This is a genomic window from Actinoplanes sp. CA-252034 (genome assembly GCF_050956125.1).
Lineage (GTDB): Bacteria > Actinomycetota > Actinomycetes > Mycobacteriales > Micromonosporaceae > Actinoplanes.
The window spans coordinates 10,455,739-10,831,336 of record NZ_CP191846.1; the positions used below are offsets into that span (position 1 = coordinate 10,455,739).

Sequence of the window (375,598 nt, forward strand, 5' to 3'; positions counted from 1 at the left end):
GCCTACGGCAAGACCACGGTGCTCAGCGGCCGGGTGCTGCACAACGGCACCTCCCCGAGGGGCGCGCTCACGGTGACGATCGAGCAGCGGCCGGCCGGCCGGACCGTCTGGAGCAGGGTCGGCACGGCCCGGACCGACGCCAAGGGTGTCTGGCGGTCCACCGTCAAGCCCGCGGTCACCACCGCCTACCGCGTGCGCTTCACCGGCGCGACCGGCATGTGGGCGGCCACCTCGGGCAACACCTACACCTGGGTGCGCTACGCGGTCACGGCCAAGGCGAGCACGACCAAGCCCAAGGCCAACAAGAAGATCAAGATTTCCGGTACGGCCAAACCCGCCCGCGCCGGGGCCACGGTCACCCTCCAGTACCGCAAGGGCTCACGCTGGATCACCATCACCAGTGTGAAGACCAGCAAGACCGGGGCGTACGCCTTCTCCCGCGCCTTCAAGCGTGGCACCTGGACGCTGCGTGTCGTCGTCGCCCGGGACGGCTACAACACCACGGGCACCAGCGGCACGGTCAAGCTGACGGCCAGATGACCGCAGGGCTGTGACCAGGCCGATCGGGGGGTACGCGTAGCCGCGTACTCCCCGATCGGTTTGCGGGTCGGTCAGCCGCCGAACCACTTCTGGAAGAAGCCCTTGCGGCCCGGGGCGTGCTGGACCGTCGGGGTCTCGTCGAGTGTCGGCGTGCTCGGTGGGATCGGCCGTGGTCGTGGCGGCGGCACGTGGCTGGTCGACGCCGAGCGGTAGACGGTCGGCGGCGGCTGCGGGGTGGTCGGGTCCAGGTGCAGGTTGTTGAGCAGGTCACGCAACTGCTCGGCGGTCGGCCGCGAGGCGGGGTCGTTGTTCATCCCGTAGCGCAGCACGTCGGTGAGCGCGCGCGGCGCCGCCGGCAGGTCGGGGATCGGCTGGTGGAAGAGGTCCATCAGGGTGAGCAGGCTGGGACTGCGGTTGGTGGCCCAACGCGGCGGGCGGCCGCTCATCACCGCGTAGAGGGTGGCACAGAGCGCGTAGACGTCGGCGGCGCCGGACGGGGTGTCGTGGCGGAACATCTCCGGCGGCGCATACGCCGGGGTGAGCACCTCGAGGGTGACCGACGAGTCGCGCATCTCGCCGAGGACGGCCAGGCCGAAGTCGGCGAGGACGGCCGCGTTGAACTCGGAGTAGAGGATGTTCGCCGGTTTCACGTCGCGGTGCAGCACCCCGTTGGCGTGCGAGTGCACCAGCGCATCGGCGATCTTGATGCCGACGTCGCGGGCCTCGACCGCGTTGAGCGGAGCGACACGCATGCGATCCAGGTACGACCCGTCGCACAACTCCATGATCAGGTAGGGGTGCTGGTCGACCGTGACACCGACGTCGAACAGGTCGACGACGTGCGGGTGCGATGACATGCGCCCGGCCGCGCGGGCCTCCCGCAGAAAGCGGGCCTGATCGCGGGGGTTGTCGAGGGTCCTGTTCTCCATCTTGATGGCCACGTCACGACCGACCGAATCCTGGGTGGCGCGATACACGGTGGCATAGCCGCCCCGCGCCATGACCGACAATCCGGACATGCCTGGCACGTAGGGTACGGGCAGGGCACCAGGCGGAGTCTCCGTCACGGAATAGAAAATACGCCAGTCTCGCGGAAGATCATCCGGGCACGTCAGACGCGTACGCGACAGTTGCCTCGACGACCGTCATCGCAAGGGTTTTCCGCAGCTCCTCCGCGGCCGCCCGCTCGCTGGCCTGCTCCGTCGAGTGAGCCAGCCGGACCGCGTCCTCGGCCGCGATCCTTGCCTCCTCGCAACGATCGGCGGCGGCCAGCACCCGGGCCCGGACCATGGCGGAGATCACACTGCTGCGAACGTCCTCGGCCGGAGCCACGGCGGCCCGCTCGATCCAGGTGAGCGCGGTGTCCACCCGGCCGTCGGCGAGAAGCGCGGAAGCATACGACGCCAACGCGTGCCGCCGGGAGAAGAGCAGCGACGGGGTCGAGTTGTCACTGGCGATCGGCGCGAGCAGCCCCACGGCGGTCGCCGCGTCCCCCGCCCGGGTCCGCGCCTCGGCCAGCAGCACCCGCGGGCCCACCTGTGCCGGCGCCAGCGGATTGTGCGGCTCGACCGCGGTCATCACCCGGCGCGCGTCGGCCTCGGCCGTCTCCAGGTCGCCCCGCTGCAGGGCCACGAACCCGCGCAGTGTCCCGGCCATTCCCAGCAGCAGCGGATGCCCGGTCCGGTCGGCGTAGCCCAGCGCGTCGGTGAGCAGATCGGTGGCGTGGTCCATCTCGTTCAGTCCGCGGGCGATCGCGCCACGCACCACCAGCGCCAACCCGCAGCCCCAGTCGTCGGAGACCTCGAGGAACTCCCGGTACGCCCGGCGCGCCTGACCGTCGGCCGCCCCGAGATCGCCGAGCTCGGCCGCCGCGTACGCCTCGACGACCCGCAGCGTGCCGACCGCCCAGCCCTCGCCGACCCGGTCACCGAACGGCAGGAACAGCCGGGCCAGCCGCCGGGCCTCCTGCAACCGGCCGGCCAACAGGCGGGCGAACGCCGTGGTGCCACGTAGCCAGGCCCGCCCGACCGGATCACCGAGCTCGGCGAAGAGCCGCGCGGCCCGGCCCAGCACCGCGTCGGTGCCGGCGAAGTCCCCGCGGGTGGTGGTCACCCAGGCCAGGCTCTGCAACGCCCAGGCCTGCCCGTGCCGGTCCCCGGCCGCCAGCGTCACCTGGTACGCGGCCGCGAACCGGCTGCTCGCCTGACTGAGCCGCCCGTTCAGGAAGTCGGCCATGCCGAGCCGGCGCATCGCGTTGGCCCGCTCCGGCAGCAGCTGGGCCTCGGTCGCCACGTCGAGGGCCTCCTGCCAGGAGGCGACCGCCCGGCCGGTGTCGCCGAGCGCCTCGTAGGCCCGGCCCACCACGATCATCGCCTCGGCCTTGCAGACCGGCTCCTCGGCGGCGGCCACCGCGATCTTCTCGCCCAGGGCCAGGGCCAGCTCGGCCCGGCCCAGGCGCAGCTGCGCACGGGCCAGCACCAGCTGGTCGGGCAGCGGAAGGTCGCCCTTGGCCAGGGCGGTGGCGCGCTCCGCATACTCGATGGCGGCGGCCGGCTCGATGTCGGCCAGCGCCCGCCGGGCCAGCCGGCCCAGGGCCGCGACACCGAGCGGGGCCACCTCGCGGGCCGGGGCGTCCGGCCGCAGTCGCACCGCGTCGGCCAGCTCGACGGCGTGCTCGGCGTGCGTCGCGATGAACGCGTCCCGCTCACCACCGGTCAGGTTGAGCCCGACCGCGCCGTCGTTGCCGGGCTCCGCCACGCTCTCCGGCGCCGCCCACGAGGCCAGGTAGGCGTGCCGCTCGGCCAGATCGCCCTTACCGATCCCGGCATAGGCGGCCTCCCGCATCAGTGGGGTGCTGAACTGGTAGCCACCGGACCGTGACCGGTGCAGCATCCGGCGCTGCAACAGCTCGTCGACAGCGCGTTCCAGCTCGACCGCGACGACCACACCGGGGCGGGTGTCGGCCACCGCCCGCCGCTCCTGGAGCGCCTCCAGCACGCCGCTGGGCACGGTCGTCCCGGCGACCGACGCGTCCCGCAGCACCGACCGCGGGTCCGGGGAGAGCGCGTCTATCCGGGCCGCGAGGACCGCGGCAAGGTCGCGGGAGAGCAGCCGGCTGCCGAGCGAACCGGCGGCCAGCTGCCACCGGCCGGCCGCGTTGGCGCCGACCGCCGGGGTGAGCGCGCCCCGCTCCATCAGCAGGGTGACCATCTCGGCCAGGTAGAAGGCGTTGCCCTGGGCGGTGGCGAGCAGCCGGTCGCTGTCGGCCGGGGGCAGCTTGCCGCCGTTCAGATAGGACGTGAGGAGCCGGGACGCGTCGGCGCCGCGCAGCGGGGGCAGGCTGTGCACCTCGGCGTCGGCGAGCCGGGTCATCGCGCCGGCCGTGCGCACCAGCTCCGGGCGGCCCAGCAGCAGCGCCACGACCGGGCCCTCCAGCTGGTTCAGCGTGAGGCCGACCGCCTCCAGGGTGGTGTCCGTGGCGTCGTGCAGGTCGTCGACGATCACCACCAGCGGCTCCTCGGCGGCCAGCGCGTTGAGCAGCTCGGCGACGGCGATCGAGATGGCCTCGGCGTCGATGCGGCGGGCGCTGGCCGGGCGGTCGGTGGGCGCGGTCGGCCCCACCGTGCGGTCCGGGGCCTCGCCGTAGCCGAGCAGCACCAGCAGGCGGTCGTTGTCGAGCGTGACGTTGAGCCGGCCGGCCAGTTTGCGCAGCCGCTCGTCGGCCACCGTGCGGGCGACCGCGGTGGCCACGTCCTTGGGCAGGCCGGCCGCCTTGCGGACCAGGTCGGCCAGCGGCGCATACCGCCGTCGCTCACCGAAGGCCCGGCAGCGCACCCGCAGCACCCGCGCGGCATGCCCGGAATAGCCGATGGCCAGGCGCTTGACCTCACCGGCGAACCGGGACTTGCCGATCCCCGCCTCGGCGGTCATCACCAGGATCTTGGGGATGCCGGTGTCGATCGCCTCGGCCAGCCGCCCGGAGACCCGGCCCAGCTCGGCCTCCCGGCCCACGAACGGCGCCTCGTCACCGAGACCGGAGCGGGTGCCCGGTGCGTCGTGCAGACCGAGCAGCTCGTACGCCGGAACCGGCTCCCGCTTGCCCTTGAGGCGCAACGGCCGCAGCTGCCGCCAGGACGCCACGTGCCGGGTGCCCGCGCTGGTGCGCTCACCGGCGTAGACCGTGCCGACGGCGGCGGCGTCGGCCAGCCGGGCCGCCGTGTTCACCGTGTCGCCGATGACCGTGTACTCGATGCCGGCCTGCACCCCGGCGACTACCTCGCCGGTGTTGAGCCCGACACGCAGGCCGAGCGGCGCGCCGCCACCACGCTCGTCGTCGAGGACCCGGCGGACCGCGCGCTGCATGCTCAGAGCGGCCCGGACCGCGCGCTCGGCATCGTCCTCGTGGGCGACCGGGGCGCCGAAGACCGCCATGATCCCGTCGCCGGTCAGCTTGTCGACGTGCCCACCGAACGTCTTCACCGCGCCGGCCAGCGAGGCCAGCACCCGGTCGGTCACCGCGCCGACCCGCTCCGGATCGAGGTCCTCGGAGAACGACGTGAAATCGGAGAGGTCACCGAAGAGCACCGTGACGATGCGACGCTCGGCGGCCGGCAACAGGGCGGCGGCCGGCAGCCCGGCGCCGCAGTGATGACAGAAACGGGCGCCGGGGACCGTGACGGTCCCGCAGACCGGGCAGGTCACGGCTGCTCCCGGCGCAGATACTCGAGCTGTGCCGCCGCGGACCACTCGGCGGCGAACCGCAGGGCCGGGTCCAGATCCGGATAGACGAGGTCGACCACGGCGCCGGGAGTCTCCGCTCCGGCGGCCATGGCCGCCGCCACCTGCGCCAGCCGCTCCCGGCGATGCCCCAGGTAGAAGCGGGCACGCTCGGCGGTGTCGCCGCGGGCCGGTCCGTGGCCGGGCAGCATCAACACCTCGGGGTACGTGCTGAGCAGCTCCAGGCTGCCCAGGTAGGCCCCCAGATCGCCGTCGGGCGGGGCCACCACCGTGGTCCCGCGCCCGAGCATGGTGTCACCGGTGAACATCGCGCGATCGTTTCCACACTCGACGAGAAAGGACACCGAGTCGCTGGTGTGACCCGGAGTCTCCATCACCCGTATTTCGAGCCCGTTCCCGTCCAGGGACTCGTGCGGGTCGAACGGCTCACCGCCCAGGCAGTGGACCGGTGAGCCGGCCCGCACCGGAGCGCCGCCGAGCAGCTCGGAAAGACGCGCGGCTCCCTCGACATGATCGTGATGACCGTGTGTGATCAGGATGCGGTCGACCGGGCCGTGCTCGGCGATCCGGCGCAGGTGGCCCTCGTCCAGCGGTCCGGGGTCCACGACGGTGGCCCGTTCGGCGCCGGGCGCCCGCAAGATCCACGTATTGGTGCCGTCCAGGGTCATCGGCCCCGGGTTGGGCGCCAACAGCAGCGTCACCCAACCCGGTAGCCGGTCGACCTCGGCCGACTCGGGCTCAGCAGCCCCCATGACCCGAATCGTACGTCGGCCCGGCGACGATGACCGAGACACGATGTCCGATCCCGTCACCATCGGTGAGCAAATACGGCCGAATCACCGCAAGATCACGCCACCTCGGCGACGACCTCGACCTCGACCGGGGCGCCGAGCGGCAGCTCGGCGACACCCACCGCGCTGCGCGCGTGCCGGCCCTGCTCGCCCAGAACCGCCGCGAACAGGTCGGATGCACCGTTGATCACGGCCGGCTGGCCGGTGAAACCGGGTGCCGACGCGACGAAGCCGACCACCTTCACGATCTTGACGACCCGCCCGAGACCGACCAGCGCGTCGATCGCGGCGAGCGCGTTGAGGGCGCACAGCCGGGCCAGGCCGGCCGCCTCCTCGACGGTGACGCCGTCACCGACCTTGCCGGTCTGCGGCAGCTTGCCGTCGACGAACGGCAGCTGACCGGAGGTGTAGACGTAACTGCCGGACTGGACGGCCGGCACGTAGGACCCGACCGGCGCCACCACGGCGGGCAGGGTCAGGCCCAGCTCGGTGAGCCTGGCGTACGCGTCGACGGCGCCGTCGCCGGCGATCGGGGCCGGGGTGGTCACGACTTGGGCCGCTTCAGGTACGCGACGAGCTGCTCCGGGTTGGGCCCGGGAACGACCTGGACGAGCTCCCAGCCGTCCTCGCCCCAGTTGTCGAGGATCTGCTTGGTCGCGTGGACCAGCAGGGGCACGGTCACGTACTCCCACTTCTGCATGGCTTGCGCTCTCCCTGTTCGTCGGATACCGGCACAGCTTAGGACCCGGGCGACCGGCTGGTTGGTTAGGCTGAGCGGAGTTGTGTACGGAGAGCGCACATGCCATCACTGAGTGCGATGAGCGGAGGATGACATGACGCGGAACGCACGGAACGATCCGGGCGGCCATCCGGAGCCGCCGGCCCCGGAGCCGCCGGCCCCGCTCCCGCCCGACGACCCGATCCCGCCCGAGCCGCCGCACCTCTCGGCGATGGAGCACACGGCCGAGATGATGCCGGTCGCCGGCGGGGCGCCACCGGACGTCGACACCGCCGAGCACCCGGTGGTGCCGACCGAGGTGATCCCGCCGACCGTCTGGCACCAGCCACCGCCGGCTGGCCCGTGGCACGCCCAGCACGAGAAACACGGCGAGTGGCGGCATCCGCCCCCCGAGCACCTGGCCTACCAGCACTCGCCGCCGGCCGAGATCCAGCCGCAGCCGGAGCCCATCTGGGTGGGCCCGGCGATCGGCCGGCCCCCGGGCGGGGTCGACGCCCGGCGGCGCTCGACGCTCTTCCTGTCCATGGCGCTCGTGGCCACGCTGGCGCTCTGCGGCGGCGGAGCGGTCTCCGCCTTCTACCTTCTGCGGGACGCCGACAACCCGGGATCGGCGGACCCGGTCACCGCGGTCAACCGGTTCCTCACCGCGGTCTACACCCAGCAGGATGCCGCTGCCGCACGTGACCTGGTCTGCAGCAAGTCGCGGGACGAGGCGCGGCTGGCCACCCGGGTGGAGCAGATCAGCGCGTACGCGGACGGCTACCAGGGTCCGGTGTTCCGCTGGGACGAGCCGGCCGTGGCCGATCGGGACGACGAGCGGGCCCGGGTGGACGTCCGCGTGATGATGTCGACCGAGGACGAGAAGGCCGCCGCACAGGATCTGCGTTTCACCGTCGTCCGCAAGACCGGCTGGTTGGTGTGCGAGGTCGCAGGCTGACAGATGCCCGCCCGGCTGACACGTGCCCGTAACGTGGGACGTATGGGCGAACACCGCAACTGGCCGGAGCGGCTGCACGTGGTGACCGGCAAGGGCGGCACCGGCAAGAGCACCGTGGCAGCGGCCCTGGCGCTGGGTCTGGCGGCCGGTGGCCGGCGCACGCTGCTCGTCGAGGTCGAGGGCCGGCAGGGCATCGCCCAGCTGTTCGGCCTGGAGCCGCTGCCCTACGCGGAGCGGCGGGTCGCCCAGACGGCCGGCGGCGGTGAGGTCCGGGCGCTGGCGGTGGACCCCGAGGAGGCCCTCCTCGAGTATCTCGACATGTTCTACAAGCTCGGCGCGGCCGGGCGGGCGCTGCGCAAGGTCGGCGCCATCGACTTCGCCACCACGATCGCCCCCGGCCTGCGTGACGTTCTTCTCACCGGAAAGGTGAAGGAGGCCACCACGCGGTCGCGGGACGGCAGCCGGGTGTATGACGCGGTGGTGCTCGACGCGCCGCCGACCGGCCGGGTGGGCCGCTTCCTCAACGTGACGGAGGAGACGGCCCGGCTGGTCAAGGTGGGCCCGATCAAGACGCAGAGCGAGGGCGTGGCGTCGCTGCTGCGCTCGCCGATGACCGCGGTGCACGTGGTCACGCTGCTCGAGGAGATGCCGGTCCAGGAGACGCTGGACGCGATCGCCGAGCTGTCCGCGCTGCACATCCCGGTCGGGCGGGTGGTGGTGAACGGCGCACGTCCTCCGCTGCTCGCCGACGGGCGGGTCACGAAGGCGGACATCAAGCGGGGACTGACCGCGGCCGGGCTGCCGGCGGCCGCCGCCACGGTGAGCCGGCTGGCCACCGAGGCCCAGGCCCACCTCACCCGGCGGGAGCTGGAGGAGTCGCTGCGGCTGGAGCTGGCCGAGCTGGGCCGCCCGATGGTCGAGCTCCCGCTGCTGCCGGAGGGCGTGGACCGCGCTGCGCTCGGCGAGCTCGCGGCGCTCCTGATGCGAGCGTGATCGAGCGGATGTCCGATCAAGACGAACTACCCTGAAATGGTGGCTGAATTGACGGCTCCACGGCTCGACGTCGACGGTCTGCTGGCTGACCCGTCCATCCGCATCGTGGTCTGCTGCGGAGCCGGCGGGGTGGGCAAGACGACCACGGCCGCGGCCCTCGGCCTGCGGGCCGCCGAGATACACGGCCGGCGCACGGTGGTGCTCACCATCGACCCGGCCCGCCGGCTGGCCCAGTCGATGGGCCTCACCGAGCTGGACAACACGCCCCGGCAGGTCAAGGGCATCGACGTCGAGCGGGCCGGCGGCGAACTGCACGCCATGATGCTGGACATGAAGCGCACCTTCGACGAGGTGGTCGAGCAGCACACCACGCCGAAACGCGCGGCGGAGATCTTCGCCAACCCCTTCTACCAGGCCATGAGCTCGACCTTCGCCGGCACCCAGGAGTACATGGCGATGGAGAAGCTCGGTCAGCTGCGGGCCGGCGACGAGTGGGACCTGATCGTGGTGGACACGCCGCCGTCCCGCTCGGCGCTGGACTTCCTGGACGCTCCGGCCCGGCTGTCCCGCTTCCTCGACGGCCGGATGCTGCGGCTGCTGCTCGCCCCCGCGCGGACCGGTGGGAGGAGCGTGTTCAGCCTGGTCACCGCGTCGTTCGGGCTCTTCTCCAAGACCGTACAGAAGGTCCTCGGCGCGCAGCTGCTGACCGACCTGTCCGGTTTCGTCGCGGCGCTGGACTCGATGTTCGGTGGCTTCCGGCAGCGGGCCGACCAGACCTACCGGATCCTGCAGGACCCCCAGACAGCGTTCCTGCTGGTCGCCGCCCCGGAGCGGGACGCGATCCGGGAGGCGGCGTATTTCGCGGAGCGCCTCGTGGCCGAGCGGATGCCGCTGGCCGGGCTGGTGCTGAACCGGATGCACCACACCGAGCTGGCCGGGTTGAGCGCCGCCGACAGCGAGGCGGCGGCCGACCGGCTGGACGAGGAGGGCGGCCATCAGGTGACCGCCGACGTGCTGCGGATCCACGCCGGGCTGCTGCGTCAGGCCGAGCGGGAGGCCGGCGTCGCGGTCGGGTTCACCGGGGCGTTCCCCGCGGTGCCGACCACGTCGGTCACGGCACAGCCCGCCGACGTCCACGACGTCGACGGGCTGCGAACGATCGGAGCGCTGCTCGCCTGACCGGCGCACTCACCGGCCGGGCGAGCAGCGCCTGATCAGCGGGTGGAGACGAGCACCTTGTCGGCGCCCTTCTCCCGCAGTGCGGCCTCGAACATCTTCCGCCAGCTCGCCACATGCGGGTGACGACGGAGCAGGGCCCGCCGTTCCCGTTCTGTCATGCCTCCCCAGACGCCGAACTCGATACGGTTGTCCAGGGCGTCGGCGAGGCACTCGTAGCGGACCGGGCAGCTGCGGCAGATCCTCTTCGCCACGTTCTGCTCGGCGCCCTGCACGAACAACGCGTCAGGGTCGCCACTCTGACACGCCGCCATGCTGGGCCAGTCGCTGATCATCCCCACGGTAAACGTCCCCCCTTGTTTCACCCCCTGACGCCGATGCGGCCCCTGTTCCCCCGTGCTGCATCGGCGTCCGTGTCTCGCCGCACCATCATGCTCTGTAGTTGGGTGATTACGCAACGTTGTCCCTCAAATACGTATAGGCCGGTAGTTCCGGGCATACCGGCAAAGTGAGGGGGGCCGAACGGGGGTATCTTTGGTGCAGAAGCGGGAAAACGGTCCGCCGATAAGGGTGACAGGTCACACTCGTATCGGGCGGACTAGCGCTTCCGGACAGGCGGTCGCGTGCATGCTTCGCGTACCCTGCTCGAGTGACCTCCTGGTTTCGCAGACGCGATCACAACATCTTCACGAACGCCACCTCGCTAGTGGTGTGTGGCCTGCTGGCCGGCGTAGTCGTGGCCGCCGCGGCGTTCCCGGCCGCAGCGATGACCGGCTTGGCCGCGAAAGCCGGCGGCCAGACGTTCGCGGGTCTGCCCAGTGAGCTCAAGGAGTTCAGTTCTCCGCAGATCACCCGGGTCTACGCCTCCGACGGCAAGACCCAGATCGCGGTGTTCTACGACGAGTTCCGCAGCGACGTTCCGCTGAAGGACATCTCGAAGAACATGCAGGCGGCGATCCTGGCCGCGGAGGACCGCAAGTTCTACGAGCACAACGGCGTCGACCTCAAGGGCGTCGCGCGGGCGTTCGTGAGCAACAACCAGGGCGGGGCCCAGCAGGGCGCCTCGACGCTCACCATGCAGTACGTGCGGATGTCGCTGGCCTACTCGGCGACCAACCCGCAGGAGGTGATCGACGCCACCGAGGACAGCCCGAAGCGCAAGATCACCGAAATGAAGTACGCGCTGCAGATCTCGAAGCAGCTCTCCAAGGACCAGATCCTGGAGCGCTACCTCAACATCGCGCCGTTCGGAAACCAGACCTACGGCATCTTCGCCGCGAGTCACGTCTACTTCAACAAGAAGCCGAAGGACCTGACCGTCGCCGAGTCGGCCATGCTCGCCGGCATGGTGAAGGCGCCGAGCAGCTTCAACCCCACCACGCCGGCCGGCCACGAGCTGATCACCGACCGCCGTAACGTCTACATCATCCCGGCCATGCTCGAGATGGGTGCGATCACCGCCGCCGACGCCGAGAAGGCGAAGAAGGAGGCGGTCCCGACCAAGGTCAAGCAGGTCGGCCGGGGCTGCGCCTGGGTGGCGAAGAACAACTGGGGCTTCTTCTGCGACTTCTTCTACCGCTGGTGGCTCGACCAGGAGTCGTTCGGCGCGACCAGCTACGACCGGGAGCGGCGCCTCAAGAGCGGCGGCTACCGGGTGGTCACCACCCTCGACCTCAAGGGCCAGGCGGGCGCTCGCCGCGAGATCTCCGAGCGGCAGTCGGACAAGAGCCAGAACGCACTGCTGCTGGCCGGTATCGAGCCGGGCAGCGGCAAGGTCCGCCTGCTCGCGACGAACCGTAAGTTCAAGCTCGACGACCCGGACAACCCGGAGAACAAGGTCTCGTCTGACCCGGCGAAGGCCAAGGACGGCATCCGGGGTACGGCCCCGAACACGACGAACCCGCTGTTGAGCGGTGGTGGCGACATCTCCGGTTACCAGTCCGGCTCGGTGTTCAAGATCTTCCCGATCATCGCGGCCCTGGAGAGCGGCTACCCGCTCAGCTACACCATCAAGGCGGAGAAGCAGTATGTCTCCGGCTACATCGTGGGCCCCGGCCCGGCGACCTGTAACGGGCACTTCTACTGCCCGAAGAACGCCGGTGGCGGCAGTGCCGGCGTCTACACGATGTGGTCGGCCTTCGCGAAGTCGATCAATACGTACTTCATCCCGCTGCAGGAACGGGTCGGCGCCGACAAGGTGGTCGCGGTGGCCAAGCGCTTCGGCGTCCAGTTCCGCGTGCCCGACCCGGACGCGAAGTTCGCCAACGACCCCGCGTCCGCCAAGCAGTGGGGCGCCTTCTCCCTGGGCGTGTCGGCCTCCACCCCGCTGGACATGGCGAACGCGTACGCGACGCTGGCCGGCGACGGCAAGTACTGCTCGCCCACGCCGATCGAGCAGATCAGCATGCAGGACGGTCAGAAGATCGACGTCGGCAAGCCGTTCTGCAACCAGGCCACCACCAAGGACGTGGCCCGGGCCGCCCTGGACGCGGCACGCTGCCCCGTCGGTGACTCCGCCCAGCTCGGCTCCTGCAACGGCGCCACCGCACCGGACACCCGCGGCATCGTGGGTCACCCGGTCTTCGGCAAGACCGGCACCACCGACGCCTCCAAGACCGCGTCGATGATCGTCGGCACCACGAAGATCGTCGTGGCCGGCTACATGGCCAACCCGGACTGGCCGGACCACCGCGACCAGATGGAGCACGGCACCATCAACCCGACCGTCCAGTACACCGTCAAGGAGTACATGAAGGACCGGGAGAAGCAGCAGTTCAAGAAGCCGGGCAGCACCAAGATCGTGTTCGGCGAGCAGCGCTCGATCCCGAACGTGGAGTGCGACTCGGTCTCGTCGGCCACCAACCGACTCGAGGACCTGGGCTTCGCCGTCTCCCGCGGCGCCGAGGTCGACTCGGACTGCCCGAGGGGCACCGTGGCGGGCACCGACCCGTCCGGCCGGACGATCAAGAACGGCGCGGTCGTCCTGCAGATCAGTAACGGCAAGCCGACCACCCAGACGCCCACACCGGGCAACAGCGGAGGGCCGGGCGGACCGGGCGGGCCAGGGCGGCCCAACTAGCCACAGCACCGGAAACGGGCGGGAGATCAACTCTCCCGCCCGTTTTCCGTACCACCGAAGGGGTTTTTCGTCAGGCGAGCCGGCGCCGCACCTCAGCGGCGACCCGGCCGCCCTCCGCACGCCCCGCCACCGCGGCCTGAGCCGCCTTCATCGCCGGGCCCATCTGGGCCTTAGTGCTGAATCCACCGGCCGCCAGCGCCTGCGCCACGATCTCGCCGATCTCAGCGTCGGTGAGCTGCCTGGGCAGGTAGCGGTCGAGGACCTCGCCCTCGGCCGTCTCCTTGGCCGCCTGGTCGGCCCGCCCGGCGCCGGAGAAGGCGGCCGCCGCCTCCCGGCGCTTCTTCGCCTCCTTGGTCAGGACGGTCAGCACCTCGTCGTCGGACAGCTCGCGGGCCTCGTCACCGGCCACCTCGGCGGTCCGGACAGCGGACAGGGCCATCCGCAGCGTCGACGTGATCAGCTCGTCCCGGGCCTTCATGGCCGTGTGCAGGTCCTCGTTCAGGCGGTCTTTCAGCGTTCCCATGGCGGAGAAACTACCCTTGCGGGCATGCGTAAGCGCTCCCTTATTCCGGCCTTCGCCACTCTGTCCGCCGTCGGCGCCGCCACGCTGGCCTACGCCGCCCTCGTCGAGCGCAACATGTTCACCCTCCGGCGCTTCGACGTCCCGGTGCTCGAGCCGGACGCGGAGCCGCTGCGCATCCTGCACCTGTCGGACCTGCACATGATGCCCGACCAGCGTCGCAAGCAGGAGTGGGTGGCGGGGCTCGGCGGCGCCGACCCGGACCTGGTGATCGTCACCGGCGACAACATGTCCGACCCGGAGTCGGTCCCCGGCGTGCTGCGCGCCCTCGACCCGCTGCTAGGCGTGCCCGGCGCGTTCGTGTTCGGCTCCAACGACTACCGCGGGCCGGTCTGGAAGAACCCCCTGCAGTACCTGATGCCCGACCGGGAGTATGTGCAGGGCGTCGACCTGCCCACCGAGGAGCTGCGCGGCGCCCTGACCGACGCCGGATGGGCCGACCTCAACAACGCCCGGACCATCCTCAAGGCCGGCGGCCGCTCGATCGAGCTGGCCGGCGTCGACGACCCGCACGTCGACCGCGACGACTACCCGTCGGTGGCCGGCCCGATCAGCTCCGGCGCCGACCTGCACCTGGGCGTCACGCACACCCCCGCCGCCCGGGTCCTCGACGCGATGGCCGCCGACGGTTTCGACCTCCTGCTCGCCGGCCACACCCACGGCGGCCAGGTGTGCGTGCCGGGCGTGGGCGCCCTGACCACCAACTGCGACCTGCCCACCTCGATGGCGAAGGGCCTGCACCGCTGGCCCGGCTCCGACGCCTGGCTGCACGTCTCCGCGGGCCTCGGCACCCACCCCACCGCACCGATCCGCTTCGCCTGCCGTCCGGAGGCCTCCCTGCTCACCCTGATCCCGCGCTGACCTGTGGATTCGCTGTTCGGGGATACCGGTTGTGGAGGCCCCCTGGGCCTCAGCTAGTATTTACCTCGCAGCAGCGGGGTGTGGCGCAGCTTGGTAGCGCGCTTCGTTCGGGACGAAGAGGCCGTGGGTTCAAATCCCGCCACCCCGACCAGCAGTTGCACGTGAGGCCCGGCGTCGATGATGCCGGGCCTTCGTTATTGTTCCGCCCGTGACCTTCCTGATCGACGAGAGCACCCGGCAGATCCGCGACTTCGTCTGCGGGTGTTGCGACACCGCCGCGGACCGCACCTGGGCGTATGTCAATGACGAGAACGGGGCGGCGGCCGTCTACTTCGCCAGCTGCTATCACCATGACGGGGTGCACGAGGCGTGGATCGACGCGATCCTCGGGACCTGGGGTGGCGACCGTCATGATGACCACGTCACGTTCGGGTGCCGGGTCGGGCCGGTGACCGGGTCACCGGCTCCGGCGGCGACTCTCGTGGACGGTGGGGCGGCCGCGCCCGACTCGCCGATCTACGGGCACAAGCTCAGCCGCGCGGAGGGGCTGAGCCATCCACGGTTGGCCGACTTCTGGAGACTCGTCGACACGATCCTGGAGCGGGACGAGCTGGTGCGAAGGCACGTCTACGGCGCCTAGAGGGCCAGCTGCGGGCCGACGGTGCGGGGGGCCATCTGCTGGGGTACGGCGTACGGGCCGATCATCGACTCGACGACGGGTGCGATCGAGGGTCGCTCGTTGAGCTGCATGAGCCGGGTCGCGCGGGCCAGGGAGCCGGTCTCGCCGTCGCGGAAGCCCTCACGGTAGCCGCGTTCGTAGCGTTCGCCACGGCCCAGAGCACGGCCCAGCGCGAAGCACGAAGAACCGGCGAGAGCGAGCAGGAAGAGGATGGCGAAGGGCGTCACAGAACTATCCTTCCGGGGCACAAGCCGCTAATTAGGCGAAAATTACCCTAAACAGGCATACTTTGCCCTAGGGGCGAGATCAAGTACGCCTTCGGGTGACCGCCTCCGCAGAACCGCCAGGGGTGCCGTCCGGCGGCTCCGGCCAACCTGACAAGCTGAGACCTTGTGACTGACTCCATCGACCTCGCCCGCCAGGTCCGCAGTGTGAGCCGCCTCACCGGCGAGTTCACGCTCCGCTCCGGCCGCACCGCCACCGAATACTTCGACAAGTACCAGTTCGAGGCCGACCCGGTGCTGCTCGACCAGCTCGCCGAGCGCCTCGCCGTGCTCATCCCCGAGGGCACCGAGGTCCTCGCCGGCCTGGAGATGGGCGGCATCGCCGTGGTCACCGCGCTCGCCCGGCACGCGAAACTCCCGACCGCGTTCGTCCGCAAGCAGGCCAAGCAGTACGGCACGGCCCGCCTCGCCGAAGGCGCCGAAGTCGCCGGGCGCCGCGTACTGATCGTCGAGGACGTCGTCACCTCCGGCGGCCAGGTCGTTCTCTCCACCACCGACCTGCGCAAACTCGGCGCTCATGTCGACCACGCGCTCTGCGTCATCGACCGTCAGGAAGGCGGCTCCCAGGCCCTGGCCGCCGAGGGAATCACGCTGCGTGCCCTCCTCACCCGGGCCGACCTCGACGCCGCCGCCTGATCAACTACCCACCGGGCGGTCGCGCACGGCCCGGTGGGCACCTCCTCACGCCGACACCGCCCTCTCGGCAGGCGTTCACGGACCCGATGGGGCCCCTCACGCCGACGGCGCCCCTCACGGCAGACGTTCACGGACCCGATGGGCGACCGTCCGGCATTGCCACGCCTTTCTGATACGCGCCAGCCCGCCCCCGCCGAACCATCCCGCTCCCGAGCTACGGCGCGACACTTCGGCCGGTCCGGGCCGCAGCGCGCCCGCCGGGCTGATGCGGTGGTTCCGGCGAGAGCATTCTCCAGATCACGTCCGCCCCTCATCCCATGCGGGCCGCGGTCGGCGGAATCGCCTCAGCTGTGAGATCGACCTGGCGACTCGGACGGGGCACGACCGACCGTTCGCTCCTGCGGTGGGTGGGGTACTACGCCGCCTGCGGTCGGGTACCCGAGGGAGTGGTGACCGACGGCCTCGGCCCGGCGGGCGCGCTGCGGCCCGGACCACCGAGGACCCGGCGTGGTAGCTCGGGGACGGGGTGGTTCGGCGGGGGCGGGCAGGACCGTACCGGAAAAGGTGCGAAAGGGCCCCGCCACCAGGGCATCAACGGCAGGCGGAGGTCCGTCAGGGTTGCGCCCGGAGCGTCGGCGGCAGGCCGAGATGCGTCAGAAAGTCGCACCCATGGCGTCGACCGCAGGCCGCGGTCCGTCAGGGGTTGCGTTTGGCTAGTTCGGTGGCGAGCAGCTCGGCGATCTGGACCGTGTTGAGGGCCGCGCCCTTGCGCATGTTGTCGCCGGTTATGAAGAGGGACAGGGCCCTCGGGTCGTCCATGGCACGGCGGATGCGGCCGACCCAGGACGGGTCGGTGCCGACGGCGTCGATGGGCATCGGGAACTCGCCGGCCTCCGGGTCGTCGACGAGGATGACGCCGGGGGCGTTGCGCAGCACCTGGCGGGCGCCGTCGGCGGTGACCTCGGCGGCGAAGACGGCGTGCACGGCGACCGAGTGGCCGGTGACGACCGGGACGCGGACGCAGGTGGCGGAGACCTTCAGGGCCGGCAGGGCGAGGATCTTGCGGGATTCGTTGCGGAGTTTCATCTCCTCGGAGGACCAGCCGTTGTCGGCCTGATCGCCGGACCAGGGCACCACGTTGAGCGCCAGCGGGGCCGGGAAGGGGCCGAGGTCGTCGCCGATGGCTTGGCGCACGTTGCCGGGGCGGGAGCCGAGCAGGCGGTCACCGGCGACCTTGGTGAGCTGGTCGTGCAGGGTGTCGACGCCGATCTGGCCGGCGCCGGACGCGGACTGGTAGGAGGCCAGGACCAGTTCGCGCAGGCCGTACTCGTAGTGCAGCGGCGCCACCGCGATGATCATGGCGGCGACCGTGCAGTTGGCGCTCGACACGATGCCCGCCGGGCGGTATGCGGCGTCCTCGCGGTTGACCTCGGGCACCACCAGGGGCACGTCGGGGCGCATGCGGAAGGCCGACGAGTTGTCGACGACGACGGCGCCGCGGGCGACCGCGACCGGCGCCCACTGCTCGGACACCGCGTCGGGCACGTCGAACATCGCCACGTCGACGCCGTCGAAGGCCTCGGCGGTCAGCTCGCGGACCTCCAGGCGCTCGCCACGGCAGGTCAACGACTTGCCGGCGGACCGGGCCGAGGCGAGCAGGCGGATCTCGCCCCAGACGTTGCGCCGGGACGAGAGCAATTCGAGCATGACGGTACCGACGGAGCCGGTGGCTCCGACGACGGCGAGCGTGGGCTGCGCCATCGTCCGGGTTACCGGCCTGTGCCGCCGTAGACGACGGCTTCCTCGTTACTGCCGAGCTCGAACGCGGCGTGCACGGCGCGCACGGCGGTGTCGAGGTCGGTGTCACGGCAGACGACGGAGACGCGGATCTCCGAGGTGGAGATCATCTCGATGTTGACGCCGGCGGCGCCGATGGTGGCGAAGAACTCGGCCGCGACTCCGGGGTGCGAGCGCATGCCCGCGCCGACCAGGGAGACCTTGCCGATGTGGTCGTCGAAGAGCAGGCTCTTGAACTTGACGTCGCCCTTGATCTTGTCGAGCGCGTTCATCGCGGTCTGACCGTCGGCCTTCGGCAGGGTGAACGAGATGTCGGTCCGCCCGGTGCCCTCGGTCGACACGTTCTGCACGATCATGTCGATGTTGATCTCGGCCTTGGCGACCGTCTCGAAGATGCGGCCCGCGGCGCCGGGCTCGTCGGGCACACCGACGATCGTGATCTTGGCATCGCTGCGCTCGTGCGCGACCCCGGTGATCAGTGCGTTCTCCACGTCAGGGTCCTCCATCGAGCCGGTGACTAGCGTGCCTTCTTTATTCGAGTACGACGAGCGTACGTGGATCGGCACGTTGAACCGCCGGGCGTATTCCACGCATCGCAACATCAGCACCTTCGCCCCGCCGGCGGCGAGGTCGAGCATCTCCTCATACGTGATCTTCTTGATGTGCTTGGCGTCCGGCACGATCCGCGGGTCCGCGGTGAAGACGCCGTCCACATCGGTGTAGATCTCGCAGACGTCGGCGTGCAAGGCCGCGGCCAGGGCGACCGCCGTGGTGTCCGAGCCGCCGCGGCCGAGGGTCGTGATGTCCTTGGTGTCCTGTGACACACCCTGGAAGCCGGCGACGATGGCGATGGCGCCCTCGTCCAGCGCGGTCCGCAGGCGGCCGGGGGTGACGTCGATGATCCGGGCCTTGCCATGCACCGACGTGGTGAGCACGCCGGCCTGGGAACCCGTGTACGACCGCGCCTCATACCCCAGGTTGTGGATCGCCATGGCCAGCAGCGCCATCGAGATCCGCTCGCCTGCGGTGAGCAGCATGTCGAGCTCGCGGCCGGGTGGCAGCGGGCTCACCTGGTTGGCCAGATCGAGCAGCTCATCGGTGGTGTCGCCCATCGCGGAGACGACGACGACCACGTCGTCGCCGGCCTTGCGGGCGGCGACGATGCGCTCGGCCACCCGCTTGATGCGCTCAGCGTTCGCTACCGACGAACCACCGTACTTCTGCACCACTAGAGCCACGGCGAAACCATTCCTTCGGCGATACGGAACAACGACGCCGGTCAGGGCAGTCGCCACCACACTAGCCGCGGGACGGCACGGCCTCGACAGGCGATCCCAGATTCCGGGTGACGTCACGCGCGACACGCCGGTGACTCACAGGCTGCCGTGTCACGGACGGCGCGTCGTGTCAGGCGAGAATGTCGCGATGCGCCCTTCCGCCGTGATGCCCGTCGCGCTGCTGACAGCCGGACTGGCCGGCTGTGGTGTCAGCGATGCCAAGCCGGAGCCCGCTCCCGGCTCGCCCTCCGTCTCGGCGTCCGTCGCCGCGGTGCCGGAGTCCCGCAACGAGTTCGCCGGACTGGCCGCGCTCGCGCTGGACCGGCGGTACGCGGCGCTCTACACCCTGGAGTCCGGCGGCTCGAGCCGGGAGATCGTGGCCGCGGTCGCCGACGACGGCACCTGGCGGGTGGACATCCCGGCCGGAGCGCTCGGCGGCACCGCGGGGGTCACGATCATCAAGGTGCCGGCCGGCGTCTACCAGTGCAGCCTCTCCACGCCGACCGCGCCGGTCAGCCCGACGTGCGTCCGGGTCGCCGAGCGCGGCGACCGGGTTCCCCGGCGGTACGACCCACGCGTCCAGCGCCTGTTCCGGCAGTGGCTGCCGGTCTTCACCGACCGCAAGGCCCCGCTGGCGGTGTCGGCGGTGCAGCCGCTGGCGGGGGTGAAGGGCAAGTGCTACGCGGTCGACTCGGTGACCGCCGCCACGGACCAGCCGGTCGACGTCGGCATCTACTGCTATTCCGCCGACGGCCTGCTGACCGGCGCGCGGGTCGACTTCGGCCTGCTCAAGCTGGTCCGTCAGGTGGCCGGGCCGAAGTCGTTGCAGCTGCCCGGCCCGGAGGTCGCCGGCGAGCCGATGGGCCTGGCCGCGCCACCCGCCGTGCCGCAGCCGAGCCTCGTCGCCCCGTCCTGATCATCGGCAGGGCCGGCTTCCCACGATCCGGGCGTTCGGTTAGCCGATGCCATTTCGATGACGTAACGTGGCTGGCGACATGTGGCAGGTGACCCTTCTCCTTCGCTGCCGCGACGAGGCCCCATCCCAGGCCGGCACCTCGTCGCGGAGGTGACGCGCGCCGCCTGCTCGTCTTTCTCTTGACTGGAGCAGTCCCACATGTCCGTTTTTGATACTCAGCGTCCGAGCGCCATGCCGTTCCAGCGCTACGAGTCGTACCAAAAACAGTTCGCCGTCGATCTGCCCGACCGGCAGTGGCCCACCCGGGTGACCGAGAAGGCGCCCCGCTGGTGCGCGGTCGACCTGCGTGACGGCAACCAGGCCCTGATCGACCCGATGTCCCCCGAGCGCAAGCGGCGCATGTTCATGCTGCTGGTGAAGATGGGCTACAAGGAGATCGAGGTCGGGTTCCCGGCGGCCAGCCAGACCGACTTCGACTTCGTCCGGCAGCTGATCGAGCAGGACCTGATCCCGGACGACGTCACCATCCAGGTGCTGGTGCAGTGCCGGGAGCACCTGATCGACCGCACGTTCGAGTCGATCCGCGGCGCCAAGCGCGCCATCGTGCACTTCTACAACTCGACTTCGGCGCTGCAGCGGCGGGTGGTGTTCGGCCTGGACAAGGACGGCATCACCGACATCGCGACGACCGGCGCGCGGCTCTGCCAGAAGTATGCGGAGATCCACACCCCGGACACCGAGATCTTCTACGAGTACTCGCCCGAGTCGTACACCGGCACCGAGCTGGAGTATGCGCTGGAGATCTGCTCGGCCGTCATCGACGTGATCGACCCGACCCCGGACCGGCCGCTGATCATCAACCTGCCGGCGACGGTCGAGATGGCCACGCCGAACGTGTACGCCGACTCGATCGAGTGGATGCACCGCAACCTGCCGCGGCGGGACAGTGTCGTCCTGAGCCTGCACCCGCACAACGACCGGGGCACCGGCGTGGCGGCCGCCGAGCTGGGCCTGCTGGCCGGCGCCGACCGGATCGAGGGGTGCCTGTTCGGCAACGGCGAGCGCACCGGCAACGTGGACCTGGTGACGCTGGGGCTGAACCTGTTCTCCCAGGGCATCGACCCGCAGGTGGACTTCTCGAGCATCGACGAGGTCAAGCGGACCGTCGAGTACTGCAATCAGCTGCCGGTGCACGAGCGTCACCCGTACGCGGGCGACCTGGTCTACACGGCGTTCTCCGGCTCCCACCAGGACGCGATCAAGAAGGGCTTCGTGGCGCTGCAGGCCGACGCCGACGCCGCGGGCACCGAGATCGACGCCTTCACCTGGGGCGTTCCGTACCTGCCGATCGACCCGAAGGACGTGGGGCGCACCTACGAGGCCGTCATCCGGGTCAACTCGCAGTCCGGTAAGGGCGGCGTGGCGTACATCATGAAGGAAGAGCACAAGCTGGACCTGCCGCGGCGGCTGCAGATCGAGTTCTCCGGGGTGGTGCAGCAGCACACCGACTCCGACGGCGGCGAGGTCTCCCCGCAGCAGATGTGGGACCACTTCGCCTCCGAGTACCTGGTCGAGCACCAGGCGATCACCGCGTTCAAGCTGGAGAGCTACAGCACCGCCACGGTCGACGGCAAGGTGGAGATCGACGCGCAGGTGTTCCACCGCGGTGTGCGGCGCCCGCTGGTCGGCGTCGGCAACGGCCCGATCGACGCGTTCGTGCAGGCCATCGCGCCACTGGGGATCACCGCCCGGGTGCTGGACTACAACGAGCACGCGCTGACCTCCGGAGGCGACGCCCAGGCGGCCGCCTATGTGGAGGTCGAGGTCGGTGACTTCACCGTCTGGGGGGTCGGTATCGACGCCAACATCGTCAGCGCGTCCATCAAAGCGGTGACGAGCGCGATCAACCGCGCCCGCTGATTGGCGCACTGCAAGATCCGGTACGAGACTGAGTTACGTGGCCCCACGTAACTCAGTTCTCGCGCTGTTCATGACTCTCGTCGTCGCCTCCGGATGTGAGGTGACCTCAGCCGGTGACCCCGGCGGTCCCGCGGGACCCGCCGGTCCGCCGAGCTCCGGAGGCGGCGGCACGGAAGCCCTCGACACCCTGACCATCGCCGAGGCCCGCTCGATGAAGGGCTACAGCCGGGAGAAGTTCCCGCACTGGCGCGACGCCGGGGACAACTGCGACGTCCGTGACACCGTGCTCAAGCGGGACGGTGACAAGGTCAAGTTCTCCGGCTGCAACGTCGTCGCCGGCAGCTGGGACAGCTGGTATGACGGCAAGAAGCTGGACACGCCCACCCAGGTCGACATCGATCACATGGTCCCGCTGGCCAACGCCTGGCGTTCCGGCGCCGACGGGTGGACCAACGACAAGCGCGGCGACTTCGCCAACGACCTGGACCGGCCCCAGCTGTTCGCCGTCTCCGCGTCGTCGAACCGGTCGAAGGGCGACCAGGATCCGTCCACCTGGAAGCCACCGGCGAGGGACGCCTGGTGCACGTACGCCAAGGATTGGATTGAGGTGAAGAGCTACTGGAAACTGACGGTCACGCAGAAGGAGAAGGAAGCTCTCACCGACATGCTGGGGACCTGCTGATGAGCAAGACCACCGACATAGTGCCGGGACCGGGCGGCGTGATGACCGACGAGGCCGGCGTCGTCACCGGCGATCTGACGCTGCGCACCGAGTTGTCCGAGGCGGGCGAGGCGGTGCTGTCCGTGCAGTACAAGGACGCCGAGGAGTGGTATGCGGTGACCGGCGGCCGGGCGAAGCTGACCGACCCCGCCGACCTGGACGCCGTCCACACCATCGCCGTCGGCCTGCTTCACCGCCCGGAAGGCTGATCGATCCACGTCGAAACGCGAGGGACGTGGTGGCCGACCGCGAGCGCTGACGGTCCCGGCCCTGGACCGGTGTCGATATGGTCGGGCGGGTGCGACTCTCCCGCCTGGCCGTGACCCTGGTCGTGGCCCTGCCGCTGGTCACCGTGACCTCCTCGGCCGAAGCCTCTCCGGAGCCCGTGCCGATCACCCTGGCCGGCGTCCTTCCGGCGGTGGCCGCGGCGGAGGCGGATCCGGGCAACGACTTCCGGATCACGGCGGACACCGCGATCGTCGGTGAGGACGACGTCGCCGGGCGGCTCGCCGCGATTCTCCGGCCGGCGACCGGTTTCGCCCTACCGGTCGGCACGCGGCCGGTGGAGAACGCGATCACGCTGCGGCTGGAGCCCGGCCACGATGACGAGGGATACCGGCTGACGGTCCGCCGGGACGGCGTCGAGCTGCGGGCGAGTGAGCCGGCCGGGCTGTTCAACGGGGTGCAGACGCTACGGCAGCTACTGCCGGCGGCGATCGAGGCGGACAGCCCACGTCGAGCGAAGTGGATCATCCCGGGCGGGACCATCGACGACCGGCCGCGGTACGCCTACCGCGGCACGATGCTCGACCTGGCCCGGCACTTCCACACGCCGGACGAGATCCGCACCCACATCGACCGGATCAGCCGCTTCAAGATCAATCACCTGCACCTGCACCTCAGCGACGACCAGGGCTGGCGCATCCGGATCGACGCGTGGCCCCGGTTGACCGAGGTCGGCGGGGCGTCCGGGACCGGGGTGGGCGGCGACGGCGGCGGGTTCCTCACCAAGGACGACTACCGCGGCCTGGTCCGGTACGCGGCCGAGCGGTTCGTCACGATCATCCCCGAGATCGACATGCCCGGCCACGTGAACGCCGCCCAGACCGCCTATCCCGAGCTGACCTGCGACGGGGTGGCGCCACGGCCGCGTACCGACATGCGCGTCGGCTACAGCACCCTCTGCGTACGGGAGGAGAGCACCTACCGGTTCGTCGAGGACGTCATCCGGGAGCTGGCCGAGATGACCCCGGCCCGTACCTGCACATCGGCGGGGACGAGACGTTCGCCACCCCGCACGGGAGCTATCTGGCCTTCCAGCGTCGTGTCCTCCCGCTGGTCCGCAAGTACGGCAAGATCCCGTACGGCTGGCACGAGATCGGCCAGTCCCCCGCCTCCTCGGGCGCGGTGCTGCAGTTCTGGGGCCGGGAACGCAATCACCCGGCAGTCGCCACCGCGGTGGCCGCCGGCGCGAAAGTGATCATGTCCCCCGCGAACCGGGCCTACCTCGACATGGAGTACGACCTGCTCACGCCCGGTGGCCTCGACTGGGCCGGGGCGATCGAGGTGAGCACCGCCTACGACTGGGATCCGGCGACGCTGCTCCCCGGCATCCCCCAGGCGAGCATCCTCGGCGTCGAGGCGCCCCTGTGGTCGGAGACGTTGCGCACCTCAGCGGACATCGAGTTCATGGCCTTCCCCCGCCTGGTCGCGATCGCCGAGCTCGGCTGGTCACCCCGCGCCACCCACGACTGGGAATCGTTCCGCGCCCGCTTGGGGGCCTACGGCCCGCGATGGGTCCGCGACGGCGTCCGATTCCACCGATCTCCGGAGATCCGGTGGTCTTGAGACCCCTTGTGGGGTACGCCGTCGACCGCCCCGGGAACCACTCCTCCCCACCTACGACGCGACGCCGGCGACGGAGCACGGCCGAGAAGCGACCGCCGGGCTGAAGCCGCCGGTCACCGGATACCGCGCCCACTGGACGAAACGGTCCCGTTGCGACGAAGATCTATGATCATCGGTATCACTTCCGGGGGACTCCACTGTGGCTCGTACGTCTCAGATGATCAGCGCGGGTGCCGCCACGCTGATCGCATCACTCGCCTTCGGTGTTCCCGCCGAGGCTGCGGCAACGGGTGTGGCGTCCGTCCTGGATGCGACGCGGATCAAGTTCACCGCCGCCTCCGGTCAGGTCAACCGGGTCGTCGTGACCCGCTCCGGCAGGACCGTCACCATCGACGACCGGGTCGCGGTCAAGGCCGGCAAGGGCTGCAAGGCGGTCAAGGGCGACAAGACCAAGGTCCGCTGCAGTACGGCGAAGACACCCACCCGGGTGCTGGTCAGCCTGGGCGTCAAGAACGACTCGGTGACGAACCGGACCGACCTGGCCCTGACCGCGAGCGGCGGCGACGGCAACGACACCCTGATCGGCGGTCCCCGGGCCGACCGGCTGACCGGTGGTCTCGGCGCCGACCTGCTCTACGGCCGGGCCGGCGCCGACACGCTGGACGGCGATGACGGGTCGGACCGGATCTGGGGCGAGGCCGGCAATGACGATCTGAAGGGCGGCTGGGGCAACGACGCACTGGCCGGCGGCGACGGCGCCGATGATCTCGTGGGTGGTGTCGGCAACGACCGTGAGTACGGCGGCGCCGGTGACGACTACTTCTACCAGGAGTGGGACCGCGACCCGGCCGACTATACGGTGTCCATCTCGGACCGGGACCTGATCTCCGGCGGTCCCGGCACCGACCTCGCCGACTACAACAGCCGCCGGAAGCCGATCACCGCGGACTCCGACGGTGTCCAGGGCGACGACGGGGCCCCGGGCGAGCGGGACACCCTGACCGGCATCGACGGGATCTGGGGCGGCTTCGGAAACGACCGCCTCTACGGCACCGCCGGTCCTGACGACCTGCAGGGGGGCTACGGCAACGACACCCTTCTCGGTCTCGGCGGCGACGACCAGCTCGTCGATGTGGTGGGCGCCAACCGGCTCGAGGGCGGTGCGGGCAACGACCGGCTGCACGGCGGCCCGGGCTCGGACGTCCTGCTGGGTGGCCCTGGCCTCGACTACGTCTCCTACCAGGACCGGACCAGGCCGGTGACCGTGGATCTAGACGGTGCCCGGAGCGACGACGGGCAGACCGGCGAGTGGGACACCGTCGGAGCCGACGTGGAGGCCGTCAGCGGTGGCAACGGCAACGACGTGCTCACCGGCAACGCCGCGGCCAACGGGCTGCTGGGTGGACCCGGCAACGACGTGCTCCGCGGTGGTGGCGGTGATGACGGTCTCGACGGCTCCACCGGCAGCGACCGCCTCTTCGGCGAGGCCGGCGACGACTACCTGCACGCTTCCAACACCGACGGCGGCAGTGATCTCCTCGACGGCGGCGCCAACGGGACCAACGCGGGTGACAACTGCATCGGTGACACCTGGCCGACTCCGGCCGACAACTTCGTGAGCTGCGAGTACGCGAACCCGTTCGACCACCCGCTGCTCAGGTACTGACGGGATCGGGCAGCCCTCCGGCCGGAGGGCTGCCCGATCGGTGAATCGTCAGACCACCGGACCGCCGGGCGTCTCCAAGGCGGTCTCCAGGGCGCCGTGGGCGTCCCTCGCTCCGGCGCCGTCCGCGACGACCTCGGCCTTCACCGCGTGCTGCCGGATCTCGCCGGACTCGATCTGCTCGGCCCAGTGGCAGGCCACCCGGTGCGTGCCGGTCCCGATGATCCGCAGACCGGGCCGCTCGTCACGGCACTTCGTCGGCTGCGCCCACGGGCACCGCGTGTGGAAACGGCAGCCGGTCGGCGGGTTCGCCGGCGACGGCAGGTCACCGGCGAGCAGGATGCGCTCGCGCCGGTCCTCGACCTCGGGGTCGGGCACCGGGACCGCCGACATCAGCGCCCGCGTGTACGGGTGCAGCGGCTGCCGGTACAGATCGTCGCTCGACGCCTCCTCGACCAGCGCGCCCAGGTACATGACGCCGACCGTGTCGGAGATGTGCCGGACCACCGCCAGGTCGTGGGCGATCACCAGGTAGGTGAGGCCCAGTTCCTTCTGCAGATCCTCCAGCAGGTTGATCACCTGCGCCTGGATCGAGACGTCCAGCGCGGAGACCGGCTCGTCGGCGACGATCAGGTCCGGGTTGAGCACCACGGCCCGGGCGATGCCGATGCGCTGCCGCTGACCGCCGGAGAACTCGTGCGGGTAGCGGGACAGCGCCCACTGTGGCAGACCGACCGCGTCCAGCGACTTCGCGATGATCTTCCGTCGCTCGGACCGATCACCACCGAGGCCGTGCGCCTGCAGGCCCTCGGTCAGGATCGACTCGACGTTCTGCCGGGGATCCAGGCTCGACATCGGGTCCTGGAAGATCATCTGCATGCGGCGGCGCATCGACCGGAGCTGCTTGGGAGGCAGCGTGGTCAACTCGGTGCCGTCGAAGTTCACCCGGCCCCCGGTCGGCGGCGTGAGCTGCAACAACGCCCGGCCCAGCGTCGACTTGCCGCAGCCGGACTCGCCTACCAGCCCGTACGTCTCACCCTTGTTGATCCGCAGGTCGACACCGTCGACCGCCTTGACGTGCCCGACCACCCGGTCCAGGAAGACACCGCGCTTGATCGGGAAATGCACTTTGAGGTCGTCGACCTCGACCAGCGTTTCGGTCATGACGGCACCTCCACGGTCCGCGGTTCGGGGTTGACACAGCGGTACGCGTGCCGGTGCATGCCCTCGACCAGCGCCGGAGGCTCCCCGACACAGGCCTCGACACGGCGGTCGCACCGCGGGGCGAAGGCGCACCCGTCCGGCCACGGCAGGACGTCACGCACAGACCCGCGGATCGCCTGGAGCCGCTCACCCTTGCCGGTGTCGAGGCGGGGCACCGAACCGAGCAGGCCCGTGGTGTACGGGTGCCGCGGCTCGGCGAACAGCGGCTTGCGCCGGGCCGACTCGACGACGCGGCCGGCGTAGAGCACGTTGACCGTGTCGCACATGCCGGCCACCACACCCAGGTCGTGGGTGATCATGACGAGCGCGGTCCCGGAGTCGCGGACCAGGTCGCGCAGCAGCTCCAGGATCTGCGCCTGGATGGTCACGTCGAGCGCCGTGGTCGGCTCGTCGGCGATCAGCAGCTTCGGCGCACAGGCGACCGCCATGGCGATCAGCGCCCGCTGCCGCATACCACCGGAGAGCTGGTGCGGGTATTCCTTGAGGCGCCGCGCCGGGTCCGGGATGCCGACCCGGTTCAGCAGGTCGATGGCCTCCGCGGTGGCCTTGGTGCCGGTCAGGCCGCGATGCCTGGTCAGGACCTCGGTCACCTGGACACCGATCGGGATGACCGGGTTCAGCGAGGACAGCGGATCCTGGAAGATCATCGCGACGTCCCGGCCACGGATGTCGCGCATCGTCCGCTCGTCGGTCTTGAGCAGGTCGGTGTCGCCGAACATCGCGGAACCGCCGATGGTCACGCCACGCTGCTTCGGCAGCAGCCCCATCAGGGCCAGCGACGTGACGCTCTTGCCGCAGCCGGACTCGCCGACCAGGCCGACGACCTCACCGGCCTCGACCGAGAACGACACCCCGTCGACCGCCCGTACGGTGCGCTGACCGCGTCGCGCGAAGGTGACGGACAGGTCCTTTACATCGAGCAGTGGCATCGCGGCCTCACTTCCGCAGTTTCGGGTCGAGGGCCTCACGCAGCGCCTCACCGAGCAGGGTGAAGCCCAGCGCGGTGATGATGATGCCCAGCGCGGGATAGATCGCCAGACCGGGCCGTGTGTCCAGGTAGGGCTGCGCTTCGGCGAGCATCAGACCCCACTCCGGGGTCGCCGAGTCCGGGTTGCCCAGGCCGAGGAACGACAGGGCCGCCGCCTCGATGATCGCGGTGGCCAGGGTCAGGGTCGCCTGCACGATCACCGGGGCCAGCGAGTTCGGCAGGATGTGCCCGATCGCGATCCTGGTGCGCTTCACACCCAGCGAGGTGGCCGCCAGCACGTAGTCGCTGTTGGCCTGCACCACCATGGCGCCGCGCAGCAGCCGCGCGAAGACCGGCACCGAGACCACGCCGACCGCGATCATCACGGTGGTCAGGCTCGCGCCGAGCAGGGCGGCGATACTGACCGCCAGCAGCAGGCTGGGCAGAGCCAGCAGCATGTCGACGATGCGCATCAGCACGGAGTCGACGGCCCGGCCGACCCGCCCGCCCAGACCGGCGGCGGCGCCCGCGATGCCACCGACCAGCGCGCCGACGGTGAGACCGATCAGCGTGGAGACGATGCCGACCAGCAGCGTCTGGCGGGCGCCGACCAGCAGTCGACTGAACTGGTCGCGGCCGTTGTGGTCGTAGCCGAGCAGGTGCTCAGCCGACGGACCCGGAATCACGCCGGGCCGGATCTCCTTGATGCCCATCAACTCGGACGGCGAGTACGGAGCCAGCCATGGCCCGACGATCGCCACCAGCACGAAGATCACCAGAATCCCGACGCCGACCAGGGCGCTCGGATTGCGGCGCACCCGGCGGAACGCTTCGGTCCACAGGCTGACGCCGTGCTCGTCCTGCTTCGCCGCGGACAGTTCGCCCAGGCGGTCGATCTTGTCAGTCTTGGTGCTCATCGGACCCTCACCCTCGGGTCGATCAGGCTGTACGACACGTCGACCAGCAGGTTCACCAGGACGTAGAAGACCGCGATGATCATGATGAAGCCCATCAGCACCGGATAGTCACGGTTGGCGATGGCCTCGTACAGGAACGCTCCGATGCCGCTGAACGCGAACACCGTCTCGGTCAGCACCGCCCCGGAGAGCAGACCACCGGTGAGCAGCCCGATCACCGTGATGATCGGCAGCATCGCATTGCGCAGGATGTGCCGGCCCCGGATCGTACGCTCGGTCAGGCCCTTCGACTGGGCGGTCCGGACGTAGTCCTCGCTCAGCACCTCGAGCACGCTCGCCCGGGTGATCCGGACGATGATCGCCAGCGGGATGCTCGCGAGCGCGATGCCGGGCAGGATCAGGTGCCAGAGCGCATCGAGCGCGGCGTCCCATTCCCGGGTCATCAGCCCGTCCAGCACGAAGAAGTTGGTGATGCGGGTCGCGCCGAGCGTCGGATCCTGCCGTCCACTCGACGGGAACAGGTGCAGGTTCTCCGAGAAGATCGCCTTCAGCACGTACGCCAGGAAGAAGACCGGGACACAGATGCCGATCAGCGAGCCGCCGACCGAGGCGCTGTCCAGGAAGCTCCCCCGGCGACGGGCGGCCAGATAGCCCAGCGGGATGCCCACACCGATCGCGATGATCATCGCGGTGATGGTGAGCTCGACGGTTCCCGGGAAACGCTCCAGGAACTCCGTCATGACCTCGCGCTTCGTCGAGATCGAGGTGCCCAGGTCGAGCTTGAGCATGCGCTTCATGAACCGGCCGTACTGGATCAGAAGCGGCTCGTCCAAGCCCAGGTTCTTCCGGATCTGCGCACGCAGCTCCGGGGTGCCGCGCTCACCGAGGATCGCGGTCTCGGGGCCGCCGGGCAGGCGGCGCAACCAGATGAACAGAAGAATCGACAGACCGAACAGCGTCGGAATCAGCTGTAGCAGTCGTCGCACGATGAACCGAATCAAGGCCGCCTCGTAAGGTGGGAGGTCGACAGCGGGCGAGCGTCAGGGTATGACGCCCGCCCGCCGGTAGAGCAATAGGAGTGCCGGATTACGGCTACGGCTTACGAGAAGGTGGCCCCGACGAAGCGCTCGTCGGTCAGCGGGCTCGGCGTGATACCGGTGAGGCCCTTACCGAAGACGATCGCCGGCGGCGAGTGCGAGATCGGCACACCCGGGGCGAACTCCGCGATCGAGGCGTTCAGAGCCTTGTACTTCGCCACCCGGGCCGCCTGGTCGGCGGTGGTGTCGGCGTCCTTGAACTGGGCGAACAGGGCCGGGTTGTTGAAGCCCCACTCGTCCTTCTGCCGGTCGAACATGGTGCCGATGAAGTTGTAGGCGTCACCGTAGTCACCGGTCCAGCCCAGCAGGTGCAGGTCGTGGTTGCTACCCGAGGTGGTGGCGTTGAGGTAGTCCGGGCTCCACTTCAGCGGAATGCCCTCGACCTCGATACCGACCGCCTTCAGGTCGGCCGCGAGCAGCTCGTAGATGTCCTTCGGGCTCGGCATGTACGGCCGGGTGACCTCGGTCGGGTAGTGGAACTTCAGCTTGAGGTTGCTCGCACCGGCCGCGGCCAGCAGCTTCTTGGCTTCCTCGACGTTGTAGTCGTACTTCTTGACGTCGGCGTTCCAGCCCTCGACCGTGTCCGGCATGAACTGGCTGGCGGCCTTGGCGCCCGGGGCAGCTTCGAGTCGACCAGGGCCTGACGGTTGATCGCGTACGAGATCGCCTGGCGAACCTCGGGCTTGGCCAGCGCCGGGTTGCCCTTCTGGTTGATCGCCATGTACAGGATGTTGAACGCCGGGCGGGTGAGGACGTTGAAGCCCTCGCTCTTCAGCGGCTCGACGTCGGCCGGGCCCACCAGGTCGAAGCCCTGGATGTCGCCGGAGCGCAGCGCCTGCTTACGGGCGTTCTCGTCGGAGATCGTCCGGAAGATGACGGTCTTCAGCTTCGCCTTGTCGCCCCAGTAGGCGTCGTTGCGCTCGATGGTCAGCGACTTGTTCGGCTTGTCCCAGCTCTTGAACTTGAACGGGCCGGTGCCGGTCGGGTGCTCCATCGCGTACGGCGGGTACTTGATGTCGTCAGCGGTGCCCGTGATGTTCGACGCCTCGTACTGCTTGAGAGCGGCCGGGCTGTGGATCGCGAACGACGGCAGCATCAGCGCCGACGGCACCTTGCTGGTGACCCGGGTGAACGCCAGGTCGACCGTGGCGGCGTCCTTCGCGGTGCACGACTTGAAGAGGCTCGGCGGCAGCGTGGCGTCCTCGTTCTTCGCGAAGCCACCCATCACGTCCTGCCAGTACGGCGTGACGTCCGGGCTCTGCATCAGACCGGTCGAGTTGAACCAGCGGTCGAAGTTGGCGCAGACGGCCTCGGCGTTGAAGTCGGTGCCGTCGTGGAACTTCACGCCGGACCGGAGCTTGAACGTCCAGGTGGTGCCGGCCGCATCCGGGGTCCAGCTCTCCGCCAGACCGGGCGACGCCTTCGTGCCGCCCTCCTCGGGGCGCACCAGCGTCTCGAAGATCTGCCGGGCGACGCGCAGCGACTCACCGTCGCTGGCGAGACTCGGGTCGAGCACCTTCGGGTCACCGGCGACGCCGAAGACAAGCGTGTCCTTGACGGCACCGCCGCCGCCCGAACTGTCACGCTCGCTCTCGGCGCATCCGGAAGCTGCCAGAACAGCGACTGCGGCAACCGCGATAGCGGCCCTCCGCCTCGATGGACGCATCGTGCTTCACCTCTGCCTTGTGGGGTGGTCAACGCGGTGGAGTGTGCCACCGATGCGACGGACATTAACGGCCCGGTAAGTTTCCTGGGAGCCGTTGGTATCCAATCGTGTTGTTACAAGGCTGCTTCGTAACGCAACCACCCCAACACGGAGTGCTCAGACGGCGCGCCGGCCCTCAAAAGCTCGACCCAGCGTGATCTCGTCGGCGTACTCCAAGTCACCACCGACCGGCAGGCCACTCGCCAGCCGGGTCACCGTGAGACCCATCGGCTTGATCAGCAGCGCCAGGTAGGTCGCCGTGGCCTCACCCTCGGTATTCGGGTCGGTGGCCAGGATCAGCTCCTTGACCTCGCCCGTCCCCACCCGGAACAGCAACTCACGGATCTTCAGATTGTCGGGACCGATGCCCTCCAGCGGGTTGATCGCCCCGCCGAGCACGTGATAACGCCCCCTGAACTCGCCGGTGCGCTCGACCGCCACGACATCCTTCGGCTCCTCCACCACACACAACACCTCGTTGGTACGGCGTGGATCCCGGCAGACGCGACACTGCTCCGACTCGGCCACGTTGAAGCAGGTCGTACAGAAGCGCACCAGGTCCTTGACCTTGCGCAGCGCGGTGGCCAGCCGGTTCACGTCGGCCGGGTCCGCGGAGAGGACGTGGAAGGCGATGCGCTGCGCCGACTTCGGGCCCACGCCCGGCAGCCGGCCCAGCTCATCGATCAGGTCCTGGATGGCGCCTTCATACACGGGATCAGAACCCCGGCATGGAGAAGCCGCCGGTCGCCGGACCCATCTTCGTCTCGGCCAGCTCACGCTGCGCCTCGGCCGCGCTGTGGATCGCCGCGAGCACCAGGTCCTCCAGCGTCTCCACGTCGTCCGCGTCGACCACCTTCGGGTCGATCTTGACCGACTTGAACTCACCCAGACCGGTGATCACCACGGTCACCAGGCCGTTGCCGGCGCTCGCGGTCAGCTCGGCCTCGGCCAGCTCGGCCTGAGCCTGGGCGACCTGCGCCTGCATCTTCTGCGCCTGCTTCATGAGCTGCTGCATGTTCGGCTGTGCACCGGGGCGCATGGCACCGCTCCTCATCTAATCGGTTCGTTGTCCACCGTCGATACGGCGCGGCGGTCGAGGTTACCGCCGCCAGCGTAGCCGCCGCCCACTCCATGCCCGCCGGGACGCCACGACAACCCCACCAGCCGCGCGGCCCACACTCCGGCCTGCCGCGCCACCCCTACGCTCCACCCCGAACCAGGGCCTCCACCCGCCGTGGTCCCTCGGGTCCCACCGGGGCCCACCGCCACGCGCCGTGGTGCCTCGCGGCCCGAACCGGACCACCCACCGCCACCCGCCGTGGTCCCTCGGGTCCCACCGTGGTGCCTCGCGGCCCGAACCGGACCGCCCACCGCCACGCGCCGGGGGCCTCGCGGCCCGAACCGTCACTCCGTGCCCCGCAGCCACCGCTGTGGCGACCTACGGCCCGAACCGAGCCGTGAGTCGCCACGTGGAGGTGAGTGGGCGGTCAGAGCTCGGCGATCTTCTCCGCGCCGAACGCCTCCCGGAGCAGCTGGATGGCCTGCTCCTCGCTGCTCTGCCGGGCGGTCTTCTCGTCGATCACGTCGTCGAGCGGCTCGTCACCCGGGTCGAAACCCTCGTAAGCGGTGGCCGGGCCGTCATACTCCGGGTCGTAGGGGGCTTCTTCGGCCGGCGGGGGAACGTCGGACCAGGACCGAGCCGCGCCTCCCCCGGCGGCCGCGGCCGGGCGGCCCGGCGCCGCACGACCCGCCGCAGGCGCGGCCCCACCACCACGGGCGTTGGCCAGTGCGGCCCGCGCGGCCGCCGCGCCACTGGCCCCGTCGACGCCGGTACGGGCAGCCGCCCGCGCCGCCTCCATGGCAGCCGACCGGGCCGGCGCCGCGGGAGCAGCAGCGCCCCGGGGTGCCGCCGGTGCCGCAGCACTCGCCGTGGCCGTGGGCAGCGCAGCATTCCGCGCCGCCGCAAGCCCGGAGGCACCGCCCGCCGCGTTACTTCCCCCGGCCCCTGCCGGAGTCCCGGCATTCCCGCCCGAGGCTGGTGTCGCAGCATTCCCCATCGCCGACGGGGCCACAGCGCTCCGTGGCATCGCGTTCTCGTGAGACGCACCCGGCAACGCGGCTGAGACGGCCGCCCCGCCGAACGCTGAACCGCCGCCGAGCCCACCACCGGAGACCGGCGCCACGCCAGGCCCATCCGCCGTCACCGAGGAGACCGAGCCGGCCGCCGAAGCCGACGGTCCAGCCCCGGGAGAGGCTGTTTCCGGCCGACTCTCCGCCGAGGCCTCCCGGTGCATCCCCGCCGTCGATCCCATCGCCCCCGACCCCGGCCGGGCCGGCTCGGGCCACCCGGTATCCGCATCGGAGGCCCCGGCCCCAGGTCGAACCGGCTCCGGCCACCCGGAGTCGTCGCTCTCGACCGCCCGATCCCGTGCGCCTCCCGGCCGCGCCGGTTCAGGCCACCCGTCATCGCCGTCATCGACCCCGACCGGTTGCGCCGAGGCCAAGCGGTCAGTGTCGGCGCTGTCGGCCGAGGTCACCGAGCGTCCCGCCACCAACCGATCCCCGTCGGCGCCGCTCGGCGCGGTGCCGGGACGGGCCGCCGCCGGCCAGTCCTCGTCGGCGTCCGCTGCCGGAGGACGCTGTGGCCGAGACGGGCGGGACTCGGTGCGGCCGGTGTTGCGTTCCGGAGTCGACGCGGCGGTGGACGCCTGCGGGACCGGGCGTTCGGAGCCGGCCGGACGGCGGCCCCCCGTTTGCTCCCGATTGTCGGGGCGCGACGATCCGCGAGCCGGACCGGCCTCACCGACCTCGCAACGAATGCGCCATTCGCCGCCGGGAGACTTCCGGAACTCGGTGGCGATCGCCTCTCGCCAGTTCAAGAACCGATCGACGAGTGCCTGGGTCGGCGCGGCGAACACGACGGTGTCGCCCTCGACGTCGCGGATGCCGATGCCGTACTCCTGCATCGCCTTCACCTTGGGCTGTTGCTGGCCGAGAGTGTGCCAGGCGGCCCGAACCCGCTCCGAGCGCTCGTCCCGGGCGTCGCCGGAACGTCCCGGCTCCTCCAAGCCTCCAGCAGCCGACTGATGATCGACAGGACCGGCCCCCATCTGCGCGGCGGCAGCTGAACGGTCTTGCTGCGGGGGCGGCGATTCGTCCACCGGCTCGTCATCCCACGGCGGCACGTCGTCGTAGTCGACCGGGTCCGGGTGGCCACCATCAGCGACCTGGTTCCAGTCCGGCTCGCCGGGCCCGTCCTGCCCGCCCGCCGCCGACGGCGACACGGAGGCCGAGCCGGGACGCGCCGAGTTCTCGGGGGAAGCCGAAAGAGGGGCGGCGGCCGGCCGAGGACCAGCAGGCGGCTGAGGTGTGGCGGCCGACAGAGATGCGGCCGCCGACGGAGATGTGGTGGCCCCCTGAGGCGCGGCGGCCGAAAGGGGAGCGGCGGGCGGCTGAGGCGCGGTGGCCGACGGAGATGTGGCGGCGGGCAGAACCTGCGCACTCTCGTCGCCGGGATCGGCGACGGTGGAAGGAGCCGGGGCGACAGAATCCGGACCGGCCGGATCCGGCTCAACGGGACCCGAAGAGACGGGACCCGAAGAGACGGGACCTGAGGAATCCGGGCCCGAGGAAACGGGGGCAGGGGAAACCGGAGCCGGTGAAACCGGGCGAGCGGACCCACCACCCGCCGGACGGCTAGAGCCGGCCCGGGCAGCGGCGGCAGCAGCCATGGCCGCCGCTTTCCCGCCACCGCCGACGCCGCCACCGCCAACGCCGGGGCCGCCGACTCCGGGGCCGGCACCGGCAGCAACTCCACCAGCGGAAACGCCACCCGCGGCAGAGCCACTGTCGCCCACGGGCGCGCGCTCTACAACGGCGTCGGAAAGGGGCCCGTCACCCCGTACACCCGATCGCTCCAGCCTTTCCAGACGCTGGAGCAGCGCGGACGCCGAAGCGTCCGCAGCCGGCAGCAGCATGCGGGCGGTGACCAGCTCGAGCAGGAGGCGTGGCGCGGTCGTGCCGCGCATCTCGACGAGGCCGTTGTGCAGGATGTCCGCGCAGCGGGACAGCGTGGCCGCCCCGAGTCGCGCGGCCTGTCCGGCCATCGTCTCCAGCTGGTCTGCGGGCCCGTCGATCAAGCCTTTGGCGACCGCATCCGGCACCTGCTGGAGGATGATCAGGTCGCGGAACCGCTCGAGCAGGTCGGATGCGAAGCGACGGGGCTCGTGTCCGGCTTCGGCGACCCGGTCGATGGTCGCGTACGCGGCGGCGCCGTCCCCGGTGTCGATGGCGTCGCACATCTCGTCGATCAGGGCGACGTCGGTGACGCCGAGCAGCCCGACGGCCCGCGCATAGGTGACTCCGCCCGGCCCGGAGCCGGCGATCAGCTGGTCGAGGATCGACAGCGAGTCTCGGGCGCTGCCCCCTCCGGCCCGGACGACCAGCGGGAGCACCGACGGCTCGACGGTGACGCCCTCGGCGTCGGTGAGCTGTTGCAGGTACGGCCGGAGGACCGCCGGCGGGATGAGCCGGAACGGGTAGTGATGGGTCCGGGAGCGGATCGTGCCGAGGACCTTGTCGGGCTCGGTGGTGGCGAAGATGAACTTCACATAGTCCGGCGGCTCCTCGACGAGCTTGAGCAGCGCGTTGAAGCCGGCCGACGAGACCATGTGCGCCTCGTCGATCACATAGATCTTGTAGCGGCTGTTGGCGGGCGCGAAGAACGCCTTCTCCCGGAGCTCACGGGCGTCGTCGACACCACCGTGGCTGGCCGCGTCGATCTCGATGACGTCGATCGAGCCGGTGCCGTCGTTGGCCAGCGACTTGCAGGACATGCAGACGCCGCACGGGTCGGGTGTCGGACCCTGCTCACAGTTGAGCGAGCGGGCCAGGATGCGTGCGCTCGACGTCTTGCCGCAGCCGCGTGGGCCGGAGAAGAGATAGGCGTGGTTGAGACGCCCGCTGCGCAGTGCCTGCGACAGCGGCTCGGTGACGTGCTCCTGGCCGATGACCTCGGCGAAGGTGCGCGGCCGATACTTCCGATAGAGGGCGAGTGCCACTCCTGCCACCTCCTGAACGACCGCGTCATTCTCCGTCGAGGGTCTGACAAGAACAAACGACGTGCCCCGGAAGTGACCCGGAAACTAAGGACCCCCCGTGCACCCGCCAGAGCCCGCTTATCCTTGCTGCCTTCCGGCCCTGGGGAGGTTCACAGGATGACGCCGCACGAGGGGCTGCCCCAGAGCCTACCTGGCCGCCTCCGCCCTCGCGCAGACCCCCTCCCCGCGGGCGAGCCCACCGAAAGAGTCTGTATTCTGGCGCACGGAGGATTCGCCTAGAGGCCTAGGGCGCACGCTTGGAAAGCGTGTTGGGGGAAACCCCTCACGAGTTCGAATCTCGTATCCTCCGCCAGCTCCACCAGCGGAAACATGCAAGGCCGGACCCAGCGGGTCCGGCCTTCTTGCTTAGCGGCTTCGACTGGCGCTTATCGGCTACTGGATGACCTCGCAGGCCACTCCGACTTGACCGCGTCCCACCGAGATGGCGTCAGCTCCCCGTCAGCGGTAGTACCGTAGGTGCTACCGCTGGTAGGATCCGAGCATGAAGATTAGTGTCAGCCTCCCCGAAGAGGATGTCAGGTTCCTCGACGAACAGGGCACGAATCGTTCCGCGACTCTCCATGAGGCTGTCACCCTTCTCCGCGACCGCCAACTGGCCGATCAGTACGCAGAGGCCTTCGGCGAGTGGAACGACTCTCCCGACGCGGACCTGTGGGACACAACGACCGCCGACGGCCTTGCCTCGTGAGGTGGGGCGACATCGTGCAGGTCGATCTGAACCCGGCAACCGGGAGTGAAGCAAACAAAGTCAGGCCTGTGGTCATCGTCAGCAATGACGGCGCCAACCGTGCCGCAGAACGATTTGGTCGCGGTGTAATCACGGTCGCGCCGATCACGTCCAACGTCGCCAAGGTCTATCCCTTTCAAGTGCTTATCGCCTCTGACCAGACCGAGACAGGTCTCACCGCTGAGTCAAAGATTCAAGTCGAACAGATCCGCGCCGTCGACGTGAGGCGCATCCGCCGACACCTGGGGCGGCTTCCCATCACCTTGCAAGAGCCACTCCGCGAAGCTCTGGCGCTGCATCTGGGATTGCGAAACGGTCGAGCCACCTAGAGGACGGCGTCAGCCCGTCTCCGTCTCATTCGGGCTCGACCGCTGGTGACCGGAGACATCCGGTCAGCACAGCTCAGCCCTTGAGACGTGCAGGCATGAGAGCGGCCGGACGCGAGGCCGCAGACCTGGAAAGCGTGTTGGGTAAACACCCTCACGAGCTCGAATCTCGTATCCTCGCCACTGCCTAGCAGGGCGAATGTTGAAGGCCGGACCTGATGGTCCGGCCTTCACTCGTTGTGCCCCGGTGCTCGACGGCCGGTGAGGTGGGTCTATTGTCTGGATCGAAAACAGTGCGGGCGAGGGCCGGCTCCCGATCGGGGCCGGCCCTCGCCTCTTTCACTTCTTGATCTTGACGGTGGCGCTGGTGGCTCGGCCGTCGTAGTGGCCGGTTCGCTTGGCGACCACGGTCAGGACCAGCTTCTTGCCGGCCCAGGTCTTCTTCAGCTTCAGCGAGGCCGTCGTGGCGACCAGCTTGCCGTTGACGCGCCACTCGTACCGATAAGAGGTCGCCCTGGGTGACGAGATGCTGACCGAGGCCCTCACGGTCTTCAGGGCCTTCACCGTTCCGGTGATCTTCGGGCGGGTGCTCGCCTTCGGCGCCGCGCCGTATCCGACGGTGACGGCCGCGGATGTCGCGGTGTTGCTGCGGTGGTCGGCCCGGTTGCCGGTCAGCGTCACGGTGAGGCGCTTGCCCACCATGGACGCGGGGACGGTGTACGACCCGCCGATCGCCCCCTGGATCTTCGTGCCGTTCGCGGACCACTGGTAGCCGTACCAGTCCACGGCCGGGCTCCAGGTTCCGGCGTTGACGGTCAGCTTGGCGCCGGTGACGGCCCGCCCGACGATCGCCGGCTTGGCGGTGACCGCGAGTTGCGGGGCCAGCACGATGATCTGGCCGGTGGCCGTGCCGGTCCGGCTCGGCGAGCTGAACGACGTGCCCACGATGTCGTAGTCGCCGGGCGCGATGGTGGTGAGGTCGATGTCGGCGGTGTAGAGGTTCCGGCCGGCGTTGACGGAACGGATCACGATCGGGACCAGTCTCGTGCCGTTCCTGCTCAGCCAGACGGTGTCCTGCTGGTGCAGGCCGGAGCCGACGATCGTGAGGGTCGCCGTGGTCCCGGTGATCACGGTGTAGCGGTCGGCGGTGGCGGGGCCGCTCGCGATGTAGTACTGCGTCTCGTTACAGAGCAGGGTGGCGCAGTCGGCCTGGACGCTGTACGGCCCGGGCCCTTCCGCGACGAAGGCGAACAGCGCGCGCCCGCTTCCCAGCGGCGGGTTCGGTGAGCAGGTCCAGGCGGCCCCGGCCTCGGCGCACCGGACGATCGAGTCGTCGCCGTTGATCATCCAGGGGACGGCGTTCTTCGCGGTGAGCGTGAAGTCGTCGTGGGAGCCGACCTGGACGGTGACGCAGTGCGCGCGATCCGCGGCGGTGAAGGTGCCGGTCACGGGGCCGAAGCCGTACGCGATGCTGTCGGTGATCTGCCCACAGTCCAGCGGGGTCGCCCAGGTGTCGAGCTCGTACGACACGGGCTCCTCCCCGGTCACGAGGATCTCGGCGGACCGCACCAGGCACGGAAGGGTCTCGCAGGGGTGCAGTCCGCCCTGATCGTCGAACCAGCGAACGGTCGGGGTGGCCCCGGTGGCGGCGACGTCGACCCACGAGTCGGCCGGCACCCGGTAGCACCGCAGGTCGCCGGACCCACCGATCGAGCCGGGGGTGGCCGCGCCGCCGAAGGCGGTCGAGGCAGGCGTGGCGCAGTTCGCGGTGATGCCGGTGACCTGGCTGATCCGATACGTGCCGGAGCCACCGGCCGACCGCACGACCACCAGATGCCCGGAGGCCCCGAGGTGGCATCCGATCTGCTGGTAGTCGGCGGCCACATTGTTCCGGCAGGTCAGCCTGCCCGAGCTGTCGTAAACGGACAGCGACGCGGTGCCATCGCCCTCGATCCGGTCGAGGGTGAGGATCTCCTGGCTGCCGGAGACGCCGCGGGGCAGGTCGAAGCAGGTCACGAAGTCGGTGTCGGAGAGCGAGGCGGTCACGCTGCCGGGGGCGCCGGGCACGCCGGGTGCCATGTCGGCGCACCCTGTCGGGCCGGTGGTCCGCTGAAGGGCGAGCCGGTATTCGCCGCCGTCCCGCAGGCCCTGGGAGACCACGATCATCCGGGTCTCCTGCGGGATGACGATCTCGCAGCCGTGTTCGCCGGTGACGGGCGTGTTGCCGCACATGCGGGCGTCCTGCGGCTGGACGAGTTGCACGAGCGGCTGGTTCGCGGTGGGCGGCAGCGTGACCTGGTACCGGCCGGACGTCACGGGCAGCGTCTGGCAGTGGACCCCGCCCGGGCCGGCGAGGGCGCCCCGGTAGGCGGCGCTGAATCCCTGGGCGGCGGTGCTCTCGCAGCCGGCACCGAAGAGGTCGACGACGGTGGCACGGAACGGCGCGGTGCGCGGCTCGGGCTCGCCCGGGTCGGCGACCAGGTAGTAGGTGCCCGCTCCGAGGTCGCACCAGAGGACCGCGCAGATCAGGTTGCCGCCGGTGTAGACCGCGCTCGGAAGGGTCTTGTCGTCGCCGTCCGAGGCTCGGGCGAGGTAGGACCCGGATGCGGTGACGACGAACTTGCGACAGCTGCCCTCCTCGAGGGCGCCGGCGGAGGGGGTGTCGAATCCGGTCAGTCCGACGGCGTCGCAGGTGGCGGAGTCGACCGGCATCCTCGCGGGCGCCGCGGTCGCGGCATCGGCGGTCCGGGTCAACAGCAGGCTCGGCACGGCGACGACCGCCGCCATCCCGGCAGCGATCAAGAATTTGGTGGTACGGCCACCGCGCCATCGATTCACGCGGCGATCTTGCCATTGGCGCCGGCCAGCACCTATTGCAGTCCTAAGGAACGGACGCTCCCGTCCCGTCGTTTACAGCTGTGCGGCCGCTATCGCGTCATCCACCTCAGGAAAGATCGCGAAATAACGCCCCAGACCGACCGTCTCCAGTAACTGGGCCAGGAACGGGTCGGCGCCGGCGAAGCTCAGCCAGCCACCGCGCGACGCGATCACCTGCTTGCTGATGATGAAGGCGCTGAGCCCGATCGAGTCGCAGAACTTGAGGGCGGTCAGATCGACCACGATGCGGGGTACGGGTCTCTCCAGCAGGCCGGCCAGGGTGGCATGCAACTGACCCGCGGTGTCGGCGTCGAGTTCGCCGCGGAGGTGCAGTACCGCGACTTCGGCCCGGTGGTCGGTGACTGTTGCGTGCATGATGATCGGCTTCCTACCCGTGCGATGGAGATTCAGCCTAGATCCTCATCATCTCCGCACATCGGACAGCACGTGTGTCAGCCAACGTGAAAGGACCGGACCCCGTGTGGGGTCCGGTCCTTTCGAGGCTGGCCGGGATCGGTCAAGCATTTGCGGCGCAGCCGAGGGGGGCTCCTGGCGCGACCTCAGAGTTCGCGCCACCGCCAGCGTGGACCACGCCACGCGTCGGCCAGGATCATCGCTGATGCCTTGCCGGGGCACTGCTGCACCTTGGACTTGCCCTCGGGGCCGCCCATCTGGGCCTCGACCTCCCAGAGACTGCCGTCGGTGCGGACGTAGACGTCCCGGCGCGCGAGCCGGACGTCGCCATTCCACCAGTGATGCTCAACTCTCACATGACAAATCTAGGACAGACATCGACAGATCTGCGTAGGGCGATTATGCGAAAGTGTCTCGACGCCCGGTCGGAACCACATTGTCTGATCCGGTGTATTTGGCCCGCGTGACTTGCGCAACACCCTACGTATTAGGGCCGTCCTCGTTCGGCTACACAGCGTAATTCCTGGCCGTGAGCTGGGACGAAACACCACCGTTACATCCGCGGCGCTGATCATGGAGAACACCCGAACGGACGAGCCTCCACTCCGGCACTCGGAGGACCCGGCCGACGGGCACGGACAGTAACAGGCACGGGAGCCGAAAACCAGAGAGCCCGATCCATCCGGATCGGGCTCTCTCATGGCGGTGGCGGCGGGATTTGAACCCGCGGAGGGCGTAAACCCTCACACGCTTTCGAGGCGTGCTCCTTAGGCCACTCGGACACACCACCGGGAAGTACGTTACCGGACGCCGCAACGTCTTTGTCGCGGGGTCACCCATAACTCAGCGCGACCCCGTTGACCTGGCAAGATCGACGCTCTGGCCACAGAAAACGGAGGATTGAGATGAGCGTGCACATCGGCGGCAAGCCGGGCGACATCGCCGAGCGGGTGCTGCTGCCCGGCGACCCGATGCGGGCCAAGTGGATCGCCGAGACGTTCCTCGAGGACGCGGTCTGTTACACCCAGGTCCGGGGGATGCTCGGCTTCACCGGCACCTGGCAGGGCGTGCGGGTCTCGGTGCAGGGCTCGGGCATGGGCATGCCCTCGGCGTCCATCTACACCCACGAGCTGATCAACGACTACGGCGTGAAGTCCGTGATCCGGATCGGCTCCTGCGGCGCCCTCGCCATGGACCTGAACCTCGGCGACGTGATCGCCGCGATCGGGTCGGCGACCGACTCCAACATGAACCGCACCCGCTTCGACGGGCTGGTCGACTACGCGCCGGTCGCCGATTTCGGTCTGTTGCGCACCGCCGTCGACGCGGCCGACGCCCTGGGCACCCCGATCCGCGTCGGCCCGATCCTGGCCGCTGACGCGTTCTACACCGATCGCCCCGACCTCTACGACAGCCTTGCCGACTACGGGGTCCTCGCGGTCGAGATGGAGTCCGCGGCCATCTACACGATCGCCGCCCGCTACAAGGCCAAGGCGCTGACGATCCTGACGGTCTCCGACCACATCAAGCGTGGCGAGGCGATGGACTCGGCACAGCGCGAGCAGGGCTTCAGCAACATGGTCAAGATCGGCCTCAACACCGCGATCGCCGACGCCTGAGGACCACCGCACGATCGTTGGGCCGACGCCTGAGGATCACCGAGGGGGTCGGAGGGCCGCCTGAGGATCACCGAGGGATCGGTGGGTGCGGGCCACCGGGGCCGGGACGTCAGCGGAAGAAGTCGCGCATCAGGGCGGCGCACTCGGGTTCCAGGACGCCGGCGTAGACCTCGGGGCGGTGGTTGAGGCGGGTGTCGCGGACGACGTCCCAGAGGGAGCCGACGGCGCCGGTCTTGGGCTCCCAGGCGCCGAAGACGAGTGTGGAGATCCGGGCCAGGACCAGCGCCCCGGCGCACATCGTGCACGGCTCCAGCGTGACCACGAGGGTGCAGTCGGCCAGCCGCCAGGTGCCCAGGCGCTCCGCGGCCCGGCGGAGCGCCAGCACCTCGGCGTGGCCGGTCGGATCGCCGGTCAGCTCCCGCTCGTTCCCGGCGGCGGCCAGCTCGTCGCCGTCGGGGCCGAGGATGATCGCCCCGACCGGGACGTCCTCGGGTGAGGTGGACGCGACGGCGAGTGCCCGCCGCATCCACTCCTCGTGCTGCAGGCGGCGTATCACGCCTCGCGCAGCTCCTCCATCTCGTCGCCGCACCCGATCTTCTGGCAGATCTCGGCGGTGACGTCGGACGGCAGCATGCCCTCCATGGCGCACAGGGCGAGCAGCCGCTGCCCGCCCAGGCCCAGGTCGCCGAGCAACTCGGCGTCACCGACCGGGTCGGCGTCCGGGTCGACCGGCTTGTCCTCGTCGTCCTCCACGGCCAGGTCGTCCAGCCCGAGGGCCGGCGCCTCGATCTCGCCGAGCAGCACGGATCCGATCCGCGACTCCTCGGCGAAGCCCGAGTCCGAGCTGAAGACCCGCAGGTCCTCACCCTCGTCCAGGCGCAGGATGGCGAGGTACTCGTCGTCGCTCTCGACGAACAACAACGCGAGGTCGGCGTCCGGCTCGGTGTCCCGGAGCGCGTCCACCACCTCGTCGATGTCGGCCAGGCCCGAAAGGTCCAGCTCCGACGCCGTCCAACCGTTCTTGCTGCGGGCGACGGCGGCAGCGAAAATCGACACGATTTCCCCCAACACGACTTTTGTCTCTCAGCGCCTGACGGTAGCGGGTGCGGCGGCGGGCGCATCGCGCCACGCCTTGACGGATCTGAAGTCAGTTCACCGGACGGCGGCGCGTCGCGATCAACTCACGGAGCCGGAGGCCACGCAGACGGGACGATGGTATCGACTCTCGTGTCGATTTCGCCTGGGCCAGAGCGGCCAGCAGCTCGAGGCGGCGACGGCGGCGATCAGGGTCCAGCCGTGGTGGCGAGGGGGCCATGCGACCGAGAGTGCGGCAGCCACGCGGCGTTAGTCAAGGGTCGATGAGCATGTCGGCAGACCCACTGCTCAGGGCTACCGGAAGGGCACATCGAGTGGCGGAAATCACCACAGCGGCCAGTCCATGACGGTGATCCAGTGCAGCGTGACGAAGAACATGGCGACGGACAGCGCCACCCCGCTCACCACGGCCACGCCGACCGCCACACCCCGGTCGCCGAGAAGCGCCAGGACCACGGCGACGGCCCAGGCGACGACGGCGGCGCCGATGGTCCACCACGCATACGACCCGAGACCGTCGCCGAGGCTGCCGAACAGCACGAACCAGACCGTCGTGGCGGCCAGACCGCTGATCACCGGCCCGGCCGAGACGGGGTGCGGCTCCCGGTAGACCGGCCGGGGCGGCAGGCCGGTGAACATCGGGGGCGGCGGGAGATCACGCGGCGGCACGTAGCCGGGCGGCGGTGGTGCGGCCGCTGGCCACGAAACCTGACGGTCTGCCATTCCACTCCTCCTCAGCGTGTTCGCTCTGCCAGCCTAGCCATCGCACGGTCGGCGGGATCTCGGGTCTTCTGCCAGGATGGCGCGGTGCGACTACTCCGTACCCTCTCCGGTCTGACGATCGCGGCCGTCTGCCTTGCCGGCTGCGGCGGCGCCGGCGGGTCGGCCGCGCCGGCCACCACCCCGCAGTTCGTGGATCCGGCGACGCAGTCGGCGACCACCGAGTCGGCCGCGACGAGCGCCGCTCCACCGGCGTCCGCGGCGGCGAGCCCCAGCCTGAGCCCGAGCGCGAGCGCCAAGGCGAAGCCGAAGCCGAGCGCGTCCGAGAGCACCCGGGCGGCCTCGGTGAAGTATGTGTTCCCGGTCGACGCGTCGAACGCGGACTGGAGCAACACGCACTCGAAATACCCGGCGACCGATATCTTCGTCGACTGCGGTCAACGGTTCGTGGCCACCACGAGCGGCACGGTTCTGGAGATCAGCCTCACCGACCGCTACGTCGAGGGGAACCCGGACGGCCCGAACAACGGCGGCCTGTCGGTGTCGATCGAGGGCGACGACGGGGTCCGCTACTACGGCTCGCACCTGAGCAAGGTGCAGTCCGGCATCAAGGCCGGCGTCCGGGTCAAGGCGGGGCAGCTGCTCGGCATGACCGGCAAGACCGGCAACTCCAGCGGTGTCTGCCACCTGCACTACGGCATCTCGCCGCCGTGCGCGAGGACCGGCGACTGGAAGGTGCGGCGCGGCGTGGTCTGGCCGTACACCTATCTCGCGTCGTGGCGTAAGGGCGGCCAGAAGAGCCCGGTGGCCACGGTCGGCACCTGGGCGAAGGAGAACGCCTGCAAGGCCTAGAGTCGGCGCTGTGCGTATTGCGGTCATCGGGCTGGGACTGATCGGCGGATCGCTGCTGCGGGCGCTCGCGGCGGCCGGGCACGACGTGGTGGGCTTCGACGCCGATCCGTCGACCCGTGACCTGGCCCGGGAAGCCGGGTTCCGGGTGGCCGACGGGGTTCGCGAGGCGGTTGCCGGCTGTGCTGTGGCAGCTCTGGCCGTACCCCTGCCGATTCTGCCGGAAGTGGTTGCTGACCTGGACGGATATGGCGGCCTGGTGACCGATGTGACGTCGGTGAAGGGTCCCGTCAGGGACCTGTTGGCGGGCCGGCGGTTCGTCGGCGGGCATCCGATGGCGGGTAGGGAGACGTCCGGTTTCGCGGCGTCCGAGGCCGGGTTGTTCGAGGGTTGTGCCTGGGTGTTGTGCCTGGAGCCGCACGGGACCGATCTCGGCGACTGGCTGCTGCTGGCCGGATTGCTCACCGGGATGGGCGCGCGGGTGGTCCCGGTGACCGCGGCCGAGCACGACACCACGGTGGCGCAGGTCAGTCACGTGCCACACCTCTTCGCCGCCGTCCTGGCCGGTCAGCTCGGCGCGAGCCCGCTGGCCGGAGCTCTCGGCGCGGGGTCGTTCCGAGACGGCACCCGGGTGGCGGCGACCCGTGCCGAGCTGACCGCGGCGATGTGCGGCGGCAACCGGGACGCGGTCCGCGACGAGCTGGCCCGGCTGATCGGCGAGTTGACGAGGATGGGCGCGGCGCTGGAGCGGGCCGATCCGGTGGAGGCTCTGGTGCCCCTGCTCCAGCCGGCTTCGGCGCTGCGGCGGGCCTGGCCTCCGCGGCCGGGGCCGACCGAGACGATTCCGGCGGATATCGACCGTCTTCTGGAGCTGGGCCGGTCAGGCGGATGGGTGACCGCGGTGAACGGCACCGAACTTGTCGGAAAGCGGCCAGAAACTGACCGCTTCCTTCCCTAGCGTTAGGGGTGTTCACGACACCAGCCGCAGGGAGTCTTCGATGCCCGGTCAGGTCCGCCCCGTCACCGACGAGCAGGACGGTCTGCTCGCCTACCTCGCCCACATGCGTCACGTGATCAAGTTGACCGCGTACGGGCTCACCCCCGAGCAGTTGCGGGCCACGCCGAGCGCCAGCGCCCTCAGCGTCGCCGGCCTGATCAAGCACGTCGCCACCACCGAGGAGGGCTGGATGGCGACGGTCCGCGGCGAGCAGCAGCCGGTCGACTACGGCGCCTACGAGCGCAACTTCGTGCTCGGCGACGACGAGACCGTCGAGGAACTGTTCGCGATGTACGACCGGGTGGCCGAGGCGACCGAGAAGACGGTCCGGGACATCGCAGACCTCGACCATCCGGTGCCGATCGACCACTCGGTGCCGTGGAACCCCAAGGAGTACGACGCCTGGTCGCTGCGCTGGGTGCTGCTGCACCTGATCCAGGAGACCGCGCGGCACACGGGGCACGCCGACGTCATCCGGGAGACCGTCGACGGCGCCACCGCGTACCCACTGATGGCCGCCGCCGAAGGATGGCCGGAGTCTCCCTGGATGAAGCCCTGGAAGCCGGTGGGCTAAGGCTTCTCGCCCCGGTCCACGCGGATCACCCGGCGGTCCGTGACGATCGCGGTGACCAGGTCGAACGGGGTGATGTCGAAGGCCGGGTTCGCCGCCTCGCTCCAGGCGGTGACCTCGGCCGGACCGCGGTCCTCGATCTCCACCTGCGCGCCGGACGCCGTGTCCCGGTCGACCGTCGACTCCGGCGCGACCACCACGAACGGGATGCCGGCCCGCCGCGCGCCGAGAGCGTGCGCGTACGTCCCGATCTTGTTGATCACGTCGCCGTTGGCGCAGATCCGGTCGGCGCCGAGGATCACGGCGTCCACCTCCCCGCGGGCCATCAGGAACGGCCCGGCCGAGTCGACGGCGACCCGGTGCTCGACGCCCCAGCGGGTCAGCTCCCACGAGGTGAGCCGGGCGCCCTGCAGCAGCGGCCGGGTCTCGCTGGCGATCACCCCGGCCAGCCGGCCGCGCCGGTGCAGCTCGCCCACCACGCCGAGGGCGGTGCCGACGGTCACCGCGGCGAGCGCCCCGGTGTTGCAGTGGGTGAGCAGCCGGGGCCGGGCGCCGCACAGCTCGGCGACCAGGTCGGCGCCGAGCCGGGCCATCGCCTCGGAGGCGGCGATCTCCTCGTCCCGCACGGCGCACGCCTCGGCGAGGACGGCCTCCGGCCCGTGCGGGATCAGGACGGCGGCCCGTTGCGCGCCGCGGGCCAGGTTCACCGCCGTCGGGCGCGCGGTCTCCACCTTCTGTACGGCCACCGCGAGCGCCACCGGATCGTCGACGTGGATCCGGGCCGCCAGCGCGACACCGAACGCTCCGGCCACGCCCAGTGCCGGCGCGCCGCGGACCGCCAGCGACTGGATCGCCGCGACCAGCTCTCCCACGGTGTGCAGCCGCAGCAGCCGCTCCTCACCCGGCAGGGCGGTCTGATCGATGATCTCGACGGCCCCGTCGACCCAGTCGATGGTCCGCACGATCACTCCGCCCGTCCGTTGATCCGGTTGAGCACGGCCTCCAGGGTGTCCCGGCTCTTGCCGAGCTGGTCACTGGCCCAGCGCTCCTTGATGGACACCGTGGCGCCGCCGTGCAGGTCCAGCTCGGCGTTGATCGGGACGGCCTTGGTGATCCGGGTCGCGGTCACCTCCTCGTACGCCACGAACCGGTAGTGCTGTGCCAGGACCGCCGGGTCGTTGTTGGAGAGCAGCTCCTGCAGCCGCTTCTCGCCCTCGCTGCTGCTCTTCGGCGCGGGCACGAAGAGGAAGCCGCGGTCCAGCAGGATCAGGTCGTGCTCCTGCTCGTCGACCTTGACGTTGGCCATCGCGCCGATGACGTCGGCGCCGCTCGCGGTCGCCTTGGCCTCGACCACCCGGACCGCCTCGACGTGGATGCCGCTCGCGGCGAGCCGCTGACGGGCCTCGCCGACGGTCGCCGGGGAGACGGCCAGCTTGGCGATCTCGGCGTAGTCGACCGGCCGGCCGTCGCCGTCGATCAGCCGGGCCGGGGCCGACCAGGAGTGCTGCCAGCGAGCCGCGCCGGAGCGCACGGCGGCCAGCGTGATCAGGTCGTCCATCGGGTCGGCGAACGCGGCCGCGGCCTCGTCGCGGCCGGCGTCCGGGAAGAGCTCGCCGGCCAGCTCGCCCAGCCGGCCGCTCGCGACCAGGTCGAAGATCTCGGCGAGCCCGGCCTCCTGGACGCCGAGCCGGCGGGCGGCCGAACGGAACACCCGGTCGGCGCGGCGCTGCTGGACCGCGATGATCGACGCGGCGGTGAAGTCGGTCCAGGGCAGCACGGTTCGCGGGCCGAAGTCGACGACGGCCGCCTGCAGGGCGAGTCCGGCGCCGTCGAGCTGCGGCAGCAGGGCGGAGGCGGGACGCCGGTCGGAAGCGTGCGCCGCCGGGGGCAGGGCCCGCATGGCCTCGATCCGCACCCCGATCGCCGGGTGGGTGTCCCAGCGCGACGTCTCGGTGTCCGGCTCCGCGTCACGCAGCCGGGCCAGCTCCTCGGTACGCGCCGCGTAGAGCTGCCCGAATCCGCCGAAGATGTCGTCCGGGGCGTAGCCGTGCTCCCAGCCGTAGGCGACGTACCTTCCGAAGTAGAAGTCCCAGGCGGCGTCGACGACCGGCAGCTCCCGCATGGCGCTGACCGCCGCGTCGACACCGGCCACCCGCACCGAGACCTGGTCCGCCTCGAACTCCTGCCGCCGGGTCACGGCATTGCTGACCAGCAGGTAGAGCAGGCCGTAGCCCTTGAACACCCAGCCGAACACGTTCCACCGGCCGACCCGGCCGAGCGTCTCGTGCATGGCCACCCGGCCGCGGTACGCGACCGCGGAGAGCCGGGTGTGCGAGCCGGAGTAGTGGCCGAGCTCGTGGGCGAGCACCGAGCGCAGCTGGTCGACGGTGAAGGTCTGCAGCAGCGGCATGCCGAGGTAGAGCCGGCGGGTGCCGCCGATCAGGCCGAGCGCTTTGGTGTCCTCGCTGACGGCGGCGTTGACCTCGGGGACCAGTCGGATCTCGTCGGGGGCCGGGTGCCCGCCTCGGCGGCCATCTCGCGGACCGTACGCCACAGGTCGGGCGCCTGCTCGGGGCGCAGGAGCAGGCCCTCCGGCTCACCCGGCTGAGCGCGGATCGCCTTCCAGAGGCCGACGAGCACCGCGCCGACCGCGGCCAGCAGCAGCCAGCTCAGCTTGGCCGCCCCGGCGCCGTGCATGTGTGTCCAGATCTCGTAGAGCAGCCAGCCGACCAGGGCCAGCTGGAGCAGGCCGAGCACATAGAACCCGACCAGCATGGCCACCGAGACGGCGGCGCGCAGCGCGGTTGACATGACCGTTCGTTCCTCCCCCGTGCGGCCGCCCGATCGAGCGGCCGTCGGACCGTACCGATCTCGATATCCGCTGGGCAAGACCAATAAGATCAACACATGTGGCCGTTCTCGCGGGTACCGGAAATCGACCCCACGCACGGTGACCCACGGGCCCGGGCTCTGATCAACGCGTTGACCACTCAGGACCGGGAGACCGTCCGTGGTGTCTTCGCGTCGCTGCCCGACCCGGACGGGCGCGCCTATCTGATGGACTTCGCCAGTGACGTCCCCGGTGTGCAGGACTGGATCGGCCGGTGGGTCGCCGACGAGCCCGGCTCGACGCTGCCGCTGCTGATCCAGGGCTGCCGCGGGGTCTCCTGGGCCTGGGAGGCGCGCGGTTCGGCGTACGCGGAGAGCACGTCGCAGGAGCAGTTCGCCGGGTTCTTCGAGCGGCTCGCCTTCGCCGAGAAGTGCCTGCTGGAGGTGACCGAGCGAGACCCGGCCGACACCACGGCGTGGACCTGGCTGACCCTCTCGGCACGGGGCTCGCAGGTCGGGCGGGACGAGGCGGCGGCCCGGTTCAACGCGGTCGTCAAGCATGCGCCGGAGCATCTGATCGCCCACCAGCAGCGGCTTCAGTATCTCTGTGACAAGTGGTTCGGCAGCCACGCCGAGATGTTCGCCTTCGCCCGGGAGGCCCTCGCCCGGTCCACCCCGGGTGGACTGTTGCCGACGCTGATGGTCGACGCCCACCTGGAGTACTGGGCGCGTCTGCCCTCCGGTGAGGACCGGGCGCACATCCAGAGCCCGGCCGCACGGCAGGATCTGGTCGTCGCCGCCCAGCACTCGGTGCTCAACGTGGCCTTCCGGCCGGTCTTCGGCTGGCCGGCACGGGCCAACGGGCTCGCCATGCTGCTCTACATGGCCGGTGAGTTCGCCTGGGCGGCGCGGGTCTTCGACATGATCGGCGACCACGTCACGCAGTACCCGTGGCACTACATCAGCAGCGGCAACCCGGCCAGGAGATTCGTCGACGCCCGCAAGGACGCCTACGCCTTCGGCCGCTGACACCTAGGCTGACGGCATGCCCACGCCTCGTGATCCGGTCGCTGATCTACGGCGCATCGCGTTTCTGCTGGAGCGGGCCAACGAGGCGACCTATCGGGTGCGCGCGTTCCGGTCGGCCGCCGCGGTGGTCGCGAAGACGCCGCACGACGAGCTGGTGGCCCGGGCCGAGGCCGGCACGCTGGCGAAGATGGCCGGCGTCGGCGAGGTCACGGCCCGCTGCGTGACCGAGTCGCTGGCCGGGGAGGAGCCGGTCTATCTGCGCCGGATCACCGCGACCGAGGGCGCCGATCTGCCGGCCGAGGCCGCCGCGATCCGGGCGGCGCTGCGCGGCGACTGCCACGTGCACTCCGACTGGTCCGACGGCGGGTCGCCGATCGAGGAGATGGCGCTGGCCGCGGCCGACCTAGGTCACGAGTATTTCGTGCTCACCGACCATTCGCCGCGACTCACCGTGGCGCGGGGGCTGACCGCCGACCGGTTGCGCAAGCAACTCGACCACGTGGCCCGGCTCAACGAGGCGCTGCCCGACGGCTTCCGCATCCTCACCGGCATCGAGGTGGACATCCTGGAGGACGGCGGCCTCGATCAGGAGGACGAGCTGCTGGCCCGGCTCGATCTGGTCGTCGGCTCGGTGCACAGCAGGCTGCGGGACGACTCGGCGCGGATGACCCGGCGGATGGTGACCGCGATCGCCAACCCGCATCTGGACGTCCTCGGCCACATGACCGGCCGCAAGGTGTCGGTGGCCGGTGAGGGCGACGCCGCCCACCGAAAGGCGCGGACCCGGCCGCCCAGTGACTTCGACCTGGAGAAGGTCGTCTCCGCGGTGCTGGAGCACGACAAGGCCATCGAGATCAACTCGCGGCCGGATCGGCTCGACCCGCCGAAGCGGATGCTCACCGTCGCCCGTGAGGCCGGGTGCCACTTCACCGTCGACACCGACGCGCACGCCCCGGGCCAGCTGGACTGGCTGGATTTCGGATGCGAGCGAGCCGCCCTGTGCGGCGTGCCGGCCGACCGGATCGTGAACACGTGGACCGCCGAACGCCTCACCCGGTGGACCGCGTCACACCGATGACGTCCCGTAGGGTCGGCACCTGTGGGACGAATTGACGAACTCGCGAACCGCTACGTCGACGAATGGGCCCCCCTGAACCCGACGGGCGCCACCGCGGCCGGCATAACCGGCTACGACGACCAGACCGACGACCTCTCACCGGAGGGCTTCGCGGCGCAGGCCGAGCTGATCCGCCGGACCGTCACCGAGCTCGACCTGACCGAGCCCGAGCACGAGTCCGAGCAGGTCGCCAAGGACGCCATGATGGAGCGCCTCGGCCTCCAGTTGGCGCAGTACGACGCGGGCTACGTCAGCACCGACGTCAGCGTCATCACCAGCGGGCTGCACGAGCTGCGCATGGTGCTCGACGTGATGCCGACCGAGGGTGAGGAGGCGGTCGCCAACATCACCACCCGGCTGAAGGCGTTCCCCCGGGCGCTCGAGCAGTATCGGCGGACCCTGCTGGAGGGTGCCGCCGAGGGCCGGGTCAGCGCACGCCAGCAGTTGCTGGCCGTGGCCGAGCAGTGCGAGGCGTGGACCGATCCGGCCCGCGACGACTTCTTCAACACGCTCGCCGGCCGTCTGCAGGCCTCCGGCGCTCTCGCCGCCGAGCTACGGCGCGGGGCGGAGGCGGCCACCGCCGCGACCGCCGAGTTCGGGACGTTCCTGCGGGCCGAGCTCGCGCCGCTGGGCCGGGAGAAGGAGGCGGCCGGCCTGGAGCGGTACACGCTGGCCTCCCAGTACTTCCTCGGCGCCAAGGTGGACCTGCAGGAGACGTACCTCTGGGGCTTCGCCGAGCTGGACCGGCTGGAGCGGGAGATGCGGGCGGTGTCGGCGCAGATCGCCGGCTCGGGCGCCTCGATCGACGCGGCGGTGGCCGCGCTGGACGCCGACCCGGCCCGCACCATCGCCGGCAAGGAGGCCTTCCGGGACTGGATGCAGGCCCTCTCCGACCGGGCGATCACCGAGCTGAACGGCACGCACTTCGACATCGAGCCGCCGGCCCTCAAGCTGGAGTGCTGCCTGACGCCGACCAGCGACGGCGGCATCTACTACACCGGGCCCAGCGAGGACTTCTCCCGGCCGGGCCGGATGTGGTGGGCGGTGCCGGAGTCGCAGGAGAAGTTCTCCACGTGGCGTGAGGTCACCACCGTCTTCCACGAGGGTGTGCCGGGCCATCACCTGCAGGTCAGCCAGACGCTGCTGCGGGCCGACACGCTCAACCGCTGGCAGCGGCTGCTCTGCTGGTCCTCCGGGCACGGCGAGGGCTGGGCGTTGTACGCCGAGCGCCTGATGGACGAGCTCGGCTACCTGGGTGATCCGGGTGACCGGCTGGGCATGCTCGACGGCCAGTCGCTGCGGGCGGCCCGGGTGATCGTCGACATCGGCATGCACCTCGAGCTCGAGATCCCCCGTGACAATCCGTTCGGTTTCCACCCGGGTGAGCGATGGACTCCGGAGCTGGGCTGGGAGTTCCTGCGGGGGCACTGCCGGATGCAGGAGGACGTGCTGCGGTTCGAGTGGAAGCGGTACCTCGGGTGGCCGGGGCAGGCGCCGTCGTACAAGGTCGGCGAGCGCATCTGGCTGCAGGCCCGCGACGAGGCAAAGGCCCGCAAAGGAAGTGATTTCGACCTCAAGTCCTTCCACCGCGACGCTCTGAACCTGGGCTCACTCGGCCTCGATCCGCTTCGTAAGGCACTGGCCAGGATTTGAGTCATTCGGGTCTCTCCGTACCGAAACCGGTCGGAGGGGCCCGCTTTTCTGTATCGGGTCGGTAACTCTGCGTTCAATTATTCCGCAGGGCGAGCACGCAGGCACGTTTAGTGAATGACAAGTCGCCGAGACGTAACAAATCCGAAGTAGAACTCATATTCACGTCTCACCGGGGCGACGGATACGATCTCCGGCGGCACCTCCCTCTTGGCCCGAAAACCGCGTGGACTGCAGCGTGGCCGCTCGTACAGCGAAGTCGGGAGTGCCGCGTATCCCCCGATCAGCCGAGCGAACTCTGACCCTTGGAAAGGGGTTTTCTGAGGATTTCTCGGATAGATTGACCCGGATCGGTGCGCCCGCATGGCTACTCTCAGTAGCCCCCCCACTGGCCCATCGCGTGTGCATGGCGGAGGACTAAAGCAATGTCAGTCTCGGTGAACAGCCGGCGATCCCGTTTACGCTCCGCCCTCGCGGTGGTGCTGACGGTCCTCGTCGTGCTGCCGACCGCAGTCCTGTTTCTGCGCGTCCTGAATGAGAACACCACTCAGCGGGACGAAACCGCCCTCAAGCAAAAGGGCATCGAGTATCTGGTCGAGTTGGCGCCGCTGGTCAGCGCGCTCGCCGAGTCGCAGTCCTCGGCGATGCAGGGCGTCACCGACGAGCCGGCCTCGCTGACCGCCGCGGTCGCCCGCGTGCAGGGCGTCGACGAGAAGCTCGGCGGGGAGCTCGACACCACCAGCCGGTGGGCGGGGCTGAAGGAGAAGGTCGGGCGCCTGACCGGTCTCAGCGGCACCGCCGAGGAGGTCTACCAGGCGCACGTCGAGGTCGGCGACCTCGCGCTGGAGCTCTACAACGAGGTCCGGGAGAACTCGAAGCTGAACCAGGACGCGCAGAGCGACATCTGGTATCTGCAGGAGACCGTCACGGTCAACATGCCGGAGGCGGTCACCCACGTCAGCCGGATGGGCGACCTGGCGAACATGCTCGCCGCCGCGAAGAACCAGCAGCGGGCCACGCTCGCGGTCCAGTTCGGCGCCGAGATCATGGCCGTTCAGGAGTCCGTCGCCGAGCTGACCGACCACCTGCAGGCCGCCGCCGAGGACACCGAGAGCTCGACCCTCGCCAGCAACACGGTCAACAACCTGGACTCGTTCCGTCGCGGTGTCGAGGCCGCCAACCGTGGCGCCAACCTCGGCGACACCCCGGACGTCTCCATCCTGGTGACCGCGCAGAGCACCCTGACCAACGCCCTCAAGGCGCTGGCCACGGTCCTGCTCAAGGAGATGTCGACCCTGCTCGACGAGCGCAACGACGAGCTCGCGTACCGCCGCGCCGAGGCCTGGGTGCTGCTCGTCGTCGCGATCGTGCTGCTGATCGCCGCCGCCTTCTGGACCAGTGTCCGTACCGTCCGGGCCGGCCGCGCGTCGGCCGCCGAGGCAGGCCGCGACGTCTCGGTCCAGGGCGACAACCCGCCCGGCTTCGCCGGAGGCGGATTCGGCGGCACGCCGGCCTGGGAGCGATAAACGTGCTATTCGGAAAGTTCCGCATCCTGGGCAAGCTCGCCCTGCTGATCCTCGTGCCGCTGCTCGGCGTCGTCGGCCTGGCCATTCCGGTCATCTACGAACGCATCGACGCGGCCTCCACCGCCCAGGAGACCGCGGACACCGTCGAGCGGGCCACCCAGGTCAGCGCGACGCTGATCGAGCTGCAGGAGGAGCGCCTGCTCTCGGTCGGCTATCTGCTCGGCCTGGTCGACCGCCCGACCCTGGTGCTCCAGAGCGCCGAGGCCGCCGACTCGGTGGCGCACCTCGCCGACGACGAGGACGCGCCGACCCCGCTGCGCCGGGCCATCGCCGGCGCGGCCAAGCTGAACAGCACCCGGCAGAACGTGCTGAACCGCTCGATCAAGCCGCCGACCGTGATCGAGGACTTCACCAGCGCGATCAACCCGCTGATCGAGGGCCTCGGCCTGTCCACCGGCGCCGACCTGACCACGGCCGTCGGTCAGCAGGTCTACGCCCTGGACCGCGCCATGCGCTCCGACGACCTGATCAGCCAGGCGTCGTGCTGGCTGGCGACCGCGGTCGTCGCCGGCGACCGCAGCCCGCAGGACGCGGCGCTGCTGCTGAGCCAGTTCACCTCGACGTTCGCCCAGATCCAGTCGATCATCACGTCGTCCCGGGTCTACTTCACCGACGCCCAGTACAAGCTGTACCTGAGCACCCAGCAGGCGTTCACCGCGCGCGTGGGCCCCAAGTTCACCGCCGCGCTGGAGACCAACCCCGCGCTGGCGCTGAAAGACCTCAAGATCAAGCAGCTGTTCCCGTCACTGGAGTCGGTGACCATCCTCGGTAGCTTCGTCGAGAAGCGCGTGGCGCAGGACGTGGGCCTCTCCGTGGCGACCAACCGGTCGAGCGCCATCCAGCAGTCGGTGCTCATCGGTGGTGGCGCGTTCCTGCTGCTCATCCTGGTGATCACGCTGTCGATCCTGATGGCCCGCGCGGTCGCCCGGCCGCTGCGGCGCCTGACCACCTCGGCCGACCGCATCGCCCGTGCCGCCGAGGCCGAGCTCGAGCGGGTGGCCGACGACGAGGCCGAGGCCCAGGTACGCCCGATCCGCCTGGACCCGGTCGACGTCGAGGCCCAGGACGAGATCGGTGACCTGGCCCGAGCCTTCGACCGCGTGCAGACCACCGCCGCCCGGCTGGTGCAGCGCCAGGTGGACGGCCGGCGTAACGTCGCCCAGATGTTCGGCCACGTCGGTCGTCGTACCCAGAACCTGGTCGGCCGCCAGCTGTCGCTGATCGACACGCTGGAGCGCAAGGAGACCGACAGCGACCGCCTCCGCGAGCTCTACCGTCTGGACCACATGTCCAGCCGTCTGCGCCGGAACGCGTCCGCGCTGGTCGTGCTCTCCGGTGGCGCCGGCGCGAACGAGCACATGGCGCCGCTGGGCCTCTCCGACGTCGTCCGTCTCGCCCTGGGTGAGATCGAGGACTACACCCGTGTCGAGGTGGACATCCCCGAGGAGATCGTCGTGGTGCCGGCCGTCCTGGCCGACCTGACGCTGCTCCTGGCCGAGCTGCTGGAGAACGCCACCACGTTCTCCCCGCCGCACACCAACGTGACGGTCAGCGCCGACGAGCTGCGTGGCGGCGCCCGCCTCGCGATCATCGACCACGGCCTGGGCCTCGCACCCGAGCGTCTGGCCGAGGAAAATGCGCGACTGACCCGCCGTGAGCGCCTCGACCTGGCGCCCACCGAGGTTCTGGGTCTCTTCGTGGTCGGCCGGCTCGCCCGCCGGCACGGCATCGAGGTGACCCTGACCGACACGCCGGACGGCGGTCTGACCGCGTGGGTGGACCTGAGCCCGTCACACCTGATCTCGCGGGTGGAGAACCTCACCCCGATCGCGCCGGCGGCCTACCCGGCGACGACCCCGGTCGGCGCCTTCCCGGGCGCCCCGGTGCCGCCGCAGATCCAGGCCGCCGAGTACCCGATGGCGCCCGCCTACTCCGGGGCGCTGCGCGGCAACACCACCGAGGTCGCGATCGCCAGCTCCGCCGTCCGTTCGGTGCCGGGCAGCCAGCAGCCGTTCGACCCGGCGAAGCTCAGCCGTGCCACCCAGGTCGTCGAGGCCGGCACCTCGTGGAACGCGTTCGGCCCGGCCGGGACACCGGCGCTCGGCAGCGCTCCCGCGGACCCGTACGCGGGACAGCCGGTCTACGACGCCGAGCCGGTGTACTCGCCGGGTGTGCCGTACCAGGAGCCGGCCTTCCCGTCGGCCGGCAGCTACCCGGAGCCGGTCCAGTCGTACGACCTGGGCACCCCGGTCGCCGGTCGGGTTCCGGCCGCCCTGCCCGAGCTGCCCCCGGGCCAGCCCAGCTGGAGCACCGAGGCCGCCGTGCAGCCGAGCTGGAACGTCCCGGCACCGGCCGCCCCGGAGATCCCGGTCGCCCCGCCGGCGCCTCCGGTCGCGCCGGAGCCGCAGCGCAACGGTAACGGCGCTCCCCTGCGCCGTCGGGTTCCCGGCAGCCAGCTCCCGGCCGAGAGCACGCCGCACCAGCTGGCCGCGCCGAAGTCGCAGGACGACGCCCTGGCTGCCCGGGCAGCTTTCGACGCCTTCGAGGCCGGTGTCATCCGCGCCCATGACACGAGCGTGTCGATCCCGGTGCCGGACTTCTCCGCCCCCAGCTGGGAAGCCGCGGCCCCGGCCCCGGTCTCGCCGCCGCCCGCCCCGCAGTGGGAGACACCGCAGTGGGAGGCTCCGCGGTGGGAGACCCCGGCGCCGCCCCCGCCCGCGCCCCCGTCCTCGAACGGTGGCGCACCGCTGACCCGTCGCGTGCCGGGAGCAACCCTTCCGCGTGACGAGATGCATCAACCGATCACCCCGCCGGCCCCGTCCACGCTGGACCCCGAAGCCGCACGGGCTCTCATGGATCAGTTCGAGTACGGAGTCGCACTCGCACTGAATGAAAGTCAGCCACAACACGAGGGACAACCGCGATGACTTCCCCTTACTCCCCCGCGCAAAGTCAGCTCAGCGCTGAAGCCAAAACCTTCAACTGGCTGCTTGACTCGTTCACCTCCGGCACCGCGGGTGTGATCGAGGCCATCGCCGTCTCCTCGGACGGCCTGCTGATGGCCATGTCGGCGATCAAGGACCGGCCCAACGCCGAACGACTCGCGGCCGTCGTCTCCGGCCTGACCAGCCTCGCCGGCGGTGCCGCCAGTTGGTACCGTCTCGGCGCGCTGAACCGGGTCATCATCGACATGGCGGACGGGTATCTGCTGGTCACCGCGATCAGCACCGGCTCGGTGCTGGGCGTGATCGCGGACCGCTCGGCCAACCTGGGCACCCTGGCGTACGAGATGACGCTCTTCGCCACCCGCGCCGGCGGCGCCCTGAGCCCGCGCCTGATCGCCGAGTTGAAGAACGCAGTCCAGCAGTGACCTACCCGGACCCCGACGAACCGGTACCTCCGGCGCGACCCGGAGTCCGGCCCTTCCTGCAATCCGGTCCCAAGCACTCGACCGGTGGTTACACCCCTACCGGGGAACAACCGCCGGTCGAGACATCGACCAATACGCTGCGCCCGTTCGTCATCACGTCCGGGCGGACCGATGGAGGCGACCCCGACATCGGTATGGAGACTCAGGTGACGCTGGTGCAAGGCGCGCCACCGTCCCGGCTCTCACCGGAGACCAGGGCGATCGTGGCTCTCTGCGAGGAGAGCCCGATCTCGGTTGCCGAGATCTCTGCACGCCTGCGTCTGCACCTGGGCGTCACCCGAATCCTGGTCGGCGACCTCCGCGCCACCGGCCAGCTCGACGTCCATGTGCTGGACAACGACACACCTGACCCCGACACCATCATGCGAGTGATCCGTGGACTTCGATCCATCAGCTAACCGCGTCGTCGGTACCGCGCGCATACCCGGCGCTCCGGCGCCCAAGAAGGCGCCGGTCCCGGTCAAGATCATCGTGGCCGGCGGCTTCGGGGTCGGCAAGACGACCACCGTGGGCGCCATCTCCGAGATCTCGCCGCTCACCACCGAGGCCGAGATGACCTCGGAGTCGGTCGGCATCGACAATCCCGGCCAGGCCACGATGAAGACCGGCACGACGGTCGCGATGGACTTCGGTGTCCTCACCATCGACCAGACGCTGAAGCTCTACATCTTCGGCACGCCGGGCCAGACCCGCTTCGCCTTCATGTGGGACGACCTGGTCAAGGGCGCTCTGGGCGCGCTGGTCGTGGTCGACACCAACCGAATAGACGACTGCTATCCGGCGGTCGACTACTTCGAGCGGGCCGGCCTGCCGTTCGTGGTCGGCATCAACACCTTCAACGGACAGCTGAGCTACAGCGTCGAGGAGGTGCGGTGGGCCCTCGCGGTGCGTGAAGACGTGCCGGTCATATCCTTCGATGCGCGGTTCCGTGCTTCGGTGCGGGACGCTCTGCTCGTGGTGCTGGACCAGGCTCTCGACAAGGCCATTCGGATGAAGTCGTAGGGTGTGGTCCTGGTCGCCCGGTGACGGTTTCCCACGGAAGCCGGAGCGGAGCGGTTCCCAAATCGGCCCACGGAGGGGCACAGTTGGGGTACCGGGCGACCGCGTAGGAAAGAGGACGGTGACGTGCGAGGCGGACTGGACGACGCGCTCGACAAGCTCGCCCGACGGGACGAGCTGAGGCGCAGGGCCGCCGGAGAGGGCGGCGGCACTCCGCCGGCGGTCACCGAGCTGGTCGAGGCGATCGCGGGTGTGGTCTCGCGCAACCCTCAGATGACGGTAACGGTCGGCGTCGAGGGCGCCGGTGATCCGGTGCTGCTCCATTTCGCGATGGCCGACGGCGTGGTCCAGGTGACCGCCGACAACGCGGTCGCGGCACGTGCCACCGAGGCCGCGCCGAGGCATGCCGACTTCGAGATCGACGTCGACGAGCCGGCCGAGGAGCCTCCCGCGCCGCCCCGGGCGAGCCGCGACGATCAGGACCGGTTCGGCCCGACGACCGATTTTGACTATGCCGAGCCCACCACCGCCGAGCAGCCGTTCGTCACCAACCGGCATGAGCAGGCCTTCGGGTATGAGCAGCCGGCGGGATATGCCGAGCAGGGCAACACGACGCCGCACCCGTTCGCGCCGACTCCACCGCCGCCGGTCCCGCCGCACCCCTATGCGGCCGCCCAACAGGGCTACACCGAGCCGCATCCGTACGCACAGGCGTATCCCCCGCAGCACGCCGAGCCGCAACAGCCCGGTTTCCCGGAGCCGCTTCCCGAGCCGATCCCGCTGAAGGTGGAGCGCCCGGAGGAGACCGAGATGGCGGCCCGCCGGCTGGCGGCGATGCTGCGTAGCGATCCCACCCTGCTGGACGGCCCGCAGTAGCTTCAGCATCACTCAAAGTAGCCATCTCGGTACGCCCCGCTAAGTCACTCTCAGTGCTCGCCCGACTCCGGGCTGGAGCCGACCCCATATGCCGGAAATGGTGCTGAACGCGCCCGGTTTCGCCTGCTGAACGCAGTCTGAGATGTCTGGGTTCGCCCTTTTAGCCGGTCTCCTCCTCCGTTCCGATGATCGCCCTTGAGTGACGCTCGGTAGTTCCCTAATGTCCTAATACGTCCAGGGCAAATGCACGGACGGTGACGACTACGGGGGAGGTTCCGATGACCGCGTCGGACAGCTGGCAGTTCGCGGTCGCCGGTTACGCGGTCCTGCTGGCCTGGCCGATCACCACGGTGGTCCTGGTCTGGTTCGCACTCCGCTACCACGGCACGCACCGCGCCAAGGTCGTCAACCGCTCGCTGGCCGGTGGCAACGGCCGGCCGGAACACTTCTGGATCATCGTCCCGGCCCTGAACGAGGAGGCCGTCGTCGCCAACACGGTCGGCGCGGCCCTCAATCTGCGCGGCCCGGCCGGCACCCTGTCCCGGGTGCTCGTGGTCGACGACGGCTCGGACGACCGCACTCCCGAGGTGCTGGCCGCCATCGATCACCCGCGGCTGCACATCATGCGGCGGGAACTGCCGGAGGCCCGCCAGGGCAAGGGCGAGGCGCTGAACGCCGCGTACCGGCACATCTCGATGCTGACCGCCCAGGCCGGCATGGCCCCGGAGAAGGTGGTCGTCGGCATCATCGACGGCGACGGTCAGGGCAGCGAGAACATCCTGGTCGAGGTGTCCCGGCTGATGCGCGACGAGCGGGTCGGCGCGGCGCAGGTGCAGGTACGCATCCGCAACCGCAACCGTCTTCTCGGCGCCGTGCAGGACCTGGAGTTCGGCGCGATCGTCGACGCCTGCCAGAACATGCGCGACGCCCTGGACACCGTCGGCCTCGGTGGCAACGGCCAGTTCAGCCGCCTCTCCACGCTGCAGACGCTCGGCACCGCCCCGTGGTCCAGCTGCCTCGTCGAGGACATGGAGCTCGGCCTGCGGATGCACCTGAACGGCGTCGGGATCCGCTACACCTCCCGTGCCTCGGTGACCCAGCAGGCGGTCGTCGACGTCCGGCGCCTGACCCGCCAGCGCACCCGCTGGGCGCAGGGCAACATGCAGTGCGCCCGCTACCTGGGCAGGCTCTTCGAGTCGCCGCGGGTGGCCCGGATCGCGCTGGCCGAGATGCTCCACTACCTGCTCTCGCCGTGGGCCAACGCGATCGTCACGGTGCTGCTCATCGGCACCGGGATCGCCGGACTGGGCGGCCTGCTGGTCGGTCACCCGATCGTCTTCATCCCGACCTGGGCCGCGCTGGCCGAGAGCCTGGGTGTCTGGCTCGCAGTCACGACCTTCCCCGGCGTGCTCTGGGCTCTGGTGCACAAACGCAAGCACGGCGACGAGGGCATGCCCCGGATGCTGACCGCCGCTCTCGCGTACCCCGCCTTCCTGGTCCTCGGTCTCGCCGCCACCTATCGCGCTCTCGGCCGGCAGGCCAGCGGCCGCCAGGCCTGGGCCAAGACCGAGCGCCTCGTCGAAGAACCCCTCGCCGTCCCCGCCTGATCCACACCCCCTCCCCCTTCACCGAACGAGAGAAAAGGCTCCCCCCGTGTCTCGTGAAGTCCACCTCGTCGGCGGCACCCGCCCGGAAGCCGTCAAGCTCGCCCCCGTCGCCCTCGCCCTGCGTGAGGCCGGCCTGCTCACCCCGATCCTGCTGGCCAGCGGTCAGCACCCGACGATGGTCACCCAGGCCCTCGCCGCCTTCGACCTGGAGCCGGACATCACCCTCCAGGTCGAGCGGGAGACCGGCAGCCAGGCCGAGCTGCTCACCGCGATGATCCGGGAGCTGGACGAGCTCTGGTCGGTACGCACCCCGGCCGCCGTGATCGTGCAGGGTGACACCACCACGAGCCTGGCCGGCGCCCTGGCCGCGTTCTGGCGGCGTATCCCGGTCGTCCACCTGGAGGCCGGCCTGCGCTCCGGCGACCTGGAGTCGCCGTTCCCGGAGGAGGGCAACCGCCGCCTGGTCGCCCAGGTCGCCGCCCTGCACCTGGCGCCGACGCCGCTGGCCGCGATGAACCTGCTGGACGAGAAGATCCCGGTGACCGACGTGCTGATCACCGGCAACACCGTGGTCGACGCGACGCTCGCGGTGGCCGCCCGCAAGCTGCCGTTCGAGAACGCCGCCGTGGCCGCGGCCCGGGCGAGCAGCACGAATCGCCTGGTCCTGGTGACCGCGCACCGCCGTGAGTCGTGGGGTGAGCCGCTGGACCGGATCCTGTCCGCGGTCAAGGAGCTGGTCGCCCGCTACGACGACATCGACGTGATCCTGCCGAGCCACCCCAACCCGGCGGTCCGCGAGCAGGTGGACGCCGCCCTGGCCGGGGTGGAGCGGGTGACCGTCACCGACCCGCTGCCCTACCCGGATCTGGCCCGCCTGCTCTCCGAGGCCTACCTGGTGCTCACCGACTCGGGTGGCATCCAGGAGGAGGCCCCGTCGTTCGGGGTGCCGGCGCTGGTGCTGCGGGACGTGACCGAGCGGGTCGAGTCGCTGCACGCGGGCTGCGCCAAGCTGGTCGGCTCGGACCCGCAGCTGATCGTGTCGGAGGCGTCGCTGCTGCTGGACAGCCGGGCGCGCCGGGACGCGATGACGGCCGGCGGGAACCCGTACGGCGACGGTCTCGCCGCGCAGCGCACCGCCCAGGCCACCGCCGCCCTCCTCGGTCTCGCGAGTTTCCCCGAGTCCATGCCCGTCGCCCCGTCCGCCCTCACGTCCGGAGCCGTCGCCTGATGCGTACCGCCATCGTCTCTCGCCGCAACGTCCTCGTCGCCGGCGCCGCCGCGGCCGCGGTCGCCGCGGTCGGTTTCAGCACCATGGAGGCGGACGCCGCCACCGCCAACACCACCGCCGCGACCGGGGCGGGCAGGACCGGCAAGGCGGCTCCCGGCGGGGGCACCGCCAAGACCCTGGTGCTGTACGACACCACGGGCGACTACGGCTGGCTGGGCGAGGTCTACGCCACCCAGGTCGCGAACCTGAGCTCGCACTTCGGCTCGTGGACGGCCGCCCCGGTGACCGGCTACAAGTCCGGTGACCTGGCCGCCTACTCGGCGCTGATCTACCTGGGCTCGACCTACGACGAGCCGCTGCCGGCCGCGTTCCTGGCCGACGTCGCCGCCACCACGAAGCCGGTCGTCTGGGTCCGCGACAACGTGTGGCAGCTGACCAAACTGGACGGCTTCGCCGCGAAGTTCGGCTTCACCAGCGGTCTCTACGACTTCGCCGACGTGGCCGAGGTGTCCTACAAGGGCCGCTCGCTGACCCGTGGCGCCGACAACAAGTCGGGCCTGATGAACCTGACCGTCTCGGACGCGTCGAAGGTCACCACGCTGGCCGCCGCGAAGCGCGCCGACGGGTCGACGCTGCCCTGGGCGGTGCGGTCCGGCAACCTGACCTACATCGGCGAGATCCCGTTCTCGTACGTCACCCACGACGACCGCTACCTGATCTTCGCGGACCTGCTCTTCGACGCCCTCGCCCCGAAGACCAAGGAGCGGCACCGGGCCCTGATCCGGATCGAGGACATCGGCCCGGACTCGGACCCGGACGAGCTGAAGGCGATCGCCGACTACCTGTCGTCGCAGAAGGTGCCGTTCAGCGTCGCCGTCTACCCCCGTTACCGGGACCCGAAGGGCGCCCTGAACGGCGGCAAGGCCGAGGACTACACGCTGGCGAAGAAGCCGCTGGTGGTGGCCGCCCTGAAGTACATGCAGGCCAAGGGCGGCACGCTGCTGATGCACGGCTACACCCACCAGTACGGCTCGGTGGCCAACCCGTACGACGGGGTGAGCGCGAACGACTTCGAGTTCTTCACGGCGCACGTCGACGGCAACGACCGGGTGATCTACGACGGCCCGGTGAAGGAGGACTCGGTCGCCTGGGCCACCGCACGGATGGTCGCCTCCGGCGCGGTCTTCGCGGCCACCGGTCTCGGCACCCCGAAGATCTTCGAGTTCCCGCACTACGCGGCCAGCCCGGCCGACTACCAGGCGGCGAACACGCTCTTCGGCAAGCGCTACGACCGGGGCCTCTACTTCCCGGGCGTGCTGACCGGTGCCAAGTACGACTACGCCCGCCAGTTCGGCCAGTTCTTCCCGTACACGGTCCGCGACGTCTACGGCTCGGTCGTGGTGCCGGAGAACATCGGCAACGTGGAGCCGGACGCCTACAACGGGCACCCGTCGCGGCTGCCGGCCGACCTGATCGCCAGCGCCGAGCGCAACCTGGTGATCCGGGACGGCGTGGCGAGCCTGTTCTACCACGGGTATCTCGGCACGGACTACCTCAAGCAGCTGATTCCGGGCATCATCAAGGCCGGGTACACCTTCGTGAACGCCGAGACCATGCTGAACGGCTGATGGATCGTGGACGTTGTGGATTCCTGGGTCAGGTCGTGGACCAGCGACGACCTGACCGGGGCACGCAAACTGCTCGCCCCGGACGTGGAGGCCGAGTGGAACCTCGACGCGCCGGTGGACGAGGAGGAGCTGCTCCAGGTGCTGCACCGGATCGCCGCGTTCGCGGACGGCGTCACCCTGGTGGCCCGGACCGACGCGGTGGACGGTGCGGCGCTGATCTACGACCTGGCGGCGCCGTTCGGCACGGCCCGCCTGGTCGAGTTCCTCGGCGTCGAGAAAGACCGGATCAACGAGGTACGGCACGTGTACGACGTGACGGCGATCGACCGGTACTTCCCGGGGCTCTACGCCAATTAGGCCGGATGCTGTCCTGATTCGCCGGTAGCGTGCGGTTCATGGCTTACGACTTCCAGGTCACCGTGGACTGCACCGAACCGCACACGCTCGCCGACTGGTGGGCCGAGACGCTCGGGTGGGATGTGGAGCCCCAGGACGAGGCGTTCATCAAGGACATGGTCGCCAAGGGGTACGCCACCGACGACGAGACCACCCACCACAACGGGAAGCTGGTCTGGCGTACCGGCGCCGCGATCCTGCACCCGGAGAACGGCCGGCGACTGCTCTTCCAGTTCGACGAGGCCGCCAAGACGGTGAAGAACCGGTGGCACGTCGACGTCCGGGTCGGCGCGGAGAACCGGGACGCCGAGCGCGACAAACTGGTCGCGCGCGGCGCCACGTTCCTCTGGGAGGCCAGTCAGGGCCCGCACTCGTGGTTCACGATGACCGACCCGGAGGGCAACGAGTTCTGCATCAGCTGAGCGTGCGCTCCAGCAGAGGCAGCAGGACGGCCCAGTGCCGCTGCTCCGCCTCCGGGTGGTGCATCGCCGTGTCGCTCATCGTGAAACCGTGCGGGGCACCCTCGTAGAGCTCCGAGGTGTACTCGACCCCGGCCTCGGCGAGGGTGATCTCCAACGCCTTGATCCGCTCCGGCGTCATCGAGCCGTCATTGTCGGCGTGTCCGAAATAGACCTCCGCCGTCAGGTTCGGTGCGCCCAGGTGCGGGCTGTCCGGCTCGTCGGTGACCACCCCGCCGGCGTGGAAGCTCGCCAGCACGGCGAACCGGTTCGGGTGCTCAGTCGCCGCGACCAGCGCGTTCCGGCCACCCATGCAGTAGCCGACGATCCCAGCCGGGCCGTCCGCCACCTCGTCACGCCCCGCGAGGAAGTCCAGGTAGGCGGCCGTGTCCGCGCTGATCCGCTCACGCGTGAGGTTTTTGATCATCGGTACCAGGCGACCGAAGGCGGCGCCCCGCTTCTCGGCGTCGAGCATCTCCTCGGGTTCGACCAGCGGCCCGCTGGCGTCGCGGTAGAAGAGGTTCGGCACGAGCACGGCATAACCCTGCCCGGCGATCCGGGCGGCCATCTCCATGATCCGCGGCCGCAGGCCGAACGCATCCATGAAGATCAGCACCGCCGGGAACGGCCCGGAACCCTCCGGCGTGACGAAATACGCCTCGGCCGTACCGTCCGCGGCCGGCACCTCGATCTCGATCTGTGGCATTCCCGCACCTCTCGTCCCGTTCGCGTCGATCAAGCGGACGGTAACATCGGATCTCTGTCTTTCCCGCGGAAAGTCGTATCCTGTGGCGCATGGCCACCCGGCTGCGCGCGGACGCGCTGCGCAATCGAGCGGCCCTGCTCGCCGCGGCGCGGGAGGTCTTCGCCGAGCAGGGTCTCGATGCCTCGCTGGACGAGATCGCCCGGCGCGCGGGTGTGGGCAACGCCACTCTCTACCGTCGATTCCCCAGCCGGCGGCACCTGATCGCCGAGGTCTTCGCCAGCCACATGACCGCCGCGGTCCATCTCGCCGACCAGGCGCTCGACCACCCGGACCCCTGGGCCGCGTTCGTCGGTTACCTCACCCGCGTCTGCGAGTTGCAGGCCACCGACCGCGGCCTCGCCGAGTTGCTCGTCACCTCGGCCTTCGACGACGACGAACGGCTCGCCGGGCTGAGGTCCACCGCCTACCAGCGGGCCGTCGACGTGCTGACCAGGGCGCAGCGGGCCGGCCGGCTGCGGGCCGACTTCACCGGCCGCGACTTCGCGCTGCTGATGATGGCGAACGCCGGCGTCGCTCAGCACTCGGCCGACCCCCAGGCCTGGCGGCGGGCCCTCACCCTGGTCATCAGCGGTCTCGGCGCCCGCTGAGCCCACCCCTCGCGGCCCTGCCTCCGCTCGGCCCGCGTCCCCTCACGGCCACCGCAACCCCTCCCGGCCCGCGTTGCCTCCGGCCGGGATTTAAAGATCCTTAAGGGTACGGTCGGAGCGCTGTTAAGCCGCGCGGCCGAAGAATCGACTCCGTCCTCGATCGATCGGAGTCCCCCATGCAACGCAGTCGTCTGCGGTTCGCCATCTACTCGACGGCCGCGGTGCTGGCCGTCGGCGGCGGCATCGGCGCTGCGGTCGCCGCCACCACGGCTCCCAATCCGGCCGCGCTCACCGCGTCCTTCGCCAAGGACAGCGACTGGGGCACCGGCTACCAGGCGAAATACACGATCCGCAACAGCGGCGGGACCGCTGTCGAGGGCTGGAAGCTGGTCTTCGGCCTGCCGTCGACGGCCAAGGTCACCAGCTACTGGGACACCGACATCACGAACTCGGGCACCGCGAAGACGGCGAGCAACGCGAACTGGAACGGCACGATCCCGGCTGGGGCGACGGTCTCGTTCGGGTTCATCGTGACCGGCAGCGGCGATCCGACGAGCTGCACGATCAACGGCGCGTCCTGCTCCGGCGGCGCTGTCACCCCGCCGCCGGCCACCGCGACCGCCACCCCGACTAAGACCGCGACCGCGACGCCCACAGCCACGCCCACCAAGACCGCCACCGCGACGGCCACGCCCACGAAGACGGCGACCGCGACCGCCACGGCCACCACGCCGGCGAGTGGAGGGGTCCTGGTGGCGCCCTATGTGGACATGGGCCTGCTCTCCAACGGCGCAACCACCCTGTCGTCGCTGGCCACCGGCGGGGGCGTCAAGTCGTTCAGCCTCGCGTTCGTCACCAGCGCCGGGTGCAAGGCGAGCTGGTTCGCGGCGTTCGACCCGCGGCAGAAGCAGTTCGCCGACCAGATCGCGGCGGTTCGCGCGGCCGGCGGTGACGTGAAGGTGTCGTTCGGCGGCGCGACCGGTGTCGAACTGGCCCAGGCGTGCCCCAGCGTCTCCGCGTTGCAGGCCGAGTACCAGGCGGTCGTCGACGCGTACAACCTGAAGTACATCGACCTGGACATCGAGGGCGCCGCCGTGGCCGACGCCGCTTCGGTGGCCCGCCGCTCGACCGCCCTGGCCGCGCTGCAGAAGGCCAACCCGGGCCTGAAGATCTCGCTCACCCTGCCGGTGCTGCCCGAGGGTCTCACCGCCGACGGCCTGAACGTGGTGCGGTCGGCCAAGAACGCCGGTGTCGACGTCGACCTGGTCAACATCATGGCGATGGACTACGGCCGCGCCGGCCAGGACTACGGCGACCTCGCCATCCAGGCCGTCGACTCGACCAAGGCACAGATCAAGTCGTTGTACGGCAACAGCGACGCGGCCGCCTACCGGATGGTCGGTGTCACGCCGATGATCGGTGTGAACGACGACAACGGCGTCTTCACCCAGGCCGACGCCCGTGACCTGGTGGCGCACGCCAATGCCAAGCACCTCGGGTTCGTCTCGCTGTGGGAGGCGCACCGCGACAGGAACGCCTGCTCGGGCGCGCTGTTCCAGTGCACCAACGTGAGCCAGACGCCGTTCGAGTTCACCAGGATCCTGGCCGGCTTCAAGGGCTGACCACACCTTTCGCAAGACCAGCGCGGCTCCGGGTGACCCCACCTCGGAGCCGCGCTCTCGTCATCTCTGAGCGGCGAACCCCAGCCCTGCCATGTCCAGGGACTCGTGTGCCACGTCCCAGAACCTGCGCTCGTCCGGATGCTCCAGCCAGACGTTGAGGGACACCCGCAGCACGGCCAGGAAGGTGGCGGCGACGAGCTTTGCTCGTACCCCCGAGGGGTCTTGGTCTTTGAAACGGACCGCGACCTCGTCGGCCAGCTCGCGCTCCAGGGCGGCGAAGGTCTGCACCTGCGCCGCGGCCAGCGACGGATGCCGCCGCACCAGACGGCTCTGCGTGATCCACTCCGGATCCAGGTCGCCCAGCTCGGCGTAGAACTCGGCGGCGGCCGCGGTCAGCGCGGTCCAGGGCGGCTCGGCCGCCGGGCGCGCCCGGACCAGGCCGGAGAGCAGCAGCATCCGGCGCCGGTCGGCGTAGAAGAGAGCCTCCTCCTTGTTCGCGAAGTAGTTGGAGAAGGTCCGCCGGGAGACGCCGGCCCGGTCGGCGATGGCGTCGACGGTGATCCGGTCCGGGCCCAGCTCCAGCGCCAGCCGCAACGCCGCCTCGTAGAGAGCCTGGCGGGTCGCCTCCTTCTTGCGCTCGCGGAGGCCCTGCTCGGTCGGCGCGCTCATGATCTGAGCCTACCGGCGTGTGACTCAGTTCCCAATGAGCAAACTTGCACAGCAGGCAAGTTTAGGAAGATAGTTGCATGCAGCACGCATAACGAGGAGGCGGCCATGAACGAACGACGCGGACTCATCGACGCCTTCCACGACCTGCTCAAGGCCGTCCGCCTCGTCAAGCAGCAGCAGCCCCCGATCGCGCCGCTCGGCATGCTGGCCGCGATCAGCCGGCACGAGCCGGCCGGCAGCTGCCACATGAAGGAGTTGGCCGCCGAGCACGCGCTCGACCCGTCGACCGTCAGCCGCGCGGTCGCCGGCCTGGTCCGTGACGGCCTGGTGCTCCGCATCGCCGACCCGTCCGACGGCCGCGCCAGCACCCTGCGGCTCACCGACCGGGGCGTCGCCGCCCTCGAGGAGGTTCGCAGCCGCTTCGAGCAGCAGATCACCGCGGCGCTGCGCGACTGGACGCCCGAGGAGATCGCCACGCTCACCACGTCACTCGACCGATTCGCCAACGACCTGATCCTGGAGGCCTCACGATGAGCGCAACCGTCAAAGATCGGGTGGAGCAGCAGGGCCCGATGAGCCACCGCGAGATCATGGAGGCACTGTCCGGCCTTCTGCTCGTGCTCTTCGTGGCGATGGCCAGCTCCACCATCGTCTCCACCGCGCTGCCGAAGATCATCGGTGATCTCGACGGCACCCAGACGCAGTACACCTGGGTGGTCACCGCGACCCTGCTGACCGCCACCGCGTCCACCCCGATCTGGGGCAAGCTGGCCGACCTCTACAGCAAGAAGGTCCTGGTCCAAGCCTCGATCGTGATCTTCATCCTGGGCTCGCTGATCGCCGGCTTCACGCAGAGCACCGAGCAGCTCATCGCCGCCCGCGCCTTCCAGGGCCTCGGCATGGGCGGTGTGCAGGCGCTGGTGCAGGTCGCCATCGCCGCGATGATCCCGCCGCGGGAGCGCGGCCGCTACAACGGCTACCTCGGTGGCGTGATGGCGCTGGCCACGGTCGGCGGCCCGCTGCTCGGCGGCGTGATCGTCGACACCGACGCGCTCGGCTGGCGCTGGTGCTTCTTCATCGGCGCGCCGTTCGCCGTGATCGCCCTGATCGTCCTGCAGAAGACCCTGCACCTGCCGGTCATGCGCCGTGACAACGTGAAGATCGACTACCTGGGCGCGTCGCTGATCGCGGCCGGCGTCAGCGTCATCCTGGTCTGGGTGTCGTTCGTGGACAACTCGTTCGCCTGGCTCTCCTGGCAGACCGCGGCCATGGTCGGTGGCGGCGTGCTCCTGCTCGCGCTGGCCGTCCGGGTCGAATCACGGGTCGCCGAGCCGGTGGTGCCCCTGCCCATCGTCCGCGAGCGCACCACGACGCTGGCGATCATCGGCAGCCTCGCGGTCGGCATGGCGATGTTCGGCGGCTCGGTCTTCCTCGGGCAGTATTTCCAGATCGGCCGGGGATACAGCCCGACCGAGGCCGGCCTTCTGATGATCCCGATGATGACCGGCGTGCTGATCTCCTCGACGATCGCGGGTCGCATGATCACCAAGAGCGGGCGGATCAAGCCGTTCGTGGTGGCCGGCACGATCATCCTGGTCGCCGGGTTCAGCGCCCTCTCGTTCCTGGACCACGACACCCCGCTCTGGTACATCGGCGCCGCGATGGCCGCCGTCGGCGTCGGTGTCGGCATGTCGATGCAGAACCTGGTCCTCGCCGTGCAGAACACCGTCTCGCTCAAGGACATCGGCGCGGCCAGCTCCACGGTCGCCTTCTTCCGGTCCCTCGGCGGCACGATCGGCGTCTCGGTGCTCGGGGCGGTCCTCGCCCGCCAGGTGTCCGAGTCGATGACCGAGCAGCTCACCGCGATGGGCGTGCCGGCGAGCGCGGCCTCCAGCGGGGGCGGCAGCCTCAACCTGAGCAGTCTGCCGGAGCAGCTCCAGCACGTGGTTCGGGTGGCATACGGCGACGCCACCGGTCACATCTTCCTGATCTCGGCCGCGGTGGCCGTGGTCGGTGTGATCGCCGCGGTGGCGATGAAGCCGACGAAGCTGCGGTCGACGGTCGACCTGGCACCAGCACAGCCGCTCGCCTCCTCTTCGGTCGAATAGGTCACAGATCACGCCGCACTCCCTGGGGTCAACTCCTCACGCAGAGCTAGCCTCGGGGAGCGCGGCGTTTCCCTCAATCTCGGCTCTCGCGTGCCGAATTGCCTCGCTGAGGAAAGCACGCACCGGAGGAGGGAGGCGATTGATGGAGTTCCCGATCGATGCCGACACGATTTCGGCTGCCCTGCTCGACATCGAGGACAGGCGCTCCTGGGACGCCCACGCCGAGCTGGAGCGGGCCGTCCGCCTCGAGGACGCGGCTCATGTGCTCGGCGATCCCCAGCTGATCGCCCGGGCCCGGCTCTGCCAGGCCAACATGCGGATGCGGTTGGGCGACATCAGCGCGGCCACCCAGCAGATCTGGCAGGTCAACGAGTGGGTGGTGGCCAACGACGCCCGCGTCCTGATGGCCCGGATGAACATGCTCTGGGCCTACATCCACCAGCACTTGGGCGACGCCGAGCAGTCGCTGGAGCATGCACTGCTGGCGGTCGAGCTACTCGACGACGACTGCACCACGCACATGCACATCTGGCACCGCACCAAGTTGGCCGACGCCTTCTGCATGGCCGGCTCGATGGACGCGGCCCGCGTTCGCTACGCGCAGGCGGAGGAGCTGGCCGTGCGTTCCGGCCACCCGGCCCTGCTGTGCCTACTCAACAACCACGCCTACGCGGAGTACGACTCGGGCGATCAGCAGCGCGCCCAGGAAGTGGCCGACCGCCTGCTGCGGCTCGCCGACCAGTGGGACATGCCGCTCGAGCCCGCGTACCTCGACACGATCGGCTCGATCCAGATCGGCACCGGGCGCTACGCCGAGGCCGAACGCACCCTGACCCTGTGCCTGGAACGGCATGCCGAGGGCCGGTGGGACGATGCGAACGATCTCTCCCAGTATCTGGTGACCCTGGCGCAGGCCCAGCGCGGCCTCGGCAGGTTCGATCAGGCCCAGGTCAGCCTCGACGACGCCCGCCGGCACTGCATCGAGCGTGACCTCGGTGAGTCTCTGGTCCGCCTGCACCAGGAGCAGGCCGAGCTGTATGCGACCCGCGGCGACTTCGCGGCCGCCTTCACCGCGCACAAGACCTTCTTCACCGAGTATCAAAATCTGCACTCGCTGCAGCGGGAGGCGCGTACGCGTACCAGGCAGGCGATGTTCGAGACGGTCGAGGCCCGGCAGGAGGCCGAGCGCTTCCGCGAGCAGGCCCGCCGTGACCCGCTCACCGGCCTGCACAACCGCCGGCACATCGACGAGTGCCTGCCCGGCCTGATCGACTCCGACCCCGCGCTGACCGTCGCCCTCGTCGACCTCGACCACTTCAAGCAGATCAACGACCGGCTCTCGCACAATGTGGGTGACCAGGTCCTGGTCCGGGTGGCCGGGCTGCTCGCCGACGGCGTGGCTGCCGGCTGCCCCGGCGGTTTCGCCGCCCGGATGGGTGGTGAGGAGTTCCTGATCGTGCTGCCCGGCACCGCCGCCGGCCGGGCGGTCGCCCTGCTCGACGGGATCCGCCGCACGATCCGCGACCACGACTGGCACGGGATCACCCGGGGTCTCCCGGTGACCGTCAGCATCGGCGTCGCCACCAGCGCGGAGACGCCCGTTCCGACGCAGCCCGCCCTACTGTCCACTGCGGACGGTCATCTGTACGCTGCGAAGCACGCCGGGCGTGATCGCGTCGTCTCGGTCGCTCCCCGTGGCTATGCCTCCGCCGCCTGAAAAGGGGATTCCGGGGGTTAAGACGGTCGATCGTTGCGGTTAGGCTGGGCGGGGTCGTAACGCGGTGTGTCGACGCGAGGTATCACCGCGTTTTTTCGCAAGGAGGCGGGTCGTGGCAGAGGGCAGTTCCGCACCTACCGAGGTGGCCCCGCCCGGGGTCAACATCAACGCTCCACACTCGGCCCGCATCTATGACTACTGGCTGGGCGGCAAGGACAACTTCGCCGTCGACCGGGCGGTCGGCGAGGCCATGATCCAGGCCATCCCCGGTATGCGCTACATGGCCAAGGAGAACCGGAAGTTCGTTCACCGGGTGGCCCGTGACCTGGTCCGGCAGGAGGGCATCCGCCAGTTCCTGGACATCGGCACCGGCATCCCGACCCGACCCAACCTGCACGAGGTCGCGCAGGAGCTCGAGCCGTCCACCCGGGTGGTCTATGTGGACAACGATCCGATCGTGCTCGTCCACGCCCGCGCGCTGATGCTGAGCCACCCCTCAGGCCGTAGTGAGTACATTGCCGCCGACATCCGCAAGCCGTCCTCGATCCTGACCGACGCGGCGCTGCTCGACACCCTCGATCTGAAGCAGCCGGTCGGGCTGACCCTGATCGCGATCCTCATGCTGCTCGCCGACGCCGACGACCCGTGGTCGAAGGTCGCGGAGCTGCGTGACGCCCTGCCCTCGGGCAGCTGCCTGGCGATCACCCACCCGACCGCCGACTTCAACCCCCACGAGGTCGACGCGGCGGTCGCTGCCGCCACCGGTGCCGGCATGACGCTCGTCGCCCGTACTCGTGAGGCGGTCGAGCGGTTCTTCGGCGACTGGGAGATGCTCGAGCCGGGCGTGTCCCCGGTGTCGGCGTGGCGGCCGGACGAGCCGGTCGACAACCCCGAGGCGGCCTACTACTGGGCCGGGGTCGCTCGCAAACCCTGATCAGGTTTGGACCGGGTGGGCGGCCCAGCACGGGGAACCGCGCCGCCCACCCGGCGTCACACGGGTGTGCTGCTGCGCAACACCCTCAAGCGTGGCCGCTTGGAAGCAGGCGGGACGGGCACACACGCCGCCCGGACGAGCATCTCGCGCACGGCGCCATCGCGGCCGAAACGGTCGATGACGACACCGCGCACACCGAGCCAGTAGTCACCCTCATGGGGGATGGGCTGCGCCCAGTTCACCCATTCGAGGCGCAACCGGATCGGGCCGATGCCGTAGCAGTAGTCGGACTCGGCGAATTCGTACACCGGCCAGGACGGCCCACTGGGCCGTAGCCGGTTGCCGCGGACATGCGGCCCTCGCACTTGCGGGGCCCGGGCAGGTCGCTGCTGGCGGTGGCAACGAACGAGCTCAGTCACGCGCGTCGGACTCATCCTCCTCGGCAGGCGGCCTGCGGACGGTCGTCCCGCCGGGCCGGCTCAACGCATACCTGACTCCACCGAACCGGTGCGTCACCATGGTCGCCCGAGTCGACGCCGCGAACACCTCGTCGGTGAACGGCGCGTCCCGGTGAACAAGCGAGTTACCCCAGCGTGGACCATCGGCCACGCCGGGGGCGCCCGGTTCGGGGTGTTCGGGGCCGGCATTCGGAATCGACATTGCCTAGTCACCTCTCGCTAAGGACGCCCCCGCCAGGGAGCCTCGCGCCGAGGCCGCAGACTGTCGCTCCGCGACCGACCCGTCACCTAAAGATGTCACCCTGAGTGACACCCGCAGGGAGTAGTACGTGCGTTATCATGCTCAGAATCCCGTGACTACGCAAGGCCAGATGCACGTGCATTTGCATCGACGCTGAGTTTTGGGCACGTGGACACCACCGACTTCGGATCGATGGGCGATCCGGGGGCAAATCTAGGGAGCTTGGAATGACCAACGTGGTCAACGGCATGCCCGCCGGCGAACTGCAGGGAGTCACCTGGCAGAAGAGCCGCCGCAGCAACCCGAGCGGCAACTGCGTTGAGTGCGCCGTCCTGCCCAACGGCGACGTCGCTGTGCGTAACTCCCGGGATCCCGAGGGTGCTGCACTGATCTACAACCGCGCCGAGATCGAGGCCTTCCTCGGCGGTGTCCGCGACGGAGACTTCGACAACCTGCTCGCCTGATCCACCCGGCTGTCTGGTTACTCAGGCAGCGTGCCGATCGGCCGCTCGGTCTACTCCTAGACCGGGCGGCCGACCTCGTTAAGAAGCTTGCCGAGGATCTCGGGAGTGTCGTTCGGCGGCTCGGCGTCGATGCAGACCCGCTCCATCGCCATCGCGTAGTGGTCCACGTCCTCGCGCTTGTCGAGGTAGATCGCGCTGGTCAGCTGCTCCACGTAGACCACGTCGGGCAGCTCGGGCTCGGGGAAGCGCAGGATCGCGAACGGCCCGCCCGCCGCGGCATGCCCGCCGGCCATGAACGGGATGATCTGCAGCCGGACGCCCGGCAGCTTCGACGCCTCGATCAACGCCTCGATCTGCGCCCGCATGACGTCGACGCCGCCGATCGGGCGCCGCAGCACCGCCTCGTCGATCACCGCCCACAGTTGGGGGCCACCCGAACGGGTGAGGATCTGCTGGCGCTGAAGCCGCACGTCGACCCGGCGGTTGATCTCGTCCGCGGTGGCGCCCGCGTGGCCCAGCATGATCACGGCTCGCGCGTAGTCGGGCGTCTGCAGAAGGCCGGGGACGAACTGGATCTCATAGGTCCGGATCAGCGTGGCGGCCGCCTCGAGCCCCAGATAGGCCTGGAACCAGGTCGGGAGGACATCGCCGAAGTGCTGCCACCAGCCCGGGTTGTTGGCCTGACGGGCCAGGCCGATCAGCGCGTCACGCTCGGCGGAGTCGGACACCCCATACATGGTCAACAGGTCGGCGACGTCACGTTCCTTGAAGCTGACGCGGCCGAGCTCCATGCGGCTGATCTTGGAACCGGAGGCGCGGATCTCGTAGCCGGCCGCCTCCCGGGTGATCCCTCTCGACTCCCGCAGCTTCCGAAGCTGGGAGCCGAGCAGGATGCGCAGCACGGTGGGGCCGCCACCCGGCGCCTCCTCCTGCGAACCCGCGCTCACCTGACTCCTTGTCGCTGCTGTGTGACTGCCCGGCGCAGCCCTACGCATCCTAAAGCGGAGATCGTGAACGACGAAACCGGTCCGTTCGTTTCCTCCGCGGCGCTCGCCGTTGCGGATGCACGTGCAGACGGCCTTGCGAACGCACTTGATGACGAGCATGATAGCTGACAGACACGATCCGACCGCTGACACAGCGTGCCGAAAACTTCGCCTGCTCAGATGTTGCGTCGCGTCCCGGCAAGAGTCCGCCTCAATCCATCGGAGGCATTTCCATGCCGAATCTGACGGCGTCCACACCCACCGTGACCCCGGTGCACCGTGATCCGGCCGAGGTCGCTCCGTCCGAGAGCTACCGGCCTGCCGACCCGGTGTGGGTGTATAAGGACGGCTGGCGGGCCGGCATCATCGAGGCGGCGTCCCCGCGGGCGGTCACCGTCACGTATCAGCCGAGCAACCACCGCGGCACTGGCGTCGACACGTTCACCGCGCCCTATGTGACTTTTCGGGCCGACAGCGCTCCCGACCTCGACCAGCGCGGCCTGCGGCTGGTCCGCCGGAGCCCTCTGACATGACCGGGGCGGTCACCGTCTCCGCCGTGGTCGGCCTGCTCAGCCTCCTCGCCGGCGTGGCCCTCGGGTGGTATTTGCGCAGCGGCAGCGACGGGTGCACGGAGTGCGTGCCGCCCGAGCAGTTGCCCAACTCCCTGCAGCGCCCCGGCGTGTAGCTTTGCATCCATGACAGCGGTCGACGGCCAGCACGCGTCGTGCGTTCGCCGTGATGCCGCCCTGTCCCGGGCCTTCGAGTTCCTCGGCCGCCGCTGGAATGCGGCGGTCCTCGGCAAACTCCGCGACGGACCGGTCGGATTCCGCGATCTGTCCCGCAGCATCTCCGGCATCAGCGACTCGGTCCTCTCCAACCGCCTGTCCAGCCTCGTCATCGCCGGCCTGATCGTCCGCATCGTCGACGAGGGACCGCCGGTGTCGGTCTCCTACGGCCTCACTCCGGCCGGGCACGCCCTCATGCCGGCCCTGGACCGCATCGCCGACTGGGCCGACGAGCACATCCCCTGATCCCTTCCGGTCAGTCTTTTCCCCTTCCGGCGGCCTTCTTCCTCCGGCGGCCTTCTTCCGGTGGGCCTTTTGCTCAGGTGCGCCTTCTTCCTCCGGTGGGCCTTTTGTTCCGGAGTTCCAGACCCGCCCCCAGCGGTACGGCCATCCCGCCCCAAAAAACCCACCCCGTCCCGGGGCTGCCGCGCGACGCGGGCGATCCGTCCCGGCCGCCACCGCGTCTTTCGGGCGAAGCCTTCCCTCGCGGCGAGCGCGAGCCGTTCGTGACCGATTTCACCGGGCTTTCCGCGGGTTAGTCGCTAGCTTTTTAGAAGTGGATACTCTTTCTGAAGCACAGCTGAACCGGCCCCGGCTCGACGACGACGGGCGGGCGCTGCTGTTCACCGAGGCCCGGACCGCCTCGTCGTTCGCGCCGACACCGGTGTCCGACGCCGAGCTGGCCGAGATCTGGGACCTCGCGAAGTGGCCGCCGACCGCGTCGAACACCCAGCCGCTCCGGGTCCTCTACGTGCGTACCGAAGAAGGAAAGAACCGCCTCATCCCGCACCTGGCCGAAGGCAACCGCCCCAAGTCGCGGAGCGCGCCGGTCATCGCGGTGCTGGCGCTGGACACGGCGTTCCACGAGTACGTGCCGGAGATCCTGCCCCACAACCCGGGCCTGAAGGACACCTACGAGGCGAACGAGCCGCTGCGCCTGACCAACGGCTCGTTCAGCGCGGCGCTGCAGGTCGGCTACTTCATCCTCGCTGCCCGGTCGATCGGACTGGTCGCGGGCCCGATGGGCGGGTTCGACAAGGCCGCCGTGGACGCCGAGTTCTTCCCCGACGGACGGTTCAAGTCGATGGTGGTGGTCAACCTCGGCCACCCCGGCGAGACCCCCTGGCGTGACCGCCTCCCACGACTGTCGCCGGAGACCACCGTCCAGTGGGCATGAAAAAGGCCCGGCGATCCTTCGCCGGGCCGTTTCCCACCACACAGTTGTGGGTACGCGGTCGCCGCCCACCCCTCGGACGGAGGTGACCACCGTGCTCAAACCAGAGGAACAGCAGGTCTTCGCGGGTCTGGTAGCCCAGATCGAAGCCGACGACCCGACGTTCGCCCGCCGGGCCGCCCGCCCGCCGCGGTGGTGGTCGGTCGTTGCCGTTCTGCTGTGGACGATCGCCCCGATCTGCATCGTCTACGGCGGGTGGACGGGCTTGATCGAGGCGTTCCTGGCCGGCGGTTACGGCGCCCACCTGATGCGCAGGCGCCGCCAGTGGATCACCGCGCGGCCGCGGTTCTGACCCGGCTCCAGCCCTGGCCGGCCTCCGTCAGCGCCAGCGGTCGCCGGTGAGGCGCTCGTAGACCTCGACATACCGGTTACGGGTCGCCTCGGCGATCTCGTCCGGAATCTCCGGGCCGGGCTCGGTGCGGTCCCAGTCGGTGTTGTTCGTGGACCAGTCGCGCAGGAACTGCTTGTCCAGGTAACGGGGCACCTGCCCCGGCTGCCACTCGGAGGCCTCCCAGAACCGCGACGAGTCCGGCGTCAGAACCTCATCGCCCATCTTGAGGACACCGTTCGCGTACCCCACCTCGATCTTGGTGTCCGCGATGATGATCCCCTTGGCCGCCGCGATCTCCGACCCGCGCCGGTAAACCTCGAGCGTCACCCGGCGCAACTCCTCGGCGAGCTCCTTGCCGACCCGCTCGGCCGTCTCGTCGAACGTCAGCGGCGCGTCGTGCCCCGCCCCGACCGCCTCCTTGGTGCTGGGCGTGAAGATCGGCTCAGGCAGCCTCGACGACTCCACCAGCCCATCCGGCAGCCGGTTCCCGGAGATCATCCGTTCCCGCTCGTAGTCCTTGAGCCCCGAGCCGGCCAGGTACCCCCGGGCGATGCACTCGACCATGACCATCTCGAGCCGCTCACACCGGATGGCCCGCCCGGCAAACTCGGCCGGCACGTCGGTGGCAGAGATGACATGGTTGGGAATGACGTCACTGAGCTGCTCGAACCACCAGAGCGACAGCTGCGTGAGGATCTTCCCCTTGTCCGGAATCGGCGTGGGAAGGATGACGTCATAGATCGAGATCCGATCCGAGGCGACCAGCACAAGGTCCCCCTATCGGCATAGACGTCCCGGACCTTGCCGGAGTGCAGGAGCTCCACGTGTTCCCCTCGATGCTGACTGGGCGGCGTGCGCCCTCACGCTATCGAACCGCTGGTGGAGACATGGCTGAGGACTGCAACCACGTTTGAGACACCGCACTCGCGAAGTCACCGGGAGTCGCTCTTTACATACCGCTAGGGCGGTCATCGGTAGCGTCCCGCCGAAACACGCGGGGAGCATTCGATGGGTGTTCGTGATGGCCTTCCATGGCTGCATGACGAGTACTGGATCGTGGGCGAGCTCTGGCTCCGTCGCGGTCGAGCCGTCCGATCCAATGACGCGGAAGTTGTCGAGATCGCACACCTTCTTGGACGAAGCCCCGACTCCATCACCTGGCGTGTCGGGAATTTCGCGAGCACCGACAACCCTGGCCGAGGGCCCAAGCCCATCACTGGCGAGCCATTGGAGAAGTGGAAGAAGCTTCGCGGAAATCGCGCGGCCCTCGCCCACGCCTTGGCGCAGGCACGTGCCCGCATGGCGCTACTGGCCAATGCCACTGTGCCGGGACCCCACGACGCAGGCGTTCGACTCACCCCACCTGATATCCCCAGCCAGGAACCGGTCACGGTAAGGACCGAAGCGGCGGATAGACAGGCCGAGCAGACAGAGTCGGTGCTGCGCGAGAGATTCCGTCGGTGGCGCGACCCCAGCGGAAAGCGACTCCACGGAATCTCCATCGACATTCCGGGATCAACACTCCGGGTCGACCTGTACGACCCGATAGCCGGCCTCCTGATCGAGGTCAAGGCAAAGGCTGAACGAGACAGCCTCCGTTTCGCGGTCGGGCAGCTCTTCGACTACCGGCGCTACCTGAGCTTCGAGGTCAACCTCGCGATCCTCGTTCCGAGTCGGCCCAGCGACGACCTGATGGGTCTCCTGAACGCCGCAAGCGTCGCCGCCATCTGGCCGAGAGCAACCTCGTTCACCGACTCCGAGGAGGGGCGCTATCTGTCCGCTCGATGAAAGCCGAAGCAGCCGTTCGCAGCCCCTCCGGAGGAGCGATGCTCACCGCCGCTGACTATCTCGCCATCACCCCATCTACTGCCCGTGAGCAGTGGCGTTCCATCATCAAGCGCTCGAAGCCGAGCGACGGACGCAGGCAGGTCGACTTCATTCCCGTGGAGACGCTGACATGTCTTGCCGCGAGCTTGGTGGTCGATCACCGGCGTTATGGGGGCAGCACGTCACACAAGGCCGAGGAGCCGGTGCCGAGCCTCGCCGTCCTTTTCAAACGACCGAACAGCAGTGTGCTGGCCAAGATGGCAAACCTGGACGGGAGTCGGTCAAATGGCGCTCGTCACGAGGTGGAGGTTGCGGCTCGTCTCCTCAATGACGACGACGAGCTGGCTGACATCTATCGACTCGTCCTTCAAGCTGCTCGGGATGTCGGCATCACGGATGAGGCGCTGCCCGACTTCCTGTACCTGGAGCATGACGAGGGGCCGGTGACGTTTCTGGGCCAGGATGAGATCGGTCCGGGCGAGATCGCTGGGGTAGTACGTGCGGGACTGGCTGACGCTCTCGACCAGCTGACCGAGAGGATGTTGACCGCCACCATTCGTGTGGGCCAACATCGGTTTGCCCGTGGAGTCTTGCGCAACCATGACCATCAGTGCGTGTTCTGCGGCCTAGCGGTTGCCTTCAAAGGCCGTCGAACGCCCCGCCTTCTCCTGGCATCCCACATCAAGCCCTGGCGTGATTGCGACTCGCGGGAACGGCTCGACATCACCAATGGCCTGACCGCCTGCCCGACTCACGATGTCGCATTCGACACCGGGTTGATCACGATTACTCCGGAACTTCGCATCCTGGTTCGTCCGGACCTCGAGAAGGCGGTCGCTATCAACCCAGGTGTGGGTGCCGCGTTTGGTCGGCCGCCGCTAGCCGAGCGCCTTCTGTTGCCGGCCGGCGCTCTTCCTCCGCAGGCGAGCTACCTCGAGTGGCACCGTACGCGAATCTATGGCGGAGACCCGGACGGTGACTGACGAAAATGCCGCCCAGCGGAGTGCCGGGCGGCATCGGCGTCAGGCGGGCTGTTCGGTGGGGCGGCCCAGCAGGATGGACCAGTCGAGGGCTCGGCCCTTCAAGCGGATCAGAGCCACCCCGCCCGCCACGGCGGCGACGGTGGTCACGGCTCCGGCGGTGACCAGGGCTCCTCGGGCTCCGACGGTGTCGCACAGCCAACCGATCGCCGGGGCCCCGACGATGCCGGACAGTGAGGAGACGATGCCTACCGTGGCGAGGACCCGGCCGCGCATCTCCTCCCTCGTGTCGAGCTGGATGCGGGTGGAGACGACCGTGTCGAAGACGACGGCGCCGGCGGCGATCGGGAGGATCAGGGCGGCGAAGCCCAGCACGGACGGGGCCAGGCCGGAGCAGAGCTGCAATGCGCTGATCAGGAAGCCGGTGCCGGCCAGGACGCGCAGGGTGGAGCGGCCGGTGCCGGCCAGCAGCAGGCCGCCCGCTACGGCGCCGACGGCGAAGACCGTCGACAGCAGACCGTACGAACCGGACGATCCGCCCAGCGGGCCGGACACCATGGCGGCCATCGAGACCTGGTAGTTGCGGCCGAGAGAGCCGAGCACGAACGACAGGGCCAGGACCACCAGGATCACCGGTTGGCGCAGGAGGTAGCGGAATCCGGCGATCACACCGCCGTCGGACGGGGCGGCCACCGCCAGGGGGCGCATGTCGCCGAGGCGCATGGCGAGCAGGGCGAGGATGACGGCGAGGTACGACACCGCGTTGATCACGAAGAGGACGGACGGGCCGGTGACGCCGATCAGCACGCCGCCGAGGGCCATGCCGCCGATCCGGCCGGCGGAGCTCAGCACCGAGCCCAGGGCCAGCGCCGAGCTCAACGCGGATCGGGGGACCAGGGCGGAGCCGAATCGGCCGAGGACCGGGCCCTCGAAGGAGCCGATCACGCCGGAGGCGAGGGCCACCGCGTAGACCGCCCAGTTTCCGCCGGGCAGCAGGAGCGCCAGGGCGAGTAGGGCCCGCAGCGACTGGAAGGCGATCAGCAGGGGTCGGGCCGGCAGCCGGTCGGCGAGGGCGCCGCCCCAGCTGCCGAGCAGCAGCACGGGCAACGACTGCAGCATGACGACCGCGCCCATGGCGGTGGCCGAGCCGGTGGCCGACAGGATCAGCCAGTTCAGCGCCAGCACCTGCATCCATGTGCCGCTGACCGAGACCAGGTCGGCGGCCGCCCACAGACGGTAGTTGCGCTCTCGGAGCGGCGCGAACATCGGAGCCAAAGCGGCGGCACCTCCACAGGAAAGTGGCGCCGTCCCTCGGCGCCACCTCCTCCTTCGGGCCGGCCGGAATGCCGCGAAGTCCGAAACGTCAGGAACAACCCAACGGCAACCCCCATGCGGATGTACGGTCCACCGCTCCCCAACCGCACCCGCCCACGCCCGCGGCGCTCCGGAGGGCCGGCCGATACTGTGCGATCACGCCAGGGTCCTGAGTCGTCCGCTCACCACCTGGTGGATCCGCCCGCCCGCAACGATCACCCGGCCGGCGAGGTCGTTGCCGGCGGCTTTCCCGTCGGCGGCTCGGAGCACGGTCGCCCCGGCATAGACCAGTCCACCGGCGGTGACGGGCTGCACCCCGTCGACTTTCTGCCGGGCGGTCCAGGCCCGTTTCCCGTCGGCGAGCCGCAGCGCCTCGATGTCGCGCCCCCACACCCGGTAGACGCGTTCCCGGTCGACGGCGATCTGCGTGGCGTCGCCGCCGGACGCGGTCCACTGGACGGTGCCGTCCGACACCCGTACGGAGCTGAGCGTCCCGGCCTTGTCGGTGACGAGGAACCGATCGCTCCCCGGGGAGGCGGCCTGCGCCGTCCATTCCGCTTTCCTGGTCCACCGCACGGCCCCGCTGGTGACGGCGATCCCGACGCTGGTTCCGGTCTCGACGTCGGATCCGTCGGTGACACGTGCCAGGATCGTCCCGTTCGCGGACACTCCGGCGGCGAGGTGCCGGGCTTTCCGCCATGCTTCCCGCCCGTCGCGGACGTGGTAGGCGATGATCGCGTCCTCGTCCGAGGGCGATCCCCCGGACACGATGACGAGGCTCTTGTCGACGACGGCGGAGTAGATGGGGGTGTCGACCCGCTGCTTCCACCGGGGCAGTCCGGTCCGGGCGTCGAGGGCGGTGATCTCCCCGTCCGGGTCGCTCTGTGAGTTGCAGTCGCCTCCGGCGGCGATGAGGAGCCCGTCGCTGACGGCGAGCCGTGGCGTCTCGGCGTCGCTCGGGTACGCCCAGTCGTATCGCCAGCCGACTGCGCCGGTGGCCGCCGTGTAGGCGGAGATCCCGAGCTGGTCGCTGACGTACACGCGTCCGCCGGAGAGCACCGGCTCGCCGAACCCGGAGCAGCTCTCGTCGGCGGCCCGGAGGTCGGCCTGCCATTTCTGGGTGAGGTGCCGGATCCGGTCGGCGGTGATCACGGTCTCGGCCGGGTTGTGGTGGCTGTCCTCGGCGTCGTAGCCGGGGTGGTCCCAGAGGGGTGGGGCAGTCATGACGAGGGAGAGAAGCACCGCGGAGGCACTGTGCAAAACCAACATGATGCTAGAAAACCGGAAAACGGGGCAGCCCGTGATGGACTACCCCGTTTCCTACCTGACGTCAGCCGGCGAGCAGCTTGAGCATCTGCTGGACCTGGTCGGTACGGGACTGCTTGACCCGTTCCGCGAAGGACTTGGCCAGCTCGTTGCCGCCCTTGTCGAGCTCGAGCTGAGCGAACTCGACGGCGTTGTGCTGGTGTGCCAGGAAGAGGTTGAGGAAGGCGGTCTCGAACTCGGCCTTCTTCACGGTCTTGAGCGACGCGATCTCCTTGTCGCCGGTGCTCGGCATGCCGCCGTGGTCGGCATGCAGACTGACCCGCTCGTCGAGCGCGGCCGGCTTGCCCCATTCGGCGAGCCAGCCCTTCATCAGCTTGATCTCGTCGGCCTGGGTGGCCTGCACGGCCTTGGCGAGGTCCGCGACCTCGGCGCGGGCCGACCGCTTGGCTGCGGTCTGCGCCATCTCCTGGCCCTGCTCGAGGTTGTCGATCAGCATCTGCAGGAACATCACGTCGGTGTCGTTGTAGGTCGAGCCCGCGGTGATCTCGGCGACGTTCTTGACGCTCTGGGTCTGCGCCGACGTGGAGGCGGGTGCGGGCTTGTCGGCCTCGGTACCGCAGGCGCCGAGCAGCAGCGGCGCGACCGCGACGATCAGGGCTGCGGCGTGCCGGCGCTTCACAGCGGCAGCCAGAGGGCGAGCGTCCAGATGCTGGGCTCCCAGCTGCGGATCGACTGGTGCGCCTGCCGGCACTTGTAGGACACGCCCTCGTAGGTCACGACGTCGTTGATCCGGTACGCCACCCCGGGCGCCCACTCCTTGCCGGTCGCCGGGACCGTGCTGGTCGGCGCGGCGGTCGCGGTCGGGGCCGCGGTGGTCGGTGCGGTCGTGGGCGCGGTGGTGGGCGTCGTGGCCGGCGGGGTCGTCGGCGCCGTGGTCGCCGGCGGCGTGGTCGGGGTCGTCGAGCCGCCGCCGGTACCACCGATGTTGACGTCCACGCAGTTGTAGAAGGCCATCGGGGTGTCGCCGATGTTCCAGACCGCGAGCACCGTCTTGCGGCCCGAGAAGCGGCTCAGGTCGACGGTGTGCGAGACGGAGGCCGCCGGGATGGCGTTCTTGTCGTCGAACGTGGCGATCGGGTTGCCGTCCACGTAGTACACCCAGGTGGCCGTCCGGTGCCGGGCGGTCAGGACCCAGTTGAAGGTCGCCGACTTCCCGACGTTGGTGGCCCGCCATGGCAGGGAGTCGTTGTTCAGCTCGGAGAAGGCGGCGACTCCGCCGTTGCACTCCTTCGATCCCTTCGGGGCCTCCGCGCTCTGCGGCTCGAACTGGATGGCGCCACAGTTGGCGACCGAGCCCGCGGCGCACTGTGCCTGACGGCTCGGGGGCGAGGAGACGTAGCCGTGTGCCAGGGCGGGCGACGACGCGACCGCCAGGGAGGAGGCGACCATCCCGAGGGTGGCCAGCGGGTAGGCGATCTTCCTGCGCATGTCAGCTCTCCAATGACTCGACCTGGCAGTTACAGGCCGGAACATTAGGAGCGACTGCCATAACGGAGCCTTAAAGGAACTGGAAACTCGGTTAAAAGCTGTGATCAGCGACGTCTGCGCTGCTCAGCGGGCTCAGGGACGGGTGCGTGAAGCAGGAAGCCGATGCGGGCCCCGCCCAGCGGGCTACGGTCTATGACGAGTTGACCACGGACCGTCTCGGCGGCCCGGCGCACGATGTCGAGGCCCAGCCCGGTCGAGCCGGCACCGCTGAATCCGCGGGTCACCGCCCGTTCCGGGTCTGGGATGCCGGGGCCGGCGTCGTCGACGAGCAGGCCGCCGGCTGAGACGCTGACCCGGAACGCGGTGCCGTCCGGGGTGTGCGAGAAGACGTTGCCGAGCAGCGCGTCCACGACCAGGATCACCTCGCCGGCCGGCATCGGCAGCAGCACCTGCTCGTTGCCGCCGACCACCTCCCAGGGCCGTTCCTGGTCCTCGGCGAGCACCGACCAGAACGCCAGCCGGTCGGCGAGCACCTCGACCAGGTCGCACTGCTGCGAGCCGCGTTTCTCGATGCTGCCCAGCCGCGCCCCGGTGATGATCGCCTCGAGCTCCTCGTCGAGCAGGTCGCAGGCCTGGCGCATCCGTTCGGCGATCGGACCGGGCGGCATCGCCTCCACATCGAGACGAAGACCCGTCAACGGCGTACGCAAGCGGTGGGAGAGGTCCGCGGCCAGCTCGCGCTCGCGATCCAGCAACCGTCGCAGATCGTCGGCCATGGTGTTGAAGGCGCTGGCCGCGTCGCGCAGCTCGCGCGGACCGGTGGGGGTCATGCGCTCGTTGAGCTCGCCGCCGCCGAGGCGGCGACTCGCCGCGGCGAGCTGGCGGGTGGAGCGGACGAGCTGGCTGCCGAGCCGGTCGGCGAGCAGCGTCGAGCCGCCGACCAGGACGATCGCCAGGCCCCCGAGGGCGAGCCAGGCGAATCCGACACCGCGCCGCGTCTCCTCGCCCGGCACGAAGACCTCGACCACGACGGTACGGCCGTCGGTGAGCACGGTCGGCTGGAGGTATGCGACCCCGCCCACGGCCTCGGCGGTGGCGGCCCGCCGTTCCTCCGCGGCGCGCCGCACCGTGGCCTTGCTGAGGTGCGAGGCGCCGATCGGGTCGATGCCGGGCAGGTGCAGGGCCAGTCGTCCGTCGCTGCCGGCCGCGGTGCTGGCCACGGCGTTGGTCAGGGTGACCAGGTCACTGTCGACACCGAGCACGGTCACCATCGAGGTGGCCTGCTGACGCGCGTCGGAGATGGCCCGGTCGTAGGCGATCTGCCGGGTGGCGACGGCGAGCGGCACGAGGAAGGCGAGCGCGACCATCGAGGTGATGGCCAGCGCCAGGCGGTTGAGCGCCCATCTCATTGCGGATCGACCATCATGACGCCCACTCCCCGTACGGTGTGCAGGTAACGCGGTTTGGCGGCGGTCTCGCCGAGTTTGCGGCGCAGCCAGGAGATGTGGACGTCGATGGTCTGCTCTTCGCCGATCCGCGCCTGCTGCCACACCTGGTTCATCAGCTCACGCCGGCTGATCACCTGGCCGACCCGCTCGGCAAGATACGCGAGGACGTCGAACTCGCGCCGGGTGAGTTGCAGCGGCTCGCCGCGGAGCTCGACCCGGCGCTGCCGTGGCCGGATCACCAGCTCACCCACAGTGATCGCGTTGGGCTGCTGCTCGACGGTGGCGCGGGCCCGGCGCAGGACCGCCGAGATGCGGGCGAGGATGTGCCCACCGGAGAACGGCTTGGTCACGTAGTCGTCGGCGCCGGCGCTCAACAGCGCGATGATGTCCGCCTCGGACCGGCGGGCGGTGGCGACGATCACCGGCACGTCGGAGACGGTCCGCATCATCCGCAGCGCGTCGGTTCCGTCGATATCGGGCAGTCCGAGGTCGAGAATCACCAGGTCGGGCCGCTCCTGGGTGACGATCTTCAACGCCTGGGCAGCCTGGCCGACCGGGCGCACCACGTGCCCGGCATCGGTCAGCGCCCTCGTCAGAGCAGCCGTGATGATGCGGTCGTCCTCGACCAACAGGATCATCGCCATGGCGATAACCATAGGACCAGGTGCGAGAATGGCCTCGTGCGATCTTCCAGGTGGGTGCCGATAGCCGGGTGGTGCGTGGCCACCGCGACCAGCATCGTGCTCTCCTCGGTGGCGCTGTCGCCGGTTCTCAACGCGGCCCGGGCCGACTCGGGCGAGCTGCCCGACATCGACCAGCTGCCGGCTCCGGCCGCGGTGGCGGAGACCAGCGCCCCGGTTCCGGACGAGACAGCCGACCCGACCCGTCCGGCCAAGCCCTCGCCGTCCCGCAGCCGGTCGTCGTCGGCCGATCCGAAGCCGCCGAGCCGCTCACCGTCCTCGCCCGCACCGGGCTCGGCGACCACGACCACCCCGCCGGCGACCACCACCGAGAAGGGGTGGACCGTCACTACCAGTGACGGCGTGAAGACCTATGTGAAGTCCTTCACGACCGATGGCGGCACCGCGGTGATCCGGATGACGAGCAAGGGCACCGTGTCGCTCGTCACGGCCACACCCGCCGACGGCTACCGGGTGGAGAAGCAGGGGTCGGACGTCAACCTCGCGGTCTACTTCATCCGGACCGAGAAGAGCTTCATCGTCCATGCTCAATGGTGGAACGACGAGCCCTTCGTCGAGGTCAGCGAAGTCGGCTCCTGACACCGCTGCCAGGCCCACTTCCTGAAGACTTCCTGGGAGTTCCTGAACGCTTGCTGAGAAGCGCAAGGGTTTTCCCCGATTCGGTGAAGCCTGTCTATACATAACGTCTCACCTCAAGTCACCCCGATGTGACCCGCCGTCCTCGGACGGTTGAAGCCCGCCCGCCGACCCCCCGGGCGGGAGAGGAGTAGGCGTGAAATCCCGTACCCCAGTCGTCATCGCTCTGGCCGCCGCGACCGCGGCAGCGTCGGCGATGGTGGCGGTCTCCGGACCGGCGACCGCCCAGACACCGATCCCCACTGACCCAGCCGCCGTCGCGGCGCTAGCGAAGGACTCGGCGGCGGCTCTCGTCGCCGATCGCCCCGCGGCCCTGCTGGCCAGCGCGGACGAGGCGTTCGTGCAGCGCCCGGTGATCTCGACCGACAACCTTCAGTACGTCCCCTATGAGCGCACCTACAAGGGACTTCAGGTCGTCGGTGGTGACTTCGTCGTCGTCACCGACCGCTCCGGCCAGACCCGGTACACCTCGGTCGCTCAGGACCGGCCGATCGGGCAGCTCTCGGTGACCCCGAAGCTCTCCGCGTCCGAGTCGGTCCCCTTCGCCAAGGCCGAGCTCAAGACGGTGAAGAACGTCGAGAGCACGAAGCTGGTCGTGCTCAACACGACCGGTGCCCCCGCCCTCGCCTGGGAGTCCGTCGTCAACGGCACCCGGATCGACGACCACGGCGACGAGGGCCCGAGCCGCCTCACCGTCGACGTCGACGCGATCACCGGCAAGGTGCTGCGGACCAAGGACAACATCACCCACGTGAGCGGAACCGGCACGGGCTGGATCACCGGCTCGGTCACCCTGGACACCACGCTGTCGGGTAGCACCTACAGCCTGAAGGACCCGTCGATCGCGAGCCTGACCTGCCAGGACTCGTCGACCAACACGACCTTCAGCGGCACCGACAACGTGTGGGGCAACGGCACCGGCACCAACAAGGAGACCGGCTGCGTCGACGCGCTCTACGCCGCGCAGAAGCAGAAGGCGATGCTCTCCAGCTGGCTGGGCCGCACCGGCTTCACCAGCAGCGGCGGCGCCTGGCCGATCCGGGTCGGCCTGAACGACGTCAACGCCTACTACGACGGCACCCAGGTCCAGATCGGCAAGAACAACGCCGGGCAGTGGATCTCCTCGCTCGACGTGGTGGGTCACGAGATCGGCCACGGCATCGACGACAACACCCCGGGCGGCATCTCCGGCAACGGCACCCAGGAGTTCGTCGGCGACGTGTTCGGCGCGGCCACCGAGGCCTTCGCCGCGAACGCCAACGACCCGTTCGACTACCAGGTCGGCGAGGAGGTCAACCTGGTCGGCAGCGGCCCGATCCGGTACATGTACAACCCGTCGCTCGCCGGTGACGACAACTGCTACTCCAGCAGCACCCCGAGCCAGGAGGTGCACGCCGCGGCCGGCCCCGGCAACCACTGGTTCTACCTGCTCGCCGAGGGCACCAACCCGACCAACGGGCAGCCCGCCAGCACCCGGTGCAGCGGCACCGGCGCCCTGACCGGCGTCGGCATCCAGACCGCCACCAAGATCATGTACAACGCGATGCTGATGAAGACCTCCAGCTCGTCCTACCTGAAGTACCGCACCTGGACGCTGACCTCGGCCAAGGCGCTGGACAGCACCTGTGGGCTCTTCAACAAGACCAAGGCCGCCTGGGACGCCGTGAGCGTGCCGGCCCAGTCCGCCGACCCGACCTGCACCACCACCACGCCGACCGCGTCGCCGTCGGCCTCGACGACGACCAACCCGACCGGCTGCACCGGCACCAACGCCACCGACGTGTCGATCCCGGACGCCGGCAGCGCGATCTACAGCGACATCGCGATCAGCGGCTGCGCCCGCAGCGCGTCGTCCACCTCGACGGTCGCGGTGAACATCGTCCACACCTACCGGGGTGACGTGAAGGTCGACCTGGTCGCGCCGGACGGCACCACCTACGCGCTGAAGGCCACGTCCACCTCCGACAGCACGGACAACGTGGTCGCCACCTACACCGTCAACCTCTCGAGCGAAGCGGCGAACGGCACCTGGCGCCTCAAGGCCCAGGACGTCTACTCGTCGGACACCGGCTACATCAACACCTGGACGCTCACCGTCTGAACACCCTGACCGTTTCGGGGCGCCGCATCCTCGCGGCGTCCCGAAACGATCACTTCCACATCACAGTTCTTTCTGCGTGACTGCCATCGGGGCAGGTAGGGACCTAAGGTTCCTCCTACGTGTACGGACAGGAGGCACTCCCGTGACTTACAGCGCTTTCCGCGTGCACCCCGGGGGATCGACGGGCGTCCTGGCCGACGTGTGGGGTCGTTCGGCCGTACGCGATGTGCTCCTGACCCTGGGTGCCGCCGGCGCCGTCGGGCTGGCCGCGCAGATCGCCGTCCCCGTTCCCGGGTCGCCCGTGCCGATCACCGGGCAGACCTTCGCCGTCCTGCTCGCCGGCGCCACGCTCGGTGCCACCCGGGGTGCCGCCGGCATGCTGATCTACCTGCTGGCCGGTGCGCTCGGGGTGCCGTGGTTCGCCGCCGGCGCCTCCGGCTGGCCCTCGGCGACCGCCGGATACCTGGTCGGCTTCGTGCTCGCGGCCGCGCTGACCGGCCAGCTCGCCGCCCTCGGAGCGGACCGCCGCCCGTCGCACACGATCGGCCTGATGACCGCCGGCAACGCCCTGATCTATCTGGTCGGGGTGCCGTGGCTGGCGTTCTCGACGGGCATCGACCTGACCGCCGCGGTCGGCGCGGGCCTCGTGCCGTACCTGCTCGGAGACGGGCTGAAGATGCTCTTCGCCGCCGCGCTGCTGCCGGCCACCTGGCTGCTGATCAACCGGCGCATTCACGGCCGCGACCGTTATTGATCACTGCCGGCCGACGGGTCGGTGATCTCCCGGAGCCTCGCGAGCGCGATACCCACAGGCTGTGCACACAGCCTGTGGATAACTCGTACAGGTGTGCGAATGCGGTCAGCGGACGAGACGGGGCTAGATGTCCAGGCTGCCCTCGATCCGCTTCAACCGGTGACGGGCCAGCGCCAGGTTCGCCCGGTCCTTGTTGAGTGCGAGGTAGAGGAACAGGCCCTGCCCCGAGCGACCGGTCAGCGGCCGGATCAGGTGATACTGCGAGTCCAGCGTGATCAGGATGTCCTCGATCTTCTCGTGCAGGCTCAGCATCTCCATCGTGCGCAGCTTCGCCCGGACCACCTCGGTGTTGGCGGCGGCCGCCACCTGCAGATCGAACTCCCGCCCACCGCCGGCGATACCCAGCGCCATACCGCTGGACCGGTCGACCAGCGCGACGCCGATCGCGCCGTCGATCTGCATCGCGTCCTTGAGGGCTACGTCCATGTCGGGCATATCGGGTCCTCCACTCGGTCCGGGTCTGCGCCGAGCGTGTACGACACCGGCCGGAATCGGTCGCACACGATGTCCGCCTGCGGTCAGCCGGGTCATGGGTTGATGTTCCGTGTCACCCGTCAGTTGAAGATTTCTTCAAATACGAAACTGCACATCACTTCAGGGGTACGCCGTAACCGAACCCGAAACCGCACGGTTGGAGACCGGTGGAGCTGGATTGTCGGCGGAGGGGACGAAACGTGTCAGTGCCGCTGTACCAGGCGAAGGCCGAGATGTTCCGGACCCTCGGCCACCCGGTCCGCATCCGGGTGCTGGAGCTGCTCCAGGACGGCCCGCAACCGGTCCGTGACCTGCTCGCCGAGATCGATGTGGAGGCGTCGAACCTGTCCCAGCAGCTCGCCGTCCTACGCCGGGCGGGCATCGTGACCTCGTTCCGGGACGGCGCGCTCGTCATGTACGCGCTCAGCACCCCGGACGTGGCCGACCTGCTGGCCGCGGGCCGCCGCATCCTCGGCGCCGTCCTGACCGACCGCGACGGGCTGCTGGTCGAGCTGCGAGCCCAGGGAAAGCGTCGCTAGCCGGCTCCGGAAAGCGTCGCTAGCCGGCTCCGGGAAGCGTCGGCTCCCGCAGTCAGCCGGTCACCGGGACCGGAGCCGACGCAGCAGCGCGACGAGGGCCGGCACCGCCGGGGGACGCCTCCCGTCGTACTCCCCGGGGGTTGGATCTCGGCCGGCGCAGCCGTGATGATCTCGCCGGTCGCCGCGGCCGGGAGCGGGAGCACCGCCTCGGCCGCGTCGCGCACCCGCCGCAGTCGCGTCGCGAAGACCGCCATCGACTCGATTGCCGGGACCGGCGTCAACACCTCGTCGAGGAGCCCGGTCAGGCCCGGCCAGACCGCGATGATCCGGTCGTCGGGCTCGCCGCGGCCCGGCCAGGCAGTGCCGGTGAGCATGCGGAAGAGCAGCGCGGCCAGGTCGGTCACGTCGCCGCTCGGTGTCGGCGCCCCTGACGGCCGCGGCGTGGCGAAGTCGGTGAGCATCGGAGTGCCGGACGGGCCGACGATCACGTGCTCGGGCCGGATCCGGCCGTGGATCAGGGGTGGGCGCAGCGTATGTGCCCAGGCCAGCGCATCGGCCAGCGCGATCGTCATCTCCAGCGCCGAGGCCGGCGTCGGCGCGTCGTCACGCAGCACCTCGGCGAGCGGAAGGCCCTCGACCCGGTCGAGCGCCAGCCACGGGCGCCCGGTCGCGGTGATCCCACCGGCCCGGACCGGCACGATCGACGCGTTGCGCACCAAGCCCACCCAGGCGGCCACATGCTTCGCGAACGCCGCCTCATCGGGTCGGCCGGAGACGAACCGATGGTAGAGACGAAGCGTGACCCACCGGCCGGCCCGCTCGTCCCATGCCTGGTAGACGTCGGCGTCAGCCCCGGTACGCACCCGCTCGAGACGGGTGTAGCCGGTCGGGGTGTCGATCCCGGCCACGGACCACCTCCCCCTCGTCGAACGCCACGCCACCAACCTAGCGCTCGAACGGCGTAGGACCGGCTCGCGGGCTTCGTTGACCGCGAACCGGTGGTCATACGCGGTCGAACAGGCGGCGCGCCCCGGCGATGGCGTCGTCGATCGGCGCGGCGTCCGGATACCAGCGGGCCTCATGCTCCAGCACGACCGGGCCGGTGAACCCGGCCGCCCGGGCCAGGGTCAGCACCTCGGCGTTGGGCACCGTCCCCGCGCCCGGGACCAGGGGACGCCGGTCGGCCGGGCTCGCCACGTCCTTGACCTGCACCTCGGCCAGCCACGGGCCGAGCTCGACAGCGGTGCGCACCGGGGACTCACCGGCCCGCCACGGATGCAGGGCGTCCCACACCGCGCCGGCCTCGCTGCCGTCGGCGCCGGACGTCTCGAGCAGCCGGCGCACGTCGGCGCCACACGGGAACGCGTCGTGCGTCTCCACGAGCAGACATACCCCACTGCCCTTGGCCATCGCCACCGCGGCGGCGAGCGCGGCGGACGCCGGGCCCAGCAGCACAGCCGGGTCGCCGTCGCCGCCGGGCATCAGGCGCAGGGCGGGGGCACCCAGGTCGTACGCCAGGTCGAGGTGCTCGGCGAGACCGGCCGCACCGTCGGTGAGCCGCACGTACGTCGCCAGGCCGACGACCCGGAGCCCGTCGAGGGCGGTCCGGGCCGCCCGGCGCCCGGCACTGCTCAGGCCGGTGTGCACCGGCTCGTCCTCGGCACAGCGCAACTCCACGGCGCCGACCTCGTGGCGGCGCAGCATCCGGGCCACCCGGTCCAGCGGAAGACCGGGACAGCCCAATGTGGAGACGCCGAGGAACATCAGAGGCCCTGGTATCCCGCGAGGGTGTCGGCCAGGATCTCCGGTCCCGGACGCTGCCAGAGCTCCTCGTTCATCACCTCGACCTCGATCGGGCCGGTGTATCCGGCCTTCTCCACCGCGGCATGGAAGGCGCGGAAGTCGACGCAGCCGTCACCGGGCAGGCCGCGGCCGGTGAGCACGCCGGCCGGCAGCGGGGTGATCCAGTCGGCGAGCTGGTAGATGGCGATCCGCTCGCCGGCCGCCTCGATCTTCGGCAGGACCGTGTCGTCCCACCACAGGTGGTAGGTGTCGACGGTGACACCGACCTGACCGACCGGGTGCTGCTCGGCGATCGCCATGGCCTGGTCCCAGGTGTTGATGACGCAGCGGTCGGCGGCGTACATCGGGTGCAGCGGCTCGATCGCCAGGGTGACCCCGGCGGCAGCCGCGTGCGGGACGAGCCGGGCGATCGCGTCGGCGACGTGGGCCCGGGCGCCGGCGATGTCCTTGGACCCCTCGGGCAGCCCGCCGGAGACCAGGACCAGGACGGGTGCTCCCAGTGCAGCGGTCTCGTCGATGGCGCGGCGGTTGTCGTCGAACCAGCCGTCGAGCTGGAAGAACCCGCTGCGGCACAGGGTCGTGACGGAGAGCCCGGCGTCACGGACCAGGGCGGCGGAGCGCTCCAGGCCGTACTCGGCGACCGGCTCGCGCCACAGCGCGACCTTGTCCACACCGGCGTCGACCAGCCCCTTGACCAGCTCGGTCAGCTCCCACTGCTTGGCCGTGATCTGGTTGAAGGAGAAACGGCTCATCCGGCCATCACCTCGAAGAATCGGTTCGCCCGGTGAGCGGCCAGGTCCGGGTCGGTGAGCAGCCCGGCGGTGGCGGCCAACTCGATCAGCTCGGCGAAGTGCGGCACCGAGCGGCCCGACTGCAGGCCACCGACCATGGTGAAGTGGTCCTGGTGGCCGTTGAGCCAGGCGAGGAAGACGATGCCGGTCTTGTAGTAGAACGTCGGCTTCTTGAAGATGTGCCGGGAGAGCGGGACCGTGGGGGCGAAGATCCGGTCGTACTCGTCCAGGTCACCGCGGTCCAGGGCGGCGAACGCGGTGGCCGCGGCCGGGGCGATCGCCGCGAAGATGCCGAGCAGCGCGTCCGAGTAGCCCTGCTCGTCGCCGCGGATCAGCTGGGGGTAGTTGAAGTCGTCGCCGGTGTAGAGGCGGACACCCGCCGGCAGCCGGCGGCGCAGGCCGATCTCGTGGTCCGCGTCGAGCAGCGAGACCTTGATGCCGTCGACCTTCGCCGGGTTGCTGTTGATCAGCTCCAGCACGGTCTCGGTGGCCTTGTCCACGTCGGACGAGCCCCAGTAGCCCTCCAGCGCCGGGTCGAACGCGGTGCCCAGCCAGTGCAGGACCACCGGCTTGTCCGACTCGTCGAGCAGCTCGCGGTAGATGCCGAGGTAGTCGTCGGCGTCGCGGGCCGTGGCGGCGAGATGCCGGCTGCACATCAGCACCGGCGCCGCGCCCGCGGTGAGCACGTCGGCGAGCTGCTCGGAGTAGGCCCGCCGGACCTGGTCCAGGGTGACCTGGCCGGGGGCGAGCTGGTCGGTGGCCACCCCGGCCACGATCCGCCCGCCGCCCTCGGCCGCGCTCCGGCGGATCAGCTCCCGGGTGGCGGTGTAGTCCAGGCCCATGCCGCGCTGGGCGGTGTCCATCGCCTCGGCCACGCCCAGGCCGTGCGACCACAGGTGGTGGCGGAACGCGAGGGTCCGCTCCCAGTCGAGGGCCGCGGGCGCGCCCGGGGAGTTGTCGGCGCGCGGGTCCGCCACGACGTGCGCGGCGGCGTACGCGATCCGGCTGGTGGGGGCGCTGTCCGGCCTGACCCACCCGGTCGCCGAGAGGGTCAGCCGCCGGCCGCCGGGCAGGTCGACGGTGCTCACAGCTCGATCCGCCGGCCCTCGCGGGCCGACTGCAGGCCGGCCTCGGCCAGTCGCACGCCGCGGGCGCCGGAGCGGAAGTCCCAGTGGAACGTCTCGCCGGCCACGACGTGCCGCAGGAACGCCTCCCACTGCACCTTGAAGCCGTTGTCGAACTCCTCGTTGTCCGGCACCTCGGCCCACTCGTCGCGGAACGACTTGCCGCTGAGCGGCAGATCCGGGTTCCACACCGGCTTCGGGGTGGACGCCCGGTGCTGGATGCGGCAGCCGCGCAGACCGGCCACGGCGCTGCCCTCGGTGCCGTCGACCTGGAACTCGACCAGCTCGTCCCGGTTGACCCGGACCGTCCAGGAGGAGTTGAGCTGGGCGACGATGCCGCCCTCCAGCTCGAAGATGGCGTAGGCGGCGTCGTCGGCGTCGGCCGCGTACGTCTCGCCACGCTCGTCGACCCGCTCGGTGATGTGTGTCGCCGTGGTCGCCTGGACCGTACGGACGTTGCCGAACAGCTCCTCGAGAACGTAATTCCAGTGCGGGAACATGTCCATCACGATGCCACCGCCGTCGGCGAGCCGATAGTTCCAGCTGGGCCGCTGCGCGACCTGCCAGTCGCCCTCGAAGACCCAGTAGCCGAACTCGCCGCGGACCGACAGGATCCGGCCGAAGAAGCCGCCGTCGATGAGGCGCTTGAGCTTGCGCAGACCCGGGAGGAACAGCTTGTCCTGGACCACACCGTTGCGGATGCCGGCGGCCTCGGCCAGCTCGGCCAGCTCGATCGACGCCGCCGAGCTCTCGGCCAGCGGCTTCTCGGTGTAGACGTGCTTTCCGGCGCCGATCGCCTGGCGGATCGCCTTCTCCCGCTGGGCGGTCACCTGGGCGTCGAAGTAGATCTCCACATCCGGACGGGCCAGGGCCGCGTCCAGATCGGTGGTCCACTCGGTGAGGCCGTGCCGCGCCGCGATGGCGGCCAGTTTGTCGGGGTCACGGCCGACCAGGATCGGCTCGGGCCAGATGTGGCCACCCCCGGCGAGCGGCACGCCGCCCTGCTCACGGATGGCGAGAAGGGAACGGACCAGGTGCTGGCGGTAACCCATCCGGCCGGTGACACCATTGACGACGATGCCTATCGATCTACGCGCTGCCATTCGGTATCCCTCCGGAGTTTACTAGGAAAGCGCTTTCCTGCTGCTGGCAGCGTAGGCGTCTTCCGCGCTCGGGACAAGGCCCAGTTGATCTCGGGTGGCGGTCAGCCCTGCCAGGAGCGTTTGACACGAGTCCACCATGTGGACGGTGGCTCCCGCAGCGGCTCCTCCGCCGCCGTCGGCTCGGGCTCGCGGAGCCAGGCCAGAAGGCACGGACGGCAGACGTCGGGGGCATTCCACTCGGCGAACAGGTCCGGGGCGTGAGGCGACTCCGGGTACGGCCCGTCGGTCTCCTCACTCCAGTGCATGCCGGGTGACGGGAAGTAGAGACCACTCCGGTCACCGGCCGGCTCCGCACCACAGACCGCCGGCGAGCGCGCCCAGCGGCACAGATGGCGGACACCGTCGCCGTCCCGGATCAGGTCGTAGTCCTCCTGCAGCGCGTACCGGTAGAAGTCGGAGAGCGGGCCGACCACCATCGCGCTGCTCGGGCAGTACAGCGCGTGCCACACGTCGTCGTCGGGCTGCTGCGCCACCGTCACCAGCACCAACTCGTCGACCGGGGAGATCGGGGCGCCACGGTCGTACGGCAGCGGCTCGCCCACCGCCTCGTCACGATGACACTCGTCACCGCTCGGCAGGATCTCGCCGGTCCGGCACACCTCCGGATACAGCGGGTGGCACATCGACTCGACCACGGTGCTGTAGTCCGCGTACCGCTCGGTGCCGTCGGGGAATCGGATCGTCGCCAGCCAGGTACCCACGCGCATCACCCTCCACGTCGGATCATCGCCGGTCACCGCAACCGCATTTCGCAGAAACGCCGTCACGAAGGGTAAGCAAAGACGAATCGCCGGCAGGCCCCGAGGAAACGCCTCACCCGTCGAAATCCCCTGTTCGTGGGCGCATCGACAGCCATTCCAGTTGAGCGCCGGATCCCATCTCGGTAACTCGGAGTGAAAGATGAGTCGGTGACCGGAGAACCCGCGGCAGATCATCGAGGTGACCCGCCGCGGCTCGTCCTCAGGTCAACTCGGCCAGCAGACGGGCGCCGACCTCGGCGACGTCGGCGGCGGTCCACTCCAGAGCGTGCGCGGCTATCGTGACCTCGGTCACCGCGTAGCCGGGCACGTCCGCGTCCTGCCAGCCACCGGCGAACCAGACGCCGTCCCGCTCGGCCATCGCGAGAACGGCCGCGCCGATCGCATCGGCCGAGAACGGCAGCCAGAGGCGGAACTGGTGGGTGTGCGGCGGCTGCGGGAAGACCTTGGCTCCCGGCAGAACCGACAAAGCCTCAGCGATGGCACGGGCATGGCGCACATAGTCCGGAAGCCGAGGCAACTCCCGGTCGAGCCCGGCCAGCGCGGCGAGCACGGCCGGCCACTGCTGGAAGATCGTCCCGCCGTAGCGGTGACGCCACGCCCGCGCGTAGTCGCCGAGGTCCTCCGTGCCGGCGAGCACCGCCCCGCTGATCCCGTCGAGCGACTTGTAGAACGACACGTAGACGCTGTCCGCGAGCGCCGCCACCTCCCGCAACGAGTGACCCAGGTGCGGGGTCGACTCCCAGATCCGGGCGCCGTCGAAGTGCACCCGGGCGCCGATCGCACGAGCCGCCTTCGCCACCGCCACCAGCTCGTCCCACGACGGCAGGACGAACCCGGCGTCCCGCATCGGCAACTCGACGACCACGGTGCTGACCGGCTCGCCCAGGCGGGCGATCTCGGCAGCCGTGGGATTGCGCCGCTCGGTCGTGGACCGTACCCCTCGCAGGCCGGTGAGCTCGGCGTACGCATGCCGCTCGTGCACCTCCTGATGGCCGAGCGGGTGCAGCGCGGCCGCCGGGATCCCGGTCCGGTCGGCGCCGTAACGCAGCGCCACCTGCTGAGCCATCGTGCCGGTCGGGAAGAACACGGCGGCCTGGGTCCCGAGCAGGCCGGCCACCCGCTCCTCCAGCACCTCGACCGGCCCGTCGCCGTAGAAGTCCGGCCATTCGTCCACATCACCACCGGCCTCGATGTCGGCGATCCGGTCCCGCATCGTCTTCGGGCGGACACCGGACAGGATCCGGTCACAGTCACGCATCGCGTTGAGTCGGCGCAGCCTCTCGTCGGACATCTGCGGATGATCCCATGATCTTCGATTCCTGTCGGACCTGGCCGTTACTGTGCGGCCCATGCGAAGTTTCGAGCTCGTCGAGGGATCGTCGGCCAAATTCTGGGAGATCTCCCGGGCGGGCGGCCAGGTGACGGTCAGATTCGGCCGGCTCGGCGCCCAGGGGCAGACCAGCGTCAAGACGCTGCCCGACGAGATCACCGCCACGACGCACGAGACAAAGCTGATCAACGAGAAGCTCCGCAAGGGCTATGCGGAGACGACCGGCCCGTCTTCCATGCCGACCACGGCCGCCGTCAGCACCGGGCCCACGGCCTCGATGAGCCCCGTGGCCGCTGTCAGCACCGGGCCCACGGTCTCCATGAGCACCGTGGCCGCTGTCAGCACCGGGCCCACGGCCTCCGTCAGCAGCATCGCCCCCTCCCGCCCGATGGCCGCGGAGGAGGTGGACGAGGACGTTCTCGTTCTTTCGGCGGCGTGGGCCCGGGTGCGGACGCCCCGGCGGGGCAGTGCCGGGGTCGGCCGTTTCACGGGGGATCCGAAGGCTCGGGCCGCTGCTGAGGCTCAGCTCGCCCGGCGGCCGGATCGGGTTCGGGCCGTGCTCGAGGCGCCCACCACCGAGGAGCAGACCCGCCGGCAGGCACTCGCCTGGCTGGACGGCGCGGCCGACTCGACCCCGCTGGGCGCCGCCGCCGTCGCCGCCACCGCGGACGACGGGCATTGGCAGTCGAGTGACTGGGCCAACTGTTTCGCCGACATGTGGATTCGCGAGCGTGGACTGGTCTTCGCCGCCGAGGCCGCGGTCACCTTCACCGACCTGATCCTGCTGGACGACGAATCGCCGGACCCGTCCCGGCAGCGTCGGGGCGTGCGTCACCGGCGGCCGGGGGAGAGCCGTCCGGCCCGGCATCCGTGCGGCGCCATGCGGACCCTGCTGCGGGTGCGCCAGGCTCTCGCAGCCGCACCGGACGCGACGTATGCGCAGGTGGTGGCTGCGCTTCGGGCGTACCGCGCCGGGGGCTCCCACGCCCGGGCCGCCGTCGCCGTTCTCGTTCCGGAGGAGCGTGCCTGGTTCGAGGAGGACCGGGACGCTGCGGTGGCCGCCGGCGACGACTATCTGGCGACCCTGCTGCTCATGGCGGCCGCCACCGCGGACGATGTGACCGCGCTGGCCCCGCTCGCCGCGCGGGATACCATCACCGACTCGATGAACCTGCTGGTCACCATGGTCGACGGGGTCGGCGCGGCGGCCGCGCCGATGCTGTTCGACTGGTTCGACGACTCGTGTCACCTGACCGACGACCAGCGGCGGCTGCTGCCGCTGCTGGCGGCCCTTCCCGGTGACGAGGCGACCCGGGGGCTGATCCAGCGGATCAACGTCAAACACGTCAAGCCGGCTCTGCTCGACCACGCCGAGCGCTATCCGGCCCGGGTGCTGCGGCTGCTCGCCGAGGCGGCCGGAGACCCGGCCGTCGCCGCCCTGTTCCGCGGGCACCTGCTGAGGCACAGCGCCCTGGTAGAACGGGTGATCCCCCAGCTCAGCGCGGAGGCCGCCGTGCGGGTCGAGGAGGTGCTCACCGAGGCCGCCGCCGTGACGGCCGCCCCGCTCTCGGCGGTGCCGCCGATCCTCGCCGACCCACCGTGGCGACACATTCCGGAGCCGGCCGCCCCGACCATCATCACCGGCTTGACCTGCGACGATCCGATGACGTTCGACTGGCTACCGGGTGAGCGGGAGCAGTGGGCGGCACTGCCGTTCCAGCGGTACGACCATGACGGCCGGTGGGATCCGGAGGTGCGGCGGCAGGCGGTGCTCCGCAATCAGCTCCCGCTCCGTGACGCTTTCCTGTTCTTCATCGACTCGGCCGAGGAGATCGCCCACCCCACACTCCTGGAGTGGCGACCCTACGACCCGTGGATGGCCGGGACGTATATGCGCCTGATCACGGCACGGTTCGGCGCCGACGCGCTGCCGGCGCTGATGAGCCTGGCTCCGCACTCCCCGGTCGATGTCGCCCCCGCGCTGCAGCCGTTCGCCGGCCCGGAGATCGCGGTGCTGATGGCCGACTGGCTGGCCCGGCTCAAGGGCGTTCGCGACGACGCGCTGGCGTGGCTGCTCCGGCATCCGGCCGAAGCCGCACGTGCCCTGATCCCACCGGCGCTCGGGCGACTCGGACCGGCCCGCCGGCAGGCCGAGAACGCACTGCTGGCCCTGCACAACGGCGGCCACTCGGAGGCGGTTCGGGCCGCCGCCCGCGGTTACGGCGACGCGGCCGCCGCGGCCGTCGAGACGCTGATCACCGCCGATCCGGCCGCACTCGACCCGTCGAAGATCCCGGTGGTTCCGGTGTGGGCGACGCCCGGCGTGCTCCGGCCCGTCCTGCTGCGAGACGGGTCCGGGTCTCTACCCGACGAGGCGGTGGCGAACCTGTTCGTCCTGCTCGCGTTCTCCCCGCTGGGTCCGCCCTCAGCGGGTCTCGCGACGGTTCGGGAGGCGTGCGAGCCGTCGAGCCTCGCGGCGTTCGCGTGGAGCCTCTTCGAGTTGTGGCAGACGTCCGGGTCCGTGTGGAAGGAGCGATGGGCGTTCGAGGCGCTCGGGCATCTCGGAGACGACGATTCGGTGCGCCGGCTGTCACCGCTGATCCTCGCGTGGCCGGGCGACGGTGGCCACAACAAGTCGGTGATCGGGCTGCAGGTGCTCGCCTCGATCGGCACCGACGTGGCCCTGATGTGCCTGCACACGATCGCGCAACGGTCGAAGTTCGCCGGTCTGAGGACCGCAGCCGTGCAGAAGATGACCGAGGTCGGCGCCGAGCTGGGGCTGACCGCCGAGCAGCTGGCCGACCGCCTGGTGCCCGACTTCGGCCTGGACGCCGATGGGAGCCTGCTCCTCGACTACGGCCCCCGCCGGTTCGTCGTCGGCTTCGACGAGAATCTCCAGCCGTTCGTCACGGAGCCCGGCGGCCGGCGGCTCAAGGCGCTGCCCAAACCGGGGGTCCGGGACGACGCGACTCTGGCTCCGGCCGCCCACCAGCGGTTCGCCACCTTGAAGAAGGACGTCCGCACGGTGGCCGCCGATCAGCTGCGCCGCCTGGAGCGGGCGATGGTCACCAACCGTCGCTGGTCGGGGGCCGATTTCCGCCGCCTGTTCGTCGACCACCCGCTGTTGTGGCATCTGGTGCGCCGCCTGGTCTGGGCCCGGTTCGACCAGGAGACGACCGGCGCGTTCCGGATCGCCGAGGACCGGACACTCTCCACCGTGGACGACGAGGCCACCACGCTCCCGGATGACGCCGTGGTCGGTGTGGCGCACCCGCTCCACCTCGGGGACGATCTGGCGGACTGGGCGGCGGTCTTCGCCGACTACGAGATCCTTCAGCCGTTCGCGCAGCTGGGGCGGCCGGTCTTCGCGCTCACCGGCGAGGAGGCCACGACCAGTCGGCTGGCGCGGTTCGTGGGTCGCCGGGTGCAGACCGGCCGGCTGCTCGGTCTGGAGCGCCGGGGCTGGCGGCGGGAGAGCCCGAAAGACGCCGGCTATCAGTGCAGCATCGCGCTCGCCATCGAGTCCGGCCACGAGCTCGTCGTCGAGTTCGAGCCCGGCTTCTCCATCGGATACATCGACATGGCCGTCGAGCAGGAGCTGACGACGGTGTTCCTGCACGACGGCGTCCACGAGCGGGGTTGGCGGCGAGACGACCGTGGCCACGTGGTCCTGGACGAGCTCGATCGCGTCACCGTCTCCGAGCTGCTCCGGGAGCTGACCGACCTGACCGGCTCGTGACCACGAGCCGGTCCGCGCGGGGGCTGGGCTCAACGCGGCAGATCCCCACCGGAGACCGGGATCACGCGGCGGGGGCCAGGTCTTCGGGGTTCTCCGGGTAGAGGGCACCCAGCTCGACGAAGACGGCCGCGTTGCAGCGGAAGGCCAGCTGGGCCTCGTCGATCATGGTGGTGGCCTGGTCCTCGGGGAGGTCCAGGGCGTCGAGCCGCTCCCGGTAGGCGACCTTGTAGGCGCGGGCGTCGGTGATCTGCTCGAAGCGGTAGAACGACGTGCCGGCCTCGCTCAGGCCGTAGAGGTTGGCCAGGGTCCGGCCGATCATCTGCCCACCGCTGAGGTCGCCCAGGTAGCGGACGTAGTGGTGGGCGATGAAGTGGGTGGGTGAGGTGGCCGCCAGGTCGCGCAGACGGTCGGCGTAGGCACGGGTGGATTCGAGGACGGTGACGGTCGACTCCCAGTCCGGGCCGTAGAGGTGGGCCAGGTCGGCCTCCAGCGACGGCGCCCGGGTCAGCGCCGGATCGGCGAACCCGGCGGCCGGGCCGGCCTCGGCACGCATCCGTGCGGCGGCGGCCTCCAGTTCCCGGTAGACGGTCAGATACTGCGCGGTCAGCGCGGCGAAACCGGCCATCGGCACGGCGCCGGCCATGAGCCGGGAGATGAAGCTGCGGGTCTCGGCCTCGCGGTGCTCGACCATGGTGGCGCGGCGCAGGCGGGTGGAGAAGTCGGTCATGTCGGCTCGTCCTTCCTGATCATCGAGGTGGTGGCGCCCGATTCGGCGGGCCGGCGGGAACGGGTTGTCACCGGGTGGCGACACGACGTCGATGTCGTACTGATCATCCTCATTGCGCGGGGGCCCGGTCCAGTGTTGTGGGCGGCTTCTTCGACCGCCTACGGGACAGACTGCGCCGGACGAACCGGAGAACGAGGTACGAGACGGCCAGTGACAGCAGGATCACCAGCGCCCAGGGCCAGGCCCAGACGGTGGTTCCGCGGGTCACGGCGGGGAGCTTCTGGTCGAAGCTCGCGGGCTCGACGCTGACCTCGGCGTTGAGGCGAACGGTCGGCTGGACTCCGACGATCCTCTCGGTGACGGTCACCGAGCCGCCGGGGAGCAGCTCGGGGATCTGCATCGCCTCGGTACGGGCCAGTTGCCAGCCGAACGGGCCGGTCACCCGCACCGCGCCGGCGCCACTGAGACGCAGGTTTCCGGTGTTGCGAACCAGGTAACTGACGGTCATCTCGCCGCCGTCGGCCGGATTCGTCGACTGGGTGTACTCCAGCCGTACCGTATCGATCGTGAGAGTTGGCGCGACCGCACCGGCGACGGTGAGGTAGACGCGGGCGGCGACCCGGCGGTCCACCAGGACCTTCTTACCCTTCGCGTCGACCGCCTCCTCGGCGATCGACGTGATCACGCCGCCCGCGTGGTCACCGGGGGTCGCGCCGGCCGGAACGGTGATCGAGAACGGCACGTCCAGGCGCGTGTTCGCCGGGACCGTGTACTCCTTGGCGCCGAGCCCGATCCACGCACCGATGTCGGTGGCCTTCTGCGCGGCCGGGAGCAGGCCGAACGAGCCGTCCTCGGTGTTGTAGGCGTCGGTGCCGTAGACGCTGAAGGTCAACGGGCGGGTGGTCAGGTTGGTGATGCCGACGTAGTCGGTGAGCGTCTCGCCGGGGGCCGCGCGTCGGATGATGAAGTCGCGGCCGTCCGGGCCCTTGGCACTCGACGGCTGCACCGACCAGCGCACATCCGCAGCGCCGGGGGCGGCCCGGGCCGGGGCGGGGACCAGGATCAGTAGAAGAACCGCGGCCAGCACGCCTCGGACGGTCATGTTGCTCCTTACGATGGGGCGGGCCGGCCGGGAATTGTTGCGGAATTCCCGGCCGGTTCCCGCACCCGGATACCGAGGCCCGGAACCGGACCGGACCAGAGACCAAGCCGATCCGATCCGGCCCCGAGCCGGACCGGACCAGAGACCAAGCCGATCCGATCCGGTTCCCGAGCCGGACCGGACCAGGTCGGAGACCTGGCCGATCCGGTCCGGGGACCCGAGCTCCGGGGGCCGAGAGCCCGGGTCAGGGCCGTGGGTCAGGCGAGCGTCAGGGTGAGGACGGCGCTGTACTCACCGGCGGCGCTCGATTCGGGGATGCCGAGGTTCAGGGCCGCGCCGCAGGTGGCGCTGCCCAGGCTGGTTCCGGTCTCCGCGCTGCACAGGGTGCGGCTGGCGCCGAGGCCGGTGCCGGGAGCAACCGGGCCGCCCGGCGCGACCTTGTTGGCCACACCGTTCGCGGCGACCAGGCTGGTGGCCGCGACCTGGGCGGTCGGGGTCCAGCCGAGGTTCGCCGCCGGGATGACGCCGCCGGTGGACTTGAACTCGGTGACCTGGCCGACCAGGTCCCAGCCGGCGTTGGTGCCGCGCAGATCGCTGACGGTGACGGCGTTGAGGGCGCCGGTCGCGGTCTGCCCGGGCGTCGCCGCCGACAAGGTGACGGCCGTTCCCGCCGACGTCAGGGTCAGGGCGCCGCCGCTGACGGCCGCCTTGATGGTCTGCGCCGCCGAGCCGTTACCCGTGCCCGGGTCGGTCGGATCCATCGGGTCGGTGGGGTCGGTCGGTTCGGACGAGTCCGAGGCCGTCGCGGTCACCGGGTCGAGAGCGGTGCCGGGCTGGTAGAAACCGGCGAACGCGGATGCCCCGGAGGCGGTCAGTGTCGCCGCGAGCGCGTTGAACGAGACGTCGCCGTCGGTCACGGTCGGCGCGGTGGTCACCAGGGTGGCGACCTCCGTCTGGTCGAGGTGGCTCTCGGTGGTGCCGTTGTTGGCGACGAGGTCCACGTCGGCTCGCAGCGAGCCGGTGCCGTCCCCGTCCACGACCAGGGTCGGGTTGGAGACGGTGATCTCGAACATGTGCAGGGGGTACGAGAACACGACCGTCCCGCCGTAGCTGACAGTTGCGGTGCCAGCTGCGGCGTCGTAGGTGCCCCCGGTGGCCGGGAAGTCGAAGGTGCCGTCCGCGTTGCGGCTCGCCCCGTTGCTGGTGGCGATCGGTGGGTTGCCGTTGCCGGCGCCGACGTAGGCCCGGAACGAGGCTTTGAAGCCCCAGTCCAGGCTGCCACCGGCCACGTCGACCGACGCGGCGAACGCCGGTGTGACTCCGGTGAGCGCCGTGGAGGCGCCGAGGGCGATGGCGCTCGCGAACAGGGCGGCCCGATGCGAGCCGTTGAGTGTGCCCACGCTCTTTCCTTCCATGAGCTTCGGGGTGGACGCGGCCGGGAGCGTGAGCTCCGAAGGCGACGAGGTCCGAAGAGGGCAGTGACCCGCGATTGCGGGTTAGGTTAGGGTAGCCTCACCTAACTCTCAGGATCAATCAAGGTCATGTGAGATCGAATTCGCCGGAGGAGGCCGTGATGCGCATCGAGCCGCGGGTGTCGGTCGCCGCCATGGCACTGCTGATCGTCGCCGTCACGGGCAGTCCCGCGATCGCGGCCGGGCGTCTCACCGCCTCCAAGACCAAGGGCATCGCCCGCTCCGGGGAGACGATCACCGTCACCGGCCGCGGGTACGACACGACCAAGGGCATCTACGTGGCGTTCTGCCTGGACAACGGGCCCGGCGTGATGCCTTCGCCGTGCGGGGGCGGCGCCGACATGTCGGGCGGTTCCGGCGCTTCCGTGTGGATCTCGTCGAACCCACCGTCCTATGCCGAGGGACTGACGACGCCGTACGGCGAGGGTGGCAGTTTCCGGGTCTCGCTCAAGGTCAGCCAGATGATCGGGGACGTCGACTGCGCGGTCCGCGGCTGCGCCGTGGTCACCCGTAACGACCACACCCGGACCAGCGACCGCTCGCAGGACGTGCGCATTCCGGTGCGATTCGCGGCGTCCACTGTGAGCAATGCCACATCCACGACGGCACCGCCGGCCGGCGTCACCACGAACAGGCCGGGCGGTGGCCAGCCGGCCGGAAACCGGAGTGCCCCGGTCGGGCCGCCCACCGGCAGACTCGCCACCGCCGGGCCGCCGACCACCGCTGCCGTGGTCGCGCTGGAGGCAGCCGAGCCGGCTCTGAGCCGCACCAGCAGCGCCACACCGCTCGGGCACTGGTGGGCGATCGGCGGCGCGTTCCTGGTCGGCGTCCTGGTGACCGGTCTCGCCGGTCGTGTCCGACAGCGACGGGAGCGTTGATGCGAGCCACCATGAGCAGAATCGGGACGGCGGCGGTCGTGGTGGTGCTCGTCGCGACGGGATGCACCACGGTCAGTGAGGTCGGGCCGGACCGGTCCGCCACCAGCGCCTGTGGGGTTGCCACCGCCGAACTGGCCGACGAGGACGTCACACCGCTGGACCCGGCGCCGTCGCCGCGACTGCCGGTCACGGTGACGTCGGCGGACGGGCGGGACGTCACGGTGACGTCGGCCGACCGGATCCTGGCCGTCAACCTGTACGGCTCCCTGGCTGAGATCGTCTTCAGCCTCGGGCTCGGCGACCGCGTGATCGGGCGCGACACCTCCACCGCGTTCCCGGCTGCGGCCGCGTTGCCCCTGGTCACTCCACACGGACACGACCTGTCGGCGGAGGCGGTCCTCGATCTGAACCCGACCGTGCTGATCGCCGACGACAGCATCGGCCCGGCCACGGTGTTGCAGCAGATCCGGGACTCGGGGATCCCGGTGGTGATCGTCGACGACGAGCAGACGCTGGAGGCGATCCCGGCACACATCCGGGCCGTCGCCGGGGCGCTCGGGGTGGCCGGGGCCGGGGAACGGCTGGTCGTCCGGGTGCAGTCGGAGATCGACGCGGCTCGGGCGTCGGCGCCGAAGGACGGCGCACCGCCGCGGATCGCGTTCCTGTATGTGCGGGGCACGGCGGGTGTGTATCTGATCGGCGGGGACGGCGCCGGGTCGGACGCGATGATCGAGGCGATCGGGGCGGTGGACGCCGGGACCGCGGCGGGGCTCACGAAGTTCCGGCCGTTGACCAGTGAGGGGCTGATCAACGCGGCGCCCGACGTGATCCTCGTGATGACCGAGGGGCTCGACTCGGTCGACGGCGTGGACGGCTTGCTCAAGCTGCCGGGGGTGGCGCAGACGCCGGCCGGGGTCAACCGCCGGATCGTCGACATGGAGGACGGCGTGCTGCTGAACTTCGGGGCGCGCACCGGTAAGGCCGTCGAGGCGCTGGCGAAAGCGGTCTACAGGTCATGCTGACCGAGAAGGATCACGGCGTCCCTGAGCGCGGGCCGACCGGGGCCGAGCGGCGGATGTCCGAGGGTGATCCGGCCGGACGTGGACGCCTCAGGTCCGGCCGGAGAGCCCCGTGGCCGTACCGGAAAACGGTTTTGATCCTGGGGTTGGCGGTGGGGCTCGCGGCCGTGAGCGTGCTTGCCGCCGGGCGTGGGCAGGTGCCGATCGCACCGGCCGAGGTCGCCGGCTCGGTGTTGCACCGGCTCGGGATCGATCTCGGCCCGCTGCCCTCGGCGGTGCAGGGCGAGAACGCGTTGTGGCTGGTCCGGTTCCCGCGGGTGATGCTCGCGGTGATCGTCGGCGGCGCGCTGGGCTGCGCCGGGACGCTGATGCAGGGTGTCTTCGGCAATCCGCTCGCCGAGCCCGGGGTGGTCGGTGTGTCGTCGGGAGCGGCGGTCGGCGCGGCCGCCGCGATCGTCACCGGCGTCACCGTCGCCGGGATCTGGACCACCGCGGCGGCCGCGTTCATCGGCGGCGTCCTGACCACCCTGATCGTGTACGCGATGTCGCGCGCCCGGGGCCGCACGGAGGTGGTCACGCTGGTCCTGACCGGTGTGGCGGTGAACGCGACGGCGGGCGCCCTGCTCGGCCTGCTGATGTTCGTGACCGATGACGACGGTGTCCGGGCGATCGCGTTCTGGCAGCTCGGCAGCCTGGCCCAGGCCACCTGGGGCGCCGTCGCGGTGGCCGGCCCGTGCGCGGTCGCCGGCCTGGCGGTGGCCGTGATCCTGGCCCGCCGCCTCGACCTGCTGGCCCTCGGCGAGCGCCCGGCCCGGCACCTCGGCGTCGACACCGAACGCCTGCGGATCGTCGCGATCGTGACGACCGCCCTGCTCACCGCCTCGGCGGTGGCGTTCACCGGGATCATCAGCTTCGTCGGACTGGTGGTGCCACACCTGGTCCGGATGATCGCCGGGCCCGGTCACCGGGTGCTGATCCCGGCGAGCGCGCTCGGCGGCGCCCTGGTCGTGGTCACCGGCGATCTGATCGCCCGGACCGCGATCGACTACCAGGAGTTGCCGCTCGGGGTGCTGACCGCGGTGGTCGGCGGGCCGGCGTTCTTCTGGCTGCTGCGCCGGACGCGGGCGCGCGCGGGAGGCTGGGGATGAGGGCCCGGGACGTCCGGGTCGATCTCGGCGGCCGGCGGGTCGTCGACGGCGTGGATCTGCACGTCGACTCCGGTGAGGTGGTCGCACTCGTGGGACCGAACGGCGCCGGCAAGTCCACTTTGCTCGCCGCGCTCGCCGGGGACGTGCCGGCCGGGGGACGCGTCGACATCGCCGAGCGCGAGGTGCGCGCCTGGAAGCCGGCCGAGCTGGCCCGGCAGCGTGCCGTGCTGCCGCAGAAGGCGGCGCTGTCGTTCCCGTTCACGGTCGGTGAGGTCGTCGCGATGGGGCGGGCGCCGTGGCACGGCCGGCCGGAGAGCGCCGACGACGAGGGCGCGGTGGCCGAGGCGATGCGGCTGACCGAGACGACCGGTTTCGCGGGGCGGTCGTTCCCGGAGCTGTCCGGTGGCGAGCAGGCGCGGGTGGCGCTGGCCCGGGTGCTGGCGCAGCGGACCCCGGTGCTGCTGCTCGACGAGCCGACGGCCGCTCTCGACCTACGGCATCAGGAGCTGGTGCTCCGGGCCGTACGGGCGCGAGCCGCCGGCGGTGCGGCCGTCGTCGTGGTGCTGCACGATCTGGGGCTGGCCGCGGCGTACGCGGATCGCGCGTATGTGCTGGCCGAGGGGCGCGTGCGGGCCGAGGGGACGCCGCGGGACGTGTTCACCGGGGTGTTGTTGAGTGACGTCTACCAGCATGAGGTGGAGGTCTTCGATCACCCGCGCACCGGGACGCCCCTGGTCGTGCCGCGCCGCTGAGCCTCCCTGATCAGGGCGGCCTTCTCCCGGTTGATGAGCTCCGCGGCATCGTCCCGGCTGCAGAGGGCGAACGTGCCGGGGCGGATCGCGGTGAGTATGGCGGCGATCGTCCGGCGGGTGAGGCGGGTCAGCTCGGCGAGCTCGCCCACCGGGTCCACCATTCTGTCGACGTCCACCGGGTAGGTCCGGGTGTCTTCCGCGGTCTGCACGACATGCCGTCGTGGCGTCAGGCCGTCGTCGAGGGCGGCCACACACCGTGTCACCAACTCCGACGAGTCGAAGTCCACGCGAGGGACGGTTTGGCTGGTCCGCGCGACCGGAGCCGGGGAACGCCGCACCCTCCGGCCGTCGGTGATCGTCCGGAAGTCGCCCTCCGCCTGCAGTCCGGCGACGAACGACGCGTACGACTCGTCCGCCACCACGGTCAGCTCGTTGATCCCCGCCATCCGCTCCCCGTGCTGATCGACCGCGAGCCGCAGCCCACGGCCCACCTCCTGACGGCGGGACACCGTGTTGTCGCTGTGTTTGAGCATGCCGATGACGAAGACGTTCGGGTTGTCCCAGCCCTCCCGCAGCGCCGAGTGCGAGAACACGAACCGGACCGGCTCGTCGAGGGAGAGCAGGCGCTCCCGGTCACGCAGGATGAGGTCGTAGGCGTCCACATCGGAGGCGCTGCCGTCGACCATGCGCCCGGTCCGCCGGTCGACGGCGAAATAGCCCTGGTGGGTGCGCCCGGGCGGGATCCCGTCGAGGTAACGCCGGTAGGGCCCGTCCGGCTCGCCTGCGGTCAGCGCACCGTACTCCTCGACGAACATCCGCGCGTAGGCACCGAGCTGGTCGTCGCGCGAATAGTCGCGGTATCCGACCACCTGGTCGATGAAGAGCAGCGACAGCACCTTGACGCCCCGGGCTGCAGCTCCCGCTCCTTGTCCAGGTGCGCGCGGATCACCTCGCGGATCTGGATCCGCCGCTTGGCCGCACCGGGCTCCCCGTCGACCCCGACCACCGTGATCCGTTTGACGAGCTTGCGGCGGTACGCCTCGACCGCGTCCAGCCGGTGCACGAGATCGTGGCGAACCCGGTGGGTCGCCGAGTACCGCAGGACCATGAGCGGGTCGAACCGGCTCAGCGATGCCAGCGAGCGGGCCGACCCGATGCGCTGGGGCTCGTCGATGACGACGATCGGACGGGCCGCCCGAATCACGTCGATCGGCCGGCGCGACCCGAAACCGTCCTGCTCCTCGTAGATGCGGCGGTTCTCGCGGGACGCGGAGTTGAACGCCTGCAAGTTTATGATCATGACCTGCACGCCGGTGCCGGAGCGGAACCGTTCCAGTTCGTGGAGCGCGGAGGAGTCGTACGTGAACGGGCGCGGGCGTGTCCCGTACGTCTGCCGGAAGTGCTCCGCGGTGATCTCGAACGCTCTGCGCACACCCTCCCGGATCGCCACCCCCGGCACCACGACGATGAATCTCGACCAACCGTAACGCCGGTTCAACTCCATGATCGTCTTGATGTAGACGTAGGTCTTGCCGGTGCCGGTCTCCATCTCCACGTCGAGGTTCGGGGCATCCGGCGCCGCCTCGCTGACCGCCGGCGCGCCGGAGAGCGGCAGCCCGGCCCGGCGCTGCACCGCACGCACGTTCGCCAGAAGGCGATCGGTCGCCAGCGGCGCGTTGCACGGCCCGGGCGTGGAATACGGCTGGCCGGCGAAGCAGTCGGCGACCGCGGCCACCGCCTCGGTCTGGAACTCCTGGACCGTGAACTGGAGCCGCACCCGTCACAGGACCTTCACGTCGGTCGACGGCGACAGCGCCGCGAAGATCTGGTCGGCGTTCAGACGGGCCGCGTCGTCGGCGAAGCCCGAGTCGCGGAAGACGGCTCGGCGCGGCCGCCTGGTGGCGACCGCCCGGACCACGTCCTCGGTGACCGTCTCCCGCAAGCAGGCGATCAACTCGTCCTCACCGGCGGCCCACACCCCGTCCGACTCGGTGAGCGGCAGACCCGGGTCGAGGCCCGAGTCGAGCAGCGCCTGGAACAGCAGGTCCTCATCGGTCCGGTCCGGTTTGACGCGGTCCACCAGGGCGGCGAGCGAGCTCTGGCCGAGATCGTCCGGCGGCTCGGCGAGGTTCGGCGAGTCCAGCCGCAGCACCCGGAAGCCCAGGTCACCCGAGGCGCCGGAGGCCCGCAGCTCGGCCACCACGTTGCGCACCCGGGTCAGCCCGATCTCGAAGATCGACGACAGTCCGTTCTCGGCGACCGGCAGCGGCTCCGGGATCTGCACGCTGATGAAGCGCCGGTTACCGCCGTCCGCCCGGTTCTGCACCAGCACGGCGTGCGCGGTGGTCGCGCTGCCACCGAAGAAGTCCAGGACGATGTCGCCGTCACCGGGCCGGCCGGCCAGCTGCAGGATGCGCTGCAACAACTCGACCGGCTTCACCGAGTTCAGCACGTTGGCGGTGTGCTCGAACGGGACATAGCGCAGCAGACTGCGCTTGGCGTCCTGGGTGTGGCCGACCTCGCCGTAGAACCACAGCGTCTGCGGGGTACGCCCGGCGGACACCTCGGACAGGAACCGTTTCACCGCCGGGGCGTTGTCGCCACCACTGCCCCACCAGATCCGGTTGTCCGCGTTCAGCTCGTCGAACCGCTGCCGGGAGATCCGCCAGTAGCTGCCGCGCGGCGGGCCCTCGATCAGCCTCCCGGACGGGGTGGTGATCGGGTAGACGCCGGCGTCGTACCGGTTGCGGGCCGACATGTTCTCCGGCTTCCACGGCCCACGCGGGTCGGCGTCCGGATTGCGGTACCGCGCCTCCATCTCGGCGGTCCGGGCGAGTGGGCGCGGCTGCCAGCGGTCCCGGTTCCGGGCGAAGACGAGGATGTAGTCGTGGTCCTCGGAGAACCACCGGGCGGTGTTCTTCGGCGCGTACACCTTCTGCCAGATGATCTGGGCGACGAAATTGCGCTCCCCGAAGATCTCGGCGCAGATCTTCCGCAGGTTGTCGATCTCATGATCGTCGATGGAGATGAAGATGACGCCGTCGTCGGTCATCAGATTCCGGGCCAGCGCCAGCCGCGGATACATCATGCTCAGCCAGTTGGAGTGGAACCGCCCGCCCGACTCCGGATTGGCCACCAGCGGCACCCCGGTCGCGTCGACCTGCCCCGACCCGGCCAGATAGCCGGCCCTGGTCTGCGAGAAGTCGTCGTCGTAGAGGAAGTCGTTGCCGGTGTTGTAGGGCGGATCGATGTAGATCACCTTGATCCGCCCGAGGAACGACTCCTGCAACAGCTTCAGCACGTCGAGGTTGTCGCCCTCGATCAGCAGATTGCGGGTGACGTCGAAATCCTCGGACTGCTCGCGCCTCGGCCGCAACGTCGCGGCAGCCGGCTCCCGCACCGACCGCTGCGCCCGGCGCTTACCCGGCCAGTCCAGCTGGTAGCGCTCCGGCGCACCCTCCGCGACCCGATCCCCGAGATGCCGCCTGAGCAGGTCGAAGTCGACCACCCGGACCGGCCTCCCGGAGGCGTCCGCCACCTCGGTCACCGCGGCCGGGAACAACTCGGCGAGCCGGTCGACGTCATGCGTCGCCGGATCGGGACTCGTCAGTTTCTCCACGGAGCCGTCCCAGAGGGGTCCTACGCGTCCTAGGTGCTGGAAACCAGCACCCTACCGCCCTTCGCCGACAAAAACCCCATTCCCGGAACGGAAAGGCCCTAAAACCCTTTTTCGGTACGGCCGACGCGCCCCGTGACAGCGCAAGAGGCTCTCACCGGCCCACCGGTGCGGACCTGGACGAGCCGTGGTCCCGGGGCACCCGTCAATGCGCCTGCCGCAGGATCAGTCCACCTCGGATCAACGCGCCGATCGCATAGCCCAGCAACAGGACGCCGACACCGGAGCCGACCACCTCGCCCGGCGACACCGTCGACACCATCCCGGTGATCAGCCCGGCCAGCGCGGCCACACAGACCAGTCCGGCGAGAACCCGCAGCGCCGGATCACGCAGCACCGGGGCGAGCGGCCAGAAGTGCAGCCCGACGACCGCGGCGACGAGCACCGGAATGTACTCCGAGTGGCCGGTGACGGCGAGCAGCACCGCACCGAATCCGGCGGCCGCCAGCTCACCGGCGAGGATCACCAGGTACCACCGATCGGCGGCCGCATCCCGTGACAGCAGCCCCTCCGCGCGGGACCACACCACGAGCGCGCCACCCGCACCCGCGGTGAGCAGGGCGGCGACACTGCCCGCGACCAGGAAGACCCCCAGGGTGGCTCGTTCGCCGGCACGCTCAGCCAGATCGTCGCGAAGATGCCGAGGTACAGCGCTGTGAGTCCGGCCCGCCGCCGGGCATCCGCCGATGTCGTCACCAGTGCTTCCCTTCCGCAACCCCGCCATGTCCGCCGCAGCGATTATCACGAATGGTTACGGACCGCATGTCCCCGCGGTTGAGGTCGTCTCCTACCTGACACACCGCGCTGCAGTCACCGGTCCGGGATCACTCGCGCGGCTGCGGGGTCAACCGGCGCCACAGCCAGGACGGGAAGACGCTCAACCCGGAGCCGAAAGCGCTCTGCAGGAACAGATCCGTGCCGATGCCCACGCTGCCGGGGGCGTGCCGCACCACGTGCAGCATGTGCCGGGCCCCGCCGCGGCGGCCGGTCAGTTTGAGGGCTACGCCTAGGGCCAGCTCAGCACGGAGCGTGTTGGGATGGGTGTCACCGAGCGTGGCCCGGAAGCCGTGGAACGCGCCGTCGAAGTGGTCGGCCGCATCGGTGTTGCGGTGACCTCTGGCGGCGGCGAAACCGAGCACCATCTCCGCGCGGAACCGGGCCGGGTGCTCCGGGACGAAACGGTCGCGCACGTCGTCGCGTACCCGGGAAAGGGTGTCGCCCGGCCGGCCGAGAGCGGTGAGCGCCTCGCCGTGGGCGACCGCCAGCGACAGGGTGACGCTGTGCCGCGGCCCGTGGGTGGCCGCCCAGTTCTCGCGGAGACGGCCCAGCTCACGCTCGATGTCCTCCCAGACCGGCCGGTCCTCGCGGGGATCGGTGAGCGGCGGGATGAGCCGGGCGTCGACGAGCACCCCGACCGCCTGGGCCACGGTCGGATGGTCCTGCCGGTCGGGGGTGGCGTGTGCGGCGATCACCCGGGCGGCGCGACGGCGGGCCTCCGGTTGGGCACCGTCCTCGATCTCGGCACGGGCCAGCTCCAGCTGCGCCGACTGCACCCGGTCCAGCATCGAGTACCGGATCTCGTGCTGATCGATGAACGCCGTCAGCCCTCTCCGTGCCTCGTCGTACCGGCCGCGCAGCCGTCGCGACCGCAGGAACCGCAGCTCGACGTCCGGGGATGCGGGGCCGGTGCGCAGCAGCGTCCACAGGTGGTCGGCGCGGCCGGTGTCGCCGAGGTCGTCGAGCACCTCGGCGAGCAGGAGCCGGGCCCGGCTCCGCAGCTCGGGATCGGTGGCGAGCGGCACGGCCCGGTCGGCGTGGTCACGCGCCTCGTCGAGCGCCCCCACGGTCCGCATCATCTCGGCCGCCTCGACCAGCACCGCAGGGTCGTCGAAGTGGCGTTCGGCCAGCTCACGGTGGTGCGGGGCGGTCAGGACCGGCTCGCGCAGGGAGATCACCCGTCGATGCAGCCGATCCACTATGGTCAGCGGCAGGTCGGGGCGCCCGGACAGCCGGTCAGCGTGCCGGTTGACCAGGAACGACTCGATCGGGCCGGACCAGGGGTGGTCGATCACGGCGTCGGCGAGCCGGCGGGCCAGCGCGGTCCAGTCGACCGGCGGCAGGTGCTGCCGGGCCGCGTCACGGACCACCGAGTGCACCTGCAGGGCGCCGTCGACCGGGACGGCCAGCAGCTCCCGGTGCAGCTCGTCGACCGCTTCGGCGCCGGCCCGGCCGAGCAGCAGGCGCAGCACGCCGGGTGGGAGGGCGGCGGGCGAGCTGAAGGCGGAGAACCGCAGCACCCGGGACGCCGACTCACTGAGACCGTCGAACCGGTCCCGGAGCAGCACGGTGATCGGTGACGGGACGTCGGTGAGCCGGTCGGCCAGGTCGGCGGGACCGTGTTTGCGCAGTGCCAGTCCGGCCAGCCGAAGCGCCATCGGGTGCCCGCCGAGGAGCGCGAGAAGGTCAGGGTCGTCGCTGCCCAGCAGTTCGGCCGCCTCGGCGTCGGCCATCGGCCCGAGCTCCAGGACCGGCGCCGGGATGCCGGGCACCCGGCTGGTGATCAGGACGGTACGCAGCCTGCGCCCGGCCGCCCGCACCAGGAGGCGATCGACGAGCTCCTCGGTGAGTGCCGGGATGTCGTCGACGATCAGCAGGCTCGGCTCCGGCTCGCCCGCGACCCGCTCGGCGAAGTGCTGGACGATGTCGTCGACCGCTGGATCGCCCATCCGGGCGCGGAGCCCGGCGGCGAGGGTGGCGGCCAGCTCGTCCGGGTCGGTGCTGCTCCCGGCGAGGCTCACCACCCAGCTCCCCGGTGGCGCAGAGGCGGCCGCCAGCGCGGACTTGCCGATACCCGCCGGCCCGGTGAGCACGCACACCCCGCTCTCGGTGAGCGCGGTGCGCATTTCCCGCAGTTCGTCCTGGCGTCCGATGAACACGCGCAGGAAGATACCGACCGTCACGCCGATTCGCTCAGCTGGCACTCCGGGCCGTTACCAACATGATCCGCAGCTCACCGGACAGCCGGCGCCGGCGCCACTCCCCGGCCGACGCCCGCGGTGATCAGCCGTTTCGCGATGACGAGCCCGATCTGGATGAACACCGTCGTGCTGCCGAACAGCAGGACGAAGAAGCCGACCTGGGCCGCGGTCGTCATGTCGCCGATGTTGAAGTACGCGTAGGCGCTGATCGCGTAGTAGACCTGGAACAGCGCGCCGGTCACGAAGAACAGCCAGGGCCGCCAGATCCGGTAGAGGGTGACCAGGAAGCCCAGTTCCAGGGCGGCACCGACCATCAGGTTGGTGAGGATCGCGCTCGGTCCGGCCGGGGTGGCCACGTTGATGATCCCGGCGAGGAACATGGTGAGCACCGCCGCGCCGGGACGCCGCAGCACGGCGAGCGCCACGACCGGGCCGAGGAACCAGACGCCGGCCATCGCGGCGTACGCCAGCGGGACGGCCGCGGAGATCGCGAACGACACGAAGAACGCCGGTATCAGCAGGACACCGGTGGCCGCGCCGATCGCCGCGCACGCCATCAGGTAACGGGTGGTCAGATTCTTCATCCGAGGGCTCCAGACAACAGGTGGGGAACGAGACACACAGCGATAAGCCAGAGCGCCAGGACGGCGTCGCGGGGGCGCAGCGGGACGTGACGGCGTTCGGTACGGGTCCGGAACGCCCCGAACCCGCGAGCCTCCATCGCGAGCGAGACGCGGTCACCGTGCCGCATCGCCCCGGCCAGCAGCGGTACGGCGTACCCGTTGTACCGGCGCAGCGTGGCGACCGGTCCGCGCCCGCCGTCCACGCCCCGCACCCGGTGCGCCAGCCGGATGATCTCCAGGTCGCGACGGAACCTCGGCACGAACCGCATGGCCGCGAACCCCGCGTACCCGATCCGGTAGGGCACCCGCAGGTGCGCGATCATCGACCGGACCAGGTCGGTTCCGTCGGTGGTGAGGCCCGCGATCAGGGCCAGCAGCATCACGGCGGCCACCCGCAGCCCGGTGGCGAGGCCGATCTCCAGCGCGCCGGACCAGAGCGTGAACGGCCCGATCGTCAGCAGCGCGGTGGTGTGGTCGACCAGGCGCGGGTCGGTCCACACACCGAACGACACGGTCAGCACAGCCACCAGCAGCGGCGGACCGGCGATCGTCGCGACCAGCCGCCGGCCGCGCAGCCCGCCGCCGATCAGCAGCATGGCCAGTGCGATCACCGCGAACACGGCAGGCGTCCACAGGTCTCGCGACAGCGCGGTGACGATCATGGCGGGGACCGGGGCGAGCACCTTGACGACCGGGTTGTACGAGCGCAGCGACCACCGGTCGCTCATCGGGACGGCTCCAGGGCGGGCAGATCGGCGAGCCTGGTCACGCCGTGCCAGCCGGGGTGGCGGGTGAGCGCACGGGCGGCCTGTGCGATCGGCGGTGGTCGCAGCCCGGCCGCGGCCAGCACCGCGGCGTCGGCGTAGACGTCGGACGGGACACCGTCGGCGATCACCCGGCCGCCGGCGAGCACCAGCAGCCGGGTCGCGTACTCGGCGACCAGATGCATGTCGTGGCTGACCACGACCACGGTGGCGCCGTCCCGGTGCAGCCCGTCGAGCAGGTCGAGCAGCTCGGCGGCGCGTTCCCGGTCCTGACCGAACGTCGGCTCGTCCAGGACCAGCACCTTGGGCCTGGTCACCAGGGCGGCGCCGACCGAGAGGCGGCGTTTCTGGCCGCCGGACAGCAGGAACGGGTGCACCTCGCGCACCCCACCCAACCCCAGCCGGTCCAGCAGCTCGTCCACGCGGGCGTCGATCTCGGCTCGCGGTCGCTTCAAGACCCGCAGGCCGTACGCCAGCTCGTCCTCGACCCGGTTGGTGAGGAACTGGTGCTCCGGGTTCTGGAAGACGAACCCGGCCTGACCGCTCACGGTGACCGTCCCGCGGCGGGTGCCGACCACACCCGCGATCGCCTGGGCCAGCGTGGTCTTGCCGGCCCCGTTGGCCCCGGCCACCGCGACGAACTCGCCGGCCGCGACGGTCAGGGACACGCTGTGCAGAACGGGCCGGCGTCCGCGATGGACGGTGAGGTCGCGTACCGCGATGGCGGTCTCGGCGGCGACACCGGCAGCCACCCGGGCCCGGGGAGCCGGAAGCGCGGGCGCCGTGTCGAGGGCGGTCGCCAGCTCGCCGGGCGTCAACGGCAGCGGCTCCAGCACGATTCCGGCCGCCCGCAGCCGCAGCGCCGCCAGCGTCGCCACCGGCAGCCACACGCCCAGCGCGATCAGCTCCTCGACGTGCCCGGTGAGGATCGCGCGGGCCGCCCCGTCGAACACGACCCGTCCCTCGGCGTCGAGCACCAGCACCCGGTCGACGAATCCGATCGCCGCGTCCAGGTTGTGCTCGACCAGCAGCACGGCCCGGTCCCGCTCGGCGGCGATGTCCCGCAGGATCCGATAGACCTCCTCGACACCGGCCGGGTCCAGGTTCGCGGTCGGCTCGTCGAGGACCAGCACGGGGGTACGCAACGCGAGCGCGCAGGCGATGGCGAGGCGCTGACGCCCTCCGCCGGACAGATGCTCGGGGTCGTCGTCGCGGCGCTCCCAGAGCCCGACGCGGCGCAGTGCCTCCTCGGCCCGTGCCAGCACCTCCTCCGCCGGGACCAGCAGGTTCTCCGGCCCGAAGCAGACCTCGTCGAGCACGGTGGCCGTGACGATCTGCGCGTCCGGATCCTGGAAGACCATGGCGACGTCACGGGCGAGCGCGGGCACCGTGGTCGCGGCCGTATCGGTCCCGGCGACGGTCACCGTGCCGTCCATGAGAGAGCCGACGACGTGCGGGATCAGCCCGTTGGCGGTGAGCGTGAGAGTGGACTTGCCGCACCCGGACGGCCCGAGCAGCAGCACCATCTCGCCGGCCCGGACCTCGGCGGTCACCTCTTGTGGCCGGGCCGCGCCGTGGCTCACCGCACCGTCTCGGTCATACACCTCGTGCCGCACGGACACCCCGGTGAGCCGCAGCAACACGTCGGACATGCGGATAAGGATAGGCATACCTTAATTCGCCCGGCACGCCCGCTCACGCAGCGAGCGCGGCCCCACCCCTGGGGTGAGCCCGCGCTCGTCAGTCCTGGTCGCCGTCCGGATCTACGCCGGAAGGTCGAAGGCGCCCGCCTTGATCCCGCCGATGAAGGCGACCCACTCGGCGTACGTGAACTTCAGCGCGCCGCCCTCGCGGTTCTTGGAGTCCCGGACGGCCACGCCCCCCGCGACCACCGCGACCTCGACGCAGGTTCCGTCATCGCTCGACCGGCGGCTCTTCCGCCACGTTGCGTCGGCAAGATCCATTCGTGATTCCTCTCGCTGCACGGTCCGAGCGGTTACCGACCTGTCTCACCTGCTCCTGGGCTTCGAGCATAGAACCGGCCCCGGTCCCGTCCGTGTGAACAGCGGAATGTCGTGGAGATCCGGCGAAGTCGCCCACCGTGCCGGAGCAGCCGTCCGGCGGACGCCCCGATCGAGGCCGTCGACCAGCCGCGAGGCCGATCCGGCAGCCGCCGGGTTTGACCTCAATTCAGGTTGAGGTTCTAACGTCGTCCCGTACGGCTGGGCAGGGATGAGGGAGACAGTGTCGAGCAGCATCGATACCGGGGTCGGCGAGAGGCTGAAGGATGCCTTCCGCCGGTTTCCGACCGGGGTCGCGGTGATCGCCGCGGGCGGGCCACGGGGGCCGGCCGGGCTCACCGCGTCCAGCGTGGCGTCGGTCTCGATGGATCCGCCGGCACTGTCGTTCTCGGTGATGGGGTCCCGCTCGGCGCGGGCGATCCTGACCGCGCCGAGTCTCACCGTCAACCTTCTCGGCCCGGCGCACCTCGCCCTGGCCCGGGCCTTCGCCCGGTCGGACGGGCCGCGTTTCACCCCGGAGCAGGGGTGGGACATGCTGCCGACCGGCGAGCCGTTCCTGCCCGGCGCCCAGGCGAGCCTGCGGGCCGTACCGCTGCACCGGGTTCCGGTCGGTGACTCGACGGTGGTCGTCGCCACCGTGATCGAGGTGCTGCTCGGCCCGGCCCGCGGACGGCTCGTGCACCACGACCGCGAGTTCCACCCCCACCACGGAGACGAGTTCTGATGCGACTGCCCCGGCTGTTCACCCCGCGTACCGTCGTGAGCGCCCACTGCGCTCTGCCGTGCGGCGTCTACGACCCGGCTCAGGCCCGGATCGAGGCCGAGTCGATCAAGGCGATCGCGGAGAAGTACCAGGCGAACGAGGATCCGGAGTTCCGTACCCGGGCCCTGATCATCAAGGAGCAGCGGGCCGAGCTGGTCAAGCACCACCTGTGGGTGCTGTGGACCGACTACTTCAAGGCGCCGCACTTCGAGAAGTACCCGCACCTGCACCAGCTCTTCAACGAGGCCACCAAGCTGGCCGGGGCCGGCGGCGCGAAGGGCTCGGTCGACCCGGCTGTCGCCGACCGGCTGCTCGGCAAGATCGAGGAGATCTCGAAGATCTTCTGGGAGACCAAGCAGGCCTGACATCGGCTGCCCGGCCGGTCACCGACACGGTGACCGGCCGAAGCCTCCGGCTCATCTGCCCTCGGGGAAGTCCTCGACGTCCTCGTATCCGGCCGGCGCGGGCGGCTCGACGGGCGCGTAGATCACCCGGAGCACGCCGGTCGGGAACGCCTCGGTGGCCAGCACCTTCAGATGCTGAACCGGGGCGCCGTCGACGAAGAGCTTCTCGCCCTTACCGGCCGCCACCGGGTGCACGAGCAGCCGCAGCTCGTCGACCAGCCCGGCGGCGAGCAGCTGGTGCACCACGTTCAGGGAGCCCGGGATCAGGATGCCCTTGATGCTCTCGTCCGCCTTCAGCGCCCGTACGGCGTCGATCAGGTCGCCGTCGATGAGCTCCGAGTTGCGCCAGGTGAGCTCCGGCGCCTGACGCGAGGCGACCACCTTGCGGACGTCGCCGAGCTGCTTGGCGAACGGCGCGTCGTCGCCACCGCCGGCCTCGCGCTCGGGCCAGGCGCCGGCGAAGCTGTCGTACGTCTTCCGCCCGATCAGCAGCACGTCGGAGGTGTCGTAGTCCTCGGTGATCGCGCGGCCCATGTTCTCGTCGAAGTACGGGAAGTGCCAGGCCGGGTCGATCTCGGCGACGCCGTCGGCGGAGATGAACAGGGTGGAGATGACCTTTGCCATGGTGGTGGCCCCTTCGTGTCGGTGGTCTCGGTTCAGTAGACCGGGCCACCGACACGAACTCATCGGTCCGGGCGGAATCAGTTCAACGCGTTCAGGAACGGCTCGTGGCTGTTCTTGAACTCCCAGCTGTAGAACCGGTCCCAGTTGATCGACCAGGTCATCAGTCCCCGGAAGTCCGGGTTCAGACCGCTGCGCGGCGTGTAACCGCCACAGTTCGACCCCTTGACCAGGCAGTTGACCGCCTGCTGGACACCCGCCGGGGCGACGTGGCCGTTGCCGGCGCTCACCGAGCTGGGCGCCCCGAACGCGATCTGGTCCTCACGCAGCCCCGGGAACACGTTGGCGGTGTTGCCCGCGACGGGGAATCCGGCCAGCAGCATGTCGGTCATCGCGATGTGGAAGTCGGCGCCGCCCATCGAGTGGTACTGGTTGTCCAGCCCCATGATCGAGCCGGAGTTGTAGTCCTGGACGTGCAGCACGGTGATGTCGTTGCGCAGCGCGTGGATCACCGGCAGGTACGAGCCGGCGCGGGGATCCTGGCCACCCCACGGACCGGAGCCGTAATACTGGTAGCCGAGCTGGACGAAGAACGTCTCCGGGGCCATGGTCAGGACGAATCCGGCGCCGTAGCGGGTCTTCAGCGACTTGAGCGCGCTGATCAGGTTGACGATGACCGGCGTGGTCGGGTTCTTGAAGTCGGTGTCGCCGGTGTTCAGCGACAGCGAGTGGCCCTCGAAGTCGACGTCGACGCCGTCCAGGCCGTACTTGTCGATGATCGCGCTCACCGAGCTGACGAACTTGTCGCGGGCCGCGGTCGTGGTGAGCTGCACCTGTCCGTTCTGCCCGCCGATGGAGAGCAGCACCTTCTTGCCGGCCTGACGCTTGGCCTTGATGGCGGCGATGAACTGGGCCTCGGTCTCCACGCCGGGACACTCGGTGGCCGGGCAGAGGGTGAACCGGATGTCACCGGACGTGACACTGGTCGGCTCGCCGAAGGAGAGGTTGATGATGTCCCACTCGGCGGGCACGTCGGCCATCTTCAGGTAACCGGCGCCGTTGGCGAAGCTCGCGTGCAGGTAGCCGATGAGTGCGTGCCTCGGCAGACCACCGACGGGGATCGGGGTGCTCGGCGAGGTCGACGGGCTGGGCGACGTGGAGGGCGACGTCGACGGGGATGGGCTGGTCGACGGCGACTTCGAGGGCGACGGGCTGGACGGCGACGGGTCGGTGGTGCCGCCGCAAGCGCCGTTGTTGATCCAGACGTCCCACTGGCCGCTCTTGAGGGCCGGGTCCTCGCCCTGGGTCCACCACTTGGCCGTGTAGTTGTTGCCGCCCTTGGAGGCGACGTTGTCCTTGACGTAGACGGAGGAGGCGCTCCAGACGGGAGCACAGGCCACGGCCGCGCTCGCGGTGGAGGCCACGTAGACGAGGGAGCCCGCGGAGGCCAGGGCCGTCGCCGTGGCCAGGAGAACGGATCGACGCATGGCTAATTATTAGGACTGTTAACTGTATAAGTAAATAGCGTCGATCGAACCCGGTAGGTGTTGGAGCCGTACTGGAACTAAGGTGGCACCGGTCACGTCGGCCCCGGAGACGCTTGCCTCGGTGTTGCCTGGCCGTGGAATCATGCGTGTTCGATGTCGGAGCGGGGCTAGGAGACCGGTTGCCCAAGTCAACGAAACGCCGCACGCCATTGTGGGCGCGGCTCTGTGCCGCGTTCGGCGCCGTGCTGCTGATTGTCAGCGGCGGCACGCTGGTCACCGGCCAGACCCTCATCGCGAAGTACACCAGCGGCTTCACCGACGAGGGCCTGCTCGAGGGTGACGCCGCGCAGGCAGCGACGAAGAAGGAAGAGATCAAGGGCCCGCTGACGATCCTCCTCGTCGGCATCGACCCGCGTAAGCCGGAGACTCCTCCGCTGTCCGACTCGATCCTCGTCGCGCACATTCCGGCCGATATGAGCACGGCGTATCTGTTCTCAATGCCCCGTGACCTTTATGTGGACATTCCGGCCGACTCGAAGTCCGGCGTCCGGGCGCACCGCGGGAAGATCAACTCGGCGATGGCCCTGGGCAGCCAGGTGAACGGCAAGATCGACGTCACGAACGGCTTCAAGCTGCTCTCCAAGACGATCCGCGACTACACCGGCATCGACAAGTTCGACGCCGCGGCGATCATCAACTTCGGCGGCTTCAAGGACATCGTCGAGGCGCTCGGCGGCGTCTCCATGGTCATCGACATGGACGTGAAGTCGGAGCACCTGACGCCGGAGGGCAAGCAGCGGCCACGCAAGGCGAGCTGCCCCGTGACCTCCAACTGCGACCACCCGTACACCGGGCCCCAGATGTATTACAAGAAGAGCACCAAGCCGGTCCGGCTCCAGCCGTGGCAGGCGCTCGACTACGTCCGCCAGCGGTACCCGAACGTCGAGGGCGTCAAGATGAGCGACTACGACCGGCAGCGCCACCAGCAGCAGTTCATCAAGGCCATGGCGAAAGAGGCGATGAGCAAGGGCGTCATCACCGACATCGGCAAGATGACGAAGATCCTGGACGCGGCCGGCAAGTCGCTGACCTTCGCCGGTGGCGGCAACAGCCCCGTCGAGTGGGCGCTGGCGCTCAAGGACATCAACGTCGACGACATGGTCACGGTCAAGCTCGAGGGCGGCGGGGTGTTCCAGAACCCGGCCAACAACACGGGTTACCTCGGTGAGCGGTTCCTCAAGCCGGAGCAGGCCGCCGACTTCTTCACCGCGGTGAAGGAGGACCGGGTCGCCCAGTTCCTGATCGACAACCCGAGCATCGTGAACATGGACAGCTAGCACCGGACGAAACCGATGGGGCGCCGCGGATACCGCGGCGCCCCATCGTCGTTCACGGCCTGGATCAGGCGCGGGCCCACTTCTGGTTGGCGGTGCCGCCACAGTCCCAGAGCTGGAGCTGGGCGCCGTTCGCGTTGTTCCAGCCGGTGATGTCGACACACTTGTTGGCCGAGACGTTCACGAGGTCGCCGGCGCCGGAGAGGGTGAACCGCTGCACCGGGTTGCCGTTGCAGGTGACCAGCTGGATCGGGGTGCCGTTGGACAGGGCGCCACCGGCCGGGTCCATGCACTTGCCGAGCGCGCGCATCGTCCCGTCACTGTTGGCGGTCCACTGCTGGGCGCCGGTGCCGTTGCAGTCGTACATCTGCAGGCGAGCGCCGTCGGTGGCCGTACCGCCGGGGATGTCGATGCACTTGCCGTTGAAGTTGCTCTTCAGGGCGTTGCCGCCGGCCGGGGGCGGGGTGGTCGAGTCGTTCCAGGCCGAGACGCGCACCCAGTCGACCAGCATGGTCTGCGGGAACGAGGTGGAGGCGTCCGGGCTGCCCGGCCAGTTGCCGCCGACCGCCACGTTCAGGATCAGGAAGAACGGGTGGTCGAAGACCCACTGACGGCCGCCCAGCGAGGCCGGGGTGACCCGGAAGTACTCACTGCCGTCGAGGTACCAGACGATCAGGTTCGGAGACCATTCCACCGCGTACGAGTGGAAGGCGTCCCCGAGCGGCGCGGAGAGGGTCCGGTTGCCCCCGATGGCGCTGCCGCCGGAGTAGCCGGGTCCGTGGACCGTGCCGTAGAGCTTGTTCGGCTCCTTGCCGACGTTCTCCATGATGTCGATCTCGCCGGACTGCGGCCAGCCGACGCTGCCCAGGTTGTCGCCGAGCATCCAGAACGCGGGCCAGATGCCCTGCCCCTTCGGCACCTTGATGCTGGCCTCGAACCGGCCGTAACGCTGGGTGAACTTGCCGGAGGTGAGGATCCGGCCGGAGGTGTACTGGCACGTGCCGTACCAGCACTGGAGGTTGGACGGGTTCTCCTTGCGGGCGGTGATCGCGAGGTGCCCCTGGCCGTCCTGGCGGACGTTGTTCGTGGAGTTGGTGTAGTACTGCAATTCGCTGTTGCCGAAGCCGCCACCACCGACGTCGAAGTTCCACTTCGAGCCGTCGATCGCCGCGCCGGCCCCGCCGTTGAACTCGTCGGACCAGGTCACCGGGCCGACGGCGGCGTCCGCCGTGTCGCCCTGGGAGGCGAGGGTCAGGCTGCCGGCCAGCGTGATCGCGACGACGGCAGCGCCCAGCAGAGTGCGTATCCCGCGCATGGGGATCCTCCTGGGGGAGAGGTGTCGATATTAAAAACATTGTTAAGAGTTCGATGGTCATGAGTCAATGGCGACGGGTTCCGGAACCGTCGATAACACCTTCTTCCTGCGCGATCCCGGCACACCCGACGCCCACTCTCCGGATTCATCCCATTTCAGCGCCGAAATATGCCACCGATTAAACAATCGTTAAGGCATTAAGAACGCCTATCTGTGGGCTACGCCACCATTCCCGATAGCGTTGCGCCTCTCAGGTATGTTCGGTTGCGCCGGAGCGGCGGGGGACCCGCTCCGAGCTGCCCAAAAGGCATTTAGAAACAATTCTTCGGAGAGTCACACAATGACGCCATCAACGTCTGTCAATAGACGTGCCGTGCTCCGCTACGGCGCCGCCACCGCGGCCGTCGCCAGTGGAGTCGCCGGCGCACAAATGCTCGCCACTCCGGCCGCCGGCAAGGACCCGCGCGACTTCGAGCTCGAATACCGTGGAAAGAGGATCCGGGGCGTGCACGTCGGCGCGGCGGAGGTCCGGTCGCTCGCCCGGGGCCGGTCGCGGTCGCACGAGGTCTGGATCAACGACCGCAAGCTGGCCGTCATGGAGGTCGACCTGCCGGGCGCCACGGTCGGGTTCATCAGCGCGATCAACCACTACCAGCCGGTCCTCATCGACACCGATCGCAACCGGGGCGGCCTGCTCGAGCTCACCAGACGCGCCGTCGACGTGCTCGGCGACACCGAACTGACCGCCCTGGCCGGGGTCGGCCACGAGCACGGGAGCTGACCATGGGCGTCCGCAAGAGCGCACGTGACCTGACCACCGCCGAGAAGGCCGCCTTCGTCGCCGCCGTGAAGCAGCTCAAGGCGCAGTCCGGTGGCCGCAACTACGACTGGTTCGTCACCACGCACATCAACTTCTTCGCCGCGGTCGGCGGGATCCGGTACGCCCACCAGTCCCCGTCGTTCCTGCCCTGGCACCGGCAGTACCTGATCGAGTTCGAGAAGGCGCTGCAGGCGATCAACCCGGCCGTGAACCTCCCCTACTGGGACTGGACCACCGACCGGACCATCGGCGGCGTCCCGTTCACCGCCGACTTCATGGGCGGCAACGGGTCGGGTGGCAACGGCCCGGTCACCACCGGCCCGTTCGCCGGCGCGACCAACTGGCGGATCACGGTCAGCTCGTCGTCGTCGACGTCGCTACGGCGCGCCATGGGCAGCAACACCCTGCCGACCTCGGCCCAGGTCACCTCGGTGCTCGACGTCGCGGCCTACGACGCCGCGCCGTGGAACAGCTCGGCGACCAACGGCATGCGCAACCGGATGGAGGGCTGGCGCTCGCCGAACCTGCACAACACCGTCCACGTGTGGGTCGGCGGTCACATGGGCCAGCAGGACTCCCCCAACGACCCGGTGTTCTGGCTGCACCACTGCAACATCGACCGGCTGTGGTCGCGGTGGCAGACCCGGTGGGGCTTCGACGGCGCCCACTACGTGCCGGCCGCGAACACCTCCGGCGTCATCGATCTGAACGAGGTCATGCAGCCGTGGGCGGGAGTCACCCCGGCGACCGTTCTCGATCACCGGAGTGCCTACACCTACGCCTGAGGCGGGGCCCCGAACTGCTGGGGCTGGGGCTGGGGCGGAGCCGGCGGCGGGAAACCGTCGCCGGCGGCCACGGCCGGGTCGCCCTTGCCCGCGTCCAGCACGTGCCGCTTGACGATCAGGCCGGTGCCGACCACGAACATCAGCGCGCCCACGCCGATCGCGCCGTACCGGAACAGCTCGTCGTGCGACTTCTGGTCCTCGAAACTGCGTGTCGTCGAGTTGCCCTTGCGGGTCTCCACGCACTCGTCGCCCGGCTTCATCACCGAGACGCCACATTTCACCTCGTCACCACCGAGGGCGAACACACCGAAACAGAAGACGGCGATGCCACCGAGGGCCGCGCCATATCGATTGCTGAGTAGTCTGCCAATCACGGCGGAGACCATAATCGATGCGACGACTCGTCGCCGCCCCGTCGGCTTTCGGGCAAAAGTCCACTTAAGGCCGACAGTGCCGCTTTACTTACGTTCGTGCACGCTTTGGCTCGTACCCCCGCTGTGGTGGTGGCTCTCGTCCTCGCTGCCGGCGCGGCAGCCACGCCGATCCGCGCCGCACCCGCGCCGCCCCTCTGGGACCACGTCGGCTACGACGCCGAGGACAGCTGGTCCAACCCGAGAGAATCCGCGATCACCGCTGACACCGTGCGGCGTCTTGTCCGCAAATGGTCAGTGCCGTTGCGCTCGGCGGAGACGTGCTCGTCGTTCAGCGGGCCGATCGTCGCGGGCGGTCGGGTCTTCGTCGGCGACCTGGCCGGGATCACGGCTTACGACGCGGCGACCGGCACCCGGCGATGGAGCCATGACTGGAACGGCGCGATCGAGGGCGGCACACCCCGGATGGCGGTCGCCGGCGGGCTGCTCGTCGTCGGCTACAACGACTGCATGTCGGTCAGCGACCCGAACCCGGTGCTGGTCGCGCTGGACGTGCGCAGTGGACTGCTGCGCTGGTCCGCGAGCTCGCCGCTGGTCGGCACCATGATCGTCGACAAGGGCGCGGTGCTCGTCTCCGGCACCGACGTCTCCGGGGACTCGGAGACGGTCACCTACCGGGTGAGTGACGGGCGGGAGCTGTGGAAGGCGCCCGGCCGCCGGGTCGGCGGCTCGTCCGCGAACGGTGTGGTCGCCGGGTTCGCGGCCGGCGGCTCCAAGTCGTTCGACATCGTCACCGGCGCGGTGCGGTGGTCCACGAGACTGCACCTCCGCACCGAGGCGGCGAACCCGGCCGGCGACGTCTTCTACGGCGCCGACGACAGGGAGCGCCTGGTGGCGGTGAACGTCGGGACCGGCGCGGTCCGCTGGACGGCGCCCGGGCCCACCGAGCTGATCGCCGCCGACGGAAACCGGCTCTACCGGTCCGACGGCGAGGCGATCACCGCCCTGGACGCCCGCACCGGTAAGCAGGTGTGGCGGCGGGACCTGCCCCGGTACGGCGGACAGCCGGTGGTGGCCGGCGGGGTCGTCTACGCCGGGGGCATCGCGCTGGACGCCGCCCGCGGCACGGTGATCACCGGCACGCTCCCACTCGGCGGCGAACTGATCGTGACCGGTGGCGTGCTCTACCAGTCACACGAGGGCTCGCTCACCGCGTACGCCGTCACCGGCTCCGGAAGATCCGCAGGAAGAACAGGAAGACGTTGAGGATGTCGAGGAAGATCGACGCGGCCAGCAGCGGCGCGGCCTCGATGTCACGGGACCGTCGCAGGCGCTGGAAGTCGAACATGATGAAGCCCGCGAAGATCACCAGACCGAGCACGGAGTAGACCAGCGCGCCGTTCGGGATGTTCACGAAGATCAGCACGATGCCGAAGAGCAGCAGTGCCACGAGGGCCCAGAAACAGATCCGGGCGAGCGCCGACAGGTCCCGGCGGGTGGCCCATCCGGCCGCGCCGAACCCGGCCACGAACATCGCCGTGGCCGCGCCGGCCTGCCAGAGCGCCTGCGGGTCGGTGCTCGCGTAGTAGACAAGCGTCGGCGCCAGTGCGACCCCGGTGAGCAGTCCGAACGCGCCGAGCAGCGCGACCGTCGTGGACTGCGACCTCCGGACGGTGAAGTACATGGCGATCAGGGCGGCGAACGAGGCGAGGTACGCGAGGAAGGCGAACCCGGCGGGCAGATTCCGGCCGAGGTACGCGCCGAGGGCGAACAGGCCGGTGGTGCCCGCGACGTAGCCCATGGTCCGGGCGAACAGGATGTGGCCACGGTCGCGGGCGGCGACCGCGGCCCGGCGGTACGCATAGGTGTCGTCCATTCCCCGACGATGAGCCCCTACGACCGGCAGGACACCGTCCGCCGGGGATGACCCGTGATTTTAGGAAGTTTAAGGTTCGCCCTCTTTACATTCACTGTTAACAGTCCTAAACATTGATGCATCCCCAGGTCATCCATGGAAGGACTCCGATGAGGCGTTCCCGATCCTTGATACTCGCCACGGTCACGGCGCTGGCGGCGGGTGGCGCGGCGACCTATTTCGCGGGCAATGCCTCAGCCGCTGCGGCCTGCGCACCCGCCTGGAGCGCCTCCGCGGTCTACGTCGGCGGCAACACGGCCTCGCAGAACGGCCACAACTACACCGCCAAGTGGTGGACGCAGAACGAGTCGCCGGCCGTCCGTAGCGGCCAGTGGGACGTGTGGGCCGACAACGGCGTCTGTGGCGGCACCAACCCGTCGCCGTCGCCCAGCACGTCCCCGTCCTCCTCGCCGTCGCCTTCGACATCGCCCTCGACATCGCCCTCGACGTCACCTTCGACCTCGCCGAGCCCGTCGACGTCGCCCAGCACCCCCACCGGGTCGCTGCCGAAGCACTTCCTCACCGGCTACTGGCAGAACTTCGACAACGGCGCCGCCCCGCTCAAGCTGGCCGCCGTCCCCGCCACGTACGACCTGATCGCGGTGGCCTTCGCCGACGCCACCGGCACCGCCGGCGCGGTCACCTTCAACCTCGACCCGGGGCTGGCCACCGCGGTCGGCGGCTACACCGACGCCCAGTTCAAGGCCGACATCGGCACGCTGCACTCGCGTGGCAAGAAGGTGGTCATCTCGGTCGGCGGCGAGAAGGGCACGGTCGCCGTCAACAGCGCGGCCGCCGCCACCGCGTTCGCCGACTCGGTCCACCGGCTGATCCAGACCTACGGCTTCGACGGGGTCGACATCGACCTGGAGAACGGGCTCGACGCCACCTACATGGCGAGCGCGCTCCGCAGCCTGCGGGCCAAGGTGGGCAGCAGTCTGATCATCACGATGGCGCCGCAGACCATCGACATGCAGAACCCACAGTCCTCGTACTTCAAGCTCGCGCTCGACATCAAGGACATCCTCACCGTCGTCTTCACCCAGTACTACAACTCCGGCGCGATGCTCGGCTGTGACAACAACGCGGCGTACGGCCAGGGCAGCATCAACTTCCTGACCGCGCTCTCCTGCATCCCGCTGCAGAACGGGCTCCGCCCCGACCAGATCGCGCTCGGTCTGCCGGCCAGCACCCGCGCCGCCGGTGGCGGTTACGTCGCCCCGTCCGTGGTCAACGCCGCCCTCGACTGCCTGGCCAAGGGCACCAACTGCGGCACCTTCAAGCCGCCGGCCACCTATCCCGGTATTCGGGGCGCGATGACCTGGTCCATCAACTGGGATGTGACCAACGGCAACGCCTGGGCCAACACCATCGACCCGCACCTCGCCACTCTTCCCTGACCTCTCGTCCTCGCAGGAAGCATCCCCATGAAACTGAGCAGGAAGATCGCCCTCGTGACCTCGGTCGGCGCGGTGGCCACGGCCGCCGCGGTCCTCCCGATGGCCACCTCGAACGCGGCCGCCGCGTGCGCCCCGGCCTGGAGCGCCTCGGCCGTCTACGTGAAGGACAACGTCGCTTCACAGAGCGGCCACAACTACACCGCCAAGTGGTGGACGCAGAACGAGTCGCCGGCCACCAACAGCACCCAGTGGGCCGTCTGGATCGACAACGGCGTCTGTGGCGGCACCACCCCGACCACGCCGCCGACGACCCCGCCGACCGGCCCCACCACCCCGCCGCCGGCCACCGGCACCAAGATGGCGTCCGCGCCGTATCTCTACCCGGGCTGGGGCAACCCGCCCGCCCCGGCGACGATCGTGCAGGCCACCGGCATCAAGGCCTTCACCATCGCGTTCGTGCTGGCCAGTAACGGCTGCAACCCGGCGTGGGACGGCTCGTCCGGCCTGACCGGCGGCGCGCACGCCAGCACCATCGCGGCGATCCGGGCGGCCGGCGCCGACGTGGTCCCGTCGATCGGCGGCTGGAGCGGCAACAAGCTCGGCCCCAACTGCTCGACCGCCGAGGCGCTCGCCGGCGCGTACCAGAAGGTGATCGACACCTTCCAGCTCAAGGCGATCGACATCGACATCGAGAACACCGACGAGTTCGAGAACTACGTCGTCGCGGACCGGATCGTGGACGCGCTGAAGATCGTCAAGCAGCGCAACCCGAACGTGAAGACCATCCTGACCTTCGGCACCACGACGACCGGCCCGAACGCCCACGGTGTCCGGCTGATCCAGCAGGCCAAGGCCAAGGGCGCGAACATCGACATCTTCACCCAGATGCCGTTCGACTTCAGCGGCGGCGCCGACATGTACGCCTCGACCGTCGGTGCCACCGAGGGCCTGAAGAACGTGCTCAAGTCGACGTTCGGCTACACCGACGCCCAGGCGTACTCCCGAATGGGCATCTCCGGCATGAACGGTCTCTCCGACCAGCAGGAGGTCACCTCGGTCGACACCTGGACCCGGATCCGTGACTACGCCAAGAGCAAGGGCCTGGCCCGCTTCACCTTCTGGGCGGTCAACCGCGACCGTGGCTGCGCCGGCGGCGGCGTGGTCAGCGACTGCTCCGGCATCGCGCAGGCCGACTGGGCGTTCACCCGGGTGAGCGCCGGCTTCTGATCCAGACACTGACGCGCGGTCGCCCGTGGGGGGCGGCCGCGCGTCCGCGTGTGTGGGCTTGTCAGGGCAGGTTGATCGGGCGCAGCACCCGGTCGACGCCGTGGGCGATCTGGCGGCTGGCCTTGTTGATGTCGACCCGGACCACGCGGGCGTTACGGTCGCTGAAGTCGAGGTCGATGATCGAGATCTTCCGGCCGTGGCTGTAGACGTTGACCTTGATCGGCGAGCCGGCGGCGGTCTTCAGCTTGACGTTGTCGGACTTGAGCGCCGTCTTGGCGTTGATCCGGGCGCCCGGCACGACGTGGTAGAGCAGCACCGACTCGACGGTGTCGATGCCGAGGCCGGCCACCGCGGTGAAGGCCTTCTTCTCGCCGGGCAGCTTCTTCGACTTGGTGATGTCCTGCACCAGCAGCTGGAAGGCACGGTCGTTGGGCAGGAACGCGGTCAGCTTCGTCTTGCCGTCGGTGAGGACCTTGACCGGGCTGGACGGCTTGGCCTTGAGCACCGCCTGCACGGCCGCGGCCAGGATGTCGTAGTCGTGGCCGTTGCGGTCGAAGCCGCTCTTGTCCTTCAGCAGGACGGCGGCCAGAGACTTGGTGCCGAGCGGCTTGGTGTGCGCTGCGGCGGGTGCCGCGGTCAGGGCGGAAGCGACGATGGCGGCGGTGGCCACGGCGGCGGCGCGGGTGCCGACTCGGGTGAACCTCATCTTCGGACGTCCTTTCCGGTACGGGGTGGCGGCCTCTGTGCCGCCACCCCGTACTTCGCTCGGTGCGGACGATCTGGATGCAGTGATCGGCGAAAAATTCTCCGCGGGGCCCGCGAGGGCTGATCGATCAGCGCGTCAGCTTCACCGTGATCCTCGACCCGGTGGAGCCGGTGACCGTGGCGGAGCCGCCGTAGGTGGCCGTGACGCGGTAGGTGCCCTTCGGCAGGCGACCGAGGTCGAGGACCGCGACGCCCCTGCCGTTCAGCCGGACCGTACGGACCACCTGCTTCCCACCACGGACCGCGACGATCCGCACGGTGCCGGACGCCGTGACCCCGGACGCGGTGGTGACCTTCACCGTGAGCTGGGACTTCTTCGCCGCCAGCGTGGTCTTGGACGCTACCGGGACGACCTTCAGCGTGAGGTCCGCGGCGGAACCGGCATACCGGCTGTCGCCCAGGTAGACGACCCGCAGCTTCCGGGTGCCGACACCGATGTTCCGGGCCAGCGTGACCGTGGCCTTACCGGCGGACAGGGTGCCGGAGCCGACCGCGGTGGAGCCCAGCAGCACCCGTACCGTGCCCGAGGGTTTGGCCCGCAGCGCGCCGCCGACCGTCACCCGCACCACGGGAGCCGTGCCGTAGGCGACCTTCGCCGAGGTGAGCGTCGCCTGCGTGGCGCTCGGGGCGAGGACCACACCGGCCGGCGGGAGGACCGCCTGGTTCGTGGTCTCGACGTTGCCGGCCACATCGACGGCCCGGTAGAGGACCGTCGAGGTCAGCGGCACGGTGTACGGCTGCCAGGTCGCGCCGCCGTCCGTGGAGTACTCCACCCGGCTGACGCCTGAGGTGTCGTCGGCGGCCCGCAGGGACACGGTCCGGCCCTTCACGTCGACGCTCGCCTGCGAGACCGGGGCGGTCCGGTCGATCCGCACGGTGACCGAGCCGATTCCGGAGGTGTTGCCGGCGGCGTCGACGGCCACGTATTCGACCAGGTGGATACCGTCGCGATCGATGGTGAGCGGCCCGGTCTGATCGGTCCAGGCGCCGGCCGGCTCACCGGAGCGCGTGACGCGGACCTTCGGTACGAGTGGGCCGTCCACCTCGTCCACGGCGGTCACGGTCACCGTGGCCGGGCCGGTGAGCCAACCGGGTGCGGCAGTGGCGGTCACCGTGGGCGCACCCTCGTCGGGCACTGTCACCACCGCGGTGGCCTTGACGTTCTGGCTCTCGGTGATGGTTCCGGAGACCGAGAAGCGGCCCGGCCGGGCGTACGCGGAGGCGGGCACGCTGTCCCAGGTGACCGCGACACTCGACGAGGAACCGTCCGCGTACCGGGCGGTGACCTGGGCCGGCAGGGTCGGCGCGACACCCGCCCGGGTGGTCAGCGGCACCTCGTCGACACCCTTGACCAGCAGGTTCGGCTGGTAGGTGGTGAGCAGCCGGTCGTACTCCTCCTGCGTGACCGGCAGGACGGTGCCGTGCCGGGGCCGCTTGGGCAGCGAGTACGAGGCGGCCTTGGTCCACACGCCCGAGTCGAGGTCGGTGGAGGTGAAGGGCACGTAGCCCTGGCCGCCGTACTCGTCGACGAACAGGTACCACCGGTCCTTGCCGTCGGCATCGGGAGTGTTCGACTTGAACACCAGCGGGCCCTCACCGGCGCTGACCCCACCGGCGCCGATGCAGTCCTTGACGAACTGGTAACCGGTGCTGCGCAGGTCGGTGGACTTCTCCTCGACGATGAACTTGCTGCACGGCGAGGTGGACGAGTTGTTCCGCTCGTCCTTGGTGAACCGGTAGTAGGTCCCGTTGTGGTCGATCATGGTGGAGTCGATCACCGAGTAACCCGGGTCGACCCACACCTTCGCCTCGCTGAACGTGCGGAAGTCGCGCGTCGTCGCGTACATCATCTTGTTGTAGGTGCCGCCGGTGTGGTTCGGGTCGTTCGCGGCGTAGAGCTTCGAGGCCCAGAAGACCACGTACGCGCCGAGGTCCTTGTCGTAGTAGGCCTCCGGCGCCCAGGTGTTGCCGGCCGTGTCGGGCGAGACCTTCACGAGGCGCTGGTCGGTCCAGTTGACCAGGTCGGTGGACTCCCACACCATGATCGACTTGCTGCCGGTGCGCTGCGACGCGTCCCAGTCTCCGTTGCCGTAGATCTTGAGATCCGTGGCGATCTGGTAGAACTTGTCGCCCTCCGGCGAGCGGATGATGAACGGGTCACGCAGGCCCTTCGTGCCCAGTGACGAGGTCAGCACCGGCTTGGCGTTGTTGACCTCGCGGTAGGACAGCGGGTCGTTCGCCTTGCTCACCGCGAGGTAGATCTGCTCGCCGTCGGCGGTCCCCTCGCCGGTGAAGTAGCTGAACAGGTAGCCGGCCTTGGCCCGCGCCGGGGGCAGCTCCGGCACGGTGGCCGTGATCGTCCGGGTGGCCGAGGCCCCACCGACGACCACCGTCGCGGTCAGGGCGACGGTCGTGCTCCCCTGACCGGCGGCCGGCCGGTGCACGAGGCCGGTGCCGTCGATGATCCCGGGCCGGTCCGAGGACCAGGTGACCGTCGCGCCGTGGACACCCGTCGACGGCAGCGTCAGGTTGCCCCGCACGTCGTCGACGTCGTGCACGACCAGGCCGGCCGCCGCCTCCCGGACCGCCTCGGTCGCGGTCAGCTGCGGCCGGACGGTGATCGGGAAGGACTTCGTGGCGGTCAGCGCACCTCGGGTCAGGGTGGCGGTCAGCGTCGCCGTGGCATCCGGCTGACCGGCCTCCGGCCTGGTCACCACACCGGCCGAGGTGATCACGGCGGGGTCGCTGGTGGTCCAGGTGATCTTCGAGCCGTACGGGGCGGAGGCCGGCAGAGTCAGGTCGGAGGCGACGGCGGTGGTGTCGCCCAGGTCCAGAGCGACCCGATCGGCGGCGAGCTCGGTGGCCACGACCGGTTCGGCCAGGGTCCTCAGCTCGGACCCGTCGAGCGCCCGGCCGTACACCCGGAAGTCCTTGATCCTGCCCTTGAAGAGCCGGTCGCCGCTGTAGTTGGACTTGCCGATGTAGTTGGCCGTCGTCTTCCCGGCGCCGATCGCACCGGGTTTGATGGTGACCGCGGTGTTCGTGGCGATCGGCGTGCCGTCCTCGTAGAGGATCCCGGTGGTGCCGGTCTGGGTGTAGGCGAGGTGCTTCCACGTGCCGCGGTCGAGCGGTCGCGCGGGCGACGGGCCGGTGGTCTGCTCGGTGGACCAGTTGCCGGTGGCGATCGCGGTGCGGAGGCTGTTTCCGCCGGTGAACAGGTATCCGTCGCCGTAGCCGGTGGCACTGCTGGTGTTGCCGAATCCATACAGGAAGTACGGCGTGGACTGCTGTGGGTCCATGAAGACGTCGAAGGACACCGAGACGGAGTCGAGTCCGGCCAGGACGTTGTCCGGCGCCTTCACGTAGGTGCTGGAGCCGTCGAAGGTCAGGCCGTCGCCGCTGGTCCAGGACGCCGTGCCGGCGACCGTCCCGGTGCGGTTGTTGCCGGACGAGTCGGTGGCCGACGCGCCGGACTTCTCGTCGAGCTTGTACCAGAGCACCAGGCCGTCGGTGATCGCCGCGGCCTGCTCGGCCCGGGCGGGCGACGGCGCGGCCAGGGGCAGCAGCAGGAGAGTCGCGGCGGCCGTCGCCAGACTCCCGAAGGGTATGCGCATCTAGGGTTCCTTCGAGCGGGCAGAAGGGGGAGGAGCACGATGGACGGGAGGACGATCCCGTTTCGTCACCGTGGATGGAGCGAGTGTGAGCGCTCACACACTGTTGGTCAACTTAACTGTTAAGCCGCTCTATCTCTTCGCTCACCAGCCCAGATGGCTCCGCGTCAGTGCGGAGATCCGCTCGACCGACTCGATCCCCTCCTTCCGCGTCCGGTGCCCGTGCGACAGCACGGAGAGCGCGACGTCGGTCTTCTCCCCGTGGATCCGGCCGGTGCTGTTGACGATCCACCGGTTGTCCTCGGTGGACCGTGACATCCAGCCGTTCTTCTGCGCCGTCGACTCCCCCTCGAACGAGGCCGCGCTGATCCCCCATGTCTGATCGGCGTTGACCGAGCCCATGAGCTGCAGGATCTGCGCCCTGGACGCCTCGGTGAGAGGGCTGCCGGACGTGGTCAGCGCGGACACCAGCCGGGTCTGGTCCTTCGCCGTGGTGGTGGTCAGGCCGAACTTCGGGTCCGGGTCGGTGTCGTCGAGGCCGATGCGCCGCAGGGCCTGCCGCAGCCCGGCCGTTCCACCGACCTTCGCGTACACCTGCACGGCCGCCTCGTTGTCACTGGCCACGATCATCTTGCGGACCCGCTTCTGCTCGGCCGAGGTCAACCCCCGGCCCGCGTCCTGTGCCTTCAGCAGCAGCGCGGCCATCAGGGGCACCTTCACCACACTGGCCGTCTCGAACTCACGATCGCCCCGGTAGTCGTACCGGTGCCCGGTCCTGCGGTCGACGAGCGAGACCGCGAAGTCCAGGCCGGCGGCCGCGTGCTCACGCAGAGCCTCGTCGAGCCGCGACACCCGCTGCGACCAGGTGCCGACCGCCAGCGACCGGTCGACCAGGTCGCCCTTGCGTGGGCCCTGGTAGATCAGGCCCGGCACCATCTTGACGTCACCCTCGATCGTCTCCAGGTCACCGGTGTCCTCGCGGCCCACGTTCGCCGGCCGGGGCAGAGGGCTCACCCCGCCGCCGGCGAGAGCGCCGGACAGGAAGTCCCGGAAGATCTGGTACGGCATACCGTCGCCGTTGATGGCCTTGCCGTTCGCGGTGCGGATCGGCCCCGGCTTGTCCCGTCCCACCCAGACGGCCGCGGCGAGACCGGAGGCCCACCCGGTCGTCCAGGCGTCGGAGGAGTCGGCCGTGTCGCCGTACTGCTGCGACCCGGTCTTCGCGGCCGCCTCGACGCCGGGAACCCGGCCCTCCGAGTCGACGACCTGCGACAACACGGCGCCGACGTCGGCCGCCACCCCGGCATCGAGCACCCGTTCCGGGCCGGCCTCGTGCCGGTGCAGGACGCCACCCCCGGCAGCGACGACCGAGACCACGAAATGGCGGTCCGTCCGCTCGCCGCCGCCGGCCAGGGTGGCGTAGACGCTCGCCATGTCGGCCGGTGCGACCGCGTACCGGCCGATGGCGATGTCGGCGCGGGTCCGGCCGGGCGCCGGCTCCCCCTTCAGGTCGACCATGGTGGCCTGGTCGCCGTACTTCTCCGGCACCCCCAGCCGGAGGGCGAGATCGCGGATCCGGTTCGGGCCGATCTTCTCGGCCAGGGCGTAGAACGGCGTGTTCAGCGAGTGCACCATCGCGACGTCCAGCGGGCACATCGGGCACTGCAGGTTGTCCTGGTTGTAGAGCGGGGCGCCGCCACGATCGGCGAACACCCGCGGCGAGGTGCCGTTGTAATACGACCGGAAGCTGATCCCGCGCTCCTCGGCGGCGGCCAGGACCAGCGGTTTGAACGTGGAAGCGGGCGGCCGGGCGGCCAGGGCGTCGTCGTAGAAGCCGCGGCCCCGGTCGCCACCGTAGTAGGCGCGCACTCCGCCGTCCTGCGGATCGATCGCCACCAGCGCGGTCCGCAGCTCCTCGGGCTGGCCGTCGAGGGCCCGCGCGATGCTCGCGGTGGCGGCCCGCTGTGCGGTGGCGTCGAGCGTGGTGGTGATGCTCAGGCCACCGGTGCGGATCTGCTGACGGGTGAAGCCGGCGACCACCAGCTCGTCCTCGACCCGGTCGGTGATCAGCCCGATCGGCCCGTCGATGGCGGCGGCGGTGACGGACTCCGCGGCGACGGTCGGGTACGGCGTGCGGTCGGCCGCCCCGTCCGGAAGCCAGCCCGCCTCGCTCATCGCCCGCAGGATCCACTTCCAGCGATCCAGCGTCCACTCCGGATCCAGTGCCGGGTCGCCGCGGGTCGGGTCCTTGACCATCGCGGCCAGTACGGCGCCCTGTTCCGTGGTCAGCCGGTCGACGGACACTCCGAAGAAGGCGTGCGCCGCGGCCTCGATGCCGTACGCGCCCCGGCCGAAATAGATGGTGTTGAGGTAGCGCTCGAGGATCTGGTCCTTGCTGTACCGGTCCTCGACCTTCAGCGCGAGCGCCGCCTCCCGTGCCTTGCGGCTGACCGTCCGCTCCTGTGTCAGGTACGCGTTGCGCACGTACTGCTGGGTGATCGTCGAGGCGCCCTCGCCGCTGTCGTCCATCACGTTCGACCAGAGCGCCCGGACCAGGCCACGCGCCGAGACGCCGTAGTGGTCGGCGAACCCGCGGTCCTCGGCGGCGAGGAAGGCCTGGCGGACGCCGGCGGGCACCCGGTCCAGGGTGACGTCGGTGCGGTCGGTGAGCCCGATCCGCGCGAGAACCGTCCGGCCGTCGCGGTAGTAGAGGACCGAGGCCTGCGGCGGCACCGGATCCGGTGGCAGGTCCACGCTCGCGACGTAGCCGACGGCGGCCACCACCAGCGTCGTCTGGACCACGAGGAGCACCGCCAGGGTGCGCCGGACCCACCGGGGCAACGCCTTCACCCGGCGCCACCCCTGGCGCAACGCCGCACCGATCCGAGCCATGCGCTTCTCCCCTCCACGAACTGATAGGGCATCGACACACATCCGCACGGAGGACGTTTGAGGGATCGATTCGGTGCGCGATCGACAGCGAAAGTGCTTTATGTCTCTTTCTGACTTTTCGAGTAACCTGTGGGCCGCAACCATGACGTCACGACGATGCGGAATCGACCCGTCGTTCCGTAGGATCGGCCGACGTCGCCATCGCGCACGCTGCAGGGATAGGGGCTGGAATGGTTCGTGGAGTGCCGCGCCACAGGCATCGGCTGATGGCGGGAGCCACCGTGACAGCGGTCGTCGCCGGGGGGATGGCGCTGTCCACCGGCACCGCGATGTCCGCCGACCACGCCGCACACCAGGCGCTCGCCGCGGCCGCCGCCGGCGCCACACAGGTGACCGTCGGGTCCGGCCGGGTCGCGCTCAACCAGCCCGCCGACCCCTTCCTCGGCAAGACCCTCCCGGCGCCGAACGCCCACCTGACCGGCATGTACTCGTCCCAGGTGGCGTGGCCGCTGGTCGGCATCCACATGGCGCTGCTGCCCAACGGGCACGTGGTCAGCTACGGGACCCCGCCCGGCGAGGCCAGACAGGGCGGCTTCTCCTACGACGACTGGGACCCGGCCGCCGGTGTCGGCGTGACCGCGCACCGGCAGACGCCGTCCATGCACTCGTACGACGCGTTCTGCAACATCCTCGAGCGGCTGCCCGACGGCCGGCTGCTGATGGTGGGCGGCAACTCCACGACCGCGACGATGATCTACGACCCGGCCACCGGGCAGCAGACGATGGGCGCGCAACTCAACCGCCAGCGGTGGTACGCCTCCGTGCTGCGCCTGCCCGACGACCGGATGCTCGCCCTCGGCGGCGGCAACTCCTACAACGTCGACGCGTTCCAGAAGCCGAACGACAACACGACCGTCGCCACCACCCCGGAGATCGGCACCGGGACCGGGGCGTGGACCAGGCTGACCGGCGCGGACAGCACGATCGCGTTCGGTGCGAAGGACAACCGCTGGTGGTATCCGCGGGCGTACGTCGCACCCGACGGCAAGGTCTTCGGCGTCTCGTACGACCAGATGTGGAGACTCGACCCGACCGGCGCCGGCAAGGTCACCTCGCTGGGCACGCTGCCCGTCCCGATCGGCGTCTCCGGCTCCTCGGTGATGTACGCGCCGGGCCGGCTGCTGTTCGCCGGCGGCGGCCAGTACAACAACGGCAGCAACCAGGTCGGCACCAACCGGGCCACCGCCGTCGACATCAACGGAACGACTCCGAGGACGGCCGAGACCAGCGCGATGCGGCTCGCGCGCAACTGGCTCAACCTGACTGTCCTGCCCAACGGCGAGGTGCTGGCCAACGGCGGCACCCGGGTCGGCACCCAGGCGGGGGCGGCCAACTCGGCGTACGACTCGGAGATCTGGAACCCCGCCACCGGCAAGTGGCGCGACGCCGCCAGGGCGCAGCGGATCCGCAGCTACCACTCCACGGCGGTGCTGATGCCGAGCGGCTCGGTGCTGACCGCGGCCGGCGGCGTGCCGGGTCCCGAGGACAACTTCAACGCCGAGGTCTACTACCCGCCGTACCTGTTCGCCAAGGGCTCCGACGGCCGGGTCCGCTGGGCGAACCGGCCGCAGATCACCGGCATCAGCGGCTCCCTGACCTACGGCGGCACCGTGTCGCTCGGGCTCTCCGACGGGCGCAAGCTGACGTCGCTGTCCTTGATCCGGGCCACCAGCGTCACCCACTCGTACAACACCGACCAGCGCCGTGTGCCGCTGTCGTTCCGCCAGGACGGCGCGGCGGTCACCGCGACCATGCCGGCCAACGCCAACCTGCTGCCCCCCGGCTCGTACCTTCTCTCCGGTGTGGACGCCGACGGTGTGCCCACCCCGGCGCAGATGGTCACGATCAAGCGGTCCGGCGCCGGCTCCGTCACCGTGTACGAGAAGGACCGCACCGCCGCCGACCTCACCGGTCCGAGCGCGAAGGTGCGGTTCCCGGTCACCGACGGCTACATCAGGGCCGGCGCGAGCCTCCGGGTCGAAGCCGCCGACCCCCGCGGGATCGCCGGCACCGAGCTGTGGATCAACGGCAGGCGCCAGCCGTCCCTGCGCTGGGACCCCAAGGCGAAGGACGGCACGGCCACGATGACCGTCCGGGTCTACGACTCCCTGAACAACCTCACGCAGATCACCCGCAAGGTCGTCGTCGACAGCCGCCGGCCGACACTGAAGATCACCAGTGCGCCGGCGAACAACAGCAGGCTGCGCAAGAAGGTGACCGTCACGGCCACCGCCGCGGACAAGAACGTCGTCACCCGGGTCGAGCTGCTGATCGACGGCAAGGTCGTCGCCACCGACAGGAAGGCCGCCTACCGGCTCACTCTCGACCCGGCGAAGTACGGCAGGAAGTTCACCATGCGGGTACGGGCCTACGACCGCGCCGGCAACGTCATGTACAGCACCAAGCGCACCTACCGGCGCTGAGTCATGGGGGATGTCGTGAAGAGGACCGGATTCGTCACCGCGGCCGTCGTGGCCGCCTCGCTGATCACCGCACCACCCGTCTACGCCGCCGCGTCGGCGCCCGCGGTCTACGCCCGTACCGCCGGGCACTGGATCCGCGGTGTCGTGCCGGTGACCTTCGTGACGCAGCCGTCCGAGGACCTGTCCGCTGTCACCGGCCTGACCGTGTTCGCCGACGGCCGCGAGATCGGCACCGACACCGCCGCACCGTGGGGCATCGACTGGGACACCACCGGCTTCGACGGATCGGTGCAGTTGAGCACCCGCGCCACCACGGCGACCGGATCGCTGACGTCGCGCGGCTTCCAGGTCGTGGTCGACAACAAGGCGCCGACCGGGCTGACCGTCCGCTTCCCGCGCCGGGACGGCTACGTGGGCCGGGGCGGCACGCTCACCGTGGACGCGGACGACAACGTCCACGTCATCGGCTCCGAGCTGCTCGTCGGCGGCCGGGTGGTCGCGGCCCGTGACCTCACCGGCGGCGGCAACCTCGACCTGGGCTGGGACGTCGAGGTTCCCGACGGCAGGACCTCCATGACCGTCCGGGTACGCGACCAGGCCGGCAACGTGACCGAGATGACCAGGACGGTGACCGTCGACAACGACCGCCCGGTGATCACGGGCAGCACCAGTGCGGGCCGCGCGGTCCGGGGCGGCTTCACCGTCTCGCTCGGCGGATACCGTGACGCCAGCCCGTTCGCCTCCTTCGAGGCCTCCCTGAACACCACGAGGCACCTGCGCTCGTACGCCCAGGAGAGCTCGCGCACGGTCACCATCGACAGCCGTGAGGTGCCGGACGGCTGGTACTCGCTCGGCTGGCACGCCGTCGACGCGGCCGGCAACGAGACGGTCCTCGATCGGCCCCTGCTCGTGGACAACCACGTCCCGTCGGTGAGCATCGCCAAGGCGCCGAAGAACGGTGCGAAGGTCGAGAAGACGTTCGCGGTCACCGCCGCGGCGGCCGACAGGTACGGCATCGCCAAGGTGCAGCTGCTGGTCAACGGCAAGGTGGTGAGGACCGACACCACGGCCGGTTACACCTTCGCGATCAACCCGAAGAAGTACGGCAAGAAGTTCACGATGCGATTCCGAGCGTACGACCGAGCCGGCAATGTCCGGTACACCACCGCCCGGACCTACCGGCGCTAGTCCCGCGAACAGAAGTGGCCGTCACCCCCCGGGTGACGGCCACACCTGTTTCCACGGTCGTCGTGGATCAGCGACGGTAGGTCAGCTTGCCCGAGTACCGGACGTTGCCCGCCCTGTCGTAGGCACGAAGCTGGACCGTCAGCTTCCTGCCGTACTTCTTCGGGTTGAGGGCGAAGCTGTAGGCGGCCTTGGCATCGGTGGCGACCACCTTGCCGTTGACCAGCAACTGCACCTTGGCCACGCCGTTCCGGTCGCTCGCCGACGCCGCGATCGTCACCTTCCTGGTCAGCTTCGACCGGTTCTTCGGCGCCTTGGTGACCTTGAGCGCGGGCGCGGTGTTGTCGACGATCACGGCCCGTGTGGCGGTCGCCGGGTTGCCCAGCCCGTCGACGGCCACCCAGGTGATCGTCTTGACGCCGTCCCTGCCGCTCGCCACCCGCACCGACGTCACTGAGCCGGTCCGGCCTGCGAGGTTGGTGACCGCGACACCGTGCGGGTCGGCGGCCTTGACCGAGGTGAGGTACGACGTACCCCGGATCAGCGCGCGGTTGCCCGGAGCGATGGTCATCGTGGGGCCGGTCCTGTCGATGTTCACGACGAACGACTTGGACGCCGTGTTGCCGGCCGCGTCCCAGACCTGGAGCCGGACGGTCGCCGCGGAGGCGGCGAAGGTGCGAGCGTCCCAGGAGAACGTCCGGTCGCTCGATCGCACGACGCCGTCGACGGCCCACTCGGTCCGGACGATCGCCGACTCGTCGTTGATCGTCGGCCTCAGGGTGCTGACGCCGCCGACCCAGCCCGTGCTCGTGTCCAGCCGGTTCGTCGAGTACGAGCCGACGAAGTCCACCTGCGTGATGACCGGCGGCTGGTCGTCCACGGTCACGGTGTAGCCGGTCTCGATGGTGGTGATGTTGCCGGCGTAGTCGCGCAGGACGAACCTCGGGGAAGCCGCCCCGGCGACCGCGTTCCAGGTGTAGGCCCAGGGGTCACCCGGCAGCCCGGTCCGGAGCTCTCCCTCGAGCGCGTCGATGCGCCAGACGTCGGCGGCGACCCCGCTCAGCGTGATCGTGACCGGGCCGGCGGGCACTGACGAGCCCGGTGCGGGCGAGAGGATCGCGCTGGGCAGGACGTTGTCGACGCGTACCCGGGTCGACTTCTCGCTCTGGTTGCCGGCCGCGTCGCCCGCCCGAACGGTGACGGTGGCGATGGTGTTGGTGGGCAGGCTCGCCAGCGACACCTTGCAGCCCTCGGTCACCGTGCAGGCCGCCGCGACGGTGCCGTTGACGGTCGCCTGCAGCTCGGTGACCCCGAGGTTGTCGGCGGTCGCCGGGTGGAAGACGAGGTCGGCAGGGGCCCGCTGACCGTCGAGGAGGCCGGTGCTCGCGATCACCGGTGGGATCCGATCGCTGCTCCCCGTGGTCGGGTTCACCGTCAGCAGTGCGGTGTTGTCGGACCTGTCCGCATCGCTGGGGCGGACGCACTCGCACGGCGGGTTGACCTGGACCGTGCCCTGCGCGTCGGCCACGACCTGATCGATCTTCAGGGTGAAGGTCCAGGTGTAGGTCGCACCCGCCGTGAAGAGGTAGGGCGCCCCCACCGCACAGACGTGGTTCGAGGCCTCGCCGGGCCGGCAGCCGGGAGCGCTCACGAACGACGTGCCGGCCGGAAGCGTCACCTCCACCTCGGCGGGCGTCTCACCGGAACGGCCCCGGTCCAGAGTGGCCGTCCCGTCGTTGCGCACACCCACGGTCGCCTGCACCAGGTCGCCGGCCGCACCGGAGACCTCGTCGCCGATCGCCACCAGGTCCGGGGTGTTCGTGCCGGTCACGGTGAGGTCGACGGTCGCGAACGACCCGCCCTCGTAGCCGGGTAGCGGGCTGTCCTGGCGAAGTTCGAGCGGTCCACCGGCTCCGGGGGTGTCCCCGCTGTTGTGGGAGATCTTGTCGGCGGTGCGCCACTCGAACTCCCCGGCGGCGGAGCCCGGCGCGTAGGTGTCCGGCCGAACCTTGTACGGCAGGACGATCCGGTAGCTCCGGCCCGGTTCCAGCGTCTGACCGAAGGTGCAGAGCCTCGCGCGACCGTCGGCGCGGTAATCGCAGTTGGAGAACTGCTCGGCAGGCTCGAAGGCCCAGTCGGTGTGCAGCAGGACACCGGCACCCGTCAGTGGTGTGGAACCCGTGTTCGTGACCGACAGGGCGACGTCGAAGTCGGCGCCCACGACCGCGCTGACACGCGGCGTCGCACCGGAGAGCAGGACGGGATCAGCGGCCGCGGCGGCCGGGGCGGCGAGCACGGTGGACGCCACGACCGCGGCCGTGCCGGCCAGCGCCCATCGAAGAAGAGAATGCGTCAACGGAATCCTCACGTGTTGACGATGGAGATCAATGGGACGCAGCGTACGAGACTTCGACGCCGCGCGCTGTCCCCCGGGGACGACCGGCCCAACCCGGGGCAGGGCGGACAGCGAGCATCTCCGTAGATCTTTAGGATGCCGGGGAACACGGGGAGGAAACAACTTCATGCGAAACACCACGGCCTGGCGGTCACTCGCCGTCCTGGCCGCTTTCACCGCGCCCCTCGCCCTGGCCGGCCCCGCACGTGCCGACGACCGCCTGCCCCTGGCCGCGGGCGCGACGGTGCAGGCCGCGGCCACACCGGGCGGCATCTTCACGGCGCCGCTGTCGGTCACCTACACCGGCACGAAGCCGCTCGACGGCGTCGCCGTCTCGTTTTTCGGGATCGACGGCTACACGACCGAGAGGCGGTACGACAACTGCACCTACGACATCCTCGGACAGTTGGAGGCCTGCGTCTTCGACCGGACCCTGGAGCCGGGTAGGTCGTACCGGGTGGATCTGCCGTTCCGCGCACCGGCCGACGCCTACGCCCCGAGCACGATGAGGACCCGATTCACCTGGGAGGAGATGGCGTTCCACCGGCCGTACGGCACACCCGGTGACGCGGCGCCCATAGCCCTGCTCGACGACGTGACACCGGCGAAGGTCGGCGTTTACCCCTGGCAGTTCGTGGACCTGGCGATCACCGGTAGTCAGAGCGCGGATCTCGTCGCCGCGGGCGCCAAGGCGTACGGCGCGGCCGGCGACGTGGTCCAGATCAGAGGCGGGGTACGCAACGACGGTCCCGCCACGCTCAAGTGGATCGCCACCGGCGTGCCGCACGGCCTCGTGGTGATCACGATTCCGCCGGGCACGTCCGTGCAGAGTGCGCCGTCGCGGTGTGCGCCCGCCACGGACGCGCAGCGGACCCGCACCGACGCGGTGCAGTACGCGTGCGTACTCGACGGATACTTCAAGATCGGCAAGGACTACGCCCTCGGCCTGCCGTTCAGCCTGCGGATCGACAGGGTGATCCAGGACGCGGCCGGCCTGGTCGAGGTGAACCCGGCGTGCACGTGCGAGCGTTTCGCCGACGACCTCGACAAGTCCAACGACACCGCGCCGCTGGTCCTCAACCCGGCGCCGACCGCTCCGGGCGGCACCGACACCAACCCGCCGGTCGTCACCGCCACCGGGCTAACCGAGGGCCAACTCCTCGGCCGGTACGGCCGGCTCACCCCGTCGTGGTCCGACGACGTCGCGGTCACCAAGGTGCAGGTCCTGGTGAACGGCGTGGTCACCGTGACCCGTCAGAGCCCGGTGCCCGGCGAGATCGGCATCCTGTTGCCGGCCCACACGCACGGGCAGGAGCCGCAGATCACCGTCCGCGCCTTCGACGCGGCCGGAAACACCGGAGAGAAGACCACGAGGGTACGGGCGGACGTGCTCTCTCCTGACGCGACGCTCACTCCGGCGTTCGGGTCGCGCCTGCACGGCGTGGCCACGCTCCAGGCCACGAACGTCTCCAGCGACACCGCGCGCATCGAGGTGCTCGGTGCGGGCGGGCAGATCGTCGCCCGGAGCACCGCGGCGCCGTGGACGCTCACCTGGGACACCCGTGGCCTCGACGGCGCGCAGTCCGTCGCGGTCCGTGTCTTCGACCATGCCGACAACGGCACCTACACCGCGGGCACCTACCACGTCGACAACGCGGGTCCGGCCGTCAGCTCGGTGACTCCGGGCAACCGGGCGCTGGTGCGCGGTAGCGTGCGCACCACCGCGAAGGCGTCCGACCCGAGTGGCATCCGCTCGGTGCGGGTCACCGGCGGCCGGGCCACGACCTCGCCGTGGGCCTGGACGGTGGCCCCGAAGGCACAGGGCGACCACACCATCGAGTGGGTCGTGACCGACAACCTGGGCAACTCCACGGTCGTCCGTCGCGTCGTCGTCAACGACACGGTCGCCCCCGCGCTGAAGCTCACCAAGGCGCCGAAGAACAACGCGAAGCTGACGACGAAGGCGACGCTGGCCGCCTCAGCGAGCGACCGGAACGGCGTGGCGAAGGTCCAGTTGCTCGTCAACGGCAAGGTGGTCGCCACCGACACGAAGGCCGGCTACAGCTTCACGCTGAACCCGAAGAAGTACGGCAAGAAGTTCACGGTGCAGCTCCGCGCGTACGACAGGGCGGGCAACGTGACGACGCTCGCCAAGCGCACCTACCGCCGCTGACCCTAGGGTCGCGGGCGGCACCGGATCCGCCGGGATCGTGGGACGGATCCCGGCGGATCACGGAGCTCTCCCTCATCTGCTGACCGCAGATCGGCTTGGCCGGCGCACGTCATCACCTCGAAGGTGGAGACGGCACGCAGGGCCGAGCCGGAGGAGAGAGCCATGCATCCATTCACTGCCGCGACACCGGGCGGGACCGGGTCCGTCGACGACCAGCTGTCCGTTCAGCTGCTGCACCAGCGCATCATCGTGCTCGGATCCGAGGTCGACGACCCGATCGCCAACCGGATCTGCGGACAGCTGCTGCTGTTGTCCGCCGAGGACCCGGTGAGCACCATCAACCTGTACATCAACTCGCCGGGCGGTTCGGTCACCGCCGGGCTGGCGATCTACGACACCATGCGGCTGATCCCCAACGACGTCAGCACGCTGGCCCTCGGGCTGGCCGGCAGCATGGGGCAGTTCCTGCTCACCGCCGGCACCCCCGGCAAGCGGTACGCCCTGCCGCACGCCCAGATCCTCATGCACCAGGGCTCGGCCGGGTTCGGTGGCACCGCTGCGGACGTGGAGATCTACGCCAACCAGCTGGAACGGCTCGGCCGGACACTGCTGGGCCTGACCGCCGAGCACACCGGGCAGCCGATCGACACGGTCGAACGCGACAGCCGGCGTGACCGCTGGTTCACCGCCGAGGAAGCGCTCGAGTACGGCCTCATCGACCGGGTCCTGGACAGCGTCGACGACGTGCGCCCGGACATGGCCCGCCAGCCGATGGGACTGAGCGCATGAGCCACTACACCATCCCGACCGTCGTGGAGAAGACGCCGAGCGGGGAACGCGCCTTCGACATCTACTCCCGGCTGCTCTCGGACCGGATCATCTTCCTCGGTACCGAGATCGACGACGGGGTCGCCAACGTGGTGATCGCCCAGCTGATCCACCTGGAGTCCACCGGGGAACAGGAGATCGGGTTGTACATCAACTCCCCGGGCGGCTCCTTCAGCGCGCTGACCGCCATCTACGACACCATGCACTTCATCCGGTGCGACATCGCCACCACCTGTGTCGGCCAGGCCGCGTCGGCGTCCGCGGCGCTGCTGGCGGCCGGCACCCCGGGCAAGCGGTCGGTGCTGCGGCACGCGAAGGTCACCCTGCACCAGCCGTCCGGCCAGGCCCGCGGCACGCTGCCGGACCTGGCTGTGGAGGCCAAGGAGGTGGCCAAGGTGCGGGCCGAGATGGATCAGATCCTGGCCGAGCACACCGGCCATTCGGTCGCCCGGATCCGGGAGGACACCGATCGCCGGATGACCCTGGCAGCCCCCGACGCCGTCGCCTACGGCCTGGCCGACCGGGTCATCACCCGGCGCGAGCCACGCGGTTACCGGCTCAACGCCGCCTGATCAGGCGGCCAGCAGCACGACATCGCCGGACCGGAGGCCGCGCGGCGCATCTGCCGCGCGGCGCAACCGGGCCGTCTCCAGCCGGAGGACCGGGGCGCGATGCGCGGTCAGGTCGCGCCCCACCTCGGCCAGCAGGTCGGCCAGCCCGATGCCGAGCGAGTCACAGACGGCGGCCACGATCTCTGAGCTCGCCTCCTTGCGACCGCGCTCCACCTCGGACAGGTACTGCACCGAGACGCACGCGTCCCGGGCCACCTCGGCAAGGGTCCGCTCCTGCTCCAGGCGGCGGCGCCGCAGCACCTCGCCGAGCAGGGTGCGCAACAGTGGCCGGGGGTGGTGCGTCACGTCTGCCATGTGCCGACGGTAATGAGCCGTCGCCGTCGCCGACACCCGATCACGCCCGGTTCTGCCAGCAGCAGAGGAGCGGGCGCGAACCCGGGGCGGTCCGGGCGTCATCGGGTCAGCTTCTGCTTCTTGACCTTCGCCTCCGACTGGTTACTGTCCTTGTCCACGGCGGCGTAGAAGACGTACAGGGTGCCCTTCTTGAGGCCCTTGATCTTGATCTGTCAGGTGTTCCTGGCGGTCGGCCGGACCTCGATCGTCCGCATACCAGTGTGTCGAGCTGGTGTAGGAGTGCTTGACCTGCCTGGTCGTCCGGCTGACAGCCACGGCAGCACGATGCCGACCTATCTCCAGGGTCGTCGGTACGGTACCGTACCGTTGAAGAGATCACGATGCCGGAGGAAGCAGCATGCCCCGCAGCGCATGGTCGGCGGTCGCCGGCATCACCGTGTCCACTGTGGCCGCCATAGGGATGGCCGCCTCTCCCGCCCAGGCGGCGGGTGCCGGCGTCGCGTCGGTCACCTCTGGCACGAAGGTGCAGTACAAGGCGGCGAGCGGCAAGCAGAACCGGGTGGTGGTCACGCGCTCCGGCAACACGATCACCATCGACGACAGGGTGGCGGTCAGCGCGGGCAAGGGATGCAAGAAGGTCAAGGGCGACAAGACCAAGGTCACCTGCAGGACGAAAAACGCCCCCGGCCGGGTCACCGTCTACACCTACGACCGCAACGACACCATCGTCAACAACACGGACGTACGCATGAGCGCGTTCAGTGGGAGCGGCAGCGACACCGTGACCGGCGGATCGCGTGGCGACGCCATCCAGACCGGAAGTGGAGACGACAAGGCCGACGGCCGGGGCGGCATGGACACCCTGTGGGGCCTGACCGGTAACGACACCCTGCGCGGCGGCACCGGCGGCGACCAGCTGTGGGCCCTGGAGGGCAACGACAGACTGTACGGCGACGCGGGCGACGACGACCTCCACGGCGGCCCGGGCCGCGACCGCCTCGACGGTGGCGCGGGCGGCGACTGGCTCTACGGCGACGACCTGCACGAGGGCGCCCCGGCGGCAGACGTCATGATCGGCGGATCCGGTTCCGACTTCGTCGACTACGCCGGCTACACCAGGGCGGTCATCATCGACGCCGACGGCGCCAAGAACGACGACGGCCAGGTCGGCGAGCACGACACCATCGGCGCCGACGTCGAATCCCTCCTGGGCGGTGCCGGCAACGACCGGATCACCGGAAACGCCGGCAACGGCTCCTTCTCCGGCGGAGAGGGCAACGACGTGATCCACGGGGGCGCGGGCGTCGACTCCATCAACGGCGGCGAGGGCAAGGATCGGCTCTACGGCGACGCCGACGATGACTTCCTCGACGGCGGTGACTACGAGAAGCAGGTCACCGACCTGCTCGACGGAGGCGGCAACGACGTCACCGGCGACCACTGCGAGAAGGCCACCAAGGACACCCGGGTCAGCTGCGAGTACTGACCCCCGTCGGGCACTACGGGCAGCGTGATCAGTCGACACGATCCGGGGCCGCGAACAAACATCGCCCGTTGGGGATCGGCACGGGATCGGACGATGTGGCGTAGCGTTGGCCCTCGAAGGCAATACGTCGGGTTTCTGGGCCGCCATGTGACGGGTTCTCCTCCTCGGCATCGCTTGCTGGCGCGAGCGATCGGCACGATGACTTGAGAGCTCCCGCAGCGAAACGGACCCCGTATGACCTCGTATCTTCCGTCCAACGCTCCTCGGCTGTCGGTGGAGGCGCGTACCCTCGCCTCGCCGACGAGCGGCGCCGTCGTGGTCTCGTTGGCCGGTGAAGTGGACAGGGTCAGCGGCCCCGAAGTCCAGCGCGTCATCGAGGACGCACTGGAGCGGCACCGCCCGCAACGGATCTGCCTGGACATGCAACAGGTGACGTTCCTCGACTCGTCGGGGATCCGCACCCTGCTGATCTGCCGCCGGCATGCCCTGCGCCGGCGGTGCAAGCTGGAGATCAGCCGGGCGCACGACAATGTGCGCCAGGTGCTGTCCATCACGGCTCTGCTGAAGGTCTTCCACCTGGAGGACGGTTCGACGCAACAGTCGTACCGGTGACCTGCTCATCGTCGGCGTCACATGCTCATTCGCCGCGACCCGGCCGGAGCCGCCTGCCCACGGGAGAAGGACCGTGAAGACGAACGAGATCAGGCGGCTTCCGCTTGCAGCCGACGCGGTTGGCTCCGGTCACTCTCGAGAGCTTCCTGGAGCTGGTCCTCGAGGACGACGATCCGGCAGGCGGCTTCCAGGGCGATGCCTTGCCTGACCACCTCGCGAGCGCGTGCGGCAAGACGCATCTGGTGGCGTGAGTAGCGCCGATGCCCGCCGGCCGACCGGGACGGGGTGAACAGTCTCGCCTTCTCGAGGCGGCGCAGGAAGTCCTGCGAGGCGCCGGTCATCTCCGCGGCGCGGCCCATCGTGTAGGCCGGGTAGTGCTCGTCGTCGAGCATGTCATCGGGTTGAGCCATCCACACTCCTCGGCATGACGAGGGCCCCGGTGCAAGAAGCACCGGGGCCCAGGGTTACGGGTTCACAACACCATCTACCGACACGTTCGTCGGCTTGCCTTTTCCGCACCTGCCGCCGTTCGCGGCTTGGGGTGCGAGGATCGCATAAGCGTGACCGGAGACCACCTCACGTTCGATGGAGACTGCGGTGCCACCTCAGAACACGAAAACTGCCCTGACGGTGGGCGATCCAACGGTGCTCGGCCCTCCCTTTCCTCTGCTTTCATTTCCTGTGGTGCTGTGGTGCTGTCGTACTACTGCCGGTGTCGGAGCCCCACGCAAACTTCACGGCCCCGCACACGTACGGCGGATCCTCCTGCATCAGACAGAGCCCTGAACCTGCATCGGCCCCACCTGCGTCTGCCCTGACCTGGAAATTCGTCAAGGTCTTGTCTCGCACTTGCCTTACTCGCTACTTCGACTGCTGCCTTCCAGCAGGTTGAGCCCCGAACTTGCATCGGCCCTACCCGCATGTGCCCTGACCTGGAGTTACGTCAAGGTCTTGTGATGCACGTGCCTTACTGAAACGCGTGCGGTGATGCTGTGCCACCGCGGTGCCGAGCGAGCCACGAACGATCCGGGCCCTGCTTGACGCTCGGTCTTTCGTCTGCGTCTTCAACGATCTTTGCTGTCAACGAGAGAAACAATAACCAGCCACCGCAAGGATGTCTAGTCCCGTCAGCATAGATTTTCTGGGCGAGCCGTGCGGGTTCCAGCCGTGGCCCCAACGGTCCGCTGAGCCTGCAGTCACGATCATCTGGCGGAATACGACCAGGACGCCACGACCGCGGCCGACCCCGTACCGGATCAGCTGCCATTCCTTGCTGAGGTCACCTCACTGTGTCCTGCGTTCGGTGCGACCTTCCACCCGTTGCTTGAGGCCGTTGTTGAAGGTGGCGTACCCGTCGTTCTTGGGCGTCGGGAGCAAGGGCCCGATCAGGGTGACCAGCACGCCGGAGAATTCCTCGTGGTTGGTGAAGCGGGTGGTGCCGTCGGGGTTGGCCGTGAGGATGAAGGAGTGCCGGCCGTGGAAGACCTGCTTCACGCCGATCTTGCCTTCCCATCGCAGTTCCCGGCCGGGCGCCGCGACGGTGACCATGGGCCGGAAGGTCATGCCCGGCATCTTCATGGTGAGCCGGCTGCCCACTCGAGCGGTGCCCTCGGCGTTGGTGAAGGTGCTCCACTCGCCGTAGGAGGCGAAATCGGTGAGCACGTCCCATACCGCTTGCGGGGTGGCGTCGATGTCGATGACGGAGGTGATCACTGGTTTCATGACGGTTCCACTCTGGCCGGCGTGGGGCCGGCGGCCGAGGTCGAGCGCAGTCCGCGGTCGACGAGGGTGATGAGCCACTCGAAGCTCTCGTCGATGTCGGTGGACCACTGGAATCCGTTGGTGGCCTGCAGGGTTGCGAAGCCGTGGAAGATGCTGCGCAGCGCGCGCAGCGCGTGGGTCATGTCGTGCGGGGCGATGTCGTATCCCCGCAGGACCGCCTCGAAGGGTGCGAGTCCGCGCTGTTCGGCGAGCACGATCGGGTCGTCCGGACCGGTTGGCGTGATGCCGATGGTGGCCGCGTAGCGGCCGGGGTGGGCCACCACGAAGTCGCGGAGCGCACGGGCGGCGGCGGCCAGAGCGTCGGGCCCGGAGCGGCCCTGGGTGGCTGCACCGATCGCGTCGGCGGCCTCGGCGATGGCGAGCGCCGCGATGCGCCGGTTGAGGTCGTCCAAGCCGGTGATGTGCTTGTACAGCGAGGGGACGCGTACCCCCACACGGTCGGCCAGCCGGCCCATGGTCAGCTCGGCGAAACCGACCTCGTCGGCGAGCGTGGCGCCGGCCGCGACGACTTTGGCCGCGTCCAGGCCTGCCCTAGGCACGGACGCCGGCCAGGAAGGGCAGGACCACGGCGAGGGTCTGCTGGGGGTACTGCACGTGCGGGTAGTGCCCGGCACCGTCGATCATCGTCAGCCGGCCCAGCCCGGTCGGCAGGTCGGCGACGATGGCCTCACCCTCGGCCTGCGGTGAGACCCAGTCGGGGTCGAGGCTGCCCTGCACGACCAGCGTCGGGCGGGTGACGTTGCCCAGCTGCTCACCGGCGTCGACCGGGGAGATCGTGCCCATCTTCTGCAGGACCTTCATCCGGCCGGGTTCCTGCAGCATCGCGGTGATCTGCTTCAGGCGGGCGTCCCAGTCCGCGGGCTTGGTGCCGGGGTAGGCGGCGTCGAGGTATTTGGCCCACTGCCTGGTGCTGCCGAGGATGGTGGTCGCCATCAGGGCGGTCGCGCCGCGGCGGTAGGCGGCCACCCGCATGTCACCGAGCTTGACCTGCTGCTTGCGGGTGAACGGCGCCAGCTCGACCAGCGCGGTCACCAGCTCCGGGGCTTTGGCCGCGGCGATCGTGACGGCACCACCGGCGATGGAGTGCCCGATGAGCACAGCCGGCCCACCGAGGTGCTTCACCAGGGCGATCAGGTCACCGGCGATCGCGGTACGGGTGTAGGAGGCCCACCCGACGCTGGACTCCCCGTGGCCGCGCAGATCCATCACAGCGACCCGGTAGCCGGCCTGCACCAGGGCGGGAGTCAGGAAGCGGTAGGCCTCGCGGCTGTCGCCCATGCCGTGAGCTAGCACCACCAGCGGGCCTTCGCCGCTCACGTCGTACGCGATCGTGCCGGCCTCGACGTTCAAGAACTGAGTCATGACGATCTCCGGGGTCGGAACCAGCTTGCCCGTCCGGCTAGCTGCGTTAGCTAAAAGCTATCACCATTAGCTAACCGGGATCAACCCTGAACGTCCTGAAGGGACTCGAACCCCTGACCTTCCGATCCGTAGCCACGTGGATTGCACATATTCGTCCCCGCGCGGGTCACGGACAACACGCTGACACCACACACCGCCAGGCGCGACAGCGGGAAGGCCGCCGGCACCATGATCCAGGCGCCGAACGAGGGACGGGTGCGCGGCGAGGTTGTCCCCGCCATCGGCCAGTAGACGCAGGAGGTAGGACGAGAAATGGCACGACCACGTAGGGCAGTCCCCGGCGACGCGGCCGCCATCCCCGGCACCGAACGCTCGGATTCGCACCGCCACGCCACCAAGCCCTGCAACTGCGCCGAGACCAGATGTAGGCATCCTGCCGGCCGTGCAGAAAGACGACCAGCGGCCGTTCGGAGACCCCACCTTTCGGGGCCCGATCACCATCCGCGGAAGTACCCCGAGCTGGCCGTCCACCGAAAACCATCTCATGCCCTACCGACCCCACTCGACCCTGCCGGCGGATGCACCGCTGCTCTAACGATCCGCGGATCTTCACCGTCGAGGCGGCCGTTTCACAGGAGGCCGGGAGGCGGCGGCGCATCGCTGCGCCGCCGCCCCGCTCACAGCCCTGGGGCTGTCAGGTGAAGGTCACGTACACCCAACCGCCGATGGTCGTGGCGTTCACGGTGTCGCCCGAGGACGTCCTCACGTACGACGATCGCATTCGCAGGCGCAGTCCCTTGCCGTGCGGCGGGCCCAGGGTCACCCGCGAGCGACCGTTCGCTGCGAGCGTGAAGTACTCCGAGCCGGCGTTGCGCCACTTGCCGTTCGCGTACACCTGCAGCTCCAACCGCTGGGAGCGACCCTTGTACGCCGTCATCGTGGTGGTGAAGACCGGGTTCTTCGACTTGCGGAAGTAGTGGTACTTCGTCGATCCGATCTTGCCGGTCTTGTAGTGCCCGCCGGCCGTGAGGGACACGTTGACCTTGGAGTAGGCCGTGACCTTCGCGGTCCTCGGAGCCGTACGCGTATCGCCGGCGAAGCGGGCGGTCACCGTGGTGTTCCGGGTCATCCAGACGGTAGCCGACAGCTGGCCCTTGCTGTTGACCTTGCCTTTCGCCACTAGCCTGTTCGGCTTGTCGCCGCCGTACGGGTCGGCCCAGATCTCGACGACCCGGTTCTGGTACGTCTTGCCGAGCTTGGCGGTGAACACGACCTTTTTGTTGTACGTGTGCGTCTTGCCGTTGCCGTCCAGGGTCAGGGTGGTGGCGTCCTTGGCGATGCTGGTGGTGTCGGCAGCGGAGGCGGCGATGTGCTTGGGGTCGCCGGCGTACGACACCTGGTAGGTGACCTTGCCACCGGCGTACGGGATGTCGGTGAACGAGAACCGGTTGTTCGCGCCCAATGCCCTGGTGCCGAGCGGTTTGCCCTTCGGCGTCTCCTCGTCGACGCGGACTACCGTCAACGGGGTGCCGGCCGGCAGCGGGACGCTGGCGGTGAGCGTGCCCGAGACGGTGAGCGACCTCCCCCGCGTGGCGGTGGCCGGAACATCGACAGTCAGGGTCGTGACGGACTTGGCCGGGTCTACCAACGCCTGCAGGATGAACTCCTGCCTGGAGTTCTCCGCCACCGCGAACAGCCGGCTGCCGCCCGATTCCCAGGCGAGCCCCTGCGCGACCAGGTTGTCGGCGCCGGTGACGTTGGGATCCGTGTCCGGCAGATCGATGACCCGGATCGGCGTGGCCGAACCAGCCGGATAGACGTACACCTCAGGCTGGTAGGACAAGTTGCCGTAACCGATGGCCAGCGTCTCGTCTGCAGCCACTGCCAGCGCGTGCGGGCTGCTGACAGGCGGGTAGGAGGTCACCAGCGACATGTCCGAGGTCTTCCAGACCCAGGTGCCCTCGCCGCTGGCGGTGTACAGCAGGCTTCCGTCGGGGGAAAGAGCCAGGTCGTTCAACCACGGCTTGTCGGCACCCACGGCGGTCCGGATCGCGGTGCCGCTCGACACGTCGTACACGGAAGCCTTGCCCGAGCTGGCGGCGGCGAGCAGGTTCGGGGCGCCCACGACCGCGGCCAGGCGCGGTGGCTTCGGCCATCCGGACGCGTCCTGGGCGAGTGTCACCGTGGGCTGGTCCCCGGTGATGTCCACCGAGCCGATGTTGCCGCCGTCGTCGTCGCCGTACCCGAACCAGATCTTGCCCGGAGTGGTTGCCACATGCGTCGGGGTCGTGTCGTCGCCGGTCGGGTAGCGGGCCGCCTCGGTCACGGTGTCGGTGGAGATGGAGACCACGGCGTCAGCGCCGGGCACGGCCGCGTAGAGGTGCGCCGAATCGGCGGCCAGCGCGAGCCCCTGTACGCCCGGCAGGTTACGCCGGACCCCGAGAACCTTGCCGGTGAAGTCCGCCGCGACGATCGTCGAGTTCCGCGCGTCGCTGACGAAGACCCGCTGGTGGACGCCGTCGACGACGAAGTCGGACACCGTCTCCACCGGCAGCCCCGGGCGCGGCAGCGGCTCCGGGTCCGGCGTGGTCGGATCGGTCAGGACGTTCAGGGAGAAGACGTTCTGGGAGTTGCTCGTGACGGCGAACAACCGATCGGTGCCGCCCGGCTCCCAGGCGAGGCCCTCGTTCGCGAGAGTGTCCGCACCGCTGTTGGTGCCGGTGTTGGGAAAGTCGTACCTACGCAGAGCGGTCATCGAGCCCGGCGCGAAGACGTGCACGTCGGGGTCGTACCAGGCGGAACTGCCGGTGGCGACGGTGCCGTCGTCGGCGACCGCCACGGCGTTGGCGGACCATTCGGTGCGATAGGTCCCCGAGGAGGACAACTGCGGGACCTTCCAGACCTCGTGGGACGAGCCGGCCCGCGCTGTGATGAGGCGCTTCCCGTCAGGGGTGAGGGCGAGATCATCGGTACGGCCGTTGCCGGGCGTCTTCACCGCGGTTCGCCGGGCCATGCCGGTGGACACGTCGAAAACAGCGACCCGGCCGGCGGTATCGGAGTACGTGGACTCGCCCGCGGCGAGCACGCCGGGCGCCGCCGGTGTGGCGGCGAGCCTGGGCGCGGCCAGCCACGGCGTGTCCTTGTCCTGCTCGAGTACCACGGTGGAAGCTGCGCCGGCCGGGTCGAGCGAGCCGATGCCGGCCGGCGTGGCGCCGTCCCCGGTTCCCGACCCGTCGTATCCGAACCAGATCAGACCCCCGCGTACGCCAGGAACTTGGGACCGGTGCCCGTTCCGGTGTCGTACCGTGCAGTCTCGGTGAGGGTCTCCGTCGCCAGGGACACGATGGAGTCCGCACCGCGCACCGCGCCGTAAAGGGTCTTCGCATCCGGGGAAAGGCTGATGCCGGCCACCCCGGGCAGACCGCTTCGAGTCGCGATCACCGTTCCGTCATAGCCCGTCGCGACGATCTTGCCGGACTGCGGATCGCTGATGAAAATCTGCTTGTGCACCCCGTCGACGACGACACCACCCACCGATGAGATCGGCAACCTGGTTGCCGGCTGGGCGAAGGCGGGCTGGGCAGAAGCGACCAGGGAGTTACCGGCGATGAGAACCGCGCCGATGGTGACTGCGCCGAGTCTTGTGCGCATGTAGTTATGAACCCCTATGAAAGTGTTGCCCAAGATCTGTATGTCAGCCGACTGAGCATAGGTGCAGCCATTCACCATCGTTAGGCCCCACGGGCTGTTCGTCGGCGCTCCGACTCCGCGGTGAGTCTGACGTCGCGGTCCAGGACGGTGAGCGAGGCGATGGGCAACCCCTGACCTTCTGATCCGTAGACAGCGCCGCAATCAGAAGAGCTCGCGGTGGTCCGGCTCGTGGCGCGAGCACACCAACGACGAGATCGCCGCCTGGGCGTGGCGCAACGACGTCTGTTCCGCGGGCTGAACCGAGTCGGCGGTACGACGAAGGCCGTGACCCCTGGTGTCAGGAGTCACGGCCTCGGTGCAGCTCAGCGTGCAATCGCGGCGCGGACGATCAGGTCCGCGACGGGACGCGGCCGGGACACCCCGATGGCGTGCGACGCCTTGCGGATCTCGACCGTCCCCGGGAGCCGGCTCGCTCGGCCATCCAGCGCTGCGCCTCGACCGGGATGTTGAGGTCGGCGCCGGCGACGAGGAACCAGGAGGGGATCTTCTTCCACGCCGGTTCTCCGGAACCCTCGCTGAGTGCCGCGTCCCGGATCGGCCGCTGTGTGACGGCCATCAGCGAGGCCTGCTGCTTGGGCACGTCGGCGGCGAACTGCTTGCGGAACAGGTCTTGCCGGATGTAGAGGTCGTTGGTGCCGTCACCGAGCGCCACCGGTGCGAGAGTGCCGCCGAGGGTGCTGCCGGGGAACTTGTTGGACAGTTCGAGGGCGCTCTCGCCCTTGTCGGGTGCGAAGGCCGCGATGTAGACGAGCGCCTTGACGTCCGGGTCGCCGGCGGCGGCGTTGGTCATCACAGCACCACCGTAGGAGTGGCCGGCGAGCACGATCGGGCCTTTCACCGAGTCGATGACGGTTCGCACATAGGCGGCGTCGGAGCTGAGGCCCCGCAGCGGGTTCGCGGCGGCGACGACCGGATAACCGCGCTGCTGGAGCCGCTCGATGACGCCCGACCAGCTCGCGGAGTCGGCGAAGGCGCCGTGCACCAGCACGATCGTCGGTTTGGGCTGGACGTGCGCGCCGGCGACGGCGGCGGTGGCGCCGGAGAACGACGCGGTGCCCGTGAGGACGAAGGCGGCGGCGAGAGCCACCACTGTGGAGATGCGGACTCGCATGAATCTCATTCCGATCAGTTACGAAAGATGGGCTGGTGCGGCGACGTCAGGCGATCGCGGCGGCGGCCTGCAGGATGAGTCCGGCGACCGCGGCGGGTTCGGAGGCGGGGATGGCGTGCGAGGCGCCGGGCAGTTCCACGGATTTGCGGGCACCGGCACGCTCGGCCATGAACCGGTGGGCTTCGAGCGGGATGTTGTAGTCCGACTCGGGGTACACGAACCAGGACGGCACGGACTTCCAGGCCGGTTCGCCGGATCCCTCATTGAGTGCCGTGGTGTTCAGCGGGCGCTGGGCGACGGCGTCGAGGGCGGCCTGCTCGGCCGGGACGTCGGCGATGAACTGCTGGTGGTACCTGTCCTGCCGGATGTACAGATCGACGGTGCCGTCCGGGAGCGGCACCTGCGTGAGGGTGTCGCCGAGGGTTCCGCCGGGGAACTTGCCGGACAGTTCGCCGATGCTCTCGCCGGCTTCCGGCGCGAAGGCGGCGACGAACACGAGGGCCTTGACGTGGGCGTGCCCGACGGCGGCGTTCGACATGACCGCACCGCCGTAGGAGTGACCGACGAGCACGACCGGCCCGTCGATGGTGCCGAGGACGCTGGAGACGACGGCGGCGTCACCGGACAGGCTGCGCAACGGGTTCGGTGCGGCGATCACCGGGTAGCCGTCGGTGAGCAGCCGCCGGGTCACGGCGTTCCAGCTGGCGGACTCGGCGAACGCGCCGTGGACGAGGACGATGGTGGGTTTCATGACAGTACCCTTCAGCGGGTCGACAGGACGGTGGACAGGAAATCGGCGGCCTGGCGGATCGCACCTTCGGCCGCATGGGTGCCGCGCAGGGCGTTGAGCATCACGAAGTCGTGGATGACGCCCTGGTAGCGCACGGCGGTGACGGGCACGCCGGCGTGGCGCAGCTTCGCCGCGTACGCCTCGCCCTCATCGCGTAGGACGTCGGCCTCGGCGACGACGATCAGGGCCGGCGGCAGCCCGGTCAGCTGCTCGGCGGTGGCGCGCAGCGGCGAGGCGGTGACCTCGGCCCGCTGGGCGGGGTCGGTGGTGTACTGGTCCCAGAACCACTGCATGGCGTCGCGGCGCAGGAAGTAGCCCTCGGCGTACTGCTCGTACGAACCGGTGTCGAAATTCGCGTCGGTGACCGGGTAGAACAGCACCTGCCCGGCAAGCGACACGTCACCGTGCTGCTTGGCGGTCAGGGTCAGCGCGATGGCCATGTTGCCGCCGACGGAGTCACCGGCGACGGCGATGCGGGCCGGGTCGAGCCCGTGGGTGGCGCCGTGGGCGACGACCCACTGAACGGCGGCGTAGTTCTCCTGGATGGCGGTCGGGTACGCGGCCTCCGGCGAGAGGCTGTAGTTGGGGAACACCACGGCGGCACCGACCCGGACGGCGAGTTCTCGGGCGAGGCGGTCGTGGGTGTGGTCGTTACCGAACACCCATCCCGCGCCGTGGATGTAGAACACGACCGGCAGCGGGCCGGTCACGCCGGTGGGCCGGAAAACGGTCACCGGCACCGCCCCGGTGGGACCACCGGTGATGGTGAGTGTCTCCTTCTCGGTGCCTGGCACATCGACCGTGGGGCTCTGCACCCCGTCGACGGCCTTGCGGCCCTCGCCGGGCGGGATCTGGAAGAGGTACGGCGGGTCGGCGGTCGCCTCGACGAAGGCCTGCGCGGCCGGTTCCAGTACGGGCTTGTTGTTCATGGTGATGCTCCGGTTCGTTGCGGTGTGGTCAGAGGGCGGCGATCTCTACCTGCAGTTCCACCTCGACCGGGCTGTCCAGCGGCAGGACCGCCAGGCCCACGGCGGAGCGGGCATGGATGCCGGCCGGGCCGAACACGTCGTGCAGGAAGGTGGAGGCGCCGTTGAGGACCTGGGCCTGTCCGGTGAAGGACGGCAGCGAGGCGACGAAGCCCGTCACCTTGATCACGCGGATCACCGCGTCGATGCCGACGAGGGCGTCCACCGCCGCGAGGGCGTTCAGTGCGGCGGTACGTGCCAGGTCGGCTGCCTGGGCGACGTCGACGGTGTCGCCGACCTTGCCGGTGACCGGCAGGGTCCCGCCGACGAAGGGCAGCTGGCCGGAGGTGTAGACGTACATGCCGGAACGGATCGCCGGTGTGTAACCGCCGACCGGCGTGGCGACATGCGGCAGTGTGATGCCGAGCTCAGTGAGCCGGTCGTTCCAGGTCCCCATGGTGTGCGCCTCTCGTGTCGCGGGCGGGCCGCTCTGCTGCGCCCGTAGTTGATCTCACCCGGGCAGAGCGCCGGGGAACACGCAGGACCGCACGCAGAAGCACTTCTTCATGTGCGGTCAACGCGGCTCGGCGGCCTCTTCCCCGGCGAGCCGTTCGCGGGCGAACAGCCGGATCAGGTTGTGGAAGCGGTACCGGCCGTCCACGTGGGCCTGCAGGAGGCTCAATTCGACGAGTTCGTCGAGGGCGTCCTCGATGCTCGCCGGGTCCGCCGGGTCCAGGGCCACCGCACACCGCGCGTCGAAGTCCGCGCCGGGCGCCAGTGACAAGCGGTGGAACAGCCGCCGAGCCTGCGGGGACAGCTGGGTGTACGAGAGGCTGAAGGCAGCGGCGATCCGCAGGTCCCCGGCGATGAGCTGGTCGAGGCGACGGTGTTCGTCGGACAGCCGGTCGGCCAGATGCCGCACCGTCCATTGCGGCCGGCTCATCAGCCGGTTGCCGGCGATGCGCAGTGCCAGCGGCAGCCGGCCGCACAGCTCGGCCACCTCGCCGATCGCCTCGGGTTCCCGGTCGCCGATGATGCGCCGCAGCAGTGTCGCCGCGTCCCCGGCCGGCATCTGGGTGAGGTTGAGCCGGTGGACGCCTTCGAGGCCGGCGAGCAGCCGGCGGCTGGTGATGACCGTCAGAGACGGTCCGGGGCCAGGGAGCAGAGGCCGGACCTGTGACTCGTCCGCGACGTTGTCGAGCACCATCAGGACCCGCCGGTGCTGCAGCAGTTCCCGGTACATACCGGCCCGGTCCGTCTCCTCCACCGGGATCTCGTCGTCGCGGAGGCCGAACGCACTGAGTAGACGGGCGAGTGTCTCCGCGGCACCTGCCGGGCGGGAGTCCATTCCGCGGAGGTCGACGAAGAGGGTCCCGCCGGTGAAGTCCGTTCCGATCAGGTGGGCCGCCTGGACCGCCAGGGTGGTCTTACCGGCCCCGGCTGTTCCGGACACCGTCATCACCGGCGCGAGCGCCGGAGCCGGCTGGGCCGAGGAGGCCATCCGGCTCAGCTGCGCCAGCTCCCGGGCACGGCCGGTGAAATCAGGTACCGGGCGCGGCAAAGCGCAGCAGCCGGCCGGCACGGCGGCCGTGACCTTCGGGCGGCCCGCCCGGGCTGCGGCGAGGAAGGCGGGCTGATCGACCTCGGGTAATGCCAGCGCCTCGGCGAGGGCCTGGACCGTACGCCGTTGCGGCGCGACGCTGCGCTCGCGTTCCATGTCGCTGATCGCGCGGGCGCTGACGCCCGACCGCTCCGCCAACTGCTCCATCGTCAGCCCTGCCGTGTGCCGGTGCTCTCGCAACTGGCGGCCGAACGTGTCACTCATCGATCAGGCCGGCCGTTCGTCGCCGGGCAGGCTCACACACGTCGCATCCTCTCGTCCCCGTACCGTCGAACGCTGGCATGGGGTGCGGCCTCCTACCAGGGACGGACAGTCCCTGGTAGTCGCGCCGGCTGGCATACAATCGGGGCAACGGTCGCCAATGTCCTCTTCGGGTTCATCACGCTGGCATGCGCCGCCGGGTTGGTGACCGACCACTACCGGCACCGAGGCCGGTGAAACGAGCACTCAGCGCACGGTGCGCGCCCGAGCCCTCGCGGTATCGGGGCGCTGCGGCATCTCGCCGAGCACCCTGACGAACAGCGCCTCGCGCAACGCCACTTCGCGCGGGTCGTCCCACAGGTGAAAACCGAGCCGATTCATGGCGTACGCGAACCCGATGCCCGTGTCCGGATCGGCGAACCCGAATGATCCGCCCAGTCCCATCGTGCCGAACGCCGTACCGGAGGCCGAGCCGAAACGGAACGCGGGGAAGGGCTTGATGTATCCCAACGAGTACTGGGTGGGCAGCCGCAACACCTGATCAGCGCAACCGTACGTCGGAGTTTCGGCCGGGCTCTTCAGCGCGTCCAGTGTCGACGCGGTGAGCCCGAGTCCGGTGCCACCGGCTGCGGCGTCGCCGTACAACCGCGCGATCGACCGCACCTGGCCGATGCCGTTGACGGCCGGGATCTCGGCGGCCTGCACGTCCGGCCGGTTGATGTTCTCGGGGACGCCGAGCACCCGCGGGTTCTGGAAGGCCCGGGCGGTCAGGCTCCGGGGATTCGCGAAAGCCCACGCGAAAGCCGGTGGCATCGCGGTTATGTGCAGCATCATCTCCCAGGTGCGGAAGCCGTGGATCCGGACGATGCGGCGGCGGTCGGTGTTCTCCGGCAGGCCGATATGGAAGTCCAGGTCGAGGGGCACGGCCACCTCCTCGGCGAAGAACCGGCCCAGGTGGCGGCCCTGCGGGTCGACCCGGCTGACGAGCTCGCTCTCGTACCAGCCGAGCGTCTGGCCGTGATAGCCGTGCCGCTCCCCCGGAGTCCAGGCCGGCCGCTGCTCCGCCAGCGCCGCGGCCAGGACCGCCGAGCCGAACAGATCCGGTAGATCGAGCGGCCGGTCGATCACGGGCAGACCGGCCTGGTGGGACAGCAGCTGACGCACCGTGACATCGGCCTTTCCCGCGGCGGCGAACTCGGGCCAGTAAGTGGCCACCCGCTCGTCGTAGTCCAGCAGACCGCGTGCGTGCAGCACCGCGACCGCCATCGACGCCACGCCCTTGCTGGTCGAGAAGACCGGCACCATCGTGTCGTGCTGCCACGGCTCGTACGTCATGCCGTCGCGGTAGCCGCCCCACAGGTCGACCACCTTCCGGCCGTCGCGATACACCGCGCACGCGGCGCCGATCTCCCGCCCCTGCTCGAAGTTGCGCCGGAAGGCATCGGCCACCGGGCCGTAGCCCTCCTCCACATCACCGTGCACCATGGCTGGCGGCACGTGAACCTTGAGCACCAACGTGATCTCTCCTCATCCGTAGGACACCGAACCGTGACACGGGGGGCAGGGCCGTACCAGGGATGGGCAGTCCCTGGCATGCGGGCACAACGGGAGGTCAGAGGCCACGTCGTAAGGTGAATAGGTGAATCGCGAAGAGCTGGCAGACTTTCTGCGACAGCGCCGGGCCGCCCTCATTCCTGTTCACCGCACGGCCCGCCGAACCCGCGGTCTCCGGCGTGAGGAGGTCGCCGAGCGTGCCTACATCTCGATCGACTACTACACCCGGCTCGAGCAACGGCGCGGCCCGCGACCGTCACCCGAGGTGGCCTCTGCGCTCTCCCAGGCGCTGGACCTGACCGTCGACGAGCGCGACCACCTGTTCCACCTGATCGGCCACAACCCACCCCAGCGGACCACGGACCTCGACCGGGTCGATCCGGGGCTGCGCCGGGTGCTGCACGCGCTCGACGGAAACCCGGCAATGATCATGTCGAACCTGGCCCACACCCTGATGCAGAACCCGCTGGCCCTGGAACTGTTCGGCGACCAGACGCATTACACAGGCCTGGAGCGAAGCGGCTACTTCCGGTGGTTCATGAGTCCGCAGGAACGCAGCATCTATCCCGCGGACATCTACGCCGCCCAGAGCGCGACCTACGCCGCCGCGGTCCGCGCCGCGGCGGACCAGGAACCTGATCCCGCCGAAGCCGAACGCATGATCGCGACGCTGTTGGTCGAAAGCGCCGAGTTCCGAGAGCTCTGGGACAACCACGAGGTACGGCTCTGCCGTCAGGAGACCACATCGCTGCTGCACCCGACGGTCGGCCGGGTCGACCTCGACTGTGAGGTCATCTTCAGCCCCGACCGTCTGCAGCGCATGCTCGTTTTCACCGCCCGCAATGGCAAGGACCTGCGCAACCTGGTCATCTCCGGACGGCCGGGCACCCTCGTGGGATGACACCTTCGGCACGTAGCGCGGCCAGCAACGGTGGCAGAAAGACGGCTGCCGTCCGGGCGTACCCCTCGGAAGACGGGTGAAAGCGGTCGTCGCCGAACATCCGTACCGGATCGGCCTCGAAGTAGGGGTTGAGCAGCGCTGCCAGGGCGATCGGATGACCACCAGCCGCCCGCACCTCGGCCGTCTGCGCGGCGGCCAGCAACCGGCTGCGCAAAGACGCCAGCCAGCGCAACGGCGGCCGCAACGGCGGCAGGACCCGAAGGTCCGGACAGGTCCCGACAAAGACCGGGCAGCCGGCGGCCCGCAGTTTCCCGACCGCGGCGCCGAGCTGTCGTGCCGCCGCCCGGAGCGGCGCGAACCGGGTGACATCGTTGCCCCCGACGAAGATGACCGCGAGATCTGGCTCATGGAGGAGCGCGGCACGCACCTGATGAGACAGATCCGAGGACATGGCACCGACGAAAGCCGGCTGATGTAGCCGTACCGGCCGGCCGGCACTGCGGGCGAGAGCGGTGCCCAGCAGAACACCCAACGTCTCCCGACGTCTGCCGGCTCCGTAGCCGGCGGCGAAGGAGTCACCGAGAACCGTCATGGTCAGCGGCGGCCCAGGAAACCGCGCGCCGATCAGGCCTTCTGCCCGTGGCGGCGGTTGCATCGCGACAGGAACGATGCGTTGCACGGTGCGGGCCTGTCCGACGATGACCACGACCGTGCCGACCAGCGCGGCCACCACCGCACCGAACACCGCGCTCAGAAATACGGTCACCAGCAAGAATCCGGATCCCTCGCCACGTCCGAGATCTCACGTCGGCTGCCGGGCCGGGGCTTCCCCTCACCGTGCGGTCGCAGCACCCTGGGGGCCCGACGTCGCATGCGTTTCTCCATTCGACTTCCGTTGCGAAGGCCAGCCTCTGGCCGCTTCCGTTGCGCAGGCCAGCCTCTGGCCGCGGATGTCGAACAATCACATATGGAGTGATACCGAACCAGGGACCGTCAATCCCTGGCAGACGGGACGTCTTGGCGTACCGAGTGTGGAAGATTCAGCCCTGACTGGAACGGCGAAGCCGATGCGTTGCGACCTCGGTGGTCGCGGTTCCTCCTCCCGCCGTAAGCGGCAGGGTCGCCGACAACTCGGGCGGGTGCGCCCCGGACGTCCATCCTCCTGTCAACGATTTCGTCGAGGGTGTCGTGCCCGAGGCCGTTCGCGGCCTGGACGGCGATGCCGAGCCCCATCGTCATGACGTAGCGGGCGAGGCGTCCCGCCGACAAGCACGTCGTGCGCGGGCCGGCTCTGCTCGCTCAATGCTCGACCCGGCCAGCACCGGCCAACGCCGCTGGATCACCCGCTGGAAACCCACCCTCAACGCCTTCGACTCAGTTACACCGTTTTCCTCTCGACACTCTCCTCCCCGGGTCCGCGGCAACCTCCGTCCCTCCACCACAGCCCACCACTGACAGCCACGGACGGAAGGCATCTGATCCTTAGGCGTCGCCGCACGGAGGCACGTCGTGTGCGTCTGCCCAGGGCGTGTCATCGGCCACGCGATCATGGCTTCCAGGTTCCGTCCGGCGGACGGCTCCCATGGCGGCCGAGGGATAGGGCTGTCCCAGGTAGGCGGTCAGCAGGATCATCAGCTGGACGAGACCGTTCTCGTCGACCCCGTTGCGCCGGGCGAGGTCGAGGTAGACGTCCAGGCGCTCGTCGATCACGTGCGAGGCGACCAGCGCGGCGATCACGGCGATGCCGCGGTCGCGGCCGGTGAGGGAATCCCCGTTCCATCCGGGGCCTCCGGCTGCTTCGTAGGCCTCAGCGACATAGACCTCCCCGGCACGTTCGGCCATGAGCCGCTCGGCGGTGTTCTCGTCGACGCCGAAGTTTCGTGCGTAGACGGCTCGGCCGGCGCGTGCACGGGTGGAGGCGCTCGTCGCTCGCGGCACTGGGGTGTTCATGCCTCGTCCTTCCGTGCGGCGAGTACCGGGATGCCCTCGTAACCGCGGGCGTCGTGGGCCGGGACGACCTGGTAGCGGTCGGCGATCGCGAGGATCCGGACCAGGTCGTCGCGGACTTGGCCGGCGTCGCTGTCGGCGAGGCGCTGCATGAGCAGGGGCCGTTCGACACGCGAGACGATTCCGTCGAGCTGCCAGGTCAGGTCGCCGATGAAGGCGTACCGGCGGCTGTCGGGTGTCGCGACGAAGACGACGACCGAGCCGGTGGTATGCCCGGCGGCGGGGACGATCACGACGGAGCCGTCGCCGTAGAAGTCGTGGCTGGCCGGGAAGCCGAGGTAGGCAGGGCCGTCGAACCGGTAGGTCCGCAGTTCGTGGTGCTCGGCGACGGTCATGAAGACGCGGTCGTCCTTCGCGGCGCGGGCGTACGCCAGTTCGTCGGCGTTGATCCACACCGGCACGTCGAGTGAGTCGAGTCCGCTGACGTGGTCCCAGTGCGTGTGGGTGACGAGGACACCCCGGAGGCGGGACCGGTCGTACCCGTGGACGTCGAGCTGGGCGCTCGCGGTGGGGTTCAGCGTGTGCGCGGACCGGCGGAAGGACGGCAGTGACGCGATGTGGGCCTCGGCGTCCCTGCCGAAACCGGCGTCGATGAGCAGGTCCCCCTGCGGGTGCTCGATCAGGACGGCGGTGGAGGCGAAGTCACGCCGGTCCCGGATCGAGCCGCCGCGGACTGCGAACGCGGCGGGTGTGGCGTACGTCCCGGTGGGAAGTTGGGTGATCCTCATCCCGGCCGGCGGCCGGGCGAGCGGGAGGGGCCCGGCAAACGGCTTCGGCGCGGGCAACCGCCGGACGATCGGTGCGCGACGGAGCCGGCCCCAGGCGATGAACGCGGCGATCGCGGCCAGCACGATGTTCGGCACGATCTCCGAAGCTTCGCCCCGGAGCAGGTGGAACACCGCGGCACCGGCCATCAGGGCGCCGACGCCCATGGCGGCCATCCAGGTCAGCCACGGGAACACCCTGGTCAGCGCCGGCAGGAGCAGCCCGAGGCCACCGAGGGCGTCCAATGTCGACGTCACCACGAACAGCGTCGGATGATCCACCGACCAGGGAAACGTCTCCATGGCCTGACCGGCGGGAAGCGTGAGTTTGAAGACGCCGGCGATGGCCAGTGCGGCGCCGAGCACCCATTGGCCGATCCAGAGGGCGAGATTCATGATGGTCGTCCTTCGAACAGGTCCGATCGAGCACTATTGCTCACTCGGTTCACTATTGCACGGGTCGTTCAATTGAGTCCAGCCGGTTCGATAGTTAGGATCGGAGCTGTGAGTGATCAGGTAGCGGCGGCCGACCCCCGGATCGTGCGGACCAGGCGCGACGTGGTCGAAACGGTGAGTGCCCTGCTGCTGGAGGACGGGTGGGAAGCCGTCACGCACGCGGCAGTCGCCACCAGGTCGGGGTATGCCAAGGGCACGGTCTACGCCCACTGGCCCACCAGGCTGGATCTCGTCCGCGCGGCGATCGAACAGATCTGCGACGCCGCGCACCACCCGGCGCCCACCGGAGACCTGCACGCCGACCTGCGCGCGGGTCTGCACGATTTCGCGACCGACCTGTCCGAGAGACACCTCGACCGCCTGCTCGCCGGCGTCATCGAACGCACCGGGCAGGGCGAGGTCGTGCGCTCCCTACGACGCAGGCTCTACGACACCGGAACGAGCGGACTACGCGCGATCCTCGACGCACACATCCACCCGGACGACATCGCCCCGGTCCTCACCCAACTCACCGGCGCGGTCCTCGTCCGGGTAACTTTCGAGGGCGAGCCCGCCACCGACGATTTCATCGACGACCTCATCCACCGGGCCCTCACCAGCACCCGCCCACACCCGCAGCGCGGCCGCTAGAGCGTGTATCGAAGTCGTAGCCACTCGTGGATTGCGGCGATGGTCGGGCATTCCAGCCTTCTGGTCACCGCCGACACCTACATCAGCGCGCTCCCGACAGCCGGCGCCGCTGCGACCGCCGCTCTAGTTCTGGCCGCGGCCCGGCACACCCGCAAACGCATCAAGGAAAAGGCGGCCAAGAACAGGCCCGCCGCACGCGACGAAAAACAAACACCGTCGCGCCCGCCGCAACCAGTCCCGTCACGGAAAGTGATGACATCATGTGGCACCAACATGACACCGTCATCCACAGAGGCCGGATAGCAAGAAGGGCCTGACCGGCGTTTCCGCAGTTCAGACCCGTCTAAATCTTGTGCGCCCGAAGGGACTCGAACCCCTAACCTTCTGATCCGTAGTCAGATGACTAGTGGTCGCGGGTACACTCTGTAGCCTCCGGGCTTAAAGCCGTTTCCGAAGAAATATTAGCAGCTCAGGGCGACTCTACGTTTCCGCAGGTCTGGGCCGAGTGCATGATTCAAACGCCTCGCTGATCGATAGCCGCCACTCGAACGTGCTGATACGGTCGCGCCCGTGCTGAAACGGTTTCCGACATCCGATCACCACCGGATCACCACGCGACACCATCACACAGCGTAGAACCCGCTTCAATCGGTGCTGCTCAAGGCGAAGTGCCAAATGCCCCTGCTACCGAGACTACTGCGTCGTAACACCCGCCGTAGCGCCATGCGATCACCCGCGGATCACCATCCTGGACACGGCCGCGGCCCATCAGCCCGAGCACCCGCCGAAGTCCGTTGCTGACAGCAACCGCGGAGGGAAAGCATCTGATCTATAGTTCGGCACGGGTTCCGGACCCGCGGGACGCTCGGGGTCGGATCCATCCGCTGCCGGGGTTGATCGCGATCGCGGCGGTGGTCTCCGGTTCCAGTCGGGTCGTGGAGATCGTCGAGTGGGCCGCTGACCTGCCGGACGTGGTGTGGGACCGGCTCGGCGCCACCCGCGACGCGTTCACCGGCCTCCGGCGGGTGCCGGACGACAGCACCCTGTCGCGGGTGCTGACCGGCATCGACGCCGACGCCCTGGATGCGGCGGTGTGCCGCTGGCTGCTCGAGCGGGCGGGCCTGACCGGGGCGGGTCGGCGGGTGATCGCGGTCGACGGCAAGACGCTACGCGGCAGTGGCCCGGCCGGTGCCCAGGTACATCTGCTGGCCGCGTTGGACCAGGCTGAACAGATCGTCCTGGCGCAGATCGACGTCGATGGCAAGACGAACGAGATCAGCCGGTTCGCGCCGCTGCTGGAAGGGCTGGATCTGACCGGTGCGATCATCACGGCGGATGCGTTGCATACCTAGCGCGAGCATGCCCGCTGGCTGGTCGAGGAGAAGAAGGCCGGCTACGTCTTCGTCGTCAAACGCAACCAGCCACGACTGTATCGGCAGGTCAAGGCCTTGCCCTGGGCGAAGATCCCAGCCTTGGACGCCACCCGCGACCGCGGGCACGGCCGCTACGACATCCGTGAGTTGCAGGCCGTCACCTGCCTCGGAGCCCTCGCGCCGGACTTCCCGTACGCGGTGCAGGCCTTGCGGATCCGGCGCCGCCGCTACAACACGGCCACCGAGCGCTGGTCGACCGTCACCGTGTACGCCATCACCAGCCTCACCGCGGCTCAGGCCGGCCCCGAGGAGCTGACCGATTGGTTCCGCGGACACTGGGCCATCGAGGTTCTTCACCACATCAGAGACACGACATACCGCGAGGACGCCAGCCGCTTACGTTCCGGCAACGCACCCCGAGTACTGGCCACCCTCCGCAACACCGCGATCAGCCTCCTGCGTCTGGACGGCGTCACCTCGATAGCACCGGCCCTACGCCGAAACGGCCGAGACCCGTACCGATCCCTACAGCACCTTGGACTTGCCTAAAACGGGCATATCTCAACCTTGCGAAGACTCTGCGCCAGCACCGGGTCGACAAGCCTGGCAGCGGCAACGTTGCCCTCGGCGTACTCCACCCCCGCCGCTGGTCACCGATGCCGGCGAGGCACCGCAGCTGCTACGGGAACGGAACAGCCGCAGATTTGTCATACACCTTGCGTAAGATCCGACAGGCGGCTGACCAGACACTCTGGGCACCAGGGACAGAGAGCTAATCCTGTAAGGCGGTGAGAAGCGGAATGGGGTACTTCTCGGAATCGGGCTTTATGGCTCGCGGGCGGGACAAGCCTCGACGGGACAACGTGAGGGACTGGATCGTCTGGCACTTCACCCATATCAGCAATATTCCAAATATATGCCAGCAGGAACGACTACTCCCTTCGTCCGCCATACAACCCAGCAGGAGTGTTGCCAACAAAGAGGTTAAAGAACGCAGAACGTTTGCCGTAGCACCAGACGAGTCATACCCTAAGTCCACGGTTAGGGAACACGTCCCATTCTATATTGCCGCCAAATCACCCATGCTGTTTGTCGTTACATCTTCAGGTAGCGACGCGTTCAAGGCACCAAGCTCTGAACTTGTCTTCTTTGGCGTTGTCGTGGCTGATCTCGTAGACGCTGGACTAACCTGGTGCTTTAGTAATGGAAATGCAGCATCAAGTTACACCAGCTTTAACAGAGACTTAGATCAGATCGGCAACTTTGTGGACTTTGACCTCCTTTGCGCAACAATGTGGGGAAAGACGACCGACGACGGCTCCCGACCTAGCCGCAGAGCCGCTGAGTGCTTGGTACTTAATGAGGTCCCCCTAAGCCTCATATCGCTGGTGGCGACGCGTACTGCTCATACTCTGGAGAAAATTAGGGAAAATTTTCGCGACGACGCTCCGCGTCGGATTTTTAAAGCTACCGACGTCCTGTTTTACAATTGATGGGGGGTTAACGATGATTAATATTGTTAAAGGCGACCTACTTGCCGCTGATACAGATGCCTTAGTAAATACCGTCAACTGTGTTGGGGTAATGGGAAAAGGAATCGCACTTCAATTCAAGCGTCGATACCCCGCCGTCTTTAAGGCATACGAGACCGCATGTAAGCGCGGCGAGGTTCGGATTGGCGAAATGCTAGTCGTGCCCACCAATCAGATGGATGGACCGCGGTACGTTATCAATTTTCCAACCAAAAAGCATTGGCGGTCACCCTCCCGGCTCGAATATATTAAGGACGGCCTAGCCGACCTTCGACGCACTATAGAAGAATACGACATTCGGTCCGTGGCAATTCCACCTCTAGGCGCCGGAAACGGAGGACTCGACTGGGCCGATGTCGAGCCCTTAATCATGGACAGCCTCGGCACGCTCCCAGACGTTACAGTGGAGTTATTTGCACCCTCATCCGGCCACCGCGATATTGTCGGGTTGGCCGAAATGAGGATGACGTGGGGCAGAGCAGTTCTGATCGATCTCTTGCTGTCCTATGTCTCCCGGCGTGCATCCGTCGAACCCTGGGAAGACCTTACTGGCGCATCGCATCTCGAGATACAGAAGCTGATGTATTTTGCGAACGAAGCAGAACCTGGGCTGAAGCTGGATTTCACTCCGGGCCGTTACGGGCCATACAGCGAAAGGGTGCGGCATCTCGTTCAAGAGATGGAGGGCGCGTTCCTATCCGGGCACGGCGACGGAAGTGCGACTGCACTTGCGCTCGAACCCATTGCTCCAACAGATCGAGCCAAGAACGAACTTGGCGGATTCCGCAGCGAAGAACGTGGGATCGCTGCACATAGTTTAGTCCAGAAGGTGCTGGATCAAATTGAAGGATTCGAAGGCCCTTATGGGCTGGAACTCCTAGCGAGCACCCATTGGGTTGTCGCGCACGAGGAAAGCAGAGCAGAAGTTGCTAAGCGTGTACGCGGATGGACTAAGCGTAAGGGGCGAATCTTCACTGATGCCCATATTGATGTGGCCGTAGCGCACCTTGACCGGATAGGGGCGCTGTAGAAGTCCGCGGCCGGTGTTCCCGACGAGATCGGGTTCGCCACCAAACCGCAGCCGGGCGCCGACTGATCGAGACCGCCCTGACCAGCGGGCTGGCCTGCCGGTGGGTCACCGGCGACGAAGCCTACGGCGGTGACCCCACGCTGGCCGCCGCGCTATGCGGCCAGCGGCTCGGCTATGTCCTGGCTGTCGCCTGCTCGCCTCGCATGCCACCTGTCTCGGCATTCACCGTGCCGGATCGCCGGCGGCCGTGCCCGACCACGCCGCGGCAGCGACTGTCAGACGGGGCCGACGTTGCGGTACGCGCGTCACTCAACGCGATACGCGCCGGGCCTTCGTCGACATTGCACCGTCAGCGGAACCCGGCGGTGAGCCGGCCGCCCAGAACGCACACTACGCTCGCGGGGGTGGCGATCAAGCGAAGCCCGCCGAGGTGCGCACCCCTGGGTTGCAGTACAGGTGATCGCTGGACCAGTGCTTTGGTAGACCTCTCATATTTAGAAGATCGTTATATGGATAAGGTTGAAGGCATGACGTAACCTCGATGTTCGTGCAGCTCCTGTCCGTCAGCGCGCCGGTTACTCAACAGCCCACTGTATGGGGAAATATTGGGCTAGCTCTCCTGTTGCTAGCCGGCCTCTCGGGATACCTTTGCTACCGAGTGGGCTTCAAGGTCCAAGCCAAGTGCCTTGTGATTGGCAAATCCACCGCGAAGCCATGCGGGAATGACGCCAAGGTTGTCCTTGGTTGCGATCAGCATCATAAATGGCAGAAGCCTTGGGCCTGGATTCGCCATCTAGGCGCTGCTTCCTGGCTAGACCGTTGGTTCCACCGGCTTCACATCACTCCTCCCTCGTTCGCACCGGTTCCTATTCCTGCGGTCCAAGTGCCGAACCGTGACGCAGCAGGCACGCCAGCTCCGCTGCAGCGGCCCGGATCGAAAATGACCCAAGAAGTCCGTATTGCGATGTGGGCCCTAGTGTTTGCGATCATCCAAGCTAGTACAGGCATCATCGCCCTAGTTCTGGCGAAGTAACCGCGAGAGTCGAGCCAGTGTAGCCGGGCGTCGCGAGTCTTCGGCCTAGAATGATTGCCATAGTCAGTCAGCGGTGTCGTCGACAACTACCCTCGTTCAGCCATTCGCCTGAACCTCTCTGACCATTCGGCCACCATGAATCCCACCGATGCATATCTCCCTCGCAGCGAGTCAACTGACTGAACTGAGGCGGCGACTACCGCTGCGGACCGGATATGCTCCTGCGGCCGGGGCGGTAGGTTCAGGGACGAACCAGGCGCGGTGCGGAGGGTGAACAGTGGCAGAAGCTCGGGAAGGCAGATGGATTGAGGTCTCGCCGTCGCAGTTCCCGCATGAGGCTGAGGGCCTAGCACTGGTCCGCTCGATCATGCCCGACGAGACGCCGTTTCGCGCCTGGTCAAACTTCGAGTTCCGCGACTCGCGGGGTCGGTGGCATGAGGTAGACCTCCTCTTACTCGGTCGCAAACAACTCCACCTCATCGAGCTCAAGTACTACTCCGGCACCCTCCATGGCGATGATCAGCGCTGGGCCCGTGACGGCCGTCGGCCGGAGGATTCCCCGCTCAAGCTAACGCGGCGTAAAGCGCAGTATTTCGCGAGCAAGCTGAAGGACGAGCTGCGCCTGTGGGCACAGGAGCAGAACGTTCAGGTTCCCGACGAGCGAGACGTCATCCCGTTCGTCCAGGAGTCGGTTTTTCTGCACCATCCCGACCTCCGCTGTGCTCTCAGCGCGTCCAGTGCGATCAACCTTTACGGCTTGGACGACCAGAGCTCCCGCAGCAACCTCCCGGGGGTCTCTGACCTGGTGTTGGAGCCCGCGGGTCGGCGGGCGATCGGCCCGAACCAGGAGCACATCCTGGTCATGCTGCTCGAACGCATCGGCCTTGTGCAACGCCGGGAGCGTGAGGCGGGCTCCTGGGTCATCGAGGACCAGGCCATCGACTCCGACGAGGGCTGGCAGGACTGGCTCGCCTACCACCGGGTGGTCCAGCAAGACCGCGCCCGGATCCGGTTCCGGGTCTTTCCACCTACTGCCGGCCAGCAGGAGCGCGCGTCGGCGCGGCAGATCGCGGAGCACGAGTTCCGCATCATGTCGCGGCTGCAGCACGATGGGCTGCTGCGTCCGCGTGACCTGGTCGAATCAGAACTCGGCATCGGGCTCGTCTACCCCTACGACCAGCAATGGCAGCGCCTTGACCTATGGCTGGCCGGCCAGGATCAGGGTGTGCCGCTGGCAACGCAGTTGTCGATGATCCGCCAGATCGGTGAGGCTTTGCAGTATGCCCATAACAACCGGGTCGTTCACCGCGGGCTGATTCCGCCCGCTGTCTGGGTGCGTCCGGTGCCCGGCACCCAGAGCGACGTCAAGGTACGGGTCGGTGACTGGCAGGGCGCCGGAAACGTCCAGAATGGCTCTGCCTCAAAATCTTCGCTCCACGGCGTGACTTCCCTGGTCGACGCGGCCCTCGCGGACCACGGGTCGGGAGTGGTGGAGGTGTTCAGCGCCCCTGAAGGGACCTGGAGCCCGGACGCAGACCGGATCCGGCTCGATGTTTTCGGCCTGGGCACACTCGCCTTCTACCTGATCACCGGAAGACCGCCGGCGCCCAGCCGGAGCGCTCTCAAGCAGCGGTTGCGCGACCAACACGGCCTCGACCTGGCGATCGAGTTGCCTCAGGTCCCGTCGACGCTGCGGTCGCTGGTCCTCAAAGCAACCGATCCGGCGCCCAGCCGACGGACGGCCGACGTCGCGACCTTCCTGTCGCAACTCGCCACGGCCGAACGTGAATCCGCGACACCAAGCGAGGAGACCGATCCGCTGGAGGCGGCACCCGGAACCGTCCTCGACGGGAGGTTCCGGCTGATCCGGCGTCTCGGGCAGGGTTCGACCGCTGTGGGTCTGCTCGTACAGGATCTCCACATCGACGGAAACGGCGAGTGCGTCCTGAAAGTGGCCCTCGACGACACCGCCGCGACCCGTCTCGACGACGAGGCAGAGGTCCTGCGACGCCTCGACGCCCCGCGGATCGTGAAAGTTCTCGAAGGACCGATCGTCGTCGGCGGCCGGCGAGCCCTCCTTCTCGAAAGCGCCGGGCCGGAGACCCTCACGACCGCACTGCGGGCGCGTACGCGGCTCTCGATCGACCTGCTCGAACGATACGGAACGGACCTGCTCGACAGCCTCGTCACCCTGGACAAAGCAGGGATCGACCACCGCGACATCAAGCCTTCCAACCTGGGCGTACGAGAAAGCCGCGGCGACCGCACCAAGCATCTGATCCTCTTCGACTTCTCGCTGACCCGGGCCGCGGCCTCCGCTATCCAGGCCGGCACCCCGCCATACCTCGACCCGTTCCTCATCGGCACCCGGGACCGGTACGACTCGGCCGCGGAACGATATGCCGCTGCAGTGGTTCTCTTCGAGATGGCGACCGGCAGCACGCCCGTGTACGGGGACGGCGCCGGAGATCCGGGGAGCATCCAGGACGAGGCGACCATCCGGCCAGAAATGTTCGACGAGACACTCGCCGGAGACCTGGCCGATTTCTTCCGCAAGGCTCTGGCCTGCGATGCCAGCGCCCGGCACCACACCGCGGAGGGCATGCGGGCCGCGTGGCTGGCGATCTTCGCGCAGGGCGCCACGACGGAGCCGGACGAGTCCTACGACGAGCTGGCAGCCCAGGCGACACTGACCACGCCGCTGCGTGACTCCGGGCTGAACGCCCGTGCATTGTCGGCGCTGGAGCCCTATGCCGTACAGACGGTCGGCGAACTACTGACCGTCGACCCGGTGCAGCTGTCCCGCCTCCAGGGCGTCGCGAACGCGACTCGTTTGCAGATCACCGCGCGTATCAAGGAGTGGCGTGCCCGGCTCGGAGCCCAGATCGGCGCGACCGAGCGCAGCGGTCCGGAGCTGACTCCCGCAGACGCCGCGGATCTGTTACTCCGCGCTGTCGCGACGCCTCGCTCACCGTCACGCGGCGGCGTGGTTCGCTTGATCCTCGGATTCGGCACGACACTCGATGCCTTCGCGACACACGCTCACCTCGGAGCGAACCTCGACGAGCCGGTTCAGCAGTCGCGCATCACGACGCTGCTCGGAACCCTGCAGGAGCGGTGGGCCGGCGACCATGAGGCGCGGGCGCTTCTCGACCGCTTGGCCGACGCCGTCTCGGCCCGCCTCACCGAACTCGGCTCGGTCGCGACGGTCGCCGAGTTGACCCGCACGGTCGTCGAAACACTCCGACCCGGGACGCATCAGGACGAACGGCTGGCTCGTGGCCTGCTCCGCTTCGCGCTGGAACGTCGCAAGGCGATGAACAAGGCTGACGGATCGCAGGCACCCGTCTGGGTACGCCGGCGCGGAGGGCTGGTCACGCTGCTGGCCGAGGACCAGGCACTGTGCGATGTCGCCGAGTCGCTCGCCGCGGAGGCGGACCGTCTGGTCAACGCGACCGGCGACCTCGCGAACACCGTCATTCCGGCCCAGCGCGCGCAAGCCCGCCTCGAAGCGGCTGTCCCCACTGAAAGCAGCTGGCCGTCGGCCCTCGCCGACCCGCTGCGCCGGGTGAGTCTGGCCGCCGCAGCATCGACCTTCGCGGCGGCCTCAGGCGCCGCCGATCTGCACCACCGCGATTTCACCGCGGTGGCGGCCCTGGCCCAGACCTTCGCTGACTTCGGCGGGCAGCAGCTCACCCCAGATGAGATCCGCGAACGAGTACGGGTGCGGTTCCCCGCGGTGTCGGAGCTGCCGCGGAGGCCGGCGCTCGACGGTCTGATTGCGGATGCCGGCCTCGGCTTGACCTTCGACGACCGGCTTCGGGTCTACCGCGCTCTGCACACGGGTGCGGCGACAACCGGGCTAGACTCCCGGTCGGCGACCAGTCTTGCGACGATCACCTCCCCGGTGGGAACCACGGGCGCGCTGGGTGCCCGGTTGGAAACCTCGATCGGCAGCCGCTCGTTCCTCGCACTCGGCACCCGCGCCGATCGTCTGGGTCGCCTGATCGATGCGGCCCAAGCCCGGTATGGGGCGACGGCGGTGGACCTGACCGGCGCCTTGCTGGAAGCGCTGCGCTCGGTCTCTGCGGCTGCCAACATGCCCTGGGATCTGGTGCGTGCCGCCGACGCCGAACGAGAGTCAAGCCGCCCCCGCCGAGGCCTGGAAGAGCTGATCCGCCGATCCTGGCCCGAGGTCGAAGCCGCCGTCGAGCGGGCGCTCGCTGCGGGACGTGAGGACTCGCCCGTGCTACTCACGGACGCCTCGCCGCTCGCCCGCTACGACAACATGGCGCTGCTGACCCGCTGGACCGATCTGGCCGCCCCGCGCCGCCGGGCGGTCTGGCTGCTCGTGCCGCAGCTCAACGGCAACCACGGTCCCGTGGTCGACGGCCAGCCGGTCCCGCTCGCCGCACCCAACCAGTTCGTCAACCTCGACAACGAGTGGATCGACAGCACGGCTGCCCTGAACGCAGCCACCCAGAAGGAGCAGTAGTAATGGCGGTCTCAACGGGGTTGACGGCAGCGCTCAAGAAGGTGGTCCTCGATCTGGAGGACGACCTCCGCGAACGCGTCGCGTCCCAGCCGGAGGTGTCGAAGGCATGGGATATCGAATGGCGTGACGCGGTAAGCCGCAACCGGACGGCCATGTCGTGGCAGGAATGGCGCGACGACCGGGTGACACAGGCGGCCGTCGCGTGGGTGCTGACCACGGTCTTCGTGCGTTTCTGTGAGGACAACCGCCTACTCAGGCCGGTCTGGATTGCCGGACCCGCCGACCGTCGACAGGAGGCACTGGACGCGGAACTCGCCTACTTCCGCGCCCATCCAGAAGACACCGACCGCGAATGGGTGCTCCAGGCGGTCGAATACTTGCGGAGCACGAAGGCGACCCGGGATCTTGTCGAGTCGCATTCGCCGCTGTGGACGGTCTCTCCGTCAGGACAGGCCGCCAAACGGCTCATCTCCTTCTGGCGCGAACGCGCCGCCGACGGCGACCTCGTCTGGGACCTCGCCGATCCCGACCTGTCGACACGATTCCTCGGCGACCTCTACCAGGACCTCTCCGACTACGCCAAGAAGACGTTCGCTCTGCTACAGACGCCGGAGTTCGTCGAGGAGTTCATCCTCGACCAGACGATGGAGCCGGCGCTCGCCGAGCGACCGCTCGAAGGCTTCAAGCTCATCGACCCCACTTGTGGGTCGGGGCACTTCCTCCTTGGGGCCTTCGCCCGGCTCAACGATCGCTGGGCTGCGCACGCGCCGGGCATGGAGGTGCAGGCACGGGTACAGGAAGTACTCGATGCCATCCACGGCGTGGATCTCAATCCCTTCGCCGTCGCTATCGCACGCTTCCGCCTCATGCTCGCAGCACTCCGGGCGGCGGACCTGAAATCGTTGGAACAGGCGCCCGCATTCCAGTTCCACCTTGCTGCAGGCGATTCATTGCTACATGGACGATCTCAGTTAGCGCTGGAGCTGCCTGGCGTGGAGGACTATGACGCCGGGCTGAGCGGTTTCGCGTACGCGTCGGAAGACCTCGCGGCACTGCGTTCAATCCTTGAACCAGGAAAGTACGACGTTGTGGTGGGCAATCCGCCGTACATCACCGTCAAGGACAAAAAGCTGAACGCGGCCTATCGTGACCTATACCCAACATGCAAGGGAACGTATGCGCTGACGGTCCCGTTCATGGAACGGTTCTTCCAGCTGGCGAAGTCCGCCGCCGGTGACCGATCGGCTGGTTGGACCGGCCAGATCACATCCAACTCATTCATGAAGCGTGAGTTCGGTTCTCGACTGATTGAAGACTTCCTTCGCAAGCAAGATCTGAGGCTTGTTGTTGACACCTCAGGCGCCTATATTCCGGGGCATGGTACCCCGACTGTTATCCTTGTCGGGAAATCGCAATCTCCTGGTGCGGATACTGTAAGGGCTGCCCTTGGCATCCGTGGCGAGCCGGGGCAGCCGGAGGATCCCGCTAAAGGATTGGTCTGGTTGGCCATCGCTGATAATGTCGGCAGAATTGGTTTTGAGAACGAATACATCTCCGTCGTCAACCTTCCGCGGAAAGTCTTACTATCTCATCCCTGGAGCCTTGCTGGCGGCGGAGCGGACCGACTATTGGCCGCTGTGGAAAAGGCTGCTTTTCAGCGAGTCGGCCAGGTGGCCAGTGAAATAGGATTCGGAGCCGTCACGCGTGAGGACTCAGCGTTTATGATCGGCGCGGGCACTGCGAGACGCCATCGGATCGACGCCAATCACGTTCTTTCGATGGTCGAAGGGGACGTCACGCGCGACTGGCGGATTACTGACCCTGTCGGCTCTATCTGGCCGTATGACCACGTTTCACTAAAGGCTCAAGAAAGTGAAGCAATAACCCGCTTCCTGTGGCCATTCCGGCATATTCTAAGTTCGCGTGTTGCTTACGGCTTGACGCAGATTCAGCGAGGGCTCGAATGGTATGAGTACTCGATGTTCTTCACAAAGCGCTTTGAAATTCCATTATCGATTTCGTTTGCTTTCGTTTCAACACATAACCATTTCGTACTGGATCAGGGCGGTAAGGTATTCAAGCAGTCGGCGCCGGTGATCAAGTTGCCGGAGGGGGCGACGGAGGACGATCACCTTGCGCTGCTTGGAGTGCTGAACTCCTCAACGGCCTGCTTCTGGCTCAAGCAGAACTGCCATAGCAAGGGAAGCCAATCCGGCACTGGCGGATTCATGCATGACGCCTGGGAAGAGTTCTACGAATTCACAGGCACCACCTTGAAAGATTTCCCGCTGCCCAATGAGCTGCCGACCGCAAGGGCGCGGTCCCTCGACGGATTCGCTCGAACCCTCGCTGTCAATTTTAATTCAACCATGACGACCGACTCGAATCCTCCTTCTGAGGCTGCTATCAGAGATCTGCGCGCAACCACCGCGGAGGTGGAGCGCCGGATGATTGCCGAACAGGAAGAGTTGGACTGGGATGTCTATCGCATGTTCGGAGTCACCGATTGTGACTTCAGTTTTTCGGGGCAATTGCCGGGGCTGCGATTGGGTGAGCGAGCTTTCGAGATAGCACTTGCTCGCAGAGTTAAGGCTGGAGAGGAGTCGACGGAGTGGTTCGCTCGTCATGGGTCGACTCCGATCACGGATATTCCTGGGGATTGGTCGCAAGAGTATCGGGAGCTGGTTCAGCGTCGGCTTGATCTGATTGAGTCGAACAAGTCCATCAATCTGCTCGAGCGGCCCGAGTACAAGCGCCGTTGGGCAGCCGAGCCGTGGGAGAAGCGGGTCGAGAAGGCGTTGCGGGCGTGGCTGCTCGATCGGTTGGAGGTGCGTTCGTACTGGTTCGATGCTCAGGGGCGACCAACCGTGCGGTCGGTCGCTCAGCTCGCCGATAGCGTGACCCGCGACTCCGACCTCGTATCCGTCCTGCAGCTATGGGATGGCCGCAAGGATCGGTCAGTCACCCAGCAGCTTTCCACGCTGCTAGACACCGAGAGTGTGCCGTTCTTAGCCGCGTACCGGCTCAAGGATTCTGCTCTTCGCAAGCGTGGGGCCTGGGAACACACCTGGGATCTGCAGCGCCGCGAGGACAAGGGTGAGAAGGTCGGCACGATTCCGGTGCCGCCGAAGTATGCGACCGCGGACTTCAGGAAGCAGTCGTGGTGGCAGCACCGGGGCAAGCTTGACGTTCCAAAGGAACGGTTCATCCTCTACCCGGATGCGGGCCGCGAGACTGACTCCACCCAGTTGCTCGGCTGGGCCGGCTGGGATCACGCTCAGCAAGCGCTGGCTCTGAACGCGGTCATCGCCGAGCGGGAGGCCGAAGGCTGGGCCGACGAACAGCTCGTCCCCCTGGTCGCGGGCCTTGCGGAACTTCAGCCGTGGGTACGGCAGTGGCACGACGAGACCGACCCCACCTACCAGCTCAATTTGGCGGACTACCTGGAAGAGCAGCTACGTGGTCGTGCTCACCAGGTAGGCATGACGGTCGATCAGCTTGGCACCTGGAAACCGGCTGCTGCCGGTCGCGGACGGCGGCCGAAAGCGTGACAGCCATGACGATGCAGGTTGAGGAGAAGGCGTGAACACCCCGCTGCGCGACGTCATCACCATTCCCGAGCGGGCCGGTGCGGAGGACTACGTCCTGCGCCTGACCGATTCGGTAGGGCACAGCGCGGTCCAACGCACGCTCGACGAATACGTCGTCACCGATGCGCTGGTCGAAGCGTTCGACGCGGCTATGGGCCTGGTGGCTGAGAGCATCACCTCCGGTACGAGTCGTGGGTCGTTCCTGACTGGCTCGTTCGGTTCGGGTAAGTCGCACTTCATGGCCGTGCTGCATGCCCTCTTGCAGCATGAGCCCGCCGCCCGAGACAAACCTGAGCTTCATCCGGTGGTCGCCCGCCACGACCCCGTTCTGGCCGACCGGAAGATCCTGCCGCTCGCCTTTCACCTGCTCGGCGCGCGGACGATGGAGGAGGCCCTGTTCCAGGGGTACATCCGTCAGATGGCCGAGCGTCATCCTGGTGCGCCGCTGCCCGCCGTACACAAGTCTGATGCTCTTCTCGAAGATGCCGAGCGGTACCGAGCCCAGCTCGGTGACCAGCAGTTCTTCGCCGGCCTCAACGGCGAGGCAGATAGTGAGGGCGGTGGTGCGGCCGACCCGTGGGCTGCGGTGCTGGGTAAGGGACAGTGGGATGCGGTTCGTTACGCCGAGGCGCGTGCGGCGTCGGCGGCGAGTCCCAGTCGGCAGAAGCTGGTGTCGGCTCTGGTAGACGTGTACTTCCGCTCGTATACGCAGCAGGCGGAGTACGTCGACCTGGACACCGGACTGGCGGCGATCTCGGTACACGCCAAGAGCCTCGGCTACGACGCTGTGGTTCTGTTCCTCGACGAGCTGGTTCTGTGGTTGGCGTTCTCGGTGCAGGACCGCGAGTTCTTCCGCAGGGAGTCGCAGAAGCTCACCAAGCTGGTCGAGTCTTCCATCGGTGGGCGGCCGATTCCGCTCATCTCGTTCGTGGCCCGGCAGATGGATCTGCGGCGCTGGTTCGCCGACTCCGGTGCCAGCGGTGCGGAGCAGGACGCGTTGGATCGCGCCTTCCGCCATCAGGAGGGCCGTTTCGGCGTCATCCCGCTGGGCGACGACAACCTTCCGTACGTCGCGAATCGGCGCCTCCTGCAGCCCAGAGACGCTGAGGCTGCCGCGGTCCTTGAGGGCGCTTTCGGGTCGATCGACCGCCGCCCTGCGGTCTGGGATGTGCTTCTTGATGGTGTGAACACCGACGAGCGGCATCGCGGCTCCGATGAGAAGGCGTTCCGCCTCACCTATCCGTTCTCGCCGGCCTTGGTGTCCACGCTGCGTAGCCTGGCCAGCGTCATGCAGCGCGAGCGGACCGCGCTCAAGGTGATGCAGCAGATGCTCGTCGACCGACGCGAGACGATGACCATCGACCAGATCATTCCGGTCGGTGACTCTTTCGACCTCGTAGTGCAGGGGCAGACCGGGCAGGCGTTGGACGCCGAGGCTGCTGCGCTGTTCCGATCGGCCAACAAGCTGTACACGGACAAGCTGCGACCGCTGCTGCTCGGCATCCACGGCATCGACGAGCGGACCCTTCGTGAGGAGCCGGAGAAGGTTCCGCCCGGGTTCCGTACCGATGATCGGTTGGCCAAGACTCTTCTGCTGTCGGCCGTCGCCCCGAGGGTGCCGGCGCTGATGGCGCTGACCGCGGCCCGGCTCGCGTCGCTCAACCACGGTTCAATCGTGTCGCCGCTGCCGGGCGGTGAGGCGGCCGTGGTGCTGTCCAAGGTGCGTACCTGGGCCCGGGACATCCCGGAGATCCACCTCGACGGCGACGACCGCAACCCGACTATTCGGGTTCAGCTGTCCGACGTCGACTACGAGTCGATCGTGGAGCGCGCGAAGGCCGAGGACAACGAGGGTCGGCGCCGCGAGCTGCTGAAAGACCTTGTCAGCGAGAGTCTTGGTGTCACGCTGGCGTCGCAGGACCTGCAAGGCGCTTATCCGTTCGACTTCGTCTGGCGGGGCTCGAAGCGCAAGGTCGATGTGCTTTTCGGTAACGTCCGCGACCGTAGCTGGCTCTCCGACGACCACTTCCGGGCAGCTCCGGACACCTGGCGGGTCGTCATCGACCATCCGTTCGACGACCCGGGCCACTCCACGGTCGAGGACCTACAGCGGCTGGACGAGATGGTGGCCCGGGGCGTGCAGGAGCGCACCGTGGTGTGGTTGCCTCGGTTCCTGTCGAATGACAAGATCCGCGAGCTGCGGCGCCTGGTCATCCTGAACTGGCTGCTCGACGGCAGCACCGAACGCTGGCAGGGTCACGCCGACCACCTCAACGAAGCCGACCGTGCCCTCGCCCGGTCGATCCTGGAATCCCAGCGCAACACGCTGCGGCGCAGCCTTGAGGACGCGGTGCAGCAGGCGTACGGCGCCGCGTCACCACGCCCGGGCGTACTCCTCGAAGACGCGTCGCACGAACGGACGCTGTTCTCCTTCGAGCGGCGCTTCGCCCCCGCCAATCCGGTCGGCGCCACGCTCGGTCAGGCCTTCAACAAGCTGCTCGATGAGGCGTTCAAGGCCCTCTACCCCGCGCATCCGGTCTTCGAGCCAGGCGACGTCGAGGTCAAGGTTCGCGACCTCAAAGCCGTTGCCCGGTACGTCGCGCAGACTGCGGCGGACAGTGAGAAACGCGTCGAGCTACAGGTCGACGCCGCCGTGGTTCGACGGATCGCGGAGCCGCTCGGCGTCGGTAAGGCCACGGAGATGCATTACCTCTTCGGCGACGATCGGTTCACCCCGTGGGGTCAGGAGATCGAGCGGGCACTCGGCCGGCGAGCGCAGGAACAGGGCAAACCCGCCGACGGCCCGGTGTCCGTCGCGGAGTTGCGGCGCTGGATCCGGGACGTCTCGCCCGCCCATGGCCTGCGGGACGAGGTCGCTGACCTGGTTGTCATCGCGTGGGCGGCGCTGCGGCAGCGTGCTTGGTTCCAACAGGGTACGGCGCTGCCGGTCGTCCCGGAGCCTGGCTCGCTCACCCCGGTGATGGAGCTGCGCACTCAGGAACTGCCGTCCGCGGATGAATGGGAGACGGCACGCACCGTGGCCGGCGCGATGCTCGGTATCACGGCCAGTGCGTATCTCACCGCTCCTGCGGTGGCTGATTTCGTCGGGCAGGTCGCCACCAAAGCGGCGGAACTCGCGAAGACAGCGCCCGTGTTGGTGGGAGCGGTCGAGGCAGCGTACCGACGTTTGGCGATTGCGGACGGCAACCGGTTGAAGACCGCTAAAGCGTGTTCCGCGCTGATGCAGCAGCTGCGTCACCTGGACGGTGTCAAGCTCGTCCAGGTGCTGGCGAAGGCGGATCTTGGTGAGGCGACTCCCGTCGCCGCGGGTAAGTCGCTGGCTGCGGCGGACGCTGTTGAGAAGGCGCTCACCGCGTTTGCGTGGCACCGGCTGGACCCGCTTCGCGAAGCGATGAACGGCGAAGGAACCCGCGCCACGGATGCTGCTGCCGTCGTCAACGGCCTGCGGGCCGCTCTGGAGCAGGACGAGTTGCCCGTCCCGATCGGGCGGGCGCTTGCGTCCTGCGAGGATGGGATCTTCGGCTGGCTATCGAAGAGCACTGTGCCCCCGCCTGGTCCCCAACCCAAGCCGAAGCCGCCGGTGGTGTCTGGCCCGAGAGCCGGGAGTTCCAGTCGGGCTGGCGGAGCGGGAAACCGAGATGTCCTGGATCAGTTGCAGGCTTTCTTGAACGACAACCCCGAGGTCACCGTCGAGGTGACGTGGCGAGTGCTGCCGTGACCGTCGCCATGGCCGCACCGCGGGTGAGCGCGTCGATGGTGCTTGCCATCGTCGACGAAGCCCGTGCCAAGAACTACGGCAGTGGCGTCATAGGTATTCGTGGTGTCCCCGATCGGGCCATCACCGCCGACCTTCAACACCAGGGCCAGACCGTGCGGATCCGTGCGGCCGAGTCGGCGCTAGCTGCCCGCGAGCTGCTCGGCGAACACCGCGACGGCGACTGGCTCGTCGTCGTCACCGACCGTGACGACGGTGACCTCGGTGCCGGTATCCTCGCCCACTTCATCTGGCAGCGTTTGCGCAGCCCTGACCCGTGGGAGGCGGTGCGGACCCGTTTCGCTGCAAGCGGGATCGACCCTGCCCTGACCAGCCGACCGGACAACCGGGAGCTGGCCACGGCGTTGGTCGCGGCAACCCCGCAGGCGGGCTGGCCCGCAGCCCCGGCCGGTGTGCTCACCCGTACTCACGCGCTCGGTGCAGTTGCCGCGACCCACCTCGGCTTCGATACGGACACCGCAGACGTCCTCGGCGTCCTGCGCTGGTCGATCGCTGCGCAGAGCGTTGCCTCCCTCGGTGCTCTGCGCCGCAGCGTCGGAGACCTGCTGGCCGACACCACGCTCGACTGGATCGCCCAGCGTGCGGGCTCGGCTGCAGGCCCGATTCGTTCGCTACTGTCTCGCGGCGAACTCGCCGACGTTGTTCCGCTCGGTCTGGTTCTTCGCTTGCTGACTGCTGAACGATATGACCCGCCGACAGCGCATCAGGCCCAGCTGGCCCTGGTCCGGCTGGAACCGCGATGGGGCGATCCCAGTCCTTCGCCGGTGGCGTTGGCCGCACTCGGACAAGCAGCGGACACACTGTTGTCCGACCTGATTCATGATCGGCGTGCTGATGACGATGTCGCGCGCTCCCTCGACCGGGCCGACATCATTCTCAAGCAGCTCCAAGCCGAACCGCTGGCACGCTACTCAGAACTTCTCGCCGGCGGATTGCGAGCACGATTTGTCGCACTCGCCGACTTCCTGCGCCGGGCAGTCACTTCACCGGTCCGCGTCGACAACACGAATACCGTCGAGACCGCCTGGGCTGCAGTCCATACGCACCGGCTCGGAGCGACAACGCCGCTTCGGGTTCCGTTCGAGGCCGCGGTACGACTTGTCCGGTGGCTCACCGAGGTTGATCCTTCGCCCGGTGCTGCCTCGGATTCCCCTGCGCTCGGCGCGCTCGTGCGCCACTACCTCGACAGCGCGGCGTGGGCTGACGCGGCGATCAACGACGCATTCGGCGGCGTTGACGATCCCAGCTTGTCAAGTGCACTCCACGCCGTCGTCACCGCCGCGCAGCAGCGACGTCGCGCACAGGAACGTCGCTTCGCCTGGGCGCTCGCCTCAGCGCCGATCCCTACGGGCCGCGGCGTGCCAGCCGAATCGGGAACCATCTGGTACCTGGAGCAGTTGCTGCCAGGCAGCGTCATCCCGCTCGCCCGCAAGGCTCCGGTGCTGCTGCTGGTCCTCGACGGCATGAGCGCCGCCGTCGCAACGGAGATTCTGTCCGACGCGACTACACGACTCGGATGGCTTGAGGCTGCCCTGCCAGGATCCGGCAATCGACGAAGGACCGCAGCGCTCGCGGTGTTGCCGTCGGTCACGGAGGTGAGTCGCGCTTCTTTGCTCTCCGGCCGCCTGGCCCGCGGTCAGCAGCCCGAAGAACAGCGCGGGTACGCCGAGATCACCGCCAAAGGCGGAAAGATCACCGCACGGCTCTTCCACAAGAAGGCAGTGGATACGACGGCGGCAGGCTGGTCGGTCAGCCCGGACGTCGGCGGCGCTATCGATGACATCGAGCTGTCGCTGGTGACCGTTGTCCTAAACACGATCGACGACGCACTCGACCGCAGTGACCCCGCGGGCACGGTGTGGACCGCTGATGCCGTCAAGCATCTCGAACCGCTTCTCGCTCGGGCCGCAGCCGCGGGGCGGACGGTCGTCGTGACCGCCGACCACGGTCATATCGTCGAACGCCGCCAAGGCGCACAACGTTCGTACCCGAATATCTCCAGCGCTCGTTCTCGCACCGCCACCGCTCCCGTCCAGGATGACGAGATTGAGGTCAGTGGCCCGCGCGTTCTCACCGACGGCCACCGAGCCGTCCTGGCCGTCGACGAGACCCTCCGGTACGGACCTCTGAAGGCCGGCTACCACGGCGGAGCCAGCGCAGCGGAGGTCGTCGTCCCGGTCGCCGTCCTCATACCCGATGAGACCCGCAACCCGGCCGGACTGGACCTACTGCCGCCGCAGGAACCCACCTGGTGGCTCACCTCCGCAGCCGCTCCGCAGCCGTCTGCCACACCGCCGGTCTCGAAGGCCGCGAGCACCAAGAGTCGCGGCGATCGGCAAGACGGCCCGACCCTGTTCGACCTGACCCCTCAGACCGTCGAGCAACCGGCGGTGACGCTTGGCCGCGCCATCGTGACCAGCTCCGTCTACAAGGCGCAGCGGAGGATCACCGGCCGTCTCATCGTCACCGACGACCAGATCGCGAGCATCATCGACGCGCTGGTGGGGGCAGCCGCCAACCGGCTGGCACCTACCCTCGCGGCACAGGCCCTCGGTGTGGCGCAGACCCGGCTTCGGGGTGCGCTGACACAGGTTCAGCAACTGCTCAACATCGAGGGGTACGCCGTTCTGTCCGCCGAACCAGCGACCGGCACGGTCACGCTCGACGTCACCCTCCTCACCGAGCAGTTCGAGGTCCCCGCGTGACTCCAGACGTCTCCCAGCGCCGCCGACGCGAGGTGATCGACGCGCTTCGCCGAGGAACAGTCCCGGAGAGCGGACTCGACCTGCTCGCCGTCGGCCTCGACCGATTCTCCGCCGCTCTCGACGGCGAGCTCGACACGGTCAAGTCCGGCAGCGCCGTCTTCAAGGCAGTACGGGGCGAATACGGCGCCGGCAAGACCTTCTTCACGCGACACCTGGCCGAACGGGCTCTACGCCGCGGTTTCGCCGCGGCCGAGGTGCAGATCTCCGAGACCCAGACGCCGTTGCATCGGCTGGAGACCGTGTACCGGCGCATCACCGAGTCCATGCGGACGGCGTCGATACCACCCAGCGCGTTTCGCGCTGTTCTCGACTCCTGGCTGTTCACGCTGGAAGCCGATGCGCTCGAAGCAGATCCCACGGCCGAAGCAGACGTGGGCGCGGCGGTGGATCGACTCCTCGAACAGCGGCTTGCCCAGGTCAGCAAGCACTCCTCGCTCTTCGCGCTGGGGTTGCGTGGCTACCGGGCGGCATTGACCTCGGACGACACCGTCGTCGCGGACGGCCTGGCCGCGTGGATGGCCGGACAGCCGCAGGTCGCGGCGTCGGCGAAACGAGCCGCCGGGATCCGCGGCGAACTCGACCACTTCGGCGCCATGGCCTTTCTCCAAGGGCTGCTCACCGTCCTGCGGGACGCCGGCCATCCGGGATTGGTCCTCGTCCTCGATGAGGTAGAGACGCTGCAGCGAGTCCGCGGCGACGTCCGGGACAAAGCGCTCAACGCGCTGCGGCAGTTGATCGACGAGGTGCACTCGGGCCGTTTCCCCGGGCTGTATCTCGTCATCACCGGCACGCCGGCGTTCTACGACGGGCAGCAAGGTGTGCAGCGGCTCGCCCCGCTGGCGCAACGACTCGCTGTGGACTTCGGCACGGATCCGAGATTCGACAACCCCAGGGCAGTGCAGATCCGCCTGCCAGGCTTCACCATCGAGTCCCTGGTCGAGCTGGGCGCCCGCGTTCGCGACCTTTACGCCGACGGGTCAACTGCTCCCGACCGGATACGGACCCTGGTCGACGACGCGTACCTTGACCAACTGGCCCGTGCCGTCGCCGGTGGCCTGGGAGGAAAGATCGGCATCGTGCCGCGCCTGTATCTGAAGAAGCTGGTGGGTGATGTCCTCGATCGGGTCGACCAGTTCCCGGACTTCGACCCCAGGCAGCACTACGCGCCGACCATGTCGGCAGCGGAGATGACTGACGTGGAACGCAACGCCGCAAGCGCCGACGACATCACACTAGACGTGTGACCGCCGTCGACCTGCTGCATCCCGTACTGCTGCACCACATCGTCAACTCCCTGCAATGGCCGGGACTACGGCCCCTACAAGAAGCTGCGGTGAAACCGCTGCTGGCCGGTGAGGACACGCTCCTGCTCGCTCCGACCGCTGGAGGAAAAACCGAAGCGGCAGCGTTTCCGCTGTTGTCCCGGATGGCATCCGAGGGCTGGTCCGGAACCTCAGTGCTGTACCTCTGCCCGCTCAAAGCCCTGCTCAACAACCTGCTGCCACGCTGGGAACGCTACGCCGACTGGCTGGGACGGCGAGCCGCGCTCTGGCATGGCGACGTCACCGCGTCACGACGGCGAGCCATCCTGGCCGCCCGCCCGGACGTACTCCTGACCACACCGGAATCCCTGGAATCGATGCTGGTCAGCCGCAACGTTGACCATCGGGCGTTCTTCGCCGGCCTGCGGACCGTGGTCGTCGACGAGGTGCACGCCTTCGCCGGCGACGACCGCGGCTGGCATCTGCTCGCCGTCCTGGAACGCCTGACCCACCTCATCGGCCGTCCCGTTCAGCGGATCGGGCTCTCGGCAACCGTAGGCAATCCGGATCGCCTGCTCACCTGGCTGCAGGGCTCCGGCGCGGGTGTACGAGCCGGACGCGTCATCGCTCCTGATCTGCCAGTCGCCGCGACAGCGACTGCGGCTACACCTCCACCGGGCGAGATCGAACTCGACTTCGTCGGTTCCCTGCACAATGCCGCCACAGTGATCTCCGGGCTGCACTCCGGTGAAAAGCGGCTGGTCTTCTGCGAATCCCGCCAGGCCGTCGAACAACTCGGCAGCCTCCTGCGGGAACGCGGCATCACCACTTTCTTGTCGCACGCCTCACTGTCCGCCGACGAAAGAAGACGCTCGGAAGAGGCGTTCGCCGAGGCACGTGACTGCGTCATCGTTTCGACCAGCACACTCGAACTGGGCATCGACGTCGGCGACCTCGACCGCGTCATCCAGATCGACGCCCCCTCAACCGTGGCCTCATTCCTGCAACGACTCGGGCGTACGGGGCGACGGCCAGGCAGCATCCGTAACTGCCTCTTCCTCACCCGCAGCGGCGACGCTCTGCTGGAGGCAGCGGCCCTGCTGGTGCTCTGGGGCCGCGGATGGGTCGAGCCAGTCGTCGCCCCGCCCGAACCACGGCACATCGTCGCCCAACAGATGCTCGCGCTCTGCCTGCAAGAACACCGCGTGGGAGATCAGAACTGGACGCAGTGGTGGAACGGTCTCGACCCCTTCGGCCATGGTGCCACCCCGATCATTCGCCATCTCATCGATCAGGGCTACCTTGACAGCGACAGCAACATGCTCTACATCGGTCCCGAAGCAGAACGGCGCTTCGGGCACCGACACTTCATGGGCATGACCGCAGTATTCGTCGGAGCACCCGAGTTCACCGTTCTGGTAGGCCGCGAAGAACTGGGCCGCGTCGACCCCGCGCTGCTCACCGAGGAGGTGCAGGGCGACCGTCGACTGCTACTCAACGGGCGAAGTTGGCGGGTCACCTACATCGACTGGCGGCGCCGGCGCTGCTTCGTCGAGCCAGCCGACAGCGGCGGAAAGGCTCGCTGGACGACCGGAGGTTGGTCGGGTATCGGGTTCGAGCTGAGCCGCGCCATGCGCGAGGTGCTTCTCGGCGCCGATCCCCCGGTAAAACTCACCCACCGCGCAGCCAAACGCCTCGCACAAGAACGAGAAGAACGATCCTCGCTGGTGCATCCGGGTGGCAGCGTCATCCTTCGCGATCGGCACGGCGATGACCTGCGGTGGTGGACCTGGGCCGGCTTCCGCGCGAACGCCACCTTGGCAGCCACGTTGACCGAGGTGGTCGACCCGGTCCAACGCTTCGATGACTGCCAGATCCGCCTACGGGACAATCTCACCCGGGAAGAATGGCGGACACTCATCGCAGACGCCGATCAGCGTCTCTGCCTGCCCGAGGTCAATAAGAAGGCTCTCGACGGACTCAAGTTCAGCGAGGCGCTACCGGAGCGGCTCGCGCTGGCGACGCTGGCATCTCGCCTCGCCGATCCTGATGGCGCAACAGCGGTCCTCCAGGATCCGACACGGTTTGTTCAGATATAGCGAGACCAGTTTCAGTCTGGCCGTTCGACGTTTCCGAGTTCGGCCATGAGAGTTTCGAACGTGGCTTCTCCAGTCTCAGGATCGATCGGGACCTCCGATACGACGCTCTCGCCCTCCAGCGTGCTGACCCAGATCCTCTCGGATGCAGGGTTGTCTTTCCTACGGCCAACAGCCACCAGCTCGCCGTACCCCGACTCTGCATGTTGCAGCAGCTCACGCATCAGGTCACCGCTAACCTCGATCCCATCTTTGGCTCGGAGTTCCAGCGCGGCCAGATCGGGCTTGCATTGCAGCATCAGGCTTACTAATCCGCCATCGGAAGGCTGCGGATCCTCTTTCTTGATCTTGAAGCGAACCCGGCTAATCTTTTCCATCTCTCGCCGCCAATTATGAAAGGACATTTTTCCGGTAAGCGGTTCGAGTCTCCACTGTTTATTTTTGTCGATGGTGCGAAGCATCGCCTGAAACGCACTTATGAAAGACGCGACGCGGATGTCCTGGCGGCGCGTCTGAAAGACCATGGTCAAATCCTTCAGCCGGATCACGAACGGGGAAGCCGCGCCATTCGGCACTTCGGCCGGCTCGAATTCCTGCTCATCATCGGCCCAAAGGTCGGCTTCAGACTGGCTTTCGAACCCAAGATGCCCGTAGACGAAGCCTGACTGCTCGCGCGTACGAGACAATCTCCATAGCCGCTTGTAGCGTTCGTCTCGAAAGCCGGGCTGCAGCGCAGAACGCAGAAGATCCGCTGGCGCACCGAGGAGATTCATCTGGTCCGGCGAAACGATCATGGCGCGAGCCAGCTTGCCAACCGTGCGAGAAGCCATGCCGACACTGTAAATCGACAGAAGGCAATATAGAAGCTTTGAGTAGTTGATCCTTCACCAAGAGCGACCGCCGCGCCGACTTTCTCCTCCCGGCCGGTGGAATCCCGGTCATGCAGCCCAGGCCCGCAGCACCATAAGCGGCGGCATGTACGCGTAGCGCCTGCAGACGACGGGCGGCTTGATTCAATCACTCCACGCCAAGGGGGAGCGCGGCGCCGAGGTCCGGATGCTTTCCGAGCCTCCGCCGCCAGCACATCCATCAGCTCGCAGTCGCCCCGACCCGTCGGAGCTGCAAAACCCTACGTGAGACCCTGCGATTCGTACGCCTCTGAACCAACCGCATGAAGCTCAGCGCCTCTGGCCTGAACGCTGAGGCGAGACTGCACCCCGAGTCGCTGGTCTCGAGCCGAGAACGATGTCATGCGTCCAGCCGCCCCGCCCGCTTGGGGTCCGCTTCGGGCATGTCTCTGCGTAACACCGCCAGTACCAGTTCCCGTTGCGTCGTCGACGCAGGTCGACTTTAGAGCTTCCGCATGCACCGCATGTCGGCTGGCGGGAGAAGTCGGCGGAGTGCTCGTGCTCGAGGAGCTTCCGAGCGAAGTGCGCACCACGCATCGCCACCATTACCTCGCGGGTCCAGCTCTGCGATAGCACGTTGAGGCTGCCAAGTAGCGTTGTCTGTTCATCGATGACGACGATCTTCTGGTGCATGACGTTGACTTCGATAACCGTGTGAAGGACGGCGCGGAGGTCGGCCAGAAACTTCTGATGCTTTGGCTCGCGCTGCGTCTTGTCGCCTGGGTCACGGACGAAAAGGGTGATGCGCACGCCCCGGTCGACGGCGGCTTGCAGCAGCGGCAAGACGGACTTGACCCGGTTGGTGGTCCAAGGCGCCCATAGCCAGATCGACTGGCGTGCGGAGGCAATGTGATCAGCAAAAACATCAAAGAACGTCCGCTCGTCGTGAATGTCCTCGACACGGACATGCTGGGCCAGCAGCTCGGCCAACTCGCCAGTGAAGGATCCCGCAAGGTGCGCCAGATCGTCGTCTGGGGTCGACGTCGGAGCGACCAGATGATTGGCGTGGATTACCCGGGCGCGCTTCGTCCGGATAAGTTCAGCGATGTATCCAAAAGGCGTTCCCGCCGCAGCGTCCTCGATGCGTTTCCAGCTCCCGATTAGGTAGAGCCGGTGTTGCGTTCGAGTGATCGCGACGTTGAACAACCGGATGCCGTCCCGCAGGAAGAGGCTCTTGGTAAGGCTGGCCTCGGCCATCCAGCGAGTGTCGTATTCGTCTTCAACCATGTCGAAGACCACGATCGGGAACTCGCGCCCCTGGAAACGGTGGGCGGTACCAACCTCGGTGACAAGGGAATCCCCGGTCTCGTGATCCCTGAGCGCCTCGAGTGTTGCCTCGACCTGCCGCCCGTACGGCGTCACGATGCCCGTTCGCTCCCCGCGGCTTTGGTGGAAGTCGGCCAACACACGAGCAAGGAGTGCGCCGGCGGGCCACCATCCCTTGAAGGGCCCATCGCTTCGTACACGTCCTATCTCCCCAAGACCGTCGACATTCACCAGCAAGATCTCCGGATCAGTTTCGACATGCGGCCGGACGGACTTGCCGGCTTTGAGGCGGCCATCGTAGGCAACCGCGTTGGCCAGCCCCATGATCTGCGGTCCGAAGCGATGCTGCACATCGAGCATGGTGCAGCCGGGATGCCGGTCGGCGTCGTTCGCGGAGGTGATCCCGCAGTGCGTGAACACGTCCGGAATCAGCCACTTCTGCACGTCAGATCGGTCCGTCTTGCTGACTTCCCTGTTGTCGATGATGGCGCCGAGCTGCATGAAATCGCCGAAGAGAACGGCTGCCTGGCCCGCGCGAGATACCGCAAGCAGCACCTCGGGAAGGTTCGCGGCGCCGACCTCGTCGACCAGCACGACGTCGTACGGTCCGTCCATGAGCGGTTTACTAATCCGGAGCCGGGCAAGAGTGGTCGCGACCAGGCGTGCGCCACGGATGATTTCGCCTTCAGCATCTCGGCTCAGCCGTGTGAATTGCTCCTGCACCTTGGCGTACTGAGCTTCGAGGCGCCCCCAGTCACCTTCGGAAGCGTTGAGCCGGGTGCGCAAGACACGCATCTGCGCATCGAGAGTCAACAAATTTCGGCGGTCTGCGTCGGCGACGAAGGCGCGCTGTGCATCGGTCGGCGATGCGGCCTCTGCGGCGAGGAGACGCTGCTGGGCGATGTCGCGCCTCTCGGTGATCTCATTGACCAACGTGGCCGACTGTTCCACTTCCCGACGTGCCCTCAACAACGCCGCCTGAGCGTCTCGGATGTCCGAGCGGCTGCAACCGGCTGTGGTCGCCAGCTGCTCCTTTCGAAGCTCGAACCGGTGCTGTTGGCGATCCACTAGATCTTTCGCCTCACGCGCCCGCAGAGTGGCTTCCTGCGCCCGCGCCGTAGCCTGTTCCTGATTGGCTGCCAGCTTCTTCAGCCGACCACGATCACGTAGCCGCGGAAAACGACGAGTGCCTACGAGATCACGGATCTCGGTGTCGATCAGGTCCGCCGCATGGCTGGCTTGCAGGGAGCGAGCAGCTTGACCGTCAGCGGCCGCAACGAGTTCCTCAATCTCTCGCCAGAGGCGGTCGATCTCCGAATAAGCCTGGCGAGCCTGCTCGAGTGCAAGCCACCGAGTCTCTGCATCGTCGTGAGCCGCTGTCGCGTCCGCTAAGTGGATCTGCGCGACACGACGAGCCTCCTGACTCTTCGACAGGTCAGATGCCAGCTGAGGAACCGAGGCAGCGGCAGCCGCAGCTCGCCTCGCACCGTGGTACGCGTCTGGATCGAAGCCAGCAAGCTCTCGCTCCAGGCGAACCAGTTCGCCGCGCTCCTTTCGGATCTCCACCAAGCGTTGCTCGATGCCGGCGCGTTCCTGACTGACCGCCGTCAGCCGCTGCTCGACCAGCACCGGCAAACAAACCTCGGGATGTTCAAGAACTTCCGGATGATGCGGTGGGCCGACCCGGAGGAGGTGGCCTTGACGATGTCGTTTGCTTTTCACCGCGCCGAGCAGAGCGTTGTCCACGGCGATGTTGGTCGCGGAAACGAGCAGGACCCTTTTGCCGTCGCGGACCAGTGCATCTATCGCCTCGGCGAGTACGCGGGTCTTCCCGGTCCCGGGTGGGCCCCACACGAGATGGACTCCGCGACCGCGACATGCTGCGAGGGCCGCGTCCTGGGCAGGAGTGAAGTCACTGACGTGCGGCGGATGGCTGGGAGCCGGAGTAAGCCGCCCTGCTGCGAGATCATGTGCCAGGCCGGCCTCTTTCAGCCCAGCGATGCCCTCCTTGAGCTTGACGAGCAGCCGGGTGGGCGGCTGTTTGCTCTGCCAAAGCTGCGGCTCGGGCAGGTCGATGAACTCGGGAACCCGGAACCGAACCGTTTCGCCTTCCTGCACAGCCTCAAGAACTGCGTACGACGGTCCGGTCTCAAGGCCGTCTGGGCCGGCCAGCCGAAGTGACTCGATCTGATCGATGCCGGTAAACCGCAGGCCCCGCAGATCTACTGAGAACCAACCAGGTTCCGTTGGGCGAGCTCGGCCGAGCCGCAGCGGTCTTCCTGCCCTGTTCGGCCCACCCTCAGCGTTGATCCAAAATTCCAGTGCACTGCACACAAAGTCACGCCAGTCCGGCAAGAACCGACCCCCATCGCCTCTACGCCACCCGTCGCGACACTACCTGGCGTAACCGGATGAGCACTAGCACATATCGATGGAAGCGACAGTCAGACGGCCGCACCAGCACCGCGGGTCAACTCACGGACCCGGAGTCGTCCGGATTAGCGCGCGTGGCCACCTCGACGATTCCTTCGGCTTCTTCGACGACGCCGGCTGCGGCTTCGTACTCGGCAGCCCGCGCGTGTAGCGCCGCGAGGCGACGGGCGGCTTGATGAAGTCGCTCGGCTTCAAGGGTGAGCGCAGCGCTGAGGTCCGCATCCTCGTTGTGCTCCGAAACGATTTCATTGTCAAAGTCGAGGGGCACTACCTCTGTTGGCGTGGTCAGAGAGCCCGAGATCCAGGTCAGCAATTCCACCTGGGCCGCCAAGGCATTCACCAACTCGCCGCCTGCCAGAGCTTCCTCGGCGCGTTGTTGTGCTGGCTGGGGCACGGTCACGAACGGCGGCCTGACGGCATTCCGGCTCATGACGACCGCTCCGAGCTGCACAGCTGGTGCGAACGCCGGGTATTCGTCGCCCGTATCGTCGACGACGGTCGTGTCCGCCACGGCAATCGGAACGACCTCGGCAAGCGTGACTGTGTGTTGATCAGTGTCTTGACGCCGGCTGGGATCGATCCGTGTGGTCCCAGCAATGATCACAGGAGTGTCAGCAGGCAGTCGGGCCAGGGTCGCTGCGAGATGGCCAGCGTTGTTGACCATGATCCGGCGCTCGTCGAGACCTTTCGTAACCGCCGCGAACGCTTCGCCGGCTTGGCGCTGGAAGTCTTCCCATCGGATTTCCACAATGCTCCTTCGGATTTTCGGCCTTACCTCTTGTTGTCGCGGTCGGTGACAGCAGTCGACGGCTGGCTCGAAGCAGCGACCCGCCTCCCTGCCGCCGATCGGCCAATTCGCCGCCAAGCTCGGCCCATCGCCGCGGGGCGGATTGTGTCCAACGGCCCGGTGTCCGGGGCCGTACGGGCCAGGGCCAGCCGCTGCGGTGGCTATGGCTTGGATACCAGCGATTCGGGCGTGTTGAGCGCCAGCACGCTGAGCTTGGCCAGGGATGTACGGCCCTCTCCGTCTCCAGCGATCGCCCACACCGCTTCTGCTGGGGACTGCCCGCGAAGCGCCGCATGATCTCGTGCGCCGGTCGCCATCGGTATTACTGGAGGCAGTTCAGCGAGTCGGGTCCGGAAGTTGCGCTCACGGGCAGCGGAGTGCAACCAGAACAGCACCGGCCACGCTCGCCCGATCTCGGCGAATAGCTTGCGGTAGCCGACGAGTTTGCCAATCAAGACGCCGAGTTGTTCAGTCCCGGTGTCGTACTCGAGGAAGAACGGAATGACCTTGTCGTCTTCCGCCCAGACGCCGTAGCCGTCCGGGCGTATGCGGGGCTGGTAGGCGCGGACTAGGACGGGATCGTCCGGTTCGGCGAAGGTACCGGCGCGTTGGCAGGCGGCCTCCGGCAGCCACTGTCGCAGCCGCACGTTCGGACGGGTTCGGGCGTGGCCGGCGAGATCGGTGAAGAACTGGTTGACGCCGAGCCGGTGGGTGAGCGTTTGAGTGGAGGTCCAGCGACGGCGTTCCAAGCGGGCGTGGTCGCGGCGGGGCGGCCGTTCGTCGCGAGCCGCAGCGACGACTTCAGCGCCGAGTTGGTCGATGAGCCAGTGGTACGGATATGAGCCGCCGTCGGCGCGTTGAGGGCGGAAACGGGCGATCAGCCGCAGCTGGTAGAGGGCGCGAAGGCGACGCTGGCAGAAGTCCAGCGACGGGAACAGAGCGTTGGCGACCTGGAAGGTGGTGAGGACGCCGTGGTCGTAGAGCCAGCCCAACAGGATCCGGTCGCGGGCGGTGAGCTGGGACTGCACCCGCAGGACGGGATCATCCATGGCGCACCCCCGGGGAGACCCGAACGATTGCAGGGTCTGTCGGAGTACGTGTCCCTGGTGGCCGCAGCCGCCCTGACCTGCACTGTGAGGCGATCGTGGGAGTCGGTTCGGGGGTCCGGTTGAAGACTGACGGCAACACTGACGGCAAGGCTGACATCCGCACTGACGCGCGAACCGTCGTCGGTGGCGAGTACGAGGACTGCACAGAGATCTCCTCGGTCTTCGAGAGGTGATGGGGGTGGTGGCGGCCGTCCGGAACCTCTGCACCGTCGGGCCGGCCTGGTGTTGGCGAGAGTCGGCGGGCCCGGCATGGATGGCAGTCCTGTGGCAGACGCCATTGCGTTCGGTTGACGGCCGCGGGTGAGGCCGGTGTCGGCCCTTACCGCCTGGGGTGTGGGCGGAGGGTGCGGCCTTCGGGAGGCCGGCGCGAGCATTCCGGCCGGTCACCTGTGCGCCGCACGTACCGGCGACGTCATCCTCAAAACGGGGATTGTCAGCTCCGGCGAACACTCCCCGGTCTAACAGTTTTCTGACAGGCCGCCGAGGATGTCTGACAGTGCAGGTCAGCGGCATCCCGACAGGATTCTGCGCGGAACGTCAGCATGGTCGCTCGCGCTGTCAGTCGGTTGTACACAACCGACTGACAGCGCGTTCCGCAAGTCGCCGTACCGGTCTGTCAGAGTCTCGGGTTCCGCTGCCGATCAAGGCGCTGAGCTGCACTGTCAGACTTTCGTCAGGCGCTGTCAGAACTCTGTTAGACATCTGTTAGATCGATGAGTGTTCGCCGGAGCTGACAAGGGCCGGTTTGAGAGTGCCAGCGCATCCCGCCCGCGCCGGCGGCCGACACGGGATGCGCCCGGCGTCGGCTCGTCTCTTGCGACAGGAGCACTCTCACCATGAACGCCACCCCGAACCCGAACTCCTCCAGCGGCCACCGCGACGGTGTGTGGACCGGAGACCGCATCCGCGCCCTGGGCGCCGTCACCGACCTACCCACCGCCGCGCGGATCTTCGGCCTCGGCCGATCCCTGGCCTACGACCTCGCCCGCACCGACGAGTTCCCGGCACCGGTCATCCGCGCCGGCACCCGCTACCGCGTACCGGTCGCCGGGATCCTCACCGCCCTAAGCCTCCCGCCCGGCGGCGACTTGACGCCGTCGGCGACGCGAAGCGTGGATCACCACGACGGAATCAGAACGCCCGCCGTCGACGACCACGTTGAGCAGGGAGAACCGTGACCAGCGAAGGATCCATCACCAAACGGTGCGGCTGCAAAGACACCGCCACCGGAAGACGACTCAACAGCGGCTGCCCGAAACTGCGCCGACCCGGCGGCTCGTGGAGCACCACCCACGGCGTCTGGGGCTACCAACTCGAACTCCCCACCGCACTCGGACGCGGACGGCGGTTGTTACGCCGCAGCGGCTTCGACGACCGCGACGCCACCCGCGCCGAACTCGACCACGCCCGCGCGCTGCTCGCCCTGGCCGGCGACGACACCGGCCTCGCCGTACAGATCGGCGACCTCCTGCAGGCCTGCAGGAACGGCATCCCACTACCGGACCTGGACACCGTCGCCGACCGCGTCCGCGCCGGAGTCCCCGCCGCCGTCCCGACCACCACCGGCGAATACCTCCTCCAATGGCTCGCCGGACGGCGCGGGCTCTCTCCCAAGACGATCCGCGGGTACGGCGACCACATCCGCTCCTACCTGATCCCGCACCTCGGAGACATCCCGCTGCAGAGCCTGCGGACCAGCCACATCCAAGTCATGTTTACCGCACTCGACGCCCGCAACGAACAGATCCGGGCCGCACGAACCGACACCGATCCGGTCGTACGTCAAAGGTTTCGTGGTGTGCGGCCGATGGGCGCATCCAGCATGGTGCGGCTGCACGCCACCGTGCGGGTAGCACTCAACGATGCCGTCCGGCGCGCCCGCCTCATCCCCACCAACCCGGCCCTCGGCATCGAACTCGAATCCGGCACCCGACCGAAAGCCCGCGTCTGGACACCGAAAGCGATCGAACTGTGGAAAGCGACCGGTGACCGGCCCAGCCCAGTGATGGTGTGGCGGCCCGAACAAGCCGGACAGTTCCTCGACTACGCCCAACGCCACGACGCCGTGCTCTACCCACTGTTCGAACTGATCCTGCACCGCGGCCTACGCCGCGGCGAAGCCATCGGACTCCGCGACTACGACGTCGACCTCAACGAGGCCTACCTGAGCATCGTCCAGCAGATCACCACCGTCGGCTACACCCCAGTCACCCGCAAGGTCAAGAGCGACGCTGGCGACCGGATCGTCCCACTCGGGCCCACCACCATCACCGGGCTCACCGCCTACCTCGACATGCGCGGTCGATGGCAGCAGGTCAGCGGAGACGCGTGGCCCGATACAGGCCTGTTCTTCGTACGCCCCGACGGGCAACCCTGGCATCCACAGGCCATCAGCGACCGCTTCGACTACCTCGTCACCAAAAGCGGCTTACCACCGGTCAGGTTGCACGACCTCCGCCATTGCGCCGCCACCTACCTACGCCACGGCGGCGCCGATATGAAGGAGATCCAGGAAGTCCTCGGCCACTCCACCATCGGACTCACCTCCGACACCTACACCTCCGTCATCCTGGAACTACGACGCCCGAACGCCGACGCGGCCGCCAACCTCATCCCCCGCGAAGCGGCATAGCGGTAGCGCAGAAACAGGGCCGGGCCGGTAGAAAGACGGCCCGGCCCTGTTCACACCGATCGAGGCCGGATGGATCGAAATGGGTCCGGTATCGTTCGCACAAGCTACGCGACCAAAGGAATGCAAAAGCCGATCTTCTCGGCTAAAGCCTGGGGAGAGAATCATGCCGAGACGGACCGTCGTCGTCGATCCCAATTTCTCGCGAAAGCTCAAGGAGCTGCGCGAACAGCAAGGTGTATCGCTGCGGCGACTCGGTCAGATGATCCACTGTTCGCACGGTTATTTGTGGGACCTGGAAACCGGGACCAAGCGGCCAAGTGTTTCGGTAGCGGTGCTGCTCGATGGCGCGCTCAACGCGGGTGGACGACTGTCCGCCATGGTTCAGGAAATGTCAGCCGACAGCGGCTTACAGCCTGTCGATGTCGATTCCACGGGTGCCGGCGCGCCGACCGGGCTACAGTTCGCGCCGGATTGGCGGCACGGCATTGATGTCGCCGTGGATCTTTGGCGAGGCGATATGCAGCGGCGAGACCTTCTTCGGCGTGTCGGATTCAGCGCGACGGCGTTCCTTCCTCCGGCTATGCGATGGCTGATGGCCTCGTTCGACGAGCAGCCTTCGGGTACGGGGGAACGACTCATCGGGATACCGGACGTGGAGACCGTGCGGCGGATGACTTCGACGTATCGGACGCTGGACAACCAGTTCGGCGGTGGTCACATCCGGGACAGCTTGGTGCGCTTCCTCGACGGTGACGTCACTGACCTGGTCAATGGCCGCTACGACGCCGCGACCGGCCGGCAATTGCTGTCCGCGGTGGCGGAGATGACGCAACTGGCCGGCTGGGCGTCTTATGACGCGGGCATGCACGGACTGGCCCAGCGGTATCTCATCCAGGCCCTTCGGCTTGCGGCCGGTGCCGGAGACCGGGCGCTGGGCGCGGAGATCCTGGCGGCGATGAGTCATCAGGCCGCCTACCTGCGAGCCTCGGACGAGGCGGTTGATCTGGCTCGTGCTGCGGGGCGGGCGGCGACGGAGGCCGGCATCGCCGCGATCCAGGCGGAGTCGGCGGTACTGGAAGCCCAGGGATATGCGGTCGGTGGGAACGAGGCTGCCTGCGCTACCGCGTTGAGCCGGGCGGAGAGCATCTTCGACAAGGCCGATCGGAGCAGCGAGCCGCAGTGGATCGGCTACTTCGACGAGTCGTATCTGGCGGCGAAGTTCGGGCACTGCTTCACGGCTCTGGGCCGGGGTGACCTCGCGCAACGGTTCGCCACCAGGTCCCTCGACATGGACGGGCGGCAGTACGCCCGGGGGCGTCAGTTCAACCTTGTCCTGCTGGCGGTGGCGCACGTGCAGACCGGTGAGGTGGAGGAGGCCGCCCGGGTAGGCGTCGAGGCCGTCGACGCGGTGGAGGGGCTGCACTCCTCACGGGCTCGCGACTATCTGTCCGACCTGGCGGACCGGCTCTCGAAGCATGCCGGGCTTCCGGCTGTGCGGGAGTTCACCGAGCGTGCGGCTCCGCTGTTGCAGAGCGTTTAGAGCTTGCCGGTCGCTTTCAGCAGAAGTACGGCGAGCAGGCCTGCCACGGAACCGGCACCGACGATCGTGCCATTGTCGATGTGCTGCTGGACCTCGTCGAGGGGGATCCAGCCGATGCGCTCGGCTTCGTTGATGTCCGGGTCCGCGCCGGTGAAGTCGGCCCCGCGGGCCAGATAGACGACGTTGTCCTGATCGATCGTGCCGACCATGGGCTGGTAGGCCACCAGCTTTTCCATGGTGCGGGGCCGCCAGCCGGTCTCCTCCTCGACTTCACGGGCGGCGCAGGCCATCGGCTCCTCCGCGGGGTCGAGGTAGCCGCCGGGCAGTTCCCAGACCCAGCGGTTGAGGATGAAGCGGTGCCGCCACATCATCAGAACGCGCTGCTCGTCGTCGAGGGCGATAACCATGGCCGCACCTGGGATCCGAAGGACGTACTGCTCGAACCGCACGCCGTCGGGTAGTTCCACGTCGGCGATGCTGAGCACCGCGCGGCGCGTGTCGTCGATGACGCGTTCTCCGTGGATGGTCCATTCGCTGGCTCGCTTCGGCTCCGCGCTCATGAGCGCACAGTATCCGCAGATCTCCGTTGGCGTACTCCGCTGCTGTCAGCGTCGGCTGACGGCGGCTGACTGCTGTCGCCTTCAACTCAGGCCACCGGGCCGCCACGCTCAATCACAACGCATGGCGATCAGCAGCGAAAGACGGTGGCCCGCTGGATCCGGCCGCCTCATGAGCAATACCGGCGATGACTCCCCGCCGCTACGTGAGCAGTTCCTCCGTGGCGGCGGGTGACCGGCCGGCCTCGGCGTCACGGGAGGACAGCATGGCGGGGAACACGTACTACGCGGTGTCGGCCGAGCAACTACTCAGCCGGGCTCAGACGACACTTGACGAGCACGTGACGTCGAGTGCGACGGGACGTTGTCTGGCATGCGATTCGCCGGGACCGTGCTGGCGGCGGGAGAGCGCGGTGACGATCTTCTCGAGGAGCCTGCGCCTGCCGGTCCGCCAGCCGGGGGCGAGTTGCCCGGAACTGATCTCGGCCCGGCGGGTTTCCGTCGCCGGTCGCGGCGGCCAGGTTCTGTTCGCGGCGAGACAGCGATGACGTCAGACCGTTGCGGCCTCCGGTGGAGGGGCCTCCCGCCGAGCAGCGGTCCACTGGCACCCGGACGCCGAGCCGTGGGAGGCCGGTGGTGTTAGTTCCTCGAACGGACCATCAAGGGGAGCGGCCCAGCTGGGATTGCAAGGTGTGCGGCGAGCCGTGGCCGTGCGCCATCGCCAAGGTCGAGCTCGCCGAGCAGTACCAGGACTTCCCCCACGGACTGTCGGTCCTGCTCGGCTCATACCTGATCGAGGCGATCGACGACTGGGCAGCCGGGGCGAGCGGGCCACCGGCTGACCTGTACGAACGGTTCGTCGGCTGGGCCCGTGGCCGCAGGCCCGCCACGTGAACGGACTACGTGGCAACACCGCCTGCAGCTGATGACTCATCACCCTCCGGAGCGTCCGCCCGTCGGCTCATTCGCGCATGCGTCCTCTCACAGTCGCGAGGTCGCCCAATACCCACCTTCCGTACACCGGAGTTGAAATGTCTCTCTCGATCCTCTTCGACGACACCACCGTCCGCGACATGATGACCGACTGGCCGTCCAAGCCGGCGCTTCATAAACCGCCCGAAGACAGCCGCCTTCCCCTCGTCGTCAACGCGGAACTCATCAACGATTACCTCCACACCGGCACGGCGCCCGAAGAGCAACTCATCGTGATCAAAGATGGGGCGGCGCTCCACTCCCGGGCATACACGACGGACGGCTACCTCGACCCGGGCAAGGTCGCGAAATGGCGCGGCCGGGGCTACACCATCCAGCTTCGCAACCTGCACCGTTGGTGTCCGGCAGTGCACGCGATCTGCGCGGCGATCCAGCACGAGACCGGATACGGCACCTACGCCACGGGCTTCGTCACCCCGGCGGGCGGGCAAGGTCTACACCACCATTGGGACCAGAACATGGGCCTGATCTACCAGCTCGCCGGCCGTAAGACCTGGCAGATCTGGGAGCCCGGCGTCGAAGAGCCCCACCGCGAGCAGTTCGCGTCCAACACCCCGCCCGGCAGCGACGTCCTCCACCGCATGAAGACGATGCGCCCTGACTACGAGTTCGACCTCGAACCCGGTCAGATCCTCGTGCTGCCGCGCGGCTGGATGCACAACCCCCACGCGCGTGGCCAGACGGAGGAAAGCGTCCACGTGACCTTCGTGGCCCGCGAGCGCACCGGCTACTGGATCGCCGGAAGACTGGCCCAGGCCGCGCTCACCTCGACCCCGCTACGGCGCGTGATCCCGCCCGCCGACGTCGTGAACCCGGATGCCTTCGCTCAGCAGGTCACCCAGGCACGGGACCTGTTGGCGCAGTGGCTGGTCGGTGCCGACGTCGGCGCCCTGGCCGCCGACCTGCTCCAGGCCGCGCGCACCGAGCCGAACGTCGACTACGTCTCCCACGCACCCGGACAGAACCTCATCGGCAATCACCAATCGGCCCGTTGATGCGGGATTTCCCCGGCGCATCACGCGCCGGTGATCCATACAACCAGGAGGAATCGTGACACTCGCACCCGCCCTACCGCCGAAGGCCGCCAAGGATCCCCAGGCGCTCGTCGACCCGGAGACCTTCAACAAGCTCGCCGACTTCTTCGCCGCTCGCCAGGAGGTCACCAAGACCTACGCGCGCCGCGCCGTCGGACAGATGCTGCTCATGCTCAAGGCGCACGCCGACTCACAGCACGACCCCGACTTCGGTCGGATGCTGCCGGACGGCCGCTCGTACCGGGTCGTCCCGACCGAGCCGGTCGACGCGGCCTGGCACGCGTCTCTGCAGCACACCGAGCCGTACGCCGCCGCCTGCCAGCAGATCGCGGGACACTTCGTCCACCACGTGCCGATCCTGACCGAAGGCATGGCGGACGGCTCCTCGCCGGAGTACACCCGTCAGGCGCTGAAGGCGACCGGCTATTACATCGACCCCGAGTTCTGGGACGGCGAGGCGAACTCCTGCTGCCCGCCCAACCCGGGAATCTGAAGGACGATCTGACTGATGCGCATTGACTGGACCGCGTTGCCCGAAGCCGTCACCGACGAGGTAGCCGACCGCGTCGGCGAACCTCACGTCATCCCCGCTGAGACCGGCGACCACGCGGAGATAGCCGCAACCGTCGCCGGGACGCGTGGGACGACGTTCGTCAAGGCGGCCCACAGTGATTTCGGGGTCCGGTCCCTGCGCTACGAACTGCGGGTGAGCGAGGCCGTCAGCGGGCCTCTCTCACCCGCAGTCGCATGGCACTTCGAGGCAGCTGGCTGGTTGGTGGTGGGCTTCGAGCACTGCTCGGGACCGCACGCCGATCTGTCCCCTGCAAGCGCGGACCTGGCTCTTCTCGAGGAAGCACTGACAGCACTCGGCCAGACGCCGGCACCCGGCTTGTCATTGTTCGACCCGCGGGCAAGGCTCGGGTTCGAGCATCCGGCGATGGCCGGAGACACGCTCGTTCACACCGACCTCGGCCCGGCCAACCTGATCGTGACCCCACACGGCCTGCGGATCGTCGACTGGGCGATGGCGACCAAGGCCGCGCCGTGGGTCGAGCTGGCCTTGCTCATGCAGTGGCTGATCAGTGCCGGGCACACGGCGGAGCAGGCCGAACAATGGCTGACCCGGTTCCCCGCATGGCGGCTGACCGACGACGAGATCCTGGACTACTTCGCGTCGAGCAATGCGGAGAAGTGGGCCGCCAAGTCGACCGGAGCGACCGCGGATTGGATCCATGACCTGGCGGCCTGGACGTCTCAATGGTCAACGTACCGACGGCAGCGGCCGCTCGGCTATCGGACTTCCGTCGACACCGGATCGAGGTAGAAGCTGCACTGGACCGTATTGAACTCCCGCACCTCGGCGACGAAGCGGAACTTGTCACCTGCGCCGACGATGGCGGGGATCTTTTTACCCGTCAGATTCAGGTCGAAGACGTTGACGTCCTCATAGTGGAAGGCCGGGCCGACCGTCGTCCTCGGGCCTTTGTCGCCCGGGCCCAGAAGAAAGTCGTAGCGGGTGTCGTAGTCACCGTGGGGCGCCATGTGCACGATCGACCCGTTGAACGCGACGGTCCGGCCCGCGTACTTGGTCGCGAAGTCCACGTTCGCGTCGTCGCAGGAATCCGCCTTCAGCAGAGCCGCGAACTCGGGATTGTTCCGAGCCGTGATCACTTTTGTGGCAGGCGACTCGACCGCCGTTGGTGTGGGCGCAGCGGCAGGCTGTTCACTCACGACGGGCGCCGTCGTGGCTGCTGCCGTTGTGGCTGCCTCAGCCTTCGTCTCGCCTTCGCCCTTCTCGCCTCCATCGCTGAGCGCAGAGGCGATGCCGCCGGCGACGGCCAGGACCGCAAGGACAGCGACCCCGACGCCGATCAAGCGCCACAGCACCGGCTTCTTCGGCCGACGGAAGTTGAGAGTGGATCGAAGCATGCCCGGCGTCTGGTCTACGAACTCCCAGCCGTCCTTCTGCATCTTCGCGATCATCGAGCTGTCGGTGCCGCGAATTGCCCGCACGGTCGTGTACTCGTACCTGATCTCGTCGACCATACGGCTCCTGCTCTCCTACGTGAAACTCGCGCCTTGCGAGAATAGGGATCCCACGAGGCACTCGACATCACCGATGGCACCCTGACCTCAAGGTCAGGATGCGGAACCGAATGGACTATTCGGCCCAGCCGACCGCACGACTTCCCATCACTGCCGTGCGCAGGACCCGCCCACGGCCGAGAACGGCCGACCAGATCGCCCGAGACATCGACCCCAACGGCATTGCAGCGATATCACGCTCTCAACAGCCGGAGTCAACCCATGAGCAGCAGAGTTACCTTCGTCTACGCCAACGAGGAACCACCCGAGGCCTGGGACGCGTCGCTGTTCATCGCAGGACCGATGCCGCGAACAACAGCGGTCCCGTCGTGGCGCCCCGAAGCGGTCAAGGCCGTTGAAGGCGCCTGGACAGGAGCTGGCGAACTTGTCGTGTTCGTGCCGGAGCCGCGTGACGGCAAGCCGCTGAAGTACGACCACCACGCCTGGGAAGATCGCTGGCTCGCCATCGTCGACGTCATCCTGTTCTGGGTGCCCCGCGATATGCAGCACCTGCCCGGGCTGACCACGAACGTGGAGTTCGGGCGGTGGGAAGCCAGTGGGCGAGTCGTCCTCGGCGCCCCGCCCAACGCCATGCACGTCGGATACCTCCGCGAATGCGCCATCCGCAACGGCGCTCCAGTCACCGCCACCCTCGACGACGCCGCAACAGCAGTCATGACGATGATCGGGAACGGCTCGCGCCGAAGCTTCGTCGAGCGCCAGATCCCGCTTCCGGTGTGGAATCACCCCGAGTTCCAGACTTGGCTCACGACACGACGCCGGGCCGGCCATGTACTGACAAGCGCCCGGGTGCTCTGGCTCCAACAGAACGAGGACCGTACGCCCGCCCGCTGGGTACTGAACGCGCAGTTCAGAAGCGTTGCCGACGAGACACCCACCAACGAGTTCATCGCCTTTGGCGACCTAACAAGGTAAAGAGGTGACCAAGGAGCGCCACGTGCCGGACTCCTCTGACGAGGAGCCCGGCAGCGCTGCCACAGCGTGGGTCGACGTGCGATCCGTTCGCCACGGTGCCGGAAGGGTCAGATCAGCACCCCGGCCGGTGCACGAACCATTGCGTGACTCGCCGCATAGATCAAGTTATGTCGATGCTACGGCGCAAGGCATTCACCACGCGCCCCGCGGCAATGGCGCCGTAGCAAACCGCGGATCACCGCTGGATCATCGCCACCGAGAAGGTCAGCCCGCCAATCGAACTCGGCGAAACCGAGGACTCTCGATCAGACACAGCCTCGCTGTCCCAGTGCTGGCCAGCCCAGCGGCACCTCTCGCCAGCATTAACGCAGGCCAGACGCCCTTTGCCTAGCCGGCCGGTCAACCGTCGACCGAACGGCGCAATCCCGCCCTGTCGACATGACCATGGACGCGCCCAGACACAAAAGCACTGGTCAGCATCAGGGCAGACAGCCCAATCCAGAACAACCGATCACCACAGGATCACCACGTCCCACATAACAGGATTTCAGCGCCCAATAGTGGGAAACGAAAAAGGCCGCAACCCGCGTTTCCGCAGGTCACGGCCATTTTCGAGAAGTGCGCCCGAAGGGACTCGAACCCCTAACCTTCTGATCCGTAGTCAGATGCTCTATCCATTGAGCTACGGGCGCTTGCCTTGTTGCTCAGTCAGCCTACAACACCGACTTTTGCGCGGAGACTCCGGGATTCGAACCCGGGAGGGGCTTTAAAACCCCAACCGCATTAGCAGTGCGGCGCCATAGACCAGACTAGGCGAAGTCTCCCCGGTCGCCCGAGGGCCACCGAGGCTTGACAATACCGGACCCGGTGACGGCCGCACAAAGAGGTAGGCATCCGGCGCACCGAAGATCTTCGCGACTGGGCGCGAACAGGCGAAACGTCGCGGATGCGGCTAGGCTCCAGCGATGGAGGACAACACTCGCCGGGAGGCTCCGCGGGCTCGGGATCCGCGAAGCCCGTTCAGTGCGCCCGAGCAGACGCCCTCCGCTGAGCGGCCGGGCGCGAGTCCGGAGCGCCGCGGGGCGCCGCCGGCGGTCACCTTCCAACCCCCACTGTCCGACGACGGTGCCGAAGGTCACTCTTCAGACCCTTCCACGGGTACGGACGAAGCACGCCCCCGCCGGACCCCACGCAAGGCGGCTCGCCCCGACACAGGGACGCCGGCCGTGCCGCCCCAGCCTGTCCGTCGCCCCGAGCAGCCGCCCGCCGCCGCACCGGCCGAGCCCACAGCCGCCGAACCGGGGCCCGCCATCAGCCCGGCCGAACGTGCTGGACCCTCAGCCGCGAGCGATTCCGACGAGCCGCCCGCCACGGTGAAGCCGCGAGACACTACAGAGCCACGGGCCACAGCCAAGCCGCGGGCCATAACCAAACCGCGGGCCACCGCAGGACCGCTGGTCACGACCACGCCGCAAGCCACCACAGAGCCGGCGGCCACGACCACGCCGCAAGCCACCACAGAGCCGCTGGTCACAACCACGCCGGAGGCCATGACGGAGCTGGCGGCCACCACAGCCTCTGGGACCTCAGCCGAATCTGGCGAATTGACGCGTGCGAGCGAGCCGCCCGAATCCACGGCCGCCGCCAAGCCGATCGTCCCGAATGCGGCGGAACGCGCGACCAAGAAGGCGGCGCCGGTAGCGAACGCCACAGCAGCAACGAAGGCGACGCCGCCCAAGAGGACCACGCCGGCCAAGAAGGCAGCGCCTGCCGACAAGACCGCGCCAGCCAGGAGGGCAGCCCCGGCCCCGAGGGCGACGGCTGCGAAGACGGCCCCACCCGCGAAGAAGGCCCTGCCCAAACCGCTCCCGGTCAAGAAGGCGGCTCCAGCGGCGGACTCGCCCGTCGAGAAGCCGTCGGCGGCGCCTTGGACACCGCCGCAACTGCACGTGGTGCCACCGCCGGCGGAACCGGTCGCCGCGGAGCCGGCACTGGCCACGGCAGGGGGCACCGGCGAGACGCAGGGGAGGGAGGAGCCGGGACCGGACAGGCAGCCGGCGGCCGAGGTCCGCCCGGTGACGGCTCTGCGTGTGGTCGCGGCTCGCCAGGATCGGCGGCGTTCGGACTCGATCGGGGAGCAACTGCTGGCGGAGCCGGCCCGTACCCCCGAGATCCTGGCCCACGCCTTGGTGCAGACTCTCGGCCCTCGCGCGCGGGCCTGGGCCGGTGATGTCCGTTCGATGTATCCGACCGCATCGCGGGAGGCCTTGGCGAGGCTGGCCACGCAGCGGTTCACCCGCTCGGCGGGACTGCGTGGCGGCGCTGGCGCGCTGGCCGGCCCGTACGCCCCGATTGCTCTCGGCGCGGCCACCGTGATCACGCACGCCGAGATGGTGTTGCACCTCGCCGCGGTCCATGGTCTGGATCCGACGGACCCGGAGCGTGCCGCGGACCTGTTGCGGCTGGTCAGTCCGGGTGTGGGGCCGGTTGTGGGCTGGGCGGCGCTGAGCCTGGCGACGCCGGGGGTGCGGCTGTTGGCCGGGTTCCTGAGCGCCCGTGTGACGACGGAGATGGTCGCGGTGCGGGCCCGCCGGTATTACGCGCAGCTAGATGGAGAGCCAGGTCAGCCAGGAGTCGGGGAGTAGTTGGTACCCGACGAAGGCGACGATGTCGAGCAGGCTGTGGGCGACGATCAACGGCATGAGCCGCTTGGTTCGTAGGAAGAACACCGCGAACACGACGCCCATGATCGCGTTTCCGATGAAGCCGCCGAATCCCTGGTAGAGGTGGTAGGAGCCACGCAGGACGGCGGACGCTGCGATGATCCACACCACTGGGTGCTCCAGGGCCCGGAGTCGGGTGATCAGGTATCCGACGACGATGACCTCTTCGAGGACCGAGTTCTGGATCGCGGAGAGGATCAGCACGGGCACCGACCACCAGTACGGTTCGAGTCCGGACGGCCTGATCTGCGCGTTGATGCCGAGTTGTAGCGCCGCGTACACGAGGAGCAGTCCGGGCAGGCCGATGCCGGCCGCCAGTAACGAGCCCCAGCCGATGTCGTGGCCGGGCCGGCGGTAGTCGATGCCGAGCTCCCGCGGCCCGATCCGGTCCTTGGCGAGTAGGAAGAACGCCAGCGCCACGGGGATGAGAGCGAAGAAGATCCCGAGCATCTGGTACGTGAGATCCAGATAGATGCGGGGCGAGACTGTCGGGTTGAGCGTGGTGGTCTGCTGCGCGAGTGGCTTCTCAGCGGTGAGTTTCGCGGTCAGCGACACGATGGAGTAGACCGCGGACTGCCCGAGGGACAGCAACAGCACGATGGCGATCTCGGCCCTGTAACGCGGACGGGTGGTCTGCTGCTGTTCTTCCACGGTCACCCCGCCACTCTAGGCGAGGCATAAATGCGCCCATTTCGCCATGCGACACACCGCCGTCGCACTTAGGGTGCGTCGTGTTCCCGACTGTGCTGACCACCCTGAATGGCATGGGAGACCTCGCACGCATGCTCAAGGAGAGCTGGAGCCTCGTCGAGGAACATCAGGACAAGGTGGCCGGCTATTTCTACGCGCGGATCTTCCTGTCGTATCCGGATCTGCGTGATCTGTTCCCGGTGCAGATGGATGTGCAGCGGGCCCGTCTGCTGAACGCGATCGTGACGGCGGTGCAGACGCTGGAGGATCCGGAGAAGTTCGACGAGTACCTTCGGGCGCTCGGGCGCGACCACCGCAAGTTTCACGTGGAACCAGAGCACTACGAGGTGGTCGGCGGGGCGCTGATCGAGTCGATGCGGGCGTACGCGGGCGAGCACTGGGGTGTCGAGTACGACCAGGCGTGGGCCGACGCGTACGCGGTGATCGCCTCGAAGATGCTGGCCGGAGCGGAAGCGGATCCGAACCCGCCGTACTGGTACGGCGAGGTGGTCGCGCACGAGCGCCGGTCCCGGGACATAGCGGTCTTCACCGTGCTGCCGTTGCAGCCGCTGGACTACCGGGCCGGGCAGTACGTGAGCATCGAGTGTCCCCGCTATCAGCCGCGGCTGTGGCGCACCTACTCGCCGGCCAACGCGCCCCGGCGGGACAACACCCTGGAGTTCCACGTGCGGGCGGTGGGCGCGGGCTGGGTGTCGAGCGCGCTGGTCCGCCGGCTCCAGGTCGGCGACATGATCAAGCTGGCCGCCCCGATGGGGACAATGACGCTGGACCGAAGATCGACCCGGGACGCCGTCTTCGTGGCCGGCGGCACCGGGCTGGCCCCGATCAAGTCGTTGCTCGAGGAGCTCACCCGGTACAACCGGACCCGGTGGGTGCACGTCTTCTTCGGCGCGCGCAATCGTGAGGACCTGTACGACCTGGCCGACCTGAACCGGCTGGCCGCCCGCTATCCGTGGCTGTCGGTGGTGACGGCGTGCAGCGACGATCCGACGTTCCCCGGCGAGCAGGGCGACATCTCAGACGTGGTGGCGAAGTACGGCCCGTGGAAGGAACACGACTTCTTCGTCTCCGGCTCGGGCCGCATGGTGCGCTCCACCCTGAAGAAGCTGTCCGAGCTGCAGATCCCCTCCGTCCGGATAAAGTACGACAGCTTCTCCGACTGAGGAGGCGCTAGTAGTCCCAGGGCCGTCCGGTCTGCTGGTACTGGGCGACCGGGATCAGCTTGGCGTCGGCCTCCATCCGGTCCACGTAGAGCCGCCCCTCCAGGTGGTCGATCTCGTGGCTGATCAGCCGGGCCAGCGCCCGCTCGAAACTGGTGACCACCCGCGTCCCGTCGAACCGCGCGTGCTCCACATCGATCCGCAACGGCCGCGGCACCAGTCCGCGGTAGTCGAAGAACGACAGACAGCCCTCGTACTGCTCGTCGCACTCCGCGGACTCACCGACGACCCGCGGGTTGAGCAGGACCACCGGGTCGATGTCGCGTTCCGGTGGGCGGACCACGGCGGCCGCCACCGGCACCCCGATCTGCGGCGCGGCGAGGCCCACGCCTTTGCTGAACTCGTGCAGGTCCTCCAGGCGGCCGAGCGAGGTGAGCAGCCTGGTGACCGCGTTCCGGGCGGCGGCGCCCTCGCGGGGTAGCTGGAAGTGGCGGGCCCGCTGCCGGAGCAGGTCGGATCCGCGCTGGATGATGCCGATGCCACGCATCCGGTGCGAGGCCCTCGGCAGGGCCGGCTCGGGCGGCCCGGTCTCCTCGTAGACCGGCGCGTCGGCGCCGCGGTACCGCCATTCCAGCCGGTACCGCGCGTTGAGCAGGGGTGCGTCGGTTGACCACTCGAAAATGGCACGACCTCCCTCGATGCGGCGTTCCAACGGGGTACGGACGGGCACCTCAGCGGCGAGGGACGCCTCCACACCCCAGACCTGGGGCTCGAAGATCTCGGGGAAGTTCAGCCGGACGGTGAGCGACCGGGTGGGCAGGCGGACGGCGCGCTGGAACCACTGGCCCCACTTCTCCTCGCCGACCGTGTACGCGTACTCGATGACGGTCCGCTCGCCGGGATAGAGCGGGAACTGGCCGCGCCCGTTGGCGAACATCAGCCAGATCTCCTTGGACGCGTCCCGGTCGAGCTTGACCCGCCAGATCATGGTCTCGGCCGCGTCACCCTCTCCGGCGAACGCGTTCACGTCCATCTCGTCGAAGGTGAGCGGGTTCTCCCGGTGGTGGCGGTTGGAGCCGGCCGGGTCGTGCGGGTAACGGTCCACCGAGATCTTCGCGAGGTAGCGGGTGACCGGTTCCACACCGGCGTTGTAGAGCCATCGCTGGACGCGGCAGCGGTAGGCGCCGTCGGTGTAGGCGAGCTCGGCGACCTCACGCTCGACGATCAGGCCGGTGCCGGGCGGCAGCCACTGGACCGGCACCGGAGGGTCGCGGTGCGGTCCGGTGGTGCGGGCGTGACGGAGTTCGTCGTACTCCTGGAATCTCTCCCAGATCGCGCCGCCTGCGCTGAGCACCGCTTCGGCCCGGCGAGCGAAGTCCTCGGTGGGTTTGTGCCGGCGCCCCTCGACGTGACTGACGTAGGAGGGATCGAAGCCCATGCGCGCGGCCAGCTGCTTCTTCGTCATCCCGCGCTCGACCCGCCATTGCGCAAGCGCCGTGACGAATTGATCTGCGGCCCTGTCGATGGGCGAGGTGGTCATCACGGATGTCCCCTTCGCGACGGCATGTTCAGTGTCGCTGGGATCTTGTGTCACCAAGGAGCTAGTAGCGCGTTGCCGACAGATACCTTGACGAATCCGGCAGCGGATCAACGCTACGTAAAGTAAGCATTACCTTGGGCATTCGCCCGAAAGATCCCGTGGACCAGTGTGGTTAGGCTACCCTTAACCGGGTACCGTGGGATGCCACGAGCCATGCCGCTCCACAAGAGCGGGCTCGTCCCATTGGTTGAGCAAGCTCATCCGCGAGGAGTTGTTGCGGTGACTCAGCGACGAGTGCCGCGGGTAGGCGACCGCCCGTGACCAGCATCACCATGGAGCTCACGCAGATCCGCCCCCGGCCCCTGGCGCCGGTCACCGCGACCCTGCGCGCCATGTTCGGCACCAGCACCGAGCTCCCCGGAGTCGCCCCCGACCTGGTGGTCCGCGACCTGGCCGGCTGGACGCCCACGGCACGGCTCGCCGACGTGCACCTGGACACCCTCCTCGATGCCGCGCGCCGCCGCTGGGACGCTCAGCCGCACGCCGCCGCCGCGCTCGCCTGGAAGGCGTACACATACTGGCTCGCGCTCCCCGCCGTCCTCGGCTGGGCCTCGGCGCGACGGGTGCCGTTACTCACCGCCACCGACACCCTGATGCGCTTCGACGACCCGCGCCCGCTGATCACCATCGGTCTGCGACCTGGCATCCCGATCGCCGTCCTGCCCCACGACCCGCTGGCCTTAGCCGGACTCCCCCAGGTCAAGGTCGTCGCCGACGAAGCGGCCCTGCTGACCGAATTCCGCCGCAGCCTCCTCGACCACCACCTGACGCCGCTGCTCGACGCCATCCACAGCCGAGTCCGACTCGGCAAACGCACGCTGCTCGGCTCCCTCGCCTCCGGCGTCGCCTACGGCGTCCTGCGCTCCGCCGACGCCGTCCCCGGCTCCTCCGCCGACACCATCGACCGCCTCCTCGGCGCGCTCGGCGTCCGCGACCTGATCGAGCTGCACCCCGGCCACCAGGGCAAACTCGAAGTACAGCGCAAGACCTGCTGCCTGGCCTTCACTCTGCCGCGCCCCAAGGTCTGCCCGGGCTGCTGCATCAAGACCCCTTAGAGGTACGACACACGCACGGCCCCGTGGCATCCACGCGAGCAGGGCGGCAGCCGGAGACCGCAGCGCGGCCGCCGGGCTGAATGCGGTGGTCACCGAGGTGGCGTCCACAGATCTCACAGGCGACCTGGGCATGCCCGCATCGATCAACGACTACGGGCCGGGCGTGATCGCCCGGCCCGTCACGTCATCGCGGTAGGTGTCAGTAGGGCTCGCCGCCGGCGACGACCGCCTCCGGGTCGTCGACCAGGTGCCGGACGTCCCAGACCCAGACGCCCCCGGTCCAGGTCGGGCGGAACCCGAGCAGGTCGGACATGGTGCGGAGCATCTCGATGTCACGGGTCTGCGGGGTCAGCACGACCACGGCCGCCTTCCAGAACCGGAGGTCGGCCAGGGCCATCTCACGGCGGGTGTCGTTGATCTCCGGGATCGGGTTGCCCTGCTTGATCGAGACGATCAGGCCGCTCGTCGGGCGCCACGGCGGCGCGAACATCGCGGTCCGGTCCTGGGGGTTCTGCGGGTTCTGGGCGGGGAGCAGCGCGTACGCCCCGGCGATCCGCAGATCCTGGCCGGTCTCGGCGGCCCAGCGCAGCGGATCCGGATAGACGTTGTCGGGCAGCGGCAGGGCGACCATGGTGTGCCGGTCGTCGACGTAGGTCCGCCAGGCGCCCGAGGTGATGAACGGGGGAACCGGGTCCATCGGCACCGTGGCCAGCGGCTTCGGGATCAGCGGGACGAGTGCCATCGCGACCGCGGTGATCATCGCCACCCGGATCGGGCCCCGGGACGCGGGCTGACTGCGGATCATGTCGGCCGCACGCTGACAGCCCAGGGCGAGGACGATGCCGACGAGCGGGGCGATCGCCATGGCCCAGCGGGTCGGCACCGCCGAGTCGAGGACCGGGATGCTGTGCAGCACGGACCAGATTCCGGGGTATCCGGTGTCCACGCCGTTGAGCACGATGTTGGGCCCGAGCGACAAGGCCGCGAAGAGCAGCGCGATCCCGCCGATGACCAGCACCGCCACCGAGCGGCGGAGCCAGATCAGCAGTCCGGCGAAGAGGACGATCAGACCCCAGCCGAAGAACGCGTTCTCCTCCGCCGGGTTCTGGGTGAGGCGGCTGGCGATCGCGGCGTCACCGGCCACCGAGTGCCGGGAGTACGCGGCGAACGACGCGAGGTCGGCGCCGAAGGCCCGAACGTACTCGGAGAGACCGTGATAGCTCTGCGGACCGAAGAACTGGACGCTCAGCGGGTAGGCGAGCGCGGCCAGAGTGGTGGCCGCGGTGACTCCGAGCGCCCGCAGGAACGCCGTCGCCTCGCCCGGGTGGCCGCGGCGCCGGACGGCCGCCATGACCACGCAGAAGAAGCCGAGACCGACGGCGGTCATGAAGAGGATCTCGAGGTTGATGAAGGCCTGCCAGACCAGCAGGCCGGCCAGGATCAGCCCGTTCCGTAGGGCCCGGCCACGGACCCGGAGCTCCAGGGTGCGCCAGATGATCAGCGGGACGAGGAACTGCGAGACGATGTTCGGGTGCCCGCCGGCGTGCGAGACCATGCTCGGCGCGAAGGTGCAGAAGAGCGCCCCGACCCAGGCCGCTGCCCGAGATGTGACGAACCTACGCGAGAGCACCAAATACCACGACGCGCCGGTGAATGCCAATGCGCCGGTGAGAAATACGTTGAACGCCACATGCGGACCGAACAGAAGAGTGATGGGCGTCAGTGGCAAGGAAACGGCCAAGACCGAGGTGTTGGCCATCATGTTCACCCCGTCGGGGTAATTCATCCGGTCCGAGAAGAACGGATAGACGCCATCAGTGAGCACGCGTGCACCGTGCGCCAGCATCCACTCGAAGAAAGCCTGATCCTGCGGATCATCACGCAGTTCATGATCAAGATTGAGCCACAAAGGGGCGGTCAGGTAGAGCGCCACGGCGAGAAGACTCACCAGGGCAGCAGCGTCCCGCCACGTGAGCCAGCGGCGCCGTGAAGGGCTTCCCACCTGCTCTTCGACGGTCTCGACGGCGGGCGCCACAATGGCCGGCGCGGCCACCGCGACACTTGCCCCGAGGGCTATCAGCTCCGCGTCCAGGTCGTCGTCGGCGGTCACTTGGCGCGGCGGCAGAACGTTCTCGCCGGTCGACTGGCCTGTCGAGTCAAAACCCGTAATCGTCATAGCATCGGCCACCCTAACCGAGGTTTACGAGAAGCCAGCGGTGTGCGCCCCAGGCGTGATAGAGCCGATATGTACGCGTGTTTTCCGCGTGTCCGAGGAGGCGACCGACCCGTGAACTCCCAGCGGGGTAAGCCGCACGAGTACCCGGCGCGCCATGTCTCAATCAGGCCAAAAAATCGGTGGTGACCAGCGGTCAACTTTCGGATAGGCGCGGTAGATGGTTAACTTCAGCGGTCCCGCTGTCACTCAGATCGGCAAGACGAGGGAACCTCACCTATGGCAGACATCACTGGAGACCAGCGGATCCAGTCCGAAGTGCTCGAAGGCCTCGCCACCGCGGTGAACCACCGACGGTGGTTCGTGGAGCTCGCTCTCCCGCATCTGGGAGACAACCCCATCGAGATCGGCAGCGGTCTCGGCGACTACGCGATCGAGTGGGCCGAGCACCTGCCGAAGTTCACCGCGACCGAGGCTGACCCCGACCGGCTCGTCCTGCTCAAGGAGCGGATGGCGGAGTACCCGAACATCGATGTGAAGCAGATGCTGCTCCCCGTCGAGAACCCCGCGGGTGAGTACAGCGCGGCCGTCTCCTACAACGTGCTCGAGCACATCGAGGACCATGTCGGCGCGCTGCGCAGCATGAAGGAGCTGGTCCGCCCCGGCGGCAAGGTGATCATCATCGTGCCGGCGTTCATGTTCGCGATGAGTCAGGTCGACATCGCGACCGGGCACATCCGCCGCTACACGAAGAAGACGCTGAGCGCCGCCTTCGTCGAGGCCGGGCTCGAGATCGAGAAGGTCCACTACGCGAACGCGCTGGGTCTGCTCGGCTACTACACCGCGACCAGCATCTTCAAGCTCGCCCCGAAGGAGGGGCCGATGGTGAAGGTGTATGACTCGGTGGTGCTGCCGGTGACCAAGGCCGCCGAGCGGATCGTCCGGCCGCCCTTCGGTCAGTCGGTCTTCTGCGTGGCCCGCTCGCCCCGCTGATACCTCTCGATCAGGCCGCCGGCGTCATGCCGGCGGCCTTTTCGTATGCCTCAGGCGCGCACCTGATAGGTCGGGCGGATGGTCGCCCGCGCCACGGTGTGGAACGCCAGATTGAAGCCGACGTAGGCGGGTGACGCGTCCGGCGTCACCTCGAGACGGTCGACGTCGATCGCGTGCACCGCGAACACATACCGGTGGGGGCGGTCGCCAGGCGGCGGCGCCGCGCCACCGTAGGCCCGGTCGCCGTAGTCGCTGCGCACACAGAACGCACCCTCCGGCAACGGCTCCACGCCACGCTCCAGCGACGTCACCGACACCGGCAGGTTGACCAGGACCCAGTGCCAGAAGCCGCTCCCCGTCGGCGCGTCCGGGTCGAAGCAGGTGACCACGAAACCGCGTGTCTCGGCCGGGAACCCGGACCAGGAGAGCTGCGGCGACAGATTCTTACCACCGACGCTGGTGTGCACGTAGAGCTCGTCGAGAGGCTGCCCGTCCGTCACGTCCGCGCTGGTCACCGTGAAAGACGGCACCGGTGGCAGGACATCGTAGGGATCGGGCGCCGTGGCGCGGTCAAGACTCATGCTGGGCCTCCGGCGGCATGCTCATGGAAACTGATCCGGTTTTCCCACGCTGGGCAGAGACTAACCGTTCGACGTGTCGAGCGCCTTTCGTCCCCATTGCCGTGCGTGGTCACTCGTACGGGTAAACGCACAGGTGGTGCGCATGAGTCGAGCCGTCCTCGGTAATGCTTCTGTCAGACATCCGACCGGGTGCGTGCGGCAGAGATCCCCGCGCCTGGTTGTGATCGGCCGTCGTACTGCTACGGCAGCGATGGTCAGCGAGTCGGCACCCGTCAGGTCATGGCGGGTGCTGACTGCTGTTCGGCCCCGTTGTACGGCCCGGCCTCAGTGCAGCCGGGAGACCGACAGCCCTCGGTACACCTTGCGGTAGACCACCCCGGTACGGCTGTTCCCCGCGTCGATCATCATTCCGCGGCCCATGTAGATGCCCACGTGCCCGCGCCCGACCACCAGATCGCCCGGACGGGCCTGCGAGCGCGCCACCGACCTGGCCCGGCGAGCCTGCCCTCCGGACGAGTGCGGGAGATTCAGACCGGCCTTCGCGTACGCCCGCTTGGTGAGCCCTGAGCAGTCGAAGCCGCCCGAGCCCTCGCCGCCGGGGACGTACCGCTTGCCGACCTGTGCCCTGGCGTAGGCGATGACCGCACGCATGTCCCGGGAGCCGGCGGACGCCCCGAGCCGCCGCACCGTGGTGCTGCGTGTGCTCCGGCGCACCGATCCCCGCTCCGGCATGCTCACACGCCTCTGCTGGACGGCCACCCGCCTGCTGAGCGGTCGTGCCGCCTGAACGCGGGTGGCCGGGCGCACAGCGCGCCGAGCGACCTGACGAGCCTCCACGGTCCTGGCGGCCCGCCGAACCTCCGCGGGTTGGGCGGCCTGACGGACCTCGGCCGGGCGGGCGGCCTGGCGGACCTCCGCGGGGCGGGCGGCCTGACGGACCTCCGCCGGGCGGGCGGCCTGACGGGCCAGGAAGGCGGGACGGCGGGAGATCGGCGACGGGCGTACCCGAACGGACGGCCGTGCGGTGACGACCCTGCGTGGGAGAGCGCGGGACACCCGTTCGGCGGCTGCCGCGCGCGCCTCCATCCCGTCACGTACCGGCGCCGCCTCGAACCCGGCGTCGAACCGGAGTTCGCGGAGCCGGTTCCACGGCGCCTGGCCCGTGTCCGGCGCCGCGGCGCCGAGCTGTCGCGTCTGGATCTCCGCACCCAGCGGATGATCCGCGAGATCCGGTGTGACCGGCAGGACCCGGAGCGGTGTGCTGACCGTCTCCGTGCCGTGCTCGGACTGCTCTGGGGCCGGTGCGATGACGGCCAGCGCAAGCGCGCCGGCGGTCAGCACCCGCCGGGTGGACGAACCGTGCAGTGTTGCCTCCGAAATAGGCCCGGGGCACTCACGCGAATCCCATCCCAACGTGGCCGATGCTGCCTGCCACGTTTATGCCGCCGTCGAAGGCGGGCAATGGGAACCCGGACAACCGTGCATATTCCGTGGACCATGCCAACACAACATCGAATCCGCCGGGGCATGATTCACATAATTGATCCCCGATCACGAACCGATAAAGGTTGCGTTCAGCGCGGTTCGGGCAACACCACGCGCACACCCGGAGTGAATCCGGCGCCGGTCAGCGTGGCCTCACTCAAGTGCACGTCAGAGGGCACGTCGAAGGGCAGGACACCGGTCACCGTCTCACCTGGCGGAACCTCGGTGAGCAGTGACGAACCGCCGTCGTTGAGAAACTCCGCGGCCTGTTCCGCGACGGCGTAGGCTACCCCGTTGGTGTCGCGGACACGTTGCGCGCCACTGTCGAACAGTTTCGGCTCCCCGCCGTTGTTCGTCACCTCGACGTCGAGTAGGCAGAATTGCCCGGCCGCCTTCTGCCCCGTGTCCTCGGGGCCGATCGTCGACACCCCGCATCGCAGGCCGGTCACCTGGAAACCGAATTCGACGGTGGGCGCGTCGGCGGGGTCGGCGACGGTCACCACGACGGTGTCGGGCGTGGTGACGATCGCCCACACGCCGAAGCCGATCAGCGCGGCGGAGGAGACGACGCCCCCGGCGATCCAGCGCCTGATCCGCCGCCGGTGCGCGGCGGCCTCGTCCCGGCGTGACCGGGCCCGGCGGGTGGGCGCCTGACGGGTGGGGGCTCGGCGTGCTTCGCGGGCGGGCGCGGAACGGTGTGGTGCGTACGTCACGGTGTCCCCCAGCGGTCGGATGCAACGCGCCCGGATGTCGGACGCGCTGTCCGTCCATGCTGGGGATGGTGTGGCCGGATGCAGCCGCGACTCGCCGCATATCGGACCTTATCCGGCATATGGCTTCGTCGTGGCGCCCCCGAACGGGTGATGTCCCGTCAGCGCTGTAGCAGAATCTTGCCGAAGTGGTCGCTCGACTCCAGCAACTCGTGTGCCGCCGCAGCCTCCGCCAACGGGAAGGCCCGGTGCACGATCGGCTTCACCAGACCGGCCGCCACCAACGGCCACACCTGGTCACGGACACCGGCGACGATCCGCGCCTTGTCCGTCGCCGGCCGGGCCCGCAACGACGTCGCCGAGAGCCGGCCCCGCTTCGCCATCAGCGCGCCGAAATCCAGCTCTGCGGTGCGGCCGCCCTGCATGCCGATCACGGTGATCCGGCCGTCCGGGGCGAGCGCCTCGATGTTGCGGGCCAGATACTTGGCTCCCATGATGTCCAGGACGACGTCGGCGCCTCTTCCGTCGGTGTGGTTCAGCACCTCCCGTACGAAATCGGCGTTCTGGTAGTCGATCGTAAGATCGGCGCCGAGCGCGCGCAGCCGCTCGTGTTTGCTCGCCCGCGCGGTGACCAGCACCTTCGCTCCCAGGGCCGCACCCAGCTGCACCGCGAATGTGCCGATCCCGCTGCCGCCGCCGTGCACCAGCAGCGTCTCGCCCGGCCGCAGCCGATCGCGGTCCACCACGTTGGACCACACCGTGCACGCCACCTCCGGCAGCGTCGCGGCCTCGACCAGCGACAGCCCCGCCGGCACCGGCAGTAGTTGCCCAGCGGGCACCGCCACCCGCTCGGCGTAGCCCCCGCCGGAGAGCAGAGCGCACACCCGCTCGCCGACGTGATGCCCGGTGACGCCGGGCCCGACCGCGCTGATCACCCCCGAGCACTCCAGCCCCGGATAGGCGCTGGCGCCCGGTGGCGGCGGGTAGAAGCCCTGCCGCTGCAGAACATCCGCCCGGTTGACCGCCGACGCCGTGACGTCGACGACGACCTCGCCCTCGGCCGCCTCCGGCTCCGGAACCTCGGCCCAGACCAACTGCTTGTCCTCGATCACGATCGCGTGCATACGCCCGACTCTGCCCCACCGGTACGACACGATCCAAGCGCGGATGGCAGACTGGAGTGCGCTACGGGAGGACTCGCCTAGTGGCCGATGGCGCCGGTCTTGAAAACCGGTAAGGGGAAACTCTTCGTGGGTTCGAATCCCACGTCCTCCGCTGGATCATGACCAGCAAGAACCCCCGCCGACCTGCACGAATGCAGGACAGCGGGGGTTCTCTGTGTGAGACGCTGAGTCTCACTCGATCTCACTCCGGACCGCTCGGTCTCAGTCGCTGCGACCATAGTGCGACCACGAGGCCGAAGGCAGCCGTCATGCAGGCTGGCGGGTACCTCCTGTCTAGAACCGATTCGATGCGACGCATGGCCGTCCGGCACAGCGACCGTAGGGCGCTTGAAGCGACTCCTACAGAAACCCTGTCGTCATGCTCGTCGGCGGGCTCTTGTTGTTCATGCTCAGATGGAGAGCATTGGAGTCGAAGCCACGATGAGTAGCCATACCCTGTCCGCGGCGGCCGTTCGCACGGCTAGGACCTGCAGGAACTCCGGGCATCGGCGGATCACAATCAAGCATGGGGTGTCACGGCAACCGATCGACCGATTTGACCGTGCGATCCGTCGAAGTCTGGTGATCATGTCGGTCGATCAATGAAGGTGCCCTCAGTACACCTTCACGTGCCTTGACGATCCACAGTGGGGGCCAAGAAGATAGGTACATGCGATCACCTGAGCCTCCGGAATCAACGCATACCCGCTCACCTAAGCACTGGCTGACTGCCGGCGCCGCAGGTGCCGCCATCGCAGTAGCGGTCTTGGGCGCGGCCGCGGCCGCATGGGCAGGCGGGGACGTACCCTCACCCGCGAGCAGTGAGGAAGCCTCCCACCAGAGTCCCGCACCACAAGGGTCCGCACCGATGGCGCGTTCGGTCGACCGCGATTCCGTTGACCCCAAGATCGCCCAACAGCTTGACCTGTCGCCTGAAGAGCTGCAGCGCCTAACCCAAAAGGCACTTGAAGAGGAAACAGCTAGGCGCGCCGCCCCTCCAGGCAGCTAGGAAATTGCCGCCGTAATCCGAACAGAGGGCGTCGGAATCGGCGGCGGGGTTAAGCACTGTCTTGCCGACGTCGAGAGTAGACGGTTTGTTGCCCGTTGTAGCCTTGCGTCGGCACGCCAGTCCATCGATAATGATCATATGGGAACTCGTAAACGCCTTCGGGGGGCGTTCGCGTCCGTCACATTGAGCACTGTGGCAGTTGTCACGGTTAGTGGCATAAGCGCCCCCTCGATGGCCAATCCGTCACCGTCGCCCCTCGTTTCAACCGGACCAGCTCCGGTGCCGACTGCGATGGTAAACGTAGCCACTGACGTCGACTCCGGAGCTAACTCAAACCCCAACGCGCGCGACCTGACACCTGACGAGGTCGCCGCCCTGAAGAAAAGCGCCTTGGCGTCACCGCCATCCGCAGCCGATCTAGCCCGCGTGGCCGAACTACAGCGTGGTGTCGCTGCAGCAAGATCCTCGGCGCCGAATGCCGCAGCAGCACCTGGGCCTTATTCGCCAGTCTGCAGAGTCACTTACGAAACCCCAAGCCGGGCTACATTCCAAGGCGTAGATACATGGCGGCTGATCAATGGTACTGCATTGTTCGGAACCGTCGAAGGAACAAACATTCAGAATCATTGCGCGATCGGCAAGTCGTTCCTCATTCAGCAGGCAGACGGCAACCTGGTTCTCTACGATGAGAACTACCGGGCACGATGGTCCACTAATATGTATGGCTACCCGGGGGGATTTAGTAGGATCATTGATGGCTCCATCTACAGTTACGATGGGAACGGAAGATTCATCCGCTGGATCGAACCGCGCGGCCTGAGTACATACAATCTGCACGTCCAGGCCGATGGCAATCTGGTCATGTACGCACCCGTGTGGAGAGCCACCTGGGCAACTTACACCAATCACTAGTAGCTAGCGCCAAGCGCTTAATAGCCATTGAGGTACGTAGCGGGAGTCTCATTCATCTCGCTCTAGAGCAAGATAAATGAGACTCCACTGTTCACTGCCCGCTTTGTGGCGATAGTGGGCAACCATGGCGCAGCACGAATTCCCGGACAGCTTCACGCCGTTGGCCAGTCCTCCCTGTTCAGCGCCTCTTCGATGCGTCGGCGGGCCGCTTCGTCTTGGCCCTCGATGCACTTCGCGTACACCTTCAACAAGACGTGCACACTGTGTCCTGCCCACTCGGCGACCTGGGTAGCGGGTACGCCCTCGTTGAGCCAGAACGAGACTGCCGCGTGTCGGAGGTCATACGGCCGTTTCGCCAACGGCGTCTTCTGCTGCGCCGGTGACAGCGCGATGCGTCGCGCGGCCCGCCACACCCGCGAGTAGGTCTCTTTCGACACCGGGCCATGGCCGTACCCCTGGGTGACAAAGATACGGCCGTCCGGGGCGTGTCCGTAGGCGGCGATGTGCCAGCGCAGCGCACGAACCAGCGGCGGGGGCGCGGGCACCGGGCGGACGGCGGTTTTCGCCCGGTGCTTCAGCTCTCGGTCCTCCCGAATCGCCTCGCTGTCGTCACCCCATCCGTGCCCGACGTGCTGAGTCGAACCGGACAAGCGCAGCATGCCCCATCCTTCCTCGGGTAGCTCGCAGTCCTCGATGCGGAGATGTAGCGCTTCCGCCGGCCGAAGCGCCGCGTAGTAGAGCAGAGCGAAGAACGCCACCAGGCGCGGATGCCGATCCGCCACCACGGCGATCAGGCGCAGTGCCTGCCCTGGGTTGACCACCGAACGGCGGTCCACCTCATCATCGGTCTTCGGCGTGATCCACTGGACGTTGTCCATCGGGTGCACCTGCAGTAGGCGCAACTCGACGGCGTACCGAAGCGCTCCGTAGAAGACGGCCCGTTTTCGAGCGATGGTGTTTGCCGCAGCCTGCTTTCCGTCCAGCAGAAGCGACAGCACGTCGAGAGCCTTGCGGACCACGGCAGCGTCCTGCATGTCGTTCAGGCTGATCGTGTTGGCGGTGAGCCACCGGACCACGGGGGCAAGGTCGTCCGGCGGCGGCCCGGCATCCCGTCTCGTCTTGTTGAAGGAGTAGGCGTACAGGGCTCGACGGATCTCCTTGTCCGGGGGCGCACCTCGCTCTGTTCGGAGCAAGGCAAGCGTGACGTTCGCCAGCGCCTCAGCGATGCTCATGCGCTGTTTCGCTGCCGCACGAGGCCACTTCATATCGACGAACGCGACCGCGTGGTCATACCACGATCGGGAGTTGAGTTCGCGCGCCATCGGCTCTGGCAGACCGCTGATCTCGTCGAAACCCACACCTTCACGCTGATTGCTCATCAGCTTGGCGCGAAAACTCTCCGCGTGCGCCTTCGTCTGGAACCGGTCGCCGAAGACCTTGCCGGCCACCGTCCATCGAACGCGGTACGTGCTCCGAGGCTTGCCCGTCTTGCGATCCGATCCCTTGTGTTCCTGGATATTCCAGACCCTCACGTCAAAGCTGATCTTCATGCTGCTTGCGGTTCCTCTCGGGCAGACAGCCAGGACTCGAACTCGGTGCGGCGGATGCGGATCTGGCGGTTGGGCATCTTGTAGTGGCGTGGTGCCTGACCGATGGCCTTCCAGCGGAAGAACGTCGACCGGGGAACCGCCATCTGAGCGAGGAACTCGTCGAGGGTCAGAAAGTCGCTGGCCACGGGTTCCGGCCTCCCTGGCTAGGTGTTGAGCAGACCGCTCAGCGACCCATGTGGACGCTCAGCGGCAAGGGGTGTATCGGAGTGAAGCATCAGAAAGACGTCGATAACCGTCTTAGAGCCACGCTGGGCCGAGATCTCCGCGCTGGGGGCATTGAGGGATGCGCCAGCGTCGCTGTGCGGCTCTCTCGGCCCGGTGTCGACCCGTCGGCGGTGCGGGTCGGACTCGCGTGCCAGAACTGCCACAACTGCCAGAACCTCTCGGCGGTGGGGGTTGTGGCGGTTGTGGCAGTTTTGGCAGAGGGGTTACGAGGCCCGGCGCACGGTGAGCGGGTGCACGGTCGCTACCGGTTGGTGGACTTCGGGGTTGACCAGGAAGCTCGGCGACGGCGGCCGGCCACCGGCCCGTTTCGGTGCGGGTGGGTCGAGGTGCCGGAGGTAGCCGTGGGCTTCCAGCACGGACAGTGGAGCGTCGAAGTCACCAGCCGCGGGGAGTTGCGACGACTTGAGCGCGCGGAACACCTCGCGTTTGGTGAACGCGCGGGTGTCGGTGCGCTCGATCCACGCCAGGATCGTTCGGGCGTTACGGGTGGCGACGTCGGCGCCCATGTCGTCGAACGCGCCCAGGGCGTGAGCGGCGTAGTACTCGCCGATCTGGGCGGCCCGCTTGATGGTGTCGACGTCGACCGGCTTGCCCCACCCGTCGCGCAGATGCTCGGCAAGGTGGATCAGTCCAGCGATCCGAACCACGGCACCGGTGTACTTCGACCCCCAATCGACGATGTGCGACCACGCACCACCGGGCGCCAGACGCGGTTCCACCTGCCGCTCGATGTCGAGGACGGCTTCGTTGGCGTCGGGGGTGAGGACCAGGACGGCCGGATCGGTCCATTCGGCGAGGGTGAGGACCAGGGCCTGAAGGTTGGCGTGGTAGGCGGCGGCGATCTGGGTGGGGATCGGGTCGGCCCCGATCTTGCGGAACCCGACGGTGTTCTCCGGGACGGCGAACAGGATCCGGGCCAGCAGGCCGAGTCCTCGGAATCCGGGCATGCCCGCGATGTCGCGCAGGATCTCCGGCTGTACCGCGAGTCCCATCGTCAACGCGGGTTTGTCGACGTGGCCACCGTCGCGGGAGAGCCGGTCGACGCGCATCATGTCTCCGGCGTGTCCTTTGAGGAACACCTCCAGGTTGGGGGTGCCGGAGTACCGGCCCGCGATGGTGGCGAAGATCCCGCCTTCCGGGGAGAGGACGGCCAACCGGCCGCCTTGCTCGGCAAGGATCGATTGGGCCGTCTCGCTGGTGACGTCGTCGGCAACCAACTGAGGCTTCACTGGAACCTTGATCGCTTCGGCGTTCATCGCTGCGGCTGTGGCTTCGGCGATCAGGGTGTCCCGGCCGGACACATCGGCGTTCGCGGCGGCGAGAGATGCCTTCTCGGCCGCCTTACCCGCGACCTTGGCCAACAGCTCCGCCTCGATGATCGCGGGTGCGACCCGCTCGATCAGCGCCTTCTCGGCGACCAGGATCGGGGCGACCATGGCGGCGAACACCGCGCTCTTACGGGACCCCGGCGGGAGCACCACGACCGTGAACAGGTTCGTCGGCTCACGCCAGGACCCGCGTACCTCGATCTCGGCCCGGCCGCCGGCCGCCGTCGACAGACACGCGAGCGCGATGCTTCCGGCAGCGTCGATCGGGGTTTGGGTGAACTCGGCGACCGCGAGCGCCTGCTCTGCCACCCAACCGGGCAGCAGCTCGGCGGGGAACGCGGGCAGGTGACGGCCCTTGCCGAGCGGGATCAGCGGTGACCATCCGCCCGGCGCGTCCGCGTTGTCGAGCAGGGCGCGGCCGGTCGCCACCAGGTCGGCCGTGTCGACGCCGGACGCGGCAAGCTGGGTGAGCTGCGCGCCGAGATCGGCGACCTTCCGCCGTTTCGCCAGGTCGACGACGATGCCCGCGTAGTGAGCGGCGTTGGCGACCGTCGGGACTTCAGCGATCAGGGTGTGCAGGTAGGGCACCCCGCCCACCTTGCCGAGCGAACCTGTCTCGGCAAGGTGGGCAGCGACGGTGAGGGTGTCGGTGGGGGTACCGGCCGCATGCATACCGCCCATGACTTCCCACAACAGCCCATGTGCAGGGCGGACGAAGTCGGCGGGGTTAAGGGTGACGGCAAGGTCTGCCATCAGGTTCGGAGCCAGCAGGGCGGCTCCGATGACGGCTTGCTCGGCCGCCAGGTCGTACCCGGGTTGGGTCACCAGTCGACTCCTCTCGAAAAGGGCGGGGTGGTTAGGCGGAGCGGCCGAGCTGGCGCTGATCGCGGCCGGTGAGCCGGGCCAGGCGCGGGGGGACCTCAGCCAGCAGGGCGCGCATCAGGGTCAGGGCGGTAGCAAGCTGCCAGCAGGCGACTTTCTCGGTGTGGTGCAGTGGGATCCGGGCGCGGATCTCGACGTACTCGACGTCACCGGCGCGGACACGGGTGAGCCAGGCACGTCCGCCGATCTCGCGGGCGGTCAGGTCGGCCGACCGGTGCTCGGCCACGCCGCACCGGTGATCGCGGGTGCACCAGTCGGTGTGGTCGGTGGTTAGGCGGGTGAGGCGGGCCATGGTGCGGGTGGTGTTCATCGGGTGTCTGCCCCTTCCTTGGGTGTGCGGGGTCAGTGCCGGTCGGTGTCGGCGTACGTGTTGGGGGTCAGTGGCGGTGCCGGGCGGGCGGCGGGTGCGGCCGGGGCGGTGTAGGTGGCGCGGCGGTAGGCGTTCATCACGGCGCGTCCCCAGCGGATCCGGACGCCTTTGCCCCGGCACGGTCGGCAGGTGCGGGTGCGGCGCTTGCGGTGGTGGCCGGTGCCCTTGCATCGCAAGCACGGAGTGAAAGCGGTGCGGGAGCACTGTCCGGCGTAGACCATCGCCCCGATCGCGACGATCGCGAGGCCCCTCCAGGGGTAGCCGAACAGCCCGGCGAGGCTACCGAAAGTGATCAAAACGAGGCCGGGTGTGGTGCGGACCGCGAGCCACAGCAGGGCGGTGAGCAGGGTGAACATCGTCCATAGCGGGTTGCGGGTGGGGGTGGTCACCAGGGCCTCCGGGGCGTTTTTCGGGTGTGCGGCACCTACCGGCCGCGAGGGTGCGAGTCGGCTGGTGGGGGTGTGGTTCGGGCGCGATGGTGGGGGGTAGCGGAGCCGCGATGCATCGCGGTCCTACCCGCGATGCATCGCGGGGCCGTGCCGGGGCTGGACGGGCCGGAGCCCCGGCATGGCGGGAGCGTCAGCCACCCTGCCGGTTGTCACGTTCCGTGATGGCGGTTTCCAGGTGGTTGAGCCGGATGCCCCTGCGGGTCTTCTCGATTCCGGCGTCCACTGGGGCATCGGCGGGGCGTAGCTGGTGGACGTCGACGGTCGGGGACTTCCAGCCCGGTGCCTCGCCCTTCAGCGCCGCGATCAGCGCGGCTTGGGACTTCCACCGGCCGGGGTGGCGGGTCTCCACCCGGTGGAAGATCACATCACCGTGCAGGGCGATCTCGTCGCCGATGAACACCGCCCGCACGTCGTCGAGCGCGGAGTGCGCCGGGGCGGTGTCGGCCTGCTCGACGATTCCGGCCGCCGCACCGGTCAGCGTTCCGGCCTTGGTGCGTCCGGCCAGTGCCGTGGCGACGATCCGCTTGACGTCCGGGAGTACGAACGTGGTCCGCACCCGCACGGGTTCGCCGCCCTCGGAACCGATGTACCAGCACGAACCCCGGTCGTCGGCAGCGGTGCCGGCCGCACCCCGACGGAACGCAGTCGCGTCGACGCCGCGCTTGTAGGCGCCGGTGCCGAGGATCATGTCGTTACCGGGCTGGCCGTTCTGGTGGAACGCCACCCGCACGATCGGCAGGGAGCTGATCGAGGTCGGGATGGAGTCGGTGTCGGTGCGCTGCGACGCGAGCTCGACATGGATGCCGCACGCGCGGCCGATCTTCATCAGGTCGGTGAGCAGGGCGGCGATGTCCTTGCCGTGGATCGGGTCGCCGAGTCCTTCGTGGATCTCGTCGATGATGACCAGGATCCACGGCATGTTGTGCTTGCTGGACCGGGCGAGCCGGTCAGTCAGCGCGGCGGCATTGTTGTCCAGCATCTCCGAACCGATCTTCTTCAGATCGGTGAGCACCTGACGACGGCGGATGATCTCCCGCTTCAGCGCGGTGAGGAACCCGACCAGCATCCGGGCGGTCTCGGTCGGGTCGGCGTCCGCGCCGTAGGCGAAACACACCGGCTCCAGCTCGGCGTAGTCGCCCATGCCCTTGAAGTCGAACACCGCCAACTGCGCGCCGTCGACGTCAGCGGCGGCCAGACACGCCAGCCCGATCAGGTAGGCGGTCTTGCCCGATCCGGGGGTGCCGGTGGTGATGCCGTTCGCACCGGGCAGCGGCCACCGCACCGGCCGATTCCGCGGGTCGTAGCCGATCGTGCACGGCGCACCCACGTTGACCGGCTTACCCAGGTACGCGAATCGCTTCGGTTTGGTCTGGCCGGGGTCGATGTCCAGCACCAGGATCTCCACATGCCCCGGCACACCAGTCGGGGCCTGTGACAGGTGCACCATCGCCGGGGGCCGCTTCAACGCACCCGCGATGACAACCGACTTGGCCATCACCATCTGCGTGGTCACACCCGGAATCGGGTGCGTCTCGGCGATCTTCCCGCCCGCACTGTCGTCCCGGAAGATCACATCCACCGGAGAGTGCCCGGCCTTCACCACGTCCCGGAACTGGCCGATGCCGGTAGCCAGCAGCGCGCCGGTGACGCTGTCGTGAGTGACCGGCGGATACGGCGACGGCTCCCGAAACTGCGGCAGGAACGGCACGCTGCGTGCCCGTCCGTACCAGACCAGCCAGCAACCCAGCCCGACCCACGCCGTCATGGTCGCGTGGCCGAGGTTGCTGCGGATCATGTCGCCCCGGCCCAGCCAGAGCAGCAGCACGACCAGGGCGATCAGAGCGGCGAGCGGCAGGATCGTGCGGGAGCGGACCACCCGGCGGCGGTCCTTGACCTCCCGATGCCGCTCCGCACGCGCCTTCAACCACGCGTCCACGTCGGCCCGGCCGTCAACCGCCCCGGCGGCCTGGTCGGCGACGGCCAGGGCCTGACGGTCGTCGACGTAGTTGAAGAAGTCGTTGACCGACCGGCCGATGCCACGGAACCACCAGCCCGAAGCACGCACGGACCACGCGCCGAGCACGACGAACGTGTTCCACAGGTAGCGCCACTTGTAGGTCCACAGCCGGCGGGCCTTGTGCCGCCAGCCCACCGCCCATGCCCACTGCTTCAACTCCGGCGGCGCATCGGTGACCTGAGCGGTCACGATCTCGCCTTCCAACACCTCCCGGTCGGGAACATCGGTCGGACCGGTCGGCGCGGCCGGGTCATCGGGCACGGCGGGCAGGCCGGCGGCCGGGTTGTCCCGGCGTTGCCGGGCGGCGGTCAAGTCGACCACCTCAGCGCCGGTCAGTTCCTGCTCGGCGGCGGTCCAGTCGAAATTCTCGTCAGGGGTCGGATTCTGCGAGACCATCAGGTTCTCTCCTGCGGGTTCGAAACGGACGTGCGGGAAGGGGACCGGCGGCACGGCGCTTGCTTGCAGGCTTGGGGCCGTGCCGCCGGGCGGAATCAGAACGGACGACAGGTGTGATCGCGCTGGGTGCCGTGACAGCCGCACGACAGGTAGCCACCCACGTCCGTGATCGGCTCATCGACCATGACGCCGCCGGTGGTGGCGGCGGTCAGGTCGTACAGGAACCCGAACAACGCTTCCTGAAGCGCCACCAGGTCGGGGCCGCTTTCCGGCCGGGGGTAGCCGTGCCGCTCCAGCACCTTCACCGCGTCAGAGAGCAGGCCGTAGGTGAAACGCGGGTCATCGGCCGGGGCAGAAATCGGGTAGAGACGGTCGGTGGTGGTCATGACGTGCTCCGTTCGGTGAGCAGGGTCAGGCGGCAGCGAGAGCGGGTGTTTCCGCAGTAACCGGGCCGGTTGGTGACGCGTCCGTGACGCGGACTGCGCGGAGGTGACGCCGGGCGGTCGAGACGGATACATCGGCCTTCGCGGCGATCTCGGCGACGGTCGCGCCGGGCATCTTGGCGGCCACCTTGGCGACCTTCTCGGCCGACACCGGGCGCGGCGTGACCCGCTTCTTGGCAGGCTTGGTGACCGCCGGGATCGGGTCGGGGGTGACCAGTGCGGCAGGCTCCACCACCGGCGTCGATGCGGCCATCGGCACGGCCTCCGTCACGGTCTCGACGACCGCCGGCGCGGAGTGAACGCGGCCGCCGGTAGCCAGCAGCGCGGCGGTCGCCATGACCATCAGACCGTCCACCGCGAGCGGACCGAACATCGTCGTCAGCCGATCCTCGCCGTAGAAGGCGAGCAGGCCGGACAGGTGCCGGTACGACACGAACGCAGCCACCAGCGCGACCGGCAGCAGACCAGCGAACCGGGCCACGATCCAGCGCCACCCGTCCGGCCACGCGACGCGGGCCAGCATCTCGGTGACGACGAACAGGGCGATCGGCCAGAAGATCGCACCGGCCACCGCGCCGACCTGAGGCGACCAGTCAGCAGCGGCACCGGTCGGCGGGACGTACGAGTGAGCCACGTTGGCGGCTATCGACACCGTGCCACCGAGGATCGCACCGACGTACGCCCACCCACGGCCGGAGACGGACAGCTTGCGCATCACGCCACCACCCGAAGGGCGGCGGGGCGCGCGGCCAGCTCGGCGGCAACGCGGGTCACGCGAGCCTCAGCCCGACACAACCGACGCCAGTCCAACGGCGACGGACCACCGTGATCGGCAGCGTTGATGATCGTGATCTCGGCGTCCAGGACATCCAGTTCAGCAGCGATCAACGGCCACTCGGCATCGATCGCGTCAAGCTCGGCCGCGGTAGGGCCGTCGAGGTTCAGGTAGTGCTTGCTCACAGCAAAGTCCTTCCGGAGGGGAGAGCCAACACGGGTGCCATCACCCGTGTTGAGCTGCAAAGGGGGAGAGTTGAAGTGCACGGGCCTCAGCCGTGCTGGCGACCTTTTCGGCGCATCGTCTGCGCTACGGGGAGGTGCGGCCCACTGCATGAAGTTTTCAGAGAACAGCTCACGGCCGGCCTTCCTGTGGACACAGGCGAACCCAACCCGATTGGCTCGGTACTTCGGTACCGAAGTCCCGAAGTGCTGCCAGACTATGGGTATGACCCGTTGAAGCGCAAGCACTTCGGTACCGAAGTAGCGAACACGCTGGTAAACTGCGGTTATGACTGCCGATCGGACCCTCGGAACCGTGGCGATCCATGACCAGATCGCCGACGATCTACGGGCACGAATCGACTCCGGCGAGTACCCGGCCGGAGCTTCGTTGCCGTCCGTCCGTGAGCTTCAAGCCAAGTGGAAGTGCTCGGACGGGCCGGTACGGGATGCCCTTGCGATCCTTCGAGGCGAGGGACGCATCACCGTCAGCCGGGGTGCTCCGGCCCGTGTCCGGATCCCTCCCGAGCGCAAAGACCTGCTCATCTCGATCACCCCAGAGGCAGCACAAACCCAGAAGGATCTAGCGCTCCGCTCCGAGGCCGAACGCGCCGAGACCGGGGCGGTTGAACTCTCCCTCGGGGTACCGATCGATCAGACGTCATTCACGGCCGAGTACTCCCGGGTGCCGGCCGACGACGACCTAGCCCGAACGTTCGGGATCGAACCGCGAACCGAACTGCTCCGGCGCACCTACCGCACGGCAGACAAGCAAACCGGGCGACTCATCCTCTCCAGCGTGTCCCACATCCCGGTGCCACTCATCGAGAGCAACCCTGCCCTTCTCGACGAGAAAAACGAGCCATGGCCGGGTGGCCACTGGCACCAGCTCCACACCGTCGGCATCGAGATCGATCGGCTGGAGAACTCGATCGTTGCGATGCAACCGACGACACGGCAACGCCAGGATTGGGGCATGGACCAGGGCGTTCCGCTCCTGTGTCTGCGTAGCCTCTCGATCGACATCACCGGCCGAGTGGTCGAAGTTGCTGACTCCACCTACCCCGGCGACCGGACGGCCATCCGCTACACACACCAACTCGCCCGATGGACTGCCTAGCAGCCTTCACCTTCCAACCCCAGAAAGGCATGCCGTGCCCACGGTAACGATCATTACGGCGGCGTACGCGCCGAGCGCTGCATATCTCGCGGAAACCATTGCCAGCGTTCGGGCACAGGAGGTTCCGGAAGGCTGGGAGCTGGAATGGATCGTCCAGGAGGACGGCAAGGATCCCTCGCTCGGTCACCACTTTGCCGACGTCTCGTGTGCCCGATATAAGGCCAACGGTGTCCAACTCGGGATCGCGGCTACCCGCAACCTCGGTCTAGCCCGCGCAACCGGTGACCTCGTCCAGGTCCTGGACTCCGACGACGTCCTCTTGCCGGGTGCGTTGATGGCATTGATCCCCCGGTTCCAGGAACATGAGATCCACTGGGCGGTTGGTCAAGCCGATGACCTCATGCCAGACGGAACGCGGGTCGAGTGGGAATCGGCCCTGCCGTACGGGATCGTTCCGGCCGGATCGGTCAACCGGTGGGCCGAGGACCACGGGGGCAACTGGCCGACCCACTGCGCCGGCCTCATGCTGCGCGCAGTCGCCCTACGTGCTATCGGCGGTTGGGTCGGCCTACCCGGCGACGAAGACATCGCCATGTTCGCAGCACTGTCCGAGATCACCGAGGGGTACAACCTCGACGGTGTCACGTGGCTCTACCGCCAGCACCCAAACCAGGTGACACGCTCATCAGCAACACGGCACCTAAGCGAGAACTCTCGACGTCTTGCCCTTCAGCGGGTCAAGGCAGTCAAAGCCGCGGGCCTGCAGTTCCAGAGCAAGCACCAATTCGACCTGGATCACGACCTGCACAACGTGACTGTCGGACCGGCCGTCAAGGAACCCAAATCCATCTGATTCCAGAAACGGCGAAGCTCTCCATCACCGGCGATGGAGAGCTTCCTTGCTTCACGAATCTTTGAACGGTCGAGCCTTCTCACATCGCGAGGTGCGGATCCAGGAATTCGATCTGTGCACCCACCCGAAACAGCTTGTCATGATTCTCTCGCCACAACGACAAGTTGCATTGCGCCGGTTCTCGGACGCGTATCGAAGCGGGGGAATCGCAGTTTGCAACTGTATCTTGCCGATCATCAACGTCTCCGACCTTGAGCCCAACCCACGATGCGCTCGAAAAGGTCGGCCGGCTGACCCAGATAGCCGAGATGTTCTCGCGCTTCCTGGTAGGTCGACATCAGGAACAGGGTCAGCAACGAGGGGAAGGATCGGTACTCCTCGGACAGCGCCACCTTGGCAGAAGCGCACGGCCATGGAGCGCCACACACACGACAGTCCCAGCTCGGACGCATCGCCATGTGTTCCGGCTCTTGGACGGTTTCCGGCTGGACTGGCACGGGTTCGGCCGTCATGCTCTGGCTTCGCTTACCGTCGACATGCCGTGTTCGGGGCATTCAAGGCTTCGCCCGCAATTCTCGCACCAAAGCTTGACCCTAGCAGCCATCAAGCCACCGAGAAATCCGACCAGGAGAGCCGCTATGGCAGCCAGGATTACAGCCATGGATCACCTCCGCGAAAGGGAATCTGGTATCTGACGGCAACACTAAGATCCCTGAGTGATCGGCCTCAATGAACGTGCATGGACTTGCACACCTATTTGAGAGAGTCGACCGCTGATGTGATCAGTGCGCGCGCATCGGCGCCATAGACAGCAAGGTCGGTCAGTTCGGCGAAGGTCCGGGCGTACATGCCGACCTCATGCGGTTGGGTAATCGTCAGAAACGCGGACACCAGTTCCACATTCACCTGAGCGTCGTCGAAGATCCAGAAGTCCTCTACCGGCCACAGCGCGGTGCGGTCAGCATCGAGCGGGATGACGCCGATGCTGACGTTGGGCAGCGTCGCCAGGAGCAAGAGGTGGCCGAGCTGGCCGGCCATCGTGGCGGGGCCACCGATCCGGTGTCGGAGGGCGCTCTCTTCCAGGATCACCGCGAAGCGCCGTGATCCGTTGTATAGGACGCGCTGTTTCTCTACCCGTACGCGGACGGCCTCGTCCAGGTCGTCAGGGATGTCGCGCCGGTCCCGAATCGACTTCAACAGGGCCTCAATGTAGCCGGGCGTCTGAAGCGGCCCGGGGATCAGCCACGACGAGTAGGCCCGAAAGTGCCTCGTCCGTTCCCACAGCGGGATGACCGACTCCTGAGCACGCCGTAGGCCGGACCGCTCCATACGCCGCCACTCAACGTAGGCACCATCGATGTTGCGGGCCGTGGCGATCAGGTCAGCAATCTGGTCCCCGGCGCCACAATGGATCGCGTACGCCCGTAGATCCTCGTCCGACGGCCCGGTCCGGCCGTTCTCGATCCGGCTGCACTTGCTCTCGTGCCAGCGTGCCCGAGAGGCCAGCTCACGCGCGGTCAGACCGGATTCCATCCGGATCTCCCGCAAGCGCTTGCCCAACGCCTCTCGGGCCTGCTGAACACTCGACGACGTCGTCACGCCGGACTACCCGCGTCGGCGCTGTCGTCAGGCCGGCCGGTACTCCTCATGCGGAACCGCACGTGCCCATACCGCAGCGAACGCAGACGCACACAGCTCCACCACTCTCGGATCGGTCACCAACTCCTCGCCGGTCATCGTGCCGTCACCCGCAAAGTGGTTGAACAGCACCGAAGCGCCGTCGAAGATCCAGAAGTCGTTGCCCGGCAACGCCAGGTCAGAGGCAAGACGGCGCGGGAGCCACCGGACCGACTCACCCGCCTTAATGTTGTGCCCGTCGGTCAGCTCGTACTCGTAGCGCACGTACGCAGAGATCGGCTCGGAGACGATGCGCGCCCGGTGGACCTGCACTCCCTGGGCGACCGACGCGGACACCAGGTCGATCCACCAGGACCAGCGTTCCGCCGGATCGAACCGATCTCCGGAGGTCCACTGGTGGAAGCTCTCATCTAGCCCGTACGCGTCTCGCGTTTCCAGGTGGTAGGCACTGTGCCGGACGGAACGGAACAACCCCTCAAACGTCGGTTCCGTCGTCGCCACCGTTCACCTCCGGGAAGAACTGCATCATGCGTCTCGGGAACTCGATCACCGTCTCGTGAGCCGGGATGCTCATCTCCGCAAGACGGTCGGCGTCCGTCACCCGCCATCCTTGCAGGATGTAGTTTCCCGACTCCTCGTCCAGGTAGACCGTGGGAGACCCATTGTTCGGGCTGTCCGGATCCTTACCAAGCCGTCGCAACGCCATCGTGCCCTCCAGTACCTCAGGTAGCGATCGATGTGATTGAGCTTGCGTGGACTACGCCCTCAGCGACCAGTCGCTTGCACGAACTTCTACACGGTTATGGCCGAGTACGAGGTTCCTGCCAAATACTGTTGGAGTGCACCATCATCATGCCGAGGCGTCTGTCGGGGCAGCAGCAAGTCGCTCGACATCCGCGATGATGTCGCGGACCGTTCGGTAGCGGTCAACTTGATCATTAGCAGCACACTTGTGCACGATGCGACCGACTTCGTCATTGTTCGGCTTCAGTCCTTCACGACCCGTAAATATATATGACAGCACCCAGCCGATTGAGTAGATTTCATTCGGAAGACCGTAATCTTTAAAATTAATCAGCGTTGGATCCCGGATAGTGCCACGCATCTCAGTTTGAGTCAGTGTAAAAGATGAGTCATGTTCCTTGGCCAGCCCAAAATCTGAAAGCTTCACGAGGACTGCGCCACCGGCATATACCTTGAGAAGGACATTTTGTAAGCTAATATCGCGATGCAATACCTTATTCTGATGAATATAATTCATCCCATAAAGAAATTGCAAAGCAATTCGCTTCCTTGAGGAGAGCGACAATTTGTCGTTGCGTCGAAATATGAATCCTCTAAGGGTGTCGTCACAGAACTCCATCCGATACTCTTTTCGCTCCTCGTTGAATTGATAAACTTCCAGGACATAGGGAAAGCTTAGACTCTTCATAATTTCAAATTCTCGCCTAAACCGGGCGAGATCACGATCACCTATTTCCTTCTTGGCGCGCTTAACGGCAAACTTGATTCCATAGTTGGGATCAAGATACGAGTAAACGAAGGCATACGACCCTTGACCCACCATCTTCAAGCTTGCAGATTCATCGCGCTTGAGAAGTTTTACTGTCGCGAAAGAGCTGTGGAAAACCGGCTCGTACTTTACAATTTCGATCGGCTCAAAGTCGCCGGGTATGGAACTACCCCCACTCGGCGATAACCAGAGCTCGCATCGCTCGACATCCGTTTCGTAGCGCTCGTCAAGAAAGATCTCGATCCCGGACCTTTTAAGGTCGCGCCGAATTTCGCGCAGCCTAGCAATTAGATCTATCAATTCCCTACTATTATTTGCCCAGTAATGGCGGCCGCTTCGTAAACGCTCATTTATCGATCCAAAGTGAAGGTTTAAGCGATAATGGAGAACCGCGAACATGCGACCGAATTCCGGGTCATCGTAAAGCCGGGACAACGAAGAGGATGCTTCCTGCTCAGCAAACTCCTGCCTGAGGTCATCCAGCATCAGATCAGTAGGCGTTTTCACCTAACTCGCCACCAATCTTCACTCGATCCAAAATTTACGCTAAAATGGCAACCATTGATGACCTGTACACCTTCTCTAGACACGCCGGCCGCTCCACCTTTCGAAATACCCATTGATACACCGGTTTGGATGAGATGAGGGCTTACCTTCAGGATCGTTACGAAGGATCAATCCGATTCTTCAGGAATATCGGCCCGCACAACGAAGTTGTATGGATCAGGCCGGGTTACGCCGATCGCCGACAGCAGCTCTGAACTAGCAATCTGCAAAGCAGAAAGTTCATGATCGCGATACGCATCCTTGAGCGGATCATCTGGATCAAAGGCGGTGAAGATTAGCTCGCTCCATTGACGCTCCTGCCTGGACCACATCGTCAAATGATCCGGCACCCATAAAACCCAGACCGTATCAAGGTTAATGTCCGGCGGTATCTCCGGCATATGAGGCGCCATAAAGGTTGAGGTAATAGTTTCGAGTGCGAAACTCTCAAACGGGTGAACAATTAGGAAAGAATTTCGCGAGCAATCCGCACCCACAGACTTTCGGTCGAACTGATCGACGCACCGCCTAAGCTGCGGAAGTCCCGCCTCAATGATGTCCCGAGCATACTGAACGACTACGGACGTACCCATCCCTATCGAACTGCCGCCACTTCGGTCGATCTCTTCCATTTGCGAGAACTTCCGCCGGAAATCGCCCACCAGCGATTTCGCCTCGAACGCTACTCTTGGGCGGCCCGAGAACACTCGCCTCATATCGTCGTTCAGGTCGAGCTGAAATACGAAGTCCATCCCACCGTCTTCATCCATTTCGACAGGCGGGGCGCCCAAGAAGGCGGTTAGCAAGATTGCGGCTAGATGTTCGCCACTCTTAACCCTCAGCTTGAGTAGTCGATCTGAATCGATAGATCGCAACTGATCGACCGCTACACCCAACTGCCGGGCGCTGATCGCTACAACATGGGTCCCAATTGATGAGTCATCACTCATCGACACAGGCTGAACGCCAGACCCTCAAACGGTCAAGAGGTCTCCTACGCTGTTCGCCCTCCGGCTTTTGGGTACAACTGCCGATAGGCCCCTGGTGTGGATCTTCCGTGCGGCCGCCTCAAACCCACGTCGGCCGGACCTTCCTCCATCCGTGAGCGCGTGTGCTCACGTCGGCATCAAGGATGCTGGCAGACAGGAATGCCACGCACGGAACGGCTCACGCGGACCACACCTCAGCATCTCCCGAGGATGCTGCAGTGGGTCGACTGACGACGGCGCGGCGGAGTTCATCATGAACAGGAAGCCCCACCGGACACCGAAGTAGGCACTCAAGCCGGATACCTCGATTGGGCAAGCCCGCACGGCATCCTCTAGCCCTCGATCTGGCCGGATGCCTCCCACCCAATTGGGTTGGGACCTCAACCAGAAATCTGGCACGCTCTCACCAGGGAAAACGTGTCCTAACATGAGTTCTTAGGCTCAGTCCTCACGTTTCTAGATCGGGTTGACACGTACGCGTCAAGCAACTCCTGAGCAACCGAGGCCGAATAGCACTCTATGTAGTTTTTCGATTACAGAGTGGGCCGATGCGAACTCGCAGGTGAGGCGGCATACCTTCGGGCCAGACATCCGTCCAGAGGCAGATTTTTATGTGATGTAGTTCACGCCCGAGTGTCGACCTCTAGTAGTTCGCCCATTACCCGGAGCGATCAAAAAACCTCTCACTAGACCACAGAACGGGCATGGATCTTAATGCCAACTACGAGTAGTGCTCACCCGCTCACGGCACGCGAGCACCTCAAAGGTCTAGCGTCTTCTCAGGCAGTTCCTGGAGCAACAAAACGGGGTGAGTTCGCTGTGCAAGAGCGAACTCACCCCAGTGCCCCACTCCTGCCTGACAACCCTGTAGAGATCCCAATTGGAGCAGGAGCATGGCCACAGTAACGCCGTCCAGTAGGTCTGACCAGGGCGGGCACGACCCGGACAAGCGGCCAGACGTCATCAAGTCCATCCTCACGGCCGCCGCGGGCTGCGGAGGCGCTGTGGGTAGCCTCCTCGCAATCGGCGGGCAGGTGGCGGCGAATGACAGCACCGTAAGGCTCGCGATCGGCGTAACCGCTGGCCTCTTTGCGTTCGCGATGTTCGTCGTCGCTTTCGCCGTTTGGCCCCGCCGATAACGGCCGGAGGGGCCCGGCGCGGAAGATCTCCGCGCCGGGCCCCTCCGTTGCTTTCACTGTCTCCGTGCCGATGACCGCACGCCTCAGCCATGATCACGAGCGCCTGCCACGACCATAGCGTGGCAGCATCGAAGCGATCAGCATCGTTCTTACAGGTCATAGCCTTGCAGCGTCCGGTCTTGAAAACCGGTAAGGGGAAACTCTTCGTGGGTTCGAATCCCACGTCCTCCGCCCCTCTGAGCAGCGAAACCGCCGTTGACCTGGAGCAGTCCGGGTCAGCGGCGGTTCACCGGCCCCGGGACGCAGCGGGGTTCAGGCGTCGGGGCAGCGGTACAGGCGGGCGGCATCCTACGATCTCGGCACCGTGCGGCATCCGGGTCGCCGGCCCCTTAAGCGAAGGTCGACAATGGCCCGTTCGACATGGCTGCCCCGCATCATTCTCCCGCTCTTCGTCACCGCCGGTGCCACCGCACTGGCCGCGCCGGCGCAGGCCGCGCCGGTCGGCGTGGCTTCGGTCGTGAAGAGCACGATCGTGCAGTTCAAGGCCGCTGCCAAGAAGCGGAACCAGGTCGTGGTCACCCGCTCCGGAAACACCGTCACCGTTGACGACCGGGTCGCGATCAAGGCCGGTCCCGGCTGCAAGGCGGTCAAGAAGGACAAGACCAGGGTCACCTGCCGGATCGTGAAGGCGCCGACCGGGCTGCGGGTCTCCACCTACGATGCGGCCGACTCGATCACCAACCGGACGAACCTGCCGCTCACCGCCAGTGGCGGCACCGGCAACGACACCATCGTCGGCGGTCCGGCCGGCGACGCGCTCCACGGCGGCACCGGTAACGACTCGCTCTCCGGCAACGGAGGCAACGACGGCATCTGGGGCGACGTCGGCGACGACCGGATCTCCGGTGGCGACGGCAACGACCGGCTGTACGGCTGGACCGGCGCCAACCAGGTCTGGGGCGGCAACGGGGACGACCACATCGAGCTCTGGACCGGCGCCAACCGGGTCTGGGCCGGTGCGGGCACGGACACCGTCTACGGCAGTCCCGGTGTCGACCGCATCTGGGGTGGCGACGGCCGGGACGACCTGTTCGGCCAGAACGGCAACGACGCCATCGACGGCGGCCCGGGGCCGGACCTCGTCTCCGGCGGGGACGGTGACGATGCTGTCCACGGTGGCGCCGGTGACGACGACGTTCGGGGCGACTACGGCGGCGACGACGTCTTCGGCGGGGACGGCGACGACGAACTTCGTGCGGACAACGGCGATGACCGGGTCTACGGCGGCGCGGGCTCCGACAGGATCTGGGCGGACGCGATCCAGAACGACGGCGACAAGGACGGCCAGGGCGCGGACTACTATTCCGGCGGCGCCGATGTCGACTCCGTCATGTACAACAACTACCGGACATCCTCCGTCGTCGCGGACCCGGACGGTGTCAGGGGCGACGACGGCGCGGACGGCGAGCGTGACACCATCGCCACCGACGTCGAGGAGCTGTGGGGCGGGCAGAGCGATGACACGCTCACCGGTGGCCCCGGCCCGAACACGTTGTACGGGTGGGCCGGCAACGACACGTTGCGGGGTCTCGGCGGCGAGGACCACCTCTTCGGTGCCGACGGCGACGACGTCGTGGACGGTGGTGACGACGGCGTCCGGGACTGGGTCGACGGCGCCGGCAACACCACCTCGACGCCCGGCGACACCTGCTACAGGTGGGAGCTCGACGACCTCAACGACTGCGAGCTGATCGTCACCCCGTAACGGGTGAACACGGCCGGCAGGTGCTCCGGCTGGATCCCACAGAAAGGGCCACATCTCGGCGCGAGATGTGGTCCTTCCTCGTCGGTCAGGCGCGGCCGGTCACCGTGAGGGTGGCGGCGTTGTTGGTGCGGTTGCGGTCCGGGCCGAGAACTCCGTTGGAGTCGGCGGTCGTGACCGTGACCGCGCCGGTCGACGTCCCGGCGCTGTCGATGCGGAACGTGAACGGCACCGTCAGCTTCTGCCCGACCTCCAGATCCCGGAACTGGCAGTGATAGGTGCCGTCGAGCCGCGGGAGGCACTGCTCCTCGTCGTACGACACGACGGTGACCCCGGACGGGACGACCACACTGACGGACGGGTAGCTGACCAGGACGTCCATGCGACCCGTGTCGATGCGGGCCGTGCCACGGTTGCGCAGGCCGACCTGCACCTCGACCTCGGTGCCGACCCGGCCGCGAGCGCTCGCCCCGACCGCGGCCTCGTCCGGCAGGTTCTCACCGGTGATGTCGACCTCGACGCTGGTGTAGTCGTCGGTCCAGTCGGGGTCGGTCTGGGCGCCATCGGACAGTGCGGCACGCGCCGCCGGCTTCTCCACCAGCCGCAGCGGACCAGCCGTGCCGACCGTGGAGACCGGGTTGCGCTGCTCGAACTCCACCAGCCACCTCGCCGCGTCGTTCGCGGTCTGATACTGCGTGCCGCTCGTCAGCTGCATGGGTGCCGGAGCGTCCCGACGGATCTTCAGTGGTACGCCCTCGGACGGCACGTAGGTCCGGCCGGGCTCCAGCACATCGTCGAAGGTGCAGTAGAACTCGCCGGAGGCATACCGGCAGTTGCTGAACCGGTGCTCGAAGTCGACGTTCATCGAGCCGGCCCCACCGTTGAACACGACACCCTTGACGGGCTTGTCACCGGCGTTGGTGACGCTGGGCGCAAGCGTCACGGTGGAACCCGGCGTCCCCGAGACGGCGATCTCGGGCTCGGCGGCCAGACTCACCACGTCGGCGATGGTCACGTTGATCGTGCCGGTGACCTCACCGACCGCGATCTTCACCGTCCCGGTGTCACCTGCCCGCGCCTCGGCGGTGGGCACCACCGTCAGTTTGGGAAGCTGCTCATAACCGTGAGCCCGGATCGACATGGCCGGGTAGATGCAGGTGAGCGTCGATCCGTCGCCCGAGCAGTAGGAGCCACCGTCGATGACCGCCTTGCCACGGAGGTCGGCGGCGTCAGCCGTCAACCGGACCTCGGGCAGGTCGATGGCCTCGTCGCCGGTGTTCACCAGGATGACCCACGTGCCGTCGTGGGTGGAGCCGATGCCGGCGGTCACGTCGTAGAGCTCGAGCGTCAGGCCGTCGGCCGGAGCCGCCTGCGCCGCGGTGGGCGTGAGCAGGAGTGATGCGAAAATGAGCGCAGCAATGCCAGCGCGCTTTGACACGTGGATTCCTCCCCCGTAGATGAATCGACCGTCATCATATCGACGGGGTCCGACACTGGCAGGCTTGATCGCGTGACCGGGAACAAGGATTGGCACGACTGGCACCGCGACTACGCGGATCCCGGATCGGCGCTGGCACGGCGGCTGCGGGTGGTCCGGGAGCACATCGGCGCATGGCTCGACGAACGGCCGGGGCAACGGCTCACCGTCGTCAGCATGTGTGCGGGCCAGGGCCATGACCTGCTGGGGATCCTGGCGGCCCGGCCGGACGCGGCGCGGGTCCGGGCCACGTTGATCGAGTTCGACGGGCGCAACGTCGCCGCCGCCCGGGAGAGGGCCTTGGCTGCCGGGCTCGACGGCGTGACCGTCCGCGAGGCAGACGCCGGAGACCTGGCGGCCTACCGGGAGGCGGTCCCGGCCGACCTCGTCCTCATGGCGGGCGTGCTCGGCAACATCGATGACACCGATGTCCGGCGGACCATCGCCACCCTGCCCCGGCTCTGCGCGCCCGGCGCCACGGTGATCTGGACCAGGACCCGCCGGGCGCCCGACCTGACACCGGCGATCCGTGAGTGGCTGGCCACGGCGGGCTTCACCGAGTGGGCGTTCACCGCGCCGGACGGCGTGTTGTTCGCCGTGGGGGCGCACCGTTTCACCGGCACGCCGAAGCCACTGCCCGCCGAGGGGCGGATCTTCCGTTTCCTGTGACTCAGTTCACCACCGGGTTGAGGATGCGCTGCGGGCCGGTGCCACCGGCGGCGAGGCGGTCACCCGGGTTGGCGAGTTTGCACCGCTGCAGGGAGAGGCAACCACAGCCGATGCAGCCGCTCAGCTCGTCGCGGAGCCGTTCCAGGACGGCGATCCGCTCCTGCAGCCGATAGCGCCAGCGGGCGGAGAGCCGCGACCAGTCGGCCTTGGTGGGGGTGCGGTTCTCCGGCAGGGAGTCGAGGGCCTCGCGGACCTCGTCGAGGGACACCCCGACCTGCTGGGCGATCTTGATGAACGACACCCGCCGCAGCTCGGCCCGGTCGTATCGTCGCTGGTTGCCGCTGGTACGAGAGGCGTGGATGAGCCCCTCCCGCTCGTAGAAGCGCAGTGCCGACGGCGCCACTCCGCTGCGGGCGGAGAGTTCGCCGATGGTGAGCGTCTCCATTGCACTCCTTGAGTTGAAGTGAACTTCACGTTGCAGCCTAGACATATGAAGCTGCTCAACCGAGTCACCGCGGACGTCAAACACTCTCCCAGCGCCCACTCCACGCTCGATGTGCTGTGGGTTCTCTACGATCGCGTGTTACGAATCACTCCGGAGACGGTCGACGATCCGGACCGGGACCGGTTCTTCCTGTCGAAGGGGCACGGCCCGGCGGCGTACTACGCGGTGCTGGCCGCCAAGGGCTTCATCCCGGAGGAGTGGCTCGACGACATGGGCGGCTGGGACAGTCCGCTCGGGCACCACCCGGACAGGGTGCTGATCCCCGGAGTCGAGATCGGCACCGGCTCCCTCGGTCACGGGCTGGGACTCGCCGTCGGCGCCGCACTCGGGCTGCGCGCACAGGGCCGCCTCGACACCCGTACGCTCGTGCTGCTCGGCGACGCGGAGCTGGACGAGGGGTCGAACCACGAGGCGATCGCCTACGCCGCGGCGATCCGCCTGCCGATCACCGCGATCATCATCGACAACCAGAGCTCGACGCACGGGTGGCCGGGCGGATGGTCGGGGGCGCCCACCTGGCTCAGCGAGGACGGTGACGATTCCGCGATGAGCGACCGCACACGCGCCGGACTGTGCGTGGGAATACCGGCACGGTTCCCCAACTGGGGCGTCTCCGTGGTGAACGGGCGCGACCGCGACGAGATCGAGCAGTCGCTGCGCATCGTGGAGAACCGGCCGCGTCTGGTGGTGGCGGCGCTGTGAGGGAGACGTTCATCGCCACCACGACCGCGATCCTCGACGAGGATCCGCGCACCGCCCTGGTGCTCGCCGACATCTCGGCCGACCGGTTCGCCGAGGTGCAGCGCCGGCATCCGGACCGGGTGCTCAACGTCGGCATCCGGGAGCAGCTGATGGCCGGCGTGGGTGGCGGACTGGCGCTCACCGGGATGCGGCCCTACCTGCACTCGTACGCGCCGTTCCTGATCGACCGGGCGTACGAGCAGATCAAGCTGGACTTCGCACATCAGGACGTGGGCGCGGTGCTGGTCAGCATCGGTGCCTCATACGACGCGGCGGCCGAGGGCTACACCCATCAGTCCCCCGGCGACGTGGCGCTGCTGGACACCCTCGACGGCTGGACCGTGCACGTGCCGGGACACCCGGACGAGGTGGCGGCGGTCCTACGAGCGGCGGCCGGTCACGACGACCGGGTCTACGTGCGCCTCTCCACCCAGGAGAACAGCCATCCACACCTGGGCGGGGGACTGCATGTGCTGCGGCGGGGAGGGCCGCTGGTGGTGGCGGTCGGGCCGATGCTCGATCCGGTGCTGGAGGCGACCCTCGACCTGGACGTGACGGTGGCCTACACCGGCACGCCACGGCCGCTGGACACCGCCGGCCTGCGCTCGGCCATGCGCGGCGACGAGATCGTGATCGTCGAGCCGTACGCCAAGGGCACCTCGGCCCACCTGGTCAGCGAGGCGCTGAGCGGGCTGCCGCACCGGTCGCTGCACCTGGGCGTCGGGCGCGCCGAGGTGCGACGGTACGGCAGCAGGCACGATCATGCCCGCGCTCACGGCCTGGACCCGGCCGGGCTGCGCCGCTCGATCAAGGCCTTCCTCGGCTCCTGACGCCCCGACGACGGGCGAGGAACGCTAGGCGTAGACCGGCTTCGCGGCGAAGCTCTCACGCAGGAGCGACTCGGCCATCCACACGGTGTCCGAGTCGCCCAGCCGCATCCGGAACCGCTCGCGAACCCCGTCGATCGCGGTGACGGCCAGCTCGATGCCGGGCTTGGACAGGTCGAGACGCCAGGTCACGTTGCTGAGGTGGCGCAGGTTCGTGTTGAGGTGCAGGCGCAGCCGGTGCAGCAGCGGGGTCTCCCGGGTGACGACCAGCCGGCGTGCGGTCAGCAGCAGCAGCCAGTCGCCGGAGAGCGAGGCGCCGGGCCGGGCGCAGCGGGCCACCAGAAGGGCACGATCGTCGGGGTCGACGCATCTGCGGAAGATCGATAGGTGCCGGTTCGCGGCCGGCATGGCCGCGGCTGCCTCGGCCGCGGGGTGGAACGTACTCAAGAACACGTCCATGCAGTGTTAACGGAGTATGAATCGAAGAAGAGTCGGGCCGAGCCGCTGAATATCGGATTACAGCGGCGCCGCGACGGTGGTTTTCGTCATTCTGCGATAGTGATGAGATGCAGTGGCGAGTGAAACCGGCGCTTCCGGTCGCGAAACTGATCACGGCCGTCGCGCTGCCGGCCCTGGTCGCCGGCTTCGCTCCCGATGACCTGTCCCGCTGGCTGCTCGCGGGGGTCGTGGCTGCGGCCATCGTCGTCTGGGCGGCGCGCGACGTGCTCCATCCGGTCCGCCTCGCGGCGGACGACGCGGGCGTCACCGTCCTCACCGGATTCGCGCGGCGCCGCCATCTCCCGTGGACTCGGATCGAGGCGGTACGCGTGGAGCGCGTCCGCCGCAGCGAGGTGCTGGAGATCGACGCGGGTGATGCCGTCTACGTCCTCAGCGAACCTCAGCTCAACGCGATGCCCGAGGACGTGGCCGCCCAGCTGGCCCAACTGCGCCCGGTCGGCTGAGCAGACAAAGCGCAGCCGAGCAGACACAGCGCGGCCGAGCAGACGACCGTCAGCTGAGCAGATAACTCGTCCGGGCGAGCGCCGCCGCCACGATGATCGCCACCACCAGGGCACAGCCGGCGACCTGTTTCAGCGTCCGCCGTGGGAGCCGGAGATAGGCCAGCACCGCCGCCGTGGCCGCTCCCGCCGCGAGACCACCGAGGTGGCCGGCGATCGAGATGTTCGGCACGCTGAACGTGAAGATGATGTTGGTGACCAGCAGCGGGATCACCGGGCCGGCATCCAGCGCCAGCCGCCGGTTGATCACGATGACCGCGATGACCAGACCGTAGGTGGCGGTGGAGGCACCGGCCGAATACTGGTTCTGCGGATGGAAGACATAGGCCGCGACGTTGCCGCCGAACCCGGCGATCAGATAGAGCGTCAGGAACCGCAGCGGGCCGAGCTGCCGCTCCAGATAGCGCCCGAGGGTGGCGACCAGCGACATGTTGAGCAGCAGGTGCACCGCGCCGTAGTTGATGAACATCGCGGTGACCAGGCGGTACCACTCGCCGTTGGCGATGCCGTGCAGCGAGCCGTCCTGGTAGTAGGCGTAACCGAACACCGCACCCCACTCGGTGACCGGGGTGCTGATGCCGAGCAGGCCGAACCAGCCGCCACCGCCGACGATGGCCCGCGGGCCGCCGAAGACGGCCGAGGCGGTCAGGAAGAGCAGGTTGACCGCGATGATCGCCTGACAGGCGTAGCCGAGCTGGCCGACGCGACTCCCGCCGAAAGCGGTGCGCGCCGGCCGTACACCCTTGTTGCCTTTCTTGACGCACTCCGGGCACTGGAAACCGACCGCGGCGTCGATCCGGCATTTCACACAGATCGGACGGTCGCAGCGAGAGCAGGCCAGCTGCGTCTCCCTCGACGGATGCCGGTAGCAGACCGGAGCCGTCGACGGCGCCTCATTCATGGCACAAAGGTACCTTGAGGCTCAGGAACGCTCGATCACCACTCGCTCGATGACCACGTCCTCACGCGGACGGTCGCCGGGGCCGGTGGGGGTGTTCGCGATCGAGTCGACGACCTTGGCCGACTGCTCGTCCGCGACCTGGCCGAAGATCGTGTGGCGGCGGTTCAGGTGCGGGGTCGGCCCGACCGTGATGAAGAACTGCGAGCCGTTGGTGCCCGGCCCCGCGTTCGCCATGGCGAGCAGGTAGGGCCGGTCGAAGACGAGCTCCGGGTGGAACTCGTCGGCGAACTGGTAGCCCGGGCCGCCGCGGCCGGTGCCGGTCGGGTCGCCCAGCTGGACCATGAAGCCGGCGATGACCCGGTGCGAGATCGTGCCGTCGTAGTACGGCCCGCTGCCCGGCTGGTTGGTCCGGGGTCCTTGTAGTCCTTCGTGCCCTCGGCGAGTTCGACGAAGTTTCGCACCGTCGCCGGAGCGTGATCCGGGAAGAGCTGGAGCCGGATGGCGCCGTGATTGGTGTGCAGGGTGGCGTAAAGGTTCTCGGCCACGGGTACTCCCGTCATCGTGATGGGCTGTTCTCGTGCAATTCGGATCCTCCCCCATGTCGGGGATCCGGCCGCGCGGGGGTACCCGAGAAGGCAACATGGCTGGAAGAAACCACAGGAGGTGCACTGGTGTTCGCAACGATTCGCCGTCGCAGCCGGAAAGCGCGGATGCGTAATGAGCTCGGGCAGAGCGTCGACCACTTCAAGCGCGCGGCGTCGATCGCGGCATACGAGACCAGCGCGACCGTCGCACCCAGGATCAACGCCGCCAAGGACCGGGTCCAGCCCGCCGCCAGCGCCGCCAAGGACGCCGCTTCGCAGAGCTGGGACAGCGCTCTGGCCGCGTTGAACGCCGCGTCGGAGAACGTCCGGAACGCCGGCAAGGCGACCCGGAAGGCGACCCGCAAGGAGCTGAAGGCCGACCGCAAGCAGGCCCTCAAGCTGCAGAAGAAGGCGGAGAAGGCGGTCGCGCGCAAGAAGGGCCGGGCCGGTCGGCTCGCCGGTTGGGCCCTGATCGGCACGGCCGTCGGCGTGGGCGCCGCGTATGTCGCCCGGCGCCGTCGTGAGGCGCAGTGGGACGAGTACGAGCCGGCCACGTCGTCCCGGACCGGCGCCGACGACGCCGCGTTCGAGCCGGTGGAGCCGACCGCCTACACGACCGCGAACGGCACCGTCACCGAGCAGAGCAAGAGCAACCAGGAACCCCGGTAGTCCTCCGGCCTATCGCCGGCCGGCCCGGACAGGATCCAGGGCCGGCCCGGCAGGCAGGTAGGCGACCAGCTGCGCCGGGATCCGGGTGGGACGCACACTCCCGTACCCGAGTCGGCTCAGCAGGTCGCGCCCGGCCAGCGGGTAGTACAGCCCCGCGTCGGTGATCAGGCTGACCGTGCCGCTGCCCTCCGGGGCGTCCGGTGAGGCGGTCGCCTCCACCAGCGCGCCCTTGCCACGGGGCACGTGGACCAGGTCGACCCGCGCCTTGCCGGACGGGACCGTACCCGCCGGGATCGTGGGGTTCACCTTGATCGCGGCGCCGGGCATCGTCACGCAGGCGCCCGTCGCGGCGTCGGCCAGTTTCGGAACAGTGCTGGGCAGCCCCTCGGCGCCGACCAGCTGCGTGTCCGACGGGGGCAGCCTGACGAACACCTCGGCGTCCACCGTGATCGGCGTGGTGGCCAGCAGTTTCGCCTGCATCTCGGTGAGCGCGGCGATCCCGTCGGCGAGCACCACGGCATACGTCCTACCGTCGCCGGTCAGCACCTGACCGACCCGACGGCCGGGGATCACCGAGTTCTTCCGGCCGCTCGGCAGCACCGGCGCGGCCAGATCGGGGCCGGCCGGGACGGCGTCGACCCAGGCGGTCGACACGAGCCAGGGACGGGTGCCGTACCACCCGAGGGCACGCTCGATGGCGTCCACCCGGGCGGCAGGCAGCAGGTGCCGCTTGCCGTCATTGATCAGATGGGTACGCCCACCCGCGTCCCGCACGAGCAGCCCACCGGCCGGAGCGCTGCCGCCGGAGGGCGCCGTCCCGACGACCAGGGTGCTGCGGGCCTGTCCCGACGCGGTGTCGGTGCACACCGACCAGGCCCCGCCGAGCAGGCTCCCGGAGGCCGGTAGAGCGTCCGGCGCGTCCGGGATGCCCAGTGTCGCGCCGAGCGGGATCTCGGCCAGTCTCTCGGACGGCACGGTCTTCAGCGACGGTGTGTCGCCCTCGGTCAGCAGCAGCCCGGACGTGTAGTTCAGCACCGGGTGCAGCTTGCCGTCGGACTTCAGGTAGACGTACCGCGCGCCGCTGTTCTTCTCGAGCAGGACCGCGGCCGTGTCCTTGGCGTCGGCCATGCTGTGACCGGTGAACAGGCCGTAGACGGCGAAGCCGCCGACGATGAGGGCGGCGACGAGCAGGCCGACCAGCGCCGTGACGCCGGCCCGGCGCAGCGGCGACCGGTGTGGATCCGGGTCGTGCGAGACCAGCGCCGCGACCACACGCTGCACCGAGTACTGATACGAGTGCAGCTCATCCTGACGCGACGGCACCCCGACACTCTAGAGGCAGACCCCGCCGCGGTGGGGGTCAGCCGTTGCGAGCGGGGAGGGAGCACAGCGAGCCCCGCGGTCCGCGACCGACGTCACAGCCATCCGTTACGGCGCAGAGCACGGTAGAGAACCACGGTGACCAGAGACAACAGGGCGATCAGGGCGGGGTAGCCGTACTTCCAGGTCGTCTCCGGCATGTAGTCGAAGTTCATCCCGTAGACGCCGGCGAACGCGGTCCAGACCGTGGCGATGGCCGCCCAGGACGCGATCTTGCGCATGTCGTTGTTCTGGTCGACGGTCACCTGCGCCAGCCTGGCCTGCAGGATCGAGTTGAGCAGGTCGTCGTAGGAGGAGACCTGCTCGACCGTACGGGTCAAGTGGTCCTGCACGTCCCGGAAGTAGCGCCGGATCTCCTTGGGCACGACGCCCTGGCTCGACGTGATGGACGCGAGTGGCCGCTGCAGCGGGACGACCGCCCGGCGGAACTCCACGAGCTCTCGTTTGAGCTGGTAGACCTGCTGTATCGGGGCGATCCGGTCGCGCGAGAAGACGCCCTCCTCGATGAGGTCGAGGTCGGCCTCGAAGTCGTCGGCCACTTCGAGGTAGTGGTCGACCACCCGGTCGGTCACCGCGTACGCCACTGCCCACGGGCCCTGCTGCAGCAGCGCCGCCCGCTGTGTCTCCAGGTCGGCGCGGACCGGGGACATCTCGGAGGCGTCGCCGTGCCGGACGGTGATGACGAACCGCTCCCCGATGAAGATCATCATCTGGCCGGTCTCGACCACCTGGGAGCTCTCGGTCAGCTCCTGGTGCGGCACGTAACGGGCGGTGCGCAGCACCAGGAAGTGCACGTCGTTGAACTGCTCCAGCTTCGGCCGCTGCTCGGCCTTGACCGCGTCCTCCACGGCCAGCTCGTGCAGGCCGTAGACCTGCGCGATCGCCGCCATCTCGGCCTCACCCGGCTGGTGCAGGCCGAGCCAGACGAAACCGCCGTCCCGGCTGCACGCCTCGGCGAGAGCCTGATCGGGGCTGAAGTCGCCGGGCAGGCGCTTGCCGTCGACGTAGACACCGCAGTCCACCACCGAGGACGGCGTCTCGTTGTCGAAGCTCGCCCGGTTGGGGTTGTCACCGTTGTTGAGCAGGCCCCGCATCCGGTCGGCCCACATCTTGCCCAGAGGCCGGCCCCGGGTCCACGAACGTTCCGTCATGCTCGACCTCCCCCGGTGCGACGACAAACCAGCCGAGGGTACCCGCGCCGGGCGAACCGCAGTCCACCCGGCGCGGAACACGTCAGCCCCGTACCTCTTCGATCGCCTCGGCCAACCGTCGCACACCCTCGTCGATCTGGTCGACGGTGACCGCGGAGTAGGCGAGGCGCAGCGAGCTGTTGCCGCCCTCCAGCAGGAAGTCGCTGCCCTTGACGACCGCGACCCCCTTCTTCATCGCGGCCGGGAACAGCTTGTCCACGTCGACGTCGGACGGCAGGTCCACCCAGAGGAAGTAGCCGCCGTCGGGCTCGGTGAAGGTCGCGCCGGGGATGTGCTTGCGGATCGACTCGGCCAGCACCCGGGCGCGCTCGCCCAGCGCGGCGCTGACCGTCTGCACCGACTTCTCGATGTCGCCGGACACACAGAACTGGTGCACGATCGCCTCGGACACCATGCCCGGGGAGATGTAGAGGTTGGTGGCCTTCTTCGCGATCGCGTCGATCAACGCGGCCGGGCCGACCAGGTAACCGACACGAACGCCGGGGCAGACCGTCTTGGTGAAGCTGGAGGCGTGCACGACCAGGCTGTTGGTGTCCAGCGACAGCATCGAGGGCAGCGCCTCGCCACGGAAGCGGATGTCCACATACGGGTCGTCCTCGAAGATGATGAACTCGTACTGCTCAGCCAGGGCCAGCAGCGCGCGCCGCTTGGAGTCGGAGAGCGTCACACCGGCCGGGTTCTGATAGTTCGGGATGATGTGCGCCAGTTTCGGCCGCACCCCCGACTCGAGCAGGGCGCGCAGCTCGTCGGTGTCGATCCCGTCCGGCTGCACGGTGACCTGGTACACCTTGGCGCCCAGGTTCTGCAGGTTGAGCAGCGTCCGGTCGTAGGTCGGCTTCTCCACGACCACCTCGTCACCGGGCTTGACCAGGTGCCCGAAGAGGAAGGCGTCGGCCTGCAGCGAGCCGTTCGTCACGATGACCTGGTCGGGGGAGACGTGGTGCTTGTCGGCGATCCACTTCCGCAGCGGGAGGTAGCCGACGGAGGTGCCGTACGCGGTGACGCCCGCCGGGTCGGCGTCGAAAGCACGGACGGCGGCGGCCTTCAGGCCCTCCACGTCGACGATGTCCAGCGACGGAGCGCCACGGGCGAAGGAGATCAGCTGCTCAGCGGTCATACCCGACAGCTTAGAAGCCGGGTCTATACCATTTTCCGTGTGCCCCTCGCGAGTCCTACGGATGGGACACATGCCGTTATCCTCGCTGGGCACCCCTCATCGCATTGGAAGGAACCACCCCCATGATCGGATTGGTCCTCGCCGCCGGCGCCGGCCGCAGGCTGCGCCCGTACACGGACACGCTCCCGAAGGCGCTGGTCCCCGTGGACGGGGAAACCACGATCATGGACATCTCGCTCCGTAACCTCGCGGCCGCGGGCCTGTCCGAGGTGACCATCGTCGTCGGCTACTGCGCCGGCGCCGTGGAGGAGCGCGTCGAGGGCTTCGAGCAGAAGTACGGCGTGAAGATCTCCCTGGTTCACAACGACAAGGCCGAGGAGTGGAACAACGCCTACTCCCTGTGGCTCGCCCGGGACCACTTCGCCCAGGGCGCGCTCATGGTGAACGGCGACACCGTCCACCCGGTCGGCGTGGAGCACACCCTGCTCGCCAAGCGCGGGCCGAGCATCCTCCTCGCTGTGGACACTGTTAAGAAGCTGGCTGACGAGGAGATGAAGACTGTCTTCAATGAAGATGGCCAGCTCACCAAAATCACGAAGCTGATGGACCCGGCCGAGGCGTACGGCGAGTACATCGGCGCCAACATCATCGAGGCGTCCGCCGCCGGCAAGCTGGCCGACGCGCTCAAGGCGACCTTCGAGAAGGACCCGAACCAGTTCTACGAGGACGGCTTCCAGCTCTACGCCGACCGTGGCAACGAGGTGCGGGCCGCGGAGATCGGCGAGGTCTCCTGGGTCGAGGTCGACAACCACGAGGACCTGGCGAAGGCTCGGGACATCGCATGCCGCTACTAGCCCGTAGCGTCCAGACCCCGCTGCACATCGAGGTACGGCGGGGCGCGGTCGCCGACCTCGGCAAGATCCTCGCCGACGGCCGGATCTCCTCCGGTGGCGACGTCGCTGTGGTGGTCGGTCCCGGGTTGGGCGAGCAGATCGTCGATCTGCTCCGTCCCTCACTGAAGTCGGCTGAGGTGTTCGTCACCAGCGGCGGCACCCTGGACGCGGCCCTCGACCTGTCCGCCAAGCTGCGCAGCGGTCACTACGACGCGGTGGTCGGCATCGGCGGAGGCAAGACCGTCGACACCGCGAAGTACGCGGCGAGCCGCTGGGGTCTGCCGATGGTCTCGGTGGCGACGAGCCTCGCCAACGACGGCATAGCCTCCCCGGTGGCCAGCCTGATCAACGACGGCATCAAGGGGTCGTACGGGGTGCACATCCCGTTCGGTGTCGTCGTCGACCTGGACTTCGTCGAGAGCGGCCCGGACCGGGTCAACCGGGCCGGCATCGGTGACGTGGTCAGCAACATCAGTGCCCTCGCCGACTGGGAGCTGGCCCGGGAGATGCGCGGGGAGTCCGTCGACGGCCTCGCCGCGTCACTGTCCCGGATGGGGGCGGAGGCGGTCCTCTCGATGCCCGGCGACATGACCGACGACGCGTTCGTCACGACGCTCGCCGAGTCGCTGATCTCCAGCGGCCTGGCGATGGCCGTGGCCGGCACCAGCATCCCGTGCAGCGGTGGCTGTCACGAGATCATGCACGCCACCGACTCGCTCTTCCCCGACACCGCGTCGCACGGCGAGCTGGCCGGCCTGGGCGCGCTGTTCTGCACGTTCCTGCGCGGTGACGAGCGGCGGCTCAAGCAGATGTCCGACTGCCTGGCCCGGCACCAGCTTCCGCGTACGCCGTCCGACGTCGGCCTCGACGCCGACCAGTTCGTGCGGGTCATCGAGTTCGCGCCGCGGACCCGCCCGGATCGTTACACCATCCTGGAACACCTCGCCATGACGCCGGAGCAGACCCGGCAGAAGCTGGCCGAATACAACGATGTCATCGCGACCCTCTGACCACGGCGCCGGCCGTCCCCTCACCGAGGGCGGCCACCCGCCTGCCGCACGCACCGCCGACGGCTCCGGTCCGGCGCCGTCGGCGGCCGCCGGGCCGTCCGGGACTTCCCGCACACCCTTCGGCGGTACGCCCACAGCAGCCGACTACTACGCGGCGAACCGTGGCGGGGGCCTGTTCAGCGAGGGCATCAGCCAGCGGATCGGCGCACGGATCGCGGTCGCCGCACACAGGCGCCACCTGTCCCCGACCGTTCTGTCGATCCTCAACCTGGGTCTGGGCTGCCTGGTCTCGTTCATCGTGATCGGCACCGCCGGCCCGGTCGCCGACGGCTCGCTGTGGGCCGCCCCGATCGGCCTGCTCGCCCTGATCGGCTGGCAGCTCGCCTACGCCTTCGACTGCTCCGACGGCCAGTTGGCCCGGGTCACCGGCCAGTCCAGCTCCGCCGGCGGCCGCCTCGACGTCCTCTGCGACGTGGCGGTCCAGTGCTCCCTGGTGGCCGCGCTGTCCGCGACCGCGAAAGCTCAGGAGCCGGACACTCCGGCCTGGCTGCTCGCCGCGTTCGCCGCCACCTGGATGGTCAACCTGGTCACCTCGGTGATGCAGACCGGCACGCAGGCCGCCAGCATGGTGACCAGCACGTCGTTCCCGGTCCGGGTGGCCAAGCTGGTCCGTGACTACGGCGCCGTGATCGCCCTGGCCGGCGTGGTGCTGACCGTGGCGCCCCAGTGGGCGGTGTGGTTCGTGGCCCTCTTCACCCTGATCAACGGCGGTTTCCTGGCCGCGTCCATCGCCTTCGCCGGCCGCGCCTCCCTCAAGGGCTCCTGACCGGCCCCTCGCGGGTCGTCGCCGCTGCCCTCGATCCTCGGGACAGCGGTGACGACCACCCGGCAGAGATCTAACGCCTGGTCGAGAGGGTCCCCGACATCTCGGCGTAGATGGAGATCAGGCGGGGTGTGAGGACGCCGGGGTGGAAGTGCTCCCGGTAGCGGGCACGGGCGGCGGCAGCCGCCGAGGCGGCGTCCGCCCGGGCCAGTGGCAGAGCCGCCGCCAGCGAGACCGGATCGGGCTCGGCGAGCCAGCCTGCGGCGGCGGGACCGGTGCCGACCAGGTAGGGGATGCCGCCGACCGCGGTTCCGAGGACCGCCCGGCCGGACGACATCGCCTCCAGGATCACCGTCGGTAGCACGTCCTCCCAGGTGGGGACGGCGACGACGACGGCCGACGCCTGCCGGGCCGCGGTCATCCCGGCCCGATCGAGAGGCCCGAGATAGGTCACGTCGGAGCGTTCGGCAGCGGCCGCTTCGGCGAGGGGCCGCAACTCACCGTCACCGGCGATGCGCAACGGGCCGAGGCTGCCGTCCGGATGCCGGCGCCAGGCGTCGAGGAGCAGGGCGAGACCCTTCTCCGGGGAGAGCCGGGCCCCGTAGAGGAACCCCTCACCGAGCGGAGCGGGCGCGCCGGGATCGGGAAGGCCGTTCGGCTTGATCACGATGCGGTCGGTGGGGATGCCGTAGTCGGTGAGATGCGCGGCGATCTTGTCGGTGAGCGCGATGTAGCGGTCCACCGAGCGCCAGGTCGGCCGGTGCACCGCCAGCGTGGTCGCCATGATCGCGCTCTGCGCCGCCGACCCGCGGTAGCAGCGGTTCCTGATCGCCGGCACCCCGAGCAGCTTGCCCCGGCAGTCGTGACAGTTGTGGCCATCCCGGAAGTACAGCCCGGACGAGCAGACCTGCCGGTAGTTGTGCACGGTCTGGACCACGGGGACGCCGTGGGCGTGCGCGGTGCGGATCACCCAGGGCGAGAGCAGGGGGTACGGGTTGTGCAGGTGCAGCACGTCCGGGCGTTCGGCGCGCAGCACCGCGGCGAGCTCCCGTTGAGCGGCGGCGCCGTAGATCGGGGAGATCGGCAGCAGAGCCTTGCGCGCCGCCGACATCGCGTCGATCGAGTCGGAGCTTCGCTGGAACGGGATCACTTCGACGCCGGCCTCCCGCAGCTGGCCGATCTCCGTGTCGACGATCACGTTCTCGCCGGAGGGGATCGCCTCGCGGTACCGGTTGTGCGCCACCACCACCTTCATGGGCGGAGCCTAATGGCGCTCCGTGCGCGTCCTCCTGGCAAGGGTGCCGAGACGCTACCGTGAGGTGGTGCCCGAACTCCCTGAGGTCGAGGCGCTCGCTGCCTATCTGCGTGAGCGTGCGGTCGGCCGTACCGTGGAGCGCTTTGAAGTCGTCTCCTTCAGCGCGCTGAAGACCTATGATCCGCAGCCGTCGGCGCTGGCCGGGATGGCCGTCACGAGCGCCGGGCGGCACGGCAAGTTCCTGGACGTCGGTGTCGGTGACGACCTGCATCTGATCGTCCATCTGGCCCGGGCGGGCTGGCTGCACTACCGCGACTCGTTCAAGTCCCCGGCCCCGCTGAAACCGGGCTCCGGCCCGATCGCGGTGCGGGTGCGTCTCGACGACGGGTCCGGGTTCGACCTGACCGAGGCCGGTACGCAGAAGTCGCTGGCCGCCTATGTGGTGCGGGATCCGGCCGAGGTGCCGGGGGTGGCCCGGCTCGGCCCGGACGCGCTGGCGGTGTCCCCGGAGGAGTTCGCGACCCGCATCCGGGGGCGAAAAGGACAGATCAAAGGGGTGCTCGTCGACCAGGAGGTGCTCGCCGGGATCGGCAACGCGTACTCCGACGAGATCCTGCACGCCGCGAAACTGTCCCCTTTCGCGCTGACCGGAAAACTGACCGACGAGCAGATGACCACGCTGTACGAGGCGATGCGCGCGATCGAGACGGACGCGGTGGAGCGTTCGGTGGGTCAGCGAGCGGCCGAGCTCAAAGGCGAGAAACGCGCTGGTATGCGGGTTCACGCCCGGACCGGCCTGCCGTGCCCGGTCTGTGGCGACACGGTGCGGGAGGTGTCGTTCGCGGACAAGAGCTTGCAGTACTGTGCGACCTGCCAAACCGGAGGGAAGCCGCTGGCGGACCGCCGGCTGTCCAAGCTGGTCCGGTGAACCGCTACCGGATGATGACAGCGCGTATACATCACGATTGCCGCCGTCACGTCACCTTCTCTCCGGCCGATCCATCGGTATAGTGGCCCGGTCCCTGGCAACCGTCTTGACGCGAACGGGTATCGGCGGACCCGCCGATGATCCCAAGGTCGTGGCGGTGCGTAATCTTTTTCCGGATGCGGGAGGACGTAGGCGGAGTGACTACTAGCCTGCATCGCCCAACTACCGACAGCAGCCGGAGCAGACCCGTGCGGTACGACAGCTTCGAGTGGCAGGAGCAGCAGCCACCGAGCAACGGGGTGCCGCGGAACGCCTGGGGCCGGCAGAGCCGCAGGCGGTCGCGCTGGCACCGGCCGTACACGTTCGCGCTGATTCTGCTCGATCTGCTCTCCACACTCGGCGCCAGCTGGATCGCCAGCACTTTCCTGGAGAAGTCACGCGCCGGCCTCAACCAGTCCTGGGGCTTCCTCCAGGGCACCGAGCTCTTCAACTTCTTCGCCTACATCGTCCTGCCGCTCGGCTGGCTGATCATCCTCTGGACCAACGGCTCCTACGACCGGCGTTATCTGGGTCTGGGCAGCGAGGAGTTCAAGAGGGTCGTCCGTGCCTCGGTCACCGTCGTCGCGGCCGTCTCGCTGCTCGCGTTCGCCACGAAGGCCGACCTGTCCCGCGGGACCGTCGCCACGGTGTCGGTGAGCGCGCTGATCCTGATCCTGCTGTGCCGCGCTCTCGCCCGGCAGGTGCTGCATCTGGCGCGCAAGCACACCGGTCACGGCGCGCACCGGATGGTGCTGGTCGGCACGCTGCCGGAGGCGCTCGAGGTCTACACCGCGGTCACCCGCAGCCCGGCGGCCGGCCTGATCCCGGTCGCCATCCACCTGACCGACGGCTTCGCGGCCGCCCGCGGCATCGAGACGCCGGTTCCGGTCTACGCCGGGCGGGACGTGCTGTCGCTGGTGCGTGAGGTGGGCGCGGACACGATCGCGGTCTGCGGCTCGGCCAGCTCCGAGCCCGGCGAGTTGCGCCGCCTGGCCTGGCAGTTGGAGGGCACCGGTGTCGACCTGGTGGTCGCACCGCAGCTCACCGACATCGCCGGCCCCCGCGTGCACATCCGGCCGATCGAGGGCCTGCCGCTCCTGCACGTCGAGGAGCCGACCCTGTCCGGTCCCGGCTGGCTGGTGAAGAACCTGATGGACCGGGTGGCGGCGGCTCTCGGCCTGCTGGCGATCAGCCCGATCCTGGCGTTCATCGCGCTCGGCATCCGGTTGTCCGACCCGGGGCCGGTGTTCTTCCGGCAGACCCGGGTGGGCCACGACGGCCGTACGTTCCGGGTGTGGAAGTTCCGGACCATGTATGTGGACGCCGAGGAGCGCAAGGCCACGCTGGACGAGCTCAACGAGACCGACGGCATGCTCTTCAAGATGAAGCAGGACCCGCGGATCTTCTCGTTCGGGGCCAAGCTGCGGGCCACGTCGATGGACGAGCTGCCCCAGCTGATCAACGTGCTGAAGGGCGAGATGTCGCTGGTCGGCCCGCGCCCGCTGCCCGCGGACGACGGCGACTACCTCGGCGACGTCCGCCGGCGACTGCTGGTGCGCCCGGGCATGACCGGGTTGTGGCAGGTCAGTGGCCGTTCCGACCTGTCCTGGGACGAGGCGGTCCGGCTGGACCTGTACTACGTCGACAACTGGTCGCTCACCTACGACCTGAGCATCCTCTGGCGCACCATCGGCGTGGTTCTCAAACGCAAGGGCGCCTACTAGGGTCGCAGCATGAATGGCCAGGTCGGGAGCGTTTTGGCGGTGGTCGCCGTGCTCGCCGCCCTGGCCGCGGCTGTGGTGGCGGTGCTTCGGGTGCGGGCGCGGCGCGGCATCGCCACGGCGATGCAGCGGGCCACCTACGACGTGCTGCACACGGCGGTGCTCGCGGCTGAGCCGCTGCGCGCCGGCCTGACGCCGGCGACGGCCGGAAAGGCGATCCGGCATCTGCGGGCGCTTGTCGGTTCGGTGGGCCTGGCGATCGTCGACGGGGACAGATGCCTGGCGTACGACGGCAGGGGCGCCCACCACGAGCAGGAGCTGATCGCCGCGGCGCGCCGGGCGGTGAAGGCGCAGCGTTCGGTCGTACTCAACGAATCCGATCTCTCCTGTGACCGCGTCGACTGCGTGGCGCGTGGTGCGGTGATCGCGCCGCTCGGCGGGCCCGGTGGGGTGGCGAGGGCGGCGTTGATCGCGGTGGCCGACGGGCAGCCGGCGCCGGGGTTGGTGCAGGCGACGCTGGAGGCGGCGCGCTGGGCCGGGTCGCAGCTGGCGGTGGCCGAGCTGGAGTCGTCGCGGGAGCGGCTGGCCCGGGCCGAGGTGCGGGCGCTGCGGGCGCAGATCAGCCCGCATTTCATCTACAACGCGCTCACCGCGATCGCGTCGTTCGTGCGCACCGATCCGGAGCGGGCCCGGGAGCTGATCCTGGAGTTCGCCGAGTTCACCCGCTACTCGTTCCGGGCGCACGGCGAGTTCACGACGCTGGCCGAGGAGCTGCGGTCGATCGACCGCTATTTGACGATCGAGCGGGCCCGTTTCGGCGACCGGCTGCAGGTCCGGCTACAGATCGCGCCGGAGGTGCTGGGGGTGGGTCTGCCCTTCCTGTGTCTGCAGCCGCTGGTGGAGAACGCGGTCCGGCACGGGCTGTCGCGTAAGCCGGGCGTCGGTATGGTGAGCATCGTCGCGCGCGACGCGGGTGCGGAGTGCCACATCACGGTCGAGGACGACGGGGTCGGCATGGACCCGGCGGTGTTCACGCTGGACGGGACGGACTCCGAGGACGGGCAGCACGTCGGTCTGGTGAACGTGGACGAACGTCTGCGGTCGGTCTTCGGCGATCACAACGGCCTGGTGGTGGAGACCGCGCCCGGCTCGGGGACGAAGGTGAGCATGCGGGTGCCGAAATTCCATCCACAGGTGCGGGCATGAGCAGCCTCGTCGTGCTCGCCGTCGACGACGAGCCGCCCGCGCTCGACGAGCTGGCCTATCTGCTGAACGCGGACGGGCGGGTGGCGCATGTGCACCGGGCCGGCGACGCGACCGAGGCACTGCGGGTGCTGCGAGACACCGAGGTGGACGCGGTGTTCCTGGACATCCGGATGCCCGGTCTGGACGGCATGGAGCTGGCCCGGATCCTGCGGCGGTTCGCTCAGCCCCCGGCGATCGTCTTCGTGACCGCCTACGACGACGGCGCGGTCGACGCTTTCGACCTGGGTGTGACCGATTATGTGCGCAAACCGGTGCGGGCCGAGCGGCTGGCCGAGTCGCTGCGCCGGGTGACGGGGCTGCGGACGGCGCCCACGCCGGCCACTCCGGCCGACGAGCCGGCCATTCCGGTGGAACTGGCCGGCACCACCCGCATGCTGCCGCGATCCTCGGTGCGATGGGTGGAGGCGCAGGGCGATTACGCCCGGCTGCACACCGGCGAGACCTCCCATCTGGTACGCGTTTCGCTCGCGACCCTGGCCGAGCGGTGGGCCAACGCCGGCTTCGTTCGCATCCACCGCTCGTATCTGGTGCAGTTACGCCTGGTCACCGAGCTGCGGCTGACCGGTTCCGGCTATGTGGTGGCGGTGGACGGGGTGGAGCTTCCGGTGAGCCGCCGGCACACTCGGGAGCTGAAAGATCGCCTGATCAGAGCCGCGAAAAACGACTGGACCCGCTGAATCCACACGGTTGTCCACAGCCTCACAGGCTTGTCCACAGAGTTATCCACAGGCTTGGCCCGGCTATCCCGGATCAGTGCCAACCTGGACCCGGTCCGTGCTGCGCCGGGGCACCCCCTCACAGGATGCATCTCCACAGGTCGTTCACATCTCCACCGCCGGCTCTGCGCAGGCGATCAATAGGCTTCTGGCCACCGGCCGGTGAGCCACGGGGGCGCACCGTCCGGGGACCAGGGTCGTCCGGAGAGGTGCCAGAAGCATGGAGAGTGTCGAGCGGCGGGTTCTCGTCGTGGAGGACGAGCGCGCCATCGCGGACGCGGTGGCGGCACGGCTCCGAGCCGAGGGCTTCCTGGTGCAGGTGGTCGGCGACGGGCCCGGCGCGGTCGCGGCGGTCCGGCAGGCCCCGCCCGACCTGATGATCCTCGACGTCATGCTGCCCGGCTTCGACGGTCTCGAGGTGTGCCGGCGGATCCAGGACCAGCGGGTGCCGGTGCTGATGCTGACCGCCCGCGACGACGAGACGGACCAGTTGGTCGGGCTCGCGGTCGGCGCCGACGACTACATGGTCAAGCCGTTCTCGATGCGGGTGCTCGCGGCCCGGGTGCACGCGCTGCTGCGACGGGCGGACAAGGCCTCGGCCCCGGTGCCCGGCCTGCGGCTCGGCGATCTGCAGATCAACCCGGACGAGCGGCGGGTGCTCCGCGGCGGCGTCGAGGTGCATCTGACACCGACCGAGTTCGATCTGCTGGCACACCTGGCGGGCCGTCCGCGTACGGTCGTGCCCCGCGAGCGGCTGCTGGCCGAGGTGTGGGGCTGGGCCGACACGTCCGGCACCCGGACGGTGGACAGCCACATCAAGGGTCTGCGGCGCAAGTTGGGGGCCGACCTCATCCGTACGGTCCACGGCGTCGGATACGCCCTGGAGGTCGACCGGTGAGCAACTGGCTGATCCCGCGCGTCCACACCCTGGTGGCGCCGCTGTTCGCCTGGCTGCCCCGGCCACTCGACCCGGTCCGGTCGATCAAGGCGAAGCTCTCCCTGGCACTCGGGTTCGCCGGCGGGGTGGGCCTGCTGGTGTTCCTTTGGCGCATCGACTTCTATCGGGTCGACGTGCTGTGGATCGCGATCGCCGCCGCTCTCGGCCTGGTCACGTTGCAGGTGATGGCGCACGGTGCGACCGTGCCGCTGCGGGAGATGACGGTCGCGGCCCGGGAGATGGCCCGCGGCGACTACACCCGCCGGATCCGGACCCGCTCCCAGGACGAGGTGGGTGAGCTGGCCGCCGCGTTCAACCAGATGGCGGCGGATCTGGCGGCCTCCGACCGGCAACGGCGCGAGCTGATCGCGAACGTGTCGCACGAGCTGCGTACGCCGATCACCGCTCTGCGTGGCCTGCTGGAGAACATCGTCGACGGGGTGGCCGCGGCCGAGCCGGAGACGATGGAGACGGCCCTGGCCCAGACCGAGCGGCTCAGTCGCCTGGTCACCGACCTGCTCGACCTGTCCCGGCTGGACGCCGGCGTGGTGCCGATGCGGCGCGAGCCGATCGACCTGCCCGACTTCCTGGACCGGGTGGCCCGGGAGGCGACGGTGAACGCCGGCGGCACCGGTCACGACGTGCGCTTCGCGGTGTCGTCACCCCGCCTGATGGTGCCCGGCGACCGGGAGCGCCTGCACCAGGTCTTCGCGAATCTGCTGGACAACGCGGCCCGGCACAGCCCACCCGGCGGTGTCGTCACGGTCCGGGCCGAACGACACGACGATCACGTGGTGCTGGCCGTCGTGGATCAGGGTGACGGCATCCCCGCCGAGGAGCGGGAGCGGGTCTTCGAGCGGTTCACGCGGGGCGAGCGCGCCACCGGCGGCGGCACCGGGCTGGGCCTGGCGATCGCGCGCTGGGTGGTCCAGCTGCACCGGGGCACCATCGCCGTGGTCGAGCCGGACGACCGGCGTGGGTGCCACATCCAGGTTCGTCTTCCGCTCGGAGCGGTCTGACCGGATGCCCGAGCGGTATTGACATTCGGCCGGAGGCGGACAGACTGCCGGACATGGCCGTCGATGATCCGCCCCCGCGCCCACGCGTGACGGTCGTGCTCGCCGACGCCGCCTCCCGGCGTGGCGCGGCCGACCGTGGCAGCGCCGACCTCACCGAGCAGACCCCGGTCGGTGAGGCGCTCGTCAAGGGCCTGATGCGCGCGCAGCTCGCGCTCGCGCTGCGGCTGGCCCTGGTGGTCGCGGCCGGACTGGGCACTCTGCCGCTGCTGTTCGCCGTCGCGCCGGCCGTCGGTGCCGTCAAGGTCTTCGGGGTGCACCTGCCCTGGGTGCTGCTCGGGGTGCTGTCGTTCCCCTTCCTGGTGCTGGTCGGCGCCGCCTACGTGCGCTGGGCGGAACGCAACGAGCAGGACTTCGCGGCGCTCATCCGCAGGCCGGAGCAGTGAACCCGTACCTGGCGCCCGGCCTCATCGTGGTCCTGCTGTTGACCGTGGCGATCGGGGCGTACGGGCTGCGCTTCGCCCGGACCACATCGGACTTCCTGGTCGCCTCCCGCTCGGTCAGCCCGTCCTGGAACGCCGCCGCGATCAGTGGCGAGTACCTGTCGGCGGCGTCCTTCCTGGGGGTGGCCGGGCTGGTGCTGCGCTACGGCGTGGACGTGCTCTGGTATCCGGTCGGGTTCGCCGCCGGCTATCTGGCGCTGCTGCTCTTCGTGGCCGCCCCGCTGCGCCGTTCCGGGGCGTTCACGCTGCCCGATTTCTGCGAGGTACGGCTCCGGTCGACCACCCTGCGCCGGCTGGCGACCACGTTCGTGCTGTTCATCGGCTGCCTCTACCTGCTGCCCCAATTGCAGGGGGCGGGCCTCACGTTCGCCACGCTGACCGGGGGGTCGTACGCCTGGGGCGCCCTGGTCGTGGCGGTGGTGGTGACGGCGAACGTGGCGTTCGGCGGGATGCGGGCGATCACCTTCGTGCAGGCGTTCCAGTACTGGCTGAAGCTGACGGCTCTGGCCGTACCCATCATCTTCCTGGCTCTGCAGTGGCAGGCCGACGGCCGTCCGGCGGTGACGCCACCGGCGGGCGCGGTCTTCTCCGTCGCGACGACCGTCACGGTCGAGCAGGACGCGGTCCTGGACGGCTCGCAGCGGGTCGAGAAGGGGCAGGAGCTGAACTTCGCCGCGGGCTCGCCGGTGCCCGAGGTGAGCACTGTGGACGCCCAGTTCGGAGCGGCGTGGCTCCTCCCCGGCAAGACCGGGCTCTTCGCCACCTATTCCCTCATCCTGGCCACGTTCCTCGGCACCATGGGGTTACCGCACGTCCTGGTGCGCTTCTACACCAACCCGGACGGCGCCTCGGCCCGCCGCACGACCCTCGTGGTGCTGGCCATGGTCGGCCTGTTCTACCTGCTCCCGACCATGTACGGGGTGCTCGGCCGGATCTACACACCACAGTTGCTGATGACCGGCAACACCGACGCCGTGGTGCTGCTGCTGCCCGAGGCCGCCCTCGGTGACGGCCACCTGGGCAGGCTGCTCGGCGCCCTGGTCACCGCGGGCGCGCTGGCCGCTTTCCTCTCCACCTCGTCCGGCCTGCTCACCAGCGTCGCCGGGGTGATCTTCACGGATGTGCTGCGCGGTGGCCGCAACGGCTCGATCCGGGACTTCCGGATCGCCACCCTGCTGGCCGCGTCGGTGCCGACGGGGCTGGCCCTCTACGTGTCCGACATGGACGTCTCGCGGGTGGTGGGGCTGGCGTTCGCGGTCGCGGCGTCGAGCTTCTGCCCGCTGCTGGTGCTCGGCATCTGGTGGCGGCGGCTCACCGACGCCGGCGCGATCGCCGGTCTGATCGCCGGCGGCGGCGCGGCGATGGCGGCGGTGCTGCTGACCGTCCTGGGGCCGCCACTGACCGGCTGGCCCGCCGAGATCGTCGGCCAGCCGGCTGCCTGGACGGTGCCGCTGGCGTTCCTGGTGATGGTCGCCGTCTCGCTGGCCACCGGCCGCCGGGTCCCTCCGGACGTGGGCGCCACGATGCTGCGCCTGCACGCCCCCGAGTCCCTCCGGATCTGATTTAAGGATCTTTAATGTTCGACCCTCGACCGGAGGCTGTGACGTCCTCGTAATCACGGGCATGAGACGCACATACCGCCGCCCGGGCCAGACCGGGAACAAGCGCAAGATCGTGATCGGTGTCGCCGTGGCCGCTCTGGTCGGCGGCGGTATCGCCGTCGGCACCGGCCTGAGCAACGCCTCCTCCGTCTGTGACGGGATGGACCAGGCGATCCGCAACAACCAGCAGTTCATCGCCACCCAGCGGGCCAACCCGAACTCGCAGACCGAGGCCATCGTCGCCAACCGGCAGGCCGTGATCGACCTGATCAACGTGCAGAAGAAGCAGGCCGGCTGCGGTGGCGCCGTCGCGGCCCCGCCGGCCCAGGCGACCACCCCGCCCGCGCAGCAGGCCACGAAGCCGCCGGCCCAGGCGACCAAGCCCCCCGCCAAGCCGCCGGCCGGCAACGGCAACGCGGGCGCGGGCGAGGTCGTGTGCCCCGGCTCGACCGTCACGCTCTCCGGTGAGGGTGGCGCCGCGGCCGCGTCCAGCGGCACCTTCCCGATCGGCACGACGCTGCGGGTCCGGAACCTGGACAACAACAAGAGCATCACGGTCAAGGTGGCCAGCACCTCGGGCAGCTGCATCCTGCTCAACAACGCGGCCTTCGAGGAGGTCCGCGAGCCCGGCAAGTTCCTGATCCGGCGGGCCGTCATCGAGCGGGTCGGTTGATCGGTTCGGGCGGTCCGGAGGTTCCCGGACCGCCCGCCGGCCCGATACGTTCTATTCATGAGTGTTCCGGCACAGCGCCCGCCCGAGGGCGGTACGGCGGCGATGTCGCTGCGCGGGCTCGTCAAACACTTCGACACACGGCTGGCGGTCTCCGGGGTGAGCCTGGAGGTGCCGGCCGGTTCGTTCTTCGGCCTGCTCGGCCCCAACGGCGCCGGCAAGACCACCACTCTCTCGATGGCGGTGGGCCTGTTGCGGCCCGACGCTGGGCAGGCCGTCCTTCTGGGGTATGACGTCTGGCACTCCCCAGCCGAGGCGAAGGCGCTGGTCGGGGTGCTGCCCGACGGCGTGCGGATGTTCGACCGGCTGAGCGGCCCGGAGCTGCTCGCCTATCACGGCCTGCTGCGCGGGATGCCCGCCGACGTCGTCGACCAGCGCGCTCGTGACCTGCTCGACGTGCTGGAGCTCGGCAGCGGCAACCGCACCCTCGTCGTCGACTACTCGGCCGGCATGAAGAAGAAGATCGGCCTGGCCTGCGCCCTGCTGCACGCGCCGCGCCTGCTGGTGCTGGACGAGCCGTTCGAGGCGGTCGACCCGGTGTCGGCGGCGCTGATCCGCGACATCCTCCAGCGGTATGTCGCGGGCGGCGGCACCGTCGTCTTCTCCAGTCACGTGCTGGAGGTGGTGGAGCGGCTCTGCTCCCACGTGGCGATCATGTCCGACGGGGTGCTCCGGCTGTGCGGGCCGCTGGCCGAGGTGCGTGGCGAGCGGGCACTGCAGGACGTGTTCGTGCAGGTCGTCGGCGGCCGGGTGGCCACCGGGTCGGAGCTCGCGTGGCTCTGACCCCCACGCCGGTCCGGGTCGGGGTCTGGCCGTTCGTCCGGCTCAAGCTGCGGATCACCGGCAACGGGCTGCGCGGCCGGCCGGCCCGGATCGCGATGTTCGTGCTCGGGCTGGTCGCGGCCGCTCTCTTCGCGATCCTCGGGCACGCCGTCTTCGCTCTGCCCGGCCTGCTGGACCGGCCGGGGGCGGGCGAGATCATGTTCCCGTTCGGCGGGGCGATGCTGATCCTGGGCTGGGTGTTCCTGCCGCTGCTCTTCTTCGGCGTCGACAACACCCTCGACCCGGCCCAGTTCGCTCTGCTGCCACTGCGTCGCCGCACCCTGATCGCCGGGATGGGGGTGGCCGCGCTGGCCGGGCTCCCGGCACTCGCCACGTTCGCCGCCACGCTCGGCACGGTGACGTCGGCAGCCCAGCTCGGTGGTCCTGCGGCGGCGCTCGCGGCGCTGGCCGGAGTGGTTCTGGGGCTGGTGTTGTGCGTGGCGCTGAGCCGGGCGGTGATCAGCGCCTTCGCCACCGCGTTGCGTTCCCGGCGGGCCCGTGACCTGGCCACCATCATGCTCGCGGTGGTGGCCGCGTCGATCGGGCCGCTGGAGCTGACCCTGCTCGGGGTGCTGAACCGGGCGGACTGGGACTCTGTCGAGGTGATCGCCCAGGCGGTGGGGTGGACGCCACTCGGCGCCCCGTACACGCTGGGTCTCGACGTCGCGGCGGGCCGGGCGTGGGCCGTACCCCTGAAGGTCCTGATCGTCCTTGCCGCCGTCGGCGGTCTGCTCTGGTGGTGGAGTCGCACGCTGGAGCAGGCGATGGTCGGCACGGCGGGTGGCTCGCGGGGCCGAACGGGCACGTCCGACGATCGCGGTCCGGTGGACCAGTTGCTGTTCCGCTGGTCGCGGCGGAGCCGTTTCGGGGCGCTGACGGCGCGGGAGATCCGCTACTGGTGGCGGGAGACGCGGCGGCGCGCCGCACTGGTCACCCTCGGCATGGCCGGGCTCTTCCTGCCGCTGTCCACCGCCTTCGCCGGCGGTGAGGGCGGCGCCACCGGGCTGGCGTTCGTGGTCGGCGCCATCGCGCCGATCGCCTTGGCCAACCAGTTCGGGTACGAGGGCAGCGCCTACGCCACCAACCTGGCCACCGGTGTTCCGGGGCGTCTCGAGGTGCACTCGCGGGCCGCCGCCCACGCTCTGTTCACGGTGCCGTTGCTGCTGCTCGTGGCGGTGGTGACGGCGGTACTCGAAGGCCGGCCGGAGAATGTCGCGGCGCAGCTGGGCACGCTGCTCGCCACCTACGGTGCGGGTCTGGCGCTGGTCATGCCGATCTCGGTGCGCGCCGCCTACGCGCTGCCGGACACGACCGGCCCGTTCTCGCTGTCCTCGGGTGGCGGGTTCAGCAAGACCCTGCCCGGTCTGGCCGCGCTCTTCGGCGCCCTGATCGCCGGTGTCCCGGTGCTGGTGCTGACCCTCTTCCAACCGTGGCTCGGGCTGCCGGTGGGCCTGGCGTACGGTGTCGGCGCCTACCTGCTCGGCGCGCACCTGGCCGGCGCGATGCTGGACCGCCGGATGCCCGAGTTGCTGGCCGCCGTGACGCCGCGCTAGTGCGGTCGGCGCAGGCCGTCACGTTTGACGAAGATGACACGCCGCTCGGTCGCCTCACCGGTCGGCCCCAGCACGTAGCCGTCGATCCACAGCCAGCCGTCGTACGTGACCCGGGGATCGACCCGGATGACCCGAAAGGTCAACGCTCTCGCCCCGGCGAACTGGACACTGGCCGCCGCACCCACGTGGAGCACCTCCCCGGCCCGGGGCAACGCGTCGCTGATGGTCCGCCTCCCATCCTCGGCACCCGACATTACACAAAATGTGTAACCCGGTGACAGCCCGTGGATCGTCCACTTTCGAGCAAGGATGGGGCAGCATGATCCCTCATGAACGGGCGCGACCCCGAGATACCCGACGACCGGCATCGATCCCGCCAGCGTCAGCTCGCCGGTGACCTGCGGGCGCTGATCCTGGCCGGTGACATCGGCCCGGACCAGCGCCTGCCCAGCACCGCCGAGCTGACCCGCCGCTACGCGGTCAACAACCAGACGGTCACCCGGGCGCTCGCCATCCTCAAGGCGGAGGGCCTGGTCACCGGGCACAAGGGACGGTCGGTGGTGTCCACCGGCCGACGGCCGGCCGTGGTGCGGGCCGGCCACCATCCGGCGCCGGTGAGCCCCGGCCGGGACGCCGCGGCCCGCCTGGTCGACGTGGGCGAGACGGGCGCGCCGGCCCAGGTGGCACAGGCCTTCGGCATCACGGCCGGTGATCCGGTCGCGGTCCGGCACCAGGTGCTGATGCTGGACGGCGAACCGGCCGAACTGGTCTGGACCTACTATCCGGCCGGGATCGCCCGGGGCACCGTGCTGGCCGAGAACCAGCGGCTGCGGGGCGGCGCACCGACCGTGCTGGCGGCGCTCGGGCACCCGCTGCGGCACGCCGTCGACCAGGTCTCGGTCCGGCCGGCCACGGTCGCCGAGTTCATCGCACTCCAGCTGCCCGGGGACATCCCGGTGCTACGGCAGTTCCGGGTCGCCTACACCGACGGGGAACGGCCGATCGAGGTGACCGTCATGATCAAGGCCGGTCAGCAGTTCGAGATCCGTTACGAGCTGCCGGCACCGGCTTGACCGTGCCGCAGGCCGACCTCGCGGACGAAGATGCGGCGGCGCTGGAGTGCGCTGCCGCCCGGGTCGAGAACGTAGCCCTCCAGCCAGATCCATCCGTCGTAGGTGGCTCGCGGGTCGACCCGGATGATCCGGAAGGTCAACGCGCGATCGCCGGAGAACTGGACACTCGCCTCCGGGCCGACGTGCACGACGTCCCCTGGTCGCAGCGCCCCCTGACTCATGCCTCGAAAATAGTTGTTGATCAATAGGATCGGGTAGCCGCATGCGCAATCTGTAATCGGGACAATGATCGGATGATGTCCGACGAGCCCGGTGGCCGCATCCACTCCGACGATCCGTTCGCCGTCCCGGAGACCGAGAAGTCGCAGGTGCGGCGCCTGCGCGGCCGGATCGCCGCGACCGTGACGCTGTGGACGGCGCCCGGTCCGGCGGGCCTGACCGTGTCCTCCGCGATGATCGCCGACGGCGAGCCCGGCCGGATGCTCGGCCTGATCGACGAGGAGAGCGACTTCTGGGAGGCCGCGTCGGCGGCCGGCCGGTTCGCGGTCACCCCGCTCACCCCGGCCGACCGGCAGCTCGCCGACCGGTTCGCCGGCCTCTTCCCGGCGCCGGGTGGGCTCTTCGCGTCGGGCGATTGGGAGCAGACGGAGTACGGTCCGGTTCCGGCCCACGCCACCACCTGGGCCGGGTGCGCCCTGGACGGCAGCCGCCCGTGCGGGTGGGCTCTGCTACTCGACGGAGTGATCGAGACGGTCCGGGCTGGCTCCGGCGGGTCACCTCTGATCCACTACCGGGGCAGGTACACCGAGCTGGCCTGACTGCCGCTCAGCGCAGTCAGACCACCACTCAGCGCAGACCCCGACCGGCGGACGGTGACACGGCTCACTCCTTCGTACGGTGCCGGAAAGTCATCCCCCACGAAGGTGGTGAATCCCGTGCCGGCATCCGCCGAGAGATACCTCGAAGTGCAGCGCTCCGAGGAGTTCGCTCAACTACGTCACCGACTGCGCAGCTACATCTTCCCCACGACGGTCGCGTTCATCGTCTGGTACTCGCTGTACGTGCTGCTCTCCGCGTACGCGCGGGACTTCATGGCCATCAAGGTGATCGGCAACATCAACGTGGCGCTGATCTTCGGCGTCCTGCAGTTCGTCTCGACGTTCCTGATCGCGTGGCACTACTCGCGGTACGCGGCCCAGAAGCTGGACCCGCTCGCCGACGACATCTACAACACCCTGGAGAACGGCCCGACCACCGAGACCGGCGAGGACAAGGACTGATGGCTCCGCAGATCCTCGCGGCCGAGGCGGCTGCCAGCTCCCGTTCGCTCACCATCACGCTGTTCCTGGTCTTCGTGGCGATCACGCTGGGCATCACCATCTGGGCCAGCCGCCAGACCAAGACGGCCACCGACTTCTACGCCGGCGGCCGGCAGTTCTCCGGTTTCCAGAACGGCATGGCGATCGGCGGCGACTACATGTCCGCGGCATCGTTCCTCGGCATCGCCGGCATCATCGCCCTGTACGGCTACGACGGCTTCCTCTACTCGATCGGCTTCCTGGTCGCCTGGCTGGTGGCGCTGCTGCTGGTCGCCGAGTTCCTGCGTAACTCGGGCCGGTTCACCATGGCCGACGTGCTGGCGTTCCGGATGCGGCAGCGCCCCGTCCGTACCGCCGCCAGCGTCTCCACCATCGTGGTGTCGATCTTCTACCTGATCGCTCAGATGGTCGGCGCCGGCGCCCTGGTCTCGCTGCTGCTCGGCATCAAGCCGGACACCACGTTCCTGGGCATGGACGCGGGCACCGCCAAGGTGGCCACGATCATCCTGGTCGGTGCGCTGATGATCGTCTACGTGACGGTCGGCGGCATGAAGGGCACCACCTACGTCCAGATCGTCAAGGCGTTCATGCTGATGACCGGCGCGCTGATCATGGTGCTGCTGGTGCTCGCGCACTACAAGTTCAACCTGTCGGCGCTGCTCGGTGACGCCGCCGCACGGTCCGGCAAGGGCGCCGCGTTCCTGGAACCGGGCCTGCGCTACGGCGTCGAGACCGCCGGCGACGCGGCCAAGACGTTCTACAGCAAGATGGACCTGCTCTCGCTGGGTCTCGCGCTGGTGCTCGGCACCGCCGGCCTGCCGCACATCCTGACCCGCTTCTACACCGTGCCGACCAGCCGGATCGCGCGCAAGAGCGTGCTCTGGGCGATCGGCATCATCGGCACCTTCTACCTGTTCACCCTGGCCCTGGGCTTCGGCGCGGCGGCTCTGGTGGGCGGCAAGGAGATCACCGCTCAGGACAAGGCCGGCAACACGGCGGCCCCGCAGCTCGCCCAGCAGCTCGGCATCGACTACCTCGGTGGCGACACCGGTGGCGCGATCATGCTGGCGGTCATCGCGGCCGTCGCCTTCGCCACCATCCTGGCCGTGGTCGCCGGTCTCACCCTGGCCTCGTCGTCGAGCCTCGCGCACGACTTCTACGCCAGCGTGATCAAGCGGGGCAACGCCTCCGAGCGGGACGAGGTCCGGGTCGCCCGGTATTCAGCCCTGCTGATCGGCGCGGTCGCGATCGCCCTGTCGATCTTCGCGCAGAGCCTGAACGTCGCCTTCCTGGTCGCGCTGGCCTTCGCGGTGGCGGCCTCGGCGAACCTGCCGGCGATCCTCTACAGCCTGTTCTGGCGCCGCTTCAACACCGCGGGCGCGCTGTGGTCCATCTACGGCGGCCTGGCCTCCGCAGTGATCCTCGTGTTCTTCTCCCCGGTGGTGTCCGGCTCGGCCACCGCGATGTTCCCGAACGAGGACTGGCACTTCTTCCCGCTGTCCAACCCGGGCATCATCTCGATCCCGCTCGGCTTCTTCTTCGGCTGGCTCGGCACCATCCTCTCCAAGGAGACGGACCCGGAGAAGTACGCGGAGCTGGAGGTACGGGCCGTGACCGGCCACGGAGCGCACTGACCTGACCTTTCTCCGCAGTGCCACGGACCGGCGCAGTCGCCAGCGCCGGTCCGTGTCCGTGTCGTCACTCCTCCCACCTTCGTGCCGAAGCGGAGACGACGAGCCGGATCAACCGTCGGCACTACGTAACCTTGTGACATGTCTGCCACCACCTCTCCCAGCGGCAACTCCTCCGGACGATCGTCCGTGCCCGGGCCGGGACGTCCCGACCGGGGTCAGCCCCCGCACGGCGCCTCCTACGGTGGTGACGACTTCCAGCCGGCCGGCCCGCGCGGGCCGCGCCCTCCCGGCGGCACCGGCCGCGCCTACAACGGCGGTCGCCGGCCGCGTCCCCGATGGGGCCGCATCGCCATGGTCGCGGGCGGGATCGTCCTGGTCCTCGCGATCGTCGCGGGCATCTCGGCGTACGGCTACTTCTCCGGCCTCGACGACGATCTGAAGCGGACCAACGCCTTCTCCGGGCTCACCGCGGACCGCCCCGGCAAGGCCGTCGAGGGCGCCTTCAACATCCTGCTGATCGGCACCGACTCGCGTGACCCGGATGCCGTGCAGGACAAGGCGAACCAGTGGCGCGCCGACACGCTGATCCTCATGCACGTGCCGGACGACCACAAGTCCGCCCAGCTCATCTCGATCCCGCGGGACCTGTGGGTGAGCATCCCGACCGAGGACAACGCACCGTGCGGCACCAGCAGCCGGGCGAAGATCAACGCGGCGTTCGCCTTCGGTGGCATCCCGCGCGCGGTCCGTACCGTCGAGTGCATGACCGACGTGCGCATCGACCACGTCATGACGATCGACTTCAGCGGCTTCAAGGAGGTCACCGACGCGCTCGGCGGCGTCGACCTCAAGGTCGAGCAGGACATCACCTCGATCCACAAGCCCTTCCGCGAGTTCAAGAAGGGCACGATGCACATGAACGGGGCTCAGGCCCTGGACTGGGTGCGCCAGCGCAAGCAGTTCGCCCGTGGCGACTTCGCCCGCATGCAGCACCAGCAGGACTTCCTGAAGGCGATCATGGACAAGGCGGCGAGCAGCGGCACGCTGACCAGCCCCTCGAAGCTCGACGACTTCCTCAAGTCGGTGACCAAGGCGGTCACGGTCGACGAGACGTTCTCGCTGTCCGACATGGCGGTCCAGTTCCGCAACCTGCGTGGCGAGAATCTCACCTTCATCACCAGCCCCAACAAGGGCAGCGAGACGATCGACGGCCAATCGGTCGTGGTCGCCGACCGGGAGAAGGCGCTGGCCCTCTACAAGGCGGTGGCCGGCGACAAGATGACCGACTGGCTCGCGGCCAACCCGGTCAAGAAGTGAGCGCCGGCTGTCAGAGAGCTATGACTTCATCTTGAAACCAGAAAGATCTTCAGCTGAGGTATGAGCCGTCCGTAAGGTGATGCAGCCCCCGATCTCTCCCCCTGGAGTGCTGCATGACCGTCACGGCGAATCGGCCGTCGCCACCAGTCGTGCCACCGGCACCCCCAGCGAAGATCCGCAAGCGTCGGTCACCGCTCTGGGCGCGACTCTCCGTCACGGCCGGAGTGGTGCTGATGATCGCCGGCGGGGGTGGCCTGATCGGCGGCAAGATGCTGATCAGCCAGACCACCGAGACGATCGAGGTCCAGGACCTCACCGGTGACGCGAAGAAGACGGTCGAGGAGGGTGGCGGCGCCACCATCGAGGGGCCGATCGACCTGCTGCTGATGGGTGTCGACAAGCGGGCCAGCTGGTCCGACGACACCCTGCACGCGGACACCATCATCATCCTGCACATCCCGGCCACCCACGACCAGGCGTTCCTGATCTCCGTGCCCCGGGACACCGAGGTCGAGACGCCGGCGTTCGCGAAGAGCAAGTGGGAGGGCGGCACGGTCAAGGCGACCGAGGCGTTCTACTGGGGAGCACAGAACGGCGCCGGCGCGGCCGGTGGGGCGCAACTCCTGGCCAAGACGCTGAAGAACATGACCGGCATCAGCTTCGACGGCGCCGCGATCATCAACTTCAACGGCTTCAAGGGTGTGATCGACGAGCTCGGCGGCGTGGACATGTGCGTCGACCAGCAGGTCACCTCGAAGCACCTGGGCCTGATCGACGGCAAGCCGGTCTACCTCACCGACGCCGCCAGAGAGGGCCTGAACCCGAAGCCGGTGGTGCACAAGGTGGGCTGCCGCAAGATGGCGGGCTGGGAGGCGCTCGACTACGCCCGCCAGCGGTACGGGCTCAAGAACGGCGACTACGACCGGCAGCGGCACCAGCAGCAACTGCTCAAGGCGATGGCCAAGAAGGCGTCCGACAGCGGTGTGATGACCAACCCGCTCAAGATCAGTTCGCTGATCAAGTCGGCGGGCAGCGCCTTCACCCTGGACATCGGCGACATCGAACTGCCCGACTTCGCGCTCGGCATGAAGAACGTGGCGGCCAACGACATGGTGCTGCTGCGGACCAACAGCGGCACGTTCTCCAGCAACGGCAACGGGCGTGAGCAGTTCCAGGACATCAGCCTGCAGATGTTCCAGGCGGCGAAGAAGGATCAGCTGGGCGAGTTCGTACTCGATCATCCCGAGGTCGTCGCCAACGAGAAGTGAGCAGCCTTTAGTCTTGTCAGGTGTTCGGACCTCAGGTTCCCAGCGTGACCGCTGATCAAGTCGATCCCGGCGTCTACCTGCTCGACGTGCGTGAGCCCGACGAGTGGGAGGCCGGCCACGCGCCCGGCGCCCACCACCTGCCGATGATGGAGATCCCGGCCCGGATGGCCGAGGTGCCCACCGACGGCGAGGTGGTCGTGGTGTGCCGGGCCGGCGGGCGCTCCGGTCAGGTCGTGGCCTATCTGATGAACAACGGATGGGACAACGTTCGCAACCTCGACGGCGGCATGCAGTCGTGGGCCGCTCTCGGCAAGGACGTGGTGACCGACAACGGACAGCCGGCCCGCGTGCTGTGACCAGCGGGTACCGTCCTCTGGTCTTCGCCCATCGCGGTGGAGCCGACGCGCTGCCCGAGCACACGCTCGGCGCCTACCTGCGCGCACTCGACGAGGGCGCCGACGGCCTGGAGTGCGATGTCCGGCTGACCCGCGACGGGCACCTGGTCTGCGTGCACGACAGCAAGCTCGACCGCACCAGCGACGGCCGGGGCCGGGTCAGCTCGAAGACCCTGGCCGAGCTCGACGAGCTGAACTTCGGCTCCTGGCATCCCGGCTATCCGGCCGACGCCGAGCTGCCCCACCTGTCCCGGCTGCTCACGCTGGAGCGGCTGCTGGAGGCGGTGCGGTCCTCCGGCCGCCCGGTGCGGCTGCTGATCGAGACGAAGCACCCGTCGCGCTACGGCGCCGAGGTGGAGCGCAGGCTGATCCGGATGCTGCGGCACTACGGCCTGGCCGATCCGAAACCGGACGACGACGTACAGGTCACCGTGATGTCCTTCGCGGCGCTCGCGCTGCGCCGGGTCCGGGCCCAGGCGCCCGGTCTGCCCACGGTCTATCTGATGGAGCTGGTCCCTCCGGGAGCCGGCCGGGGCCGGCTGCCGTTCGGCGCCAGAACCGCCGGGCCGGGCGTCGAGTTGATCAGAGCGCGCCCGGCGCTGTTGCCGGCACTCCGGGCGGCCGGCCATCAGGTGTATGTCTGGACGGTCAACGACGAGGCGGATCTGAGTCTGGTGCTGGAGCACCGCGTGGATGGAGTGATCACCGACCGTCCCCGGTTCGTGCTGGAGCAACTCAACCGAGTGTGACCTACACCACTGAGAGCCGTTAAGCCCCAGGATTCGCTTAGGTTCGTCTGCCCAAAACCCGGCGGGCGAGGCAAACTCGCAGGCATGCCGGAACGCCCCGATTTCGCGGCCCTGACCCGCGGTCAGGTGGCGATCCTCGGCCGCCTCAACTCCGGCGACGCGGGCCTGTCGGTGCTCCAGCAACTCGTCGCCCTGGCCGAGGAGACCCTGGGCGCGCGCGGCGCAGCCTTCACGGAGCTCGCGGCGGACCACGGCCGGATCATCGTGGCGACCGGGGTGTGGGCGCCGGCACTGGGCCGCCGGGTGGATCTCCGGTCCGATCCGGTCGCCGACCTCGTCGAGGGCGTCGACCCCGGCCACCTGCTCGGTGTCCGGTGCGAGCATCGCGGCCGGGAGGTCGGCTCCCTGCACGTCTACCTGGACGGCGAGCCCGGCCCGGAGTTCGGTGTCGTCCTCGATCTGCTGACCGGCCTGGTCGGCCGCCTCTACGGGCTGAACACGGGGCTCCCGGCGCACGACGACCCCAAGCCCGACGCCGACCGCGACCTGTGGGTGGCGGTCACCAGTCACGAGCTGCGCACGCCGGTCACCGTGATCAAGGGTATGCGGACACGCTCACCAACCACTGGGAGAGCCTGGGCGAGCCGGGCCGGCGCGAGGCGGTCCGGGTGATCGGCGCCCGGGCCGGCGAGCTCGCCCGGCTGGTGGACCGGTTGCTCTCCGCCGCGAGCGAGGAGGACGGCGGGGTGGGCGCCGCCCCGGCCGGCCCGTTCGACCTCGTGGAGGCGTTGCGGGAGGCCGCCGCCACACTGCCCGGCGATCTCCGGGAGCGGCTGGTGCTGTCACACATGCCGGAGGGACTACCGAAGGCGTACGGGTCGCGCGACTCGATCGCCACCATCCTCACCGAGCTGGCCACCAACGCCGAGAAGTACTCGGACCCGGACACCACGGTCGAGGTGTGCGCCGGGACCGACGACGACACGTTGCGGTTCCGGGTCTCCGACCGGGGCGCCGGCATCGCCCCCGAGCACGTGGAGCACGCCTTCGACCGCTACTGGCAGGCCGACTCGGTGCATCACCGGGCCGGCGCCGGGCTCGGCCTCTACCTGGTCAGGCGGCTGGTGGAGCGGCAGAACGGATGGGTGTCACTGCGCCCCCGGGAGGGCGGCGGCACGGTCGCCGAGGTGCGGCTACCCCGGGCGTGAGCCACTGCTGAGCGACTTTGGGTGGCCCATGTCACCGGATCGCGGGAATGACCGCTTACCCTGGTTCCCCGTGAGCAAGCGTCGCAAGTCCCGCGAAACCGCACCGAAGACGAAGGTGCGCGACATCTTCGTCGCCCGCCCGTTCGAGGGCCTGGCCGACGAGCCGGAATGGATCGCTCTGCGCGAGCTGGTCCCGGCCGCGTCCGCGCCGCTGACCCTCAAACCGGAGATCGTCGAGGAGTACGGCGACCGCTCGGTCACCCTGTCGACGGTGCTGCCGATGGCGTGGCCGGCCATGTCCCGCCGTGACGGGCACGTCTTCATCGGCCTGCAACGGCACGTCCAGTCCGGGGACGTGTCCCGTGACCTGGCCGTGGCGATCCTGAGCGCGCTGCAGACCGAGCCCGGTAACACCGTGTCGGTGCCGGCTCTGCCCGGTGAGGGCCCGCGCCTGCAGGACATCCTGGTCGACAACCCGCTCGAGATCGCCATGCACGAGGGCTTCGAGTACTGGCTGGACCCGGAGCAGATGCAGGACGGCACCGTGAAGGCGTCACTGGAGCGGGCCAACGCCTCGATCTACCCGACCGTGCGGCTGGCCGCGGCCAAGGCGGCGTACTGGTGCCGGGTCGCCCCGGACAAGAGCCACGTCCGCTGGGTGCTCAGCGAGCCGGAGGACCAGGCGCTGAACGCGCTGTCGCGGCTGTCCGCCTCGGGTGACCTGCTGCTCGGTGAGGACACCAAGTTCGCCGGCATGTTCCGGGCGCACGGCCTGCTCGTCCCGGTGTGGGACGTTCCGGGTGAGCCGGAGGGCGCCGAGTTCGAGGCTGTGCTGGCCGATTTCGCCAAGCGCTACCACGACATCCTGGCCGTCGACGAACCGCTGGACGCCGCCGCCCGGCGCGCGAAGCAGGGCCTCATCGGCCGCCAGCTGACCCTGCGTTGATTGCCTTCGCTGCCCCTCGGCGGCATTGCGCCCTTTGAGCCGACGTCGAGGGCGCCGAGCCCTCGACGTCGGCGGGCGCAATGCGCGTCCGTCCCACTCAACCCTTCAGTGGGTCGCGTTGGATGGGGCAGCTCATGCAGCGCGGGCCGCCGCGGCCCGAGCCCAGCTCGGAGCCGCTGATCCGGACCACCTCGATGCCGGCGCGCTCCAGTTGGGCGTTGGTCTCGACGTTGCGTTCGTAGGCGACGCAGAGCCGGGGCGCGATGGCGAGTGTGTTGTTGCCGTCGTCCCACTGCTCGCGTTCGGCGGTGACCGGGTCCAGGCCGGTGTCGATGACCCGCAGCCGGTCGATGCCCATCGCCTCGGCCGCCGCCTCCAGGAACGGGCGGGGCGGCCGGACACGCAACTCGTCGCCGTCGCCGGTGATCGTCCACGCCTGCAGGCTGTCGGCGAGATTCGGATACATCACCACCGCGTCGACGTCCACCATGGTGCAGACGGTGTCCAGGTGCATGGTGGCGCGCTCCTGGGCGATCGGCACGGCCAGCACGGTGTGCGCTAGGCCGGCCGCGATGACCCGCTTGGCGAGCCGCTCGGCGCCGGCCGGGGTGGTCCGCTCGCCGACGCCGATGGCCAGCACCTCCGGGGCGAGGACCAGCACGTCCCCACCCTCGACGTGCTCCAGGGACGGGTCGAAGAGCAACTGGGCGCCGGCGAACCGGGGATGGTGTCGGTAGATGGCGTGGGTGAGCGTGGTCTCCCGGCGGCGCGCGCGCATCGCGAGGCTGGTGACCGCCACCCGGTCGCGCACCCACACCGACGTGTCACGGGTGAACAGCAGATTGGGCAGCGGATCGATGACGAAGTCGTGACGATCCATCATCTCGTAGACGAGACCGCCGCCACTCGACTTGATCTCCTCGTGGGCCAGGCCGGCGACCAGGATCTCACCCAGCCGGTCCGGGTCCTGATCGGCCAGGTAGCCGGCGACGGTGGCCCGCAGCGAGTCACCGAGCCGGCGGGCGGCCAGCACCCCGGCGGTCAACTCGACCCGGGCCTCCGGGAGGGTGAGGGTCTCGGCGAGCAGGTCACCGAGGTAGAGGACCTCGACTCCGCGGGTGCGCAGCGCCTCAGCGAAAGCATCGTGCTCCTCCTGCGCCCGGCTCACCCATGGGATCCCATCGAAGAGCAGTGAGTCGTTGTTCCGGGGTGTGAGGCGTGCGAGTTCCGCTGACGGACGGTGCAGCAGTACGGTACGGAGGCGGCTGACTTCACTGTCGACGTACACAAGCCTGACGTTAGTCCGTACCGAGCGCTATCGGGTCGTGACGTTGTGACTAGATCTTGGGACGGCCATGCATCAGCAGGGGGCGGGGGATAGCTTGAGAAGGTGCACATGCACCATCCGAAAGAAGATGTTGTCGTGAATGCGGCATTCATCCATACTCACTCCCCTTTCTTTCCCACCCGCCGCCCTGTTCCGTAGGGACGCGAGCACGTACGGTAGTTGGAAAAGAGAGCCCGACAGACCTTTTGCCGGAGGTCGCAGTGACTGTCTTCCCCGCCCGCCCCGCGCTGCCCATGCCGTCACAAACGTCCACAGCTGTGGACCGTAGGCATCCGTCCTCTCTCGTGGACGAGCCGCCGCGCATCATCACACCCACCGAGTGGGCGCGCCGTCGTCGCGCCGAGCGCGGTGTCCGCCGCCTCGAGGCTGCCGGAGCCCGCGCCCTCACCAGGCTCGATCGTCTCGGGCCCAACTGGCACATCGTGGACTGGCCGCGGACCGATGTCTCGCAGGCCTACTACGAGCCCAACCCGGCCGACGAGCGTGCCGGATTCCTCGCGATCGGCCCCGGTGGCGTCTATGCCGTCACGGTGGTCGATCACGGTCGTTCCCGGGTCCTGATCGCCGGTGACGTGGTCCAGATCAACGGAAAGCGCCCGGAGTACGTGGTGGAGGCCCGCAAGGACGCCCGCCGTGCCGCCAAGGCGCTCACCTCCGTCGTCGGGCTCAACGTGCCGGTGACCGCCGTGCTCACCTTCGTGGGCAACGGCGTGATCAGCGTCCACGGCCTGCCCAAGGACTGTCTCGTCTCCACCGACAAGGAGCTCGACCGCCTGCTCATCGCGGGTGGCGCGAAGATCTCCCCGTCGACGGCGAACAAGCTGTCCGCGGTCGCCCACCACCCGGGCACATGGTCGAACTACTCTTCGTACAGCAACGGACAGACGGCCGCTGACAAGCGGCTGAGCCGCCGGTAACGTTCCTTGCGACGCCATCGCGGGCCGGCGTTCTGCGCCGGCCCTGCGATGTGAAGAGGAGCGAGGAGGAGCCGGTGGCGCATGTTGAGCTCTCCCTCTCGGGAGCGTTCGTCCCCCAGGCCCGGACACCGTCGGAGGCCGAGTTCATCTCGGGCGTCGAGCGCTGGACGATGACGGTCGCGGCGGCCGACGAGCCCTGCCTGGTGATCGACGTCGAGGGCTCGATAGTCGCGGTCTCCCCGTCGGGGAGCGAGCTGCTCGGCCTGGGCAAGCCCGCCGACGCGGTCGGCCTGCGCTTCAGTGCCGCGGTGCACCTCATCGACTTCACCGCGGGCGGTGGCCGCCTGGAGGACCCCGAGGCGGAGAACATCCCGCCCCTGCTCGCGCTGCGCAGTGAGCGACTCGCCCGCGGCCTGATACGGGTGGTCCCGGGTGAGGGCGTGGCGCCGCTGACGGTCGACGCGATCTCGACGCCGCTGACGGTGGGCGGCCAAGTCGCGGGAACGCTGACCTTCCTGTCCCCGGTACGATATTGACGTCCCTTTTGTTCCGTACGATGTGTCGTTCACCGCACGCGGCAACCGTTGGACGTTACAGATCCGCAACGTAGTCTGCGAACATGCTCGATCTAGACCTGTTACCGGGTGAATACGCGGTGTGTCGGCTTCCGGCCGGTTCCACCCTGCCCGCCACGCTGACCGCAGGTCCGGACGACAAGAGCGTCATCTCGGTGACGTGGGGCGTCGACGAGCTCTCGGTGATCTGCCCCAACGACCGGGTGCCGGAGAATGCGGAGGTCGACACGGCGTGGCGATGTCTGCGCGTGGCCGACCTCACCCTGGCCATGACCGGGGTGCTCGCGTCGCTGGTCGGGCCGCTCGCCGAGGCCCGCGTCAACATCGTGACCTTCTCGACGTATGACACGGACTATCTGCTCGTGCCCACGGTGCGGCTGACCGAGGCGGTCAACACGCTGACCGCGGCCGGGCACCGGATCGCCAGCTGACGATTTCGCTCCTACCATGAGCGCGTGTCCCCCCGCACACGCCTGCTCGTGCCGGCCGCCGGCCTGCTGCTCCTGAGTGCCTGCGGCGCCCCGCCCGAGCCCCTGCCGACCTCGCCGCCACTGCCGCGAGCCGGTGGCAGCGTGCCCGCCGGCAGCGCCCCCGTCGGCAGCGCCCCGCCCGGCGGGCCGGTGCCGCCGTCGATCTACTCGCCGCCGCCCATGGCCACCCCGACGTACTCGTATCCGACATACAGGTATCCCACGCCCACGCCCCCCGACTGACGACCACACCGCCGACCACCCCGGCCGGACCGGCGCCGTCCTACGCCCCGCGATGCACCGGGGAGCCGACCGGGGCGCAGATCATCACTCTGGCCAAGAGCAGTCCCGCCGTGCCGGACAAGAACGTGAACGTGCTGGACGGGCCGTATTGTGCGGGCGGCTGGAGCTACACCACGATCGGGATGACCGGGGCCGAGCCGCTGTCCGTGGTCGCCACCGGCACCGGCACCACACTGACGCTGGTCACCGTGGGCACCGACGTGTGCAACCCGACGGTCCGGACCCGCGCGCCGGCCGGGATCAGGGCGATGGCCTGCGGCTCCTGAGGTTGACTAGACTTTCGCGAATGCCTGGTACGCCGCCCATGCGCTTCGCCTACCTCGGTCCCGAGGGCACCTTCACCGAGGCCGCCCTGCGCACCATTCCCGCGGCTGAGCGCGGGGTTCGTACTCCCGCGCGCAGTGTGCCCGAGGCTCTCGAGGCCGTCCGTGCCGGAGAGGCCGACGCCGCGCTGGTCCCCCTGGAGAACTCGGTGGGCGGCGCCGTCCCGGTCACCCTCGACGAGCTGATCACCGGCAGCCCTCTGATGATCACGCGGGAGGTGCTGCTGCCGGTCGAGTTCGTGCTCGCCGCCCGTGCGCTGACGCCGCTCGCCGCGATCCGCTCGGTCGCCGCGCACCCGCAGGCGTCCGCGCAGTGCCGGCGCTGGCTGCAGGCCAACGTCCCGGACGCGGTCGTCGTCGACGTGCTCTCCAACGCCGCCGCCGCGATCAGCGCCGCCACCGGCGAACACGACGCCGCCCTGTGCGCGCCGATCGGGGTGGACCGCAACAACCTGGCCGTGTTGGCCGAGAAGGTCGCCGACCGGGCCGAGGCGGTCACCCGCTTCGCGCTGCTCACCAGGCCCGGAGCACCGACCACGCCGACCGGCGACGACGTCACCTCGCTGGCCGTCTCGATCCGGCACGACCAGGTCGGCGCGCTCCTCGCGGTGCTCACCGAGCTGGCCGTGCGGGGTGTCAACCTGTCCCGGATCGAGTCCCGGCCGACCGGGGAGCAGTTGGGGACGTACTTCTTCTTCCTCGACTGCACCGGGCACGTCGCCGAGGCCCGCGTCGGAGAGGCCCTGCAGGGCCTGCGGCGCATCTGCGCCGAGGTCCGGTTCCTCGGCAGCTACCCGAAGCACCGCCTCCAGCCCGAGCCGCCGGTGGCGGCGCCGCCGGGCCTGTCCGACCGCGCCTTCACCGACTCGGCGGCCTGGCTGGAGGGCCTGCGCACCGGACGCTAATCGTCGAAGAGGTCGCCCAGGATGCTGCCGCCGCTGCTGGACTTCTTCTCCGCCACGCGGACCGCACCGCCGGGCGGCTCCTCCGACGGCTGGACGATGACGAAGCCCTGCCCGGCGAAACTCATCGTGAAACGCTCACCCGTGCTGCGGCCCAGCAGGGTGCCGAGGTTGAACTGCTCGGCCTTGTGGAAACCGGTCTGCAGGTTCGCCGACCAGGCGATCGCCGCCTGCGGATCGACGAAGGTGGGCTGGTCGACGTTGAGCACCACGGGCGTGCCCCGGGTGGTGACCGCGATCCGGCCGTGCCCGCTGAAGACGCAGTTGAACAAGCCCGCGCTGGAGAACATGCCGGCGCCCTGGACCATCTTGATGTCGTAGTTCAGCGACGAGTCGAAGGCCAGCACGTTCGCCCCGTTGATGGAGAGCGCGTCGCCGGGCTCCAGATCGATCAGGTGGATGTCGGCCGCGTTCTCGGCGAGGAAGACGTCGCCGTTGCCGCGGACACGCATCAGCGGGACGCCCTCGCCCGTCAGTTTCTGCTTGAGGAACTTGCCGAGGCCCCCGGAGCCGAGCGCCTCGAACGTCACCTGCCCCTGGTAGGCGACCATCGACCCGGTCCGGGCCAGGAATTCACCGTTCAGTTCGGCCTTGAGGAGTTTCGAGTTCTGCAGCCGCAGACCCGGCTGGCTGTGCTCTTTCTCCAGGTTTTCGGCCGAGAAGAGTTCGCTGCGCATGACACGAGCGTAGGGCCGGCCGACAACTGCGAGCCCTCTGTTCAGCCCCAGCCGAGGTCGTGCAGCCGCTGATCGTCGATGCCGAAATGGTGGGCGATCTCGTGGACCACCGTCACGGCCACCTCGTCGACCACGTCCTCCTCGGAGTCGCACATCTTGAGCGTGGGCAGCCGGAAGATCGTTATCCGGTCGGGCAGCGCGCCGGCGTAGTCCCAGCCGCGCTCGGTCAGCGCGGTGCCCTCATACAGCCCGAGAAGATCGTCGCCACCACCCGGCGGCAGATCCTCGACCAGGAAGACCACGTTGTTCATGAGCGACATCAGCTCGACGGGCACCTCGTCGAGCGCCTCGCCCACCAACTCCTCGAAGCGTTCAGGACTCATATCGACCGGCACACGACCCATTGTGCCCGGGTTCCCGGCGCGGCCGATCGCGGCCGCGCCGGGGACTGTCTCAGGCGAGCTTCGCGACCAGGCTGATCTCGGCGCCCGGCTTGAGCAGCCGCGAGATCGGGCAGTTCTCCTTGGCGGACTCGGCGAGCTCCTGGAACTTCGCGTCGTCGATGCCGGGGACGTCGCCGACCGTCTCCAGGTCGATACGGGAGACGCCGAAGCCGGCGTCGGTCTTGTCCAGGTGGACCTTGGCCACGGTCTCCACCGAGGTCGGCGTGAAGCCGGCGTCGGCGAGGCCCTTGGAGAAGGCCATCGAGTAGCAGCCGGCGTGCGCGGCGGCGATCAGTTCCTCGGGGTTGGTCCCCTCGCCCTCCTCGAAACGCGACTTGAAGGAGTAGGCGCCGGAGAGGCCACCCTTGCCGGTCTTGACGGTGCCGGAACCCTCGGTGAGGTTCCCTTCCCAGCGGGCTGAAGAAGAACGAATAGGCATACGCAGAACGCTATCCGATATGCCGCCCGTTGGTCCGCGGACCGCGCCAGGGGTCATCATGGATCCCATGGAGGAGTCGGTGATCACCTTCGGCGGCGGCGACGAGAAGCCCCGGCGGACGATCTTTCGTGACCTGGGACGTGACAGACGACTGCCGGTGCTCGTCGCCGGGCTCAGCGCGCTCTCGGCCTTCGGCTCACTGATCTCCGAGTGGCAGACGACCACCATCAACGTGCAGGAGGGCGACGGCGAGCAGCCGGCGGAGCCGCGGGTGCTGATCGCCAACCTCCTCGACCTCGGCGGCATGGGCGCCGGCTATCTGCTCGGATTGATCGTGCTGGTGGTCGCGGTCGTGCTCACCCTGTTCGGCCCGGGGCCCGGCCGGGCGTATACGAAGGTCGCGGGTCTCGCCGTCGGCGGTGTCCTGGTCGCGCTGCTCGTGTCGCTGGCGCACCACCTGGGCGACGCGAGCGCTGTCATCCCGAAGTTCTTCACGGCCTATGACTTCACCGGCTCCGAGGCGGTGCAGACGACATACGGGCGCGGGGTGTGGTGCGCCCTGGCCGCCGTGGGTCTCGCCCTGGTCGCGCTCTGGCTGCCCGAGCGGGCCGTCCGGACGGCGCCCGAGCCACCGGTCCTCGAACACGACGACGGACTCGACATGACCATCACACCGGCGACACCGTTCGCCTCCTCCCCCGGTGAGCTGGACCAGCCGCACCGATCGTGACACGGGGGATATCCGTGTGCTGATCGGACCAGGACGCCGGTAGGCTCGACAACCGTGATTGACCTGCGTCTGCTTCGTGAAGACCCCGACCTGATCCGCGCCAGCCAGCGGCTGCGCGGTGAGTCCACCGAGCTCGTGGATGCTCTGCTGAGCGCCGACGAGGAGCGCCGGGCCGCTACCCAGCGGTTCGAGACGGTCCGCGCCGAGCAGAAGTCCATCGGTAAGGAGGTCGCGAAGGCTTCCGGGGACGAGCGGGCGGCGCTGCTGGCCCGTACCAAGGATCTCGCTCTCGAAGTGAAGGCGGCCGAGGCCGCCGCGGGCGAGGCGGAGCAGGCGCTCAAGCGGGCACACCTGGCCGTGTCGAACGTGGTGGAGGGTGCGCCGCCCGGTGGCGAGGACGACTTCGTCGTGCTGCGTGAGGTCGGCGACAAGCCGCAGATCGCCGAGCCGAAAGACCACCTGGAGATCGGTGAGGCGCTGCGCGCCATCGACACCGAGCGTGGCGCGAAGGTGTCCGGGTCGCGGTTCTACTTCCTGACCGGGGTGGGCGCCCTGCTCCAGCTCGGCATGCTGCAGCTGGCCATCCAGCAGGCGGTCGAGCACGGATTCATCCCGTCGATCACGCCGACGCTGGTCCGGCCCGAGTCGATGGAGGGCACCGGCTACCTGGGCGCCCACGCCAGCGAGGTCTACCGGCTCGAGGCCGACGATCTCTACCTGGTCGGCACCTCGGAGGTGGCGCTCGCGGCGTACCACTCGAACGAGATCCTCGAGCTGAACGGGCCTCGCCGCTACGCGGGCTGGTCGTCGTGTTACCGCCGTGAGGCCGGCTCGCACGGCAAGGACGTGCGGGGCATCCTCCGCGTGCATCAGTTCGACAAGGTGGAGATGTTCTCCTTCTGCCGGCCGGAGGACGCCGCCGAGGAGCACCTGCGCCTGCTCGCCATGGAGGAGGAGATGCTGGCCAAGGTCGAGATCCCGTACCGGGTGATCGACGTGGCCGCCGGCGATCTCGGGTCGAGCGCGGTCCGCAAGTTCGACTGCGAGGCGTGGGTGCCGTCGCAACAGCGGTATCGCGAGGTCACCTCGACGTCGAACACCACCACGTTCCAGGCCCGCCGCCTCAACGTGCGGTACCGGGACGACAACGGCAAGCCGCAGACCGCCGCGACCCTCAACGGGACCCTCGCGACGACCCGTTGGCTGATCCCGATCCTGGAGAACCACCAGCAGCCGGACGGGTCGGTGCGCGTACCGAAGGCGCTCCAGCCGTTCCTCGGCGGCCGGGACATCCTCGAACCCGTTCGTTGACCTAGACGCAAGCGATCGGCTACCAGTTGTCATAGATGCTGGTAGCCGATCGGGTGTAACGTTTTCCTTCCGCCCTCCGCGGGGGTCAGCCGACCCACGGAGGTTTCGATGAGGCCTGGGCTTCCCAAGCTGGTCGCCACAGATCTGGACGGCACACTCGTCCGTAGTGACGACACCGTCTCGGCGTATACACATGAGGTGCTCGACCGGGTCCGGGCCGCCGGCATCCGCATCGTCGCCGCCACCGGCCGCGGCCCGCGTCTCACCTCGCTCACCCGTGACGACATCCGGGTCGCCGACTTCCTGGTGCTGGCCCAGGGCGGCTGGGTGCTCGACCTGGAGGAGTCCCGTTACCTGCGCCAGGCCCGCCTGCCCGGCCGGGCCCTGGGTGAGGCCCTCGGCGCGCTCGAGTCGGTGGCGGGCCCGCTGTCGGTCATGTTCGAGGCCCTGGAGCACGACGACTCCCCGCTCTGGGGCGACTACGACCCGACCTGGCGCTATCCGGTCACCGTCGAGTCGAAGACCCGTGCCGAGTGCCTGACCGGCGAGGTGATCAAGGCGTTCGCCCGGTCCTTCGAGCTCGACGTCGACACCCTCCTCGAGCTGGCACACCGGGTGGTGCCGTCCGATCTCGCGACGGTCACCCAGGCGGGCCTCGACTACGTGGAGATCTGCCCGGCCGGCGTCGACAAGGGCTCCGGCCTGTCGGTGGTCGCCGAGTCGGTCGGGGTCGACCCGTCGGACGTCCTGGTCTTCGGCGACATGCCCAACGACCTGCCGATGTTCGCCTGGGCCGGCTGGGGCCGGGTGGCCGTCGCCAACGCCCATCCCACACTGCTGGCCGTCGCCGACGATGTGACGCTCGCCAATGATCAGGACGGCGTGGCCGTGTATCTGGACCGGCTATTGTCGCGGTGATGGGATCTTTGCACGAGGACGCCTTTCGCCTGATCGCGTCCGACATCGACGGCACGCTGATCACCAGCGAGCGGACACTCAGCCCGCGCACGCTCGATGTCCTCGCCCGCGTGCCGGTCCCGGTGGTCGTGGTGACCGGCCGGCCGCTGCGGTGGCTCGCCCAGCTCTACGACCAGTTGCCGGCCCCGCTGCCCGCGGTGTGCGCCAACGGGGCGGTCATCTACGACCCGCACACCGATGAGGTGTTGCAGGCGACGCCACTCCCGGTCGACCTGCTGTTCGAGGTCACCAAGACGCTGCGTGACACCGTGCCGGACATCTCGCTGGCCGTCGAGATCGAGGACGGGCGGGCGTTCCTGCACGAGGAGACGTGGACGATCCGGTGGGAGCACGACCGCCGGGTGCGGGTGATCGCCGCGCCGGAGGAGCTGACCTCGGTCCCGGCCGTCAAGCTGCTGGCCCGCTCGTCGACTGCCGACCCCGACGACTTCCTGGAGCTGGTCAGCCGCACTCTCGGTGACCGGGCCGAGGCCACCCGGTCGTCGTCGTCCGCGCTCGTGGAGATCTCCGCCGCCGGCGTGACGAAAGCCGCCGGCCTCGCCTGGTATTGCGAGCGTCACGGCATCACCGCCGACCAGGTCGTCGCCTTCGGCGACATGCCCAACGACATTCCGCTGCTGAGCTGGGCGGGTCGCGGGGTCGCCGTCGGCAATGCCCATCCGGCGCTGCGCGCGGTCGCCGACGACGTCACCGGCACCAACGATGCCGACGGCGTCGCGGCCTACCTGACGTCCCTGTTCGATCTCTGACTCTTCGGTACGGGTCCGGCCGCCCCTCGCCGCAACTGTCCTGTCCCGTGGCTCCCGCGCGACGTCGGCTCGTGGTGCGGACCGCAGCGCGTCCGCCGGGCTGATGCGGTGGCCCACGGCGTGTCCCGTCCCCGCTCATCCTCACCCGCGGCGACGAAGCAGCCGGGACCACCGCTGTCCCGGGCGGGTCGAGACAGCGGTGGCGGCCGCACCGGAACGGACGGTGGCGTGGAAGCGCGGCAGGCGCCGCATCACCGCATCGGTCGCGTCGCCGACGCCTCAGCCCGGTAGGCGCGCTGCGGCCTCGACCGGGGTGGGCGTCGCGCGGGAGCTACGGGACGGGCTGGTTCGGCGAGGGCGGGGTGGCCGTACCAGATCAGAGGTATTGACCTGTGTTTCCCAGAATGTCGGGCTGGCCCGGCTTGCCAGGGATGACGCCCATCGGCAGTGCCGGGCGCCCGGGGACGCCGCCGCGCATCTGCTCGAGCTGAAGGCGTGCAGCCATCTGCTGGGCGACGAGCGCGGCCTGGATGCCGTGGAAGAGTCCCTCCAGCCAGCCGACGAGCTGGGCCTGGGCGATGCGCAGCTCGGACTCGCTCGGCGGGGTCTCGCCCTCGAAGGGCAGGGAGAGGCGCTCGAGCTCCTCACGCAGCTCGGGGGCGAGACCGTCCTCGAGCTCGGTGATGGAACGCTGGTGGATCTCCCGCAGCCGGCCCCGGCTGGCCTCGTCGAGCGGAGCGGCCCGCACCTCCTCGAGCAGCTGCTTGATCATGCTGCCGATGCGCATGACCTTCGCCGGCTGCTCGATGAGGTTGCCCGGCTCCTCCGGGGTGAGCGAGCCGTCCGCCTCGACCGTGCCCATCGGGCGGCCGTCGGGGCCCACGACGATGACGGAGCCGTCTTCCTTGTGCTCAGTGGTGCGGGTGTCGTCGGTCATGCGATCCATCTTTGCGCACGGCTTCGCGCGATGCTCGTGTGGTTGGTGCGCTTCAGGGGCGTAGTTCGGCGACGGCACACTTCACGCTTCCGCCGCCACGTTTGAGCTCCGACAGGTCGACATGAACAGGGAGGTATCCGGCGTCACGCACCTTGTGGCCCATCGCCACGGCCTCCGTGTTGAGGATCACGTTCCGGCCGTCACTGACCAGGTTGAGGCCGAAGGCTTCGGCGTCCTCACGGTCGGCGAGCACCGCGTCCGGGAAGAGCTGGGCGAGCACCCGCTGTGACGCCTGCGAGAACGCGCCCGGGTAGTAGGTGACGTGCCGGTCGTCGAGGGCGGCGAGCGCGGTGTCCAGGTGGTAGAAGGCCGGATCGACCAGGCGCAGCGAGATCACCGGGCGGCCGAGAGCCTCCTGCGCCTCGGCGTGCGCTGCCGGGTCGGTGCGGAAGCCGTAGCCCGCGAGGACGATGCCACCGTAGGCGCCGGGCAGGTAGGCGAAGTCGCCCTCACCCTCGTTGACCTGCTCCGGAGCGACAAACCGCCAACTGTCAGCGGCCATGTAGAACGCCTGGTGGGCGAGGGCCTCGGCGGAGCGCTGCGGGTATTTGAAGCGGGCGCCGTAGACGGTGCCGTCGACGGAGAAGGCGCCGTTCGCCGAGTAGACCATGTCGGGCAGACCGGGCTCGGGGTCCAGGACGTGCACGACGTGGCCGAGGCCGAGGAGCGTCGTGCGAAGGTGGTCCCACTGCTTCAGGGCCAAGCCGGAGTCGACCGCGACGGTGGTGTCCATCCACGGGTTGATGGCGTACTCCACCGTGAAATGCTGAGGGGGACACATCAGATATGTCCTGTTTCGCGGCAAGCGCTCCGTGTAGCTCATGAGGTTAAAGAGTAGGTAGGCTGCGTTGCAGCAAACAGCTCGAAGTATTGCTCCTCGGAGGCGAATCGTTGCAGATGGACGCCGTCGACCAGCGAATCGTTGCGTTACTCGTCGCCGATGCCCGCGCTTCGTATGCCGAGATCGGCGCCAAGGTCTCGCTGTCCGCGCCCGCCGTGAAGAGGCGTGTCGATCGACTTCGCTCGTCCGGGGTGATCAAGGGATTCACGGCCGTCATCGAGCCGAGCGCCGTCGGGTGGACCACCGAGGCGTTCGTCGAGTTGTTCTGCACCGGGCGGACCACACCGGCACAGATCACGGTGGCCACCCGGCGACATCCGGAAGTCATCGGGGCGTACACGGTCTCCGGGCAGGCGGACGCGCTCGTTCACCTACGGGCGGCCGACATCGGGCACCTCGAGCAGGCACTGGAGCGGCTGCGGGCGGAGCCGTTCGTCACGTCCACCCGCAGCATGGTGGTCCTGTCTCGGCTGGTCGAGAAGCCGACCGCCATCCCGGCGGTCTGACCCGTCCGAGAGGCGTTCAGAGGTACATGCCGGGGCGGTGGCCCTCGTCGTCCTCGGCCTTCGGAGCGGCCGGCTTGTCGCCCTCGCCGAAGAACCGCTTGCCGCCGAACTCACCGTGCAACCGGTCGTCAAGCTCGTCGGCCAGCCCGGTCATCACCTGCACGGCGAGCATCAGGTGGGTCGCCTGGAAATTACGGCCGAACACCGGGATCGACGCCCACACCGTGTCCTGCGCGCAGTAGAGCCGACCGATCGGCATGCGGTTGGTCAGCTCGGACAGCTTCACGTAGAGCTGCTCGGTCGGCTCCACCTCGGTCAGAATCGGTGAGAAGACGTCCACCAGGGGCGGATTGTCGCGCACCCGCACGAAGACCATCGCCGAGCCGGCCCGGATGCCGATGTCCCCGTCGGTGTCCACCTGGAGCTGGTCGATCGTGGTCTTGGACATGGTGGCGACGACCGTACGGACCCGCTCCTCCAGCGGCACCACGTCCTCGGTGACGCCGGCCAGAGCACGGTTCAGAGCATCCTCGTCGTCCAGCGCGTCGAGGGCGATCTCGATGCTCGGCTCGTGCCGCGCGGTGCCCAGCGGGGTGGAGTCGATCGGCTCGTCGTCCTCGTCGTGCACCAGATACACCAGGAACGCCGGGTGCGGTGCGCCGTAGACGTCACGCAGCGCCCGGGTCACGGCGGTGGCCAGCGAGCCGGCCCTGTCCTGCGAGGTGCGCATCCCGAACGAGTCACCGGACCCGGCCAGCACCCCCGGCGGCGACCAGCCCAGCGCGACCAGGTCGGCGACGGCCGCCCGATCCATCCGGTACTCCTGGGGGAGCGCCGCATTGCCCACCGCGAGCGCCTCGACGACGCCGTCGGGCAGGATGCGGATGCTCACCGAGTAGACCGCGGTGCCGGTGCCCGAAGCGGTGGGGTCGAGGGTGAGATCGACATATGACCCGGGGCCAGGGTCGGCAACAACCCGGCCAGGGCACTGGCGAACTCGCGCCACGCCTGGGTGACCTTGGCCCGTAGATCGGCCGTGGTCGGCTCGTCGAGCAGCACGCCCTCGTATGTGTCGCCCGCGGCGCCTTCTGCCGTCATGATCGCACCTCCGTTCCCGTCACCCTATCGAGCGACGACAGGCCGTGGACGCCCGTCCCATCCCTATCCCCGATGTCCAGGGTGGAAGCCGATCGGACCGTCGGTCAGCCCGGCGTCGAGCGGCGCAGGGCCAGGGCGCTGATCTTGGCGGCTGCCTCGGACGGGTCGGCGCCCCCGGCGACGGCGAGCCCCAGGAGGTACGCCGAGACCGGCGCCCCCGGCCGCAGGACGTTGTGCGCCACATCCCGGGCCACGTCGAGCACGTCCTTCACCGGCACGACGGCCCCGTCCAGCCCCAACTCGGCGCTGACCTCGGCGACCCAGTCGTCCATCTCGCTCATCGAGCCCACTCCTCCGCCGTCCGTAGATCGTCGTCGGTGTCGCAGTCGAACCAGGGTGGCGGCCCGGGCCGTCGCCAGGACACCTCGGCCACCCGGGCATGCTCCAGCAGCGCCCGCACCGGCGCGCCGTGCAATCCGCCCCGGGACTCGGCGACCCGACCGAGAGCGGCCCGCAGCCCGGCCGTCCGCCACACCCCGCAGAGGGTCTGCAGATGCCCGTCGGTGTCCCGGTAGACGGCGCCCTCCATCGGCGCGGACTCCAGAGTGAGCCGCAGCACGTCGACCGCCTCGCCGGTCAGCAGAGGCAGGTCGGCGGCGAGCAGAGCGGTGAAGGTGACGTGCGCGGGCACCAGGGCCAGCCCCGCCGCGGCAGCCGCAACCGGCCCGCCACCAGCGGGTTCCTCGCGGGTCACGTGCACTGGGACGGGGAAGTCAGCGGGTATTCGCCCGACCACCACCCGGGGGTCGGCGTCGTGCACCGCCGCCAGCACCCGGGTGAGCATCGACTGGCCGGCCACCGTCAGGGTCGGCTTGTCGGCACCGCCCATTCGCCGTGCCGCACCACCGGCCAAGACCACCGCCGCGAATCCCCCCACGTGAGTACCGTATCCCGAGCGGGTGGCGGGTGTGACCACGCGCTCGGTTCGACGCCTTCGGGGGACCCCGTAAGCTCCCGCTATGAGCAGGACCGCGAGTCGTCGCACGGTGGTGACCGTCGATGTCACCGCACCGTCGGGCAGCAGCAGGAGCCGCCAGGATCACCTCGCCGCCGAGGAGCCACTGGAGATCCGGCTGCGAAAGCGGCCGCTCGCAGTGACCATGCGCACACCCGGCCACGACATCGACCTCGCGATGGGGTTCCTGCTCAGTGAGGGCGTCATCGGTGAGGCCTCGGACGTGACGACGGCACAGCTCTGCGCCGGCACCGACACGCCGAACACGTACAACGTGGTGGATGTGGTCCTCGATCCGAGTGTGCCGCCGCCGGTGACCGATCCGAGCCGCAACTTCTACACCACCAGCTCGTGCGGGGTGTGCGGCAAGGCCAGCATCGACGCGGTGCGGACCAGGTCGCGTTTCGACGTGGCCGCGGATCCCCTGGCGATCCCGGCGCTGACGCTGGCCGGGTTGCCGGCCAAGCTCCGGGCGGCGCAGCGCACCTTCGACCGGACCGGAGGGCTGCACGCGGCCGGCCTGTTCGATGCGGCCGGCGACCTGCTGGTGTTGCGCGAGGACGTGGGCCGGCACAACGCGGTCGACAAGGTGATCGGCTGGGCGCTGCGCGAGGGCCGGCTGCCGCTGGCCGGTCACGTCCTGCTGGTGTCCGGCCGGGCCAGCTTCGAGCTCACACAGAAGGCCTGGATGGCCGGGCTGCCCCTGTTGGCGGCGGTCTCCGCGCCCAGCACGCTTGCCGTCGAGCTGGCCGAGGAATCCGGCATGACACTTGTCGGATTCCTCCGCGAACCGAAGATGAACATCTATGCCGGGGCTCATCGCGTCACCGTCTGACCAGTTGTCGTTAACCCGCGTCGCCAACGCTTCGACGCATGCCGATATCTCGCCGCACCCTGCTGACCTCGGCCGCCGGCGCCGTCACCGTCATCCCGCTGGCCGGGGCCGCCACGCCGTACCGGGGCCCACTGCAGACCGACCCGTTCACCCTCGGCGTCGCCTCCGGTGACCCGTCGCCGGACGGTTTCGTGCTGTGGACCCGACTCGCCCCGTCGCCACTGGCCGAGGACGGCCTGGGCGGCATGCCGTACCGAACCGTGCCGATCGTCTGGGAGCTCGCCGCCGACGAACGGTTCCGCAAGGTCGTCCGCCGGGGTGTCACCGCGGCCCGGCCGGACCGCGCGCACAGCGTGCACGTCGAGCTGGACGGTTTGGCGCCGGGCCGGGAGTTCTTCTACCGCTTCCGGGCCGAGCGCTGGATCTCGCCGGTGGGCCGGACCCGTACCGCTCCGGCACGGTGGGCCCGTGAGGCGGCGCTGGCGATGGCGTTCGTCTCGTGCTCGCAGTTCGAGCACGGCTACTTCACCGCCTATCGCCGGCTCGCCGAGGACGCGCCGGACCTGATCCTGCACCTGGGCGACTACCAGTACGAGTACGCCCCCGACACCTACAACATCCCCGGCGGCAACCCGCGCGACCACGAGGGCCCGGAGACCGTCACGCTGGCGAACTACCGGCAGCGGCACGCTCAGTACAAGACCGACCCGGATCTGCAGGCGGCGCACGCCGTCGCGCCGTGGGCGGTGGTGTGGGACGACCACGAGACCGAGAACAACTGGGCCGACGAGGTGCCCGAGCAGCCCGACCCGGGCTTCCTCGCCCGCCGGGCCGCCGCGTTCCAGGCGTACTACGAGAACATGCCGCTGCGCCGGACGTCGGTCCCGAAGGGCATCGACATGCAGTTGTACCGCCGACTGCACTGGGGGCGGCTGGCCACCTTTCACATGCTCGACACCCGGCAGTACCGGGACGACCAGGGCTGCGGTGACGGCTACAAGGACTGTCCCGCGGCTGCCGACCCGGCCCGCACCATCACCGGCGCGCAGCAGGAGGCGTGGCTGCTCGACGGTTTCCGGCGCTCCACCGCCCGCTGGGACATCCTGGGCCAACAGGTCTTCTTCGGGCAGCGGGACAACAACTCCGGCCCGCAAAAGGTGCTGAGCATGGACTCGTGGGACGGATATCAGGGCTCGCGCGCCCGCATCACCCGTGGCTGGGTGGACGCCGGTGTCCGCAACGCGGTGGTGCTCACCGGTGACGTGCACGCGCACTGGGCCGACGAGCTCAAGCTGGACTGGAACGACCCGACCTCGCGGACCGTCGGCACCGAGCTGGTCTGCTCCTCGATCACCTCGGGCGGCGACGGGGCCGACGTGGCGAGCGGCAACCACAGCTGGGCGGCGTGGAACCCGCACCTGCGGTTCTACAACAACCAGCGCGGTTACGTCCGGACCCGGATCACCGCCGAGTCGCTGACCGCCGACTTCGTGGTGCTGCCCTACGTCACGAGGCCGGGCGCGGCGGCGCACACCAGGGCCACCTTCGTGGTCGAGGACCGCGTGCCGGGCCTGCACAGGGTGGCGGACACTCCGACGCCGTCCCCCGAGCTGCGCTCGGCCGGGGAGCCCGGCGATCTCGGGGCGGAGACGGTCCGGCAGGAGACCGAGCGTCCCTGACCGATCGATCACCGCCGCCACCGCCGCACCATGGCGGGGGAGATGGCGAACCCGAGCAGTTGATGCAGCATGCCGGCGAGCTCGTGGCCGGGCTCCACCTCCAGGGCCCGGTCCACGGCGACCCGGGCCAGGGAGCCGCGGCCCAGCTGCCAGGCGGTGAAGCCGAGCAGGCAGGCGGGCGCCGGCACATACACCCGCTCGACCCGGCGCAGCACGTCGGTCCAGAGCCCGGCCCGCCACTCCTGCTCGCCGGTCCGGTCGACGGCGTAGTCCTCCACCGAGAGGTCGGTCAGCAGCACTCCGAGCCAGGCCGTCTCGGCGTCGGTGAGGACCCCTCCGGAGCGGTAGCGCTTCTCGGCCTCGCGGACGGCGAGACGGCCGGCCTGCCGAATCCGTTTGGTGGCCCCGTCGGCTTCCAGAAGACCGTTGAAGCGGCTGCGGGCCCGGTCGGTGGCGGCGGTCATGGCGAGCCGGGCCGGACCGTCCACCGACGACACCTGTGCGACCAGGTCACGGCGGCTGGGCAGGGCCACCTGACCGCGGTAGGTGGCCTCGGCCGCGATCACACTGTCCGACGGCAGGCACGGCGTGCCCTCGGCCGGACAGCACTCCTGGTCGTCACAGACATACGACCACCAGCGGCCCTCGTGCACCCGGAGCACGTCGTCGATCCGGACCCCGACGGTCTGGAGCACCTCGGCGATCCGCAGCACCACCCGCGTGATCCGCTCGGGCGGGCCGTAGCCGACGATCACCACGAGCTCCGGCTCCTGTCGCAGGACCCCGGCGGCCACGTCACGGGTCCCGATCCGGAGGTCCGACTCGTCGATGTCGGGCGGCGGCAGGTCGAAGCAGGCGCCGAACTCGATCCGGCCGTCACGCATGCCGACCAGGGCGACCGTCTCGTGCGGGTGGTAGCCCATCAGGAACGGCAGGACCGCGACGAGCTCGGCGGAGGTACGGACGACGAGGGTGGTGTCGGCTCTCATGCCGGCCAGCGTGGCCGTTTCCGGGGGCGTGCCGCCTGCCTCGCTAGCTTCCTGTGGACGACACGCCGGTCCGTCCACAGGAGCCGATCAGAAAAGCGCAGCTAGGCGGCTTTCACGACCGGAAGGGCAGCTCGTGCAACTCCAGGCCGTGATGCCACGGGTGGGTGTGCCGTTCCAGGTCCATCGTCAGCTCGATCGACGACACCACGTCGTACCCGGCGGCGTGCAGGCTGCGGATCGCGTCGATGTTGCGGGACTCGGGCGAGATGGTCAGCGCGGTCATGCTGCGGCGCTTGGCCTCGGCGGCGACGTGTTGCAGCAGCTTGCGGCCGACGCCCTTGTGCCGGTGCGTGATCGTCACCACGACCGGGTCCACTTCGCCGGCCCGGCCCCGCATGATCAGCCCGACCATCCCGATCACCCCGTCGTCGGCGTGGTCGGCAACCCACAGCCCGGAGAGGTCCAGCCGGGTGAGGTACTCCTCGAACCCGGCACCGCCGTCGTCCCTGTGCTCGCCATACATCTCGTTGTGCTGGCGGGACAACTCGCCCCACAGACGCCGGGACGCGGAGTGATCACTCGGCCGGTACGAGCGCACTACGACAGGGGTCATGACGCCATCTTGCCTCTAAATGGAGACGTACGTCACGGGAAGCGCAAGATAACCGGGTGGACATGGCGTACCTGCGCACGCACCCCGAGCACTTACCGACATTTCTGACACACCAACGCATTCGCGAGACTCCCGTGCATTCGGGGGTCTGCACCGCCAGCCGGCTGACCCTCGACGACGGTGCGTCGATCTTCGCGAAGACGTGGCCGACCGGACCGGCTCCGGCCGGCATGTTCGCAGCCGAGGCGGCCGGTCTGCGATGGCTGCGGGCGGCGGGGACGGTCCCGGTGCCGGAGGTGCTCGTCGCGCTACCCGACATACTCGCGATGGAATGGGTCGAACCGGGCGAAGCGACCCCCGAGGCTGCCGCGCGATTCGGCCGCGATCTGGCCCGGCTACACCGGTCCGGCGCCGACGACTTCGGGGCTGAGCTGCCGGGATACATCGGGCCGCTTCCGCTGGACAACACTCGCGGCGTGTCGTGGGCCTCCTGGTTCGCGGAGCGGCGCCTGAGCCCGTACCTCAAGATCGCCTTTGATCGCGGAGCGCTGGAAAGCTCCGACCTGACGTCGATCGAGAAGATCATCAAGACCATGCAGCGGTACGGCGGAAGTGAACCGCCCGCACTCATCCACGGCGACCTGTGGCCCGGGAATGTGCTGTGGGCCGCCGACGGCCGCGCCTGGCTCGTCGACCCGGCCGCGCACGGTGGCCACCGTGAGACCGACCTGGCGACGCTCGCGATGTTCGGCGGGGCACCGCACCTGGACACGATCATCGCCGCCTACCAGGAGGAATGGCCCCTGGCCGACGGCTGGCGCGAGCGGATCCCGCTGCACCAGCTACATCTGTGGCTCGTCCACACCGCCGCCTTCGGCAGCACATATCGATCCGGGGTACGAGCCGCGGCCGATGCGTTGTCCACAGGACGATATGCCTAGAGGCAGTACGCATGGCGAGCGGCTAGATTCGATTCGTGCGCATCTCCCGGAGATCAGCCGAGCCGCAGTGGCGGCGCGTGTGACCGTGCTCGCCGACCGCTTCGGTCGCATCGCCACCGATCTCCGTGTGTCGCTCACGGATCGGTGCAATCTGCGCTGCACCTACTGCATGCCCGCCGAGGGTCTGGCGTGGATGCCGAAGCCACAGCAGCTCACCGACGACGAGGTGAAACGGCTCGTCCGGATCGCGGTCGAGCAGCTCGGCGTCACCGAGGTCCGCTTCACCGGCGGTGAACCGCTGATCAGGCGTGGCCTGGTCGACATCGTGGCGGAGGCGGCCCGGCTGGATCCACGGCCCAAACTGTCGGTAACGACGAACGGGATCGGGCTGGACCGGATCGCCGTGTCCCTGCGCGAGGCCGGCCTGCACCGGGTCAACGTCTCGCTCGACACGCTCGATCCGGCGCGGTTCCATACGCTCACCCTGCGCGACCGGCACTCCGACGTGCTGGCCGGGCTGCGCGCCGCGGCGGCCGCCGGTCTCACCCCCGTGAAGATCAACACCGTGCTGATGCGCGGGGTCAACGACGACGAGGCGCCGGAGCTTCTGCAGTTCGCGCTCGATCACGGCTATCAGCTCCGCTTCATCGAGCAGATGCCGCTCGACGCCCAGCATCAGTGGGATCGGCACGAGATGGTCACCGCCGAGGAGATCCTGGCCGCACTGGAGCCGTTCAGCCTCCAGCCTGACGATGTTTCACGTGGAACAGCGCCGGCCGAGACGTGGCTGATCCCTGGCTATGTCGACGCCGCGGGCGAGCCGGCCCGAGTGGGCGTGATCGCGAGCGTGACCCGCCCGTTCTGCGGCGACTGCGACCGGACACGTCTGACCGCCGACGGTCAGATCCGCAACTGCCTTTTCGCCACCGAGGAGAGCGACCTGCGCAAACTGCTCCGCAGCGGTGCCGTCGACTCGGTGATCGCTGATGCCTGGCGTGCCGCCATGCGGGGCAAACGGGCGGGGCACGGCATCGACGACCCGAAGTTCCTCCAGCCTGCCCGACCCATGTCCGCGATCGGAGGCTGAGCGCCTTGCTCACGGTTCGCTACTTCGCCGGGGCCCGAGCGGCTGCCCACGGCACGTCCAGCGAGACGGTCGAGGCCGCCAGCCTGGAAGAGCTGACACGGTTGTTGAGTGAGCGCCATGGGGAGCGGCTGGCTCTGGTGATGAAGGCTGCGAGTTTCCTCGTCGACGGCCTCACCTGTCACGATCGTGCGGCTGCTCTGCCGTCCGACGCCACCGTCGACGTTCTGCCACCCTTCGCCGGAGGCTGAGCGTGGTCTTCGGTTCATAGCCTTTCGAGGTAGCCCGCCTTCTTCGCGAGGCCTCTGACGCCAATCCCCGTCCGGCGAGTTCGGGGAACGGGCGCACCGGTAGATCCGCGTCCCCACCGTTGGGCGTGTCACCTGTCCTGCCCCGGGTCTTGACCCAGTGGGAACGGCAGCGCAGATTGACCACCGCTCCGGCGGGCGTGCCGCTCGCCTCTCCGGGTCGCGGCCACGGCCTCGCTCGCGGTGTTGCGGGCCACCGGTTTCGTCGCCGCCCAACGGAGCGACTCCACAGGTGGGTTCACCGCCTCACCCTCAGGCGCGCCGCCAGCCTCAACCGGTCGCGGCCCAGCGGAACGACTCCACAGGTCGATCCGCCGGCCCACCGGCAGGCGTGCCGCTCGTCTTATCGGGGCCCGGGCCGGCGGAGACGGGCGGCCGGATCAAGATCTGTCTCGACGGTTGGTGCATCCGATGCCGGGCCGGGGTCTGTTGCCGCCCATAGAGGGCGGCAGGGGAACCCGAGCGCCGGTGAAGCGGTTGGGGTGATGCCTGGCCTGCTTGGACGTCTGTGCAGCTCAGGCGCTTTTGTCATACCCCTCGGGCAGCATGTTCGGCGAGGCCTTGAGGGAGGTTTGCGATGCTGGTTCATGTCGCGAGTCGTCGGCGGAAGCCGGAGTCGGTCCGGGCGGCGTTTCCGGGCGCCACCATCATCGACGTGACCTCCAGAGGGCCCGAGCCATGGGTGCGGTTGAGCCCCTTCTATCCGCACGGTGGCATCCCGGTGCCGCTAACTCCCGGGGCGGTCGCCGCTTCGGTGGAGGGCATCTGGCAGGCGCTCAAGGTCTTCGAGCAGGCCGATGTCGACTCCGCCAAGCTGTCGGTGACGTCGATGACCGGGCTGAAGCGCACGGTCCGCCGATATGGTCCCGTCCGCGGCCACCGTGCCGGGCTGCAAGGGGAGACGCTGCTGGACTATCCGACCGCCCGGCGGCAGATCTATCTCCCGGCATACCGGTGGGTGCTGGAGCACCGGGCATCCGACCTGGTCGACCGCCTCCGTGGGCTGGCGGGTGACGGTCTGGTCCTTCTGGACTACACCACCAACGGCGACCCTGCCGACACCTCGAGCCCGCTCTCCCACGCCGCGCTCCTCGCGCGTCACCTCACCGGCCGCTGGCCCTCCGAGGCACCGTCGTGATCTTGAGCCCACCGCTCATCGACCGCTGGCTCTCCGGGCGCCATCGTGATCTCGAGCCCGTCACTGGGCGGCCGCCGGAGCTGCGGGTGATCTCGAATCTCGTCGCTCACCGACCGCTGGCTCTCCGGGGCGCTGTTGTGATCCCGAGTCCCATCGACCGTGCGACCCGGCCCCACCTCCAGGGGATGGCACGGCAGCGGCGAGCTCACTCCTCGCCGGGTCAGATGTCGCGGCCCTGCCATGTGGTCACGCACACCTCATTGTCCTCTCGGTCCGCGAGGACCCAGAAAGAGGGAGCTCGCTCGCCGGACACCAGGTGGCCGCCGGCCGCGAGGGCGGTGGCTACCCGGCCCGGCGCCTCATCGTGCGGGACGCTGACGTCGAAGTGGATGCGGTTGCGCTGCGGGCGAGGCTCGGACATCTGCTGGAACCAGACCGCCGGCCCTTGGCGCAGCGGGTCGACGAGCCGGTCCTCGGGGCCGTGTTTGCCCGGCTCGTCGGCGTATCCGAGCACCGCCTTCCAAAACGGCCGTATCGAGGCGATGTCCATCGCGTCGATGGCGATCTCCCACTCCTGCACCGACCGTCCAGTCCAATCCCGACCGACATCTCGCGACGACGGGGCCGGGGCCGGCGGGGACGACACGGCGGGCGAGACCGACTGGGCGGGCGAAGCCGACACGGGGGACGGGACCAACTGAGGGGGCGGGTCCGACTGAGCGAACCGGGCCGACACGGCAGGCGGGTCCGACTGAGCGAACCGGGCCGACACGGCAGGCGGGTCCGACTGAGCGGACGGGGCCCACACGGCAGGCGGCGCTGACTGGGCGGACGGGGTCAACTGGGCGCGCGGAGCCAAAGGGGCGGACGTATCCGACGGCGGTGGAGGAGCGGGGCGGCCAGGGGTCGTCGTCAGGCCGAGGGCGTGGAGGGCCTCAGTGATCAGGTGGGCCAGCTCGGCGTCACGGGCCGTCACCCCTCCGAAGGCTTGCGGGCGCAACGTCAGGCTCACGTGGCGCGGGCGGAGGTCCAGGCGCAGGTGCTCGTCGGCGGCCGGGCCGCAGGCCTCGACAGCTCTGGCGGCCACCGTGACGGCCTCGGCCAGCGAGCCGACCGGCACGGCCGTGCGCAGAGTGCCGAGCACGAAACGCCAGCCCTGGGCGTCGACGGCTGCGGAGGCTTCGCTGCGGCTGAGGAACCGTTCCATGGCGCCAGGCTTCCAGATCGAGCCCGCCGTGTCGTGGGGCTGGACCGTCGGCCCTAGGGAAAGGCACACGGATGCTGAGACACCGCTGAGGGCCGGGTACGCCGCCGATGCCGGGAGGCTCGGGCGTTCGGGGACACTTGGTCGGGCAAGCTGAAGGGCTCGGCCACGAGAGTGGGCGGCTGGGGAGGGTCTGGGTTGTTGCTGTTCTTCGCGGTGGTTCTGCTCGGGATCGGTCTGATCCACTACTACCTGTGGAAACGACTGGTTCGTGATCCACTGCCGCCGGGCCTGGGGCGCCGCGTCGGGACGGTCGTGGCGGTGCTGCTCTGTGTCCTCGCTCCGGTGACGATGATCGGGGTTCGCGCGGGCTACTTCATGTGGCTGTCGTGGCCCGGATACCTCTGGATCGCCGTGATGTTCTACCTGCTGGTGGTGCTCGCGGTCCTGGAGATTCCACGACTGTTGCTGATGCGTCTGTGGGCGGGCTCCGGGCGTACCGCCCAGAAGACCGTCGACGTGCCGGCGCCGATCCGGCCCGCCGAGGAGACGCAGCCCGCAGCCAGCAGGTCGCAGGCGGCCACGCGTCCGGGTGGGGCAGCCATCACTCAACCGGCCTCGACCACTCAGGCTGGTGCGGCATCGCCCCAGGCGACAGCAACCGTGGAAGCCCCCGGACCACCGGCGGAAACCCGACCCGGAGCCGACAGCAGAGCGGCGGCAACCGCCGGGAACGGGCGCGACCCGGCTGGCGCGGGCGGCGCGGCAGGCGCGGGCGGACCAGCAGGCGCGGGCGGAGCGGCGAGCAAAGGCGGACCAGCGGACGCGAGCGGAGCGGCGAGCAAAGGCGCGCCAGCGGACGCGGGCGGACCGGCGAGCGAGGCGGGCACGCCGGAGAGCGGAGTGTCGACACCCGCCGGCGACGGGCCCGCGGGCGACGCGGAGGAGCGGCGTGGGATCGAGCGGCGGCTTCTGCTGGCCCGCGGCACCGCGATCTTCGCCGGGCTGACGGCCGCGGGCATCACCGGCTACGGGGTGAAGACCGCGACCGGCGCCCCGCAGATCGACCGGGTCCAGCTTCCGATGGCGAAGCTTCCCCGAGCGATGGACGGCACCCGCCTGGCGGTGGTCTCCGACATCCACATCGGCCCGCTGACCGGTGTGAACCACGCGCAGCGCATCGTTCAGGTGATCAACTCGGTGAACGCCGACCTGGTCTGCGTGGTCGGCGACCTGGTCGACGGCAGTGTGGCCGAGCTGGGCCGGTTCGCCGCGCCGCTGGCCGGCATCGAGTCGCGGCACGGGGCGTTCTTCGTGACCGGCAACCACGAGTACTACTCGGGCGCCGAGGAGTGGGTCGAGGAGGTGGCCCGGCTCGGTATCCGGCCGCTGCGCAACGAGCGGGTGGCGATCAACGGGCTGGACCTGGCAGGCGTGAACGATCTGAGCGGCGAGGAGCAGGGTGACGCCCCCGACTTCGCCCGCGCGCTGGGCGACCGGGACACCGCCCGGCCGGTGGTCCTGATGGCCCATCAGCCGGTGGCAGCCGTGGAGGCCGCTCCGTTCGGGGTGGATCTGCAGGTCTCGGGTCATACGCATGGTGGCCAGATGGCCCCGTTCAACCTGCTCGTGAAACTCCAGCAGCCGGTAGTCTCCGGCTTCGGGGAGGTGGACGGCGTGCCGGTCTACGTGACCAACGGCGCGGGTTTCTGGGGTCCACCGGTGCGCGTCGGCGCGCCCCCGCAGGTCACCGTCATCGAATTGCGTACGGCATAACCCATCAAGATCGGTAAGTGTGTTTGAGCGTGGCGAAGCTTGGCGAGACCGGCGGCCGTGACAGGATGCGAGGTGTGGAGGTCAGCACGGATACGTATGTCGCGGACCTGCACATTCATTCGCGCTTTTCACGGGCGTGCAGTCGTGATCTGACGCTGCCCAACCTGGCGTGGTGGGCGCGTCGTAAGGGCATCGCCCTGCTGGGTACCGGTGACTTCACCCACCCGGCCTGGTTCGAGCACCTCAAGGAGAGTCTGGAGCCGGCCGAGCCCGGCCTGTTCCGGCTCACCGACGAGAAGCCGGTGACCAAGCGACTCCCGGGCTCGCTGCGTGGCACCGTGCCGGCCCGGTTCATGTTGAGCGTGGAGATCTCGACGATCTACAAGCGCGACGACAAGACCCGCAAGGTGCACCACCTGCTCTACGCTCCCGACTTCGCGTCGGTGGAGCGGATCAACACGGCGCTGTCACGGATCGGGAACCTGACCGCGGACGGCCGACCGATCCTCGGACTGGACTCGCGTGACCTCCTGGAGATCACCCTGGAGGCGGGCGGCTATCTGATCCCGGCGCACATCTGGACGCCGTGGTTCTCGGCGCTGGGCTCGAAGTCGGGCTTCGACGCGATCGCCGACTGCTATGCCGACCTGGCCGAGCACGTGACCGCGGTGGAGACCGGCCTGTCGTCGGACCCGGAAATGAACTGGCGGGTCTCCAGCCTCGACCGGTATCGCCTGGTCTCGAACTCTGATGCGCATTCCCCGGCGGCCCTGGCCCGCGAGGCCACGCTGTTCACCGGCACCCCGGACTACTTCGCGGTGAAGGACGGCATCGGCCTGGCCGGGACGCTGGAGTTCTTCCCGGAGGAGGGCAAGTATCACGCCGACGGCCACCGGGCCTGCGGTGTGAACTGGGAGCCGGCGAAGACCCGTGCGGCGAACGGCCGTTGCCCGGAGTGCGGCCGCCCGTTGACGGTCGGTGTTCTGAGCCGCATCGAGGATCTGGCCGACCGCCCGCTGGGGTTCCACCGGGACGACCATGTCGAGCACCTGATCCAGTTGCACGAGATCCTCGGCGAGATCCACGGTGTGGGCCCGAAGTCGAAGACGGTCGAGTCCCAGCTGAACCACCTGGTCGCGACGCTCGGCGCGGAGTTGGACATTCTGCGGAAGGTGCCGGTCGACGAGATCGGCAAGGCCGGCGGCGAGGAGTTACGGGAGGCGATCACTCGACTGCGGCGCGGCGATGTGCGGCGAGTGCCCGGCTATGACGGCGAGTACGGCGTGATCACGCTGTTCGACCCGGGTGAGCTGCGCAACCGCAACAGCGCTCCGCAGACGGAGACGCTCTTCGACTTCCCCGCGACGCTGCCGAAGCCGAAGGCCGAGCCGGTGAAGGCGAAGGCGAAACCGGCGAAGGAGAAGCCGGCCCCGCCGCCGCTGGCTCCGCCGCCGAGCCCGCACGAACCGTTCGAGCCGATGCTCGCCGGGATGGAGGAGGTCGGCACCGGCCTGCTGGACCGTCTCGACGCGATGCAGCGGGTGGCCGCGTCGGCGCCGGGCGGGCCGTTGCTGATCGTCGCGGGGCCGGGCACGGGCAAGACACGGACGCTGACGCACCGGATCGCGTACCTCTGTGCCGAGCTGGGTGTCTTCCCCGAGCGCTGCTTGGCGATCACGTTCACCCGGCGGGCCGCCGCGGAGCTGAAGGAGCGTCTGGAGGCGCTGCTCGGTGACGTGGCCGAGGACATCACCGTGGGCACGTTCCACGCGCTGGGCCTGACCGTGCTGAAGGAGAACGCGAAGGCGGCCGGGCTCGGTTCGAGCTGGCGGATCGCCGACGAGCACGAGCAGACGCAGGCTCGGGAGCAGGCCGGGGACGACGACGCTGCGTACCGCAAGCTGCTGCGCCAGCAGGATCTGGTGGATCTCGACGATCTGATCAGCGTGCCGGTGACGCTGCTGCGCGAGGATCCGGCACTGGTCGAGAAGTACCGCCGCCGCTGGCAGTGGATCTTCGTGGACGAGTACCAGGACGTCGACGAGCTGCAGTATCAGCTTTTGCGCCTGCTCAGCCCACCGGACGGCAACCTCTGTGCGATCGGCGACCCGGACCAGGCGATCTACTCGTTCCGTGGCGCCGACGTGCAGTATTTCCTTCGGTTCAACACCGACTTCGTGGATGCCCGGCTGGTTCGGCTGACCCGTAACTACCGGTCGTCGGCGCCGATCCTGGCCGCCGCCGTGCAGGCGATCGCGCCGACCACCCTGGTGAGTGGCCGCCGGCTCGACCCGGCCCGGCTGGATCCGGAGGCCTCCCTGGTCGGCCGGTATTCGGCCCGCAGCGTCGCGGACGAGGCCGACTTCGTGGTCCGGACGATCGACGAGCTGGTCGGCGGGTTGTCGCATCGATCGCTCGACTCGGGTCGGGTCGACTCCCGTACCGCGGCCGTCGGCAACCTGTCGTTCTCGGACATCGCGGTGCTGTACCGCACGGACGCGCAGTCCGGGCCGATCGTCGATGCACTGTCCCGCGCCGGAATTCCCGTGCAGAAGCGCTCGCACAACCGGCTGCGTGACCGTCCCGGTGTCCCGGAGATCGCCCGGGAGCTGCGGCATGCCGGAGGCGCGAGTGGACCGTTGCGGGCCCGGGTGAAAGCGGCCGGTGAGACGCTGGCCCAGCGGTGCGCGGCGCCGACTCTGGACGGGGCGCAGCCGGCTCCCGAGGATGTCCGGCTCGCCGTCGAGCTGTTGCTGCCGCTGGCCGACCGGACCGGTGACGATCTTCCGCTCTTCCTTCAGCAGCTGGCGACCGGGGCCGAGGTGGACGCGCTGGATCCGCGGGCCGGCGCGGTCAACCTGCTGACGCTGCACGCCGCCAAGGGCCTGGAGTTCCCGGTGGTGTTCCTGGTCGGTTGTGAGGACGGGCTGCTGCCGCTGCGCTGGCCGGGTTCGACGCCGTCGGAGGAGGAGGTCGCCGAGGAGCGGCGGCTGTTCTTCGTCGGCTTGACCCGTGCCCAGGACCGGCTCTACGTCAGCGGCTCGGCGAAGCGGTTCCGGCACGGCAGTGAGCGGGAGCAGCGGCCCACCCCGTTCCTCGATGTGATCGATTCCGGACTCTTCGAGAAGCTGGGCGAGGCTGGTCCCGCCCGTCCGAAGGATCGTCAGCTCAGGTTGCTGTAACGGGGATCGACGATTGTCGTCGCCAGGACGAAGCCTGCGAGGAGTGCCGGGCCGAACGGGATGGGCCGTCCCTTCCGGGTCACCAGCAACCAGGTGGCGACAGCACCGTTGAGCAGGTGGGCGGTGCCGAGGCAGACGGCCACCGCCGGCCAGCCCGCGAACCCGAGCAGGAACGCCAGTGCCGCCCCCAGTTTCACGTCGCCGAGGCCGAGTCCGTGCCCGGGTAGCAGGGCGATCGCCAGATAGGCGGCGCCGACCAGCAGGCCCGCGGCCAGCGCCGGGAGGGTCCGGTCCGGCGCGAGCAGGCCGAGCGGGATGCCCGCGCCCAGAGCGATCATGCCGACCAGTCGGTCGGGCAGGCGCAGACAGCCGAGGTCGATCATCGCCAGCAGCAGTCCGGGAATCACCGCGAGCAGGTGGATCGGCAGTTGCGGGGCCGGGCCGAGAGCCGCCGCCAGCATTCCGGCGATCAGCGCGAGCGTCACCGAAGGCCAGGGTCCGCCGGTGCCGCAGGCCGGTCCGGCGTGGATCCAGCCAGACGCGCCTGATGGGTACCCCGCACCGCATCGGCCACACGCGGAGCGGGCCGGTGAGCCGAAGGGGACGGTCAGCCGGTGGGCGATCCGGGGGAGGAACGCGCCGGCCGTGGCACCGAAGAGCATCGACAAGATCACTAGTTGTGACGACACGAAGGTGAAAGGTATCCGATTGTCCGCCGCACGCTACGGTGTCAGGCGGCGCAGACCGCTTCTGGAAGGACCCCCGATGTCGCAGAACGGGCCTTACCCCGGTCAGTCATGGCCGAGCGGTAGCCCTGAGCAGCCGTATTCGGAGCCCTCGGATCCGTGGGTCGGTCAGGCGCAGGACATCCCCCAGCAGCAGGCGTTCGTGCCGCCGCCGGAGTGGCAGAAACCGGAGTGGAAGAAGCCGCCCGCCCGCCGCGGCTTCGCGATGGGCGCCACGATCGCCGCGCTGAGCGTGCTGATCGGCGGGGGCGTCGCGACCGCGGCCTGGTTCACACTGGGCAACAAGAAGGAGCCGTCGGGCAGCGGTGCCACCGCGGCCACGGTGCCGGCCGCGCCGGGGGCCCGGCCGCAGCCCAGTGCGGACGCGCGGTTCGCGGCGAAGGGCCAGTGTGTCCGTAACGAGGGCTCGAACACCGAGCCCAAGCTGCGGATCGTGGTGTGCACGGCGAACACCTACGAGATCTTGAAGCGCATCGACGGCCGGACCACGGGCGAGAAGGATGCTGTCAAAAAGTGCGGTACAGTCCCGAAATACACCAAGTGGTACTACTACGACACTGAGTACGACGACGTCGATTTCGTTCTGTGCCTGCGCGAGTATGAGCCTGTCTAGCGCTTTCTAGCGACAGAGCTAGATCAGCTTAGAGGGTGATATCGAGCGGACTCTAGCGCTGACGCTAGAGAGCCCGATACGGTGCTACGTCATGGATCCGGTGCGGAACCCGTACGCTCCCGGCGCCGGCCAGCGCCCACCCGAGCTGGCCGGACGCGGCCGCGAGCTGGACGTCTTCGACGTGGTGCTGGAGCGGGTGGCCCGTGGCCGCCCGGAGCGCAGCCTGGTCCTGACCGGCCTGCGCGGTGTCGGCAAGACGGTGCTGCTCAACACCCTGCGCTCGGCCGCGATCGGGCGGCTCTGGGGCACCGGCAAGATCGAGGCACGCCCGGACCAGTCCCTGCGGCGCCCGGTCTCCGGCGCGCTGCACATGGCCATCCGCGAGCTGGCGCCGCATCATCGGGACCCCGACCGGGTGGACGAGGTGCTCGGGGTGCTCAAGGCGTTCGCGCTACGGGCCAACGACGGCAACGCCAAACTGCGCGATCGCTGGGCGCCGGGCATCGACGTGCCGGCGGCCCGCGGGCGTGCCGACTCGGGTGACATCGAGATCGACCTGGTCGAGCTCTTCACCGACGCGGCGTCGCTGGCCACCGACGTGGGGACCGGGATCGCGCTGTTCATCGACGAGATGCAGGACCTGAGCGCGACCGACGTGTCGGCGCTGTGCGCGGCCTGTCACGAGCTGTCCCAGCTGGGCGCGCCGCTGATCGTGGTGGGTGCGGGGCTGCCCCATCTGCCGGCCGTGCTGTCGGCGGCCAAGTCTTATTCGGAACGGCTCTTCCGCTACGCCCGGATCGACCGGCTCGATCGGGACGCGGCGGATCTGGCGCTCGGCGTGCCGGCCGAGCGGGAGGGCGTGGAGTACGACCAGGAGGCGCTCGACCTGCTCTACGAGAAGTCGGGCGGGTACCCGTACTTCGTCCAGGCCTATGGGAAGGCGACGTGGGACCACGCCCCGCAGACGCCGATCACCGCCGACGACGTGCGGGTGGCCGCGCCGGAGGCGGAGGGTGAGCTGGCGGTCGGCTTCTTCGGGTCGCGGTTCGAGCGGGCCACCCCGGCGGAGCGGGAGTACATGCGGGCCATGGCCGCGCTCTCCGACGATCCGGGCAACGACATGGACGCCGCGGTGCCGACGTCGGAGATCGCGATCTCGCTGGGTCGTAAGCCGGCGAGCCTGTCCCCGGCGCGCGATGCGCTGATCAAAAAGGGACTCATCTACTCCGGCGAACGCGGAACGGTGGCGTTCACCGTCCCGCACTTCGGCCGTTACCTCAGAACGCAGCCGGTATGAGGCCGCGGTTGCGGGTATAACCGGGTGATGAGGCCCGTACGCACCGCAGCCCGCGCCCTGCTCGCGTCGATCTTCGTCGTGGAGGGCGTTCGCACCCTGGCCCGGCCGGAGACCCGCGCCGACGCGGTCCGCTCGCTCACCGACCGGGTGACCCCGCTGCTCGAGCGGACGGATCCACGCCTTCCCACCGATCCGCTCACCCTGGTCCGGGTCAAGGCGGCCGCCGACGTGGTGGCCGGCCTGGCCCTCGCCACCGGACGGTTCACCCGTCCGGCCGCGGCGGTGCTGGCCGTCGGGCTCGTGCCGCACACGCTCACCGAGGGGGGCGGCCGCGAGCCACTGCTGCGCAACCTCGGCCTGCTCGGCGGGCTTCTCCTCGCGGCGGTCGACACGGAGGGCCGTCCGGGTCTTCGTTATCGGACATCGCATGCGGTCGACAGGAGCCAGCGCTCGGTGCGACGCGCGGTCCGTACCGCCCGGCGGGAGGCCAAGATCGCCGCCGCCTCGGTCGCCGCTGCGCGTAGATTGCCCGGATAACAACCTTCTTGCGGCCTTTGCGTTAAAGCGGACGAGGGGCCGCGCGGTCGGTCAGCGCCTTCCAAGCTCGCTTCCGCTCGGCAACGCCCTGCCGCCGTCTCCGACCGCTGCGCTCTACGCGCCGGCGGCCGGGCCGACCGGCAGGACGTGCCGTGCCCGGGAACGAGACGGGGGTCGCGCCATGCCGGCAATCAGGAACATCACGCTTCGCGCTGCGCGCATGCGGGTCGCAACGGTCGCCGTCGGCGTGCTCGTCACGGCCGCGATCATCACTTTCTACCTGCATCGGTACGAACTGAGCACCCTCGCCGTCGAACACGAGGCGATCAAGGGATGGCTGGCCGGGGACGGGCTCTACGCGTACCGCTCCCCGAAGAACGAGTCGGGCGCCGCCCTGCCGCCCGCACTGGCGCTGATCGCGGTGCCCCTCACCCTGTTGCCGTTGCCGGCAGCAGGCACGCTGCTGGCCCTCGCCGGTCTGGCCGCCCTGTTGCTCAGCACCGTGATCATCGCCGGCCCGGTGGCGCGCCGGCACGGCTATCGTCGCGGCCCGTTCGTGCTGGCCACGGCCGGCCTGGCGCTCCTCGCCGAGCCGGTTCGCGCCGGGATCGGCCTCGGCCGCCCGGAGCTGCTCATCCTCGCCCTCCTCGCCGCCGATCTGGTCGGCCTGCGCCGGGCCGCGCGGGTCCGCGACCGTTCGCTGGCCGCTCTCCTGCGTTCGCGCCGTTCGTCCGGCGGCCGCCCGCGCGGCTCCCGGCTGGTCCATGCGCTCCGCGGATGTCCGGGTGATCCGTCGGAGTCGTCGAAGCGCTCCCGTCGCGAGGTCGACACGTCCGGCGGCGGGTGGAGGCGAATCCGGGCGAACGGAGCGTGGGCCGGCGCCGGCACGGGTCTGGCCGTGACGTTCAGCGCGACAGCCCTGCTCTTCGTGGTGTATCTACTGGTCACCCGGCAACGCCGGGCCGCTCTCACCGCCCTCGCCACCGCGGCGGCGGTCACCGTCGGCGTGCTCGTCGTGGCGCCCGCCGAGACCCTCATGTGGTACGGGACGACGATGTGGGAACTGGCCCGTCCCGCCCCGGTCAGCGACATCGACAATCAGGCTCTGGCCGGACTGATGGCCCGGCTGTACGGCTTCCCCGCCCCGCCGGTCCTGGTGTGGTTCGCGTTCGGCATCCTGATCGTGGCCGTCGGCCTGATCCGGGCCCGTTCCGCGCACACCGAGGGCGACGAGGTGGCCGCCTTCACCCTGGTCGGCCTGACCGTGGCCGTCGCGGGCCCGGTGACCACCGCCGCCGAGAGCCTGTGGCTGCTCCCGGCCATCCTGATCCTGGCCGACGCCGGTCTGCGCCGCCGCCGGAGCCTCCGCCCGTCGCGCCCGTCGCGCCCGTCGCGCTGGATCCGCTTCGCCGGCAGGCCGGCCCGGCGCACCGGAACCGGCCACCTGACCGCGGCCGCCGTCGGATATCTGCTCCTGGTCACCGCGCCCGAGTGGTCGCTCCGCTGGAACGTCCCCGCCCTGGCCCTGATCGTGCTGGTCAACACCCTCCCGTGGCGGCAGGGCTCACCGGCCCGGCCGGCGGCCCACCCGGTCGCGCACCGCCGAGCAGCCATCCCGTTACCGCGAGGCGGCTGACCCCCGGCCGGACGGGAGGACCTGCCCGATCAGGGGCAGTTGACCCATTCCTCGGTGCCGTCGCGGAAGACCTGACGCTTCCAGATCGGCAGCCGCGCCTTGGCCTCGTCGACCAGGCGGCCGCACGCGGCGAACGCCGCCGCACGGTGAGCCGTGCTGACCGAGGCGACCAGGGCCACGTCACCGATCTCCAGGGTGCCGATCCGGTGGGACACGGCGACCGCGTAGACGGCCGGGTCGGCGGCGATCTCCTCGGCCACCTCGCGCAGGATCGCGGCGGCCGTCGGATGCCCTTCGTATTCCAGAAGGGTGACGCCGCGACCGTGGTCGTGATCACGGACGACGCCCTGGAAGGAGACGACCGCACCGGCCCGCGGGTCGGCGACGGCCGCCTCGTGCGCAGCCAGGTCGAGCGTCTCGTCCACGACCGCGGCCAATGCCACCAGACCGGGGGTGGAGGTGTCTGCAGGAGTGGTCACGGGCGCTCCCCGGGGGTCAGCGGAAGGGGCAGGAAGGGAACCGTGTCACCGGCGGCGGCCCGGGCGCCCGGACGAACCACGACGAACCCGTGCGAGTTGGCGAGACCGCGAAGCATGGCCGACCCCACATGCCCGGCCGGAGTGGCGGTACGCCCGGACGCGTCGAGAGTGGCGAGCGCCAGATGGGTGAACCCGCCACGGCCCGCCACCTCCGTGCCCGCGGTGATCGACGGCAGCACGGGCAACTCGCGGCCCTGAAGTCCGGCTAGCAGCGGGGCCACCAGCGTGACCAGCGCGATCACCGCAGACTGGGGGTTGCCGGGCAGACCGGCCAGGAAGCGGAACCGCCCGTCCGGCCCCGGCACACGAGCCAGCAGCATCGGGAAGCCGGGCCGCACGGCGACGGTGTTCACGATGTACTCCGCGCCGAGCTCGGCCAGCGCCGGATGCAGGTGGTCGACCGGTCCGTGCATGGTGCCGCCGGTGGTGCAGACCAGATCGGCGACGTCGAGGGCGCTGCGGATCGCGTCGACGTGGGCGGCCAGGGTGTCCTTGACCGGGCCCTGCACCGACTCGACGGTCGCGCCGTAACGCCGTAGCCAGCCGGGCACCTGCGGGCCCAGGGAGTCGCGGACCCGGCCCCCACCGGGCGGGCCGGCGGTGAGCAGCTCGTCGCCGAAGACCAGCAGGGCCGCGCGGGGCGTCGATCGTACTGAAAGAGTCTCGTAACCACAGGTGGCCGCAACGCCGACGACGGCCGGGTCAATCGCGGCGCCGGCCGGGAAGAGCTCCTCGCCGCGGTGTGCCTCCTCGCCGGGGAGCCGCCAGTCGGGGATGGTGCGCGGCTCGCCGGAGACGCGGCCGTCCGCGCCGGTCACCGAGTCCTCGATGCGGATCAGGGCGGTCGCGTTGTCCGGCACCATGGCGCCGGTGGCGATCTCGACACAGTCACCGTCCGCGGTGAGCGGCGCCGGTGTGCCGCCGGCGAGGACACGCCCGACCGGTCGCCACGGGCCCGCGCCCCGCACCGCCCATCCGTCGATGCTCGACGTCGGGAAGGCGGGCAGGTCGGTGAGGGCACGCAACGGCTCGGCGAGGGTCCGGCCGTCGGCGGCGGTCAGCGGAATCTCCTCCGCGCCACCAGCCGCGTCCCGGCCCGCCCGATAGGCGAGCGTGCGCGCCAGTTCCCAGTCCACAGCGGTCGACTCGGTCACCTGGAAAGCCTAGCGCCCCGCCAACCCGGCCGCGCTCAGTGGTCGCCGCCGCGAATCTGGTCCACCGTGTGGGCGAGCAGGGGCCCGAGCACGGCCAGCCCGTCCTTGGCGCCGCCGGTCGAGCCGGGCAGGTTGACGATCAGGGTGCGCCCCGCGACTCCGGCAAGCCCGCGGGACAGAGCCGCCGCCGGCACCCGGTCACGGCTGTGGGCGCGGATCGCCTCGGCGATGCCCGGGATCTCGAAGTCGAGCAGGCCGCGGGTCGCCTCGGGGGTGCGATCGGTCGGGGTCACCCCGGTTCCGCCGCTGGTCAGGATGACGTCGACACCGTCGGCGACGGCGGCGCGGAGGGCTTCGGCGACGGGCTCCCCGTCGGGTACGACAACCGGTGTCTCGTCCACATCGCAGCCCAGCTCGCGGAGCCCGGCGACGAGGCGGGGCCCGCTGGTGTCGGCGTAGACCCCGGCCGCCGCCCGGTTGGACGCGACGACGACTCTGGCTCGGATGGTCACGGGCGGTCCTCCGGGCGTACCCAATCTCCGGTCTTGCCGCCCTCCTTACGCAGCACCCGGACGGCTTCCAGGCTGGCCGCGGGGTCGACCGCCTTGATCATGTCGATCATCGCGAGGCCGGCCGTGGCGACGGCGGTGAGAGCCTCCATCTCGACGCCCGTCCGGTCGGCGGTCTTGGTGATCGCGGTGATCTCGACGGTGTCGACGGTGACCTCGAGCTCCACCTTGACGCCGTGCAGACCGATCGGGTGGCAGAGCGGGATCAGATCCGGCGTCCGTTTCGCACCCATGATCCCGGCCAGCCGGGCAACGGCGAGAGCGTCACCCTTGGGCAGGCCGTCGCGGCGCAGCAGGTCGACGACGTCGGCGGTGGTACGGACCCGGCCGGCGGCGATGGCACGACGGTCGCTCACCGCCTTGGCGGACACGTCGACCATGCGCGCCGCACCGGTCTCGTCGACGTGGGTGAGGTGGCTTTCCTGGGGCATACCGGGAGCTTAGTTCTCATCGGTGCCGTATTTGCTTCACATGCCGTCCACACTGCTCAGCAATGCTGCGGCGGCTATGGAAAATGGAATTCACGATGGTCGGGCCTAGCGATTCACATCGCATTGAGTTTCCATTCCGAAACTGTCAGTAACGAACTGTCACGCTATTGTCGCATTCTGCGCATAGCGACACGATCCACTGGAAACCGGCACGTGATCGGCCTAACTTCTGTCCTGTCAGGACGGCACGGACAAAAAGGAGGAAACGGCCATGACCCGCAACCAAGAGTGGCTCTGAAACCGGCAGATGCGCGGACAGACGGATATGAATTACGTTGTGCCTTGAGCGACGAGACCATCGCGCTCGGCTACGACAAGGACCCCATGACTCGCGACCGAAGCGACGACAACGTGACCGATCAGCGGCTCCGGCTGCTCGTCGGTCTCGTCGTCGTTTCCGGGCTCTGCGCCACCGCCGGATCCGCCGTCTACGCCGCGATCCTGCCCGGCACTCCGCCCCACCCCCTGGCCCTGGCCGTCCTCTGCGGCTCGCTGGTGATCGCCAACCGCGTCCGGGTCTACGTGCGGGTCCAGTCCAGCGGGGACAGCACCACCTGGGGCGAGATCCCCGTCCTGATCGGGCTCGTGCTCTTCCCCGCGCCGTGGGTCATCCTCTGCGCCGTCACCGCGATGGCCCTGATCCGCCTCCTCGACTGGCGCGGCCTGCAGAAATCCACCTTCGCCGTGGCCAAGGAGGCGCTGACCTCGGGCGCCGCGGCCGCCGTCTTCCTCCTCTGCGGGGTCCGACCGGACCTGACCGCCCCGACCTGCCGGCCCTGCCCATCGTGCTCGCGCTGATCACCTTCGTCGTCGTCGACCACGTCATCTTCGCCCCGGTGCTGTCCCTGGCGACCGGCACCGATGTGTGGAAGGTCGCCTTCCACCACTGGACCAGCAAGGTCATCTGTTATCTCGGCGAGCTCGCCGCCGCCCTGCTCGTCGTCGGTGTCCTCGCCACCGGGGCGAATGCCTGGCTTCTGCTGGTCGTCCCGCTCGTTGTGCTGTGCATGCACCTGTGGCAGTCCCGCAGCGTCCGCACCCGCGAGGAACGTGAGTCCTGGCAGCGCCTCGCCAAGGCGACCGACGAGCTCAACGCCGTGGACCTCACCCAGGTCCTGCACTCGGCCACCACTCGGGCGGCGCAGATCTTCTCCGCGGCCGAGGCCGCCATCGACATGCCCGCCCGCACGGTCCGGGCCACCGCCGCCCAGGTCCTCGCCGACGGTCCCCGGCCACCCGCCGGCAGCGGCCCGGCCGACGAGACCACCGTCGACCTGATCGCCCACGACGGCAGCGTCCGGGTCGGTGTGCTGCGCCTGCGGTTCGGCGGGACGGTGCGGCTCACCGAAGTCGAGCAGTACAAACTGCGGACGTTCGCGTCGGCGGTGTGCACCGCCATCCGCAACGCGCAGGCGTACGCCGAGCTCGCTCGCATAGCCGCCGAGAACGCGCACGCCGCCACCCACGACCCACTGACCGGCCTGGCCAACCGCCGCCGGCTGTACGAGCAGGCCGAGCAGGTGTTCCGCTCCACCGGCCAGGGCCTGTTCGCCCTCCTACTGATCGACCTGAACCACTTCAAAGAGGTCAACGACACCCTCGGGCACGCCGCCGGTGACGAGGTGCTGCGCGAGGTGGCGACCCGGCTGCACGACGCGGCCGACCCCGGTGACCTGGTCGCGCGGCTCGGCGGTGACGAGTTCGCGGTCCTGCTGACCGGCCTGCCGACCCCCGCGCTGGCCGGCCACCGGGCGACCGGCATGCTCGCCACCCTCGACGCGACCATCGAGGTCGAGGGCATGCGGCTGACCGTCGAGGCGGCCGGCGGCATCGCGCTCGCGGCCGGCACGGGCAGCGTCGAGGAGCTGATGCGCCGCGCCGACATCGCCATGTACCAGGCAAAACGTGCCGGTGAGCCGATCGTCGTCTACGCGCACGCCCGAGACACCGCCGACCTCGAGCGGCTGATGCTCACCGGCGAGCTGCGGCGGGCGGTCGCCGAGCACGAGTTCACCGTCGACTTCCAGCCGATCGTCGATCTGGGCACCGGCGAAGTCCTGGCGGCCGAGGCGCTGGCCCGCTGGCATCACCCCGACCAGGGCAATCTCAGTCCGGTCCGGTTCCTGGAGACGGTCGAGCGGTCCGGCCAGCTGCCCGCGTTCGCCGACGCCGTCCTCGAGCAGTCACTGATCGCCCGGCAGTCCTGGCGCGACGCCGGATTCGACCTGCCCATCGCGGTGAACGTGTCGCCGCGCAGCCTGCTCGACCCCACCTTTCCCGGCGCGGTCCTGGCCCGGCTGGCCCGCCACGACACCCCCGCCGACCGGCTCGTCCTGGAACTCACCGAGACCCTCACCGTCAGTCAACTGGACGTGGTCGAGCGCACCCTCGCCGAGCTGCGCAATGCCGGCGTCCGGCTGGCCATCGACGACTTCGGCACCGGCGTCTCGTCACTGTCGGTGCTGTCCCGGATCCCGGTGCACCAACTCAAGATCGACCGCGAGTTCGTGGCCGGGGTGGAGACGTCCGCCGAGGCCGCCGCGGTCGTCCGCACCACCGTCGACCTGGCCCGCAACCTGCATCTCACGGTTGTCGCCGAGGGTGTGGAGAGCGAGCCGCAACGCCGTGCGCTCTGGGCTCTCGGCTGCGTGGCCGGTCAGGGGCACCTGTTCGCACGGCCCTACTCGGCGGCACGCTTCGCCGGCATGCTGCAACGCGGCTCCGGCGGCCGGCCCGGCGTCCTCGCGGCCGCCCTGCACGACGAGGGTTCGGTGGTGCGCCTGCCCGCGCGCCGTCTGCCAAACTTGCCCGCGTGACCAAGAAGCTGGACCTGGCCCTCTACGCCCTCTCCGCGGTCTTCGCGCTGGTCACCGCACTGACCTCGACACTGCTACCGCATCGCGCGTGGGGTGCGGTGGCGGCGTGGGGCTATCTGACGGCTGCGCTCCTGGTCTACCTGGTGCAGCGTCGTGACCTGCTCGCCTGGGCTGCCTGGGGTGCGGTGGCGCTGCTGCCGCTGGTGATCCAGTCGGTGCAGCGGGCCGGTGGGCGTACCGACCGGGCCCAGGAGGAGGTGCTCGTCGTGGAGCACATGGGCGAGTCGCTGCTGCACACCGGCACGCCCTACCTCAGCCGTACCGAGATCGCCTCGATCCCGCTCGACGAGCGCCTTCTGGGCTATCGCCCTTATCAACCGGGAATGTCCGCCTTCGGCATCCCGCGCGCCCTTGTGGGCGACCTCTGGCTCACCGATGCCCGGATCTGGTTCGCGATCACCACCCTCGTCACCCTGGCCGCGGCGGTCACCCTGCTGCGGTCCCTTCCCGGCCCTTCAGCGGTACGGTCCACGCGCCCCCTCTTCAAGCTGCCCCGCACGACCGCCCTCGTATCCCAAACCGAGGCCCCCGCCGCCCCCCGCTCCGCCGTGTCGCCCGCCGTGGTCAGGGCCATCCAGGCCGCCACCGTCCTGCCGGTGACCGCGCTGACCCTGGCCACCGGTGGCGACGACATCCCCGTCCTGGCGCTGTGCCTGCTGGCTCTGGCCCTGGCCGCAACCGGCCGCCCGGGTTGGTCCGGCCTGGCCGTGGGTGCCGCCGCAGCCTGCAAACTCCTCGCCCTGCCGGTGGTGGCCGTCCTGATCGTGTACGCGGTGGTCACCGGATCGTGGCGCCGTCTGATCCCCGGCGCCGTCGGCCTGCCCCTGCTGGCCCTGGTGCCGCCGCTGCTGGTCGACGCCGACGCCCTGATCGAGAACGTCCTGCGCTTCCCCCTCGGTCACGGCCTGGTCACCAGCCCCGCCCAGTCCCCGTTCCCCGGCTACCTGATCTCCCAGGCGCTGCCCGGAGGCCGCTACATAGCCGCCGGCCTGCTGATCTCCGCCGCCGCCGTGATCGGCCTCCTGCTGCTGCGCCGCCCCCCGCGAACCGCCCGCTCCGCCGCCCTCTTCTGCGGATACGGACTCCTGACCGCGATCCTGTTGATGCCGACGACACGTTTCGGTTACCTGCTCTACCCGGCCGCCCTGCTGCTCTTCGCGCAGGCACTCAGCAAGGACACAGGTTCTTCGGCCCCACGGAATGACACGGCCTTGTACCGTCATTGAAATGCATATGACGTGTCCCAAGTGCCACGGCGAGATGCGGGTCTACGAGCGCAGCGGCGTCACGATCGACCAGTGCAGCGAGTGCCGCGGCATCTTCCTCGACCGTGGCGAGCTGGAGAAGCTGTTCGCTGCCGAGGCCAGCTACAACCGCCCCCCGTCCGGCGGCCAGGTTCCTCCGCCGCCCGCACCCCACGCTCCCACGCATCCGATGCACCAGCCCGGCTACGCGGCCCCGCCGCCACCCCCTCCGCCCTACGGAGCCCCGGCGCCGCACGCCTACCCGCCGCCCGTTCCGGCATACGGCCACCACGGCCACTACCGCCGCGGTCAGGGCCACCATGGCCACTACCGCCGTCGCGGCTTCCTGCACGACCTCTTCGACTGAGTTAGCCGGCTGCGCTTCGCTCCGCGGCAAGAAGCCTTGTAACCGGTGAGGAGGCAGTCGATCTCCCGCCGCCCGCAAACCCCGCGGGCGTCGGCAGATCGGCTGCCTCCTCACCGGCGGCTTTTGCGGGCCCTACGTGGCGGGCGCCAGAACCGTTCGGACTGCCGGCGGCCGCCTCGTGCTCCTGGCGAACCCGCACCCGCACCACGCCGGCCCAACCGCCCAACCGCATTCCGGCAGCCTCAGCCCCGGGCCGGCGAATCTCAGCTGCGCTGCACCGCACCGGTAAACCCCGTGCCGCATCGGTGGCCGCAACCGGGCCGCATCGCTTCCGACGCGTCCGATTGGTCTGGCCGACGCTGAGCCGAGTTCGCTTCCTGAACGATTTGCCGCATGCTGATCTGGGTTGCATCGGTGGCCGCGCTTCTTCAGTAATCCGGCATGTCGGGTTTGGCCGGTTTGTGAGCTGCCAGCGTGAAGCGAGTTGCTGGCGGTATGGCACGTTGTGGTGTGTGGTGGATGATCCTGTGGCCCTGGCCGGCCGGCTCGTGACGGAGCGGTTTCCGCACGCGCACGCCGCATTCCTCGGCGGAAGCGCCCCTACCGACCGCCGAACAGCATGGTCCGATCTGGACATCGTCGTCGTGCTGGACGGGCAGCCGGCGTCGTTTCGGGAGACCCTGCGCCACGACGGTCAGCTCGTCGAGTGGTTCGTCTACACGCCGACGTCGCTGCGGCATTACTGGCGGCAGAACGTCTCGAGCCGGCGTACCCCGCTGCTGCGCATGGTCGCCGAAGGCGTGACGTTGGTCGGCACCGACGGTTCGGCCGAGACCTACCGCGCGGAGGCTGCGGCGCTTCTGACCGCCGGCCCGGCCGCGCCGACCGCTGACCAGGTGGCGTTCCAGCGGTACATGGTCACCGACCTGCTCGACGACCTGCGCGGCTGCTCCGACCCGGTGGAGATCGCCTTCCTGGCGGCGACCCTCGTGCTCGCCGCTGCGGACCTGCTGCTGCTGGCCGAGAACCACTGGTCAGCGCGCGGTAAGTGGCTACCCCGACGGCTGGCGGAGGTCGACCCCGACCTGCCGGGCCTGCTCGTGGATGCCCAGCGGGTCGTGACCACCGACCGCGAACCGCTCGTGGCCGCGGTGCTTGCCGTCCTGAACCGCACCGGCGGCCCGCTCCAGGACGGTTTCCGCCTGGCCGGCGAGGACCCGGGCCGATAATTTTCTGCGGCTGCGATCGAGGGCTCGGGTACGCAGAGTCATGCCCACGTACGGACCGCCGCTCCACAGTGCCGTGTCCACCTGTGGGAATTCGCGCGCGCCATCAGCCCGGCCAAATCGCGGCAGTGTCGTTGCTCACTCTGAGTAGCTACAAGACGGAGTCGTATCGTCACTTAAAAGTGAGCTATTTCGATAAGTCTCTCTTTTCGTGTGCGTTACGAAGTTACCGGAATACGCAACGTCGCCGATCTTGGGTATTCTCACGTCCGCCCCCCCTGTCGCGGCGAACGGAGGAAGAACCGTGACTGAAACTGACGATCGTGCGGCCGACCCCAACTTGCGCACTGATCTGGAAGACATCTACGGCCGATATGAGGAACTCCGCTCCGGAGTGGACGAGCTTCAGCGCAGCGTTGCCACCATGCAGGTCAGCGCCGAGTCCGAGACCGGAGACGTCCGGGCCACTGTGGACGCGGACGGCCGCCTCGTCGACCTGCGTCTCAACCAGGACGCCTGCCGCGAATGGCCGGTCGACACGCTCGCCCGCGTCATCGTGGAAACCGTTCAGCACGCCTCGGCCGGCAAATCACGCCAGCTCGAGCAACTGGTCGCCCATCACCGCCCCACCGACGACGCCTGATCGCCTCCCACCGGCGCCGGCACCGCCCTCAGGGGTGACCGAGTTCAACACATCTGTTCAGTCCGATCCTCACTGGTGACACCCGCATACCAGGACCACCGGCCTTCACCCCAGAGCCACCGGTCCACGCTCCCGCGCCGGGCCGCGGTTCCCACCCGCGATACCGCGCCCCGGCAAGAACGACCGTCGTGCGTCCTCCCCACGGCGGCCATTTCGGAAATGTCCACGACTCATTCGCGCGAGCTGACCTTGCGAACGAATGCGGCATGAATCGATGGCGCGTGAGCCGCCTTGGGGCCGCCCATTGCACAAGCGTCGCGGGGTAGGTCCGGAACGGGCCTCGATGCGGTTGAGAAACGCCTCCGAGCGTACGAGATAAGGCTTTCAGATCGCCATGTCGACGAACCGAGACAGGTGCAGCTGCGCGGCCACCGTGATCGTGTCGGTCGGGCCGTTTCGGTGTTTGGCGACGATGAAGTCGGCCTCGCCGGCGCGTGGCGACTCCTTGTCGTAGTAGTCGTCGCGGTGCAGCAGGATCACCACGTCCGCGTCCTGCTCGATCGAGCCGGACTCACGCAGGTCGGACAGCTGGGGGCGCTTGTCGGTCCGCTGCTCGGGACCACGGTTCAGCTGGCTGACACCGATGACGGGACACTCGATCTCCTTGGCCAGCAGTTTGAGGCCACGGGAGAGCTCGGAGACCTCCTGCTGACGACTCTCCGTCTTTTTCGGCGAGGACATCAGCTGGAGATAGTCGATCACCAGTAGGCGGAGGTTGTGCCGTTGTTTGAGGCGGCGCGCCTTGGCCCGGATCTCCATCAGGTTCATGTTGGGCGTGTCGTCGACGAAGATCGGCGCCTGACTGATCTCGCCCATCCGCCGGGCCAGCTTGGTCCAGTCGTCGTCGGAGAGCTGGCCCGACCGCAAAGTGTGCAATGGGACACGCGCCTCGGCGGAGAGGAGACGCATCACCATCTCGATCTTGCTCATTTCGAGCGAGAAGATGGCGGCGGCGTGACCGTACTGAATCGCCGCGTTACGGGCGAAGTCCATGCTCGCCGTCGACTTACCGAGACCGGGGCGGCCGGCCACGATGATCAGCTGCCCGGCGTGCAGGCCGTTGAGCAGGCGATCCAGGTCTTGGAAGCCGGTCGGAATGCCGGTCATCACACCGCCGGACGCACCGACCGCCTCGATCTCGTCGAGGGTGGGCTGCAGCATGTCCCCGAGGGCCGCGAAGTCCTCGCTGACCCGCTTCTCGGTGACGTCGTAGATGGCCTGCTGGGCCAGGTCGACGATGTCGTCGACGTCACGGCCGCCGTTGCCGCCCGTGCCGTAGCCGAGCTGCACGATCTTGGTGCCCGCCTCGACCAGTCGGCGCAGGATGGCGCGCTCGGAGACGATCCGGGCGTAATAGGACGCGTTGGCCGCGGTGGGCACGCTCTCGATCAGGGTGTGCAGGTAGGGCACACCGCCGATCCGCTGCAGGTCGCCGCGGTCGGCGAGGGAGGCGGCGACGGTCAGGGCGTCGGCCGGCTCGCCCCGGCCGTAGAGGTCGAGGACGACGTCGAAGATGGTGGCGTGGACGGGCCGATAGAAGTCGGTGACCTTGAGGATCTCGACGACGTCGGCGATCGCGTCCTTGGACAGCAGCATGCCGCCGAGCACGCCCTGCTCGGCCGCCACGTCCTGTGGTGGCGCCTTGTCGTAGGAGCCGCCGTCGAATCCACCGCCCCCGCCCTTGTTGCCGCCGCCCTTGTTGCCCCCGCCGCCCCCGCTGGAGTTGCCACCACCGGAGCCCCCACCGGCCTGGGACGGCGGCCTCGACTCGGGCCTCGCGTCGTCGGTGATCGACACCGGTCTCCCCCTCCACTCGGCCATGGCCGCCTCGCGATCGAACCGCCTCGGTACAAACCCTTCGACTGATCCCGTACGGGATTCAGTGGTTCGCCGAAGGTCGAAGTCCCCTCGTAAGGCTGGACCACTGTACGAACCCGGCCGCCACCTGCCCAACTGCTGTGGTGGACGAGTCTTGGGACAACCTGTGGACATCTCCGGTGACTCTGTGGGTAGCCCTGTGCACACCGTGTGGACAACTTTGAGGGCAGCGAACCCGAGCAGGGGATTCGTCATCCACACCTGTGGAGGGCAGAAACAAGTCAGGATCTGCGAAAATAGCTAGTCGGGTGAGCAAGCAGTCGCGCTGAGGCGTTGCGGTTCGGCTTCGGGCACGTCACCCTTTCCAGGTGGACCAACGGGAGTGGGACTACGGGACCCGCATGTCGCGCCCTCGGCGCGCTGCGGGTGCTTGGCCCACCCGGGAGCCGGAGGCCGACGAACCGGAGTCGCGCTGGGCCTCCCTGACCGACACCGGCAGCATGGCGCCGAGCGACGAGGCGCTGGCCTGGCAGCGCCGCGCCGACGACTGGGCCCAGCAGTCCGAGGTCGAGCCGTATGGCGGCGGTGGCCAGGCCATCGAGCCGGTGAACCGATGGTCCTCCGAGGTCACCCCCACCGGCCGCCCGACCTTCCCGGCCGACGGTGTCGGCTGGCGCACCGAGACCGCCGAGTGGCGGGCCACCGGCGCCCGCTGGCGGCAGACCACCGAGTGGCGCTCGTCCACCGGCTCGCACGTCTGGCGGTCCACCACCGAGGCCTGGCGTGCCGAGGACGAGGCCGCCGAGCGGGAGAAACCGTCGATTCCCGGCACCGCGTGGGAGACCGGCTCCGACCGGGAGACCCCGTCGTGGCGCCAGTCCCCGGCGGTCGAGCAGTCCGGCAGCACCCCGTCATGGCGGCAGTCCCCGGCGGTCGAGCAGTCCGGCAGCACCCCGTCGTGGCGGCAGCCGGCCGCCGAGACGCCGTCCTGGCGCCGGAGCGACCCGGAGACGTCGTCGTCGTGGCAGCGCCGTCCCGATCTGCCGGCCGCGACCACGCCGGTCGAGCAGACCCCGTCATGGCGCCAGCCGTCGACGCAGATGCCGACCTGGCAGCAGCCCTCCGCACCGGCCCCGGCCGACTCGACGCCCTCCTGGCAGCAGCCGCAGCAGACGCCCTCGTGGCAGCAGCCGTCCGCACCGACACCGCAGACGCCCTCCTGGCAGCAGCCACAGACCCCTTCGCGGCGCCGGGCCGCCGACACCGGCACCTGGTCCACCGCGGCCTCCTCCAGCGCGCCCCGGAGCGATCCGGGCCGTCCCGGCCCCGGGGAGAACACCACCGGCATGACCCGCTGGGAGCGCACCGACGCACCCGGCTGGCAGCGTTCCGCCGCCGATGACGCCCGTCACCTGGTCCGTGAGGACGACCGGGCGGCCTGGCGTCGTGACGCTGCCTACGGTGACCGGCCCACCCGTGTCGGTCGTCGGCGTGCCGCGGAGGCCGATCCGGCGCCGTCCGGCGGAAGTGGCTGGTCGAGCGGGTCGAGCGCGGACAACTGGGCCGATCACACCGACACCGGCAGCATCCCGACCGTTCAGGATCAGGACGAGCCCGCATGGGGCGCACGCTCCGAGGCGCCGTCCCGGCGCGACCGGCGGAGACAGTCCGAGGAGGCCCGCCCGGAGCCGGCCCGCCCCGAGCCGGCCCGCCCGCAGCCGGACGCCCGTCGTGGCGGCGGCGCGAACCGTCGGCGGTACAACTCCAATCCGACGAACTGGCGTGAGGACACCGCCTCGTGGGACGCGGACGAGGACACCAGCAACTGGACCCGCGACCCGGACACCGGTCAGTGGAGCCGGGCCGAGGACGATCCGCGGGTCCTGGCGTGGCGCGCCGAGGCGGCCCGTCGCGAGTCGATGAGGGACGAGTCGGAGCCGCCGGCCCGCAGGCCCCGACGCGACGAGCCGACCGGCGGCGTGCCCGGCGGGCCGTTGCCGAGCAGCTCCATCCCGGCGGCCGACACGACCGGTGGTGGCTGGTCGGCCGGTGGCGCGCCGATAGACGAGGGCCGTTCCGGGCGTCGTGGGCGCGCTGAGGAGCAGTTCAGGGGCGATGGCTACTCCGGTGGCCGCCGCCGTGCCGCCGAGCCTTCCCGGCCCGCTGAGGAGCCACCGAGCCCGCCGGCGTGGCAGGCCGCGCCCGAGTCCCGGCAGTCTCGTCGACCCGGCGTCGCCCCGGAGGGCTACGGCGACGCCGGCCGTTCGGGGCCGGGCTATCCCGGTTCCGACCACCCGGGTTCCGACTACCCCGGTTCCGACTACCCCGGTCCCGGCTATCCCGGTTCCGGAAACCCCGGCGCGGGCTATCCGCGTGAGGACGGCCGACCCGGCGCCGGCTACCCGCGTGAAGACGGCCGACCCGGCGCCGGCTACCCGCGTGAGGACGGCCGGTACGGCCCGACGCCGCCGCAGTGGTCGGAGCCGAGCGAGCCGGAGCCGCGCCGCCGCGCCTACCGCGACGAGCCGCCCGCAGAGTCGCCCCGCTGGCAGGAGCCGGGATACGGCGGCGACCAGCGTGATCTTCCAGGCGGTGGCGGTTACGGTCAGTCGCGCCCGGAGACGCCGCGCAGTGGTTTCGGCAGCGCCGCACGAGAGCTTCCGCCCGGGCCGTCGATTCAACCCCAGCGGCCCGCATATGGTGGCGGTCAGCGTGAGCTTCCGGCCGGTCCGTCCGCGCCGCAGCAACAGCCGGCGTACGGTGCTCGCGCGCTGCCGGCCGCGCCGGCCAGTGGGCCCTCCTGGCTCGACCAGGAACCGCAGCAGCGGCCGGCCCCGCAGAGTCCCGCGGGCGGCCAGTCATGGCTGGATGAGGAGCGTCAGCAGCGGCCGGCTCCGCAACGACCGGCCTACGGCGGCGGCGCCGGAACCGAGACGTCCTGGCTCGACCAGGAGCGCCGGCAGCCACAGCGCGGACCGGCGTATGGCGGCCAGGGGATCCCGGCGCAGCCGTCCTCCTACGACGTGCCGCCCGAGCAGCAGCGCCGTCCCGGTTTCGGGTCGGCTCGCGCGCTGCCCGCGGGCGGTTCGGCGCCGACCTCCGGGCCGGCGTGGACCGGGCAGCAGAAACCGGCGTACGGCAACGCCCCGGTCTCCGGCGATCTGTCCGCGCGCTGGCCGGACCCACTGACCGACACCTCGTCCCGGCGTGGCCGCGGCGACCGTGACGATCCTCCGCCGCCCTCTGGTGGTGGCTTCGGCGACCGTCCGCCCCTGGCGGACTGGCTCGCCGCCGAACGCGCCGGCCGGCGCGGGGCAGATTATCGAGGCGCCGGGCAGGACGGTGAGACCGACTGGCGCCGAGAGTTGTCACGCCAGAATGAGCTGACCGAGGGCGAGTCCCACCGTTACAGCACGTCGGACTTTCCTCCCTTTCGGCCAAGCGGTTCGGCCTCGGTCGACGGATCGTCGAATCTGGCCCTGAGCTCCACGTCGGTGATCGCTGCGCCAGGTGCGGCGGGTGCCGTCGAGGGGGCACGTTCCGGCGGCATGGCCACTTCCGGTGGTGTGGCCTTGGAGGAGGACACCTCCTGGCCGCCTCGGCGGGGCGCCGGTGCCTTCCAGGGGACGGGCTCCTACGAGCGTCGCCCGATGGGCGGCGACTTCCTGCTGAACAGGCAGAACGATCTGCTCGACCCGGATGACGAGGAAGAGGAGCAGGAGGACACGGGAAGCCCGCTGGCCGCGGTCGGTTACACCGTGGCGTGGTACGGCGTTCCCGTCGTTCTGTTCGTGGTCGGCATCTTCGTGGTCAACAGCGGCCAGAGCGGGAACGCCCTGAACACGCTGGCCGGCGCCGCCCCCGGGTTCGGCATCGCGCTGGTGCTGAGCATGCTGGTGGCCTACGGCTTACGGATCGCCACGACGGCCTGGAAGTCGGCGAGCGTGGGCCTGGCCGCGGCCGTGGTCGGCGGCGGTCTGGCCACCGTCCTGAGCTCCGCCATCACCGGCAACAGCCTGAGCTGAACCACCCGGCCGGTAACAGCCCGAGTATGCGGGGCCTCACCGAACCGAAAACGGCGCGCCAGGCGAAGGCCCGGCGCGCCGTCTCGGCGTAGTACGACGACTACTTGGCGGCCACCACGTTCACCGGGAACGTCGCGGTCACCTCGGGGTGCAGCTTGACCTGCACGTTGTACGCCCCGGTGGTCTTGATGTGACCGGGGAGCTCGAGGCGACGACGGTCCAGGGCGGGACCACCGGCGGCCTTGACCGCGTCGACGATCTCGGCCGGGGTGATCGAGCCGAACAGACGGCCACCGTTGCCGGAGCGCGCCTTCAGCGTGACCTTGAGGCCGGCCAGCTGGCCCTTGACCTCGTTGGCCTGGCCCAGGTCACGGATCTCACGAGCCTCGCGGGCCCGCTTGATCACGACGACCTGCTTCTCGGCGCCCTTGGTCCACTGGATCGCGAACCCCTGCGGAAGCAGGTAGTTGCGCCCGTAGCCGTTCTTCACCTCGACGATGTCGCCGGGGGTGCCGAGGCCGGAAACCTCCTGCGTAAGGATGATCTTCATCTCGGTGCCCCCTCTCAGCGAGCCGTGGCCGTGTACGGCAGGAGCGCCATCTCACGGGCGTTCTTGACGGCACGGGCGATCTGCCGCTGCTGCTGGGAGGTCACACCGGTGACGCGGCGGGCACGGATCTTGCCGCGGTCGGAGATGAACTTCCGCAGGAGCGCGGTGTCCTTGTAGTCGATGTAGGTGATCCCGTCCTTGTCGAGCGGGTTCACCTTCTTCTTCGGCTTGCGAAGCGCCGCAGCCTTAGCCATTGCTCAAACTCCTGTTGGTGATCTGAAGAGCCCTGAGGGCTCAGAAGGGAGGCTCGTCGTCGAACGAGGAGTTGCCGCCACCGCCGGAACGGTTGCCGCCGCCGGACGCCGGCGCAGCCGTGGCCCAGGGGTCGTCGAAGTCGTTGCTGTTGCCACGACCGCCACCACCGCTGTTGTTGTTGCCACCGCTGAACTGCCGGTTGCCACCGCCGCCGCCACCACCGGAGCCGAAGCCGCCTCCGGAGTTGCCGAAGCCACCGCCACCGCCGGACCGGACCGCTTTCTGCACCGTCGCCGTGGCGTAGCGCAGGGACGGACCGATCTCGTCCACCTCGAGCTCGTAGGAGGAGCGCTTCTCGCCCTCTTTGGTCTCGTAGGACCGCTGCCGCAGCCGGCCCTGCACGATCACCCGGGCGCCGCGCTGCAGCGACTGGACGACGTGCTCGGCCGCCTCACGCCAGATGTTGCACGTGAGGAAGAGCGCCTCGCCGTCTTTCCACTCGCCGCTCTGCCGGTCCAGCGTCCGCGGCGTCGAGGCGATCCGGAACGAGGCGACACCCGCGCCCGAGTTGGTGTAACGCATCTCAGGGTCGTTGACCAGGTTGCCGACGACCGTGATTACGGTTTCTCCAGCCATGAAACTTCTCCTCGCCGCTCGTGTCGTTCATGCAAGAGGGTCTCAGGACCCCCTGACAAAACGGCTCAGCGGGTCTCGGGACGGATGACCTTGGTGCGCAGGATGGACTCGTTGAGGCGGAGCTGACGGTCCAGCTCGGCCACGGCCTCGGGCGTCGCCTGCAGGTCGACGACCGCGTAGATGCCCTCGGCCTTCTTGTTGATCTCGAACGAGAGCCGGCGACGGCCCCAGACGTCGAGCTTCTCCACCGAGCCACCCGCGGTCCTGATCACGTTCAGGTACTGGTCGAGCGACGGAGCAACGGTGCGCTCCTCGAGCGAAGGGTCGAGGATCACCATGAGTTCGTAATGACGCAAGACGTTCTCACCTCCTGTGGGCTAATGCGGCCACGGTCTCTCCGTGGCAGGAGGTCTTGTGTCGCTCGCAGAAGGACGCCGTAGGCGATGGAGCCCACGGCGGACACACTGCGAACCGAGCCAGCATACCCAGGTCGGGCGTGGGACCCAAAAACGGCGACCCCGTCCGTGGGACGAGGTCGCCGATGGAGAGCCGCGGGGCGTCCGGCCCGATTCGTTGGGTGGGACCTGGGGAGGAACGACCACACCGATGAGGTTGGACGCGTACGCCCCGCGGAGCTTTCAAAGAGCAGCTTACGCCAGATTTGTACGTGATGCACGTTGCGACACGATTGCCCGAATCGCGGCGGTCGCCACGCCGAGGATGCAGACCAGCGCCGTGAGCGCCAGCAGACCCAACGGATGCCCGTCCTCGATCCGCCCGACCGCGGCCACCGGCTGAGCCGCGTCCAGACCGCCCGGCCCGGTCGTCGCCGGTGGCACGGCCACGCCGTCGTCCCCGGCCGTCGGCGACACGGCCACGTCCGGCGGCGGCACGGGCGGCATCGCGGACTCACGGCCGCCCGGAGGCATACCGGCGAACGCGGGGGCGCCAATTCCGGCCGTACTCCGCATGGTCCTGCTCTTGATCCTCGGACTGATGCCCTGCGGTGCCGCCTGCGCCGCGGTGGCCGAGGTCCGCCGAGCCGTCGCGGCCCGCCGTTCGGCGGCCTTGCGCGCTGCGCGCCGAGAGTCCTTCGCAGAGGTACGGGTGGGCTCGCCCACCGGAGCGATCGAGTCGGGCAACACCGCGCCGGACGTACGCGAGGGCGCACCGGACCCGGTCGCGGGCCTCGACATCAGCGTCGAGTCGCCACCGTTCGCCGGCTCCGGGGTCGGCCCCGGCACCGGGGACGAGGCCGACGGCGCCGCGGTGATCAGAATCGGCAGCACGTCCTCACCGAACGAGCACTCCGGGGTGAGCTGCACCGCCGTGGTGCCCCGCCGGAACACCACGTCGGCGGCACCGTTGGCCGGGACGACACCCCGCGGCGCGCCGGCGAGGCGCAGCTGCGCGTCGTGCCCGGTCTGGTTGACCACCCGCACCACGCTGCTGGCCGGCACCGTCATCGTCTCGATGCTCGGCCGGGACCCGCACGACAGCCCGAAGATGCCGATGCCGCCGAAACTCACCTGCCGGTCGCCGGCCCGGAACTGGTCTGCGCTCGCCGTCCCGTTCGCGAGCAGCGGAGCACCGAAGAGCAGCGCGCTCAGCCCCAGCGCCGCCATCCGGTATCGGAACTGCCGTGACATGCGCCATCCCCCAGTTCAACACCGGCTCGCGCCGGCATCCGTCAGCAAAGATCAATGGAGGTAACGACTCGCTGTGGAGCGCGGTGACGCGGGGGGAAAGCGTCGTACCCGCGTCGTAGGCTCGTCCCATGCGCATCGGAGCCCACGTCGATTCCGGCAACCCGCTGGCCGAGGCCGCCGCCCGCGGTGCCGAGGCCGTGCAGTTCTTCCTGACCGACCCACAGAAATACAACTCGCCCAAACCACGCGAGGACGCCGAGCAGATCCGGGCATCCGAGATCGACGTGTATGTGCACGCGCCGTACATCATCAATGTCGCGTCGCCCAACAACCGCATCCGCATCCCCAGCCGCAAGCTTCTGATGGCCCATGCCCGAGCAGCCGCCGAGCTGGGTGCGAAAGGCCTGATCGTGCACGGCGGCCACGTCGGCGCGGGCGCTGATCTCGAGGCCGGCTTCGTCAACTGGAGGAAGGCCTTCGAGTATGCGGAGAACGACGGCGGCCTGCCGGTGCCGATCCTGATCGAGAACACCGCGGGAGGCGACAACGCGTGCGCCCGCCGGTTCGACTCGCTGGCCCGGCTGTGGGAGGCGGTCGGCTCGTTCGGCGCCGGGTTCTGCCTGGACACGTGCCATGCGTTCGCCGGCGGCGAGGACCTGACCGGCATCGTCGACCGGGTCAAGGCGATCACCGGGCGGATCGACCTGATCCATGCCAACGATTCAAAGGGCGGATTCGACTCGGGCCAGGACCGTCACGACAACCTCGGTAATGGGAAGATCGACACCGAGTTGGTGGTCGCCGCCATCCGCGCCTCCGGTGCTCCGGCCATTGTGGAGACACCGGGCGGGATCGACGGACAGGCCGCTGACATCGCCCTACTGCGGGAGCGGGCGGGCAACTGACGCACCGCCCCCGGGGAGGGTCATGACCGAGCAGCCGCGACCGATCGCGCCCGCTTCCGCGCCCGCGTCCGGTTCTGCCTCCGCGGCGGAGGCGCACGACTCGCCGCCGGCTGCTCCGCGCCGTCGATTCGGGCTTTTCCGGAGGAAGAGTCCGGTGGCGCCGCCGGTCGACGCTGCTACGGCGGACGCGGTGTCCGTGAAGGCCTCGTCCGGTGACCCCGCGCGCGCCGCGTCGGGTGATCCGGTCACCGCGACGGCCGGGGCCCCGGCGGGCTCCGCCTCGATCCGACCGGGGACGACTACAAAGGACGACAAGCCGGTCGAGCCGAAGGACGGCAGGCCGGCCGAACCGAAGGACGACAAGCCGGCCGAACCGAAGGACGGCAAGCCAGCCGAACCGAAAGACGGCGGGATCAAGTCTGACAAGTCGGATAGTTCGGATCCGCTGAAGACCGCGGCTGAGCCAAGGCCGCGAAAGGCTCTACCGACGGCCCGTCCGCCCGGCGCGCCACCGGACCCGTGGACGGTGTTCGCCCGGACACAGGATCAGCAGCCGGGCCGCCTCCGCCGCGGCCTGCGGGCGACGCTGCGCGCATTCATCCACGAGTACGCCCTGCTCCTCTACACCGCCTGCCTGCTGGCCGTGGCTATGACCTGGCCGGCACTGCGCTACCCCATGCACACCCTCCCGCAGGACCTCGGCGATCCGTCCCGTCAGGCCTGGCAGGTCTCCTGGATCGGGCACATCCTGGTCACCGACCCGGTGCGTCTGTGGCAGGCCAACGCCTACTTCCCGGCAGCGGACGGCCTGGCCTTCGGCGACAGCCTCGTCGGCTACGCGCTGGCCGGCATGATCGGCACCGGGCCGGCCGCCGCCGTGCTGCGCTACAACGTGCTGTTCGTGCTGGCCCACGCCCTGCTGGTGATCGGCGCCTACGCACTGGTGCGGCAGCTCGGCGCACGGCGTACGGGCGCGGCGGTCGCGGCGGTCGCGTTCTCCTACGCACCGTGGCGGCTGGCGCAGGAGGGCCACCTCGACATCATCTCGGCCGGGGGCATCCCCCTGGCGCTGGCCATGCTTGCCCGCGGTCACGGCTATTCACTGCGACACGGTTTCCGCGCCGATCGCCGCAGCGCCCTGTGGGCCATCGGCGGCTGGATCGTGGCGATCTGGCAGCTCACCCTCGGCTTCTCGCTGGGCGTCCCTTTCGCGTACGTGCTGGGCCTGCTCCTGATCGCCCTGATGATCGCCTCCTCGCTCCACGCGCTCCGCGGTTTCCTCCGCTACCGGCGCGAAAAGAAGGACCGCCGTGAGGTGGCCGTGCTGACCGCTCCCGTGCCGGCCCCGAGCGAGGTCGCAGTCGCACAGCCCGTCCCCGTGCCCGGCGGAAAGAACGAGACGCCGCCCGGTGGGCAGACCGAGACGTCGCCCGGCGGGAAGAACGACACGTCGCCCGGCGGGAAGAACGACACGTCCACGCCTGGTGGGAAGGACAAGGCAGCCACGCCGACCACCGCCAAGAAGGGCGAGACGGCAGCGCTGGCGGCTCCTGCGCCCGGCCGAACTCAAGAGCCTGCCGCGGTCATCGCCGCAGGCCCTCGCAAGAAGGACGAGACGGCCGTTCAACAGGCGACGGCACCCGGCACGACGAACGCCGCACCCGCCACCGCAACGCCCGACACGACGAACGCCGCAGCCCCACCCGCCACCGCAACGCCCGACACGACGAACGCCGCAACCGCCACCACAGCGCCCGGCACGACGAACGCCGCGGCTGCCCCGGCCGCCGCCGCCGGGACGACGGATGTCGCGGTCTCCTCCGGTGCTGCACCCGGCAAGAAGGACGAGAAGGCGGCCGGGACGAAGAGCGTGCCCACCGCGGCACGCGGCGAGAAGGGCAAGCCGGCCGCGCCTGGTGGAAAGGACACCGCGATCCAGCCGGCTGTGGAGCTCCCCCGGACGGACGTCCTGGAGAGCCCACCCCGGAAGCAGAGTTGGCTGCGGTTCTTCCGCCGACCGGTCCGGGTTCAGCGGAAACCTCGCTGGAACCCGCTCGTCGGGGTGCTGCTGACCAACGTCAACATTCTGGGCGCGACGATCTTCGCGGCGACCGCCATCCTGATCGCCGTGCCATATATCCGGCTCGACGACAGCGGTTCGCGCCTGGATGAGATCCGGTTCTTCTCGCCACCGGTGCAGAGCCTGCTGATCGGCCCGGCCGAATCACGCATCTGGGGCGCGGCGCACGAGACGCCCCGTTCCACGCTCGGCTGGGCTGCCGAGATGTCGCTGCTCCCCGGATTCGTCCTGTATGCACTGGCGCTGGCCGGCCTGTTCCTGTCGATCTGGCGGCTCCGGCACCGGTTGGTGCTCGTCGCCGGGCTGGCCGTGGCGATCGTCTTCACGCTGGGCACGACGTTCTTCGACGGCCGCTGGACCTATCTGCCGCTGTTCGGCCACTTCCCGGCCTCGTTCGATCTGCGCATCCCGGGCCGTCTGATGCTGTGGGTGACGCTACTGCTGGCGATCCTGGCCGCCGGCGCGGTCGACGACTTCGTGCGCCGGGCCGAGCACCTGGCGGCCCAGCGGATCCCACCGTGGCCGGGGCCGTGGCTGCGCCTGACCACCTTGATCCCACTGGTCCTGGTGACCTTGGAAGGCTGGAACACCACCGCGCACCCGATCGTCCCGGCCCAGCCCGCTGCCATGCGTACCGTGCCGGGCCCGATGCTCGTCCTGCCGACTGCCGAGCTCACCGATCAGACCGTCCAGCTCTGGAGCACCACGAAGTTCCAGGACATCGCGAACGGTGGTGGCGGCTTCGGCGCGGCGGCGCAGAACGAGTTGCGTACCAAGGTCGCCGGCTTCCCGGACGCCACCAGCATCGATTACCTGGACTCGATCGGCGTCCGGCGAGTGCTGCTGCTGAGCGACCACGTCGCCGGCACGTCGTGGGAGGACGCCGGGGACCTGCCGGTGGACAACCTGGACATCCGGCGCGAGGACGTCCCCGGCGCCGTCATCTTCTACCTCGACTGACCATCGGCAGGGGCCGGACCCGGAGACGGGGCCAGGGCCAGGGCTGGCTCCGGAGACGGGGTTGGGGCCTCGTCCGAGGGGCCCATGCCGAAGAATCGGCGCAACCCCGTGATCCACGGCTGCTCCGGTCCGTCCAGGGGCCCGGCGTCCGGGTCGGCGCCGCCGTAGGTCTCCCGGACGACGTCCAACTCCGGCCGCCAGATCTCCCGCACCACGAGGCCGCAGAGCACGGCCACGGTGACCAGGCGGAAGGTGGAGGCGAGCACGAACGTCCCCTCGGGGATGACCGCGGTGCCGCCCGCGCCGATCAGCTCGGCGTAGAAGGCGGCGAGGTAGCCGATCTCGGCGATCGTCCACACGATGATCGCGCCCCACTTCGGGCGGGCGAGGACCACCAACGGGAGCAGCCACAACACGTACTGCTGGGACCAGACCTTGCTGAAGATCAGGAACGCGGCCACGACGAGGAAGGCGAGCTGGCTCAGGCGAGGGCGGCGCGGCGCCAGCAGGCCGAGGACCATGATCGCCAGACAGGCGAGGCCGAAGAGACCGTACGACAGGTGGTTGAGCGTGGGGACGTGGTCGCTGAGCCACTGGAACGGGCCCTGGTCTCCGGCGTTCCCCGAGTTCCACTTGCTGTCGATGTAGCGCCCGATGTACCAGAACGTGCCCCAGTCGATCGGCCGCTCGTCGTTGAGACGGAAGAACCGCAGCCAACTCTCGTGCCACAGGATCATGACCGGCAGGTTCACCAGGAGCCAGGTGACGCCGGCGGCCAGGAACGAGCTGACGAACGCCCAGATCCGGCCGGTGCGTAATGCCAGGATCAGGATCGGCCCGAGTATGAACACCGGCCACAGTTTCGCCGCCGCCCCGAGACCGAAGAGGACACCGGCCCACATCGGATAGCGCTTGACCCAGAGATACAGGCCGATGGCGAAGAGCACGATCGCCAGGAAGTCCCAGTTGATCGTGGCGGTGACGAGGACGATCGGTGACACCGCGAAGATCGCGGCATCCCAGGGCCGGCGACGGCGCAGCGCCAGGATGATGCCGATGCTGATCACCGCGAGGATCGAGAGCACCAGGGCGTTGATGTTGTAGAACCAGCTGCCCTGGTTGATGTCGGGGTGGGTCTGCCCGTACGAATGCACCGGCAGCCCCAGCGCGCCCATGAAGTATCCGGTGACCACCGGGTACTCGACCGCGTGGTCCCGGTAGGGAACCTTGCCCTCGTTGAGCCCTTCGGCGAAGTAGAGGGCCAGCACGTCGGTGTAGCAGTACCGGGTGTACTGGACGTTCTTCTGCCAGTTGCCGTCCATGCAGGGTGATTTCTGCACCCAGGAGAGCGCCAGGACGAGGCAGGCCAGCGCCATCACGATCCGCTGGGCGGTCCAGAACCGGCCGGGCTGGGCGTCCGGCCGGACGGCGTGGGAGCCGAGCGGCCCGCCGATGGCTTGGGAGAGTCCGCGCACGAAGCCGTCCGAAGTCGCGCTGGAGACGTCAGGCCGATCTGTGGGCGGTAGGGCGCTCATGTCTTGGCATCATGCCGCATCAGTGGCCCCGGAAGGTGACCGGCCACGTGCGGCACACCGATCTTCATCAGACACACAGGTGCCCCAAGCCGAAGCGGCGCCCCTCTCGTGGAGAGGAGCGCCGCTTTCAGTCAGGCAAGCTAATCGTCGTCGTCGTCGTTGCCGCCGCCGTTGTTGTTGCCGGGGCCACCGCCGTTGTTGTTGCCGCCGTTGCCGACGTTCTGGTTGTTCTGGCCGTTGCCGGCTCCGGCACACTGCGGGTCCGTCGGCTGGAGCAGACAGAAGGCGCTGTTCGGGTCCTGCAGCGTGGGTGTCGGCGGCTCGACCGGCTTGACGCCGTTGCCCTTGCCGTCGTCACCGGTCTTGATCCGATCGGGGAACTTCTCGGCATCCCACTTCATGGCCTCGGCCGAAGTCTCGATGAACTCCTCCCAGATAGCGGCAGGAGTGCCGGACCCGAACATCGGCCCGCCGTCCTTCTCCTTCAGCGATACCCGGCCATCGGCACCGCCGACCCAGACAGTCGCGGCCAGCTGCGGGATGCCACCCACGAACCAGGTGTCGCCGTTCAGGCTCTTGCCGTTGACCTCGACTTCCCAGGTCCCGGACTTGCCGACCGACTCGCGACCCTCGATCGAGTTGTTGTAGGCCTTCGGGATCTTCTTCAGCACGCCGAGCAGGTTGGACATCTGGGCCTCGTCGAAGACCCGCTTGCCCTTCTGCGGAGCGGTCCAGAGGACCTTCTCATCGCCGGTCCTGGGGTCGCGCTGCTTCACCTGCTTGATGAAGTGAGCGTCGTGCCGGACGCCGGCGTTCACGATCGTGGCCACACCCTGCGCGTGCTCCAGGGGAAGAACACGGTACTGGCCGAAGGCGACCTCGGTGTGGAACTCGCTGCCCAGCTTGCCGGTCAGATCGATCTTCTTGCCCTTGTCGGTCCACATCGTCTCGACACCGGCATCGCGAGCGGCCTCGATGACCTTGTTCGGGCCGAGCTCGTCCGCAATCCAGTAGAACGGGAAGTTGTACGACTTGATCGTCGCGGTCTCGAGATCACAGAAGGCGCCCCGACCGCCACAGATCGCTCCCGGGTCCGCACCGGCGTTGTTGATCTTGCCGCCTTCGGGCTTCTCCTTGTTCACGTCCCAGACGGTGTCGAAGGAGTAGTCGGCCTTCAGACCGGCGGCCAGCGTGTAGATCTTGAAGGTCGAGCCCGGCGACTGACCACCGGAGCCGTCGGTCGGAACGCCGCTGCCGTCACCCTGCATGTAGCCGGCGTAGTCGATCCCGTTCGGGTCGTCGCCGCCGTAGTAGCCGAGCACATCGCCGCTTCGCGGGTCGATGCCGACCACCGCGGCCTGGTAGCTGTCCTTCTGCTTGTACATCGGGGAGGTCTTGCTCGCCTTGGAGCCGGCCTTCTCCGCCGCGGCCTGCACCTTCGGGTTGATCGTGGTGGTGATCGTGTAGCCGCCCTGCTTCAGCTTCTCCTCGCTGATGCCGAGCTTGTTCTGAAGCTCGTAGGTCACCTGACGCATGACCATGCCGACCGGCTTGTCCTCGGCGCTCTTGGTCTTGGAGTTGACCGGCTCGACCTTCGGGTATGCACGCTTGTCGTACTGCTCCTGAGTGATCGCACCCAGCTCGAGCATGTTCTTGAGCGTGTACTCCCAGCGTTCCTTGGCTTCTTTCTCGTTGTTCGCCGGGTCATAGCCCGGGTGGGTCTTCGTCGCGTAGGGCTGCTTGATCAGCGACGCGAGAACCGCGGCCTGGTACGGGTTGATCTCGTTCTTGGAGTCCTTGATCACCGACGCCTTGAAGTAGCCCTGGGCCGCAGCCTCGGCACCGTACCGACCACGGCCGAGATCGATGAAGTTCAGGTACATGCCGAGGATCTCGTCCTTGCTGTACTCCGACTCCAGCTTGCGGGCGATCACCGCCTCGCGCAGCTTCCGGCTGTAGCTGATGTCCTTCTCGTCAGCGACGTGCCGGGCGTACTGCTGAGTGATGGTCGAGGCGCCCTGCAGCTCGCCGCCGGTGAAGTTGTTCCACGCGGCCCGGGCGATGCCCTTCATGTCGATGCCGTTGTGGCTGCGGTAGTTCTTGTCCTCCGCGGCGATGACGGCGTTCTGCATGTTCGGGCTCATCCGCTGGTACGGCACGTTGATCCGGGGTGAGCCGGTCTTCTGCAGCAGCGAGCCGTTGGACAGCAGGACCGTGTTCATCTGCGCCTCGGGCTGAGGCGTGGGCAGCTTCACGTCGTCGAAGAAGTACGTGCCGCCGACGATGCCGACGCCGAGCATGATGACCAGCACGGCCGCGGCCGCGGTCAGGATGTTGGCACGCCGGTACTTCTTGGCGGCCTTGCTGCGGCCCTTCTTGCCACCGCTGCCGCCGGAGGAGCCGCCCGAGCCGCCACCTCCGCCGGGGCCACCCGGGCCACCCGGCCCGCCTGGGCCGCCCGGTGACACGGAGGCGCGACCACCGACCGGGGCGGCGCCCACCGAGGCGCGGCCGCCGACGGAGGCCGAACCCACCGAGGCGCGGCCACCCACGGGGGCGGCGCCCACGGAAGCACGACCGGGGGTAGCGGAGCCCACGGATGCCGAGCCGACCGATGCTCTGGCGGCGGGAGCGGAGCCCACCGACGCCCGCCCCGCCGAACCCGGCACCGAGGCCGCGCCGGATGGACGCCGGTAGGCATCCGGTCCGGGCTTGCTCTCGTTACCTGGTCCGTCGCCGGGCGTGGAAGCAGCGGACGGCCCGGGCACTTGTACCCGGGCTCGTGCGGACTGCGATTCGCCGTACGCGTTCATTCCCTCACACCTACCGGTCGCGGGGGCGCGGTCAGACGGCCCGGACGAGCCGTTCCGACACTGCGCCACGAGCGGGCGTTGTGGGCTGCGATCCCGGCAGCCCCCATGTCATGTGTCTCTGATGACCGGATTCCGGTCTCGAACTCGTACACGTTAGCGAGATCGATCCGGTTCATCGCCGTCCCTCCCCGCTGTGTGACGACTGCCCTGTCCGGTGGGGTCCCCCTCCACCGGACGAGACCATAACGCCGGTGTGCAACATCTCCTCTGCGTCGAGACCGTCGCGGCCGAGCACGAACCTCTCGATCAGGTGGTTCCACGCGCAGGAGCGGCACACCTCGACGACGAAGACCTGAAACTCACGCAGCGTCATCGCCAGCACGGGCAGCTCGGCCAATTTCCGGGCTTGACCAGCGGACTGCTTGAGCTCGTCTCCATAGACGTAGTGCACCAGTGTCAGGTTGTCCCGGCGGCAGATCGGGCACCGCACGTCGGTCGGCTCGCCATGGAAAGTCGCGGCGTTTCTCAAGTAAGGAGACGCGTCACAGACTTCGAGCGGGCCGATCCGGCCGTTTTTGACGTCACGCAGGACTGCCCGCCTCTGTAGCGAGTAGTCGACAACCTGCCGCTGCGTGCGCATGGCGAAGAGAGTACGCGGTCCCCGCTCCCACGGCGACAGTCATCACACAGCGTGGCGCGGCGACTGCGCAGGAGGGGCAAGTTGCGCACTTCCCCCTGCCGATCTACGGTTGCGATGTATCGAGCCGATACATCGGGACACAGTTCGAGGGAGGGCCAGTGCTGGAATTGGCGATCCTCGGTCTCCTTCAGGAGGCCCCGATGCACGGTTACGAGCTCCGCAAGGAGCTCGCCACCAAACTCGGCACGCTGCGCGCCGCGATCAGCTACGGCACTCTCTACCCCACTCTGAAGCGGCTGAAGCTCGCCGGCTGGATCAGTGAGGCGGAGGCCGCCAGCGACATCATTCCCCCGATGACCAGCAAGCGGGGGCGGGTTGTCTACAAGATCACGGCGGAGGGCAAGGAGCACTTCGCCGACCTGCTCACCCAGGCCGGCCCGGAGACGTATGACGACGCCGGTTTCGGGGTGCACTTCACCTTCTTCTCGCGCACCGACCGCGCCACCCGGCTCCGCATCCTGGAGGGCCGGCGCCGCCGCATCGAGGAGCGCCGTGAGGGATTGCGCGAGATCCTCGCCCGGGCCGCCGACCGCCTCGACGCCTACACGCTGGAGCTGCAGCGACACGGCTTGGAGGCGTGCGAGCGCGAGGTCCGCTGGCTCGAAGAGCTGATCACCAACGAGCGCTCCGGCCGTACCCCCGCTGTCCGTCACCGCGCGGAGAGCACCACAGAAGCACCGCGTCCGCATCCGGACCGGCCGTGATGAAGAACAAGGAGGCAAACGCGATGGGTTCCGTCCGCGTCGCCATCGTCGGTGTGGGTAACTGCGCCTCGTCCCTCGTGCAGGGCGTTGAGTACTACAAGAACGCCGACCCGAACGACCGCGTTCCGGGTCTCATGCACGTGACCTTCGGCGACTATCACGTATCGGATGTGAAGTTCGTCGCGGCGTTCGATGTGGACGCCAAGAAGGTCGGCATGGATCTCAGCGAGGCGATCGTCGCCAGCGAGAACAACACCATCAAGCTGACCGACGTGCCGCCGACCGGCGTCACCGTGCAGCGCGGCCCGACCTTCGACGGCCTGGGCACCTTCTACCGGGAGATCATCGAGGAGTCGACGGCCGAGCCGGTCGACGTCGTGCAGGCTCTGCGTGACGCCGAGGTCGACGTCCTGGTGTCCTACCTGCCGGTGGGTTCGGAGGAGGCCGACAAGTTCTACGCGCAGGCCGCCATCGACGCCGGTGTCGCCTTCGTGAACGCGCTGCCCGTCTTCATCGCCTCTGACCCGGAGTGGGCGCAGAAGTTCGCCGACGCCGGCGTTCCGATCGTCGGCGACGACATCAAGAGCCAGGTCGGCGCGACCATCGTGCACCGCGCGCTGGCGAAGCTGTTCGAGGACCGCGGTGTCGAGCTGCTGCGGACCTACCAGCTCAACTTCGGCGGCAACATGGACTTCATGAACATGCTGGAGCGCAACCGCCTGGTCTCGAAGAAGATCTCGAAGACCCAGTCGGTGACCTCGCAGATCCCGCACGAGATGATCAAGAGTGACGTGCACATCGGCCCGTCCGACCACGTGCCGTGGCTCGACGACCGCAAGTGGGCGTACATCCGCCTCGAGGGCCGCTCCTTCGGTGACACCCCACTGAACGCCGAGCTCAAGCTCGAGGTGTGGGACTCGCCCAACTCGGCCGGCGTGATCATCGACGCGGTCCGCGCCGCGAAGATCGCGAAGGACCGCGGCATCGGCGGCCCGATCCTCTCGGCGTCGTCCTACTTCATGAAGTCCCCGCCCGTTCAGTACAGCGACCACGACGCGCACGCGTCCGTCGAGGCCTTCATCAAGGGCGAGATCGAGCGCTGACCTTTCGACCGCCGAAGGAGACGGCTCCCCGAGAGGGTGGGCCGTCTCCTTCGCGAAGCTCAGTGGGTCATCAAGGGATGATCTCGCCCTTGACTACCTTCCACTCGGAGCATGCGCCCTTGGTTTTCGTACCGAAGTCATAGGTGCACGCCTGGGCGTAGATACCGCTGCTCTCGACGTAATCCTTGGTGCACTTGCCCCACTTGCCATTGCCCAGCTTGTTGGCACACGTTCCGAAACGCGCAACGTTGAAGTTGATGTAGTTTTCCCAGAGCACGATGGCGGACCTGCCGTCCGCGGCGGTGTCCTGGATGAACCAGGTGTCACCGTTGTCCACGAAGTAGACGGTTGCGCCGGCCACTTTGATCTCTTCGGACGTGTCCGACGGCTTGGACGCGGCCACCGCCACGTTGTCCTCTGCGGCGATCGCGGCCGCTGCCGGGCTCGGCGCCACGAAGACGGCCAGTCCCAGGCCCAGCATCGCGACTGCTCCCACGATTCCGGACCGCACCTTGCTCGTGATTTTGCTCAAAGGGATCTCTGGTTCCTTTCTGACACCACTCAGGCGGATACACCCCGCGCGTATCGCCTACGGTCGTCAGCCAGGAAGTCCGGTACATCACTGTGATCACCGATCGTCACCTGCCTGAACCGCCCGGTGACCATATCAGTGATCTTGAATTTGTGCGCCCGCCGAAAACCTGGGGCGGCCGGCCACTTCGCCTGCCGAACGAGGCGTCAGCTCCAGGCTCGTTGCAGGGCGACCGCGGCCTCCAGCTCCAGCAGGATGCGTTTGCGGTCGAGGCCTCCGCCGAAGCCGACCATCTTGTTGCCGGCGCCGACCACCCGGTGGCACGGCACGATCACCGGGATCGGGTTGTGGTTGCAGGCCGTGCCGACCGCACGGGCCGCCCCCGGGTCGCCGAGCGCGGTGGCGATCGCCCCATAGGTGATCATCTCGCCGTACGGGATCCGCGCGATCTCCGCCCAGACGGCCCGCTCGAACTCCGAACCGCCACGCATGTCGAACGGCACCGTGAAGTCGGTCAGCTCCCCGGCGAAGTAGGCGCGCAGCTGCTCGGCCGCGGGATGGTCGGTGGACGGCCCCGGCCGGGCGGCGAAACGGACGCCCACCACGGCCGGGCCGTCGACGACGAGACCGAGCGGACCGATGGGCGACTCGATGACGAACATGGCCCCCAGTCTGCCCGGAACTACCCGACCTTGACGGCGTCCCCGGCCGCGGCCCCACTGCGCTTCCCGTCACCCGCGTAGACGGCCTTCCACACCCCACTGCGGGCGGCGGTGAACCGCTTGCTGTAGACGCCCTTGGCGTTCGTGGTGGCGGTGCCCTTGTACGTCCAGTTGGTCGCGTCGTTCGCCCTGAACCAGATCTTCACCTTGGCTGCGGCGTACCCCTTGCCATCGACCCTGAGAAGGCCTTTGGCGGTGATCTTCTCGCCCTTGCGCACCGGCTCGGGTGACGCGTTCAGCGTCAGTCTGGCCGGCCGCTTGATGAAGATGTCGATGAACTCGGGGTCGAGGTACTCCGCCTGACCGGGCCCGGAGTAGACGCCACCGGACACGACGGCGAGGTAGCGGCCGGACCGGTCGGTGCCGCACAGCGGCACCGTGGCCCGATAGGTGGTCGTCTCCCCGACCCGGGTGAGGCTCCTCCCGCGCAGATGGCCGTCCCGCGAGAGGGGGCCCTCGATGTCGACGCGGACCCCGCTCGGCGCCGGGCTCCCGGCCGGGATGGGTGCGCTCAGCACCGCGGTGAAGGTGACGTTCCTACAGCCTGCCGTGGAGCCCAGGACGACGGTGTCATGACTGACCGTGACCGACTTGATGACGATGTCGGAGTCCGCGGCGAGCACCGGTGCGCCGATGAGGAGCCCGGCGGCGGGCGCGACGGCGAGCAGGGCCGCGAGGACCCGGTTGCGTACGGCGGTCATTGGCAGGACGCTACCGTTCCGACGCGCGAGAAAGCGAGATGCAAAGATCTGGATCCCGCATGCGTCATGCCCGGCGGAGGTGACCGGTGAAGCAGTCGCTCGAGGACGAGTTCACCGCATTCGTCGCGGAACGGGGGCAGGTGCTGCTCCGGATCGCGCATGCGCTGACGGGCGATCGGGAGTCCGCGCAGGACCTGGTACAGGGTGCGCTGGCCAAGGCGTACGCACGATGGCCGCGGATTCACAGTGACGCCGAGGCGTACGTACGAAAGATCATCTACAACGACCGGGCATCCGCCTGGCGCCGTCCCGCACGCCGCAACGAGGTGTTCGTCGCCGAGGTGCCGGACCGGGCCGCCGAGCGCCGCCACGACCAGGACGTCACCGATCGGCTCACGGTCCGCAACGCGCTGCTGTCGTTGCCGGCCCGGCAGCGGGCCGTACTGGTGATGCGCTACCTGGAGGACCGTTCGGTGGAGGAGACCGCCGAGGCCCTCGGATGCCGGCCCGGCACGGTGGCCAGCCAGGCGTCGCGGGCCCTGGCCAAGTTGCGCGACATGGTCGGCGACCGGATCACGTCGATGGGAGGGGTCCGATGAGGGACTTGGAGGAGAGCTTGCGCCACGCCGTCCAGGACCTCGCCGACGAGGCTCCGCACGCCTTCGATCTCGCCGGCGCGGCTCGCGTCCAGGGGCGCCGGATCCGCCGCCGGCGGCAGGTCGCCACCGGTGCGTTCGCCCTGGCTCTGCTCTCGATGGTCACGGTGCCCTACGTGTGGCTGCGACCGGAGCCACCTGCGCCGGTCGTGCAGCCGGCGCCGTCGGTCACGGTGAAGCCGAGCGTCCGCGCGCTGCCCGATTTCACGGTCGAGGCGCCCTACCGGCTTCCCGGAGGGGCGATCGTCACCATGCTCACCACCACGACCAGGGTCGACGACGGGGAGGACGAGTACACCCACGTGGCGCTGGACCGGGACGCCGGCCGCTACCGGCAGCTGCCGTTCGGCCAGGCCTCGCCGGCCGTGTCACCCGACGGCGAGCGGTTCGCGATGAAGGGCGGCCCGGACCAGATCCGTATCCTGAACGCCGACGGCGATGTGCTGGACGAGCTCAGCATCGACACCTTCTCCTGGGGCGGCAGCGACCCGGTCTGGTCGCCGGACGGCTCCCGGTTACTGGTGCCCACCTCTGGTGGTTTCGCCGTCTACGAGAGCGGCAGCCGGAAGTACCGCGAGTTCTACAAGCCGGACATCCATTCGCTCTGCTCCGAGTTCTGCTCGTTCAGTTGGCTTCCGAACGGTCGTGAGATCGCCGTGCCACGACGGGACGTCAGCGTCACGCGGAGCGAGGCCCACCCCGACAAGATCGAGGCTGCGATCGTCTACTCGGCCGACACCGGCCAGCGGGCACGGAGCATCCCGATGGCGGGTGTGCCGGTCGGTAACGGCGCCTGGTCCCCGGACGGCGGTACGGTCCTGGTCCACGAGAAGACCGACACGTCCGACGGTATCCGTGTGGTCGACGCGGTCAGTGGCCTACCGCGCAGCGAGCTGCTGGCCGGACCGGACGCGATCTATCTGGCCGACGGCCGGATCCTGGCCTTCGGCAACCGGTACGCCCGGATCCACGCCGCCGACGGCACGCTGCTGGAGGACTACCGGATGCCGAGCCGGTTCACCGACGACGTGACCGTGCGGGTGGCCCGCAGCTAGGCGATGTGGCCCTGCGATCGGGCCCACTTGAGAAGCTCCGCCTCGGCCTCGTCGCGGTCCAGCGGACCCCGGTCGAGCCGGAGCTCTTTCAGGTGACGCCAGGCCTGGCCGACGATCGGGCCCGGCGGCACCCCGAGCAGCTCCATGATCGCGTTGCCGTCGAGGTCGGGGCGGACCTTGGCCAGGTCCTCCTCGGCCTCGATCCGGGCGATCCGCTCCTCGAGCGCGTCGTAGTCGGTGGCGAGTTGGGTGGCCTTGCGGCGGTTGCGGGTGGTGACGTCGGAACGGGTCAGCTTGTGCAGCCGGCTCAGGAGCGGACCGGCGTCGGTCACGTAGCGGCGCACCGCCGAATCCGTCCACTCGCCCCGGCCGTACCCATAGAAGCGCAGGTGGAGGGCGACCAGCCCGACCACCTCGGAGGTCACGTCCTTGGGGTATTTCATGGCCTTCATGCGCTGCTTGGTGAGCCGCGCGCCGACGACCTCGTGGTGGTGGAAGCTGACCCGGCCGTCACGGCCGACCGCCTTGGTGGCGGGTTTGCCGATGTCGTGCATGAGCGCGGCCATCCGGAGCACGAAGTCCGGCCCCTCGTCGCCCTCGAGCCGCATCGCGTTGCTGACCACGATCAGCGTGTGCTCGTAGACGTCCTTGTGCTGGGCGTGCTCGTCGATCTCCAGCTTGAGCCCGGAGATCTCCGGCAGGAAGCGGTCGGCGATCCCGGTGTCGACGAGCAGCCGCAGACCGGTGATCGGGTCGGCGGCGGACATCAGCTTGGTGAACTCGTCCCGGATCCGCTCCGCGGTGATCCGGTCCAGGTCGGTGGCCATGTCCCGCATGGCGGCGACGACCGGCTCGTCCACTGTGAAACGGAGCTTCGCGGCGAACCGGGCGGCCCGCAGCATCCGGAGTGGATCGTCACCGAACGAGACCGACGGCGCCGACGGGGTACGGATGACCCGCGCCGCGAGGTCACGGAGCCCGCCGAACGGGTCGGTGAACTCGTGCCCCGGCACCGACACGGCCATCGCGTTGATGGTGAAGTCACGCCGGGACAGGTCGTCGGCCAGCGAGGTCCCGTAGGAGACCACCGGATTGCGCGTGACCCCGTCGTAGGCCTCCGCCCGATACGTCGTGATCTCGATCCGCAGACCGTTCTTCTGGATGCCGATCGTGCCGAACTCGCGCCCGGTCTCCCAGATCGCGTCGGCCCAGCCGGTCACCGCGGCCAGGGTCTGCTCGGGCCGGGCGTCGGTGCAGAAATCGAGGTCGTCGCCGAGAGCGCCGAGCAGCGCATCACGGACCGACCCGCCGACCAGGTGCAACTCGTGCCCGGAGTCGGCGAATCGCCGCCCGAGCTCATCGGCGACGGGGGACACGCGGAGCAACTCGGCTACCGCTCTCTGCTGGGCGTCGTTCAACACAGACATGGGGTCACCAGCGTATCTGCCCGGCCCTCCTCGGGCGGTGGGCGGGGCGGCCGGATGGGAGGTGGGCGGTCGACGGCCGCCGTGGCACCGGGAGTCGCCGCCGGGCAGGATTGGTGGCATGCCGGTTTCCGAGGCTCTGCGCCGTCTCGCCCAGGACCCCCGCTTCTGGACCGGTCAGGTGACCGAGGCCACCGAGTTGCACATCTCCTTCCCCGTGGTCGGCGGTTACTCGCTCACCCTCGACATCGATCTGCCCGGCGGCGACCGTGCTCTGGGTCTGCGCCGCCCGTCGTCGAGCGAGCCGGTGCAGATGGGCTGGGCGCCGGCCGAGGGTCCGTTTCCGGCCTCGCTGCATTGGTGGGAGCTGGAGTCCTTCGCCCGGGTGATCGCTCTCGCCGACCCGTTGCTGCCGCATCCGGGCCTGGTGGTGGCGCTGCTGTCGCCGTTCGCTCCGGCCGGCGAGGACGACGATCCGGCCGAGATCGCCGCGGTGCGCGAGGCCGCGTACCGCTCGCTGCGCCGCGAGGTCCCGGCGGCCGAGCCCTCCGGGCCCGAGCAGACGCCGCTGCCGCTCTTCGCCGACGATCGGTGGTGGCCGGCGCCCCCGATGCCGTCACCGCAGGTCCTGGACGAGGCCGCGGTCGCGGAGTTGAGCGCACCGGCCCCAGCGCGGCTCCACGTTCGCGTCGGCGAGCGGTTCCCCCATGAGGACCTTTCCGATCTGGTACGCCGTGCAAGCGCCGTCCTCACACTGCTTCCCGATCAGGCGGCGTACGCCGGCACGCGAGCCCTGGCCGGTCGCATCGCCGACTCCGGTGACCTGGACGACGTGCCGGCTCTGCTCGGCGCGCTGACCGAGGCCGGTTGTGATCATCCGACCGTGCTGGATGCGCTGAGTGAGCCTCTGGTTCCGCTGGAGGCATGCTGGATGGTGGAGACGCTGGCCGGCGTGCAACCCGGCACCCTCCTGCGTCGGCACGTGTGACTTTTGCGCTTTATGGTGGCTGCAACATCGGCTGGGTTCTGGAGGCTTGGGTGAACGGCGGCCTGTACCGCAGCACGCACGCGGCGCCGGACGGCCGTCCTCCCACTCAGGAGGGCGTGACCGTCGTCTCGGTCGAGGACCAGGCGCCGGAGCAGCCTGGGCACACCGAGGTCGGCAGCACGGCCGGCCAGAGCGCGATCATGGCGATCGGCAGCCTGGTCAGCCGGGTGATCGGCTTCGTCCGTAACGCGCTGATCGGCATGGTCCTCGGCGAGGCGGTCGGTGACGCGTACACCGGGGCCCAGTTCCTGCCGGGCCAGATCTACGAGCTGCTGCTCGGCGGCATCCTGTCCAGCGTGCTGATCCCGCTGCTGGTCCGGCGGCGCAAGGCCGACCCGGACGGTGGACAGGAGTTCACCCAGCGGCTGCTCTCCTTCGCCGTGGTCATGCTGGGCCTGGCGACCGTCCTGGTGGTGCTCGCGGCCCCGTTGATCACCGCGATCCAGACGAGCGGCGACAAGACCTCGCCGGACTTCCGTGAGCTGGTCACGAGCTTTTCCTACCTGATCCTGCCGATCATCTTCTTCACCGGCCTGTCGGCGCTGATCGGCGCGGTGCTCAACGTGCGCGGCCACTTCGCCGCGCCGATGTGGGCGCCGATCCTCAACAACATCGTGGTGATCGCGGTGTGCGGGGTGTTCCTGCTGGTCTTCGGCACCGACAAGGAGCTGACCCCGGAGAACATCAGCGGCGCCGAGCTGGTCCTGATCGGCGCCGGCACCCTGCTCGGCATGGTGGTCCAGGCGATCGGCCTGCTGCCGGCCCTGCGCAAGGTCGGTTTCCGCTGGGCGTGGCGGTGGGCCCCGCGGGAGTTGGGGCTGCGCGAGATCGGCCACCTGGCCGGCTGGATGCTCTGCTATGTCGGTGCCAACCAGATCGCGGTCTTCGCGCTGGTCCGGGCATTGAACAGCGCCGGCAGCTCGGACAACCCCGGCGCGCTGGCGTTCAACAACGTCTTCCTGCTGATGATGATGGCGCACGGGATCATCGGCGTCTCGGTGATCACCGCGCTGCTGCCGAAGATGAGCGCGGCCGCCGCCGAGGGCCGGCTCGCCGAGGTCAGCGACGACCTGAGCCGCGGCATCAAGCTGGTCTCCGCGGCGCTGGCCCCGATCGTGGTGGCCTACGCCGTGCTCGGCGGCCCGATCGCGGTCCTCCTCTTCGAGGGCGGGCGCATCACCAATGCCGACGCGCTGGACATGGGCACGGTCCTGACCGTGGCGGCGTTCGCCGTGCTGCCGCTGTCGATCAGCTTCCTGTGCACCAACGTCTTCTACGCGATGCAGGGCAACAGGACCGCGGCACTGATCAACCTGCCGGTGGTCGCGGTGCGGATCGCCGGGTACTTCGCTCTCGCCGCGGTCCTCGACGAGTCGCTGACCGCGGCCGGGATGACCGCGGCCAACGGCGTCTCCTACCTGCTGTCCGCGGTGATCTCGCTGGCCGTCCTTCGGCGCCGGATCGGCCGGCTCAACCTGGGCTCGGTCGCCGCGTCACTGCTGCGGGTGGTGGTCGCCGCCGGGGTCGCCGCCGTGCTGGCCGTGCTGGTGACACGGCTGCTCCCGGGCTCGGGCGAGCCGGACGGCCGGATCGAGGCGATCGTGCAGCTCGCCGTCGGCGGCGTGGTGATCCTGATCGCCTACATCGGCACGGCGCTGCTCCTGCGCGTCGGCGAGGTGAGTCAGGTGGTCGGGATGGTGCGCCGGAAGATCGGCCGCTGATCATCGGGTATCCGTCCTGAACAGGTGATTCCGGACCTATCAGACACCGATTGGTCCCGTTCGTGCCCTTCGGCGGCGGTGCCGCGCCGGGGGGACGACCTGCCAGAGCATGGCCCTGTACGGGTATGGTCGGTGACGGCATGTGCGGGATCCCGCTGTCCCGAGCGCCGCGAGGCTGCCCGGGGAGTTCATCACCGAGGAATGCACCACCGAGGGAGGACTGGTGACCCAGGTCGGCGAAGGCCACGAGACCGCGGCCGACGAGGCCGGACCGGTCTTGACCTTCGGTGCCCCCACCGCCGGTGAGGTTCTGGCCGAGCGATACCAGCTGGAAGAGCACGTCAACAATGACAGTGCCGGCCGGCAGGTGTGGCGCGGCATCGACGTGATCCTCCGGCGCCCGGTCGCCATGGTGCTCCGGCACCCCGGCGGCGACTCCGCCGTCGAGATGCTGCAGGCGGCGGTCGCCGCGAGCCGGGTGATCCACCCCAATCTCGCCGGCGTCTACGATGCGATCGACGAGCAGGACCGGGCCTACGTGGTCCGTGAGTGGGTCGACGGCGAGTCGCTGCGTGACCTGATCGGCGGCGACGGCCCGCTCGACCCCGCCCGGGCGATCGCGATCGCCCACTCGGTGGCCGACGCCCTCACCGCGGTGCACGCCACCGGCATGATCCACGGCAACGTGCATCCGGGCAGCATCCTGATCGCCGACGACGGCCGGGTGGTCCTGGCCGACGCGCGTGCCGACGCGGCCGACAGCACCGAGACCGACGTGCGTGCGGTCGGCGGCATCCTCTACTTCGCGCTCACCGGCCACTGGCCGCACACCGAGGTGGGCGGCTCGGCGCTTCCCGACGCGACGCGTGACAGCGCCGGCAACCCGGCCGCCCCGCGCCAGATCCGCGCGGGCATCCCCGCGTACCTCGACGATCTCACGATGGACCTGCTGGACCGCCGGGTGGCCGCGCCCGGCTCCGAAGCGCTCACCTCCGAGCTCGGCCGGCTCGACGCCGCCGCCGAGGACGAGGAGTACGAGGACGTCGGCCCGCTCCGCTTCGTGCAGAGCGGCACCGGATCGTCCAGCGAGCCGATCCGCAGCGCCCCGAAGATCCTGGTCGGCGTCGGCGCGCTGATCGTCATCGCGATCATCGGCCTGATCTTCGGCATCCGCGCGATCAACAACACCGGCAACTCGACCGACTCCGGCAACACGCCGGCGGCCCAGCCGACCAACGCCGGCGACAGCACCGCCCAGCAGCCGGCCCCGGTGCCGCAGGAGATCAAGCTCACCGCCGACATGGTGCGCATGGTCGACCCGCCCGACGGCGACCGGGTCGACAACGACCAGGCCAAATACACCGTCGACGGCGATCCCGGCACTGCGTGGGAGACCCAGAAGTACAACACCGCCCCGTTCGGCCGGCTCAAGTCCGGCATGGGCATCCTGATCAACCTGGGTCAGCCGCGGGCGCTGTCCGAGGTGCAGGTGCTGACCTCGGCGCCGGGTGCGACGATCGACGTGCGTACCGGCCCGAAGGACTTCGGCGACAGCAGCGAGGGCGACAAGAAGGTCGCCAACGACTTCAAGTCGCTCAGTGACGAGAAGCCGGAGAAGGCACCCGGCACGAAGTGGTTCTTCACCGGCTTCGACCCGAACGAGAAGTACCAGTACGTGCTGGTCTTCCTGACTTCGCTGCCGCGCGCCGAGGACGGCGACCGGTTCCAGATCAGCGTCAGCGAGATCAAGCTGTCCGGTTACTGATCAGCCCGGCCGGTGCACTAGATTGCTGGCGTGACGTTCCGGGACGTTCCACCCGGCGGCCTCGGTGACGCGCCGAGCGACGCCGAGCTGGTCCGCGCCCATGTCGAGGGTGACCCCGAGGCGTTCGCCGAGCTGGTGCGGCGCCATCGGGACCGGCTGTGGGCGGTCGCCCTGCGGACCGTCGGCGACCGCGAGGAGGCCGCCGACGCCGTCCAGGACGCTCTGCTCAACGCGCACCGCAACGCGGCCAAGTTCCGCGGCGAGGCGGCCGTCACGACGTGGCTGCACCGCATCGTGGTGAACGCCTGCCTGGACCGGCTCCGCCGCCGGAAGGCCCATCCCACCGTCCCGCTGCCCGACGGCGCGCGTGACGACGACCGTCCCACCGGCCCGGAGCCGGCCGCCACCGTCCCCGATCAGGACACGGTCCTGGTCGTGCGGGACGCGCTGGCCGCCCTGCCGTTCGAGCAGCGTGCCGCGATCGTGCTCGTCGACGTGCAGGGCTACGGCGTCGCGGAGGCGGCCGAGATGCTCGGTGTGGCGGAGGGCACCATCAAGAGCCGATGTGCCCGTGGCCGCGCCAGGATGGCGATGACCCTGGGCTATCTGCGGGGGAACCGGAGCGACGGCGGGACCGTCCCATCCAGGTCGGAAGCGGCGGGTCCGCTGCCGACTGGAGTCGAGCGGAGGGAGCCGCGGTGACGGGCGCCGAGTTCGAGGGGGTCGACATCGACCTGCTCGCCGACTATGTCGGTGGCGCTCTGGACGGCACCCCCGATCAGGAGCGTGTGGCGGGTCTGGTCGCCACCGACGACGCCTGGCGAGCCGCTCACGAGGCACTGGAGCCGGCGATGATCGCGGTCGGCGGCGTGTTGCGTGAGCTGGAGCCGGAGCCGATGCCCGACGATCTGGCGGCCCGGCTGGACGGGATGTTCCGGACGCCTCTTGCGCCGGATGGGGAGTCGCAGCCCGTACCATCGAAGGTCGTTGATTTTGAGAAGGCCCGTCGGCGCCGGCGGTGGGTCGCGCCGATCACGGTGGCCGCCGCAGCGGTCGCGTTCGCGGGTTTCGGGGTGAACGCGTTCCTCGCGTCGGACGCGAAGGACTCCTCGGCCGACATGGCCAACTCGGAGGCCGCGCCGATGGCCGCCGGAGCCGGGTCGGGCGGCGAGGCGACCCACAGCGGCGCCGACTACACCGAGAGCACGTTGGCCCAGGCCATGCCGGGCCAGATGCGCACCGCGGCCGGCTCGGCGGACTCACCGGCATCCGCTCCCGGCGCCGAGCTGCAGGTGTCCCAGCTGGACCGCCTGGCCATGCCGACCGCTGTCGCCGCCTGTATCGACGAGATCACCCGGGCCAACAGCGGCGGGGTGATCTCGGTGGAGTTCGTGGATTATGCCCGGTTCGAGGGCGCCCCGGCGCTGATCGTGCGTTTCTCCGCTGCCAACGGCATCTGGGTGTGGGCGGTGGGCCCGGAGTGTGGCACGCCCGGTGCTGGCGCGGACGAGCTGAAGCGAGTGCCGGTACGCTGACGAGCATTCCCCGCGTGAGGTCGGACACCAGCCGTGCCCGGGGAATGGCGGATGCCTGGCAAGACGTTCTAGCGTGCAGTGTCGCCGACCTAAACGCGTGCGACAAGACAGACTGAGGAGTCGGCAGTGGACGAGGTCCGTAATCTGATCATCATCGGGTCCGGACCGTCGGGCTACACCGCGGCGTTGTATGCGGCCCGGGCCAACCTCAACCCGCTGGTGATCGAGGGCGTGAACTCCGGTGGCGCCCTGATGACCACCACCGAGGTGGAGAACTTCCCGGGGCACCGCGACGGGATCATGGGTCCCGAGCTGATGGACAACATGCGGGCCCAGGCGGAGCGGTTCGGCGCCGAGTTCCTGACCGACGACGTCTCCCGGGTCGAGTTGGGTGACAAGCCGACCGAGCCCGGCACCGAGGGCCTGAAGACGGTGTGGGTCGGTGACCGGCAGTTCTTCGCCCGCGCCGTGATCCTGGCGACCGGTTCCGCGTGGCGCCCGATCGGCGTTCCCGGTGAGCAGGAGCTCCTCGGCCACGGCGTGTCGTCGTGTGCCACCTGTGACGGCTTCTTCTTCCGCAACCAGCACATCGTGGTCGTCGGTGGCGGCGACTCGGCGATGGAGGAGGCGACGTTCCTCACCCGGTTCGCCGAGACCGTCACCATCGTGCACCGTCGTGACACCTTCCGCGCCAGCAAGGTCATGCAGAAGCGGGCGCTGGACAACCCGAAGATCAAGGTCGAGTGGAACTCGGTGGTCGAGGAGATCCTCGGCCAGGACGGCAAGGTCGTCGGCGCGCGTGTCAAGAACGTGCAGACCGGCGAGAGCAGGGTCCTCGACGTGACCGGTGTCTTCGTGGCGATCGGTCACGACCCGCGCAGTGAGCTCTTCAAGGGCCAGGTCGAGCTGGACGACGAGGGCTACGTGAAGGTCGACTCGCCCAGCACCAGGACCAACGTCCCCGGCGTGTTCGCCGCCGGTGACCTGGTCGACCACACCTACCGGCAGGCCATCACCGCCTCCGGCACCGGCTGTGCCGCGGCGCTCGACGCCGAGCGCTTCATCGCTTCATTCGTAGAGCTGTAAGACCGGGAGGTCCTCGTGGGAGCAACCAAGGCGGTCACCGACGCCACCTTCGCCGCCGATGTTCTGAAGTCCGACAAGCCCGTCCTCGTGGACTTCTGGGCCGAGTGGTGCGTGCCCTGCAAGAAGGTCGACCCGCTGCTCGCCGAGATCGCGGCCGAGATGGGTGACAGGGTGGAGATCGTCAAGGTCAACATCGACGAGAACCCGGAGACCGCGATGGCCTACCAGGTCATGTCGGTTCCGACGCTGACCATCTTCAAGGGCGGCGAGCGGGTCAACTCGGTGGCCGGCGCCAAGCCGAAGAGTTTCCTGGTCAACTTCATCGAGTCGGCGCTGTAGAACCCTCTCTTGTGAACGCCCCGCGATCGCTGTTGGGTCGCGGGGCGTACTCTCCGGGAGGTCGTCCTTTCTCGCCCTAGGGAGTCGTGAGTGCGGTCCATCCGACGCGGAGACACCGGCGTGGCAGTTTCCGAGATCCGGTCGATCCTGGTCGGCCTGGAGTTGCTGGCCGATGCTGAACCCGACGTCTTCGACGAGGCTCTGGAGACCGCGGTGCGGGCCTTCCAGCAGAGCCGTGGCCTCGGCGTCGACGGCATGGTCGGCGACGAGACGTGGGGCGCTCTCGACGCGGCCCGCTGGCGGCTCGGCTCCCGGGCGCTCTTCCACTCGGTTCCCGACGCTCTGGTCGGTGAGGACGTCCGCGCCCTGCAGGAGCGGCTCCTGGAGATGGGGTATGACACCGGCCGCCCCGACGCCGTCTACGGCGCCCGGACGGCTCGTGCGGTGGGCCAATTCCAGCGTGAGATCGGTCTCGTCCAGGACGGCTCCTGTGGCCCGCAGACGATGAAGGCGCTGCGCCGGCTCGGCCGTAAGGTCGTCGGCGGCCGCCCGCAGTGGCTGCGCGAGGCCGAGGCGTTCCGTCAGTCCGGGCCCAACCTGGTCGGCAAGACCATCGTCATCGACCCGGGCCACGGCGGCGGAGACGACACCGGCGTGGTGGTGCCCGACGGCCCGCTCCGGTGGAACGAGGCGGATCTCGTCTTCGACCTGGCGTCCCGTCTCGAGGGCCGGCTCTCCGCGGCCGGCATGCGGGTGCACCTGACCCGTGGCCCGTCACCGGCCGCCCCGCTGAGCGGCGCCGAGCGGGCCGCCCTGGCCAACACTCTGGGCGCGGACCTGCTGATCTCGTTGCACCTCGACGGGCACACGTCCGAGTCGGCCGAGGGTGTGGCGACATACCACTACGGCACCGGTAACGGTCTGAGCTCCACGGTGGGCGAGCGGTTGGCGGCTCTCGTGCAGCGGGAGATCGTGGTGCGGACGGGCATGCACGACTGCCGTACCCATGCGAAGTCCTGGGATCTGCTGCGTCTCACCCGGATGCCGACGGTTCGCGTCGACCTGGGCTATCTGACGTCGCCGGCCGACCGTGAGCGGCTGATCGACCCGATGTTCCGTGAGCAGATCGTCGAGGCGCTGCTGGCCGCGGTGCAGCGGATGTACTTCCCGGTGGAGCGCGACGTCCCCACCGGGTCGATCGACGTCCGCCAGCTGCGGCTGGCTCTGGCCGACAAGGGCTGACCGGCAGCGCTTCCGGCGCGGCCCTCAGTTCTCCGCTGATCTTGTGGCGGTGACCGGACGGACCGGGCGCAGCAGGGTCTCCGGGCTCATCGAGCCGAGCAGCTTCTCCAGCGCATACTCGACGTCGGACTTCCAGGACAGGGCCGTCCGCAGCTCCAGCCGCAGCCGCGGGTAACGGGGGTGCGGGCGGACCGTCTTGAAGCCCACCGACAGGAAGAAGTCGACCGGCGCGATGCAGGCCGGCTCCTCGCTCATCTCGTCCGGCTTGGCGTCGCCGAAGGCCTCGATCGCCTTCACCCCGCGCTTGGTGAGGTCACGGGCCACGCCCTGCACCAGCATCCGGCCCAGGCCACCGCCGGCGAAGGCGGGCACCACCTTGGCCGTCATCAGCAGGGCGGCGTCGGCGCTCACCGGTGACGTCGGGAACGCCATGCCCCGCGGAACGTAGGCGGGTGGCGCATACATCACGAAGCCGGCCGGCATCCCGTCGACGTAGGCGAGCTTGCCGCACGAACCCCACTCCAGCAGCGTCTGGGAGACCCACGCCTCTTTCTCCAGCCCCGGATCGCCCGTGGCGCAGGCGCGCTCCGCGGAGACCGGATCAAGCTCCCAATAGACACACTGCCGGCAGGGCCGGGGCAGATCCTCGAGCGTGTCGAGGGTGAGATTGACCAGGCGTCGCGACATGTGCCGACCCCTTGCATTCGCTCACGGGCATGGACCGGACGCCGCCGCGCCCCTGGCGAATCTTACGTCGGAACCACCATGAACGGGAGCAGGTCGGGCAAGTGCCGGGCGGCATTAGGATCGCTTGCAGTGTCGATTTGAAGGGGTGATTCGCATGACCGGTACAACTCAGGACGATTACACCGATAGGTACGCGCGGCGGGTGCGCGGGATGACCACATCGGAGATCCGGGCCCTGTTCGCTGTCGCCAGCCGACCGGAGGTGGTGTCGCTGGCCGGCGGCTCGCCGTATATCGCCGCGCTGCCGCTCGATGCCGTCGGTGAGATGCTCGGCGACCTGGCGTCGCAGCAGGGCGCCACCAGCCTGCAGTACGGCATCGGCCAGGGCACCATCGAGCTGCGCGAACGGATCTGCGAGGTGATGTCGCTGTCCGGCATCACGAACGCGTCCCCCGACGACGTGGTGGTCACCGTCGGCGGCCAGCAGGCCCTCGACCTCCTGGCCCGCCTCTTCCTGGACCCGGGTGACGTGGTGCTCGCCGAGGGGCCGACCTACGTCGGCGCACTCGGCGTGTTCCAGGCCGCCCAGGCACAGGTCCGGCACGTGGCAATGGACGACGAGGGCCTCATCCCGGCAGCACTCGAAGAGGCCATCCGGGCCACCGCGAGGGAGGGGAGGCAGGCGAAGTTCCTGTATACGATCCCCACCTTCCAGAACCCGGCCGGTGTCACCCTGTCGGACGAGCGGCGCGAGCAGATCCTCGACATCTGCGAGCGCGCCGGGCTGCTCGTGGTGGAGGACGACCCGTACGGCATGCTCTCCTTCTCCGGTGACGCCCCGCTGCCGCTCCGGGCCCGCCGCCGTGACGGTGTCTTCTACTGCTCCACCTTCTCCAAGACCTTCGCGCCCGGCCTGCGGGTCGGCTGGGTCCTGGCGCCGCACGCAGTGCGGGAGAAGCTGGTCATGATGAGCGAGGCCAACGTGCTGTGCCCGAGCGCGTTCGCCCAGGCCGCCGTCACGCAGTACCTGTCGACCATGCCGTGGCGCGAGCAGATCAAGGTGTACCGGGAGATCTACCGCGAGCGCCGGGACGCACTGCTCGGCGCCATGGAGGACCTGATGCCGGCCGGCACCACGTGGACCCGCCCGACCGGCGGCCTGTTCGTGTGGGCAACCCTGCCCGAGGGCCTCGACTCGAAGGCGATGATGCCGCGGGCCATCGCCGCGCGGGTCGCCTACGTCCCCGGTACGGGCTTCTACGCCGACGGGACCGGACGGGGCAACATGCGGCTCAACTTCAGCTTCTCGGCGCCGGAGCGGCTGCGTGAGGGCGTGCGGCGCCTGTCCGGGGTGATGGAGCAGGAGCTCGCGATGCGCGCAGTCTTCGGCGAAGCCGGCCTCCAGCCGGGACATCAGCGCCGTCGTGGCCCGGCCGCCGCGGATGCTCCCGGTCCCGACTTGGCATGATCACCAGCATGGGTACGCGTGACGAGTTGCGAGTTCTGGTCCTGGCCGGCGGGCTGTCCTACGAACGGGACGTGTCCCTGCGGTCCGGTCGCCGGGTGCTCGACGCGCTCCGGTCCGCCGGCCTGACCGCCGAGCTCCACGACGCCGATGTGTCCCTGCTCCCCGCGTTGCAGGCCGACCCTCCGGACGCCGTCGTCATCGCCCTGCACGGCGCCACCGGTGAGGACGGGTCGCTGCGTGGGGTCCTCGACCTGTGCGGGGTTCCCTACGTCGGCGCCGACGCCCGGGCCGCCCGCCTCGCCTGGGACAAGCCGTCCGCCAAGTCGATGCTGCGTGACGCAGGAATCCCCACACCCGACTGGGTGGCACTGCCGCACGACCGGTTCTCCGAGCTCGGCGCGGTCGCCGTGCTCGACCGGATCGTCGACCGGTTGGGGCTGCCGCTCATGGTCAAGCCCGCGCAAGGCGGGTCCGGGCTGGGAGCCGCGGTGGTCCGGGAAGCCGGCGACCTTCCGGCCGCGATGGTGGGGTGCTTCGCGTACGACTCGACGGCTCTCGTCGAGCAGTATGTGTCCGGCACCAACGTGGCCGTCTCCATCGTCGACCGGGGTGCGGGGCCGGAGACACTCCCGATCGTGGAGATCGTTCCCCGAGACGGCGTCTACGACTATGCGGCCCGCTACACGGCCGGGCTGACCACCTGGCATGTGCCTGCCCGCCTGTCACCGGCGGTCGCGGAGCGGGTTTCGGAGACGGCGGTGGCGGCGTACAAAGCCCTCGGGTTGCGAGACCTCTCCCGCATCGACGTGATCGTCACCGCTGACGGTGAGCCCCATGTTCTCGGTTGCAACGTGTCGCCCGGGCTCACCGAGACGTCGTTGTTGCCGTTGGCGGTCCAGGCCGCGGGGGTTGATCTCGGGGTTGTGCTGAGTTCGTTGGTGGAGCGGGCGGTGGCTCGGAGAGCTGTTTGAGCGACGGTTTCACGTGACAGGCTCGGCGGTCATCGCCGGGCCTGTCTGTTTGTTGACGTCGGGGAGGGCGCTCCGGGGTGCAGCTTCCTACGTCGTGCCGCGGGTGTCCCGGCTCGGGTCTGGCTGCCGCCGCATCGGTTTCACTCTGTCGAGATGCAGCACCCGGCCGGGTGCACTTGCGCCCCTGTTTCGCCTTAGCCTGCCTTGGGATCGGCCTTCGAGCCGCTCACGGCCTCCGATCCGGTCCTACCGTTCGATCCGGTCCTACCGTTCGAGCCGGTCGCGCCGTTCGAGCCGGTCGCGCCCTTCGAGCCGGTCCCGTCCTTCGAGCCGGTCCTACCGTTCGATCCGGTCGCGCCTTTCGATCCGGTTCCGTCCTTCGCGATCCGGTCCCGTCCTTCGCGATCCGGTCCCGCCCTCCAAGCTGAGCCCGCCCTCCAAGCCGGACCCGTCCGTCGGCTCCGTTCTCGGTTCCTCGAATCGGTTGCGCTCCTCGGTTCCTCTAATCGGATCGGCCTTCAACTCGGTCACGGCCATCGAGCCGACCGCGTCCGTCGCCCTCTTCCGTCCGTCGGATCGTTCCACCCGTTGCCCTTGGCATGCCGGTCAGCCCGCTCACAACCTCTCGACCCCGCCCGTCGGCTCAGCCGTCTCCTTCAACTCGGTCGCATTCGTCGGCCCGAGCGCGAATGCCGGCCCGCCTATCGGCTCAGTCGTGGCCTCCAACTCGGCGCGACCGTCGGCGCGAGCGTATGTCGGCCCGCCCGTCTGCCGGGTCGCGCTTTGTTCTTCGGCCCGATCGCATCCTTCGACCGCGCACGCCGGCGCAGTCGCGGCGTTTTACTCGGCCGCAGCCGTCGGTCCGAGCGTGCCTGAGGCTCTGTCCGGCCGGCCAATCGCGGCCTTCAATTCCGTCGCGGTCTTCGACTCGAAGTCGGCCGTCCGGCTCGGTTGTCCTTGTACCCGGTCGTAGACCCCAACCTCGTCGCGGCCTTGGACCCCAATACAACCATCGGCCTCAGCGCGCCGGCCGGTCCGGTCAACCCGATCGGAGCCGTCGACCGAGTCGCGCCCTTAGGCCCGGTCGATTCGGTCGCGGTCGAGTCGCACCCTCGGGCTCGCACTCGGGCTCGGGCTCGGGCTCGGGCTCGGGCTCGGGCTCCGGCTCCGGCTCCGGCTCCGGCTCCGGCTCCGGCTCCGGCTCCGGCTCCGGCTCCGGCTCCGGCTGGATTATTTAAGCCTCCGTCGCTTCGACATCGCCGAGTGTGGCGGGGCGGCGGCCGTTCGTGTCCGTGTCCGTGTCCATGTCCATGCTGGTGGGGACGTTGATCGTGGCTGGAGATTCCCACTGGATGTGGGCCGGCTCAGTGTTGGCCTGGCCACCGAAATCGGCGAGCCAGGCAGCCACGTGCGCCAAATTCTCGCGCCACTGCGCTTCGGGGATCACCGGCAAGATGTCATCCCAGAGGGACAGGAAGGTACCCCTCAACTGCAGGCGCCCATACGGCCGAGCCAAGAACCACATGTGCAGATGCGCCGAACCGTCTCCCCAACGATTCACGTGAACCCGAGCAACGCCGTCGAGCGACCGGATGGCCCGCTCAAGCCGCACTGTCATGACACCGAGCTCCGCAGCGAGAAGGTTCGGCAGGTCACCGAGGTCAAGGTGCGAGCGACACTCAAGAATCAAAACCATCGGCAGCCCGGTAGGCCGGTCCATCGCGCGAACACGCCATCTCTCACTGATCCAGATGTACGAGTCGTCCGGCGTCCCACACGCCACGCACTCCGAACCTTCCTCCCCGCTCCGAGGCGGCTCCACCTCCACCGGGGGAGCGAGCTTCTTGACCCGCATGTCCCCCTCAAAGGGGAACGACGGCCAATGTGTGAAGTCAGGCAGGGAGGCGGTGTTCTCAGACACGACGTGACCTTAGCCCAGCCCGGGAGCGGCTGTCCCGGGTCAATTTCGCACGACGGAGGGACTCTCCCCATGTCGACAGCCATGGAATTGAGTCCTTCCACACACCCACCCCAAAGTTATCCACAGGAGTTATCCACAGGCGCCGCCGTTTCACGTGAAACACGACGTAGAACGCTTGTGCACCCTGTGGATAGACCCGTGGACGACCCCCACAACATCGGTGTTGTTTCACGTGAAACACCAGCCGTCCCAGAATCAACAGGCGCAACACACAGGTTGTGGATAGTGGCTCCCGCGCATGTCTGGCGGCTGGAACTCATCAACGCTGACAACCGCGACGCGACCCCAGAGCGCAACCTCTCAGATGCAGCCATCGTCGTCCCCGGATTGCTACCCCGGCCAGCCAAGTCGACGGACATCGAGCCCGGACACCCCTCGCGAGACACGGCCTTCACCTCAGGACTCTGCTGGAGACGCCCACCGCGGCCAACCATTTGGTACGCACCCCGGCCGGGTGCCGCTGATCGGCTGGTGCTTCTCGCCCGAGTGCTGTTGCTTGGGTTATCTTGCTCGGGCTTCTGCTCTGTTCGGGCTTCTGCTGCTCGGGCTTCTGCTGCTCGGGTTCCGGTCCTTCGCTGAGATGCCGGTGCCAGCTATAACGCACCTGCCCGGTGCCTCGCCCGGCTGAAGCCAGGCTTCAACCGCCTCGACCAACTGGAGAATGACGTCAAGCCGTGCGAGAAGCCGCTTCGACGCATCGCAAGTCGGTTGGCCGGCCCACCGAAGCGCTAGCCGACCAAAGGCCCCCACTGATGGCCGCACAACTTGCCTCTAGCCCTACTCCGCACGAAGTCTCGGTGCCCACCGGCTTTGGACGAGCTCGGCATCACCTTCGACATCGCAGTCGCATCTACTGCAGTCCTTGCGCCCGCTCGCCTGTGCCCACGCCGCGAAGCCCTCCGCCAACGCGATTCCATCTCGCGATACTGCAACGAGGTCTCCCTCGGCTACCACTCCAAGATCTTGATGGCGCGGTGTACCAAGCTCAGCCGTTGAAGACACACAAGCCAGCCGGACCGACCCCTGGAGAGGGCCGGATTCGGTGTACATCCCTTTGGCCCCGCATCGACTTCTCTGCCCGCTACGGGCTCGGCGCCGAAACGCCAAGGACGGGTCCTTAAACACAGGTACCGCCCCTGCCGGCCGCCACAGCTATGTATGCGGCTACTTGGCCGCGAGCCAAAGTTCCCTGCAAGACGCTAGCTTTCGACGTCGCCTTTCGCTGAGTTCTCCTCCACTGCTCCACACACCGGAGGTTCCCGACAGGCCAGCGGTGCCCAGATCTCTCCTAGAGTCTGCAGCCAAATCACCGAGGTCTCCGCCGGCCGCAATCAACTGGCGCTCCATCCCAATCACAGCGCCGGCGTGGCTCGGTCATTCGGTGTAGCTCTCACCGCCAGTGGAGCAACCCTCCACCTGCGGTCGGTGCCAGCCGGGATGAAGAAATCCGTCTGGGGTCATCAGCCGCGATGGTCAGGCAATCGCAAGAATCAGGCGACGACAACCGCGCCTCCACGAAACCCGACGCCCTCACTACTACGACGCACTCGTGTATCGCTTAGTCAGGTCGGGTTGTCACTGTCTGCGGGAGTGAACACCATCAGTCGACGGGCTAGTCCAAGGCCAGCTCCTCGACACAACCTCGAGGTCCGCAGAACTGCGGGGGCGCCGGACTCCGCGCCTAGCTGCCTCTGGCAAGCCTCAGCCTCGTAGCCCTCGGCCTCGACAGGCGACGGCGCTTGCGACAGCCACCTCCCGAAATCAACTCCAGCATGATCCCGATGCTCGAAGGGATCTACCCGAAGGGCATAGCCGAGCCCGATGTAGGCGTGGGATTGGGCGCCGCTCTCCTAGCGAGCTGCGGTGGACGGGTCTGCTGCACCAATAGGTGACAGATCAAGTCACGCGGCCTGACTGGCCGGTGAGGTCATGATGGTTTCGTACTCGACAGGCGTCAACCGGGACAGCGATCGTTGGCGTCGACGGCGGTGGTAGGTCCGCTCGATCCAGGTGACGATCGCCGTCCTCAACTGCTGCCGGCTCGACCAGCTCCGGCGATCGAGAACGTTGTTCTGCAACAGGCCGAAGAACGACTCCATGGCGGCGTTGTCGCCGGCGGCGCCGACTCGGCCCATCGACCCGAGCACGTAGTGCTGGTTCAGGGCATGGACGAACTTCCTGCTGCGAAACTGCGACCCGCGGTCGGTGTGCAGCACGCACCCGGCTACCTCGCCGCGCCGGGCGGCGGCGTTGTGCAGAGCGTTGACGGCCAGCCTCGACTTCATCCGTGAGTCGATGGAGTAGCCGACGATCCGGTTGGACCACACGTCCTTGATCGCGCAGAGGTAGAGCTTGCCCTCACCGGTGTGGTGTTCGGTGATGTCGGCCAGCCACAACCGGTTCGGGCCGTCGGCGGTGAAGTCACGTCTGACGAGGTCATCGTGTACCGGCGGGCCCGGCTTGCCACCCTTGCCGCGCCGTCGTCGGCGGCTGAACGCACTCCACCAGCCCATGTGAGAACAGATCTTCCACGCGGTGCGTTCCACCATCGATTGTCCGGCCGCGCGGGCTTCGTCGGCCAGGAACCGGTAGCCGAACTCCGGGTCGTCACGGTGAGCGTCGAACAGCGCGTCCGCCCGGTACGCCTCGGCCAGGTCGGCGTCGGTGACCGGGCGGGAAAGCCACCGGTAGTAGGGCTGTCGAGCGATGTTCAGCACCCGGCACGTCACCGCGACGGGGATTCCATCGGCGGCCAGCTCGTTCACGAGCGGGTAGAGCCTTTTCCCGGCAGGTTCGCCTGCGACAGATACGCCGCGGCCCGGCGCAAGACCTCGTTCTCCTGCTCAAGGAGCTTGATCCGTTTACGGGCCTCGCGCAATTCGGCCGAATCGCTGACGCTGACGCCCGGCTTGACGCCTTCGTCGATACCTGCCTGGCGCAGCCACTTGAACAGCGTCATCGGATGGACCCCGAAGTCCTTGGCGATCTGCTCGACCGTCACACCCGGGTCACGGCCTTGGGCGACCCGCACGACGTCGTCGCGGAACTCACGAGGGTAGGGCTTGGGCACAGCAACATCCTTCCAGCCCGCCGTCACGGCAAGCCACCTCAGATGTCACCTATGCGTGCAGCAGACCCGACCAGCTCCAACAACGGAGCGCTGGCTGCGTCTTAATGCTGACTGAAGGACCATGGCACCGCCGCGACCCCGCAGGTCCGATCCTCCCGCCCGTGGCCCGTAACTCCGAGTGCGTCAGTTCGGGCGGAACACCGGGCAACTCCCTGGCGCCATCTGCGCACCACCGCCCGGCTCGTCAACACCCTGTTCGCCTCGCCAACTCAGCGCATCCCAGGAGCTTGATCCCCGGGGCTCCCTATATGCAGACCATTGCCGACCTACTGTCTGCTAGACCTTGCCCGGCCCCACACCGGCTATTAGAGCGTTCCGTCTAATGGGTCGTTGCGATCCCGCTCTTGCCTGACACGGCCGAACCCGAGAGGCGAGCCAAAGATCGGAGCACACTGACGTCGCCCCGCGACCCCGATGACTCGCGACCGGCCGCATGCGCCCAGCCGGGGACGTCTTCGGAACGCTGTGCCGCAGCGCTTCCAATACTCGTAGCGGGAACGGTCTTCGTGTGGCGGTGCGCGCACTGGGAGGCAAAGATGCGCCACACGTGAGCAACCTCCGAAGCTTGAGCCGCACGTCGCGCCATAGAGCCGCTCCAGTGCGGCCCCGGTAGCAGCCGTCCCACAGCTGACCCGCCCCTATTCGTTCTCCCAGGTTCTCGGGATCGTGACGCCTACGGTCGCCCTCTTCCGATCCCAATCGCATCCAGTATCTTTCGGCCGTTGCCGAAGACCGCCCCTGGATACGACTCGCGTCACCAGCCGGACGGGACGTCCCGACCGTCACCTCGATCCGGTCAGATAGTCAACGCTCGTCGGCCAACATCGCTCAGGCCGACGAGGGCAGCTCCCTCGCACATCGTCTACCTCGCCGAGAATTGCGCGCGTCCTCCGGCAACACCGGTTTGGCACTGAGTTTGTCCTCGCAGAGAAGCCGACCCACATACGTCGAATCCTCTGCCGGCGACAGCAGCACCGCGCTGGACGTCAGCCCCCGCTGCAGCGCCATGCCCCACACCAGCTTCGTGGTCGCCGTATCCCCTCACCGTTGCGGCCAATCGCCGATCCAGCCCGCAGCCTTAGCTCTCAAGAACGACCGGTCAGCACGGTCAAGGTGCGCCAACGCCTATCACTCCGAGACCGTCGTTTCACGTGAAACGCACCGGGCACCGGGCACCGGGCACCGGGCACCGGGCACCGGGCACCGGGCACCGGGCACCGGGCACCGGGCACCGGGCACCGGGCACCGGGCACCGGGCACCGGGCACCGGGCACCGGGCACCGGGCACCGGGCACCGGGCACCGGGCACCGGGAGATGCTGCCACATCGCCGTTTCACGTGAAACGGCGATGTTCCACGGTCCGGGCCCATTCCGGTGGCCACTACGACGCGGGCACGCTTGCCGGGTTTGGCCGTTCGCGCAGTCAACCACAGCCCCACGGCCCCACGCCCCCACGCCCCCACGCCCCCACAGCCCCACAGCCCCACAGCCCCACAGCCCCACAGCCCCACAGCCCCACAGCCCCACAGCCCCACAGCCCCACAGCCCCACAGCCCCACAGCATTTTGACTCCGCAACGGAGCCAAGTTGCAGCCTCTGGACCTCGGCAATCGGCGTAGTGGCTTCGAGCGCTTAAGGGCCTAGTACAGCCCCTGGACGCGCCTCGCTAAGCGAGCCGGCTCAGGCCGACCGTGGAAAGCGGTTCTTTGTATCGCTTGACGACTCCACTTCACGCCACACTCGCTCGGTTCGAGTGCAGGGGGTGAACTCTTAGGCGGCGGAGGGTTCGCCAGAGGAAGGGCTCCCATGGCCGATCCGCCGCTCCGCTACACCGCCGCGCTCCGCTGCCCCGCTGTCCCACCGCTTCACTACGGTTCTCGTTAGCTGGAAGTCCGGATGACGGCCGAGAGGGTCGACTCGCCGCTGCGCTAACTGCTCCGACCTCGTCGGCTCCCACGCTAAGGATCAACCAATCTTGGAAACGAGGACTGCCCATCACCGCCGTGAGCGAGCATTGGCTTGTGAGGACTCCGCAGGAGCTCAGCCGAGGGAGTCAGCGGCTGTACCGTTTCACGTGAAACATGCCTCGCCCGCACCGTTGTTCCGGGCCGAACTGCTTGAGCACAGTGACTGGTTCTAAGGGATGCAGACGGCCGCGCTATTAGAAGCTAGTCCGCGATCCGAGCTTTAGAGGAAGCATGGCCTGGCTCTCTTGGCCACCGAGTCGTGACACAGCTCCGCTCGCGACCTAGGCTCGACTGTCCTTGGCCATGTTTCGATCCGGAAGTAGATCAGCTCCCAGGGGATGGGTAAGCAAAGCAAAGAGAAGGTCGGCCGTGGAGCAGTGCGGTATCCACCGAAGCGCAATGTCGACCTCACGGAAGCTTTCATGCAGGCCATTGCGATCGCTGCCTCCTACAGATCACGCCGGCACCGCAGCATCGTGGTCCCGCGTAGAAGTCCTAGGGCTCGGCTCGGCTCGGCTCGGCTCGGCTCGGCTCGGCTCGGCTCGGCTCGGCTCGGCTCGGCTCGGCTCGGCTCGGCTCGGCTCGGCTCGGCTCGGCTCGGCTTGCGATTATGCCGCCCAGGGCGACCCTCGCAAGAGGCAAATGGGCTCTTGCCTCAGGCAATCTTCTCCTCGCGGAGCCGCAATCCCCACGGGCTTGGCCGCGGAGCCGGGAACGGCATGCCTACCTAGCAGTTCGTATAAGACCTGCAACACCACAGCGGCCCTATCGCGACGATCAGCGGGCGCGACGTCGCCGCGCCGCACCTGAGGGGGGCCTCCGAAGTAGGCGGACCGCGACAGTTCGCCACCCTCCCCGTTTCACGTGAAACACTCCAGCTTCGGCCGCAGTGACTCTCGAACGCTGGCCGTACCGCGGACATACGTCACCGCTGAGCCGCCGGCGTCAGCACAGCGCGAAATCGCGGGCGCAGTCTGAGGACCAAAGTGCCATCCATCCGCTACGGCCTCGGCTACACATCTCCGACGCCACGGCCAAAGACCTGAGCGGCTGCCCCGGCTATCTCCTCCGCGAGCTTGCCGTCGCGCAATGGCGCCCATAACCGGGCCACGCGCCCACCGGAGTCGTCAGGAGGTAAAGGACGGCACCCCATCACTTGCAACCTGGTCATCGTGAGTGCGTGGCGGCCAAGCAGGAGAGTGACGGCCAAAACCAAGCTCTCTGAGGCCGGTGGGGGTCAACGCGCTCAGCACCGAGCCAAGGAGCAAACAGCAAGCGGTGAAAGACGACGTGGGAACTCGCGTTCAACGCCGCCTACGATCCCACCGACTCTGCACACCCGCATACGCTCTCCCGTCGAGGTGCCGCTGTCGACCTCGATACGAAAGTTTGGAGGGGTCGCCGGCTGCTCGCAAGACGGGTCAACAGACAAAGAGCCGGCTCAACAAATTGCGTCTGCGGTTTCTGGACTGAGCACTCCGCGGCTGCAACTAGCCCTCACCCAAGCAGGGAGGCACACGAGACCAAGAGCAACGACGTTCCCCGCGAGCAGCGGCATCCGGACGGGGATCCCGCCAGGGGATCCCGCCAGAGGATGGCCGAGCTAAACGACAGCACACGCGCCATCACGAAGATAGAAGACGGCCAACTTTGGAGTCGTCACGACTGGGGCACCACGAGCGACAAGCGCAAGCCCGCTGAGGCGAGAGTCGCCGGCGGAAGCAACAGCGACACTTGGCGACCGACATGACAACGCGACGCCTACTCGGGTTAGCCACTCAAATCTGCGAACGAAGGAGGCGAATCCGCCTCACACCGGTTCTGTCAGAACGATTCTCCTGGGATTTCCAATCCGTCGCCGCCCACGGATCCGGCACTTCAAAACGCGAACTAAGCCCGTTCCAACCCTAAAATGAAGAAGGAGCACTTGATCACTCAAGCGCCCCTTGTCCGATACAGGAAGATTCACTCCTCGGGCTCGACCCCTTCGCGGACGGCGCCCTCTTCCTCAACGCCGATCATGCTGACGATCCGCTCGAGATCATCAACAGTCGCGAACTCTATGGTGATCTTGCCCTTGTTCCGGCCGATGTCCACCTTGACCCGGGTGTCGAACCGATCCGAGAGTCGCTCCGCCAAGTCGTTCAGCGCCGGCGCATGCACCTTGGCCCGCCGAGCAGGTGCCGCCTTCTTGGCCGCAGACTCCTCGGACGCCGCAAGGTGCACGATCTCTTCGGTGGCCCGCACCGAGAGCCCTTCCCGAACGATCCGCTCTGCCAGCGCATCCTGAGCCGCGCTGTTGTCTAGCCCGAGCAATGCCCGGGCATGACCAGCCGACAGGATCCCAGCGGCCACCCGCCGCTGTACTGCAGCCGGCAGGTTCATCAACCGAATGGTGTTGGAGATCTGCGGTCGACTCCGCCCGATTCGCCGAGCCAGCTCCTCGTGTGTAGCCCCGAACTCCTCGAGCAGCTGCTGATACGCAGCCGCCTCTTCGAGCGGATTGAGGTTGGCTCGGTGGATGTTCTCCAGCAACGCGTCACGGAGCATCGCATCGTCCGGGGTGTCCCGCACGATCGCTGGGATCGTCTCTTTGCCGACGGCCTGGGCGGCGCGCCACCGGCGCTCACCCATGACGAGCTCGTACCGGCCGTCGCCGAGTTCACGCACGACGATCGGCTGGAGGAAGCCCACCTCTAGGATCGAGGTCTTGAGTTCCTCAAGCGCCTCCTCGTCGAAGACGTGACGCGGCTGCTTGGCGTTCGGCTCGATCACCGAGACGGGCAACTCGGCGAATCGGGCGCCGGGAACCGGAGCCAATTCGGGTTCCGAAGGCGCGGCGAGAGGCGGCGGCGGGGCAGCGAGAGGCGGTGAGCCAGCGGCCTGCTGCACCGGAACGGGCGCCGGTAGCGCCGACGGCGTCGGTTCGGTGATCGGATCCGGCAGTACCTCGACCGGAGCCGCCGTTTCGCCGGCGGGCGCCGTCGGGATCAGTGCGCCCAGGCCGCGGCCCAGGCCACCCCGCCGGTTCTTCATGCCGTGCCTCCCGTATTGACCCCACGAACGGCGAGTTCCAGGGCAGCCTCGAAGTAGCTGGTGGCTCCTCGCGAACCCGGATCGTAGGTCATCACCGACTGGCCGTAGCTCGGAGCCTCCGATACACGCACGTTTCGGGGGATCACCGCGTTCAGCACTTTTGTGCCGAAGTGGTTCCGCACGTCCTGTTCCACCGCATCTGCCAGACGCGTACGCCGGTCGTACATCGTCAGCAAGATCGTAGAGACATCGAGGGTGGGATTGAGGTGCTGACGCACCAGGTTGATGTTGTTGATCAGCTGATTGAGACCTTCCAGCGCGTAGTACTCGCACTGAATCGGGATCAGAACCTCCTGCGCCGCGCACAGGGCGTTAACGGTCAGCAGACCCAGCGAGGGCGGGCAGTCGATGAAGACGTAGTCGAACTTCTCCGGGTGGCTCGCGATCGCCCGGGCCAGCCGGGACTCACGCGCAACCACGGAGACGAGCTCGATCTCGGCGCCGGCCAGGTCGATGGTGGCCGGCACACAGAAGAGGTTCGGTATGCCCTCGACCGGCTGCGCGACCTCGGCCAGCGGTACGTTGTCGATGAGGCAGTCGTAGACGTCAGGCACGCCGGCATGGTGCGGCACGTTCAGGCCGGTAGACGCATTGCCCTGCGGGTCCAGGTCAACCACCAGCACACGGTTGCCGTGAAGCGCGAGCGCCACAGCGAGGTTGACCGTCGTGGTCGTCTTCCCGACGCCGCCCTTCTGGTTGGCGACGCAAATCACCCGCGGGTGGTCTGGGCGGGGCATGATGATCTCGCCGCTCGGGTTGAGGATCTGCACAGCTCGCAACGCTTCCATAGCAAGGGGCGGATCGTCCTCAACTGCCGCTGGCGTTTCACGTGAAACATGCTCGGTCGACTGAACCGGCACCCCTGAAGAAGGAGCGACCGGCATCCCTGCCGACGAAGCGGCTGGCCCCCCTGAAGACGCCATCGGCCCTCCTGGAGAGGCCGCCGACGTAGTCGCCGAGGCGCCCTGATGGGGCATCGGCGCGCCATACTCGTACGCCGATGGGCGACCGAAACCACCCGGTCGGGGCTGCGGAACATCGCCCGCATGCGGTCCGCCGACGCTCACTCCCGACGGCCTGTCGAGAGGCGACTCGGTTTCACGTGAAACACCGTACTCATGCACCGCTTCATCCCTGATGGCTAGGAAGGGGTTGGCCGGCAGAACGTGGCTCCCGGCAGGGGAGACACTATCGACATCCGGCCAGCCTACGGGTGTCGGGCATGTGTCGCCATGGTCGTCTGTCCGATGGAGCACGCACATTGCCGATTCCATCGTCTTCCAACATCGCCCCAAACACACCATGACGCCGCGCACAAGCTTGCCGTCCCAGCCGCGCACCGACCGCGCGGCTCGCTTCACTGCCTTGAAATCAACACCACAGAGGGTGTACGGCCACAGCACTCCCGCCGTAAAGCCGCTGAGCTGACCGTGGAGCACCCAACGGCCGGCACCCTACCCCGAGGAGCATCCTCACTCCCGGGGCAGACGTCCGACCTTCTCAGAGCCCCGAGCCGACCCGGTCGGAGCATCGCGGACGACACGATCAACTAGCCCCGACGAGGCCGACCACGCCCGCCGCCCCGCCCACCCGTACCCGAGGAACGAGAAGACCGTGCCGCCGACCCGCTCCGCTGGCGCCCAGGCAGCACATGCCGCTCTTTGACGATCTCCACAACGGTCGTAGGCGGATCGATCAGCCCATTGCCACACAGCCGGATCTCCGCGGTCCCACCACCGAGCGCCTCGACAGCCGCCGCGTGCTCGGCGATCTCCTCCGCGGCAGAGGAGCCTTTCATGGCGAGCAGCCGCCCGCCGACCGCGGCGAGCGGCAGACACCACCCGGCAAGCTTGTCCAGCGCAGCCACTGCTCGCGCCGTGACCACGTCGGCACCGGGCAACTGCTCGACGACCTCTTCGGCACGCCCACGAAGGACCGTGACGTTGTCCAGCCCGAGGACGACGACCGCCTCGTCGAGGAACGAGGTGCGCCGGGCGAGTGGTTCGACAAGGGTTATGGCGAGGTCCGGCCGGGCCACCGCCAGCACGAGACCGGGCAGTCCCGCGCCGGAACCGACGTCCACGACACCGGCGCCGGCCGGGATCATCTCGGCCATCACACCGCAGTTGATCAGGTGCCGATCCCACAGGCGAGGCGTCTCACGGGGCCCGATCAGTCCACGAATGACCCCTTCGGTGGCGAGAAGCTCGGCATACCGGACCGCGAGCGGAAGACGGTCACCGAAGACCGTGGCTGCAGCGGCCGGAGGGGGTGAGGCGGGGAAAGACGACGGCCCGGGCGTCACATCGCCCGGGCCGGAGTCACCCGCGCCGTAGCGGGTATCCGTCACGATCAGTCCGCCGCACGCACCACGATGCGCCGGCTGGGCTCGACGCCCTCCGACTCACTCTGCACGCCGGGGATCGCGTTGACGACGTCGTGCACGCACTTGCGCTCGAACGCCGACATCGGCTCCAGGCGTACCGGCTCGCCGTGTTCCTTGACCTTCTCGACCGCGTTGCGGGCGACCGCGGCGAGTTCCTTGCGGCGGGCGGCACGGTAGCCGCCGATGTCGAGCAGCAGCCGGCTCGGCGATCCGGTGGCACGGAAGATCGCGAGACGGGTGAGCTCCTGCAGCGCCTCCAGGGTCGCCCCACGCTGGCCGACGAGCGGCTGGAGACGGCCGCCGACGACCTCGACCATCGGCCGGCCCGCGGAGACGAGCTCGTCGATGTCGCCGTCGTAGTCGAGGATGTCCAGCAGGCCCTCGACGTAGTCAGCGGCGATCTCGCTCTGGCGGAACAGGTCGCCGTCCGAGGCGACGCTCTCCGACTTCTTGCCCTCTTCAGCGGTGACAGCCGAATCGGCGGCGGCCGGCTCGACAGCGGAGGCTGACGAGTCGGCGGAAGGGGGAGTGCTGGTGTCGGTCACGGTTTCATCTCCGTTGTGTTCGGGCCGGACCCAAGTCGGTCCGCTGTTCCCACGCCGTGAAGCGCGGGGAGGTCACTGAAAACCGAGGAAGAGCGCTCGGGCGATCGAGAACGCCCGAGCCGCGATCATCCCTTGGGTTTGTTCGCCGGCCGGGCGCCCTTCTTGGGATTCACCGGTTTGGCACCCGGCTTGGGCGCGAGGGCCTTGGTGTCGACGACCGGGCTCACGGGCTCCGGCTCGGTCTTGCGACTGAACAGGCCACCGGTACGGGCCGGCTGCACCGGGCTCTTCGGGCCGCCCGAGGTCTTGGTGCCGGCGGCCGGGCGGGCGCTGGTGCCACCCTTGTTGGCCATCTGCGGCGGCGGGAACTTGCGCAGCACCCACTGCTGCTGGGCCAGGGTGAACAGGTTGTTCGTCACCCAGTAGATGACCACGCCGATCGGGAACAGCGCGCCGGAGAACAGCAGCGTGAACGGGATGCCGTAGAGCATCAGCCGCTGGATCATGAGCTGCTGCGGGTCCTCGGCCCAGCCGGTCTTGAGGATCATCTGACGCTGGGTCAGGAACGTGGTCGCCATCATGACCAGGACCAGGACCGCGGCGAGGATCTTCACCGTGACGCCGTCGGCGCCGAGGGCGGCCAGCTCACTGGCGGAGGAGCCGAACTTGGCACTGATCGGCACATTGAACAGGTGCGCGTCGATCGCGCTGTTGAACTGCTCGAGCGGCCACCCGTACAGCTGCTTGCTCTCGTCGGAGAGGCCCGGCTTCAGGTGCTGGAGCACGTGGAAGAGCCCGAAGAAGACGGGGATCTGCAGGAACATCGGAAGGCAGCCCATCAGCGGGTTGGCCTTCTCCGTCCGGTACAGCTCCATCATCTCTTTCTGGAGCGTCTCGCGGTCACCCTTGTGCTTCTCCTGCAGCGCTTTGACCTTGGGCTGCAGAGCCTGCATCGCACGCTGGCTCTTGATCTGCTTGACGAAGACCGGGAAGAGGATGACGCGCAGGGTCACCACGAGGAAGAAGATCGCGAGGATCCAGGCCCAGGTCGTGCCGATCACGCGGTCGTCGGGTATGCCGATCGCATCCCACAGGGAATGCCAGCGCAGAAGAATCCACGAGATGGCGTAGTAGATCGGGTCGAGACTCAATCTAAGCTCCAGTCACATCGGCAGGACGGTGACGGATCGGGTCAGGCACCGGGTCATACCCGCCAGGGTGGAAGGGATGGCATCGTAGGAGCCGCCAGATCGCCAGGCCAGTCCCTCGCAGGGCGCCGTGCCGCGCCAGGGCTTCCTGGGCGTAAGCACTGCACGAGGGGTAGAACCGACAGCGTGCCGGCAGCGCCGGACTCAAGTATCGACGGTACGCGACGACCACAGCCGTCAGGAGCCGGGCAGCCAGGCTCATCGTGGCCGCCGGGGTCGGCGTGCGGACGCGAGCGCGCCCTCCAAGTCGGTGGCCAGAGTCTCGTAGGCGGCCTCGGCCGCCGGGGGTAGTGCGCGAATCACCACGGTCGCTCCGGCGGGAAGCTCGTCGAGCAGTGGCCGGACCAGGTGGCGAAGACGCCGTTGAACGCGATTGCGGACAACCGAGTTGCCCACCGCTTTGGATACGACGAAGCCGGCGCGCGCCGTGGAGGCGAACGCCGGCTCGTCGACAAGCAGGTGGACGACCAGGGTTTCGCGGCCGGCTCGACGGCCACCGCGAATCGCTGCGGCGAAGTCCGCGCTACGCCGCAGTCGTTGCGCCGCGGCCAGCACGACTACCTGGGCATTCCGACCGGACTAGCGGTCGGCTCAGGCCGACAGCTCGCCGCGGCCCTTGGCACGGCGGGCGGACAGGATGGCCCGGCCGGCCCGGGTGCGCATGCGCAGCCGGAAGCCGTGGGTCTTGGCACGCCGGCGGTTGTTCGGCTGGTAGGTGCGCTTGCTCACGTCAAAACTCCGTCTTCGTACTACGACTCTGGGGGCATCATGCGCTGCAAGACGCCACTTTAGCAGAGCGCGGCGGAGCAACCGCCCAACCCTACGCAGGGCCCTTGACAGGGTCAACCATATCCTTGGTCGGCACGCCGACATGGGCGGGCACCCTCGACCGACCAGGTCTTTCCGTGCACAAAGTGAATCTTTTCTTAGCTCTGGGCAGGGGATGGTCCGGACGGCGGTTGTAGTCGACCTCCCGCCGCTGTTAGCGTGCGCGGTTGCTGGTCTTACCGGCCGTTCGCAGACTGCAGGGCGACGGCCAAAACCGGACAAGCAGGTGGATCGTTCGCCACGGTGAGCCTGTTCACCGCCCGCGCCACCACAGGCTCCGGTAAATCTGCCGACCGTCCGGCCGGGAGCGGCCACCGGCACCGCCACGGGTTGTGGATAACCTGTGGATAGCCGGTTGGCGCCGTGCGTGTTCAGCACGTTAACTGTGTTGGGTTCGGGGGAGCCGACAGGCACAGGCGAAAGGCCGGACAAGGCCCACCGGGGGTCGGTGGCGATGGGGGTGGCGCGGCG

At 69.0% G+C, this 375,598-nt stretch carries 327 protein-coding genes, 7 tRNA genes, 1 other RNA gene and 9 pseudogenes (1 of these 344 cut by a window edge); 176 read left to right on the forward strand and 168 right to left on the reverse strand.

The window, feature by feature from the left end; all coding sequences use genetic code 11:
* Nucleotides 1-540 carry the 3' end of a M4 family metallopeptidase gene (locus ACQPZW_RS47365; RefSeq protein ID WP_433792517.1) on the forward strand. It extends 2,514 nt beyond the left edge of the window, so the window shows 540 of its 3,054 coding nt (coding positions 2,515-3,054); the start codon falls outside the window, past its left edge; its stop codon occupies nucleotides 538-540.
* Between the two features lie 71 nt (nucleotides 541-611).
* On the opposite strand, the gene ACQPZW_RS47370 is transcribed toward ACQPZW_RS47365, so the two are convergent.
* The 5 genes from ACQPZW_RS47370 to ACQPZW_RS47390 form a co-directional block, all read right to left on the reverse strand.
* Nucleotides 612-1,607: a serine/threonine-protein kinase gene (locus ACQPZW_RS47370; RefSeq protein ID WP_433792518.1), complete on the reverse strand. Its 996-nt coding sequence runs from the start codon at nucleotides 1,605-1,607 to the stop codon at nucleotides 612-614.
* A gap of 31 nt (nucleotides 1,608-1,638) precedes the next feature.
* Nucleotides 1,639-5,241 (reverse strand): adenylate/guanylate cyclase domain-containing protein, encoded by a 3,603-nt coding sequence (locus tag ACQPZW_RS47375; protein ID WP_433792519.1) that lies wholly within the window; start codon nucleotides 5,239-5,241, stop codon nucleotides 1,639-1,641.
* Complete coding sequence (locus tag ACQPZW_RS47380) at nucleotides 5,238-6,029, reverse strand: MBL fold metallo-hydrolase (RefSeq protein ID WP_433792520.1); 792 nt, start codon at nucleotides 6,027-6,029, stop codon at nucleotides 5,238-5,240. Before ACQPZW_RS47380 ends, ACQPZW_RS47375 begins: the two co-directional genes overlap by 4 nt.
* A gap of 95 nt (nucleotides 6,030-6,124) precedes the next feature.
* Nucleotides 6,125-6,616, reverse strand: a complete 492-nt coding sequence (locus tag ACQPZW_RS47385) for a RidA family protein (RefSeq protein ID WP_433792521.1) — start codon at nucleotides 6,614-6,616, stop codon at nucleotides 6,125-6,127.
* On the reverse strand, nucleotides 6,613-6,768 hold the full coding sequence (locus ACQPZW_RS47390; RefSeq protein WP_093619400.1) for a DUF4177 domain-containing protein: 156 nt from the start codon (nucleotides 6,766-6,768) through the stop codon (nucleotides 6,613-6,615). The genes ACQPZW_RS47385 and ACQPZW_RS47390 overlap by 4 nt, the downstream gene beginning before the upstream one ends.
* A gap of 133 nt (nucleotides 6,769-6,901) precedes the next feature.
* Between ACQPZW_RS47390 and ACQPZW_RS47395 the strand changes: the two genes are divergently transcribed.
* Genes ACQPZW_RS47395 through ACQPZW_RS47405 form a run of 3 tightly spaced genes read left to right on the forward strand, consistent with a single transcriptional unit; the run spans nucleotide 6,902 to nucleotide 9,916 of the window.
* Entirely contained in the window at nucleotides 6,902-7,744 is an 843-nt protein-coding gene (locus ACQPZW_RS47395; RefSeq protein ID WP_433792522.1) for an Rv0361 family membrane protein, read from the forward strand.
* Between the two features lie 42 nt (nucleotides 7,745-7,786).
* Nucleotides 7,787-8,737 carry an ArsA-related P-loop ATPase gene (locus ACQPZW_RS47400; RefSeq protein ID WP_433792523.1) on the forward strand — a complete coding sequence of 317 codons (951 nt, stop codon included), beginning with the start codon at nucleotides 7,787-7,789 and terminating at the stop codon, nucleotides 8,735-8,737.
* Nucleotides 8,738-8,773: 36 nt separating this feature from the next.
* Nucleotides 8,774-9,916 carry an ArsA family ATPase gene (locus ACQPZW_RS47405; RefSeq protein WP_433792524.1) on the forward strand — a complete coding sequence of 381 codons (1,143 nt, stop codon included), beginning with the start codon at nucleotides 8,774-8,776 and terminating at the stop codon, nucleotides 9,914-9,916.
* A 35-nt stretch (nucleotides 9,917-9,951) separates the two neighbouring features.
* On the opposite strand, the gene ACQPZW_RS47410 is transcribed toward ACQPZW_RS47405, so the two are convergent.
* Nucleotides 9,952-10,254 (reverse strand): WhiB family transcriptional regulator, encoded by a 303-nt coding sequence (locus ACQPZW_RS47410; protein WP_041832981.1) that lies wholly within the window; start codon nucleotides 10,252-10,254, stop codon nucleotides 9,952-9,954.
* 308 nt (nucleotides 10,255-10,562) lie between these two features.
* Here ACQPZW_RS47410 and ACQPZW_RS47415 point away from each other — a divergent pair, with 308 nt between their 5' ends.
* Complete coding sequence (locus tag ACQPZW_RS47415; RefSeq protein WP_433792525.1) at nucleotides 10,563-12,992, forward strand: transglycosylase domain-containing protein; 2,430 nt, start codon at nucleotides 10,563-10,565, stop codon at nucleotides 12,990-12,992.
* A 70-nt stretch (nucleotides 12,993-13,062) separates the two neighbouring features.
* Here ACQPZW_RS47415 and ACQPZW_RS47420 read toward each other — a convergent pair whose 3' ends face one another.
* Complete coding sequence (locus tag ACQPZW_RS47420; RefSeq protein ID WP_433792526.1) at nucleotides 13,063-13,515, reverse strand: GatB/YqeY domain-containing protein; 453 nt, start codon at nucleotides 13,513-13,515, stop codon at nucleotides 13,063-13,065.
* 24 nt (nucleotides 13,516-13,539) lie between these two features.
* On the opposite strand from ACQPZW_RS47420, the gene ACQPZW_RS47425 reads away from it, so the two are divergent.
* The 3 genes from ACQPZW_RS47425 (at nucleotide 13,540) to ACQPZW_RS47435 (ending at nucleotide 15,073) form a co-directional block, all read left to right on the forward strand.
* Complete coding sequence (locus tag ACQPZW_RS47425) at nucleotides 13,540-14,433, forward strand: metallophosphoesterase (protein WP_433792527.1); 894 nt, start codon at nucleotides 13,540-13,542, stop codon at nucleotides 14,431-14,433.
* Nucleotides 14,434-14,507: 74 nt separating this feature from the next.
* Nucleotides 14,508-14,584, forward strand: a tRNA-Pro gene (locus tag ACQPZW_RS47430).
* A gap of 57 nt (nucleotides 14,585-14,641) precedes the next feature.
* Nucleotides 14,642-15,073, forward strand: a complete 432-nt coding sequence (locus ACQPZW_RS47435) for a hypothetical protein (protein ID WP_433792528.1) — start codon at nucleotides 14,642-14,644, stop codon at nucleotides 15,071-15,073.
* Here the strand turns inward: ACQPZW_RS47435 and ACQPZW_RS47440 are convergent.
* Nucleotides 15,070-15,339, reverse strand: coding sequence for a hypothetical protein (locus ACQPZW_RS47440; protein WP_317789707.1), 270 nt, complete (start codon nucleotides 15,337-15,339; stop codon nucleotides 15,070-15,072). The genes ACQPZW_RS47435 and ACQPZW_RS47440 overlap by 4 nt on opposite strands.
* A gap of 165 nt (nucleotides 15,340-15,504) precedes the next feature.
* Here ACQPZW_RS47440 and pyrE point away from each other — a divergent pair, with 165 nt between their 5' ends.
* Nucleotides 15,505-16,032: an orotate phosphoribosyltransferase gene (pyrE, locus tag ACQPZW_RS47445; RefSeq protein WP_433792529.1), complete on the forward strand. Its 528-nt coding sequence runs from the start codon at nucleotides 15,505-15,507 to the stop codon at nucleotides 16,030-16,032.
* A gap of 696 nt (nucleotides 16,033-16,728) precedes the next feature.
* On the opposite strand, the gene ACQPZW_RS47450 is transcribed toward pyrE, so the two are convergent.
* A complete protein-coding gene (locus ACQPZW_RS47450; protein ID WP_433792530.1) occupies nucleotides 16,729-17,793 on the reverse strand; it encodes an aspartate-semialdehyde dehydrogenase in 1,065 nt (354 codons plus the stop codon).
* Between the two features lie 8 nt (nucleotides 17,794-17,801).
* On the reverse strand, nucleotides 17,802-19,067 hold the full coding sequence (locus ACQPZW_RS47455; RefSeq protein ID WP_093619389.1) for an aspartate kinase: 1,266 nt from the start codon (nucleotides 19,065-19,067) through the stop codon (nucleotides 17,802-17,804).
* A 187-nt stretch (nucleotides 19,068-19,254) separates the two neighbouring features.
* Between ACQPZW_RS47455 and ACQPZW_RS47460 the strand changes: the two genes are divergently transcribed.
* The 7 genes and pseudogenes from ACQPZW_RS47460 (at nucleotide 19,255) to ACQPZW_RS47490 (ending at nucleotide 26,177) form a co-directional block, all read left to right on the forward strand.
* Nucleotides 19,255-20,022: a hypothetical protein gene (locus tag ACQPZW_RS47460; protein ID WP_433792531.1), complete on the forward strand. Its 768-nt coding sequence runs from the start codon at nucleotides 19,255-19,257 to the stop codon at nucleotides 20,020-20,022.
* Between the two features lie 198 nt (nucleotides 20,023-20,220).
* Entirely contained in the window at nucleotides 20,221-21,942 is a 1,722-nt protein-coding gene (leuA, locus tag ACQPZW_RS47465) for a 2-isopropylmalate synthase (protein WP_433792532.1), read from the forward strand.
* 70 nt (nucleotides 21,943-22,012) lie between these two features.
* Nucleotides 22,013-22,624: an HNH endonuclease family protein gene (locus ACQPZW_RS47470; RefSeq protein WP_433797861.1), complete on the forward strand. Its 612-nt coding sequence runs from the start codon at nucleotides 22,013-22,015 to the stop codon at nucleotides 22,622-22,624.
* A gap of 5 nt (nucleotides 22,625-22,629) precedes the next feature.
* A pseudogene (locus ACQPZW_RS47475) lies at nucleotides 22,630-22,872 on the forward strand (hypothetical protein); the annotation flags it as partial.
* A 77-nt stretch (nucleotides 22,873-22,949) separates the two neighbouring features.
* Nucleotides 22,950-23,864, forward strand: a pseudogene (locus ACQPZW_RS47480) (family 20 glycosylhydrolase); the annotation flags it as partial.
* A gap of 155 nt (nucleotides 23,865-24,019) precedes the next feature.
* Nucleotides 24,020-24,511 (forward strand): family 20 glycosylhydrolase, encoded by a 492-nt coding sequence (locus tag ACQPZW_RS47485; protein WP_433797862.1) that lies wholly within the window; start codon nucleotides 24,020-24,022, stop codon nucleotides 24,509-24,511.
* Nucleotides 24,512-24,710: 199 nt separating this feature from the next.
* Nucleotides 24,711-26,177 (forward strand): calcium-binding protein, encoded by a 1,467-nt coding sequence (locus tag ACQPZW_RS47490; RefSeq protein WP_433792533.1) that lies wholly within the window; start codon nucleotides 24,711-24,713, stop codon nucleotides 26,175-26,177.
* 48 nt (nucleotides 26,178-26,225) lie between these two features.
* Here ACQPZW_RS47490 and ACQPZW_RS47495 read toward each other — a convergent pair whose 3' ends face one another.
* The 9 genes and pseudogenes from ACQPZW_RS47495 to ffs all read right to left on the reverse strand — a co-directional run bounded on the left by ACQPZW_RS47495 (nucleotide 26,226) and on the right by ffs (nucleotide 37,323).
* Nucleotides 26,226-27,338, reverse strand: a complete 1,113-nt coding sequence (locus ACQPZW_RS47495; protein ID WP_433792534.1) for an ABC transporter ATP-binding protein — start codon at nucleotides 27,336-27,338, stop codon at nucleotides 26,226-26,228.
* The gene (locus tag ACQPZW_RS47500) at nucleotides 27,335-28,327 is read right to left on the reverse strand and encodes an ABC transporter ATP-binding protein (RefSeq protein ID WP_433792535.1); all 993 of its coding nucleotides are present in this window, start codon (nucleotides 28,325-28,327) and stop codon (nucleotides 27,335-27,337) included. Before ACQPZW_RS47500 ends, ACQPZW_RS47495 begins: the two co-directional genes overlap by 4 nt.
* A 7-nt stretch (nucleotides 28,328-28,334) precedes the next feature.
* The gene (locus ACQPZW_RS47505; RefSeq protein ID WP_433792536.1) at nucleotides 28,335-29,282 is read right to left on the reverse strand and encodes an ABC transporter permease; all 948 of its coding nucleotides are present in this window, start codon (nucleotides 29,280-29,282) and stop codon (nucleotides 28,335-28,337) included.
* On the reverse strand, nucleotides 29,279-30,283 hold the full coding sequence (locus tag ACQPZW_RS47510; RefSeq protein WP_433792537.1) for an ABC transporter permease: 1,005 nt from the start codon (nucleotides 30,281-30,283) through the stop codon (nucleotides 29,279-29,281). Before ACQPZW_RS47510 ends, ACQPZW_RS47505 begins: the two co-directional genes overlap by 4 nt.
* A gap of 98 nt (nucleotides 30,284-30,381) precedes the next feature.
* Nucleotides 30,382-32,045: pseudogene (locus tag ACQPZW_RS47515) on the reverse strand (ABC transporter substrate-binding protein).
* A 156-nt stretch (nucleotides 32,046-32,201) separates the two neighbouring features.
* Nucleotides 32,202-32,795 (reverse strand): recombination mediator RecR, encoded by a 594-nt coding sequence (recR, locus tag ACQPZW_RS47520; protein ID WP_433792538.1) that lies wholly within the window; start codon nucleotides 32,793-32,795, stop codon nucleotides 32,202-32,204.
* Nucleotides 32,796-32,799: 4 nt separating this feature from the next.
* On the reverse strand, nucleotides 32,800-33,099 hold the full coding sequence (locus tag ACQPZW_RS47525) for a YbaB/EbfC family nucleoid-associated protein (RefSeq protein ID WP_433797863.1): 300 nt from the start codon (nucleotides 33,097-33,099) through the stop codon (nucleotides 32,800-32,802).
* 472 nt (nucleotides 33,100-33,571) lie between these two features.
* Nucleotides 33,572-37,144, reverse strand: a complete 3,573-nt coding sequence (locus ACQPZW_RS47530) for a DNA polymerase III subunit gamma and tau (protein ID WP_433792539.1) — start codon at nucleotides 37,142-37,144, stop codon at nucleotides 33,572-33,574.
* Between the two features lie 83 nt (nucleotides 37,145-37,227).
* An RNA gene (ffs, locus tag ACQPZW_RS47535) (signal recognition particle sRNA small type) lies at nucleotides 37,228-37,323 on the reverse strand.
* Between the two features lie 85 nt (nucleotides 37,324-37,408).
* Between ffs and ACQPZW_RS47540 the strand changes: the two genes are divergently transcribed.
* The 3 genes from ACQPZW_RS47540 (at nucleotide 37,409) to ACQPZW_RS47550 (ending at nucleotide 38,260) form a co-directional block, all read left to right on the forward strand.
* A tRNA-Ser gene (locus ACQPZW_RS47540) sits at nucleotides 37,409-37,496 on the forward strand.
* 189 nt (nucleotides 37,497-37,685) lie between these two features.
* A complete protein-coding gene (locus ACQPZW_RS47545; RefSeq protein WP_433792540.1) occupies nucleotides 37,686-37,892 on the forward strand; it encodes a hypothetical protein in 207 nt (68 codons plus the stop codon).
* Nucleotides 37,893-37,906: 14 nt separating this feature from the next.
* Entirely contained in the window at nucleotides 37,907-38,260 is a 354-nt protein-coding gene (locus tag ACQPZW_RS47550; protein WP_433792541.1) for a type II toxin-antitoxin system PemK/MazF family toxin, read from the forward strand.
* 336 nt (nucleotides 38,261-38,596) lie between these two features.
* Here ACQPZW_RS47550 and ACQPZW_RS47555 read toward each other — a convergent pair whose 3' ends face one another.
* The 4 genes from ACQPZW_RS47555 to ACQPZW_RS47570 all read right to left on the reverse strand — a co-directional run bounded on the left by ACQPZW_RS47555 (nucleotide 38,597) and on the right by ACQPZW_RS47570 (nucleotide 42,338).
* A complete protein-coding gene (locus tag ACQPZW_RS47555) occupies nucleotides 38,597-41,059 on the reverse strand; it encodes a hypothetical protein (RefSeq protein WP_433792542.1) in 2,463 nt (820 codons plus the stop codon).
* Between the two features lie 108 nt (nucleotides 41,060-41,167).
* A complete protein-coding gene (locus ACQPZW_RS47560) occupies nucleotides 41,168-41,509 on the reverse strand; it encodes an STAS domain-containing protein (protein ID WP_433792543.1) in 342 nt (113 codons plus the stop codon).
* A 185-nt stretch (nucleotides 41,510-41,694) separates the two neighbouring features.
* Nucleotides 41,695-41,904, reverse strand: a complete 210-nt coding sequence (locus ACQPZW_RS47565; protein WP_093622410.1) for a hypothetical protein — start codon at nucleotides 41,902-41,904, stop codon at nucleotides 41,695-41,697.
* A gap of 344 nt (nucleotides 41,905-42,248) precedes the next feature.
* Nucleotides 42,249-42,338, reverse strand: a tRNA-Ser gene (locus ACQPZW_RS47570).
* Nucleotides 42,339-42,453: 115 nt separating this feature from the next.
* Here ACQPZW_RS47570 and deoD point away from each other — a divergent pair.
* A complete protein-coding gene (gene deoD, locus ACQPZW_RS47575) occupies nucleotides 42,454-43,167 on the forward strand; it encodes a purine-nucleoside phosphorylase (protein ID WP_433792544.1) in 714 nt (237 codons plus the stop codon).
* 109 nt (nucleotides 43,168-43,276) lie between these two features.
* On the opposite strand, the gene ACQPZW_RS47580 is transcribed toward deoD, so the two are convergent.
* From ACQPZW_RS47580 to ACQPZW_RS47590, 3 genes are all read right to left on the reverse strand, one after another.
* A complete protein-coding gene (locus ACQPZW_RS47580; protein WP_433797864.1) occupies nucleotides 43,277-43,693 on the reverse strand; it encodes a nucleoside deaminase in 417 nt (138 codons plus the stop codon).
* Nucleotides 43,694-43,719: 26 nt separating this feature from the next.
* Nucleotides 43,720-44,223 (reverse strand): tRNA adenosine deaminase-associated protein, encoded by a 504-nt coding sequence (locus tag ACQPZW_RS47585; RefSeq protein ID WP_433792545.1) that lies wholly within the window; start codon nucleotides 44,221-44,223, stop codon nucleotides 43,720-43,722.
* Nucleotides 44,224-44,586: 363 nt separating this feature from the next.
* Entirely contained in the window at nucleotides 44,587-44,985 is a 399-nt protein-coding gene (locus ACQPZW_RS47590; RefSeq protein ID WP_433792546.1) for a hypothetical protein, read from the reverse strand.
* A gap of 84 nt (nucleotides 44,986-45,069) precedes the next feature.
* On the opposite strand from ACQPZW_RS47590, the gene ACQPZW_RS47595 reads away from it, so the two are divergent.
* The 3 genes from ACQPZW_RS47595 to ACQPZW_RS47605 are packed head-to-tail and all read left to right on the forward strand — an operon-like array spanning nucleotide 45,070 to nucleotide 47,402.
* A complete protein-coding gene (locus ACQPZW_RS47595; RefSeq protein WP_433792547.1) occupies nucleotides 45,070-45,834 on the forward strand; it encodes a M23 family metallopeptidase in 765 nt (254 codons plus the stop codon).
* Nucleotides 45,835-45,844: 10 nt separating this feature from the next.
* Nucleotides 45,845-46,789, forward strand: coding sequence for a prephenate dehydrogenase (locus ACQPZW_RS47600; protein ID WP_433792548.1), 945 nt, complete (start codon nucleotides 45,845-45,847; stop codon nucleotides 46,787-46,789).
* Nucleotides 46,790-46,829: 40 nt separating this feature from the next.
* The gene (locus ACQPZW_RS47605) at nucleotides 46,830-47,402 is read left to right on the forward strand and encodes a DinB family protein (RefSeq protein ID WP_433792549.1); all 573 of its coding nucleotides are present in this window, start codon (nucleotides 46,830-46,832) and stop codon (nucleotides 47,400-47,402) included.
* Here the strand turns inward: ACQPZW_RS47605 and mtnA are convergent.
* From mtnA to ACQPZW_RS47620, 3 genes are read right to left on the reverse strand one after another with little or no spacing between them, the layout of a single operon-like run.
* Complete coding sequence (gene mtnA, locus ACQPZW_RS47610) at nucleotides 47,399-48,361, reverse strand: S-methyl-5-thioribose-1-phosphate isomerase (protein WP_433792550.1); 963 nt, start codon at nucleotides 48,359-48,361, stop codon at nucleotides 47,399-47,401. The genes ACQPZW_RS47605 and mtnA overlap by 4 nt on opposite strands.
* A 2-nt stretch (nucleotides 48,362-48,363) precedes the next feature.
* Nucleotides 48,364-49,953 carry a M48 family metalloprotease gene (locus ACQPZW_RS47615; RefSeq protein WP_433792551.1) on the reverse strand — a complete coding sequence of 530 codons (1,590 nt, stop codon included), beginning with the start codon at nucleotides 49,951-49,953 and terminating at the stop codon, nucleotides 48,364-48,366.
* The gene (locus tag ACQPZW_RS47620) at nucleotides 49,839-50,210 is read right to left on the reverse strand and encodes a hypothetical protein (RefSeq protein WP_433792552.1); all 372 of its coding nucleotides are present in this window, start codon (nucleotides 50,208-50,210) and stop codon (nucleotides 49,839-49,841) included. The genes ACQPZW_RS47615 and ACQPZW_RS47620 overlap by 115 nt, the downstream gene beginning before the upstream one ends.
* 171 nt (nucleotides 50,211-50,381) lie before the next feature.
* On the opposite strand from ACQPZW_RS47620, the gene ACQPZW_RS47625 reads away from it, so the two are divergent.
* The 14 genes from ACQPZW_RS47625 (at nucleotide 50,382) to ACQPZW_RS47690 (ending at nucleotide 66,196) form a co-directional block, all read left to right on the forward strand.
* Nucleotides 50,382-51,257 carry a DUF4034 domain-containing protein gene (locus ACQPZW_RS47625; RefSeq protein WP_433792553.1) on the forward strand — a complete coding sequence of 292 codons (876 nt, stop codon included), beginning with the start codon at nucleotides 50,382-50,384 and terminating at the stop codon, nucleotides 51,255-51,257.
* Nucleotides 51,258-51,273: 16 nt separating this feature from the next.
* The gene (locus tag ACQPZW_RS47630) at nucleotides 51,274-52,335 is read left to right on the forward strand and encodes a PHP domain-containing protein (protein ID WP_433792554.1); all 1,062 of its coding nucleotides are present in this window, start codon (nucleotides 51,274-51,276) and stop codon (nucleotides 52,333-52,335) included.
* Nucleotides 52,336-52,356: 21 nt separating this feature from the next.
* On the forward strand, nucleotides 52,357-54,027 hold the full coding sequence (locus ACQPZW_RS47635) for a DUF885 domain-containing protein (protein ID WP_433792555.1): 1,671 nt from the start codon (nucleotides 52,357-52,359) through the stop codon (nucleotides 54,025-54,027).
* A 422-nt stretch (nucleotides 54,028-54,449) separates the two neighbouring features.
* Complete coding sequence (locus ACQPZW_RS47640) at nucleotides 54,450-55,550, forward strand: hypothetical protein (protein WP_433792556.1); 1,101 nt, start codon at nucleotides 54,450-54,452, stop codon at nucleotides 55,548-55,550.
* Nucleotides 55,551-55,552: 2 nt separating this feature from the next.
* Complete coding sequence (locus tag ACQPZW_RS47645) at nucleotides 55,553-58,537, forward strand: nitrate- and nitrite sensing domain-containing protein (protein WP_433792557.1); 2,985 nt, start codon at nucleotides 55,553-55,555, stop codon at nucleotides 58,535-58,537.
* Nucleotides 58,534-58,980: a roadblock/LC7 domain-containing protein gene (locus tag ACQPZW_RS47650; protein WP_360973815.1), complete on the forward strand. Its 447-nt coding sequence runs from the start codon at nucleotides 58,534-58,536 to the stop codon at nucleotides 58,978-58,980. Before ACQPZW_RS47645 ends, ACQPZW_RS47650 begins: the two co-directional genes overlap by 4 nt.
* Complete coding sequence (locus ACQPZW_RS47655) at nucleotides 58,977-59,438, forward strand: DUF742 domain-containing protein (protein WP_433792558.1); 462 nt, start codon at nucleotides 58,977-58,979, stop codon at nucleotides 59,436-59,438. Before ACQPZW_RS47650 ends, ACQPZW_RS47655 begins: the two co-directional genes overlap by 4 nt.
* Nucleotides 59,416-60,042, forward strand: coding sequence for a GTP-binding protein (locus ACQPZW_RS47660; RefSeq protein WP_433792559.1), 627 nt, complete (start codon nucleotides 59,416-59,418; stop codon nucleotides 60,040-60,042). The genes ACQPZW_RS47655 and ACQPZW_RS47660 overlap by 23 nt, the downstream gene beginning before the upstream one ends.
* A gap of 123 nt (nucleotides 60,043-60,165) precedes the next feature.
* Nucleotides 60,166-60,915 carry a hypothetical protein gene (locus tag ACQPZW_RS47665; RefSeq protein ID WP_433792560.1) on the forward strand — a complete coding sequence of 250 codons (750 nt, stop codon included), beginning with the start codon at nucleotides 60,166-60,168 and terminating at the stop codon, nucleotides 60,913-60,915.
* Nucleotides 60,916-61,193: 278 nt separating this feature from the next.
* Entirely contained in the window at nucleotides 61,194-62,522 is a 1,329-nt protein-coding gene (locus ACQPZW_RS47670) for a glycosyltransferase (protein WP_433792561.1), read from the forward strand.
* A gap of 46 nt (nucleotides 62,523-62,568) precedes the next feature.
* Nucleotides 62,569-63,750 carry a non-hydrolyzing UDP-N-acetylglucosamine 2-epimerase gene (wecB, locus tag ACQPZW_RS47675; RefSeq protein ID WP_433792562.1) on the forward strand — a complete coding sequence of 394 codons (1,182 nt, stop codon included), beginning with the start codon at nucleotides 62,569-62,571 and terminating at the stop codon, nucleotides 63,748-63,750.
* A complete protein-coding gene (locus ACQPZW_RS47680; RefSeq protein WP_433792563.1) occupies nucleotides 63,750-65,378 on the forward strand; it encodes a DUF2334 domain-containing protein in 1,629 nt (542 codons plus the stop codon). The genes wecB and ACQPZW_RS47680 overlap by 1 nt, the downstream gene beginning before the upstream one ends.
* Nucleotides 65,379-65,393: 15 nt before the next feature.
* Nucleotides 65,394-65,735, forward strand: coding sequence for a hypothetical protein (locus ACQPZW_RS47685; RefSeq protein ID WP_433792564.1), 342 nt, complete (start codon nucleotides 65,394-65,396; stop codon nucleotides 65,733-65,735).
* A 38-nt stretch (nucleotides 65,736-65,773) separates the two neighbouring features.
* Nucleotides 65,774-66,196 (forward strand): VOC family protein, encoded by a 423-nt coding sequence (locus tag ACQPZW_RS47690; protein WP_433792565.1) that lies wholly within the window; start codon nucleotides 65,774-65,776, stop codon nucleotides 66,194-66,196.
* Here the strand turns inward: ACQPZW_RS47690 and ACQPZW_RS47695 are convergent.
* Complete coding sequence (locus ACQPZW_RS47695) at nucleotides 66,189-66,938, reverse strand: dienelactone hydrolase family protein (RefSeq protein WP_433792566.1); 750 nt, start codon at nucleotides 66,936-66,938, stop codon at nucleotides 66,189-66,191. The two genes, ACQPZW_RS47690 and ACQPZW_RS47695, sit on opposite strands and share 8 nt — an antisense overlap.
* 89 nt (nucleotides 66,939-67,027) lie before the next feature.
* Between ACQPZW_RS47695 and ACQPZW_RS47700 the strand changes: the two genes are divergently transcribed.
* Nucleotides 67,028-67,585, forward strand: a complete 558-nt coding sequence (locus ACQPZW_RS47700) for a TetR/AcrR family transcriptional regulator (RefSeq protein WP_433792567.1) — start codon at nucleotides 67,028-67,030, stop codon at nucleotides 67,583-67,585.
* Nucleotides 67,586-67,761: 176 nt separating this feature from the next.
* Nucleotides 67,762-69,207 (forward strand): cellulose binding domain-containing protein, encoded by a 1,446-nt coding sequence (locus ACQPZW_RS47705; protein WP_433792568.1) that lies wholly within the window; start codon nucleotides 67,762-67,764, stop codon nucleotides 69,205-69,207.
* A gap of 60 nt (nucleotides 69,208-69,267) precedes the next feature.
* Here the strand turns inward: ACQPZW_RS47705 and ACQPZW_RS47710 are convergent, their stop codons facing one another.
* Nucleotides 69,268-69,876: a TetR/AcrR family transcriptional regulator gene (locus ACQPZW_RS47710; protein WP_433792569.1), complete on the reverse strand. Its 609-nt coding sequence runs from the start codon at nucleotides 69,874-69,876 to the stop codon at nucleotides 69,268-69,270.
* A gap of 105 nt (nucleotides 69,877-69,981) precedes the next feature.
* Between ACQPZW_RS47710 and ACQPZW_RS47715 the strand changes: the two genes are divergently transcribed.
* From ACQPZW_RS47715 to ACQPZW_RS47730, 4 genes are all read left to right on the forward strand, one after another.
* A complete protein-coding gene (locus ACQPZW_RS47715; RefSeq protein ID WP_433792570.1) occupies nucleotides 69,982-70,410 on the forward strand; it encodes a MarR family winged helix-turn-helix transcriptional regulator in 429 nt (142 codons plus the stop codon).
* A complete protein-coding gene (locus tag ACQPZW_RS47720; protein ID WP_433792571.1) occupies nucleotides 70,407-71,984 on the forward strand; it encodes an MDR family MFS transporter in 1,578 nt (525 codons plus the stop codon). The genes ACQPZW_RS47715 and ACQPZW_RS47720 overlap by 4 nt, the downstream gene beginning before the upstream one ends.
* Nucleotides 71,985-72,126: 142 nt before the next feature.
* Nucleotides 72,127-73,701, forward strand: a complete 1,575-nt coding sequence (locus ACQPZW_RS47725; protein WP_433792572.1) for a diguanylate cyclase — start codon at nucleotides 72,127-72,129, stop codon at nucleotides 73,699-73,701.
* A 112-nt stretch (nucleotides 73,702-73,813) separates the two neighbouring features.
* A complete protein-coding gene (locus ACQPZW_RS47730) occupies nucleotides 73,814-74,635 on the forward strand; it encodes an SAM-dependent methyltransferase (RefSeq protein WP_433792573.1) in 822 nt (273 codons plus the stop codon).
* 56 nt (nucleotides 74,636-74,691) lie between these two features.
* On the opposite strand, the gene ACQPZW_RS47735 is transcribed toward ACQPZW_RS47730, so the two are convergent.
* Nucleotides 74,692-74,943, reverse strand: a complete 252-nt coding sequence (locus tag ACQPZW_RS47735; protein WP_433792574.1) for a hypothetical protein — start codon at nucleotides 74,941-74,943, stop codon at nucleotides 74,692-74,694.
* Between the two features lie 618 nt (nucleotides 74,944-75,561).
* Between ACQPZW_RS47735 and ACQPZW_RS47740 the strand changes: the two genes are divergently transcribed.
* Entirely contained in the window at nucleotides 75,562-75,798 is a 237-nt protein-coding gene (locus tag ACQPZW_RS47740) for a DUF397 domain-containing protein (protein WP_433792575.1), read from the forward strand.
* Between the two features lie 56 nt (nucleotides 75,799-75,854).
* Here ACQPZW_RS47740 and ACQPZW_RS47745 read toward each other — a convergent pair whose 3' ends face one another.
* Nucleotides 75,855-76,745 carry a helix-turn-helix domain-containing protein gene (locus ACQPZW_RS47745; RefSeq protein ID WP_433792576.1) on the reverse strand — a complete coding sequence of 297 codons (891 nt, stop codon included), beginning with the start codon at nucleotides 76,743-76,745 and terminating at the stop codon, nucleotides 75,855-75,857.
* A gap of 272 nt (nucleotides 76,746-77,017) precedes the next feature.
* Between ACQPZW_RS47745 and ACQPZW_RS47750 the strand changes: the two genes are divergently transcribed.
* From ACQPZW_RS47750 to ACQPZW_RS47770, 5 genes are all read left to right on the forward strand, one after another.
* A complete protein-coding gene (locus ACQPZW_RS47750) occupies nucleotides 77,018-77,317 on the forward strand; it encodes a hypothetical protein (RefSeq protein WP_433792577.1) in 300 nt (99 codons plus the stop codon).
* Nucleotides 77,314-77,469, forward strand: coding sequence for a hypothetical protein (locus ACQPZW_RS47755; RefSeq protein WP_433792578.1), 156 nt, complete (start codon nucleotides 77,314-77,316; stop codon nucleotides 77,467-77,469). Before ACQPZW_RS47750 ends, ACQPZW_RS47755 begins: the two co-directional genes overlap by 4 nt.
* A 10-nt stretch (nucleotides 77,470-77,479) precedes the next feature.
* Entirely contained in the window at nucleotides 77,480-77,815 is a 336-nt protein-coding gene (locus tag ACQPZW_RS47760; RefSeq protein WP_433792579.1) for a winged helix-turn-helix transcriptional regulator, read from the forward strand.
* A gap of 310 nt (nucleotides 77,816-78,125) precedes the next feature.
* Entirely contained in the window at nucleotides 78,126-78,746 is a 621-nt protein-coding gene (locus ACQPZW_RS47765) for a malonic semialdehyde reductase (RefSeq protein WP_433792580.1), read from the forward strand.
* Nucleotides 78,747-78,837: 91 nt separating this feature from the next.
* Nucleotides 78,838-79,095, forward strand: coding sequence for a DUF3040 domain-containing protein (locus tag ACQPZW_RS47770; protein ID WP_433792581.1), 258 nt, complete (start codon nucleotides 78,838-78,840; stop codon nucleotides 79,093-79,095).
* 27 nt (nucleotides 79,096-79,122) lie between these two features.
* Here the strand turns inward: ACQPZW_RS47770 and ACQPZW_RS47775 are convergent.
* Nucleotides 79,123-79,958: pseudogene (locus ACQPZW_RS47775) on the reverse strand (phosphoribosylaminoimidazolesuccinocarboxamide synthase).
* 184 nt (nucleotides 79,959-80,142) lie between these two features.
* On the opposite strand from ACQPZW_RS47775, the gene ACQPZW_RS47780 reads away from it, so the two are divergent.
* Both ACQPZW_RS47780 and ACQPZW_RS47785 read left to right on the forward strand, forming a co-directional pair.
* The gene (locus tag ACQPZW_RS47780; RefSeq protein WP_433792582.1) at nucleotides 80,143-80,922 is read left to right on the forward strand and encodes a hypothetical protein; all 780 of its coding nucleotides are present in this window, start codon (nucleotides 80,143-80,145) and stop codon (nucleotides 80,920-80,922) included.
* Between the two features lie 38 nt (nucleotides 80,923-80,960).
* Nucleotides 80,961-81,944 (forward strand): HNH endonuclease, encoded by a 984-nt coding sequence (locus tag ACQPZW_RS47785; RefSeq protein ID WP_433792583.1) that lies wholly within the window; start codon nucleotides 80,961-80,963, stop codon nucleotides 81,942-81,944.
* Nucleotides 81,945-81,983: 39 nt separating this feature from the next.
* On the opposite strand, the gene ACQPZW_RS47790 is transcribed toward ACQPZW_RS47785, so the two are convergent.
* From ACQPZW_RS47790 to ACQPZW_RS47815, 6 genes are all read right to left on the reverse strand, one after another.
* A complete protein-coding gene (locus ACQPZW_RS47790) occupies nucleotides 81,984-83,207 on the reverse strand; it encodes an MFS transporter (RefSeq protein WP_433797865.1) in 1,224 nt (407 codons plus the stop codon).
* 204 nt (nucleotides 83,208-83,411) lie between these two features.
* Nucleotides 83,412-84,479: a PQQ-binding-like beta-propeller repeat protein gene (locus tag ACQPZW_RS47795; RefSeq protein WP_433792584.1), complete on the reverse strand. Its 1,068-nt coding sequence runs from the start codon at nucleotides 84,477-84,479 to the stop codon at nucleotides 83,412-83,414.
* A gap of 106 nt (nucleotides 84,480-84,585) precedes the next feature.
* Nucleotides 84,586-85,200: a DUF305 domain-containing protein gene (locus ACQPZW_RS47800; RefSeq protein WP_433792585.1), complete on the reverse strand. Its 615-nt coding sequence runs from the start codon at nucleotides 85,198-85,200 to the stop codon at nucleotides 84,586-84,588.
* Nucleotides 85,197-86,009, reverse strand: coding sequence for a lytic polysaccharide monooxygenase (locus ACQPZW_RS47805; protein WP_433792586.1), 813 nt, complete (start codon nucleotides 86,007-86,009; stop codon nucleotides 85,197-85,199). The genes ACQPZW_RS47800 and ACQPZW_RS47805 overlap by 4 nt, the downstream gene beginning before the upstream one ends.
* Nucleotides 86,010-86,113: 104 nt before the next feature.
* Nucleotides 86,114-87,418, reverse strand: coding sequence for an ATP-binding protein (locus tag ACQPZW_RS47810; RefSeq protein WP_433792587.1), 1,305 nt, complete (start codon nucleotides 87,416-87,418; stop codon nucleotides 86,114-86,116).
* On the reverse strand, nucleotides 87,415-88,101 hold the full coding sequence (locus tag ACQPZW_RS47815; protein WP_093622001.1) for a response regulator transcription factor: 687 nt from the start codon (nucleotides 88,099-88,101) through the stop codon (nucleotides 87,415-87,417). Before ACQPZW_RS47815 ends, ACQPZW_RS47810 begins: the two co-directional genes overlap by 4 nt.
* Nucleotides 88,102-88,137: 36 nt before the next feature.
* Between ACQPZW_RS47815 and ACQPZW_RS47820 the strand changes: the two genes are divergently transcribed.
* From ACQPZW_RS47820 to ACQPZW_RS47830, 3 genes are all read left to right on the forward strand, one after another.
* Entirely contained in the window at nucleotides 88,138-88,737 is a 600-nt protein-coding gene (locus tag ACQPZW_RS47820; protein ID WP_433792588.1) for a DNA mismatch repair protein MutL, read from the forward strand.
* 193 nt (nucleotides 88,738-88,930) lie between these two features.
* Nucleotides 88,931-90,895, forward strand: coding sequence for a M4 family metallopeptidase (locus ACQPZW_RS47825; protein ID WP_433792589.1), 1,965 nt, complete (start codon nucleotides 88,931-88,933; stop codon nucleotides 90,893-90,895).
* 142 nt (nucleotides 90,896-91,037) lie between these two features.
* Nucleotides 91,038-91,649 (forward strand): biotin transporter BioY, encoded by a 612-nt coding sequence (locus ACQPZW_RS47830; RefSeq protein WP_433792590.1) that lies wholly within the window; start codon nucleotides 91,038-91,040, stop codon nucleotides 91,647-91,649.
* Nucleotides 91,650-91,772: 123 nt separating this feature from the next.
* Here ACQPZW_RS47830 and ACQPZW_RS47835 read toward each other — a convergent pair whose 3' ends face one another.
* The gene (locus tag ACQPZW_RS47835) at nucleotides 91,773-92,144 is read right to left on the reverse strand and encodes a hypothetical protein (RefSeq protein WP_433792591.1); all 372 of its coding nucleotides are present in this window, start codon (nucleotides 92,142-92,144) and stop codon (nucleotides 91,773-91,775) included.
* Nucleotides 92,145-92,383: 239 nt separating this feature from the next.
* Between ACQPZW_RS47835 and ACQPZW_RS47840 the strand changes: the two genes are divergently transcribed.
* Nucleotides 92,384-92,722, forward strand: a complete 339-nt coding sequence (locus ACQPZW_RS47840) for an ArsR/SmtB family transcription factor (RefSeq protein ID WP_093622010.1) — start codon at nucleotides 92,384-92,386, stop codon at nucleotides 92,720-92,722.
* Here the strand turns inward: ACQPZW_RS47840 and ACQPZW_RS47845 are convergent.
* The 7 genes from ACQPZW_RS47845 to ACQPZW_RS47875 all read right to left on the reverse strand — a co-directional run bounded on the left by ACQPZW_RS47845 (nucleotide 92,719) and on the right by ACQPZW_RS47875 (nucleotide 99,655).
* Nucleotides 92,719-93,630, reverse strand: a complete 912-nt coding sequence (locus tag ACQPZW_RS47845; protein ID WP_433792592.1) for a phosphotransferase — start codon at nucleotides 93,628-93,630, stop codon at nucleotides 92,719-92,721. The genes ACQPZW_RS47840 and ACQPZW_RS47845 overlap by 4 nt on opposite strands.
* 94 nt (nucleotides 93,631-93,724) lie before the next feature.
* Nucleotides 93,725-94,486: a sugar phosphate isomerase/epimerase family protein gene (locus tag ACQPZW_RS47850; RefSeq protein WP_433792593.1), complete on the reverse strand. Its 762-nt coding sequence runs from the start codon at nucleotides 94,484-94,486 to the stop codon at nucleotides 93,725-93,727.
* Nucleotides 94,486-95,277, reverse strand: coding sequence for a sugar phosphate isomerase/epimerase family protein (locus ACQPZW_RS47855; RefSeq protein ID WP_433792594.1), 792 nt, complete (start codon nucleotides 95,275-95,277; stop codon nucleotides 94,486-94,488). The genes ACQPZW_RS47850 and ACQPZW_RS47855 overlap by 1 nt, the downstream gene beginning before the upstream one ends.
* Nucleotides 95,274-96,404, reverse strand: coding sequence for a dihydrodipicolinate synthase family protein (locus ACQPZW_RS47860; RefSeq protein ID WP_433792595.1), 1,131 nt, complete (start codon nucleotides 96,402-96,404; stop codon nucleotides 95,274-95,276). The genes ACQPZW_RS47855 and ACQPZW_RS47860 overlap by 4 nt, the downstream gene beginning before the upstream one ends.
* The gene (locus ACQPZW_RS47865; RefSeq protein ID WP_433792596.1) at nucleotides 96,401-97,543 is read right to left on the reverse strand and encodes a Gfo/Idh/MocA family protein; all 1,143 of its coding nucleotides are present in this window, start codon (nucleotides 97,541-97,543) and stop codon (nucleotides 96,401-96,403) included. Before ACQPZW_RS47865 ends, ACQPZW_RS47860 begins: the two co-directional genes overlap by 4 nt.
* A gap of 101 nt (nucleotides 97,544-97,644) precedes the next feature.
* Entirely contained in the window at nucleotides 97,645-98,304 is a 660-nt protein-coding gene (locus ACQPZW_RS47870; protein WP_433792597.1) for a hypothetical protein, read from the reverse strand.
* Nucleotides 98,305-98,563: 259 nt separating this feature from the next.
* Nucleotides 98,564-99,655, reverse strand: a complete 1,092-nt coding sequence (locus ACQPZW_RS47875) for a threonine aldolase family protein (protein ID WP_433792598.1) — start codon at nucleotides 99,653-99,655, stop codon at nucleotides 98,564-98,566.
* A 58-nt stretch (nucleotides 99,656-99,713) separates the two neighbouring features.
* Between ACQPZW_RS47875 and ACQPZW_RS47880 the strand changes: the two genes are divergently transcribed.
* On the forward strand, nucleotides 99,714-103,433 hold the full coding sequence (locus ACQPZW_RS47880) for a DUF4132 domain-containing protein (protein ID WP_433792599.1): 3,720 nt from the start codon (nucleotides 99,714-99,716) through the stop codon (nucleotides 103,431-103,433).
* Nucleotides 103,434-103,494: 61 nt separating this feature from the next.
* Here the strand turns inward: ACQPZW_RS47880 and ACQPZW_RS47885 are convergent, their stop codons facing one another.
* From ACQPZW_RS47885 to ACQPZW_RS47895, 3 genes are all read right to left on the reverse strand, one after another.
* Nucleotides 103,495-104,160: a heme oxygenase (biliverdin-producing) gene (locus tag ACQPZW_RS47885; RefSeq protein WP_433792600.1), complete on the reverse strand. Its 666-nt coding sequence runs from the start codon at nucleotides 104,158-104,160 to the stop codon at nucleotides 103,495-103,497.
* 109 nt (nucleotides 104,161-104,269) lie between these two features.
* Nucleotides 104,270-105,262, reverse strand: a complete 993-nt coding sequence (locus ACQPZW_RS47890; RefSeq protein ID WP_433792601.1) for a WxL protein peptidoglycan domain-containing protein — start codon at nucleotides 105,260-105,262, stop codon at nucleotides 104,270-104,272.
* Nucleotides 105,263-105,519: 257 nt separating this feature from the next.
* The gene (locus tag ACQPZW_RS47895; protein ID WP_433792602.1) at nucleotides 105,520-106,662 is read right to left on the reverse strand and encodes an HtaA domain-containing protein; all 1,143 of its coding nucleotides are present in this window, start codon (nucleotides 106,660-106,662) and stop codon (nucleotides 105,520-105,522) included.
* Nucleotides 106,663-106,835: 173 nt separating this feature from the next.
* Between ACQPZW_RS47895 and ACQPZW_RS47900 the strand changes: the two genes are divergently transcribed.
* The 4 genes from ACQPZW_RS47900 to ACQPZW_RS47915 all read left to right on the forward strand — a co-directional run bounded on the left by ACQPZW_RS47900 (nucleotide 106,836) and on the right by ACQPZW_RS47915 (nucleotide 110,531).
* Nucleotides 106,836-107,612, forward strand: a complete 777-nt coding sequence (locus ACQPZW_RS47900) for a hypothetical protein (RefSeq protein WP_433792603.1) — start codon at nucleotides 106,836-106,838, stop codon at nucleotides 107,610-107,612.
* An 11-nt stretch (nucleotides 107,613-107,623) separates the two neighbouring features.
* Nucleotides 107,624-108,634, forward strand: coding sequence for a heme/hemin ABC transporter substrate-binding protein (locus ACQPZW_RS47905; RefSeq protein ID WP_433792604.1), 1,011 nt, complete (start codon nucleotides 107,624-107,626; stop codon nucleotides 108,632-108,634).
* A 164-nt stretch (nucleotides 108,635-108,798) separates the two neighbouring features.
* Nucleotides 108,799-109,779, forward strand: coding sequence for a FecCD family ABC transporter permease (locus tag ACQPZW_RS47910; RefSeq protein WP_433792605.1), 981 nt, complete (start codon nucleotides 108,799-108,801; stop codon nucleotides 109,777-109,779).
* Entirely contained in the window at nucleotides 109,776-110,531 is a 756-nt protein-coding gene (locus ACQPZW_RS47915; protein ID WP_433792606.1) for a heme ABC transporter ATP-binding protein, read from the forward strand. The genes ACQPZW_RS47910 and ACQPZW_RS47915 overlap by 4 nt, the downstream gene beginning before the upstream one ends.
* Here ACQPZW_RS47915 and ACQPZW_RS47920 read toward each other — a convergent pair.
* The 9 genes from ACQPZW_RS47920 to ACQPZW_RS47960 all read right to left on the reverse strand — a co-directional run bounded on the left by ACQPZW_RS47920 (nucleotide 110,489) and on the right by ACQPZW_RS47960 (nucleotide 120,536).
* The gene (locus ACQPZW_RS47920; RefSeq protein ID WP_433792607.1) at nucleotides 110,489-111,427 is read right to left on the reverse strand and encodes a hypothetical protein; all 939 of its coding nucleotides are present in this window, start codon (nucleotides 111,425-111,427) and stop codon (nucleotides 110,489-110,491) included. The genes ACQPZW_RS47915 and ACQPZW_RS47920 overlap by 43 nt on opposite strands.
* Nucleotides 111,319-112,308, reverse strand: coding sequence for a DEAD/DEAH box helicase family protein (locus ACQPZW_RS47925; RefSeq protein ID WP_433792608.1), 990 nt, complete (start codon nucleotides 112,306-112,308; stop codon nucleotides 111,319-111,321). Before ACQPZW_RS47925 ends, ACQPZW_RS47920 begins: the two co-directional genes overlap by 109 nt.
* Nucleotides 112,309-112,311: 3 nt before the next feature.
* Complete coding sequence (locus ACQPZW_RS47930) at nucleotides 112,312-114,150, reverse strand: site-specific DNA-methyltransferase (RefSeq protein ID WP_433792609.1); 1,839 nt, start codon at nucleotides 114,148-114,150, stop codon at nucleotides 112,312-112,314.
* Between the two features lie 202 nt (nucleotides 114,151-114,352).
* Entirely contained in the window at nucleotides 114,353-114,931 is a 579-nt protein-coding gene (locus ACQPZW_RS47935) for a hypothetical protein (RefSeq protein ID WP_433792610.1), read from the reverse strand.
* A gap of 100 nt (nucleotides 114,932-115,031) precedes the next feature.
* Nucleotides 115,032-117,143 carry a hypothetical protein gene (locus tag ACQPZW_RS47940; RefSeq protein ID WP_433792611.1) on the reverse strand — a complete coding sequence of 704 codons (2,112 nt, stop codon included), beginning with the start codon at nucleotides 117,141-117,143 and terminating at the stop codon, nucleotides 115,032-115,034.
* Nucleotides 117,144-117,217: 74 nt separating this feature from the next.
* Nucleotides 117,218-117,769 carry an ECF transporter S component gene (locus ACQPZW_RS47945; protein ID WP_433792612.1) on the reverse strand — a complete coding sequence of 184 codons (552 nt, stop codon included), beginning with the start codon at nucleotides 117,767-117,769 and terminating at the stop codon, nucleotides 117,218-117,220.
* The gene (locus ACQPZW_RS47950) at nucleotides 117,766-118,536 is read right to left on the reverse strand and encodes an energy-coupling factor transporter transmembrane component T (protein ID WP_433792613.1); all 771 of its coding nucleotides are present in this window, start codon (nucleotides 118,534-118,536) and stop codon (nucleotides 117,766-117,768) included. Before ACQPZW_RS47950 ends, ACQPZW_RS47945 begins: the two co-directional genes overlap by 4 nt.
* The gene (locus tag ACQPZW_RS47955; protein ID WP_433792614.1) at nucleotides 118,533-120,224 is read right to left on the reverse strand and encodes an ABC transporter ATP-binding protein; all 1,692 of its coding nucleotides are present in this window, start codon (nucleotides 120,222-120,224) and stop codon (nucleotides 118,533-118,535) included. Before ACQPZW_RS47955 ends, ACQPZW_RS47950 begins: the two co-directional genes overlap by 4 nt.
* 111 nt (nucleotides 120,225-120,335) lie before the next feature.
* Nucleotides 120,336-120,536, reverse strand: coding sequence for a DUF397 domain-containing protein (locus ACQPZW_RS47960; protein WP_433792615.1), 201 nt, complete (start codon nucleotides 120,534-120,536; stop codon nucleotides 120,336-120,338).
* 280 nt (nucleotides 120,537-120,816) lie between these two features.
* On the opposite strand from ACQPZW_RS47960, the gene ACQPZW_RS47965 reads away from it, so the two are divergent.
* Nucleotides 120,817-121,317, forward strand: coding sequence for a flavin reductase family protein (locus ACQPZW_RS47965; protein ID WP_433792616.1), 501 nt, complete (start codon nucleotides 120,817-120,819; stop codon nucleotides 121,315-121,317).
* On the forward strand, nucleotides 121,317-121,721 hold the full coding sequence (sodN, locus tag ACQPZW_RS47970) for a superoxide dismutase, Ni (RefSeq protein WP_433792617.1): 405 nt from the start codon (nucleotides 121,317-121,319) through the stop codon (nucleotides 121,719-121,721). Before ACQPZW_RS47965 ends, sodN begins: the two co-directional genes overlap by 1 nt.
* Nucleotides 121,722-121,772: 51 nt before the next feature.
* On the opposite strand, the gene ACQPZW_RS47975 is transcribed toward sodN, so the two are convergent.
* On the reverse strand, nucleotides 121,773-122,384 hold the full coding sequence (locus ACQPZW_RS47975) for a dihydrofolate reductase family protein (RefSeq protein ID WP_433792618.1): 612 nt from the start codon (nucleotides 122,382-122,384) through the stop codon (nucleotides 121,773-121,775).
* A gap of 77 nt (nucleotides 122,385-122,461) precedes the next feature.
* A complete protein-coding gene (locus ACQPZW_RS47980; RefSeq protein WP_433792619.1) occupies nucleotides 122,462-123,868 on the reverse strand; it encodes a chitinase in 1,407 nt (468 codons plus the stop codon).
* Nucleotides 123,869-124,047: 179 nt separating this feature from the next.
* On the opposite strand from ACQPZW_RS47980, the gene ACQPZW_RS47985 reads away from it, so the two are divergent.
* On the forward strand, nucleotides 124,048-125,205 hold the full coding sequence (locus ACQPZW_RS47985) for an LCP family protein (RefSeq protein ID WP_433792620.1): 1,158 nt from the start codon (nucleotides 124,048-124,050) through the stop codon (nucleotides 125,203-125,205).
* Between the two features lie 64 nt (nucleotides 125,206-125,269).
* Here the strand turns inward: ACQPZW_RS47985 and ACQPZW_RS47990 are convergent, their stop codons facing one another.
* Nucleotides 125,270-126,517, reverse strand: coding sequence for a family 16 glycosylhydrolase (locus ACQPZW_RS47990; protein ID WP_433792621.1), 1,248 nt, complete (start codon nucleotides 126,515-126,517; stop codon nucleotides 125,270-125,272).
* Nucleotides 126,518-126,890: 373 nt separating this feature from the next.
* Between ACQPZW_RS47990 and ACQPZW_RS47995 the strand changes: the two genes are divergently transcribed.
* Both ACQPZW_RS47995 and ACQPZW_RS48000 read left to right on the forward strand, forming a co-directional pair.
* On the forward strand, nucleotides 126,891-127,298 hold the full coding sequence (locus ACQPZW_RS47995) for a tyrosinase family oxidase copper chaperone (protein ID WP_433792622.1): 408 nt from the start codon (nucleotides 126,891-126,893) through the stop codon (nucleotides 127,296-127,298).
* Between the two features lie 2 nt (nucleotides 127,299-127,300).
* Nucleotides 127,301-128,122 carry a tyrosinase family protein gene (locus tag ACQPZW_RS48000; protein ID WP_433792623.1) on the forward strand — a complete coding sequence of 274 codons (822 nt, stop codon included), beginning with the start codon at nucleotides 127,301-127,303 and terminating at the stop codon, nucleotides 128,120-128,122.
* On the opposite strand, the gene ACQPZW_RS48005 is transcribed toward ACQPZW_RS48000, so the two are convergent.
* A complete protein-coding gene (locus ACQPZW_RS48005) occupies nucleotides 128,113-128,496 on the reverse strand; it encodes a hypothetical protein (protein WP_433792624.1) in 384 nt (127 codons plus the stop codon). The two genes, ACQPZW_RS48000 and ACQPZW_RS48005, sit on opposite strands and share 10 nt — an antisense overlap.
* A 96-nt stretch (nucleotides 128,497-128,592) precedes the next feature.
* Here ACQPZW_RS48005 and ACQPZW_RS48010 point away from each other — a divergent pair, with 96 nt between their 5' ends.
* Nucleotides 128,593-129,759 carry a PQQ-binding-like beta-propeller repeat protein gene (locus tag ACQPZW_RS48010; RefSeq protein ID WP_433792625.1) on the forward strand — a complete coding sequence of 389 codons (1,167 nt, stop codon included), beginning with the start codon at nucleotides 128,593-128,595 and terminating at the stop codon, nucleotides 129,757-129,759.
* On the opposite strand, the gene ACQPZW_RS48015 is transcribed toward ACQPZW_RS48010, so the two are convergent.
* On the reverse strand, nucleotides 129,716-130,369 hold the full coding sequence (locus tag ACQPZW_RS48015) for a Bax inhibitor-1/YccA family protein (protein WP_433792626.1): 654 nt from the start codon (nucleotides 130,367-130,369) through the stop codon (nucleotides 129,716-129,718). The two genes, ACQPZW_RS48010 and ACQPZW_RS48015, sit on opposite strands and share 44 nt — an antisense overlap.
* Nucleotides 130,370-130,518: 149 nt before the next feature.
* Here ACQPZW_RS48015 and ACQPZW_RS48020 point away from each other — a divergent pair, with 149 nt between their 5' ends.
* Nucleotides 130,519-131,808 (forward strand): chitinase, encoded by a 1,290-nt coding sequence (locus ACQPZW_RS48020; RefSeq protein ID WP_433792627.1) that lies wholly within the window; start codon nucleotides 130,519-130,521, stop codon nucleotides 131,806-131,808.
* Between the two features lie 27 nt (nucleotides 131,809-131,835).
* A complete protein-coding gene (locus tag ACQPZW_RS48025; protein ID WP_433792628.1) occupies nucleotides 131,836-133,035 on the forward strand; it encodes a chitinase in 1,200 nt (399 codons plus the stop codon).
* A 61-nt stretch (nucleotides 133,036-133,096) separates the two neighbouring features.
* Here the strand turns inward: ACQPZW_RS48025 and ACQPZW_RS48030 are convergent, their stop codons facing one another.
* From ACQPZW_RS48030 to ACQPZW_RS48040, 3 genes are all read right to left on the reverse strand, one after another.
* A complete protein-coding gene (locus ACQPZW_RS48030; protein ID WP_433792629.1) occupies nucleotides 133,097-133,741 on the reverse strand; it encodes a fasciclin domain-containing protein in 645 nt (214 codons plus the stop codon).
* 127 nt (nucleotides 133,742-133,868) lie between these two features.
* Nucleotides 133,869-137,414: an immunoglobulin-like domain-containing protein gene (locus ACQPZW_RS48035; protein WP_433792630.1), complete on the reverse strand. Its 3,546-nt coding sequence runs from the start codon at nucleotides 137,412-137,414 to the stop codon at nucleotides 133,869-133,871.
* 141 nt (nucleotides 137,415-137,555) lie between these two features.
* Complete coding sequence (locus tag ACQPZW_RS48040) at nucleotides 137,556-140,303, reverse strand: transglycosylase domain-containing protein (RefSeq protein ID WP_433792631.1); 2,748 nt, start codon at nucleotides 140,301-140,303, stop codon at nucleotides 137,556-137,558.
* 281 nt (nucleotides 140,304-140,584) lie between these two features.
* Here ACQPZW_RS48040 and ACQPZW_RS48045 point away from each other — a divergent pair, with 281 nt between their 5' ends.
* Nucleotides 140,585-142,786, forward strand: coding sequence for a galactose oxidase-like domain-containing protein (locus tag ACQPZW_RS48045; protein ID WP_433792632.1), 2,202 nt, complete (start codon nucleotides 140,585-140,587; stop codon nucleotides 142,784-142,786).
* Between the two features lie 15 nt (nucleotides 142,787-142,801).
* Nucleotides 142,802-143,974 carry an Ig-like domain-containing protein gene (locus ACQPZW_RS48050; protein ID WP_433792633.1) on the forward strand — a complete coding sequence of 391 codons (1,173 nt, stop codon included), beginning with the start codon at nucleotides 142,802-142,804 and terminating at the stop codon, nucleotides 143,972-143,974.
* A 67-nt stretch (nucleotides 143,975-144,041) separates the two neighbouring features.
* Here ACQPZW_RS48050 and ACQPZW_RS48055 read toward each other — a convergent pair whose 3' ends face one another.
* Nucleotides 144,042-146,339, reverse strand: coding sequence for an Ig-like domain-containing protein (locus ACQPZW_RS48055; RefSeq protein ID WP_433792634.1), 2,298 nt, complete (start codon nucleotides 146,337-146,339; stop codon nucleotides 144,042-144,044).
* Between the two features lie 154 nt (nucleotides 146,340-146,493).
* Here ACQPZW_RS48055 and ACQPZW_RS48060 point away from each other — a divergent pair, with 154 nt between their 5' ends.
* The 3 genes from ACQPZW_RS48060 (at nucleotide 146,494) to ACQPZW_RS48070 (ending at nucleotide 149,939) form a co-directional block, all read left to right on the forward strand.
* Nucleotides 146,494-148,539 carry an Ig-like domain-containing protein gene (locus tag ACQPZW_RS48060; RefSeq protein WP_433792635.1) on the forward strand — a complete coding sequence of 682 codons (2,046 nt, stop codon included), beginning with the start codon at nucleotides 146,494-146,496 and terminating at the stop codon, nucleotides 148,537-148,539.
* Nucleotides 148,540-148,701: 162 nt separating this feature from the next.
* A complete protein-coding gene (locus ACQPZW_RS48065; RefSeq protein WP_433792636.1) occupies nucleotides 148,702-149,328 on the forward strand; it encodes a ClpP family protease in 627 nt (208 codons plus the stop codon).
* Complete coding sequence (locus ACQPZW_RS48070; protein WP_433792637.1) at nucleotides 149,325-149,939, forward strand: ClpP family protease; 615 nt, start codon at nucleotides 149,325-149,327, stop codon at nucleotides 149,937-149,939. The genes ACQPZW_RS48065 and ACQPZW_RS48070 overlap by 4 nt, the downstream gene beginning before the upstream one ends.
* Here ACQPZW_RS48070 and ACQPZW_RS48075 read toward each other — a convergent pair whose 3' ends face one another.
* Entirely contained in the window at nucleotides 149,940-150,293 is a 354-nt protein-coding gene (locus ACQPZW_RS48075; protein ID WP_433792638.1) for a helix-turn-helix domain-containing protein, read from the reverse strand.
* 397 nt (nucleotides 150,294-150,690) lie between these two features.
* Here ACQPZW_RS48075 and ACQPZW_RS48080 point away from each other — a divergent pair, with 397 nt between their 5' ends.
* Both ACQPZW_RS48080 and ACQPZW_RS48085 read left to right on the forward strand, forming a co-directional pair.
* Entirely contained in the window at nucleotides 150,691-151,779 is a 1,089-nt protein-coding gene (locus tag ACQPZW_RS48080; protein ID WP_433792639.1) for a calcium-binding protein, read from the forward strand.
* Between the two features lie 234 nt (nucleotides 151,780-152,013).
* Nucleotides 152,014-152,391 carry an STAS domain-containing protein gene (locus tag ACQPZW_RS48085; RefSeq protein ID WP_433792640.1) on the forward strand — a complete coding sequence of 126 codons (378 nt, stop codon included), beginning with the start codon at nucleotides 152,014-152,016 and terminating at the stop codon, nucleotides 152,389-152,391.
* Nucleotides 152,392-152,480: 89 nt separating this feature from the next.
* Here the strand turns inward: ACQPZW_RS48085 and ACQPZW_RS48090 are convergent, their stop codons facing one another.
* The 12 genes from ACQPZW_RS48090 to ACQPZW_RS48145 form a co-directional block, all read right to left on the reverse strand.
* Complete coding sequence (locus ACQPZW_RS48090) at nucleotides 152,481-152,801, reverse strand: MerR family transcriptional regulator (protein ID WP_433792641.1); 321 nt, start codon at nucleotides 152,799-152,801, stop codon at nucleotides 152,481-152,483.
* Between the two features lie 874 nt (nucleotides 152,802-153,675).
* Nucleotides 153,676-154,113 carry an SRPBCC family protein gene (locus ACQPZW_RS48095; RefSeq protein WP_433792642.1) on the reverse strand — a complete coding sequence of 146 codons (438 nt, stop codon included), beginning with the start codon at nucleotides 154,111-154,113 and terminating at the stop codon, nucleotides 153,676-153,678.
* Nucleotides 154,110-154,712, reverse strand: coding sequence for a TetR/AcrR family transcriptional regulator (locus tag ACQPZW_RS48100; protein ID WP_433792643.1), 603 nt, complete (start codon nucleotides 154,710-154,712; stop codon nucleotides 154,110-154,112). The genes ACQPZW_RS48095 and ACQPZW_RS48100 overlap by 4 nt, the downstream gene beginning before the upstream one ends.
* Entirely contained in the window at nucleotides 154,705-155,535 is an 831-nt protein-coding gene (locus ACQPZW_RS48105) for an alpha/beta fold hydrolase (RefSeq protein ID WP_433792644.1), read from the reverse strand. The genes ACQPZW_RS48100 and ACQPZW_RS48105 overlap by 8 nt, the downstream gene beginning before the upstream one ends.
* A 694-nt stretch (nucleotides 155,536-156,229) precedes the next feature.
* On the reverse strand, nucleotides 156,230-158,695 hold the full coding sequence (locus tag ACQPZW_RS48110) for a WD40 repeat domain-containing protein (protein ID WP_433792645.1): 2,466 nt from the start codon (nucleotides 158,693-158,695) through the stop codon (nucleotides 156,230-156,232).
* Nucleotides 158,696-158,784: 89 nt separating this feature from the next.
* Nucleotides 158,785-159,186, reverse strand: a complete 402-nt coding sequence (locus tag ACQPZW_RS48115) for a hypothetical protein (protein ID WP_433792646.1) — start codon at nucleotides 159,184-159,186, stop codon at nucleotides 158,785-158,787.
* Between the two features lie 388 nt (nucleotides 159,187-159,574).
* Nucleotides 159,575-160,357 carry an alpha/beta fold hydrolase gene (locus tag ACQPZW_RS48120; protein WP_433792647.1) on the reverse strand — a complete coding sequence of 261 codons (783 nt, stop codon included), beginning with the start codon at nucleotides 160,355-160,357 and terminating at the stop codon, nucleotides 159,575-159,577.
* Nucleotides 160,358-160,403: 46 nt separating this feature from the next.
* A complete protein-coding gene (locus ACQPZW_RS48125; RefSeq protein ID WP_433792648.1) occupies nucleotides 160,404-161,108 on the reverse strand; it encodes an alpha/beta fold hydrolase in 705 nt (234 codons plus the stop codon).
* Nucleotides 161,109-161,119: 11 nt separating this feature from the next.
* On the reverse strand, nucleotides 161,120-162,076 hold the full coding sequence (locus ACQPZW_RS48130) for an alpha/beta hydrolase (RefSeq protein ID WP_433792649.1): 957 nt from the start codon (nucleotides 162,074-162,076) through the stop codon (nucleotides 161,120-161,122).
* Nucleotides 162,077-162,104: 28 nt separating this feature from the next.
* Nucleotides 162,105-162,569, reverse strand: a complete 465-nt coding sequence (locus ACQPZW_RS48135; RefSeq protein WP_433792650.1) for a RidA family protein — start codon at nucleotides 162,567-162,569, stop codon at nucleotides 162,105-162,107.
* Nucleotides 162,570-162,686: 117 nt separating this feature from the next.
* Nucleotides 162,687-163,937 carry a helix-turn-helix domain-containing protein gene (locus ACQPZW_RS48140; protein ID WP_433792651.1) on the reverse strand — a complete coding sequence of 417 codons (1,251 nt, stop codon included), beginning with the start codon at nucleotides 163,935-163,937 and terminating at the stop codon, nucleotides 162,687-162,689.
* Between the two features lie 243 nt (nucleotides 163,938-164,180).
* Entirely contained in the window at nucleotides 164,181-165,446 is a 1,266-nt protein-coding gene (locus ACQPZW_RS48145) for a serine hydrolase domain-containing protein (protein WP_433797866.1), read from the reverse strand.
* A gap of 127 nt (nucleotides 165,447-165,573) precedes the next feature.
* On the opposite strand from ACQPZW_RS48145, the gene ACQPZW_RS48150 reads away from it, so the two are divergent.
* The gene (locus tag ACQPZW_RS48150) at nucleotides 165,574-166,389 is read left to right on the forward strand and encodes a helix-turn-helix transcriptional regulator (RefSeq protein ID WP_433792652.1); all 816 of its coding nucleotides are present in this window, start codon (nucleotides 165,574-165,576) and stop codon (nucleotides 166,387-166,389) included.
* On the opposite strand, the gene ACQPZW_RS48155 is transcribed toward ACQPZW_RS48150, so the two are convergent.
* The 3 genes from ACQPZW_RS48155 to ACQPZW_RS48165 form a co-directional block, all read right to left on the reverse strand.
* Complete coding sequence (locus ACQPZW_RS48155) at nucleotides 166,355-167,155, reverse strand: SGNH/GDSL hydrolase family protein (protein ID WP_433792653.1); 801 nt, start codon at nucleotides 167,153-167,155, stop codon at nucleotides 166,355-166,357. The genes ACQPZW_RS48150 and ACQPZW_RS48155 overlap by 35 nt on opposite strands.
* Before the next feature lie 716 nt (nucleotides 167,156-167,871).
* Nucleotides 167,872-168,339, reverse strand: a complete 468-nt coding sequence (locus ACQPZW_RS48160; RefSeq protein WP_433792654.1) for a hypothetical protein — start codon at nucleotides 168,337-168,339, stop codon at nucleotides 167,872-167,874.
* Entirely contained in the window at nucleotides 168,336-169,556 is a 1,221-nt protein-coding gene (locus ACQPZW_RS48165) for an MBL fold metallo-hydrolase (RefSeq protein WP_433792655.1), read from the reverse strand. Before ACQPZW_RS48165 ends, ACQPZW_RS48160 begins: the two co-directional genes overlap by 4 nt.
* Nucleotides 169,557-169,664: 108 nt before the next feature.
* Here ACQPZW_RS48165 and ACQPZW_RS48170 point away from each other — a divergent pair, with 108 nt between their 5' ends.
* Nucleotides 169,665-170,246 carry a TetR/AcrR family transcriptional regulator gene (locus ACQPZW_RS48170; RefSeq protein WP_433792656.1) on the forward strand — a complete coding sequence of 194 codons (582 nt, stop codon included), beginning with the start codon at nucleotides 169,665-169,667 and terminating at the stop codon, nucleotides 170,244-170,246.
* Between the two features lie 356 nt (nucleotides 170,247-170,602).
* Here the strand turns inward: ACQPZW_RS48170 and ACQPZW_RS48175 are convergent.
* Nucleotides 170,603-170,686: transfer RNA gene (locus tag ACQPZW_RS48175), tRNA-Arg, on the reverse strand.
* Between the two features lie 453 nt (nucleotides 170,687-171,139).
* Between ACQPZW_RS48175 and ACQPZW_RS48180 the strand changes: the two are divergent.
* The 9 genes and pseudogenes from ACQPZW_RS48180 (at nucleotide 171,140) to ACQPZW_RS48220 (ending at nucleotide 193,221) form a co-directional block, all read left to right on the forward strand.
* A pseudogene (locus tag ACQPZW_RS48180) lies at nucleotides 171,140-172,168 on the forward strand (ISAs1 family transposase).
* A gap of 278 nt (nucleotides 172,169-172,446) precedes the next feature.
* A complete protein-coding gene (locus tag ACQPZW_RS48185) occupies nucleotides 172,447-173,112 on the forward strand; it encodes a DUF4433 domain-containing protein (RefSeq protein ID WP_433797867.1) in 666 nt (221 codons plus the stop codon).
* Nucleotides 173,113-173,125: 13 nt separating this feature from the next.
* Nucleotides 173,126-174,181 (forward strand): type II toxin-antitoxin system antitoxin DNA ADP-ribosyl glycohydrolase DarG, encoded by a 1,056-nt coding sequence (gene darG / locus ACQPZW_RS48190; RefSeq protein ID WP_433792657.1) that lies wholly within the window; start codon nucleotides 173,126-173,128, stop codon nucleotides 174,179-174,181.
* A 1,310-nt stretch (nucleotides 174,182-175,491) separates the two neighbouring features.
* Nucleotides 175,492-179,709 carry a BREX system serine/threonine kinase PglW gene (gene pglW / locus ACQPZW_RS48195; RefSeq protein ID WP_433792658.1) on the forward strand — a complete coding sequence of 1,406 codons (4,218 nt, stop codon included), beginning with the start codon at nucleotides 175,492-175,494 and terminating at the stop codon, nucleotides 179,707-179,709.
* A 2-nt stretch (nucleotides 179,710-179,711) separates the two neighbouring features.
* A complete protein-coding gene (gene pglX / locus ACQPZW_RS48200; RefSeq protein ID WP_433792659.1) occupies nucleotides 179,712-183,260 on the forward strand; it encodes a BREX-2 system adenine-specific DNA-methyltransferase PglX in 3,549 nt (1,182 codons plus the stop codon).
* Nucleotides 183,261-183,291: 31 nt separating this feature from the next.
* Complete coding sequence (locus tag ACQPZW_RS48205) at nucleotides 183,292-187,038, forward strand: DUF6079 family protein (protein ID WP_433792660.1); 3,747 nt, start codon at nucleotides 183,292-183,294, stop codon at nucleotides 187,036-187,038.
* Nucleotides 187,035-189,800, forward strand: a complete 2,766-nt coding sequence (gene pglZ, locus ACQPZW_RS48210) for a BREX-2 system phosphatase PglZ (RefSeq protein ID WP_433792661.1) — start codon at nucleotides 187,035-187,037, stop codon at nucleotides 189,798-189,800. Before ACQPZW_RS48205 ends, pglZ begins: the two co-directional genes overlap by 4 nt.
* Nucleotides 189,797-191,104 carry a BREX system ATP-binding protein BrxD gene (gene brxD / locus ACQPZW_RS48215; RefSeq protein WP_433792662.1) on the forward strand — a complete coding sequence of 436 codons (1,308 nt, stop codon included), beginning with the start codon at nucleotides 189,797-189,799 and terminating at the stop codon, nucleotides 191,102-191,104. Before pglZ ends, brxD begins: the two co-directional genes overlap by 4 nt.
* Nucleotides 191,101-193,221 carry a DEAD/DEAH box helicase gene (locus tag ACQPZW_RS48220; RefSeq protein WP_433792663.1) on the forward strand — a complete coding sequence of 707 codons (2,121 nt, stop codon included), beginning with the start codon at nucleotides 191,101-191,103 and terminating at the stop codon, nucleotides 193,219-193,221. The genes brxD and ACQPZW_RS48220 overlap by 4 nt, the downstream gene beginning before the upstream one ends.
* 11 nt (nucleotides 193,222-193,232) lie before the next feature.
* Here ACQPZW_RS48220 and ACQPZW_RS48225 read toward each other — a convergent pair whose 3' ends face one another.
* The 4 genes from ACQPZW_RS48225 to ACQPZW_RS48240 form a co-directional block, all read right to left on the reverse strand.
* The gene (locus ACQPZW_RS48225) at nucleotides 193,233-194,048 is read right to left on the reverse strand and encodes a hypothetical protein (RefSeq protein ID WP_433792664.1); all 816 of its coding nucleotides are present in this window, start codon (nucleotides 194,046-194,048) and stop codon (nucleotides 193,233-193,235) included.
* 348 nt (nucleotides 194,049-194,396) lie between these two features.
* Nucleotides 194,397-197,510 carry an AAA domain-containing protein gene (locus ACQPZW_RS48230; RefSeq protein ID WP_433792665.1) on the reverse strand — a complete coding sequence of 1,038 codons (3,114 nt, stop codon included), beginning with the start codon at nucleotides 197,508-197,510 and terminating at the stop codon, nucleotides 194,397-194,399.
* 352 nt (nucleotides 197,511-197,862) lie between these two features.
* Nucleotides 197,863-198,573 (reverse strand): hypothetical protein, encoded by a 711-nt coding sequence (locus tag ACQPZW_RS48235; RefSeq protein ID WP_433792666.1) that lies wholly within the window; start codon nucleotides 198,571-198,573, stop codon nucleotides 197,863-197,865.
* A 200-nt stretch (nucleotides 198,574-198,773) separates the two neighbouring features.
* Complete coding sequence (locus tag ACQPZW_RS48240; protein ID WP_433792667.1) at nucleotides 198,774-199,661, reverse strand: replication-relaxation family protein; 888 nt, start codon at nucleotides 199,659-199,661, stop codon at nucleotides 198,774-198,776.
* A gap of 896 nt (nucleotides 199,662-200,557) precedes the next feature.
* On the opposite strand from ACQPZW_RS48240, the gene ACQPZW_RS48245 reads away from it, so the two are divergent.
* The 3 genes from ACQPZW_RS48245 (at nucleotide 200,558) to ACQPZW_RS48255 (ending at nucleotide 203,893) form a co-directional block, all read left to right on the forward strand.
* Nucleotides 200,558-200,899 (forward strand): hypothetical protein, encoded by a 342-nt coding sequence (locus tag ACQPZW_RS48245; RefSeq protein WP_433792668.1) that lies wholly within the window; start codon nucleotides 200,558-200,560, stop codon nucleotides 200,897-200,899.
* A complete protein-coding gene (locus ACQPZW_RS48250) occupies nucleotides 200,896-202,353 on the forward strand; it encodes a tyrosine-type recombinase/integrase (RefSeq protein ID WP_433792669.1) in 1,458 nt (485 codons plus the stop codon). Before ACQPZW_RS48245 ends, ACQPZW_RS48250 begins: the two co-directional genes overlap by 4 nt.
* Before the next feature lie 163 nt (nucleotides 202,354-202,516).
* Nucleotides 202,517-203,893 (forward strand): helix-turn-helix domain-containing protein, encoded by a 1,377-nt coding sequence (locus tag ACQPZW_RS48255; protein ID WP_433792670.1) that lies wholly within the window; start codon nucleotides 202,517-202,519, stop codon nucleotides 203,891-203,893.
* Here the strand turns inward: ACQPZW_RS48255 and ACQPZW_RS48260 are convergent.
* On the reverse strand, nucleotides 203,890-204,453 hold the full coding sequence (locus ACQPZW_RS48260; protein ID WP_433792671.1) for an NUDIX hydrolase: 564 nt from the start codon (nucleotides 204,451-204,453) through the stop codon (nucleotides 203,890-203,892). The two genes, ACQPZW_RS48255 and ACQPZW_RS48260, sit on opposite strands and share 4 nt — an antisense overlap.
* A 687-nt stretch (nucleotides 204,454-205,140) precedes the next feature.
* Here ACQPZW_RS48260 and ACQPZW_RS48265 point away from each other — a divergent pair.
* The 4 genes from ACQPZW_RS48265 (at nucleotide 205,141) to ACQPZW_RS48280 (ending at nucleotide 207,801) form a co-directional block, all read left to right on the forward strand.
* Nucleotides 205,141-205,344, forward strand: a complete 204-nt coding sequence (locus ACQPZW_RS48265) for a hypothetical protein (RefSeq protein ID WP_433792672.1) — start codon at nucleotides 205,141-205,143, stop codon at nucleotides 205,342-205,344.
* 137 nt (nucleotides 205,345-205,481) lie between these two features.
* The gene (locus tag ACQPZW_RS48270) at nucleotides 205,482-206,438 is read left to right on the forward strand and encodes a JmjC domain-containing protein (protein WP_433792673.1); all 957 of its coding nucleotides are present in this window, start codon (nucleotides 205,482-205,484) and stop codon (nucleotides 206,436-206,438) included.
* Between the two features lie 55 nt (nucleotides 206,439-206,493).
* Nucleotides 206,494-206,970, forward strand: coding sequence for a hypothetical protein (locus tag ACQPZW_RS48275; protein ID WP_433792674.1), 477 nt, complete (start codon nucleotides 206,494-206,496; stop codon nucleotides 206,968-206,970).
* A gap of 213 nt (nucleotides 206,971-207,183) precedes the next feature.
* Nucleotides 207,184-207,801 carry a phosphotransferase gene (locus ACQPZW_RS48280; RefSeq protein ID WP_433792675.1) on the forward strand — a complete coding sequence of 206 codons (618 nt, stop codon included), beginning with the start codon at nucleotides 207,184-207,186 and terminating at the stop codon, nucleotides 207,799-207,801.
* Here the strand turns inward: ACQPZW_RS48280 and ACQPZW_RS48285 are convergent.
* A complete protein-coding gene (locus ACQPZW_RS48285) occupies nucleotides 207,768-208,523 on the reverse strand; it encodes a DUF4839 domain-containing protein (protein WP_433792676.1) in 756 nt (251 codons plus the stop codon). The genes ACQPZW_RS48280 and ACQPZW_RS48285 overlap by 34 nt on opposite strands.
* 261 nt (nucleotides 208,524-208,784) lie before the next feature.
* Between ACQPZW_RS48285 and ACQPZW_RS48290 the strand changes: the two genes are divergently transcribed.
* Nucleotides 208,785-209,498 (forward strand): hypothetical protein, encoded by a 714-nt coding sequence (locus ACQPZW_RS48290; RefSeq protein WP_433792677.1) that lies wholly within the window; start codon nucleotides 208,785-208,787, stop codon nucleotides 209,496-209,498.
* Between the two features lie 619 nt (nucleotides 209,499-210,117).
* Here ACQPZW_RS48290 and ACQPZW_RS48295 read toward each other — a convergent pair.
* Together ACQPZW_RS48295 and ACQPZW_RS48300 are read right to left on the reverse strand one after the other, a co-directional pair.
* Nucleotides 210,118-210,190, reverse strand: a tRNA-Arg gene (locus ACQPZW_RS48295).
* A 41-nt stretch (nucleotides 210,191-210,231) separates the two neighbouring features.
* Nucleotides 210,232-210,322, reverse strand: a tRNA-Ser gene (locus ACQPZW_RS48300).
* A gap of 780 nt (nucleotides 210,323-211,102) precedes the next feature.
* On the opposite strand from ACQPZW_RS48300, the gene ACQPZW_RS48305 reads away from it, so the two are divergent.
* Nucleotides 211,103-212,143, forward strand: coding sequence for a hypothetical protein (locus ACQPZW_RS48305; RefSeq protein ID WP_433792678.1), 1,041 nt, complete (start codon nucleotides 211,103-211,105; stop codon nucleotides 212,141-212,143).
* Here ACQPZW_RS48305 and ACQPZW_RS48310 read toward each other — a convergent pair.
* Entirely contained in the window at nucleotides 212,105-212,878 is a 774-nt protein-coding gene (locus ACQPZW_RS48310) for a CPBP family intramembrane glutamic endopeptidase (RefSeq protein ID WP_433792679.1), read from the reverse strand. The genes ACQPZW_RS48305 and ACQPZW_RS48310 overlap by 39 nt on opposite strands.
* 107 nt (nucleotides 212,879-212,985) lie before the next feature.
* On the opposite strand from ACQPZW_RS48310, the gene ACQPZW_RS48315 reads away from it, so the two are divergent.
* Nucleotides 212,986-214,095: a globin domain-containing protein gene (locus ACQPZW_RS48315; RefSeq protein WP_433792680.1), complete on the forward strand. Its 1,110-nt coding sequence runs from the start codon at nucleotides 212,986-212,988 to the stop codon at nucleotides 214,093-214,095.
* A 7-nt stretch (nucleotides 214,096-214,102) separates the two neighbouring features.
* Here ACQPZW_RS48315 and ACQPZW_RS48320 read toward each other — a convergent pair whose 3' ends face one another.
* Entirely contained in the window at nucleotides 214,103-215,632 is a 1,530-nt protein-coding gene (locus tag ACQPZW_RS48320) for a peptide deformylase (RefSeq protein ID WP_433792681.1), read from the reverse strand.
* Nucleotides 215,633-215,964: 332 nt separating this feature from the next.
* Between ACQPZW_RS48320 and ACQPZW_RS48325 the strand changes: the two genes are divergently transcribed.
* Nucleotides 215,965-216,747 carry a hypothetical protein gene (locus ACQPZW_RS48325; RefSeq protein ID WP_433797868.1) on the forward strand — a complete coding sequence of 261 codons (783 nt, stop codon included), beginning with the start codon at nucleotides 215,965-215,967 and terminating at the stop codon, nucleotides 216,745-216,747.
* A gap of 199 nt (nucleotides 216,748-216,946) precedes the next feature.
* Here the strand turns inward: ACQPZW_RS48325 and ACQPZW_RS48330 are convergent, their stop codons facing one another.
* Complete coding sequence (locus ACQPZW_RS48330) at nucleotides 216,947-218,923, reverse strand: hypothetical protein (protein WP_433792682.1); 1,977 nt, start codon at nucleotides 218,921-218,923, stop codon at nucleotides 216,947-216,949.
* A 276-nt stretch (nucleotides 218,924-219,199) separates the two neighbouring features.
* Here ACQPZW_RS48330 and ACQPZW_RS48335 point away from each other — a divergent pair, with 276 nt between their 5' ends.
* Nucleotides 219,200-219,913 carry a class I SAM-dependent methyltransferase gene (locus tag ACQPZW_RS48335; protein WP_433792683.1) on the forward strand — a complete coding sequence of 238 codons (714 nt, stop codon included), beginning with the start codon at nucleotides 219,200-219,202 and terminating at the stop codon, nucleotides 219,911-219,913.
* Between the two features lie 50 nt (nucleotides 219,914-219,963).
* On the opposite strand, the gene ACQPZW_RS48340 is transcribed toward ACQPZW_RS48335, so the two are convergent.
* From ACQPZW_RS48340 to ACQPZW_RS48355, 4 genes are all read right to left on the reverse strand, one after another.
* Entirely contained in the window at nucleotides 219,964-220,494 is a 531-nt protein-coding gene (locus ACQPZW_RS48340) for a YbhB/YbcL family Raf kinase inhibitor-like protein (RefSeq protein WP_433792684.1), read from the reverse strand.
* A 324-nt stretch (nucleotides 220,495-220,818) separates the two neighbouring features.
* Entirely contained in the window at nucleotides 220,819-221,835 is a 1,017-nt protein-coding gene (locus tag ACQPZW_RS48345) for a C40 family peptidase (protein WP_433792685.1), read from the reverse strand.
* Between the two features lie 233 nt (nucleotides 221,836-222,068).
* Nucleotides 222,069-222,692, reverse strand: a complete 624-nt coding sequence (locus ACQPZW_RS48350) for a DUF4352 domain-containing protein (RefSeq protein ID WP_433792686.1) — start codon at nucleotides 222,690-222,692, stop codon at nucleotides 222,069-222,071.
* 158 nt (nucleotides 222,693-222,850) lie between these two features.
* Nucleotides 222,851-223,813, reverse strand: coding sequence for an NAD(P)H-quinone oxidoreductase (locus ACQPZW_RS48355; protein WP_433792687.1), 963 nt, complete (start codon nucleotides 223,811-223,813; stop codon nucleotides 222,851-222,853).
* 66 nt (nucleotides 223,814-223,879) lie between these two features.
* Here ACQPZW_RS48355 and ACQPZW_RS48360 point away from each other — a divergent pair.
* Nucleotides 223,880-223,964, forward strand: a tRNA-Ser gene (locus ACQPZW_RS48360).
* A gap of 1,961 nt (nucleotides 223,965-225,925) precedes the next feature.
* Here ACQPZW_RS48360 and ACQPZW_RS48365 read toward each other — a convergent pair.
* The 9 genes from ACQPZW_RS48365 to ACQPZW_RS48405 all read right to left on the reverse strand — a co-directional run bounded on the left by ACQPZW_RS48365 (nucleotide 225,926) and on the right by ACQPZW_RS48405 (nucleotide 234,453).
* Nucleotides 225,926-227,323 (reverse strand): tyrosine-type recombinase/integrase, encoded by a 1,398-nt coding sequence (locus ACQPZW_RS48365; protein ID WP_433792688.1) that lies wholly within the window; start codon nucleotides 227,321-227,323, stop codon nucleotides 225,926-225,928.
* Nucleotides 227,320-227,508, reverse strand: coding sequence for a helix-turn-helix transcriptional regulator (locus ACQPZW_RS48370; RefSeq protein ID WP_433792689.1), 189 nt, complete (start codon nucleotides 227,506-227,508; stop codon nucleotides 227,320-227,322). The genes ACQPZW_RS48365 and ACQPZW_RS48370 overlap by 4 nt, the downstream gene beginning before the upstream one ends.
* A gap of 303 nt (nucleotides 227,509-227,811) precedes the next feature.
* The gene (locus ACQPZW_RS48375) at nucleotides 227,812-229,764 is read right to left on the reverse strand and encodes a DUF3987 domain-containing protein (protein WP_433797869.1); all 1,953 of its coding nucleotides are present in this window, start codon (nucleotides 229,762-229,764) and stop codon (nucleotides 227,812-227,814) included.
* A gap of 28 nt (nucleotides 229,765-229,792) precedes the next feature.
* Nucleotides 229,793-230,128, reverse strand: a complete 336-nt coding sequence (locus ACQPZW_RS48380) for a hypothetical protein (RefSeq protein WP_433792690.1) — start codon at nucleotides 230,126-230,128, stop codon at nucleotides 229,793-229,795.
* A 32-nt stretch (nucleotides 230,129-230,160) separates the two neighbouring features.
* Nucleotides 230,161-230,577 (reverse strand): hypothetical protein, encoded by a 417-nt coding sequence (locus tag ACQPZW_RS48385; protein ID WP_433792691.1) that lies wholly within the window; start codon nucleotides 230,575-230,577, stop codon nucleotides 230,161-230,163.
* Between the two features lie 190 nt (nucleotides 230,578-230,767).
* Nucleotides 230,768-233,050, reverse strand: a complete 2,283-nt coding sequence (locus ACQPZW_RS48390; protein WP_433792692.1) for an FtsK/SpoIIIE domain-containing protein — start codon at nucleotides 233,048-233,050, stop codon at nucleotides 230,768-230,770.
* Between the two features lie 95 nt (nucleotides 233,051-233,145).
* On the reverse strand, nucleotides 233,146-233,436 hold the full coding sequence (locus tag ACQPZW_RS48395) for a hypothetical protein (RefSeq protein WP_433792693.1): 291 nt from the start codon (nucleotides 233,434-233,436) through the stop codon (nucleotides 233,146-233,148).
* 25 nt (nucleotides 233,437-233,461) lie between these two features.
* Nucleotides 233,462-234,208: a DUF2637 domain-containing protein gene (locus ACQPZW_RS48400; RefSeq protein WP_433792694.1), complete on the reverse strand. Its 747-nt coding sequence runs from the start codon at nucleotides 234,206-234,208 to the stop codon at nucleotides 233,462-233,464.
* Nucleotides 234,208-234,453 (reverse strand): DUF6284 family protein, encoded by a 246-nt coding sequence (locus tag ACQPZW_RS48405; protein WP_433792695.1) that lies wholly within the window; start codon nucleotides 234,451-234,453, stop codon nucleotides 234,208-234,210. The genes ACQPZW_RS48400 and ACQPZW_RS48405 overlap by 1 nt, the downstream gene beginning before the upstream one ends.
* A 352-nt stretch (nucleotides 234,454-234,805) precedes the next feature.
* Here ACQPZW_RS48405 and ACQPZW_RS48410 point away from each other — a divergent pair, with 352 nt between their 5' ends.
* Together ACQPZW_RS48410 and ACQPZW_RS48415 are read left to right on the forward strand one after the other, a co-directional pair.
* Nucleotides 234,806-235,609 (forward strand): GntR family transcriptional regulator, encoded by an 804-nt coding sequence (locus tag ACQPZW_RS48410; protein ID WP_433792696.1) that lies wholly within the window; start codon nucleotides 234,806-234,808, stop codon nucleotides 235,607-235,609.
* 34 nt (nucleotides 235,610-235,643) lie between these two features.
* Nucleotides 235,644-236,462, forward strand: coding sequence for a glycosyltransferase family 2 protein (locus ACQPZW_RS48415; protein WP_433792697.1), 819 nt, complete (start codon nucleotides 235,644-235,646; stop codon nucleotides 236,460-236,462).
* 236 nt (nucleotides 236,463-236,698) lie between these two features.
* Here ACQPZW_RS48415 and ACQPZW_RS48420 read toward each other — a convergent pair whose 3' ends face one another.
* The 6 genes from ACQPZW_RS48420 to ACQPZW_RS48445 form a co-directional block, all read right to left on the reverse strand.
* Complete coding sequence (locus ACQPZW_RS48420) at nucleotides 236,699-236,974, reverse strand: hypothetical protein (RefSeq protein WP_433792698.1); 276 nt, start codon at nucleotides 236,972-236,974, stop codon at nucleotides 236,699-236,701.
* 241 nt (nucleotides 236,975-237,215) lie between these two features.
* On the reverse strand, nucleotides 237,216-238,061 hold the full coding sequence (locus ACQPZW_RS48425) for a helix-turn-helix domain-containing protein (protein ID WP_433792699.1): 846 nt from the start codon (nucleotides 238,059-238,061) through the stop codon (nucleotides 237,216-237,218).
* A 27-nt stretch (nucleotides 238,062-238,088) separates the two neighbouring features.
* The gene (locus ACQPZW_RS48430) at nucleotides 238,089-238,601 is read right to left on the reverse strand and encodes a DUF6879 family protein (RefSeq protein WP_433792700.1); all 513 of its coding nucleotides are present in this window, start codon (nucleotides 238,599-238,601) and stop codon (nucleotides 238,089-238,091) included.
* Nucleotides 238,576-238,806, reverse strand: a complete 231-nt coding sequence (locus ACQPZW_RS48435) for a hypothetical protein (protein WP_433792701.1) — start codon at nucleotides 238,804-238,806, stop codon at nucleotides 238,576-238,578. The genes ACQPZW_RS48430 and ACQPZW_RS48435 overlap by 26 nt, the downstream gene beginning before the upstream one ends.
* A 144-nt stretch (nucleotides 238,807-238,950) precedes the next feature.
* On the reverse strand, nucleotides 238,951-240,099 hold the full coding sequence (locus ACQPZW_RS48440) for a protein kinase family protein (protein ID WP_433792702.1): 1,149 nt from the start codon (nucleotides 240,097-240,099) through the stop codon (nucleotides 238,951-238,953).
* Between the two features lie 188 nt (nucleotides 240,100-240,287).
* Nucleotides 240,288-241,109 (reverse strand): hypothetical protein, encoded by an 822-nt coding sequence (locus ACQPZW_RS48445; protein ID WP_433792703.1) that lies wholly within the window; start codon nucleotides 241,107-241,109, stop codon nucleotides 240,288-240,290.
* 1,584 nt (nucleotides 241,110-242,693) lie between these two features.
* Here ACQPZW_RS48445 and ACQPZW_RS48450 point away from each other — a divergent pair.
* Complete coding sequence (locus tag ACQPZW_RS48450; protein WP_433792704.1) at nucleotides 242,694-244,052, forward strand: calcium-binding protein; 1,359 nt, start codon at nucleotides 242,694-242,696, stop codon at nucleotides 244,050-244,052.
* Between the two features lie 85 nt (nucleotides 244,053-244,137).
* On the opposite strand, the gene ACQPZW_RS48455 is transcribed toward ACQPZW_RS48450, so the two are convergent.
* Nucleotides 244,138-245,487: a hypothetical protein gene (locus ACQPZW_RS48455; RefSeq protein ID WP_433792705.1), complete on the reverse strand. Its 1,350-nt coding sequence runs from the start codon at nucleotides 245,485-245,487 to the stop codon at nucleotides 244,138-244,140.
* A gap of 72 nt (nucleotides 245,488-245,559) precedes the next feature.
* Between ACQPZW_RS48455 and ACQPZW_RS48460 the strand changes: the two genes are divergently transcribed.
* Entirely contained in the window at nucleotides 245,560-246,195 is a 636-nt protein-coding gene (locus tag ACQPZW_RS48460; protein ID WP_433792706.1) for a methyltransferase domain-containing protein, read from the forward strand.
* 1 nt (nucleotide 246,196) lies between these two features.
* Here ACQPZW_RS48460 and soxR read toward each other — a convergent pair whose 3' ends face one another.
* Nucleotides 246,197-246,640 carry a redox-sensitive transcriptional activator SoxR gene (gene soxR, locus ACQPZW_RS48465; RefSeq protein WP_433792707.1) on the reverse strand — a complete coding sequence of 148 codons (444 nt, stop codon included), beginning with the start codon at nucleotides 246,638-246,640 and terminating at the stop codon, nucleotides 246,197-246,199.
* A 45-nt stretch (nucleotides 246,641-246,685) separates the two neighbouring features.
* On the opposite strand from soxR, the gene ACQPZW_RS48470 reads away from it, so the two are divergent.
* Nucleotides 246,686-247,402 (forward strand): thiamine pyrophosphate-dependent enzyme, encoded by a 717-nt coding sequence (locus ACQPZW_RS48470; protein WP_433792708.1) that lies wholly within the window; start codon nucleotides 246,686-246,688, stop codon nucleotides 247,400-247,402.
* Nucleotides 247,399-248,271: a transketolase family protein gene (locus tag ACQPZW_RS48475; RefSeq protein WP_433792709.1), complete on the forward strand. Its 873-nt coding sequence runs from the start codon at nucleotides 247,399-247,401 to the stop codon at nucleotides 248,269-248,271. Before ACQPZW_RS48470 ends, ACQPZW_RS48475 begins: the two co-directional genes overlap by 4 nt.
* Nucleotides 248,272-248,295: 24 nt before the next feature.
* On the opposite strand, the gene ACQPZW_RS48480 is transcribed toward ACQPZW_RS48475, so the two are convergent.
* The gene (locus ACQPZW_RS48480) at nucleotides 248,296-248,721 is read right to left on the reverse strand and encodes a hypothetical protein (protein WP_433797870.1); all 426 of its coding nucleotides are present in this window, start codon (nucleotides 248,719-248,721) and stop codon (nucleotides 248,296-248,298) included.
* Nucleotides 248,722-248,834: 113 nt separating this feature from the next.
* On the opposite strand from ACQPZW_RS48480, the gene ACQPZW_RS48485 reads away from it, so the two are divergent.
* Complete coding sequence (locus ACQPZW_RS48485; protein ID WP_433792710.1) at nucleotides 248,835-249,230, forward strand: PH domain-containing protein; 396 nt, start codon at nucleotides 248,835-248,837, stop codon at nucleotides 249,228-249,230.
* Between the two features lie 49 nt (nucleotides 249,231-249,279).
* Here the strand turns inward: ACQPZW_RS48485 and ACQPZW_RS48490 are convergent, their stop codons facing one another.
* Together ACQPZW_RS48490 and ACQPZW_RS48495 are read right to left on the reverse strand one after the other, a co-directional pair.
* A complete protein-coding gene (locus ACQPZW_RS48490; RefSeq protein WP_433792711.1) occupies nucleotides 249,280-250,188 on the reverse strand; it encodes a rhomboid family intramembrane serine protease in 909 nt (302 codons plus the stop codon).
* A gap of 21 nt (nucleotides 250,189-250,209) precedes the next feature.
* A pseudogene (locus tag ACQPZW_RS48495) lies at nucleotides 250,210-250,733 on the reverse strand (peptidylprolyl isomerase).
* 126 nt (nucleotides 250,734-250,859) lie between these two features.
* Between ACQPZW_RS48495 and ACQPZW_RS48500 the strand changes: the two are divergent.
* Nucleotides 250,860-251,441, forward strand: a complete 582-nt coding sequence (locus ACQPZW_RS48500; RefSeq protein ID WP_433792712.1) for a hypothetical protein — start codon at nucleotides 250,860-250,862, stop codon at nucleotides 251,439-251,441.
* A 9-nt stretch (nucleotides 251,442-251,450) separates the two neighbouring features.
* Here ACQPZW_RS48500 and eccB read toward each other — a convergent pair whose 3' ends face one another.
* From eccB to ACQPZW_RS48515, 3 genes are all read right to left on the reverse strand, one after another.
* Entirely contained in the window at nucleotides 251,451-252,764 is a 1,314-nt protein-coding gene (gene eccB / locus ACQPZW_RS48505; RefSeq protein WP_433792713.1) for a type VII secretion protein EccB, read from the reverse strand.
* A 92-nt stretch (nucleotides 252,765-252,856) separates the two neighbouring features.
* Nucleotides 252,857-253,972 carry a magnesium and cobalt transport protein CorA gene (locus ACQPZW_RS48510; RefSeq protein ID WP_433792714.1) on the reverse strand — a complete coding sequence of 372 codons (1,116 nt, stop codon included), beginning with the start codon at nucleotides 253,970-253,972 and terminating at the stop codon, nucleotides 252,857-252,859.
* A gap of 82 nt (nucleotides 253,973-254,054) precedes the next feature.
* Nucleotides 254,055-255,149 carry a PLP-dependent aminotransferase family protein gene (locus tag ACQPZW_RS48515; RefSeq protein ID WP_433792715.1) on the reverse strand — a complete coding sequence of 365 codons (1,095 nt, stop codon included), beginning with the start codon at nucleotides 255,147-255,149 and terminating at the stop codon, nucleotides 254,055-254,057.
* A 122-nt stretch (nucleotides 255,150-255,271) separates the two neighbouring features.
* Between ACQPZW_RS48515 and ACQPZW_RS48520 the strand changes: the two genes are divergently transcribed.
* The 3 genes from ACQPZW_RS48520 to ACQPZW_RS48530 are packed head-to-tail and all read left to right on the forward strand — an operon-like array spanning nucleotide 255,272 to nucleotide 257,878.
* Nucleotides 255,272-256,003, forward strand: coding sequence for a sugar phosphate nucleotidyltransferase (locus ACQPZW_RS48520; RefSeq protein WP_433792716.1), 732 nt, complete (start codon nucleotides 255,272-255,274; stop codon nucleotides 256,001-256,003).
* A complete protein-coding gene (locus tag ACQPZW_RS48525; RefSeq protein ID WP_433792717.1) occupies nucleotides 255,991-257,052 on the forward strand; it encodes an iron-containing alcohol dehydrogenase family protein in 1,062 nt (353 codons plus the stop codon). The genes ACQPZW_RS48520 and ACQPZW_RS48525 overlap by 13 nt, the downstream gene beginning before the upstream one ends.
* A complete protein-coding gene (locus ACQPZW_RS48530) occupies nucleotides 257,033-257,878 on the forward strand; it encodes a CDP-alcohol phosphatidyltransferase family protein (protein WP_433792718.1) in 846 nt (281 codons plus the stop codon). The genes ACQPZW_RS48525 and ACQPZW_RS48530 overlap by 20 nt, the downstream gene beginning before the upstream one ends.
* 70 nt (nucleotides 257,879-257,948) lie before the next feature.
* Here ACQPZW_RS48530 and ACQPZW_RS48535 read toward each other — a convergent pair whose 3' ends face one another.
* Complete coding sequence (locus ACQPZW_RS48535) at nucleotides 257,949-259,130, reverse strand: glycosyltransferase family 4 protein (protein ID WP_433792719.1); 1,182 nt, start codon at nucleotides 259,128-259,130, stop codon at nucleotides 257,949-257,951.
* A 67-nt stretch (nucleotides 259,131-259,197) separates the two neighbouring features.
* On the opposite strand from ACQPZW_RS48535, the gene ACQPZW_RS48540 reads away from it, so the two are divergent.
* The 11 genes from ACQPZW_RS48540 to ACQPZW_RS48590 all read left to right on the forward strand — a co-directional run bounded on the left by ACQPZW_RS48540 (nucleotide 259,198) and on the right by ACQPZW_RS48590 (nucleotide 270,962).
* On the forward strand, nucleotides 259,198-260,058 hold the full coding sequence (locus ACQPZW_RS48540; RefSeq protein ID WP_433792720.1) for an Fpg/Nei family DNA glycosylase: 861 nt from the start codon (nucleotides 259,198-259,200) through the stop codon (nucleotides 260,056-260,058).
* Nucleotides 260,059-260,234: 176 nt separating this feature from the next.
* Entirely contained in the window at nucleotides 260,235-261,821 is a 1,587-nt protein-coding gene (locus tag ACQPZW_RS48545) for a sugar transferase (RefSeq protein ID WP_433792721.1), read from the forward strand.
* Nucleotides 261,822-261,830: 9 nt separating this feature from the next.
* Nucleotides 261,831-263,024 (forward strand): sensor histidine kinase, encoded by a 1,194-nt coding sequence (locus tag ACQPZW_RS48550; RefSeq protein WP_433792722.1) that lies wholly within the window; start codon nucleotides 261,831-261,833, stop codon nucleotides 263,022-263,024.
* Entirely contained in the window at nucleotides 263,021-263,761 is a 741-nt protein-coding gene (locus ACQPZW_RS48555) for a LytR/AlgR family response regulator transcription factor (RefSeq protein WP_433792723.1), read from the forward strand. Before ACQPZW_RS48550 ends, ACQPZW_RS48555 begins: the two co-directional genes overlap by 4 nt.
* 259 nt (nucleotides 263,762-264,020) lie before the next feature.
* The gene (locus ACQPZW_RS48560; protein ID WP_433792724.1) at nucleotides 264,021-264,698 is read left to right on the forward strand and encodes a response regulator transcription factor; all 678 of its coding nucleotides are present in this window, start codon (nucleotides 264,021-264,023) and stop codon (nucleotides 264,696-264,698) included.
* Complete coding sequence (locus ACQPZW_RS48565) at nucleotides 264,695-265,756, forward strand: HAMP domain-containing sensor histidine kinase (RefSeq protein WP_433792725.1); 1,062 nt, start codon at nucleotides 264,695-264,697, stop codon at nucleotides 265,754-265,756. The genes ACQPZW_RS48560 and ACQPZW_RS48565 overlap by 4 nt, the downstream gene beginning before the upstream one ends.
* Nucleotides 265,757-265,809: 53 nt before the next feature.
* On the forward strand, nucleotides 265,810-266,199 hold the full coding sequence (locus tag ACQPZW_RS48570) for a hypothetical protein (RefSeq protein ID WP_433792726.1): 390 nt from the start codon (nucleotides 265,810-265,812) through the stop codon (nucleotides 266,197-266,199).
* Entirely contained in the window at nucleotides 266,196-267,818 is a 1,623-nt protein-coding gene (locus ACQPZW_RS48575; RefSeq protein WP_433792727.1) for a cation acetate symporter, read from the forward strand. Before ACQPZW_RS48570 ends, ACQPZW_RS48575 begins: the two co-directional genes overlap by 4 nt.
* 61 nt (nucleotides 267,819-267,879) lie before the next feature.
* Nucleotides 267,880-268,530: a hypothetical protein gene (locus tag ACQPZW_RS48580; protein ID WP_433792728.1), complete on the forward strand. Its 651-nt coding sequence runs from the start codon at nucleotides 267,880-267,882 to the stop codon at nucleotides 268,528-268,530.
* A gap of 57 nt (nucleotides 268,531-268,587) precedes the next feature.
* Nucleotides 268,588-269,370: an ABC transporter ATP-binding protein gene (locus ACQPZW_RS48585; protein ID WP_433792729.1), complete on the forward strand. Its 783-nt coding sequence runs from the start codon at nucleotides 268,588-268,590 to the stop codon at nucleotides 269,368-269,370.
* A complete protein-coding gene (locus tag ACQPZW_RS48590; RefSeq protein ID WP_433792730.1) occupies nucleotides 269,361-270,962 on the forward strand; it encodes an ABC transporter permease in 1,602 nt (533 codons plus the stop codon). The genes ACQPZW_RS48585 and ACQPZW_RS48590 overlap by 10 nt, the downstream gene beginning before the upstream one ends.
* On the opposite strand, the gene ACQPZW_RS48595 is transcribed toward ACQPZW_RS48590, so the two are convergent.
* Nucleotides 270,959-271,216 carry a hypothetical protein gene (locus ACQPZW_RS48595; protein ID WP_433792731.1) on the reverse strand — a complete coding sequence of 86 codons (258 nt, stop codon included), beginning with the start codon at nucleotides 271,214-271,216 and terminating at the stop codon, nucleotides 270,959-270,961. The genes ACQPZW_RS48590 and ACQPZW_RS48595 overlap by 4 nt on opposite strands.
* A 75-nt stretch (nucleotides 271,217-271,291) precedes the next feature.
* Here ACQPZW_RS48595 and ACQPZW_RS48600 point away from each other — a divergent pair, with 75 nt between their 5' ends.
* Nucleotides 271,292-272,035, forward strand: coding sequence for a GntR family transcriptional regulator (locus ACQPZW_RS48600; protein WP_433792732.1), 744 nt, complete (start codon nucleotides 271,292-271,294; stop codon nucleotides 272,033-272,035).
* Here the strand turns inward: ACQPZW_RS48600 and ACQPZW_RS48605 are convergent.
* Entirely contained in the window at nucleotides 272,011-272,256 is a 246-nt protein-coding gene (locus ACQPZW_RS48605) for a hypothetical protein (RefSeq protein WP_433792733.1), read from the reverse strand. The two genes, ACQPZW_RS48600 and ACQPZW_RS48605, sit on opposite strands and share 25 nt — an antisense overlap.
* A gap of 72 nt (nucleotides 272,257-272,328) precedes the next feature.
* Here ACQPZW_RS48605 and ACQPZW_RS48610 point away from each other — a divergent pair, with 72 nt between their 5' ends.
* The 9 genes and pseudogenes from ACQPZW_RS48610 (at nucleotide 272,329) to ACQPZW_RS48650 (ending at nucleotide 280,871) form a co-directional block, all read left to right on the forward strand.
* A complete protein-coding gene (locus tag ACQPZW_RS48610; protein WP_433792734.1) occupies nucleotides 272,329-272,853 on the forward strand; it encodes a flavin reductase family protein in 525 nt (174 codons plus the stop codon).
* A gap of 117 nt (nucleotides 272,854-272,970) precedes the next feature.
* Nucleotides 272,971-273,315 carry a DUF485 domain-containing protein gene (locus ACQPZW_RS48615; RefSeq protein ID WP_433792735.1) on the forward strand — a complete coding sequence of 115 codons (345 nt, stop codon included), beginning with the start codon at nucleotides 272,971-272,973 and terminating at the stop codon, nucleotides 273,313-273,315.
* A complete protein-coding gene (locus tag ACQPZW_RS48620) occupies nucleotides 273,315-274,988 on the forward strand; it encodes a solute symporter family protein (RefSeq protein WP_433792736.1) in 1,674 nt (557 codons plus the stop codon). Before ACQPZW_RS48615 ends, ACQPZW_RS48620 begins: the two co-directional genes overlap by 1 nt.
* 138 nt (nucleotides 274,989-275,126) lie before the next feature.
* Nucleotides 275,127-276,305, forward strand: a complete 1,179-nt coding sequence (locus tag ACQPZW_RS48625) for an LCP family protein (protein WP_433792737.1) — start codon at nucleotides 275,127-275,129, stop codon at nucleotides 276,303-276,305.
* Nucleotides 276,306-276,418: 113 nt separating this feature from the next.
* Nucleotides 276,419-277,573 (forward strand): LCP family protein, encoded by a 1,155-nt coding sequence (locus tag ACQPZW_RS48630; RefSeq protein ID WP_433792738.1) that lies wholly within the window; start codon nucleotides 276,419-276,421, stop codon nucleotides 277,571-277,573.
* Nucleotides 277,574-277,593: 20 nt separating this feature from the next.
* The gene (locus ACQPZW_RS48635; protein ID WP_433792739.1) at nucleotides 277,594-277,929 is read left to right on the forward strand and encodes a rhodanese-like domain-containing protein; all 336 of its coding nucleotides are present in this window, start codon (nucleotides 277,594-277,596) and stop codon (nucleotides 277,927-277,929) included.
* Nucleotides 277,926-278,717, forward strand: a complete 792-nt coding sequence (locus tag ACQPZW_RS48640; RefSeq protein ID WP_433792740.1) for a glycerophosphodiester phosphodiesterase — start codon at nucleotides 277,926-277,928, stop codon at nucleotides 278,715-278,717. Before ACQPZW_RS48635 ends, ACQPZW_RS48640 begins: the two co-directional genes overlap by 4 nt.
* A gap of 84 nt (nucleotides 278,718-278,801) precedes the next feature.
* A pseudogene (locus ACQPZW_RS48645) lies at nucleotides 278,802-279,925 on the forward strand (sensor histidine kinase).
* Between the two features lie 28 nt (nucleotides 279,926-279,953).
* Complete coding sequence (locus ACQPZW_RS48650) at nucleotides 279,954-280,871, forward strand: DUF5926 family protein (protein WP_433792741.1); 918 nt, start codon at nucleotides 279,954-279,956, stop codon at nucleotides 280,869-280,871.
* Between the two features lie 97 nt (nucleotides 280,872-280,968).
* Here ACQPZW_RS48650 and ACQPZW_RS48655 read toward each other — a convergent pair whose 3' ends face one another.
* Nucleotides 280,969-282,159, reverse strand: coding sequence for an arginine deiminase (locus ACQPZW_RS48655; RefSeq protein ID WP_433792742.1), 1,191 nt, complete (start codon nucleotides 282,157-282,159; stop codon nucleotides 280,969-280,971).
* Nucleotides 282,160-282,419: 260 nt separating this feature from the next.
* On the opposite strand from ACQPZW_RS48655, the gene ACQPZW_RS48660 reads away from it, so the two are divergent.
* The 6 genes from ACQPZW_RS48660 to pheA all read left to right on the forward strand — a co-directional run bounded on the left by ACQPZW_RS48660 (nucleotide 282,420) and on the right by pheA (nucleotide 285,712).
* Nucleotides 282,420-283,136, forward strand: coding sequence for a hypothetical protein (locus ACQPZW_RS48660; RefSeq protein ID WP_093621421.1), 717 nt, complete (start codon nucleotides 282,420-282,422; stop codon nucleotides 283,134-283,136).
* A gap of 74 nt (nucleotides 283,137-283,210) precedes the next feature.
* Entirely contained in the window at nucleotides 283,211-283,672 is a 462-nt protein-coding gene (locus tag ACQPZW_RS48665) for a hypothetical protein (RefSeq protein ID WP_433792743.1), read from the forward strand.
* 83 nt (nucleotides 283,673-283,755) lie between these two features.
* On the forward strand, nucleotides 283,756-284,142 hold the full coding sequence (locus ACQPZW_RS48670) for an ACT domain-containing protein (protein ID WP_433792744.1): 387 nt from the start codon (nucleotides 283,756-283,758) through the stop codon (nucleotides 284,140-284,142).
* A 24-nt stretch (nucleotides 284,143-284,166) separates the two neighbouring features.
* Nucleotides 284,167-284,424, forward strand: coding sequence for a hypothetical protein (locus tag ACQPZW_RS48675; RefSeq protein WP_433792745.1), 258 nt, complete (start codon nucleotides 284,167-284,169; stop codon nucleotides 284,422-284,424).
* Nucleotides 284,425-284,534: 110 nt separating this feature from the next.
* Nucleotides 284,535-284,750, forward strand: coding sequence for a hypothetical protein (locus ACQPZW_RS48680; protein WP_433792746.1), 216 nt, complete (start codon nucleotides 284,535-284,537; stop codon nucleotides 284,748-284,750).
* A 20-nt stretch (nucleotides 284,751-284,770) separates the two neighbouring features.
* Complete coding sequence (pheA, locus tag ACQPZW_RS48685) at nucleotides 284,771-285,712, forward strand: prephenate dehydratase (protein WP_433792747.1); 942 nt, start codon at nucleotides 284,771-284,773, stop codon at nucleotides 285,710-285,712.
* Here pheA and ACQPZW_RS48690 read toward each other — a convergent pair.
* The 3 genes from ACQPZW_RS48690 to ACQPZW_RS48700 are packed head-to-tail and all read right to left on the reverse strand — an operon-like array spanning nucleotide 285,709 to nucleotide 287,328.
* Entirely contained in the window at nucleotides 285,709-286,446 is a 738-nt protein-coding gene (locus ACQPZW_RS48690; protein WP_433792748.1) for an AIM24 family protein, read from the reverse strand. The two genes, pheA and ACQPZW_RS48690, sit on opposite strands and share 4 nt — an antisense overlap.
* A gap of 41 nt (nucleotides 286,447-286,487) precedes the next feature.
* Complete coding sequence (locus tag ACQPZW_RS48695; protein ID WP_433792749.1) at nucleotides 286,488-286,850, reverse strand: metallopeptidase family protein; 363 nt, start codon at nucleotides 286,848-286,850, stop codon at nucleotides 286,488-286,490.
* A 49-nt stretch (nucleotides 286,851-286,899) separates the two neighbouring features.
* Complete coding sequence (locus ACQPZW_RS48700; protein WP_433792750.1) at nucleotides 286,900-287,328, reverse strand: OsmC family protein; 429 nt, start codon at nucleotides 287,326-287,328, stop codon at nucleotides 286,900-286,902.
* A 67-nt stretch (nucleotides 287,329-287,395) separates the two neighbouring features.
* On the opposite strand from ACQPZW_RS48700, the gene ACQPZW_RS48705 reads away from it, so the two are divergent.
* The 4 genes from ACQPZW_RS48705 (at nucleotide 287,396) to ACQPZW_RS48720 (ending at nucleotide 291,096) form a co-directional block, all read left to right on the forward strand.
* Nucleotides 287,396-288,058, forward strand: a complete 663-nt coding sequence (locus tag ACQPZW_RS48705; RefSeq protein WP_433792751.1) for a hypothetical protein — start codon at nucleotides 287,396-287,398, stop codon at nucleotides 288,056-288,058.
* Nucleotides 288,059-288,112: 54 nt separating this feature from the next.
* Nucleotides 288,113-289,369 carry a serine--tRNA ligase gene (gene serS, locus ACQPZW_RS48710; protein WP_433792752.1) on the forward strand — a complete coding sequence of 419 codons (1,257 nt, stop codon included), beginning with the start codon at nucleotides 288,113-288,115 and terminating at the stop codon, nucleotides 289,367-289,369.
* A gap of 108 nt (nucleotides 289,370-289,477) precedes the next feature.
* Nucleotides 289,478-290,287, forward strand: coding sequence for an HAD family hydrolase (locus tag ACQPZW_RS48715; protein ID WP_433792753.1), 810 nt, complete (start codon nucleotides 289,478-289,480; stop codon nucleotides 290,285-290,287).
* Nucleotides 290,287-291,096, forward strand: a complete 810-nt coding sequence (locus ACQPZW_RS48720; protein WP_433792754.1) for a Cof-type HAD-IIB family hydrolase — start codon at nucleotides 290,287-290,289, stop codon at nucleotides 291,094-291,096. Before ACQPZW_RS48715 ends, ACQPZW_RS48720 begins: the two co-directional genes overlap by 1 nt.
* A 376-nt stretch (nucleotides 291,097-291,472) precedes the next feature.
* Here ACQPZW_RS48720 and ACQPZW_RS48725 read toward each other — a convergent pair whose 3' ends face one another.
* Nucleotides 291,473-292,033, reverse strand: a complete 561-nt coding sequence (locus ACQPZW_RS48725) for a bacterial proteasome activator family protein (protein WP_433792755.1) — start codon at nucleotides 292,031-292,033, stop codon at nucleotides 291,473-291,475.
* A gap of 52 nt (nucleotides 292,034-292,085) precedes the next feature.
* A complete protein-coding gene (ddaH, locus tag ACQPZW_RS48730; RefSeq protein ID WP_433792756.1) occupies nucleotides 292,086-292,916 on the reverse strand; it encodes a dimethylargininase in 831 nt (276 codons plus the stop codon).
* Nucleotides 292,917-292,984: 68 nt separating this feature from the next.
* On the opposite strand from ddaH, the gene ACQPZW_RS48735 reads away from it, so the two are divergent.
* Nucleotides 292,985-293,440: an Lrp/AsnC family transcriptional regulator gene (locus ACQPZW_RS48735; protein ID WP_433792757.1), complete on the forward strand. Its 456-nt coding sequence runs from the start codon at nucleotides 292,985-292,987 to the stop codon at nucleotides 293,438-293,440.
* Between the two features lie 16 nt (nucleotides 293,441-293,456).
* On the opposite strand, the pseudogene ACQPZW_RS48740 reads toward ACQPZW_RS48735, so the two are convergent.
* The 3 genes and pseudogenes from ACQPZW_RS48740 to mobA form a co-directional block, all read right to left on the reverse strand.
* Nucleotides 293,457-294,538, reverse strand: a pseudogene (locus tag ACQPZW_RS48740) (T3SS (YopN, CesT) and YbjN peptide-binding chaperone 1).
* Nucleotides 294,539-294,642: 104 nt separating this feature from the next.
* Nucleotides 294,643-294,879, reverse strand: a complete 237-nt coding sequence (locus ACQPZW_RS48745; RefSeq protein ID WP_433792758.1) for a DUF6457 domain-containing protein — start codon at nucleotides 294,877-294,879, stop codon at nucleotides 294,643-294,645.
* Entirely contained in the window at nucleotides 294,876-295,457 is a 582-nt protein-coding gene (gene mobA / locus ACQPZW_RS48750) for a molybdenum cofactor guanylyltransferase (RefSeq protein WP_433797871.1), read from the reverse strand. Before mobA ends, ACQPZW_RS48745 begins: the two co-directional genes overlap by 4 nt.
* A gap of 100 nt (nucleotides 295,458-295,557) precedes the next feature.
* On the opposite strand from mobA, the gene fdhD reads away from it, so the two are divergent.
* Nucleotides 295,558-296,388 (forward strand): formate dehydrogenase accessory sulfurtransferase FdhD, encoded by an 831-nt coding sequence (gene fdhD, locus ACQPZW_RS48755; RefSeq protein ID WP_433792759.1) that lies wholly within the window; start codon nucleotides 295,558-295,560, stop codon nucleotides 296,386-296,388.
* A gap of 38 nt (nucleotides 296,389-296,426) precedes the next feature.
* Nucleotides 296,427-298,067 (forward strand): alkaline phosphatase D family protein, encoded by a 1,641-nt coding sequence (locus ACQPZW_RS48760; RefSeq protein ID WP_433792760.1) that lies wholly within the window; start codon nucleotides 296,427-296,429, stop codon nucleotides 298,065-298,067.
* A gap of 8 nt (nucleotides 298,068-298,075) precedes the next feature.
* On the opposite strand, the gene ACQPZW_RS48765 is transcribed toward ACQPZW_RS48760, so the two are convergent.
* Complete coding sequence (locus tag ACQPZW_RS48765) at nucleotides 298,076-299,056, reverse strand: DUF4192 domain-containing protein (protein ID WP_433792761.1); 981 nt, start codon at nucleotides 299,054-299,056, stop codon at nucleotides 298,076-298,078.
* Between the two features lie 112 nt (nucleotides 299,057-299,168).
* Nucleotides 299,169-299,669 carry a GNAT family N-acetyltransferase gene (locus tag ACQPZW_RS48770; RefSeq protein ID WP_433792762.1) on the reverse strand — a complete coding sequence of 167 codons (501 nt, stop codon included), beginning with the start codon at nucleotides 299,667-299,669 and terminating at the stop codon, nucleotides 299,169-299,171.
* Between the two features lie 56 nt (nucleotides 299,670-299,725).
* Between ACQPZW_RS48770 and ACQPZW_RS48775 the strand changes: the two genes are divergently transcribed.
* The 4 genes from ACQPZW_RS48775 (at nucleotide 299,726) to ACQPZW_RS48790 (ending at nucleotide 303,140) form a co-directional block, all read left to right on the forward strand.
* Nucleotides 299,726-300,610 carry a fructosamine kinase family protein gene (locus ACQPZW_RS48775; RefSeq protein WP_433792763.1) on the forward strand — a complete coding sequence of 295 codons (885 nt, stop codon included), beginning with the start codon at nucleotides 299,726-299,728 and terminating at the stop codon, nucleotides 300,608-300,610.
* Between the two features lie 79 nt (nucleotides 300,611-300,689).
* Nucleotides 300,690-301,697, forward strand: a complete 1,008-nt coding sequence (gene moaA, locus ACQPZW_RS48780) for a GTP 3',8-cyclase MoaA (protein ID WP_433797872.1) — start codon at nucleotides 300,690-300,692, stop codon at nucleotides 301,695-301,697.
* Between the two features lie 5 nt (nucleotides 301,698-301,702).
* Nucleotides 301,703-301,945, forward strand: coding sequence for a MoaD/ThiS family protein (locus ACQPZW_RS48785; protein WP_433792764.1), 243 nt, complete (start codon nucleotides 301,703-301,705; stop codon nucleotides 301,943-301,945).
* Nucleotides 301,946-302,579: 634 nt separating this feature from the next.
* Nucleotides 302,580-303,140 carry a DUF6939 family protein gene (locus ACQPZW_RS48790; protein ID WP_433792765.1) on the forward strand — a complete coding sequence of 187 codons (561 nt, stop codon included), beginning with the start codon at nucleotides 302,580-302,582 and terminating at the stop codon, nucleotides 303,138-303,140.
* A 220-nt stretch (nucleotides 303,141-303,360) separates the two neighbouring features.
* Here the strand turns inward: ACQPZW_RS48790 and ACQPZW_RS48795 are convergent, their stop codons facing one another.
* The gene (locus tag ACQPZW_RS48795) at nucleotides 303,361-304,347 is read right to left on the reverse strand and encodes a VOC family protein (RefSeq protein WP_433792766.1); all 987 of its coding nucleotides are present in this window, start codon (nucleotides 304,345-304,347) and stop codon (nucleotides 303,361-303,363) included.
* 195 nt (nucleotides 304,348-304,542) lie between these two features.
* Between ACQPZW_RS48795 and ACQPZW_RS48800 the strand changes: the two genes are divergently transcribed.
* Both ACQPZW_RS48800 and ACQPZW_RS48805 read left to right on the forward strand, forming a co-directional pair.
* Nucleotides 304,543-306,120, forward strand: a complete 1,578-nt coding sequence (locus ACQPZW_RS48800) for a metallophosphoesterase (protein WP_433792767.1) — start codon at nucleotides 304,543-304,545, stop codon at nucleotides 306,118-306,120.
* A gap of 65 nt (nucleotides 306,121-306,185) precedes the next feature.
* Complete coding sequence (locus ACQPZW_RS48805) at nucleotides 306,186-309,302, forward strand: UvrD-helicase domain-containing protein (RefSeq protein ID WP_433797873.1); 3,117 nt, start codon at nucleotides 306,186-306,188, stop codon at nucleotides 309,300-309,302.
* On the opposite strand, the gene ACQPZW_RS48810 is transcribed toward ACQPZW_RS48805, so the two are convergent.
* Nucleotides 309,284-309,787 carry a prepilin peptidase gene (locus ACQPZW_RS48810; RefSeq protein ID WP_433792768.1) on the reverse strand — a complete coding sequence of 168 codons (504 nt, stop codon included), beginning with the start codon at nucleotides 309,785-309,787 and terminating at the stop codon, nucleotides 309,284-309,286. The genes ACQPZW_RS48805 and ACQPZW_RS48810 overlap by 19 nt on opposite strands.
* Before the next feature lie 280 nt (nucleotides 309,788-310,067).
* Between ACQPZW_RS48810 and ACQPZW_RS48815 the strand changes: the two genes are divergently transcribed.
* From ACQPZW_RS48815 to ACQPZW_RS48830, 4 genes are all read left to right on the forward strand, one after another.
* The gene (locus tag ACQPZW_RS48815) at nucleotides 310,068-310,661 is read left to right on the forward strand and encodes an LppU/SCO3897 family protein (RefSeq protein WP_433792769.1); all 594 of its coding nucleotides are present in this window, start codon (nucleotides 310,068-310,070) and stop codon (nucleotides 310,659-310,661) included.
* Nucleotides 310,662-310,752: 91 nt separating this feature from the next.
* Complete coding sequence (locus ACQPZW_RS48820; protein ID WP_433792770.1) at nucleotides 310,753-311,958, forward strand: AAA family ATPase; 1,206 nt, start codon at nucleotides 310,753-310,755, stop codon at nucleotides 311,956-311,958.
* 27 nt (nucleotides 311,959-311,985) lie between these two features.
* Nucleotides 311,986-312,495, forward strand: a complete 510-nt coding sequence (locus ACQPZW_RS48825) for a DoxX family protein (protein WP_433792771.1) — start codon at nucleotides 311,986-311,988, stop codon at nucleotides 312,493-312,495.
* A 220-nt stretch (nucleotides 312,496-312,715) separates the two neighbouring features.
* Nucleotides 312,716-314,131 carry a glycosyltransferase family 87 protein gene (locus ACQPZW_RS48830; RefSeq protein WP_433792772.1) on the forward strand — a complete coding sequence of 472 codons (1,416 nt, stop codon included), beginning with the start codon at nucleotides 312,716-312,718 and terminating at the stop codon, nucleotides 314,129-314,131.
* Between the two features lie 29 nt (nucleotides 314,132-314,160).
* Here the strand turns inward: ACQPZW_RS48830 and ACQPZW_RS48835 are convergent, their stop codons facing one another.
* Genes ACQPZW_RS48835 through moaC form a run of 4 tightly spaced genes read right to left on the reverse strand, consistent with a single transcriptional unit; the run spans nucleotide 314,161 to nucleotide 316,773 of the window.
* Nucleotides 314,161-314,577, reverse strand: coding sequence for a molybdenum cofactor biosynthesis protein MoaE (locus ACQPZW_RS48835; RefSeq protein WP_433797874.1), 417 nt, complete (start codon nucleotides 314,575-314,577; stop codon nucleotides 314,161-314,163).
* Nucleotides 314,578-314,606: 29 nt separating this feature from the next.
* Nucleotides 314,607-315,824 carry a molybdopterin molybdotransferase MoeA gene (locus ACQPZW_RS48840; protein WP_433792773.1) on the reverse strand — a complete coding sequence of 406 codons (1,218 nt, stop codon included), beginning with the start codon at nucleotides 315,822-315,824 and terminating at the stop codon, nucleotides 314,607-314,609.
* A gap of 35 nt (nucleotides 315,825-315,859) precedes the next feature.
* Entirely contained in the window at nucleotides 315,860-316,360 is a 501-nt protein-coding gene (locus ACQPZW_RS48845) for a MogA/MoaB family molybdenum cofactor biosynthesis protein (RefSeq protein WP_433792774.1), read from the reverse strand.
* Nucleotides 316,333-316,773: a cyclic pyranopterin monophosphate synthase MoaC gene (gene moaC, locus ACQPZW_RS48850; RefSeq protein WP_433797875.1), complete on the reverse strand. Its 441-nt coding sequence runs from the start codon at nucleotides 316,771-316,773 to the stop codon at nucleotides 316,333-316,335. Before moaC ends, ACQPZW_RS48845 begins: the two co-directional genes overlap by 28 nt.
* A gap of 435 nt (nucleotides 316,774-317,208) precedes the next feature.
* On the opposite strand from moaC, the pseudogene ACQPZW_RS48855 reads away from it, so the two are divergent.
* The 5 genes and pseudogenes from ACQPZW_RS48855 (at nucleotide 317,209) to ACQPZW_RS48875 (ending at nucleotide 323,240) form a co-directional block, all read left to right on the forward strand.
* Nucleotides 317,209-319,700, forward strand: a pseudogene (locus tag ACQPZW_RS48855) (putative bifunctional diguanylate cyclase/phosphodiesterase).
* Nucleotides 319,697-320,986 (forward strand): glycosyltransferase 87 family protein, encoded by a 1,290-nt coding sequence (locus ACQPZW_RS48860; RefSeq protein ID WP_433792775.1) that lies wholly within the window; start codon nucleotides 319,697-319,699, stop codon nucleotides 320,984-320,986. Before ACQPZW_RS48855 ends, ACQPZW_RS48860 begins: the two are co-directional and overlap by 4 nt.
* Nucleotide 320,987: 1 nt before the next feature.
* On the forward strand, nucleotides 320,988-321,371 hold the full coding sequence (locus tag ACQPZW_RS48865) for a zf-TFIIB domain-containing protein (RefSeq protein WP_433792776.1): 384 nt from the start codon (nucleotides 320,988-320,990) through the stop codon (nucleotides 321,369-321,371).
* A 515-nt stretch (nucleotides 321,372-321,886) separates the two neighbouring features.
* On the forward strand, nucleotides 321,887-322,600 hold the full coding sequence (locus ACQPZW_RS48870) for a nucleotidyltransferase domain-containing protein (RefSeq protein WP_433792777.1): 714 nt from the start codon (nucleotides 321,887-321,889) through the stop codon (nucleotides 322,598-322,600).
* A 301-nt stretch (nucleotides 322,601-322,901) separates the two neighbouring features.
* Nucleotides 322,902-323,240, forward strand: a complete 339-nt coding sequence (locus ACQPZW_RS48875; RefSeq protein WP_433792778.1) for a YbaB/EbfC family nucleoid-associated protein — start codon at nucleotides 322,902-322,904, stop codon at nucleotides 323,238-323,240.
* A 384-nt stretch (nucleotides 323,241-323,624) separates the two neighbouring features.
* Here the strand turns inward: ACQPZW_RS48875 and dnaB are convergent, their stop codons facing one another.
* Nucleotides 323,625-325,097, reverse strand: a complete 1,473-nt coding sequence (dnaB, locus tag ACQPZW_RS48880) for a replicative DNA helicase (protein WP_433792779.1) — start codon at nucleotides 325,095-325,097, stop codon at nucleotides 323,625-323,627.
* Nucleotides 325,098-325,486: 389 nt separating this feature from the next.
* Here dnaB and ACQPZW_RS48885 point away from each other — a divergent pair, with 389 nt between their 5' ends.
* Nucleotides 325,487-329,143, forward strand: coding sequence for a hypothetical protein (locus ACQPZW_RS48885; RefSeq protein ID WP_433792780.1), 3,657 nt, complete (start codon nucleotides 325,487-325,489; stop codon nucleotides 329,141-329,143).
* Between the two features lie 100 nt (nucleotides 329,144-329,243).
* Here the strand turns inward: ACQPZW_RS48885 and rplI are convergent, their stop codons facing one another.
* The 5 genes from rplI to ACQPZW_RS48910 form a co-directional block, all read right to left on the reverse strand.
* Nucleotides 329,244-329,693, reverse strand: coding sequence for a 50S ribosomal protein L9 (gene rplI / locus ACQPZW_RS48890; RefSeq protein ID WP_109601537.1), 450 nt, complete (start codon nucleotides 329,691-329,693; stop codon nucleotides 329,244-329,246).
* Between the two features lie 14 nt (nucleotides 329,694-329,707).
* The gene (rpsR, locus tag ACQPZW_RS48895) at nucleotides 329,708-329,947 is read right to left on the reverse strand and encodes a 30S ribosomal protein S18 (RefSeq protein ID WP_007073789.1); all 240 of its coding nucleotides are present in this window, start codon (nucleotides 329,945-329,947) and stop codon (nucleotides 329,708-329,710) included.
* 40 nt (nucleotides 329,948-329,987) lie between these two features.
* Nucleotides 329,988-330,584: a single-stranded DNA-binding protein gene (locus ACQPZW_RS48900; protein ID WP_433792781.1), complete on the reverse strand. Its 597-nt coding sequence runs from the start codon at nucleotides 330,582-330,584 to the stop codon at nucleotides 329,988-329,990.
* A 65-nt stretch (nucleotides 330,585-330,649) separates the two neighbouring features.
* Nucleotides 330,650-330,940 (reverse strand): 30S ribosomal protein S6, encoded by a 291-nt coding sequence (rpsF, locus tag ACQPZW_RS48905; protein ID WP_014448192.1) that lies wholly within the window; start codon nucleotides 330,938-330,940, stop codon nucleotides 330,650-330,652.
* Nucleotides 330,941-331,234: 294 nt separating this feature from the next.
* A complete protein-coding gene (locus tag ACQPZW_RS48910) occupies nucleotides 331,235-332,233 on the reverse strand; it encodes a hypothetical protein (protein WP_433792782.1) in 999 nt (332 codons plus the stop codon).
* A 128-nt stretch (nucleotides 332,234-332,361) separates the two neighbouring features.
* Between ACQPZW_RS48910 and ACQPZW_RS48915 the strand changes: the two genes are divergently transcribed.
* Both ACQPZW_RS48915 and ACQPZW_RS48920 read left to right on the forward strand, forming a co-directional pair.
* Entirely contained in the window at nucleotides 332,362-333,138 is a 777-nt protein-coding gene (locus tag ACQPZW_RS48915; protein WP_433792783.1) for a deoxyribonuclease IV, read from the forward strand.
* Between the two features lie 22 nt (nucleotides 333,139-333,160).
* Complete coding sequence (locus ACQPZW_RS48920; protein WP_433792784.1) at nucleotides 333,161-336,178, forward strand: hypothetical protein; 3,018 nt, start codon at nucleotides 333,161-333,163, stop codon at nucleotides 336,176-336,178.
* Here the strand turns inward: ACQPZW_RS48920 and ACQPZW_RS48925 are convergent.
* From ACQPZW_RS48925 to ACQPZW_RS48935, 3 genes are all read right to left on the reverse strand, one after another.
* Nucleotides 336,166-337,713 (reverse strand): glycosyltransferase family 87 protein, encoded by a 1,548-nt coding sequence (locus ACQPZW_RS48925; protein ID WP_433792785.1) that lies wholly within the window; start codon nucleotides 337,711-337,713, stop codon nucleotides 336,166-336,168. The genes ACQPZW_RS48920 and ACQPZW_RS48925 overlap by 13 nt on opposite strands.
* 140 nt (nucleotides 337,714-337,853) lie before the next feature.
* Nucleotides 337,854-340,247: a transglycosylase domain-containing protein gene (locus ACQPZW_RS48930; RefSeq protein ID WP_433792786.1), complete on the reverse strand. Its 2,394-nt coding sequence runs from the start codon at nucleotides 340,245-340,247 to the stop codon at nucleotides 337,854-337,856.
* A gap of 451 nt (nucleotides 340,248-340,698) precedes the next feature.
* Complete coding sequence (locus tag ACQPZW_RS48935) at nucleotides 340,699-341,166, reverse strand: DUF5318 domain-containing protein (RefSeq protein WP_433792787.1); 468 nt, start codon at nucleotides 341,164-341,166, stop codon at nucleotides 340,699-340,701.
* A 158-nt stretch (nucleotides 341,167-341,324) separates the two neighbouring features.
* Here ACQPZW_RS48935 and ACQPZW_RS48940 point away from each other — a divergent pair, with 158 nt between their 5' ends.
* Both ACQPZW_RS48940 and ACQPZW_RS48945 read left to right on the forward strand, forming a co-directional pair.
* Complete coding sequence (locus ACQPZW_RS48940; RefSeq protein ID WP_433792788.1) at nucleotides 341,325-341,930, forward strand: PadR family transcriptional regulator; 606 nt, start codon at nucleotides 341,325-341,327, stop codon at nucleotides 341,928-341,930.
* A gap of 23 nt (nucleotides 341,931-341,953) precedes the next feature.
* Nucleotides 341,954-343,033, forward strand: a complete 1,080-nt coding sequence (locus tag ACQPZW_RS48945; protein WP_433792789.1) for an inositol-3-phosphate synthase — start codon at nucleotides 341,954-341,956, stop codon at nucleotides 343,031-343,033.
* A gap of 70 nt (nucleotides 343,034-343,103) precedes the next feature.
* Here the strand turns inward: ACQPZW_RS48945 and ACQPZW_RS48950 are convergent, their stop codons facing one another.
* The 3 genes from ACQPZW_RS48950 to ACQPZW_RS48960 all read right to left on the reverse strand — a co-directional run bounded on the left by ACQPZW_RS48950 (nucleotide 343,104) and on the right by ACQPZW_RS48960 (nucleotide 344,988).
* Nucleotides 343,104-343,529, reverse strand: coding sequence for a hypothetical protein (locus tag ACQPZW_RS48950; RefSeq protein ID WP_433792790.1), 426 nt, complete (start codon nucleotides 343,527-343,529; stop codon nucleotides 343,104-343,106).
* A gap of 242 nt (nucleotides 343,530-343,771) precedes the next feature.
* A complete protein-coding gene (locus tag ACQPZW_RS48955) occupies nucleotides 343,772-344,227 on the reverse strand; it encodes a methylated-DNA--[protein]-cysteine S-methyltransferase (RefSeq protein WP_433792791.1) in 456 nt (151 codons plus the stop codon).
* Between the two features lie 20 nt (nucleotides 344,228-344,247).
* Nucleotides 344,248-344,988 carry a hypothetical protein gene (locus ACQPZW_RS48960; RefSeq protein WP_433792792.1) on the reverse strand — a complete coding sequence of 247 codons (741 nt, stop codon included), beginning with the start codon at nucleotides 344,986-344,988 and terminating at the stop codon, nucleotides 344,248-344,250.
* An 86-nt stretch (nucleotides 344,989-345,074) separates the two neighbouring features.
* On the opposite strand from ACQPZW_RS48960, the gene ACQPZW_RS48965 reads away from it, so the two are divergent.
* On the forward strand, nucleotides 345,075-345,587 hold the full coding sequence (locus ACQPZW_RS48965; RefSeq protein WP_433792793.1) for a SigE family RNA polymerase sigma factor: 513 nt from the start codon (nucleotides 345,075-345,077) through the stop codon (nucleotides 345,585-345,587).
* Nucleotides 345,584-346,699 (forward strand): TolB family protein, encoded by a 1,116-nt coding sequence (locus tag ACQPZW_RS48970; protein ID WP_433792794.1) that lies wholly within the window; start codon nucleotides 345,584-345,586, stop codon nucleotides 346,697-346,699. The genes ACQPZW_RS48965 and ACQPZW_RS48970 overlap by 4 nt, the downstream gene beginning before the upstream one ends.
* Here the strand turns inward: ACQPZW_RS48970 and ACQPZW_RS48975 are convergent.
* Entirely contained in the window at nucleotides 346,696-348,126 is a 1,431-nt protein-coding gene (locus ACQPZW_RS48975) for a CCA tRNA nucleotidyltransferase (protein ID WP_433792795.1), read from the reverse strand. The two genes, ACQPZW_RS48970 and ACQPZW_RS48975, sit on opposite strands and share 4 nt — an antisense overlap.
* A 118-nt stretch (nucleotides 348,127-348,244) precedes the next feature.
* Here ACQPZW_RS48975 and ACQPZW_RS48980 point away from each other — a divergent pair, with 118 nt between their 5' ends.
* The 8 genes from ACQPZW_RS48980 to ACQPZW_RS49015 all read left to right on the forward strand — a co-directional run bounded on the left by ACQPZW_RS48980 (nucleotide 348,245) and on the right by ACQPZW_RS49015 (nucleotide 356,859).
* Entirely contained in the window at nucleotides 348,245-349,111 is an 867-nt protein-coding gene (locus ACQPZW_RS48980; RefSeq protein WP_433792796.1) for a hypothetical protein, read from the forward strand.
* 50 nt (nucleotides 349,112-349,161) lie between these two features.
* Nucleotides 349,162-350,892 (forward strand): murein biosynthesis integral membrane protein MurJ, encoded by a 1,731-nt coding sequence (murJ, locus tag ACQPZW_RS48985; RefSeq protein WP_433792797.1) that lies wholly within the window; start codon nucleotides 349,162-349,164, stop codon nucleotides 350,890-350,892.
* Between the two features lie 223 nt (nucleotides 350,893-351,115).
* Nucleotides 351,116-352,657, forward strand: coding sequence for a protein kinase domain-containing protein (locus tag ACQPZW_RS48990; protein ID WP_433792798.1), 1,542 nt, complete (start codon nucleotides 351,116-351,118; stop codon nucleotides 352,655-352,657).
* A gap of 30 nt (nucleotides 352,658-352,687) precedes the next feature.
* Entirely contained in the window at nucleotides 352,688-353,359 is a 672-nt protein-coding gene (sigM, locus tag ACQPZW_RS48995) for an RNA polymerase sigma factor SigM (RefSeq protein WP_433792799.1), read from the forward strand.
* Nucleotides 353,356-354,192 (forward strand): hypothetical protein, encoded by an 837-nt coding sequence (locus ACQPZW_RS49000; RefSeq protein ID WP_433792800.1) that lies wholly within the window; start codon nucleotides 353,356-353,358, stop codon nucleotides 354,190-354,192. The genes sigM and ACQPZW_RS49000 overlap by 4 nt, the downstream gene beginning before the upstream one ends.
* 126 nt (nucleotides 354,193-354,318) lie before the next feature.
* Complete coding sequence (gene trxB, locus ACQPZW_RS49005) at nucleotides 354,319-355,278, forward strand: thioredoxin-disulfide reductase (RefSeq protein ID WP_433792801.1); 960 nt, start codon at nucleotides 354,319-354,321, stop codon at nucleotides 355,276-355,278.
* Between the two features lie 15 nt (nucleotides 355,279-355,293).
* Complete coding sequence (gene trxA / locus ACQPZW_RS49010) at nucleotides 355,294-355,617, forward strand: thioredoxin (protein ID WP_433792802.1); 324 nt, start codon at nucleotides 355,294-355,296, stop codon at nucleotides 355,615-355,617.
* Between the two features lie 90 nt (nucleotides 355,618-355,707).
* Nucleotides 355,708-356,859: an N-acetylmuramoyl-L-alanine amidase gene (locus ACQPZW_RS49015; protein WP_433792803.1), complete on the forward strand. Its 1,152-nt coding sequence runs from the start codon at nucleotides 355,708-355,710 to the stop codon at nucleotides 356,857-356,859.
* 24 nt (nucleotides 356,860-356,883) lie between these two features.
* Here the strand turns inward: ACQPZW_RS49015 and ACQPZW_RS49020 are convergent, their stop codons facing one another.
* Entirely contained in the window at nucleotides 356,884-357,546 is a 663-nt protein-coding gene (locus ACQPZW_RS49020; protein ID WP_433792804.1) for a GNAT family N-acetyltransferase, read from the reverse strand.
* Between the two features lie 154 nt (nucleotides 357,547-357,700).
* On the opposite strand from ACQPZW_RS49020, the gene ACQPZW_RS49025 reads away from it, so the two are divergent.
* Both ACQPZW_RS49025 and ACQPZW_RS49030 read left to right on the forward strand, forming a co-directional pair.
* Entirely contained in the window at nucleotides 357,701-359,014 is a 1,314-nt protein-coding gene (locus ACQPZW_RS49025; RefSeq protein WP_433792805.1) for a PLP-dependent aminotransferase family protein, read from the forward strand.
* On the forward strand, nucleotides 359,011-359,985 hold the full coding sequence (locus tag ACQPZW_RS49030; protein WP_433792806.1) for a D-alanine--D-alanine ligase family protein: 975 nt from the start codon (nucleotides 359,011-359,013) through the stop codon (nucleotides 359,983-359,985). Before ACQPZW_RS49025 ends, ACQPZW_RS49030 begins: the two co-directional genes overlap by 4 nt.
* 1,234 nt (nucleotides 359,986-361,219) lie before the next feature.
* Here ACQPZW_RS49030 and ACQPZW_RS49035 read toward each other — a convergent pair.
* The 10 genes from ACQPZW_RS49035 to rpmH all read right to left on the reverse strand — a co-directional run bounded on the left by ACQPZW_RS49035 (nucleotide 361,220) and on the right by rpmH (nucleotide 375,028).
* Nucleotides 361,220-361,906 (reverse strand): hypothetical protein, encoded by a 687-nt coding sequence (locus ACQPZW_RS49035; protein WP_433792807.1) that lies wholly within the window; start codon nucleotides 361,904-361,906, stop codon nucleotides 361,220-361,222.
* Between the two features lie 1,961 nt (nucleotides 361,907-363,867).
* Nucleotides 363,868-365,036, reverse strand: a protein-coding gene (locus ACQPZW_RS49040) for an IS3 family transposase (protein WP_433788784.1) whose coding sequence is annotated in 2 segments (ribosomal slippage) — nucleotides 363,868-364,749 and nucleotides 364,752-365,036 — 1,167 coding nt in all. Because the reading frame shifts where the segments join, the coding sequence is not laid out codon by codon here.
* A gap of 3,993 nt (nucleotides 365,037-369,029) precedes the next feature.
* The gene (locus ACQPZW_RS49045; RefSeq protein ID WP_433792808.1) at nucleotides 369,030-370,100 is read right to left on the reverse strand and encodes a ParB/RepB/Spo0J family partition protein; all 1,071 of its coding nucleotides are present in this window, start codon (nucleotides 370,098-370,100) and stop codon (nucleotides 369,030-369,032) included.
* A complete protein-coding gene (locus ACQPZW_RS49050; RefSeq protein WP_433797877.1) occupies nucleotides 370,097-371,464 on the reverse strand; it encodes an AAA family ATPase in 1,368 nt (455 codons plus the stop codon). Before ACQPZW_RS49050 ends, ACQPZW_RS49045 begins: the two co-directional genes overlap by 4 nt.
* 245 nt (nucleotides 371,465-371,709) lie before the next feature.
* Nucleotides 371,710-372,510, reverse strand: coding sequence for a 16S rRNA (guanine(527)-N(7))-methyltransferase RsmG (gene rsmG / locus ACQPZW_RS49055; protein ID WP_433792809.1), 801 nt, complete (start codon nucleotides 372,508-372,510; stop codon nucleotides 371,710-371,712).
* A gap of 2 nt (nucleotides 372,511-372,512) precedes the next feature.
* The gene (locus ACQPZW_RS49060; RefSeq protein WP_433792810.1) at nucleotides 372,513-373,091 is read right to left on the reverse strand and encodes a protein jag; all 579 of its coding nucleotides are present in this window, start codon (nucleotides 373,089-373,091) and stop codon (nucleotides 372,513-372,515) included.
* A gap of 125 nt (nucleotides 373,092-373,216) precedes the next feature.
* Nucleotides 373,217-374,242 (reverse strand): membrane protein insertase YidC, encoded by a 1,026-nt coding sequence (gene yidC / locus ACQPZW_RS49065; protein WP_433792811.1) that lies wholly within the window; start codon nucleotides 374,240-374,242, stop codon nucleotides 373,217-373,219.
* A 1-nt stretch (nucleotide 374,243) separates the two neighbouring features.
* Nucleotides 374,244-374,501: a membrane protein insertion efficiency factor YidD gene (gene yidD, locus ACQPZW_RS49070; protein WP_093620813.1), complete on the reverse strand. Its 258-nt coding sequence runs from the start codon at nucleotides 374,499-374,501 to the stop codon at nucleotides 374,244-374,246.
* Nucleotides 374,498-374,854 carry a ribonuclease P protein component gene (gene rnpA, locus ACQPZW_RS49075; protein WP_433792812.1) on the reverse strand — a complete coding sequence of 119 codons (357 nt, stop codon included), beginning with the start codon at nucleotides 374,852-374,854 and terminating at the stop codon, nucleotides 374,498-374,500. The genes yidD and rnpA overlap by 4 nt, the downstream gene beginning before the upstream one ends.
* Nucleotides 374,855-374,890: 36 nt before the next feature.
* Nucleotides 374,891-375,028 (reverse strand): 50S ribosomal protein L34, encoded by a 138-nt coding sequence (gene rpmH, locus ACQPZW_RS49080; RefSeq protein WP_093620811.1) that lies wholly within the window; start codon nucleotides 375,026-375,028, stop codon nucleotides 374,891-374,893.
* Nucleotides 375,029-375,598 lie beyond the last annotated feature (570 nt).

What these genes read in the sequence shown, in the direction of transcription:
- ACQPZW_RS47380 (WP_433792520.1), bottom strand. Translation starts at nt 6,029, where the DNA reads ATGGGGGCTGCTGAGCCCGAGTCGGCCGAGGTCGACCGGCTACCGGGT.
- ACQPZW_RS47390 (WP_093619400.1), bottom strand. Translation starts at nt 6,768, where the DNA reads ATGCAGAAGTGGGAGTACGTGACCGTGCCCCTGCTGGTCCACGCGACC.
- ACQPZW_RS47395 (WP_433792522.1), top strand. Translation starts at nt 6,902, where the DNA reads ATGACGCGGAACGCACGGAACGATCCGGGCGGCCATCCGGAGCCGCCG.
- ACQPZW_RS47400 (WP_433792523.1), top strand. Translation starts at nt 7,787, where the DNA reads ATGGGCGAACACCGCAACTGGCCGGAGCGGCTGCACGTGGTGACCGGC.
- ACQPZW_RS47405 (WP_433792524.1), top strand. Translation starts at nt 8,774, where the DNA reads ATGGTGGCTGAATTGACGGCTCCACGGCTCGACGTCGACGGTCTGCTG.
- ACQPZW_RS47420 (WP_433792526.1), bottom strand. Translation starts at nt 13,515, where the DNA reads ATGGGAACGCTGAAAGACCGCCTGAACGAGGACCTGCACACGGCCATG.
- ACQPZW_RS47425 (WP_433792527.1), top strand. Translation starts at nt 13,540, where the DNA reads ATGCGTAAGCGCTCCCTTATTCCGGCCTTCGCCACTCTGTCCGCCGTC.
- ACQPZW_RS47450 (WP_433792530.1), bottom strand. Translation starts at nt 17,793, where the DNA reads ATGGCGCAGCCCACGCTCGCCGTCGTCGGAGCCACCGGCTCCGTCGGT.
- ACQPZW_RS47460 (WP_433792531.1), top strand. Translation starts at nt 19,255, where the DNA reads ATGCGCCCTTCCGCCGTGATGCCCGTCGCGCTGCTGACAGCCGGACTG.
- leuA (WP_433792532.1), top strand. Translation starts at nt 20,221, where the DNA reads ATGTCCGTTTTTGATACTCAGCGTCCGAGCGCCATGCCGTTCCAGCGC.
- ACQPZW_RS47470 (WP_433797861.1), top strand. Translation starts at nt 22,013, where the DNA reads ATGACTCTCGTCGTCGCCTCCGGATGTGAGGTGACCTCAGCCGGTGAC.
- ACQPZW_RS47495 (WP_433792534.1), bottom strand. Translation starts at nt 27,338, where the DNA reads ATGACCGAAACGCTGGTCGAGGTCGACGACCTCAAAGTGCATTTCCCG.
- ACQPZW_RS47500 (WP_433792535.1), bottom strand. Translation starts at nt 28,327, where the DNA reads ATGCCACTGCTCGATGTAAAGGACCTGTCCGTCACCTTCGCGCGACGC.
- ACQPZW_RS47505 (WP_433792536.1), bottom strand. Translation starts at nt 29,282, where the DNA reads ATGAGCACCAAGACTGACAAGATCGACCGCCTGGGCGAACTGTCCGCG.
- ACQPZW_RS47525 (WP_433797863.1), bottom strand. Translation starts at nt 33,099, where the DNA reads ATGCAGCAGCTCATGAAGCAGGCGCAGAAGATGCAGGCGCAGGTCGCC.
- ACQPZW_RS47545 (WP_433792540.1), top strand. Translation starts at nt 37,686, where the DNA reads ATGAAGATTAGTGTCAGCCTCCCCGAAGAGGATGTCAGGTTCCTCGAC.
- ACQPZW_RS47560 (WP_433792543.1), bottom strand. Translation starts at nt 41,509, where the DNA reads ATGCACGCAACAGTCACCGACCACCGGGCCGAAGTCGCGGTACTGCAC.
- deoD (WP_433792544.1), top strand. Translation starts at nt 42,454, where the DNA reads ATGAGCGTGCACATCGGCGGCAAGCCGGGCGACATCGCCGAGCGGGTG.
- ACQPZW_RS47580 (WP_433797864.1), bottom strand. Translation starts at nt 43,693, where the DNA reads ATGCGGCGGGCACTCGCCGTCGCGTCCACCTCACCCGAGGACGTCCCG.
- ACQPZW_RS47590 (WP_433792546.1), bottom strand. Translation starts at nt 44,985, where the DNA reads ATGGCAGACCGTCAGGTTTCGTGGCCAGCGGCCGCACCACCGCCGCCC.
- ACQPZW_RS47605 (WP_433792549.1), top strand. Translation starts at nt 46,830, where the DNA reads ATGCCCGGTCAGGTCCGCCCCGTCACCGACGAGCAGGACGGTCTGCTC.
- ACQPZW_RS47620 (WP_433792552.1), bottom strand. Translation starts at nt 50,210, where the DNA reads ATGTCAACCGCGCTGCGCGCCGCCGTCTCGGTGGCCATGCTGGTCGGG.
- ACQPZW_RS47630 (WP_433792554.1), top strand. Translation starts at nt 51,274, where the DNA reads ATGCCCACGCCTCGTGATCCGGTCGCTGATCTACGGCGCATCGCGTTT.
- ACQPZW_RS47640 (WP_433792556.1), top strand. Translation starts at nt 54,450, where the DNA reads ATGTCAGTCTCGGTGAACAGCCGGCGATCCCGTTTACGCTCCGCCCTC.
- ACQPZW_RS47650 (WP_360973815.1), top strand. Translation starts at nt 58,534, where the DNA reads ATGACTTCCCCTTACTCCCCCGCGCAAAGTCAGCTCAGCGCTGAAGCC.
- ACQPZW_RS47670 (WP_433792561.1), top strand. Translation starts at nt 61,194, where the DNA reads ATGACCGCGTCGGACAGCTGGCAGTTCGCGGTCGCCGGTTACGCGGTC.
- ACQPZW_RS47680 (WP_433792563.1), top strand. Translation starts at nt 63,750, where the DNA reads ATGCGTACCGCCATCGTCTCTCGCCGCAACGTCCTCGTCGCCGGCGCC.
- ACQPZW_RS47690 (WP_433792565.1), top strand. Translation starts at nt 65,774, where the DNA reads ATGGCTTACGACTTCCAGGTCACCGTGGACTGCACCGAACCGCACACG.
- ACQPZW_RS47695 (WP_433792566.1), bottom strand. Translation starts at nt 66,938, where the DNA reads ATGCCACAGATCGAGATCGAGGTGCCGGCCGCGGACGGTACGGCCGAG.
- ACQPZW_RS47700 (WP_433792567.1), top strand. Translation starts at nt 67,028, where the DNA reads ATGGCCACCCGGCTGCGCGCGGACGCGCTGCGCAATCGAGCGGCCCTG.
- ACQPZW_RS47705 (WP_433792568.1), top strand. Translation starts at nt 67,762, where the DNA reads ATGCAACGCAGTCGTCTGCGGTTCGCCATCTACTCGACGGCCGCGGTG.
- ACQPZW_RS47710 (WP_433792569.1), bottom strand. Translation starts at nt 69,876, where the DNA reads ATGAGCGCGCCGACCGAGCAGGGCCTCCGCGAGCGCAAGAAGGAGGCG.
- ACQPZW_RS47715 (WP_433792570.1), top strand. Translation starts at nt 69,982, where the DNA reads ATGAACGAACGACGCGGACTCATCGACGCCTTCCACGACCTGCTCAAG.
- ACQPZW_RS47720 (WP_433792571.1), top strand. Translation starts at nt 70,407, where the DNA reads ATGAGCGCAACCGTCAAAGATCGGGTGGAGCAGCAGGGCCCGATGAGC.
- ACQPZW_RS47725 (WP_433792572.1), top strand. Translation starts at nt 72,127, where the DNA reads ATGGAGTTCCCGATCGATGCCGACACGATTTCGGCTGCCCTGCTCGAC.
- ACQPZW_RS47740 (WP_433792575.1), top strand. Translation starts at nt 75,562, where the DNA reads ATGACCAACGTGGTCAACGGCATGCCCGCCGGCGAACTGCAGGGAGTC.
- ACQPZW_RS47750 (WP_433792577.1), top strand. Translation starts at nt 77,018, where the DNA reads ATGCCGAATCTGACGGCGTCCACACCCACCGTGACCCCGGTGCACCGT.
- ACQPZW_RS47755 (WP_433792578.1), top strand. Translation starts at nt 77,314, where the DNA reads ATGACCGGGGCGGTCACCGTCTCCGCCGTGGTCGGCCTGCTCAGCCTC.
- ACQPZW_RS47760 (WP_433792579.1), top strand. Translation starts at nt 77,480, where the DNA reads ATGACAGCGGTCGACGGCCAGCACGCGTCGTGCGTTCGCCGTGATGCC.
- ACQPZW_RS47780 (WP_433792582.1), top strand. Translation starts at nt 80,143, where the DNA reads ATGGGTGTTCGTGATGGCCTTCCATGGCTGCATGACGAGTACTGGATC.
- ACQPZW_RS47785 (WP_433792583.1), top strand. Translation starts at nt 80,961, where the DNA reads ATGCTCACCGCCGCTGACTATCTCGCCATCACCCCATCTACTGCCCGT.
- ACQPZW_RS47790 (WP_433797865.1), bottom strand. Translation starts at nt 83,207, where the DNA reads ATGTTCGCGCCGCTCCGAGAGCGCAACTACCGTCTGTGGGCGGCCGCC.
- ACQPZW_RS47795 (WP_433792584.1), bottom strand. Translation starts at nt 84,479, where the DNA reads ATGACTGCCCCACCCCTCTGGGACCACCCCGGCTACGACGCCGAGGAC.
- ACQPZW_RS47805 (WP_433792586.1), bottom strand. Translation starts at nt 86,009, where the DNA reads ATGCGCAGGAAGATCGCCTACCCGCTGGCCACCCTCGGGATGGTCGCC.
- ACQPZW_RS47810 (WP_433792587.1), bottom strand. Translation starts at nt 87,418, where the DNA reads ATGAGATGGGCGCTCAACCGCCTGGCGCTGGCCATCACCTCGATGGTC.
- ACQPZW_RS47815 (WP_093622001.1), bottom strand. Translation starts at nt 88,101, where the DNA reads ATGGCGATGATCCTGTTGGTCGAGGACGACCGCATCATCACGGCTGCT.
- ACQPZW_RS47835 (WP_433792591.1), bottom strand. Translation starts at nt 92,144, where the DNA reads ATGCCCGACATGGACGTAGCCCTCAAGGACGCGATGCAGATCGACGGC.
- ACQPZW_RS47850 (WP_433792593.1), bottom strand. Translation starts at nt 94,486, where the DNA reads ATGTTCCTCGGCGTCTCCACATTGGGCTGTCCCGGTCTTCCGCTGGAC.
- ACQPZW_RS47855 (WP_433792594.1), bottom strand. Translation starts at nt 95,277, where the DNA reads ATGAGCCGTTTCTCCTTCAACCAGATCACGGCCAAGCAGTGGGAGCTG.
- ACQPZW_RS47865 (WP_433792596.1), bottom strand. Translation starts at nt 97,543, where the DNA reads ATGGCAGCGCGTAGATCGATAGGCATCGTCGTCAATGGTGTCACCGGC.
- ACQPZW_RS47875 (WP_433792598.1), bottom strand. Translation starts at nt 99,655, where the DNA reads ATGTCCGACGAGAGGCTGCGCCGACTCAACGCGATGCGTGACTGTGAC.
- ACQPZW_RS47880 (WP_433792599.1), top strand. Translation starts at nt 99,714, where the DNA reads ATGCGAAGTTTCGAGCTCGTCGAGGGATCGTCGGCCAAATTCTGGGAG.
- ACQPZW_RS47885 (WP_433792600.1), bottom strand. Translation starts at nt 104,160, where the DNA reads ATGACCGACTTCTCCACCCGCCTGCGCCGCGCCACCATGGTCGAGCAC.
- ACQPZW_RS47890 (WP_433792601.1), bottom strand. Translation starts at nt 105,262, where the DNA reads ATGACCGTCCGAGGCGTGCTGGCCGCGGTTCTTCTACTGATCCTGGTC.
- ACQPZW_RS47900 (WP_433792603.1), top strand. Translation starts at nt 106,836, where the DNA reads ATGCGCATCGAGCCGCGGGTGTCGGTCGCCGCCATGGCACTGCTGATC.
- ACQPZW_RS47905 (WP_433792604.1), top strand. Translation starts at nt 107,624, where the DNA reads ATGAGCAGAATCGGGACGGCGGCGGTCGTGGTGGTGCTCGTCGCGACG.
- ACQPZW_RS47915 (WP_433792606.1), top strand. Translation starts at nt 109,776, where the DNA reads ATGAGGGCCCGGGACGTCCGGGTCGATCTCGGCGGCCGGCGGGTCGTC.
- ACQPZW_RS47935 (WP_433792610.1), bottom strand. Translation starts at nt 114,931, where the DNA reads ATGGCGGGGTTGCGGAAGGGAAGCACTGGTGACGACATCGGCGGATGC.
- ACQPZW_RS47945 (WP_433792612.1), bottom strand. Translation starts at nt 117,769, where the DNA reads ATGAAGAATCTGACCACCCGTTACCTGATGGCGTGCGCGGCGATCGGC.
- ACQPZW_RS47950 (WP_433792613.1), bottom strand. Translation starts at nt 118,536, where the DNA reads ATGAGCGACCGGTGGTCGCTGCGCTCGTACAACCCGGTCGTCAAGGTG.
- ACQPZW_RS47955 (WP_433792614.1), bottom strand. Translation starts at nt 120,224, where the DNA reads ATGTCCGACGTGTTGCTGCGGCTCACCGGGGTGTCCGTGCGGCACGAG.
- ACQPZW_RS47960 (WP_433792615.1), bottom strand. Translation starts at nt 120,536, where the DNA reads ATGGATCTTGCCGACGCAACGTGGCGGAAGAGCCGCCGGTCGAGCGAT.
- sodN (WP_433792617.1), top strand. Translation starts at nt 121,317, where the DNA reads ATGCGACTGCCCCGGCTGTTCACCCCGCGTACCGTCGTGAGCGCCCAC.
- ACQPZW_RS47975 (WP_433792618.1), bottom strand. Translation starts at nt 122,384, where the DNA reads ATGGCAAAGGTCATCTCCACCCTGTTCATCTCCGCCGACGGCGTCGCC.
- ACQPZW_RS47980 (WP_433792619.1), bottom strand. Translation starts at nt 123,868, where the DNA reads ATGCGTCGATCCGTTCTCCTGGCCACGGCGACGGCCCTGGCCTCCGCG.
- ACQPZW_RS47990 (WP_433792621.1), bottom strand. Translation starts at nt 126,517, where the DNA reads ATGCGCGGGATACGCACTCTGCTGGGCGCTGCCGTCGTCGCGATCACG.
- ACQPZW_RS48000 (WP_433792623.1), top strand. Translation starts at nt 127,301, where the DNA reads ATGGGCGTCCGCAAGAGCGCACGTGACCTGACCACCGCCGAGAAGGCC.
- ACQPZW_RS48015 (WP_433792626.1), bottom strand. Translation starts at nt 130,369, where the DNA reads ATGGACGACACCTATGCGTACCGCCGGGCCGCGGTCGCCGCCCGCGAC.
- ACQPZW_RS48020 (WP_433792627.1), top strand. Translation starts at nt 130,519, where the DNA reads ATGAGGCGTTCCCGATCCTTGATACTCGCCACGGTCACGGCGCTGGCG.
- ACQPZW_RS48025 (WP_433792628.1), top strand. Translation starts at nt 131,836, where the DNA reads ATGAAACTGAGCAGGAAGATCGCCCTCGTGACCTCGGTCGGCGCGGTG.
- ACQPZW_RS48030 (WP_433792629.1), bottom strand. Translation starts at nt 133,741, where the DNA reads ATGAGGTTCACCCGAGTCGGCACCCGCGCCGCCGCCGTGGCCACCGCC.
- ACQPZW_RS48035 (WP_433792630.1), bottom strand. Translation starts at nt 137,414, where the DNA reads ATGCGCATACCCTTCGGGAGTCTGGCGACGGCCGCCGCGACTCTCCTG.
- ACQPZW_RS48040 (WP_433792631.1), bottom strand. Translation starts at nt 140,303, where the DNA reads ATGGCTCGGATCGGTGCGGCGTTGCGCCAGGGGTGGCGCCGGGTGAAG.
- ACQPZW_RS48060 (WP_433792635.1), top strand. Translation starts at nt 146,494, where the DNA reads ATGCGAAACACCACGGCCTGGCGGTCACTCGCCGTCCTGGCCGCTTTC.
- ACQPZW_RS48065 (WP_433792636.1), top strand. Translation starts at nt 148,702, where the DNA reads ATGCATCCATTCACTGCCGCGACACCGGGCGGGACCGGGTCCGTCGAC.
- ACQPZW_RS48070 (WP_433792637.1), top strand. Translation starts at nt 149,325, where the DNA reads ATGAGCCACTACACCATCCCGACCGTCGTGGAGAAGACGCCGAGCGGG.
- ACQPZW_RS48075 (WP_433792638.1), bottom strand. Translation starts at nt 150,293, where the DNA reads ATGGCAGACGTGACGCACCACCCCCGGCCACTGTTGCGCACCCTGCTC.
- ACQPZW_RS48080 (WP_433792639.1), top strand. Translation starts at nt 150,691, where the DNA reads ATGCCCCGCAGCGCATGGTCGGCGGTCGCCGGCATCACCGTGTCCACT.
- ACQPZW_RS48085 (WP_433792640.1), top strand. Translation starts at nt 152,014, where the DNA reads ATGACCTCGTATCTTCCGTCCAACGCTCCTCGGCTGTCGGTGGAGGCG.
- ACQPZW_RS48090 (WP_433792641.1), bottom strand. Translation starts at nt 152,801, where the DNA reads ATGGCTCAACCCGATGACATGCTCGACGACGAGCACTACCCGGCCTAC.
- ACQPZW_RS48095 (WP_433792642.1), bottom strand. Translation starts at nt 154,113, where the DNA reads ATGAAACCAGTGATCACCTCCGTCATCGACATCGACGCCACCCCGCAA.
- ACQPZW_RS48105 (WP_433792644.1), bottom strand. Translation starts at nt 155,535, where the DNA reads ATGACTCAGTTCTTGAACGTCGAGGCCGGCACGATCGCGTACGACGTG.
- ACQPZW_RS48115 (WP_433792646.1), bottom strand. Translation starts at nt 159,186, where the DNA reads ATGCGCACAAGACTCGGCGCAGTCACCATCGGCGCGGTTCTCATCGCC.
- ACQPZW_RS48120 (WP_433792647.1), bottom strand. Translation starts at nt 160,357, where the DNA reads ATGCGAGTCCGCATCTCCACAGTGGTGGCTCTCGCCGCCGCCTTCGTC.
- ACQPZW_RS48125 (WP_433792648.1), bottom strand. Translation starts at nt 161,108, where the DNA reads ATGAAACCCACCATCGTCCTCGTCCACGGCGCGTTCGCCGAGTCCGCC.
- ACQPZW_RS48130 (WP_433792649.1), bottom strand. Translation starts at nt 162,076, where the DNA reads ATGAACAACAAGCCCGTACTGGAACCGGCCGCGCAGGCCTTCGTCGAG.
- ACQPZW_RS48135 (WP_433792650.1), bottom strand. Translation starts at nt 162,569, where the DNA reads ATGGGGACCTGGAACGACCGGCTCACTGAGCTCGGCATCACACTGCCG.
- ACQPZW_RS48140 (WP_433792651.1), bottom strand. Translation starts at nt 163,937, where the DNA reads ATGAGTGACACGTTCGGCCGCCAGTTGCGAGAGCACCGGCACACGGCA.
- ACQPZW_RS48160 (WP_433792654.1), bottom strand. Translation starts at nt 168,339, where the DNA reads ATGAACACCCCAGTGCCGCGAGCGACGAGCGCCTCCACCCGTGCACGC.
- ACQPZW_RS48165 (WP_433792655.1), bottom strand. Translation starts at nt 169,556, where the DNA reads ATGAATCTCGCCCTCTGGATCGGCCAATGGGTGCTCGGCGCCGCACTG.
- ACQPZW_RS48185 (WP_433797867.1), top strand. Translation starts at nt 172,447, where the DNA reads ATGGCTCGCGGGCGGGACAAGCCTCGACGGGACAACGTGAGGGACTGG.
- darG (WP_433792657.1), top strand. Translation starts at nt 173,126, where the DNA reads ATGATTAATATTGTTAAAGGCGACCTACTTGCCGCTGATACAGATGCC.
- pglX (WP_433792659.1), top strand. Translation starts at nt 179,712, where the DNA reads ATGGCGGTCTCAACGGGGTTGACGGCAGCGCTCAAGAAGGTGGTCCTC.
- ACQPZW_RS48225 (WP_433792664.1), bottom strand. Translation starts at nt 194,048, where the DNA reads ATGGCTTCTCGCACGGTTGGCAAGCTGGCTCGCGCCATGATCGTTTCG.
- ACQPZW_RS48240 (WP_433792667.1), bottom strand. Translation starts at nt 199,661, where the DNA reads ATGGATGATCCCGTCCTGCGGGTGCAGTCCCAGCTCACCGCCCGCGAC.
- ACQPZW_RS48245 (WP_433792668.1), top strand. Translation starts at nt 200,558, where the DNA reads ATGAACGCCACCCCGAACCCGAACTCCTCCAGCGGCCACCGCGACGGT.
- ACQPZW_RS48255 (WP_433792670.1), top strand. Translation starts at nt 202,517, where the DNA reads ATGCCGAGACGGACCGTCGTCGTCGATCCCAATTTCTCGCGAAAGCTC.
- ACQPZW_RS48260 (WP_433792671.1), bottom strand. Translation starts at nt 204,453, where the DNA reads ATGAGCGCGGAGCCGAAGCGAGCCAGCGAATGGACCATCCACGGAGAA.
- ACQPZW_RS48270 (WP_433792673.1), top strand. Translation starts at nt 205,482, where the DNA reads ATGTCTCTCTCGATCCTCTTCGACGACACCACCGTCCGCGACATGATG.
- ACQPZW_RS48285 (WP_433792676.1), bottom strand. Translation starts at nt 208,523, where the DNA reads ATGGTCGACGAGATCAGGTACGAGTACACGACCGTGCGGGCAATTCGC.
- ACQPZW_RS48290 (WP_433792677.1), top strand. Translation starts at nt 208,785, where the DNA reads ATGAGCAGCAGAGTTACCTTCGTCTACGCCAACGAGGAACCACCCGAG.
- ACQPZW_RS48315 (WP_433792680.1), top strand. Translation starts at nt 212,986, where the DNA reads ATGGGAGACCTCGCACGCATGCTCAAGGAGAGCTGGAGCCTCGTCGAG.
- ACQPZW_RS48320 (WP_433792681.1), bottom strand. Translation starts at nt 215,632, where the DNA reads ATGACCACCTCGCCCATCGACAGGGCCGCAGATCAATTCGTCACGGCG.
- ACQPZW_RS48325 (WP_433797868.1), top strand. Translation starts at nt 215,965, where the DNA reads ATGGAGCTCACGCAGATCCGCCCCCGGCCCCTGGCGCCGGTCACCGCG.
- ACQPZW_RS48330 (WP_433792682.1), bottom strand. Translation starts at nt 218,923, where the DNA reads ATGACGATTACGGGTTTTGACTCGACAGGCCAGTCGACCGGCGAGAAC.
- ACQPZW_RS48335 (WP_433792683.1), top strand. Translation starts at nt 219,200, where the DNA reads ATGGCAGACATCACTGGAGACCAGCGGATCCAGTCCGAAGTGCTCGAA.
- ACQPZW_RS48340 (WP_433792684.1), bottom strand. Translation starts at nt 220,494, where the DNA reads ATGAGTCTTGACCGCGCCACGGCGCCCGATCCCTACGATGTCCTGCCA.
- ACQPZW_RS48355 (WP_433792687.1), bottom strand. Translation starts at nt 223,813, where the DNA reads ATGCACGCGATCGTGATCGAGGACAAGCAGTTGGTCTGGGCCGAGGTT.
- ACQPZW_RS48365 (WP_433792688.1), bottom strand. Translation starts at nt 227,323, where the DNA reads ATGAAGATCAGCTTTGACGTGAGGGTCTGGAATATCCAGGAACACAAG.
- ACQPZW_RS48380 (WP_433792690.1), bottom strand. Translation starts at nt 230,128, where the DNA reads ATGAACACCACCCGCACCATGGCCCGCCTCACCCGCCTAACCACCGAC.
- ACQPZW_RS48390 (WP_433792692.1), bottom strand. Translation starts at nt 233,050, where the DNA reads ATGGTCTCGCAGAATCCGACCCCTGACGAGAATTTCGACTGGACCGCC.
- ACQPZW_RS48395 (WP_433792693.1), bottom strand. Translation starts at nt 233,436, where the DNA reads ATGACCACCACCGACCGTCTCTACCCGATTTCTGCCCCGGCCGATGAC.
- ACQPZW_RS48400 (WP_433792694.1), bottom strand. Translation starts at nt 234,208, where the DNA reads ATGCGCAAGCTGTCCGTCTCCGGCCGTGGGTGGGCGTACGTCGGTGCG.
- ACQPZW_RS48420 (WP_433792698.1), bottom strand. Translation starts at nt 236,974, where the DNA reads ATGACGGCCGAACCCGTGCCAGTCCAGCCGGAAACCGTCCAAGAGCCG.
- ACQPZW_RS48435 (WP_433792701.1), bottom strand. Translation starts at nt 238,806, where the DNA reads ATGGCGTTGCGACGGCTTGGTAAGGATCCGGACAGCCCGAACAATGGG.
- ACQPZW_RS48440 (WP_433792702.1), bottom strand. Translation starts at nt 240,099, where the DNA reads ATGCTGGATGACCTCAGGCAGGAGTTTGCTGAGCAGGAAGCATCCTCT.
- ACQPZW_RS48445 (WP_433792703.1), bottom strand. Translation starts at nt 241,109, where the DNA reads ATGAGTGATGACTCATCAATTGGGACCCATGTTGTAGCGATCAGCGCC.
- ACQPZW_RS48450 (WP_433792704.1), top strand. Translation starts at nt 242,694, where the DNA reads ATGGCCCGTTCGACATGGCTGCCCCGCATCATTCTCCCGCTCTTCGTC.
- soxR (WP_433792707.1), bottom strand. Translation starts at nt 246,640, where the DNA reads ATGGAGACGCTCACCATCGGCGAACTCTCCGCCCGCAGCGGAGTGGCG.
- ACQPZW_RS48470 (WP_433792708.1), top strand. Translation starts at nt 246,686, where the DNA reads ATGAAGCTGCTCAACCGAGTCACCGCGGACGTCAAACACTCTCCCAGC.
- ACQPZW_RS48485 (WP_433792710.1), top strand. Translation starts at nt 248,835, where the DNA reads ATGCAGTGGCGAGTGAAACCGGCGCTTCCGGTCGCGAAACTGATCACG.
- ACQPZW_RS48490 (WP_433792711.1), bottom strand. Translation starts at nt 250,188, where the DNA reads ATGAATGAGGCGCCGTCGACGGCTCCGGTCTGCTACCGGCATCCGTCG.
- ACQPZW_RS48510 (WP_433792714.1), bottom strand. Translation starts at nt 253,972, where the DNA reads ATGACGGAACGTTCGTGGACCCGGGGCCGGCCTCTGGGCAAGATGTGG.
- ACQPZW_RS48515 (WP_433792715.1), bottom strand. Translation starts at nt 255,149, where the DNA reads ATGACCGCTGAGCAGCTGATCTCCTTCGCCCGTGGCGCTCCGTCGCTG.
- ACQPZW_RS48520 (WP_433792716.1), top strand. Translation starts at nt 255,272, where the DNA reads ATGATCGGATTGGTCCTCGCCGCCGGCGCCGGCCGCAGGCTGCGCCCG.
- ACQPZW_RS48525 (WP_433792717.1), top strand. Translation starts at nt 255,991, where the DNA reads ATGCCGCTACTAGCCCGTAGCGTCCAGACCCCGCTGCACATCGAGGTA.
- ACQPZW_RS48530 (WP_433792718.1), top strand. Translation starts at nt 257,033, where the DNA reads ATGTCATCGCGACCCTCTGACCACGGCGCCGGCCGTCCCCTCACCGAG.
- ACQPZW_RS48535 (WP_433792719.1), bottom strand. Translation starts at nt 259,130, where the DNA reads ATGAAGGTGGTGGTGGCGCACAACCGGTACCGCGAGGCGATCCCCTCC.
- ACQPZW_RS48545 (WP_433792721.1), top strand. Translation starts at nt 260,235, where the DNA reads ATGCGGGAGGACGTAGGCGGAGTGACTACTAGCCTGCATCGCCCAACT.
- ACQPZW_RS48550 (WP_433792722.1), top strand. Translation starts at nt 261,831, where the DNA reads ATGAATGGCCAGGTCGGGAGCGTTTTGGCGGTGGTCGCCGTGCTCGCC.
- ACQPZW_RS48555 (WP_433792723.1), top strand. Translation starts at nt 263,021, where the DNA reads ATGAGCAGCCTCGTCGTGCTCGCCGTCGACGACGAGCCGCCCGCGCTC.
- ACQPZW_RS48560 (WP_433792724.1), top strand. Translation starts at nt 264,021, where the DNA reads ATGGAGAGTGTCGAGCGGCGGGTTCTCGTCGTGGAGGACGAGCGCGCC.
- ACQPZW_RS48570 (WP_433792726.1), top strand. Translation starts at nt 265,810, where the DNA reads ATGGCCGTCGATGATCCGCCCCCGCGCCCACGCGTGACGGTCGTGCTC.
- ACQPZW_RS48580 (WP_433792728.1), top strand. Translation starts at nt 267,880, where the DNA reads ATGAGACGCACATACCGCCGCCCGGGCCAGACCGGGAACAAGCGCAAG.
- ACQPZW_RS48585 (WP_433792729.1), top strand. Translation starts at nt 268,588, where the DNA reads ATGAGTGTTCCGGCACAGCGCCCGCCCGAGGGCGGTACGGCGGCGATG.
- ACQPZW_RS48595 (WP_433792731.1), bottom strand. Translation starts at nt 271,216, where the DNA reads ATGTCGGGTGCCGAGGATGGGAGGCGGACCATCAGCGACGCGTTGCCC.
- ACQPZW_RS48600 (WP_433792732.1), top strand. Translation starts at nt 271,292, where the DNA reads ATGAACGGGCGCGACCCCGAGATACCCGACGACCGGCATCGATCCCGC.
- ACQPZW_RS48605 (WP_433792733.1), bottom strand. Translation starts at nt 272,256, where the DNA reads ATGAGTCAGGGGGCGCTGCGACCAGGGGACGTCGTGCACGTCGGCCCG.
- ACQPZW_RS48610 (WP_433792734.1), top strand. Translation starts at nt 272,329, where the DNA reads ATGATGTCCGACGAGCCCGGTGGCCGCATCCACTCCGACGATCCGTTC.
- ACQPZW_RS48620 (WP_433792736.1), top strand. Translation starts at nt 273,315, where the DNA reads ATGGCTCCGCAGATCCTCGCGGCCGAGGCGGCTGCCAGCTCCCGTTCG.
- ACQPZW_RS48625 (WP_433792737.1), top strand. Translation starts at nt 275,127, where the DNA reads ATGTCTGCCACCACCTCTCCCAGCGGCAACTCCTCCGGACGATCGTCC.
- ACQPZW_RS48630 (WP_433792738.1), top strand. Translation starts at nt 276,419, where the DNA reads ATGACCGTCACGGCGAATCGGCCGTCGCCACCAGTCGTGCCACCGGCA.
- ACQPZW_RS48650 (WP_433792741.1), top strand. Translation starts at nt 279,954, where the DNA reads ATGTCACCGGATCGCGGGAATGACCGCTTACCCTGGTTCCCCGTGAGC.
- ACQPZW_RS48670 (WP_433792744.1), top strand. Translation starts at nt 283,756, where the DNA reads ATGCTCGATCTAGACCTGTTACCGGGTGAATACGCGGTGTGTCGGCTT.
- pheA (WP_433792747.1), top strand. Translation starts at nt 284,771, where the DNA reads ATGCCTGGTACGCCGCCCATGCGCTTCGCCTACCTCGGTCCCGAGGGC.
- ACQPZW_RS48690 (WP_433792748.1), bottom strand. Translation starts at nt 286,446, where the DNA reads ATGCGCAGCGAACTCTTCTCGGCCGAAAACCTGGAGAAAGAGCACAGC.
- ACQPZW_RS48695 (WP_433792749.1), bottom strand. Translation starts at nt 286,850, where the DNA reads ATGGGTCGTGTGCCGGTCGATATGAGTCCTGAACGCTTCGAGGAGTTG.
- ACQPZW_RS48700 (WP_433792750.1), bottom strand. Translation starts at nt 287,328, where the DNA reads ATGCCTATTCGTTCTTCTTCAGCCCGCTGGGAAGGGAACCTCACCGAG.
- ACQPZW_RS48705 (WP_433792751.1), top strand. Translation starts at nt 287,396, where the DNA reads ATGGAGGAGTCGGTGATCACCTTCGGCGGCGGCGACGAGAAGCCCCGG.
- ACQPZW_RS48715 (WP_433792753.1), top strand. Translation starts at nt 289,478, where the DNA reads ATGAGGCCTGGGCTTCCCAAGCTGGTCGCCACAGATCTGGACGGCACA.
- ACQPZW_RS48720 (WP_433792754.1), top strand. Translation starts at nt 290,287, where the DNA reads ATGGGATCTTTGCACGAGGACGCCTTTCGCCTGATCGCGTCCGACATC.
- ACQPZW_RS48725 (WP_433792755.1), bottom strand. Translation starts at nt 292,033, where the DNA reads ATGACCGACGACACCCGCACCACTGAGCACAAGGAAGACGGCTCCGTC.
- ddaH (WP_433792756.1), bottom strand. Translation starts at nt 292,916, where the DNA reads ATGAGCTACACGGAGCGCTTGCCGCGAAACAGGACATATCTGATGTGT.
- ACQPZW_RS48745 (WP_433792758.1), bottom strand. Translation starts at nt 294,879, where the DNA reads ATGAGCGAGATGGACGACTGGGTCGCCGAGGTCAGCGCCGAGTTGGGG.
- fdhD (WP_433792759.1), top strand. Translation starts at nt 295,558, where the DNA reads ATGAGCAGGACCGCGAGTCGTCGCACGGTGGTGACCGTCGATGTCACC.
- ACQPZW_RS48760 (WP_433792760.1), top strand. Translation starts at nt 296,427, where the DNA reads ATGCCGATATCTCGCCGCACCCTGCTGACCTCGGCCGCCGGCGCCGTC.
- ACQPZW_RS48765 (WP_433792761.1), bottom strand. Translation starts at nt 299,056, where the DNA reads ATGAGAGCCGACACCACCCTCGTCGTCCGTACCTCCGCCGAGCTCGTC.
- ACQPZW_RS48770 (WP_433792762.1), bottom strand. Translation starts at nt 299,669, where the DNA reads ATGACCCCTGTCGTAGTGCGCTCGTACCGGCCGAGTGATCACTCCGCG.
- ACQPZW_RS48790 (WP_433792765.1), top strand. Translation starts at nt 302,580, where the DNA reads ATGCTGGTTCATGTCGCGAGTCGTCGGCGGAAGCCGGAGTCGGTCCGG.
- ACQPZW_RS48795 (WP_433792766.1), bottom strand. Translation starts at nt 304,347, where the DNA reads ATGGAACGGTTCCTCAGCCGCAGCGAAGCCTCCGCAGCCGTCGACGCC.
- ACQPZW_RS48805 (WP_433797873.1), top strand. Translation starts at nt 306,186, where the DNA reads ATGCGAGGTGTGGAGGTCAGCACGGATACGTATGTCGCGGACCTGCAC.
- ACQPZW_RS48815 (WP_433792769.1), top strand. Translation starts at nt 310,068, where the DNA reads ATGTCGCAGAACGGGCCTTACCCCGGTCAGTCATGGCCGAGCGGTAGC.
- ACQPZW_RS48820 (WP_433792770.1), top strand. Translation starts at nt 310,753, where the DNA reads ATGGATCCGGTGCGGAACCCGTACGCTCCCGGCGCCGGCCAGCGCCCA.
- ACQPZW_RS48825 (WP_433792771.1), top strand. Translation starts at nt 311,986, where the DNA reads ATGAGGCCCGTACGCACCGCAGCCCGCGCCCTGCTCGCGTCGATCTTC.
- ACQPZW_RS48830 (WP_433792772.1), top strand. Translation starts at nt 312,716, where the DNA reads ATGCGGGTCGCAACGGTCGCCGTCGGCGTGCTCGTCACGGCCGCGATC.
- moaC (WP_433797875.1), bottom strand. Translation starts at nt 316,773, where the DNA reads ATGGTCGACGTGTCCGCCAAGGCGGTGAGCGACCGTCGTGCCATCGCC.
- ACQPZW_RS48865 (WP_433792776.1), top strand. Translation starts at nt 320,988, where the DNA reads ATGCATATGACGTGTCCCAAGTGCCACGGCGAGATGCGGGTCTACGAG.
- rplI (WP_109601537.1), bottom strand. Translation starts at nt 329,693, where the DNA reads ATGAAGATCATCCTTACGCAGGAGGTTTCCGGCCTCGGCACCCCCGGC.
- rpsR (WP_007073789.1), bottom strand. Translation starts at nt 329,947, where the DNA reads ATGGCTAAGGCTGCGGCGCTTCGCAAGCCGAAGAAGAAGGTGAACCCG.
- ACQPZW_RS48900 (WP_433792781.1), bottom strand. Translation starts at nt 330,584, where the DNA reads ATGGCTGGAGAAACCGTAATCACGGTCGTCGGCAACCTGGTCAACGAC.
- ACQPZW_RS48910 (WP_433792782.1), bottom strand. Translation starts at nt 332,233, where the DNA reads ATGTCACGGCAGTTCCGATACCGGATGGCGGCGCTGGGGCTGAGCGCG.
- ACQPZW_RS48915 (WP_433792783.1), top strand. Translation starts at nt 332,362, where the DNA reads ATGCGCATCGGAGCCCACGTCGATTCCGGCAACCCGCTGGCCGAGGCC.
- ACQPZW_RS48920 (WP_433792784.1), top strand. Translation starts at nt 333,161, where the DNA reads ATGACCGAGCAGCCGCGACCGATCGCGCCCGCTTCCGCGCCCGCGTCC.
- ACQPZW_RS48925 (WP_433792785.1), bottom strand. Translation starts at nt 337,713, where the DNA reads ATGAGCGCCCTACCGCCCACAGATCGGCCTGACGTCTCCAGCGCGACT.
- ACQPZW_RS48935 (WP_433792787.1), bottom strand. Translation starts at nt 341,166, where the DNA reads ATGCGCACGCAGCGGCAGGTTGTCGACTACTCGCTACAGAGGCGGGCA.
- ACQPZW_RS48945 (WP_433792789.1), top strand. Translation starts at nt 341,954, where the DNA reads ATGGGTTCCGTCCGCGTCGCCATCGTCGGTGTGGGTAACTGCGCCTCG.
- ACQPZW_RS48955 (WP_433792791.1), bottom strand. Translation starts at nt 344,227, where the DNA reads ATGTTCGTCATCGAGTCGCCCATCGGTCCGCTCGGTCTCGTCGTCGAC.
- ACQPZW_RS48960 (WP_433792792.1), bottom strand. Translation starts at nt 344,988, where the DNA reads ATGACCGCCGTACGCAACCGGGTCCTCGCGGCCCTGCTCGCCGTCGCG.
- ACQPZW_RS48970 (WP_433792794.1), top strand. Translation starts at nt 345,584, where the DNA reads ATGAGGGACTTGGAGGAGAGCTTGCGCCACGCCGTCCAGGACCTCGCC.
- ACQPZW_RS48975 (WP_433792795.1), bottom strand. Translation starts at nt 348,126, where the DNA reads ATGTCTGTGTTGAACGACGCCCAGCAGAGAGCGGTAGCCGAGTTGCTC.
- ACQPZW_RS48980 (WP_433792796.1), top strand. Translation starts at nt 348,245, where the DNA reads ATGCCGGTTTCCGAGGCTCTGCGCCGTCTCGCCCAGGACCCCCGCTTC.
- ACQPZW_RS49020 (WP_433792804.1), bottom strand. Translation starts at nt 357,546, where the DNA reads ATGTCGCGACGCCTGGTCAATCTCACCCTCGACACGCTCGAGGATCTG.
- ACQPZW_RS49025 (WP_433792805.1), top strand. Translation starts at nt 357,701, where the DNA reads ATGACCGGTACAACTCAGGACGATTACACCGATAGGTACGCGCGGCGG.
- ACQPZW_RS49030 (WP_433792806.1), top strand. Translation starts at nt 359,011, where the DNA reads ATGATCACCAGCATGGGTACGCGTGACGAGTTGCGAGTTCTGGTCCTG.
- ACQPZW_RS49045 (WP_433792808.1), bottom strand. Translation starts at nt 370,100, where the DNA reads ATGAAGAACCGGCGGGGTGGCCTGGGCCGCGGCCTGGGCGCACTGATC.
- ACQPZW_RS49050 (WP_433797877.1), bottom strand. Translation starts at nt 371,464, where the DNA reads ATGGTGTGTTTGGGGCGATGTTGGAAGACGATGGAATCGGCAATGTGC.
- yidD (WP_093620813.1), bottom strand. Translation starts at nt 374,501, where the DNA reads ATGAGCCTGGCTGCCCGGCTCCTGACGGCTGTGGTCGTCGCGTACCGT.